Origin of the sequence: Novosphingobium kunmingense, assembly GCF_002813245.1 — a bacterium.
Classification (GTDB): Bacteria; Pseudomonadota; Alphaproteobacteria; order Sphingomonadales; family Sphingomonadaceae; genus Novosphingobium; species Novosphingobium kunmingense.
In genome coordinates this window covers 561329-1017983 of the sequence record NZ_PHUF01000002.1, presented here as the reverse complement: position 1 = coordinate 1017983, position 456655 = coordinate 561329, and the positions used below count along the sequence as shown (strand labels likewise).

419 protein-coding genes, 8 tRNA genes and 2 riboswitches (2 of these 429 cut by a window edge) are annotated in these 456655 nt (G+C 65.7%); of the genes, 236 read left to right on the top strand and 191 right to left on the bottom strand.

Going from position 1 to position 456655, the window contains the following annotated elements; genetic code table 11:
• Positions 1 to 928 carry the 5' portion of a PHA/PHB synthase family protein gene (locus B0I00_RS04895; protein ID WP_232730114.1) on the bottom strand. It extends 782 nt beyond the left edge of the window, so the window shows 928 of its 1710 coding nt (coding positions 1-928); the start codon lies at positions 926 to 928; its stop codon lies off the left edge, out of view.
• Between the two features lie 144 nt (positions 929 to 1072).
• On the opposite strand from B0I00_RS04895, the gene B0I00_RS04890 reads away from it, so the two are divergent.
• From B0I00_RS04890 to lepA, 3 genes are all read left to right on the top strand, one after another.
• Positions 1073 to 3787: an EAL domain-containing protein gene (locus B0I00_RS04890; protein WP_232730113.1), complete on the top strand. Its 2715-nt coding sequence runs from the start codon at positions 1073 to 1075 to the stop codon at positions 3785 to 3787.
• Between the two features lie 88 nt (positions 3788 to 3875).
• Positions 3876 to 6116: a putative bifunctional diguanylate cyclase/phosphodiesterase gene (locus B0I00_RS04885; RefSeq protein WP_100866171.1), complete on the top strand. Its 2241-nt coding sequence runs from the start codon at positions 3876 to 3878 to the stop codon at positions 6114 to 6116.
• A 45-nt stretch (positions 6117 to 6161) separates the two neighbouring features.
• Positions 6162 to 7979, top strand: a complete 1818-nt coding sequence (lepA, locus tag B0I00_RS04880; RefSeq protein WP_100866170.1) for a translation elongation factor 4 — start codon at positions 6162 to 6164, stop codon at positions 7977 to 7979.
• Between the two features lie 83 nt (positions 7980 to 8062).
• Here the strand turns inward: lepA and B0I00_RS04875 are convergent, their stop codons facing one another.
• Both B0I00_RS04875 and B0I00_RS04870 read right to left on the bottom strand, forming a co-directional pair.
• On the bottom strand, positions 8063 to 9607 hold the full coding sequence (locus B0I00_RS04875) for an ArnT family glycosyltransferase (RefSeq protein WP_157812469.1): 1545 nt from the start codon (positions 9605 to 9607) through the stop codon (positions 8063 to 8065).
• A gap of 79 nt (positions 9608 to 9686) precedes the next feature.
• On the bottom strand, positions 9687 to 10481 hold the full coding sequence (locus B0I00_RS04870) for a hypothetical protein (protein ID WP_100866168.1): 795 nt from the start codon (positions 10479 to 10481) through the stop codon (positions 9687 to 9689).
• 171 nt (positions 10482 to 10652) lie between these two features.
• Between B0I00_RS04870 and B0I00_RS04865 the strand changes: the two genes are divergently transcribed.
• Positions 10653 to 11462 carry an outer membrane protein assembly factor BamD gene (locus tag B0I00_RS04865; RefSeq protein ID WP_100866167.1) on the top strand — a complete coding sequence of 270 codons (810 nt, stop codon included), beginning with the start codon at positions 10653 to 10655 and terminating at the stop codon, positions 11460 to 11462.
• Between the two features lie 10 nt (positions 11463 to 11472).
• Here the strand turns inward: B0I00_RS04865 and B0I00_RS04860 are convergent, their stop codons facing one another.
• On the bottom strand, positions 11473 to 12570 hold the full coding sequence (locus B0I00_RS04860; protein ID WP_100866166.1) for a helix-turn-helix transcriptional regulator: 1098 nt from the start codon (positions 12568 to 12570) through the stop codon (positions 11473 to 11475).
• Between the two features lie 167 nt (positions 12571 to 12737).
• On the opposite strand from B0I00_RS04860, the gene B0I00_RS04855 reads away from it, so the two are divergent.
• Positions 12738 to 13478 carry an outer membrane protein gene (locus B0I00_RS04855; RefSeq protein WP_100866165.1) on the top strand — a complete coding sequence of 247 codons (741 nt, stop codon included), beginning with the start codon at positions 12738 to 12740 and terminating at the stop codon, positions 13476 to 13478.
• 171 nt (positions 13479 to 13649) lie between these two features.
• Positions 13650 to 14090 carry an RrF2 family transcriptional regulator gene (locus tag B0I00_RS04850; RefSeq protein WP_100866507.1) on the top strand — a complete coding sequence of 147 codons (441 nt, stop codon included), beginning with the start codon at positions 13650 to 13652 and terminating at the stop codon, positions 14088 to 14090.
• On the opposite strand, the gene B0I00_RS04845 is transcribed toward B0I00_RS04850, so the two are convergent.
• Positions 14053 to 15135 (bottom strand): glycosyltransferase family 4 protein, encoded by a 1083-nt coding sequence (locus tag B0I00_RS04845; RefSeq protein ID WP_100866164.1) that lies wholly within the window; start codon positions 15133 to 15135, stop codon positions 14053 to 14055. The genes B0I00_RS04850 and B0I00_RS04845 overlap by 38 nt on opposite strands.
• Positions 15132 to 16025: a UDP-2,3-diacylglucosamine diphosphatase gene (locus tag B0I00_RS04840; RefSeq protein ID WP_100866163.1), complete on the bottom strand. Its 894-nt coding sequence runs from the start codon at positions 16023 to 16025 to the stop codon at positions 15132 to 15134. Before B0I00_RS04840 ends, B0I00_RS04845 begins: the two co-directional genes overlap by 4 nt.
• Before the next feature lie 213 nt (positions 16026 to 16238).
• On the opposite strand from B0I00_RS04840, the gene B0I00_RS04835 reads away from it, so the two are divergent.
• Positions 16239 to 16418, top strand: coding sequence for a YezD family protein (locus tag B0I00_RS04835; RefSeq protein ID WP_100866162.1), 180 nt, complete (start codon positions 16239 to 16241; stop codon positions 16416 to 16418).
• A 115-nt stretch (positions 16419 to 16533) separates the two neighbouring features.
• A complete protein-coding gene (locus B0I00_RS04830) occupies positions 16534 to 19041 on the top strand; it encodes a TonB-dependent receptor (RefSeq protein WP_198519137.1) in 2508 nt (835 codons plus the stop codon).
• Positions 19042 to 19107: 66 nt separating this feature from the next.
• On the opposite strand, the gene B0I00_RS04825 is transcribed toward B0I00_RS04830, so the two are convergent.
• On the bottom strand, positions 19108 to 25434 hold the full coding sequence (locus tag B0I00_RS04825; protein WP_100866161.1) for a DUF5801 repeats-in-toxin domain-containing protein: 6327 nt from the start codon (positions 25432 to 25434) through the stop codon (positions 19108 to 19110).
• 628 nt (positions 25435 to 26062) lie between these two features.
• On the opposite strand from B0I00_RS04825, the gene recN reads away from it, so the two are divergent.
• From recN to B0I00_RS04805, 4 genes are all read left to right on the top strand, one after another.
• The gene (gene recN, locus B0I00_RS04820; RefSeq protein WP_100866160.1) at positions 26063 to 27727 is read left to right on the top strand and encodes a DNA repair protein RecN; all 1665 of its coding nucleotides are present in this window, start codon (positions 26063 to 26065) and stop codon (positions 27725 to 27727) included.
• On the top strand, positions 27724 to 28407 hold the full coding sequence (locus B0I00_RS04815; protein WP_100866159.1) for a GNAT family N-acetyltransferase: 684 nt from the start codon (positions 27724 to 27726) through the stop codon (positions 28405 to 28407). Before recN ends, B0I00_RS04815 begins: the two co-directional genes overlap by 4 nt.
• Before the next feature lie 21 nt (positions 28408 to 28428).
• Complete coding sequence (gene ligA, locus B0I00_RS04810; protein ID WP_408635213.1) at positions 28429 to 30459, top strand: NAD-dependent DNA ligase LigA; 2031 nt, start codon at positions 28429 to 28431, stop codon at positions 30457 to 30459.
• A 240-nt stretch (positions 30460 to 30699) separates the two neighbouring features.
• Entirely contained in the window at positions 30700 to 31245 is a 546-nt protein-coding gene (locus B0I00_RS04805; RefSeq protein ID WP_100866157.1) for a cupin domain-containing protein, read from the top strand.
• Positions 31246 to 31293: 48 nt separating this feature from the next.
• On the opposite strand, the gene B0I00_RS04800 is transcribed toward B0I00_RS04805, so the two are convergent.
• Genes B0I00_RS04800 through B0I00_RS04780 form a run of 5 tightly spaced genes read right to left on the bottom strand, consistent with a single transcriptional unit; the run spans position 31294 to position 35186 of the window.
• Complete coding sequence (locus B0I00_RS04800; protein ID WP_100866156.1) at positions 31294 to 31668, bottom strand: PilZ domain-containing protein; 375 nt, start codon at positions 31666 to 31668, stop codon at positions 31294 to 31296.
• A 35-nt stretch (positions 31669 to 31703) separates the two neighbouring features.
• Complete coding sequence (locus tag B0I00_RS04795) at positions 31704 to 32585, bottom strand: DMT family transporter (protein WP_100866155.1); 882 nt, start codon at positions 32583 to 32585, stop codon at positions 31704 to 31706.
• Positions 32586 to 33533, bottom strand: coding sequence for a 50S ribosomal protein L11 methyltransferase (locus B0I00_RS04790; RefSeq protein WP_100866154.1), 948 nt, complete (start codon positions 33531 to 33533; stop codon positions 32586 to 32588).
• On the bottom strand, positions 33530 to 34486 hold the full coding sequence (gene bla, locus B0I00_RS04785) for a subclass B3 metallo-beta-lactamase (protein WP_100866153.1): 957 nt from the start codon (positions 34484 to 34486) through the stop codon (positions 33530 to 33532). The genes B0I00_RS04790 and bla overlap by 4 nt, the downstream gene beginning before the upstream one ends.
• Positions 34476 to 35186: an SDR family NAD(P)-dependent oxidoreductase gene (locus tag B0I00_RS04780; protein WP_100866505.1), complete on the bottom strand. Its 711-nt coding sequence runs from the start codon at positions 35184 to 35186 to the stop codon at positions 34476 to 34478. The genes bla and B0I00_RS04780 overlap by 11 nt, the downstream gene beginning before the upstream one ends.
• A 168-nt stretch (positions 35187 to 35354) precedes the next feature.
• Here B0I00_RS04780 and sdhC point away from each other — a divergent pair, with 168 nt between their 5' ends.
• The 6 genes from sdhC (at position 35355) to B0I00_RS04750 (ending at position 40290) form a co-directional block, all read left to right on the top strand.
• Positions 35355 to 35744, top strand: a complete 390-nt coding sequence (sdhC, locus tag B0I00_RS04775) for a succinate dehydrogenase, cytochrome b556 subunit (RefSeq protein ID WP_100866152.1) — start codon at positions 35355 to 35357, stop codon at positions 35742 to 35744.
• A gap of 16 nt (positions 35745 to 35760) precedes the next feature.
• Complete coding sequence (sdhD, locus tag B0I00_RS04770; protein WP_100866151.1) at positions 35761 to 36141, top strand: succinate dehydrogenase, hydrophobic membrane anchor protein; 381 nt, start codon at positions 35761 to 35763, stop codon at positions 36139 to 36141.
• Positions 36142 to 36144: 3 nt separating this feature from the next.
• The gene (gene sdhA / locus B0I00_RS04765; protein ID WP_100866150.1) at positions 36145 to 37968 is read left to right on the top strand and encodes a succinate dehydrogenase flavoprotein subunit; all 1824 of its coding nucleotides are present in this window, start codon (positions 36145 to 36147) and stop codon (positions 37966 to 37968) included.
• Positions 37968 to 38339 (top strand): cupin domain-containing protein, encoded by a 372-nt coding sequence (locus B0I00_RS04760; RefSeq protein WP_100866149.1) that lies wholly within the window; start codon positions 37968 to 37970, stop codon positions 38337 to 38339. Before sdhA ends, B0I00_RS04760 begins: the two co-directional genes overlap by 1 nt.
• A gap of 71 nt (positions 38340 to 38410) precedes the next feature.
• Positions 38411 to 38794 (top strand): BlaI/MecI/CopY family transcriptional regulator, encoded by a 384-nt coding sequence (locus B0I00_RS04755; RefSeq protein WP_100866148.1) that lies wholly within the window; start codon positions 38411 to 38413, stop codon positions 38792 to 38794.
• Positions 38791 to 40290, top strand: coding sequence for a M56 family metallopeptidase (locus tag B0I00_RS04750; RefSeq protein WP_100866147.1), 1500 nt, complete (start codon positions 38791 to 38793; stop codon positions 40288 to 40290). Before B0I00_RS04755 ends, B0I00_RS04750 begins: the two co-directional genes overlap by 4 nt.
• A 60-nt stretch (positions 40291 to 40350) precedes the next feature.
• On the opposite strand, the gene B0I00_RS04745 is transcribed toward B0I00_RS04750, so the two are convergent.
• From B0I00_RS04745 to ypfJ, 3 genes are all read right to left on the bottom strand, one after another.
• Complete coding sequence (locus tag B0I00_RS04745) at positions 40351 to 41499, bottom strand: alpha-hydroxy acid oxidase (protein WP_100866146.1); 1149 nt, start codon at positions 41497 to 41499, stop codon at positions 40351 to 40353.
• 42 nt (positions 41500 to 41541) lie between these two features.
• Positions 41542 to 42153, bottom strand: coding sequence for a hypothetical protein (locus B0I00_RS04740; protein WP_232730112.1), 612 nt, complete (start codon positions 42151 to 42153; stop codon positions 41542 to 41544).
• A gap of 97 nt (positions 42154 to 42250) precedes the next feature.
• The gene (ypfJ, locus tag B0I00_RS04735) at positions 42251 to 43117 is read right to left on the bottom strand and encodes a KPN_02809 family neutral zinc metallopeptidase (RefSeq protein ID WP_100866145.1); all 867 of its coding nucleotides are present in this window, start codon (positions 43115 to 43117) and stop codon (positions 42251 to 42253) included.
• Between the two features lie 191 nt (positions 43118 to 43308).
• On the opposite strand from ypfJ, the gene B0I00_RS04730 reads away from it, so the two are divergent.
• From B0I00_RS04730 to B0I00_RS04715, 4 genes are all read left to right on the top strand, one after another.
• Positions 43309 to 44805: a M28 family metallopeptidase gene (locus tag B0I00_RS04730; RefSeq protein ID WP_198519136.1), complete on the top strand. Its 1497-nt coding sequence runs from the start codon at positions 43309 to 43311 to the stop codon at positions 44803 to 44805.
• Positions 44806 to 44890: 85 nt separating this feature from the next.
• Positions 44891 to 46345, top strand: coding sequence for an IMP dehydrogenase (gene guaB / locus B0I00_RS04725; protein ID WP_100866144.1), 1455 nt, complete (start codon positions 44891 to 44893; stop codon positions 46343 to 46345).
• Entirely contained in the window at positions 46342 to 47520 is a 1179-nt protein-coding gene (locus B0I00_RS04720) for an RsmB/NOP family class I SAM-dependent RNA methyltransferase (protein ID WP_100866143.1), read from the top strand. The genes guaB and B0I00_RS04720 overlap by 4 nt, the downstream gene beginning before the upstream one ends.
• Before the next feature lie 38 nt (positions 47521 to 47558).
• Positions 47559 to 48065: a tetratricopeptide repeat protein gene (locus tag B0I00_RS04715; protein WP_157812468.1), complete on the top strand. Its 507-nt coding sequence runs from the start codon at positions 47559 to 47561 to the stop codon at positions 48063 to 48065.
• On the opposite strand, the gene B0I00_RS04710 is transcribed toward B0I00_RS04715, so the two are convergent.
• Entirely contained in the window at positions 48062 to 48562 is a 501-nt protein-coding gene (locus B0I00_RS04710) for an RNA pyrophosphohydrolase (protein WP_100866141.1), read from the bottom strand. The two genes, B0I00_RS04715 and B0I00_RS04710, sit on opposite strands and share 4 nt — an antisense overlap.
• A 17-nt stretch (positions 48563 to 48579) precedes the next feature.
• Positions 48580 to 49518, bottom strand: coding sequence for an alpha/beta hydrolase (locus B0I00_RS04705; RefSeq protein WP_232730111.1), 939 nt, complete (start codon positions 49516 to 49518; stop codon positions 48580 to 48582).
• Positions 49519 to 49707: 189 nt separating this feature from the next.
• Between B0I00_RS04705 and B0I00_RS04700 the strand changes: the two genes are divergently transcribed.
• On the top strand, positions 49708 to 51657 hold the full coding sequence (locus B0I00_RS04700; protein WP_100866140.1) for a 2-oxoacid:acceptor oxidoreductase subunit alpha: 1950 nt from the start codon (positions 49708 to 49710) through the stop codon (positions 51655 to 51657).
• Complete coding sequence (locus B0I00_RS04695; RefSeq protein WP_100866139.1) at positions 51654 to 52706, top strand: 2-oxoacid:ferredoxin oxidoreductase subunit beta; 1053 nt, start codon at positions 51654 to 51656, stop codon at positions 52704 to 52706. The genes B0I00_RS04700 and B0I00_RS04695 overlap by 4 nt, the downstream gene beginning before the upstream one ends.
• Here the strand turns inward: B0I00_RS04695 and B0I00_RS04690 are convergent.
• Entirely contained in the window at positions 52672 to 53466 is a 795-nt protein-coding gene (locus tag B0I00_RS04690; protein WP_100866138.1) for a phosphatase PAP2 family protein, read from the bottom strand. The two genes, B0I00_RS04695 and B0I00_RS04690, sit on opposite strands and share 35 nt — an antisense overlap.
• A gap of 64 nt (positions 53467 to 53530) precedes the next feature.
• On the opposite strand from B0I00_RS04690, the gene B0I00_RS04685 reads away from it, so the two are divergent.
• Entirely contained in the window at positions 53531 to 54919 is a 1389-nt protein-coding gene (locus tag B0I00_RS04685) for a cryptochrome/photolyase family protein (protein ID WP_100866501.1), read from the top strand.
• A gap of 10 nt (positions 54920 to 54929) precedes the next feature.
• On the opposite strand, the gene B0I00_RS04680 is transcribed toward B0I00_RS04685, so the two are convergent.
• From B0I00_RS04680 to infA, 5 genes are all read right to left on the bottom strand, one after another.
• Positions 54930 to 55005 (bottom strand) — tRNA-Phe (locus B0I00_RS04680).
• Positions 55006 to 55064: 59 nt separating this feature from the next.
• Positions 55065 to 55232, bottom strand: coding sequence for a DNA gyrase inhibitor YacG (gene yacG / locus B0I00_RS04675; protein WP_100866137.1), 168 nt, complete (start codon positions 55230 to 55232; stop codon positions 55065 to 55067).
• Entirely contained in the window at positions 55229 to 56203 is a 975-nt protein-coding gene (locus B0I00_RS04670; protein ID WP_100866136.1) for an Rne/Rng family ribonuclease, read from the bottom strand. The genes yacG and B0I00_RS04670 overlap by 4 nt, the downstream gene beginning before the upstream one ends.
• Positions 56196 to 56777, bottom strand: coding sequence for a Maf family protein (locus tag B0I00_RS04665; RefSeq protein WP_100866135.1), 582 nt, complete (start codon positions 56775 to 56777; stop codon positions 56196 to 56198). Before B0I00_RS04665 ends, B0I00_RS04670 begins: the two co-directional genes overlap by 8 nt.
• The gene (infA, locus tag B0I00_RS04660) at positions 56774 to 57019 is read right to left on the bottom strand and encodes a translation initiation factor IF-1 (RefSeq protein WP_100866134.1); all 246 of its coding nucleotides are present in this window, start codon (positions 57017 to 57019) and stop codon (positions 56774 to 56776) included. The genes B0I00_RS04665 and infA overlap by 4 nt, the downstream gene beginning before the upstream one ends.
• 259 nt (positions 57020 to 57278) lie before the next feature.
• Between infA and B0I00_RS04655 the strand changes: the two genes are divergently transcribed.
• A complete protein-coding gene (locus tag B0I00_RS04655; RefSeq protein ID WP_232730110.1) occupies positions 57279 to 59744 on the top strand; it encodes a TonB-dependent receptor plug domain-containing protein in 2466 nt (821 codons plus the stop codon).
• An 8-nt stretch (positions 59745 to 59752) separates the two neighbouring features.
• Here B0I00_RS04655 and B0I00_RS04650 read toward each other — a convergent pair whose 3' ends face one another.
• The 3 genes from B0I00_RS04650 to B0I00_RS04640 form a co-directional block, all read right to left on the bottom strand.
• Positions 59753 to 60193 (bottom strand): MAPEG family protein, encoded by a 441-nt coding sequence (locus tag B0I00_RS04650; protein WP_100866133.1) that lies wholly within the window; start codon positions 60191 to 60193, stop codon positions 59753 to 59755.
• A gap of 13 nt (positions 60194 to 60206) precedes the next feature.
• Complete coding sequence (locus B0I00_RS04645) at positions 60207 to 60641, bottom strand: MAPEG family protein (protein WP_100866132.1); 435 nt, start codon at positions 60639 to 60641, stop codon at positions 60207 to 60209.
• A gap of 67 nt (positions 60642 to 60708) precedes the next feature.
• A complete protein-coding gene (locus tag B0I00_RS04640; RefSeq protein WP_100866131.1) occupies positions 60709 to 61686 on the bottom strand; it encodes a threonine ammonia-lyase in 978 nt (325 codons plus the stop codon).
• 49 nt (positions 61687 to 61735) lie between these two features.
• Here B0I00_RS04640 and B0I00_RS04635 point away from each other — a divergent pair, with 49 nt between their 5' ends.
• From B0I00_RS04635 to B0I00_RS04615, 5 genes are all read left to right on the top strand, one after another.
• Positions 61736 to 62947, top strand: a complete 1212-nt coding sequence (locus tag B0I00_RS04635; protein ID WP_100866499.1) for a saccharopine dehydrogenase family protein — start codon at positions 61736 to 61738, stop codon at positions 62945 to 62947.
• Positions 62947 to 63477: an O-acetyl-ADP-ribose deacetylase gene (locus B0I00_RS04630; protein ID WP_100866130.1), complete on the top strand. Its 531-nt coding sequence runs from the start codon at positions 62947 to 62949 to the stop codon at positions 63475 to 63477. The genes B0I00_RS04635 and B0I00_RS04630 overlap by 1 nt, the downstream gene beginning before the upstream one ends.
• A 50-nt stretch (positions 63478 to 63527) precedes the next feature.
• Positions 63528 to 64727, top strand: coding sequence for a carboxynorspermidine decarboxylase (locus tag B0I00_RS04625; RefSeq protein WP_100866129.1), 1200 nt, complete (start codon positions 63528 to 63530; stop codon positions 64725 to 64727).
• A 30-nt stretch (positions 64728 to 64757) separates the two neighbouring features.
• A complete protein-coding gene (locus B0I00_RS04620) occupies positions 64758 to 66005 on the top strand; it encodes a serine hydrolase domain-containing protein (protein WP_100866128.1) in 1248 nt (415 codons plus the stop codon).
• A 164-nt stretch (positions 66006 to 66169) separates the two neighbouring features.
• Positions 66170 to 67360: a type III PLP-dependent enzyme gene (locus tag B0I00_RS04615; RefSeq protein ID WP_100866127.1), complete on the top strand. Its 1191-nt coding sequence runs from the start codon at positions 66170 to 66172 to the stop codon at positions 67358 to 67360.
• A gap of 89 nt (positions 67361 to 67449) precedes the next feature.
• On the opposite strand, the gene B0I00_RS17145 is transcribed toward B0I00_RS04615, so the two are convergent.
• The 4 genes from B0I00_RS17145 to B0I00_RS04590 form a co-directional block, all read right to left on the bottom strand.
• The gene (locus tag B0I00_RS17145) at positions 67450 to 68439 is read right to left on the bottom strand and encodes a DUF2853 family protein (protein WP_198519135.1); all 990 of its coding nucleotides are present in this window, start codon (positions 68437 to 68439) and stop codon (positions 67450 to 67452) included.
• Positions 68440 to 68550: 111 nt separating this feature from the next.
• Entirely contained in the window at positions 68551 to 69858 is a 1308-nt protein-coding gene (locus B0I00_RS04600; protein WP_232730109.1) for an HlyD family type I secretion periplasmic adaptor subunit, read from the bottom strand.
• Between the two features lie 3 nt (positions 69859 to 69861).
• The gene (locus tag B0I00_RS04595; protein WP_198519134.1) at positions 69862 to 71607 is read right to left on the bottom strand and encodes a type I secretion system permease/ATPase; all 1746 of its coding nucleotides are present in this window, start codon (positions 71605 to 71607) and stop codon (positions 69862 to 69864) included.
• A 153-nt stretch (positions 71608 to 71760) separates the two neighbouring features.
• Positions 71761 to 76056: a beta strand repeat-containing protein gene (locus B0I00_RS04590; protein WP_100866126.1), complete on the bottom strand. Its 4296-nt coding sequence runs from the start codon at positions 76054 to 76056 to the stop codon at positions 71761 to 71763.
• A 397-nt stretch (positions 76057 to 76453) separates the two neighbouring features.
• Here B0I00_RS04590 and B0I00_RS04585 point away from each other — a divergent pair, with 397 nt between their 5' ends.
• Together B0I00_RS04585 and B0I00_RS04580 are read left to right on the top strand one after the other, a co-directional pair.
• Positions 76454 to 77785, top strand: coding sequence for a TolC family protein (locus B0I00_RS04585; protein ID WP_100866125.1), 1332 nt, complete (start codon positions 76454 to 76456; stop codon positions 77783 to 77785).
• Entirely contained in the window at positions 77782 to 78744 is a 963-nt protein-coding gene (locus B0I00_RS04580) for a cell wall hydrolase (RefSeq protein ID WP_232730108.1), read from the top strand. The genes B0I00_RS04585 and B0I00_RS04580 overlap by 4 nt, the downstream gene beginning before the upstream one ends.
• A gap of 12 nt (positions 78745 to 78756) precedes the next feature.
• Here the strand turns inward: B0I00_RS04580 and hemA are convergent, their stop codons facing one another.
• The 3 genes from hemA to murI all read right to left on the bottom strand — a co-directional run bounded on the left by hemA (position 78757) and on the right by murI (position 81780).
• Positions 78757 to 79971, bottom strand: a complete 1215-nt coding sequence (gene hemA, locus B0I00_RS04575) for a 5-aminolevulinate synthase (RefSeq protein WP_100866124.1) — start codon at positions 79969 to 79971, stop codon at positions 78757 to 78759.
• A gap of 94 nt (positions 79972 to 80065) precedes the next feature.
• A complete protein-coding gene (locus B0I00_RS04570) occupies positions 80066 to 80986 on the bottom strand; it encodes an MBL fold metallo-hydrolase (RefSeq protein ID WP_100866123.1) in 921 nt (306 codons plus the stop codon).
• Positions 80983 to 81780 carry a glutamate racemase gene (gene murI, locus B0I00_RS04565; protein WP_100866122.1) on the bottom strand — a complete coding sequence of 266 codons (798 nt, stop codon included), beginning with the start codon at positions 81778 to 81780 and terminating at the stop codon, positions 80983 to 80985. The genes B0I00_RS04570 and murI overlap by 4 nt, the downstream gene beginning before the upstream one ends.
• A 93-nt stretch (positions 81781 to 81873) precedes the next feature.
• Between murI and plsY the strand changes: the two genes are divergently transcribed.
• From plsY to B0I00_RS04535, 6 genes are all read left to right on the top strand, one after another.
• The gene (gene plsY / locus B0I00_RS04560; protein ID WP_100866121.1) at positions 81874 to 82455 is read left to right on the top strand and encodes a glycerol-3-phosphate 1-O-acyltransferase PlsY; all 582 of its coding nucleotides are present in this window, start codon (positions 81874 to 81876) and stop codon (positions 82453 to 82455) included.
• Complete coding sequence (gene dprA / locus B0I00_RS04555) at positions 82455 to 83546, top strand: DNA-processing protein DprA (protein ID WP_100866120.1); 1092 nt, start codon at positions 82455 to 82457, stop codon at positions 83544 to 83546. The genes plsY and dprA overlap by 1 nt, the downstream gene beginning before the upstream one ends.
• Positions 83547 to 83623: 77 nt before the next feature.
• Complete coding sequence (locus tag B0I00_RS04550) at positions 83624 to 85156, top strand: VWA domain-containing protein (RefSeq protein WP_198519133.1); 1533 nt, start codon at positions 83624 to 83626, stop codon at positions 85154 to 85156.
• A 45-nt stretch (positions 85157 to 85201) separates the two neighbouring features.
• The gene (locus B0I00_RS04545) at positions 85202 to 85549 is read left to right on the top strand and encodes a hypothetical protein (RefSeq protein ID WP_157812467.1); all 348 of its coding nucleotides are present in this window, start codon (positions 85202 to 85204) and stop codon (positions 85547 to 85549) included.
• A gap of 68 nt (positions 85550 to 85617) precedes the next feature.
• Positions 85618 to 88188 carry a type I DNA topoisomerase gene (gene topA / locus B0I00_RS04540; RefSeq protein ID WP_100866118.1) on the top strand — a complete coding sequence of 857 codons (2571 nt, stop codon included), beginning with the start codon at positions 85618 to 85620 and terminating at the stop codon, positions 88186 to 88188.
• Complete coding sequence (locus tag B0I00_RS04535; protein WP_100866117.1) at positions 88188 to 88367, top strand: hypothetical protein; 180 nt, start codon at positions 88188 to 88190, stop codon at positions 88365 to 88367. The genes topA and B0I00_RS04535 overlap by 1 nt, the downstream gene beginning before the upstream one ends.
• Here the strand turns inward: B0I00_RS04535 and era are convergent.
• Genes era through lepB form a run of 3 tightly spaced genes read right to left on the bottom strand, consistent with a single transcriptional unit; the run spans position 88364 to position 90781 of the window.
• A complete protein-coding gene (gene era / locus B0I00_RS04530; protein ID WP_100866116.1) occupies positions 88364 to 89257 on the bottom strand; it encodes a GTPase Era in 894 nt (297 codons plus the stop codon). The two genes, B0I00_RS04535 and era, sit on opposite strands and share 4 nt — an antisense overlap.
• Complete coding sequence (gene rnc, locus B0I00_RS04525; RefSeq protein ID WP_232730107.1) at positions 89254 to 89922, bottom strand: ribonuclease III; 669 nt, start codon at positions 89920 to 89922, stop codon at positions 89254 to 89256. The genes era and rnc overlap by 4 nt, the downstream gene beginning before the upstream one ends.
• 7 nt (positions 89923 to 89929) lie before the next feature.
• On the bottom strand, positions 89930 to 90781 hold the full coding sequence (gene lepB / locus B0I00_RS04520) for a signal peptidase I (RefSeq protein WP_100866114.1): 852 nt from the start codon (positions 90779 to 90781) through the stop codon (positions 89930 to 89932).
• 164 nt (positions 90782 to 90945) lie between these two features.
• On the opposite strand from lepB, the gene pgi reads away from it, so the two are divergent.
• The gene (gene pgi, locus B0I00_RS04515; RefSeq protein ID WP_100866113.1) at positions 90946 to 92460 is read left to right on the top strand and encodes a glucose-6-phosphate isomerase; all 1515 of its coding nucleotides are present in this window, start codon (positions 90946 to 90948) and stop codon (positions 92458 to 92460) included.
• Here pgi and B0I00_RS04510 read toward each other — a convergent pair.
• Positions 92453 to 93118 (bottom strand): RBBP9/YdeN family alpha/beta hydrolase, encoded by a 666-nt coding sequence (locus tag B0I00_RS04510; RefSeq protein ID WP_100866112.1) that lies wholly within the window; start codon positions 93116 to 93118, stop codon positions 92453 to 92455. The two genes, pgi and B0I00_RS04510, sit on opposite strands and share 8 nt — an antisense overlap.
• A gap of 242 nt (positions 93119 to 93360) precedes the next feature.
• Here B0I00_RS04510 and gorA point away from each other — a divergent pair, with 242 nt between their 5' ends.
• The 3 genes from gorA to B0I00_RS04495 are packed head-to-tail and all read left to right on the top strand — an operon-like array spanning position 93361 to position 96081.
• Positions 93361 to 94704 (top strand): glutathione-disulfide reductase, encoded by a 1344-nt coding sequence (gorA, locus tag B0I00_RS04505; protein WP_100866111.1) that lies wholly within the window; start codon positions 93361 to 93363, stop codon positions 94702 to 94704.
• Positions 94701 to 95012 carry a hypothetical protein gene (locus B0I00_RS04500; protein WP_100866110.1) on the top strand — a complete coding sequence of 104 codons (312 nt, stop codon included), beginning with the start codon at positions 94701 to 94703 and terminating at the stop codon, positions 95010 to 95012. Before gorA ends, B0I00_RS04500 begins: the two co-directional genes overlap by 4 nt.
• A gap of 43 nt (positions 95013 to 95055) precedes the next feature.
• Positions 95056 to 96081: an NAD-dependent epimerase/dehydratase family protein gene (locus B0I00_RS04495; protein ID WP_100866109.1), complete on the top strand. Its 1026-nt coding sequence runs from the start codon at positions 95056 to 95058 to the stop codon at positions 96079 to 96081.
• Here the strand turns inward: B0I00_RS04495 and B0I00_RS04490 are convergent.
• On the bottom strand, positions 96078 to 97478 hold the full coding sequence (locus B0I00_RS04490) for a helix-turn-helix domain-containing protein (protein WP_100866108.1): 1401 nt from the start codon (positions 97476 to 97478) through the stop codon (positions 96078 to 96080). The genes B0I00_RS04495 and B0I00_RS04490 overlap by 4 nt on opposite strands.
• Positions 97479 to 97591: 113 nt before the next feature.
• Between B0I00_RS04490 and B0I00_RS04485 the strand changes: the two genes are divergently transcribed.
• Genes B0I00_RS04485 through B0I00_RS04455 form a run of 7 tightly spaced genes read left to right on the top strand, consistent with a single transcriptional unit; the run spans position 97592 to position 105949 of the window.
• Positions 97592 to 99124, top strand: a complete 1533-nt coding sequence (locus B0I00_RS04485; RefSeq protein ID WP_100866107.1) for an acyl-CoA carboxylase subunit beta — start codon at positions 97592 to 97594, stop codon at positions 99122 to 99124.
• A gap of 10 nt (positions 99125 to 99134) precedes the next feature.
• Positions 99135 to 99587 (top strand): methylmalonyl-CoA epimerase, encoded by a 453-nt coding sequence (gene mce, locus B0I00_RS04480; RefSeq protein ID WP_100866106.1) that lies wholly within the window; start codon positions 99135 to 99137, stop codon positions 99585 to 99587.
• 32 nt (positions 99588 to 99619) lie between these two features.
• Positions 99620 to 100408, top strand: coding sequence for an enoyl-CoA hydratase-related protein (locus tag B0I00_RS04475; RefSeq protein ID WP_100866105.1), 789 nt, complete (start codon positions 99620 to 99622; stop codon positions 100406 to 100408).
• Positions 100409 to 100410: 2 nt separating this feature from the next.
• Positions 100411 to 102546 carry a methylmalonyl-CoA mutase gene (gene scpA / locus B0I00_RS04470; protein WP_100866104.1) on the top strand — a complete coding sequence of 712 codons (2136 nt, stop codon included), beginning with the start codon at positions 100411 to 100413 and terminating at the stop codon, positions 102544 to 102546.
• A complete protein-coding gene (gene bioB / locus B0I00_RS04465) occupies positions 102546 to 103556 on the top strand; it encodes a biotin synthase BioB (protein ID WP_100866103.1) in 1011 nt (336 codons plus the stop codon). The genes scpA and bioB overlap by 1 nt, the downstream gene beginning before the upstream one ends.
• Before the next feature lie 2 nt (positions 103557 to 103558).
• Complete coding sequence (locus tag B0I00_RS04460; RefSeq protein WP_100866102.1) at positions 103559 to 105577, top strand: acetyl-CoA carboxylase biotin carboxylase subunit; 2019 nt, start codon at positions 103559 to 103561, stop codon at positions 105575 to 105577.
• Positions 105578 to 105949 (top strand): tRNA-binding protein, encoded by a 372-nt coding sequence (locus B0I00_RS04455; protein WP_100866101.1) that lies wholly within the window; start codon positions 105578 to 105580, stop codon positions 105947 to 105949.
• Positions 105950 to 106005: 56 nt separating this feature from the next.
• Here B0I00_RS04455 and B0I00_RS04450 read toward each other — a convergent pair whose 3' ends face one another.
• Positions 106006 to 106878: an OmpA family protein gene (locus tag B0I00_RS04450; RefSeq protein WP_100866100.1), complete on the bottom strand. Its 873-nt coding sequence runs from the start codon at positions 106876 to 106878 to the stop codon at positions 106006 to 106008.
• Between the two features lie 345 nt (positions 106879 to 107223).
• Between B0I00_RS04450 and B0I00_RS04445 the strand changes: the two genes are divergently transcribed.
• Positions 107224 to 108000 carry a thioesterase family protein gene (locus B0I00_RS04445; protein WP_100866099.1) on the top strand — a complete coding sequence of 259 codons (777 nt, stop codon included), beginning with the start codon at positions 107224 to 107226 and terminating at the stop codon, positions 107998 to 108000.
• On the opposite strand, the gene aroB is transcribed toward B0I00_RS04445, so the two are convergent.
• The gene (gene aroB, locus B0I00_RS04440) at positions 107997 to 109103 is read right to left on the bottom strand and encodes a 3-dehydroquinate synthase (RefSeq protein ID WP_100866098.1); all 1107 of its coding nucleotides are present in this window, start codon (positions 109101 to 109103) and stop codon (positions 107997 to 107999) included. The genes B0I00_RS04445 and aroB overlap by 4 nt on opposite strands.
• Positions 109094 to 109669 carry a shikimate kinase gene (locus tag B0I00_RS04435; protein WP_100866097.1) on the bottom strand — a complete coding sequence of 192 codons (576 nt, stop codon included), beginning with the start codon at positions 109667 to 109669 and terminating at the stop codon, positions 109094 to 109096. The genes aroB and B0I00_RS04435 overlap by 10 nt, the downstream gene beginning before the upstream one ends.
• A gap of 73 nt (positions 109670 to 109742) precedes the next feature.
• Here B0I00_RS04435 and B0I00_RS16985 point away from each other — a divergent pair, with 73 nt between their 5' ends.
• The 5 genes from B0I00_RS16985 (at position 109743) to B0I00_RS04415 (ending at position 115200) form a co-directional block, all read left to right on the top strand.
• Positions 109743 to 109883: a hypothetical protein gene (locus B0I00_RS16985; RefSeq protein WP_198519132.1), complete on the top strand. Its 141-nt coding sequence runs from the start codon at positions 109743 to 109745 to the stop codon at positions 109881 to 109883.
• Positions 109880 to 111709 (top strand): hypothetical protein, encoded by a 1830-nt coding sequence (locus B0I00_RS04430; RefSeq protein ID WP_100866096.1) that lies wholly within the window; start codon positions 109880 to 109882, stop codon positions 111707 to 111709. The genes B0I00_RS16985 and B0I00_RS04430 overlap by 4 nt, the downstream gene beginning before the upstream one ends.
• A gap of 5 nt (positions 111710 to 111714) precedes the next feature.
• A complete protein-coding gene (locus B0I00_RS04425; protein ID WP_100866494.1) occupies positions 111715 to 112599 on the top strand; it encodes a tyrosine recombinase in 885 nt (294 codons plus the stop codon).
• A gap of 52 nt (positions 112600 to 112651) precedes the next feature.
• Positions 112652 to 113599 (top strand): acetyl-CoA carboxylase carboxyltransferase subunit alpha, encoded by a 948-nt coding sequence (locus B0I00_RS04420; protein WP_100866095.1) that lies wholly within the window; start codon positions 112652 to 112654, stop codon positions 113597 to 113599.
• Between the two features lie 104 nt (positions 113600 to 113703).
• Positions 113704 to 115200, top strand: a complete 1497-nt coding sequence (locus B0I00_RS04415; RefSeq protein ID WP_100866493.1) for a M48 family metalloprotease — start codon at positions 113704 to 113706, stop codon at positions 115198 to 115200.
• Positions 115201 to 115275: 75 nt separating this feature from the next.
• Here the strand turns inward: B0I00_RS04415 and B0I00_RS04410 are convergent, their stop codons facing one another.
• Both B0I00_RS04410 and B0I00_RS04405 read right to left on the bottom strand, forming a co-directional pair.
• Entirely contained in the window at positions 115276 to 115467 is a 192-nt protein-coding gene (locus tag B0I00_RS04410; RefSeq protein ID WP_100866094.1) for a Flp family type IVb pilin, read from the bottom strand.
• 120 nt (positions 115468 to 115587) lie between these two features.
• On the bottom strand, positions 115588 to 115767 hold the full coding sequence (locus tag B0I00_RS04405; protein WP_100866492.1) for a Flp family type IVb pilin: 180 nt from the start codon (positions 115765 to 115767) through the stop codon (positions 115588 to 115590).
• Positions 115768 to 115829: 62 nt separating this feature from the next.
• On the opposite strand from B0I00_RS04405, the gene B0I00_RS04400 reads away from it, so the two are divergent.
• Both B0I00_RS04400 and B0I00_RS04395 read left to right on the top strand, forming a co-directional pair.
• Positions 115830 to 116261 carry a (deoxy)nucleoside triphosphate pyrophosphohydrolase gene (locus tag B0I00_RS04400; RefSeq protein WP_100866093.1) on the top strand — a complete coding sequence of 144 codons (432 nt, stop codon included), beginning with the start codon at positions 115830 to 115832 and terminating at the stop codon, positions 116259 to 116261.
• A 45-nt stretch (positions 116262 to 116306) separates the two neighbouring features.
• Positions 116307 to 116383 (top strand) — tRNA-Arg (locus B0I00_RS04395).
• Between the two features lie 53 nt (positions 116384 to 116436).
• On the opposite strand, the gene B0I00_RS04390 is transcribed toward B0I00_RS04395, so the two are convergent.
• Positions 116437 to 117969 carry a hypothetical protein gene (locus B0I00_RS04390; RefSeq protein ID WP_100866092.1) on the bottom strand — a complete coding sequence of 511 codons (1533 nt, stop codon included), beginning with the start codon at positions 117967 to 117969 and terminating at the stop codon, positions 116437 to 116439.
• A 187-nt stretch (positions 117970 to 118156) separates the two neighbouring features.
• Between B0I00_RS04390 and B0I00_RS04385 the strand changes: the two genes are divergently transcribed.
• The 3 genes from B0I00_RS04385 to B0I00_RS04375 are packed head-to-tail and all read left to right on the top strand — an operon-like array spanning position 118157 to position 120721.
• On the top strand, positions 118157 to 119674 hold the full coding sequence (locus B0I00_RS04385; protein ID WP_100866091.1) for a phospholipase D-like domain-containing protein: 1518 nt from the start codon (positions 118157 to 118159) through the stop codon (positions 119672 to 119674).
• Positions 119671 to 120282, top strand: coding sequence for a GTP cyclohydrolase I FolE (gene folE, locus B0I00_RS04380; RefSeq protein WP_100866090.1), 612 nt, complete (start codon positions 119671 to 119673; stop codon positions 120280 to 120282). Before B0I00_RS04385 ends, folE begins: the two co-directional genes overlap by 4 nt.
• Positions 120283 to 120286: 4 nt before the next feature.
• Entirely contained in the window at positions 120287 to 120721 is a 435-nt protein-coding gene (locus B0I00_RS04375; RefSeq protein WP_100866089.1) for a PaaI family thioesterase, read from the top strand.
• Here the strand turns inward: B0I00_RS04375 and B0I00_RS04370 are convergent, their stop codons facing one another.
• Together B0I00_RS04370 and B0I00_RS04365 are read right to left on the bottom strand one after the other, a co-directional pair.
• Entirely contained in the window at positions 120722 to 121075 is a 354-nt protein-coding gene (locus tag B0I00_RS04370) for a DUF3147 family protein (protein WP_100866088.1), read from the bottom strand.
• Between the two features lie 12 nt (positions 121076 to 121087).
• Entirely contained in the window at positions 121088 to 121567 is a 480-nt protein-coding gene (locus B0I00_RS04365) for a peroxiredoxin (RefSeq protein ID WP_100866087.1), read from the bottom strand.
• Between the two features lie 188 nt (positions 121568 to 121755).
• Between B0I00_RS04365 and B0I00_RS04360 the strand changes: the two genes are divergently transcribed.
• The 9 genes from B0I00_RS04360 (at position 121756) to trxA (ending at position 135224) form a co-directional block, all read left to right on the top strand.
• Complete coding sequence (locus B0I00_RS04360; protein ID WP_100866086.1) at positions 121756 to 122217, top strand: S-adenosyl-L-homocysteine hydrolase; 462 nt, start codon at positions 121756 to 121758, stop codon at positions 122215 to 122217.
• Positions 122218 to 122448: 231 nt separating this feature from the next.
• Positions 122449 to 123849, top strand: a complete 1401-nt coding sequence (gene ahcY, locus B0I00_RS04355) for an adenosylhomocysteinase (protein ID WP_100866491.1) — start codon at positions 122449 to 122451, stop codon at positions 123847 to 123849.
• A gap of 49 nt (positions 123850 to 123898) precedes the next feature.
• Positions 123899 to 126256, top strand: a complete 2358-nt coding sequence (locus B0I00_RS04350) for a PAS domain-containing sensor histidine kinase (protein WP_100866085.1) — start codon at positions 123899 to 123901, stop codon at positions 126254 to 126256.
• Entirely contained in the window at positions 126253 to 126696 is a 444-nt protein-coding gene (gene tsaE, locus B0I00_RS04345; protein ID WP_100866084.1) for a tRNA (adenosine(37)-N6)-threonylcarbamoyltransferase complex ATPase subunit type 1 TsaE, read from the top strand. Before B0I00_RS04350 ends, tsaE begins: the two co-directional genes overlap by 4 nt.
• Positions 126693 to 127676, top strand: a complete 984-nt coding sequence (locus B0I00_RS04340) for an aminoglycoside phosphotransferase family protein (RefSeq protein WP_100866083.1) — start codon at positions 126693 to 126695, stop codon at positions 127674 to 127676. Before tsaE ends, B0I00_RS04340 begins: the two co-directional genes overlap by 4 nt.
• Entirely contained in the window at positions 127673 to 128392 is a 720-nt protein-coding gene (locus B0I00_RS04335) for a nucleotidyltransferase family protein (protein ID WP_100866082.1), read from the top strand. Before B0I00_RS04340 ends, B0I00_RS04335 begins: the two co-directional genes overlap by 4 nt.
• On the top strand, positions 128385 to 131372 hold the full coding sequence (locus B0I00_RS04330) for a PD-(D/E)XK nuclease family protein (protein ID WP_100866081.1): 2988 nt from the start codon (positions 128385 to 128387) through the stop codon (positions 131370 to 131372). Before B0I00_RS04335 ends, B0I00_RS04330 begins: the two co-directional genes overlap by 8 nt.
• A complete protein-coding gene (gene addA / locus B0I00_RS04325; protein WP_100866080.1) occupies positions 131369 to 134827 on the top strand; it encodes a double-strand break repair helicase AddA in 3459 nt (1152 codons plus the stop codon). Before B0I00_RS04330 ends, addA begins: the two co-directional genes overlap by 4 nt.
• A 76-nt stretch (positions 134828 to 134903) precedes the next feature.
• Entirely contained in the window at positions 134904 to 135224 is a 321-nt protein-coding gene (trxA, locus tag B0I00_RS04320; protein ID WP_100866079.1) for a thioredoxin, read from the top strand.
• Here trxA and B0I00_RS04315 read toward each other — a convergent pair.
• Genes B0I00_RS04315 through rlmB form a run of 4 tightly spaced genes read right to left on the bottom strand, consistent with a single transcriptional unit; the run spans position 135221 to position 138982 of the window.
• Positions 135221 to 136027, bottom strand: coding sequence for an inositol monophosphatase family protein (locus tag B0I00_RS04315; protein WP_232730105.1), 807 nt, complete (start codon positions 136025 to 136027; stop codon positions 135221 to 135223). The two genes, trxA and B0I00_RS04315, sit on opposite strands and share 4 nt — an antisense overlap.
• Complete coding sequence (argJ, locus tag B0I00_RS04310; protein WP_100866078.1) at positions 136024 to 137250, bottom strand: bifunctional glutamate N-acetyltransferase/amino-acid acetyltransferase ArgJ; 1227 nt, start codon at positions 137248 to 137250, stop codon at positions 136024 to 136026. Before argJ ends, B0I00_RS04315 begins: the two co-directional genes overlap by 4 nt.
• Before the next feature lie 58 nt (positions 137251 to 137308).
• Positions 137309 to 138166 carry a hypothetical protein gene (locus B0I00_RS04305; RefSeq protein WP_232730104.1) on the bottom strand — a complete coding sequence of 286 codons (858 nt, stop codon included), beginning with the start codon at positions 138164 to 138166 and terminating at the stop codon, positions 137309 to 137311.
• Positions 138167 to 138187: 21 nt separating this feature from the next.
• Complete coding sequence (gene rlmB, locus B0I00_RS04300; protein WP_100866077.1) at positions 138188 to 138982, bottom strand: 23S rRNA (guanosine(2251)-2'-O)-methyltransferase RlmB; 795 nt, start codon at positions 138980 to 138982, stop codon at positions 138188 to 138190.
• A gap of 161 nt (positions 138983 to 139143) precedes the next feature.
• On the opposite strand from rlmB, the gene B0I00_RS04295 reads away from it, so the two are divergent.
• From B0I00_RS04295 to B0I00_RS04280, 4 genes are all read left to right on the top strand, one after another.
• Positions 139144 to 139229, top strand: a tRNA-Tyr gene (locus B0I00_RS04295).
• A 43-nt stretch (positions 139230 to 139272) separates the two neighbouring features.
• Positions 139273 to 140403: a beta-ketoacyl-ACP synthase III gene (locus B0I00_RS04290; RefSeq protein ID WP_100866076.1), complete on the top strand. Its 1131-nt coding sequence runs from the start codon at positions 139273 to 139275 to the stop codon at positions 140401 to 140403.
• 78 nt (positions 140404 to 140481) lie between these two features.
• Positions 140482 to 141231 (top strand): phosphatidylserine decarboxylase, encoded by a 750-nt coding sequence (locus tag B0I00_RS04285; RefSeq protein WP_100866488.1) that lies wholly within the window; start codon positions 140482 to 140484, stop codon positions 141229 to 141231.
• Complete coding sequence (locus B0I00_RS04280) at positions 141228 to 142010, top strand: CDP-alcohol phosphatidyltransferase family protein (protein ID WP_100866075.1); 783 nt, start codon at positions 141228 to 141230, stop codon at positions 142008 to 142010. Before B0I00_RS04285 ends, B0I00_RS04280 begins: the two co-directional genes overlap by 4 nt.
• On the opposite strand, the gene B0I00_RS04275 is transcribed toward B0I00_RS04280, so the two are convergent.
• Complete coding sequence (locus B0I00_RS04275) at positions 141964 to 142215, bottom strand: hypothetical protein (RefSeq protein WP_157812464.1); 252 nt, start codon at positions 142213 to 142215, stop codon at positions 141964 to 141966. The two genes, B0I00_RS04280 and B0I00_RS04275, sit on opposite strands and share 47 nt — an antisense overlap.
• Before the next feature lie 361 nt (positions 142216 to 142576).
• Between B0I00_RS04275 and rpsB the strand changes: the two genes are divergently transcribed.
• The 12 genes from rpsB (at position 142577) to rpmE (ending at position 153982) form a co-directional block, all read left to right on the top strand.
• Positions 142577 to 143359 carry a 30S ribosomal protein S2 gene (gene rpsB / locus B0I00_RS04270; RefSeq protein ID WP_100866073.1) on the top strand — a complete coding sequence of 261 codons (783 nt, stop codon included), beginning with the start codon at positions 142577 to 142579 and terminating at the stop codon, positions 143357 to 143359.
• 79 nt (positions 143360 to 143438) lie between these two features.
• Positions 143439 to 144365, top strand: a complete 927-nt coding sequence (gene tsf / locus B0I00_RS04265) for a translation elongation factor Ts (protein ID WP_100866072.1) — start codon at positions 143439 to 143441, stop codon at positions 144363 to 144365.
• A 125-nt stretch (positions 144366 to 144490) separates the two neighbouring features.
• Positions 144491 to 145210 carry a UMP kinase gene (pyrH, locus tag B0I00_RS04260; protein ID WP_100866071.1) on the top strand — a complete coding sequence of 240 codons (720 nt, stop codon included), beginning with the start codon at positions 144491 to 144493 and terminating at the stop codon, positions 145208 to 145210.
• A gap of 2 nt (positions 145211 to 145212) precedes the next feature.
• Positions 145213 to 145770, top strand: coding sequence for a ribosome recycling factor (gene frr, locus B0I00_RS04255; protein ID WP_100866070.1), 558 nt, complete (start codon positions 145213 to 145215; stop codon positions 145768 to 145770).
• A gap of 44 nt (positions 145771 to 145814) precedes the next feature.
• The gene (gene uppS / locus B0I00_RS04250; RefSeq protein ID WP_100866487.1) at positions 145815 to 146459 is read left to right on the top strand and encodes a polyprenyl diphosphate synthase; all 645 of its coding nucleotides are present in this window, start codon (positions 145815 to 145817) and stop codon (positions 146457 to 146459) included.
• Complete coding sequence (locus B0I00_RS04245) at positions 146446 to 147204, top strand: phosphatidate cytidylyltransferase (RefSeq protein ID WP_100866069.1); 759 nt, start codon at positions 146446 to 146448, stop codon at positions 147202 to 147204. Before uppS ends, B0I00_RS04245 begins: the two co-directional genes overlap by 14 nt.
• On the top strand, positions 147201 to 148355 hold the full coding sequence (locus tag B0I00_RS04240) for a 1-deoxy-D-xylulose-5-phosphate reductoisomerase (protein ID WP_100866068.1): 1155 nt from the start codon (positions 147201 to 147203) through the stop codon (positions 148353 to 148355). Before B0I00_RS04245 ends, B0I00_RS04240 begins: the two co-directional genes overlap by 4 nt.
• A gap of 4 nt (positions 148356 to 148359) precedes the next feature.
• Positions 148360 to 149472, top strand: coding sequence for an RIP metalloprotease RseP (gene rseP, locus B0I00_RS04235; protein ID WP_198519130.1), 1113 nt, complete (start codon positions 148360 to 148362; stop codon positions 149470 to 149472).
• Between the two features lie 164 nt (positions 149473 to 149636).
• Positions 149637 to 152471 (top strand): outer membrane protein assembly factor BamA, encoded by a 2835-nt coding sequence (gene bamA, locus B0I00_RS04230; protein WP_100866067.1) that lies wholly within the window; start codon positions 149637 to 149639, stop codon positions 152469 to 152471.
• Entirely contained in the window at positions 152471 to 153169 is a 699-nt protein-coding gene (locus B0I00_RS04225; protein WP_100866066.1) for an OmpH family outer membrane protein, read from the top strand. Before bamA ends, B0I00_RS04225 begins: the two co-directional genes overlap by 1 nt.
• Positions 153170 to 153190: 21 nt before the next feature.
• The gene (fabZ, locus tag B0I00_RS04220) at positions 153191 to 153676 is read left to right on the top strand and encodes a 3-hydroxyacyl-ACP dehydratase FabZ (RefSeq protein ID WP_100866065.1); all 486 of its coding nucleotides are present in this window, start codon (positions 153191 to 153193) and stop codon (positions 153674 to 153676) included.
• A gap of 78 nt (positions 153677 to 153754) precedes the next feature.
• Positions 153755 to 153982, top strand: coding sequence for a 50S ribosomal protein L31 (gene rpmE, locus B0I00_RS04215; RefSeq protein WP_100866064.1), 228 nt, complete (start codon positions 153755 to 153757; stop codon positions 153980 to 153982).
• 70 nt (positions 153983 to 154052) lie between these two features.
• Here rpmE and B0I00_RS04210 read toward each other — a convergent pair whose 3' ends face one another.
• Entirely contained in the window at positions 154053 to 154388 is a 336-nt protein-coding gene (locus B0I00_RS04210) for a PilZ domain-containing protein (protein ID WP_100866063.1), read from the bottom strand.
• 282 nt (positions 154389 to 154670) lie between these two features.
• Between B0I00_RS04210 and B0I00_RS04205 the strand changes: the two genes are divergently transcribed.
• From B0I00_RS04205 to B0I00_RS04160, 10 genes are all read left to right on the top strand, one after another.
• Positions 154671 to 154747: transfer RNA gene (locus B0I00_RS04205), tRNA-His, on the top strand.
• 42 nt (positions 154748 to 154789) lie between these two features.
• On the top strand, positions 154790 to 155854 hold the full coding sequence (locus B0I00_RS04200; RefSeq protein ID WP_100866062.1) for a Glu/Leu/Phe/Val family dehydrogenase: 1065 nt from the start codon (positions 154790 to 154792) through the stop codon (positions 155852 to 155854).
• A gap of 98 nt (positions 155855 to 155952) precedes the next feature.
• Positions 155953 to 156684 (top strand): heme ABC transporter permease CcmC, encoded by a 732-nt coding sequence (ccmC, locus tag B0I00_RS04195; RefSeq protein WP_100866061.1) that lies wholly within the window; start codon positions 155953 to 155955, stop codon positions 156682 to 156684.
• Complete coding sequence (gene ccmD / locus B0I00_RS04190; RefSeq protein WP_100866060.1) at positions 156677 to 156817, top strand: heme exporter protein CcmD; 141 nt, start codon at positions 156677 to 156679, stop codon at positions 156815 to 156817. The genes ccmC and ccmD overlap by 8 nt, the downstream gene beginning before the upstream one ends.
• Positions 156814 to 157272, top strand: a complete 459-nt coding sequence (gene ccmE / locus B0I00_RS04185) for a cytochrome c maturation protein CcmE (protein ID WP_100866059.1) — start codon at positions 156814 to 156816, stop codon at positions 157270 to 157272. Before ccmD ends, ccmE begins: the two co-directional genes overlap by 4 nt.
• On the top strand, positions 157269 to 159215 hold the full coding sequence (locus tag B0I00_RS04180) for a heme lyase CcmF/NrfE family subunit (protein ID WP_100866058.1): 1947 nt from the start codon (positions 157269 to 157271) through the stop codon (positions 159213 to 159215). The genes ccmE and B0I00_RS04180 overlap by 4 nt, the downstream gene beginning before the upstream one ends.
• Positions 159212 to 159763 (top strand): redoxin family protein, encoded by a 552-nt coding sequence (locus B0I00_RS04175; protein ID WP_100866057.1) that lies wholly within the window; start codon positions 159212 to 159214, stop codon positions 159761 to 159763. The genes B0I00_RS04180 and B0I00_RS04175 overlap by 4 nt, the downstream gene beginning before the upstream one ends.
• A complete protein-coding gene (locus tag B0I00_RS04170; RefSeq protein WP_100866485.1) occupies positions 159763 to 160173 on the top strand; it encodes a cytochrome c-type biogenesis protein in 411 nt (136 codons plus the stop codon). The genes B0I00_RS04175 and B0I00_RS04170 overlap by 1 nt, the downstream gene beginning before the upstream one ends.
• Positions 160170 to 160817, top strand: coding sequence for a tetratricopeptide repeat protein (locus B0I00_RS04165; RefSeq protein WP_100866056.1), 648 nt, complete (start codon positions 160170 to 160172; stop codon positions 160815 to 160817). Before B0I00_RS04170 ends, B0I00_RS04165 begins: the two co-directional genes overlap by 4 nt.
• A 166-nt stretch (positions 160818 to 160983) precedes the next feature.
• On the top strand, positions 160984 to 162891 hold the full coding sequence (locus tag B0I00_RS04160; protein WP_232730139.1) for a potassium transporter Kup: 1908 nt from the start codon (positions 160984 to 160986) through the stop codon (positions 162889 to 162891).
• Here the strand turns inward: B0I00_RS04160 and B0I00_RS04155 are convergent.
• The 8 genes from B0I00_RS04155 to B0I00_RS04120 form a co-directional block, all read right to left on the bottom strand.
• Positions 162888 to 164036 (bottom strand): pyridoxal phosphate-dependent aminotransferase, encoded by a 1149-nt coding sequence (locus B0I00_RS04155; RefSeq protein WP_100866054.1) that lies wholly within the window; start codon positions 164034 to 164036, stop codon positions 162888 to 162890. The genes B0I00_RS04160 and B0I00_RS04155 overlap by 4 nt on opposite strands.
• Before the next feature lie 84 nt (positions 164037 to 164120).
• Complete coding sequence (locus B0I00_RS04150; protein ID WP_100866053.1) at positions 164121 to 164693, bottom strand: urate hydroxylase PuuD; 573 nt, start codon at positions 164691 to 164693, stop codon at positions 164121 to 164123.
• An 81-nt stretch (positions 164694 to 164774) separates the two neighbouring features.
• Positions 164775 to 165461 (bottom strand): inner membrane-spanning protein YciB, encoded by a 687-nt coding sequence (locus B0I00_RS04145; protein ID WP_100866052.1) that lies wholly within the window; start codon positions 165459 to 165461, stop codon positions 164775 to 164777.
• Positions 165461 to 166384, bottom strand: coding sequence for a signal recognition particle-docking protein FtsY (gene ftsY / locus B0I00_RS04140; protein ID WP_100866051.1), 924 nt, complete (start codon positions 166382 to 166384; stop codon positions 165461 to 165463). The genes B0I00_RS04145 and ftsY overlap by 1 nt, the downstream gene beginning before the upstream one ends.
• Positions 166381 to 167490 (bottom strand): MiaB/RimO family radical SAM methylthiotransferase, encoded by a 1110-nt coding sequence (locus B0I00_RS04135; RefSeq protein WP_232730138.1) that lies wholly within the window; start codon positions 167488 to 167490, stop codon positions 166381 to 166383. The genes ftsY and B0I00_RS04135 overlap by 4 nt, the downstream gene beginning before the upstream one ends.
• Before the next feature lie 66 nt (positions 167491 to 167556).
• On the bottom strand, positions 167557 to 168369 hold the full coding sequence (gene dapF / locus B0I00_RS04130) for a diaminopimelate epimerase (protein ID WP_100866049.1): 813 nt from the start codon (positions 168367 to 168369) through the stop codon (positions 167557 to 167559).
• A 48-nt stretch (positions 168370 to 168417) separates the two neighbouring features.
• Positions 168418 to 170082, bottom strand: a complete 1665-nt coding sequence (locus B0I00_RS04125) for a putative bifunctional diguanylate cyclase/phosphodiesterase (RefSeq protein ID WP_100866048.1) — start codon at positions 170080 to 170082, stop codon at positions 168418 to 168420.
• A 100-nt stretch (positions 170083 to 170182) separates the two neighbouring features.
• A complete protein-coding gene (locus B0I00_RS04120; protein ID WP_100866047.1) occupies positions 170183 to 171121 on the bottom strand; it encodes an isopenicillin N synthase family dioxygenase in 939 nt (312 codons plus the stop codon).
• A 62-nt stretch (positions 171122 to 171183) separates the two neighbouring features.
• Here B0I00_RS04120 and B0I00_RS04115 point away from each other — a divergent pair, with 62 nt between their 5' ends.
• Positions 171184 to 171609, top strand: a complete 426-nt coding sequence (locus B0I00_RS04115) for an EVE domain-containing protein (protein WP_100866046.1) — start codon at positions 171184 to 171186, stop codon at positions 171607 to 171609.
• On the opposite strand, the gene B0I00_RS04110 is transcribed toward B0I00_RS04115, so the two are convergent.
• Complete coding sequence (locus B0I00_RS04110; RefSeq protein ID WP_100866045.1) at positions 171606 to 173276, bottom strand: thiamine pyrophosphate-binding protein; 1671 nt, start codon at positions 173274 to 173276, stop codon at positions 171606 to 171608. The two genes, B0I00_RS04115 and B0I00_RS04110, sit on opposite strands and share 4 nt — an antisense overlap.
• 146 nt (positions 173277 to 173422) lie before the next feature.
• On the opposite strand from B0I00_RS04110, the gene B0I00_RS04105 reads away from it, so the two are divergent.
• Positions 173423 to 173605, top strand: coding sequence for a hypothetical protein (locus tag B0I00_RS04105; protein ID WP_157812463.1), 183 nt, complete (start codon positions 173423 to 173425; stop codon positions 173603 to 173605).
• On the opposite strand, the gene B0I00_RS04100 is transcribed toward B0I00_RS04105, so the two are convergent.
• The gene (locus B0I00_RS04100; RefSeq protein ID WP_100866043.1) at positions 173593 to 174912 is read right to left on the bottom strand and encodes an MFS transporter; all 1320 of its coding nucleotides are present in this window, start codon (positions 174910 to 174912) and stop codon (positions 173593 to 173595) included. The two genes, B0I00_RS04105 and B0I00_RS04100, sit on opposite strands and share 13 nt — an antisense overlap.
• Before the next feature lie 112 nt (positions 174913 to 175024).
• Between B0I00_RS04100 and pgsA the strand changes: the two genes are divergently transcribed.
• Positions 175025 to 175618, top strand: a complete 594-nt coding sequence (gene pgsA, locus B0I00_RS04095; RefSeq protein ID WP_100866042.1) for a CDP-diacylglycerol--glycerol-3-phosphate 3-phosphatidyltransferase — start codon at positions 175025 to 175027, stop codon at positions 175616 to 175618.
• On the opposite strand, the gene B0I00_RS04090 is transcribed toward pgsA, so the two are convergent.
• Together B0I00_RS04090 and rnd are read right to left on the bottom strand one after the other, a co-directional pair.
• Complete coding sequence (locus tag B0I00_RS04090) at positions 175619 to 176515, bottom strand: hydrogen peroxide-inducible genes activator (protein WP_100866041.1); 897 nt, start codon at positions 176513 to 176515, stop codon at positions 175619 to 175621.
• Positions 176512 to 177723 (bottom strand): ribonuclease D, encoded by a 1212-nt coding sequence (gene rnd, locus B0I00_RS04085; RefSeq protein ID WP_100866040.1) that lies wholly within the window; start codon positions 177721 to 177723, stop codon positions 176512 to 176514. Before rnd ends, B0I00_RS04090 begins: the two co-directional genes overlap by 4 nt.
• 116 nt (positions 177724 to 177839) lie before the next feature.
• On the opposite strand from rnd, the gene aspS reads away from it, so the two are divergent.
• The 4 genes from aspS (at position 177840) to mltG (ending at position 182314) form a co-directional block, all read left to right on the top strand.
• Entirely contained in the window at positions 177840 to 179621 is a 1782-nt protein-coding gene (gene aspS / locus B0I00_RS04080; protein ID WP_100866039.1) for an aspartate--tRNA ligase, read from the top strand.
• 90 nt (positions 179622 to 179711) lie between these two features.
• Positions 179712 to 179948: an acyl carrier protein gene (locus B0I00_RS04075; RefSeq protein ID WP_100866038.1), complete on the top strand. Its 237-nt coding sequence runs from the start codon at positions 179712 to 179714 to the stop codon at positions 179946 to 179948.
• A 126-nt stretch (positions 179949 to 180074) separates the two neighbouring features.
• Positions 180075 to 181337 carry a beta-ketoacyl-ACP synthase II gene (fabF, locus tag B0I00_RS04070; RefSeq protein ID WP_100866037.1) on the top strand — a complete coding sequence of 421 codons (1263 nt, stop codon included), beginning with the start codon at positions 180075 to 180077 and terminating at the stop codon, positions 181335 to 181337.
• A 2-nt stretch (positions 181338 to 181339) separates the two neighbouring features.
• Positions 181340 to 182314, top strand: a complete 975-nt coding sequence (mltG, locus tag B0I00_RS04065) for an endolytic transglycosylase MltG (protein ID WP_100866036.1) — start codon at positions 181340 to 181342, stop codon at positions 182312 to 182314.
• On the opposite strand, the gene B0I00_RS04060 is transcribed toward mltG, so the two are convergent.
• Entirely contained in the window at positions 182311 to 183303 is a 993-nt protein-coding gene (locus B0I00_RS04060; RefSeq protein WP_100866035.1) for an aldo/keto reductase, read from the bottom strand. The genes mltG and B0I00_RS04060 overlap by 4 nt on opposite strands.
• Before the next feature lie 17 nt (positions 183304 to 183320).
• Positions 183321 to 185279 (bottom strand): alkyl/aryl-sulfatase, encoded by a 1959-nt coding sequence (locus B0I00_RS04055; RefSeq protein WP_100866034.1) that lies wholly within the window; start codon positions 185277 to 185279, stop codon positions 183321 to 183323.
• Between the two features lie 122 nt (positions 185280 to 185401).
• Between B0I00_RS04055 and B0I00_RS04050 the strand changes: the two genes are divergently transcribed.
• The 3 genes from B0I00_RS04050 (at position 185402) to B0I00_RS04040 (ending at position 186961) form a co-directional block, all read left to right on the top strand.
• On the top strand, positions 185402 to 185944 hold the full coding sequence (locus B0I00_RS04050; RefSeq protein WP_100866033.1) for a 2'-5' RNA ligase family protein: 543 nt from the start codon (positions 185402 to 185404) through the stop codon (positions 185942 to 185944).
• A 64-nt stretch (positions 185945 to 186008) separates the two neighbouring features.
• Positions 186009 to 186085, top strand: a tRNA-Met gene (locus tag B0I00_RS04045).
• A 96-nt stretch (positions 186086 to 186181) separates the two neighbouring features.
• Complete coding sequence (locus B0I00_RS04040; RefSeq protein ID WP_100866032.1) at positions 186182 to 186961, top strand: tyrosine-protein phosphatase; 780 nt, start codon at positions 186182 to 186184, stop codon at positions 186959 to 186961.
• Here B0I00_RS04040 and B0I00_RS04035 read toward each other — a convergent pair.
• The gene (locus B0I00_RS04035; protein ID WP_100866031.1) at positions 186958 to 187827 is read right to left on the bottom strand and encodes an alpha/beta fold hydrolase; all 870 of its coding nucleotides are present in this window, start codon (positions 187825 to 187827) and stop codon (positions 186958 to 186960) included. The genes B0I00_RS04040 and B0I00_RS04035 overlap by 4 nt on opposite strands.
• A gap of 116 nt (positions 187828 to 187943) precedes the next feature.
• Between B0I00_RS04035 and trxB the strand changes: the two genes are divergently transcribed.
• A complete protein-coding gene (trxB, locus tag B0I00_RS04030; protein WP_100866030.1) occupies positions 187944 to 188906 on the top strand; it encodes a thioredoxin-disulfide reductase in 963 nt (320 codons plus the stop codon).
• A 14-nt stretch (positions 188907 to 188920) separates the two neighbouring features.
• Here the strand turns inward: trxB and B0I00_RS04025 are convergent, their stop codons facing one another.
• Genes B0I00_RS04025 through B0I00_RS04010 form a run of 4 tightly spaced genes read right to left on the bottom strand, consistent with a single transcriptional unit; the run spans position 188921 to position 191684 of the window.
• Positions 188921 to 189715, bottom strand: coding sequence for a hydrolase 1, exosortase A system-associated (locus tag B0I00_RS04025; protein ID WP_100866029.1), 795 nt, complete (start codon positions 189713 to 189715; stop codon positions 188921 to 188923).
• Positions 189712 to 190392 (bottom strand): hypothetical protein, encoded by a 681-nt coding sequence (locus B0I00_RS04020; RefSeq protein ID WP_100866028.1) that lies wholly within the window; start codon positions 190390 to 190392, stop codon positions 189712 to 189714. Before B0I00_RS04020 ends, B0I00_RS04025 begins: the two co-directional genes overlap by 4 nt.
• Positions 190389 to 190652, bottom strand: coding sequence for an acyl carrier protein (locus B0I00_RS04015; protein ID WP_100866027.1), 264 nt, complete (start codon positions 190650 to 190652; stop codon positions 190389 to 190391). Before B0I00_RS04015 ends, B0I00_RS04020 begins: the two co-directional genes overlap by 4 nt.
• A 33-nt stretch (positions 190653 to 190685) precedes the next feature.
• A complete protein-coding gene (locus B0I00_RS04010) occupies positions 190686 to 191684 on the bottom strand; it encodes a GNAT family N-acetyltransferase (protein ID WP_232730103.1) in 999 nt (332 codons plus the stop codon).
• Between the two features lie 31 nt (positions 191685 to 191715).
• Between B0I00_RS04010 and B0I00_RS04005 the strand changes: the two genes are divergently transcribed.
• The 18 genes from B0I00_RS04005 (at position 191716) to B0I00_RS03920 (ending at position 215923) form a co-directional block, all read left to right on the top strand.
• The gene (locus B0I00_RS04005) at positions 191716 to 193239 is read left to right on the top strand and encodes an acyl-CoA ligase (AMP-forming), exosortase A system-associated (protein WP_100866025.1); all 1524 of its coding nucleotides are present in this window, start codon (positions 191716 to 191718) and stop codon (positions 193237 to 193239) included.
• Positions 193236 to 194462, top strand: coding sequence for a pyridoxal-dependent decarboxylase, exosortase A system-associated (locus B0I00_RS04000; RefSeq protein WP_100866024.1), 1227 nt, complete (start codon positions 193236 to 193238; stop codon positions 194460 to 194462). Before B0I00_RS04005 ends, B0I00_RS04000 begins: the two co-directional genes overlap by 4 nt.
• A gap of 197 nt (positions 194463 to 194659) precedes the next feature.
• Positions 194660 to 195289 (top strand): XrtA/PEP-CTERM system exopolysaccharide export protein, encoded by a 630-nt coding sequence (locus B0I00_RS03995; protein ID WP_408635210.1) that lies wholly within the window; start codon positions 194660 to 194662, stop codon positions 195287 to 195289.
• Between the two features lie 15 nt (positions 195290 to 195304).
• On the top strand, positions 195305 to 196822 hold the full coding sequence (locus B0I00_RS03990) for an XrtA system polysaccharide chain length determinant (RefSeq protein ID WP_100866022.1): 1518 nt from the start codon (positions 195305 to 195307) through the stop codon (positions 196820 to 196822).
• A gap of 10 nt (positions 196823 to 196832) precedes the next feature.
• Positions 196833 to 197909, top strand: coding sequence for an AAA family ATPase (locus tag B0I00_RS03985; protein WP_100866021.1), 1077 nt, complete (start codon positions 196833 to 196835; stop codon positions 197907 to 197909).
• Positions 197906 to 199615 (top strand): porin family protein, encoded by a 1710-nt coding sequence (locus tag B0I00_RS03980; protein ID WP_100866020.1) that lies wholly within the window; start codon positions 197906 to 197908, stop codon positions 199613 to 199615. Before B0I00_RS03985 ends, B0I00_RS03980 begins: the two co-directional genes overlap by 4 nt.
• Before the next feature lie 16 nt (positions 199616 to 199631).
• The gene (locus tag B0I00_RS03975) at positions 199632 to 200795 is read left to right on the top strand and encodes an XrtA/PEP-CTERM system-associated ATPase (RefSeq protein ID WP_100866019.1); all 1164 of its coding nucleotides are present in this window, start codon (positions 199632 to 199634) and stop codon (positions 200793 to 200795) included.
• A gap of 16 nt (positions 200796 to 200811) precedes the next feature.
• Complete coding sequence (locus B0I00_RS03970; RefSeq protein ID WP_100866018.1) at positions 200812 to 201690, top strand: XrtA system polysaccharide deacetylase; 879 nt, start codon at positions 200812 to 200814, stop codon at positions 201688 to 201690.
• Entirely contained in the window at positions 201687 to 202763 is a 1077-nt protein-coding gene (locus tag B0I00_RS03965; RefSeq protein ID WP_100866017.1) for a FemAB family XrtA/PEP-CTERM system-associated protein, read from the top strand. Before B0I00_RS03970 ends, B0I00_RS03965 begins: the two co-directional genes overlap by 4 nt.
• A complete protein-coding gene (locus B0I00_RS03960) occupies positions 202760 to 203998 on the top strand; it encodes a TIGR03087 family PEP-CTERM/XrtA system glycosyltransferase (protein WP_100866016.1) in 1239 nt (412 codons plus the stop codon). Before B0I00_RS03965 ends, B0I00_RS03960 begins: the two co-directional genes overlap by 4 nt.
• A complete protein-coding gene (xrtA, locus tag B0I00_RS03955) occupies positions 203988 to 205544 on the top strand; it encodes an exosortase A (protein WP_100866015.1) in 1557 nt (518 codons plus the stop codon). Before B0I00_RS03960 ends, xrtA begins: the two co-directional genes overlap by 11 nt.
• Before the next feature lie 11 nt (positions 205545 to 205555).
• Complete coding sequence (locus B0I00_RS03950; RefSeq protein WP_100866484.1) at positions 205556 to 207454, top strand: XrtA/PEP-CTERM system amidotransferase; 1899 nt, start codon at positions 205556 to 205558, stop codon at positions 207452 to 207454.
• A gap of 118 nt (positions 207455 to 207572) precedes the next feature.
• Entirely contained in the window at positions 207573 to 208553 is a 981-nt protein-coding gene (locus B0I00_RS03945; RefSeq protein WP_232730102.1) for an efflux RND transporter periplasmic adaptor subunit, read from the top strand.
• A 6-nt stretch (positions 208554 to 208559) separates the two neighbouring features.
• Positions 208560 to 210278, top strand: coding sequence for an ATP-binding cassette domain-containing protein (locus B0I00_RS03940; protein ID WP_100866013.1), 1719 nt, complete (start codon positions 208560 to 208562; stop codon positions 210276 to 210278).
• The gene (locus B0I00_RS03935) at positions 210275 to 211408 is read left to right on the top strand and encodes an ABC transporter permease (RefSeq protein WP_100866012.1); all 1134 of its coding nucleotides are present in this window, start codon (positions 210275 to 210277) and stop codon (positions 211406 to 211408) included. The genes B0I00_RS03940 and B0I00_RS03935 overlap by 4 nt, the downstream gene beginning before the upstream one ends.
• Positions 211405 to 212517: an ABC transporter permease gene (locus tag B0I00_RS03930; RefSeq protein WP_100866011.1), complete on the top strand. Its 1113-nt coding sequence runs from the start codon at positions 211405 to 211407 to the stop codon at positions 212515 to 212517. Before B0I00_RS03935 ends, B0I00_RS03930 begins: the two co-directional genes overlap by 4 nt.
• Positions 212518 to 212652: 135 nt before the next feature.
• Positions 212653 to 213624: a crotonase/enoyl-CoA hydratase family protein gene (locus B0I00_RS03925; protein WP_232730101.1), complete on the top strand. Its 972-nt coding sequence runs from the start codon at positions 212653 to 212655 to the stop codon at positions 213622 to 213624.
• Between the two features lie 148 nt (positions 213625 to 213772).
• Entirely contained in the window at positions 213773 to 215923 is a 2151-nt protein-coding gene (locus B0I00_RS03920) for a TonB-dependent receptor (protein ID WP_100866009.1), read from the top strand.
• Positions 215924 to 215929: 6 nt separating this feature from the next.
• Here B0I00_RS03920 and zapE read toward each other — a convergent pair whose 3' ends face one another.
• The 6 genes from zapE to B0I00_RS03890 all read right to left on the bottom strand — a co-directional run bounded on the left by zapE (position 215930) and on the right by B0I00_RS03890 (position 222752).
• Entirely contained in the window at positions 215930 to 217039 is a 1110-nt protein-coding gene (zapE, locus tag B0I00_RS03915; protein ID WP_100866008.1) for a cell division protein ZapE, read from the bottom strand.
• Positions 217036 to 217497: a PaaI family thioesterase gene (locus B0I00_RS03910; RefSeq protein WP_232730100.1), complete on the bottom strand. Its 462-nt coding sequence runs from the start codon at positions 217495 to 217497 to the stop codon at positions 217036 to 217038. Before B0I00_RS03910 ends, zapE begins: the two co-directional genes overlap by 4 nt.
• Positions 217498 to 218280, bottom strand: coding sequence for a succinate dehydrogenase iron-sulfur subunit (locus B0I00_RS03905; RefSeq protein ID WP_100866007.1), 783 nt, complete (start codon positions 218278 to 218280; stop codon positions 217498 to 217500). It lies immediately after the preceding gene.
• A gap of 116 nt (positions 218281 to 218396) precedes the next feature.
• Entirely contained in the window at positions 218397 to 218924 is a 528-nt protein-coding gene (locus B0I00_RS03900; protein ID WP_100866006.1) for a helix-turn-helix domain-containing protein, read from the bottom strand.
• A 72-nt stretch (positions 218925 to 218996) separates the two neighbouring features.
• Positions 218997 to 219977: an MBL fold metallo-hydrolase gene (locus B0I00_RS03895; protein WP_100866005.1), complete on the bottom strand. Its 981-nt coding sequence runs from the start codon at positions 219975 to 219977 to the stop codon at positions 218997 to 218999.
• A gap of 12 nt (positions 219978 to 219989) precedes the next feature.
• Positions 219990 to 222752, bottom strand: a complete 2763-nt coding sequence (locus B0I00_RS03890; RefSeq protein WP_100866004.1) for an Rne/Rng family ribonuclease — start codon at positions 222750 to 222752, stop codon at positions 219990 to 219992.
• A gap of 497 nt (positions 222753 to 223249) precedes the next feature.
• Between B0I00_RS03890 and B0I00_RS03885 the strand changes: the two genes are divergently transcribed.
• The 6 genes from B0I00_RS03885 to B0I00_RS03860 all read left to right on the top strand — a co-directional run bounded on the left by B0I00_RS03885 (position 223250) and on the right by B0I00_RS03860 (position 230801).
• Positions 223250 to 224149 (top strand): N-acetylmuramoyl-L-alanine amidase family protein, encoded by a 900-nt coding sequence (locus B0I00_RS03885; protein ID WP_100866003.1) that lies wholly within the window; start codon positions 223250 to 223252, stop codon positions 224147 to 224149.
• 86 nt (positions 224150 to 224235) lie between these two features.
• A complete protein-coding gene (locus tag B0I00_RS03880) occupies positions 224236 to 226836 on the top strand; it encodes a penicillin-binding protein 1A (RefSeq protein WP_232730099.1) in 2601 nt (866 codons plus the stop codon).
• Positions 226837 to 226872: 36 nt separating this feature from the next.
• Entirely contained in the window at positions 226873 to 227418 is a 546-nt protein-coding gene (locus tag B0I00_RS03875; protein WP_100866002.1) for a peroxiredoxin, read from the top strand.
• Positions 227419 to 227527: 109 nt separating this feature from the next.
• The gene (gene prfB / locus B0I00_RS03870) at positions 227528 to 228655 is read left to right on the top strand and encodes a peptide chain release factor 2 (RefSeq protein ID WP_100866001.1); all 1128 of its coding nucleotides are present in this window, start codon (positions 227528 to 227530) and stop codon (positions 228653 to 228655) included.
• Entirely contained in the window at positions 228655 to 229386 is a 732-nt protein-coding gene (locus tag B0I00_RS03865; RefSeq protein WP_100866481.1) for a class I SAM-dependent methyltransferase, read from the top strand. The genes prfB and B0I00_RS03865 overlap by 1 nt, the downstream gene beginning before the upstream one ends.
• Positions 229383 to 230801: an NAD(P)H-dependent flavin oxidoreductase gene (locus tag B0I00_RS03860; RefSeq protein WP_100866000.1), complete on the top strand. Its 1419-nt coding sequence runs from the start codon at positions 229383 to 229385 to the stop codon at positions 230799 to 230801. Before B0I00_RS03865 ends, B0I00_RS03860 begins: the two co-directional genes overlap by 4 nt.
• A 6-nt stretch (positions 230802 to 230807) precedes the next feature.
• On the opposite strand, the gene B0I00_RS03855 is transcribed toward B0I00_RS03860, so the two are convergent.
• From B0I00_RS03855 to B0I00_RS03845, 3 genes are all read right to left on the bottom strand, one after another.
• Positions 230808 to 231299 (bottom strand): DUF805 domain-containing protein, encoded by a 492-nt coding sequence (locus tag B0I00_RS03855; RefSeq protein WP_157812462.1) that lies wholly within the window; start codon positions 231297 to 231299, stop codon positions 230808 to 230810.
• Positions 231296 to 232600: an ammonium transporter gene (locus tag B0I00_RS03850; RefSeq protein ID WP_100865998.1), complete on the bottom strand. Its 1305-nt coding sequence runs from the start codon at positions 232598 to 232600 to the stop codon at positions 231296 to 231298. The genes B0I00_RS03855 and B0I00_RS03850 overlap by 4 nt, the downstream gene beginning before the upstream one ends.
• A gap of 123 nt (positions 232601 to 232723) precedes the next feature.
• Positions 232724 to 233743 carry a 2-hydroxyacid dehydrogenase gene (locus B0I00_RS03845; RefSeq protein ID WP_100865997.1) on the bottom strand — a complete coding sequence of 340 codons (1020 nt, stop codon included), beginning with the start codon at positions 233741 to 233743 and terminating at the stop codon, positions 232724 to 232726.
• An 85-nt stretch (positions 233744 to 233828) separates the two neighbouring features.
• Between B0I00_RS03845 and B0I00_RS03840 the strand changes: the two genes are divergently transcribed.
• Positions 233829 to 234296, top strand: a complete 468-nt coding sequence (locus tag B0I00_RS03840) for an SH3 domain-containing protein (RefSeq protein ID WP_100865996.1) — start codon at positions 233829 to 233831, stop codon at positions 234294 to 234296.
• 22 nt (positions 234297 to 234318) lie between these two features.
• Here the strand turns inward: B0I00_RS03840 and B0I00_RS03835 are convergent, their stop codons facing one another.
• A complete protein-coding gene (locus tag B0I00_RS03835; protein ID WP_100865995.1) occupies positions 234319 to 235515 on the bottom strand; it encodes an acetyl-CoA C-acyltransferase in 1197 nt (398 codons plus the stop codon).
• 143 nt (positions 235516 to 235658) lie between these two features.
• Between B0I00_RS03835 and B0I00_RS03830 the strand changes: the two genes are divergently transcribed.
• From B0I00_RS03830 to B0I00_RS03725, 22 genes are all read left to right on the top strand, one after another.
• Positions 235659 to 237086, top strand: a complete 1428-nt coding sequence (locus B0I00_RS03830) for a coniferyl aldehyde dehydrogenase (protein ID WP_100865994.1) — start codon at positions 235659 to 235661, stop codon at positions 237084 to 237086.
• A gap of 151 nt (positions 237087 to 237237) precedes the next feature.
• Positions 237238 to 237612 carry an NADH-quinone oxidoreductase subunit A gene (locus B0I00_RS03825; protein WP_100865993.1) on the top strand — a complete coding sequence of 125 codons (375 nt, stop codon included), beginning with the start codon at positions 237238 to 237240 and terminating at the stop codon, positions 237610 to 237612.
• On the top strand, positions 237609 to 238166 hold the full coding sequence (locus tag B0I00_RS03820; RefSeq protein ID WP_100865992.1) for a NuoB/complex I 20 kDa subunit family protein: 558 nt from the start codon (positions 237609 to 237611) through the stop codon (positions 238164 to 238166). Before B0I00_RS03825 ends, B0I00_RS03820 begins: the two co-directional genes overlap by 4 nt.
• Positions 238167 to 238173: 7 nt before the next feature.
• Complete coding sequence (locus tag B0I00_RS03815; RefSeq protein ID WP_100865991.1) at positions 238174 to 238977, top strand: NADH-quinone oxidoreductase subunit C; 804 nt, start codon at positions 238174 to 238176, stop codon at positions 238975 to 238977.
• Positions 238974 to 240185: an NADH-quinone oxidoreductase subunit D gene (locus B0I00_RS03810; RefSeq protein ID WP_100865990.1), complete on the top strand. Its 1212-nt coding sequence runs from the start codon at positions 238974 to 238976 to the stop codon at positions 240183 to 240185. The genes B0I00_RS03815 and B0I00_RS03810 overlap by 4 nt, the downstream gene beginning before the upstream one ends.
• Positions 240182 to 240538 carry a hypothetical protein gene (locus tag B0I00_RS03805; RefSeq protein ID WP_100865989.1) on the top strand — a complete coding sequence of 119 codons (357 nt, stop codon included), beginning with the start codon at positions 240182 to 240184 and terminating at the stop codon, positions 240536 to 240538. The genes B0I00_RS03810 and B0I00_RS03805 overlap by 4 nt, the downstream gene beginning before the upstream one ends.
• 1 nt (position 240539) lies before the next feature.
• The gene (locus B0I00_RS03800; RefSeq protein WP_100865988.1) at positions 240540 to 240875 is read left to right on the top strand and encodes a nuclear transport factor 2 family protein; all 336 of its coding nucleotides are present in this window, start codon (positions 240540 to 240542) and stop codon (positions 240873 to 240875) included.
• Positions 240872 to 241072 carry a hypothetical protein gene (locus B0I00_RS03795; protein ID WP_100865987.1) on the top strand — a complete coding sequence of 67 codons (201 nt, stop codon included), beginning with the start codon at positions 240872 to 240874 and terminating at the stop codon, positions 241070 to 241072. The genes B0I00_RS03800 and B0I00_RS03795 overlap by 4 nt, the downstream gene beginning before the upstream one ends.
• A complete protein-coding gene (locus tag B0I00_RS03790; protein WP_100865986.1) occupies positions 241065 to 241733 on the top strand; it encodes a complex I 24 kDa subunit family protein in 669 nt (222 codons plus the stop codon). Before B0I00_RS03795 ends, B0I00_RS03790 begins: the two co-directional genes overlap by 8 nt.
• A gap of 96 nt (positions 241734 to 241829) precedes the next feature.
• The gene (gene nuoF, locus B0I00_RS03785; RefSeq protein ID WP_100865985.1) at positions 241830 to 243113 is read left to right on the top strand and encodes an NADH-quinone oxidoreductase subunit NuoF; all 1284 of its coding nucleotides are present in this window, start codon (positions 241830 to 241832) and stop codon (positions 243111 to 243113) included.
• Positions 243113 to 245116 (top strand): NADH-quinone oxidoreductase subunit NuoG, encoded by a 2004-nt coding sequence (gene nuoG / locus B0I00_RS03780; protein WP_100865984.1) that lies wholly within the window; start codon positions 243113 to 243115, stop codon positions 245114 to 245116. Before nuoF ends, nuoG begins: the two co-directional genes overlap by 1 nt.
• Positions 245113 to 246222, top strand: a complete 1110-nt coding sequence (gene nuoH, locus B0I00_RS03775; protein ID WP_100865983.1) for an NADH-quinone oxidoreductase subunit NuoH — start codon at positions 245113 to 245115, stop codon at positions 246220 to 246222. The genes nuoG and nuoH overlap by 4 nt, the downstream gene beginning before the upstream one ends.
• The gene (gene nuoI, locus B0I00_RS03770) at positions 246219 to 246704 is read left to right on the top strand and encodes an NADH-quinone oxidoreductase subunit NuoI (RefSeq protein ID WP_100865982.1); all 486 of its coding nucleotides are present in this window, start codon (positions 246219 to 246221) and stop codon (positions 246702 to 246704) included. Before nuoH ends, nuoI begins: the two co-directional genes overlap by 4 nt.
• A gap of 12 nt (positions 246705 to 246716) precedes the next feature.
• The gene (locus B0I00_RS03765) at positions 246717 to 247334 is read left to right on the top strand and encodes an NADH-quinone oxidoreductase subunit J (RefSeq protein ID WP_100865981.1); all 618 of its coding nucleotides are present in this window, start codon (positions 246717 to 246719) and stop codon (positions 247332 to 247334) included.
• Entirely contained in the window at positions 247331 to 247636 is a 306-nt protein-coding gene (gene nuoK, locus B0I00_RS03760; protein ID WP_100865980.1) for an NADH-quinone oxidoreductase subunit NuoK, read from the top strand. Before B0I00_RS03765 ends, nuoK begins: the two co-directional genes overlap by 4 nt.
• Positions 247637 to 247643: 7 nt before the next feature.
• Positions 247644 to 249668 (top strand): NADH-quinone oxidoreductase subunit L, encoded by a 2025-nt coding sequence (nuoL, locus tag B0I00_RS03755; RefSeq protein WP_100865979.1) that lies wholly within the window; start codon positions 247644 to 247646, stop codon positions 249666 to 249668.
• Position 249669: 1 nt separating this feature from the next.
• The gene (locus B0I00_RS03750) at positions 249670 to 251214 is read left to right on the top strand and encodes an NADH-quinone oxidoreductase subunit M (protein ID WP_100865978.1); all 1545 of its coding nucleotides are present in this window, start codon (positions 249670 to 249672) and stop codon (positions 251212 to 251214) included.
• On the top strand, positions 251214 to 252680 hold the full coding sequence (gene nuoN, locus B0I00_RS03745) for an NADH-quinone oxidoreductase subunit NuoN (protein ID WP_100865977.1): 1467 nt from the start codon (positions 251214 to 251216) through the stop codon (positions 252678 to 252680). The genes B0I00_RS03750 and nuoN overlap by 1 nt, the downstream gene beginning before the upstream one ends.
• The gene (locus B0I00_RS03740; RefSeq protein ID WP_100866480.1) at positions 252677 to 253387 is read left to right on the top strand and encodes a biotin--[acetyl-CoA-carboxylase] ligase; all 711 of its coding nucleotides are present in this window, start codon (positions 252677 to 252679) and stop codon (positions 253385 to 253387) included. Before nuoN ends, B0I00_RS03740 begins: the two co-directional genes overlap by 4 nt.
• 20 nt (positions 253388 to 253407) lie before the next feature.
• A complete protein-coding gene (locus B0I00_RS03735) occupies positions 253408 to 254190 on the top strand; it encodes a type III pantothenate kinase (RefSeq protein WP_100865976.1) in 783 nt (260 codons plus the stop codon).
• Complete coding sequence (locus tag B0I00_RS03730; protein WP_100865975.1) at positions 254187 to 255821, top strand: ribonuclease J; 1635 nt, start codon at positions 254187 to 254189, stop codon at positions 255819 to 255821. The genes B0I00_RS03735 and B0I00_RS03730 overlap by 4 nt, the downstream gene beginning before the upstream one ends.
• A gap of 5 nt (positions 255822 to 255826) precedes the next feature.
• A complete protein-coding gene (locus B0I00_RS03725; protein ID WP_100865974.1) occupies positions 255827 to 256090 on the top strand; it encodes a DUF1467 family protein in 264 nt (87 codons plus the stop codon).
• On the opposite strand, the gene B0I00_RS03720 is transcribed toward B0I00_RS03725, so the two are convergent.
• The gene (locus tag B0I00_RS03720) at positions 256087 to 258711 is read right to left on the bottom strand and encodes a coiled-coil domain-containing protein (RefSeq protein ID WP_100865973.1); all 2625 of its coding nucleotides are present in this window, start codon (positions 258709 to 258711) and stop codon (positions 256087 to 256089) included. The two genes, B0I00_RS03725 and B0I00_RS03720, sit on opposite strands and share 4 nt — an antisense overlap.
• A gap of 71 nt (positions 258712 to 258782) precedes the next feature.
• Here B0I00_RS03720 and B0I00_RS03715 point away from each other — a divergent pair, with 71 nt between their 5' ends.
• From B0I00_RS03715 to B0I00_RS03700, 4 genes are all read left to right on the top strand, one after another.
• On the top strand, positions 258783 to 259085 hold the full coding sequence (locus B0I00_RS03715; RefSeq protein ID WP_100865972.1) for an Hpt domain-containing protein: 303 nt from the start codon (positions 258783 to 258785) through the stop codon (positions 259083 to 259085).
• A gap of 101 nt (positions 259086 to 259186) precedes the next feature.
• A complete protein-coding gene (locus tag B0I00_RS03710; RefSeq protein ID WP_100865971.1) occupies positions 259187 to 260380 on the top strand; it encodes a hypothetical protein in 1194 nt (397 codons plus the stop codon).
• Between the two features lie 24 nt (positions 260381 to 260404).
• Positions 260405 to 261373, top strand: a complete 969-nt coding sequence (locus tag B0I00_RS03705; protein WP_100865970.1) for a hypothetical protein — start codon at positions 260405 to 260407, stop codon at positions 261371 to 261373.
• Positions 261374 to 261375: 2 nt separating this feature from the next.
• Positions 261376 to 262815, top strand: coding sequence for a sensor histidine kinase (locus B0I00_RS03700; protein ID WP_232730098.1), 1440 nt, complete (start codon positions 261376 to 261378; stop codon positions 262813 to 262815).
• Here the strand turns inward: B0I00_RS03700 and B0I00_RS03695 are convergent.
• The 3 genes from B0I00_RS03695 to gltX form a co-directional block, all read right to left on the bottom strand.
• The gene (locus B0I00_RS03695; RefSeq protein WP_100865969.1) at positions 262747 to 262959 is read right to left on the bottom strand and encodes a hypothetical protein; all 213 of its coding nucleotides are present in this window, start codon (positions 262957 to 262959) and stop codon (positions 262747 to 262749) included. The genes B0I00_RS03700 and B0I00_RS03695 overlap by 69 nt on opposite strands.
• Before the next feature lie 63 nt (positions 262960 to 263022).
• Positions 263023 to 264306: a citrate synthase gene (locus B0I00_RS03690; protein ID WP_100865968.1), complete on the bottom strand. Its 1284-nt coding sequence runs from the start codon at positions 264304 to 264306 to the stop codon at positions 263023 to 263025.
• Between the two features lie 12 nt (positions 264307 to 264318).
• Positions 264319 to 265776, bottom strand: a complete 1458-nt coding sequence (gltX, locus tag B0I00_RS03685; protein WP_100865967.1) for a glutamate--tRNA ligase — start codon at positions 265774 to 265776, stop codon at positions 264319 to 264321.
• A 29-nt stretch (positions 265777 to 265805) separates the two neighbouring features.
• On the opposite strand from gltX, the gene B0I00_RS03680 reads away from it, so the two are divergent.
• Entirely contained in the window at positions 265806 to 268058 is a 2253-nt protein-coding gene (locus B0I00_RS03680) for a ComEC/Rec2 family competence protein (RefSeq protein ID WP_100865966.1), read from the top strand.
• A 15-nt stretch (positions 268059 to 268073) separates the two neighbouring features.
• On the opposite strand, the gene lexA is transcribed toward B0I00_RS03680, so the two are convergent.
• The 7 genes from lexA to B0I00_RS03645 all read right to left on the bottom strand — a co-directional run bounded on the left by lexA (position 268074) and on the right by B0I00_RS03645 (position 275175).
• Positions 268074 to 268766 (bottom strand): transcriptional repressor LexA, encoded by a 693-nt coding sequence (gene lexA, locus B0I00_RS03675; protein ID WP_100866478.1) that lies wholly within the window; start codon positions 268764 to 268766, stop codon positions 268074 to 268076.
• A 126-nt stretch (positions 268767 to 268892) separates the two neighbouring features.
• Complete coding sequence (moaC, locus tag B0I00_RS03670) at positions 268893 to 269366, bottom strand: cyclic pyranopterin monophosphate synthase MoaC (protein ID WP_100865965.1); 474 nt, start codon at positions 269364 to 269366, stop codon at positions 268893 to 268895.
• Positions 269359 to 270147: an indole-3-glycerol phosphate synthase TrpC gene (gene trpC, locus B0I00_RS03665; RefSeq protein WP_100865964.1), complete on the bottom strand. Its 789-nt coding sequence runs from the start codon at positions 270145 to 270147 to the stop codon at positions 269359 to 269361. Before trpC ends, moaC begins: the two co-directional genes overlap by 8 nt.
• Positions 270144 to 271109, bottom strand: coding sequence for an anthranilate phosphoribosyltransferase (gene trpD / locus B0I00_RS03660; protein ID WP_100865963.1), 966 nt, complete (start codon positions 271107 to 271109; stop codon positions 270144 to 270146). Before trpD ends, trpC begins: the two co-directional genes overlap by 4 nt.
• Positions 271106 to 271690, bottom strand: coding sequence for an anthranilate synthase component II (locus tag B0I00_RS03655; protein WP_100865962.1), 585 nt, complete (start codon positions 271688 to 271690; stop codon positions 271106 to 271108). Before B0I00_RS03655 ends, trpD begins: the two co-directional genes overlap by 4 nt.
• 9 nt (positions 271691 to 271699) lie before the next feature.
• The gene (locus B0I00_RS03650; RefSeq protein ID WP_408635209.1) at positions 271700 to 273217 is read right to left on the bottom strand and encodes an anthranilate synthase component I family protein; all 1518 of its coding nucleotides are present in this window, start codon (positions 273215 to 273217) and stop codon (positions 271700 to 271702) included.
• Between the two features lie 14 nt (positions 273218 to 273231).
• On the bottom strand, positions 273232 to 275175 hold the full coding sequence (locus tag B0I00_RS03645; protein ID WP_198519129.1) for a peptidylprolyl isomerase: 1944 nt from the start codon (positions 275173 to 275175) through the stop codon (positions 273232 to 273234).
• A 246-nt stretch (positions 275176 to 275421) separates the two neighbouring features.
• Between B0I00_RS03645 and tpiA the strand changes: the two genes are divergently transcribed.
• The 3 genes from tpiA to B0I00_RS03630 all read left to right on the top strand — a co-directional run bounded on the left by tpiA (position 275422) and on the right by B0I00_RS03630 (position 278447).
• Positions 275422 to 276177, top strand: a complete 756-nt coding sequence (gene tpiA, locus B0I00_RS03640) for a triose-phosphate isomerase (RefSeq protein WP_100865960.1) — start codon at positions 275422 to 275424, stop codon at positions 276175 to 276177.
• A gap of 70 nt (positions 276178 to 276247) precedes the next feature.
• Positions 276248 to 276667 (top strand): preprotein translocase subunit SecG, encoded by a 420-nt coding sequence (secG, locus tag B0I00_RS03635; RefSeq protein ID WP_100865959.1) that lies wholly within the window; start codon positions 276248 to 276250, stop codon positions 276665 to 276667.
• A 142-nt stretch (positions 276668 to 276809) separates the two neighbouring features.
• The gene (locus tag B0I00_RS03630; protein ID WP_100865958.1) at positions 276810 to 278447 is read left to right on the top strand and encodes a CTP synthase; all 1638 of its coding nucleotides are present in this window, start codon (positions 276810 to 276812) and stop codon (positions 278445 to 278447) included.
• A gap of 385 nt (positions 278448 to 278832) precedes the next feature.
• Here the strand turns inward: B0I00_RS03630 and B0I00_RS03625 are convergent, their stop codons facing one another.
• A complete protein-coding gene (locus tag B0I00_RS03625; RefSeq protein ID WP_100865957.1) occupies positions 278833 to 279303 on the bottom strand; it encodes an Hsp20 family protein in 471 nt (156 codons plus the stop codon).
• 159 nt (positions 279304 to 279462) lie between these two features.
• On the opposite strand from B0I00_RS03625, the gene grxC reads away from it, so the two are divergent.
• The 4 genes from grxC (at position 279463) to B0I00_RS03605 (ending at position 281138) form a co-directional block, all read left to right on the top strand.
• Positions 279463 to 279726, top strand: a complete 264-nt coding sequence (gene grxC / locus B0I00_RS03620) for a glutaredoxin 3 (protein WP_100865956.1) — start codon at positions 279463 to 279465, stop codon at positions 279724 to 279726.
• A 2-nt stretch (positions 279727 to 279728) separates the two neighbouring features.
• Positions 279729 to 280556 carry a carbon-nitrogen hydrolase family protein gene (locus tag B0I00_RS03615; protein WP_100866476.1) on the top strand — a complete coding sequence of 276 codons (828 nt, stop codon included), beginning with the start codon at positions 279729 to 279731 and terminating at the stop codon, positions 280554 to 280556.
• Positions 280553 to 281023 (top strand): DUF1178 family protein, encoded by a 471-nt coding sequence (locus B0I00_RS03610; RefSeq protein WP_100865955.1) that lies wholly within the window; start codon positions 280553 to 280555, stop codon positions 281021 to 281023. The genes B0I00_RS03615 and B0I00_RS03610 overlap by 4 nt, the downstream gene beginning before the upstream one ends.
• A 38-nt stretch (positions 281024 to 281061) precedes the next feature.
• A tRNA-Arg gene (locus B0I00_RS03605) sits at positions 281062 to 281138 on the top strand.
• Between the two features lie 15 nt (positions 281139 to 281153).
• On the opposite strand, the gene B0I00_RS03600 is transcribed toward B0I00_RS03605, so the two are convergent.
• The 10 genes from B0I00_RS03600 to ccoN are packed head-to-tail and all read right to left on the bottom strand — an operon-like array spanning position 281154 to position 290357.
• Positions 281154 to 282467: a radical SAM protein gene (locus tag B0I00_RS03600; protein ID WP_100865954.1), complete on the bottom strand. Its 1314-nt coding sequence runs from the start codon at positions 282465 to 282467 to the stop codon at positions 281154 to 281156.
• A gap of 44 nt (positions 282468 to 282511) precedes the next feature.
• Positions 282512 to 282706 carry a hypothetical protein gene (locus tag B0I00_RS03595; RefSeq protein ID WP_100865953.1) on the bottom strand — a complete coding sequence of 65 codons (195 nt, stop codon included), beginning with the start codon at positions 282704 to 282706 and terminating at the stop codon, positions 282512 to 282514.
• A complete protein-coding gene (gene ccoS, locus B0I00_RS03590; RefSeq protein WP_100865952.1) occupies positions 282703 to 282852 on the bottom strand; it encodes a cbb3-type cytochrome oxidase assembly protein CcoS in 150 nt (49 codons plus the stop codon). Before ccoS ends, B0I00_RS03595 begins: the two co-directional genes overlap by 4 nt.
• Positions 282849 to 284972, bottom strand: coding sequence for a heavy metal translocating P-type ATPase (locus tag B0I00_RS03585; protein WP_100865951.1), 2124 nt, complete (start codon positions 284970 to 284972; stop codon positions 282849 to 282851). The genes ccoS and B0I00_RS03585 overlap by 4 nt, the downstream gene beginning before the upstream one ends.
• Positions 284969 to 285415, bottom strand: coding sequence for a FixH family protein (locus B0I00_RS03580; protein WP_100865950.1), 447 nt, complete (start codon positions 285413 to 285415; stop codon positions 284969 to 284971). Before B0I00_RS03580 ends, B0I00_RS03585 begins: the two co-directional genes overlap by 4 nt.
• Positions 285412 to 286857, bottom strand: a complete 1446-nt coding sequence (ccoG, locus tag B0I00_RS03575; protein ID WP_100865949.1) for a cytochrome c oxidase accessory protein CcoG — start codon at positions 286855 to 286857, stop codon at positions 285412 to 285414. The genes B0I00_RS03580 and ccoG overlap by 4 nt, the downstream gene beginning before the upstream one ends.
• The gene (ccoP, locus tag B0I00_RS03570) at positions 286841 to 287755 is read right to left on the bottom strand and encodes a cytochrome-c oxidase, cbb3-type subunit III (protein WP_100865948.1); all 915 of its coding nucleotides are present in this window, start codon (positions 287753 to 287755) and stop codon (positions 286841 to 286843) included. The genes ccoG and ccoP overlap by 17 nt, the downstream gene beginning before the upstream one ends.
• Entirely contained in the window at positions 287745 to 287909 is a 165-nt protein-coding gene (locus tag B0I00_RS03565; RefSeq protein ID WP_100865947.1) for a cbb3-type cytochrome oxidase subunit 3, read from the bottom strand. The genes ccoP and B0I00_RS03565 overlap by 11 nt, the downstream gene beginning before the upstream one ends.
• The gene (ccoO, locus tag B0I00_RS03560) at positions 287906 to 288670 is read right to left on the bottom strand and encodes a cytochrome-c oxidase, cbb3-type subunit II (protein WP_100865946.1); all 765 of its coding nucleotides are present in this window, start codon (positions 288668 to 288670) and stop codon (positions 287906 to 287908) included. The genes B0I00_RS03565 and ccoO overlap by 4 nt, the downstream gene beginning before the upstream one ends.
• Before the next feature lie 10 nt (positions 288671 to 288680).
• Entirely contained in the window at positions 288681 to 290357 is a 1677-nt protein-coding gene (gene ccoN / locus B0I00_RS03555; protein ID WP_100865945.1) for a cytochrome-c oxidase, cbb3-type subunit I, read from the bottom strand.
• Positions 290358 to 290593: 236 nt separating this feature from the next.
• On the opposite strand from ccoN, the gene B0I00_RS03550 reads away from it, so the two are divergent.
• Positions 290594 to 291259, top strand: a complete 666-nt coding sequence (locus B0I00_RS03550) for an OmpW/AlkL family protein (protein ID WP_100865944.1) — start codon at positions 290594 to 290596, stop codon at positions 291257 to 291259.
• Positions 291260 to 291262: 3 nt separating this feature from the next.
• On the opposite strand, the gene B0I00_RS03545 is transcribed toward B0I00_RS03550, so the two are convergent.
• The 3 genes from B0I00_RS03545 to B0I00_RS03535 are packed head-to-tail and all read right to left on the bottom strand — an operon-like array spanning position 291263 to position 293210.
• Entirely contained in the window at positions 291263 to 291985 is a 723-nt protein-coding gene (locus B0I00_RS03545) for a Crp/Fnr family transcriptional regulator (RefSeq protein ID WP_100865943.1), read from the bottom strand.
• A gap of 38 nt (positions 291986 to 292023) precedes the next feature.
• Positions 292024 to 292719, bottom strand: a complete 696-nt coding sequence (locus B0I00_RS03540) for an anti-sigma factor family protein (protein WP_157812460.1) — start codon at positions 292717 to 292719, stop codon at positions 292024 to 292026.
• Positions 292716 to 293210, bottom strand: coding sequence for an RNA polymerase sigma factor (locus B0I00_RS03535; RefSeq protein WP_232730136.1), 495 nt, complete (start codon positions 293208 to 293210; stop codon positions 292716 to 292718). Before B0I00_RS03535 ends, B0I00_RS03540 begins: the two co-directional genes overlap by 4 nt.
• 78 nt (positions 293211 to 293288) lie before the next feature.
• Here B0I00_RS03535 and B0I00_RS03530 point away from each other — a divergent pair, with 78 nt between their 5' ends.
• From B0I00_RS03530 to B0I00_RS03510, 5 genes are all read left to right on the top strand, one after another.
• Positions 293289 to 294521: a S8 family serine peptidase gene (locus B0I00_RS03530; protein WP_100865941.1), complete on the top strand. Its 1233-nt coding sequence runs from the start codon at positions 293289 to 293291 to the stop codon at positions 294519 to 294521.
• Between the two features lie 119 nt (positions 294522 to 294640).
• Positions 294641 to 295585 carry a PRC-barrel domain-containing protein gene (locus B0I00_RS03525; RefSeq protein WP_100865940.1) on the top strand — a complete coding sequence of 315 codons (945 nt, stop codon included), beginning with the start codon at positions 294641 to 294643 and terminating at the stop codon, positions 295583 to 295585.
• Positions 295586 to 295743: 158 nt separating this feature from the next.
• Positions 295744 to 296058: an FtsB family cell division protein gene (locus B0I00_RS03520; protein ID WP_100865939.1), complete on the top strand. Its 315-nt coding sequence runs from the start codon at positions 295744 to 295746 to the stop codon at positions 296056 to 296058.
• 63 nt (positions 296059 to 296121) lie between these two features.
• Complete coding sequence (gene pdhA / locus B0I00_RS03515) at positions 296122 to 297246, top strand: pyruvate dehydrogenase (acetyl-transferring) E1 component subunit alpha (protein ID WP_100865938.1); 1125 nt, start codon at positions 296122 to 296124, stop codon at positions 297244 to 297246.
• A gap of 1 nt (position 297247) precedes the next feature.
• Positions 297248 to 298597, top strand: coding sequence for a pyruvate dehydrogenase complex E1 component subunit beta (locus tag B0I00_RS03510; protein ID WP_100865937.1), 1350 nt, complete (start codon positions 297248 to 297250; stop codon positions 298595 to 298597).
• A gap of 62 nt (positions 298598 to 298659) precedes the next feature.
• Here the strand turns inward: B0I00_RS03510 and B0I00_RS03505 are convergent, their stop codons facing one another.
• From B0I00_RS03505 to B0I00_RS03495, 3 genes are read right to left on the bottom strand one after another with little or no spacing between them, the layout of a single operon-like run.
• A complete protein-coding gene (locus B0I00_RS03505; protein ID WP_100865936.1) occupies positions 298660 to 299100 on the bottom strand; it encodes a TadE/TadG family type IV pilus assembly protein in 441 nt (146 codons plus the stop codon).
• Entirely contained in the window at positions 299097 to 299549 is a 453-nt protein-coding gene (locus B0I00_RS03500) for a TadE/TadG family type IV pilus assembly protein (protein WP_100865935.1), read from the bottom strand. The genes B0I00_RS03505 and B0I00_RS03500 overlap by 4 nt, the downstream gene beginning before the upstream one ends.
• Positions 299546 to 301156 carry a pilus assembly protein TadG-related protein gene (locus B0I00_RS03495; protein WP_100865934.1) on the bottom strand — a complete coding sequence of 537 codons (1611 nt, stop codon included), beginning with the start codon at positions 301154 to 301156 and terminating at the stop codon, positions 299546 to 299548. The genes B0I00_RS03500 and B0I00_RS03495 overlap by 4 nt, the downstream gene beginning before the upstream one ends.
• A 112-nt stretch (positions 301157 to 301268) precedes the next feature.
• Here B0I00_RS03495 and B0I00_RS03490 point away from each other — a divergent pair, with 112 nt between their 5' ends.
• Positions 301269 to 301901 carry a hypothetical protein gene (locus B0I00_RS03490; protein WP_100865933.1) on the top strand — a complete coding sequence of 211 codons (633 nt, stop codon included), beginning with the start codon at positions 301269 to 301271 and terminating at the stop codon, positions 301899 to 301901.
• Positions 301902 to 301942: 41 nt separating this feature from the next.
• Positions 301943 to 302419 carry an EF-hand domain-containing protein gene (locus B0I00_RS03485; RefSeq protein ID WP_100865932.1) on the top strand — a complete coding sequence of 159 codons (477 nt, stop codon included), beginning with the start codon at positions 301943 to 301945 and terminating at the stop codon, positions 302417 to 302419.
• On the opposite strand, the gene trmFO is transcribed toward B0I00_RS03485, so the two are convergent.
• Positions 302420 to 303766 carry a methylenetetrahydrofolate--tRNA-(uracil(54)-C(5))-methyltransferase (FADH(2)-oxidizing) TrmFO gene (gene trmFO, locus B0I00_RS03480; RefSeq protein WP_100865931.1) on the bottom strand — a complete coding sequence of 449 codons (1347 nt, stop codon included), beginning with the start codon at positions 303764 to 303766 and terminating at the stop codon, positions 302420 to 302422.
• Between the two features lie 71 nt (positions 303767 to 303837).
• Here trmFO and B0I00_RS03475 point away from each other — a divergent pair, with 71 nt between their 5' ends.
• Together B0I00_RS03475 and B0I00_RS03470 are read left to right on the top strand one after the other, a co-directional pair.
• Entirely contained in the window at positions 303838 to 304521 is a 684-nt protein-coding gene (locus tag B0I00_RS03475; protein WP_100866474.1) for a lysoplasmalogenase, read from the top strand.
• Between the two features lie 28 nt (positions 304522 to 304549).
• Positions 304550 to 305494: a CorA family divalent cation transporter gene (locus B0I00_RS03470; RefSeq protein WP_100865930.1), complete on the top strand. Its 945-nt coding sequence runs from the start codon at positions 304550 to 304552 to the stop codon at positions 305492 to 305494.
• 12 nt (positions 305495 to 305506) lie between these two features.
• On the opposite strand, the gene gyrA is transcribed toward B0I00_RS03470, so the two are convergent.
• Positions 305507 to 308257 carry a DNA gyrase subunit A gene (gyrA, locus tag B0I00_RS03465; RefSeq protein ID WP_100865929.1) on the bottom strand — a complete coding sequence of 917 codons (2751 nt, stop codon included), beginning with the start codon at positions 308255 to 308257 and terminating at the stop codon, positions 305507 to 305509.
• A 301-nt stretch (positions 308258 to 308558) separates the two neighbouring features.
• On the opposite strand from gyrA, the gene B0I00_RS03460 reads away from it, so the two are divergent.
• Positions 308559 to 309956 carry a hypothetical protein gene (locus tag B0I00_RS03460; protein ID WP_157812459.1) on the top strand — a complete coding sequence of 466 codons (1398 nt, stop codon included), beginning with the start codon at positions 308559 to 308561 and terminating at the stop codon, positions 309954 to 309956.
• A 52-nt stretch (positions 309957 to 310008) separates the two neighbouring features.
• Here B0I00_RS03460 and B0I00_RS03455 read toward each other — a convergent pair whose 3' ends face one another.
• Positions 310009 to 310662, bottom strand: a complete 654-nt coding sequence (locus B0I00_RS03455; protein ID WP_100865927.1) for a carbonic anhydrase — start codon at positions 310660 to 310662, stop codon at positions 310009 to 310011.
• Positions 310663 to 310730: 68 nt separating this feature from the next.
• On the opposite strand from B0I00_RS03455, the gene lipA reads away from it, so the two are divergent.
• Both lipA and B0I00_RS03445 read left to right on the top strand, forming a co-directional pair.
• A complete protein-coding gene (gene lipA / locus B0I00_RS03450) occupies positions 310731 to 311663 on the top strand; it encodes a lipoyl synthase (protein ID WP_100865926.1) in 933 nt (310 codons plus the stop codon).
• Positions 311663 to 312124, top strand: coding sequence for a type II toxin-antitoxin system RatA family toxin (locus B0I00_RS03445; RefSeq protein ID WP_100865925.1), 462 nt, complete (start codon positions 311663 to 311665; stop codon positions 312122 to 312124). Before lipA ends, B0I00_RS03445 begins: the two co-directional genes overlap by 1 nt.
• Here B0I00_RS03445 and B0I00_RS03440 read toward each other — a convergent pair.
• Positions 312085 to 312582, bottom strand: a complete 498-nt coding sequence (locus B0I00_RS03440; RefSeq protein ID WP_232730097.1) for a CinA family protein — start codon at positions 312580 to 312582, stop codon at positions 312085 to 312087. The two genes, B0I00_RS03445 and B0I00_RS03440, sit on opposite strands and share 40 nt — an antisense overlap.
• Before the next feature lie 67 nt (positions 312583 to 312649).
• Positions 312650 to 313795 (bottom strand): bifunctional 2-C-methyl-D-erythritol 4-phosphate cytidylyltransferase/2-C-methyl-D-erythritol 2,4-cyclodiphosphate synthase, encoded by a 1146-nt coding sequence (locus B0I00_RS03435; protein ID WP_100865923.1) that lies wholly within the window; start codon positions 313793 to 313795, stop codon positions 312650 to 312652.
• Between the two features lie 77 nt (positions 313796 to 313872).
• Between B0I00_RS03435 and dusB the strand changes: the two genes are divergently transcribed.
• The 7 genes from dusB to hflX all read left to right on the top strand — a co-directional run bounded on the left by dusB (position 313873) and on the right by hflX (position 323131).
• Positions 313873 to 314892, top strand: a complete 1020-nt coding sequence (gene dusB / locus B0I00_RS03430; RefSeq protein ID WP_100865922.1) for a tRNA dihydrouridine synthase DusB — start codon at positions 313873 to 313875, stop codon at positions 314890 to 314892.
• 3 nt (positions 314893 to 314895) lie between these two features.
• A complete protein-coding gene (locus tag B0I00_RS03425; protein ID WP_100865921.1) occupies positions 314896 to 315984 on the top strand; it encodes a two-component system sensor histidine kinase NtrB in 1089 nt (362 codons plus the stop codon).
• Complete coding sequence (locus B0I00_RS03420) at positions 315981 to 317387, top strand: sigma-54-dependent transcriptional regulator (protein ID WP_100865920.1); 1407 nt, start codon at positions 315981 to 315983, stop codon at positions 317385 to 317387. The genes B0I00_RS03425 and B0I00_RS03420 overlap by 4 nt, the downstream gene beginning before the upstream one ends.
• Positions 317388 to 317446: 59 nt before the next feature.
• Complete coding sequence (locus B0I00_RS03415; RefSeq protein WP_232730096.1) at positions 317447 to 319657, top strand: sensor histidine kinase; 2211 nt, start codon at positions 317447 to 317449, stop codon at positions 319655 to 319657.
• A gap of 19 nt (positions 319658 to 319676) precedes the next feature.
• On the top strand, positions 319677 to 321074 hold the full coding sequence (gene ntrX, locus B0I00_RS03410) for a nitrogen assimilation response regulator NtrX (RefSeq protein WP_100865919.1): 1398 nt from the start codon (positions 319677 to 319679) through the stop codon (positions 321072 to 321074).
• A 144-nt stretch (positions 321075 to 321218) separates the two neighbouring features.
• Complete coding sequence (gene hfq, locus B0I00_RS03405) at positions 321219 to 321803, top strand: RNA chaperone Hfq (RefSeq protein WP_100865918.1); 585 nt, start codon at positions 321219 to 321221, stop codon at positions 321801 to 321803.
• Positions 321800 to 323131 (top strand): GTPase HflX, encoded by a 1332-nt coding sequence (hflX, locus tag B0I00_RS03400; RefSeq protein ID WP_100865917.1) that lies wholly within the window; start codon positions 321800 to 321802, stop codon positions 323129 to 323131. The genes hfq and hflX overlap by 4 nt, the downstream gene beginning before the upstream one ends.
• On the opposite strand, the gene mazG is transcribed toward hflX, so the two are convergent.
• From mazG to B0I00_RS03355, 10 genes are read right to left on the bottom strand one after another with little or no spacing between them, the layout of a single operon-like run.
• Positions 323108 to 323902: a nucleoside triphosphate pyrophosphohydrolase gene (mazG, locus tag B0I00_RS03395; protein ID WP_100865916.1), complete on the bottom strand. Its 795-nt coding sequence runs from the start codon at positions 323900 to 323902 to the stop codon at positions 323108 to 323110. The genes hflX and mazG overlap by 24 nt on opposite strands.
• Before the next feature lie 50 nt (positions 323903 to 323952).
• Complete coding sequence (locus B0I00_RS16980; protein WP_157812458.1) at positions 323953 to 324123, bottom strand: hypothetical protein; 171 nt, start codon at positions 324121 to 324123, stop codon at positions 323953 to 323955.
• A complete protein-coding gene (locus B0I00_RS03390; RefSeq protein ID WP_100865915.1) occupies positions 324120 to 324887 on the bottom strand; it encodes an MBL fold metallo-hydrolase in 768 nt (255 codons plus the stop codon). Before B0I00_RS03390 ends, B0I00_RS16980 begins: the two co-directional genes overlap by 4 nt.
• Positions 324884 to 325660 carry a TatD family hydrolase gene (locus B0I00_RS03385; RefSeq protein WP_100865914.1) on the bottom strand — a complete coding sequence of 259 codons (777 nt, stop codon included), beginning with the start codon at positions 325658 to 325660 and terminating at the stop codon, positions 324884 to 324886. The genes B0I00_RS03390 and B0I00_RS03385 overlap by 4 nt, the downstream gene beginning before the upstream one ends.
• Positions 325660 to 327216 (bottom strand): methionine--tRNA ligase, encoded by a 1557-nt coding sequence (gene metG, locus B0I00_RS03380; RefSeq protein ID WP_100865913.1) that lies wholly within the window; start codon positions 327214 to 327216, stop codon positions 325660 to 325662. Before metG ends, B0I00_RS03385 begins: the two co-directional genes overlap by 1 nt.
• Before the next feature lie 30 nt (positions 327217 to 327246).
• Positions 327247 to 328209 (bottom strand): DNA polymerase III subunit delta', encoded by a 963-nt coding sequence (locus B0I00_RS03375; RefSeq protein WP_100865912.1) that lies wholly within the window; start codon positions 328207 to 328209, stop codon positions 327247 to 327249.
• Positions 328206 to 328841: a dTMP kinase gene (gene tmk, locus B0I00_RS03370; RefSeq protein ID WP_100865911.1), complete on the bottom strand. Its 636-nt coding sequence runs from the start codon at positions 328839 to 328841 to the stop codon at positions 328206 to 328208. The genes B0I00_RS03375 and tmk overlap by 4 nt, the downstream gene beginning before the upstream one ends.
• Positions 328838 to 330004 carry a D-alanyl-D-alanine carboxypeptidase family protein gene (locus B0I00_RS03365; RefSeq protein ID WP_198519128.1) on the bottom strand — a complete coding sequence of 389 codons (1167 nt, stop codon included), beginning with the start codon at positions 330002 to 330004 and terminating at the stop codon, positions 328838 to 328840. The genes tmk and B0I00_RS03365 overlap by 4 nt, the downstream gene beginning before the upstream one ends.
• A 37-nt stretch (positions 330005 to 330041) precedes the next feature.
• Complete coding sequence (locus B0I00_RS03360) at positions 330042 to 330935, bottom strand: SPOR domain-containing protein (RefSeq protein ID WP_100865909.1); 894 nt, start codon at positions 330933 to 330935, stop codon at positions 330042 to 330044.
• A complete protein-coding gene (locus B0I00_RS03355; protein WP_198519127.1) occupies positions 330919 to 331947 on the bottom strand; it encodes a lytic murein transglycosylase in 1029 nt (342 codons plus the stop codon). The genes B0I00_RS03360 and B0I00_RS03355 overlap by 17 nt, the downstream gene beginning before the upstream one ends.
• A gap of 111 nt (positions 331948 to 332058) precedes the next feature.
• On the opposite strand from B0I00_RS03355, the gene B0I00_RS03350 reads away from it, so the two are divergent.
• Positions 332059 to 332148 (top strand) — tRNA-Ser (locus B0I00_RS03350).
• Entirely contained in the window at positions 332121 to 332627 is a 507-nt protein-coding gene (locus tag B0I00_RS16975) for a hypothetical protein (protein WP_157812457.1), read from the top strand. Before B0I00_RS03350 ends, B0I00_RS16975 begins: the two co-directional genes overlap by 28 nt.
• Before the next feature lie 50 nt (positions 332628 to 332677).
• Here the strand turns inward: B0I00_RS16975 and B0I00_RS03340 are convergent, their stop codons facing one another.
• The 4 genes from B0I00_RS03340 to B0I00_RS03325 form a co-directional block, all read right to left on the bottom strand.
• Positions 332678 to 333211 (bottom strand): hypothetical protein, encoded by a 534-nt coding sequence (locus B0I00_RS03340; protein ID WP_100865906.1) that lies wholly within the window; start codon positions 333209 to 333211, stop codon positions 332678 to 332680.
• A 98-nt stretch (positions 333212 to 333309) separates the two neighbouring features.
• The gene (gene lpdA, locus B0I00_RS03335; protein WP_100865905.1) at positions 333310 to 334722 is read right to left on the bottom strand and encodes a dihydrolipoyl dehydrogenase; all 1413 of its coding nucleotides are present in this window, start codon (positions 334720 to 334722) and stop codon (positions 333310 to 333312) included.
• 2 nt (positions 334723 to 334724) lie between these two features.
• Positions 334725 to 335063 carry an acyl-CoA thioesterase gene (locus B0I00_RS03330; protein WP_100866472.1) on the bottom strand — a complete coding sequence of 113 codons (339 nt, stop codon included), beginning with the start codon at positions 335061 to 335063 and terminating at the stop codon, positions 334725 to 334727.
• A 40-nt stretch (positions 335064 to 335103) separates the two neighbouring features.
• The gene (locus B0I00_RS03325) at positions 335104 to 336372 is read right to left on the bottom strand and encodes a pyruvate dehydrogenase complex dihydrolipoamide acetyltransferase (protein ID WP_100865904.1); all 1269 of its coding nucleotides are present in this window, start codon (positions 336370 to 336372) and stop codon (positions 335104 to 335106) included.
• A gap of 132 nt (positions 336373 to 336504) precedes the next feature.
• Between B0I00_RS03325 and B0I00_RS03320 the strand changes: the two genes are divergently transcribed.
• On the top strand, positions 336505 to 336957 hold the full coding sequence (locus tag B0I00_RS03320) for a universal stress protein (RefSeq protein ID WP_100865903.1): 453 nt from the start codon (positions 336505 to 336507) through the stop codon (positions 336955 to 336957).
• Here B0I00_RS03320 and B0I00_RS03315 read toward each other — a convergent pair whose 3' ends face one another.
• From B0I00_RS03315 to radA, 9 genes are all read right to left on the bottom strand, one after another.
• The gene (locus B0I00_RS03315) at positions 336958 to 339210 is read right to left on the bottom strand and encodes a ribonuclease R family protein (protein WP_100865902.1); all 2253 of its coding nucleotides are present in this window, start codon (positions 339208 to 339210) and stop codon (positions 336958 to 336960) included.
• Positions 339210 to 340526, bottom strand: coding sequence for a M28 family peptidase (locus B0I00_RS03310; protein ID WP_232730095.1), 1317 nt, complete (start codon positions 340524 to 340526; stop codon positions 339210 to 339212). The genes B0I00_RS03315 and B0I00_RS03310 overlap by 1 nt, the downstream gene beginning before the upstream one ends.
• Positions 340516 to 342066 (bottom strand): proline--tRNA ligase, encoded by a 1551-nt coding sequence (gene proS, locus B0I00_RS03305; RefSeq protein WP_100865900.1) that lies wholly within the window; start codon positions 342064 to 342066, stop codon positions 340516 to 340518. Before proS ends, B0I00_RS03310 begins: the two co-directional genes overlap by 11 nt.
• A gap of 44 nt (positions 342067 to 342110) precedes the next feature.
• Positions 342111 to 342665 carry a polyhydroxyalkanoate synthesis repressor PhaR gene (gene phaR, locus B0I00_RS03300; RefSeq protein ID WP_100865899.1) on the bottom strand — a complete coding sequence of 185 codons (555 nt, stop codon included), beginning with the start codon at positions 342663 to 342665 and terminating at the stop codon, positions 342111 to 342113.
• 90 nt (positions 342666 to 342755) lie between these two features.
• Positions 342756 to 343793 carry an alanine racemase gene (alr, locus tag B0I00_RS03295; RefSeq protein WP_100865898.1) on the bottom strand — a complete coding sequence of 346 codons (1038 nt, stop codon included), beginning with the start codon at positions 343791 to 343793 and terminating at the stop codon, positions 342756 to 342758.
• The gene (locus B0I00_RS03290; RefSeq protein ID WP_100865897.1) at positions 343780 to 345405 is read right to left on the bottom strand and encodes an MFS transporter; all 1626 of its coding nucleotides are present in this window, start codon (positions 345403 to 345405) and stop codon (positions 343780 to 343782) included. The genes alr and B0I00_RS03290 overlap by 14 nt, the downstream gene beginning before the upstream one ends.
• Before the next feature lie 41 nt (positions 345406 to 345446).
• Positions 345447 to 345875 carry an iron-sulfur cluster assembly scaffold protein gene (locus B0I00_RS03285; protein ID WP_100865896.1) on the bottom strand — a complete coding sequence of 143 codons (429 nt, stop codon included), beginning with the start codon at positions 345873 to 345875 and terminating at the stop codon, positions 345447 to 345449.
• A 3-nt stretch (positions 345876 to 345878) separates the two neighbouring features.
• Complete coding sequence (locus B0I00_RS03280; protein WP_100865895.1) at positions 345879 to 346436, bottom strand: CvpA family protein; 558 nt, start codon at positions 346434 to 346436, stop codon at positions 345879 to 345881.
• A gap of 12 nt (positions 346437 to 346448) precedes the next feature.
• Positions 346449 to 347816 carry a DNA repair protein RadA gene (radA, locus tag B0I00_RS03275; protein WP_100865894.1) on the bottom strand — a complete coding sequence of 456 codons (1368 nt, stop codon included), beginning with the start codon at positions 347814 to 347816 and terminating at the stop codon, positions 346449 to 346451.
• Between the two features lie 69 nt (positions 347817 to 347885).
• On the opposite strand from radA, the gene B0I00_RS03270 reads away from it, so the two are divergent.
• Positions 347886 to 350225 (top strand): patatin-like protein, encoded by a 2340-nt coding sequence (locus B0I00_RS03270; protein ID WP_100865893.1) that lies wholly within the window; start codon positions 347886 to 347888, stop codon positions 350223 to 350225.
• Here B0I00_RS03270 and B0I00_RS03265 read toward each other — a convergent pair.
• The 3 genes from B0I00_RS03265 to dnaK form a co-directional block, all read right to left on the bottom strand.
• The gene (locus tag B0I00_RS03265; RefSeq protein ID WP_100866471.1) at positions 350222 to 351283 is read right to left on the bottom strand and encodes a class I SAM-dependent methyltransferase; all 1062 of its coding nucleotides are present in this window, start codon (positions 351281 to 351283) and stop codon (positions 350222 to 350224) included. The two genes, B0I00_RS03270 and B0I00_RS03265, sit on opposite strands and share 4 nt — an antisense overlap.
• Before the next feature lie 84 nt (positions 351284 to 351367).
• The gene (dnaJ, locus tag B0I00_RS03260; RefSeq protein WP_100865892.1) at positions 351368 to 352513 is read right to left on the bottom strand and encodes a molecular chaperone DnaJ; all 1146 of its coding nucleotides are present in this window, start codon (positions 352511 to 352513) and stop codon (positions 351368 to 351370) included.
• Positions 352514 to 352582: 69 nt separating this feature from the next.
• Complete coding sequence (dnaK, locus tag B0I00_RS03255) at positions 352583 to 354499, bottom strand: molecular chaperone DnaK (RefSeq protein WP_100865891.1); 1917 nt, start codon at positions 354497 to 354499, stop codon at positions 352583 to 352585.
• A 176-nt stretch (positions 354500 to 354675) separates the two neighbouring features.
• Between dnaK and B0I00_RS03250 the strand changes: the two genes are divergently transcribed.
• Entirely contained in the window at positions 354676 to 355197 is a 522-nt protein-coding gene (locus tag B0I00_RS03250) for a copper chaperone PCu(A)C (protein WP_100865890.1), read from the top strand.
• Positions 355198 to 355262: 65 nt separating this feature from the next.
• Entirely contained in the window at positions 355263 to 355682 is a 420-nt protein-coding gene (locus B0I00_RS03245; RefSeq protein WP_232730094.1) for a vgr related protein, read from the top strand.
• A gap of 100 nt (positions 355683 to 355782) precedes the next feature.
• Here the strand turns inward: B0I00_RS03245 and grpE are convergent, their stop codons facing one another.
• The gene (gene grpE / locus B0I00_RS03240) at positions 355783 to 356349 is read right to left on the bottom strand and encodes a nucleotide exchange factor GrpE (protein WP_100865888.1); all 567 of its coding nucleotides are present in this window, start codon (positions 356347 to 356349) and stop codon (positions 355783 to 355785) included.
• A gap of 16 nt (positions 356350 to 356365) precedes the next feature.
• Positions 356366 to 357409, bottom strand: coding sequence for a heat-inducible transcriptional repressor HrcA (hrcA, locus tag B0I00_RS03235; RefSeq protein ID WP_100865887.1), 1044 nt, complete (start codon positions 357407 to 357409; stop codon positions 356366 to 356368).
• 82 nt (positions 357410 to 357491) lie between these two features.
• Here hrcA and rph point away from each other — a divergent pair, with 82 nt between their 5' ends.
• The 4 genes from rph to B0I00_RS03215 are packed head-to-tail and all read left to right on the top strand — an operon-like array spanning position 357492 to position 360886.
• Complete coding sequence (gene rph, locus B0I00_RS03230) at positions 357492 to 358208, top strand: ribonuclease PH (RefSeq protein WP_100865886.1); 717 nt, start codon at positions 357492 to 357494, stop codon at positions 358206 to 358208.
• On the top strand, positions 358205 to 358834 hold the full coding sequence (gene rdgB / locus B0I00_RS03225; protein WP_100865885.1) for an RdgB/HAM1 family non-canonical purine NTP pyrophosphatase: 630 nt from the start codon (positions 358205 to 358207) through the stop codon (positions 358832 to 358834). The genes rph and rdgB overlap by 4 nt, the downstream gene beginning before the upstream one ends.
• Before the next feature lie 10 nt (positions 358835 to 358844).
• Entirely contained in the window at positions 358845 to 359996 is a 1152-nt protein-coding gene (gene hemW, locus B0I00_RS03220) for a radical SAM family heme chaperone HemW (protein WP_100865884.1), read from the top strand.
• Positions 359993 to 360886 carry a tyrosine recombinase XerC gene (locus B0I00_RS03215; protein WP_100865883.1) on the top strand — a complete coding sequence of 298 codons (894 nt, stop codon included), beginning with the start codon at positions 359993 to 359995 and terminating at the stop codon, positions 360884 to 360886. Before hemW ends, B0I00_RS03215 begins: the two co-directional genes overlap by 4 nt.
• Here the strand turns inward: B0I00_RS03215 and B0I00_RS03210 are convergent, their stop codons facing one another.
• Genes B0I00_RS03210 through rsmI form a run of 4 tightly spaced genes read right to left on the bottom strand, consistent with a single transcriptional unit; the run spans position 360887 to position 363683 of the window.
• The gene (locus tag B0I00_RS03210) at positions 360887 to 361486 is read right to left on the bottom strand and encodes a DedA family protein (protein ID WP_100865882.1); all 600 of its coding nucleotides are present in this window, start codon (positions 361484 to 361486) and stop codon (positions 360887 to 360889) included.
• 38 nt (positions 361487 to 361524) lie between these two features.
• On the bottom strand, positions 361525 to 362487 hold the full coding sequence (gene gshB, locus B0I00_RS03205) for a glutathione synthase (protein ID WP_100865881.1): 963 nt from the start codon (positions 362485 to 362487) through the stop codon (positions 361525 to 361527).
• An 18-nt stretch (positions 362488 to 362505) separates the two neighbouring features.
• On the bottom strand, positions 362506 to 362859 hold the full coding sequence (locus B0I00_RS03200; RefSeq protein ID WP_100865880.1) for a YraN family protein: 354 nt from the start codon (positions 362857 to 362859) through the stop codon (positions 362506 to 362508).
• Positions 362856 to 363683, bottom strand: coding sequence for a 16S rRNA (cytidine(1402)-2'-O)-methyltransferase (gene rsmI / locus B0I00_RS03195; RefSeq protein ID WP_100865879.1), 828 nt, complete (start codon positions 363681 to 363683; stop codon positions 362856 to 362858). Before rsmI ends, B0I00_RS03200 begins: the two co-directional genes overlap by 4 nt.
• 39 nt (positions 363684 to 363722) lie before the next feature.
• Between rsmI and B0I00_RS03190 the strand changes: the two genes are divergently transcribed.
• The 7 genes from B0I00_RS03190 to ygiD all read left to right on the top strand — a co-directional run bounded on the left by B0I00_RS03190 (position 363723) and on the right by ygiD (position 371227).
• The gene (locus B0I00_RS03190; RefSeq protein WP_100865878.1) at positions 363723 to 364862 is read left to right on the top strand and encodes a penicillin-binding protein activator; all 1140 of its coding nucleotides are present in this window, start codon (positions 363723 to 363725) and stop codon (positions 364860 to 364862) included.
• A 59-nt stretch (positions 364863 to 364921) separates the two neighbouring features.
• Positions 364922 to 366919: a DNA topoisomerase IV subunit B gene (parE, locus tag B0I00_RS03185; RefSeq protein WP_100865877.1), complete on the top strand. Its 1998-nt coding sequence runs from the start codon at positions 364922 to 364924 to the stop codon at positions 366917 to 366919.
• A 103-nt stretch (positions 366920 to 367022) separates the two neighbouring features.
• Complete coding sequence (locus B0I00_RS03180; protein ID WP_100865876.1) at positions 367023 to 367868, top strand: AAA family ATPase; 846 nt, start codon at positions 367023 to 367025, stop codon at positions 367866 to 367868.
• Between the two features lie 3 nt (positions 367869 to 367871).
• Positions 367872 to 368297: a GFA family protein gene (locus B0I00_RS03175; RefSeq protein WP_100865875.1), complete on the top strand. Its 426-nt coding sequence runs from the start codon at positions 367872 to 367874 to the stop codon at positions 368295 to 368297.
• A gap of 14 nt (positions 368298 to 368311) precedes the next feature.
• On the top strand, positions 368312 to 369145 hold the full coding sequence (locus B0I00_RS03170) for a DUF817 domain-containing protein (RefSeq protein ID WP_100866470.1): 834 nt from the start codon (positions 368312 to 368314) through the stop codon (positions 369143 to 369145).
• 4 nt (positions 369146 to 369149) lie between these two features.
• A complete protein-coding gene (locus B0I00_RS03165) occupies positions 369150 to 370331 on the top strand; it encodes a vWA domain-containing protein (protein WP_100865874.1) in 1182 nt (393 codons plus the stop codon).
• A gap of 95 nt (positions 370332 to 370426) precedes the next feature.
• Positions 370427 to 371227 (top strand): 4,5-DOPA-extradiol-dioxygenase, encoded by an 801-nt coding sequence (gene ygiD, locus B0I00_RS03160; RefSeq protein ID WP_100866469.1) that lies wholly within the window; start codon positions 370427 to 370429, stop codon positions 371225 to 371227.
• On the opposite strand, the gene B0I00_RS03155 is transcribed toward ygiD, so the two are convergent.
• The 3 genes from B0I00_RS03155 to B0I00_RS03145 form a co-directional block, all read right to left on the bottom strand.
• On the bottom strand, positions 371224 to 372504 hold the full coding sequence (locus tag B0I00_RS03155; RefSeq protein WP_232730093.1) for a spinster family MFS transporter: 1281 nt from the start codon (positions 372502 to 372504) through the stop codon (positions 371224 to 371226). The two genes, ygiD and B0I00_RS03155, sit on opposite strands and share 4 nt — an antisense overlap.
• Before the next feature lie 99 nt (positions 372505 to 372603).
• Positions 372604 to 373806 (bottom strand): exo-beta-N-acetylmuramidase NamZ family protein, encoded by a 1203-nt coding sequence (locus B0I00_RS03150; RefSeq protein ID WP_100865873.1) that lies wholly within the window; start codon positions 373804 to 373806, stop codon positions 372604 to 372606.
• The gene (locus B0I00_RS03145; protein WP_100865872.1) at positions 373803 to 374345 is read right to left on the bottom strand and encodes a DOMON-like domain-containing protein; all 543 of its coding nucleotides are present in this window, start codon (positions 374343 to 374345) and stop codon (positions 373803 to 373805) included. The genes B0I00_RS03150 and B0I00_RS03145 overlap by 4 nt, the downstream gene beginning before the upstream one ends.
• A 48-nt stretch (positions 374346 to 374393) precedes the next feature.
• On the opposite strand from B0I00_RS03145, the gene tyrS reads away from it, so the two are divergent.
• The 5 genes from tyrS to B0I00_RS03120 all read left to right on the top strand — a co-directional run bounded on the left by tyrS (position 374394) and on the right by B0I00_RS03120 (position 379026).
• The gene (tyrS, locus tag B0I00_RS03140; protein WP_100865871.1) at positions 374394 to 375620 is read left to right on the top strand and encodes a tyrosine--tRNA ligase; all 1227 of its coding nucleotides are present in this window, start codon (positions 374394 to 374396) and stop codon (positions 375618 to 375620) included.
• A 92-nt stretch (positions 375621 to 375712) separates the two neighbouring features.
• A complete protein-coding gene (locus tag B0I00_RS03135) occupies positions 375713 to 376051 on the top strand; it encodes a PilZ domain-containing protein (RefSeq protein WP_100865870.1) in 339 nt (112 codons plus the stop codon).
• A gap of 88 nt (positions 376052 to 376139) precedes the next feature.
• Entirely contained in the window at positions 376140 to 377411 is a 1272-nt protein-coding gene (locus tag B0I00_RS03130) for an MFS transporter (RefSeq protein ID WP_100865869.1), read from the top strand.
• On the top strand, positions 377408 to 378325 hold the full coding sequence (cysK, locus tag B0I00_RS03125) for a cysteine synthase A (RefSeq protein WP_100865868.1): 918 nt from the start codon (positions 377408 to 377410) through the stop codon (positions 378323 to 378325). The genes B0I00_RS03130 and cysK overlap by 4 nt, the downstream gene beginning before the upstream one ends.
• On the top strand, positions 378322 to 379026 hold the full coding sequence (locus tag B0I00_RS03120; RefSeq protein WP_100865867.1) for a dienelactone hydrolase family protein: 705 nt from the start codon (positions 378322 to 378324) through the stop codon (positions 379024 to 379026). The genes cysK and B0I00_RS03120 overlap by 4 nt, the downstream gene beginning before the upstream one ends.
• A 6-nt stretch (positions 379027 to 379032) precedes the next feature.
• Here B0I00_RS03120 and B0I00_RS03115 read toward each other — a convergent pair whose 3' ends face one another.
• The 4 genes from B0I00_RS03115 to B0I00_RS03100 all read right to left on the bottom strand — a co-directional run bounded on the left by B0I00_RS03115 (position 379033) and on the right by B0I00_RS03100 (position 382756).
• Positions 379033 to 380835 (bottom strand): acyl-CoA dehydrogenase C-terminal domain-containing protein, encoded by a 1803-nt coding sequence (locus B0I00_RS03115; protein ID WP_100865866.1) that lies wholly within the window; start codon positions 380833 to 380835, stop codon positions 379033 to 379035.
• Positions 380836 to 380866: 31 nt separating this feature from the next.
• Positions 380867 to 381313 carry a MerR family transcriptional regulator gene (locus B0I00_RS03110; RefSeq protein WP_100865865.1) on the bottom strand — a complete coding sequence of 149 codons (447 nt, stop codon included), beginning with the start codon at positions 381311 to 381313 and terminating at the stop codon, positions 380867 to 380869.
• Between the two features lie 32 nt (positions 381314 to 381345).
• The gene (hisI, locus tag B0I00_RS03105) at positions 381346 to 381717 is read right to left on the bottom strand and encodes a phosphoribosyl-AMP cyclohydrolase (RefSeq protein WP_100866467.1); all 372 of its coding nucleotides are present in this window, start codon (positions 381715 to 381717) and stop codon (positions 381346 to 381348) included.
• A gap of 295 nt (positions 381718 to 382012) precedes the next feature.
• On the bottom strand, positions 382013 to 382756 hold the full coding sequence (locus B0I00_RS03100; protein WP_100865864.1) for a ComF family protein: 744 nt from the start codon (positions 382754 to 382756) through the stop codon (positions 382013 to 382015).
• A 52-nt stretch (positions 382757 to 382808) separates the two neighbouring features.
• Between B0I00_RS03100 and B0I00_RS03095 the strand changes: the two genes are divergently transcribed.
• Positions 382809 to 383552 carry a methyltransferase domain-containing protein gene (locus tag B0I00_RS03095; protein ID WP_100865863.1) on the top strand — a complete coding sequence of 248 codons (744 nt, stop codon included), beginning with the start codon at positions 382809 to 382811 and terminating at the stop codon, positions 383550 to 383552.
• Here B0I00_RS03095 and ppdK read toward each other — a convergent pair.
• The 3 genes from ppdK to B0I00_RS03080 all read right to left on the bottom strand — a co-directional run bounded on the left by ppdK (position 383549) and on the right by B0I00_RS03080 (position 389577).
• Positions 383549 to 386212: a pyruvate, phosphate dikinase gene (ppdK, locus tag B0I00_RS03090; protein WP_100865862.1), complete on the bottom strand. Its 2664-nt coding sequence runs from the start codon at positions 386210 to 386212 to the stop codon at positions 383549 to 383551. The two genes, B0I00_RS03095 and ppdK, sit on opposite strands and share 4 nt — an antisense overlap.
• A 168-nt stretch (positions 386213 to 386380) precedes the next feature.
• A complete protein-coding gene (gene glyS / locus B0I00_RS03085) occupies positions 386381 to 388678 on the bottom strand; it encodes a glycine--tRNA ligase subunit beta (protein ID WP_100865861.1) in 2298 nt (765 codons plus the stop codon).
• Positions 388675 to 389577: a glycine--tRNA ligase subunit alpha gene (locus B0I00_RS03080; protein WP_100865860.1), complete on the bottom strand. Its 903-nt coding sequence runs from the start codon at positions 389575 to 389577 to the stop codon at positions 388675 to 388677. The genes glyS and B0I00_RS03080 overlap by 4 nt, the downstream gene beginning before the upstream one ends.
• A 105-nt stretch (positions 389578 to 389682) precedes the next feature.
• Between B0I00_RS03080 and B0I00_RS03075 the strand changes: the two genes are divergently transcribed.
• From B0I00_RS03075 to B0I00_RS03050, 6 genes are all read left to right on the top strand, one after another.
• On the top strand, positions 389683 to 390597 hold the full coding sequence (locus B0I00_RS03075; RefSeq protein WP_100865859.1) for a TraB/GumN family protein: 915 nt from the start codon (positions 389683 to 389685) through the stop codon (positions 390595 to 390597).
• Entirely contained in the window at positions 390587 to 391462 is an 876-nt protein-coding gene (locus tag B0I00_RS03070; protein ID WP_232730092.1) for a TraB/GumN family protein, read from the top strand. Before B0I00_RS03075 ends, B0I00_RS03070 begins: the two co-directional genes overlap by 11 nt.
• A 122-nt stretch (positions 391463 to 391584) precedes the next feature.
• A complete protein-coding gene (locus tag B0I00_RS03065) occupies positions 391585 to 392205 on the top strand; it encodes a 50S ribosomal protein L25/general stress protein Ctc (RefSeq protein ID WP_100865858.1) in 621 nt (206 codons plus the stop codon).
• 101 nt (positions 392206 to 392306) lie between these two features.
• Complete coding sequence (locus B0I00_RS03060) at positions 392307 to 392798, top strand: hypothetical protein (RefSeq protein ID WP_100865857.1); 492 nt, start codon at positions 392307 to 392309, stop codon at positions 392796 to 392798.
• A 6-nt stretch (positions 392799 to 392804) separates the two neighbouring features.
• A complete protein-coding gene (pth, locus tag B0I00_RS03055) occupies positions 392805 to 393374 on the top strand; it encodes an aminoacyl-tRNA hydrolase (protein WP_100865856.1) in 570 nt (189 codons plus the stop codon).
• A gap of 152 nt (positions 393375 to 393526) precedes the next feature.
• A complete protein-coding gene (locus B0I00_RS03050) occupies positions 393527 to 394243 on the top strand; it encodes a cistern family PEP-CTERM protein (protein ID WP_100865855.1) in 717 nt (238 codons plus the stop codon).
• 2 nt (positions 394244 to 394245) lie between these two features.
• On the opposite strand, the gene B0I00_RS03045 is transcribed toward B0I00_RS03050, so the two are convergent.
• Entirely contained in the window at positions 394246 to 395763 is a 1518-nt protein-coding gene (locus tag B0I00_RS03045) for a tetratricopeptide repeat protein (protein WP_100865854.1), read from the bottom strand.
• A 119-nt stretch (positions 395764 to 395882) separates the two neighbouring features.
• On the opposite strand from B0I00_RS03045, the gene ychF reads away from it, so the two are divergent.
• From ychF to B0I00_RS03030, 3 genes are all read left to right on the top strand, one after another.
• Positions 395883 to 396983: a redox-regulated ATPase YchF gene (gene ychF, locus B0I00_RS03040; RefSeq protein ID WP_100865853.1), complete on the top strand. Its 1101-nt coding sequence runs from the start codon at positions 395883 to 395885 to the stop codon at positions 396981 to 396983.
• Positions 396984 to 397084: 101 nt separating this feature from the next.
• Positions 397085 to 397957 carry a DUF1206 domain-containing protein gene (locus B0I00_RS03035; RefSeq protein WP_100865852.1) on the top strand — a complete coding sequence of 291 codons (873 nt, stop codon included), beginning with the start codon at positions 397085 to 397087 and terminating at the stop codon, positions 397955 to 397957.
• An 88-nt stretch (positions 397958 to 398045) separates the two neighbouring features.
• On the top strand, positions 398046 to 398492 hold the full coding sequence (locus B0I00_RS03030) for a MaoC family dehydratase (protein WP_100866465.1): 447 nt from the start codon (positions 398046 to 398048) through the stop codon (positions 398490 to 398492).
• Positions 398493 to 398505: 13 nt separating this feature from the next.
• Here the strand turns inward: B0I00_RS03030 and B0I00_RS03025 are convergent, their stop codons facing one another.
• Positions 398506 to 399018 (bottom strand): hypothetical protein, encoded by a 513-nt coding sequence (locus B0I00_RS03025; RefSeq protein WP_100865851.1) that lies wholly within the window; start codon positions 399016 to 399018, stop codon positions 398506 to 398508.
• Entirely contained in the window at positions 399018 to 400817 is a 1800-nt protein-coding gene (mutL, locus tag B0I00_RS03020) for a DNA mismatch repair endonuclease MutL (protein WP_100865850.1), read from the bottom strand. The genes B0I00_RS03025 and mutL overlap by 1 nt, the downstream gene beginning before the upstream one ends.
• A gap of 188 nt (positions 400818 to 401005) precedes the next feature.
• Between mutL and B0I00_RS03015 the strand changes: the two genes are divergently transcribed.
• The 6 genes from B0I00_RS03015 to B0I00_RS02990 all read left to right on the top strand — a co-directional run bounded on the left by B0I00_RS03015 (position 401006) and on the right by B0I00_RS02990 (position 406898).
• Positions 401006 to 402052, top strand: coding sequence for a rod shape-determining protein (locus B0I00_RS03015; protein WP_100865849.1), 1047 nt, complete (start codon positions 401006 to 401008; stop codon positions 402050 to 402052).
• Positions 402053 to 402101: 49 nt separating this feature from the next.
• Entirely contained in the window at positions 402102 to 402983 is an 882-nt protein-coding gene (mreC, locus tag B0I00_RS03010; protein WP_100865848.1) for a rod shape-determining protein MreC, read from the top strand.
• A gap of 16 nt (positions 402984 to 402999) precedes the next feature.
• On the top strand, positions 403000 to 403551 hold the full coding sequence (locus B0I00_RS03005; RefSeq protein ID WP_100866464.1) for a rod shape-determining protein MreD: 552 nt from the start codon (positions 403000 to 403002) through the stop codon (positions 403549 to 403551).
• On the top strand, positions 403551 to 405620 hold the full coding sequence (gene mrdA, locus B0I00_RS03000) for a penicillin-binding protein 2 (protein ID WP_100865847.1): 2070 nt from the start codon (positions 403551 to 403553) through the stop codon (positions 405618 to 405620). Before B0I00_RS03005 ends, mrdA begins: the two co-directional genes overlap by 1 nt.
• Positions 405617 to 406732: a rod shape-determining protein RodA gene (gene rodA / locus B0I00_RS02995; RefSeq protein WP_100865846.1), complete on the top strand. Its 1116-nt coding sequence runs from the start codon at positions 405617 to 405619 to the stop codon at positions 406730 to 406732. Before mrdA ends, rodA begins: the two co-directional genes overlap by 4 nt.
• Before the next feature lie 90 nt (positions 406733 to 406822).
• A tRNA-Lys gene (locus tag B0I00_RS02990) sits at positions 406823 to 406898 on the top strand.
• A 369-nt stretch (positions 406899 to 407267) separates the two neighbouring features.
• Here B0I00_RS02990 and cobU read toward each other — a convergent pair.
• The 15 genes from cobU to cbiE are packed head-to-tail and all read right to left on the bottom strand — an operon-like array spanning position 407268 to position 419637.
• On the bottom strand, positions 407268 to 407795 hold the full coding sequence (gene cobU / locus B0I00_RS02985; protein WP_100865845.1) for a bifunctional adenosylcobinamide kinase/adenosylcobinamide-phosphate guanylyltransferase: 528 nt from the start codon (positions 407793 to 407795) through the stop codon (positions 407268 to 407270).
• On the bottom strand, positions 407792 to 409279 hold the full coding sequence (locus tag B0I00_RS02980) for a cobyric acid synthase (protein ID WP_100866462.1): 1488 nt from the start codon (positions 409277 to 409279) through the stop codon (positions 407792 to 407794). The genes cobU and B0I00_RS02980 overlap by 4 nt, the downstream gene beginning before the upstream one ends.
• The gene (gene cbiB / locus B0I00_RS02975; protein WP_100866463.1) at positions 409267 to 410205 is read right to left on the bottom strand and encodes an adenosylcobinamide-phosphate synthase CbiB; all 939 of its coding nucleotides are present in this window, start codon (positions 410203 to 410205) and stop codon (positions 409267 to 409269) included. Before cbiB ends, B0I00_RS02980 begins: the two co-directional genes overlap by 13 nt.
• The gene (locus B0I00_RS02970; RefSeq protein WP_100865844.1) at positions 410198 to 411193 is read right to left on the bottom strand and encodes a threonine-phosphate decarboxylase; all 996 of its coding nucleotides are present in this window, start codon (positions 411191 to 411193) and stop codon (positions 410198 to 410200) included. Before B0I00_RS02970 ends, cbiB begins: the two co-directional genes overlap by 8 nt.
• Positions 411190 to 411918: an adenosylcobinamide-GDP ribazoletransferase gene (locus B0I00_RS02965; RefSeq protein WP_100865843.1), complete on the bottom strand. Its 729-nt coding sequence runs from the start codon at positions 411916 to 411918 to the stop codon at positions 411190 to 411192. The genes B0I00_RS02970 and B0I00_RS02965 overlap by 4 nt, the downstream gene beginning before the upstream one ends.
• Entirely contained in the window at positions 411915 to 412496 is a 582-nt protein-coding gene (locus B0I00_RS02960; protein WP_100865842.1) for a histidine phosphatase family protein, read from the bottom strand. Before B0I00_RS02960 ends, B0I00_RS02965 begins: the two co-directional genes overlap by 4 nt.
• Positions 412493 to 413509, bottom strand: coding sequence for a nicotinate-nucleotide--dimethylbenzimidazole phosphoribosyltransferase (cobT, locus tag B0I00_RS02955; RefSeq protein WP_100865841.1), 1017 nt, complete (start codon positions 413507 to 413509; stop codon positions 412493 to 412495). The genes B0I00_RS02960 and cobT overlap by 4 nt, the downstream gene beginning before the upstream one ends.
• Entirely contained in the window at positions 413506 to 413913 is a 408-nt protein-coding gene (locus tag B0I00_RS02950; protein ID WP_100865840.1) for a DUF1636 domain-containing protein, read from the bottom strand. The genes cobT and B0I00_RS02950 overlap by 4 nt, the downstream gene beginning before the upstream one ends.
• Before the next feature lie 25 nt (positions 413914 to 413938).
• A complete protein-coding gene (gene bluB, locus B0I00_RS02945) occupies positions 413939 to 414586 on the bottom strand; it encodes a 5,6-dimethylbenzimidazole synthase (RefSeq protein ID WP_100865839.1) in 648 nt (215 codons plus the stop codon).
• A complete protein-coding gene (gene cobO / locus B0I00_RS02940; protein WP_100865838.1) occupies positions 414583 to 415209 on the bottom strand; it encodes a cob(I)yrinic acid a,c-diamide adenosyltransferase in 627 nt (208 codons plus the stop codon). Before cobO ends, bluB begins: the two co-directional genes overlap by 4 nt.
• Complete coding sequence (gene cobF / locus B0I00_RS02935) at positions 415199 to 415963, bottom strand: precorrin-6A synthase (deacetylating) (RefSeq protein ID WP_100865837.1); 765 nt, start codon at positions 415961 to 415963, stop codon at positions 415199 to 415201. The genes cobO and cobF overlap by 11 nt, the downstream gene beginning before the upstream one ends.
• Complete coding sequence (locus B0I00_RS02930) at positions 415960 to 417276, bottom strand: cobyrinate a,c-diamide synthase (protein WP_100865836.1); 1317 nt, start codon at positions 417274 to 417276, stop codon at positions 415960 to 415962. The genes cobF and B0I00_RS02930 overlap by 4 nt, the downstream gene beginning before the upstream one ends.
• A complete protein-coding gene (gene cobM / locus B0I00_RS02925) occupies positions 417273 to 418058 on the bottom strand; it encodes a precorrin-4 C(11)-methyltransferase (protein ID WP_100865835.1) in 786 nt (261 codons plus the stop codon). The genes B0I00_RS02930 and cobM overlap by 4 nt, the downstream gene beginning before the upstream one ends.
• A complete protein-coding gene (locus B0I00_RS02920) occupies positions 418055 to 418435 on the bottom strand; it encodes a cobalamin biosynthesis protein (protein WP_232730090.1) in 381 nt (126 codons plus the stop codon). The genes cobM and B0I00_RS02920 overlap by 4 nt, the downstream gene beginning before the upstream one ends.
• Positions 418417 to 419637, bottom strand: a complete 1221-nt coding sequence (gene cbiE, locus B0I00_RS02915; protein WP_100865833.1) for a precorrin-6y C5,15-methyltransferase (decarboxylating) subunit CbiE — start codon at positions 419635 to 419637, stop codon at positions 418417 to 418419. Before cbiE ends, B0I00_RS02920 begins: the two co-directional genes overlap by 19 nt.
• On the opposite strand from cbiE, the gene B0I00_RS02910 reads away from it, so the two are divergent.
• On the top strand, positions 419636 to 420397 hold the full coding sequence (locus B0I00_RS02910) for a cobalt-precorrin-6A reductase (protein WP_100865832.1): 762 nt from the start codon (positions 419636 to 419638) through the stop codon (positions 420395 to 420397). The genes cbiE and B0I00_RS02910 overlap by 2 nt on opposite strands.
• Here the strand turns inward: B0I00_RS02910 and cobJ are convergent.
• The 11 genes from cobJ to B0I00_RS02855 all read right to left on the bottom strand — a co-directional run bounded on the left by cobJ (position 420361) and on the right by B0I00_RS02855 (position 434786).
• On the bottom strand, positions 420361 to 421137 hold the full coding sequence (gene cobJ / locus B0I00_RS02905; protein ID WP_100865831.1) for a precorrin-3B C(17)-methyltransferase: 777 nt from the start codon (positions 421135 to 421137) through the stop codon (positions 420361 to 420363). The two genes, B0I00_RS02910 and cobJ, sit on opposite strands and share 37 nt — an antisense overlap.
• Entirely contained in the window at positions 421134 to 421901 is a 768-nt protein-coding gene (gene cobI, locus B0I00_RS02900) for a precorrin-2 C(20)-methyltransferase (RefSeq protein WP_100865830.1), read from the bottom strand. Before cobI ends, cobJ begins: the two co-directional genes overlap by 4 nt.
• Positions 421898 to 422527: a precorrin-8X methylmutase gene (locus B0I00_RS02895; protein ID WP_100865829.1), complete on the bottom strand. Its 630-nt coding sequence runs from the start codon at positions 422525 to 422527 to the stop codon at positions 421898 to 421900. The genes cobI and B0I00_RS02895 overlap by 4 nt, the downstream gene beginning before the upstream one ends.
• Positions 422527 to 423657, bottom strand: a complete 1131-nt coding sequence (gene cobG / locus B0I00_RS02890; RefSeq protein ID WP_100865828.1) for a precorrin-3B synthase — start codon at positions 423655 to 423657, stop codon at positions 422527 to 422529. The genes B0I00_RS02895 and cobG overlap by 1 nt, the downstream gene beginning before the upstream one ends.
• Positions 423654 to 426947 carry a cobaltochelatase subunit CobN gene (gene cobN, locus B0I00_RS02885; protein WP_100865827.1) on the bottom strand — a complete coding sequence of 1098 codons (3294 nt, stop codon included), beginning with the start codon at positions 426945 to 426947 and terminating at the stop codon, positions 423654 to 423656. Before cobN ends, cobG begins: the two co-directional genes overlap by 4 nt.
• 8 nt (positions 426948 to 426955) lie before the next feature.
• Positions 426956 to 427993: a cobalamin biosynthesis protein CobW gene (gene cobW / locus B0I00_RS02880; protein WP_100865826.1), complete on the bottom strand. Its 1038-nt coding sequence runs from the start codon at positions 427991 to 427993 to the stop codon at positions 426956 to 426958.
• A 181-nt stretch (positions 427994 to 428174) separates the two neighbouring features.
• A riboswitch (cobalamin riboswitch) is annotated at positions 428175 to 428401 on the bottom strand.
• A 28-nt stretch (positions 428402 to 428429) separates the two neighbouring features.
• Positions 428430 to 428948 (bottom strand): hypothetical protein, encoded by a 519-nt coding sequence (locus tag B0I00_RS02875; protein WP_157812456.1) that lies wholly within the window; start codon positions 428946 to 428948, stop codon positions 428430 to 428432.
• Positions 428941 to 429984, bottom strand: a complete 1044-nt coding sequence (locus tag B0I00_RS02870) for a HoxN/HupN/NixA family nickel/cobalt transporter (protein WP_100865824.1) — start codon at positions 429982 to 429984, stop codon at positions 428941 to 428943. The genes B0I00_RS02875 and B0I00_RS02870 overlap by 8 nt, the downstream gene beginning before the upstream one ends.
• The gene (locus B0I00_RS02865) at positions 429981 to 431531 is read right to left on the bottom strand and encodes a peptidase (protein ID WP_332870768.1); all 1551 of its coding nucleotides are present in this window, start codon (positions 431529 to 431531) and stop codon (positions 429981 to 429983) included. Before B0I00_RS02865 ends, B0I00_RS02870 begins: the two co-directional genes overlap by 4 nt.
• Before the next feature lie 23 nt (positions 431532 to 431554).
• Positions 431555 to 433696, bottom strand: coding sequence for a TonB-dependent receptor (locus B0I00_RS02860; RefSeq protein ID WP_232730089.1), 2142 nt, complete (start codon positions 433694 to 433696; stop codon positions 431555 to 431557).
• A 173-nt stretch (positions 433697 to 433869) separates the two neighbouring features.
• Positions 433870 to 434101: riboswitch (cobalamin riboswitch) on the bottom strand.
• A gap of 265 nt (positions 434102 to 434366) precedes the next feature.
• Complete coding sequence (locus B0I00_RS02855) at positions 434367 to 434786, bottom strand: glycine zipper 2TM domain-containing protein (RefSeq protein WP_232730135.1); 420 nt, start codon at positions 434784 to 434786, stop codon at positions 434367 to 434369.
• Positions 434787 to 435551: 765 nt separating this feature from the next.
• Here B0I00_RS02855 and B0I00_RS02850 point away from each other — a divergent pair.
• The 8 genes from B0I00_RS02850 to B0I00_RS02815 all read left to right on the top strand — a co-directional run bounded on the left by B0I00_RS02850 (position 435552) and on the right by B0I00_RS02815 (position 446410).
• Positions 435552 to 436751 (top strand): ATP-grasp domain-containing protein, encoded by a 1200-nt coding sequence (locus B0I00_RS02850; RefSeq protein ID WP_100865822.1) that lies wholly within the window; start codon positions 435552 to 435554, stop codon positions 436749 to 436751.
• Positions 436748 to 438532, top strand: a complete 1785-nt coding sequence (locus B0I00_RS02845) for an IucA/IucC family protein (protein WP_100865821.1) — start codon at positions 436748 to 436750, stop codon at positions 438530 to 438532. Before B0I00_RS02850 ends, B0I00_RS02845 begins: the two co-directional genes overlap by 4 nt.
• The gene (locus tag B0I00_RS02840) at positions 438529 to 439692 is read left to right on the top strand and encodes an MFS transporter (protein ID WP_100865820.1); all 1164 of its coding nucleotides are present in this window, start codon (positions 438529 to 438531) and stop codon (positions 439690 to 439692) included. Before B0I00_RS02845 ends, B0I00_RS02840 begins: the two co-directional genes overlap by 4 nt.
• A gap of 14 nt (positions 439693 to 439706) precedes the next feature.
• Positions 439707 to 441515: an IucA/IucC family protein gene (locus tag B0I00_RS02835; RefSeq protein WP_100865819.1), complete on the top strand. Its 1809-nt coding sequence runs from the start codon at positions 439707 to 439709 to the stop codon at positions 441513 to 441515.
• Positions 441512 to 442744, top strand: a complete 1233-nt coding sequence (locus B0I00_RS02830; protein WP_100865818.1) for a type III PLP-dependent enzyme — start codon at positions 441512 to 441514, stop codon at positions 442742 to 442744. The genes B0I00_RS02835 and B0I00_RS02830 overlap by 4 nt, the downstream gene beginning before the upstream one ends.
• Positions 442728 to 443525 carry an HpcH/HpaI aldolase family protein gene (locus B0I00_RS02825; RefSeq protein WP_100865817.1) on the top strand — a complete coding sequence of 266 codons (798 nt, stop codon included), beginning with the start codon at positions 442728 to 442730 and terminating at the stop codon, positions 443523 to 443525. Before B0I00_RS02830 ends, B0I00_RS02825 begins: the two co-directional genes overlap by 17 nt.
• A 253-nt stretch (positions 443526 to 443778) precedes the next feature.
• Positions 443779 to 445854, top strand: coding sequence for a TonB-dependent receptor (locus tag B0I00_RS02820; RefSeq protein WP_100865816.1), 2076 nt, complete (start codon positions 443779 to 443781; stop codon positions 445852 to 445854).
• Positions 445855 to 446026: 172 nt separating this feature from the next.
• Positions 446027 to 446410, top strand: coding sequence for a glycine zipper 2TM domain-containing protein (locus B0I00_RS02815; RefSeq protein WP_100865815.1), 384 nt, complete (start codon positions 446027 to 446029; stop codon positions 446408 to 446410).
• A gap of 156 nt (positions 446411 to 446566) precedes the next feature.
• On the opposite strand, the gene B0I00_RS02810 is transcribed toward B0I00_RS02815, so the two are convergent.
• Complete coding sequence (locus B0I00_RS02810) at positions 446567 to 446806, bottom strand: hypothetical protein (RefSeq protein WP_100865814.1); 240 nt, start codon at positions 446804 to 446806, stop codon at positions 446567 to 446569.
• 179 nt (positions 446807 to 446985) lie between these two features.
• Here B0I00_RS02810 and B0I00_RS02805 point away from each other — a divergent pair, with 179 nt between their 5' ends.
• Positions 446986 to 447360: a hypothetical protein gene (locus B0I00_RS02805; RefSeq protein WP_100865813.1), complete on the top strand. Its 375-nt coding sequence runs from the start codon at positions 446986 to 446988 to the stop codon at positions 447358 to 447360.
• Between the two features lie 323 nt (positions 447361 to 447683).
• Positions 447684 to 448127, top strand: a complete 444-nt coding sequence (locus B0I00_RS02800) for a hypothetical protein (RefSeq protein WP_100865812.1) — start codon at positions 447684 to 447686, stop codon at positions 448125 to 448127.
• 145 nt (positions 448128 to 448272) lie between these two features.
• On the opposite strand, the gene B0I00_RS02795 is transcribed toward B0I00_RS02800, so the two are convergent.
• Together B0I00_RS02795 and B0I00_RS02790 are read right to left on the bottom strand one after the other, a co-directional pair.
• Entirely contained in the window at positions 448273 to 449412 is a 1140-nt protein-coding gene (locus tag B0I00_RS02795; protein ID WP_100865811.1) for a putative porin, read from the bottom strand.
• Between the two features lie 124 nt (positions 449413 to 449536).
• The gene (locus B0I00_RS02790) at positions 449537 to 450727 is read right to left on the bottom strand and encodes a PepSY-associated TM helix domain-containing protein (protein ID WP_157812455.1); all 1191 of its coding nucleotides are present in this window, start codon (positions 450725 to 450727) and stop codon (positions 449537 to 449539) included.
• A 114-nt stretch (positions 450728 to 450841) separates the two neighbouring features.
• Between B0I00_RS02790 and B0I00_RS02785 the strand changes: the two genes are divergently transcribed.
• Positions 450842 to 452962, top strand: coding sequence for a TonB-dependent receptor (locus B0I00_RS02785; protein ID WP_100865809.1), 2121 nt, complete (start codon positions 450842 to 450844; stop codon positions 452960 to 452962).
• Positions 452963 to 453427: 465 nt separating this feature from the next.
• Here B0I00_RS02785 and cueR read toward each other — a convergent pair whose 3' ends face one another.
• The 3 genes from cueR to copD all read right to left on the bottom strand — a co-directional run.
• Positions 453428 to 453817 (bottom strand): Cu(I)-responsive transcriptional regulator, encoded by a 390-nt coding sequence (gene cueR, locus B0I00_RS02775; protein ID WP_100865808.1) that lies wholly within the window; start codon positions 453815 to 453817, stop codon positions 453428 to 453430.
• Positions 453814 to 456189, bottom strand: coding sequence for a heavy metal translocating P-type ATPase (locus tag B0I00_RS02770; protein ID WP_100865807.1), 2376 nt, complete (start codon positions 456187 to 456189; stop codon positions 453814 to 453816). Before B0I00_RS02770 ends, cueR begins: the two co-directional genes overlap by 4 nt.
• Before the next feature lie 74 nt (positions 456190 to 456263).
• Positions 456264 to 456655, bottom strand: the final stretch of a protein-coding gene (gene copD / locus B0I00_RS02765; RefSeq protein ID WP_100865806.1) for a copper homeostasis membrane protein CopD. 526 nt of this gene lie beyond the right edge of the window; the window shows 392 of its 918 coding nt (coding positions 527-918); the start codon falls outside the window, past its right edge; its stop codon occupies positions 456264 to 456266.

Genomic DNA, 456655 nt, shown 5'->3' with positions numbered 1-456655 from the left:
CCAGGATCGCGCCCGTCTGACCGCCCGAACAGGCCGACGAGATGTTGACCTTTGGCGCGCCGGTAATTTCGCAGACTATGTCGACCGCCTTGAGGCACGAGGCGATGTAATCGTCCATGCCCCAGATGCCCTCATCCTTGGTGGGGTTCTTCCACGAAATGACGAAGCACTGGATGCCGTTATCGACCTGCCATTTCACCACCGACTTTTCGGGGCTGAGGTCGTTGATGTACATCTTGTTGATCTGCGGCGGAATGGTCAGCTGCGGTATCTCGTAAACCTCGTCCGTGGTCGGCGCGTAGTGGATCAGTTCGAACATTGCGTCGCGGTAAACAACGCTCCCCTTCGATGTGGCCACGTTCTCGCCCAGCCGGAACGGCGACTTGTCCACCTGGCTGACCATGCCCTGGTTGTGGACGATATCATTGTAGGCATTTTTCAGCCCCTTGATCAGCGACAGCCCGCCGCTGTCGATCACGCGCTTCTGCGCCGTGGGATTACCGGCCAGCGTGTTGGTCGGCGACAGGCTGTCAATGATGATGGTCGAGATGAAATTGGCGCGGTCGCGCTCCAGTTCGTCGAGTTCCAGGTCTTCGAGCCAGCCTTTCATCCCTTTCTGGATCGCAAGGTAATACTGTGCGCCTGCCCGGAAGAACGGGTTGTAACGCCAGGCCGGGTCCATGAAGCGCTTGTCCTTGGGATCGGGCGCGAGGTCCGACTTGCCCGAGACTATCTTGACCACGTCCTCGTTGAAGCTCTGCATGTGCCGCAACGTGCGTGCCGGATCGGACGCGGTTTCGCGCAGAAGCAGGGCCACCGCGCCGACGAAGTCCTCGCGCGCGAGCCCAACCAGTGGCCCGAGCGCTGTCGTCGATTGCGCGGCGTCGTTGTCCCAGGGGGATCGATCCTTGGCCATCCGTCTGCCCATGTTTTGTTATCGTTGCACATACCATGCACGTGCCCTGGCGCCTTTTCAAGAAGGCCCATGCGCGCGCCCCAAAGCGGACGATTCTGCGCGATGCGATGGTAAATTTAACCTTTTTGCAAGTGCTACCAGGCCATATTCGCAGCCATGTCGGCCATATCCGCCAGACAGGACGGACCTGCCGAACGCGCCCCGGTTGCGCGCGAGAACGACTGCGTGGCAGACGTGTCGTCCGATGCCGCTGCGATCACCGACGCGCTCTCCGCACCTCAGGGTCGGCCTTCGGCGGACGCCACAAGCCAGTGTGCAGCTACCCTTCCGGTCAGCCGCCGGGCCTACATGGATTCGCACTGGCAGCACATGGCGGGCGTCATCCTTTTTTGCGTCGTATGGGACGGGTTGCTGGGGTTTGTGCTACGACCCCCGGCATCCCTCCTGCCGATGCTTCTCGCCGCCACGATCGCTGCGGCAACGCCGCGCGTCATCACCCTGGAGCAGAGGCTGATCGATAGACCCGGCCTGCGTTTCGCGCTTGCCGCAGGGTCGATCGGCTTGCCCATGCTGCTGACGGGAGCGGGCCTCGTCATGACAACGTGGTTTCAGCCGTCGGGGGTCAAGGACGTCACCAGCTTGCTTGCCCTGGTTTCGTTTGTCGTGTGCATCATCTTCAACCGGCGGATGCGTTCGGCAGTGTTGGCCTTGGTCGGCCTGTGGGGTGGAGCGCAGGTTGCCGCGCCATCGGCAGGTGGCGTCGTAGTCCTGCTCATTGGCGGAGCGATTGGCCTGATCGCAGTACGGCGCTCCGAAAGGCAGCAGCGAGAACGCTCACACCTCGCCCGGAAACGCAGGCGCGAGCAGACGCGCGCTGAGGAAATTCTACGCGATTACGAGCAGACCGGGCAGGTCTGGTTTTGGGAAACCGACAGGCGCGGCGCGATCACTTATGTGTCCCACTCGGTGGGCGACGCACTTGGTCGTAGTCCCGAAACTTTGCTCGGCTGTCGCTTCAGCGAGTTGTTCGATGCGGGCGCGCAAGGTCTAGGAAGCGATCGCACGCTCCTCGGCCACCTGACCACCCGGTCTGCATTCGCCGATGAGGCCATGCGCGCTGCGACCCCGGGTGAAGACCGTGTCTGGTCAGTCAATGGGCGGCCAATCTACGATGATTTCGGCAATTTTGCGGGTTTCCGCGGTTCGGGTTTTGAGCTGACGGAACGCAGTGCGGGATCGCATGACGCACGGCTGGCCCGCATCGATACACTGACCGGTCTAGCAAACAGGCTGCAGATGTCGCAGCTTCTCGAAAGGATTCTGAGCGCGCCCCATGTCGACCTTCGTGCCTGCGCAGTATTCCTGATTGATCTCGACCGTTTCAAGCACGTCAACGACACTATTGGGCATCCGTCCGGCGATCTATTGCTGACGCAGGTTGCTGCGCGTCTGATGCGCGCCGTCGGCAGGAATGGCCAAGTCGGGCGTACTGGGGGAGACGAATTCGAAGTCATTCTTGCCGGGCATCACGACAAGGACGATCTGGCTCGCCTTGCACGCGGCATCATTCATTCGTTGTCCGAACCCTATTCGATAGACGGGCACAGGGTGGTTATCGGCGCGTCGCTAGGCATCGCGCTGGCGCCCGCCGACGGCGTAACCACCGAGGCCGTCATCCGCAATGCCGATCTTGCGCTACATGCCGCAAAGGATGGCGGACGCGGCCGCCATCACTTCTACGCCGCCGACCTTCACAGCGACGCCGAGGAACGGCGCCAGCTCGAGCAGGATCTGCGCGATGCCCTGATCCACGGGGGTCTGGAACTGTATTATCAACCGATCGTCCACACATCTACCGAACGGATCACCGGTTTCGAAGCGCTTCTGCGCTGGAACCATCCTGAGCGCGGGCCGCTGTCGCCAGGCAAATTCATCCCGATCGCCGAAGATTCCGGCCTGATCACCCAGATCGGAGAATGGGTGTTGCGGACGGCCTGTCACGATCTTTCGGCCTGGCCCGAAGGCATACGCGTTGCTGTCAATGTGTCGGCCTTGCAGTTTGCCAACCCCAATCTACCCGCGATCATAACCAGTGCGCTGGCGGCTGCGCAAATCGAACCTTCGCGGGTTGAACTCGAAATCACCGAAAGCGTGTTCCTCAACGACGATGCCGGCACCGATGCGATGTTCGCCGCGCTCAAACGGGTGGGTGTCCGTCTCGCTCTGGATGATTTTGGGACCGGCTATTCTTCCCTCGGCTATTTGAAGAAAGCTCCCTTCGACAAGATCAAGATCGACCAGAGTTTCGTGCGCGGCGCAACGATCGCCGGCAGCCGCAATGGCGCGATTATCGCTTCGATCGTCAGTCTGGCCGAGGCGCTAGGCATGGAAACGACCGCGGAAGGTGTCGAAACGCTGGACGAGCTCGACTTTGTCCGGATGCAGGGTTGCAGTCACATCCAAGGGTTCATCTACGAGCAGCCGCTGAGCCTGGCTCAGGCGACCAAGAAGCTCGGTGAAGGAATCACTGCCATAGCGCGCGGTCCGCGGGCGGCGCGGGCAGTGCGCCACGCCATGCTACGCAGGATCATGCTCGAGCATGGCGGTCAGACCTATCACGGCACTATACGCAACCTTTCTGCCACAGGTGCGATGGTGGAGGGCCTATGGAACGTGCCCCCCGGCACCATTTTCAAGATATTCCTCGCCGAAGGAATGGCGGTGACGGCAACGGCCCGCTGGTGCCAGGAAGACCGGATGGGGGTCGAATTTTCGACGCCGCTCGAGGTCGATGCCAGCGGACGAATCGCGGTACTTTCGCGGCCACAACCAGTTGTTGGCGAGAGGATTTTGCGGAAGGCGTCGGGATGACGACGGGCAGAACGCCATTGCGACTACATTAGGCATTTCGAAACCATGTCTGGTTAGCACTTGAACAGTCGCCGACCAGCAGAACCGGATGAACGAAAACAAGCAAATGGGACCTTCGGAAAACACACTCGGTCGCTTCAAGAACCTTTTCGGAGGGAGAGGCGGATCTGCGCGTGGTTCCGAGCAGCTAACCGAGCTTGAGCAGCACCAGGCGATCGTCCTTCTGCGTGACTACGAGGAATCGGGAATCGGGTGGTTCTGGTCAAGCAACGAGCAGGGTCGCATTACGTACGTATCCGACATTGTCGCCCAGAAAATGGGTCGCTCGCGCGCCGAATTGATCGGCCAGCCCGTCCAGTCGCTGTTCGTGCTCGACCGCACCGAAGACAGCGGGTCGGAGCGCACCCTTCCGCTGATCTTCAGCGCGCGAAAGACCTTCAACGACCTTCAGGTACGGGCCGAGAACAGCTCGACCGAAATCTGGTGGTCGATCGCCGGGCGTCCGCAGTTTGACGGCGAAGGCCGCTTCCTGGGCTACAACGGCAACGGCGTCGACGTGACCGCGTCTCGGCAAAGCCAGCGCGACGCATCTCGTCTGGCGCAATACGATTCGCTGACGGGGCTCGCGAACCGGCACCGGATGGGCAAGCGCCTTGAAGCGACGCTCACCGCCTACCGTGCGGCCAAGCGATCCTGCGCGGTAATGATGCTCGACCTCGACCGGTTCAAGCAGGTCAACGATACGCTCGGCCACCCTGCGGGTGACGAATTGCTGAAGCAGGTGGCGCAGCGGCTGCAGCGCTCGGTCCAGGAAAAAGGCTGCGAGATCGGTCGGCTGGGCGGGGACGAGTTCCAGATTATTCTGCCGGACATCGACGACCGGGGCCGCCTGGGCGAGATCGCCAAGACCGTGATCAACATGCTGTCGCAGCCCTATTCGATCGATGGCAGCCGCTGCGTGATCGGCGCTTCGGTGGGCATTGCCATTGCCCCCTATGACGGGGTTGGCAGCGACGAACTGATCCGATCGGCAGACCTTGCGCTCTATGCCTCCAAGGGCGGCGGGCGCGGCCAGTTCCGGTTCTATTCGAGCGATCTCCACAATGAGGCCGAACGGCGCCGGCAGATCGAGGAAGACCTCCGGGACGCCTTGGCCAACGACCAGATGCGCGTGGCCTATCAGCCGATCGTAGACACCAAGACTAACAAGGTCGTCACGCTCGAGGCGTTCAGCCGCTGGGAACACCCGGAACTGGGCGACGTGCCGCCAGGTGTGTTCATCCCGATCGCGGAAGAAGCCAACCTGATCGGTGCCTTGGGAGACTGGGTGCTCAAGCAATCCTGCATTGACGCGGCCCTACTGCCGGGCAATGTCAGGGTTGCAGTCAACGTTTCCGCGGCACAGTTCGCCAACCCGGGCTTTGCAAGCCTTGTTGCACAGGCTTTGGCGCATTCCGAACTGCCGCCAGAGCGACTAGAGCTCGAGCTCACCGAGTCGATCTTTCTCGGCGATCAGGCCTCGACCGAAGAGATGTTCTCCCAGCTCAAGATGCTAGGGGTGCGTCTGGCCCTGGACGACTTCGGTACTGGCTATTCTTCGCTTTCCTATCTGCAGCATGCGCCCTTCGACAAGATCAAGATCGACAAGGCTTTCATCCGCGGCGTGACCGAAGAGGGAAATCGCAACGGAGCGATCATCGCCTCGATCGTCAGCCTCGCCGAAGCCCTCGGCATGGACACCACCGCCGAAGGCATCGAGGCCCACGACGAGCTTGAGGAAATGCGCCGTTTGCGGGTCAAGCAGATCCAGGGCTTCATCTACGCAACGGCCGTCTCGCTCGAAGATGTCTGCGAAGCTATGATCAGCGGCGAATGGGTGATCGAGCCCGATGGCCCGAGCAAATACCGCCCCGAACGGCGCACCGTGCTGCGCAAGGTCGGCCTGATCCACGAGGATCATCGCTACGAGGTGACCATGCGCAACCTGTCGCGCAGTGGCTGCATGGTCGAAGGACTGGTCGACGTTCCCGCCGGGACCCAGTTCGTGGTCGATTTCGGGGAAGGGCAGCTGGCAGTTGCCGTCGTGCGCCGCAGCGCCGGCGTGATGCAGGGCCTCGAGTTCGAGCAGCAGATGGTCGACGACGGAGCTGGAGGGCTTTGCACCCGCCACCGCGTGTCGCCCTATGTGCTGGCTCAGGCGGGGATGCCCCTCGCTGCCCTGCCGCCGGGACAATATCCGATGCAGCTGATGCAGCAGCCGGGGATGGGCATTACCATTCCCAAGTTCGGGCAGATCGACCCCAAAAGCAAACCTTCCAAGCTGGCCTGATCCGTCAGGGCTGACAGAGCGCGGGACTGCGGCTAGGGGGGCGGGATGACCGATCTGTCCCGAATCCGCAACTTCAGCATCATCGCGCACATCGACCACGGCAAGTCGACCCTGGCCGACCGCCTGATCCAGTACACCGGCGGCCTGACCGAGCGCGAGATGAGCGCGCAAGTCCTTGATAACATGGACATCGAGAAGGAGCGCGGGATCACCATCAAGGCGCAGACCGTGCGCCTCAAGTACACCGCGAAGGACGGGCTCGACTACGAGCTCAACCTGATGGACACCCCCGGCCACGTCGACTTCGCCTACGAGGTCTCGCGCAGCCTCGCCGCCTGCGAAGGCGCGCTGCTCGTCGTCGACGCCGCGCAGGGGGTCGAGGCGCAGACCCTTGCCAACGTCTACCAGTCGATCGAGCACGACCACGAGATCGTCCCCGTCATCAACAAGATCGACCTCCCCGCCGCCGAACCCGACAAGGTCAAGGCCGAGATCGAGGAGATCATCGGCCTCGACGCGAGCGAAGCCGTCCTCACCAGCGCCAAGTCCGGCATCGGCATCGCCGAAGTGCTCGAGGCCGTGGTCACGAAAATCCCGCCGCCGAAGGGCGACCGCGATGCGCCGCTCAAAGCCATGCTGGTCGACAGCTGGTACGATCCTTACCTCGGCGTCGTCATCCTCGTGCGCGTGATCGACGGGGTCATCAGGAAGGGCCTCCAGGTCAAGTTCATGGCCGGCGGCACCGAACACCTGATCGACCGCGTCGGCTGCATGACGCCCAAGATCGAACACCTGCCCGAACTCGGCCCGGGCGAGATCGGCTTCATCACCGCCCAGATCAAGGAAGTCGCCCAGGCCAAGGTCGGCGACACCATCACCACGGTCAAGGCCGGCGCCACCCAAGCGCTCCCCGGCTTCAAGGAAGTCCAGCCGGTGGTGTTCTGCGGGCTGTTCCCGGTCGACGCCGCCGATTTCGAGAAGCTGCGCGAGTCCATCGCCAAGCTGCGCCTCAACGACGCCTCGTTCAGTTTCGAAATGGAATCGAGCGCGGCGCTGGGCTTCGGCTTCCGCTGCGGCTTCCTCGGACTGCTCCACCTGGAAATCATCCAGGAACGCCTGACCCGCGAATACGATCTCGATCTCATCACCACGGCGCCATCGGTCGTCTACCGCATCGAACTCAGGAAATCGAAGACCGACGACGCGCGCGAGATCCTGCTCCACAACCCGGCCGACTACCCTGATCCCAGCCGGATCGAACAGATCGACGAACCGTGGATCAAGGCGGTGATCTACACGCCGGACGAATACCTCGGCTCGATCCTCAAGCTCTGCCAGGACCGCCGCGGCATCCAGACCAACCTCACCTACGTCGGCGGCCGCGCCCAGGTGACCTACGAACTGCCGCTCAACGAAGTGGTGTTCGATTTCTACGACCGCCTGAAAAGCATCAGCCGCGGCTATGCCAGCTTCGATTACGAACAGATCGGCCTGCGCGAAGGCGACCTGGTCAAGATGTCGATCCTGGTCAACAACGAGCCGGTCGACGCGCTGTCGATGATCGTCCACCGCTCGGCCGCCGAGGAACGCGGCCGCCACATGTGCGAACGGCTGAAGGACCTGATCCCCCGCCACCTGTTCAAGATCCCGATCCAGGCCGCGATCGGCGGCAAGGTCGTGGCACGCGAAACCATCAGCGCCATGCGCAAGGACGTCACCGCCAAGTGTTATGGCGGCGACATCACCCGCAAGAAAAAGCTGCTGGAAAAGCAGAAGAAGGGCAAGGCGCGGATGCGCGAGTATGGCAACGTCCAGATCCCGCAGGAGGCGTTTATTGCTGCGCTCAGGATGGGCGAGGAGTAACGGCGTCTTTAATCGAGCGGTCATCGATGCCGAAGACAAGAGTCCGATTCAATAAGTAAAAGGCCATTACTTGAGGAAAATAGTCAATAGTCGATGTAACCTGGACCGTCTTTGCATTTTCCCCATAAACCTATGAGCGTCGTTTCGTAGATATCGTACATCAATTGAGTATCTAGAAGCGTGCACCTGCTGAAAACATAAGTCTCGACCATTTGCCGCGTTTCCACGTTGGACGGGTATGTGATGTCGAATGGCGCCAGCATGACAAATTCTGGTTTGTTTCTCAGAATCCTTCTTGTTTCGGCCGCCGTGTCGATGTGACTGACATTCCGTTCATCCCCCTGGCTGAAATGATACGGGAAGACGAGACGCCCTGGTGGTCGTTCTTCGGCGATGGCGTAGACGTAACTTGGGCCGTCAAAGACGAAGAGTCCGCCTCTTGTCCGATTTGCGGCGATATCGCGAACCATGGCATGGGTCGATTCAATCGACGATTTCCTGTCCAGCCGATTGGCCGGATTGAATAGGACCATCGTAAACAATAAAACAAATGTGAAGCAAAAAAATCCAATATCCCTGCGGTCAAAAATAAGCGATATGTATAATAGGAATGGAGAAACGATAGGAATTGCGTAGTGAACGTAAAAATTCGGAATAATCGCAATTCCGCACATGCTCGACGCTATCCAAAGTGTGCAGAAGCGCGTGGCGATGGTCTTCTTGTTTTTCTCTTCGGAAGCCAACAGGCTCAATAAATAAAGCCCCCAGAGCGGATATGTGGCGAGGACAAACCTGGAAATGTTTAGTACCAACTCAAGCGGTTGCGTGCTCGATTTTCGCACATTGGAATAGTACATCGCCTGCCAGTACTCGGACCAGTAACCGGCACCGGAATACCAGGCGGCGCACGCCAGGGTCGGCGCAGCGCCGACCGCAATCCAGAGCGCAACCCAAAGACAGGTCAATCGGCGCGGTGCGGGGCTGCGCCACAGCCGCCAGGCGGCGAACAGGCCGAGGAACGCGGCCTCGAACATCGTCGTCTGTTTGAAGGTCAGCGCCGTGCCGGCCAGCGCCATGGCCGCGACCATGCGCCAGCCCGGGCGGCCCGCATCCAGCGCGTCCAGCGATTGCAGCACCAGCCAGGCGGCCCCGGCGATCAGCAGGTTGTAGAACACCGGGGTCTGCCCGCCGAACCCTTCGAGCGGGCCAAGCATCAGCAGATAGCTCGCCCCGGCCAGCACCGCCCCCTGCGCCCCGGTCAAGCGCGCGGCGATGCGGGCGATGACCCAGGCCGTGGCGCTGGCGAACAGCAAGGCCGGGATCTGATAGGCCAGCACGCTGGTCGAAATACCGGCAAACAGATAGTAGAGCAGGAATAGCCCGACTGGCTTGCGATCCCATATCGTTACATAAGGGATGGCGCCATGGTGCATCTCGTGGCCGACGAGAAAATACCACGCTTCGTCTACGTGCAGGTTGGGATCGCCGAAGGTCGCTATACGCAGGGCGAGACCGACGAGGAGCAGCACGAGCGCCTGTCGCACCGGTGAGCCGAGATGCCGTTCGAACCAGGCCGGGCTATCGGGAAACTGTTCGAGCCGCCGCGCGGCACGCGATAGTAACTGCACGAACGGACGGCCCCCCGGTTGGATCCTTCAGCTGGCGACCGTGTTTTGCGGCCACATAAGCTGAGCCGGGACGGTCAAGTCAATCCGCGCCGGATTTATGCTTCTCTATCAGAGCGATGAAGCCAGCTCCGCTTTCATCATCGCCAGCGACTTCGCCCGCTACTTCGCGATCGCCCGCCGCGCCGTTCCGGCCGATCCTGGCGCCGCACTCGTCCTCGGCGGCGGCCTCTTGCCAGGCGCGGTAGAGTGCGCGGGTGCGCTCGCTCATCGCGGCGGCGTGGTTGTCGGCCATACGCTGCAGCTTGGCGTGGAGGCCGGCGAGCACCGCTTCGCTGGCGCGGCGGGCCTTGGCGGCGCGTTCTTCCTCCCATTCCTTGCGCCACTGCTTCTTGAGGCGGGAAAGGCGGTTGGCCTCGGCCGGATCGAACAGGGTGCCGCGCCGCGCCGTCACGCGGCCGTCGGCGGCGAAGCGGGCGGGCGCGCGGTTCCTCAGCAGGAACATGACCAGGCGGTCGTTGTGGACCACGCGGCTGCCGATCAGCTTGCCATAGGAATAGACCGGCACTTCGGTGCCATGAAGGGCGCGCTCCATGGCGATATCCTCCAATTGCTGGACCCCGAGGGCGAGGGCGGCCTCCCACGCCTTGCGAAAGCTGGCGCCCTCGGGATGGCGGCGCAGCATGTAGGCGCCTTCGGGGGTCATGTTGACGCGGTGGGCGGCGGCCTTGACGCTGCCGGTGTCGGCCAGCGCCTCGATGAAGCGGCGCTGCCGCTCCTCGGTCCAGCCGTCGTGGCGCTGGCACTGGCGGGGGACGGGGGCAAAGGCGGGAAGCTGGCCGGCGCGGGGGACTGCGCGGCGTTTGTCGATGGTCATGGGGGCGGTCCTTGGGAGAGGGGGATCGGCGATCATGCCACGCTGGCAGGGGTGTAGGACAGCGCCGCGATCGGGTCCGTGGCGGCGGCGGCGGGCCGGCGCGCGCGGAGGCGCTTTTGCCCACAGTCTTTCACTTGGCGTTCAGCCAGGGTCTGGCTATAGGCTTGCCCCATGATCGCCCGTGACGCTGCCCGTTCGCCTGTAAAGCTTGCCATTCTTGCCGCTGCGGGCGGGGCCATGCTGCTCACAGCGGGATGCGGCGGACGCGGCGGCGGGCCGAAGGATACGGCTTTCGTCGCGCGCGACGTCGACACGCTCTACACCGCGGCCAAGGACAAGCTCGACGCCGGCGACACCAAGGTCGCCGCCGCGCTGTTCGACGAGGTCGAGCGCCAGCATCCCTATTCGCCCTGGGCCCGCCGCGCCCAGCTGATGAGCGCGTTTTCCTATTACGCGGCGCGCGATTACACCAAGGCGATCCAGTCGTCGCAGCGCTTCCTGTCGATCCACCCCGGCAACCGCGACGCGCCCTACGCCTACTACCTGATCGCGCTCAGCTATTACGAGCAGATCAGCGACGTGGCGCGCGACCAGAAGAACACCCTGCTGGCCAAGGACGCGCTGACCGAAGTGGTGCGGCGCTATCCCAACACCCGCTATGCCGACGATGCGCGGCTGAAGCTGGACCTGGTCAACGATCACCTCGCCGGCAAGGAAATGGACATCGGCCGGTTCTACGAACGGTCGGGGCGCTGGCTGGCCGCGGCGCTGCGCTTCCGCAACGTGGTCGACAACTACCAGACCACCAGCCACACGCCCGAGGCGCTGTTCCGCCTGGTCGAATCGAACCTGGCCCTCGGCATCCCGGAAGAGGCGCAGAAGTCGGCCGCGGTGCTTGGCTCGAACTATCCCGGCAGCGAATGGTACCAGAAGGCCTATGCGCTGATGCAGAAGCACGCGCCGGGCACCAGGGCGATCTGATCCGCCGACGTCAGTTGAGGGCGAGGCGCAGCACCAGCGCGACCACTTCGCCCTGGCGGTGGGTGCCGGTCTTGGCCATCACCTGCTTGACCTGACTGCGCACCGTTTGGACCGCGCTGCCGCGCGCGGCGGCGATCTGCTCGATCGCAAGGCCATCGGCCAGGGCGCCCGCCACCTCGGCCTCGGCGCGGGTCAGGCCGTGGACCCCCTGCAGCAGCGCGTGCAGGTTGCCGCGCCCGCTGCCCACCCCGCGGTCGATGATCGTGACCATCGCGCAACCGGCGAGGTGGCCGCTGACCAGCGGCAGGAACTCGGCGATCCACAGCGCGTGCGGCGCCGTCCCGAAGGTGCCTTGGCAGGCCTGGGGCAGGGCCGGATCGGTCGCGCGGGCGAGGAGCTGGGCAAAGGTGTCCGCCTGCCGGCTGCCCTTCGGCGCGATCCGCCCGCCGCGGCTTGACAGGCGCGCGCCCGACGACAGCACCAGCCCGGCGGCATCGTTGGCCAGGCGCAGCCGTCCGCTGCGGTCGACGATCAGCGCCGGCGCGGCGCTGCGCGCGAAGATCTGCTGCCAGCTGTCGACCTCGCGCTGGCGTCCGATCAGGGCCGAGCGGATGGTGATGGCGCGGCGCAGGTGGTTGAGCGTCCGGTCGAGCCGCTTGACATTGGCGGCCTCGAAATCGCCCTGGCCAAGGCCGCGGTGCATGCCGATGATCCCGAAGCCGTGCTCGGTCTCCATCACCGCGCCGATGCAGTGATAGGTGTCGTCGCCCATGCCCAGGATCCATTCGTTGTAGAACAGGCTGGCTTCGAGATCCTTCGAGCTGACGAGGTCGGAGGTGTTCCAGGCGCGGTTGCGGTGGGCCGGCCCCAGCGCCGCCTGAGTCCAGACGTCGTGCTGGGCATAGGATCGGGCATAGAGCTGGAAATGCTCGGCCGTGAAGTACGAGGAGTGCGCATCCACCATGGACCGGGCATTCCCGTCGAGCCAGTGGATGACGGCGGAGCGGGCGCCGAAATGCTGCGCCAGGCGGTTGGGCAGATCGGCGAACTGTTCGTCGTCGACGACCGCGTCGTAGAGTTCGGCAAGATGGAAGCGTCCGGCCTGCATCCGCGCGTGGCTAAGCTATCCATCTTGATTCCGTAAGAGATTTTTTCGGTTCGCGGCATTTCGTCCCCCATCTGGGTGATGCGCGCCGCGGGTCGTTGCGGCTAGGCGCGCCTCACGTGCTGCCAACCACCGAGTTCCAAGCGGCAGCGCGACAAGGGGAGTTTTCTATGCGTATTGTTGCATCCGCGCTCGTCGCGTTCACCAGCCTTGCCGCTGCCACCGCAGCCCAGGCCCAGAACGCCGACGATGGCGGCTTCTATGTAGCTGCCCGCGTCGGCAGCGCCACCCTGTCCGATCCCGTCGTGACCTATTACGATGCGGGCGGCACCTTCGGCGGTACCGGCACCCGCGATACCGCCACGGCCAGCATCGATGCCAAGAGCGCGGTCACCTTCGGCGGCACGATCGGCTACGATTTCGGCATGGTCCGCGCCGACGTCGAGGTGGACTATGCGCGCCACAAGATCCAGAGCCTGACCTTCAACCAGCTCAACGGCACCAACGTCACGCTGACCGCCGCCGACCGCGTCGACGTGTGCGACTACCTCGAAGCCGACACCTGCGGCGGCAGTGGCAACACCTTCATCTTCGACGGCTCGCGCATCCGCCAGCTCTCGGCCATGGGCAACCTGTGGCTCGACCTGCCGATCGGCGACACCATCGTCCCCTACGCCGGCGGCGGTGTCGGCATCGCCGGCTTCGAGGTCGACGGCGAAGGCAAGGGCAAGTTCGCCTGGCAGCTTGGCGCCGGCGTGGCGCTGAACGTCAGCGATGCCGTCGCCGTCACTGTCGACTACCGCCACCGCCAGATCGGCCGCACCGTGGTCGAATACGATGCGGCTTCGGGCTTCGAGATCGACAAGCTCAAGACCGATGCGATTACCGCCGGGCTGCGCTTCACGTTCTGAAGCACGCCGGGCAGCAAGCCGCGTGATGATACGCGACCCGTAACGCGACTTGCAGACTGAACGGGGGAAGGGCGCCGCTGCGGCGGACCCTTCCCCTCTTTTTTTCGTATCGGGTCATTCAAGCGGCCCGGTTGACATTGCGTTCAGCCGCGCGCTGTTATGACCGCGCCCATGCTGTCGCAGAAAACCCGCTACACGATCCGCGCCCTGCAGCACCTGGCCGATACATTTCGGCAAGGGCCGGTGCGGCTCGACGCGATTGCCGAAGCGCAGAACATCCCGCGCAAGTTCCTGACGGTGATCCTGTCCGAAATGGTCCGCGAAGGCATCGTCATATCGCACCGCGGGCGCGACGGCGGCTACGAACTGGCGCTGCCGCCGGTCGACATCCGCTATGGCGACATCATCCGCCTGACGCGCGGCAGCCTGGCCTTGGTGCCCTGCGCCGCACGCAACGCCCACGAAAAATGCGCCAACTGCCTGCCCGAGGCGGAGTGCCGGCTGCGCGGGCTGATGCTTACCCTGCGCGACGAGATGGCGGCCATGCTCGACCGCCTGACTCTCGCCGATCCGATCAGGCTGGAACCGCCGTTCGAGGACGCGGCCGAATAGCCACCGGTTCGTGCGCCGCCGCGATCGCGGCGAGGAACTGATCCGTCGCCCGGTCCCAGGTGTAGCTTGCGCCCAGGATCGCCGCGCCCAGCGGATCGCAGCGCAGCGCCTTGCGGATCGCCAGGCCCAGGTCTTCGTCGAGCGCGCCGACCGTGGCGGGATGCTGGCCGTCGGCGCCGCGCGCTTCGGGTCCGACGATGTCGAGCGGTCCGGCAACCGGATAGGCGGCCACCGGCAGCCCGCAGGCCATCGCCTCGATCAGCACCAGCCCGAAGGTGTCGGTGCGGCTGGGAAAGACGAAGACGTCGGCGCTGCAATAGGCACGGGCGAGGTCCACGCCCGACAGTGCGCCAAGGAAGCGGACGCCGGGATAACGGGCCTTCAGTCGCGCCAGGTCCGGCCCGTCGCCGACCACCACCTTGTGTCCCGGTACATCGGTGTCGAGGAAGGCGGGGAGGTTCTTTTCCGCCGCGACCCGCCCGACATAGAGCTGGATCGGCCCCTGCAGGGCGGCCAGTTCGGGAAGGGGGGCGTGGCCGGGGTGGAACAGGCTGCGGTCGATACCGCGGCTCCACAGGCGGCCCTGCGGCAGGCCGCGCTGCGCCAGTTCGCGCTTCAGCGCCGGGGTGGAGACCAGCACGGCGCGCGAGGGCGCGTGAAAGCGGCGCATCAGCGGCCAGAAGCGTTCGGCGCTCAGGCCGGTGCGCACGGCGGCGTAGTCGGGAAAGCGGGTGTGGAAGGCAGTGGTGAAGGGCACGCCGCGCGCCAGGCACCAGGCCCGCGCCGACCAGCCGATCGGCCCTTCGGTGGCGATGTGGACCACGTCGGGCTGGAACTCGCTCAGGCTCCGGCGGGTGCCGAAGCGGGGCAGCACGGCAAGGCGGATCTCGCTGTATCCTGGCATGGCGATGGTGCGGAACTGTTCGGGCACGACCAGCTCGACATCGTGGCCGCGCGCGACCAGCGCATTGACGGTGGTGGACAGCGAGCGGACGACGCCGTTGACCTGGGGGTGCCAGGCGTCGGTGCAAAGGGCGATTCTCATGCCGGTTCCTTCGTGGGTTCGGTCGGTTCGGTAAGGGTGGGTTCGAACGGCTTCGCTGCGCGCTGGGCGCGTTGTTCGGCCAGCCAGTCGACGATGGAGATGGTGCCGTCGAAGTCTTCGACCAGGGCCGTGCAGCTTTCGACCCAGTCGCCGTCGTTGTAATAGGTCACGTCGCCGATCTGGCGGATTTCGGCGCAGTGGATGTGGCCGCACACGACCCCGTCCACGCTGCGCTCGCGCGCGGCGTGAGCGACGGCTTCCTCGAACTCGCCGATATAGGCGACGGCGTTCTTGACGCGCTTCTTGAGATAGCTCGACAGCGACCAATAGGGCAGCTTGAACCGCCGCCGCACCGCGTTGAGCACGACGTTGGCGCGCAGCAGTAGTTCGTAGGCCTTGTCGCCCAGGAAGGCGAGCCAGCGGTGGTACAGCACGACCACGTCGAAGGCATCGCCGTGGGTGATCAGCAGGCGCCGCCCGTCGGCTGTGACGTGGACCGCCTCGTTCGCGATCTCCACGCCGCCGAAGGTCATGCCGCAATAGGGGCGCAGCATCTCGTCATGGTTGCCGGCGATCAGCACCACGCGGGTGCCGCGGTGCGCCTGCTTCAGGACGCGGCGGACCACTTCGTTGTGCGCATCGGGCCAGTACCAGCCCTTGCGCAGCCGCCAGCCGTCAACGATGTCGCCGACGAGGTAGAGCGTTTCGCATTCGTGGGCCCGCAGAAAGTCGAGCAGCAGGTCGGCGTTGCAGCCCCGCGTGCCAAGGTGAATGTCCGAAATCCAGATCGTGCGGCACTTGCGCTTGGGCCGGAAGCCGCGCGGTTCGGGCCGGTCTAGCCAGTCGGGCAGGGCGCCCATGATCATCTGCGGGGTCTTGCGATTCGCCATTGCCGTGTCTCCGACCGCGGTCATTGACGCAGCTATTGCGCGCGCGATGTTGCGTTTGTGTGGCGGTATGACAGCCCTGTTACAGCTCTGCGCCAAGGCACCGGTGCCGTATTTCGATCCGGCCCGCAAAAGCCGCGCTTCATCGACGGCAAGCGATTCTGCACTTGTCTATCTATTCAGTAGAGATACCCTCAGTGGCGAAGGAGATCGGTGATGGCCGGTGATTTGAAAACGCTTGCCCAGCAGCCCGCGCGTCCCTCCAGTGCGGCCGGACCCCCCCTTGCGGCGGTTGCGGAAGCGGTTTCGCGGATGCGGTACGGGGTGGTCCAGTTGACCGTACACGACGGCAAGGTGGTCCAGCTCGACGTGACTGAACGCCAGCGCTTCACCTGATTTCCTTTCCGGGGCCGGCCGCGCATGACCGGCCCCGGACCAACCAGTTCTTCGCTCACACAGGGGGCAGACCGGACCGCCGGATGCAACCAATTCCCTACCAAGGATTTGGCACATGCATTTGTTTGTCCGTAGCTCGCTGCTCGCTTCGACCTTCCTGATTGCCGTTCCGGCCCATGCCGCGACCGCCGCACCGGCTGCCACAGCCCAGGACCAGCCCAGCGCCGTCGGCACCGGCGCCGACGAGGAGCCGGAAATCATCGTGACGGCGCGCCGCCGGCAGGAATCGGCGCAGGCGGTTCCGCTGGCGATCTCGGTCGTCGGCGGTGAGCACATCGACAACACCGGGACCTTCAATGTCGGCCGGCTTCAGCAACTCACCCCGGCGGTCCAGTTCAGCTCGTCCAACCCCCGCAACACGACACTTGCAATCCGCGGCATCGGCGCGCCGTTCGGCCTGACCAACGACGGCTTCGAACAGGGCGTCGGGATCTACGTCGACGACGTCTATTACAGCCGCGCCGCCTCCTCGACCTTCGATTTCCTCGATGTCGCCCAGATCGAGGTGCTGCGCGGTCCGCAGGGCACGCTCTATGGCAAGAACACCACCGCGGGCGCGATCAACATCACCAGCCGCCAGCCGACCTTCGACTTCGAGGGCCGGGCCGAGGTGAGCGTCGGCAACCTCCAGTTCAAGCAGGCCAAGGCGGCCGTATCGGGGCCGCTGTCCGACACGCTGGCCGCGCGCATCGCGGTGTCGAGCACCAGCCGCCGGGGCACCGTCTACAACGTCGCCAGCGGCAACTGGATCAACGAGCAGGACAACCTCGGCTTCCGGGCGCAGTTGCTCTACCGCCCGAACGAGGATCTCGACGTCACCCTGTCCGGCGATTATTCGATCCAGGATCCGGAATGCTGCGGGACGGTCTTCGCCCGCGTGACGCCGACCCAGCGCGCCGCCAACCGACAGTACGACGCACTGGCGCAGTCGCTCGGCTACGAGGTGGCAAGCCGCAATCCGTTCGACCGGCTGACCGATGTCGATGCCGATCTCAACGCCGGCAACAAGATCGGCGGCGCGGCGCTGCGGCTGAAGTGGGACCGGGGCGAAGGCACCCTGACTTCGGTCACGGCCTGGCGATTCTGGGACTGGAAGCCGGCCAACGACCGCGATTTCACCGGCCTGCCGATCACCACCAAGTCGCAGAACCCGTCACAGCAGCACCAGTACACGCAGGAACTGCGCTACAACTATTCGGGGCCGCGCTACGATTTCGTGCTCGGCGCCTTCGGGTTCTACCAGACCGTCCGTACCCAGGGCACCGAACAGCTAGGCAGCGCGGCCAGCCGGTGGCTGCTCAACCCCGGTTCGGTCGCCGCCGCGCCTCCGGGCCAGCCGGGCTGCGGGCCCAGCGCCTCCAACCAGCTTGCCTGCGATCCCAGCGTGCTGAACGGGCTGACCGCCTACAACACGATCTACCTCAACAACACCAGCGCGGCGCTGTTCGGCCAGTTCGCCTGGAAGGTCACCGATGCGCTGACGATCCAGCCGGGCGTGCGGGTCAACTATGACAAGAAGAGCGGCGGCTACCAGCGCCTGGTATTCGACGGACAGGGCGGCGCCGTGCTGTTCACCAATCCGGTCACCGGCCTGCCGATCACCGACATCCGAACCGCCGCGCGCCGCGACCAGTTCACGCCGCAGAAGTTCGATGTCGCCGACAGCGACTGGAACTTCTCCTACGATATCAACGTCAGCTACAAGGTCTCGCCGTCGGTGCTGGTCTATGGCACCTATGCCAAGACCTTCAAATCGTTCGGCATCAACCTCAACGGCGTGCCCAACAATACCACCACCGGCGAGCCGATCCTGGCGGTGGCGACGATCCGGCCCGAATCGGTCAACCACTACGAAGTGGGGATCAAGTCGCGCTTCCTGGACGATGTCGTGACCCTCAACCTTGCGGCCTTCCGGACCGAGATCAAGGACTTCCAGGCGCTGGTCAACGCGGGCCAGGTCAGCACGACCCGCGGCTACCTGGCCAACGCCGAAAAGGTCCGCACCCAGGGCTTCGAGGCCGACCTGTCGCTGCGGCCGAGCGAGCGGTTCCAGGCCTATGCCAACGGCGCCTATACCGATGCGACCTATCGCAAGTTTACCGGTGCGCCGTGCCCGCCGGGGCTGTCGGGCGGCGGCGCGGGCATCCCGGCATCGCCTGCCGGAACGCCCGGCGGCAACAGCCCGGCGAGCTGCGACATTTCCGGCGCCCCGCTTCCCGGCGTGTCGAAGTGGAGCGCGTCCTACGGGGCGGAGGTCAACGTGCCGGCCAGGCTGTTCGCCAGGGAGGGCCAGGTCTATTTCGGCTTCGACGGCAACGCGCGCACGCACTTCTCGTCCAACCCGTCGCCTTCGGCAGCGACCGATATCGACGGCTACGTCCTGTCCAACTTCCGCCTGGGCTTCCGCACCAAGGGCGGGATCGACCTCTACGGCTGGGTGCGCAACGCCTTCGACGTCCAGTACTTCGAACTGCTGCAGGTGGCGCCCGGCAGCACTGGCCTGATCGTCGGCACGCCGGGCGATCCGCGGACCTTCGGCGGCACGCTCAAGGTCCAGTTCTGACCGCTCCCCCGGTTGGCGGACCGTCGGCGAAAGGGCAGCCGACGGTCCGCGCGGGGGGCTCGTCAATCAGGCAATCACGGCCAGCGGCGACATGTCGAGCGTGTCGTACGGGATGCTGGCGAGCAGCGGGACTATCGCCAGCGCCGCGGCATCCGGATCGCCGCCCACGATGTCGATGGTCAGCGTCTGGGTCGCCGACGCGTCGCCGTCGAAGTCGATCACCTGAACGTTGAACTCGAACTGCGAATCCGGGGTGATCTCGGTCAGGAAGCCGATGTTGACGATCTTGAACACGTCGCCATCCCAGGTCCCGCCGTTGTTGCCGCCGCTGTCCTTGGTGGTGGTGAAATCGACCAGTGTAGAAGGCGATAGGCCGCCTGCGCCAACCGCGCGGTTGAGGTTGATCCCCTGGCCGCTCAACCCTTCGGTCGACGCCACGACCTGCGCGCCCGCGATCGTCCAGTTGTCGTTCTGCAGGATGTTGTAGTCGTTGCTCTCTATCACGATCAGGCCGTCATTCTGGTCGATCGTATCAGAGTTGACGTAGGTGTCGGGGATCTGGTCGCGTTCGGCGAAGTGGAAGATGTCCTGGTACTGGACGATCACCGCGCGCGTCGTGGTCAGGTTCGAATTGTCCTTGTCGACCAGCTTGAGCACCACGACCAGGTCCTCGCCGTTGTCGAGCGCGTCGAACTCGATGAACATCGTCCCCGTCGTTGCCACCGCCGGCGGCGTGTCGGGCGATCCCGGATCGTTGGGATCGTCGAAGATGGCCAGGTTGCGATAGCCGAACGGGTTGGTGCGGTAGAAATTGAAGTCGAGCACTTCGCCCGCCTGCATCGTATCGCCGGCGGTCCCGGCCGCGATCCCGGATACGCTGACCCAGGTGCTGGACTGGACGAACAGTTCGCCCGCGGCGAAATTGTCGTCGTCGCCGTTGCTCCAGGCCTCGCCCGGCGCCAGCGCGTCGAGGTTCTTGTTGTTCGACTGGCTGGCCTGCTGCGCGGCGTTCTTGCCGTCCGATCCGCCGCCGGTTTCCTCGAAGCCGGTGAACTGGACGAAGAAGTCGCTGGCCAGGGCGGCCACGGTCACCGGTGGCTGCGATCCGGTCACCGTGTGAGTGTCCTTCAGATAGCCGGTGAAGTTCGACGCCGTCGCCAGCGAGATCACGCCATAGCTCAGGATCGGGTCATCCAGCGTGAAGGTGTAGGTATGCAGATCCTTGTCGAAGGTGATCCACGCCACGTTGTCGGTCGTCGCGCCGCTGCCCGGATCGGACACATAGCTGAAGGCCATGCGGAAGGTCGCCTGGGTCTCGTCTTCCGAATCCCAGGTCACCGGTCCGCCGGCGATCGGGGTGCCGCCAACGACATTGAAGACGGTCCCGCTGGCAAACGTAACGATGAGGTCGGAATTGGTCCCCGAATAGGTCGTTCCCTCGCGGTCGTCGAAACCGATCGCGTAGACGAACTTGCCCGTTGCGCCATCGGTGGTGATGGTATCGTTCGATCCGGTGGCGTCGTCGTCGGGCACGCCGGGTTGGCCTGGCTTGTCGGGCGTCAGGATGACCGGGCTGTCATCGTCGGCGTCGATGGTCAGGTCGATGTTGTCCGCCGCGACGGAAATGTCCCCGTCGCCGTCGACTGCCTGGAGCACGACGCCGATTTGCAGGTCCTTGTTGTTTTCATCGTTGCCGGGATCGTGGTCGATCTGGTCGATCAGGGTGAATTCGAAATCCCCCTTAACGCCGGCGACGTTGAGTTCGAAGGTGAACACCTCGCGGTCCGCCACCTGGTAACCCGACACGCCGTTGGTTTCGACATAGCCGGTCAGGACATCGCCGACCTGGTGGTAAAGCAGCAGGCTGCCTTGCGAATAGATCACCGGCGCGGGATTGTTCAGGTCGAAATTGGCGATCGACAGGGTGAAGTCGGCCAGCCCATCCGCCCCGCCGTCGAACAGGGCGGTGATGCTGCCCTGCGTGACGCGCAGCTTGTCGTCGTCGGCCGCGCCGCCATCGTTGCCGCCCGCGCCGCCGTCGTCGTCGACGTCGACCGTCACGTTACTGCCGGTAACCGAAGGCCCATCGTCCTGGAATTCCAGTGCGGGTCCGATATCGGCGGAATCGCTGTCGCTGTCGCCGTCCTTGTCGGTGACGGTCAGGACCGCGTCGAGGAAGCCGGGGTCAAGGTAGACGGAATCGTCGTCGTCGCCGTCGTCCGGATGGTACAACGCAACCTTCTGGTCCAGCGTGACGCTGCCCGTCAGTGCATCGATGGTGACTTCGAACGCCACCAGGCCGGCGCCATAGATGCCACGCACGGTGGTCGAATTGACTTCCTCCAGATGGATTGCCTGAAGGTCGGTCGTGGTGAGGTTGGTCGGCCCGGCGTCCGTGACGTCGAGCGTGTAGCCGGCGCTACCGGCACCATCTTCACCGTAGTCAATTCCGGGCGTGAGCAGTGACGCGCCGGCAACGAAGCCGTTCTGGGCAAGGTCGGTTTCGTCGACCATCGCCGATACGCCTTCGATCCGATCGAGTGTCGCATCGGGACCATCGTCCTTGAACACAAGCCGGGTAGTCAGGTCGAGCGGCGCCGAAGCCTCATCACCGTCGCCATCGGTAACGGTCGCGGTCAGGACGACGAGGTTCGACCCGGACAGGCCCTTGGGCTCGTCGGGATCGGCCGTCGGGTGGACGATCGCGCGCAGCTGGTCGAGCGTGACCTGGCCCGTATCGCTGACGCTGACTTCGAACACGGCATCGCCGCCAAAGGCGTCGAGGGCGCTGGTGCCCTCGCGCCCGACGATCTTGCCGCTTTCCTCGAACAGGTAGACCGCGTTGCCGGTCAGCGTGTCGGTAAGGCCGCTTAGGCCGCCCGCCGTTGACAGGGCATAGGTCGTATCGATGGTGCCGGACGGGCCGTCGTTGTTGTAGTCCGGCGTGAACTGCGCGGCGTAGCCCGCGTCATCGTCGGTGCCCAGCTGGCTTTCATCGACCGTCAACAGCGGGGCGTTGACCAGGCTTGCCTGGACCGTCGGTGCGTCGTCGACGAACTCCAGCGCTGGGCCGATGTCGGCTTCGCCAGTGTCGTGATCGCCATCCTTGTCGGTGACGGTCAGGACCGCGTTGAGATAACCCTGGTCGAGGAAGACCGAATCGTTCGGGTTATCGGGGTTGGGATGATACAGGGCCACGATCTGATCGAGCAGGATCGACCCGTTGTTCGGATCGATCACGACGATGAACGCGATCTGGTTGCCGTTGTAGATCCCGCGCACCTCGGTCGTGCTGAATTCGACGAGAGAGATCGGGTCGCCCGCGGTCGTCGTCAGGTTGGTCGGCCCGGTGTCCAGCACGTCGAGCGTGTAGAGCGCCGTGCCCGGACCGTCCGCGCCATAGGAATAGTCGGGGTCCAGCAGCGAGGCGCCGGGAACGACGGCGTTGGTGGTAAGAACCGATTCATCGACCGTGGCGTAAACGTCTGGAATTCGGTCCAGACTTGCTACAGGCGCGTCGTCTTTGAAATTGAGGCTGCGCGCGATGCCGACAGTCTCGCTGTCGTGATCGCCGTCCTTGTCGGTGATCGTCGCGGTCAGCGTGATCAGGTCGTCGGCTGCCAGCGTCGTCGACTGATCCGGTCCGCTGTTCGGGAGATGCCGTACCGCCCGCGATTGATCGAGCGTCACGTTGCCGTCGCCATCGACCGTAACGCGGAAGACCTCGTCCGTACCGACCGAACCGATGATCACCCCGTTGACCTTCGACAGCACGACTTGCTGGTCGGTCGCGGTGTCAAAGATCCCGGTCGCACCGGCGTTGAAGCCTAGTTCGTAGGTCGTGGCATCGCTGAGGGCCTCGCCGTCCTCGCCGAAGTCCGGGCTGAACACGCCGGAGAAGTCCGCCGAGTCATCGTCACCGAAATCGCTTTCGTCGACCGTCAGTTCGGGCGGCGTGCCCGGCGCGGTCAGGATCGGCCCGTCGTCCTCGAAGGCGATGTTGCGGCCGATGCCGATCGTGATCGGCGCGCTGTCGCCGTCCTTGTCGTGGGCGGTCGCGGTCAGGGTGATCAGGCCGTCGTCGGCCAGCATCGCCGGCGTGTCGCTTTCGTCCGGGTCGTCGGGGTCGCCATGGACGACGGCGCGTTGCTGATCGAGCGAGACATTGCCCGATGCGTCGACGCTGACCACGAAAACGGTCAGCGCGCCGACCTTGCCGAACACCTGCCCGCCCGAAACCGACAGAACGACCTCCAGGCCGGTCTCGGTGTCGAACAGCCCGGTCGGTCCGGCGGCGATGCCAAGCGCATAGGTGACGGGCGTCGCCGCGGCGCCGTCGTTGCCGTAGACGGGCAGGAAGACGCTGGCGAACGAATCGCTGTCGTTGTTGCCCAGAATGGTTTCATCGACGGTCAGGACCGGTTGGTCGCCTGGCGCGGTGATCGACGGGCCGGCATCGCGGAAGTTGAGGTTCCGGCCGATCAGGATCGTTTCGCTGTCGGTATCGCCGTCGCGGTCCTTGATGGTCGATGACAGCGTGATCAGCGCGTCGCTCGCCAACATGGCCGGGCTGGTGCTTTCGTCGTGATCGTCCGGATCGTCGTGCACGACCGCGCGCGACTGGTTCAGCGTGACGTTGCCTGAACCGTCCACCGAGACGCGGAACACTTCCTCCGTGCCGACCTTGCCGTAGACTACTCCGCTGACGATCGAGAGCACCACTTCCTGACCCGTCAGGGTGTCCAGAAGGCCGGTCGAACCGGCGCCGATGCCGAGCGAATAGATGACCGGATCGACCAATGCCTGGCCGTCGGTGCCGAAGTCGCGCAGGAAGACGCCGGAGAAGTCCTTGGTGTCGTCGCCAGCGAAATTGCTGTCATCGACCGTGAGGATCGGCTCGGTTCCGGGGGCGGTGATGTCCGGCGCGTCGTCATCGACGTAAAGGTGCGATCCGACGCCGACGCTGCTGGTCGTGCCCTGGGTGATGTGAACGCCGCCAAGGTCGAAGGGGTCGGTCGTCGACAGCGCCTGAACCTTGACGCGGTTGAAGGTGTCGTTGGCATAGGCCGTCCAGTCGACCGAATCGTAGCTGCCAAGGCCCACGACGGTGAAGGTGTGGGCGTTCTCGAAGTTGACGGTGACGCCGCCCTGGGTGTCGTCGCCGTTCCCGTTGGCATTGTCGAAGGTGTAGGTCGTCCCGGCGTGCTTCACCTTGACCTGGAACACCGGAATCGCCGTGTCGTCGTTCAGGGCGGTGTCGTCGTTGACGACGGCTGTGCCGGCCGGGAGAGAGTTGTCGATGTAGGAGAAGCTGGTCTCCACATCGAGCGCGGCTGTCGCCTTGTTCGCATCGGCTTCCCATACGGAAATGCGGATGTCCGCATTCGGCGTGTTGCCGGTCAACTGCGAGATGTCGATCCCGGCGCCGTTGGTGTTGACGTAGGCGCTGTAGGCGATCTCCTCGACGTTTGTGCCGGTCGCCGGAACGGTCTGGCCTGACAGTTCGGTGAAGCCCGACACGAAGGTGAAGACCGCCTGGTCGCCGTCGACAAGGTTCTGGCCCTGGCCTCCCGCGACGAAATGCTGCGAATTGATCCCGATCGTGGCCTGCGCGCCGGGCGCGGCCTGGCTGGTGTTGACCGTGTCGCTGTCGTTCTTGATCACTTCGCCGAACTTCGATCCGTCGCGGCTGACGCTGAGGTCCGCACCGGTGATCAGCAGCGCCGAGGTGGTGTTGCCGAAGGCGGCGTAGAGGAAGTTGCCCGAAGGCAGGTTGTCGAAGGTGAAGTTGGTGCTGCTCGCCACGCTGACCTGCAGCACGTCGGAGAAGTTGATCGGCTCGTCGGTGCTGCTCGTATCGGTGTGCCGCAGCGGTTCGAAGGTCACCATCTGGACCTGCGCGCTGAGGTGGTTGTCCGCCTCGTCGAGGTAGAACGCCGCAACGATCCGGCCGCCCAGCGTCGTCAGGGTGGCGAAGTCCGAATTGTTGGCATCGATGTGGAAATAGAGGTCCTCGTTGGCGATTGACTTGACCGTGGTGATCAGGCCGTTGCCGTTGGAAACCGAGAAGTAGAGGTTGTTGACCGTTTCGCCCGCGCCGGCCGTGACGGTGATGAAACTGCCGCTGCTCGACGCGCCGCCGATCAGTTCGACGAAGTTCAGGGCCGCATCCTCGGCGGCATCGGCTGCGAACAGCCCTTCGATGTAGGTCAGGAATTCGGCATCAAGCGCCCTGTCGGGCAGCAGGGAGGGGCTGGTAAGGTCGTTGGAAGTGTCGTCGTATCCGACCAGCACGTCGTAGTCGAATTGCGGCACGGTGCTGTCAGCGCCGTACTGAACGCCGTCGGTTTCATCGAGAACGAGCGACGGAGCGACGTTGATGGTGATGGCCATGGAAAAATCCCCTCGATGATCGGTCCGGCCGTCCAGTCAGAGGAAGCGGGCCAGGCTCGAATTGCGCAAAAGAACGCACCACTGGTGCGGAATTTCGATCTTGCGGCCCTGGCAACTTTATCGTCGGCAACAATTCAGAATGAATACACGACAATTACAGGCGTATTACAGCGGAACTCGATCAGCAAAGAGCTTGAGTCCGCATAAAGACATCAATGGTCGACTAGTTTGATTCGCGCAGAAAATACGCCTCGGATCGAGCGATTACGGGCGGCCAGTCTGCTTGTTTTTGTTGTGACGACTCGCCCATTGGGCAATGCCGTACGCCCCGTTAACCAGGCTATTCAATGCCTCGGTCTTGGAGTTGTCAAGCGAGATGGCAGTCGCAGGTCCCCCAGAAGAAGCGAAAATTGCACTCGGACATTCGCGCGCAAGTCAAGATCGCGGCAACTTATCGTGGAATCTCAAAGGACCGACCTGGGCATCCAGATGCCGCATTCGTCGCGCAAAAATCGCCTGTGCTGCGTGCGGACTGGGCCCGGTTGTGGCAATTTCCACCGCGCCAGGGTGGATTGACCGGTGCGACGGGTGACGGGCGCGGTTTGACAGGCTAGAACGACTCGCGAACATGCTGACCCGCCTCGCCATCCGCAACATCGTCCTGATCGAAGCGCTCGACCTCGATTTTACCTCGGGGCTCGGGGTGCTGACCGGCGAGACAGGGGCGGGCAAGTCGATCCTGCTCGACGCCCTGGGGCTGGTGCTCGGCAACCGCGCCGAGAGCGGCCTTGTCCGCGCCGGTGAGGACCAGGCCAGTGTCGTCGCCAGCTTCGAGTTCGACCGGCTCCCTTCCGGCATTCGCGCCACGCTCGACGAGGCCGAGGTCGACGTCGAGGCGGGCGAACCGCTGCTGATCAAGCGCCGCCTGCGCGCCGACGGCGGGTCCAAGGCGTTCGTCAACGACCAGCCGGTCAGCGCCTCGCTGCTGCGCGACTTGGCGCCGCACCTGGTCGAACTGCACGGCCAGCATGACGATCGCGGCCTGGTCAATCCTCGCGGGCACCGGCTGCTGCTCGACCGTTTCGCGGGCGCCGACACGGCGGGTGTGGAAGCCGCCTGGCGCGCCTGGCGCGAGGCGAGCGATGCGCTTGATGCAGCGCGCACCGCCGTCGCGCGCGCCTCGGCCGATCGCGACCTGTTGATCGCGCATCTGGCCGAATTGGCCGCGCTCGAACCCGTGGCGGGCGAGGAAGAGCAATTGGCCGAGGCGCGCTCGGCCATGCAGAAGGGCGAGCGCCTGTCGGGCGACCTGGCCGAGCTGCAGCAGCTGTGGGCGGGTTCCGATTCCGCGCTCGCTTCGCTGCGCACCGCGGCGCGGCGGCTTGACCGCATCGCGGCCGAGCATTCCCTGCTGAGCGAAGCCCTCGCCGCGCTCGACCGCGCGGTGATCGAGGCCGGGGAGGCCGAGGACAAGCTGGTTCGCGCCGCCGACGCCCTCAGCCACGATCCCGCCGCGCTCGACCGGATCGAGACCCGCCTGTTCGACCTGCGTGCCGCTGCGCGCAAGCACCAGGTCCAGGTCGACGACCTGCCGCGCCTGATGCGCGAGATGCGCGATGCGCTCGACTTGATCGAGAGCGGAGAGGCCGGTCTCGGCGCGCTGGAACAGGCAGCGCAGGCGGCCGGCGAAACCTACCGCGCGGCGGCGAAGGCGCTGTCGGTCCGGCGGAGCGAGGCCGCGGGTCGGCTCGACGCGGCGGTGGCGGCCGAACTTGCGCCGCTCAAGCTCGACGCCGCGCGGTTCCAGACCGCCGTGCGCCGGCTCGACGAGGAGCGCTGGGGTCCAGGCGGCATGGACTCGGTCGAGTTCCTGATCAGCACCAACCCCGGCGCCGACTTCGCACCGCTCGGCAAGATCGCGAGCGGCGGCGAACTGTCGCGCTTCATCCTTGCGCTCAAGGTCGCGCTGGCCGAGCAGGGCGGCGCGGCCACGGTCATTTTCGACGAGATCGACCGGGGCGTGGGCGGCGCCGTTGCCAGCGCGATCGGCGAGCGGCTCGCGCGGCTCGCCAGCGGGGGGCAGCTTCTCGCCGTCACGCACAGCCCGCAGGTCGCGGCGCGCGGCAACCAGCACTACGTCATCGCCAAGTCGAGCGAGGGCACGGTGACCCGCACCTCGGTTCACCTGCTCGATCCCGCCGGCCGGCAGGAGGAGATCGCGCGGATGCTTTCGGGCGCCGAAGTCACCCCCGAAGCGCGTGCCCAGGCCGACCGCCTGCTGGAGGGGGTGTGACGCCTCATCCGCTCGACCGGCCCGTTTGGGGCGCGCTGACCGGACGTCAGGCGGACCTGGCGATCGCAACGGGCGATGCGTTGCGGCTCGACCCCGGATTCGGTCCCTTTGCCGCCGCCCGCGACCGGGGCGCGCCGGCACAGGCCGCGCTGGCAGCCTTGCTTGACCATGGCGAAGCCTGGCTGGTCGAGACGGAGGAATGGCCGGCGCCGCCCGGCGCCCGGGTCGCGCGGGTGGCGGCGCTGGTCCAGATGGTCGCCGACGATCCGGCCCCGATGCAACCGGGCGACGAAGAGGCGGTGCTGCTTGGCGATGCCGACGCGGCTTCCATGACCGCGCTCGCCCTCGCGACCGAGCCTGGTCCCTGGGGCGACAAGACACGGCATTACGGACAGTTCTACGGCCTGTTCGACCAGGGCCGGCTCATGGCCATGGCCGGTGAACGGATGCGTCCGGCACCCGGTTTCGACGAGGTATCGGGCGTCTGCACCTGGCCCGAATTCCAGGGGCAGGGCCTTGCCGCCAGGCTGATCCGCCGCGTCATGGCCGGGATGACCGAGCGCGGCGCAACGCCTTTCCTTCACTCCTACGCCGGCAATGCGCACGCGATCCGCCTATACGAGAAGCTCGGCTTTCGCGTGCGGCGCGAAATGGTGGCGACGGTGCTGGTCAGGGCCTAGGACTGCGCCATGGGTTCTGACATGACCGAGGCCGAGGCCGCCAACGAACTGATGCGGCTGGCCAAGCAGATCGCGCTCCACAACCGGCTCTACCATGCCGAGGATTCGCCCGAGATCTCGGACGCGGATTACGACGCGCTGGTCCGCCGCAACACCGCGCTGGAGGCAGCCTTCCCGCACCTGGTCCGGGCCGATTCCCCAAGCCGCGCGGTGGGCCATGCGATCGAGGCCTCGCCGCTCGCCAAGGTGACGCACGAGGTGCGCATGATGAGCCTCGACAACGCCTTCGCCGACGAGGATGTCGAGGAGTTCGTGGCCCGCGTCCGCCGCTACCTCAACCTCCCTTCAGATTGCGATATCGCGTTCACGGCCGAGGACAAGATCGACGGACTGTCGTGCTCGCTGCGCTACGAGCAGGGCCGGCTGGTTCGCGCCGCCACGCGCGGCGACGGCCAGATCGGCGAGGACGTGACCGCCAATGTCGCGACCATTGCCGATATCCCGCAAGAGCTTGCCGGGGAGGTGCCTTCCGTGTTCGAGGTGCGGGGCGAGGTCTACATGAGCAAGGCCGATTTCGCCGACCTCAACCTGCGGCAGGAAGCCGGCGGCGGCAAGATCTTCGCCAATCCGCGCAACGCCGCGGCGGGATCGCTGCGGCAGAAGGACGCCAGCATCACGGCAGAGCGGCGCTTGCGCTTTCTGGCCCACGGCTGGGGCGCGGCCAGTGCGGTGCCGGGCGAAACGCAGTTCGCCCTGATGCAGCGCCTGGCCGCCTGGGGGGTGCCGATCTCGCCGCTGCTGGTCCTGTGCCGGGATGCGGCGGCCATGCTGCAGCATTACCGCAGCATCGAGGCGGCCCGCGCCGAACTGCCCTATGATATCGACGGCGTCGTCTACAAGGTCGACCGCCTCGACTGGCAGGAGCGGCTGGGATTCGTCGCCAAGGCCCCGCGCTGGGCCCTGGCGCACAAGTTTCCCGCCGAACGCGCCGAGACGACGGTCGAGGCGATCGACATCCAGGTCGGGCGGACCGGCAAGCTGACCCCGGTTGGCCGGTTGCACCCGGTGACGGTCGGCGGGGTGGTCGTCCAGAACGTCACGCTGCACAACCGCGACGAGATCGCGCGGCTGGGCCTGCGCCCCGGCGATCGCGTGGTGATCCAGCGCGCCGGCGACGTCATCCCGCAGGTAGTCGAAAACCTGACCCGCGATGCGGCGCGCGCCGCCTATGTCTATCCCGACCATTGCCCCGAGTGCGGCAGCGAAGCCGTCGCCGAAGAAGGCGAGGTCGACGTGCGCTGCACCGGCGGATTGATCTGCCCGGCGCAGCGGACCGAGCGGCTGAAGCATTTCGTCAGCCGCGCCGCGCTCGACATCGAGGGGCTGGGCGAGAAGACTATCGACGAGTTCTTCGCACTCGGCTGGCTGGAAAGCCCGGCCGACATCTTCCGCCTGAAGGCGCGGCGATCCGCGATCCTCGAGCGCGAGGGGTGGAAGGACAAGTCGGTCGACAACCTCCTTGGCGCGATCGAAGCCAAGCGGACGCCCGACGCGGCGCGGCTGCTGTTCGGCCTTGGCATCCGGCATGTCGGCGCGGTCACCGCGCGCGATCTGCTCAAGCGCCTGGTCACCTTGCCGGCGCTGCGCGAAGCGGTGACATCGGGCGATGCCGAGGCTCTGACCAGCATCGACGGCATCGGACCGGCGGTGGTCGAGGCGCTGCACGATTTCTTCCACGAGCCGCACAACGTCGCAGTGTGGGACGACCTCCTCTCCGAAGTCAGCCCTCCGCCCTACGTGGTCGAGACGAAGGACAGCGCGGTTGCGGGCAAGACCGTCGTTTTCACCGGGGCCCTCGAAACGATGAGCCGCGACGAGGCCAAGGCCCAGGCCGAGCGGCTCGGCGCGCGCGCCGCCGGTACGGTCAGCGCCAAGACCGACCTTGTCGTGGCGGGACCGGGCGCGGGAAGCAAACTGAAGAAGGCGCAGGACCTCGGCATCGAAGTCATCGACGAAGCCGCCTGGGCCGAAATTGTGAAGTCTGCGGGCTAACTGGCGTTATGGCCGGGACTTTTTATATATTATGTCGGAAATTCATTGGACGAAATAAAATTGCACGATTTCGCATTGTTGTGCATAAAACATGACGTTCCGTGATCGAGTCGCTTGACGCTCCAGAATTATCACGGGTCGCTGATCGCTCAATCCGACACCTCACGAAACACGTCGATGACCGCAGCCGGCGCATTCGCTTCGCCGACACGGTCTGCGTTCGATCTGAGGAGTTGAGAGATGATCCACAGCAACAGGACAATTGCCGCTATTGCAACCAGGCTCGGCCTGCTGGGCGCGGCCGCCGGAGGTATCGCGCTCGCAGTCGTCGGCGTGCCGGCAACGGCGACACCGGGGTCGGGATTCGCTCCGTCGCCGTTGGCGGTCGGCGTTCTTGCCGAAACGATGATCCGTGCCGAGAACCTCGACAAGTCGGCCAAGGCGGCAAATGCGGATCACTGGGATCTGATGTTGAAGACTGGCAATGATTCGACTGTCGGCGTCGACAACATCTCGGTCCAACCGGGCGGCTTCAGCGGCTGGCACAAGCATGCCGGGATTACCATGGTGACGGTCGCGTCGGGGCAGATCAACTGGGTCGACGGGGTGACCTGCACGATGAAGACCTACCGGGCGGGCGACACCTTCATCGAACCGGCCGGTCGGCCGCACAACGTGAAGAACCCCTATGGCAACACCGCTACCTTCGCTGCGGTGCAGATGCGACCGGTGGGGACCGGACCGCGCATCGACGTGCCGGTGGCACCGCCCAACTGCAACCTCTAGGGCAAGGCTGCGGGCGTCCGTAATGCGGTCGCCCGCAGCGTGCTCTGCTCAGTCGCCGATTCCATCGGCCCAGTCGCGGGCGTGGCCGGTTTCGGCAATGCGATCGTAGAGCGCGCGGTTCTCGTTAATCCAAAGCATGTCCTGCATCTTCTCGATGGCCAGCGGCCGGTCGAATTCCAGGCCGCAATTGGTGCCGCGCACCCAGCGCACGGTAGCCAGCGCGCGCAGCTCGTGAAAGGCGAGCTGGGCGGTTTGGCCGACTGGTACCGCACGCGCGCTGCGCAGCCGTGCGCCGGTGCACGAAATATCGTCGATCAGGCAGGCGACCCGGCCGTGGGTGAAGATCAGCGCAGCGGGCACCCCCAGCCGCAGCCGGTTGAAGTGGCGCTGTCCCCTGGTGGCGGTCGTTCGCTGAAGGCCCATCGGCGCATCCTTAGCCGACCAAGGTTAAGACTTGCCTAGGTGTGCTCCTGGGCCTGGACCAGCGGGGCCGAACGGCTGCGCCGTGCGATGATCAGGACGCCGGTCAGCGCGATTGCCGATCCGATCATCATCTTGCTGTCGATCACGTCCCCGGTGATCGACACCCCCAGCGCGATCGTCATCAGCGGGGTCATCAGGGTAAGCGGGGCGACCAGATTGGCCTCGTAGCGACCGATCAGCAGGTAGTAGGCGGTGTGCGCGAAGACCGAGGTGACCAGCGCCGCGTAAAGCGCGCAGGCGACGATCGGCCAGCCGACCGCAACGGCGCTCCCGAGCGCTCCCGGTTCGGTCAGTAGCGAGGCCGGCGCGACGGCGCAGAGCCCGACCAGTCCGACCCAGGCCTGGAACTGCAAGGGCGCGATCGCGTCCATCTGCTTCATCATCACCGCGCCGAACGAGGCGAGGACCGCCGAGGCGACGAGGTAGCCCATCCCCGCCGAAACGCGAAAACCCGGCTGGTACATGACCAGCACGACGCCGATCAGCGTCAGGGTGATGCCCAGGCCGCGCCGCCAGCGGATCCGCTCGCCCAGCATGACGATCGACAGCAGCGCGGTGATCGGCACGCTGGCCTGCACGACAATGGCAGCCTCGCTAGGCGATACCCACTTGAGCGCGACGAACATCAGCCCGAAACTGCCGCCGCCCATGAACAGTCCGATCAGCAGGATACGCCAGCGCGGCCGCGGCATCGGCAGAAGCCACGGCAGGGTAACGAGGGCAACGATCGCGAAGCGCACTGCGGTGAAGAACAGCGGCGGCACGTGCAGGGTGCCGACGATCAGCTTGCTCATCACGTTGTTGCTCGCCCAGATCAGGCAGATCAGGACCATCAGGGCGAAGTCGCGCGGGCGCACCTACCAGTCCCGCTGCCCGCCGGGCCGTCCGGCAAGGGTGCGGGCCATTGCACGCTTGCGCAGCCACAGGATCGACCAGTCGCCGCGGGTCATGCGGCGCGCCAGGCGCAGGCCGGCCTGGCGGCAGGCCCGCCGCACCTGGGCTTCCTGGGTTTGCAGCAGCCCCGCCAGCAGCAGGTGTCCGCCCGGAGCCAGCGACCGGGCGAAATGCGGGGCAAGGCCGATCAGCGGCCCGGCGAGGATGTTGGCGACGATCAGGTCGTAAGGCCCGCGCGCCTTGAGCAGCGGGTGGTCCATCCCGTCGGCGACCAGCATGGTGAGCTCGCCGTGACCGGCGCCGAGCGGCACGGCGTTGGCCTGCGCGTTGGCTGCGACCACGTCGACGCAGACCGCGTCGATGTCGCTCGCCGTGGCAAGGGCGCGCGGCCACAGGTGCAGCGAGGCAAAGGCCAGCAGGCCGGTGCCGGTGCCGATATCGGCGAGGTTGCGGATCACCACGCCGTCGCGCTTCATCCGGTCGAGCATTTCCAGACATCCGGCGGTGGTGGCGTGCTGGCCGGTGCCGAAGGCCTGGCTGGCCGGAACCGCGAAATCGCGCACGCCCGCTTCGTCGAGCGGCGGATAGTCGGGCGTGTGGACGTGGAACCGGCCGGCGCGGATCGGCTCGAGCCCCTGCTGGCTGTGGGTCAGCCAGTCGATGTCGGGCAGCTTCTCCTGGGCGAGCGGCGGGGCCCTGTCGGGGAAGAGGCCGGCAATCGCGGCCTTGTCCGCCCTGGTCGGCTTGCGCCCAAGCCAGGCTTCGAGCTGCCAGTCCTCGGGCTTGTCCTCGGCCACTTCGCTGCCCGACAGGACGATCTCGGGATCCCAGTCGAACGCGTCTTCGTGCGCCAGCAGCGCTGCCTCGATCACCCCGCGCGGGGCCAGCAGGGTGATCTTCCAGCTGCTCACCGTGCCGCGTCCTCGGCCGCGTCGAGCGCCTGGTCGGCGGCGAGGCGCGTGGCGAAGCGCGAGGCGGCAGCGGCGGCATAGGCGGCGCAGGCGCGGGGATCTTCTTTCAACCCTGTGGCCATTCGCCCCATCAGGTCGCTGGCCGACGGGTGCGGGGTGACAAGGACGCCGCAGGGCAGGGCGGCGACGCGGGCGAGGCCGGTGCGGATCGCGGCAACGCGGTCGGGATGCCGGCTGAAGCGGTAGCCGTCGGCCGAGATCGTCGAGGTACTGTCGGCATAGGTGATGGTGCGGCATTCGGCGCCCTCGCACGATTGCCAGGTCCAGCTGGTCGAACCGGGGGAATGCGCCGGCGTGGCGTGGGCGGACAGCACGATCGGGCCAAGCGCGACGGTGTCGCGGTCGGCCAGCACGCGATCGACGGCGACCGGCGGCAGCGGTTCGCGCAGCAGCTGGTCGTGCTGCGGATCGCCGGGGTCGGGCTGGCCGCTGGCCATGACCTGCGCCCAGGATGCAAGCGCCGCCACCTTGGCGCCGCTGCGGCGCTTCAGCTCGGCGATGCCGCCGGCATGGTCGAAATGCTCGTGCCCGCCGACGATCCAGCGGATGTCGCTCACCGCGAAGCCGAGTTTCTCGACGTTGGCGGCCACCAGCGGCGCGGCCGCCGGCATCCCGGCATCGACCAGCACGTGGCCGCGCGGGCTGGTGACCAGCAGCGCGGTAATTCCGCAGGTTCCGACGTACCAGGTGTTGCCGAACACATGCGCCGGCGGGGCGGGATCGGTCCACCCGTCCTTGCCCTGGCAGGCCGAGGCAAGCGCGGCGGTGGTGTAGCGGTCGGTGGCGCCCGGTGCGGGAAGGCTGGCCGATGGCTCCCCGGCGATGGGGCCGCCGATCGGCGCGCAGGCGGCGGCGAGCAGGGCGAGCGCGGCAAGCGGCGGCTTAGCGGACATAGCTGGCTCCATTGGCGTCGATTACCGCGCCGGTCATGCTTTCCGGGGCGTCCAGCGCGCAGAACTCGGCGATGGCGGCGATCTCGTCGGGGGTGGCCACGCGGCCCAGCGGAATGTCGGCGAGGAGGCCGGGTCCGCCCCTGCTGTCCAGGTAATCGCCGGCCATCGCCGTATCGGTAAAGCCCGGACAGATAGCATAGCTCATCACGCCCTTGATCGCGTAATGGCGCGCGATGGTCTTGTGCATGGCGATCATGCCGCCCTTGGCCGCGGCATAGTGCCAGTGATCGGGCGAATCGCCGCGGTAGCCGGCGCGGCTGGCGATGTGGACGATCCGGCCGGCCCGCCCCTCTGCCAGCCACCCGCGCACCGCAAAGCGCGAAAGTTCGGCCGCGGCGGTCAGGTTGATGCGCAGCGTGTCTTCCCAGTTGTCGAGCCACTCGATGTCCGAACGGTCGATCGGGTTCGCTTCGAACAGGCCGGCGTTGTTGACCAGGCAATCGATCCGGCCGCCCGAGCGTTCCAGCGCCTCGTCCCAGATCCGCGCCGCGGCGGTGGGATCGTTGAGATCGGCGGCGATGGTGTCGACGTCGATTGCGGTGCGGGCATGGCCGATCACGCGCAGCCCGCGCGCCCGCAGCCGTTCAGCGATTGCCGCGCCGATCCCGCGGGACGATCCTGTTACCAGTGCCGTCGCCAATTCCGAGGTCTGTGTCATGGCCTGTTCCATAGCCATTCGCATCGCGAAGTCTAATCCTGTTGGCAGGAACCCTCTCGTGCGCTTGCACCGCGCCCTGTTTTGATTAAGGGGGGCGTGAACGGCGCATTCTGTCGCCGACATAACGGTTTCGCCAAGGGGAACAGCCGCATGGCCGCTGCGAAGAATCGCCCGCTTTCACCGCACCTCCAGATCTGGCGTTGGGGGCCGGCCATGGCCGTGTCGATCCTGCACCGTGTCACGGGCAACGGCCTCGCCTTCGTCGGCCTTGCGGTTCTGCTGTGGTGGCTGGGCGCGCTGGCCAGCGGGCCGGCCGCCTACGACGGTTTCCTGGCCCACGCCGGGGCCTGGTACGGCCGCGTGGTGCTGGTCGGACTGACCTGGGCCTTCTTCAACCACATGGCATCGGGCCTGCGCCACTTCGTTTTGGACATCGGCGCGGGCTACGAACTCAAGACGAATGCGCTGTGGTCGGTCATCACGCCGATTGCTGCGCTCGTTCTCACGCTGGCCGTCTGGGCCGCGATCCTGCTGCGCTAAGGGGGCTGGGACGACAATGGGTAACGGAACCGAAATCGGCCGCGTCCGCGGGCTTGGCTCGGCGCATTCGGGGGCGCACCACTGGCTGGTCCAGCGCTTCACCGCGATCGGCAACCTCGTTCTCGGGCTGTGGCTGCTGATCACGCTGTTCGCGATGGGCGACCACTCCTACGCCGCGACCAAGGCCTTCTTCGCCGCGCCGCTGCCCGCCACCGCCCTGGGCCTGTTCGTGATCAGCGCCTTCTGGCACGCGCGGCTCGGCGTGCAGGTGCTGATCGAGGACTATGTCCACGAACACGCCAACAAGTTCGCCGCCATGGCGCTTCTCAACCTTGCCGCGTTCGCCGGGGCCGCTTTCGGCCTGCTGTGCGTCGTCCGCCTCGCGCTCGGAGCCTGATCGATGGCCACTGCCGCCAATACCCAGCCCGCCTACAAGATCATCGACCACACCTATGACACCGTCGTTGTAGGGGCGGGCGGTTCGGGCCTGCGCGCCACGATGGGCAGCGCCGAGGCGGGCCTGCGCACCGCCTGCATCACCAAGGTCTTTCCGACCCGCAGCCACACCGTGGCCGCGCAGGGCGGGATCGCCGCCAGCCTCAAGAACAACACGCCCGATCACTGGACCTGGCACATGTACGACACCGTCAAGGGGTCGGACTGGCTGGGTGACCAGGACGCGATCGAATACATGGTCCGCGAAGCGCCCCAGGCGGTTTACGAACTGGAACACGCCGGCGTGCCGTTCTCGCGCAATCCGGACGGCACGATTTACCAGCGCCCGTTCGGCGGCCACATGCAGAACATGGGCGAAGGCCCGCCGGTGCAGCGCACCTGCGCCGCGGCCGACCGCACCGGCCACGCGATGCTCCACGCGCTCTACCAGCAGAGCCTGAAGTACGCGGCGGACTTCTTTATCGAATACTTCGCGATCGACCTGATCATGGAGAACGGCCAGTGCCGCGGCGTGATCGCGCTGTGCATGGACGATGGTTCGATCCACCGCTTCCGCGCCAAGGCGGTGGTGCTGGCGACCGGCGGCTATGGCCGCTCGTACTACACCGCGACGTCGGCCCACACCTGCACGGGTGACGGCGGCGGCATGGTGCTGCGCGCCGGGCTTCCGCTGCAGGACATGGAATTCGTCCAGTTCCACCCGACCGGCATCTACGGTGCGGGCGTGCTGATCACCGAAGGCGCGCGCGGCGAGGGCGGCTATCTCACCAATTCCGAGGGCGAGCGGTTCATGGAGCGCTACGCTCCTTCGGCCAAGGACCTCGCCAGCCGCGACGTCGTCTCGCGTTCGATGGCGCTGGAAATCCGCGAAGGCCGCGGCGTGGGCCCGCACAAGGACCACATCTACCTGCACCTCGATCACATCGATCCCGCCGTGCTGGCCGAACGCCTGCCGGGCATCACCGAAAGCGGCAAGATCTTTGCCGGCGTCGACCTGACCCGCCAGCCGCTCCCCGTGGTGCCGACCGTGCACTACAACATGGGCGGCATCCCCTGTAACTACCACGGCGAAGTCGTGACCATCGGCGCCGACGGCAACCCCGAAACCGTGATCCCCGGCCTGTTCGCGGTGGGCGAAGCGGCCTGCGTGTCGGTCCACGGCGCGAACCGCCTGGGTTCGAACAGCCTGATCGACCTGGTCGTGTTCGGCCGCGCCACCGGCCACCGCCTCAAGGAAATCATCAAGCCGGGCAGCGCCCACGACGAACTGCCCAGGGACAGCGCCGATCTGGCGCTCGGCCGGCTCGACCATTTCCGCAACGCCAAGGGCGGTTCGCCGACGGCCGAGATCCGCACCGAAATGCAGCGCGCGATGAGCCAGCACGCCGCCGTGTTCCGCACCGACGAGCTGATGGCCGAAGGCAAGAACAAACTGGCCGCCACCTACAAGCGGATGGAAGACATCCACGTGTCCGACCGCGGCCTGATCTGGAACTCGGACCTCGTCGAAACGCTGGAACTCGACAACCTGATCAGCCAGGCGACGGTGACGCTCCACGGCGCCCACGCCCGCAAGGAAAGCCGCGGCGCCCACGCGCACGAGGATTTCCCCGACCGCGACGACGCCAACTGGATGAAGCACACCGCGGCCTGGTTCAACGGCTGGGGCGGCAAGGGCGGCGAAGTGCGCCTCGATTACCGCCCGGTCCACGAATACACGCTGACCGACGACGTCGAGTACATCAAGCCGAAGAAGCGCGTCTACTGATGCGAAGCTTGCTGGCCGCGCTGCTGGTGCTGACCGGCGGCGCGGCAGCAGCCGAAGCGCCGCTGCCATCGCCGCTCGAGGCCGGGTGGCAGGGCAAGCCGGTCTGCGAAAAGCTGTCCGAGAACGCAGCGGTGCGTACCTTGCGCTGCACCTTCGCGCCGGGCACCGGGCACGAACGGCACTTCCACGCGCCCCATTGGGGCTACATCCTGACCGACGCGACGATGCGCATAACCAACGCGCAGGGCACCTCGGTGCGCCAGCTAAAGGCCGGGGACTGGTGGTGGAGCGACGGCTTCGCCTGGCATGAGGCGCTGAACATCGGCACCACGACGGGCATCTACCTGATCGTCGAACCCAAGCCGCGCTGAACGCCGGCCGTTCATCCGGCATTCACGTTTACAGGCGTAGTCGATTACATCTGTAAACGTGAGGTGAGGGCATGGCGGACGAGCAATCCGGCGAGCGCATCAGCGACGCCGAACACGCGGTGATGGAGGCCTTGTGGGCCAAGTCGCCGCTGACCGCCAACGAGGTGGCCGATGCCGTCGCCCCGGCGCGGGGCTGGGGCCTCGCCACGGTCAAGACGCTGCTCTCGCGCCTCGTCGCCAAGCAGGCCGTGCTGACCGAGCCCGACGGCAAGCGGTTCCTTTATTCGCCCGCGCTTGAACGCGACGCTTATGTCGGCGGGGAATCCCGGCGGCTGGTCGATCGCCTGTTCGGCGGCCGCGCCGCGCCGCTTTTCGCGCACCTCGCCGAAGCCGAAGCGCTGAGCGAGGCCGACATTGCCGAGATCGAGGCTCTCTTGCGGGAGCTGCGCAAATGACCTGGCTTGTCGACACGCTGTTCGTGACCGGCGCCCTGATCGGCCTGGTCCTGCTGATCCGCGGCCCAGTGGCGCGCCATTTCGGGCCGGCCCTGGCCTATGCGCTGTGGCTGCTGCCACTGCTGCGGCTGATCGTCCCGCCGCTCACGGTCCAGACCAGGCCGCCGCTGCAGTACGAACCGGTCCTGTTGATGAGTGCCGAGGCCGTTGCCGAACCGGTCGCCGCCCCGGCGTTCGATCCCTGGCCCTGGCTCGCCGCGATCTGGCTTGCCGGAGCCGGGCTGTTCCTGGCCTGGCGCCTTGGCGGCTATGCGCTGATGCGCCGCCGCACCCTGCGCGGGGCAAGCCTGGTCGAGCGGCGCGGCGGGATCCGCATCGTCGAAACCGATGCCATCGCTGTGCCGGTCGCTTTCGGCGTGATCGACAAGGTCGTCGCCCTGCCGCGCGGGTTTGCCGCCAGCTGCGATGCCCGCTCGCGCGACCTCGCCATCGCCCACGAACTGGAACATCACGCCGGACGCGACATCGCGGTCAACTTTGCCATGCAGCCTCTGCTCGCGCTGCACTGGTTCAACCCGCTTGCCTGGGCGGGCTGGCGCGCGCTGCGCCGTGACCAGGAGGCGGCCTGCGACGCGCGGGTCCTCGCGGGCCGCGACGCCGCCACCCGCGCAGCCTATGCCCGGCTGATCGCCGCCTTTGCAAAAGGCCGCAATCTTAGCCTGGCAACGCCGATGGCCTGCGCCGTCGTTACCGAAAAAAGCATCGTTTATCGCCTGAGGAGCCTGACCATGACCGAACCGACCGCGAGCCGCCGCATGGCCGGCCGCCTGCTGATCGCCGCGGGTGTCATCGCCCTGCCGCTGACCGCTTCGATCTCTTATGCGACCGCAGAGAATGTCCCCGCCGCGCCCGTGCCGGCGGCCTCGTCGGCACCCGCCGAAAAGCCGGTGGTCCACAAGGAGCACCGCATCGTGATCGTCCAGAAGGACGGCAAGGACGATGCCAAGCTGAAGACCAAGGTTATCGAAAAGGATGGCAAGACCATCGTCTTCAAGACCGACAAGGATCTGTCCGAGGCTGAAGTCGAAGCCCATGTTGCCAAGGCGATGTCCGCCATGCCCATCCCACCTGAACCGCCCGTGCCGCCGGTACCGCCGGTTCCGGGTGAAAAGCGCCGCGTGATGATCATGTCGGACGGCGGCGATGCCCATGGCAAGCACCGGGTCATGCTGCTCGACGGTGAACCGCTTGGCGGGAGCTGCACGAACGAGGCGGTCCAGTCACAGGCGCAAGCCAGCGAAGCCGGAACCGATGGCAAGACGAAGACGGTTCGCATCCGCTTATGTTCGATCGGCCACCACATGGCCAAGGCGGTCGAGGGCATCCGCGCCGCGCGGGACCGGATCGCCAAGGATTCCGAGATGTCGGCAACCATGCGCGACACGATCGTGAAGCAGCTCGACGCCGAGATCGCGAAGCTTTCCAAGCAAGGTTGAGCCCCTTCGCCTTGGACGGACGGCAGGGGCAGCACAGCGCCCCTGCCGTTTTTGCGCGTTCTAGCGGCGGCGCAGGCGATCCGGCGAAAGCTGGTCGATCCGCGTGACACCCATCAGCTTCATCCCGCGCTCGATCTCTTCCTTGAGGATCGTCAGCGCGCGTTCCACGCCGTCCTGGCCGGCTGCGGCAAGGGCGTAGAGGTACAGCCGTCCGCCCGACGCCGCCGTCGCGCCGCTGCACAGCGCCTTCAGCACGTGGGTCCCGCGGCGAATCCCGCCATCGCAGATGATCTCGATCCGCCCACCGACGGCGTCGACGATCTCGGGGATCTGGTCGAACGGGGCGCGGCTGCCATCGAGTTGCCGTCCGCCGTGATTCGATACCATGATCGCATCGATCCCCATGTCGGCGGCGCGGCGCGCGTCGGCCACGCTCATCACGCCCTTGAGGCAGAAGGTGCCGCCCCAGTCGGCGCGGATCTGTTCGACCATCTTCCAGTCCATCGACTGGTCGAGCATTTCGGAAAAATAGCGCTGGATAGAGACCGGTTCGGCCGTCCCCTGGCGTACATGGGTGTCGAGGTTGGGCAGGGCGAACTTTTCGCGAAAGACGTAATCAAGTCCCCAGCGCGGCTTGACCGCATAACTGAACAGCGAGGACGCCGTGAATTTGGGCGGCGAGGAGAAGCCGCTGCGCAGGCAGCGTTCGCGCTTGCCGCCGACGATGGTGTCGACGGTCAGCGCGATGGCATCGAACTTCGCCGCCTTGCACCGTTCGATCATCGAGGCGTTGAGCCCGCGATCCTTGTGGACGTAGAGCTGGAACATCTTGGGGGTAGAGATCAGCGCGCCGATCTCCTCGATGCTCACGGTGGCCAGGCTCGAGATCCCGCACCACAGGCCGAACTTTTCCGCCGCCCGCGCGACCGCTCGCTCGCCCTGCCAGTGGAACACGCGCTGCAGGGCGGTGGGGGAAAGGATCAGCGGCAGCGCGCTCTTGCGGCCCATGATCGTGCAACTGGTGTCGATCGTCTCGACCCCGGCGAGTACGTCGGGAACCAGATCGACGTCGGCAAAGGCGGCGGTGTTGCGCGCCTTGGTCAACTCGTCATCCGCCGCCCCGTCGATGTAGTCGAACACCGGCCAGGGCAGGCGCCGCTTCGCGAGCAGGCGGAAGTCGTCGATGTTGTGGCAGTCGGCAAGGCGCATGGCCGCGTTGTAGCGCCCCGCGCAGCCGCGGCCAAGCTGTGCTCAGGGCGTAGGCTGGACGACCGGACGGGCCACGATCTTGGTGCCGTCGGCGGTGCGTCTGGCGCCCTTGTCGACGAAGGCGACGAGGCCGTTGGTCGCCGGCCGGGCCACGCCCTTGCAGCCCTTCTGCTGCGCCATGCCCTTGAGGAAACCGCGGCGCGTGCTGCCGGCGATGATCGCCGACTGCAGCTTGCGCTCCTGCGCATTGGCGCCAGACAGCTCGCGGATGAGGCCCCTGAACGGGATCAGCGAACCGACCACCGACTGCGCGACCCGGCCCGGATCGACCTTTTCGCCGTCGCTGTCGGGCACGTCGATATCGTCTCCGAGGAGCGTGTTGAGATCGCCGACCGCTGCGTTCAGCCTGGCACAGCTGGACAGGCCGTCAAGCGCATAGGGCCTCTCCTGTGCCGCGATCAGCAGCGGCGGGATGCCGGTCTTCTTGATGTTGAGGTCGGACAGCGGGGTCAGCGCGACATCGTCGGCGCCGACCTTCTGTTCGGTCACGGGAGCGGGCTTCTTGTCGTCGTCCTGCGCGGTCGCAGCCGATGCCGTCCCGAGTGACAGGAAGGCGAAGGGTAGTACGGCGCAGGCGGCAAGCATACGGTGCATAGCAGGCGGTCCCTTGTCGGAAGGGCCGCAAAGTCAGCCTGTTCCAGTTACCCGTCCATTACGTTTGAACAGCCGCAATGGTTCCCGCCAATACCGTCTAGCTGCGCAGGTCGGCAAAGGTATCGCACTGGTTTTCATCGCCTGTTTCCATGCCCTTGCGCAGCCAGGTCATGCGCTGTTCGGCGCTGCCGTGGGTGAACGAGGCCTCGACCGGGCGGCGTCCCGCCGACTTCATCAGCACGTCATCGCCGATCTGGTGCGCGGCGCGCAGGCCTTCTTCCATGTCGCCCGCGTCAAGCTTGTCGCGGTTCTTTGCCGCCCAGACCCCGGCGTAGCAATCCGCCTGCAGTTCCATGCGCACTTGCAGGTTGTTCGCGCGCGAGGGGTTCTGCTGCTGGGCCGAGCGGATCTGGTCCGACAGGCCGACCATCGTCTGGATGTGATGGCCATACTCGTGCGCGATGACGTAGGCGCGCGCGAAATCGCCGCTTGCGCCCAGCTGCTGGTCCATCTGCCGGTAGAAGTCGGTGTCGATGTAGATGCCCTGGTCGGCGGGGCAGTAGAACGGCCCCATCGCGCTCTGCGCGGTGCCGCAGCCAGAGCTGCCGGCCTGGCTATAGAACGCCAGCTTGGGTTGACGGAACTGGATGTTGTCGCGTGCGAAGATCGGCTGCCAAGTCTTGTTGAGTGAAGAGAGGGCGTTGCACGTCTCGCGGCTGACCTCGTCGACGGTGCAGCTTTCGCTGACATTGGTGCCGCCGGCGGGTGCAGCCTGTTCCTGCCCCACGCCGCTTTGCTGGACCGCGCCGATGGTCTGCATCGGATCGACGCCGAACACGAAGTAGGCGATCAGGGCGATGACGATCGTGCCGCAGCCGACCTGCCCGCCGCGACCGATGGGCAGGCCCCTGCCGCGTTGATCTTCGACGCTGATCGAACCGGGATCGAAATCATCAAGGCGCATGGCATCCCTCCAGAGGCAGCGGTCGTGTCGACCGGCATGAGCGATAACGAGCCAAAGCGCCATCCGTTTCCTCGATCCGTTTCATCTGACAGTCAGGAACTGTGTGCCTTTGCTGCAACGTGACGACAGGAAGGGAGTGCGACACGTTCGATGCGCTTGTGGTCGGGCGGGGCTGCTGTAGATATGGCGCGATGAAACGTTTCTGGCGAACGATGAATGGAGCCGCGTTCGCGCTGCTGGCAGTGGCACTTGCCGTTGCGCCGGCGGCGGCCGCGCCGCGCGTCAGCAAGGAGCGGCAAACCCTGCTGTCGCAACTGCGCGCGCACATCACCGAACTGGCCAGCGACGAGTACCAGGGCCGCGAACCGGGCACCGATGGCGAGGCGAAGACGCTGCGCTATCTCGGCAAGCAGTGGTTCGACATCGGCCTCGAATCGGGCACCAACGATCCTGGCCACGCATGGTTCGTGCCGGTCGCGCTTATCGGTCGCGAGTCGGCGCGCTCGGCCGCGCTGTTCACGCGCAAGGGCCGGCGCATCGCGTTGCCCGACAGCGAGGTGCTGGTCCTGACTTCGGGCAAGCGCAGCCTGCTCGAAGGCGCGCCGGTGCTGTTCGTCGGCTCCGGCGATGCGATCCCCCCGCGCGCCGAACTGGCCGGCCGCATCGCCCTGCTGCTTGACGGCGGGCGCGAGGGGACCGAACGGCAGAACGCCATTCTCGGCGCAGGGGCATCGGCGGTGATGACCGTGCTCGACGGATCGCGCACCTTCGCCGCGGTCGCGGCGCAGCGGCGCAAGCAGGGCTACAGCATTGCCGGCGAGGAGCTTGGCGGCGATCTCGAGGCGTTCATCAGCCCGGCCGCGCTCGACAAGGCCCTGGCCGGCACCGGGCAATCGGTCGCGAGCCTCAGGCAGGCGGCGACCAGGGAAGGTTTCGCGCCGTTCCGCCTCGATCTTGCCGCCACCTTCGAGGCGACCACGCGCGAGACGCGGATCAACACCCACAACATGATCGGCCGCCTGCCCGGCAAGCGACCCGATCTGGGCGCGGTGCTGATCATGGCGCACTGGGACCATTTTGGCCGGTGCGCGCCCCAGGCCGCCGATCACCAGATCTGCAACGGTGCGATCGACAACGCCAGCGGCCTTGCCGCCATGACCGAAATAGCCCGCCGCCTCGCGCGCGGGACGCCGCTGGACCGCGATGTCTATTTCGTGGCGACCACGGCCGAGGAACTGGGGCTGCTCGGCGCTCTGGCCTTTGCCGAGAATCCGCCGCTGCCACTGAAGCAGATCGTCGCCGCCTTCAACATCGACAGCATCGCGCTCGGCCCCGCGGGCCAGCCCTTCGGCGTGGTCGGGGCGGGGATGACGCCGCTCGATCCGCAGATTGCCGCGGTGGCCCGCCAGCAGCGCCGCAAGATCGCCTCGGGCAACGCGGCCAACATGTTCGTCAAGCGGCAGGACGGCTGGGCGCTGATGCAGCACGATGTGGCTGCGGTCATGGTCTCTTCCTCGTGGTCGGACCTCGAGAGGGTGCAGCGGTTCATGGATGGCGACTATCACCGCCCGACCGACCGGGTGAAGCCCGACCTCGAACTGGGCGGCGCGGCCGACGACGTCGACTTCCACATCGCCCTGGTCCGCTGGTTCGCCGACGCGCGCAAGGTGCCGTCGGCCGCGAAGTAAGCGCGCCGCCGCGCTTGCCCTTCGGCCGCGCTGTGTTTACGTGGGCCGCCACGAATCGCCCCCTTTCAGGACAGCGCTGGCTTTTATGGAAATCCCCCTCGGCCTTACCTTCGACGACGTCCTGCTGAAGCCGGCCGAAAGCGACATCGTGCCGTCGATGGCCGATACCCGCACCCGCCTCAGCCGCGAGATCGCGCTTAACATACCGGTCGTCTCCTCGGCGATGGACACGGTGACCGAGGCCGACATGGCGATCGTGATGGCGCAGCTTGGCGGGATCGGGGTGCTTCACCGCAACCTCACCATCGAACAGCAGGTCGCCTCGGTGCGCCAGGTCAAGCGCTTCGAAAGCGGCATGGTCGTGAACCCGATCACCATCGCCCCCGACGCCACGCTGGGAGAAGCGCAGGCCTTGATGGACGCGAACCGCATCTCGGGCATTCCGGTGGTCGAGGCGGGCGGCAAGCTGGTGGGTATCCTGACCAACCGCGACGTGCGCTTTGCCGACAATCTGCGCCAGCCGGTGCGCGAACTGATGACTCACCAGAACCTCGCCACGGTCAAGGCCGGGGTCAGCCAGGACGAGGCGCGCAAGCTTCTGCACCAGCGCCGGATCGAGAAGCTGCTGGTGGTCGACGATGCGTTCCGGTGCGTCGGGCTGATCACGGTCAAGGACATCGAGAAGGCGGTGAACTATCCTTCGGCCACCAAGGACGCCACTGGCCGCCTGCGCGTGGCCGCGGCAACCACCGTGGGCGACAAGGGGTTCGAACGGACCGAGGCGCTGATCGCCGCCGAATGCGACGTGGTCATCATCGACACCGCCCACGGCCATAACAAGGACGTCGCCCGCGCGGTCGAACGGGTCAAGAAGCTGAGCAATTCGGCGCAGGTCATCGCCGGCAACGTCGCCACCTATGACGCCACCCGCGCGCTGATCGATGCCGGGGCCGATGCGGTCAAGGTCGGCATCGGCCCGGGCTCGATCTGCACCACCCGCGTCGTCGCAGGCGTCGGCGTGCCCCAGCTTACCGCGATCATGGACGCGGCTCGCGCCGCCGAAGGCACCGGGGTTCCGATCATCGGCGACGGCGGCCTGCGCTCGTCGGGCGATGCGGCCAAGGCGCTGGCGGCGGGCGCGTCGTGCATCATGATCGGATCGATGCTGGCCGGCACCGAGGAAGCGCCGGGCGAGACGTTCCTCTACCAGGGGCGCGCCTACAAGAGCTACCGCGGCATGGGATCGCTGGGGGCGATGGGATCGGGCAGCGCCGACCGCTATTTCCAGGGCGACATCAAGGACCAGATGAAGCTGGTGCCCGAAGGGATCGAGGGCCAGGTCGCCTACAAGGGCCCGGCCAAGGACGTGATCCACCAGCTGGTCGGCGGGATCAAGGCGGCGATGGGTTATACCGGCAGCGCCACGATCGAGGACCTGCGCACCCGCGCCCAGTTCGTGCGCATCACTAACGCGGGCCTCAAGGAAAGCCACGTCCACGACGTGACGATCACCCGCGAGGCGCCGAACTACAAGTCGTGACTCCGGCGGCGCGGGTTCAGGCCGCGATCGAGGTCCTCGATGCGGTGATCGCCGCCGCGCGCGGACAGGGCGCCAGTGCCGACCGCGTCATTGCCGACTGGTTCCGCACCCGCCGCTTTGCCGGCAGCGGCGATCGCCGCGCGGTGCGCGACCTGGCCTATGCCGCGATCCGCGCCTGCGGACCCGTTCCCGCCAGCGGACGCGCCGCCATGGTCCACCTTGCCGCGCACGACCCCGCCTTGGCCGCGCTGTTCGACGGATCGCGGCACGGCCCGGCACCGCTCGTCGCGGACGAGCCCGAGGCCGAGGGCGGGATCGCTCCGGCGTGGCTTGAGGCGCGCCTCGCTGCGAGCGGCATCGCGGACGACAGCGCCAGGGCCCTGCTGGGCCGCGCTCCGCTCGACCTGCGGGTCAATGCCCTCAAGGCCGACCGCGCGAGCATCGACCTGCCGCTGGAAGGCGAGCCGCTTGCCGCGCCGCAGGGCCTGCGTTTCCCCCACGGCACCCCGGTCGAACAGTGGGTCGCCTTCAAGGACGGGCGGATCGAAGTGCAGGACGGCGGCTCGCAACTGGCCTGCCTGGCGGTGGGGGCGCATCCGGGCGAGACGGTGATCGACCTCTGCGCCGGGGCAGGGGGCAAGACGCTGGCCCTGGCCGCGGCCATGGCGGGGAAGGGCCGCCTTATCGCCTGCGACACCGACCGCGCGCGTCTCTCGCGCCTGGCCCCTCGCGCCGAACGCGCGGGCGCGACCTTCATCGAGACGCGGCTGCTCGATCCCGGGCGCGAGGCTGAAGCGCTGGCCGACCTTGCCGGCACGGCCGATGCGGTTCTGATCGACGCGCCGTGTTCGGGCACCGGCACCTGGCGCCGCAACCCCGAAGCGCGCTGGCGTCTGACCGAGGCCGAGCTGGCCAGGGTGACGGCCATCCAGGCGCGGCTGCTCGACGTGGCGGCTGGCCTGGTCCGGCCCGGCGGCCGCCTCGTCTTCGTAACCTGTTCGCTGCTCGACGCCGAAGGGGCCGATCAGGCTGCGGCCTTTCTCGCGCGCCATCCGGACTGGACGGCGCAGGAGTTCGCCTTAGGCGCCGGCAGCGTTCGAGGTGCCGGAATCCGGCTCGACCCGGCGCAGGATTCGACCGATGGATTTTTCATCGCAGGTTTAGTTTCGCCGTGATACCAAGGCAGGCCATGCCCGGATTCAAGGAGCACTTGATGCGCTACATGCCCGCTGCCCTAGCCCTGTCCGCGATCGTGGCAATCACCGCCAGCGTGGGCGAAGGCGCGCCGCCGGCGCCGCTCGATGGCCGGGCTGCAGCGCTGGTCGAACAGGGCCGCGCCGCGCTGGCTGCGGGCCAGGCCGACCGGGCGATCGACTTCTACGAGGCAGCGCTGGCCGTGCAGCCGGGCCATGTCGCGATCTACCTCAACCTGGCGGAGGCTACCCGCCGCGAAGGCATGCAGGGCAAGGCGCTGCACTATTACCGCGAGGCGCTGGAGCGCGAACCCGACAACACCTACGCGATCGCCGGCGAAGGCGCGGCGCTGGTCGAAAAGGGCGCGGTCGAAAAGGCCAAGCGCAACCTGACCCGCCTGCAACAACTGTGCGGCGCGTCCTGCGCCCCGACCCAGCAACTCGCCGCCGCGATCCAGAAGGGTCCTACGGTACAGGTCGTCACCGCCGATCAGGTCGCGGTGAAGCCGGAAGTGTCGGCGAACTAGATCAGGTCGCGGAACTCGTCGAGCACGGCGCGGTAGACGCGCTTCTTGAAGGGTACGATCAGGTCCGGCAGCTGGGCCGGACTGACCCATTGCCACGCTTCGAACTCGGCCGGGTCGTGCGCGTCGAGGCGCACGTCGCTGTCCTCGCCGCCAAAGCGGGCCAGAACCCAGTGCTGGCGCTGGCCGCGATACTTGCCGCCCCACAGCTTGCCGATGAGATCGTCGGGCAGGTCGTAGAGCAACTCCTCGCGGGTCTGGGCGAGCAGGGTGACGTGGCGTTCCTCGACGCCGGTTTCCTCCCACAGTTCGCGCAGCGCGGCGGCGCGCAGTTCCTCGCCGTCATCGATCCCGCCCTGCGGCATCTGCCAGTAGGTTCCGCCCTCGTCGGGCTGGCCGCGCGTGTCGATGCGCTTGCCGACAAAGGCGTGGCCGGCGTGGTTGACCAGCATGACGCCGACGCAGGGTCGATAGGGCAGGGCGGAAAAGGGATCGTTCATGGCCCGCGCCCTTAGCCTCAAACCTTCATCAGCATCAACTTCATCGCGGCGATGACCTTGTCGGTGGCCGCTGCGGCGCTGGGCAGGGCCTTGCGCGTGGTCGAGAAATCGTGGGTCAGGCCGGCCATGTGGAGATAGAGCGTGTCGACGCCCGCCGCGACGAGCTTTTCGGCGATGCGCCGGCCCTGGTCCTGCAGCACGTCGAGCCCGGCGGTCACCACGATCGAGGGGCACATCCCTTCGGCGCTGGCGTAAAGCGGGAAGGCGCGGGGGTGGCCGCTCTCGGGTTTGTAATGCGAATAGAACCAGTCCATCACCACGCGCGTCAGTAGGTGCTTTTCGGCGAAGGTTTCCATCGATCCGTCCTGCGATTCGTCGGTGCAGGGGTAGAGCAGCACCTGCAGCAGCATTGGCGCTGCGGCCGGCTTGTCGCACAGTGCACGCGCGACGACGGTGGCAAGGTTGCCGCCCGCGCTGCCGCCGATGGTGACGAGCCCGGTGATCGTCCGATCGAGTTCGGCCGGGCTGCCCGCCAGCCACCGCGCTGCCGCCTCGCAATCGTCGGGCGCGGCGGGGAAGGGGTGTTCGGGCGCAAGGCGGTAGTGGACCGCCAGCACCGGCAGGTCGAGCTGCGCCGACAGTTCGGTGCAAAGCGCGTTGTGCGTGTCGAGATCGCCGATCACGAAGCCGCCGCCGTGGAAGAACACGATCGCCGGGGATGGCCCGCGCTCGGCCCGCACGTCGTAGAAGCGTACCGGAATGTCGCCGGCAGGCCCTGGGCAGGTCAGGTCGCGGATCACCGCCAGATCGCGCGGGTCGGCCTCGATCATCTGCTTCATCGCAAGGTAGCCTATGCGCTGTTCCTCGGGCACCAGCGCGTCGGGCGCGGGCAGGCTGTTGACCATGGCCAGGAAGCCCTGGACGTCTTCGCGGAAGTTGGGGTTGTGCTCTGTCACCTGGCTCGCCTCTCTCGTCTGGCTGTTTTAATCGACAGGTTAAGGCGGCAGATGCCCCTTGACTAGCCGCCTTGTCGGGCCTCTTGTCGAATTGCGCACAGGACAGTTTTTCTTGATTGCGCGCATGGATGGGAGGGGACTAGGGAACCGCCGAACAAGGCGGCCCATCCGCCTGAACAGGACTTTTGCATGGCCACCCAACTCGCCGAACCTGCCGCATCGACCAAGAATCACCCCGAAGCCGTCGTCGTCCGCTTTGCCGGGGACTCCGGCGATGGCATGCAGCTCACGGGTGGACAGTTCACCTTGTCGAGCGCGCTGTCGGGCAACGACTTCGCGACCTTCCCCGATTTTCCGGCCGAGATCCGCGCGCCCCAGGGCACGCTGTTCGGCGTCTCGGCGTTCCAGATCAACTTCGGCTCGACCGAGATCGATACCGCGGGCGATGCCCCCGACGTGCTGGTGGCGATGAACCCGGCGGCGCTGAAGACCAATGTCGGCGCCCTCAAGCCCGGCGGCCTGATCATCGCCGACACGGGCGAGTTTACCAAGCGCAACCTCGAGAAGGCGAAGTACGACGCCAGCCCGATTGACGACGGCAGCCTGGCCAAGTGGAAGGTGCTGGCTTTCGACATCAGCGCGCTCACGCTGGAATCGGTCAAGCCTTTCGGCCTTGGCAACAAGGAAGCGCTGCGCTGCAAGAACATGTGGACGCTGGGCCTCGCGCTGTGGATGTTCGATCGCGATCGCGCCCCGCTGGTCGACTGGCTCAACGCCAAGTTCCGCAAGAACCCGGTGCTGGCCGAAGCCAACATCGCGGCCTTGAACGCCGGTCACGCCTACGGCGAAACGGCGGAACTGGGCGGACAGCTGCACAAGGTCCATCTCGATCCGGTGCCGAGCCCGGCGGGCCTGTACCGCACGATCACCGGCGCCGAAGCGGTTGCGCTGGGCCTCGTTGCGGGCGCGCAGCTCGCCGACCTCAAGATGTTTTTCGGCGGCTATCCGATCACCCCGGCCAGCTCGATCCTGCATTATCTGGCGGGCATGAAGGAATTCGGCGTCACCACCTTCCAGGCCGAGGACGAGATTGCCGCCATCGCCGCCGCGATCGGCGCGTCCTATGCCGGGCATCTTGGTGTCACCTCCTCGTCGGGTCCCGGCATTGCGCTGAAGGGTGAGGCGATGGGCCTCGCCGTGATGACCGAACTGCCGCTCGTCATCGTCAACTCGCAGCGCGGCGGCCCGTCGACCGGCCTCCCGACCAAGACCGAGCAGAGCGATCTCTACCAGGCGGTCTATGGCCGCAACGGCGACACCCCGATGCCGGTGATCTCGGCACGCAGCCCGGGCGACGCGTTCGAATGCGCGATCGAGGCCTGCCGCATCGCGACCCAGTACATGACCCCGGTGATCCTCCTGACCGACGGCTACATCGCCAACGCGGCCGAGCCCTGGGCCGTGCCCGATCCGGCCACGTTCGAACCCTTCCCGGCGACCTTCCTCGACAAGCCCAACGGGCCTGATGGCACGCTGCTGCCCTATGCCCGCGACGAAAAGGGCGCGCGGCCGTGGATCAAGCCGGGCACGCCGGGCCTGATGCACCGCATCGGCGGGATCGAGAAGAACCCCGGCACCGGCAACCTCGACTACAGCCCCGCCGCGCACCAGGCGATGACCGACGCGCGCAAGGCCAAGGTCGACGGTGTCGCGAAGAGCATCCCGGCGCAGGACGTGTGCCTCGGCAATACCAGCGGCAAGCTCGCCGTGGTCGGCTGGGGCAGCACCTTCGGCCCGATCCACCAGGCGGTGCGCAAGGCGCGGGCCAAGGGGCTGGACGTCAGCCATATCCATGTCCGCCACATCTGGCCGCTGCCGGAAAACCTTGGCGATCTGCTCCGCTCGTTCGACAAGGTGCTGGTGCCCGAGATGAACACCGGCCAGTTCAAGACGGTGCTGCGCGACCAGTATCTGGTCGATGCCCAGCCGCTGACCAAGGTGTCGGGCCAGCCCTTCGCCATTGCCGAGATCGAGGCGGCGATCGCCACCTATTTCGACCACGTTCCGGGCAACGCCGGCGGCGACGAGATCGCGCCGAACGAGACGCAGCTGCCCAGCATCGAAAGCGCCAACCCATGAACGCCATCGCCACCATCACCACGACGCTGAAGGACTGGGAATCGGACCAGGAAGTCCGCTGGTGCCCGGGCTGCGGGGACTACGCGATCCTCAAGGCGGTGCAGCGCACCATGCCGGAAATCGGCGCCAATCCTGCGACCACCGTGTTCGTCAGCGGTATCGGCTGTTCCAGCCGCTTCCCCTACTACATGGCAAGCTATGGCTTCCACACGATCCACGGCCGCGCACCCGCCTTCGCGACGGGCATCAAGCTGTCGAACCCCGAACTCGACATCTGGCTGGTGACCGGTGACGGCGATGGCATGAGCATTGGCGGCAACCACACGATGCACCTGATCCGGCGCAACCTGAACTGCCAGATCATGCTGTTCAACAACGAGATCTACGGCCTGACCAAGGGGCAGTATTCGCCGACCAGCCGCCAGGGCACGACCAGCCCGACCACGCCGCTCGGCTCGGTCGATCGGCCCGCCAGCCCGGCCGCCTTCGCGCTGGGTTCGGGCGCGCGCTTCATCGGCCGCGGCTTCGACGTGTCGAAACACCTGCCCGACGTGCTCAAGGCTGCGCACGCCCACCGCGGCGCCGCCTTCATCGAGATCTTCCAGAACTGCATCGTCTACAACAAGGACGTGTTCGAGGATTTTGCCGCGCCAAAGGGCGCCGAAGACCGCCAGCTGTGGCTCAAGAACGGCGAACCCATGCTGTTCGGCAGCGACAAGACCGGCGGGGTCAAGGGCATCGCGCTCGACGCCGAGAAGCTGACGCTCAAGGTCGTCGACGTAACCGATGGCGATTGGCAGGGCGCGGGGGTGATCGTCCACGACGTGACCAACCGCTCGGTCGCGCACATGCTGGTCGAGATGCCGTTCGGTCCGTTCCCGATGGCCTTGGGCGTGCTCTACGACGATCCGCGCCCGACCTACGAGGACGCGGTGCTCGGCCAGGACGCCCAGGCGCGCGAAGGCAAGAACACCGATCTCAGGAAGCTGCTCGCCAAGGGCCAGACCTGGACCGTCAGCGAGGATCAGGGGCCGCTGTCGGGGGTTTGATCTCGGCCATTGCGCCGGGCGTCGCCGCCTCGATCGCCGCGGCGTTGTGATCGGCGATCCGGCGCGCCGGTCGGGCCAGAACGGCGGCGGCCAAGAAGGCCCAGCCGGCACCGCCCAGCCATCCTGCGATAACGTCGGTCGGAAAATGGACGCCGAGCATCACGCGCGAAAAGGCCACCGCCATCGACGCGACGACCGCGCTGCCGATGATCGTCCAGCGCACCGAACGGCGCCGGCTGAAGGTGGCGAAGGCCAGTGCGACGGCGATCATGCCCAGCGCCGAATTGAAGCTGTGACCGCTCGGGAAGCTCAGGCCGCCGGCGTATTCGAGATGCGGCACGAGGTCGGGGCGGGGGCGCCCGACTAGCGCCTTCAGCGTCAGGCCGACGGCCAACCCCGATAGCAGCGTCAGCAGCAGCAGCACCGCCTCGCGCCGCATCCGCAGGAACAGCAGCGCGGCCAGCGCCGCCATGGTAAAGGCGATGCGCAGGGTCACCCCGCCCAGCGCGGTGACGTCGCGCACCGCCTCCAGCGAAGCCTTGCCCCCGGCCCAGCCAAGGTCGCGGCTGTTGCGCCAGAAGCGGAGGCCCGCCGCGTCGAACGCGGCCGCCGCGTTCGAGTGAACCGCCCAGGCGACCAGCGCGAATCCGGCCCAGCACAGTGCGCCGACAAGCAGGGCATGGCTTGGCGTGATCTGCCAGCCCCGCGCGGGGATGACGATGGTCTCGGTCGGGCCGGTCGGCTGGGTCGCAACGTTCATCCGTGCACAACGTGGCAAAAAGGCCATGGTTGCAACCCCCGACGTTTCGCTACGTTGGTTGGCGATGAGCAAAGCCAAGGCCGACCAGTCTCCCGTCATCGTGTGGCTGCGCCAGGACTTGCGCCTGCGCGACCAACCCGCGCTTCGTGCTGCCTGCGAGAGCGGTGCGCCGGTCATTCCGGTCTATGTCCTCGACGACGATACGCCGGGACGCCACGCCATGGGCGGCGCCTCGCGCTGGTGGCTGCATCATTCGCTCGATGCATTGGCCAAGGACCTTGCGGCCAAGGGCTCGCGGCTGATCCTGCGTCGTGGGCGAAGCGCCCCTGCGCTGGCGGCCCTGGCAGAAGAGACAGGCGCGGACACGGTTTATGCCATCGATCATGCCGAGCCGTGGTGGCGGGCCGCCCAGGCCGAGGTCGCAAGGGCGCTATCGCTCGATCTGCATCCCGGGAACTACTTGGCCCCGTTCGGCTCGGTCCGGACCGGCGGCGGCACGCCGTTCAAGATCTACACCCCGTTCTGGCGCGCCTTGCAGCAGCAGATGCCGCCGCACCGGCCTGCCCTTGCGCCGCGGCATGTCCCTGCGCCCGCGCACTGGCCGCAGAGCGAGACACTTTTCGACTGGAAACTGCTGCCGACGCGGCCCGACTGGGCCGGCGGGATGCGCCGCGAATGGACCCCGGGCGAGGAAGGTGCTCAGGAACGGCTCGAGGACTTTGCCGATCGCGCCGCGCGCTACGAGCAGCAGCGGAACCTTCCCTCGGTCGAGGGAACATCGATGCTGTCGCCCCACCTCCATTTCGGCGAGATCAGCCCGGCGCAGGTCTGGCACGCGGTGGCGGGGAAGGGCGGCACCGTCGGCACCTTTCTTGGCGAGATCGGCTGGCGCGACTATGCCGCCAACGTCATCCTGCAGTTCCCCGACTATGGAACCTGCAACGCGCGCAAGGACTTCGACAAGCTGACCTGGCGCGGCGGCAAGGCGGCCGAGGCCGACCTCAAGGCCTGGCAGCAGGGACGCACCGGCTATCCTATCGTCGATGCCGGGATGCGGCAGCTTTGGGCGACGGGGTGGATGCACAACCGGGTGCGGATGATCGCGGCGAGCTTTCTCATCAAGCACTTGTTGATCGACTGGCGCCGCGGCGAGGAGTGGTTCTGGGACACGCTGGTCGATGCCGATTATGCCAGCAACGCGGTGAACTGGCAGTGGACCGCCGGAACCGGGGTCGACAGCAACATGTTCGTGCGGATCATGGCGCCGCTCGGCCAGTCGGACAAGTTCGATGCGGCCGGCTACATCCGCGAATGGGTGCCGGAGCTGGCGCAACTGTCGGACACGGAGATCCATGATCCCACGTTCCCGGTGAAGGGCTATCCCGAAAGGCTGATTGACCACCGCGCGGCGCGTGAGCGCGCGCTGGCGGCCTACGCCTCTCTTAAATCCTGATCTGAAGGAGTGGTGCCCGGAGGCGGATTCGAACCACCGACACGCGGATTTTCAATCCGCTGCTCTACCAACTGAGCTATCCGGGCATCGCCAAAGCGATTGGAAGCGCGCCTATGGCGAACCGCTTTGCGCTTGGCAAGGGGGCTTATGCCTTATCCGCCTCTTCATCTATGGCGGGCGGGCCGGGCAGGGCATAGCCATCGTCGAGCCAGCGCACCAGGTCGCGGTCCTTGCAGCGGGCCGAGCAGAAGGGGGCGTGTTCCGCCACGCGCGGCTTGCGGCAGATCGGGCAGGGTTTGGCGGTGGCGCTCATGCCGCTACCGCCTGCGCGAAAGCAGCTGTCGTGGCAAGCGCGGGATCGACCGCAACCCGCACCGGACGGCCGCTGCGCCGCGCGAGTTCGTCAAGCCATTCAGGCGCGAGAGCGGCCGCGACGGCGGTGTTGCAGGTCAAAAGGACGGTTCCGGCGCCCTCGACCATCTCGCCCTGCCGCAGCAGCCGCCGCGCCGATGCCTCCACGCGGCGCAGCTGCAGCAGGTGAAGCAGCGAGGGGTGACGCAGCCGCGCGACGATCTGGACGAAGCCGAAGCCGTTCATCGCCGTGCGCTCGTGCGGCCAGTCGGCCAGCAGCGCCCCCAGCGCCTCGTCCACCGCCTTGCGATCGGCCTTGGCGGCCAGCGTCGGGAAATCGATGCCGATCGATCCGGCCAGATCGAATCGCTTGATCGCCGCAACGATGGCCGGAACCGCGGTCAGGGCCAGGTCGCGCGGGGGGCGGTCGCCGTCGACATCGACCACGGTCATCGCCGGGGTCGGCGCGAAATGCAGCGACCCACCCGGGAACGCTACCCTGCTATCGGCCGCTTCGGCCCAGGCCTCGTCCCAGTCGCAGGCGGGAAAGCGGCGCACGACCCTGGGGGAATAGCCCAGCGCGCGGAGCGACTGGACCAGGCTGGGGCGAGGCTTCACGGCGGCGCTTGTCGGTCGCGCCTGCGCCAGCTTGGAGCGGCCGGCCTCTGGCTGGGCTGCGCGCGTCACTTCAAGCCGGATCGCAGCGCCTTCGCTGGCCTCGCGGGGCAGCCGGTCGACCAGGGCCTCCTCGTCATTGGCGAAGCGGGCCGTTCCGCGGGTCGAGCCGGCCGCGCGCGACACCAGCACGGCGTCCTCGACCTGCCCTTCGGCAAGGCTCCCGGGCCAGTCGATCCGGGCGTTGCGGACATGGCCGTTCTCGATCAGGACCGCGCGGTGTTCGGCGATCCCTTCTTCGACCAGGCACTCAATCAAGGTGCAGCCCCGAGGCTTTCAGAAGGGTGCGGGTTTCGAACAGCGGCAGGCCGATGACCCCCGAATGGCTACCGGCGACGAAGCGGATCAGCGCTTCGGCCCGGCCCTGGATGGCATAGCCGCCCGCCTTGCCCAAGCCCTCGCCGCTGGCGACATAGGCGTCGATCTCGGCCTCGGTCAGGCGCTTGAAGGTGACCACGGTTTCGACCGTGCGGGTCCGCACCGTGCCCGCCGTGTCGATTGCGCAGACCGCGGAGATACAGCGGTGCCGCCGTCCAGAGAGCAGATCGAGGAGTTTGCGCTGCACCGCTTCGCTTTCGGCTGGCGGCAGGATGCGGCGGCCTACGGCGACGGTCGTGTCGCCGGCCAGCACCACTTCGCCCTCGCCGCGCGGCACGGCGCCGGCCTTGGCCTCGGCAAGGCGCAGCGCATAGGCGCGGGGAAGCTCGCCCTTCAGCGGGCTTTCGTCGATATCGGGGCTGCAGATGCGTTCCGGTACGACGCCGATCCGGGCCAGAAGGTCGCGGCGGCGCGGCGAGGAGGACGCAAGGACGAGTTTTACGGGGCCGCTCAATAGGGGCCGGGGCCACCGCGACCCGGCATGAAGCGGTAGGTGATCCGCCCCTTGGTCAGGTCGTAGGGAGTCAGTTCGACCAGCACTTCGTCGCCCACCAGCACGCGGATGCGGTTCTTGCGCATCTTGCCGGCTGTGTGGCCGAGGATTTCGTGATCGTTTTCCAGGCGGACGCGGAACATGGCGTTGGGCAGCAGTTCGACCACCGTTCCGCGCATTTCGAGCAGTTCTTCCTTCGCCATCCGCGCTTAAAGTCCGTTTGAGGTGTGCATCATTGCGGCGGCCCATAGCCGCGAGCGCGCCAAAAGGAAAGAGCGGGATTTCCGCGCGTTTCAGCGCAAATGTATCGACACCAAGACAATTTGATACCCGGCGGCAGCTTGCCGCACCGCAACATGACTGCCAGTCGGACGTTGATGGCCGACTGCGCCGCACCCCGCACGTGGCCCGACCGGCCACCGCAACAGTCGCCGTTCAGACCGAACCACGCATAGGACGTTCATGTTGAAAGTTACCGGATCCATCGCGGCGATCACCGCCGCGCTCGTCGCCCAGCCGGCTTTTGCGCAGGATGCGCCGCCGCCGGCCGATGTCGCCAGTTCGACCGTGGCAGAGCCGGCCGACGGCGTGGACGCCGATCCCGCCATCGCCGCAGGCACCGGCGAGACGGCCAGCACCGACGAGGCAATCGGCACGGGCGAGGATGCGGAAATCGTCGTCATCGCCACGCGCCTGCGCGGCCAAGTCGAGGCGGTGCAGCCGCCCGTCGCGACCTATGACGAGGCAGATATCGCGGCGCTCGGTGCCGGATCGATCACCGACCTGCTCGCCCGGGTGAGCCCGCAGACCGGCTCGGGCCGGGGGCGCGGCGGACAGCCGATCATCCTCGTCAACGGGATGAGGATCAGCAACTTCCGCGAAATGCGCAACTATCCGCCCGAATCGATCCGGCGCATGGAAGTGCTGCCCGAGGAAGTCGCCCTGCGTTACGGTTATCCCGCCGACGCCCGGGTCGTGAACTTCATCCTCAAGGACAACTTCCAGAGCCGGTCCGTCGAAACCAAGCTGGCCCTGCCGACGGCGGGCGGATTCAGCACCTGGTCGGCAGAGGGCACCCTCCTGCGCATCGACGGGCCGAGCCGGCTCAGCGCCACGGTCACCGCCGACGATACCAGCCCGCTGACCGAAGCGGAGCGCGCGATCACGCCGACCAATTCGGCGGTTGCGGGGCAGCCCGATCCGCAGCTCTACCGCTCGCTGATCGCCGATTCGCGCAATCTGGGCGCGAACGTCAGCTGGTCGACCGGGATCGGGGCGGACAAGAAGGGCGGCCAGCTCAGCCTCAACGGCAACGTCAGCCGCGCCGACAGCACCAGCGGGTCGGGACTCGACGCGCTGCTGGCGCCGCTCGAGCGGGCCAGCCGGACGACCACCGTCGCGGCCGGGGCAGGGCTCAACACCTCGCTCGGCGCATGGCAGCTTTCCGCCACGGCCGATGCCAATCACACCGAAGGCCGGACGCTGATCGACCAGTTCGACGGCGATGGAACGGACATCGCCTCGAGCAACACCGACAGCCTTGCCAGCCTGGTGACGCTGATGGGACGGCCGCTGCGCCTGCCCGCGGGCGAGGTCGCGGCGACGGTCAAGGCGGGCTATGCCTGGTCGAACATCCAGAGCGCCGACACGCGCAGCATAGCGGGACCGGTCAACCTGACACGGGGCGATGTGTCGACGGGCATCAATCTGGCCGTGCCGATCGCCAGCCGCCGCGAAGGCGTGCTCGACGCGATCGGCGATCTCACCGCCAATTTCAGCGCGGGCTACAATCACCTGTCCGATTTCGGCAGCCTGACCGACTGGAGCGCGGGGCTGAGCTGGTCGCCGACCGAGCGGCTGGGCTTTCAGGCAAGCTATCTGGTCAACCAGGCCGCGCCCAGCCTGGTGCAGCTCGGCAACCCGAGGACCGAAACCTACAATGTGCCGGTCTACGATTTCACCACGGGCCAGACGGTGCAGGCAACCGTGATCGGTGGCGGCAATGCCGGCCTGGTCAAGGAACAGCAGCGCGATCTCAAGCTGGGGGTCAACTGGCAGATCCCGGGCATGACCAATTCGAGCCTGCTGGTCGAATACTTCCGCAACAGCTCGAGCGATGTCAGCGCCAGCTTCCCGCTGCTGACGCCCGAGATCGAGGCGGCTTTCCCGGGGCGCGTCACGCGCGATGCGAGCGGCCGGATCGTCTCGGTCGACCAGCGCCCGGTGACGCTCGCGGAACAGACGGGCAGCCGGATCCGCTGGGGCTTGAACCTGGGCGGGACCATCGGCAAGGCCGATCCTTCGACAGGTACGGGGGCGTTTGGCATGGGTGGCGGTGGACGGCGGGGCGGCGCTGGCGGTCCCCCTTCCGGTGGCGGCCCGCGGATGGGCGGCGGCGGCGGCCGCGGCGGCATGGGCGGGATGATGGGCGGCCCCGGCGGCGGGCAGGGGCGGTGGAACTTCGGTCTCTACCATACCGTGCAATTGACCAGCCGGGTTCTGGTCGCGCCGGGCGGGCCGGCGCTCGACCTCCTCGCCGGCGATGCCCTGAGCAGCGGCGGTACGCCGCGCCATAGCCTCGAATTCAACGCCGGCGGGTTCTACAAGGGCTTCGGCACCTTCATACAGGGCACGTGGAGCGCGCCGACCCGCGTCAGCGCCAGCGGTGCGCCGGGCACCAGCGACCTGCGCTTCGGCGCATTGGCCAAGGTCAATGTCAACATGTTCGCCGATCTTGGCCGGATGGCCAGCGTGACCAAGGCCGTGCCCTTCCTCAAGGGCTCGCGCGTCGGACTGCAGGTCGAGAACGTGTTCGACGCCCGGCAGCGAGTGACCGACGCCAGCGGCGCCGTCCCGCTGTCCTACCAGCCCGACTACCTCGACCCGCGCGGCCGGGTGATCTCGCTCACCTTCCGCAAGCTGTTCTGAGCCGACGCCTAGCCGTGGAACACCGCGATCAGCAGATGAACCACCAGGGCCATCAGGCACAGCGATGACAGCGCGAACAGCAGGAAGCGCGGCATAACCTTGTTGACCGTGGCCTGGAACACCGAGTGGGCAATGCGCAGCGCGACATAGACCCAGGCGATCGTCAGGTTGAGGCCGTCGCCCTGGCCGATGATCGCGAGAGCAAGTGCCACCGCGTAGAACACCGTGGGCGCCTCGTGCAGGTGATTGTAGTTGTGCGCTTTCCACTGCACCTCGCGCGGCAGCAGGCCTTCCAGCATTGACCCGGTCCAGCCCTGGTCGGCGCCGGGTTCGGTGGGTTTGGGCAGCTTGTTGATCGCCGGGATGCGCGTGGCGTACATCCACACCCACATGATCATGGTCCAGCCGGCGAGGACCGTCAGTGGCTTGAGGATTTCCATTCCGATCATCGTCTTTCCCCCTTCAGGCCGCGAACAGCGTCAATTTGGCTGCGTGCAGCACCAGCACGATCAGGCACAGCGTCGACAGGATGAACAGCGTGAAGCGTACCGGGATGCGGTTCACGGTCGCCTGCCAGATCGAATGGACAATGCGCAGGCCGACGTAACCCCAGGCGAACAGCACGTCGTGCGGGTGCGGGCCCAGCACCGCCAGGATCAGGATGGTCGGATAGAAGATCGTCGGTTGTTCGAGCAAGTGCGCGTAATTGTGCGACTTCCAGTTGACCTGGTCCGGCAGCACACCTTCTAGGTTCTGTCCGCGCCCGCCTGGCGCGGCCGACTTGGCGGTGATCCCCACCTTGGCCATGGCGGGAAAACGCGTTGCCGCCGTCCACACCAGCATCACGAGTGTCCACATGATCAGCGCCACGCCGGGCGCCAGGATCTGAGCCTGCATGATTTCTCCCCCTTTGGTTCGCCCATTGGCGACGGAGGAGGTTTGCCACATTGATTGCGGATTGCAACTAGTCGCTTGAGGCGATGACCCTGGCAAAGGCATCGGCGTCGGTGTTGCCGCCCGACAGGACGATTGCGGTGCGCCCGTCGGTCGGCACGCGCCCGGCAAGGACCGCCGCCAGCGCCGCGGCGCCGCCCGGCTCGACAACGAGGTGCAGGGTCTTGAAAGCCCAGCGCTGCGCCGCGCGCACTTCGGCGGGGGAGACGACCTCGATCCGCTTCACCCTTTGCCGGAGCACGGCGAAGTTGATCGGACGGGTCGCCGGGGTCTGCAGCGCGTCGCAGGCTGTCGGCATGGTGGGGTCGGCCACCTTGACGATTTGCCCCGCGGCGAGGCTTGCCCGTACGTCGTCCCAGCCTTCGGGTTCGACCGGGATCACTTCGGCATCGGGGCAGGCGAGGGCGAGCCCTGCCGACAGGCCGCCGCCGCCGCAGGGGCAGACCAGCCGGGTCGGACCGTCCAGTCCGCGCTCCGCCAGTTGCCGGGCGATCTCGACCCCCGTGGTGCCCTGGCCCTCGATCACCCAGGGATCGGCGAAGGCGTGGACCAGGGTCGCGCCGCTCCGGTCGACAAGGCGCTGGGCAACTGCATCGCGGTCTTCGCCGCCAGGGCGATCGTAAAGCACGACGTTTGCGCCGAGCGCCCGGGTCGAATCGAGCTTCACCTGCGGGGCGTCGCTCGGCATGACGATTGTCGCCGCGATGCCCAGCCGCCGCGCCGCCCAGGCCACCCCCTGGGCGTGATTTCCGCTCGATACCCCGACAACGCCGCGGGCGCGCTCGGCTTCGCTAAGGTCGCTGAGCCGGTGCCAGGCCCCGCGAATCTTGAACGCGCCGACCGGTTGCAGGCTTTCCGCCTTCAGCCAGACCGGCTGGCCGTCGATAGCGCATTCCAGCAGTGGCGTCGGCGGCAGCAATTCGGCTATCTTGGCGGCAGCACGGGCCACTCCGGCAGCGTCGGGTGCCCTCATCGGTTGTGAAGTCATGGCCGCAGCCTATATGGCGCGGATGCCTTCGGCAAAGGAGTTTCAGGAAGTGAGCAAGGTACTGGTTATCGGCGCTGGCGGCGTCAGTTCGGTGTGCGTCCACAAGATGGCGATGAACCCCGACATCTTCAGCGACATTCACCTCGCCAGCCGCACCCGGGCCAAGTGCGATGCGATCGCCCGGTCGGTCAAGGAACGAACCGGCCAGACCGTCTCGACCTACGAGATCGACGCCGAAGAAGTGCCCGCGCTGACCCGCCTGATCGAGCAGATCGGCCCCAGGCTGGTGGTCAACCTCGCGCTGCCGTATCAGGACCTGCCGATCATGGACGCGTGCCTGGCCGCCGGCGTCGATTACCTCGACACCGCGAACTACGAGCCCAAGGACGAGGCGAAGTTCGAATACAAGTGGCAGTGGGCCTATCACGACCGCTTCAAGGAAAAGGGCCTGATGGCTCTGCTGGGATCGGGCTTCGATCCAGGGGTGACCAGCGTGTTCGCGATGTGGCTCAAGAAGCACAAGCTCAAGACGATCCGCCAGCTCGACATTCTCGATTGCAACGGCGGCGATCACGGCCAGGCCTTTGCCACCAATTTCAACCCCGAAATCAACATCCGCGAAGTGACCGCCCCGGCCCGACACTGGGAGGGCGGCCGGTTCGTCGAGACCCCGGCCATGTCGAAGAAGGTCGCATTCGACTTCGACCAGGTCGGGCCGAAGAACATGTACATGATGTACCACGAGGAACTGGAAAGCCTGGCGAGGTTCCTGCCCGAACTGGAACGCGCCCGGTTCTGGATGACCTTCGGCGATGCCTATATCACGCACCTGACCGTGCTGCAGAACGTCGGCATGACGCGGATCGATCCGGTTCTGTACCAGGGCAAGGAAATCGTGCCGCTGCAGTTCCTGGCCGCCGTTCTGCCCAAGCCGGAAACGCTCGGCCCGACCACCAAGGGCAAGACCAACATCGGCGACATCGCCACCGGCGAGGCGCTTGACGGCAGCGGCGAAAAGACCTTCTACATCTACAACATCTGCGACCACGAAGACGCCTACGCCGAAACCGGCAACCAGGCGATCAGCTACACCACCGGCGTTCCCGCGATGATCGGGGCAGCGATGATGCTGACCGGCAAGTGGCAGGGCGACGGCGTGTTCAACATGGAAGAAATGGATCCCGATCCGTTCATGGACATGCTCAACACCCATGGCCTGCCGTGGCAGGTCCACGAATTGCCGGCACCGGTCGACTTCTGATGCTGGTCGGCTCGACCCGATTGCTGGTGCACCTGGGGAGCATCACGCAGCTCGGCGTCGACGCCATCGTCAACGCGGCCAATTCGTCGCTGCTGGGCGGGGGCGGGGTGGACGGCGCGATCCACCGCGCCGCCGGCCCCGGCCTGCTCGCCGAATGCCGCACGCTTGGCGGATGCCGACCGGGCGAGGCGAAGATCACTGCCGGCTACGACCTGCCGGCGCGCCACGTCATCCACACCGTCGGCCCCGTCTGGCAGGACGGCGAGCGCGGCGAGGAGGCGGTGCTGCGCGACTGCTATCGCAGCAGTCTTGCCGTCGCTGCCGAAAACGCGGTGCGAACCATCGCCTTCCCGGCCATATCGACCGGCATCTTCGGCTATCCGCGCGAGGACGCGGCTCGGGTTGCCGTGACCAGCGTGCGCGACGCCGTCGCGGCCGCCCCCGGCGCTTTCCATGAGGTGCTGTTCGTCTGCTTCAGCGACGAAATGGTCCAGACTTTCATCACGCCCTTTCCCGAACTCTCCGCCTGACGCGGGCAAACAGGTCTGGCATCCTGGCGGCGAAGGGCTACATCGGCGCGATGGAAACCAGAGCCGGCGATCCCGGGGCCTTTGCCCGTTTCGACCTGTCGCGCGTCGACAGCCCGTCCTTCGTGGTCGATGCCGCGCGGCTCCGGCAGAACCTTGCCGTGCTGGCCGACGTGCGCGACCGCACCGGGATCAAGCTGCTCTCGGCGCTCAAGGCCTTCTCGATGTGGGAAGTGGCGCCGATCGTCGGTGAATATCTCGACGGCGTGTGCACCTCTGGCCTGTGGGAAGCGCTGCTGGCAGCAGAGCACTACAGGGGCGAGATCGCGACCTACTGCGCCGCCTACAAAGCCGAGGACCTGCCCGAGATCCTGCGCCTGTCGGACCACGTGATCTTCAATTCCCCTGGCCAGATTGAGCGTTTCGTGCCGCAGATCGCCGTGGCCCGCGCCGCCGGTCAGATTTTCGACATCGGCTTGCGCATCAATCCGCTGCACGCCGAGGGCGAGGTGCCGCGCTATGATCCTTGTGCCCCGCATTCGCGCCTTGGCTTCCCGGTCGACCAGCTGACCGACGAGCACATGGAAGGGGTCGATGGCATCCATTTCCACACCCTGTGCGAGCAGGATTTCGAACCGCTGAAGCGCACCTGGGAGGCCGTCCTGCCGCGCATCGAGCGGTTCCTGCCGCAGTTGTCGTGGCTCAACTTCGGCGGCGGGCACCACATTACCCGCGCCGATTACCAGCGTGACGATCTTGTCGACTTCCTAATCCGGGTAAAGGCGCAGACCGGCTGCGAGATCTATCTCGAGCCGGGCGAGGCTGTGGCTCTCGACGCCGGCATCCTTGTCGGCACGGTGCTCGATACGCACTGGAACGGCATGCCGCTGGCGATTACCGACGTCTCGGCCACCTGCCACATGCCCGACGTGATCGAGGCGCCCTATCGCCCGGCGATGCTGGGCGAACTGCCGCAGGTCGACATCGAGGTCGATGAGACCGCCGGCGGGGCGGTACGGCTTGGTGGGCCGTCGTGCCTCGCGGGGGACGTGATCGGCGATTACCGTTTTGCCGCGGGTCCCGAGATCGGCCAGCGGTTCGCCTTCCTCGACCAGGCCCACTATTCGATGGTCAAGACCACGACGTTCAACGGCGTGCCGCTGCCCTCGATCTGGCTGTGGGACAGCGAGAGCGACGCTTTGAAGCAGGTGCGCAAGTTCGGATACGAGGACTTCCGCGACCGTCTGTCCTAGGCCATGGTCGGGCAAGGAGTGGAGAGAGCGATGCCCGACCAGATTCTCGACGCAGACAGCAGCGATCCCGTGCTCATGGGCTGGATGGAAGGGTTGCCACCCCCGCCCGAAAGGCGCATTCGCTGGGCCGATGCCGGGCACATGCGCTTTCCCATGCATCGCCACGCCTATTCCCGCATGCGCGAGTTCCTGCCGACGACGCGGGTCGGGCGGGGTGCGACGCTGTGGGACCTGCCGGTGGCGCTGCGTGACGATCTCGACGCGGTTGCGTTCCAGGCGCTCGACGATGGGCGCAGCCTTACCTGGGCCGAGGCGCAGAAGGCCAATTTCACCGATGCCATCCTGGTCCTGCACCGGGGGGCGATCGTGTATGAACGCTACCGCGGCGCGACCCGGCCCGACACGCCGCACATCGCCTTTTCGGTGACCAAGAGCTTTGTCGGCACCCTGGCGGAAATGCTGGTCGCCGAAGGACGCCTCGATCCTGCCGCGCCGGTTGCGGACCTGATCCCGGAACTGGCCGCCAGCGGCTTTGGCGATGCGACGCTGCGGCAGGTCATGGACATGACCACCGCGCTCGATTTCAGCGAGGAGTACACCGATCCGACCTCGGGCATCGGGGCGATGAGCAACGCGCTTGGCCTGACCCCGCGCCCGCCGGGCTATGCCGGGCCGGACGATGTGTTCGAATTCCTCCCCACCGTTCGCAAGAACGGGGAGCATGGCGCGCGGTTTACCTACCGCACCTGCAACACCGAGGTGCTCGGCTGGATCGTGGCGCGGACCGAGGGTGAGCAGCTCGACCGGGTCCTGTCGCGGCGGATCTGGCAACCGCTCGGAATGGAGCAGGACGCCGATTTCCTCATCGACACCTCGGGCATGCCTTTTGCCGGCGGCGGGCTCAACCCGGTGCTGCGCGACATGGCCCGCTTCGGCGAGGCGATGCGGCTCGGCGGAACTCTCCCCGGTGGCAGCCAGGCGATCCACGCCGCGGCGATCGGATCGATCCTGCCCGGCGGCAGCCGCGAGGCGTTCGCGCCGGCCGGCTATCGGTGGATTCCGGGCGGTTCCTACCGCAGCCAGTGGTGGTTCGTCGGCGGCAACCACGGCGCCTATTCGGCGCGCGGCATCCATGGCCAGGCAATCTATGTCGATCCGGTTGCGGAAATGGTGATCGCACGATTCGGCTCGCACCCGGTGGCGGCCAATTCGGCCTTGGATCCGACCTCGCTTCCGGCCTACAAAGCGGTGGCCGACCATCTGATTTCGCACGGTTAATCGCAGAGTCCCGTTTTGCAGCAGTGCTGTCACAAAAATTCATTTGCACTTAATCTAGGGACCCCTATATCCGCCCTCCGCTGCCCCAAGGGGACTTCCAATAACCGCAAGGCAGCTTCGTCTTCGTGTTACCTGGCCGAAAGGCCTATTGGGGGTCCCTTGAGTTGCACCAATTTCACGACGCATCGGCTGTAGTTCGCGCCCTTTCGCCCGACGAACCCGTTATCCTCAACCGCCCGCACGCCGCGGCGCGCGCTGCCCGCTTCTTTACCGAGAAGTTCCCGGGCAAGTCGCTCTATGCGGTGAAGGCGAATCCTTCGCCTGACCTGCTCAAGGTGCTCTGGGACGCCGGAGTGACGCACTACGACGTCGCTTCGATCGCCGAGGTGCGCCTGGTCCGCGCCACGCTGCCCGAAGCGGTGCTGTGCTTCATGCACCCGGTCAAGGCGCGCGGCGCGATCGCCGAGGCCTATCACCAGCACGGGGTGCGCACCTTCAGCCTCGACAGCCACGAAGAGCTGGCCAAGATCGTCGAAGCCACCGATGGTGCCGAAGACCTGTCGCTGTGCGTGCGCCTGCGCGTCTCGTCCGAGTTTTCGGAACTGAGCCTGGCCAGCAAGTTCGGCATCGACCTCGCAGATGCCGCGCCGCTCCTGCAGGCGACCCGTCAGGTCGCTGATGCGCTGGGCATCTGCTTCCACGTCGGGTCGCAGGCGATGACCCCGTTCGCCTATGTCCAGGCGCTGGAACGCGTCCGCGCGGCCGTAGTCGATGCCTCGGTTACCGTCGACATCGTTGATGTCGGCGGCGGCTTTCCGTCGATCTATCCGGGCATGGAGCCCCCGCCGCTCGAAGACTATTTCGCCGCGATCCACCGCGCCGCCGAATCGCTGCCGGTTTCCTATTCGTCGGAACTGTGGTGCGAGCCGGGCCGCGCGCTGTGCGCCGAATACAACTCGCTGATCGTCAAGGTCGAGCGGACCCGTGGCGACGAGCTCTACATCAACGACGGCGCTTATGGCGCACTCTACGATGCGGCGCACGTCGGCTGGCGCTTCCCGGTGCGCTGCCTCAGCGAAGGCCGCAGCGAGGTGCAGACTGGTTACTCGTTCTACGGGCCGACCTGCGACGATGCCGACTACATGGAAGGCCCCTTCCTTTTGCCGGCGGACATCAAGGTCGGCGACTACATCGAGATCGGCATGCTCGGCGCCTATGGCGCGGCGATGAAGACGGCGTTCAACGGCTTCGGCCAGGCCGACCTCGTCACCGTGACCGATGAGCCGATGGCAAGCCAGTATATGGGCAACCGCCGCGATCCGCGCAGCAGCGACAACGTGGTCGCGCTCCGCTGAACGGCTGATTTCCGGACTAATTAGAAGGGGCGGAAAAGCGTAAGCGCTTTTTCCGCCCCTTCTTCGTTCGGACCTGCCGCTGGCTGGCGCTAGCGGAACAGCAGGAAAGCGGCGACCAGCAACCCCAGCGCGATGACGATCCACAGCCAGCCCATCGAGCTGGTGTCGTCGGCCGGTGGCACGGCGGACGGTGCCGGCGCGGCAGACTTGGCAACCGGGGCCGGTTCGGCAGCGGGCGCCGGGGTCGGTGCCGGTTCGGCAGCAAGGCTTGCAGCCGGCAGATCGGCGACCTTGGCCACGGGGGCCGGTGCAGGCGCAGGAGCAGTCGCAGGAGCGGGCGCAGGTGCAGCAGTCTTCGGAGCAGCGGCGGCAGGCTTGGCCGCGGCCTTTTCAGAAGCAGCTTTCGTCGCCGCTGGTTTCTTGACCGGGGCGGCCTTTACCGTCGCTGCCTTTGGCGTCGCTGCCTTTGGCGTAGCGGTCGTTGCAGATGCTGATGCCGCTTCAGCCTTCGTGGCCCTCTTGGCGGCAGGTTTGGCGGCCTTCGCGCCGTTCATTGCGGCCAGCGGCTGAGGTGTGTTTGCAGCGGGCTTCGTTGCTGCCTTGGCGGTCGACGCTTTGCTGGCCGGAGCCTTTGCAGCAGCAGCCTTCGTTGCCGGTGCCTTGGTCGCGGGCTTTGCGGCAGCCGTAGCTTTGGGAGCCTTAGCCGCCGGCGCCTTTGCAGCCGCTGGCGCCTTGGCGGTTGGCGTGGCAGCACCCTTTGGCGCGAACAGGCCCAGCTTTCCGAACTCGGCAGCAAGCAGGTAGTAGACGGTGACGCGGTTCTTGGTCCGGTCGCCCTTCATCCGGGCGGCAACCTTGGCGATCGCGCCGTCGAGCGCTTCGTCCGACTGGGTCAGGCCCAGCTTCTTCTTGAGGAAATTGCTGCGCACGCGCGCTATTTCCTCGGCATCGCTGAATGCGACCAGCGCGGAATCGGCCTTGCGCAGCGCGATGCCGCAATAACGGACGATTGCGGCAATCACGCCGTCGTCGGCATCGGGTGCGTAGATCTTGACGTCGGCGGCCCAGTCGGTTGCCATTATTCCCCTCCAGATGGTCAGGGGCGGGATGAGCGGCAGCGCCGTACACCCGCCTGAAGCTGACGGAAACCTAACGACAAATCGGCGATATGCCAGCCGAAATGCGCTGCGCTATTCGCGGAACGCGTTTTCGGCAAGGCGGGTGATCGGGGAGAAGATGTAGGACAGCACCGACCGCTTCTCGCCCAGGAGCGAAATGTTGGCCGTCATGCCGGGCCCGATCGGCAGCTTCTTGCCGTCGCCGTCGACCAGCGGACCGACCGTCTCGACCTCGACCGTGTAGAAGCTTTCACCGGTCTTTTCGTTGACCAGCGCGTCGGGCGAAATCGATACCACGCGCCCGTCGAGCTTGCCGAAGATGGCCGAGTTGTAGGCTGTGATCTCGATCGAGGCCTTCTGTGCGATGCGCACGTTGGCGATGTCCTGTGGGCGGACCATCGCCTCGATGAACAGCGAATCGCCGGTCGGCACGACTTCGACGATAGGCGATCCCGGGGCGACCGAGCCGCCCACGGTCGAAACCAGGACGCGGTTGATCCGGCCGGTCATCGGCGCGCGGATCGTGGTGCGGTCGACCTTGTCCGACAGCGCCGGCAGGGTCTGCTGCTGGGCCGAAAGCTCGGCCTGCGCCTGCGAAAGCTCCAGGCCGGCGCGGCCCATCCAGTCGCTGCGGGCCTGGGCGGTGGAACTGCGCGCCTCCGCCACGGCGGAGCGGGCGCGTGCGACGGCGGCCTCGGCCGCGATGACTTCGTTTCGCGCGACGGTCACCGCGTTCTGCGCCTTGATCAGATCGACCCGACTGACGATTTCCTTGGCGGCGAGGGGTTCGATCATGCGCAGTTCGCTTTCGACCGCGTTTAGCGCCGAGCGGCGCGCGGCCACGGCAGCCTCGGCTTCGTTCACCGAGCGGGCGGCCTGGTTGGCGCGGGCTTCGCCGGCGGCAATCAGGCCCTGCAGTTCGGCACTGCGCGCCGCGTGGAGCGAGCGTTCGACCGCGACCTGGCTGCTCGCCATGGCGCCGTAATTGGGTGTCGAACCGCGCACTTCGGCGTTGAGGCGCGCGATCTTGGCCTGGAGCGCAGCTACCGAGGCCGAAGAGCTGCCGAGCTGTGCGTTCGACAGGGTGGGAGAGAGGCGAACAAGGATGTCCCCGCGCCGCACGATCTCGCCTGGCTTGACGAGGATTTCCTCGATTACACCGCCTTCGAGGTTCGAGACCACCTGCATTTTCGAGCTGGGCACAACCCGGCCGACCGAATGGACCGTCCGGTCAAGCTTGGTGAAGGTCGCCCAGAGCAGGAACAGGACGAAGAATCCGCCGATGATGTAGAGCAGGACGTTGGCCGAACGCCGGGCCTTGAACTCCTGTTCGTCGAGATCGGCTTCGTCGCCCTTCAGGTAATCGAGCATGTTTGCCATGGCTCAGACCTTCGCAATCTGGGGGGAGGGGCGCGGGCGCGTAACCTGGCGCAGGACCTCGGATGTCGGACCGTCCATCGCCACCCTGCCGCGCGCCATGACGATGACGCGATCGGCCAGGTTGAGCAGCGACGGGCGGTGCGTGATAAGAATCAGCGTCCGCCCGGCAAACTCGTTCTTGAGCCGGTGGATCAGCCTGGCCTCGGTCTCGGTGTCGACCGAGCTGGTCGGCTCGTCGAGCACCAGGATCGGCGGGCGGCCGATCAGCGCGCGGGCCATGGCGATCGACTGGCGCTGCCCGCCCGACAGGCCTTCGCCGCGATCGTGGAGGCGCAGGTCATAGCCGTTGGGCAGCTGCGAGATGAAGTCGTGCGCCCCGCTGACTTCGGACGCGCGCAGCATCTCAGCCTCGTCCACGTCGTCGCGGCCCAGAATGATGTTGTCGCGGATCGTGCCGGTCAGCAACACGTTGTCCTGGAACAGCGCGCCAACCTTGGCGCGGAGCGACGGGGGGCTGAACTGGCGGATGTCGGTCCCGTCTATCATGACCAGGCCGCTGGTCGGCGGATAGAGTCCGATGATCAGCCTGGCGATGGTCGACTTGCCCGATCCGATCGGGCCGATCAGCGCCACGTGCTCGCCCGGATTTATGCGGAACGACACCTTGGTCAGTGCCAGTTCCGGTGCATTGGGATAGCGGAAATCGACCTCGCGGAATTCGATCCCGCCGGTCACGTTGTGCAGCTGGATTCCCTCGCCGGCGGGTCCCTCGGGCGGCTGCGACATCATCTTGTCGATCTGGCGATAGGCGGTGCGGGCCGAATTGATCCGGGTCAGCAGCTGCGCGATCGTCGCAAGCGGCGCCACCGCGCGCCCGGCCAGGATCGAACAGGCGATCAGGCCGCCCATGGTCAGCGTGCGCGCCTGGATCGCATAGACGCCGAAGATCACGACCCCGGTATAGGCCATCGTTTGCATCGTACCGGCCATGTTGATCGAGATGGTCGAAATCAGGCGCTGGCGCAGGGAGACGCCGGCATGTCCCATCACTGCCTTGTCCCAGCGTTCCGACAGCATCCCGCCGGCGTTGGCCGACTTGACTGTCTCGAGGCTGCCGATGGTTTCGACCAGCACCGCCTGCTTGCCCAGCGCCTCGCCCAGGGTTTCGGCCGAAAGCTTCTGCATGACCGGCTGGCTGATCAGCGCGGTCACCACGACGATCGGGATCAGGACGATCGGCACCCAGACGATATTGCCGCCGATCAGGGCGATCACCGCAAGGGTGATGAAGATGAACGGCAGGTCGACCAGCGCGGTGAGCGTCGCCGAGGCGAAGAAATCGCGCAGCGTCTCGATCTCGCGGACAAGGCCGGCGAGGCCGCCGGTCGAACTGCGGCCCAGATCGAGCCGCATGTCGAGGATCTGCTGGAAGATCGATTTGCCGATGTCGCGATCGATCCGTGCTCCGGCTACGTCGACGAAATAGGCGCGCAGCAATTTGAGCGCGAAGTCGAACAGCAGAATCAGCACGAGGCCGACGGTCAGGCCGATCAGCGAATCCGTAGCATTGTTCGGCACCACGCGGTCGTAGACCGTCATGGTGAACAGCGATGTGATCAAGGAGAACACGTTGATCATGATCGCCGCCAGCGCGACCCTGGTATAGATCGCGCGGTTCTTGCGAAGCGGGGCGGCCAGCCATGGTGCGATGCGGCCTCTGGGAACGTCTACGTCCGAATACGAGAGCAAAACCTAAACTCCCCCAAGCATCCCGCTGAAATCACTGGAACCCGACTTGGTGACCCGCAGTCTAGGCCTTGTTTGTGAACATTTCCACCCATCCCGGACGTGAACGCGGGCGCACCGCCGTGGGTGCGCCCGCGCTTTCTCCGTCCGGTCCGCTTACAGGATATTGACCACCTGCGCCGCGGCGTACTGGAAGGCGGCGTCATCCGCATCGCAGGAATAGCGGATCGTGCCGATCATGCCGTCGTTGTTGTACTGATCCAGCGCGGAATGGATCGCCGAACCGGAATGGTCGTAGCCCTGATCCGGCTGCGGCGACTGCCAGAAGCTCGTGCTGGTCTTGGTGACCTTGTGTCCTTCGAGAACGAAGATGTCGAAGGTGTCGTTCGCCCCCTGGAACAGCGGGTTGGTGTCGCTGGGCGGCTTCCCGTCCTGGGTTCCGGCAAAGGCCTGCAGATAATTGACCGCATCCTGGATGAAGTGCTGCGGGTTCTTGCTGTCATCTGCGGTGCCCGGGTTGTTGATGCCGTTGCCCGCCAGGTAGTTGAGCCAGGACGCGATCACGTCGCGGCCGAGGATCTGCACGCCGTCGTTTCCGACCGTCTTGTTCGACGCGCCGACCAGGCTCTGAGCATCGGGCAGGCTGATGAAGATGACATCTTCGCCGGTGCCGAGCCCGTCGCCATTGAAGTCGCCGATGAGAAGGCCCTTCTGGTCTTGCCCGTTGATAGCTCCGTCGCCGTTGCTGTCGACCTTGTAGAGCACGTCCTCTTCCGGGAAGCCGACCGTGCCCATCTGCTTGGGATCGCCCACCGCCGTGCCGTCCCACAGGTTGGTCCAGCGGTTCCAGAAACCCGGGGTCCGCACGCCGACGCAGTTGTCGAGCATGAAGTAGTTCGCCGCATCGTTGTCGGTTGCGCCCTGGGTGGTGGTGACTGTGGCGATGTTCTGGTGCTCGCCCAATTGGCCGGTGTACGAGTAGTACACCGCCATCGAAGCATTGGGGCCAAGTCCGACGGTGTCGAGCACGCCGTCGTTGTTGGTGTCATAGCTGGCCCAGGTGCCGTCGATGTCGCCATCGTTGTCGATGTCTACCTGCGCGTTGAGCGTCGTGTAGTTCAGCGCGCCGCCATCGAGTACGTCGGCGATCTTGATCCCGGTCAGCGTGACATTGCCGGTGTTCGTGACGACCACCTTGAAGTCGACCGTGCTGGACAGGCTGGCTTCCGGCCCGCTCGGCAGGTCGGCATCTTCCCACCCGCCGTTGACGGTGTTGTCGGTGACGTCCGTGTTGACGTACTTCTCGACATTGACAAGCGGGTTGTAGAGCAGCGGGGCGTCGGCCGGATCGGTGTCGGGGCCGGTCTCGTTCGAATCCGCCGTGGCGACGTTGTCGATGTCGCCGTCGCCGCCGCCGTTGTTGTCGAGTTCGGCCTGGGTGACGGTGTGGACCGCGGTATAGGCCCAGGTCTCGCCGACCTCGAGCAGGGCGTCGTTGTCACCGACCAGGTCGGCCACCCGCACGATCGTGCCGGCGTCCGCGTTGGGATCGGTCACCACCACCCCGGTGAGGGTGACGTTGCCGGTGTTCTGGACGCTGATCGCGTAGTTGATCTTGTCGCCCGCGTCGTTGGCGCCGGTCAGCCCGTTGGTGCCGACCCCGCCGGTGATCGAGGTGACGTCCTTGACGATGTTGAGCGAGGGCGCGGGCAGGACCGGCGCGCTGGCGTCGTCGGTGTCGGGGCCGGTCTCGTTCGAATCCGCCGTGGCGATGTTGTCGATGTCGCCGTCGCCGCCGCCGTTGTTGTCGAGTTCGGCCTGGGTGACGGTGTGGACCGCGGTATAGGCCCAGGTCTCGCCGACCTCGAGCAGGGCGTCGTTGTCACCGACCAGGTCGGCCACCCGCACGATCGTGCCGGCGTCCGCGTTGGGATCGGTCACCACCACCCCGGTGAGGGTGACGTTGCCGGTGTTCTGGACGCTGATCGCGTAGTTGATCTTGTCGCCCGCGTCGTTGGCGCCGGTCAGCCCGTTGGTGCCGACCCCGCCGGTGATCGAGGTGACGTCCTTGACGATGTTGAGCGAGGGCGCGTAAACGAGGGGAGTCGAAACGCTTGAACTCTTCTCGAAGGTCTCGACAAAGTCGACGGTGACCCGGTTGTCGGTATCGCCGTCGGTATCCAGCCCGCCGGTGATCGAGGTTCCGGGGTTGTCGAGTTCGGCCTGGGTGACGGTGTGAACCGCAGTATAGACCCAGGTTTCGGTGACATCGAGATCGCCGTCGAGATCGGTGTCGCCCGATGCATAGGCTATCGCGTCGCCATCGGCGTTGAGATCGGTATAGGTGAAGCCGGTCAGCGTGATGTTGCCGGTGTTGTCGATGGTGATCGTGTAGTTGATCTTGTCGCCGGCGCTGTCCGCCTGGTTTGAACCATTGAAGTCAGGTCCGTCGGTTATGCTGGCCACGGCCTTCACCACCGTGAAATCGGGATCGTAGACGATCGGAGCGACCGCGCTTGCCGAGGCCGGCCCGGTCTGGTCGCTGTCGGCGGTAGCCGTGTTCTCGATCGAGCCCGATTGGAAGCTGCCCACCTCGACCGTGCCGTCGGAATCGAGGTCGTCCTGGTCGAGGACATAGGTTTCGGGAAGAGCCGCGCTCGACTGACCGGGCTGCAGCGTGCCGACATTGTAAACGTTCCCGGTCAAGGGATCGGTCACGACGACACTGGTCAGGGTGACGTTGCCAGTATTGGTGACGCGGATAGTGTAGTTGCCGACGTCGCCCACCGCATCACCAAGACTGTCCCCGTCACCGCCGGTCCAGCCGTCGAACAGCTTGACGATGGCGAGCGATGCTGCCGGAACGATCGGCGCCGCGGCCGAATCGGTTGCCGTCACGGTTCCGCTCCCACCGACCGGCGATGCCGTCACGGTGGCGGAATTGTCGAGGTCCCCGTCGCCGCCGCCGTTGGTGTTGAGATCACCCTGCGTGGCGGTGCGCGTGGCGGTATAGTGCCACGTCTCGCCCATATCGAGAATATCGTCGCTGTCCGTGTCGCCAAAGTTGAAGCCACCGGCCTTGAGCACCTCGACTGCCCCGGAATCGGACAGCGCATCGGTAACGACGACATTTGTGAGGTCGACTTCGCCGTTGTTGTGAACGGCAATGGTGAAGTTCGCGATGTCGCCCGCGCCGTTGATGACCGTTGTCGACGGAGTGTTGACGATGGTGTCGGCGTCCGTGACGTTCACGAACACCTTGTCGATCGTGATGTTGGGCACGAGCTGATGGTTGCCGACGAGGATCGAATAGGTCCCGGGCGCGCCGACGACCACGGTTTGGTCGCCGTCGTTGAGCAGATCGGTCGTTTGCACCCAGGTGCCCGCGTTGGGCGGCAGCAGCGCAGCCCAGGCGCCATCGGTCCAGCCGCTGCCCCGATCGGCGCTGGTGAGCACTTCGCGGACCGTATAGTTCGTGTTGGGCAACAGGCTGTAGAACGCGAAGCTGCCGTCGGACGCCGTGACGGTGTACTGTTCGAACGAGTCGAGCTTGTTGTCGCCATCCTGGTCGATATAGATGACGAAGCCCTGAAGCGGGCCTTCGCCGTTGTCGCGGACGCCGTCGTTGTCACTATCGTTGAACTTGATGCCGGTGATCTTTGCGGCGTTGATCGTGTTCCATTCGGCAAAGCCCGCGTCGTCCGGCGGAGTGGGGCCGAACTGCGAGAACAGGGTCACGTAGTCGGTCGGCTTGGCGCCGGCGAACATCGCGACCGGGAAATAGAACGCATAGTCGAGCTTGCCCTGGCCAGCGCCGTCGTCACGCATCAGCAGTTCGGCCGTGTCGTTCGCACCGCGGTAGTCCTGCATGTTGAAGCGCAGGGTGAAATCGGTTGCGGCGTCACCGGGGTTGTTGGCGAAGGCAAGGGAGAGCGGGTTGGATGTGTCGAAATGGAAATCGGGGAGGGTGGCGTAGGCGGACGAGGTGTAGATCTGCAGCTGCTCGAGCGACACCTCTGTGCCCGTGTTCTCGTTGATGTCGAGGTTGATCTGGTAATAGGCCTCTGCCGTGCCGTCGCCGTCGAAATCGCGATAGATGATCGGGATGTCGCCCAGCCGCAGCGCATCGGTGTTCGGGTTGGAAATGTCGATCGTCTTGCCGGGATAGCCGGCATTTATGAAGTCCTGTCCGCTATAATCGATGTCGGTGTTGAACCCGAGCAGCGTCGAATCGCCGTTCATGTTCAGGAAGGGGTTGAACAGGCCGGTGCCCGTGGCGCCGATGAACTGGCTTTCGTCGAAGCTGTAGTGCTTCAGGTAGAACGGCATCCCGTTCAGCTCCGAAGGATCGGACCAGCCCGCATCACCAGCGTTGTAGTCGTCCGCAAACGGGTTCGCGGGATCGCCCAGCGAAGCATCGTAATTGGTGACGTTGATCGACAGAATGGCCATGGGTTATCCTTTCCAGCAAACTCGAAGCCTCTAGTCCGGCGACGCAAATGCGCGGCCCGCCTGGGCAGTTGTTTCGATTGGTGCGGATGAATCCGCCCTTGCGTCGGATGCCGACTCGGCACGCGCAGGACGACCCTTGTTAACTCTTGGTTAAGCGCGTTGGCTAACCTCGTCAACGCGAAAAAATGAGCGAAAGTGCGCACTTAGAATCGTCGCGACGCTTGACTGCGTTAACCATGTTCGTTTGCTGCGGAGTCGCGACCGGGCTTGGCGCGAATCGCGCAACGCTGTTACGCAAGGCCCGCCCAGACCGTCGGCGGCGGTTCCAATCACGCCCGCTTTATCGTTGTCTGTGAAACTGTTGGCCGCGCGCGCCGCGAGTCGGGGGGAAGCCGAAATGACACCAGTTCGACACCTTGCAGCGTTTGGCGGTCTGCTTCTGGCAGGCACGAGCCTTTCCGGGGAAGCCCGGGCGCAGTCGATGACGCTGAACGAAGCGGCGGCGACGGCCCTCGCGCGCAGTCCCGATTTGGGGCAGGCCGACGCCCGCGTGAAGCAGGGCGAGGCTGCCGAAGACCAGGCACAGCGCGATTGGTTGCCCAAGTTCACGGCCGAGGCGAACGTCGGTTTCCGGCGGCTGGAGAATTCGGCACGCAACAGCCTGGGCTTGTCGGCGCTGAACGAGAAGCCGCGCTACGTCGGGATCTCGGTCGATCAGCCGATCTGGGACATGGGGCGCCGCTCGGCCACGATTTCGGCGCAGAAGGCGCGGGTTTCCTCGCTCAAGGAAGAACGTGAGCAGGCGGCCGAGCAGGCGACCTTCCAGGCCGCCCGCGCCTATGTCGTGGCGCTGCTCTATGGCGGCCTGCTCGAAACGGCCCGGGCAAACATGACCTTCCACGATCGTTTGGCCGCCGACATGCGCGAAGGCGTCGCCCAAGGCGCGATGAGCGTGTCCGAACGCCAGCAGGCCGACGAACGCCGCCAGCAGGCCCGTGTGCGCCTTGCCGATGCGGAACGCGACGTGGGTACGGCGCGCAACCTGTTCATCAGCCTGGTCGGGCGCGAGCCGGTCGGCCTGCAAGTGCCTCCCGATGCCAGCCCCGCGCTGGCGACGACTCTCGAAGAGGCGATCCAGAACGCGGCGCGCCAGGATCCGGCGGTGATTGCCGCGCAGCATGACGTCAAGGCCACCCAGGCCATGGTGCGCCGCGCCGAGGCGGATGGATTGCCGACGATCGATGCGCAGGGAAGCGCCAGGACGGGCAACGATTTCGACGGGTTCCGCGGCAAGACCAACGATTATTCCGCGCTTGTCTCCATGCGCTGGCGCTTTTTCGACGGGGGCGTCAACGCCGCGCGGGTACGCGAGGCGATGGGCCGGTCCTACGAGGCCGCCGAGGCGCTGATCAAGGCGCAGCGGGAAAGCGAACGCGGCGTCCGCGACGACTGGGAGCAGCTCTCGGCGTGGCGCACCAAGCTGACCGAGCAGTCGCTTCGCGCGCAGGTGGCGAGCGACCTGGTCTTCTCCTACCGTTCGCAGTTCGGGATCGGGCGGCGGTCGCTGCTTGACGTGCTCGACGCGCAGAGCGCCTCGTTCAGCGCGGCGGGCGAGCGCGAATCGGCACGGGCGAGTACGATCCTCGCGGCCTATTCGCTGCTGGCGCGCGAGAACCGCTTGCGCGAGTTTCTCGGCATCACCGAGCGAAAGTCCTACGGGCCCGAGTGAGCGACGCCGGGGAGCGAAAAGGACGTCCGCAGCGTGGTGCTGCCGTCGCCGCCTTCGGCGGCGCGGTGGCACTTGCGGTCTGGCTTTCCCCCGGGCGCCAGAGCGAGCCGAAGGTCTCGAACCGCCCGACCGGCCCTGACGCTTCCATGCCGGCGATGCCGCCACCGGACCTGCTTGCGGCGACCGCCGACAACACGACCATCGTGGTCGAAGCGGCCGAGGCGCGGGCGGCTAATGCCGCGCTTCCGATCATGCCTGGCGCGCTAGAGCCGGCGCCGGCCTTTGTCGGCCCGGACGATCCCGCTACGCGGCTGCGTGCCGAGACGTGCCTGGCCCAGGCGATCTATTACGAGGCAGGTTTCGAAAGCGAGCGCGGCCGCCGCGCCGTTGCGCAGGTTGTGCTGAACCGCGTTCGTCACCCGGCCTATGCCCGCGGTGTCTGCGACGTGGTCTACCAACGGATCGGTCCGACCTGCCAGTTCACGTTCGCCTGCGACGGAGCACTGGCGCGCGTGCCGGTGCCGGCGGTGTGGGACAGGGCGCTGCGCGAGGCGCGTGAGGCCCTGGCTGGCCGGGTCGAGAAATCGGTCGGCATGGCGACCCATTACCACGCCGACTACGTCTATCCGGCCTGGGCGCCTCGACTCGAAAAGGTGGCGGCCATCGGCCAGCACCTGTTCTACCGCTGGCCGCAGGGCTGGGGTCGGCGCGCGGCCTTCACCGCGCGCTATGCCGGGGTCGAGCCGGGCGTGGTGCCGTTGCCGGCCGCGACGGAAACGGGCAGCGCCGAAGATGCGCTGGCGTCGGCCAGCGGGACCAGCGCCGAGATCCAGCCGCGCCGCTCCGACAACGATGCCGGCTACGTCGACGTCAGCAAGGGCTGGAGGCCGAGCATCGCGGACCTGGAAAGCGAAGCGGCGGCGGAAGCACCGTCCGCGCCGCAGCTGAAATCGCCGTAACGTCTGTGGCCGTCAGGCTGCGAGTTGCAGGTCCAGCCGCTGCCAGATCTCGACCAGCGCTGCGGTCAGCTCGGTCATCATCGCCTCGGTGTGGGCAGGGCCGGGGGTGAAGCGCAAGCGCTCCGTTCCGCGTGGGACGGTCGGGTAATTGATCGGCTGCACGTAGACGCCGTATTCGGCCAGCAGCACGTCGCTGATCTTCTTGGCGCGGACCGGATCGCCGACCATCAGCGGCACGATGTGCGTGGTCGATTCCATCACCGGAAGGCCGGCATTGGCAAAGGACGCCTTCAGGAAGGCGGCAGAGGCCTGCTGCGCCTCGCGCTCGACGCTTGACCCTTTGAGGTGGCGGACCGAAGCCAGCACGCCCGCCACCAGCACCGGCGAAAGCGAGGTGGTGAAGATGAAGCCTGGCGCATAGCTGCGGATCACGTCGATGATCCGGGTGTCGGCCGCAATGTAGCCGCCCATCACGCCGAAGGCCTTGCCCAGCGTGCCTTCGATGATGTCGATGCGGTGCGCCGCCTCGTCGCGATCGGTGATGCCGCCGCCACGCGGGCCGTACATGCCGACGGCGTGAACCTCGTCGATATAGGTCAGCGCGTTGTACTTTTCCGCCAGGTCGCAGATCGCGTGGATCGGGGCTACGTCGCCTTCCATGGAGTATACCGATTCGAAGGCGATCAGCTTGGGCAGGGCCGGGTCGGTTTCGGCCAGCAGTTGTTCGAGGTGTTCGACGTCGTTGTGGCGGAACACGCGCTTTTCGGCGCCCGAATTGCGGATGCCGGCAATCATGCTGGCGTGGTTGAGCTCGTCCGAAAAGATCACGCAGCCAGGAAGGATCTTGGCCAGCGTCGACAGCGTCGCGTCATTCGAGACGTAGCCCGAAGTGAACAGCAGAGCGCCGTCCTTGCCGTGAAGGTCGGCCAGTTCGCGTTCGAGATCGACGTGGTAATGCGTGTTGCCGCCGATGTTGCGCGTGCCGCCCGAACCCGCGCCGACATCGTGCAGCGCCTGTTCCATCGCCTCGATCACCTTGGGGTGCTGGCCCATGGCGAGATAGTCGTTCGAGCACCACACCGTGATCGGCTTGGGGCCGTTGTGCCCGGCAAAGCAGCGCGCATTGGGATATGCGCCCTTGTTGCGCAGGATGTCGATGAAGACCCGGTAGCGGCCTTCGGCATGAAGGCGCTCGATCGCCTGGTTGAAAATGTGATCGTAGTTCACGCGGGTCCCACCCCTCCGGCGCGCAGGCGGCGGATAGGGCCACAGCGCAGAATCTGCCGCCCCTTACTCCACTGCAGCCAAGCGCGCCAGCACCTTATTGCGATGCTGGCCCAAAGTCGGAGGACGAGAAGTGGTAGTGGATCGTCCGTTCGTTCACGAGCGCCAGCATCAGATCGGAGTCGTGGCCGGGGACGACGATCAGTCCCGGCGCCGCCGCCACCAGCGCCTTGATCGTGCGCAGCCAGGCGTAGACTTCGGCGCGGTCTTCCGGAGCGAAGTAATCGCCGATCAGCCGCGACCGGGCCCGCGTTTCGCGCCAGCTGGTCTCGAGCGTGGCGATGTCTCCGGCAAACAGGACCTCGCGCCCGTCGGCCAGCTGGACGAAGTACATCTGCGATCCTGGCGTGTGGCTTGGCGCGGGGATGGCGACGATTCCGGGCGCCACGGCAAATGGCCGCGTGGCATCGCGCGGTCCGCCTGTTGCGATTGCCGCCGGGTTGAGTTCGACCAGCGCGCGGCGCAGCGGGGTGTTGAGCTGGGCGGCACGTGGGGCCGCTGCAGGCCTGAAGGCAAGCCCGCCAAGGTGATCGGGATGCTCGTGCGTGACGAGAATCAGGCCCGCCGTGTCCATGGCGCGATCGACGCGGGCCTGTCGCTCTGCCCGGTAGACCGACAGGTCCATGTCCCTGGCCTGGGCCGGAGCCAACCCGCTGTCGATCAGGACCGGCCTTGCACCGGGAACGGGAAGGCGGAAGGCCATGATCCCGATGCGGTGCTGGCGAAGGCCCGTGCCGGCCGCGAAAAGCGTGCTCGGCAGGTCTCGCCAGCCGACCAGCTCCATTTCGACCCCGGCGGGGTGGGGGCCGGAAATCGACCCGGCAAGCTGGCGCAGCTGCGCCATGCTGACCGGCTTGGGCGGGATGTCGCCGGGCCGGTTGTCGAGCAGCAGCCAGTAATAGGGCAGGCCGACCGCGACGAGCAGGAACAGCAGGATCAAGTTGAGCCGCCGGGTCATGCCAGCACCTCCAGCTCGCTTAGGCCGTAGCGGGCAAGTGCCGGGCGAAGCGCGTCGAGGTCGGGATCGCCGCGCGTGAAGATCGCCCGGTCAGGCCGCAGTCGCGCAAAGCGCTGGTTCGCGGTCAGGTGGGCGATGCGCCGCGCGATGCCCTCGGCGCCATCGACGAAGCGCACGTCCGGGCCGAAGGTGGAAGCCAGCTCGTCGGTCAGCAGCGGAAAATGCGTGCAGGCGAGGACCACGGTGTCGATCCGATCGCCGCGCGGCTGGTCGCGCAGACCGGCGACGGCGCGCGCGATCGTGGCGGGATCGACCGCCTTGCCGCGCAGCTTGGCTTCGGCGGCGCCGATCAGTTCGCTGGCGGCAAAGCGCAGCAGGGTCTTGCCGCTGGCGTGGTCTGCCTCGAGCCGGTCGACGTAGACCTGGCGCACCGTGGCTGCCGTGCCGAGCAGGCCTATTACGCCGCTGCGGGTCGCCTCGGCGGCGGGCTTGATCGCCGGGACGGTGCCGACCACCGGCACGTTGAGCACGTCGCGGACCATGGCCAGGGCGATGGTGCTGGCGGTGTTGCAGGCGATGCAGATCAGGCGGGGGCGGAACCGCTCGCTCATTCGGCCAAGCAGGCCGCAGACCCGCGCGGCGATTTCCGCTTCGCTCTTGGTGCCATAAGGCAGGCCGCCGTTGTCCGCTGCATAGATCACCGGCGCGTCGGGCAGGACGCGGCGCAAGGCGGCCAGCACCGACAGCCCGCCGACGCCGGAATCGAACAGCAGCAGCGGCGCGGCAGCATCCATTTCCGTCGCAATACCCCCCGCTGTCGTGTCAGGCGCCCTTGTCGGCCCGGTGGCCTTGTAGCTAGGACTGGGGCACAAAGGGAAGGACCCGCGATGGAAACTGTTTTGGCTCTGGGTCTTGGCTATACGCTGGGCTCGATCCCGTTCGGCCTCGTCCTGACGCGGCTGTTCGGCGCGGGCGACATTCGCCAGATCGGCTCGGGCAGCATCGGGGCGACCAACGTGCTGCGCACCGGACGCAAGGGCCTCGCCGCCGCAACGGTCCTGCTCGATGCCGGCAAGGGCGTGCTGGCCGTGCTGCTGGCGGCCCGGCTGTGGCCGGGCAGCGAAGGGCTGGCGGCGATCGGGGCGATCGTCGGCCACTGCTTCCCGGTATGGCTGGGCTTCAGGGGCGGCAAGGGCTTTGCCACCGCCGCCGGCGTGCTTGGCGCGTTGGCCTGGCCGGTCATGCTGGTCTGTGCAGCGGTCTGGGCGATTGCGATAGCGGTCAGCCGGACCTCGTCGATCTCCTCGCTCTGCGCAACGAGCGCGGCGCCGCTGGCCGCCTGGGCCATGGGCTATCCGGCGGTTGCGGCGGTCATGGTCGCGATCGCCGCCATCGTGTTCTTCCAGCACCGCGCCAACATTGCCCGCCTGCGCGCCGGGACAGAGCCGAAGATCGGCAGCAAGGGCTGATGACCGCGCTCGGCCAGGACGAGGCTTTCGCCCGCATACGGCTGCTGCGATCGCCCAACGTCGGGCCGGTTTCCTACCGGCAACTGCTCGGCCGCTTCGGCAGCGCGGTCGCCGCGCTGGAAGCGCTTCCCGACCTTGCCGGGCGCAGCAAGCCCTACCGCGTCGCCCCCGAAGCGCGCGTGGCTGACGAGGTCGCGGCGGTCCGGCGAGCCGGTGCGCGCTACCTGTTCCACGATGCGCCCGACTATCCCGCGCTGCTAGCGACGCTCGATGCGGCGCCTCCGATCCTCACCTATCGCGGCGATGCCGCGCTGGCGGCGAAGCCCTGCGTGGCGATCGTGGGCGCGCGCAACGCTTCGGCCGCGGCGGTCAAGCTGGCGCGGCAGTTCGCCGGCGACCTGGCCGAGGCGGGCTTCGTCGTCGTTTCGGGGCTGGCGCGCGGGATCGACGGGGCGGCGCACCAGGCCGCGCTTGCCGGGGGCACCATCGGCGTGATTGCCAGCGGGATCGACGTGACCTATCCGCCCGAGCACGCCGACCTGCAGGAGGAGGTCGCCCGGCACGGCCTGCTGCTGGCCGAACAGCCGCCGGGGACGGATCCGCTCGCCCGCCATTTCCCCTCGCGCAACCGCATCATTGCGGGTCTTGCCGCCGGAACGCTGGTGGTCGAGGCCGCGCCGAAATCGGGTTCGCTCATCACCGCCCGGCTGGCCGGAGAGGCGGGGCGAGAAGTCATGGCCGTGCCCGGATCGCCGCTCGAGCCGCGCTCGCAGGGCTGCAATTTGCTGATCCGCGAAGGGGCCGTGCTGGTCCAGTCGGCAGAGGACGTCATAGAGTTGCTGAGCAGCTTCGATGGCACGCCGCGATCCCATTTCCGCGAAGCTGCGGCAGAATTCGCCGGGGTCCCCGACGATCTGGGCGATACGCCCGCCGATGTCGTCGGGCTGCTGACTCTCGCACCGGTCGCGGTCGACGAACTGATCCGGCAAAGCGGGGAGAGTGCGGCCGCGGTCCAGCTTGCCTTGCTCGAACTGGAACTGTCGGGGCGGCTCGTACGCCACGCGGCCGGGCGAGTCAGCCTGGCTGCGTGATATAATATCTCATTAATCCGCAGTTCATCGTCAGAAACCCACGTTTCGTCCATACAGTCGGATCGGAGGGGTTCACCATGCGCAGCCGTCTTGCCCAGGCCATGTCCAGCGCCGCCGCCCTGTCCTTGCTGGTGCAGCAGCCGGCCTGGTCGCAAGATGCGGGATCCGACGATCGGCAGAGCCGCCAGACCCGGGAGGGGCAGTGCCGCACCCCAGCGCCCCTGCCGCAGCTCGGGCGGGAAGCCCGCCCGATTGGGCAGGACGACGCCAACCGGATCATCGTGACCGGATCCAGCGTCAAGGCGGTGCCGACCGAGCGTTCGGACTCTGCATCACCGCCGCCCCCGCCGCCACCACCTCCTCCTCCTCCTCCGGTTATGGTTGAGGCTCCATCGGCCGATATGGCCGTCGGCGCGGCAGCGCCAACCTCCGCAGTGCGTGAACGGGCGACGGCGCGGCCGGACCGGATCCGCCCGCCCTATCCGCGGCCGCGTCCGCAACCGCGGCCGCAGGCCGGGCTGCTCACCGCGAGCGAACACGACGACCTGCTCAACCCCGAACTTTACGCCGCCTATGTCCGCCGTTCGAACCTGGGCCAGGCCATTCCGGACCTGCCGCAGCTTGACACGGCGCGTGTGCTGACGGTCGAACTTCGCGACCGCTCCGGATCGCCGATCGGCCGCGGCATGGTCGAGGTGCTGTGCGAGGACGGAAACCGTCTGCTGCTGCCCACCATGTCCGACGGCACGGTGACGCTGTTCCCGGCCTTCGACCGCCTCAGTCCTACCGTGCGCATCCGCGCCCTCAATCAGGACTGGCGCACTGTCGGCATCCCGCGCGGTGCGGGCGGGCAGCGAGTCACCTTTACCGGCAACGCAATTGCCGCGATGCCGGCACCCGCGCTCGATCTCGTGCTGGCGATCGACACCACCGGTTCGATGGGCGACGAGATCCGCTACCTGCAAAGCGAACTGGCCTCGATCCTCGATGGCGTGCGGGCGCGCCACCCCGGACTGGACCTGCGCGTCGGGTTCGTCTTCTACCGCGACCTGGGCGACGACTACGTCACGGACACCGTGCCGCTGACGAGGGATTTCGCGTCGGCTCAGGGCGCCCTGGCGCAGCGCTATGCCGGGGGCGGGGGGGACTACCCCGAAGCGATGGATCAGGCGCTGATCCGCGCGGCGGGCCAGTCCTGGCGGCTCAATGCGGTCAAGAGCCTGCTGCTAGTCGCCGATGCGCCGCCGCACGACGACAAGTTCGCCCCGACCTGGCTGGCGGCCGAGCACCTGCGGGCAAAGCGCGTTCACATCGTCCCGGTTGCCGCCTCGGGCGTGGCCGACAAGGCGGAATATGCCATGCGGGCCATGGCCGCGCTGACGCAGAGCCGCTACACCTTCCTCACCGACGATAGCGGCGTGGGCAATCCGCACGCGCCGCCGGCGATCGACTGCTACCTCGTCACCCGGCTCGACGCCTTGCTGCGCAGGGTGATCGACAGCCAGATCGCCGGCCGCCGCATTGAACCGAAGGATGGCGAAGTGATCCGCCAGGTGGGCGAATACGACAAGGGGCGGTGCATAATTCCGCCCGGCGGGTTGCAGCAGTAGGGCGAGCGGCGCATGCCGCTGCCCCGAACCAGGGCCGGAGGCAGAATGGGCGTCTTTCCATCCAGGATGTTCCGCTGGGCGGCGATCTATGGCGCGATCGTCCTGCTGCCGCTCTACTTCACGCCACTGCCGCCGGTGATGGGGGAGGTGCTGCTGGGTTTCATCGGCCTCGCGCTGACCTTTCAGGCGCTGTTCTGGATGATCGGCAGCAACCCGGTGAAGTACCGCAACCTGATGCCGCTAGCAGTCGCGGAAAAGCTGGTCTTCGCCGTGCCGGCCCTGGCCCTGTTCGCGCAGGGCTATCCCGTCTCCCCGCCGACCGCGGTGTTTGCCGGGATCGACCTGCTGCTGGGCCTCGGCTTCTTCGTCGCCTGGCGCCGCACCCCCTCTTGACGCCGCCTTAGCGAAGCTTCCACCCTCGCGCGTGTACACATACGCGTAGAAAGCCGTTCCAGACCGCCATGCAACTTGTCATCGTTGAATCCCCGGCCAAGGCCAAGACCATCGAGAAATACCTGGGCAAGGACTACAAGGTCCTGGCCAGCTTCGGTCACGTCCGCGACCTGCCGCCCAAGGACGGCTCGGTCCGCCCGGACGAGGATTTCGCGATGGATTGGGAACTGTACGGCGACAAGGCGCGCCAGGTGAAAGCGATCACCGACGCGGCCAAGAGCGCCGACCGCCTCATCCTCGCCACCGACCCCGACCGCGAGGGAGAGGCGATTTCCTGGCACGTCAGGGAACTGCTGGCCAAGAAGAAGGTGCTGCCGAAAGAGGTCGAGCGCGTCACCTTCAACGCGATCACCAAGGATGTGATCACCCAGGCGATGAAGGCTCCGCGCGAGCTCGACCAGGATCTGATCGACGCCTATCTCGCCCGCCGCGCACTGGACTATCTGTTCGGCTTCACCTTGTCGCCGGTGCTGTGGCGCAAGCTGCCCGGCGCCAAGAGCGCGGGGCGCGTCCAGTCGGTCGCGCTGCGCCTGATCGTCGAGCGCGAGCGCGAGATCGAGGCGTTCCGCCCGCAGGAATACTGGTCGGTCATCGCCCGGCTGGAGCATCTGGGCACGCAGTTTCCGGCGCGGCTGGTCAAGTTTGACGGCCAGAAGCTCGACAAGCTGACCCTGGGCGACAAGGGCGCGGCGGACAAGGCCAAGGCCGCGGTCGAGGCCGCGACCTTCGCCGTCGACGAGGTCGAGACCCGGCCGACCCGGCGCAACCCCTATCCGCCGTTCACCACGTCGACCCTGCAGATGGAAGCGGCGCGCAAGCTGGGCTTTTCGGCCAGCCACACCATGCGCGTGGCGCAGTCGCTGTATGAAGCGGGCGCCATCACCTACATGCGTACCGATGGCGTGCAGATGGATTCCAGCGCCATATCCGCGGCGCGCAAGGCGATCAGCGATCGCTATAACAATGGCCATTATCTCCCGGAAAAGCCCCGGCATTACGAATCGAAAGCCAAGAACGCGCAGGAAGCGCACGAGGCGATCCGCCCGACCGATTTCGCCAAGGACCGCCACGGAAGCGGCGATGAAGCGCGGCTTTATGAATTGATCTGGAAGCGCGCCATCGCCAGCCAGATGGCCAGCGCCAATATCGAGCGCACCACCGTTACCCTGCGCGACGGCACCGGCAAGCACGAACTGCGCGCCACCGGCCAGGTGATCAAGTTCCCGGGCTTCCTGGCGGTTTATGACGAAACGCTCGACGCCAAGCCGGCGGACGACGAGGATGACGGCGCCATGCTGCCGGTCCTCAACAAGGGCGATCAGCCCGCCAAGCAGGGCGTCGACGCCACCCAGCACTTCACCCAGCCGCCGCCGCGCTATTCGGAAGCGACACTGGTCAAGCGGCTGGAGGAGCTCGGCATCGGCCGCCCCTCGACCTATGCCGCGACGATCCAGGTGATCAAGGATCGCGCCTATGTCCGCACCGAAAAGAACCGCTTCTTTGCCGAGGAATCGGGACGCCTGCTGACCGCGTTTCTCGAACGCTTCTTCCCGCGCTACGTCGGCTACGATTTCACTGCCGGTATGGAGGACGAACTCGACGACGTTTCGGGTGGGCGCGAGGCCTGGAAGGACCTGCTCGCCAAGTTCTGGAAGGACTTCAAGCCCAAGAGCGACGAGGTCATGGAGCGCAAGCCTTCCGAAGTGACAGAAGCGCTCGACGAGTTCCTCTCCGACTACCTGTTCCCGCCGACCGAGGACGGCTCAGACCCGCGCCGCTGCCCGCTGTGCGAGGCCGAGGGGCGCAGCGGAGGACGGCTGTCCCTGCGCGGCGGACGCTACGGCGCCTTCGTCGCCTGCGTCAACTATCCGGAGTGCAAGTACACTCGCAAGTTCGCCCAGCCGGGCGGGTCGCAGGACGCGGGCGAGGACGGCGAGGTGGGCAAGCACCCCGAAACCGGCGAACCGATCCTGCGCAAGGCGGGGCGGTTCGGCCCCTATATCCAGATCGGCGATGGCAAGGAGGCGAAGCGTGCCTCGATCCCCAAGGATATCCCGGAGCTGGACGTGGATTGGGCGGTCAAGCTGCTCAGCCTGCCGCGCACCATCGGCCCGCACCCCGAAACGGGCGAGCCGATCACAGCGGCGATCGGGCGCTATGGCCCCTATCTTGCCCACAACGGGAAGTACGCCAAGCTGCGCGGCACCGCAGAAGTGTTCGAGACCGGCATGAACAGCGCAGTCGCCAAGCTCGCCGAGGCGGCCAACGGCGGGGGCAGGGGGCAGCGTACCCCGGCGGAACCGCTCAAGACCTTCGGGAACCACCCCGAAAGCGGCGGCCCGATCAAGCTGATGGCGGGGCGCTATGGCCCCTACGTCACCGACGGCACCACCAACGCCACCCTGCCGCGCGACAAGAAGCCCGAGGACCTGACCGAGGAAGAGGCGGTGGTCCTGATCACCGAACGCGCCGCCAAGGGGCCGGCCAAGGGCACGAAGAAGGCCGCGCCGAAGAAGAAGGCCCCGGCCAAGAAGCCTGCCGCCAAGAAGGCTCCGGCCAAGAAGAAGGCGGAAGCGTGATGTCGGACAAGTTCGCCAGGCACAAGCAGCCCTGGAAGGCCGACGAGGTCGCCAAGCTGCGCACGCTTGCAGCCAAGGGCAAGGGCCTGAAGGAAATCGCCAAGGCACTGAACCGCAGCGAGGAATCGACCAAGGAACGAGCCAAGATCGACGGCATCGGGATCGCCAAGCTGCGCTAGCGCACCCAGTCGAGCCCCAGTTCCTCGTAGATTTCCTTGTCCTCGCTCCACCGCTCGTCGACCTTGACGTGGAGGAACAGGTGGACCTTCGTGCCCAGCAGGTCGGCCAGCTCCTTGCGCGCGGCTTCGCCGATGGCCTTCAGCTTGGTGCCGCCCTTGCCGAGGACAATTCCCTTCTGGCTGTCGCGGGCGATGACGATCTGCTGGTGGATCTCGACCGAGCCGTCCTTGCGCGTGGTGTAGCTTTCGGGACGGACCACGCTGTCATAGGGCAATTCGTCGTGAAGCTGGCGGTAAAGCTGCTCACGCGTGATCTCGCAGGCAAGCAGCCGCTCGCTGGCGTCCGAGACCTGATCTTCGGGATAGTGCCACGGCCCTTCCGGCATCAGCGCGGCCAGGCGCGTCTTCAACTCGGGCACGCCGTCGCCGGTCAGGGCGGAGACGAAGAACACTTCGGAAAACTGGCCGTCGCCCGCCAGGTCCTGCGCGGCGACGAGCAGCGGCTCCTTCGCCGTCTCGTCGACCTTGTTGAGGACGAGGATCTTGCGCTCGGGGCGATCCTTGAGGCTTTCGAGGATCGGGGCGAGGTAATCGCGCTTCTTCTTGCGGCCGTCGACCACCAGCAGGATCGCGTCGGCTTCCACCGCGCCTTCCCAGGCGGCGTTGACCATCGCGCGGTCGAGCCGGCGCTTGGGCGCGAACAGCCCCGGCGTATCGGCGAGGATGATCTGGGTCTCGCCCTCCAGCGCGATGCCCATCAGGCGCGCGCGGGTGGTCTGCGCCTTGGCGCTGACGATTGCGACCTTCTGGCCGACAAGCGCGTTGACCAGCGTGGACTTGCCCGCGTTGGGCGCGCCGAGCACGGCGACGAGACCGCAGTGTTGTGTCATCCGAACCTCTGCATGAAAGCTGTGGCGGCAAGGGTTTCGGCCTCGCGTAGCGAGGCGCCGGTGGCCTCGGCTTCGCCCACGCCGCCGACGCTGACCGCCACGGTGAAGCGAGCGGCGTGATCGGGGCCGGAGCGCTCGACCAGCCGGTATTCGGGCGTCTTGCGGCGGTTGCCCGCGGCCCATTCCTGCAGCGCAGACTTGGGATGCTTGGCCTGGCCGGTCTTGCCGCCCACCATGTCGGTCCACAGGCGGCGGATCAGGTCGCGGGTCGGTTCGAAGCCTTCGCTGACGAAGCTGGCGCCGATCAGCGCTTCCATAACATCGCCCAGGATGTTGTCGCTGTCGCGGCCGCCGTCTTCGCGGGCCTGCTTGCCGAGCTGGATATGGTCGGCAAGGCCGATCGCGCGGGCGACCTTGGCGCAGGTGGCGCGGCTGACCAGCGCGTTCAGGCGCTGCGACAGGCGGCCTTCGTCGGCGCTTTCGAGCTGGTAGAGCCATTCGGCGATGACCATGCCGAGCACCCTGTCGCCAAGGAACTCGAGCCGCTGGTAATCGCGCTCGGCGCCGGTGCTGCCGTGGGTCAGCGCCTCGAGCCACAGAGCCCGGTCGGCAGGCGTCTTGCCGATCAGGTCGGCAAGGAAATCGTGGCTGGCGGCGCTGAGCACGGGCCGGTCAGAACCCGCCGCCAAGGCGGTTCCAGCGGGCCGCGCTGAACCAGGTCCAGGGCTTGAGCCATTCGGCCCCGCCATCGGTCGAGAACATCATCACCAGCGCGCGGCCCAGCAGGTTGTCCTGCGGCACCGGCCCGCCAAGGCCATTGCGATCGAAGGGCACCCGGCTGTCGGCCGAATTGTCGCGGTTGTCGCCCATCAGGAAGACGCGGCCTTCGGGCACGATCACCGGATCGGTATCGTCGTTCTCGCGCGGGCCGAAGTCGAGAATGGTGTAGCTGCGTCCGCCCGGGAGCGTTTCCCGGTATTGCGGATAACGGCACACGTCGGTGCCGTTGGCGAGGCGGGCCTGGAATTCGGGCGAGTAGCAGCGCGTGTTGGGGCTGACCGCGGCCTCGAAATCGGCGACGCGGACCTTGGGCACCGGCTCGCCGTTGAGCCACAGCACGCCCGACTTCATCTGCACGGTATCGCCGGGCAGCCCGATCACGCGCTTGATCCAGTCCTCGTCGTTCGACGGCGGCGCCTTGAACACCACGACGTCGCCCCGCTCGGGCTGGCTGGCGAAGATCCGGCTTTCGGGCAGCAGCGGCACGCCGAAGGGCAGGCTTTGACGCGAATAGCCATAGGGCCACTTCGCCAGCAGCAGGTAATCGCCGACCAGCAGCCGCGGCAGCATCGATTCGCTGGGAATGTAGAACGGCGCCAGGAAGAAGCTGCGGAACACGGCCACGAACAGCACCAGCTTCAGAAGGAAGACGGGAAAGCTGTCCTCCTTCTTTTCCGGTTTGGTCTTGCCGGAATCGGGGCTGGCGGCGCTTTCGGACACGGTGGCGACGGGGGTTTCGGTCATGGGGCACGTCCATGTTGGCGCAGGCGTCTGCCGTCAAGGGCTAAGGTGTATTGCATGAATATATCACTAACCGTCGATTTGCCGCTTCGCATACGATTGGCGGCTTGGCGAGGGCACCTCTGCAGGCCATAGCGGCCCACGGATCCGCACCCGAGGAGTAGACGATGACCGATGCCACCCGCGCGCTCTGGGCGGACCTTGCCGCCTTGCCCAAGCCGGCGCTGAAGGACTTGTTCGCCGATAGCGGAAGGCTCGACGCGTGGTCGAGCGCGCTGGCCCTGCCGGGCGGGAGGATCCGCTTCGACTGGTCGAAGACGCATCTCGACGCGGCGCACGCCAGGGCATTCTCGAGCCTCGCCGACGCTGCCGGGTTTACCGGACGGCGCGCCGCCATGTTCGCGGGCGAACACATCAACGTGACCGAGGACCGCGCGGTCGAGCACACCGCGCTGCGCGGCGTCGGGCGCGAGACCAGCGTCGAGGAGGCCCACGCGCTGCACCTGCGCATGAAGGGCCTGGTCGAGGCGATCCACGCTGGCGTGCTGGGCGAGGTCAGGCACCTGATCCACATCGGGATCGGCGGATCGGCATTGGGGCCGAACCTTGCCGTCGATGCCCTGACCCGAGACGAAGCCCGGGTCGACGTCCACGTCGTCGCCAATATCGACGGCTGCGCGCTGGAGGAGGCGTTCAGGGCCTGCGATCCGGCGACCACGCTGATCGCCGTCGCCTCGAAGACCTTCACCACCACCGAGACGATGACCAACGCGCAGTCGGCGCTCGACTGGCTGAAGGCGGGTGGAGTCGCGGATCCCTTTGGCCGGGTGATTGCGCTGACCGCGGCGCCGGACAAGGCGGTCGAATGGGGCGTCGATGAAACCCGCGTCCTGCCCTTCGCGGAAAGCGTCGGCGGGCGGTATTCGCTGTGGTCGTCGATCGGCTTTCCGATCGCGCTGGCGCTGGGCTGGCAGGACTTCGCCGAGTTCCTCGACGGCGCGGCGGCCATGGACGAGCATTTCCGCGACACCGACGGCCTTGCCAACCTGCCGCTGCGCGCGGCCTTTGCCGACCTCTATTATACCCGCCTGCGCGGCTGCCAGACCCGCGCGGTCTTCGCCTACGACGAGCGGCTGCGTCTGCTGCCAAGCTATCTGCAGCAGCTCGAAATGGAATCGAACGGCAAGTCTGTGACATTGGACGGCCAGCCGGTCGACGGGCCGACCGCGCCGATCACTTGGGGCGGGGTGGGGACCGACGCGCAGCACGCGGTTTTCCAGTTGCTCCACCAGGGGACCAACCTGGTTCCGGTCGATTTCATCGCCGCGATCATCCCCGGCGACAGCCTCGACCCGGCGCACCACCGCAACCTGCTGGCCAACTGCTTTGCGCAAGGGGCGGCGCTGATGGCCGGCAAGGCGGCGAAAGACGGCGCCCGCGCCTATCCGGGCGACCGGCCGAGCGCGACGATCCTGTGCGAGGATCTCAATCCCGCCACGCTAGGTGCGCTGATCGCGTTCCACGAACACCGCACCTTCTGCAACGGCGTGCTGCTCGGGATCAATTCGTTCGACCAATTCGGCGTCGAGCTGGGCAAGGAGATCGCAAAGTCGATCGTTGCCGGCAGCGCCCGGTTCGATCCGAGCACCGAAGCCCTGCTCGACGCCGCCGGGATCAACTAGCGCCGGCGGCGAAGTGGCTGGGCAGGCCGAGGCGGCCGGTCGCGATCCGCTCCGCCGGGTTGTGGCCCGCATTGCCGGCACCGATGCGCGCCTTAAGCCGGTCGAGCAGCGCCAGGCCTTCGTGCCACAGGCCGAGGCCGGAATCGGCGTTGATATGGCCCGCTTCGCCAAGGTCGACGAGGTCCGACTTCCAGTGGCTGGCCAGCCACGCTGCGGTGTGGAAGTTCATCCACGGGTCGTTGCGGCTGGCGATCAGCAGGCTCTCGAACGGCAATGGATCGACCGGCACCGGAGCGAAGGGATTGAGCCGTTCGTCGCGCGGGAAGAAGTCGGCCTCGGGCGGAGCGACCAGCAAGGCGCCCAGCACCGGATCGCCCCGCTGCGGCTGCTCATAGTGCGCCCACCAGGCCACCGCCAGGCAGCCGAGGCTGTGCGCCACCAGGATGACCGGGCGTCCGGCCCGGTGGATGGCAAGATTCAGCTTGTTGACCCAGGTGTTGCGGTGCGGCCTTTCCCAGTCGCCGAGCTCCACCTTGGAGGCCGCGTCGAGCTCGTGCTCCCACAGCGTCTGCCAGTGCGAAGGGCCGCTGTCGCCGAGGCCCGGGACGAGAAGAATGGCCGGATCGACCGGCTTGGCGGGCGGGGGCAATAGGGGCATTGGCCTGTCTCCGTGATCGCGTCCAGGGGTGGTCGCTGGCAGAGACTTCTGCACAGCGTCGGCCTTTGAAAGCCTGCAGCGGCGAGCCGTTCCTAAATGTCGACTAAAAGAGTAGAGATTAAACGATCGGGCCAGTCGCGAGACGAAACGCTGGCCCCGCATTGCCACTTGGCCGTGCGCCGCCCATATCCCGGCACGACCGCGCCGCACGCGATTCTGGAAAAGAGCAAGGACAAGCCGCAGTGGAATTCGACTACGACCTTTTCGTCATTGGCGCCGGCTCGGGCGGGGTTCGCGCCAGCCGGATCGCGGCGTCCCACGGGGCACGGGTGGCCGTGGCGGAAGAGTTCCGCATCGGCGGCACCTGCGTGATCCGTGGCTGCGTGCCCAAGAAGCTGCTGGTCTATGGGTCCCACTTCGCCGAGGAACTGCAGGACGCCTCGCACTACGGCTGGTCGGTCGAGGGGATGAGTTTCGACTGGGCCGTGCTGCGCGACACCGTGCTGCGCGATGTCGACCGGCTCGAAGTCGCCTACACAGCCACGCTCGACAACCACAAGGTCGAGCATTTCAAGCAGCGCGCGACCGTGACGGGACCGAACACGGTGCGGCTCGCCTCGGGCCGCGAGGTCAGCGCGAAATACATCCTCGTTGCCACCGGCGCCTGGCCTGTCATGCCCGATTTCCCGGGCAACGAGCACTGCATCACGTCGAACGAAGTGTTCCACCTTCCCGAGCTGCCGCGCCGCGTGATCGTGCAGGGCGCCGGCTATATCGCGATGGAGTTTGCCGGCATCTTCAACGCGTTGGGCAGCCATGTCACCGTGGTCAATCGCAGCGAAACCCTGCTGCGCGGCTATGACGAGGCACTGCGCGACCGCCTGCTCCAGATCACCATGGCGCGCGGGATCGAGTACAAGTTCAACTGCCCGATCAAGAAGGTCGAGAAGCAGGAGGACGGCTCGCTGCTGGTGTGGGTTGGCGATCACGATCCGGTCCCGGCCGACGTCGTGCTGGTGGCCACGGGGCGCCGCCCCAACACCGACGGGCTGGGCCTCGAGACGGCGGGCGTGCAACTGGGCGACAAGGGCCAGATCCCGGTCGACGAACTCAGCCGCACGAGCTGCGAGAGCATCTACGCCGTCGGCGACGTGACCGACCGGGTCCAGCTTACCCCGATCGCCATCCGCGAAGGCCACGCGGTGGCCGATGCGCTGTTCGGCAACAACCCGCGCGCGATCGCCTACGACTGCATTCCCAGCGCCGTATTCTCGCAGCCGCCGCTGGCCTCGGTCGGGCTGACCGAAGGGCAGGCGCGCAACCAGTTCGGCAACGTGAAGATCTACACCAGCGACTTCCGGCCGATGAAGAACGTCTTTGCCAGCCGCCAGGAACGCGGTCTCTACAAACTGGTCGTCGATGCGGGCACCGACCGGATCCTGGGCATTCACATGATCGGGCCGGAGGCGCCCGAAATCCTCCAGGCCGCCGCAATTGCGGTCCAGGCAAAGCTAACCAAGGCGGACTTCGACGCAACCGTGGCGCTGCACCCCTCGATGGCCGAGGAACTGGTCCTGATGCGATGATGCGCGGGCTGCTCTTGGCGGTCGCGGCCGCTGTCCTGACGCTGTCCAGCCTGCTGGTGGTGACGACGGGCGGGGAGCGGACGATGTACGGATACGAAGGGGGCGTGGCGGAAAATTTCCGGCCTCGCGAGCAGGCGGGCTGGCCCGCACCGTTCCTGGCCGACAGTCCGGATACGTCTGTGATCCACCAGATCGGGGTCGAGGACGACCTGCGGGCTGGCAACCTGCTGGGAACTTACGCCTTCTGGCTGCTCGTCGTGCTGGCGGCGCGGCGGATCGCGGGGAGCCGACGTCCGTTGCAAGATTGAACGGACCGACTAGTCTCGATCGAGCATAACGGGGAGAAGCGACATGGCGGGCACGGTTCTGGTCAGCGGTGGAAGCGGATACATCGCAGGCGAAACGATCCGCCAGTTGCTGGCGCGCGGGTGGACGGTACACACGACCGTCCGCAACTTGTCGCGGGAGGCGGAACTGCGCGGCCAGCTTGGCGGATCTCCCGAGACTTTGCGCTTCTACGCCGCCGATCTGATGAAAGATGCCGGCTGGGCCGAAGCGATGGACGGGTGCGACGCGGTCTGCCACATGGCCTCGCCGTTCCCGACCAGCGTGCCGAAAGACGAGAACGAGCTGATCGTCCCCGCGCGCGAGGGCGCCTTGCGCGCGCTGCGCTTTGCCCATGCCGCGGGGATCAAGCGGTTCGTCATGACCAGCAGCGCGGCGGCGATTGCCTATGGCCACCCGCCCGGCAAGTCGCAGTACGACGAAAGCGACTGGACGAACGTCGATGCGCCGGGCGTCCAGCCCTATATAAAGTCCAAGACCATCGCCGAGCGCGCCGCGCGCGACTGGGTTGCGGCCAACGCGCCCGAGATGGACTATTGCGCGGTCTGCCCGGTCGCCGTGATCGGGCCCGTCGAAGGCAGCGACTTTGCCGCTTCGATCGACCTCGTGCTGAGGCTGCTCAACGGGTCGGTCCCGGCGCTGCCCGACGTCGGGTTCAGCATAGTTGACCTGCGCGACATTGCCGATCTGCATGTGCGTGCGCTCGAAGCCGATGCGGCGACGATCCACGGCGAGCGATTCATCGGCTCCTCAGGGCCGTTCCAGCGCTTTGCCGATGTAGCGCGGGTGCTGCGCGACAACCTCGGCCCGCAGGCGCGCAAGGTGCCGACACGCAAGATGCCCAACTGGGCGGTGCATCTGTTGGCGATGGTCATGCCCCCGGCGCGGCAACTACTCGGCGAACTGGGGCGTGTCCGCGCGACGAGTTCGGCCCACGCGCAAGAGGTTCTGGGCTGGAGCCCGCGCCCGCCCGAGCAGTCGATCGTCGACTGCGCGCGCAGCCTGATCGAGAAGGGCGTCGTCAAGGTCTAGCCCACCCGGTAGGGCACCACGCCGCGGCTGTCCGGATCGACGCTGATCGGGCGGTCGCTGGGCGGAAAGGCGCGCTGGTCGCAATCGGCGCGCGGGCAGATGCGGCAGGAAATGCCGATCCGCGTCGCGGCCCGCTCGGCGGTCAGGTCGAGCCCGTCGGCATAGACGAACTCGCCCGCCTGGCTCGCCTCGCAGCCCAGCGCCACGGCATAGCGGCGCGGCGCCCGGTCGTAGCTGCCGCTCGGTTTCACCAGACCCTTGGCCATCGAGACATAGCGCACCCCGTCGGGCGTTTCGGCAAGCTGCACCAGGATCCGGTCGGGGATCGCCACCGCCTCGTGCACGATCCACAGCGGGCAGGCCCCCCCGAACCGGGCAAACTGCAGCCGCGTTGCCGAATGACGCTTGGTGATGTTGCCCGCCATATCGACGCGGCAGAAGAAGAACGGCACCCCGCGCGCATCCTCGCGCTGCAAGGTGGAAAGGCGGTGGCAGGTCTGTTCGAAGCTGGTGCCGAAGGCTTGGGCCAGCCTGTCGATGTCGTGGCGCACTTCGCGCGCGGCTGCGCGGAAGCGGCGATAGGGCATCAGCAATGCGCCGGCGGCATAGTTGCAAAGTCCCACGAACAGCAACTGGCGGCTGGCCGCGGTGCGCAGGCCCGCACCTTCGATCACTGCGGCGATCTCGTCCTTTAGCGCCAGCGCAGCAAGCTGGTGCGCCAGCAGGAAGCGGCGGCTTTCGACCGGCTGGCCGGGATCGACCGTCAGGTGGCCCATTTCGGCGTCGTAGGAGCGCAGACCCTGCAGCCCCGAATAGATCAGCGAGATCGACAGCGCGTCCTTCAGGTAGGCCTCGATCGCACCCGTGTCCGGCGTCTGCCCGCCGAGCTGGCTGGCCAGCGCCTCTGCCGCGCGGTCGAGGCTGTCGACATAGTTGTTCTCGAGGTGGAACCAGTCGCGCACCTCCTCCCACGGCAGTCGGGCGGTGCCGGCGCTTTCGCTGGCCAAAGCCTCGTCCACCATGGCGAGCCGCTGCCCGCCGCGGCGATAGGCTTCGTGGAGCGCGATGAACCGCTCGGCGAGAACCGGTTGCTGCTCGGCAAAGCGCGCGAGCTGCGCGGCATCGAGCGGTTCGGGAAACAGTGGGTCGGCGTTGGCTTCGCGGAGCGCGGCAAGCCGTTCTTCGGCATCGCCCGCGCCGACCCCGCGCCAGTCGAGCGGGAAGGCACGGGCCAGCCTGTCGATGAGCGCCGTGGTCAGCGGACGGTCGTCGTTCTCGAGCTGCGAGAGGTAGGATGTGCTGATCGCCAGCGCGGCCGCAAGTTCGGACTGCTTCAGCCGCCGCTCGGTGCGGATGGCGCGAAGCTGGGCTCCGGCGAACAGGCGGCGCTGGGACATGGCACAAAGCCTACTTTGCAAAGTCGTGCTTTGCAACTTTGCAAGTTCACATTGGACATTGCCTGCCCCGCGCGGCAAGCCCGACGCTTCAACGCGATTCAGACGGGAAGAGCATGTCTGCAAACATTGCCGAAATGGAAAAGCGCCGCGCTGCCGCACGCCTGGGCGGGGGGCAGAAGCGGATCGACGCCCAGCACGCCAAGGGCAAGCTGACCGGGCGCGAACGCCTGCTGATCCTGCTCGACGAGGGCAGCTTCGAAGAAACCGACATGTACGTCGAACACAACTGCGTCGACTTCGGGATGCAGGACAGCGTCATCCCCGGCGACGGGGTGGTGACGGGCAGCGGCACGATCAACGGGCGGCTGGTCTATGTCTTCAGCCAGGATTTCACCGTGTTCGGTGGCGCCGTGTCCGAACGCCACGCGATGAAGATCTGCAAGGTGATGGACGCGGCGATGAAGGTCGGCGCGCCGGTGATCGGCCTCAATGACAGCGGCGGCGCGCGCATCCAGGAAGGCGTCGCTTCGCTTGGCGGCTATGCCGAGATTTTCCAGCGCAACGTGCTCGCCTCGGGCGTCGTCCCGCAGCTCAGCCTCATCATGGGGCCGTGCGCGGGCGGGGCGGTCTATTCGCCGGCGATGACCGACTTCATCTTCATGGTGAAGGACAGCTCCTACATGTTCGTCACCGGTCCCGACGTGGTCAAGACCGTGACCAACGAGGTGGTGACTCAGGAGGAACTGGGCGGGGCGATCACGCACAGCACCAAGACCAGCGTGGCTGACCTCGCGCTCGAAAACGATATCGAGGCGCTGCTGACTGCGCGCGACTTCTTCGATTTCTTGCCCTTGAACAACCGCGAAGAGGTGCCCGAGCGGCCGACCACCGACCCGTGGGACCGGATCGAGGACAGCCTCGACACACTGATCCCGGCCAACGCCAACCAGCCCTACGACATGCACGAAGTCGTGAAGAAGGTGCTGGACGAGGGTGAGTTCTTCGAGATCCAGCCGGGTCACGCCGCCAACATCCTGTGCGGCTTCGGCCGGGTAGAGGGCAAGACCGTGGGCGTGGTCGCCAACCAGCCGATGGTGCTGGCCGGCGTGCTCGACATCAATTCATCCAAGAAGGCCGCGCGCTTCGTGCGGTTCTGCGATGCCTTCAACGTGCCCATCCTGACCTTCGTCGACGTCCCCGGGTTCCTCCCCGGCACCGCGCAGGAACTGGGCGGGATCATCAAGCATGGCGCCAAGCTGCTGTTCGCCTATGCCGAGGCGACCGTGCCCAAGATCACCGTGATTACCCGCAAGGCATACGGCGGGGCCTATGACGTGATGGCCTCAAAGCACCTGCGCGGCGATCTCAACTACGCCTGGCCCACCGCCGAAATCGCGGTGATGGGCGCCAAGGGCGCGGTCGAGATCATCTTCCGCTCCGACATCGGCGATCCCGCCAAGATCGCTGAGCGCACCAAGGAGTACGAAGACCGCTTCGCCAATCCGTTCGTGGCGGCGAGCAAAGGCTTCATCGACGAGGTGATCCACCCGCGCAACACTCGGCGGCGGATCGCGCTGGGGCTGCGGAAACTGCGGAACAAGCAGCTCGAGAACCCCTGGAAGAAGCACGACAACATTCCGCTTTAAGGACAGGCACATGAAACTAGGCCGCCTCAACCACATCGGCGTGGCAACTCCGTCGATCGCGGACTCCATCGTCTTCTACCGCGACGTCATGGGCGCGACGAAGATCCATGCGCCGTTCGATCTGGAATCGCAGGGCGTGAAGGTCTGCTTCGTCGATACCCCCGGCGCGGACGGGGCGCTGAACGGCACCCAGATCGAGCTTATCGAGCCGCTACCCGGCAACACCAGCATCGCCGGTTTCCTCGACAGGAACCCGGCCGGCGGACAGCACCACATGTGCTACGAAGTGCCCGATATCCACGCCGCCAAGGCCGAGTTCGAGGCCATGGGCAAGCGCGTGCTGGGCGAACCGCGCATTGGCGCGCACGGCACGCTGATCTTCTTCGTCCACCCCAGGGACATGGGCGGGGTGCTGACCGAAATCATGGAAACGCCGAAGGCGGGCGAACACTGGTCGAACTGACCGGACACGACGCGATCTGACTGGAGAGAGACATGGCTGAATACGAGACGATCCTGACCGAGCGCAAAGGTGACGTTCTGGTCATCACCCTCAACCGGCCCGACCGGCTCAACGCTGCGTCGCTGCAAATGGCCGACGATATCAGCCTTGCGCTCTACCAGCTTGATGGCGCGCGCGCCGTCCTCATCACCGGCGCGGGCCGGGCGTTCTGCTCGGGCGCGGACCTTCAGGCACGCGGCGCTGCCAGCGCGGTAAGCGGCGGGGATGCCAGCCACAAGGCGCTGATGAACCATTACAATCCGGCGCTGAGCCAGATCCTTCGCCTTCCGGTTCCGGTGGTGACGGCGGTCAATGGTCCGGCGGCGGGCGTCGGTTGCTCGATCGGCCTTGCCGGCGATTTCGTGCTGGCCGGAAAGAGCGCCTATTTCCTGCAGGCCTTCGTCAACATCGGGCTGGTCCCCGATGGCGGATCGACCTGGCTGCTGACCCGGGCGATCGGCAAGGCCCGGGCCACGCGCATGATGATGCTGGGCGAGCGCGTCGGCGCCGAACAGGCGGAAGACTGGGGCCTGATCTACAAGGCGGTCGACGATGCCGCGCTGATGGATGAGGCGCTCGCGCTCGCAACCCGTCTGGCTGAAGGGCCGACGGTGTCTTACGCAACGATGAAAGCCAATATAATGACCGCGCTCGATGGCACCTTGCCGCAGGTCCTGCTGGCTGAAGCCGAAGGTCAGCGGATCGCCGGATCGAGCGCCGACGCCATGGAGGGCGGCCTCGCCTTCCTCGAAAAGCGCAAGGCTGCATTCAAGGGTAAGTAATCATGGCTGGAATCGAAGACTGGCAGGCCGCCGCGACCAAGGAGGTCAAGGGCAAGGACCTCACCTGGAACACGCCCGAGGGGATCGCGGTCAAGCCGCTCTACACTGCCGAGGACGTGACCGCCGATCCGGGCCTGCCGGGCTTCGCCCCGTTCACTCGCGGCGTGCGCGCCAGCATGTATGCGGGCCGCCCGTGGACGATCCGCCAGTACGCCGGGTTCTCGACTGCCGAGGAATCGAACGCCTTCTATCGCCGCAACCTGGCGGCGGGGCAGAAGGGCCTTTCGGTGGCTTTCGACCTTGCCACCCACCGCGGATACGACAGCGATCACCCGCGCGTCGTGGGCGACGTCGGCAAGGCCGGTGTGGCGATCGACAGCGTCGATGACATGAAGATCCTGTTCGACGGCATCCCGCTCGACCAGATGAGCGTGTCGATGACCATGAACGGCGCGGTGATCCCGATCCTGGCGTTCTTCATCGTCGCGGGCGAGGAACAGGGGGTCGACCGCAAACTGCTCGACGGGACCATCCAGAACGACATCCTCAAGGAGTTCATGGTCCGCAACACCTACATCTATCCGCCCGAACCCTCGATGCGGATCATCTCGGACATCTTCGGCTACACCAGCCGCGAGATGCCCAAGTTCAATTCGATCTCGATTTCCGGCTACCATATGCAGGAAGCCGGGGCGACGCAGGTCCAGGAACTGGCCTTCACGATCGCCGACGGCATGGAATACGTGAAGTACGGGGTCGCCAGCGGCCTCGACATCGACAAGTTCGCCGGGCGCCTGTCGTTCTTCTTCGCCATCGGCATGAACTTCTTCATGGAAGTGGCCAAGCTGCGCGCCGCGCGCGTGCTGTGGCACCGCGTGATGACCAGGCTGGGCGCGCAGGACGAACGCAGCAAGATGCTGCGCACCCACTGCCAGACCAGCGGGGTCAGCTTGCAGGAGCAGGACCCCTACAACAACGTCATCCGCACCACGATCGAGGCGATGGCGGCGATGCTGGGCGGAACACAGTCGCTCCACACCAACGCACTGGATGAAGCGATCGCACTGCCGACCGACTTTTCCGCGCGCATCGCCCGCAACACCCAGATCGTGATCCAGGAAGAAACGGGCATGACCAAGGTGGTCGATCCGCTCGGTGGGTCGTACTACATCGAGGCGTTGACCCAGGAACTGGTCGATCAGGCCTGGGCGATCATCGAACGGGTCGAGGCCGAGGGCGGCATGGCCAAGGCGGTCGCCGCCGGCTGGCCCAAGGCGATGATCGAGGAAGCCGCCGCCGGCCGTCAGGCCCGTGTCGACAAGGGCGAGGACGTGATCGTCGGCGTCAACAAGTACCGCCTGGCATCGGAAGACCAGCTCGAAACGCTGGAAGTCGACAACCACGTGGTCCGCGAAGGGCAGATCGCCCGCCTGAAAGCCACCCGCGCCGCGCGTGACGAAGGCAAGTGCCAGGCCGCGCTCGCTGCGCTGACCGAAGGCGCCAGGGGGCAGGGCAACCTCCTCGAACTCGCGGTCGAAGCCGCGCGCCACCGCGCCACGCTGGGCGAAATTTCCGACGCGATGGAGGCCGTGTTCGGCCGCTATGGCACCCAGCCGACCCCGGTGAAGGGCATCTACGGCGGCGCTTACGCGGGCGACAGCCGCTACCAGCAGGTCCTGGACGGCGTGGAAGCAGTAGAGCGCCGCCTGGGACGCAAACCCCGCATCCTGATCGCCAAGATGGGCCAGGACGGCCACGACCGCGGCGCTAACGTCATTGCTTCAGCGTTCAGCGACATGGGCTTCGACGTGACCAGCGGGCCGCTGTTCCAGACGCCCGAAGAAACGGTGGTGCTGGCACTGGAAAGCGGGGTCGACGCGGTCGGCGCCTCGAGCCTGGCCGCCGGGCACAAGACGCTGATCCCCGAACTGATCCAGCGCCTGAAGGAAGCCGGACGCGGCGACATCAAGGTTGTCGCGGGCGGGGTGATCCCGCCGCAGGACTACGATTTCCTGCGCGACGCAGGCGTGCAGGGCATCTATGGCCCCGGCTCCAACGTGGTCGAATGCGCGGCCGACATGCTGCGCCTGCTCGGCCACAACATGCCGCCCGCCGGTGGTGAGGCAGAGGCAGCTTGATGACAGCGATCCGCACCGACTGGACCCGCGCGGAGATCGCCGCGCTGTTCGACCTGCCGTTTACCGAGCTTCTGTTCCGCGCGGCCAGCGTCCACCGCGAGAACCATCCGCCCGAACAGGTGCAGCTCTGCACCCTGCTGTCGATCAAGACCGGCGGCTGTCCGGAGGATTGCGGCTATTGCAGCCAGTCGGTCAAGGCCGACAGCGGGGTCGAAGCGACCAGGCTGATGGACGTTCAGGCCGTTCTGCAAAAGGCCGCGCAGGCCAAGGATAATGGCAGCCAGCGCTTCTGCATGGGCGCCGCCTGGCGCAACCCCAAGGACCGCGACATGCCCGCGATCGTGGAGATCGTGAAAGGCGTGCGCGCCATGGGGCTCGAGACCTGCATGACGCTCGGCATGCTGACGCCGAAGCAGGCGGACATGCTAGCTGAGGCCGGGCTCGACTATTACAACCACAACATCGACAGCAGCCCGGAATACTATGAGCGCGTCATCACCACGCGCACGATGGCCGACCGGCTCGACACTTTGTCGAACGTCCGCGCGGCGGGGATCAACGTGTGTTCGGGCGGGATCGTCGGCATGGGCGAGACGCGGGAGGACCGCGTCGGCTTCGTCCACACGCTCGCCACGCTGCCGCAGCACCCCGAAAGCGTGCCGGTCAACGCGCTAGTGCCGGTCAAGGGCACCGTGCTGGGCGACATGCTGGCGGATACCCCGATGGCCAAGATCGACGACATCGAGTTCGTCCGCACCGTCGCAGTGGCGCGGATCACGATGCCGCTCTCGATGGTGCGCCTCTCCGCGGGGCGCGAGTCGATGAGCGAGGCGACCCAGGCGCTGTGCTTCCTCGCCGGCGCGAACTCGATCTTCACCGGCGACAAGCTGCTGACCGCTCCGAACGCGGGCGACGACAGCGACGCCGCGCTGTTCGCCAAGCTGGGGCTGACGGCGCTGGCGCAACCCGAACCGCTACGTGCCTGCCGCACCCCTGAACTTGCGGAGTAAAGATGTTCAAAAAGATCCTCATCGCCAACCGTGGCGAAATCGCTTGCCGGGTCATCAAGACCGCCCGCCGGATGGGCATCCAGACCGTCGCGGTCTATTCGGACGCCGATGCGCGGGCGCCGTTCGTTCAGATGGCGGACGAGGCGGTGCACATCGGCCCGTCGCCTGCGGCACAAAGCTATCTCATCGCGGACAAGATCATCGAAGCCTGCAAGGCGACCGGGGCCGAGGCGGTTCATCCGGGCTATGGCTTCCTGTCCGAGCGGACCAGCTTTGCCGAGGAACTGGCGAAGAACGGCATCGCCTTCATCGGTCCGCCGGTGGGCGCGATCGCGGCGATGGGCGACAAGATCGAGTCCAAGAAGCTGGCCAAGGAAGCCGGCGTCAACGTCGTCCCCGGCTTCGTCGGCGAGATCGAGGATACTGAGCACGCGGTGCGCATCTCGGACGAGATCGGCTATCCGGTGATGATGAAGGCGAGCGCCGGCGGCGGCGGCAAGGGCATGCGCCTGGCGTACGACGAGAAAGACGTGCGCGAAGGTTTCGAGGCGGTGAAGCGCGAGGGGCTCAATTCCTTCGGCGATGACCGCGTGTTCATCGAGAAATTCATCCTCAACCCGCGCCACATCGAGATCCAGATCCTGGGCGACCAGCACGGCAACATTCTTTATTTGAACGAGCGTGAATGCTCGATTCAGCGCCGCCACCAGAAGGTGGTCGAGGAAGCGCCGTCGCCGTTCGTGACGCCCAAGATGCGCAAAGCGATGGGCGAACAGTGCGTCGCGCTGAGCCGTGCGGTGGGCTATTACAGCGCCGGTACGGTCGAGCTGATCGTGTCGGGCGCGGACCCGACGGGCGAGAGCTTCTACTTCCTTGAAATGAACACCCGCCTGCAAGTCGAGCACCCGGTGACCGAGGCGATCACCGGCATCGACCTGGTCGAGCAGATGATCCGCGTCGCCGCCGGCGAGAAGCTGGCGATGACGCAGGACGATATCGGCATTGATGGCTGGTCGATTGAAAACCGCGTCTATGCCGAAGACCCATATCGCGGCTTCCTGCCCAGCACCGGGCGGCTGGTGCGCTATCAGCCGCCGGTCGAAGGCTGGACCGATGATGGCGAGGCGAACGGCCGCCGCGGGGTGGACGGCGTGCGCGTCGATGACGGCGTCTACGAAGGCGGCGAAGTGTCGATGTTCTACGATCCGATGATCGCCAAGCTCGTCACCTGGGGCCAGACCCGCGACGAGGCGGCGGACAAGCAGATCGCCGCGCTCGACAGCTTCGAGATCGAGGGGCTGGGCCACAACATCGACTTCGTTTCGGCGATCATGCAGCACCCGCGGTTCCGCTCGGGCGAACTGACCACCGGCTTCATCGCCGAGGAATACCCCGACGGCTTCCACGGTGCGGCAACTTCGAATGAGACCGCGCGCGACCTGGCGGCCATCGCCGGCTTCATCGCCACGGCGCGCGCCGACCGCGCGCGGCAGGTCGACCAGCAACTGAACGGAGAGCTTGAACCGCCCTACGACTGGTCGGTGACGATCGGCGACAGGATCTTTGCCGTCGCGCTGGAGGACGATGTCTTGGTCGATGGCGACCCGGTCGACATGGGGTGCAGCTACACCCCGGGTGACCGGATGGTCGAAGCGCACATCGCAGGCCAGACCTACACGGTGAAGATCGAACCGACCCGCACCGGCCTGAAAATGACCACGCGCGGCGCGATCCACCAGGTCCGCGTGCTGCCCGCGCACATCGCCCACCTGACGCAGCACATGATCGAAAAGGTCCCGCCGGACCTGTCGAAGTTCCTGATCTGTCCGATGCCAGGCCTGCTGGTTTCGCTGAGCGTGGCCGAGGGCGACAAGGTCGAGGCGGGCCAGCCGCTCGCCGTGGTCGAGGCAATGAAAATGGAGAACATCCTCCGCGCCGAGAAATCGGCCACAGTCAAGAAGGTCAACGCCAAGGCCGGCGACAGCCTGGCCGTCGACGCGGTGATCTTGGAGCTGGAATAGGTGCACCTGGACCACGCGCCCGATGCGCCCGCCGCCGAGCTGATCGGTTTCGACCAGTTTCTGGCCGTCGACATCCGTGTCGGTACGATCCTGTCGGCGGAACCGTTTCCCGAGGCGCGCAAGCCGGCCTACAAGCTGGTGATCGATTTCGGGCCGGGGATCGGGGTGAAGAAGTCGAGCGCGCAGATCACCGATCGCTACGACCTGCGTGACCTGCCGGGGCGCCAGGTGGCGGCGGTGGTCAATTTCCCCCCGCGCCAGATCGGCAAGTTCATGTCCGAAGTGCTGACGCTGGGCTTCGGCGACGAGGCGGGTGCTGTGATCCTGTTCGCGCCGGATCGCCCGGTCCCCGAAGGATCGCGTCTGTTTTGAACGCGAAAACGGGGCGGATCCTTAGACCCGCCCCGCTTCATGCAATGTGCCGCGGCTTAGAGGCCGTCGACGCTCTTGCTGACGAGGATGTTCACGGCAACGCGGCGGTTCTGCGCCTTGCCTTCCTCGGTGTTGTTGTCCGCCATCGGATCGGCTTCGGCCATGCCGGTCGGGGTCAGAACGCGATAGGGCTTCCACTTGCAGTACTGCTGCAGGTAGTTGATCACGCTGGCCGCGCGCTTTTCGCTGAGCGTCTGGTTGTATTCCTCGTCACCGACCGAGTCGGTGTAACCGACGACCAGCAGCAGGGCGTTGTTCATGCCTTCGGCCTGGGTAGCGGCCTGGCACAGCTCAGCCTTGGCTTGCGGCGACAGGTTCGACTTCGCGGTATCGAAGAACACGTTGGTCGTGCCCTTGATGTTGTAGTTGTCGATGTCCGCCATGCGGCCGCGCAGCGCCTGGGTGGCGGCGGTCTGTTCGGCAAAGCCCTGGGCCGTGCCGTTGCGGATCATCGTCGCGACCTTGTTGTCGCTGTTCTTGAAGTTGACCTGGCTGGCCAGCAGGACCGGGCCGGCCTGCATGGTCTTGACCGTCACCGGCAGGCCATTGAGCAGGGCCGAGGTCGGCAGGTTGCTCTTGCCGCCACCGAACAGTCCGCCGCCCGACTTGATCTTGGTCGTTTCGTTGACATAGACGACCGTGCTGACGCCGGCATCGGTCGTAACCTTGATCTTGTCGGCCGCGCGGGCTGTGATGACGCCCTTGATTTCGGGTCCCTGGGTCATAGCGCTCATGTCCGGCTGCAGTTCGCCGTTGACGATGATCGCGGGGTTGTTGGTTGCATCCTGCGCCGAGACACCGCCGGCCATCGGCAGGGTGAGCAGGGCAGCAGCTGTCAAAATCTTGGTCCGGGTGGACATGGCAGGCATAGATCAGGCTCCTTGGATTACGCTTGGCGCGTGATTGTTGAGGCGAACCTGTCTGCTAGATGAACAAAAACGCGGGAATCTGTCAATTTGCGGGTCGTCAGGTGCGGGTCTGCGATGAACCGAGCGTGTTCTATGTGCAACAGTTCCGGGAAAACGACGATCCGAGCGCTACGAATCGACGAACGACATGAACCGACTCACCAATGATTTGCCGGCGAAGGCATCCGGGCGATGTGTCTACTGGTGTTCACAGCTCTCGTCTGGCGACGGATTGCGTCGATGATATGAATTGCAGTGTGCAACGTATGGTTGACCTGCCGCGCCGTTGCGTCGAAGGCTCGCCGTATGAGCCTGCCGCAGATCCTCGCCGCCGCCCGATCCATCGAGAACGGCTTTGCCGCAACGATTCCCGATGGCTGGATGCAGGGCCGCACCAGCTATGGCGGACTGTCCGCGGCCCTGGCGCTCGTCGCGGCGCAGCGGATTGCCGATGACCTGCCGCCACTGCGGTCGGCGACGGTCAACTTCGTCGGGCCGCTGGCGGGTGAGGTCGAGGTCACGGCACGGCTGCTGCGGCGGGGTCGCAACGCGACCTGGATCAGCGCCGAGGTCGGCGCCGAGGGCGCGGTCGGCTTGTCCGCGACGTTCGTCTTCATGGGTTCTGTAGAGCAGAGCACGCTTCACCTGCACGAAGTCCCAGCGCCGGCCGATCTGGTTCCGCTGGCTGAGGCCTTGCCCTTGCCCGAGCGGGGCGGACCGAGCTTCGCCCCCAATTTCGAGCGGAGGTTTGGCCTGCCACGATCCGACGTGGCCGAGCCGGTCATCTGTTGGTGGGAGCGCCTGCGCGATACCGAAGGTCTCGATCCGATGGTCGCGCTGCTGTTGCTGGCCGATGCCCTGCCGCCCGGGGTCATGCCGCTGACGGGCCCGGCGCCGATCAGTTCGATGACCTGGCTGATCAACCTCCTGACAGCCGAGCCGCGGACCGATGACGGCTGGTTCCTGCTGCGCGCGCTGGGCAACTACGCGGAAAAAGGCTGCTCCAGCCAGGACATGGCGATCTGGAACACCCGCGGCGAAGCGGTCGCCGTCGGCATGCAGTCGATCGCGCTGTTCGGCTAGGCTGCCAGTTCGCCGTCGAGGAAAGCGGCGACATCGTCGAGCGCGACGTCCTTCGCCAGGAAGGTCTGCCCGATCCCGCGCATCAGCAGGAAGGGCAGGGTGCCCGCGTCCATCTTCTTGTCGTGCAGCATGTGCCCGACAAGGGCCGCACCGTCGCAGCTGAGGCCCATCGCCCCGAGATCGGCGGTCATCCCCACATCGCGCAGGTGGCGGGCGAGATGTTCGGCGCTGGCCTGCGGCATCAGGCCGAGGCGCGCCGAATACTTCGCCGCCAGGACCATGCCGATCGCCACGCCTTCGCCATGGAGCAGCCGATCGGAAAAGCCGGTCTGCGCCTCGAGCGCGTGGCCGAAGGTGTGGCCGAGGTTGAGCAGCGCGCGGCGGCCGGTCGTCTCGCGCTCGTCCTCGGCGACGATCCGCGCCTTGGCCGCGATCGAATGGGCGACCGCATATTCGCGCAGTGCCGCATCACCGGCCAGCATGGCGGCGCCATTGGCATCGCACCAGGCGAAGAAGTCCGCATCGTCGATCAGGCCGTACTTGACCACTTCGGCATAACCGGCGCGCAATTCGCGCGGGGGCAGGGTATCGAGGACGGCAAGGTCCGCCAGGACTAGCGCGGGCTGGTGGAACGCGCCGACCAGGTTCTTGCCCGCAGCTGTGTTGATCGCAGTCTTGCCGCCGACCGAGGAATCGACCTGGGCCAGAAGGCTGGTCGGAAGCTGGATGAACTGGCAGCCGCGCTTGAGGATCGCCGCGGCAAAACCCGTTAGGTCGCCGATCACCCCGCCGCCAAGGGCAAGCACATGATCGCCGCGTTCGACCTCTTCGGCCAACAACCAGTCGATCGTCGCGGCCAGCTGCGCCCAGCTCTTGCTCGATTCGCCGGCGGGAAGAATGCGCCACACGGCCTCGTGTCCGCCGTCGTGGAGCGCGCTTTCGATCACGGAACCCCAGGCGTCATGGACATTGGCATCGGTGATCACCGGCACGCGCCGCTTGCGCAGCTTGCCGCGGCATTGATCGACCAGGCCGGCGAGCAGGCCGGTGCCGACCCGAACCTCGTACGGCGCGCCGGCAATGGCGACGGGGATTACAGCCATTCGTCAATTCCCTTCAGAACTTTGGCCACGGTTCGCCCATGGGGGCCGGCGGTGCTGGTCACGTGGATCGGCGCCTGGCTATAGGCCGATGCGCGTTCCTCGCGCAGCCGCGTCAGGACCGTGCGGGGATCGCCCCCGCGCAGCAGCGGCCGGTTGTCGCGGCGCCCGACGCGCTCGATCAGCGTATCGATATCGCTGTCGAGCCAGACCGCTATGCCCTTGTCGAGGATCAGGCGGCGCGTATCCGGGTTGACGAAGGCTCCTCCGCCGGTCGCCAGCACGCTGCGGTGGCTCGCACCGTCGAGCAGGCGGGCGATCACCCGGCGCTCGCCATCGCGGAAATAGGCCTCGCCGAATTGTTCGAAGATTTCCGGGATGGTCATCTGCGCGGCCTGCTCGATCGCCTCGTCGGCGTCGGTGAACGGGAGGTGGAGAAGGCCTGCCAACTTGCGCCCCACGCTCGACTTGCCGACCCCCATCATCCCGACCAGCACGATGGGCCGGTCGAGACGCGCGGCGAGTGCCTCGATTTCCGCCGAACTGAGGGTGTGGCCGTCATGGTCCATTGCGGCCTCGCCTATAGATGGGCTAACCGGACGCGCAAGTATCGGGTTCATGAGGTCGCGGGTGGCGGATAGCGTGCAAGGTCGGTTGAAGGTCGGACTGGTGATCGGGCTGCTGGCCGTGGCGTCGTTGCTGGCGCTGGCCTGGGTCGATGCCGGGGTCGAGCCCGTTCGCCCGCTGACCGCGCCGGCCACGTTGCCGGAGGCCGCTCGATGAAGCGCGTTCTGCTTTTTGCAGGCGGCGGTCTGCTGGCGCTGAGCTCGGTCTGGGCGGCGGCGCAGGATTCACCTGAAAGCCTGCTGCCGCCCGGGTTCGAGCGGCCCAAGGCGCCGCCCAAGCAGGATAGCCCTGCGCCCAATCCGGCGGCTTCTCCTGTTGTGCAGCCGCTTCCCAGCGACAGCTCGCGCGCATCCTCGGCCGGACCGCGCCCGATCACGCTGCCATCGGGCATGCGCATCCCCACGCTGCGCGAGCTGGAGGCGATGACGCCCGACGAGCTTGACGAGCTGCTCGGGCTCAAACCCAAGTTCGACATGCCCGGGGCGGCACGCCGCTCGCTCGATCGGGTCGGCGTGCTCGCCGCGGACGAGGGTGGCTTGCCGCCGCTTTCAGTGCGCGGCCAGTCGCCGGTGCTGGTCAAGGCGGCGATCGAAGGCAACAAGGGGCAGATGGTCTCGCGCTGGGGGCACATCCTCGTGCGCCGCGCGCTAGCCTCGCGAATGGACGCGCCGCAGGGAATGAACCCGGCAGACTTTGCCGCGGCCCGCACGCAGCTGCTGCTGCGCATGGGCGAGGGCGAGGCCGCCCGTGCCCTAGTCCAGGACGTCGATGCCGGAAACTACACCCCGGGCCTGACCCAGGCGGCGCTCGACGCTTTCGCCTTTACCGCCGATGTGACGGGCGTCTGCCCGGTCATTGCCGTTCACGGCAGCGTTCGCCGCGATCCAGACTGGCGAGTGCTGCGCTCGCTCTGCGCTTCGTTCCAGGGCGATGGCTCGGCCGGCATGGCGCAGCTCACGCAGATGGAGCGCACCGGGGTCTGGCCGCAGATCGACATCCTCCTCGCGAAGAAATACGCCGGCGCCATCGGCAAGAGCCGCCAGGCCGTGACGATCGAATGGGACAAGGTCGAGGATATGAAGCCGTGGCGCTATGCGCTGGCGATCGGCGTCGGGCTCGAGCCTCCGGCCCGGCTGACCGATGATAATGCCGTGCGGTACGGCCTGATCAACGCGACCGCGCCGATGCTGCCCCTGACCGCCCGGGCGGCCGGGGCCGACCGTGCGGCGGGCGCGGGGATCCTCTCGGCCGCTGCGATGGTCGACCTTTACGGCCAGATCTATGCGCAGGAGGATATCGAGGGCGAGTGGGCCGATCGGGCTGCCTCGCTGCGCACGGCCTATGTCGGAGAAGCCCCGGCCGACCGGCTGGCTGCGATCAAGGCGCTGTGGAGCGACAGCGGCGACGCGCAGGCTCGCTATTCGCGCCAGGTGCTGACCGCCTATGCCGCCGCACGCATGCCGGTGGACCAAAGTTTCAGCGCCGACGCACCCGATCTGATCGCCTCGATGCTGGCGGCCGGGCTCGATGCCAACGCGCTGCGCTGGCTGTCGCAGGCCGAACCGGGCAGCCTGGCCTGGGGACAGCTCGCCTTGGCTGCTCCGACGGCGCAAGGCGCCGTCGATGCCGGCGCCCTGGACGACTTTTACGACAACGACACCTCGAACGGTTACCGCAAGTCGCGCTTCCTCCTGGCCGGCCTCGCCGGGCTTGGCCGCGTCGATGCCGGCGTTGCGGGCAATTTCGCCGCCAAGCTGGGCATCGATCCGGCGCGCCAGACGCGCTGGACGGCGCTGATCGACCAGGCCGCGGCGGTCGACAACCAGGCCTTGGTCGTGCTTCTCGCCGGTGTCGGCATGCAAGGCGATGGGTGGGACAAGATGACCAGCGTCAACCTGTTTCACATCGTCAACGCTCTCAACAAGGTCGGCCTTTCGGCAGAAGCGCGAATGATCGCGGCCGAAGCCGTCGCCCGGGCTTAACTGCGCTGTCGGCGGCGGTCGACGCTTTCCTGGCCATGCTCGCCGCCGAACGCGGCGCGGCGCGCAATACGCTGGCGGCCTATCGCCGCGATCTCGAAGGGGCGGAGGAAGCCATCGGCGATCTGACGACGGCCGATCGTTCGGCCATCGCCTCGCTCGGCACCGTGTTTGGCTCGCTCGCCCCGTCGAGCGTTGCGCGAAAGAGTTCGGCACTGCGGCAGTTTTTCGCCTTTCTCTTCGATGAGGGATGGCGCCGCGACGATCCCTCTCCCGCGCTGCCCCGGCCGCGCAGCCGGCGTCCGCTGCCACGGCTGCTGAGCCACGCCGAAGTAAGCGCGCTGTTCGAGCGGGCCGAAGACGAAGCGTCCGTAGACAATTCCGCAGCAGTGCGGCTGCTGGCCTTGCTCGAACTGCTTTACGGCTCCGGCCTGCGAGCGACCGAACTCGTGTCCTTGCCGCTCGCTGCAGTGCCGCGCGATGCGCCGTTCCTGACCGTCACGGGGAAGGGCGGGCAGCAGCGGATGGTCCCGGTCAGCACCCGCGCGCGTCAGGCGTTGTCGCGCTGGCTGGCGTTGCGGGGCGAGGGCGGGCGCTTGTTGTTCCCCTCGACCTCGCGCGAGGGGCATTTGACCCGGGTGCGGCTGTTCCAGCTTCTGCGCGGGCTCGCCGCGCGGGCGGGGATCGATCCGGACAAGGTCAGCCCGCACGTGCTGCGCCACGCCTTTGCCACCCACCTCCTCGAAGGCGGCGCCGACCTGCGCGTGCTGCAGACGCTGCTGGGCCATGCCGATATCGCGACGACGCAGATCTACACCCATGTCGACAGCGCCCGGCTGGTCGCCCTGGTCAACGCGCGGCACCCCCTGGCGACCCGCGCGCCCGGCGGTTGACCGCGCCGCGTTGGCACTTGCGATGCGGCGCGGTCAGGGCTAGCGCAGCGCGATGATTTCCTACCTCGAATTCGAGAAGCCTGTTGCCGCGCTCGAAGCCCGTATCGCCGAGCTTCGGCAGACCGCCAGTGCCGGCGACGTCGACATTTCCGGCGAGATCCGCCGCCTCGAAGCCAAGAGCGCCGATCTCCTCGCCAGCACCTACGGCGCGCTCACGCCGTGGCAAAAGACGCAGGTCGCTCGGCACCCGATGCGGCCGCATTTCAGCGATTTCGTCGCTTCGACCTTCACCGACTTCATGCCCCTGGGCGGCGATCGCTACTTCGGCAACGATCAGGCTATCATCGGCGGATTTGCCCGCCTTGGCGGCCGCAAGATCATGCTGATCGGCCATGAAAAGGGCAATGACACGCAAAGCCGGATCAAGCACAATTTCGGCATGGGCAAGCCCGAAGGCTACCGCAAGGCCATTCGCCTCATGGACATGGCCGGACGCTTCGGGCTGCCGGTGGTGACGCTGGTCGATACCTCCGGCGCCTTTCCCGGCGTCGAGGCGGAGGAGCGCGGCCAGGCCGAAGCGATCGCCCGCTCGACCGAGGCGTGCCTCGCGCTGCCGGTGCCGATGGTGGCGGTGATCGTGGGCGAAGGCGGGTCCGGCGGCGCGGTCGCGCTGGCCAGTGCCGAACGCGTGTTGATGTTCGAACACGCGATCTATTCGGTGATCTCGCCCGAAGGCTGCGCCTCGATCCTGTGGCGCACCAGCGACCGCGCATCCGACGCCGCCGAGGCGATGAAGGTGACCGCGCAGGATCTGCTGGCTCTCAAGGTCATCGACCGCATCGTCAAGGAACCGGTCGGCGGCGCGCATCGTGACCCGCAAGGCGCGGCGGAGATGCTTGGTCAAGCGATCGCGGGCGAACTGGACGACCTGTGCAAGCTGGGCCCTGCGCAGCTGCAATCCATGCGCGAGGAGCGTTTCCTGCGGATCGGGGCCAACTGACCGCAGTCTCCCCGACAGGCCAGTGTAGACTGGGGAACAATCGCGTGTTGTTCCCGTTTTCATGGCGTAGTCGCCGTGCCTTAATGGCTGGCCAGGAGGATCGCATGAACCGTCATTCCCGCTTTACCCGCTTGCTCGTTGCCTATTCCGCCGGCGTGTCGCTTGTCGCACTGCCCGCGTGCAGCACAGCGCAGACCGCCGCACCCAGCAGTTCGACGGCCACCGCGCAGTCGATCAGCGCGGCCGAAAAGGCCGAAGGCGCCAAGGCGCACCCGCAGCTTCTGGCCGAGTTCGGCGGCGCCGAAACCGGCCCGCAGGCCAGCTACGTCGAAGGCATCGGCAAGAACATCTCGGTGCAGTCTGGTCTCAGCAACGCGCGCGGCGACTTTACCGTGACCTTGCTCAACTCGTCGGTGAACAACGCCTTCGCGATCCCTGGGGGCTACGTCTATACCACCCGCCAACTGGTGGCGCTGATGAACAACGAAGCCGAACTGGCCGGCGTGCTGGGTCATGAGGTCGGCCACGTTGCCGCGCGCCATGCCGCCAAGCGGCAAAGCCAGGCTACCCGCAACTCGATCCTAGGCGTGCTTGGCAGCGTCCTGTCCGGTGTGCTGCTCGGCAACAGCCAGATTGGCCAGGTTCTGCAGCGCGGCCTCCTGCAGGGCTCGCAGTTGCTGACCCTCCAGTATTCGCGCAACCAGGAACTAGAAGCTGACCGCCTGGGGATCACATACCTGAAGCGGGCCGGTTACGATCCGCGCGCGATGTCGACGGTGCTGCGCAGCCTTGCGGCGCAGAACGCGCTCGACGCGCGGTTGATGGGAACGCAGAACCAGGTGCCGGCCTGGGCTTCGACCCATCCCGATCCAGCCTCGCGCGTGACGACCGCGCTCAACTATGCCGGCGCTAATTCGACCGGTCTCACCAATCGCGACACGTTCCTGTCGCGGATCAGTGGTTTGACCTATGGCGATGACCCGCGCCAAGGCATCGTCGAGGGGCGCAATTTCACGCACCCGGACCTGCGTCTCGCCTTCCAGTCGCCTAACGGCTTCTACATGCTGAACGGCACCCGCGCGGTGACCATTTCGGGTCAATCGGGCAAGGGCCAGTTTACCACCGCCGCCTACAACGGCGATCTCGACGCCTATGTCCGCGCGGCCTTTGCCGGCCTGACTGAAGCGAACCAGCCGCAGATCAACCCGGGCAGCATCTCGCGCACCACGGTGAACGGCATTCCGGCCGCCTATGCGACCAGCCGCGTCAACAATGGCAGCAGCCAGGTCGACGTGACGGTCTTTGCCTATCAGTTCGACGCAACCCATGCCTATCACTTCGTGACGATTACCCAGGCAGGTAGCGCCAACGTGTTCAGTTCGATGTACTCGTCGATGCGCCGCATCTCGGCGAACGAGGCATCGGCCGTGCGGCCGCGCAAGCTTTCGGTGATCACGGCTTCGGCTGGCGACACGGTCAACAGCCTGGCCAACCGCATGGCCTACACCGATGCGAAGCTGGATCGCTTCCTGGTGCTCAATGGCCTGACTGCCTCGAGCCGCATCGTCGCCGGCCAGAAGATCAAGCTCGTTACGTACTGATCGACGGTTCCCGCAGGCAAAAAAAGAGGCGGCGGATAAGATCCGCCGCCTCCCTTTTAGACTTGCTCAGCCTGATTAGCAGGCAGCGCCGGTGTTGGCGTTGGCGCAATCCAGCTTGCCGGCCGACACGGTGAAGGTGTTGGTCAGGCTCTTGCCCATGTTCTGCATGGCAACGATCGCGGCGACGGCGATGAGGGCGGCGATCAGGCCATATTCGATGGCGGTCGCACCAGCTTCGTCACGGATCAGCTTGTTGATGAACTTCATGATTGGTCTCCAGTTTCAAGCAGTTTCACTTACCCGCCCTTTCGTTTCAGAACCCCGGAAAGGACGACACCGGGTTAACTTGCAGTCGTTGAAAAACTCTTAATTCGTTTCGCAATCCGTTCAGAAAAGAACGGAACCGATCTTGCCCATGACGCCAGCCAGGCTGCCGTTGGCACCGTTTCCGAGCTTGTCGAACGCGGCGATGCACGCAATCGCGATCATGGCGACAATCAGCCCGTATTCGATCGCGGTGGCTCCGCGGTCGTCACGTGCGAGATTGTGCAACGTCGTCTTGAACATCGTCGTCTCCCACCCCATCGGTGTTGAAGCCAAACTGGCAGGGGTTCATCACCAAAACGTTAATGGCGGAGGCCGGAGTGCCAAGATTTCCGACAATCGTCCCGGTCGTCGCCGTCGCCCTGATGGATGGCGAGGGCGCGGTACTCATGCAGCAGCGACCGGCCCACAAGCACCATGGTGGGCTGTGGGAATTTCCAGGAGGCAAGGTCGAAGCCGGCGAAAGGCTCGAAGAAGCGTTGATTCGCGAGATCGGCGAAGAATTGGGAATCGCCCTTGCGCACGATGCGCTTGTGCCGTTTTCCTTCGCTTCGGCATCCGATCAGCCGCATGTCGTCATGCTTTACACCTGCCTTCGGTGGCAAGGGGAGCCGCAGGCGCTCGACGCGCAAGCGATCGCCTGGTTTCCGCCCGAGCGGCTTGCCGGGCTGGCCATGCCGCCGCTTGACGTGCCCTTGGCAGCTGCGCTGCACAAAGCCGCAAAAAGGGCAAATTAGCCGCTTGCCAAGCCCGAAAGACCCCCCTATGTGCGCCCTTCCAACGCGCCCGTAGCTCAGCTGGATAGAGCATCAGACTACGAATCTGAGGGTCGGACGTTCGAATCGTTCCGGGCGCGCCACACACCAAAAGAGCCATCCGCAAGGGTGGCTCTTTTGGTGTGTGCTTGGATGATTACTCCGCCGCGCCGGGCTTGCGGCGGAAATAAAATCGGATGCCCTCATGCTCCCCAAAAAAGGCATAGTCGCTGCGCAGGACGCGGTCGATCTCGCCGTCCGTCCGCGCCCAGCCTTCCCAGTCGAACTTCTGCCTGAAGTTGTATGTATCGATCATGACGACGTCGGGTCGGCGCGTGACGAGATCTGATCGTAGTCGGGCACGCTCCGCGAACACGAGCCTTGCATAGCCCGGCCGGTCTTCGGGTGAGACTTTGCTTTCGCGCTCAAGTCTGGCGACTGCGCCCGACGTAAGCTGGCTACCGGCAGCACTGGCCCACGTGCCATGTACGAGCCGGACGAGCGGCTCGCCGATGCTGATGTGCGGTGTTATCGCAATAAGCGCAGGATGCGGCGGCGCATGTGCCGTGATAAGAGGGACAAAACGACCGTGGTCTTGGCGAAATTCGACCATCGCAACCCACAGTTCCAACGTCAGAACGATGACTGCCGCAAACCGCGCTTTGGCAAAGCGTCCCGAGAACGGCGTCGTTTCGCGTAACATCGTGGGCGATAACCAGGCAATACACAGGCTCAAGGTTACCATCGGCAGTAGTGTGTATCCGAACCCTTTGCCTTGAACGAGATAGGAGATTGCTCCACCCAGCGCCGCCATGCACCAGGGGCCAGCCTGTCGCCAATCCGGGGATTTCGGCCCTATGACCAGAACGACCAGAAGGATCGAAGCTATTGACGTTGCACCGAAACCGTATGCCAGCAAGGTGCGCAGGTCTTCTCGGTTGGTAACGTAGACTTGCGATGCCAATCGCGCGTCAGCGGTAAGAATTTGCGGGAAAAACAGGACTATCATTCCGACGTAGGCAAATACGACCGCTGCCGCGACAAGCGCTTCGATACGAAAAACGTTTCGCCACGATGGGCGCCTCGCCAATGCCCATAATAACGGAAGACCGGCGACGGCGGCCAAATGAGGCTTCAGACACATCGCGAAGCCAGCCCCAAGACCGCACAGGACGCGCAGCGTTCGGGTGGATGGCACAGGCGAAGCGACCAACGCGACGAACGGCAGAAGACCAAGAACCGCAAGGTGTTCGCGTTGACCGAAATGCATCGCCGGCAAGAGCAGGGTTGCCGCAAGCAGGACGATTCGGGCCCGTCGACGTGATGCACCGTCATGGTGCCATGGGCCCGCTAGCGACAAGGTCAGCTTGACCTGCAGGAGTGCGAACAGGACGGTCATGGTCAGGACCGCGAGATCCGCCGGCAGCGGTGTGCGCTGGCCAATCCAGGCGCCAGGAAGATAGACGATCCAACTCAACGGTGGATTGAGTTCGATTACATCGATGCCAAGCTTGCCGCCTGCCAGGATGCGCTCCCCTACGGTCAGAAGCCAGCTCAGGTCAGACGTCAGAATCAGATGGGATTGGACTACAATCGTTGCCGTGACGATTGCGATCTCAAGCCAGTAGTGGCGCAACATTTGCAGCCTGTTGCCGGCAAGCGCGCGCGATGCCTGTTGGTTGTCCAACATTCCAGAAGGTTGCGCCAAGTGCACCGGCCTTTCTACAAGTCAGGTTGGCCGAGCGCAGGCCATCGATCAACTCGAATCAGAGATGCCTGGCGTGCAGGCAATGCCGTAACCGGGCCGACGCATCGGAACGACTAAACTGGCTGTGCGTTACTTGGAGTCGGGAACGCGCAGGCGCTATGGAGGGGGCATGCAGGATACTGACTTCGACGATCGTTCGGCAACTCCGTCCGCCTGGCGGTTTGCCAGGGCCACCAGGGCCCACGTTGTGGTCGATGCGGCCGATTACTTCACCCTGATGGAAGAAGCGATGATGGCCGCGCGGCAGCGGATTCATCTGGTGGGTTGGGATTTCGACACCCGCGCGCGGCTCGAGCCGGGACGGCGGCGACGCCGGGATGGCGAGGGGAGGCGGCGTCCGCCAGCGCGCCTTGGGCGGTTCATCATCTGGCTGTGCAGGCGGCGACCGCAGTTGCAGGTGCGCGTGCTCAAGTGGAACTTCGGCGCGCTCAAGTTCGTGTTCCGCGGTTCGATGATCCTCGATCTGATCCGCTGGTACCTGACACCCCAGATCGACTTCAAGTTCGACAGCGCGCACCCACTGGGCTGCAGCCACCACCAGAAGATTGTGACGATCGACGATTGTTTCGGCGTTTGCGGCGGCATCGACATGACCTCGGATCGGTGGGACACGCCCGAACACAAGGAAGACGATCCGCGCCGCAAGAGGCCCGACGGTCGCAAGCTTTACGGCCCGTGGCACGACATGACCATGATGCTCGAGGGGCCGGCGGCCGGCGCGATCGCCGCTCTGGCGCGCGACCGCTGGCGGGCGGCCGGCGGAGAACCGCTGCAAGCGTGCAAGGAGCAGGACGGAACGGCCTGGCCCGAACGCCTCAAGGCAGAGTTTACCGATGTCGAGATCGGCATTGCGCGCACCCGCGCCGCGTACCGCGACTGCGGCGAGATCCGCGAGATCGAGAACCTGTTCGTCGAACACATCGGGCGCGCGAAGCGATTCATCTATGCCGAAAGCCAGTATTTTGCCTCGCGCGTGATTGCGGAGGCCATCGCGAAGAAGATGGCCGAACCCGACCCGCCCGACATCGTCATCATCAACCCCGAGACCGCCGACGGCTGGCTGGAACAGGCCGCCATGGACGGCGCGCGTGTGCAATTGTGCCATGCCATCGGCCGTCACGACCCCGGCAACCGGTTCCGGATCTATTTGCCCTACAATGCCGCCGGGACGGCGATCTATGTCCATTCGAAGATGATGATCGTCGACGATGCGATCCTGCGCATCGGCTCTGCCAACATGAACAACCGCTCGCTCGGCCTCGACAGCGAATGTGACGTGTTCATCGACGCCGAGCGACCGGGCAATGAGCAGGCGGTGGCTGCGATCCGCAATCTGCGCGCGCGCCTGCTGGCAGAGCACACCGGCCTGCCCTTCGACCAGGTGGCGGCCGCGCTTGTCGATGGGCAATCGATGCATGACCTGATCGCCAGGGCGCCCGACAACGGCAAGCGGCTCGAGCCGTTCGTGCTGCAGGAACTGACCGAAGCCGAAAAGACGGTTGCCGACAACGCCCTTCTTGATCCAGAGCGCCCCGAAGAGATGTTCGAGCCGATACACAAGCGTCGCGGTCTGTTCCGCCGCGGCGGGTGGCTCAGGCGGCCGGAGCGAGGAGATTCGAGAGCATGACGCACGACCACGATGACTACGGCGATGCCGGGCCCATGGCCAAGCTGCCGGTGCCCGACGACGTGCAGGAAGCGATCCGCACCCTGATCCGGTGGTCGGGGGACGATCCGTCCCGTGAAGGCCTGCTCGACACACCGGCCCGCGTTGCGCGCGCGTGGAAGGAATACTGCCTCGGCTATCAGGAGGAACCGGCGTACCACCTGTCGCGCACCTTCGAGGAAGTTGGCGGCTACAACGAGCTGGTGCTGTTGAAGGACATTCCCTTCCAGTCGCACTGCGAACATCACATGGCGCCGATCACCGGCAAGGCGGCCATCGCCTATATGCCGAACGAGCGGGTCGTCGGCATTTCAAAGCTGGCCCGCGTGCTGCACGGCTTTGCGCAGCGCCTGCAGATACAAGAGCGGCTGACCGCCGAAGTGGCGCAATGCATCTGGGACAACCTTCAGCCACAGGGAGTGGCTGTGGTGATCGAGGCGCAGCACGGCTGCATGACCGGCCGCGGGGTCAAGACGCCGGGCGTCGGCATGGTCACCAGCCGCCTGATTGGCTGTTTTCTTGACGATTCGCGCAGCCGCAAGGAAGTGCTCAGCCTGATGGGCTATTGATCGGATGGCTATCGATCTGGCGCCGGTGATGGACGCCGAGGCGCTGTCGGCCTTCTTTGCCGAGGCCTTTCCGCATGGTGCCCAAGACGTCCACGCGGCGGAACGCTTCACGATCGCTCCGGGCTTCGTGCGGATCGCCTTCGATCCCGACGAAGCCGGGCTCCGGCCAGGCGGCATCGTATCGGGGCCGACACAGATGGGCCTCGCTGACCGCGCTGCCTATGCGGTCATACTCGCGCATATCGGGCCGGTCGCCATGGCCATGACCAGCAATCTCAACTACAGCTTCTTGCGCGCGGTCGCCTTTCGCCGCGTCCACGCCGATGCGGTGCTGCTCAAATTAGGCAGGCGGCTCGCCACGGTCGACGTCCGGTTGTGGCAGGACGATCCGGGCAATGTCGTCGGCCAGGCCACGGTGACCTACGCCATTCCGGGCTGATCAGACCGGTAGCCCGTAGCGGCGGCCGAGCCACATAAGAACCAGATAGCCGGCCATGGCCGTTAGCGCGCCGCACAACAGTGCGGGGGCGAAGGACAGTCCGCGCCGCAGCAGGATGGCGACAAGGAAGAGGGACGGGAGGGCGGCCAGGACATAGGCGCAGGTGCCGATGAGAAAGTCGGAGGCACGCAGCGGATCGGGCGCGTCACGCCATAGCCAGACAAGCGCGAGAAGCGTCGTCAGCGGCAGGCTGGCGACCAGGCCGCCCCAACCCGGATTGCGTCGCGCCAGTTCGGAGGCAGCCGCGATCACCAGACCCGAAAGTAGAGCCTTGACCGCGAGCTGCCCCCACATGAGCGCTTTACCTCAAAGCTGCTCGAGCATGTGCTCGGCGCTGCTTACCTTGAACTCGCCCGGCGCCTCGACATTGAGCTGCTCGACCACGCCGTCGTTTACGACCATCGAGAAGCGCTGGCCGCGCTTGCCAAGGCCGAAGGCGCTGCCATCCATGGTAAGGCCCACGGCTTCGGCAAAGTCACCGTTGCCGTCTGCCAGCATGGTGATCGCGTCGGAACCCGAAGCCTTATTCCAGGCGCCCATCACGAAGGGATCATTGACCGCGGTGCCGACGATCTCGTCGATGCCCTTTGCCTTGAGGTCTTCGGCCTTGTCCACGAAGCCCGGCAGGTGCTTGGCCGAGCAGGTCGGGGTGAAGGCGCCAGGGACGGAGAACAGGGCGACGCGCTTGCCCTTGAAGTAATCGGCGCTCTGCACCGCCTCGGGGCCATTCTCGGTAGCCTTGACCAGCTTCACGTCGGGCAGCTTGTCTCCAACCGAAATCGTCATGTTTCCATCTCCTTCTCATGCCGCGCAGGGCGGGTTGCGAATTGCCCGCAGGATATAGGGGGGTGTAGCGTGAGGGCAACCTTGGACCCATGGTTAATTTCGCTTCACCAACGCGATTTAACTTTCCGTAAACGGATTGAGAGGACTGTCTTCGCAGCGGGATAGGTCGTCCTGCGGGGAGACTGCAGATGATTATCAAGGGGGTTGCGGCAGGGCTTGCCGCCATATCGATGCTGGCATCCGTTCCGGCCCAGGCTGCCGGTGCGATGAGCCAGGCCGAAAAGCTGCGCCGGCTGGACATCATGCTGATGGTTACGGGGCTGCGCTGCCGCACCACGGCGTACAATTTTCAGAGCGAATACGGCAAGTTCACGACCAGGCACCTCGTCGCGCTCAACGCGGCCAGCCGTGAAATGAAGGCCGGCCTTGCCAAGCGCCACGGCGCGACCGGTGCCAACCGCGCACTGGACAAGCTGAGCGTCACCATGGCGAACGAATACGGCAACGGCCATCCCTGGCTCGGCTGCGATCAGCTCAAGAAGGTTGCCAGCGGCCTTGCTGCGGCCAAGGGCACGGCGCCGCTTGTCGAGGCGGCCGACCAGTTGCTCGGCCAGGGTGGCGGCGGCCAGTACGGTTACGCCCGCCGCTAGGCAACCGCATTGCGCTCGGGGGGGCGCGATCGGCTGAACGGATGGGAGCGCGCGGGCCGCACGGGTCGTGACTGCGGCTCCCATCACGGATATAAAGATTTCTTTATGTTTGCCTCTGCGCGCATCAGGGGCTAAGGGCGGCGTCAGCTTTGGCGCCGCCTTTTTGCATCCGGCCGGCGCCTTCTTGCACGACACGATCAAGGAGTTTGCCCTGTGGCCAGCGCAGCTGACATTGCCGCCAAGGACTATGTAATCGCCGATCTCGGCCTCGCGGAATTCGGCCGCGCTGAAATCCGCATCGCCGAAACCGAAATGCCCGGGCTGATGGCGCTGAGAGAAGAATTCGGAGCATCGCAGCCACTGAAGGGGGCGCGGATCACCGGTTCGCTGCATATGACGATCCAGACCGCGGTGCTGATCGAGACGCTCGTCGCGCTGGGCGCCGAAGTGCGCTGGGCCACCTGCAACATCTTTTCGACCCAGGATCACGCTGCCGCCGCGATCGCCGCCGCGGGCATTCCGGTTTTCGCGGTCAAGGGCGAGAGCCTGGCCGATTACTGGGACTATGTCGGCAAGATTTTCGACTGGGACGACGGCACCGGCCGCACCGCCAACATGATCCTCGACGATGGCGGCGATGCCACGATGTTCGCCCTGTGGGGCGCAAGGCTTGAAGCCGGCGACACGATGCCCGAACCCGGCAACGCCGAGGAGATCGAATTCCAGCGCGCGCTCAAGGCTTTCGTCAAGGCAAAGCCCGGCTACCTCACCATGTCGGTGGCGCACATCAAGGGCGTTTCGGAGGAAACGACCACCGGCGTTCACCGCCTTTACCAGATCGCCAAGGATGGCAAGCTGCCGTTCCCCGCGATCAACGTGAACGACAGCGTCACCAAGTCGAAGTTCGACAACCTCTACGGCTGCAAGGAATCGCTAGTCGACGCGATCCGCCGCGCGACCGACGTGATGCTGGCCGGCAAGGTTGCCTGCGTCGCGGGCTTCGGCGACGTCGGCAAGGGCAGCGCCGCTTCGCTGCGCCAGGGCGGCGCGCGCGTGATGGTCACCGAAATCGATCCGATCTGCGCGCTGCAGGCGGCGATGGAGGGTTACGAGGTCGTGACGATGGAAGAAGCGGTCAGCCGTTGCGACATCTTTGTCACCGCCACCGGCAACGAGGACGTCATCACCGCCGAACACATGAAGGCGATGAAACCGATGAGCATCGTGTGCAACATCGGCCATTTCGACAGCGAGATCCAGATCGCAGCGCTCGACAACTACAAGTGGACCGAGGTGAAGCCGGGCACCGACCTGGTCGAATTCCCGGACGGCAAGCAGATCATCGTTCTGGCCAAGGGGCGCCTGGTCAACCTGGGCTGCGCCACCGGTCACCCGAGTTTCGTGATGAGCTCGAGCTTTACCAACCAGACGCTGGCCCAGATCGAACTGTTCACCAAGGCGGCCGAATACAAGAACGAGGTTTACGTGCTGCCCAAGCACCTCGACGAAAAAGTCGCGGCGCTGCATCTCGACAAGCTCGGGGTCAAGCTGACCACGCTGTCGAAGAAGCAGGCCGACTATATCGGCGTTCCCCAGCAGGGACCGTTCAAGCCCGAGCATTACCGCTACTAAGCGGTTGCACCGGCTTGCCATCGTGCCCCCCGGCGCATAGCTGGGGGGCATGACGCTTACCCCCACCGCACTGGTACTTCTCGGCCTGCTCCTGGCCGCATGGACCGTCGCGGCGATCTGGGCGGTGCTGGCGGCGCGGGCCCGGCAGAAGCGCGCCGAAGCCAGCCAGCGCCATGCCCGCCGACTGGGGCGGATGGTCGACGAGAGTCCGGCCTTGCCGCTGCTTGTCAGGGTCGACGGGCGGATCGAGGCGCCGCTACGGCTGGCCAACTGGCTGGGTCTGGAGAAGGTCCCGCAATATCTGACCGAACTGGACGGCGAACGAGTCGATGGCGGGTCCGGGGGGCTTTCGACCGAAAAGCTCGCCGAACTGACCGAGGCGGTGCGCCGCACCCAGCGCACGGCCGCACCCTTCCGCATGGTCGCCACCCCGCGCGGCTCGACCCGCAGCCTGGCCCTGCGCGGGCACCTGGCCGACCCGCAGGTGTCGCCGGGCGGCGCGGCGCTGGTCTGGGTATTCGACTTTTCCGACAGCGAAAGCGAACTGGTTCAACTGCGTGAGGATGCCGCCCGGGCACGAGGCGACTTTGCCGCGCTCGTCGGGTTGATCGAAGCCGCCCCCATGCCGATGTGGTTCCGCAGCCCCGACGGCGACCTGCGCCTGGTCAACCAGGCCTATGTCCGCGCCGTCGCTGGCGAGGACGCGCGCAGCGTCGCGGAAACGGGTGTGGAACTGATCGAATCGGTCGACGGACTGACTGCGCGGCAGGTCGCTCTGCAGTCTTTCGCACGCAAGTTGCCTATCGAGCGCATGGTCTCCGCAACGATCGGCGGCCAGCGCCGCGCGCTGCGCGTCTCCGATTTGCCGCTGGGGGACGAGGGCGTTGCCGGTTACGCGGTCGATGTCGAGGAGATGGAAGAACTGAGCCGCGATTTTCGCGCCTTCCGCGATGCCCAGCGCGCCATGCTGGACCAGCTTTCGGCAGGGGTTGCACAGTTCGATGTCCGACGCCAACTGACCTTCGCCAACCAGCCGTTCCAGCGGATCTTTGCGCTGAAGCCCACGACCATGCTCGATCCGCCGCCTTTCGAGCGGCTGCTCGATCTGGCGCGCGATGCCGGACGCGTGCCCGAGGCGCGCGACTTTCCTGCCTGGCGGCGCGAGCGTGCGGGTTGGTTTACCGCCAGCGCCCCGCAGGAAGAGGCCTGGACCCTGGCCGACGGAACGCACCTGCGCGTAGTTGGCCAGCCGCTGCCCGATGGCGGCATGATGCTGATCGCCGAGGATCGCACCGAACAGCTCCGCCTTTCGGCGGTCCGCGACACGCTGCTGCGCACCCGCACCGCGACCTTCGACAGCCTGTTCGAATCGGTCGCCGTTTTTGCCCCTGACGGCAAGATGCAGCTGTGGAACCGCCGCTTCGCTGCCGACTGGGGCCTGGAGGATACCTTCCTTGACGGTCATCCCCGGATCGAGGCGCTGCTCGACAGGATCTCGCAGAAGCTGGTCCACCCCGGCCGTGTCAGGCAGGTCGGCGACGCGATCCGTTCGGCCACGCTCGACCGCAAGCAGCGCGAAGGCCGCGCCACGCTGGCCGACGGGCGAACGCTCGAGTTTGCTGGCGTGCCGCTGCCCGACGGCAACGGCCTGCTGACCGTACTCGACATCACCGACAGCCAGAAGGCGGAGGAGGCGCTGAAGCAGCGCAACGCTGCCCTGGAAGAGGCGGACGCGATGAAGACCCGCTTCCTGGCCACGATGAGCTACGAGTTCCGCACCCCGCTGACCTCGATCGGCGGGTTTGCCGAATTGCTGCAAGCGGGGCTGGGCGGCGAATTGAGCGAACAGGGCAACGACTACGTCGCGGCGATCCTCAGTTCGGTGGCCCGCCTTGGCGAGCAGATCGACGACGTGCTCGACCTGTCACAGAGCGAGGCCGGCCTGCTGCCGCTGGCGCAGGAGGAGATCGACCTGCTGCCCTTCGTTACCAAGCTGGTCGAGGAACGCGCTGCAGCCATCAAGGCCGGGTCGATCACGCTCGACATGCGGGGCGATCGCAGCGCCGGGCGCCTGACCGGGGATCGCCGCCGCCTGGGCCGCGCCGTCGGTCACCTGATCGACAACGCCATTGCCGCAACGCCGTCAGGAGGACGCATCCTGGTCGAATTGTCAGGCCGCAAGGGCAAGGCGCAGATCGTCGTTTCGGACAACGGTCCCGGCATGGACGCGGCCACCCTGGCTCGCGCGCTCGAAGGGATCAAGGTCGCCGCCGACGGCAAGACGATCGAGCGCCGCCAGGGCCTTGGCCTGCCGCTGGCACGCCAGCTTATCGAAGCCCACGGCGGCACGCTCGAACTGCTGTCCGAGCCGGGGCAGGGCACTGCGGCGATCGTCGAGTTGCCGTGAAGGTGGAACTGCCCGACCTTGCCGCCACGGCGGCATTAGGGGCGCGCATCGCCGATCGGCTGCGTCCCGGCGATGTCGTGGCACTGTCCGGCGGGCTGGGCGCCGGCAAGACCACGCTGGCCCGCGCGATCATCGCCGCGCTGGGCCATCCGGGCGAGGTGCCGTCGCCGAGCTTTGCGATCATCGAGACCTATGATCCGCCAACAGTGCGCCTGCCGCTGGTCCACGCCGATTTCTACCGGCTCGAACGGCCCGAGGAGGCGGAGGAGATCGGCCTCGACGATTACCGCGAGGGGGCCGCACTGCTGGCCGAATGGCCCGAACACGCCGGCGGCTTCGCGCACGAACCGGCGTGCCTGTCGCTTCGCCTCGAAACTGCGGAAACGGGTCGGATTGCCATTGTCGAGGGCGGGGCCGATTGGCTAGGGCGCCTGCCATGACGCAATCCCTGCCCGAGGGCATCGACGCTTTCCTCGCCACCGCCGGATGGTCCGACGCCGTGATCGAGCCATTGGCCGGTGACGCCTCGTTCCGGCGCTATTTCCGCGTCCGCCGCGACAAGGCGACGGCAATGCTGATGGACGCGCCGCCTCCGCACGAGGACCCCACCCCGTTCCTGCGCGCCGCCAAGTGGCTCGATGCCAACGGCCTGCGCGCGCCGGTGATCCTGGCCGAGAACGCGTCGCGCGGGCTGGTCCTGATCGAGGATTTCGGCGAGGTGCGGATGCGCGAATACCTTGACGAATGGCCGCAGGACGAAGCCGAGGTTTACAAGAGCGCAATCGATGCGCTGGTGGCCTTGCACCGCCTGCCGCCGGGCCCGTTCACCGCCTATGGGCTGTCCGAATACCAGCGCGAGGCGCGGCTGTTCACCGAATGGTATTGCCCGGCGCAGGGGCTAACCGTCGACGCGGCCGCCTATGACAAGGCGTGGGAGCAGGTGATGAGCCAACTTCTTCCTCGTCAGCGCCCCGGCGTGACGGTGCTGCGCGATTACCACGCCGAGAACATCATGCTGCTGGGCTCGCTGCAGAAGCAGGGGCTGCTCGATTTCCAGGACGCGCTGGTCGGCCATCCCGCCTACGATCTCGTCTCGCTGCTGCAGGACGCCCGCCGCGACGTGTCGACCGCGCTCGAGACCGAAATGTTCGACTATTACGTCGCGAAGAGTGGAGCGGGGCCCGAGTTCCTGGCCGACTACGCCCGCCTCGGTGCGCAGCGCAACGCCAAGATCGTCGGCATTTTCGTGCGGCTGTGGCAGCGCGACGGCAAGCCGCGCTACCTCGATCTCATCCCGCGGGTCTGGGCGGCGCTTGAGCGCGACCTGACCCATCCGGCGCTCGAGCCGGTGGCGTTGTGGTTCGATCGCTTCATCCCGTCGGACTTGCGCAAGGCGGGTGGCGGCGCCTTTTCGGTATGAGCGAGCAGCCCGGCACCGCGATGATCATGGCCGCGGGCAAGGGCACGCGGATGATGCCGCTGACCGCGAGCCGGCCCAAGCCGCTGGTCGAAGTAGCTGGCACAACTCTGCTCGACCACGTGCTCGACTTGCTGCGCAACGCGGGGGTCGGACGCATCGTCGTCAACGTCCACTACTTCGCCGAACAGATCGAGGCGCATCTTGCAACTCATGCGCGGGACTTCACGGTCGCCGTGTCGGACGAGCGCGACCTGCTGCGCGACACCGGTGGCGGTCTGGTCAAGGCGCTGCCGCTGATCGAAGGCGATCCGTTTTTCTGCATCAACGCCGACAACTGGTTCGCCGATACCGACGAGCACGCGCTGCATCGCATGGCCGCGATGTGGGATGCGGAGCGGATGGACGTGCTGATGCTGGTCGTGCCGACCGAGCGGGCCGGCAACACGCAGGGGACCGGCGATTTCGACATGGACGCCGATGGCCGCCTGTCGCGCGACGGACCCAAGCGGCCGCGACCCTTTGTCTGGACGGGGATCCAGATGCTGGCGCGCAAGGTGGTGACAGATCCGCCATCCGACGTCTTTTCCACCAACCTTTTCTGGGATCGCGCCATCGCGCAGGGTCGCTGTTTCGGGCTGGTTCACGAAGGAGCCTGGTTCGACGTCGGCTATCCCGAGGCGATCGGCCTCACAGAAGCCGCACTGTCCGGTGACTGAACGGGGCGGGCCGCAGGTCTATTCGATCGCGGCGCACCGCGGCTTCGCCGACGCGCTCGTCGCCGGACTCATCCCGCGCTACGGCGAGGACCAGCTCGGTCTGGCGCGGTTGACCCTTCTTCTGCCCAGCCGACGCGCCGAACGGATCGTCACCGAAGCGTTCGTTCGCTTGTCTGGGCAGGGGCTGCTGCTGCCGCGCATGGCCGTGGTCGGCGATCTCGACCTCGACGAAACGCTCGGCCCGCTGCTCGATCCGCTGGGGGCCGGCACGACCATTCCCCCGGCCGCCGATCCGCTGCGGCGGCAACTGCGGCTTGCTGAATTGCTGCGCGAGGCAATGGGTGACGGCGCGCCGCCCATGCCGGCCTTGCTGCGCCTTGCCTTCGACACAGGACGCACGATCGACCGGCTGGCGATCGAGGGCATCGGCTTCGAGCGGCTGATCGAAGAGCGGATTGCCGGGATCGTCGGCGAACAGGCGCAGCACTGGATCGCCTCCACCCGCCAGTTCGCGGTCGTGCTGGCGCATTGGCAGGCCGAGCTGGCCGAGCGCGGCGAGGTCGACGGGCCAGAGCGGCGCAACCGCCTGTTCGACCATGCTGCCGCGCGCTGGCGCGACACGCCGCCGAAAAGCCCGCTGGTCGCTGCCGGGATCACCAGCGCCTCGCCCGCGCTGGCCCGGTTGCTGCGCGTCGTGGCCGAAACCCCGCGCGGCGCGGTCATCCTCCCCGATCTCGACCTGTCGTTGGACGAGGAAACCTGGGATCTGTTGGGCACGGCCGGGGCGCCGGAGAGGTCCGACGATCCGCCGTTCGGCGAGCATGACGCGCTGACTCACCCGCAGTACCATCTCAAGCTGCTTCTCAACCGCATGGGCGTGAACCGCGGCGAGGTCGAGCCTTGGCATCGCGCCGGCCTGTCGCCGGCACCGCCCGAGCGCAGCCGCGCCATCTCGAACCTGTTCCTGCCCTCGCGCGCCAGCGCGCGCTGGGTCGATCTGCCCGCCGCACAGCGCCGTCTGTCGGGCGTGCGGTTGATGAACAGCGCCCACCCCGGCGAAGAAGCGCAGGCCATCGCGGTGCTGATCCGCGAGGCGCTGGAGGTGCCCGAACGCCGCGTCGCGCTGGTAACTCCCGACCGCAAGCTGGCGGGCCGCGTCGTGGCGCATCTGCGCCGCTGGCAGATTGCGGCGGACGATACTGCTGGCCAGCCTCTTTCGCAGACCCCTGCGGGCCGCCTGGTTCTGCAACTGTCCGAAGTCGTCGCCACCAAAGCCGCGCCGGTGGCGCTGCTTGCGCTTCTGCAACATCCGCTTGCGGGAGGCGACGGGGACCGCGCCGCGTGGCTGGAGCACGCCCGCCACCTCGACCGCCGGCTGCGCGGGCCGCGCCTCGCCCCCGGGCTCGCGCCGATCGCCGACTTGATCGGCAAGATGGACCAGCCGGCGCAGGACTGGTGGACCGGCGTCGAAGCAACGCTCGGCCCGCTGCTGGCATGGCCCGGCGAGTTGCCACTTGCCGATGCGCTCGAGGCTCTGGCGCAGGCCGGCGAGGTGCTCTGCGGGTTGCGGCTGTGGAGCAATGCCGATGGCCGCGCCTTGTCGGCCTGGGTCGAGGATCAGCGCGCTGCAGCCCGGGACGTCGGCACCCTGATCGCGCCGGGCGATGTCCTGACCGTGTTGCGCGATGCGATGGACCGCGTGGCGGTACGCCCGCCGTGGGGCAGCCACCCGCGCGTCGCGATCTACGGCCTGCTCGAAGCGCGGATGAGCCGCGCGGACCTGGTCATCTGCGCCGGCCTGACCGAGGGCGCCTGGCCCGGTTCCGCCGCGCCCGAGTCGTTGCTGCCGCCCGCCGTATTGCGTGCTCTTGGCGTGCCGGCGGGCGAGTTTCGGATCGGCCTAGCCGCCCACGACCTGGCCGGTTCGCTCGGCGCGCCCGAAGTCGTGCTGAGCTGGGCCGATCGCGACGAGGGTGGCCCCGTGATTCCAAGCCGCTTCGTCCTGCGTGTCGAGGCGCTGCTCGGCGATCTTGCCGGCGATCACCGCGAGACGCGCGCCGTGGACCTTGCCCGCGCCATCGACCGTGCCAGCCCAGCGCCGCCCTATCCCAGGCCGGAGCCGCGCCCGTCGACCGAGCAGCGCGACGTGCCGCTGGCCGTCACCGCGATCGACCGGCTGCGCTCCGATCCCTACCAGTTCTATGCCCAGGCGATCCTGCGCCTGCGCGCGCTCGATCCCCTCGATGCCGAACCGAGTGCGGCGTGGAAGGGCACGGCGGTCCACCGCGTGCTCAACCGCTGGCACGAGGCCGGGCAGCTGCCGGGCGCGCTTCACGCCATCGCCGATGCCGAACTGCGCACGATGCAGGCCCACCCGCTGGTCCGCGCATTGTGGTGGCCGCGTTTGGCCCGCGCGCTCGACTGGATCGACGCCGAGGTCGCGCGGCTTGCCGCGGACGAAGGGCGCAGCGTGGCCTTGAGCGAAAAGGACGGCGCGATGGAGGTCGATGGCGTGCGCGTGTTCGGCCGTGCCGACCGGATCGACCGCCGCGCTGACGGCAAGCTTGTGGTTGTCGACTACAAGACTGGCTCGCCGCCGTCGGGTCGAATGGTGCAGGAAGGTTTTGCGCTGCAATTGGGCGTTCTTGGCCTGATTGCGCGCGACGGTGGATTTGCCCAGGCGGTCGGCGATCCCGACGGGTTCGAATACTGGTCGCTGGGCAAGGATCCGAAGAACGACAGCTTCGGCTATGTGGCCGAGCCCGTGCTGGAAGGCCAGAAGAAGTCGGGCCTGCCGCGCGCCGAGTTCCTCTACACTATCGAGACCTACCTGCGCGAGGCGATCGTTCGCTGGATCAAGGGAGACGAGGCTTTCACCGCGCGTCTCAACCCCGACATCGGCGGCTACAACGACTACGATCAGTTGATGCGGCTCGACGAATGGCAAACTCGCGCCGACGCCTGGGCCAGCAAGCCATGAGCCGCGTCTTCCCCCTGACAGACGAACAGCGCCCGGCGGTCGATCCGGGCGAGGTGGTCTGGCTTTCCGCCTCGGCCGGGACCGGCAAGACGCAGGTTCTGTCGGCGCGCGTGCTGCGACTTTTGCTGCAGGACAACGTTGCCCCTTCTCAAATCCTCTGCCTGACCTTCACCAAGGCCGGCGCCGCCGAAATGGCGACCCGCATCAACGAGGTTCTGGCCCGATGGGTGCGATTGGACGACAATGCGCTGTTCCGCGAACTCGAAGCGATCGGCGCGAGGTCAGGACCTGAAGCGCGCGCGCGGGCGCGCACCCTGTTCGCCTCGGTGCTCGACTGCCCGGGCGGCGGGCTGCGCATCGACACCATTCATGCCTTTGCGCAGTGGCTCCTGTCCGCCTTTCCACACGAGGCCGGGCTGGCTCCAGGGACACGGGCGATGGAGGATCGCGACCGGCAATTGCTGATGCGCGAGGTGCTGGGCGGCATGCTGGTCGAAGCCGAAGAAAGGGGCGATGCCGAGACGCTGCACGCCGTCGCCGTGCTGTCCGAGCGGCTCGGTCCCGACTCGGTCGAAGCTTACCTGCTGCGCTGCGCCGAAGCGCACGACCTGTGGCACGGGCCCGGTGCCTGGCAGCCGCCGATGGACGCCGACGTGCGCCGCCTGATCGGGCTGCCAGCCGATGCCGAGAGCGCCGCGGGCCTCTGCGCCGATGGGGTGTTCGATACCGATGCCCTCGAACTGTGCTTAGCGGCCTATGGCCAGTGGTCGGTCAAGACCGGGCAGGACGGCAGGGCGGTCATTTCCGCCTGGCTGGCGGCCGATGCCGAAGAGCGCTTGTTGCGCCTGGCTGAGCTGTCGAAAGTGCTGTTCACCCAGAAGGACGCAGTCAAGAACGGCAAGTCGCTGGTCAAGTTCGAGGAAGGCTTCGAACAGGCCGGCGAAGCGGTGCTCCGCTCGGTCCTCGCCGTGCGCGAGCGCCAAGCGCTGATCGCCCTGGCGGCCTGGCTGGCCCCGGCTCTCGAACTCGGCCGCCGTTTCGCACTCGCCTGGGATGAGGCCAAGGCGCGCGAGGGGCTGATCGATTTCGACGACCAGATCCGGCAGGCCGCCCATCTGCTACAGCAGTCCGACCTTGCCGGCTGGATCCGCTACAAGCTCGACCGGCGGTTCGATCACGTGCTGGTCGATGAGGCACAGGACACCAACGCCGCGCAGTGGCACATCATCGATGCGCTGATCGGCGATTTCTTCAGCGGCGAGGGCCTGCGCGGCGACGTGCTGCGGACGCTGTTCGTGGTCGGCGATTACAAGCAGGCGATCTTCCGCTTCCAGGGCACCAGCCCCGAAAACTTCGCCCGCGCCAAGGAACGCGTGCGTGCCCAGATGCGCCTGGCTGAAAACGTCTTCCAACTGCGCGAAAGCCGGAGCGCGCGCGAATTGCAGGATCTGGGCCTCAGCCAGAGCTTCCGCACTTCGCGCGACGTGCTCGAGTTCGTCGATCTTGCGGTCGAGGCGATCGGGTTCGAGGCGATCGGGCTCGACCAGGCACCCGATCGTCATCGTGGCGAGGATCGCCCGGGCCTCGTCACGCTGTGGCGCGTCGTGGCCGGCCGCGAAGAGGACGAGGTCATCGACGAGGAGGGCGAGGACACCTGGTTCGCACGCTCCGACCGCCGCCTGGCCGATCGCATCGCGCAGCAGGTCAAGCACTGGATCGACCACGGTTTTCCGCTTGTTAAGGGCGAGGTGCCGGGTACCGCCCGCCGCGCGCGCGCGGGTGACGTCATGGTGTTGGTCCGCAAGCGCAAGGAGCTGGCAGGACTGATCGTTGGGCGGCTGCACGCCGCAGGCGTTCCGGTGGCCGGGGTCGATCGCCTGCGACTTGCCGCGCCGCTGGCCGTGCGCGATCTGATGGCGGCGGTGCGTTTTGCCGCGCAGCCGTTCGACGACCTCAACCTTGCCTGCCTGCTGACTTCGCCGCTGCTTGGCTGGTCGCAGGATGACCTGCTGACCCATGGATACCGCGACGGTGATCTGCGCCTGTGGGAACACCTCCGGCGCAGCCGCGAGCCGGTGGCGGAGCAGGCCATGGTGCGGCTGTTCGAACTGCTGCGCCTCGCCGATTACGAACCGCCGCTCGCGCTGCTGCACTGGATCCTGACCGGGCCGTGGCAAGGCCGGCGTGCGCTTGTCGCGCGGCTTGGCGCAGAGGCCAACGATCCGATCGACGAACTGCTCAACGCCGCCAGCTCCTTTGCCGGAACCGAAGTGCCGAGCCTGCAGGGCTTTATCCGCTGGTTCGACGCGGGCGAGGGCGAGTTGAAGCGCGAGGCGGGCAAGCAGGGCGACCAGGTGCGGGTGATGACGGTCCACGGATCGAAGGGCCTTCAGGCGCCGATCGTCATCCTTGCCGATGCTGCCGACGATCCCGAACGATCGCTTGGCAGCCCGCTCGAATTGAAGGATCCGGCAAGCGAATGGGGCGGTGAACCTCGCGCCGTGCCGCTGCCGTCATTGCGCAAGGCCGAACGGGTCGGACGGATCGCACAGGCGCACGACGCGGCCCGGACCGAAGAGCGGCAGGAGCATTGGCGGCTGCTCTATGTCGCGATGACCCGCGCCGAGGAAGCCCTGTTCATCGCTGGCGCGCTGGGCCCGCGCGAGACCGAGCCCGCTGCGGACAGCTGGTACGCACGGCTGCAGGGGCTGTTCGGCTCGGGTGACTGGCTCGACGATCCGCTGTGGGGAGCGCGGCTGGAGCATGGCGCGGTGACCACCGCGACGCTGCCGCCGCCGGACCGATCCGCGGCCGAGCTGGCCCTGCTCGAACCTTGGCTGGAACGGCCGGCACCCGCCGAACCGCGCCCGTCGCGCCCGCTCGCACCATCCTCGCTGGGCGAGGACCTCGCTGCCGATCCGCCTTATCCGCCCGGTGCCGGCGGTGAAGCGGCGCGGCGCGGCGTGCTTCTGCACCGCCTGCTCGAGCGCCTGCCGGACGTGCCACCGCCGGAGCGCGAGGCGGCGGCCCTGGCCTGGCTGGCGCGCGCCGCCGGCGATCTCGATCATCATGCCCGCACCGGCATGGCGGCGTCCGCGATCCGCGTGCTAGGCGATCCGGCCTGGGCCGAGCTGTTCGCGCCGGGCTCGCTGGCCGAGGTGCCGATAGCGGCGACGGTCGGCGGGCAAGTCATCGCCGGGACGATCGATCGCGTGGTGATCGGGGCTGATCGCATCCGGCTGATCGATTTCAAGACCGCGCGACGCCCTCCGGCCAGTCTCGACGAAGTGCCGGTTGCGATCCTGCGCCAGATGGCAGCCTATGCCGCGGCGCTCGAAGCCGTCTACCCGGGCCGCAAGGTGGAGGCGGCGCTGCTTTACACCCAGACGCCGCGCCTGCTGGTAATTCCGACGGCGCTGCTTGCCATCCACAAGCAGGCATTGACCGGCACCTAGCAATGCTTTGCCGCGCGGGGCGTTGCCATTGGCGCGCGGCATCCTAGATTGGCGACTACAGACAGGAGATTCCCCCATGGCGACCAAGGCCGTTACCGATTCCAGCTTCGCTGCCGATGTCCTCCAAAGCGACAAGCCGGTGCTCGTCGATTTCTGGGCCGACTGGTGTGGTCCGTGCAAGATGATCGGCCCGGCGCTGGAAGAGATCAGCGACGAACTGTCCGACAAGGTGACCATCGCCAAGGTCGATATCATGGAAAACACCGACACCGCGGCGAAGTACGGCGTGCAGTCGATCCCGCTCATGGTGCTGTTCAAGAACGGCCAGCCGGTCGCGCAGAAGCTGGGCGCCGCGCCGAAGAGTCAGCTCAAGGGTTGGCTGGAAAGCGAACTCTAGAACGCTGCAAGCCGCGCGGCGAGCTGTTCGAACAGGGCCGGACTTGCCGCGCCGATCAGGCCGGGCAGGTGCGCCTCGTCGACGCGGTAGGGGCGGCCGTCCGGTCGTGCGACCATGCCGCCCGCTTCGTTGACGAAGAGAGCGCCAGCCGCATGGTCCCAGGCCAGCGTGCGTTCGAAGATCGACAGGTCGTTCACGCCCAGCGCGATGCGCGGGTACTGTTCGGCGGCGCATCGCGGGATGTCGACCAGCGTATAGTGCGGCGCGATGTGCTGGCGCATGGCTTCGCGCTTGTCTTGATCCATGAACACCAGGGAGACTGCCGCGATCGGCGGTTCCTCGCCCGAAGTCTTCGCGTCGATCCGATCCTCGCCGACGAAGGCGCCGTAGCCCAGATGCGCGTGGCACAGCCGCCCGCCGAGGGGGTCGTAGATCCATCCCGCCTGAGTCACGCCTTTTTCCGATAGCGCGACCATCACCCCGAACGGCGCCTTGCCCGAGGCGAAATTGTTGGTCCCGTCGACCGGGTCGATGATCCAGCACAGGTCATCGCCCAGCCGGTCAAGCAGGGCGGGGTCGGCGCTGGCCGCTTCCTCCCCGACGACGGTCGCCCCGGGCAGGAGGCGGGCGAGCCCCTCGGCCAGGATAACCTCGGCCTCGCGGTCGGCGATCGTGACGAGCTCGTTGCCGCCCTTGTCGATGATCTCGCCCGAGCTCAGCGTGCGGAAGCGCGGCAGGATGGCGCGATCGACGGCCTCGCGGATGACGCGCAGCACGTCGCCGGTCAGGCCCGTCGTGGTCACGAACGGTAGTCCGCGTTTATCGAGATGTAGCCGTGGGTCAGGTCGCAGGTCCACACCGTGGCGCGGCCCTCGCCAAGACCCAGGTCGACCTCGATCGTGATGTCCTGGCCCTTGAGGTGCGCGGCCACCGGCGCCTCGTCGTAATCGGCGAGTGGCAGCCCTTTGCGCGCGCACCAGGTTCCGCCGAAACCGATCGAGAGCGTGTCGCGGTCGGCCGGTTCGCCCGCCTTGCCGACGGCCATAACAACGCGGCCCCAATTGGCGTCCTCTCCGGCGATGGCGGTCTTGACCAGCGGCGAGTTGGCGATGGAGAGGCCTACCTTTCGGGCGCTTTCGTCGCTGGTCGCGCCGGTAACACTAACGGCGATGAACTTCTGCGCGCCTTCGCCGTCGCGCACGACGAGGTGGGCAAGCTGGTGGCAGACGTGGTTGAGGGCCGCGGCAAAGGCATCGGCTCCCGCGCTGTCGAAGCCGGTCAGCGGTGCGTTGCCCGCCTTGCCTGTGGCAAAGGCCAAGACCGTGTCGCTGGTCGACGTGTCGCTGTCGACGGTGATGCAGTTGAAGGTCGCCGCACTCGCCTTGACCAGCAAGTCCTGCAGGAAGCCGGGCGCAATGGCGCAGTCGGTGAAGACGTAGCCCAGCATGGTCGCCATGTCGGGCGCGATCATGCCCGATCCCTTGACGATCGCGCCGAGCGTCACGGTCCGGCCATCGACCACGGCGGTGGCGGTCGCGCCCTTGGCGAAGGTGTCTGTCGTGCCGATGGTGTCGGCGGCATCCTGCCAGGAGCAGGGCGGGGCGATCAACGCGGCGGCAACTCCGGCCCGGGCTTTGTCCTTGGGCAGCGGCACGCCGATCACGCCGGTGGAGGACACGAAGACCTGTTCGCGCGGGCAGGCCAGCCGGGCGGCGACCTGGTCCATGATCGCCTCGACCGCCTCGCGGCCGCGATAGCCGGTGAACGCATTCGAATTTCCGGCGTTGACCACCAGCGCGCGCGCCTTGCCCTGGGCGATATTGGCGCGACCCAGTTCGACCTCGGACGAGCAGCAGACATTGCGGGTGAAGACCCCGGCCACTGCAGTGCCCTCGGCCAGTTCGGCGTAGGTCAGGTCGCAGCGCCCCCAGTCCTTGTAGCCCGCGCGCGCCACGCGCAGCGTTACGCCGGCAATTGGCGGGATCGCGGGAAAGGACCGGGCGAGGGGGGAGACGGCATGGGGCATATGCGGCGGCATAGGACGCCGGGCGATCACGGGCAAGCGCACCTGCCGACGGGCCGAATCAGCGTGTCAGGCGGAGAAGCGCGGTCGGCGCGCTGCCGCTGCGTGGCGTGATCGTCCAGGCCAGCACCTGGCCCGTCGTCCCCGCCCGGGGACCATCCTCGGTGTTGTTGGCCAGGATCTGCCCGTCGGTGGTCAGGGTGAAGGTGCCGTCTAGCTCGGGCAACGGCAGTTTGCCATCCCTGGCCTTGTCCATCGCGGCCATCGCGGCGAGGTTGGACAATCCGCTGCCGCTGCCCGACGATGGGCCGAAACCCGGGGCGTCGACGCGCACCGAGCCGTCGGCGCGGCGGTTGATCACGACGAACGCGTTGGCCATCGGAAACCGTTCGATGGTCGGGAAGGCGAAATCGTGATCGAGCGTCCCCGACAACGCGAAATCGACTTCATATAGGCCGTCGCCCTTGTAGACGACGCTTCTCCAGCCTGCCTGCTTGCGCAGGCGCTCGGCCATTTCCTCGGCCGCGCGCGGGCTGGTCGGGTCGATGCCGCCGAACAGCACCCTGGCTTGCTCGGCGTCCTTCTTCGCCTTATCGGTCCCGGCTTGCTGGCCTGCTTCCCAGTCCTTGCGCTGCTGCGCGATTTCAGCGGGGGTGCATTGGCGCTTGATCGCCTGGTTTTCGGTGCGGCAGGGGGCCGGCTCGAATAAAGCGCTGCCCTTGCGGTCCATCTGCGCGAGTTTCGACAGGCCCAGCATCGAGATCTGTCCCGCATAGGTGAAGCTGAAACGTCCGTCCTTGCGCAGGTCGAGCGTCGAAGTGAACTTGCCGGGGGCAAGCAGGCAGGCGGATAGTAACAGGCTCAACGCTGCGACAATCGCGGCACAGGCGGTGCGTTTCGGCGTCAGCTTGACCGGCACGGATAACCCCCCTCCTGGAAATCAACCTCGCGTTGCAATGGCGTAGAGCGCGATGGCTGCGGCGTTCGATACGTTGAGGCTTTCGACCGTGCGGCTGATCGGCAGCCGGGCGACCGCGTCGCAGTGCTGGGTCACGTTGTGGCGCATCCCTTCGCCCTCGGCGCCGAGCACGAGCGCGACCGGACCGGCGGGCAGGGCTTCCGCCAGGGTGGCGGTGCCTTCCCCGTCGAGGCCGATGCGCCAGTATCCCGCCTCGGCAATGTCCTCGAGCGCGCGCGACAGGTTGACGACGCGGACCCATGGCACGACTTCGAGCGCGCCCGATGCACTTTTCGCGACGGTGCCCGATTCGGGCGGGGCGTGGCGGTCCTGGGTGACGATGGCGCAGGCGCCGAACGCCGCGGCGGAGCGCAGGATCGCGCCGACATTGTGCGGGTCGGTTACCTGGTCGAGTACGACTACAGGGTGGGCCGGATCGCCGTCGAGTACGTCTTCGAGGAACACATCCTCCAGCGCATCGCATTCGAGGACGAGGCCCTGGTGCGGTGCGTCGCGCGCGACGAGCCGCGCCAGATCGGCCGGTTGCGCCCATTCGACCGGAAAATCGGACGGCAGCTCGCCGTCGAGCGAGGCCACGCCCTCGCGCGTCGCCCACAGCTTGCGGTGGTTGCGATCGGGGTTCTTCAGCGCCGCTTCCACGGCGTGGCGGCCCCACAGGCGTACCGCCCCGGTGCTGGCCCGGCCCGAGCCGCGCCCGCCCTGCATTCGTCCTGCTCGGCCGCGCAAGGCCTTCTTTCCTTCGCGTTGGCGGTTCATGTCCGGGGTCCGTGTTGCATCGCCGCTCCCTGCCAGTGCGACGGGTGCGACGCAACTGTTGACAGGGGCAAAGCCTTTCGGCATTGGCGCGCTTCCCTCGGCCGGAGGTTCTCTTCGAGGACCGCACTTTCGGGGCAACCCGTCGCCGGCTTTACTGGTGTGGACAGGTGGCCGAGTGGTTAAAGGCAGCAGACTGTAAATCTGCCCGCGCAAGCGTACGCTAGTTCGAATCTAGCCCTGTCCACCACCCACTCTTGAAGCCGCTGCCCCCCGGGATTAGAGCCGCAGGGATGAGCGACATCATTCCCGTCATTTCCGCGACCGGGCTGTTCACCCCGCCCGACGTCATCACCAACGCCGAACTGGTCGACAGCTTCAACACTTATGTCGAAGCGCACAATGCGGCCAACGCCGCGGCGATCGCGGCTGGCGAAGTGGCGGAATTGGCGCCCAGTTCGGTCGAGTTCATCGAGAAGGCTAGCGGGATCAAGGCGCGCCATGTGATCAGCAAGGCACCGATCCTCGATCCCGACGTCATGGCCCCGCGCTGGGACGAACGACCTAACGACGAAATCTCGGTTCTGGCCGAGATCGGCGTCAAGGCGGCCGAGGACGCGCTGGCCCGCGCCGGGCGTTCACCCGCCGATGTCGATGCGGTGCTCTGCGCGGCGTCCAACATGCAGCGCCCCTATCCGGCCATGGCGATCGAGATCCAGCAGGCACTGGGCATCGACGGCTTCGGCTTCGACATGAACGTGGCCTGCTCCTCGGCGACGTTCGGTATCCAGACCGCCGCGGATTACGTGCGGGCGGGCCACGCTCGCTCGGTGCTGGTGGTCAGCCCCGAAATTTGCTCCGGCCACCTCAACTGGCGCGATCGCGACAGCCATTTCATCTTCGGCGACGTGGCGACTGCGGTACTGGTCGAGGTCAAGGACATCGCCCCGGTCCCGCATTGGGAAATCGTCGGGACCAAGCTCAAGACCGTCTTCTCGAACAACATCCGCAACAACTTCGGCTTTCTGAACCGCGCGAGCCCCGAAACCGCGGGCGCGGCGGACAAGCTGTTCGTCCAGGAAGGGCGCAAGGTGTTCAAGGAGGTCGTGCCGATGGTCGCGACCATGATCGTCGAGGAAGCGCTGAAGCTGGGCATCGACCCTGTCAGCCTGCGCCGCCTGTGGCTGCACCAGGCCAACCAGGGCATGAACCGCCTGATCGCGCAGCGCGTCCTCGGTCACGAAGCAAGCGAGGACGAGAGCCCGACCGTCCTCGACACCTATGGCAACACGTCGAGCGCGGGTTCGATCATCGCATTCCACCTCAACCAGGCCGACCTTGTCGATGGCGACACCGGGCTGATCTGCTCGTTTGGCGCCGGCTATTCGGCCGGGACCGTTTTCGTCCGCAAGGTCGGCGGCTAGGGGCTCAAGGGTCAGCTAATCCTGCAGTGGCGGCACGCAGCGCTTGTGGCGCACCCCCGCACGCCCTAGATGGTGCCCATGTCTGGAGAAATACTCGATAACCGTGGACGCGGGCAGGCCGCCTGGAACTGGCCCAGCATCCACCCCGAAGGCCGCAAGTTCGCACTGATCGCGGCCGCCATATCCGCCTTTTTCGCCTTCATGGCCTGGGAAACCCTGGCCTGGCCCACGGCCGTGCTGGTGCTCTGCATCGCGGCGTTCTTCCGCGACCCGCAGCGGGTCACCCCGCGCGGCGACAACCTTGTCGTGGCGCCGGCGGACGGGCTGATCACCCTGATCACCAAGACCCCGCCGCCGCGCGAGCTGCAGATCGACGATGGCAGCGGCAGCGGCGGAATGGGCGAAGAGGCCGTAACCCGCATCTCGATCTTCATGTCGGTGTTCGACGTCCACATCAATCGCTCGCCCATCGGCGGCACGGTGCGGCGCGTGATCTACATCCCCGGCAAGTACCTCAACGCCGGGCTCGACAAGGCGAGCGAGGAGAACGAGCGCCAGCACATCATGGTCGAACGCGGCGACGGACTGAAGATCGGCTTCACCCAGATCGCGGGCCTCGTGGCCAAGCGGATCGTGCCCTTCGTCAAGCCGGGCGATATGCTGGCGGCCGGCCAGCGCGTCGGTCTGATCCGGTTCGGCAGCCGGGTCGACGTGTATCTTCCCGCCGGTACCGAACCCAAGGTGCTGTTGGGCCAGAAGACCATCGCGGGCGAAACCGTCCTTGCCGAGATCGGGCAGCAGCCGCTGATCGAGGGCGTCTCGCAATGACGCCACGGCGTTTGCCGGGCGGGCTGACCTTGCGGGCGATGGTGCCCAATGCGATTACCGCGGCGGCGCTCTGCGCGGGGCTGACCGGGATCCGCTTTGCCATCACCGGCGAATTCGAGAAGGCGGTCGGCGCCATCATCCTCGCCGGCCTGCTCGACGGGATCGACGGCCGGATCGCCCGCCTGCTCAAGGCGCAATCGCGGTTCGGGGCCGAGCTCGACAGCCTGGCCGACAACGTGTCGTTCGGGGTCGCTCCGGCGCTCGTCCTGTTCATGTGGTCCTTGCAGGACGTGCCGCGCATCGGCTGGTTCGCGGCGCTGGCCTTTGCCGTCAGCATGGCGCTGCGGCTGGCCCGCTTCAACGCCCGTATCGACCTGCCGGACGAGCCGCGTAAAATGGCAGGTTTCCTGACTGGCGTGCCGGCTCCGGTGGGGGCAGGACTTGCATTTCTGCCCATGTACCTCAGCTTCACCTTCCCACAGGAAACGATCCTGCGCGAGCCGCCGGTCGTCGGGGCCTGGCTGGTGATCATTGCCTTGCTGACGATTTCCAGCTTGCCGACGCTCAGCTGGGGGCGGATGCGTCCGCGGCGCAACCTGCGCATGGAAGTCATCCTGTTGGCGGGTATCGTGGCGGGAGCGGCTGCCCTGACCGAACCCTGGTGGACGCTGATCGGGATCTGCGCGGTTTACCTGGCGATCCTGCCGATCGGCATTATGCAGTATGCGCGTGTCAGGCGGCGTCGCGCAGAACCGGTTGATGGACCAGTCGCGCCCTGACCGGCAGGCGGACGATCTTGCCATCGTCAAACGAGGTCACGGTTTCGAACAGCCGTGCCGAAACGGTCAGCGTATCGCTGCACTCCGCGAGGTTGCGCCGGAGAAGCGCAACCTTGGGCGCAGCCGCACGCAGCGCGCCCGCGATAATGGCCAGCGAACCGGCCCCGGCTACGGCAAAGAAAGTGGCAATCGCGAGCGTCAACATAGTCTCGTCCTTCACCGCGCGCCTGTCCGGAACCGTGGGGACAGACTGTTCATACCTTGTGGATAACCCGGGAAAAGGTTAACGGTTCCCTAACGGCTCCATTGCGGCGTTGTTCTCTTTTTGTTCCGATGTTGTCAAGCAGGTTTTTGCCGTGACGGCCGCGCATCCGGGGTGGTGCGCTTTTTTTGCTTCATTTTTTCGCCGCTGGGGGCTAAGGGCGCGCGGTCTGCGAGCGATGGGCCGGTGATCGGTGCATCGTGACAGCAGGCGAATCCACATGGAAAGCACTCATACCGGTGCCGCAGCGGGCCTATCCGCACGGTTCCAGCTTTCCAGAGGCACAACCGGAAGGAAATGAACTATGGCGGCTCCTACCGTCTCCATGCAGCAATTGATCGAGGCCGGCGCGCACTTCGGCCACCAGACCCACCGCTGGAACCCGCGGATGAAGCCGTACATCTTCGGCGCCCGCAACGGAATCCACATCCTCGACCTGTCGCAGACCGTTCCGCTGTTCGCCCGCGCGCTCGACTTCGTCGACGCCACGGTCCGCGCCGGCGGCAAGGTGCTGTTCGTCGGCACCAAGCGCCAGGCCCAGGAACCGATCGCCCAGGCGGCCCGCTCGTGCGGCCAGCACTTCGTCAACCACCGCTGGTTGGGCGGCATGCTGACCAACTGGAAGACCATCAGCCAGTCGATCAAGCGCATGAAGGCGCTGGAAGAGCAGCTGGCCGGTGATACGGCGGGTCTGACCAAGAAGGAAGTGCTCAACCTTACGCGTGAACGCGACAAGCTCGAGCTCTCGCTTGGCGGTATCCGCGACATGGGCGGCATTCCGGACGTGATGTTCGTGATCGACGCCAACAAGGAAGAACTGGCGATCAAGGAAGCCAACGTACTTGGCATCCCGGTCGTCGCGATCCTCGATTCGAACGTTTCGCCCGATGGCATCGCGTTCCCGATCCCGGCCAACGACGATGCCAGCCGCGCCGTGCGCCTGTACTGCGAAGCCGTTGCGGCTGCAGCCACCAAGGGTCACCGCGAAGGCGTGGTCGATTCGGGCGCCGACATCGGCGCAATGGAAGAAGCGCCGGTCGAAGAACTGGCTGCCGCTCCGGCCGAAGAAGCCGCGACCGAAGCCTGAGGCTGACGGTCACGAACATGTAGCGTGCCGGGCTTAAGCGCCCGGCCGCACGTTTCTAGAATTCAGAAGGATAGACGCGATGGCTTACACTGCCACTGACGTGAAGAACCTGCGCGAGCGCACCGGTGCCGGCATGATGGACTGCAAGAAGGCGATGGACGAAACCGGCGGCGACATGGAAGCCGCGGTCGACCTGCTGCGCGCCAAGGGCCTGGCTGCGGTCGCCAAGAAGTCGAGCCGCACCGCGGCCGAGGGCCTGGTCGGCGTGGCCGTTTCGGGAACCAAGGGCGTTGCCGTCGAAGTGAACTCTGAAACCGACTTCGTCGCCAAGAACGACCAGTTCCAGGACTTCGTGCGCAAGACCACCGAAGTCGCGCTTGGCCAGTCGTCGGACGATGTCGACGCCCTCAAGGGTGCGGCCTATCCGGACGGCGGTACGGTCGAGGACAAGCTGACCAACAACGTCGCGACTATCGGTGAAAACCAGCAGGTCCGCCGCATGAAGACCGTTTCGGTCGGCAGCGGCGTGGTGGTGCCCTACATGCACAACGCCGCCGCCCCGAACCTCGGCAAGATCGGCGTGCTCGTCGCCCTCGAATCCGAGGCTGGCGCGGACGTGCTCGAGCCGCTGGGCAAGCAGATCGCCATGCATATCGCCGCGGCCTTCCCGCTGGCGTTGAACGCTGATGGTCTCGACGCCGAGATGATCGCGCGCGAACGCAAGATCGCCGCCGAAAAGGCCGCCGAATCGGGCAAGCCCGCCGACGTGCAGGCCAAGATGGTCGATGGCGCCGTGGCCAAGTTCGCCAAGGACAACGCCCTGCTTAGCCAGGTCTTCGTCATTGACAACAAGACCCCGGTTGCCCAGGTCGTCGAACAGGCCGGCAAGGCTGCTGGCACCAAGATCGAGCTCAAGGACTATGTCCGTTTCCAGCTCGGCGAAGGCATCGAGAAGGCCGAAAGCGACTTTGCGGCCGAAGTGGCTGCGGCCGCCGGCCTCAACTGAGCCTACCCGGAACACTGTCAGGGGCGCGCACGCGGTGCGCGCCCCTTTCGTTTGTGCGGAAGCCTTGGCATCGGCAGGGCTAGGGTATAAGGCCGCTCAAACCCTGAAAAGGCGATCCGTTTCCGATGTCTGCACCCGCCTACAAACGCGTCCTCCTCAAACTTTCCGGCGAAGTGCTGATGGGCAACCAGCAATTCGGGATTGACCCCGAATTCGTCGGTGAACTGGCGAAGGAAGTGAAGGAAGCCAAGGACACCGGCCTCGAAATCTGCCTCGTGATCGGCGGCGGCAACATCTTTCGCGGCATGGCAGGAGCGGCCAAGGGGATGGACCGCGCCCAGGCCGACTACATGGGCATGCTGGCGACAGTCATGAACGCGCTTGCCATGCAGAACGCGCTCGAACAGCTTGGCGTCCCGACCCGGGTTCAATCGGCGATCGAGATGGACAAGGTCTGCGAACCGGTAATCCGTCGCCGCGCCGAACGGCATCTCGAAAAGGGGCGGGTGGTGATCTTCGCCGCCGGGGTCGGCGCGCCCTATTTCACCACTGACAGCGGCGCCGCCCTGCGTGCGGCGGAAATGCAGTGCGATGCCCTCTTCAAGGGCACCTCGGTCGACGGGGTCTATGACAGCGACCCCAAGACGAATTCTTCGGCAAAGCGTTACGAAACAGTCGATTATGACACTGTCTTGGCAGACAATCTGAAGGTGATGGACGCCAGCGCCGTTGCCCTATGCCGCGACAACGCCATTCCCATCGTCGTCTTCTCGATCCGCGAACAGGGCAACCTTGCCAAGGTGCTTCGCGGCGAGGGGACCCAGACCATCGTAAGAAAGGGCTGATCATGGCCAAGTACGACAAGGCCGACCTCGAACGCCGCATGAAGGGCGCTGTCGAAAGCCTCAGGCACGACCTGGGCGGTCTGCGCACCGGGCGCGCCAACACCGCGCTTCTCGATCCGATCACGGTCGAGGTCTATGGCAGCCAGATGCCGTTGAACCAGGTCGCGACCGTCTCGGCGCCGGAACCGCGACTGCTGTCGGTCCAGGTTTGGGACAAGTCGAACGTGACCCCGGTCGAGAAGGCGATCCGCTCTGCAGGCCTCGGGCTCAATCCGATCAACGATGGCAACAACATCCGGCTGCCGATTCCGGACCTTACGGAGGAACGGCGCAAGGAACTGGCGAAGCTCGCCCACCAGTACGCCGAAAAGGCGCGGATCGCGATCCGCAACGTGCGGCGCGACGGGATGGATGCGCTCAAGACCGACGAGAGCAAGAAGGAGATCTCGGAAGACGACCGCAAGCGCGGCGAGACCGAGGTCCAGAAGCTGACCGACGAGATCATCAAGGATGTCGATGCGGTCGCCTCGCACAAGGAACAGGAAATCCTCGGTCGGTGACGCAGCAGCGCGCCCCTGCCGGCGCGCGTCACGTGGCCATCATCATGGATGGCAACGGGCGTTGGGCCAAGAAGCGGCACCTCCCCCGCGCGGTCGGACACCAGCGCGGGGTCGAGTCGGTGCGCGTGCTGGTCCGCGCCGCGCGGGAAATGGGCCTCCAGGCGCTGACTCTCTACGCTTTTTCGACCGAGAACTGGCGCCGTCCAGAAGACGAAGTGTCGGCGCTGTTCGGCCTGCTCAAGCGCTATATCCAGGACGATCTCGAGGAGTTCGTGGAGAACAATGTTCGGCTAAGAATTATCGGCGATTACAGGAAATTGTCCGCCGATCTTGTCGATTTGCTCGACGACGCTCTCACGCGCACTGCGGCGAATGACGGCACCACGCTGGTCGTCGCGTTGAACTACGGATCGCACGACGAGATCGCACGGGCCGCGGCCAAGGCAGCCGAAAAGGGCGCGATTACCGCCGAAACCATTGCAGCCGAACTCGACACAGCCGGCCTCCCGCCGCTTGACCTTCTGATCCGCACTTCAGGTGAAGTGCGGCTGTCAAACTTCCTGCTATGGCAGGTCGCCTATGCCGAGATGTGGTTCACCGACGTGTTGTGGCCCGATTTTTCCCCCGACCACCTGCGCGAAGCCCTAGATGCCTTTGCCAACCGGGAACGCCGCTATGGCGGGCGCTGAGGGCAAGGCATCCGACCTGCCGACACGCGCCCTGTCGGCGCTGGTCATGGTAATCGTCGCCGGTGCCGCCTTATGGGCCGGCGGCGGAACCTGGGCCTTGTTCGTCGCGGCAGTCGCGACCGGCGTCTATTGGGAATGGTCGGGGCTGGTCAAAGGCTTCGCGACCGGGCCGGCCCAGCGGCTCGGCTGGATGGCCGGAGGGTTCGTCTACATCGTCATCGCGGCCACGACGCTTCTCATCCTGCGCCTGGGGCAATACGGCGTCAGCCGGACTTTGCTGATCGTCGGCATCGTCATCGCGATCGATGTCTGCGCCTATTTCAGCGGCCGGACCTTTGGCGGGCCGAAAATCGCGCCCCGGTTGAGCCCGAAGAAGACCTGGGCGGGCCTGATCGGCGGGGCGGCCGGGGCGGCGCTGGTCATTGCCGCCTATGCGACCTGGGCGTCGTGCTACGATCCGTTGTTCGGCCACTGCGAGTTCGAAAGGTTCGGCAAGCACCTTCCGCTCGCCCTGGCCGGCGGGACAGTGGCCGCCATGATCGCCCAGGCAGGAGACTTCTTTGAGAGCTGGATGAAGCGCCGCGCAGGCGTGAAGGATTCGGGCAAGCTGATCCCCGGCCATGGCGGTCTGTTCGACCGTGTCGACGGGTTGATGGCGCTGAACTTCGCGGTTGGGCTGGTCGGCCTGGTCATGCTGGGCGGGCGCGTGCTGAGCGGCGCGCCGTTGCTGCCGGGCGCGCTGTGAGCCGCCGCATTTCCGTCCTCGGTGCGACCGGTTCGATCGGCGCTTCGACGCTCGATCTCGTCGCGCGCCAGCCGGGCGAGTGGCAGGTGGTCGCACTGACCGCCAATTGCCAGGCTGAGGAACTGGCACGGCTGGCCCGCCAGTTCGGCGCGGAACTGGCAGTGGTCGCCGACGAAAGCTGCCTCGGCGAATTGCGCGCTGCACTTGCCGGCAGCGGGATCGAGGCCGCAGGCGGAGCGCAGGCCCTGGTCGATGCCGCGGCGCGACCGACGGACATTACCGTGGCAGCGATCGTCGGCTGCGCGGGCCTTGCCCCGACCATGGCCGCAATCGAGCAGGGCCGCACGGTGGCGTTGGCGAACAAGGAAGCGCTCGTCTCCGCCGGTGACGTGATGAAGGCGGCGGTCGCCCGGGCGGGCGCCACGCTGCTGCCGATGGACAGCGAACACAACGCCATCTTTCAGTGCCTCGCCGGGAACGATCCGGCCCATGTCCGCTCGATCACCCTGACCGCCAGCGGCGGGCCGTTCCGCGACTGGACAGCGGAGCAATTGGCAAAGGCCACGCCGGCCCAGGCGGTGAGGCATCCCAACTGGTCGATGGGCGCGAAGATCAGCGTCGATTCGGCCACGATGTTCAACAAGGGCCTCGAACTGATCGAGGCCTGGCACCTGTTTCCGGTCGGTCTCGATGCGCTGCGCATCGTGGTCCATCCCCAGTCGGTGATCCATTCGATGGTCGAATACCGCGATGGCTCGACCCTGGCGCAGCTCGGTCCGTCCGACATGCGCGTGCCGATCGCCTCGTGCCTCGCCTGGCCCGAACGGATGGATACGCCATGTCCGCCGCTCGACCTGGCGCAGCTCGGCCAAATGACCTTCCGCGCGCCGGACGAGGAGCGCTTTCCCGCAACGAGGCTGGCCCGCCAAGCGGCCGAGGCGGGCGGGGCGGCACCGGCCGTGCTCAACGCCGGCAACGAGATCGCCGTGGCCGCCTTCCTTGATGGACACCTGCCGTTCACCCGCATAGCGGTAATGGTCGAGGAACTGCTGGCGCGCTATGCTCCGCCTCCGGCCGCATCGCTTGACGAGGTCATCGCGATCGATGCCGAGGCGCGGGACTATGCGCGCCGGATGCTGGAGACTGTCTGACCCAATGCAGATGCCCTTTGCCCTGACCGCCGTCCTGGCCTTCGTTCTCGTGCTGGGACCGCTCGTCGTGCTGCACGAACTGGGCCACTATCTGGCCGGGCGCCTGTTCGGCGTGCGGGCCGATGCCTTCTCGGTCGGCTTCGGCAAAGAGCTATGGGGCCGCACCGACAAGCGTGGGACACGGTGGAAGCTGTCGGCGATCCCGCTTGGCGGATACGTCCAGTTCGCGGGCGACATGAACGCGGCCGGCCAGGCCGATCCCGCGCTGCAGGGTGTCGATGCGCAGGCGCTGAAGGGCACGTTCCCCGGCGCCAGGCTGTGGCAGCGGGCGATCATCGTCTTTGCTGGGCCCTTTGCCAACTTCCTGATCGCGGTGGCGATCTTCGCCGCTTTCGCCATGGCCTATGGCGTGCGCGTGACCCCGCCGGTGATTGGCGGTTTCGCGCCGCAATCAGCAGCCCAGGCTGCGGGCCTGCAAGTGGGCGACCGGATCACCGCCATCGACGGCGACCGGGTCGACGATTTCACGCAGATCGCGCGCAAGGTTCTGCTCTATCCGGGCAAGACGATCACCATCGCCGCCGAGCGGCAGGGCAAGCCGATCGTCCTGCCGGTCACCCTGGCCAGCCAGGTCGAAAAGGACGGCTTCGGCGGATCGGCGACCAAGGGCATGCTCGGCATCGCCAGCGTGAAGCCCGAACTGAAGCCGGTCGGCTTCGGCGAGGCGCTGGGCGTGGGGGTTTCGGATTCGGTCGCCGCGATCAAGATGACGGCGATCGGCCTCGGTCAGATCATCACCGGCGATCGCTCGACCAAGGAGATGGGCGGGCCGGTCAAGATCGCGCAGTATTCGGGGCAAACCATGTCACTCGGATGGGCCGCGATGGTGCTTTTTGCGGCCACGATTTCAATTAATTTGGCATTCATCAACCTGCTGCCAATTCCGGTCTTAGACGGCGGGCACCTGGCGATGTATGCCGCGGAAGCAGTCCGCCGCAAACCGCTGGACGCGCGCAGTCAGGAATGGGCGTTCCGCGCCGGTCTGGCCTTCGTGCTGGCCCTGGTTCTGTTCGTCACCTTCAACGATCTCGCCTCGCTGTCCGGCATCGGCAGCTAGGGCGGAGGGAACGGGAAATAACTGCGGATTTGCGCGGCGACTTTGCTTGATCGACACGGCGGCATCGGGCAGAGGGCGGCGACACGTCTGCAACGCGCGGGTAGCTCTGGAGTTCGGGGCAAATCGGCCGGCGTAATGCGCAACTTACGGGAACTGTCGTGCCGATGATCTGCCACAACCTGGAACGTACCAAATCCGCCCGTCGGGCTGCCGTGCTTGGCGCGTTCCTGCTGGGATCGACGTTCCTCGCCGGGCTGCCGACCGCCGCAATGGCGCAGATCGCGCCGGCCGCGGCCACTCCGCCGGCCGCGCCCGCCGCGGCAGAGGTGCCGGCCGTCGTGCCGATCCGGGCGATCAACGTTTCCGGCTCGCAGCGCCTCGAAGCCGATACGATCATGTCCTACATCAAGCTGCGGGTCGGCCAGCCCTACACCCAGCAGGCCGCCGACCAGGCTCTGAAGGATCTCTACGCGACCGAGCTGTTCACCGACGTCCAGATCCTCAACGACAACGGCACCGTGACCATCCAGGTCAAGGAAAGCCCGGTGATCAACCGGATCGTGCTCGAGGGCAACCAGCGGATCAAGGAAGACAAGATCCTGCCCGAGATCAAGATGGCCCCGCGCCAGATCTTCACCCGGTCCAAGGTCCGCGCCGACGTTGCCCGCATCATCGAACTCTACAAGCGCCAGGGCCGCTTCGCCGCGACCGTCGAACCCAAGATGGTCATGCTTGACCAGAACCGCGTCGACATCGTCTTCGAGATTTCCGAAGGCCCCAAGTCCAAGGTCCGCGCGATCAACATCATCGGCAACGAACAGTTCAGCGACGGCGAACTGCGCGGCGAGATGCTGACCAAGGAAGCCGGCGGCATTCTCAAGATCTTCAGTTCCGGCACCAGCTACGATCCGGACAAGATGGCGTTCGACCAGCAGAAGCTGCGCCAGTTCTACCTGACCAAGGGCTATGCCGACTTCCGTGTCGTTTCGGCCGTGGCCGAGCTGACGCCCGACAAGCGCGACTTCATCCTGACCTATGTGGTCGAGGAAGGCCCGCGCTACAAGTTCGGCGACGTCAAGGTGCAGAGCCAGCTGCGCGACTTCAACGAAGAGCGGCTTGCCGCGCAGTTGCCGATGAAGAAGGGCGACTGGTACGACGCCAAGCAGGTCGAAGACACGATCGAGCAGCTCAACACCACGCTCGGCGCGTTCGGCTATGCCTTTGCCGACGTGCGGCCCGATTACAACCGCAGCAAGGAAGACCTCACCATGGGTCTGACCTTCAACATTGCCGAGGCGCCGCGCGTCTATGTCGAGAAGATCGACGTCAACGGCAACACGCTGACCCAGGACAAGGTCGTGCGCCGCGAGTTCCGCCTGGCCGAAGGCGATGCGTTCAACTCGCTGCAGGTCAAGCGTTCGACCGCGCGCATCAACTCGCTTGGCTACTTCCAGGAAAAGTTCGAGATCGAGCAGAAGCAGGGTTCGGCGCCGGACCGGATCATCCTCGAGGCCAATGTCGAGGAGAAGCCGACCGGCGAACTGCAGCTTTCGGCCGGCTATTCCAGCCTCGAAAAGCTCATCTTCCAGGGCTCGATCCAGCAGCGCAACTTCCGCGGGCGCGGCCAGACGATCGGTCTGAGCCTCAGCTACTCGCAATATTCGAAGAGCGCCGAAGTCAGCTTCACCGAGCCGTACCTGTTCGACAAGAACGTCTCGCTGGGCGCGAGCATCTATCGCCGCGATTACAACAACTTCAACTTCAGCACCGGTGGCGAGCGCAACACGCTCTACCGTAACGCCACGACCGGCATGTCGGTGCGCGCGGGCCTTGCGCTGACCGAATACGTTTCGGCGATCGGCAGCTACACCTTCAACCACGACGACATCACCGTGGATGAAAACCAGTACTACTCCGACCGCGTGAACGGCACGCTGCAGTGCGACCCGATCCGCGCCGGACGCTATTTGTGCGACGCGATCGGCACCCGCACCACCTCGATGCTAGGCTTGTCGCTGATCTACGATACGCTCGACAATCGCATGCGGCCCTCGCGCGGCCAGTCGGCCTCGGTCACGACCGAGTTTGCGGGCCTGGGCGGTTCGGTGAAGTATGCGCGCCTGCGCCTCAATGCGGCGAAGTACTGGCCGGTGGGCAAGGGCTTCATCTTCTCGGTCCGCGGCGAGGGCGGGGCGATCGCCTCGCTCGGCCGCAAGAGCGATGCCGCTTCTGGGATCGACGGTGTCTTCCTGACCGACCGTTTCTATCTTGGCGAACCCACGATCCGCGGCTTCGACATCCGCGGCGTCGGCCCGCGCGTGATCCGCAAGTTCTACCAGGACACCAATAGCGACAACGCGATCGACGGGCTCAACCAGCGCTGCCTCACCGCCGCATCGGGCGACACGGCGGCCAGCAGCGTCATCCTTCCGGCTGGCGGCTGCGCGGCTGGAACCACGCTGATCGGGCCTGACGGGTTCAGCGAAGACCGCGAACAGTGGCAGGACGATGCCATCGGCGGCCGCTATTACTATCTGGCCCGCGCCGAACTCGAGATCCCTCTGGGTTCGGGCGCGCGCGAAATGGGCCTGCGTCCCTCGATCTTCGTCGATGCCGGCGCGGTCTGGGGGATTACCCGGCCCAAGCTCGAAAACATCGCGACCGACGGGGTGTTCTTCCCCTCGCGCGACTCCAGCGGGGTGCCGCAGTACAACCAGATCTGCAACGGCACCGCGACCGTGATCTCGAGCGCCACCGCCCCGACCCTGCCGTCGACCTGCACCGGGACCACCGACGCGGTGACGGCGCTGGGTTCGACCTATCCGCCGTTCCAGGACTTCTTCTACGGCAACACGCCCAAGCCGCGCGTCTCGATCGGCATCGGCGTCAACTGGAACTCGCCGTTCGGGCCCTTCCGGATCGACTTCGCCAAGGCGCTGACCAAGGCCGAGGGTGACGATACCAAGAGCTTTACCTTCAACGTAGGAACGCAATTCTGATGACGAACTTCTTCAAGCCCATTCTCGGCCTCGGCTTCGTGCTGGCCCTCGCGGCACAGCCTGCCATGGCGCAGACCCGCCCGGCCGCCAATACGGGCACGGTTGTCGCTGGCCTCGGCGTCGCCAATCTCGAGGCGGTTCTGGTAAACACCAGCGCCTTCCGCACTGCCGAGCAGCAGCGCCCGGTGACTTACAAGGCGACGATCGACCAATACCAGGCGCGCGCCCGTGCCCTGCAGACGCAGCTCCAGGGCCTGCAGCAGAAGCTGCAGAAGGACGCGGCCGTGCCCAACGCCAACCAGGCCGCGCTGCAGCAGCAGCTCACCGCTGCCCAGCGCGTCGAGGAAGCCGGCAAGAACGAACTCAACACCCTGATCCGCCCGGTGGTCTATTCGCGCGAATACGTTAAGGAGCAGATCGAGGAGAAGATGGACGCCGCGGTCAAGGCCGTGATGGCGCGCCGCAACGTCTCGCTGCTGCTGTCGCCGCAGTCGGTGATCCTCAGCACGCAGTCCGGCTATGACCTCAGCCAGGACATCGTCACCGAGATCAACCGCGTCCTGCCGAGCGCGACGCTGACTCCGCCGGCCGGCTGGGAACCCCGCGAAATCCGTGAAGCGCGTGCCGCCCAGGCCGCCCAGCCGGGCGCTGCTGCGGCTCCTGCCGCTAAGCCCGCCGCGCAGCCCGACAGCCGCTAAGCGCCGGCAACGGGGGCACCGATGAGCGAAAGCAAAGACACGACGGGAGCGGCCGCCGCCGCTCCCGTCTACGATATCCAGAAGATCCTCAAGGCCCTGCCGCACCGCTATCCGTTGCTGCTTGTCGACCGGGTCAAGTCGCTGGAGATCGGCGAGAAGATCCATGCCGTCAAAGGCGTGACCTTCAACGAGCAGTTCTTCCAGGGCCATTTCCCCGGACGGCCGATCATGCCCGGCGTTCTGCAGGTCGAGGCGCTGGCCCAGACCGCGGCAATCCTGGCGATCGAAACGCTGGAACTGGGCGGATCGGGCAAGCTGGTCTATTTCATGTCGATCGACGAAGCTAAGTTCCGCGCGCCGGTCGAACCGGGCTGCCTGCTCGACCTGGAAGTCGGCTTCGTCCAGAAGCGCGCCCGGGTCTGCAAGTTCTGGGGCAAGGCCTCGATCGAGGGCAAAACGACCTGCGACGTGCAGTTCACCGCCATGGTCGCCGATCCGCCCGCTTGATTTCCTGGCGCCGCGCCGCTATGCGCGCCGCTTCCCATTCGGGCCGGTCGGAACCGGCCGCAAACGAAAGACCGATCGATGAAGACCGATATCCATCCCGACTACCACATGATCAAGGTGCAGATGACCGACGGCACCGTCTTCGAAACGCGCTCTACCTGGGGCAAGGAAGGCGATACGCTGGTTCTGGAAATCGACCCTGCGTCACACCCGGCCTGGACCGGCGGCACGCGCCAGATCGATTCGGGTGGCCGCGTCGCGCAGTTCAACAAGCGCTTCGGCGGGCTTTCGCTCAAGAAGAACTGATTGGCGCCGAGCCCGTTCGGGCTTGCCAGCCAAGGCGAACGGGGCGTCCCTTGCGGGGCGCCCTTTTTCGTCAGGCCCCGTGTGCAGCCAGAGCGTCGGCTTCGGCACCGGGAATGGCGCGGAGGAATTCGACCCCGCACGACCCGTCCCGAATCCAGCGCACGATTGCCTGGATCGACCGGTCGGCCGACAGCCGGATCGACACGAACATGCCGCAGCGCATCCAGTCCGCTTCGGCAAGGATGTTGCAGCCGTAAATCGAGATGTCGTTGAGTCGTGCGGCGGCGCTATGCCCGTGCGCGGACTGCACGATGATTTCGCCGCGGGCGGTCTGGCGGTCGACACGGCGGGTCAGCGGACGCGGTTCGGTCCCGAGCCGTTCCTGCAACTTTGCCTTGACCGTCAAACTCTTGCCTCCCGCGGGTCTGCATCCACTGGCCGCGAGGGTAGGCGGGTTTGGTTAAGCAATCGGCAACGACCGGGTCTGGGATGCGGAAATAGATTCGCCCGCTTTCCGGACTCGTCAAAAAGCGGCGCGTAAGAAAATTACGCCGCTCGGCCTGCGGCGCAGTTTTCGCTTCCCATTTGATGCTCCCTGTGCAAGAGGCCGCGCCTGCGTCGGACAGCGCTTGCAGTGCTGGCCGGGGCTACCTAAGGCGCCGCGTCTCGGCACGCGCGCGAGGTTATGGCGATCGTAGCTCAGTTGGTTAGAGCGCCGGTTTGTGGTACCGGAGGTCGTGGGTTCGAACCCCATCGATCGCCCCAGCTTCTTCGCCCACGCGTGCCCTCAAATGGGGAGTCAAGCGCGTGCCGGCATTCTGGGAAGAGCCCGATTTCGACAATCACGAAGTGGTTCATTTCGTAAAGGATCGCGCCAGCGGGCTGACCGCGATCATCGCGCTCCATTCCACCCATCTCGGCCCGGGCGCGGGCGGAACCCGGTTCTGGCACTACGCCGATCCCGCGATGGCCATGCGTGATGCGCTGCGCCTGTCGCGCGGGATGAGCTACAAGAACGCCATGGCGGGGCTGCCCATGGGCGGCGGCAAGGCGGTCATCCTGGCCGATGCGGCGCGTGCCAAGACGCCGGCCATGCTAGCCGCGTTCGGTGACGCGGTCGAAGGGCTCGGTGGTCGCTATGTCACGGCCGAGGACGTCGGCGTCAGCGAAGCCGACATGGTCGCCGTGTCGCAGCGGACCCGCCACGTCACCGGCCTTCCGGTGGCAAGCGGCGGTTCGGCTGGCGGCGATCCGGGGCCGTTCACGGCCTATGGCATTTTCCTCGGCGTGAAGGCGGCGGTCGAGCAGCAGCTTGGCAAGACCAGCCTCGAGGGCGTGCATGTTGCCGTTCAGGGCACGGGCAGCGTGGGCGGAGGCCTGGCGCGCCTGCTTGCGGGCGAGGGTGCCCGTTTGACCGTGGCCGACGTCGATGCGGCGCGGGCGGCTGCGCTGGCCGCCGAACTGGGCGGCGTTGTCGTCCCCGCCGAAGCGATCATGGATACGGCCTGCGACGTGTTCAGCCCCAACGCGCTTGGCGCGGTCCTTGACGACGCAGGCATCGCGCGGCTTCGGGCGCCGATCGTCGCGGGCGGGGCCAACAACCAGCTTTCCCGGCCCCACCACGGCGATGCGCTGGCCGCGCGCGGCATCCTTTATGCGCCTGACTACGTCATCAACGCCGGCGGGATCATCGCAGTCGCGCTCGAATACCTGGCGCGCGAATCCGGGCAGGACTGCACTGTCGACACCGTGCGCCAGCGGATCGAGCAGATCCCCGGCCGCCTGCGCGACATCTGGGCGCAGTCGGCCAGCACCGGGCAATCGAGCGACCGGGTTGCCGATGCCATGGCGCAGGCGCTCATCGGCCGCTGAGCCGAGGCGCCCATCAGGGTGTGCTACCAAGGCGCAATTGCCTTGCCGACCCAGTCGCGCAATGCCAAAGGGCCATCCGAGGGTCGACCGAATCCACCATGCACGGCTACGCCAATCCTGCCCGTTTCCTTAGGCTTGCCAAGCTGCTGACCGCTCCGCTGCTGATCGGTGGCGGGCTGCTGGCCGTGGCGGTTCTGGCCTGGGCCCTGGCCGCCGCCCCGGCCGAGCGGCTGCAGGGCGATTCGGTCAAGATCCTTTTCGTGCACGTGCCCACCGCCTGGCTGGCCATGGGCGGGTGGAGCGCCATTGCGATCGCCAGCCTCAGCGAACTGGTCTGGCGGCATCCGCTTGCCGGGGTTGCCGCGCGCGCGGTAGCGCTGCCCGGCGCCGTCTTTGCCGCCCTGTGCCTTGCCACCGGATCGTTGTGGGGCCGACCGGCCTGGGGGACCTGGTGGGTCTGGGATGGACGGCTGACCTCGATGCTCGTGCTGCTGTTCCTTTACCTGGCCTATATCGCGCTGGCCGACGCGGCAACGCGCGACGGGCAGGGGCAGTCCCGCATTCCGGCGATCTTTGGGCTGGTTGGCGCGGTCAACATCCCGATCATCCACTATTCGGTGCTGTGGTGGAACAGCCTGCACCAGCCGCCCTCCATCACGGCGGGCAAGTCGGAAATGGCAGCGCCCTTCCTGATCGGCCTCATGGCTTCGACTCTCGCGTTCTCGCTGCTGTTCGGCGGTGTCGTGCTGGCGCGGATGCGCGCGATCCTGGCCGATACCCAGGCAGAGGCACGCCTGCGCCGCCGCGCAATGAACGCCGCCGATGTCTGAGGGGCTCAACCACTGGCCGTTCATCGTGGCGGCCTATGCGCTGACCGTGCTGGCCACGGGCGGGCTCGTCGCCTGGGCCGTAGCCGCGATGCGCGCCGCCGAAGCGCGCCGCGAGCGGAGCCGCGAACGATGAACGGGGCGATCAAGGCCAAGCACCAGAGGCTCGTCCTCGTCATTGTCGCGCTGGTCGCGCTGATCGGAGCAGGGCTGCTTGCCGCCTGGGCGCTGCGCAACCAGGCCAGCTACTTCTACCTGCCCGCCCAGATCGCGAGCGCTCCGCCCGAACCCGGCCGCGCGGTGCGGCTGGGCGGCATGGTCGAGGCAGGTTCGCTCAAGAAGGAAGCTGACGGCATCACGCTGTCATTCGTGGTCGGAGACGACAAGGCCCGAGTGCCGGTGCGCTTTGCCGGCATCGCACCCGATCTGTTCAAGGAAGGGTCGGGCGTGGTCGCCGAGGGGCGGATGGGCCCCGACGGCACCTTTGTGGCCGACAATCTCCTTGCCAAGCATGACGAGAAGTACGTGCCCCGCGAAATGAAGGACATGACCGAGGCCCAGGCCCGCCAGACGGTGGAAGAAACCCGGTGATCGCCAACTTCGGACTTGCCGCGCTGTGGCTCGCGGCCGCGCTGGCGACGCTGCAGCTGGTTGCAGGCGGGCTTAGCCTGCGGCGGGAGACACCGGCGCTGGCTGGGCTGGTCCGCCCGGTCGCGATCGCACAGGGTCTCCTTGCCGCCGTGGCCTTCGCGGCGCTTATCGTGTTGTTCTGGCAGACTGACCTTTCGGTCAAGCTGGTGGCGACCAACTCGCATTCGGCCAAACCGCTGCTCTACAAGATTGCCGGTGCCTGGGGGAACCACGAAGGCTCGATGCTGCTGTGGGTGACGATCATGGGACTGGCCGGCGGCTTCGTCGCGCTGGTCGAACGGCGCCTGCCCGAACCGACCATGCTGGCGACACTGGCCGCGCAGGCCTTCGTCAGCATCGGCTTCTATGCCTTCCTGCTGATGGCCTCAAACCCGTTCGAGCGGCTCGATCCGCCGGTGGCGGAAGGGCAGGGCCTCAACCCGTTGTTGCAGGATCCCGGCCTCGCCTTCCATCCGCCAACGCTTTACATCGGCTATGTCGGACTTTCGATCGCCTTCAGCTTCGCAGTCGGCGCGCTCATCACGCGCGAAGTTTCGCCCGCCTTTGCCCGCGCCATGCGGCCCTGGGTGCTGGGCGCGTGGATATTTCTGACGCTGGGCATCACGGCGGGGTCCTACTGGGCCTATTACGAGCTGGGCTGGGGCGGCTGGTGGTTCTGGGACCCGGTCGAGAACGCCAGCCTGATGCCCTGGCTCGCCGCCACAGCGCTGCTCCATTCGGTCAGCGTGCTGGCCTCGCGCAACGCTTTGCGCGCTTGGACGGTCATGCTGGGCGTGGTCGCCTTCTCGATGTCGATGGTCGGGACCTTCCTGGTCCGCTCCGGAATTCTCACCAGCGTGCACGCCTTTGCCGTCGATCCCACCCGCGGCTCGTTCATCCTCGCCCTGCTGGCGATCTACATCGGCGGAGCCCTTCTGCTGTTTGCCTTGCGCGCCGCCACGGTGACCGAAGGCCAGCGCTTTGCTGTGACCAGCCGCGAAGGCGCGCTGGTGTTCAACAACGTCATGCTCTCGGCGACGCTCGGCATCGTGCTGATCGGCACGCTCTATCCTTTGCTGGCCGAGGCTATGGGCAGCAAGGTTTCGGTCGGGCCGCCCTATTTCAACCCGATGGGCGCGGTATTCGTCCTGCCGATGCTGGCGGTCATGGCAGTCGGCCCGCTGCTGCGCTGGCGGCGCGACGCCATGGCGCGGATCGGCAAGCGGCTGATCGTGCCGGGCGTGCTGGCGCTCACCGCATTCGGCGTAATGGTGGCATTGGGGACCGGACTCCTGCCGGCGCTCGGATTGACCCTTGCCGCCGGACTTCTCGTCGCGACGCTGCTGCCGCTGGCCGGGCGGCGCCTGCGCACCGTGACGCTGCCGCTGTGGGGCATGGTTCTCGCCCATTTCGGGGTGGCTGTTTCCCTGTTCGGCATGGCCGCCGACAGCGCCTTTACGCAGGAACGGCTGGTCGCCGCGCGGGTTGGCGAAATCGCCTCGGTCGGTCCCTGGCAGGTCCGCCTCCAGTCGATCATGCCGGTGGCCGGGCCCAACTGGACTGCGCTCGAAGGCACGCTGGCGGCAAGCTATGGTGACGACGGTACGCCGGCGATCCTGCGCACCCAGTCGCGCAGCTTCTGGGCGCCGGTGCAGCAGACCAACGAATCCGCGCTCCACACGCGCTGGAACGGCCAGCTTTACGCCGTGCTCGGCGAAGAAGCCGAAGGCGGCCGCTGGCAATTGCGACTGTGGTGGAAGCCTTTCGTTACCCTGATCTGGCTCGGCGGCTTGCTGATCGGGCTGGGCGGGCTGCTGGCCTTGCTGGGCCGCGTGGCGAGCGACCTGCGCCGCCTCGTCGCGATCGACAAGATCGCCTATCGGCGGGAACGTCAGGGCCGATGAGCCAAGTGGATACCAAAGGCCGGCGCTGGACGCTGTGGTTGCCGCTGGGTCTGTTCGTCGGCTTCGTCGTGCTTGTGCTGTTCGGCCTCTTCCGCCCGGCCGAACGCACCGTCGAAAGCGCGATGATCGGCAAGCCACTGCCGGCGTTCGACCTCAAGGCGGCCGTTCCGGACCGCCCCGCGCTGAAGAGCAGCGACTTTTCCGGCGGCAATCCGCGCCTGCTCAACATTTTCGCCAGCTGGTGCCTGCCCTGCGCGGCCGAGGCGCCGCAACTCGAGGCGCTGCGCCGCGCCGGCGTGGAAATTCACGGCGTCGCTATCCGCGACACACCAGGGGACCTGGCCGTGTTCTTTGCCAAGTATGGCAACCCCTATTCCCGCATAGGGGCCGACAACGTCAGCGCGATCCAGTTCGCAATCGGTTCGTCAGGCGTTCCGGAAAGCTTCGTGATCGATGCGCGGGGCGTGATCCGCTATCAGCACATCGGCGATATCCGCGCAGACCAGGTCCCGCTGATCCTGGCAAAACTGAAGGAGGCGGAACGATGATGCGCGTGCTGCTCGCCGCCCTCGCGCTTGTCCTTGCCGGACCCGTTCACGCCCAGGACAAGCTGCCGCCGGCGCCTTATGCCTACCGGCAGCTCGACGATCCGGCGCAGGAGGCGCGGGCCAAGGCGCTGATGGACACGCTGCGCTGCCTCCAGTGCCAGGGGCAGGCGATTTCGGATTCCGATGCGCCGATCGCCGGAGACATGCGCAACCAGGTGCGCCTGCGCATCGCCCAGGGCGAAGATCCCGAGGCGATCCGCGCCTGGTTGATCGAACGTTACGGCTCCTACGTCAGCTACAAGCCCAAGGTCGATGCGCTGACATGGCCGCTGTTCGCCGCGCCGCTCGCCTTCCTGACGCTGGCCGTCATCGTGCTGCGCAAACGGTTTGCCAAGGGGCGGGTGGCATGACCGGCTTGATGGTGCTTATGCTGGCGGCGGCGGTTTTTGGCGTGATCGCCTTTCTGCTGAAAGCACCGCGCGGCGGCTGGGAAGCAGTGGGGGCGGCGCTGATGCTGGGTGCTGCAGGATTCGCCTGGCAGGCCAACTGGAGCCAGCCCGGTGCGCCCAAGGCGGCGGCGGCAACGGTCAAGGCCAGCGGCGCAGCCCTGGTCGAGGCGCGCAAGCAGATTGCCGGCGATCCGCTGCAGACCGGGAACCGCTGGAGCATCATCGCCGATGGCCTGGCGCGCAACGGGAACTTTGCCGATGCTGCGGACGTTCTTCAGGGGGCCGTGCAACAGGATCCGCGCAATGCCGATGCATGGCTCGCCATGGGAAATTACCTTGTCGCCCATTCCGAAGGCGTCCTCACGCCGGCGGCGCGTTATGCCTACACCCGTGCCGCAGCGGCGGACCCGACGCATCCTGGCCCCCTGTTCTTCGAAGGCCTCGCGCTTGCGACCAGTGGTCAGCTTGAAGAAGGGCGTGCGATGTGGGCGCGCTTGCTCGCCCGATCGCCGGCCGACGCGCCCTGGCGTGACGACCTGGCCCAGCGGCTGGCGCGGCTCGACGCGTTCATCGCCGCGCGCGATGCGGGGCAATTGAACCGATGACCGCAGCCGTGCCCGCGTGGGCCGTGTTGCCCGCGTCGGGGCACGGTGCTAGTCCGACGCAGATTTCGCCCGGCCTCGGCAATGCCGTGTGGGGCAGACAGGGGCATGGTTTGGCATGAGCAGTTCCCTTCAACGCGAGCCTGACCCGCCAGCGTCGGACGAGGCAATGCAAACCGGTTACGGCCATCACCACGGCAAGCTTCTGCCGCTGGCGATCGGTGCGATCGGCGTCGTCTTTGGCGACATCGGCACCAGCCCGCTTTACGCGTTCCGCGAAACCTTCGCCTCGCACCACGGCGTACCGGGCATCAAGGTTGATCCGGTGCACATCCAGGGCGTGCTTAGCCTGGTATTCTGGTCGATGATGATCGTGGTGACGTTCAAATACGTCCTCACCATCATGAAGGCCGACAACAAGGGCGAAGGTGGTAGCCTCGCGCTGCTCGCACTGATTAGCCGCAAGACCGACGGCGCGCGATGGACCGCGCCGCTGGTGCTGATGGGCGTCTTCGCCACGGCGCTGTTTTACGGCGATTCGATGATCACGCCGGCCATGTCGGTGCTCTCGGCCACCGAAGGCCTGCAATACGTCCATCCCGGCTTCAAGGTGTGGATCGTACCCCTGGCCGTTGCAATCCTGTTCGCCCTGTTCGCGATCCAGTCGCGCGGCACGGAAAAGGTCGGAAAGCTGTTCGGCCCGATCATGCTGGCCTACTTCCTGACGCTGGGCGTGATGGGCGTGATGCATCTGGCCGATATGCCCTCGATCGTGCTCGAGACGCTGAATCCGCTGAACGCCGTCGAATTTTTCATGGTCGACGGGTTCCGCGCCTTCGTCGCCATGGGCAGCGTGGTTCTTGCCGTGACCGGGGCCGAGGCGCTCTATGCCGACATGGGGCACTTCGGGCGCAAGCCCATCGGGGTGAGCTGGATGACCTTTGTCCTCCCCTGCCTGATGCTCAACTATATGGGCCAGGGCGCCATGGTGCTCAGCCAGCAATCGCCCGAGGCGGCCGCCGCGCTGATCAAGGACCCGTTCTTCCTGATGATCCCCGACCTGGTGCGCATCCCGGTGATCTTCCTGGCTCTGGCGGCAACTATCATCGCCAGCCAGGCGGTGATTTCGGGCGCCTTCAGCCTCACCCAGCAGGCGATCCAGCTCGGCTTCATGCCGCGCATGCAGATCAAGCACACCAGCGCATCGGCCCAGGGGCAAATCTATATTCCCGTGATCAACTGGGGGCTGATGATCATGGTCATCGTCCTGGTCCTGTTCTTCCGTTCGTCGACCAACCTCGCCGCCGCCTATGGTATCGCGGTGACGGGCGCGATGTTCATCGACACGATCCTGATCGCCGCCGTTCTGATCAGCCTGTGGCGCTGGCCGTTGTGGAAGGCGGTTCCTCTCATCGCGATCTTCATCGTCGTCGACATGGCCTATCTCGGCGCGAACCTGATCAAGGTTCCGCACGGCGGGTGGGTGCCGCTGGCCATGGGGCTGTTCATCTTTACCCTGCTGACCACCTGGTCGCGCGGCCGCATGCTGATGCGCCAGTCGATGGCCGAGGCGACCATCCCGATGGAGGTCTTCGCCAAGAGCGCGCATTCCAGCGCCAGCCGCGTGCCCGGCACGGCGATCTTCATGGCCAGCACGGCGAGCGGCGTGCCTTCGGCGCTTCTGCACAACATCAAGCACAACAAGGTCCTGCACGAACGCGTCGTGATCCTCACCGTCGCAATCGAGGACATGCCCTTCGTCGATCCGGCGCAGCGCTGTTCGATCAAGGATCTGGGCGAGGGATTCTGGCGGCTCAAGCTGCGGTACGGCTTCCTTGAGGAGACCGACGTGCCCGCTGCGCTGACCGACGCGAACCTGTGCGGCGGACCGTTCGAGATGATGAAGACCAGCTTCTTCCTCAGCCGGCAGACGCTGATCGCCTCGTCGAAGCCGGGCATGGCGATCTGGCGCGAGAAGCTGTTCGCCTGGATGCTGCGCAATGCGGCCAGCGCCATGGAGTTCTTCCGCCTGCCGTCGAACCGCGTGGTCGAGCTGGGTAGCCAGGTCGAAATCTAGCCTTGGCGCCGGCCCCGGTTGCGAGAAGCGAACCACGGCCCCATCCGGGCGATCGCTTCCTCCACCTCGGGGGTCGAGACGGCGAAGCTGATCCGCAGGAAGTGATGGCCCAACATCGGATCGAAATCGATCCCCGGCGCGGTGGCGACGCCGGTGTCGCGCAGCAGCGCAAGGGCCAAGTCCATGCTGTCGTCCGTGAAGTCCGACACGTCGGCATAGATATAGAACGCGCCGTCGGGCGGGGCGATGCGCGCCAGCCCCATGTTGGGCAGGGCGCAGAGCAGCAATTCGCGGTTGCGGCGATACGTTTCGACGTTTGCCTCCAGTTCCTCGGGGCAATCCATCGCGACAAGGCCAACATGCTGGCTGAGCGAAGGCGGGGTGAGGAACAGGTTGCTCATCCGCGCGATGGCTGCGTCCACCTTGTCCAGCGGCGCGACCAGCCAGCCAAGCCGCCAGCCGGCCATGCTGAAATATTTGGAGAAGCTGTTAATCACCATGGCGCCCGGATCGACCTCGAGGATCGAAGGCGTTTCCGCACCGTAAGCGATGCCATGGTAGATCTCGTCGGAGACCAACGCGATGCCGTGCTCGGCGCAGACCCTGGCTATCGCTACCAGTTCGGCGCGCGGGATTATGGTGCCGGTGGGGTTGGCCGGACTGGCAAGGATCAGGCCCTGGGGCGGCGGATCGAGCGCAGCGACCACAGCAGCGGTCAACTGGAAGCCGGCCTCCTCGCCGCAGTCCAGTTCGACCGGCTCCAGGTGAAGGGTTTTCAGCGTGTTGCGGTAGGCGACGTAACCTGGCCGCGCCATGGCGACGCGCGCGCCGGGCTCGAACAGGACTGACAGCGCCAGGACCAGCGCGGGCGAGGCGCCGCAGGTAAGGACGATCTGGGCGGGATCGACCGTGACGCGGTAAACCTCGCGGTAATGCCGGCAGATGCGCTCTTTCAGCGCCGGGCTCTGCCAGTAGCCCATCGGATCGCTGTCGAGCACTTCGTGCGCGCGGGCGATCGCCGCGGCGGGCGCGCCGGTAGACGGCTGACCGAACTCCATGTGGATGATCGAGCCGCCTTCGCTCTTGAGGCGGTGCGCTTCGAGGCTGACGCGGATGGCGTGGAAGGGCTCGATCTCGGCGGTCATGGCAGGTGGCCTATCGCTGGCCGGGGCAAAAGAAAAGCGCGGCGCCCGCCAGGACACCGCGCCTTCTTTGCAAATGGCGAACGATCAGCCGAGGTTGGCGCTGACCATCGCGTAGAGCATCGGCAGCGACAGCAGCGTGTTCGTGCGGCTGGCATAGAGCGCGCGCGGCGCGGCAGCGGCCTTTTCCTCGGCCGTGGCTTCGACGATGCCGAGGATCTTCTTCTGGGCCGGCCAGATGATGAACCAGACATTGAAGGCCATGATCAGCGCCAGCCACATTCCGAGCCCGATAAGGTCGACGTTGCCCTCACCGCTGAAGGTCAGCGCCTGGTGGCCGTAACCGTTGATGAAGGCGATGGAGAGGCCGGTGAGCACGGTTAGCAGCGCGCCGTAGCGGAAGAAGAAGAACACCTTGGGGGCGATATGCCCGGTGATGGCGCCCTTCTGTTCGGCGGGGATGGCCGGCATGGTCGGCACCTGAACGAAATTCAGGTAGTAAAGCAGGCCGATCCAGACGATCCCGAAGAAGATGTGCAGCCAGCGCAGGATCGAATTTGCATCGACCGGGGCCGAGGCACCGTACTTGAGCATGACGACGATGGCCAGAACCAGGCCCGTGACCAGCACAAGGTGCAGGTTTCCGAAAAATTTGCCCATTGCTTCCCCCTTTTGGTTTTCCAAGCACCCCTGTCTAGGCGCGGCGCACGGGCTTTGTCATGCCCTTTTGCGCCTTTTTGCTCAGTCGTGGAGAGGGTCGGTAACAACCTCGCCCTGGGCGTCCTGCGCCAGGCCATGCTTCAGCAGCATGGGCAGTTGGGTGAAGGTGAACAGGAACGTCAGCGGCAGGAACACCCACAGCTTCATCCCGATCCAGGTCTCGAGCCCGCCATTCTCCTGGTTGTAGAGGTAGCGCAGCACTTCGTTCAGCGCGGCGAGGAACAGGAAGAACCAGCCCCACCGCCGCGACAGCTTGAGCCATCCCTCGTCGTTCAGTCCCTCGAAGGCGGCGTCGAGCAGTATTTTCAACAGGGCCTTGCCGCGCCACGCCCCGATCAGCAGCGCCAGCCCGCAAAGCAGGTAGATCAGCGTCGGCTTGAGCTGGATGAAGGCGGCGTTCTGAAAGGCGATGGTCAGCCCGCCGAACACCACGATCATCGCGGTCGACAGCCACAGCATCGGCGAGACGTGGCCAAGTTTCCACTTGGACACGGTCAGCGCCAACACCGCAGCGGCCATGAAGCTGGCGGTCGCACGGATCACGGTCGCGACCTCGGCCAGGCTGGAATGGTCCGCAGGGGCATAGAGGCGGTAGACGACGAAGAAGACCACGATCGGGCCATAATCGACCAGCAGATTGAGCAGGCCGGACCTGGGCTTCGCCTTGGCGGTCGGACCTTCGGCAGGGGTTGCGGCAGGCTCGTCCATCATACCACTCCGGCAATGACCCGCGCGACCAGGTCGGGGTCGAACGGGCGCAGGTCTTCCATCCTTTCGCCGACTCCGATTGCGTGGATCGGCAGACCGTACTGTTCGGCGGCGGCCACCAGCACGCCGCCGCGCGCGGTTCCGTCGAGCTTGGTCATGATCAGGCCGGTGACGCCCGCCACTTCCTTGAAGATCTCGATCTGCTGCAGCGCATTCTGGCCGTTGGTCGCATCGAGCACCAGCACCACGTCATGCGGCGCCTCGGGATTGAGGCGGCCGAGGACGCGGCGGATCTTGGCCAGTTCGTCCATCAGCTCGCGCCGGTTCTGCAGGCGCCCGGCGGTATCGACGATCAGCGCGTCGGTGCCTTCCTCGGTCGCGGCCTGGACGGCGTCGAACACCACGCTGGCCGGATCGCCGCCCTCGTCGCCGAAGACGATCGGCACGCCGACCCGCTCGGCCCAGATGCCCAACTGATCGATCGCAGCGGCGCGGAAGGTGTCGCCCGCCGCCAGCATCACCGAATAGTCCTGTTCCTGGAACAGATGGGCCAGCTTGGCGATGGTCGTCGTCTTGCCCGACCCGTTTACGCCGATCACGAGAATCACCTGCGGGCGCGGGAAGGCGACGATGTCGATGGGCTTTGCCACCGGGCGCAGGATGGCGGCGATCTCGGCGGCAACGGCCTCGCGGATTGCCTGCTCGTCGGCGCCGCGCTCGAATCGCTCGTTGGCCAGCCGTGCCCGGATGCGGGCTGCCGCGCGCGGGCCGAGGTCCGACAGGATCAGCGCGTCTTCCAGGTGGTCGAGCTGGTCATCGTCGAGGCGCGTCTTGCTGACGATACCCGACAGGTTTTCGCTCAGACGTTCCGATGTCTTGCGGAAACCGCCGAAGACACGGTCGGACCAGGTTTCCTCGCTCATTGCAGCAGGCCTTCGTTCAGGCAGGTAGGGGTCACGGTGACGATCGATCCGGCAGGAGTGGCGGGCGGCAACTGTACCCGGGCGAAGTTCTGCGCATGGCCGGTCCCGTCACGTTCGGCAAGCACCTGTTGCTCCTGGCCGATCAAGGTTGCGAGCCAGGCGTCGCGCCGCTCGCCAACCGCGACGCGCAGTTCGGCGGCGCGGCGACGAATGGTTTGCGGGTCGACCTGCGGCATCCGTGCGGCCGGCGTACCGGGGCGCGGCGAAAAGGGAAAGACGTGGCCGTGGACCACGTCGAGGTCGGCGACGATCGACAGATTGGCGCGATGGGCCGCTTCGTCCTCGGTGGGGAAGCCGGCGATGAGGTCGGCGCCGATGGCGATGCCGGGGCGCCGCTCCCTGAGCCGCGCGACGAGGTCCATCGCGTCGCGGCGCAGATGGCGGCGCTTCATGCGCTTGAGGATAAGGTCGTCGCCATGCTGGAGCGACAAGTGGACGTGCGGCATGATCCGCTGTTCGGACGCGATCAGCTCGCACAGCAGCGGATCGATATCTACACCGTCGAGCGAGGAAAGCCGCAGCCGTTGTAGGGGCGGAAACTGCTTCAGGATTTCCGCCACAGCGTGGCCTAGCGTTGGCGCATCGGGCAGGTCGCCGCCCCAGCTGGTCAAGTCGACCCCGGTCAGCACTATCTCCAGCGCGCCAGCGTCAAGGTGCGCCGCGACCTCGCGCAGGATCGCCGGGATGGACAGCGAGCGCGACGGGCCGCGGCCCTGCGGGATGACGCAGAAGGTGCAGGCATGGTCGCAGCCGTTCTGGATAGCAACGAACCCCCGGGTGTGCCGGTCACGCATCGGGCTCTGCGGGATCGGTGCCGTGTTCCAGGCGCGCGGGTCGAGCTTGGCGGCATTGGCCAGCAGGCCGTCCACCTCGGGCATGGCGGCAAGCGCCACGCGCTCGACCTCGGCGGCGCAGCCTGTGACGATCAGGCGCGCGTCGGGGCGCTGGCGACGCAGACGGCGGATCGCCTGGCGGGTCTGGCGCACCGCCTCGCCTGTAACCGCGCAGCTGTTGACCACGACCAGATCAGGCTCGGCCGCCAGCATGGAGCGCAGCGCCTCGCTTTCGGACAGGTTGAGCCGGCAACCCAGCGACACGACTTCGGCCACGGATCAGGCTCCGAAATCGCGCGAGTCGAAGGTGCCGCGAAAGCTTTCGGCGGCAGGACCGGTCATGATGATCCGGCCGGCCTGGTTCCATTCGATGCGCAGCGGACCGCCGGGCAGGGTGACGGTGACCGCGCGGTCGACCAGCCCGCGCCGCATCGCGCCGATTGCGGTCGCACAGGCTCCGGTGCCGCAGGCCCGCGTCAGGCCGACGCCGCGCTCCCACACCCGCAGTCGCACGGCATCGCGGGCGGTGACTGTCGCCACGTTGACGTTGATTCGCTGCGGGAACAGCGGGTCGTGCTCGATCTCCGGGCCCAGGCGGTCGAGTTCGACCGCGTCGCAATCGTCGACGAAGAAGATGACGTGGGGATTGCCGACGTTGACGGCGGTGGGCTGGTCGAGCATCTCCCAGGCGACCGGCATGTGGTGCGTGTCCATCGCGTAGGCGAGCGGGATGGCGTTCCATTCGAAACGCGGCTCGCCCATGTCGATGCTGATGCCGGCCGCGCCGGGCGTGGCTTCGATCAGGCCGCCGGCCGTCTCGATCCGGGCGGGTTGGCCATGGAGCAGGGCGACCGCGCGCGAGGCGTTGCCGCAGGCTTCGACCTCGCCGCCATCGGCGTTGAAGATTCGCATCCTCAGATCAGCGACGGACGAATGATCGAGCACGATGAGCTGGTCGCAGCCGATTCCGGTGCGCCGGTCGGCCAGCGCGCTGGCAAAGGTGCAGGTCAGTTCGGGTAGCGGCGCGGCGCGTGCGTCGAGCACGACGAAGTCGTTGCCCAGGCCGTGCATCTTTGTGAAGGCGATCCGCATGGCCGCGCTCTAGGACGGGCGGCGCGCGGCGTAAAGCATGCCGAGCGATCAGCCCGCGGCGCGAATCGCGTTGTCCTCGTCGCCCTCGTCCTTGCTGGCGCACGCCGCCGACACGTCGAGCAGAAGGTTTAGCTGGGCCAGTTCCTCGGCGGTGCGATCCGCCGGCTCGGGATGGCCATAAAGATAGCCCTGGACCTTGAATGTGCCGAAGCGGTTCAATTCGCGCAGCACCTCTTCGTTTTCCACGCCCTCGACCGTGATCGGCAGGCCGAGGCCCTTGCCCAGCGCGGCGATCGACTTGACGATGGTCGCGCTTTCCTTGTTGCCGGGCAGGGTGGTGACGAAGCTGCGGTCGATCTTGATCCGGTCGAATGGCAGCGAGCGAAGCTGCGACAACGAGCTGTAGCCGGTGCCGAAGTCGTCGAGGCTGACGCGAATGCCCTGGTTCTTGAGGCTGGTGATCATCGAGCGGACCAGGCCGATGTTTTCGTGCAGGGAGCTTTCGGTGATCTCGATCTCGAAGCGGCTGGGCGGGAAATTGGCTTCGACCAGCAGCTTGAGCAGCTTCTGCGCAAACCACGGATCGCGCAGCTGCACCGGCGAGATGTTGACCGACAGCGTCAATTGCGGATCCCAGGTCTTGGCATCGATCAGCGCCTTGGCGATCAGCGATTCGGACAATTGCGCGATGACGCCGATTTCCTCGGCGATGGGGATGAACAGATCGGGGCTGATGACGCCCAACGTCGGCGAATTCCAGCGTGCCAGCATTTCGAAGCCGACCAGGTCGCCGGTCGCAAGGTCGATCTGCTTCTCGTAATAGGGCACGAATTCGCCGGTCGCGACACCGCGGCGGATGCCGGTTTCAAGCTCGCTGCGGAACCGCAGTTCGCTTTCCATGCTTGCCTCGAACCAGAAATGGCGGTTGCGGCCGTTTTTCTTGGCCTGGTACATGGCAATGTCGGCCATGTGGAGCAGGTCCTGTGCGCTGTGACGGTCGCCATCGCTGTCGCTGCGGGTCACGCCAACCGAGATCGTCGTTTCGAGCGTCAGATCGCCGAACGACACCGGTTCGGCCACGACCTTGATGAGGTCTTCGGCGAGGCGTTCGACGGTTTCTTGCTGGCTGGCGGTGAAGGGCACGATGCAGGCGAACTCGTCGCCGCCGATGCGGGCGAGCTGGCCGCCGTTGGGCAGCCGGCGGGCGATGCGGCGCGATGCCTCCTTGAGCAGGGCATCGCCGGCGGCATGGCCGTGCAGGTCGTTCACCTGCTTGAAATTGTCTAGATCGAGCATCAGGAAGGCGACGACTTCGCCGCGCGCGCTGGCCTCGGCGATCAGCCGGTCGGTAACCGGGCCAGCCGATCGGCGGTTGAGGCAACCGGTCAGGGGATCGGTTTCGGCAAGAATTCGCGCCTGTTCCTCTGCGTTGCGGCGTTCCTTCACTTCGCCGACCAGATCCTTGTAGCGACGCCAGCCGAAGACGATCAGCGCGATGTTGAGCAGAAAGGTGGTGGCAAGGAGGTTGTCGGGCTGGGTCCCATGCCCTTCGAGCGAGGCGATCGCGTTGTCGACGACCGAACTGCCGGTGGAAATGAGAAGGACCATCGCGGCCACCACGGTGCCCAGCGTGACGACGTCACGCCTGGCTGTACGGGCTATCGCCGAATCCACGGAAACACTGTCTGCCGCGCCCGGCTGCTCTTTAGACATGCGTATTTGCCCCTGCCTGTCAGAAGCATGGTTTTTGCACGGTTTACTGAAGTTTGTATTAAGGGCGTTTCGCGAGGCACGCGCGAAACGCCCGTGCGCGCTACTTCTTCAAGCCGATTTCGCGCAGCCGCTGCTGCAGGAATTCGTCTGCCAGGATTGCCTGGGGATAGCGATCGGGGTTTTCCGGCGTAACGCACTGGGGCAGGGTCTTGATCGGGAAATCGCTGCGCAGATGCAGGAAGAACGGCATCGAATAGCGGCTGAAGGCCGCCCGCGCTGCGTTCGGATTGCGCACGCGGTGAATGGTCGAAGGGAGGACATGGTTGGTCAGGCGCTCGAGCATGTCGCCAACGTTGATGACCATCGCGCCTTCCGGCGGTGAGGCGCTGATCCACTGGCCGTCCTTGCCGAGAAGCTCCAGTCCCGCCTCCTCGGCGCCAAGCAGCAGGGTGATCAGGTTGATGTCGCCATGCGCACCGGCGCGGATCGCCTCGCCCTCAAGATCCTTGAGCGGCGGATAGTGCAGCAGGCGCATGACCGAATTGCCGTCCTCGATGGCCTTGTCGAACCAATGCTCGTCGAGGCCGAGGTAGAGCGCGATGGCCGACAGGATCGTTGCGCCGGTGGCGTCGAACTGGCGGTAGAGTTCGTCGAACACCTCGCGGAAGCCTTCGGGCCGGTCGGGCCAGACATTGGGCGGCATCGAGGCATCGGCCAGCGGGCTTCCTTCGGGCAGATCGCGGCCGACGTGCCAGAATTCCTTGAGGTCGTGATGCTTGGCGTCCTTGGCGATCTCGATTCCGAAAGGAGTATAGCCGCGCGCGCCGCCGATGGCCGGATCGTGGTACCGGCGCTTTTCCGCATCGGGCAGGGCGAAGAACGCTTCCGACAGTCTCCAGGCACGGTCGATCAGGTCGCGATCGATCGCGAAATCCTTGACCAGGGCAAAGCCGAAGGTGCGAAAACTGTCGCCGATTTCCTGCGCGAACTGCGCCTTGTCGGTCTTCAGGGAAAGAACGGGTAGAGTATCGAGAGGCATGGTGGACGTGTCCGATTGAATCTGTCTATGGCGCGCGCATAGACCGTTTTTTGAGTGGTGGCATGAGCAAAAAGACGTCCTACTGGCTGATGAAATCCGAACCCGACGTGTACGGCTGGGACGATCTGGTGGCGGAGGGCGAAGGCACCTGGGACGGAGTGCGCAATTACACCGCGCGGCTCAACCTGCGGGCCATGCAGCCGGGCGACCAGGTCTTCTTCTATCACTCCAACATCGGGGTCGAGATCGTCGGCATCGCCGAGATCACCGCCTCGAACATCCCCGATCCGACCGACGACACCGGCCGCTGGTCGGCGGTGAAGCTGAAGCCGGTGCGCAAGCTGGCGCGGCCGGTCACGCTCAAGGAAATCAAGGCCGACAAGGCGCTGGCCGACATGGACCTGCTGACGAAGTTCCGGCTCTCGGTTTCGGCGGTCAAGCCGGCCGAATGGAAGCACGTGCTCAAGCTGTCGGAGCGCGCGGCCTAACCTTTCGCCCGCGCCCGCAGCCCCGAAACCGTCGCCCCTCCGGCGCTGAGCTGCTCGACTTCGATCAAGGCGTGGATCAAGCGCAGGCCCTTGCGGTCCCTTGCCTCGGCCAGGGCGTCGGCGAACTGCTCGGTCGTCTCGGCGCGCTGCGCCCAGCCGCCGAAGGCCCGCGCCAGAGCGGCGAAATCGGGATTGTGTAGCGTCGTGCCCGAAACACGGGCCGGAAACTCGCGCTCCTGGTGCATGCGGATCGTGCCGTAGGTGCCATTGTCGATCAGGATCACGGTAAGGTCGCAACCATATTGCACGGCGGTTGCCAGTTCCTGGCCGTTCATCAGGAAATCGCCGTCGCCGGCGAGCGCCACGACCTGGCGTTCGGGGTGGCGCAGCGCGGCGGCAACGGCGGCCGGCACGCCATAGCCCATGGCACCGGCGGTCGGGGCGAGCTGGACCGGAAACCCGTCGTAGTGCCAGTAGCGGTGCCACCAGCCGGAGAAATTGCCCGCGCCGTTGCAGATGATTGCGTCGCCCGGCCAGGTCTCGCGCATCGCGGTGACGCAGGCCGCCATGTCGAGCGCATAGGGGGCCGGCTTGGCCGTGGTCCAGTCGAGCCATTCCATGTGCGCTTCCTCGCCGGCGTCGAAGGGCAGCACATCGTCGTCCCACAGCGCCGCGACCTCGGCGAACTCGCCCATGTCGGCGCAGATCGCTAGGTCGGGGCGGTAGACGCGGCCAAGTTCCTCCGGATCGGGGTGGACGTGAACCAGGATCTGGTCGGGGTGATCGGGCGTAATCAGGCTGTAGCTGTCGGTCGTTGCTTCGCCGAGCCGCGCGCCAATCGCGAGCACGAGGTCGGCGTCCTTGATCCGCTGGACCAGCTTAGGGTTGGGGCCATATCCGAGGTTGCCGGCCCAGACCGGGCTGGCGTTCGAGATCGCGTCCTGGCGCCGGAACGCGCCGGCGACAGGCAGCCCGATGCGTTCGGCAAAGGCAGTGAAATGCGCGCGGGCCTTGGCGTGCCAGCCGGCGCCGCCGACGATGGCCACAGGCGCTGCGGCATCGGCGATCATCTGCATCAGCGTTGCCATGGCATCGGGGCAGGGCGGCTGGGCCGGGCGGTGGATCGCCGGGCGAGGGGATACGCCGACGACCTCTTCCAGCAGCATATCCTCGGGCAGCGCGATCACCACCGGACCGGGTCGCCCGGCCAGTGCCGTTGCCCAGGCGCGGGCAATGTATTCGGGGATCCGGCGCGGATCGTCTATTCGCAGGACCTGCTTGGCGAGCGGCGCGAACATCAGGCCGAAGTCGACCTCCTGAAAGCCCTCGCGGTCCTTCATGCCGCGGTCGACATCGCCGATGAACAGCAGCATAGGCTGCGAATCCTGGAAGGCGACGTGCGCCCCGATCGAGGCGTTGGTCGCCCCCGGGCCGCGCGTCACGAAGCACACCCCCGGACGTCCGGTCATGGTCCCGTCGGCGCAGGCCATGAAGGCCGCTCCGCCTTCCTGGCGGCAAATCACGGTCTGCACTTCGGGCGTGTCGTGCAGCGCGTCGAGTACGGCGAGGAAGCTTTCGCCCGGCACGGTGAACACACGGTCGCAGCCCTGTGCGACGAGGCAATCGACGAGCAGACGCCCGCCATTGATGGCTTTGCTATCGGTCATCGACGCGCTTTAGCGGCCCTCGTTCGACGGGGCAACGCGGGGTGCCATGGTGACCCGATATGGTTACTGTCCCGCAGCGGGAAGTGCAGGAAATCACGCGGTTTCAGGGCTGGTTGAATGGTGAAGAAAGTCTTAACTTCCCCTTCATGAGACGAACCCTTGTCCTGACCGATGAGACCGCCCGGCATCCGTTCCGCGCCAGTCTTCCTCCCCATGTCCGACAGGGCGTCGAGCCGCAGTCCTCGCTGCGCTGGCGGCTGGGCGACCTGCGCGATGCGGCGGCCATGTACAGCGCCGCTTTCGTCGCGACGACGCTCTACTTCGCCTGAGCCGCGCTCGCCGCGCGCTCGGCCTTGACGAGTTGCGCGGCGATCCACGCCGAGACCAGGCACATCGCTGCGCTCAGCAGCAACTGCTGCACAACCGGCACGCCGCCGGCCGACAGTCCGCTGGCCAGCAGCGAACCGAGCACCATGGCGCCCGAATTGACTATGTTGTTCGCTGCGATGGTGCGCGATGTCTGCGCCTTGTCGACGAAGGTCGTGAGGAAGGCGTAGAGCGGCACCACGAACATCCCGCCGCTGACTGCAATGCCAAGCAGGCAGACCATCAGCGCGGGCGCCAGCGGCTGGCTGACGAAGGTGGCGGTGTCCATCAGGCCGTTTTCGGGATGCGGCACCCATTGCCGGCAGACGAAGAAGAAGGCGACCACGAAGACTGCCATCAGGATCACCGACGGCGGCGAAAAGCGCGCCGACACCGTCCCCTTGAGCAACGCGTTGACCGACATCGAACCGATCGCCACGCCGATCGAGAAAATCACCAGGAACAGGCTGGCGACTTCCTTGCTGGCGGTCAGCACGTTCTTCGCGAGCGGCGGAAACTGCACGAAGAGCACCGCGCCGATCGTCCAGAAGAAGCTTATCGCCATGATCGCGAGGAACACCCGGCGGTCATGGCTGGTGTTGCGCACCAGGTCGATCGACGCGCGGATGAAATGGTAGTCGAGCGGTTCGGGTTCGTGGAACGGCGGGGCGGGCGGCACCTGGCGACTGACAACGTAGCCGGCGATGGCCGTCAGCACGACCCCCAGCGCGGCCCATTCGACCGGGATCCAGCCCGCGACGATGGTGCCGGCGAGTATCGCGATATAGGTCCCCGCCTCGACCAGTCCGGTGCCGGCAAGCACTTCGTTCTGGTGCAGGTGCTGGGGCAGGATCGCGTACTTGATCGGCCCGAAAAAGGTCGAATGGATGCCCATGCCGAGTAGCGCCAGCATCATCAGCGGGATCGCTACCCCGGTAATCAGCATGCCCTTCCAGGCCAGCAGCAAGCCGATGGCGCCGACCGCCATGATGCCGATTTCCGCCGCCTTGACGACACGGATGATCCGCGCCTTGTCGCGCATGTCGGCCAGTTGCCCGGCAATGGCCGAGAGGATGAAGAAGGGCAGTATGAAAACGCCCGAGGCGACCGCGCTGAACAGCCCTTCGGCCTTTTCGGACTGGTAGACGCTGTAGACGACGAACAGCACCATCGCGTTCTTGAACAGGTTGTCGTTGAATGCGCCGAGCAGCTGCGTAACGAACAGCGGCAGGAAACGCCGGCTGTGAATCAAATGGGTCTGGGTTGTCATGAACTCGCTTTGCGGCAGCCCCGGTTGGCGCGGACCCTAGCGCCTGATCCCTTGCGGACAAGCCCCCAAAGCCCCCTTTTGCGCAACCTCCATCGCGGCTATTCGTGACACGATGATGTCGCTGCCCAACATCCTGACGCTGTCACGGATCGTCACCCTGCCCTTGCTGGCGTTCCTGTTGTGGTGGCCTGACTGGGCCTGGGGCTATCTGCTCGCCTTCGGGCTCTACTGCCTGATGGGCATTACCGATTACTTCGACGGCTATCTCGCCCGGTCGAGCGGGACGGTCAGCAAGCTCGGCATATTCCTCGATCCGATTGCCGACAAGATCATGGTCGCGACCGTCATCCTGGTGCTGGCGGCGCAGGGCGTTCTGCGCGGGCCGTTCGTCGGCGACGCGCACGTCATCGCCGGTCTGATCATCCTTGCCCGCGAGATCGCGGTATCGGGTCTGCGCGAGTTCCTCGGCGGGCTGCAGGTCTCGGTGCCGGTCAGCCGCCTCGCCAAGTGGAAGACGACCTTCCAGATGGTCTGCCTCGGTTCGCTGATCCTCGGCAATGCCTTGCCCTGGTGGAACGTCTGGCTGGGCAGCCTTGAAATCAACGTGCCGCACACGGTCGGCCTGACGACTCTGTGGGCTGCCGCCGCGCTGACCGTGATCACGGGTTGGGATTACCTGCGCGTCGGGCTCAAGCACATGGATTGATCAACCCGCGCGCAATTCCTCGGCCAGCAGTCTGAACTCGTCCGAGCGGGGTGAGTTCTTACGCCAGACCAGCGCGATTTCGCGGTTGGCGGTGTCGCTCTTAAGCGGACGGGCGATGACGTTGGTTCCGTTGAGGATGCCGGCATCGACCGCCATTTCGGGCAGCATTGTGAGGCCAAGGCCGTTGTCGACCATTTGCACGAGGGTGTGGAGCGACGTGCCGATCATCGTCGCGCTGGCCCGCAGTTCGGGGCGGTTGCAGGCGGCGAGGGCATGTTCCTTGAGGCAGTGCCCGTCTTCGAGCAACAGCAGGCGATTCTCGTCGATCAGGTCGGCGCTGATTTCCTCGGGCGGGTCGCGCGGGTCGTCCTTGGGGAAGGCGACCCACAGCGCGTCGAGTTCGATCACTTCCTTTTCGACTTCGCCCGTGGCGAAGGGCAGGGCGAGCAGCACGCAATCGGAGCGGCCGTGGTGGAGCGATTCGATCGCCGCCGCGCTGGTTTCTTCGCGCAAATAGAGCTTCAGCTGCGGCCGTTCCTGGCGCAGGCGCGGCAGCATCCGGGGAAGGAGGAACGGCGCAATCGTGGGAATGACGCTCATCCGCACTTCGCCCGACAGCGGCTGGCCGGCAGAGCGGACCATGTCGGCCAGTTCCTCGGCCTCGCGCAGCAGGCGGTGCGCCTTGGCCACGACCTGGTTGCCGAGCGGGGTGAAGCGCACGGCGCGCTTGGTTCGCTCAACCAGGGTCACGCCAAGCAGCATTTCCAGATCGCGCAGGCCAGCCGAAAGCGTCGATTGCGATACGAAGCTGGCGTCCGCAGCGCGGCCGAAATGGCCGTGTTCGTGGAGGGCAACCAGGTATTGCAACTGCTTCAGGGTCGGCAGGTAGGCGCTCATTCGGCGGCGGCTTCCTCGGCCGGCGGTGCGGGCTGTCCGCCGATTTCGTCGATGTGGGCCATCTTGAGCCGGCCCTTGACCACCGCGAAAGCCAGCTTGCCTTCGACCAGTTCGAGTGCGTCGCGGCCGAAGACTTCGTAGCGCCATCCTTCGAGCAGCGCCAGTTCGCGCACGCCGGCGGCGAGCAGTTCGAGGTCTTCGCTTCGGGCGAGCAGACGCGCCGCGACGTCGATCTCGCGGCTGCGGATCTTGAGCAGCAGCTTGAGCAGGTCGGCGACCAGCGCGCCTTCCTTGCCCAGCGGCGCGCCGCGCGGGGTGCGCGGGGGCAATTCGGCGTCGGTCAGCGGGGACGATCCCTCGATCGCGGCCATCAGCCGCTTGCCGATCTCGTTGTCCTTCCAGCCCGGCGAAAGCCCGCGCACCTTGGCAAGATCGTCCTGCCTCTTGGGCGGGTGGCTGGCGATGTCGGCCAAGGTCTCGTCACGAGCGATGCGGCCGCGCGGGATGTTCTTGTCCTGCGCTTCCAGCTCGCGCCACTGGGCGATGGCCTTGAGCCGTCCGAGCATGGCCGGATTGCGGCCCGCCGCCTTGATCCGCTGCCACGACAGGGAGGGGTCGTTGCGATAGCCGGCCGGATCGGCCAGCTTCTCCATCTCGATGTCGAGCCACACCCCGCGCCCGGTCTTCTTCAGCCGGGCAAGTATCTTGGGAAAGATCCGCGCCAGGTGGGTGACGTCGCCGATCGCGTATTCGATCTGCCGCTCGGTCAGCGGGCGGCGCGACCAGTCGGTAAAACGCGCGCCCTTGTCGACCATGATGCCGAGCCAGGCCTCCACCAGGTTCGAATAGCCGATCTGTTCGCTCTGGCTGATCGCCATCATCGCGATCTGGGTGTCGAAGATCGGGTGCGGCGTGCGCCCGGTCAGGTTATAGATGATCTCGACGTCCTGGCCGCCGGCGTGAAAGACCTTCAGCACGTCCTCGTTGTCGACCAGCAGGTCGAGCAGCGGAGTCAGGTCGATGTCCTTGGCGAGCGGGTCGATCGCCGCCGCTTCCTCGGTGTCGGCCACCTGGATCAGGCACAGTTCGGGCCAGTAGGTGTTCTCGCGCATGAATTCGGTGTCGACGCAGATGAAATCGGCTTTCGATAACCGGGTGCACAGGTCCGCAAGCGCGGCGGACGTGGTAATCAATGGGTGTATCTTCATCGTTCTTTTCTGTAGGTGACCCCGGCTGGGGCCTCGGCTTGACAAAAGCGCGGGATTCGCCTGTTAGCCCGCGCTTTCGCCCCTGCATCAAAGTGGGCCGCTTGGAAAGAGTTTCGATGCATCTTTATCGTTCGCACACCTGTGGCGCCCTGCGCGCCGACCACGTCGGCGAGACCGTCCGCCTCTCGGGCTGGATCCACCGCAAGCGCGACCATGGCGGCGTGCTGTTCGTCGACCTGCGCGATCACTATGGCCTGACCCAGATCGTCGCCGACGTCGACAGCCCGGCCCTGGCCGTGCTCGAAGGCGCGCGCGTGGAATCGGTCGTGACGATCGACGGCGTGGCGAAGGCGCGCAGCGAAGGCACCGTCAACCCGAACCTGCCGACCGGCGCGATCGAGGTCTATGCCAGGGGCGCGACCGTGCTGAGCCGGGCCGAGGAACTGCCTCTGCCGGTGGCGGGCGAACAGGAATACCCCGAGGACGTGCGCCTGCGCTACCGCTTCCTCGACCTGCGCCGCGAGACGCTCCACGCCAATATCGTCAAGCGCACCCAGATCATTTCCGAAACGCGCAAGCGCATGGAAGCGATCGGGTTCACCGAATATTCGACCCCGATCCTCACCGCCTCGAGCCCGGAGGGCGCGCGCGACTTCCTGGTCCCGAGCCGCATCCACGCCGGCAAGTTCTTTGCCCTGCCGCAGGCTCCGCAGCAGTACAAACAGCTGCTGATGGTGGCCGGGTTCGACCGCTATTTCCAGATCGCCCCGTGCTTCCGCGACGAGGATCCGCGCGCTGATCGCCTCCCCGGCGAGTTCTACCAGCTCGACCTCGAAATGAGCTTCGTCACCCAGGAAGAAGTCTGGGACACGATGGAGCCGGTGATGGCCGGCGTGTTCGAAACCTTCGCCGAGGGCCGCAAGGTCACGCCGGCGGGCGAGTTTCCGCGCATCCCCTACGCCCAGGCGATGCTCGACTACGGCACCGACAAGCCGGACCTGCGCAACCCGCTGATCATCCGCGACGTGACCGGCGAGTTCACATCGTCGGGCTTCGGCCTGTTCGAGAAGATCGTCGGGTCGGGCGGCGTCGTGCGCCTGATCCCGGCGCCGAACACCGCGGGCCTCAGCCGCAAGTTCTTCGACGACATGAACGAATGGGCGCGCAGCGAAGGCCATGCCGGCCTCGGCTATGCCACCCGCAAGCAGGGCGAGTTCGGCGGTCCGATCGCCAAGAACCACGGCGCCGACAAGATGGCTGCGCTGTGGGATTCGCTCGGCCTCGGCCCCGATGACGGCGCCTTCTTCGCCGCCGGCAACGAGGCCCAGGCCGCCAAGCTGGCCGGCGCGGCGCGCGTGCGCGTGGGCGAACAGCTCGACCTGGTCGAAAAGGACGCTTTCCGGTTCTGCTGGATCGTCGACTTCCCGTTCTACGAATGGGACGAGGACAACAAGAAGGTCGATTTTGCCCACAATCCCTTCTCGATGCCGCAGGGTGGGCTCGAGGCTTTGGAAACGCAGGATCCGCTTACGATCAAGGCCTTCCAGTACGACATGGTTTGCAACGGCTATGAACTGGCCTCGGGCTCGATCCGCAACCAGCACCCCGACCTGATGGTCAAGGCGTTCGAACTGACCGGCCTGACCAAGGCCGACGTCGAGGAACGCTTTGGCGGGATGTACCGCGCCTTCCAGTTCGGCGCACCGCCACACGGCGGCATGGCGGCCGGCGTCGACCGCATGGTCATGCTGCTGTGCGGGGTGCAGAACCTGCGCGAAATCACGCTGTTCCCGATGAACCAGCGGGCCGAGGACCTCTTGATGGGAGCGCCCTCGCTGCCCGAGCCCAAGGCCCTGCGCGAGCTTCACATTCGTATTGTTGAGCCGCCCAAAGGGTAAGTTGATCGCGCCCCTCTTGCCTTAGTCCGCGCCGTTCTCTAGGGCGCATTGCAACACCTGTTTATCTGCCGTTCACGAAGGGAATAATCCATGAGCGACACCGCTGACCGCGTTAAGAAGATCGTTGTCGAGCACCTTGGCGTCGAAGCCGACAAGGTCACCGAAGATGCCAGCTTCATCGACGATCTGGGCGCCGACAGCCTCGACATCGTCGAACTCGTCATGGCCTTCGAAGAAGAATTCGGCGTTGAGATCCCCGACGACGCAGCTGAGAAGATCAGCACCGTTTCGGATGCGATCAAGTACATCAACGAACACAAGGGCTGACCGCCCTGACACAGGGCCGTCCGACTTCGCGCCAGGCATCTGCTGCGTTGACGGAAATCAAGGTCTTTGACAGGCTCAGCCCCTAACGGGCTGGGCCTGTTGCATTTTCGAGTTTGGAGAGCGTGAATGCGTCGTGTTGTCGTAACCGGTCTAGGTCTTGTCACTCCGCTAGGCGGCGATGTCGAGACCACCTGGGCCAACCTGATCGCCAGCAAGAGCGGGGCAGGGCAGATCACCCGGTTCGACGCGTCGAACCAGAAGGCGACGATTGCCTGCGAAGTGAAGGGCAAGGATCATGAATACGGCTTCGATCCGGACAAGCGGATCGATCCCAAGATCCAGCGCCAGGTCGATCCGTTCATAGTTTACGGCCTCGACGCGGCCGGGCAGGCGCTCGAGGACGCGGGCCTTACCGAAATGGACGAGGCAACCCGCGAACGCGCCGGCGTATCGATCGGCGCCGGGATCGGCGGCCTTCCGGGGATAGAATACGAATCCGTCAACCTGCACGAACGCGGCCCGGGCCGGGTCAGCCCGCACTTCGTCCACGGCCGCATCATCAACCTGATCAGCGGCCAGGTCTCGATCCGCTATGGCCTGATGGGGCCGAACCATGCGGTGGTGACCGCCTGCTCGACCGGGGCGCATTCGATCGGCGATGCCGCCCGCATGATCAAGGACGGCGACGCCGACATCATGCTGGCGGGCGGCTCGGAATCGACGGTGAATCCGCTCGGAATCGCCGGCTTCGCCCAAGCGCGCGCGCTCAACACCAGCATGAACGACCGCCCCGAAGCGGCCAGCCGTCCCTATGACAAGGACCGCGACGGCTTCGTCATGGGCGAGGGCGCCGGCGTTGTCGTGCTCGAGGAATATGAGCACGCCAAGGCTCGCGGCGCGAAGATCTACGCCGAAGTGGTCGGCTACGGTCTATCGGGCGATGCCTATCACGTCACCGCGCCGCATCCCGAAGGCAAGGGGGCCGAACTGTCGATGCGCATGGCGATGCGCAAGGCGGGGATGGAACCGGGCGACATCGACTATGTCAACGCCCACGGCACCTCGACCATGGCCGATACGATCGAACTGGCCGCGGTCAAGCGCGTGCTGGGCAATGACTTGGGCGGCGCTTCGATGAGCAGCACCAAGTCGGCAATCGGGCACCTGCTGGGCGGGGCCGGCGCGGTCGAGACGATCTTCTGCATCCTCGCGATCCGCGACCAGATCGTGCCGCCGACGCTCAACCTCGACAATCCGGACGAGGGCACCGAAGGCGTCGACCTCGTCCCGCACAAGGCCAGGAAGCGCCCGGTACGCGCCGCGCTGAACAATTCGTTCGGCTTTGGCGGGACCAATGCCTCGGTCATCGTCAAGGCGGTTGAAGACTGATGATGGGGTCGCGGCGGGGTTGCCTGCCGACCGTCCTGGCCGTTGTGCTAGTGCTGGCCGCGCTCGGCTGGTTCTTCGGCGGTTGGTATGCTTCCGGGCCGCTGGCCAAGGAAACCGCCTTCGTCGTCCCCGAAGGATCGAGCCTGTCTTTGGTCGCCGACAAGCTGGAACGCAACGGCGCGATCGCTTCGGCGGGTGCGTTCAAGCTGCGCGCGCGCATCCTGTCGGGTGGCGCCCCCATCAAGGCGGGCGAGTTCCTGCTGCCCAAGGGCGCCAGCCCGAGCCGGATCCTGCGAATCATCCAGGGTGATGAAGTGCTGCGCCGCTTCGTCACCGTGCCCGAGGGGATGCCCTCGATCATGGTCTATGAACGGCTGATGGCGCAGCCCAACCTGACCGGAACGATCGAAGTGCCGACCGAAGGGTCGATCCTCCCCGACACCTACGAGATCGAGAAGGGTGAAAGCCGACAGGCCGTGCTGCTGCGGATGCAGGCGGCGATGCGGCGCACGCTGGCCGAATTGTGGCCCAAGCGGGCCAAGGATATTGCCGTGTCAACCCCGGCCGAAGCTTTGGCCCTGGCCTCGATCGTCGAAAAGGAGACCGGCAAGCCCGCCGAGCGCAGGGTGGTGGCCGGGCTCTATTCCAACCGGCTCAAGCAGGGGATCATGCTGCAGGCAGATCCGACGATCATCTATCCGATCACCAAGGGCAAACCGCTCGGCCGGCGGATCCGGCAGTCTGAAATCCAGGCGGTGAACGATTACAACACCTATTCGATGGTCGGTCTGCCCAAGGGGCCGATCACCAACCCCGGCCGCGCCAGTATCGAGGCAGTGCTGAACCCGGCCAAGACCGACGCGCTTTACATGGTGGCAGACGGCACCGGCGGGCACCAGTTTGCCACGACGCTGGAAGAGCACAACGCCAACGTCGAGAAATGGTACGCCCTGCGCAAGGCGCGCGGCGACTTCTAACGCCCGGTCATTTCCTCCATCGCCGGAAGATAGCGCGCACCGACGATCTCGACCTGCTGGCTGGCCGCATCCAGCCCCGCGATAACCTGCGGGTCAAGCGTCAGGTCGGCGGCGGCGATGTTCTCTTCCAACCGGACCGTCTTAGTCGTTCCCGGGATCGGCACCACATCGTCGCCCTTGGCCAGCAGCCAGGCGAGGGCAACCTGGGCCGGCGTTGCGCCAAGCGGGCCTGCCACCTCGCGAACCTTGTCGACCAGCGCCTGGTTCGCGGCGACCGCTTCGGCCTGGAAACGAGGGAGTCGCGAACGGAAATCACCCTTTTCGAAGACGGTATCCGCTGTGATCGCTCCGGTCAGAAACCCGCGTCCCAGCGGGCTGTAGGGGACAATGCCGATGCCGAGTTCGCGCAAGGTGGGCAGAACGTCCCTTTCTATTTCGCGTTGCCACAGCGACCATTCGCTTTGCAGAGCCGCAACCGGCTGTACGGCATGAGCGCGGCGGATGGTCTGGGCCGCGGCTTCCGACATGCCGAAGTGCCTGACCTTGCCCGACCGGACAAGGTCAGCAACCGTCCCGGCCACCTCCTCGATCGGCACGGCAGGATCGACGCGGTGCTGATACAGCAGGTCGATCCGGTCGGTCCGCAGACGCGTGAGGGAGGCATCGACAACCGCGCGAATGTGATCGGGTCGGCTGTCCGCCCGCGGCCCCTGCGCGGGGTCGGCGGTCAGGTCGAAACCGAACTTGGTGGCGATCACCACTTGATCGCGGATCGGTTCCAGCGCCTCGCCCAGCAGTTCCTCGTTCGCGAAAGGGCCGTAGACTTCGGCGGTATCGAAGAACGTTACCCCGCGTTCGGCCGCGCTCCGCAGCAGGGCGATCATAGCAGCCTTGTCGGGACGCTCGCCGTAGGCATAGCTCATCCCCATGCAGCCCAGGCCAAGTGCGCTCACCGTCAGGCCGGACGTACCAAGAGTTCGTTGCTTCATGCTTTGGCTCCGCAGCTTCAGGGTTCGGCGATGTTGAAACCAGACGACAAGGGATCGATGGCATCAAGCCATTTCTGCGCCAGGTCGCGGTTGCCTTCGATCTTCAGGCCGGCAGCCTCGAGCTGGGCCAGCGGCAGTTTGAGGAACAGCAGTCCGAGCACCAGCCGGCGGGGCGCGGTGATCGTCACATCGGGCTCGGCTTGCGGCGTCATGCGCGCGAACATCGTCGTGCCGGTCAGTTCGACCCCGGCGTTTTCGCGCCGTTCGGGCATGACGAGGTTGATTGTGGCGGTGTGGCCGCTAAAGCGCGCCGAATCGAACCGTGTCGCGACCGAATCGAGCAAAAGCTGAGTCGGCACGGCTGCGATCAGGTCGGCGCTCTGGGTGTTGGTCGCGCCCGGCTTGTAGCCCTGCCGCAAATCGCGGGCGGCGGACAGGAACTGGTTGCGCCAGATCCCGCTCTCCGCCTGGTAGCCTTGCTGCTCGTAGCTGTCGGCCAGCAGCGCACGGGCCTGCCTGTTGGCCGCATCTGCAAAGACCACCTGGTTGAGCAGGTCCGACGACCAGCGATAGTCGCCCGATGCCATGGCCTTGCGGGCCAGAGCGATGACTTTCCTCGCGCCGCCCAGAGCCGCGACATAGCGCGTCGCCCGCTCGACCGGCGGCCAGGGATCGAGGTTTGCCGGATTGGCGTCGTACCAGCCAAGGTAGAACTGGTAGACCGCCTTCGAATTGTGGCTGTAGGTGCCGTAGTAGCCGTGGTTGTACCACTGCGCGGCCAGCGCCGCCGGCTGCGTCAGGCCTTCCGCGACTTCGGCGGGGCCGGCGCCCTGGTTCATCCGTCGCACGCTCTGGTCGTGCAGGTAGCGGTAGTTGTCGCGCTGCGAGGCAAGCATTCCCGCCACTTCAGCCTGACCGAAGCGGGGCCAGCAATGGCTCGACAGGACGACATCGCTGCGCCCGCCATAAAGCCTCAAGGCCTCGTCTAGGAAGCCGGCCCAGGCGTGGGTGTCGCGCACCTTCGCCCCGCGCGGGGTCAGGATGTTGTGGAGCGAACAGGTTGACATCTCGGCCGACAGGAAGGCCCTGGCCGGGGCGACATAGACGTTGAGTTCGGACGGCGCCTCGCTGCCCGAGACAATCTGGAATTCGAGCGCGATGCCATCGATCGTGCGGGTCTCGCCGGTCTTTTCGATCAGGTCGGTCGGGGCGATCAGGGTGATCTCCCCTGCCGCGACGCCCATGCCGATGCCGCTGCCCATCTGACCTTGCGGACCGGGCGCGATTCCCGCGCCGAACTGGTAGTTGGCGCGTCGGCCCATGGCGGCGCCGGCCATGATGTTTTCGGACGCGGCTTCCTCGGTAAAGCGGGCCGGGGCGATGATCGGCACCTTGCGTGCCGCGGCGTCGAGCTCGTCGATCACGCCGCGCACGCCGCCGAAATGGTCGGCGTGGCTGTGACTATAGATCACAGCGCTGACCGGCCGCTTGCCAAGCTGGGCGTTTACCAGCTCGAGCGCCGCCGCTGCCGTCTCGCGAGTGGTCAGCGGATCGACCACGATCCAGCCGGTCGCCCCGCGAACGACGGTCATGTTCGACACGTCAAAGCCGCGCACCTGCCAGACACCGTCGGCCACGGCATAGAGGCCGGCGGCCTTGAGGTGCTTCATCTCGCGCCAAAGCGACGGGTTGACCGTGGCCGGGGCAGGGCCTTCGACAAAGGCATAGGCATCGGTCCGCCAGACCGTCCGCCCCTGCGCACCGGCAATGACCGGATCGGTTCGCGTGGCCACGAAACCGCGCGCTGCATAATCGGCATCGCGACCGTCCTCGGCAGGAAGCGAGGCAGCGACTTCGGCTTGCCGGGCGACTGTGGCGGGGCTGGCGGGCTTGGGACCTTCGGGCGTCTGCGCGCCGGCAAGCGCCGGGCCTGCGGCAAGGGCTGCCAGCCCGACGATCGTGGAAAGCGGCTTCATCGTTTGTTGTCCCCTCCGCTGCCTTTTGCGCGAGTGTGGCGGCGATGGCCGCGCGACACAAGAACCAAGCCTTGCCGGGAACCAAGGTGGACCAGGGTGGTTAAACCAGTAAGGTGCGGGCCATGGCTTCAGTCCCTCCCTCCAGGCCGTCGCCCGCACCGTTCATCGTCACAGCCGAGCTGCCGCCCGCGATCTTTTCGTGGGCCAATGCCCTGCGACAGGCCCACTTTCCGCCCGAACGCAACGTGCTTGCCGCCCACGTTACCCTGTTCCACAGCTTCGCTCCGTCACTGCGCGAAGAATTGCTGCGCACCTTGGGTGGTCTCGCCAAGGAACTCGCGCCGCCCGACGCGGTAGTCGACGGACTGATGAACCTTGGCGGCGGAACAGCGCTCGCCATCCGCAGCCCCGGGATGCTAGCCGTGCGGGATCGGATCGCGCGACAGTTCCACGGGGCGCTGACCAGGCAGGACCAGCACGAACCGCGGCTCCACATCACCGTGCAGAACAAGGTCTCGCCCCAGGCGGCGCGTGCGCTTCAGGCCGACCTCGTCGGCTATACTCCGCGCGCGTTCCGCTTCACCGGGCTGGGGCTCCACCTCTATCTCGGTCCGCGCTGGGACGCGCTGGGGACGTGGTCGTTTCGCGGAAAAGAGTACGCTTGACCCGCGCCGATGCGCACCCTATGTGCGCCGCCTGCCCCGGCGATGCCGGGTGCTGCCATGGCATGGCGGAGTAGCTCAGCAGGTTAGAGCAGCGGAATCATAATCCGCGTGTCGGGGGTTCGAGTCCCTCCTCCGCTACCATCTCCAATCATCCTTCGTGGAGCCAAGACGCCGGTTCGTGACCGCATAGCGTTCCTTTGCTTGCATCGCTGCGGCCAAGCTGGCACCGCGAGAGCCATGTCTACGATCCGCGCCCTCCCGCTCGACGCCGTCAACAATTTTCGCGACTACGGCGGCTATCGCACCAGTGACGGCCGCCGCGTGCGGTCGGGCGTGCTGTGGCGTTCGGCCCAGCACGGCGAGGCGAGCGACAGCGATCTCGACGCGATCCACGCGCTCGGGATCACCCGGGTGATCGACCTGCGGGGACCATCCGAGCGCGAAGCCAGCCCGTGTCGCCGTCACCCCGATTTCAGCGCCGAGGTGTGGTACCATCCCGAAGAGACGGCAGGCCTTGCGCTCCACACCGAAGCCGCCGAAGGCACGCTGACGGCCGACGATGCCCGCGCTGCCATGCTGCGGCTTTACGACGGGATCGCATACCGCGAGAACCTGGTGCCGATGATCAAGGTCTATTTCGATCTGTTGTCGCGCAATGACGACCCCAGCCTGGTGCATTGCGTGGCTGGAAAGGATCGTACCGGCTTCGCCGTGGCGATGATGCATGAGGCGCTGGGCGTCCACCGTGACGACGCCATGGCGGACTATGTTGCCACCAATACCGAGAGCAGGCTCGAACAACGCATTGCCAGCGGGGCGTTTCGCGACCTGCCGCGCTATGCCAGGTTCGATACGGACGCGGTCCGCGCGCTGTGGGGCGTTGAGGAAAGCTATCTGGCGACGGCCTACGCCGCCATTCGCGAGCGGTCGGGCAGCGTCGACGCCTATCTCACCGAGGTGCTGGAACTCGATCCGGCGCGCCGCGAGGCTTTGCGCGCGCTCTACCTCGAAGGTTAGAGGAAGGCGCGCACTTCGCGCATGAAACGGTCAAACTGGTCGTGGTGCAGCCAGTGGCCGGCGTTCTCGAACTCGATCACGCGATAGTTCTTGAATTTCATCGCGCGCCCGTCCGTCTCCGGATTGGAGGCCCAGCTGTCGGCACCGTAGAGGAACAGGATCGGGCAGGTGATTGCGCTCCAAAGCTCGTTGGTGCGCTCCTCGGGTGCATCCTCGAACGGCCAGACGTTCAGGTAGGGGTCGAACTTCCAGCTCCAGGTCCCGTCCTCGTTCCGGCTGGCGCCGTGGATCGTGAGGTGCCGCGCCTGTTCGTCGGTAAGGAAGCTGTTCTCCTCCTTCATGCGGGCGAAGGCGGCTTCGATCGTCGGGTAGCGGCGCGGAACCCGGCCTGAAGCCGCGCGCCGATCCTCGATCCACTTGCGGAAGCGGTTGGGATAACCCGCGGCTTCGCGTTCGGCGCGGACCTTGGGCGAGGGGCCGAGCCCCTCGATGTTGACGAGCTTGCGGACCTTTTCCGGGTAGAGCCCGGTAAACCGCGTCGCCACGTTCCCGCCGAGCGAATGCGAAACGATCGTCACCTGATCATGCCCCAGCGTGTGCACCAGCTGCGCGAAGTCATAGACGTAGGCGTTCATGTCGTAGTTGCCGTCGGGCGCCCAGGCGCTGTCGCCGTGGCCGCGAAGGTCAGGCGCGATGACGTGCCAGTCGCGGGCCAGTTCCTCGGCCACCCAGTCCCAGCTGCGCGCGTGGTCGCGCCCACCGTGCTGCAGGATCAGCGGCGGCTTGTCGGGACTGCCCCAATCGACGTAATGCAGCCGCAGCCGCTGCGAGATGAAGCTGTTCGAGGTGGGGCCATGGATCGTCATGGCTGGCCTTTGCTACCAAGCGCGCGGCGCGTCAACTTGTGGGGAACCGCGGTCTCCGGTTTGCGCAATGGCCGCGCGCTTCCTACATGCGGGCCGAACCAGACCGGGATTGACCAATGGCCACGCACACCACCAAGATGCTCATCATCGGATCGGGCCCTGCGGGCCTGTCCGCTGCGATCTATGGCGCCCGCGCCGGGCTCGAGCCGATCGTCGTGCAGGGGCTGCAGCCGGGCGGGCAACTGACCATCACCACCGATGTCGAAAACTATCCCGGTTTTCGTGACGTGATCCAGGGGCCGTGGCTGATGCAGGAAATGCAGGCTCAGGCCGAGCACGTCGGCACGCGCATGCTGTGGGACACGATCACCAGCGTCGACCTGTCCGGCCCACCGTTTCGGGCCGTGGGAGACAGCGGCGACATCTACGAGGGCGAAACGCTGGTCATTGCCACCGGCGCCCAGGCCAAATGGCTTGGCGTGCCGGGCGAGGAACAGCTGTCAGGCAAGGGCGTATCAGCCTGCGCCACCTGCGACGGCTTCTTCTACCGCGGCAAGAAGGTGGTGGTCATCGGCGGCGGAAACACCGCCGTGGAAGAGGCGCTCTATCTCACCAACCATTCGCAGGATGTCACCCTGATCCACCGCCGCGATTCGCTGCGCGCGGAAAAGATCCTGCAAGACCGGCTTTTCGCCCATCCCAACATCAAGGTGCTGTGGAACAAGGCCGTCGAGCGATTTGTCGGCGACGAAACCGGCCTCACCGGCGTCGCCCTGCGCGACACTGTCACGGGCGCCGAATCGCTCGAGTCGACCCAGGGCGCGTTCGTCGCGATCGGGCACGCGCCCGCAACCGAACTGTTCAAGGGGCAGCTTCCGGTCGATGCCGGCGGTTACCTGATCGTCGACCCGGGTACGCCCAAGACGTCGATCCCCGGGGTGTTCGCCTGCGGCGATGTCATGGACCACACCTATCGCCAGGCCGTAACGGCGGCCGGTACGGGCTGCATGGCCGCGCTCGACGCCGAGCGCTTCGTCGCGCTTCGCCAGCATGAAAAGGTCCAGTCAGCCGCCTGGTAAGGCCAAGCCGCGCCTCAGGCTGCGCGCAGCACCGCCAGGATCCGGTCTTCCAGCCAGAGGCGCGCATCGGTTTCGACAAAGCTGTGGGTGGCGCCAGGGCACAGCTCCATTCGCGGATCGGCGCGGTTCCAGTGATCAAGAAAGGCAAGGCCGGTACGGTCGCGCCCGGCCACCAGGAGCGCGACCGGCCCGGCAAACTCCGCCAGTCCCGCCGTCATAGCCTGGTGAAGGCGGCTTGGCGGCGCATCGGCCGCGACGGCGTCCCTGAGGCTCGATGCAAAGCCGCTGATCGCTACCTTTCCGGACAGCAGTCGCAGCCACGCGCGCGGATCGGCAAGACGGCGCAGGTAATGGCCCCGCAGTCGCTGCGGTGTCATCGTTGGCGATGCTTCAAAGCTCAGTCCCGCCGGGTCGAACGGCCATGGATTGGCCAGGACCAGCGCATCGAAGCCCTTGCCGGCCGTCAGCATCAGCGCGCTGGCCGCGTCGCAGTTTCCGAAAGCGACGAGGCGCGCAAGGTTTGGCGCTTCGGCGCGAAAGGCCTGCCCGGCCGCATCGATATCGTCCCCATTCGACCTGAAGCCGAGGTTCACGCCCTCGCTGTCACCCACCCCGCGCCGGTCGAAGCGGAAGACCGGAAATCCCGCCGCGGCGATGCGGTCGGCGAGAAGGGCCTGGCCGCTCCACGGGCCTGACCGCACCTCGTTCCCGCCGCTGACAATGACCAGACCGGTCGTTCCACGCGCTTCGTCGAGCGTGCCGGCCAGGAGGCTGCCATGGCAGGGAAAGGTGAAGTGGCGGCGGGTCATGCCGCGACGCCCATGGCCACCACGGCGGCAAGCGCATCGGCCTGCGCCGGATCAAAGTCCGGTTCGGCGCGCAGCCACAGCGGCGCACCGCCGATCGTCGCGTGATCGATCGTGGCAATAGCCTTGCGTTCGGGCGGTATCAGGGATTGCAGCTGGCGCAGCGTTTCGCCGGACAGGCGATACCCGGCCAGTTCGAGACCGTCTTCAACCCCTTCCGCCAACAACCCGTCGACCGTCTCGTCAAGACCGGCTTCTCGCCCGGCGATAACCCGCGCGCGCAGCAGGGTCTTGAGCAGCGTCGCACCCTTGACCGGGGCGTAGTGCCAACCGCCAAGGCGGGGAGGGAGCAGAAGTCCGCCGCCGCGAATTGCCAGAACCTGCGTTGCGGCGAAGTGCCGCGCCGCCGCGTGAACCGCGGTCGCCCAGTCCTCGGGTTCGACCAGCGACAGGTCTTGCCGGCTTTCGTTGCAGCCCGGCAGGTCTGGGAGCAGGCTGTCGATCCCCGCCGCGTCGAGCCGGCGCATGACCTCGACCGTGAAGCGGCGCAGCCTGTTCGCTTCGTCGAGAAGCGCTGGGATGACGAGCAGACGCGCCGCGCGACCCCGATCGAAGGATAGCGCATATTCGTTCGCGACGCCGCCGCCGGGGAGCGGGCAAGGGTAGGCGCCTGGCGTCACGCCGCCTCGCGCTTGGCCTCGACGAAGGCCAACAGGGAGCCGTAGGTTTCGAACAGGTCGCCATCGACCTCGTCCTCGTCGATGACGATGGCAAACCGATCCTCAAGCTCGGTCAGCAGGCCGGCAACGGCCATCGAATCAAGCTCCGGCAGATGCCCGAACAGCCCCGTGTCGGACCGGAACGCGTCCGCCTGTCCGGCCTTGAGGCCCAGAACGTCGGACAGGACGCGCCGCAGGATTTCGTCGGTCGTGGCAGTCATGGCAATCAGCAGTCCTCGAACGGTTGCCGAGCCTTATCCCCGCCCGGCCGCGCGGCGCAAGGCGTGTCGGGCGATAATCGGCCAATTGCCCGGGCGCAGCGGTCGCACAATGTCGAGCCGGAAGAGCGGGCGCTGCATGTTCATCCAGTCGCGCTTGAAGGGATCGTTGCCGGTGCCGAAGTCGACCTCGGCGACTTTGTCGCGGTCGATGACTTCCTCAAGCAGTGCGGCGGTCAGGACCGAGCCGGGGGAAAGATGGCCCGCATCGTCCAGGTGGGCGAGCTTGTGGATAAAGGCCGTCCCATTCTCGACCGACCATAGCTGGGCGGCAACCGGTCGGTCTCCGTCGAAAGCTAGGCCCATCAACAGGCGCCCGGCCGCGCCTTCTTCCTCGGCAAAGCGCCGCAGGAATGCCGGACTCCCTTCTGGAGGCTTCCAGCTTTCTCTGTAAATATTCTCATATAATTCATAGCTTTGATTATCAAAGTTACGAAACATCCTGATTTTGAGCTTGCCGCTCTTGCGCTTGAGCGTGGTCCGCAGGTTACCCGCTCGTCCGCGCAGGTACTGAGGGAAACCTCGGCCCCCGACCTGCAAGCGGTGGTTGGTGTCGACCTGATCGCACCAGACCATCCATCCTGCCCGCCGAAAAGCGCTTTGCAGCACGATCGCGTCGTCCTTGCCGAGCTTTTCGAGAACGACGCGTCCGGTCCTGGCGGTCAGATCCCACGCAAGCGCCCCGGCGAGATCGTCGCGGGGAGGCGTGGTCGAGCTCACCGCCGCCAGCCGGAACGTGTACCAGTTCTGCAGCCCGGCTAGTTCGCGGCCCATGCGCATCAGCGGCAGGACGAAGCGATCGACACCGTTGCTGGAAACAGCGATCAGTGGCTGCAATCCGCACGTGTCGGCGAGGTTGCGCCACCACTCGAGGCGATCGAACGGGGTGAGTGCCCGGGGTGCCGCGAGCAGCGCCGCAAGTGCGGGGTCGCCTTGCACTTCGCCAAGATCATCGTGATAAGTAACCACGATCACGCCTATACCCCCCGGGAGTTCCATAGTTTCCGTGCTTGCCGAACCGCTTTCCTCGATCCGTACGCTTGATTGCCTCGCGCTGCGGGGACGTGACGAAGACCCCGCGCTCGTCTTGCGCGAAGGCGTCATGTGCTACAAGCAATTAAGGGACCGTGTTGCCGCGCTAGCCGGCTGGCTCCGCGCGCAGGTTCCGGAGCCGGGCGCAAGGGTCGCGACGTGGGCGAGCAAGGGCGAACTGACCTGTCTCATGCCGCTTGCCGCAGCGAGAGCAGGGCTGGTCCATGTCCCGGTCAACCCATTGCTCAAACGAGCGCAAGTGGCGCACATTCTTTCCGACAGCGAAACGTCGTTGTTGATAGCGACACGAAATCGTCTCGATACATTGCTTGAGGAAGATATTCCAAGTTATTGTAAAATAGAGTCTGAAGGCGAAGTTGTCGCCAGATACCCGGCATCGACACATCTCGACGATGCGATTGGCAAACCAGACGATCTGGCCGCCATCCTCTATACGTCAGGATCGACGGGACGGCCGAAGGGCGTGATGCTGACCCATGCCAACATGTGGCTGGGTGCGGAGAGCGTCGCGCGCTATCTTGATCTCAAAGCAGACGACAAGGCCCTGGCCGTGCTGCCCTTGTCGTTCGATTATGGGCAGAACCAGTTGTTTTCGCACTGGTTTGTCGGGGGCAGCGTGGTGCCGCTCGACTACTTGACGGCGCGCGACGTGGTGAAGGCGGTATCGCGTCATGTAATAACGACGCTGGCGGCCGTGCCGCCGCTGTGGGTGCAGCTGGTCGAACTGTCCTGGCCCGCCGAGGCCGTCGCGCCGCTGCGCCGGCTGACCAATAGCGGTGGGGCTCTGACCGTGGCCCTGGTGCGATCCCTGCGAGCCCAGTTTCCTGCGGCGCGGCTGTTTCCGATGTACGGGTTGACCGAGGCGTTTCGCTCGACATTCCTCGATCCGGCGCTTGTCGATGACCATCCGACTTCGATGGGCCGCGCCATTCCCTACGCCGAGATCCTCGTGATCGACGATGACGGGCAGGTGGCCGCCGACAACGCCGAAGGCGAACTGGTCCACTGCGGGCCGCTGGTCGCGCGCGGATACTGGCAGGATGCCGAGCGTACGGCCGAGCGTTTTCGCCCGGCGCCGGCGGCTTCCGAATACGGCGGTACCGCCGTGTGGAGCGGCGACCGCGTCAGCCGCGATGCAGAGGGGCTGCTTTATTTCGTCGGCCGGCGCGACGCGATGATCAAGAGCGCGGGCAATCGCATCAGCCCGCAGGAAATCGAGGACGCGGCGCTGGCCACCGGACTGATCGCCGAGGCTGTTGCGCTGGGTGTGAAGGATGACCGGTTGGGCCAGGCGGTCGAACTTGTCGTCCGAGCCCGTGCAGGCCATTCAGGTCAAGAAGACGATTTCCGATCCATGCTATTGAAAGAACTGCCGAACTTCATGCAACCACGTTTCATTCACTGGCGCGACACTCTGCCGTTGTCGGCTAATGGCAAGATCGATCGCGTCGCGCTTGCGAAGGAACTGGCCGTTTGAAACCGCTCGGGCCCATCCCTCCAGGCTACGTGACAATCGATGGCGAGCTGGCCGTTGCGGGGCACAAGGCGAGCGAACTTGTCGCGATCGCCGGTTCGACCCCGGTCTTCGTCTATTCGGCCGCTCATATCGAGCGGCGCGTTGCCCGGTTGCGCGAAGCCATGCCGGAACGGCTGGCACTGCATTATGCGGTCAAGGCTAACCCATTCGGGCCGGTAGTCGATCTCCTCGATCCACTGGTCGATGGCTTCGACGTGGCGTCGGGCGGCGAACTTTCTATTCTGCAGGGCCGCTCCGTCGCGGCGGAACGGATCAGCTTTGCTGGACCGGGCAAGCGCGATACGGAGCTGGAGCAGGCCGTCGGGGCAGGGGTCACGCTCAATCTCGAATCTGCCGGTGAGGCGGACCGTGCGCTGGCCGTGGCCGACCGCCTCGGGGTCACGCCGCGACTTGCAATCAGGGTCAATCCGGACTTCGATCTCAAGGGATCGGGCATGAAGATGGGCGGCGGCGCCAAGCCATTCGGAGTCGATGCCGCCGAGGTGCCGGCGCTGGCCCGCCGGGTAATCGCGTCAGGCGCGGAGTGGCAAGGCTTTCACATCTTTGCCGGCAGCCAGTCGCTCGACAGCGCGGCCATTGCCGAGACCCAGGCCGCCACGCTCGATCTTGCCGCCCGATTGGCATCGGAGATCGGCCAGGCGCTGCCGCACTGCAACCTCGGTGGAGGGCTTGGCATCCCCTATTTTCCCGGCGACGAGCCTGTCGACCTGGCGCTCGTCGGGAGCCGGCTTGCCGATGCGTTCGAGCGCCTGCCGGAAATCCTGCGAGAAACCCGATTCTGCCTTGAAATGGGCCGCTATCTTGTTGGAGAGGCTGGAATTTACTTAACACAGATCGTAGACCGGAAGGCCAGCCATGGCGAGATCTTCCTGGTCGTCGACGGGGGGCTGCATCACCAGCTCGCCGCGAGCGGCAATTTCGGGACGGTCGTGCGCCGCAATTACCCCGTCGCGATCGCCAGCCGCTTCGACTCACCGGTCGAGGAGCAAGCCAGCGTCGTCGGATGCCTGTGCACCCCGCTTGATCGCCTCGCCGACAAGGCGGGATTTCCGAAGGCGGACGTCGGCGACCTTGTCGCCGTGTTCTGCGCCGGGGCCTATGGTGCCAGCGCCAGTCCGGCGCAATTCCTGGGGCATGGACCCGCCGTGGAACTGCTTGTTTAGATTGTTCATTCCGCCCGTTCCGAATCGGGACTTCGGCGACAAAACCCACTGAAATCGCGGCAGTTCACTACAAGGCTAACGCAATGTTCACCCTTTTCCGCGATAGCGAACGGTGAATAGCTGGGTCGGCAGGCGGGGGTGCATTTTCCGCCTGGCGGCGCGGCGCGCGAAAGGATTGCCCGATGCCGTTGTCCCGAATGCCCAGTCTCCTTGCCGGGAGCGCCGCGGTGAGCCTTGCGCTTGGTGGCTGCGCGGGCGGGACGGACCGGCCGCAATTGCCGTCGGCTTCGTTCGTGGCGATGCAGGAAGGACCGGGCGAAGAATACGTTATCGGCCCGCTCGACGAACTGACGATCTTCGTCTGGCGCAACCCTGAGCTCGGCGCCAAGGTCCAGGTGCGGCCCGATGGCCGGATCACCACGCCGCTGATCACCGACATGCCGGCCGTGGGCAAGACCCCCAAGATGCTGGCCGACGACATCACCCTGCAATTGTCGCAGTACATCCAGGATCCGCTGGTCTCGGTGATGGTCAACAAGTTCGCTGGAACGTTCAGCCAGCAGATCCGCATCGTCGGGGCGACGGAAAAACCGGCCTCGCTGCCGTACCGCGCCAACATGACCGTGCTCGACGCGATGATCGCAGTCGGCGGCCTGTCGGAATACGCCTCGGGCAACCGCGCGCGGCTGATCCGCTTCGACAAGGCCAGCGCCACCCAGAAGGAGTTCGGGGTGCGCCTCGGCGACCTGCTCAAAAAGGGCGACAGCAGCGCCAACGTCATGCTGATGCCGGGCGACGTCATCATCATCCCCGAAAGCCTGTTCTAGGACGGCGGCGGGAGAATGAACTCGATCTTCGACGAAGTGCGGGCGGCTCTGTTCAGCGTTTGGCACCGGCGCTGGCTGGCGCTGGGCGTGGCCTGGGCGATCTGCATGGTCGGCTGGCTGGTCGTGGCGCTGATCCCCAACAACTACGAATCGCGGGCACGCATTTTCGTCCAGTTCGACGACGTCCTGGCCGACGTTACCGGGGTTCCATCCAACACCAAGCGCGACATCGACCGGGTCCGCCAGACGCTGACCAGCGCCATAAACCTCGAGAAAGTGGTCCGCGGCACGAGTCTGGGCGCCGATGTCGCCTCGCCAAAGGCGATGGAGAACACGGTCCTCGATCTTGCCAAGACGGTGAGGGTCGAAAGCCAGCAGGAAAGCCTGTTCGAGATCACGGCGCGTTATGGCAACGGATCGCATTCGGATGCTGAGAACGCCAAGCTGGCGCAGGACATCGTTCAGAAGATGATCGACATCTTCCGCGAGGAAAACCTGTCGGGTAACCGCGGGGAAATGACCCAGTCGCTGGACTTCATGAACCAGCAGCTTGCCATGCGGCAAAAGGAACTTGAGGCTGCCGAACAGCGCCGCCTGGTTTTCGAGGCGCAGAACCCCGATGTCGCCGCGGGCGGCATGTCCGCCCTTCAGAAGCTTGAGCAGAACCGCGCCGAATTGCGCGGAATAGATGCCGACCTTGCCGCCGCGCAAAGCGCGCTGGCGGCGATCAGCGGCCAGCTGGCCGGGACGCCTCGGACCCTGGCGGGATCGGCCGGTATGGGCGGCGCACGCGGCGCGCTGGCCCAGGCCCAGTCTGACCTCACCGCCATGCGCTCGCGCGGGCTGACCGACAATCACCCCGACGTCATCGCCGCGCGCAACCAGGTTGCCTCGCTGCGCCAGCAGGTCGCGGCCGAGGGCGGCAGCCCGGGCGTGCCGAACCCGGCCTATTCGTCGCTCGAATCGATCCGCGCCGATCGGCAGGCCACGGTCCAGGGGCTCAACGCCCGCCGCGCCGCCGTCCAAAGCGAGCTGTCGCGCGTAACCTCGCAGCAAATCACCAACCCGCAGGTTGCGGCGGAACAGCAGCGTATCAACCGCGACTACGATGTCCTCAAGCAGCAATACGACAAGCTGCTGCAGGACCGCGAAGAGCTGCGCCTGCGCGGGTCGGTCCAGACCGAACACAGCGCGATACGCTTTCAGGTGATCGACCCGCCGACCACGCCGCGCCAGCCGGTCTGGCCCAACCGGCCGCTGCTGCTGCTGGCAGTGCTGCTCGCCGGAACCGGCGGCGGAATTGCCGCCGCCTTTGCGGTCGGCCAGCTGCGCTCGACATTCGCGACCACGGCAGGGCTTGAACGGGCCTTCGATCTTCCTGTGCTGGGCGCGATCACCAACACCCTGACCGACGCAGGACGCGAACAGCGGCGCAAGCGCGCGCAACTGTTCTTCGCGGCCACCGCAGCGCTCGGCGGGCTGTTCGTACTGCTGCTGACGGCGGAATTCATCCAGCGCGGCGGCGTGGCCTAGGGGGATCGTCATGACCGAACAGACCAGGATCCCTGTACCCGGCAACGAGGCCGAATCGGCTGCGGCGGGGCCCGAAGCCGAGGGGGGCAGCCTGATCGAGCGGGTCGTGCGCAACTTCGACCTCGTGCAGCTGAGCTCGCCGCCGATTCCGGAAGACCTCATTCCGCCTGCAGCCAAGCGTCGCCGCTACACCCGCGCGGCAGAACCGGTCGAGGACGCGGTCGTCGCGCCGGTTGCAGCGCCGCCGTCGCCGTCCGAGCCGCGCCCCGAGTTGGTCGAGGCGGAAGTCGTGTCGCCGGCCACTACAGCGCAATCGCAGCTGCCCTCGAGAATCGATCCAGTGCGCTTCGCGGGCCAAACGCGGCCTGTCAGCCGACAGCACCTGCGCGACCAGGGCCTGATCGTGCCCGAAGGCGTGGTGACCGAGCTCCTCGAGGAGTTCCGCATCGTCAAGCGCCAGCTTCTGATGCAGGCCGGCCAACTGGCGCAGCGCGGCATGGGTGCCGAAGCGCAGCGCGTGCTGGTCTGCTCGCCCCATTCGGGCGAAGGCAAGACCTACACCTCGCTCAACCTCGCGCTGGCGATCGCCGCCGAGAAGGAAACCGAGGTGCTGCTGGTCGATGCCGACTTCGCCAAGCCGTCGATCCTCTCCGCGCTCGGTCTGCCTGGCGGTCCGGGGCTGATGGATGCGCTGGCCGATCCCACGCTCGATGTCGCCGACTGCGTGATCGGTACCGATATTCCCGGCCTGTGGGTGCTCCCGGCCGGCGATGCCACCACGTCGGATTCGGAACACCTGTCGTCCTCGCGCACCCGCCAGGTGCTCGACCGGCTAACCCAGGGCGCGCCCAACCGCTTCGTGATCTTCGATTCGCCCCCGGCGCTTGCCGCATCGCCGGCTGCCGAACTGGCCAGGTACGTCGGCCAGGCCGTGCTCGTCGCGCGGGCCGACCGGACCGGGCAGGGCGCGCTGGAAGACGCGATCGGCCTCTTGTCGGCCTGCCCGAACATCCAGCTTCTGCTTAACGCGGTTCATTTCAGCCCGAGTGGTCGCCGGTTCGGCTCGTACTACGGCTATGGCGGATGAAACCGGCGCTCGCCTTGTACCGGTTACTGACCGCAGCGCTTCTTGCGCTGGGTGTGCCATGTGCGCTCCACGCCCAGGGACTGCCTGACGATGCCTCTGACAGCGACGAAGCTTCGATTGTCGAAACGCCGGTGACGGGCGGTGGCGGGGCCAAGCGCGCGCCGCACGTAACGGTCGCGCCCTATATCGAGGCGAGCCAGGTCCTGCTGACCCAGCTTTCCCCGGGCAGCGATACCTTGACCTACACGAGCCTCGCCGCCGGGCTGGATGCGGTCGCGTCCACGCGCCGGGCGCAAGGGGCGCTGTCGCTGCGTTACGAACGGCGCATCGGCTGGGAGGCCGGATCGGTCGATTCCGATACGCTGTCAGGTATCGCCCGCGCGCAGGTCAGCGTTGTTCCACGACTGCTGACGATCGAGGCCGGGGCCATGGCCGCGCGCACCGGATTCGATAGCAACGGCTCGACCGCCAGCGGGGTCGAACTCGGCAACAGCACGAACATCTATTCGGTTTTTGCCGGACCGAGCATCGCAACCCAGCGCGGCGACGTCGCGATCGAGGGGCACTACCGCTACGGCTACACCAAGGTGAGCACGCCCGATGCGCGCATCGCCCTTGGCGGAACCGACCCGGTCGACCTGTTCGATTCGTCCTCGAACCACAACGCAAAGTTCCACGTCGGGACCCGGGCAGGGCAGACCCTGCCCGTCGGGCTGGGCGCGGGCATCGGCTTCAATCGCGAAGATGTCTCGAACCTCGACCAGCGCATCGAGGACTTCCACGCCCGCGGCGACCTTGCCGTGCCGGTGAGCGACGACCTGCAGTTGCTGGGCGGGTTGGGCTGGGAAAAGGTCGAAGTGTCGAGCCGTGACGCCTTGCGCGATCAGGCTACCGGGCTGCCGGTCATCGGCAGCGATGGCCGCTATGTAACCGACCGGTCCGTACCGCGCCAGATCGCTTTCGAAAGCGAGGGACTGATCTGGGACGCCGGCGTCATGTGGCGCCCCAGCCGTCGCACCGCGGTCGAGGCGCACGTCGGCTGGCGCTATGGCTCGCGCACCTATTACGGCAGCGCCGCCTATGCGCCCAACGCGCGCACGGCGGTCAATGTCAGTGTCTATGACAGTCTTTCCGGTCTTGGCGCAGCGATCAACCGCGCACTGGTCGCACTTCCGACCGAATTCGAAGCGGTGCGAAATCCGCTGACCGGCGAACTTCTCGGCTGCGTGACGCCCCAAGGGCCGCTCAAGTCCAGCGACGCGACGTGTCTCAACGGCGCCTTTTACAGCCTTCGCTCGTCCGTGTTCCGCGGGCGCGGCGTAACGGCCAGCGTTAATTTCAGGACCGGACGGCTGGGCTACGGACTTGGCGCGGGATACGACCGGCGCCGGTTCATCGCCGTGCCGGGCACGATCATCGGCGCGACCAACCTGACTATCGACGAGACGTGGTGGGTCGCCGCCTATCTCAAGGGTCGGATCGACCAGCAGTCGTCCTTTGGCGCCTCGCTGTGGGCGAACTGGTTCGAAAGCGGATCGGCCTTGACTGGCAACAGCAGCGCCCTTGGCGCAAACGGATCCTACAACCGTCTCATCACCGACCGGCTGGTCGCCACGGCGGCGCTCGGCATCACCGGGGTCAACCGCGACGACGCGGTGGATGCCTGGACCGCCCAGGCCCTCGCCGGCCTGCGTTACGAATTCTGAGCCTGGAGTACCGGCAATGTTCAGCGATTTTTACGGGCTTAGCGGACGAGCTTTCCAGCTCACTCCCGATCCCGCGTTCTATTTCGAGAGCCTGACCCATCGCAAGGCGCTGTCATACCTGTCCTACGGCCTTGCCCAGGGCGAGGGCTTCGTCGTGATCACCGGCGAGGTCGGCGCGGGCAAGTCGACCCTGGTCGCCCACCTCATGGCTACCGTCGACCCGGCCCGCCTCACCGCGGCGCAGATCGTTACCAGCAAGCTCGATGGCGGGGAACTGGTCCACGTAGTCGCCCAGGCCTTCGGACTGATCGTCGACGGACACGACAAGGCGAGCGCGCTCGGCGCGATCGAGGCCTTCCTGCACGACGAGGCGCGCGCCGGACGGCGCTGCCTGCTGGTGGTCGACGAGAGCCAGAATCTCGAGCTGAGCGCGCTCGAGGAGCTGCGGATGCTGTCGAACTTCCAGCTTGGCGCCCATCCGCTGCTGCAGACGCTGCTGCTGGGGCAACCCGAGTTCCGCGAAACGATCCAGGTGCATCCGCAGCTCGAGCAGCTGCGTCAGCGCGTCATCGCCGCGCATCACCTCGACGCGATGGAGCGCGGCGAGGTCCAGCCCTATATCGAACACCGCCTCAAAAAGGTCGGGTGGCAAGGCAATCCATCGTTCGACCCGGCAATCTTTGCCGAGATCTACGAAGCCTCGGGCGGTGTGCCGCGCCGGATCAACCAGGTCTGCAACCGGCTGATGCTGCTCGGCGCGGTCGAGCAGCGCGAGCGGATCGACGGCGATATGCTGTCGCGCGTGCTGGATGAACTCGACGAGGACGGCACCATGCAACTCGCCAAGCCCGAACGCATGGTCGAGGAGGCAGCGGCGGCGGCGGCGTTGGCTCCGGTTTCCGGTCTGTCGGTCGAACAGGTCGAAGGCCTGCTGGCCGAGCGCGACGCCCAGATCGCTGAACTGCAGCAGGCGGTGATCGAACTTGCCAACGAACGCGAACGAGCGGAGCCCGAGGCTGCGGTCGCGGCGTCTTCTAGGGAAGCCATGGCTGACCTCGAGGCGAAGTTCGCCGCGCTCGAAGCGCGCGTGCTCGAACAGGAGCGGACCATCCGCCATACGCTCGCCATGCTCATCGAATGGGTCGAGGCCGACGAGGCCAGCCGCTCCGCAGCGGCCTGATCGTAGGCACCACACCATGACCGCCTCCTTCTCCCGTCCGGTCAACGGCCTTTCTGTCGACGTCGAGGACTGGTTCCAGGTCGGGGCGTTCGAAGGCGTGATCGACCGCGACCAGTGGGATGCGATCGCATCGCGGGTCGATCGCAACTGCAACGCGATTCTCGACCTGTTCGGGCGGGCTGGGGTCAAGGCCACCTTCTTCACGCTCGGTTGGGTGGCGCAGCGCCATGGCCCGCTGATGCAGCGCATCGTTGCCGAGGGGCATGAGCTAGCTAGTCACGGCTGGGACCACGCCCGCGTCTTCCGCCTGGACCCGGCCGCTTTTGCGGCCGATGTGGAGCGCAGCCGAAAGACACTCGAGGACACTGCCGGCGTCGCGATCACCGGCTATCGCGCGCCCAGCTTCTCTATCGACCAGCGCACTCCATGGGCCTACCGTGTCCTCGCCGAGCAAGGCTTTGCCTACAGCTCGAGCGTCGCCCCGATCCGGCACGATCACTATGGCTGGCGCGAGGCGCCGCGCTTTGCCTTCCGGCCGCTTGCCGGGTCCGACCTTGTCGAGGTTCCGGTGACGACGGCGCAGTTCGCCGGGCGGCGGCTTGCGGCAGGGGGCGGGGGCTTCTTCAGGGTCCTGCCTTACGCTTTCTCGCGCTGGGCGATTTGCCAGGTCAATGTGCGCGATGGGCGCCCGGCGGTGTTCTATTTCCATCCGTGGGAGATCGATCCCGAGCAGCCGCGCGTGGCCCATGCGCCGCTGCGCTCGCGGCTGCGTCACTATACCAACCTGTCGGTGATGGAGGGCAAGCTTGAGCAGTTGATCGCCGAATTCGCCTGGGGCCGGATGGACGCGCTCGCTGCGCGCGAGGCTTTGCTGGCACAGGACCTGGCTGCGTGAACGCTCCGTTCCGCCCCCAGACGGCGACGGTTCGCCCGGTCGATCTCGGCCTGTCGCTCGAACAGGCGCGGATCGAAGGCTTCGTCGCGGTCCAGCCCGATGGCACCGCCTTTCATCGTCCGGCCTGGCTTGGCGCCGTTGCCCGCGGCACCGGCAACCGTGCCCTGGCGCTGATCGCGGAACGCGATGACGAACTGTGCGGCTACCTGCCGCTCATCGACGTGCGCTCGCCGCTGTTCGGCCGTGCGCTGGTGTCGAGCGGCTTTGCCATCGGCGGCGGGATTCTGGCCAGCGATCGCGCCGTGGCCGATACCATCCTGGCTGCGGCCGAGGCATTCGCTCTTGCACAGGGCGCGACGTCGCTGGAACTGCGTGGCGGCGTTCTTCCGGCGGCGCGGGCCGGCTGGTCCGTGCGCGGCGACGCGCACAGCGGTTTTGTTCGCGGGCTGGCCGACGACGACGAGGCGCAGCTGGCCGCAATCCCGCGCAAGCAGCGAGCCGAGGTCCGCAAGGGTTTGACAGAAGACTTGGTCGTGACGGTCGGACGGGACTGGGCTGATCGTCGTGCGCACTACGCGGTTTACGCCGAAAGCGTGCGCAACCTAGGCACGCCGGTGTTCCCCCGGCGCCTGTTTGCCGAAGTGCTCGACGCCTTTGGCGGGGATGCCGATGTGCTGACGGTTTGGCATCGCACCACGCCGATAGCCTCGGTCCTCTCGCTGTACCACCAGGGCGCAGTCATGCCCTACTGGGGCGGGGGGACGCCCGCCGCCCGCAGCCTGCGCGCCAACGACCGGATGTATTACGAACTGATGCTCCACGCCCGCCGCCGCGGCTGCGACCGGTTCGACTTCGGCCGTTCCAAGACCGGCAGCGGTGCTCACGCCTTCAAGCGCAACTGGGGGTTCGAAGCCGAACCGCTGCGCTATGCAACCTGGACGGCGCCCGGCACCAGGGGCCGCAACATCGATCCGACCAGCGACAGCCACAACGCCAGCATCGCTTTGTGGAAGCGGATGCCGCTGGGCATCGCCAATCTCGTCGGGCCTTGGATCGCGCGGGGTCTGGGATGAGCGGCGAAATCCTTTTCCTGTCGCACCGGATGCCGTTTCCGCCCGATCGCGGGGACAAGATTCGTTCGCACCACGTGCTGCGGCGGCTGGCACGGCAGGGACCAGTCCATGTCGCGACTTTCGCCGACGACGAGCGTGACATCAGCGAAGAAGTCGAACTGGCCGCGATCGCGCGCAGTTACCGGCTGGTCCGCCGGGTCAAACCACTGATCGTGGCGGGGCTGCAATCGCTTTTGAAGCGGCAACCGGTCTCCCTGCCTGCCTTTCACAGCGCCGAACTGACCGACTATGTCATCCAGGTGCTCGCCGAACGGCCTATTTCAGCGATCTACGCCTTTTCGGGCCAGATGGGACAATACATTCCCGACAGCTTTGAAGGCCGGGTCATATACGATTTTGTCGACGTCGATTCGGCCAAGTTCGAAGCCTACGCAGACAAGGCGCGGGGGGTGGAACGCTGGCTCTACGCGCGCGAAGGACGCTTGCTGCGCCTTGAGGAACGGCGTCTTGCGCGCCGCTCCGACGTCAGCCTGCTCGTCTCGTTCGAGGAAGCGGCCCTGTTCCGTGGGCGTCTTGCCGAGGGCGAGCGAGAAGCCTGCGACGTTCGCACCCTGCGCAACGGCATAGACAGCCGCCATTTCGATCCGGCGCAGATCGAGCCCGCTGCCGAGCTTGCCGCCAAGCCCGGCCCGCGCCTGCTGTTTTCGGGCCAGATGGACTACGCGCCGAACGTCGAGGCGGCATTGCGCGCTGTCGATCGGTTGCTTCCGCTTGTGCGTGCACGGCTGCCGCAGGCAACACTGCACATCGTCGGTCGAAATCCGGTCGAGGAACTGCTTGCCCAGCACGGCAAGGACGGAGTTTACGTATGGGGCGCGGTCGACGACATGCGCAGCTACATTGCCGCCGCCGACGTCGCCCTGATCCCGCTCGATATCGCCCGCGGAGTACAGAACAAGGTGCTGGAAGCCATGGCCATGGCGCTCCCGGTGGTCCTGACTTCAGAGGCGGCCACGGGGATCGGCGCGCAGGATGGGCGCCACCTGCTCATTGCTGACACCGACGAGGGCCTTGCCGATCACGTCATTTCCCTGGCGCAGGATCCGGCTCGGGCCAGCGCCGTAGGGCACGAGGCGCGCCGCTTCGTCGTCGATACGCTCAGCTGGCAGGCGACGCTGGCCCCGCTGGTCGATCTGCTGGCCGATTGCGCTCCGGGGTCGCGCGATGCCGCCTGACCTGGCGCTGGGGCGGCGACCGGGCCTCGGCGCCCGGCTCAGCCCCGCCTGGCGCGGAACGCTGGTCCGCATCGCACTGGCCTGGCTGGCCTTGATCGGCGTGTTCGCGCCGGACTGGGCGCGCATCGCCGACCAGTGGTGGAACAGCTCGACCTACAATCACATGGTCCTGGTCCCGCCACTGGTCGCCTGGCTGGCCTGGCAGCGGCGTGAACAGGTGATGGCCTTCGCTCCGGCTACGTGGCTTCCCGGACTGGTCGCGTTTGGCGCGCTGTTGTTCGTCTGGGCACTTGGCGCGTTGTCGGGCTTCGATCTGCTGCGTCAGGCCGCCGTGGTCGGGCTCCTGCCGGCGAGCCTGCTCAGCCTGGCCGGGCCGCGCGTGTTTGCAGCGCTCATGTTTCCGCTCGCCTATATGGTCTTCATGGTTCCGTTCGGCGACGAGCTGGTCCCCGTGCTCCAGATGATCACGGCAAAGCTCACCGTCGCGCTGGTCAACTTGAGCGCCATCCCCGCCGCCATAGATGGCGTCTACATCGACACGCCAGCCGGCCTGTTCGAAGTCGCCGAGGCCTGTTCGGGCGTCAAGTTCCTAATCGCCATGGTCGCGCTCGGTGTTTTCGTCGCGCATGTCGGCTTTAGCAGCTGGCGCCGTCGCGCTGCCTTCATGGTATTGTGCATCGTGGCGCCTATCGTCGGGAACGGACTGCGCGCCTTCGCCACGATCTTCATGGCCCAGTACGTCGGCGCGGAACGCGCAGCCGGGATCGACCATCTGATCTACGGGTGGGTCTTCTTCGCGACCATCATCGCGCTGGTGATCGGCCTGGCCTGGCGGCACTTCGACCGGGCCGTGGACGACCCGATGGTCGATGTCGAGGCGGTAGAGCGATCACCGCTCATTTCTCGTCTTGCGCGCGCATCAGCCTCTGCGGCCAGCGGCACGATCGGCCTCGTGCTGCTCGTGGCGGTTGCGATCGGCTGGGTCGCGCTTGCCGACGGGCGCTCTGCGACGCTGCCCGCAAGGATCGCACTACTCGAAGTGCCGGGCTGGCAGCGTGTCGACTATGCACCGGCCTACCCTTGGGAGCCGCGCGCCGCAGGCGCCGAACACCGGCTGCTCGGCCGCTACGCCGACGCTCACGGGCACCGGGTCGACGTGTTCTACGCGCTTTATTCGGTTCAGCGAGAGGGGCAGGAGGCGGGCGGCTTCGGTGAGGGCGCCTTGCGTGCCGAAAGCGGCTGGTCGTGGCTCGGCGCTGGCCCGGCGCAGGACCAGGCCCGCGCCGACCGCCTCCGCGCCGACAACGGCACCGAGCGACTGGCCCTGACCTTCTATCGCACCGGAGACCTTCTGAGCGGCAACAACCTTGCGCTCAAGCTCGCGGTGCTGCGCGACCGGGCGCTGCTGCGCCGGCGTCCCACAGCGCTCCTGATTCTGTCCAGCGAGGCGGGGGAGCAAGGCAGCCCCGCGACTGGTCTTGCCGAGTTCCAGCGAGCAGCGGGTGCGGTCGGGCCATGGATGGACCGCATCGCCTCCGCCCGCTAGGAGCCGGCCTCATGTGCGCGATTGCCGGCATCTTCCACTTGCCAACGCCCAAGCCCGTCGAGCCGCAGAGGGTCGAGCGGATGTGCGCGTCCATGGCGCATCGTGGTCCGGATGGGGCCGGGGTGTGGACAGGGCCAGGCGTGGGTCTTGGCCATCGCCGCCTGTCGATCATCGACCTGGCCGGATCGTCGCAGCCGATGGCATCGAGCGATCGGCGGGCGATGCTTGTCTTCAATGGCGAGATCTACAATTTCCGCGAGCTTCGCGCCGAATTGCGGGCCGCGGGTGCGCAGTTTCACACCGAGGGCGATAGCGAAGTCATCCTTGCCGCCTGGCAACGCTGGGGACCGGCTTGCGTCGAGCGGCTGCACGGCATGTTCGCCTTCGCGATCTACGATCTGGCCGAGCGCACACTGTTTTTGGCGCGCGACCGGCTGGGCGTTAAACCGTTGTTTTATGCCGTGCTCAGCGACGGGAGCCTGGCTTTCGCTTCCGAATTGAAGGGGCTTCTGGCGCATCCGTTGCTACGGCGCGAGGTCGACCCGCTGGCGATCGACGATTACCTCGCCTGGGGCTACGTGCCCGATCACCGCTCGATCCTGGCTGGGGTGGCCAAGCTGCCCGCAGGTCATTCGCTGCTGCTGCGGCATGGGCAACCTCTCCCCGCGCCGCGGCAGTGGTGGGACGTCAGCTTTGCCGAGCGCCGCAGCGGATCTGCTGCGGACCTCGAAGCGGAACTGCTGCATTTGATGCGCCAGGCCGTCGCCTCGCGAATGGTCGCCGACGTGCCGCTGGGCGCATTTCTATCGGGCGGGGTAGACTCCTCCAGTGTCGTCGCCCTGATGAGCGAAGCCGGCAGGGACCCGGTGAAGACCTGCTCGATCGGGTTCGACGTCGCCGCGCTCGACGAAACATCCTACGCCGACCGGATCGCCCGGCAGTTTGGGACCGAACACCGCACCCGCATTGTCTCTCCCGACGATTTCGGCGCAGTCGATACTCTCGCAGCGATGTTCGACGAACCTTTCGCCGATGCCTCGGCACTGCCGACCTGGCGGGTCTGCCAGCTCGCCCGAGAGGCAGTGACCGTGGCCCTGTCGGGCGACGGCGCCGATGAAGCGCTGGCCGGTTATCGCCGCCATGTATTCCAGCATGGCGAGGACCGCCTGCGCCGGCTGCTGCCGCACGGCTTGCGCCGATCGATCTTCGGCACCCTGGGCGCCGTATATCCCAAGGCGGATTGGGCGCCCCGGCCACTGCGCGCCAAGGCGACTTTCCAGGCGCTCGCCCTGTCGAGCGAGGAGGGTTACGCCCGCTCCATCGGCATCGTGCCCCCCGAACTGCGCGCCACGCTGTATAGCCCGGAATACCTGGCGCGCCGCGGGGATTATCGGGCCGAACAGGTGCTGGTCGATCTTATGGCCGGTGCTCCGGCCAGGTCGGGACTCGACAAGGCGCAGTATGCCGACCTCAAGTTCTGGCTGCCGGGCGACATCCTTACCAAGGTCGATCGCACCAGCATGGCGGTCGGCCTCGAGACGCGCGAGCCGCTGCTCGATCACCGCCTGATCGAATTCGCCGCCAGCCTGCCCGAAAACCTGCGCGTGCGCCGTGCCGAGGGCAAATGGCTTATGAAGCGGGCGATGCGCCGCTATCTCTCCGACGATATCCTGTTCCGCCCCAAGCAGGGCTTCGTTACCCCGATTGCGCAGTGGTTCCGTGGTCCCCTGGCCGAGACGGCGCGCTCGGTCGGGTCCTCGTCCGCATTGGCCCGGAGCGGATGGTTCGACAGCCATCGCATTGCGCGGCTGGCCGACGATCATGTTTCGGGGCGATCCGACCACGGACGGCTGCTTTGGCAACTTGTCATGCTCGACAAATCCCTGAAGATATTGGGGCTTTCGGTTTGAGTTTTTCTTGACGGAACTTGCCGTTTGACTAGCTATTAGCTCCAACGCCTTCGGGCGTCGGGGGGGAATAATGGGTTCGCCGGAAGTTTCATCGCCGAAAAACAGGCGCTTGCGTTTCATGGCTGCGCTGCTGGTCGTGGCTGCCATGCTGTATTTCGCGGGCAGGGCCTTTGGCCTGTGGGGTGCGGACCAGGACGGGCCGCTCCGGCTCTACGGCAACGTCGAGATACGCGAAGTACAGCTCGGTTTTCGTGTCCCCGGCCGGATCGACAAGCTGCTGGTCGACGAGGGCGACCGCGTGATTCGCGGCCAGGTTCTTGCTCAGCTCGATACGCGCCCCTTGCAGGACCGGCTTGCCGGGGCCGACGCCCGCGCCATGGCGGCTTCGGCTACGGCGGCGCGCGATGCCAACGGCGCCCGGCCGCAGGAACTGGGTGAGGCGCGCGCAGAAGTCGCCGCCGCCGAGGCCGCCCTGGCCGAAGCCCGGCGGCAGTACGACAGGCGCCTGGCGCTTATCGAAAAGGGCTTCATCAGCAAGGCCGACGTGCAGACCGCCGAAGCCGCGCTGCGCAGCGCCCAGGCCCGCGTCGCCCAGGCGAGCGCCGCGCTATCATTGGTCGCCGCCGGAACGCGGATCGAGGACCAGGCCGCCAGCCAGGCGACCCGCGAAGCCGTTCTGGCCGAACGCCGTGCGGCGCAGACCGATCTTGACGATACGGTGATCCGCGCGCCCGAGCCGGGCCAGGTGCTGACCCGCGCGCGCGAGGCGGGGGCCATCGTCACCGCCGGACAGACCGTGCTGACTCTCGCGCTGACCCAACCTGTGCGGGTGCGCGCCTATGTCGCCGAACCGGACCTCCACCGCGTCAAGCCGGGGATGCCGGTCAAGGTGCGGACCGACGGGACCAGCAGGGAATGGGCGGCGCGCGTCGGCTTCGTGTCCCCGGTCGCGGAGTTCACGCCCAAGACCGTCCAGACCGAGCAGTTGCGCACCGATCTGGTCTACCGCGTTCGCCTGATCGTCGAGGATCCGGGCGGCGACTTGCGGCAGGGCGCGCCGGTTACGGTCGTCATTCCCGACGCGCCGGTTCGGAACTGACGCCGCATGGCGGAGGAACCGCTCCTCCGGCTGGTCGACGTAGCCAAGCGTTTCAAGGGCGCACGGCGCGGCGCGCCGCCAGTTCAGGCGCTCGACGGGATCAGCCTGACCTTGGACCCAGGCCGTTCGCTGGGCCTCGTCGGTCCCGACGCCGGCGGCAAGACCACGTTGATGCGCATCCTCGCGGGGCTGGTCGAAGCCGATCGCGGTTCGGTCGAGGTGATGGGGCGCCCCGTCGCCGAACTCGACCGCAACCAGGTCGGCTACATGCCGCAGGGCGGTGCGCTTTATGGCGAGCTTACCGTGCGGCAAAATCTCGAGCTTTACGCCCGGTTGCGCGGCGTGGAGCCCGAAGACAACCCGGACCGGATGGCCACACTGTACCGAGCGACCGGGCTTGCGGACTTCAGGGATCGGCCTGCCAACCGCCTGTCTGGCGGTATGCGTCAGAAGTTGGCGCTGGCCTGCGCCGTGGTCGCGGCGCCGCCGCTGATGCTGCTCGACGAACCATCGGTAGGCGTCGATCCGGTCTCCCGGCGCGAGATCTGGGACCTCGCGCAGGAGCTTGCCGGGCCCCATAGCGCGATCGTGTGGACGACCAGCATCCTTGACGACGCCAGCCGCTGCGACGACCTTATCCTGTTGCACCAGGGACGCATTCTTTACGAAGGCGCGCCTTCGGGCCTGGCCAAGGTCGCTGCCGACCGAACGTTTGCGGCACCTTTGCCGTCCGAAGGCCGCCGCGAAGCCCTGCAGGACCTGCTCGAACGGGCCGAAGTGGTCAGCGCGTCCATGTCGGGGCGGTCGCTGCGCGCGATCTGTCGCTCGGCCTCTCCGCCGCCAGGGCGGACCTGGCTCCCCGCTGAGCCGAATGCAGAAGACGGGTTTTCGGCACTGCTCGACGATGGCCGCCCGCTCCCGCCGAGCGTGCTCGCAGAAGCCTTTCCGCCGCGCACCGCCGATCGCGACCGACCAGCGATTGCCGCGTTGCAACTGACCAAGCGCTATGGTGCATTTACGGCGGCGCAGGACATCACCTTCACCGTCTTCCCGGGCGAGATTTTCGGCCTGCTCGGCCCGAACGGCGCGGGCAAGTCGACCACTTTCCGAATGCTCTGCGGCCTCGTCACGCCATCGGGCGGGCTGGGCACCGTGGCCGGCCGCGAATTGACCCGCGCTGCCGTCGGCGCACGCGCGGCGCTGGGCTACATGCCGCAGAAGTTCTCGCTCTATGGCGACTTGTCGGTCATCGCCAACCTGCGGTTCGTTGCCGGAACTTACGGCTTGAAGGGCGCAGGGGCCCGCGCCGCAGTGGACCGGGTGGTCGCCGCGCTCGATCTTGAACCTTTCACCGCCCACATGGCAGGCCTTCTGCCGCTTGGCATCAAGCAGCGCCTGGCGCTGGGTGCGGCGGTGCTGCATACACCGCCGGTGCTGTTTCTCGACGAACCGACATCGGGCGTCGATCCGCTTGTCCGGCGCGAGTTCTGGCATCACATCAATGCAATTGCCGCGCGGGGGACCGCCGTGCTCGTCACCACCCATTTCATGGACGAGGCGGAAAACTGCGACCGCCTGTTGCTGATCAACCGATCCCAGGCCATTGCCAGCGGAACTCCGGATGACTTGAAGCGCGCGGTGCTCGGCAATCCTGACCCGACGCTCGAACAGGCCTTCGTCACCCTGATCGAGGCGCAGGCGCGTTCAGAAAGCGCGGCGGCGTGATCGCGCGCGATCCGTTCGCCCGCCGCCGCGCCGCCGCGATCCGTGCCAAGGAATGGGCGCAGGTCTGGCTCGATCCCTCGACCTTCGGGCTCGTCGTGCTGATGCCGCTGATCCTGATGATCCTGTTCGGCAACGCGGTCAGCCTCGACGTACGGCATTCGCGGCTCGGCGTGGTCGACCGCGACCACAGCCAGGCGTCTCGCGAGTTGGTCGGTATTCTGCGGAACAACGAGAGCTTCGCTGTTGTCGAAGGCCCGTCGCTTGGCGCACTTGAGCGAGGCCTGGTCGATGGCACCCTGCGCGGGGTCGCGGTCATCCCTGAAGGCTTCGGCGAATCTCTGCTGCGCGAACAGACGCAGGACCTGCAATTGATCACGGACGGGGCACAGGTCAACACGGCCACCTTCCTGACCGGACACTTGCGCGACGCGGTCCGCGCCTGGGTCGCAGCACGGGCTGGGGAAGGGGGTGTCGCCGCGCCAGCGGTACTCGAAGTGGTCGCCCGCTACACCTACAACCCCGGTCTGCAGAGCCGGTTCATGCTGGTGCCGGGCGCAATCGGCATCGTCATGGCCATGATCGGCAGTCTTCTGACGGCACTGATCATGGCCCGCGAGTACGAGCGCGGCACGATGGAAGGGCTGCTGTCGACGCCGATCGCCATTCCCTCGCTCGTCCTGTCGAAGCTGCTGCCGTATTACGTGCTGGGTCTCGCCTCGACTGGAATCTGCGTGGCCGTCGCGGTACTGGGCTACGGCTTGCCGTTCCGCGGATCGCTTCTGGCGTTGTTCCTGATCGCCTCGGCTTTCCTCGCCGCAGTCCTCGGACAGGGTCTGCTGATCTCGGCGGGGACGAAGAACCAGTTCGTATCGACTCAGTTCGCGCTGCTGTCGGGATTCCTGCCCTCGTTGCTGTTGTCGGGCTTCCTGTTCGAAATCGATTCGATGCCGCGGGCGATCCAGTGGCTGACCTATATCGTTCCGGCGCGTTACCTCATTCCGCCGCTGCAAAGCGTCTTCCTGGTCGGCGACGTCTGGTCGCTGTTCCTGCCGAACATCGTAGTCCTGCTCGGTTTCGGAGCCTTCTTCTTCCTGCGCGTCACGCGCGCGATCAAGCGGACCATCGCATGACCGGGGCGCTGACCCGCATCGCGGCGATGGCGCTGAAGGAACTGCGCGTCGTCCTGCTCGACCGGCGCGTCCTGACGACGCTGGTAGCCTCGCCGATCATCCAGCTCATCCTGTTCGGCTTTGCGACGACGCTCGAAGTGCGCAACATCGATATCGGCGTGGTCAACCGCGACGCCGGGATTGCCTCGGAACGGCTTCTCTCTGCGACGGCCGCCGTGCGCAATGTGCGCGCAGTCACCGCCTATCCCAACGAACGGGCGCTCGCCGTCGCGATCGAGCGGCGTGAGGTCATTGCCGGCCTGATCATTCCGGCCGATCTGTCGGCGCGGATTGCGCGCGGCGAGCCGGGACAGGTAGGGCTGCTGCTCGATGGGCGACGGGTCAACGCGGCGCAGATCGTAGCGGGCTATCTTGGCGAGGTCGCACTGCAGACCGGAACGCAACTGCGCCCCGAGGCTGCCGTTGCCACGCCGCAGATCGCCGCGCGGCACTGGTTCAACCCCAACCTCGAGTATCGCTGGTTCACCCTGCCGGGCATGATCACGCTCATCACGACGGTCATCGTGCTGTCGGTTTCGGTTCAGGCGATCGCCCGGGAGCGCGAGGCGGGCACCTGGGATCAGCTCATGGCCATGCCGATCCGTTCGTGGGAAATCCTTGCCGGCAAATGCGCGCCGGCGCTGTCCGTGGGTCTGTTCAACGGCGCGCTCTATGTCCTCATGATCCCGCTCGTGTCGGACGTGCCGTTCAACGGATCGCTGGGAATGATGCTGCTTGCTGTCGCTTGCTTCAGCCTCTCCGTCACGGCGATCGGCCTGTGCGTCTCGAGTCTGGCGCAGAACCAGCAGCAGGCATTTCTGGGCGGTTTTCTGGTCATCGTGCCGATGATGCTGCTTTCGGGCTATGCCAGCCCGGTCGATTCCATGGCCTCTTGGCTGCAGCCCGTCGCCCTGATCGATCCGCTCAGCCATATGCTGATCATCTGTCACGGCCTGTTCCTGAAGGCCATGCCGGCGGACCTCGTCGTGCGGCAAATGCTGCCGATGCTGGCCGTCGCAGTGATGGCCTTCGGGCTGGCTAACCTGTTGCTTAAATGGCGCAGCGAGTGATCCGAAATGAAACTGGTAGAATCTGTCAGTATGACTTTTCCTTTGCCAAGAGACTCATAACGCGCATACCTTCGAAAACGACGGGGTGATGGGGGCATCACCCGAAGAATACTTAGGTCGCGAAAAGAGGGGCATATGGATCGACTTGCGGGCGGTCTTGATGGACGCGAAGAAATGGCCGAAACTTCATCGGCCCCGGCAATCGCGTTCAGTCAGACGGCGGAAGATTTGCTCGTTCAGTCGCAGGCCCGGCTGCAGGTGCCCGACGCCCTGTTCCGGCTCGACCAGCTCGACGTGCTCTACGATGACGACGCACAGGCGCTGTGGACCTACATGCGGCCGGTCGGCCGGCCCAGTTTCACCCCGCAGATGCTTGGCGATTTCGTCACCTGGCAGGATCTGATCGGCAGCCACTTCGGCCCAGGCCGCGCGCCGCTGCGCTATCTGGTCCTGGGCAGCCGCGCGCCCGGCGTGTTCTGCTTTGGCGGGGATCTCGAGCTGTTCGCCACGCTCATCCGCGAAGGCAACCGCGACGGTCTTGCCGCTTACGGTTATCGCTGCGTCGAAATTCTCAGCCGCAACCTCCACTCGCTCGACCTTCCGATCCTGACCATCGGCCTTGTCCAGGGCCAGGCGCTCGGCGGCGGGTTCGAGGCGCTGCTCTCGTTCGACTATATCGTCGCCGAACGCGGCGCCACGTTCGGCCTTCCCGAGGTCAAGTTCGGCTTGTTCCCCGGCATGGGGGCCCACGCCTTCCTGACAAGGAAACTTGGCTCGGCGCTGGCGGATCGCGTCATCATGGACGATCAGACCTTCACCGCCGAGGAACTTTACGAGCGTGGCATCGTCCATGTGCTGGCCGAGCCGGGGCAGGGGGAGGCGGCAGTCCGCGCCTTCATGGCCAAGGCCGAGAGGCGCCACGCGGGGCTAGTCGGAGCCCGGCGGGCCAGCAAGCGGTCCGAAAACGTTACGCTTCACGAACTGCGCGACATCGTCGACTACTGGGCCGATTCGGCCATCAAGCTGCGCGAGCAGGACCTCAAGCTGATGCAGCGGCTTGCAGCCGCACAGGTCAGGATCAGGCCGCAGGTCTCCGCCGCCGCGTGACGCGGGCAGGCGCCTTCCGTTTCATCATCCAGTCCGTTGAAGCGTTGGTATGGCGCGGGGAGTCGTTCGGTCCCTGGCAAAGTAATGTTGTATCATCGCCGGTCTCGCGATAGGGAGCGCCAACTCCCGATCACAGCCAGGCCCTGCGATGATTTCCCCCAAGCGACTTCTGCCCCTCGTCATTTCTGCCTCTGCGCTTTGCTTCGCAGGCCCGGTTATTGCGCAGGAAGTGCAAACGCCGCCTGAGGGCGGATCCGGACAGGTCGATCACAACTCTCCGAACGATAGCTATCACTCCCGCCCCGAAGAGATCGTCGTCACCGCGCCGCTGCGCACCGCGCGGATCGACAGCCTGTCCGGCGTTGCGGTCCTAAGTGCGCAGGATCTGACCGCCTCGCTTCGTCCGTCGATCGGCGATACGCTGGCGGATGTCCCGGGAGTCAGTTCGACCTCCTTCGGACCGACCGCCTCGCGTCCGGTGTTGCGCGGACTGCAGGGTGAGCGCGTACGCGTTCTGACCAACGGCATCGGATCGATCGACGTATCCAACACCTCCGCCGATCACGCGCCGGTGGTCAATCCGCTGCTCGCCGAACGGATCGAGGTGCTGCGCGGCCCGCAATCGCTGGTCTACGGCTCATCGGCGATCGGCGGCGTGGTCAACGTCGTCGACAGCCGCATCCCGAACGCCATTCCGGACGAGCCCCTGCATCTCTCGGCGCTTGCGGGCTACGCCACCGCGGCCAAGGAACGCAACGCCTCGCTTGCAGCGAACCTGCGCCTTGGCGGCGGCTTCGTGGCGCACGTCGATGGCAGTTACCTGAAGGCTGACGACATGCGCATCGGCGGTTATGCCCTCACGCCCGCGTTGCGCGCGCAGGCGCTGCAATCGAGCCTGTTGCCCCCCGAGGATGGATCTGACATCGATTTCGTCCGCAATGCCAACCTGCGCGGCGTGCTGCCCAACACTGCCGCGCGCACCTGGAGCGCAGCGGCAGGGTTCGCCTACATCAATGACGGCGGCTCGCTGGGACTGGCCTACAGCCATTTTGATAGCCTCTATGGCGTTCCGGTGCGTCTCGCCACCCTGTCCGGCCAAGGTGAGGAGTCGCCGCGCCTGCAGCAGAAGCAGGACCGGATCGATGCTCGCGCCGAGGTGCGTCCCTATGCGGGCCCGTTCGAACAGATCGCCTTTCGCTTCGGATATGCCGATTACACCCATGCCGAACTGGAGCCTGACGGGGCGATCGGCACGACTTTTTACAACAAGGGCATGGAGGGCCGGCTCGAACTGCGTCAGGCCAAGTCGGGGGGGTGGAGCGGGATCAGCGGCCTGCAGTTCGTCCGCCGAGCTTTCGACGTAGAGGGCGATGAGGCGTTCCTGCCGCGCAACGACACCGGGCAATTCGGCCTGTTCACGATGCAGAGCATCGACACCGGGCCATTGCGGTTGGAGACCGGGGGGCGCTGGGAGCATTCGGTCCTGACCGCCACACCGCGCAGCGACCAGCCACAGTTCCTGTCCGGCAAGCGCACCTTCGATGCCTTATCGGGCGCGTTGGGCGCATCCTACGAATTGGCACCGGAATGGCGTCTCGGCGTCAACCTGTCGCGGACCGAACGCGCCCCTGCGGCGGAGGAACTGTTCGCCAACGGGCCTCATGCTGGCACCTCGGCATTCGAGATAGGGGATCCCGATCTGCGCAAGGAGCGCGCCTGGAGCCTCGAAGGCATCCTGCGCGGCAAGGGGGCTGGCTACAGCTTTGAATTGAGCGCCTACCACAGTTGGTTCGGCAACTTCATCTTCGAGCGTGCGACGGGCACGATCGAGGACGGTCTGCCGGTCTTTCAGATCGGCCAGGCCGATGCCCGGCTCTATGGCTTCGAAGCCGAAGGCACGGTGACGCTCGCCAGGTTCGGTCCGTGGACGGTCGAAGCGGATGCTCTGGCGGACTATGTCCACGCGACCATCGCGGGGGAAGGGCCGGCGCCGCGGATCCCGCCGCTGCGGGTAAAGGGTGGACTGGAACTGTCGTCCTCGCACCTCAACCTGCGTGGCGAAATCGAGCGAGTCACCGCGCAGAGCCGCACTGCCGCCTTCGAAACGGTGACGCCGGGCTATACGATGGTCAACGCAGAGATCGGGTGGCGGCCGTGGGGCCGTGATCGGCCGCTCAGCCTGGTGCTGAGCGCCAACAACCTGTTCGACGTCGACGCGCGCCGCCACGCTTCCTTCGCCAAGGACTATGCGCCTCTGGCAGGACGCGACATTCGCCTGACGGCACGGCTCGACCTGTAGGGGCGATCAGGTCTCGCCGTGACCGGCGGCGAGGTACTCCTCGCTCTGCATCTCGTTGAGGCGGCTGATGGTGCGGTCGAACTCGAAGCGGCCATCGCCTTTTTCGTAGAGGTCTTCCGGTTCGGCGGCGGCCGTCGCGAAGAGCTTGACCTTGTTCTCGTAAAGCGCGTCGATCAGGGTGACGAAGCGGGCCGCCTCGTTGCGGTTTTCCGGTCCCATTCGCGGAATGCCGACCAGGATCACGGTATGGTAGGTCTGTGCGACGGCCAGGTAATCGGCCGCGCCCCGCGCTTCGCCGCAAAGCTTCCTGAAGCTGAACACCGCCACGCCCTTGAGGCTTTTGGGCACATGCAGGAAGCGGCCACCGCCAAGGTCGAGATCGGCGGAGGGCACGTGCGCGCTGTCTTCGGGCGGGTAATCGGTCAGTCGGAAAAAGGCCTCGCGCACCTGCGCGGTTGCGGCATCGCCCAGCGGCGTGTGCCAGGTGTCGATTCCCGCCAGACGCTCGAGGCGGTAATCGACCGGTCCGTTGAGCGGGAGCACGTCGAGGTCGCGCTGGATCAGCGCGATGAACGGCAGGAAATGCTCGCGGTTGAGACCGTCCTTGTAGAGTTCCCCCGGCGCGCGGTTCGAAGTGGTGACCACAACAACGCCTTCATCGCGGATCAGCGCGGTGAACAGCCGGCTCATGATCATGGCGTCGGCCGAATTGTTGACGACCATTTCGTCGAACGCGAGGCAGCGCACGTTTGCGGCGATCTCGGCGGCGACCTTGGGGATGGGATCGCCGGGATCCTTCGCGCGCCAGATGCGCATGGCCTGGTGGATGCCCAGCATGAAGGCGTGAAAATGGGTGCGGCGCTTCTCAGCGATGGCAAGGTTGTGGTGGAACAGGTCCATCAGCATGGATTTGCCGCGTCCGACCCCGCCCCACAGGTACAGTCCGCGCGGCACCGTCGCCTTGCGGCCCAGCAGGCGTGAGACGATGCCGGACGGGGCAGGGCGTTCCAGCTCGGCCTGAAGGTGCGTCAGGCGTTCGGCGGCGGCGCGCTGTTCGGGATCGGGGCGCAGTTCACCGGCTGCCACCAGCGCCTCGTACGCGGCAAGGACCTTCATCGCGGGCTGGTTGGCTTGCGGATTGTTCCGGAAAAAGCAGCGACGAGTTGGCCTTCGCCCTGTTCGACCACACCGCGCAGGAAGACCAGCCGCCGCGTCTCCTTGAGGAGCTCGGTCACCGCGTCACAGGGTTCGCCGGGTTTGCCAGCGCCGATGAACTGGACCGATAGATCCAGCGTCACCGCGGTCCCGGCCTCGATAATGCCCAACATTCGCGAACAGGCGAACAGGCCGATATCGATCAGCGAAAGGACAGTGCCGCCGTGGATGTTGTCGGCCAGGTTGGTGTGGCGGTGTTCCGGAAACATCCGCAGCCGCGCTTTGCCGTCCGGATCGGCGCGGACCAGCAGCCTGGGAAACATCCAGCTGTTGAAGCGCGTCGGATCATTGAGCTGCCAGGTGTGCCATCCCGGATTGTCGGGATCCGGCTCGCTCCGAAAACCGCGGTCGTCGCTCACCTAGACGTGCCGCTCGGCCTGCATTTTCTTGATTTCGGCGATCGCGCGCGCCGGGCTGAGTCCCTTGGGGCAGACGTTGGCGCAGTTCATGATCGTGTGGCAGCGATAGAGCCGGAAGGGATCTTCCAGCTCGTCGAGCCGTTCGCCGGTCATCTCGTCGCGGCTGTCTGCCAGCCAGCGATAGGCCTGGAGCAGGATCGCCGGACCCAGGAACTTGTCGCTGTTCCACCAATAGCTCGGGCAGGCGGTGCTGCAGCAGGCGCACAGGATGCACTCGTAAAGCCCGTCGAGCTTCTCGCGCTGTTCGGGGCGTTGCAGCCGCTCCTTGCCCGACGGCGTCGTGCTGACGGTCTGCAGCCAGGGCCGGATCGAGGCGTACTGGGCGTAGAAGTGCGTGAAGTCGGGCACCAGATCCTTGATCACGTCCATGTGCGGCAGCGGTGTGATCCGCACCTCGCCGGGCAGATCCTCGATCGCGGTGGTGCAGGCCAGACCGTTGCGGCCGTTCATGTTCATTGCGCAGGAACCGCAGATCCCCTCGCGGCACGAGCGCCGGAAGGTCAGCGTCGGATCCTGTTCCGACTTCATCTTGATCAGCGCGTCGAGCACCATCGGCCCGCAGGCGTCGAGATCGATGTCGAAGGTGTCGTAGCGCGGGTTTTCACCCGAATCGGGATCATAGCGATAGACCTTGAACTTCTTGACGCGGACATGGGTCGCAGCGGAATTGTGGCGCCCCGTGCCGGTGATCTTGCTGTTCGCGGGAAGTGTAAAGGTCGCCATGCTGGTCCCTGTCGCTCTGCGGTCGTGCCCGTCTTGCCGCTCTCTCTAGCGATTCATTGCCGGGGGGCAAGCGCGACGAGGGAGAAAATTATGCCGCTTTCGGGCGATCGAGGGCTTCATGAACCGAGCAGGGCGCGCAGTCCCTGGACGATGTCGATCGCCAACGCGACCGCGGCGAGCAGCAGGAACAAGCCGGCACACAGGAGGGTGAAACGAATCCAGCGCCCGGACGGTCCGTCCAGGGCGCTGGAGAGATCCGTGAAGACCCCGGAGAAGGTGTGCGACCCGACGGAGTTTTGCGCCTGCGACAACGCGGTAGAAACTTCGGGACCTTCCGGCGCCGATTGCTGCCCGTCGTCGGCATCGGCCATAAGGTGGATTGAGTTACCTGTAACCGGATTACTGGGCGGAACAGTAAGGACAACGGTGCTCATCCGGCGGTAGAGCCGCGCGATGTGACTGCGGGGCAGGCCGCCAAGCCGTTGGCGAATAACTTCTATCCGCTGATTGACCGCAGATTCCGAAATGCGAAGGCGACGCGCGATCTCCTTGCTGGTCATGCCTTCGGCGACCAGCGACAGCACTTCCTTCTGCTTGTCGGTTAATCCGTCGAGCGTGGCGGTCTGTTCGAAGATATCGTCCATCGCGGCTGGCCTAGGGGAGGGGCCAGGTGGGGGCAAACCTATTTCTTGCCAGACGGGCTGCCGGTGCGACGGTCAGAACGCGCGGGATTCGCCAACCCTGAGAATCCAGGCGTTGTCCTCGCCATACTGCTGTTCGAGCGCGGCGCGGCGGAACCGGCCGGGCGCCTCGAAGGGATCTTCGGGGGTCAGCATGATTGATCCCCAATGCATGCCGATGGTGCGCCGCGCCTTGAGTTGCCGGGCAATTCCAATCGCTTCCTCGGGGGTCGCATGGCTCGCTTCCATGATGATGCGCGGTTCGTAGGCACCGATGCCGATGAGGGCGAGGTCGAACGGTCCTGCGGCCTGGCCAACCTCGTCAAAGACGGGACCCGCGGCCGTGTCGCCGCCGAACCAGACCCGGCGCGCAGGCGAGGCGATGGCCATGCTGGCCCACAAGGCGCGGTTGCGGTCGAACAGTCCACGGCCCGAAAAGTGCACGGCAGGAAGGGCCGTGATCGCGAGGTCACCGAGGGTCCAGGTCTGCCACCAGTCGAGTTCGTGGACCTGCCCGTAACCGAGCCGGCGCAGCAGCGCCCCGTTGCCCAGCGGGCAGATCACTGGAGTATCCACCCGCCAGCGATAGGCACGCAGGGCGCCTGTATCGATGTGGTCATAGTGGTTGTGGCTGATGACGATCGCGTCGAGCCGGGGCAATTGCGCTGCCGTGACAGGGGGAGGCAGGAACCGGCGCGGACCAAGGCCGATCGGCCCGGCGGTCGGGCCGAGGAACGGGTCGGTCAGGACCAGTTTTCCGGACAGACGCAGAGCAAAGCAGGCGTGGCCAAGCCAGGCCACTTCGTTGTCCGCCAGCGTCGCAAGGTCGAGCGGTTTCGTCGCTACAAGGTCGGGCGGGAGAGGGGGGAGCTTGGCCCGCCGCATGTCGAGGAAGAAGAACTTGAGAAAGTCGCGCAACCCGGCCTTCTGAAGCGGACTGCCTGGCGGATTGCGAAAACCCCCGCCGGGCCGGTGATGCGCGGGGCGCTCATCCAGCCTGGCGGGGGTCTTCAGCATGGACCTGCGCGCCTATTCGCCGAAGGTGCGCTGCCACCAGCCACGACGCGGCTTGCCATCGTCGGCGTCACCATCGGCTGCGACCGGTTCGGGCTCCGCCTGGCCAGCGGGCTCGGCTGCGGGCGCCACCGCAGCTTCGGGCGCGGCTTCGGCAGGCACGGATTTCTTCGCGCGGGTGCGCTTCGGCTTGGCGGGCGCTTCAGCTGCCGGTTCTTCGAGCGTTTCCGCGACGGCTTCGACCTCTGCTTCGGCTTCGGCCTTCTTCTTGCGGGTGCGCTTGGGCTTGGCAGGTGCTTCAGCCTCCTCGGAATTGGCGACCGGTTCGGGGACAGGGACCGTCTCGGCCTCTACCGCGATGTCGGCCTTCTTCCTGCGGGTCCGCTTCGGCTTTGCCGGCGGTTCCGCATCTGCCGCATCGGCGACTGGCTCCGCTGCAACTTCGCTCACGGCAGCCTCGGCTTCGGCCGGAGCCTCGCCCTCGGTTTCATCGCCGACCGCTTCACCTTCGGCCTGGCCTTCGCCGTCGCCTTCACCTTCTCCCCGGCCTCGGCCACCGCGCCGGCGGCGTCCGCGCCGACGACGCTTGCGCGGCGCCTCGCCATCCTCGTCACCTTCGCCGCGGGCTTCGGTGCCCTCTTCGCCGTCTTCAGCTTCGGCTTCGGCGTCGTCATACTCGTCGACGGTCTCGTCGGCTTCGCGAACCTCGCCATCCTCGCGTTCACGGCGTCCGCCCCGGCGACGGCGCTTGCGGCGGCGCTTGCCGCGACCGTCGCCGTCATCGTCGTCGCGATTGCTGCGCTCTTCGTTCTCGCCTTCGAATTCGTCTTCGTCCTCGATAAGGTCGTCATCGTCTTCGTCGAGCTGTATCGTTTCGAAGCGGGGGGTGAACTCGGGCCGCGGGCCGGACGAGCCGACGCGCATCTTTGCGCCTTCGTTCTCGCCCTCGGGCAGCACTTCGACGCGAACGCCGTAACGCTCCTCGATCTCGCCAAGGTCGGCGCGCTTGGCGTTGAGCAGGTAAACCGCCGCCTCGGTGCTGGCGTAGAGCGAGATGATCGAGCCGCGGCCCTTGGCGGCCTCGTCCTCGATCAGGCGCAGCGCGGAAAGGCCGGCGCTCGACGCGGTGCGGACAAGACCGGTGCCGTCGCAATGCGGGCAGCCACGGGTGGTGGCTTCCAGCACGCCGGTGCGCAGGCGCTGGCGGCTCATTTCCATCAGGCCGAAGCTGGAGATGCGGCCGACCTGGATCCGGGCGCGATCGTTCTTGAGCGCGTCCTTCATCGCCTTTTCGACCTTACGGACGTTGGAGTTGTACTCCATGTCGATGAAGTCGATCACGACGAGGCCAGCCATGTCGCGCAGGCGAAGCTGGCGGGCGATTTCGCGCGCGGCTTCGAGGTTGGTGTTGAGTGCGGTCGCCTCGATCCCGTGCTCCTTGGTCGAGCGGCCCGAGTTGATGTCGATCGACACCAGCGCTTCGGTCGGGTTGATGACGATGTAGCCGCCGCTCTTCAACTGGACGACCGGATCGTACATCGCGGTCAGCTGGTCCTCGGCGCCGTAGCGCTGGAACAGAGGAACCGGATCTGCATACTGCTTCACCCGCTTGGCGTGGCTGGGCATCAGCAGCTTCATGAAGTCGCGGGCAGCGCGGTAGCCGTGTTCGCCCTCGACGACCACGTCTTCGATGTCGCGGTTGTAGATGTCGCGTATCGCGCGCTTGATGAGGTCGCTGTCGGAGTGGATCAGCGCCGGCGCGACGCTCTTCAGCGTGGTCTCGCGGATTCCGTCCCACAGGCGGGCGAGGTAGTCGAAGTCGCGCTTGATCTCGGTCTTGGTGCGCTGGAGCCCGGCGGTGCGGACGATGCAGCCCATCGACTTGGGCAGGTCGAGTTCGGCGATGATCGACTTCAGCCGCTTGCGGTCGGCGGCCGAGCTGATCTTGCGGCTGATGCCGCCACCGTGGCTCGAATTGGGCATTAGCACGCAGTAACGGCCGGCGAGGCTGAGGTAGGTGGTCAGCGCCGCGCCCTTGTTGCCGCGCTCTTCCTTGACGACCTGGACCAGCAGCACCTGGCGGCGCTGGATGACGTCCTGGATCTTGTAGCGACGGCGCAGCGCCATGCGCTTGGCACGCAGTTCGTCGGCCTCCTTGGCGTGGCCGCGGTTGGCATTGCCGCTCTGACGACGGCGTCCGCGACCGCGGCGGCCCTTGTCGGCGCCGTCGCCTTCGTTGCCCGTTTCGCCCTCGGCTTCGCGCTCCTCTTCGGCGTCGTGGTCAAAGCCGTTCTCGACGAGACCGTCTTCGATCGTCGCGACCTCGTCCTTCTCGTCGGTGTCGACCTCGGTCACGCCGCCGAGGTCGTCGTCGTGATGGTCGTGGCTCGTACCGGCCATTTCGTCGGCCAGGCTTTCGCCGAGTTCGTCGTCGCCGACAAAGTCTTCCTCACCCTCGGCAATGGCGCGCAGGGCGGCCTCTTCCTCGGCATGGGCGGCCTCTTCGGCGAGGAGCGCTTCGCGGTCTTCCTTGGGGATCTGGTAATAGTCGGGATGGATTTCGCTGAACGCGAGGAACCCGTGCCGGTTGCCGCCGAAATCGACGAAGGCCGCCTGCAGCGACGGTTCGACGCGCGTAACCTTGGCTAGGTAGATGTTGCCCTTGATCTGCTTGTGTTCGGCCGATTCAAAGTCGAATTCGTCAATCCGGTTGCCCTTGAGCACCGCCACCCGGGTTTCTTCCTGGTGGCGCGCATCGATCAGCATGCGCGTGGTCATCGTTTATTCTCCGTGCGCGCCGGGATGGGGCCGGCCCGTGAAGGGCGGCCCAGGATGCGGCGCGGCTTTGTGCGAGTACTCCGCCCGGTACGGTGCAACGGGCGACAGCATGTGAATTGCCGGCGCGCAGGCGCGGTCCGGCGGCGTGTTGCGTGTCTGCAGAGATGGAAAGGCGCGGCGATTGGGTGCGCGCACAACCAGCCGCCTGCACCGCCAGCGCCCTTGCGGGCTGCGACGGACAAAACGGCAAAAGGCTTTTCATTACTGCATCAACCTGACTGAAACCGGCCAACCGGGCCGGGTTCTTGCTCCAGGGGGTCCGTGCCGATCCGGAATATGCTGCAGGACGCGGAAATCTGCGCGGTTGCTGCGGCTGGATCGGGACAGGTCTGCCCCGGCAAAGCGCTGCCTAGCAAAGCTTATCGAGCGCGGCAAGGCGCTTGGCACGAGTGCAAGGTCATTGCACGGTGCAGCCCTATTTCTTAAGTCCGGATCCGATGCGCCGCCCCATTGCCTTGCTGTTGCTGTTTGCCGCGCCGGCCGCCGTGTTCGGGGCGATGATCGCGGTCGACCGCTTGTTCAGTTCGCCGGGAAGGGGTTTCGACTATGTTGTCGGGGTCGATCTTGAACCGGCCGAAGGGATCATGGGGTTGCCTCCTGTCGAAGGTCCCCACGATGCCAGCCGTCCGCTTGTCGTGATCGACGCCGGGCATGGGGGCAAGGATCCCGGCGCCGGCAGCGCGGGGCTGATCGAAAAGAACCTCACCCTGAAGCTTGCCACGGCGCTGCGCGACGAATTGCTCAAACGCGGGGGCATTCGCGTCGCTCTGACCCGGTCGGACGACCGCTTTCTCGTTCTTGGGCAGCGGTCGGACATCGCGCGCCGCCTTGGCGCCGACATGTTCATTTCGATCCATGCCGACAGCACCGGCACCAATGCCGAGGCGAGCGGGGCCTCGGTCTACACCCTGTCCGACAAGGGGACGAGCGAGGCTGCCGACCGCATCGCCGCGCGCGAGAATGCCGCTGACGTGATCAACGGCGTCGACCTCGGCAAGCAGACCAACGCGGTCAGTTCGATCCTGGTCGATCTGTCGCAGCGGGAATCGCTGGAACGCGCCGCGCAGTTCGCCGACCTCATCCTGCGCGAAGGGGCGGGACGGATCCCGTTCCGCGAACGGTCCGAGCAATCGGCCGCATTCGTTGTGCTCAAGGCGCCGGACGTGCCCTCGGTTCTCTTCGAGACCGGCTATATCAGCAACGAGAACGATGCCTCGCGGCTGTCTTCGCCAGAAGGGCAGAAGGCCTTTGCCGAGGTGACCGCACGCGCGCTTCAGGTCTATTTCGCTCGGCGCGGCCCGCTCGATCGCAACGCGGTTCCCGGCTTCCAATATTGAGCGCCCGTGGTGCGCCAACGGGCTGCCGCAGGTTGCGGCCTTGCCTCTGGCAATCTGCGAAGGGGCCATGCTAAGGCGCGCCTTCTATGTCCGAGCCACAAGAGCCTGAATCGATCCGCCTGCGTATCCGGCGCGAGGCTGGGGGCCTGATGGCCCGACTGCGCCATGGCATCGCCGCGGTTGGCGACCAGGCCCGGCAAAGCGACATGGGCGAATGGTTCGTGCGGCGCTGGCATGCCAGCCGTGGCTTTCGCATTGTCGGCTACCTTGTCGCCGCGCTGCTGGCCTTCAACCTGGTGCTGTGGGCCACGGTTACGCGAAACCTGCCGTCGGCCGACACCCTACTGACTTACCAGCCGCCACTGCCCACCATGGTGCGCGGCATCAACGGCGAGATTGTCTACAGCTATGCCCGCGAAAGACGCGTGCAGCTGCGCTTCGTCGATTTTCCGAAGCCCCTGATCAACGCGTACCTTTCGGCCGAGGACAAGACGTTCTGGACCCACGGCGGAGTGGACTACACCGGGCTGGCCGGTGCCGTTGTCGACTACGCCACCAAGTTCGGATCGAACGAGCGCGCCCGTGGCGGATCGACCATCACACAGCAGGTCGCCAAGAATATCTTGATAGGCAACGAATATTCGATCACCCGCAAGGTCAAGGAAATGATCCTGGCACGGCGGATCGAGGACGTGCTGACCAAGCAGCAGATCCTCGAACTGTACCTCAACGAGATCCCGCTCGGCCGGCAAAGCTTTGGCGTTCAGGCCGCCGCGCGCGCCTATTTCGGCAAGGACGTCGGCGATCTGACCTTGGCGGAAAGCGCGTTTTTGGCGATCCTGCCCAAGGCTCCGGAGAAATACGGACGGGCCCGTTTCGCCGATGAGGCGGTGATCCGCCGCAACTGGGTGCTCGACCAGATGGTCAAGAACGGTGCCGCCTCCCAGGCCGAGGCCGAGCAGGCCAAGGCCCAGCCTCTGGCTATCGTTCCGCGCCGGGTAGAGGTCTACGATTCTGCGGCCGGCTATTTCGTCGAAGAAGTGCGCCGGCGCCTGATCGACAAGTACGGCGAAAAGGCCGAGGACGGGCCCAACAGCATCTATGGCGGCGGGTTGTGGGTGCGCACCTCGCTCGACATGGACCTGCAGAAGGGTGCCCAGAACGCGCTGCGCGCCGGTCTGATGCGCTATCAGGGCGGACGTCCTTGGACGCGGCCGATCGCGCACATCGATCTCGATGACGACAAGTGGCAGGGCCAGCTTGCCTTCCTCAACAAGTCGATCACCTACAAGGACTGGCGCGTCGGCGTGGTCCTGACGCGGCGCGGGTCGCAGGCAACGATCGGGTTCGTCGATGGCAAGACCGCGCCGCTGGTTGGCTTGGTCGACGCGGTCAAGGTGGGCGACGTCGTTGCCGCCGCGCCGACGGGCGGCGCCTGGGCGCTGCGGGTGATACCGACCGTATCGGGCGGCATGGCCGCGGTCGATCCGCGCTCGGGCCGGGTCTTGGCGCTGCAGGGCGGCTTCGATTCGGGGCTCGACAGCTTCAACCGCGCGACCCAGGCCGAACGCCAGCCGGGTTCGACTATCAAGCCGTTCGTCTATGCCACCGGACTCGATTTCGGAATGACCCCGGCCAGCGAGGTGGTCGACGGGCAGTTCTGCGTCTGGCAGGGCGCGGCTTTGGGTCAGAAATGCTTTCGCAACTTCGACATGCGCGGCGCCGGCGGCACTCACACGATGCGCTGGGGCCTTGAACAGTCGCGCAACCTGATGACTATCCGCATTGCCAACGACACCGGCATGGAAAACGTCGTGAAGACGATCGACCGGGTCGGGATCGGCAAGTACACGCCGTACCTGTCCTATGCGCTGGGCGCGGGCGACACGACGGTGCTGCAGCTGACCAACGCCTATGCCGCGCTGGCCAACAACGGCGTCCAGTATCCCGCGACCACGATCGACTTCGTCCAGGACCGCAACGGCAAGGTGATCTGGCGCGCCGACACCCGCCGCTGCGCGGGCTGCAACATGGCGCAGTGGGACGGCAAGCCGATGCCGCGCCTTGCCAAGCGCGGCAAGCAGGTGCTCGACCCGCGCACCGCCTACCAGGTCGTCCACATGCTCGAAGGCGTGGTGACCCGTGGCACGGCGACCGTGCTGCGCGATCTCAACATGCCGCTGTTCGGGAAAACCGGGACCACCACGGGGCCGACCAACGTGTGGTTCGCCGGCGGATCGCAGAATATCGTCGGCGCGGTCTATATCGGCTTCGACCAGCCGCGATCGCTGGGCGGTTATGTCCAGGGCGGCACCTTCGCGGCCCCGATCTTCAAGCAATTCATCCAGGAAACCCGCAGCCGCTGGGACACGCGCCCGTTCGTCGCGCCGCCCGACGTCCACATGGTCAAGATCGACCGGGTGAGCGGCAAGCGCGTGTTCGAGGGGATCGCCACGAACGAGCCCAAGGCCGGGATCATCTGGGAAGCCTTCAAGGCCGATGCCGAGGCGAAGCGCAGCACGGGCCTCGAAGACATTGCCAAGCAGCGAGATGCCCTGCTGGCTGCATTGCGGCGCGGCGCGTCGCGGACCACGCAGCGCTCGTCGTCGTCTTCTGCAGGCAGCACTTCGTCCGAACCTGACGCGCTTCCCACGTCCGCCTCGGAAGACGTCATCGGCACGCAGTAGGTGGACATAGCGCGCGCCTTGGCGCAGCATCGGGCGATGATCAGGACCTACCTTCGCGCCGCCACCGCTCTGGCCGCATTCGCACTGGCTCCGGCTGTTCAGGCCGACCTTCCCAAGGGGGCCAAGGCTCCGGTCTTCGTCACGCAGGGCGCGCTGGCTGGCAAGGTCTTCGGCTTCGACCTCAAGGCCGCGCTGCGCAAGGGGCCGGTGGTGCTCTATTTCTACCCCAAGAGCTTCACCCAGGGCTGTACCCTGGAAGCCCACGGCTTTGCCGAAGCGATGGACCAGTTCCGTGCCAGCGGCGCCACGGTGATCGGGCTATCGGCCGACGACATCGCCACCCAGCAGAAGTTTTCCCGCGAAGCCTGCCGCGATGCCTTTCCGGTCGGCGTAGCCAGTCCGACCATCGTTGCAGCCTACGACGTCGCGCTCAAGCGCGAAGGGATGCCCGCCGGGCTGACCACGCGGACCAGCTATGTCATCGGGCGCGACGGGCGGATCAAGTTCGCCTTCACCGACATGAACTACCGCGATCACGTGCGTTTGACGCTCGCCGCGGTCAAGTCGCTGCGCGGCAAGTAGCCGCGCCCACGAGCGCACCGGCTTTACAATCGGCCAACGTGCGCTAAGCGGGGCGCCATTGCTTGGCGCGCGCCGAAATTGCCGCGCGATTTGACGGAGTGTGGGTGTCATGCGTGCCGAAGGGCAGGCTCATATCGAGAGGATCGAGGCGGCTCTGGCCCTCGTTCGCAAGTTTCTGGACTGGGATCGCGCGCTGCGCCGGCTCGACGAGCTCAACGCCCGGGTCGAGGACCCGAACCTGTGGAACAACCCCAAGGAAGCCGAAGCGGTGATGAAGGAACGCCGCCGCCTCGACGCGGCGGTAACCACCGTCAAGGACATTTCCGCCCGCATGGCCGACGCGATCGAATTCGTCGAACTGGGCGAGATGGAAGGCGATGAAGCGACGATCGACGAGGGCGTGGCCGCTCTTGCCGCGCTGGCCGAGCGCGCCGATGCCGACAAGGTGCAGGCCCTGCTCGGCGGCGAGGCCGATGCAAACGACACCTTCATCGAAATCCACGCCGGGGCGGGCGGCACCGAAAGCCAGGACTGGGCCGAAATGCTGCTGCGCATGTACAGCCGCTGGGCCGAAAAGCGCGGCTTCAAGGTCGATGTGATCGAATACCAGGCGGGCGAGCAGGCCGGCATCAAGTCGGCCACGATCCAGGTCAAGGGCGAGAACGCCTACGGTTATGCCAAGACCGAAAGCGGCGTGCACCGGCTCGTCCGCATTTCGCCCTACGACAGCTCGGCGCGGCGCCACACAAGCTTCAGTTCAGTCTGGGTGTTCCCGGTTATCGACGACAGCTTCGAGATCGAAATCAACCCGGCCGACCTCAAGATCGACACCTACCGCGCTTCGGGTGCGGGGGGGCAGCACGTCAACACGACCGACTCCGCAGTACGCATCACCCACGTGCCGTCGGGCATCATCGCCGCGAGCCAGCAGGACCGCAGCCAGCACAAGAACCGCGAAATCGCGATGGGGATGCTGAAGTCGCGCCTCTACGAAGAGGAAATGCGCAAGCGCGAAGAAGCCGCCAACGCCGAACACGCCGCGAAAAGCGACATCGGCTGGGGCCATCAGATCCGTTCCTACGTCCTGCAGCCCTACCAGATGGTCAAGGACCTGCGCACCGGCGTGACCAGTCCGACGCCGTCAGACGTACTCGACGGCGCGCTCGATCCGTTCATGGCCGCCGCGCTTGCGCAGCGCGTCACGGGCGAGAAGGTCGCTGTGGAGGACGTCGATTGATACGGCGCGCGGCGGCCCTCGTCCTGCCGCTGGTTCTGGTCGCGTGCAACAGCGCCGAACCGGACGTGTCGCGCGCAGAAGGCGCGCGCGGCTTTCCACGCGCCGATCGTCCGATCTCGAAGGTCGTCTCGACCGAGTTCAGCACCGAGGACCAGCGTGACAACCTGGGCGAGGCGCAGGTCGTGATGGACCTTGCCGCAATCCGGGCCGGCACGACCGTGGCCGACATCGGCGCGGGCGAGGGCTATTACACAGTACGCCTGGCCGAACGGGTCGGCTCGAAGGGCCGTGTCCTTGCGCAGGACATCGACGGAGAGGCGATGCAACGTCTTGGCCAGCGGATCGTGCGCGAGCGGCTCGACAACGTGTCGATCAAGGTCGGCGCGCCCGAAGATCCGCGCCTGCCCCAGAACAGCTTCGATCGCATCTTTCTGGTCCACATGTACCACGAGGTCGCCGAGCCCTACGCGTTCCTGTGGCACCTGCGCCCGGCGCTGCGGCAGGGCGGCCAGGTCATCGTCGTCGATGCCGACCGGGCGACCGACAAGCACGGCATTCCGCCGTCGCTATTGTTCTGTGAATTCAATGCCGTGGGCTTCCGCCTCGTGGAATTTGTCCGTAAGCCCGAACTGAAGGGCTATTATGCGCAATTCGAAGCGGTCGGACCGCGGCCCGCCGCAAAAGACATCAAGCCGTGCACTGCGGCAAAAGGAAAGACACAGACGCCATGACTGCCGCTGAACCATTCAAGGGGCTGAAGCCCGTACTTTACGGTGGCCGCGAGGTGTGGCCGATCGTCGAGGGCGGCAAGGGGGTTTCGGCCACCAACCACATGTCCTCGGGCGCCTGGGCGGCAGCGGGCGGCATCGGCACGGTCAGCGCGGTCAACGCCGACAGCTATGATCAGGACGGGAATCCGATTCCGCAGGTCTATCCCCAGGCGACGCGCAAGGAGCGGTTCGAACAGCTGGTCCGCTTTGCGATCGACGGCGCGACGGAACAGGTCAAGCGCGCCCACGCCATCGCGGGCGGCAGGGGCGCGATCAACATCAACGTGCTGTGGGAAATGGGCGGCGCGCAGCAGGTGCTGGAAGGCGTGCTGGAAAACTGCCCAGGCATGATCACCGGCGTCACCTGCGGTGCGGGCATGCCCTACAAGCTGGCCGAGATCGCCGAGCGTCACAACGTCCACTACCTGCCGATCGTCAGTTCGGCCCGGGCGTTCCGCGCACTGTGGAAACGCAGCTATTCGAAGGTTCCGCACCTGATGGCGGCGGTGGTCTATGAAGATCCGTGGCTGGCAGGCGGGCACAACGGTCTGTCCAACGCCGAAGATCCGCGCAAGCCAGAAGATCCCTACCCCCGCGTCAAGGCGCTGCGCGATACGATGCGCGCCGAAGGCGTTTCGGAGGACACGGCGATCGTCATGGCCGGCGGGGTCTGGTTCCTGCGCGAATGGAACAACTGGATCGACAACCCGGAACTGGGAACGATCATGTTCCAATTCGGAACCCGCCCGCTGCTGACCGAGGAAAGCCCGATTCCGCAGGTGTGGAAGGACATGCTGCGAACGGTCGAACCGGGCGACGTCCTGCTCCACCAATTCAGCCCGACCGGTTTCTATTCCAGCGCGGTCAAGACGCCGTTCCTCTATGACCTGATGCACCGATCGGAGCGCCAGATCCCGATTTTCAAGCGCGACGAAGAAGATGGCACGGTGCCCCTGGCCGACCACGGCAAGGCCAAGTACTTCTGGGTCCACCCCGGCGACCAGCGCAAGGCGCTCGCCTGGATCCACGAAGGCTTCACCGAGGCGCTCAAGACGCCGGACGACACCGTGGTATTCGTCACCCCCGAAAGCGCAGAACAGATCCGTGCCGATCAGCAGGGCTGCATGGGCTGCCTGTCGCACTGCCAGTTCTCGAGCTGGAAGGACCACGACGACTACACCACCGGTCGCCTCGCCGATCCGCGCAGTTTCTGCATCCAGAAGACGCTGCAGGACATCGCCCACGGTGGCGATCCGGACGACAACCTGGCCTTCGCCGGCCATGCCGCCTACCGCTTCAAGCAGGATCCGTTCTATTCGAACAATTTCACCCCCACAGTGAAGCAGTTGGTCGACCGCATCCTGACCGGGGACTGACCGGGTTCAGCCGTCCGTGCGCGGGTCCGGGCCGAACCGGTTCGGGCCCCTGGTGCCCGGCGCCAGGATCAGGGCCAGGGCACCTAGCGCGATGCCGATGGCGATCAGGTCGAGTGGCCAAAGGATGCGTTCGACCGCGAGCCGCGCTTCGGCCCCGCGCACCATCGCGGTGGCCGACAGGGCTGCATTATAGAGCGCCAGCGCGATTATCGGCGCGGACCACCATCCGGCAAGGCCGACGTCGTGCAAGCGCCGCACCAGCAGCGCGATCATGGGAATGGCGAGCAGCGCCGCGCAGGCCCGCCCGAACCCGTCCCGAGCCAGCGGGTCGAGCCAGAACCCGGCAATGAAGGTGAGCAGGCCGCCAAGCAAGAGCTGGAAGACCAGATAACTGACCAGTTCGCCACGGCGCGACCGTCCGGAAAAGCGCAGGGTTCCTGCAAGCGCGCCGCGCACATAGGCGCGCCAGGGCCGATGCGGTTCGGCGGCGTCGCTCAATCGAACTCCCACGCCCGTTCGCCATGGCTGGCAAGGTCGAGGCCTTCGCGCTCGTCGTCCTCGCTGACCCGCATCGGGAGGAGCAGCGAAACGCCCACTGCAATGATCGCCGAGGCGATCGCCGACCACAGCGCCACCACGCCGATCCCGACGAATTGCGCGGCCAGCTGACTGATCATCGTCGCGCCATCGGCATAACCGGTGCCGCCCAGATCGGGTGAGAGGAACACTGCAAGCAGCAGCGAACCGGTGATGCCGCCGACGCCGTGGACCGCGAAGACGTCAAGCGAATCGTCGATCTTCAGCCGCTGCTTGACGATCTGGATCATCGGGTAGCAGACCAGCGCCGCAACGGCTCCGAAGGCGAAGGCCGCGCCGGGCGAGATGAAGCCTGCGGCCGGCGTCACCGTGGCGAGGCCGGCGATCGCACCGGTAGCAAAGCCCACGCTGGTCGGCTTTCCGACCGTGAACCGCTCGATCAGCAGCCAGACCAGTGCGGCCATGCTTGCGCCGACATGGGTGTTGATGATTGCGCTGGCGGCATCGTCGTTCGCGGCAAGGGCCGAGCCGCCGTTGAACCCGAACCAGCCGACCCACAGCAAAGCCGCCCCGGCCATGGTCAGTGACGGAGCGTGGGGCAGCATCAGCGTCCTGGGGAAGCCGCTGCGACTGCCGAGCAGGATGACCGCGACCAGCGCCGATACGCCGGCGGTGGTGTGAACCACGATCCCGCCCGCGAAATCGAGCGTGCCTACCTTTGTCGCGAGCCAGCCGCCGCCCCAGATCCAGTGCGCGACCGGCGCATAGACGACGAGGCCCCACAATGCGCAGAACCCGACCACCCAGCCGAACCGTGCCCGATCGACCCAGGCGCCGGCCATCAGCGCAGGCGTGATCGCGGCGAAGGTCATCTGGAACAGAACAAAGGCGCTTTCCGGCACCATGTAGCCATCGCGCACATTGCCGAGGTTGCCCAGCATCGCGTTGCCGAATCCGCCGATCCAGCCACTGCCGACCGGGCCGAACGCCATGGTATAGCCGAGCGCGATCCACAACAGCGAGGCCGATGCCGCTATTGTGCCGACCTGGACCAGCACGGCAAGGAAGCTTTTTGCCCGGACCAGGCCGCCGTAGAACAGCGTCAGGCCGGGCATGGTCATCATCAGGACAAGCGCTGCGGAAATCAGAATCCAGGCGGTGTCGCCGGTGTCGGCCACATCCACGACCGTTTCCTGGGCGAAGGCCAGCGATGGGAGGGCGAGGGCAAGCGTGGCAGCGCAACGGGCAGCGGTTTTGCGCATGGCGTCTCGATTGTCCCCCAAGGCGGCCCAACTTGACCGCATTCGTGCGTCCTGCGGTCCAATAGGGCAACGTTCCGTCAGTCTGCAAGCCGTGCGCTATGGGCAAATTGCGTCAGCACGGGATTATGCCCAGCCTTCGAGCACCTGATCGGGCGGGCGATGGCCATCGACCCAGAAGCGGATGTTGGCGATGATCTTTTCGCCCGCGTGCGAACGCCCCTCTATCGTGGCGCTGCCGAGGTGGGGCAGGGTGATGACGTTGGGCAGGTCGATCAGCCGGCGGTCGACATCCGGTTCATGGGCGAAGACGTCGAGCCCGGCGCCAGCCAGACGGCCTTCCTGCAACGCAGCGATGAGGGCTTCCTCGTCAATCAGGTCGCCGCGGGCGGTGTTGATGACATAGGCTTCCGGCTTCATCGTGGCCAGCCGCGCGGCGTTCAGCAATTGCCGGGTGTGCGGCCCCGATGGACAATGGAGCGTGAGGATGTCCGCTTCGGCGATCAGCATTTCGAGATCGGGTTCGTAGCGCGCGCCGAACATGTTCTCGATGCTGGGGGGCAGGCGGTGCCGGTTGTGATAGACGACGTCGAGACCGAAGGCGCGCGCACGGTGCGCCACGGCCTGGCCGATTCGGCCCATGCCGACGATGCCCAGCCGCTTGCCGCCCAGGCAGTGGCCCAGCATCGCGGTCGGGGCCCAGCCGGTCCACCCGCCGTCGCGCACCAGCCGGCTGCCTTCGCCCAGCCGTCGCGGCACCGACAGGATCAGCATCATGGCAAGGTCCGCGGTATCGTCGGTGAACACCCCCGGGGTGTTGGTGACGATGATCTTGCGCTGCCGTGCCGCGGACAGGTCGATGTGTTCGGTTCCGGCGCCGAAATTGGCGATGAGGCCGATCCGGTCGCCGGCCTCGGCGATGATGTCCCCGGTGATGCGGTCGGTGACGGTGGGCACCAGGACGTCGCAGTCCCGCATTGCCGCAACCATTTCTTCGCGCGACAACGGGCGATCATCGGTGTTGAGCGTGACGTCGAACAGTTCCGCCATGCGCGCTTCGACCGCCGGGACCAGCCGGCGGGTGACGTGGACGCGGGGGCGCCCGGTCAGGCGTCGTCCGGCGGGTGTTTCGGTCACGACGGTCATGCAAGGGTCGCTATGCCGCGACGTGCCATCCGGTCAAGCGACTTGAAGCGCATGGCGAACCGCGGCTATCGGGGAATCAATTGTCATGAACAGTTTACGCATCCTGCTGGCCGTCGCGGCCGCCGCCATCGCCGCTCCAGTCGCTGCGCAGGAGGTTTCGGTGCCGTATTGGGCCTCGATCCGCGCCGGCGAAGTCAACATGCGCGCAGGGCCCGGCGAAGATTACCGCATCGACTGGGTCTACCGCCGGCCGCAACTTCCGGTGAAGGTCGTACGGCTGCTGGATGGGTGGCGCCTCGTCGAAGAACCGGACGGCACGCGTGGCTGGATGCTCGCGCGCTTCCTTACCCGTCAGCGCAGCGCTTTCGTCAAGGGGCAGGGCCTGACCGACATGCGCGAGATGGGCGCCGCCAACGCGCGCCTTTTGTGGCGGGTAGAGCCAGGCGTGGTCGTACTGCTGGATGATTGCGACAAGGGTTGGTGCGGGGTCAGGATCGGCGAGCGCGCCGGCTATATCCGCCAGGACCGCCTGTGGGGTGCCGGCGAGCCCTGAAGCCCGCCGGCATTCGGTGTCCCTAGGCCAGTTCGAGCGCGACTGCAGTTGCTTCGCCGCCGCCGATGCACAGGCTGGCGACGCCCTTGGTTTTGCCGTGACGCTTGAGCGCTGCGATCAGCGTGGTGACGATGCGAGCGCCAGACGCGCCGATCGGATGGCCCAGCGCGGTTGCGCCGCCGTGGACGTTGATCTTTTCGTGCGGGATGCCGAGATCGTGCATCGCGAACATCGCAACGCAGGCGAAGGCTTCGTTCACTTCGAACAGGTCGACGTCGCCCAGCGACCAGCCGGCCTTGTCGAGCACCTTGGTGATCGCGCCGACCGGAGCCACGGTGAAATCCTTGGGCTCCTGCGCGTGAGCCGCCACGGCAATTACCCTGGCGACAGGTGACAGGCCCTTGGCCTTGGCTTCGCTCTCGCGGGTGAGGACCAGCGCAGCCGCGCCGTCCGAGATCGAACTGCTCGTTGCCGCAGTGATCGTGCCGTCCTTGGCGAAGGCGGGCTTCAGCGACGGAATCTTTTCAGGGCGCGCCTTTCCGGGGGCCTCGTCGGTATCGACCACGGTTTCACCCGCGCGGCTCACCACGGTCACGGGAGCGATTTCCTCGACAAAGGCGCCGTCGGCGATCGCCGTCTGGGCGCGGCGCAGCGATTCGATGGTGTAGCTGTCCTGCGCTTCGCGGGTCAGTTGGTATTCGTTGGCGGTATCCTGCGCAAAGGTGCCCATCGCGCGGCCCGGTTCATAGGCATCTTCGAGGCCATCGAGGAACATGTGGTCATAGGCTGTGTCATGGCCGATGCGCGCGCCAGAGCGGTGCTTCTTGAGAACGTAGGGGGCGTTGGTCATGCTTTCCATGCCGCCCGCGACCACCAGGTCGATGGTCCCTGCGGCAAGGGCTTCGGCACCCATGATCAGGGTCTGCATGCCCGATCCGCAGACCTTGTTGACGGTCGTGGCCTGGACCGACTTGGGCAGGCCGGCCTTGATCGTCGCCTGGCGGGCGGGCGCCTGGCCGAGTCCGGCCGGCAGCACGCAGCCCATGTAGACGCGGTCAATGTCGGCCCCGTCGACCCCGGCACGCTCAACGGCGGCCTTGATCGCGGTTGCGCCGAGATCGGTGGCGGCGACATCGGCAAGCGCGCCCTGCATGGCGCCCATCGGTGTGCGGGCATAGGACAGGATGACGATCGGATCGTTGGCGGAAAGCTGGGCCATGGCGTTGAGTCTCTCTATTCGGGCGGGGATTTCGACCGGCGTATTAATGTTGCGTTGCGGCAAAGGCAATTGATCAAAAGCATCGGCCCTTGCCATCGGCGTGCCTATGGGAAACAAGGTGGCAAAGTGAAACGGAGAGCGCCATGACCACCCAAGCCGCCGCTATGACCGCGATACTCGAAGCGCAGCGCAGCGCCTTCACCCTTGCCCGGCCGGAATCGCTGTCGGTGCGCAAGGACCGGCTGCAGCGGGTCATCGCGATGATGAAGGAGTCCGGTGACGACCTGGCACGGGCGATCAGCCGCGATTTCGGGCACCGCAGCCACGAACAGAGCCTGATGACCGATATCATGCCATCGGTCACGGCGGCCAAGTACTGTCTCAAGAACATCGACAAGTGGGCCCGCACCGAGCGGCGCAGCCCGCCGTTTCCATTGGGCCTCCTCGGGGCGAGGGCCGAATTGCGCTACGAGCCCAAGGGCGTGATCGGCGTGGTCAGCCCGTGGAATTTCCCGGTCGGCCTAACCGTCGCGCCGATGGTCCAGGCTTTCGCCGCAGGCAACCGCGTGATGGTGAAGCCTAGCGAGTTCACCGAAGACACCTCCGAGATGATGAAGACGGTCTTCGCCAAGCACTTTGCCGAGGAAGAGCTGGCGGTCTGCACCGGCGGCCCGGACGTGGGCCAGGCGTTCTGCTCGCTGCCCTTCGATCACCTGCTGTTCACCGGCGCGACGCCGATCGGCAAGCACGTGCTTCACGCCGCCGCCGACAACCTCGTCCCCGTGACGCTCGAACTGGGGGGCAAGTCGCCGACCATTTTAGGCCGCAGCGCCAATATCGAGCGCGCGGGGGAGCGGATCGCCATGGGCAAGATGCTCAACGCCGGACAGATCTGTCTTGCGCCCGACTACATGATGGTGCCCCAGGACCTGGAAGACCGGGCCATTGGCGCGGTCAGCAAGGCGGTCGGCGCGATGTATCCGACGCTGCTTGCCAACGATGACTATACATCCGTGGTCAACGCCCGCCACCGCGATCGCCTGCAGGGACTGATCGACGATGCGAAGGCCAAGGGCGCCGAGGCGATCGAGGTCAATCCGGGGAACGAGGATTTTGCGGCCTCGAACGGCCACAAGATGCCGCTGACGATCCTGCGCGGGGTCAGCGATGACATGAAGGTGATGCAGGACGAGATCTTCGGACCGGTCCTGCCGGTCAAGACCTACAAGGCGATCGACGAGGCGATCGACTACGTCAACGCGCACGACCGTCCGCTGGGCCTTTACTATTTCGGCGAGGACAGCGGTGAGCGCGAACAGGTGCTTACCCGCACGATTTCAGGCGGGGTAACGGTCAACGACGTTGTCTTCCACGTATCGATCGACGATTTGCCGTTCGGGGGAATCGGCCCCTCGGGCATGGGCAGCTACCATGGGCCGGAAGGGTTCAAGACCTTCAGCCACGCCCGCTCGGTGTATCACCAGCCGAAGATGAACGTGGCCAAGCTTGCCGGGCTGATGCCGCCCTACGGCAAGACCACCCAGAAGACCCTGGCGCGCGAACTGGGCTGACCGGTTGCGGGGGCCGCATCGCCCTTCTGGTCAGTTGCAAATGTTGCAATTCTTGGGCCTAATCGGGCCGAGCCCACTTGCGCCTGCGGTGTCGCGGGATTAGGGCGCCCACAACGTTCGCAAAGCCGATTCCGGCGCCGAGGGACTTCGCGTGGTCGACCTTTCGCAATATCTGCCGATCCTGATCTTCCTCGGCGTGGCGCTGGGCCTGTCGACGGCCTTCGTGTTCCTGCCGATGGGCGTGGCGCGCCTGACCGGCGCCCATAACCCGACCGCCGAAAAGCTGAGCGAGTACGAATGCGGCTTCCCCGCTTTCGAGGATCCGCGCAGACAGTTCGACGTGCGCTTCTATCTGCTGGCGATCCTGTTCGTGGTCTTCGACCTTGAAGCCGCATTTCTGTTTCCCTGGGCGGTAACCTTCACCGATCTGGGCTGGCCTGCCTGGATCACGATGATGATCTTCATCGGCGAACTGGTGGTCGGCCTGATCTACGCCTGGAAAGTCGGAGCACTGGACTGGGAATGAGCACTCTCGTCAATTCCGCGGGGCAGCCGCTGGCTGCCGGCCAGACCGTGACCGCGCCCGACCAGGGCTTCTTCAACGACATCAACGCCGAAGTGCACGACAAGGGCTTCCTCGTCACCAGCACCGAAGAGCTGTTCCAGTGGGCCCGCACCGGCTCGCTGTGGTGGATGACCTTCGGACTCGCCTGCTGCGCGGTCGAGATGATCCACGTCAACATGCCCCGCTACGACATGGAGCGGTTCGGCGTCGCGCCGCGCGCCAGCCCGCGCCAGTCGGACGTGATGATCGTGGCGGGCACGCTGTGCAACAAGATGGCGCCGGCGCTGCGCAAGGTTTACGACCAGATGTCGGACCCCAAGTACGTGATCTCGATGGGCAGCTGCGCCAATGGCGGTGGCTATTATCACTATAGTTACAGCGTGGTGCGCGGCTGCGACCGGATCGTTCCGGTCGACATCTATGTCCCCGGGTGCCCGCCAACTGCCGAGGCGCTGCTCTACGGCGTGATGCAGTTGCAGCGGAAGATCCGCCGCGTCGGCACGATCGAGCGGTGAGGGCGGCATGACGGTTTTGCATTCCGCTCCGCGCATGGCCCCGAACGACGGGGTGATCGACGCCGTTACCCAGACTCTGGGCGGCAAGCTGCTTGCCGCGCGCGAGGAGCATGGCGAGATCATCCTCACCGTCGCCCGCGACCAGATCGGCACCTGCCTTGCCGCGCTGCGCGACACCCACGAATACCAGCAGCTGATGGAAATTGCCGGCGCCGACTATCCGAGCCGGGCCGAGCGTTTCGACGTCGTCTACATGCTGCTTTCGGTGACCCGCAATCACCGCCTGATCGTCAAGGTGACCGCCAGCGAGAGCACCCCGGTGCCGACCGTCACGCACCTGTGGCCCAACGCCGGTTGGCTCGAGCGCGAAGTGTTCGACCTCTACGGCGTGATCTTCGAGGGCAATACCGACCTGCGCCGGATCCTGACCGACTACGGTTTCGAAGGGCACCCGTTCCGCAAGGACTTCCCGCTGACCGGTTATGTCGAGCTGCGCTATTCGGAAGAAGACAAGCGCGTCGTCTACGAACCGGTCAAGCTCGCCCAGGACCTGCGCCAGTTCGATTTCATGAGTCCGTGGGAAGGGGCCGACTACGTCCTCCCGGGCGACGAGAAGGCCACCCCTACAACGGCCGCGCCGACTCCCAAGGCAACCGAAAGCAAGGCGCAGACCGGCGCCGGCGACAAGGCTAACGAAAAAGCCGCCGACAAGGCCTCTACCGGGGCTCCGGCCGTCGAGCCGATCGCCAAGGCCGATCCCGCTCCGCCGGAGAAGACCGACAGCCGGCCGAAAAAGGGAGACAAGGCGTGAGCTTCACTCTCGAACAGTCACCGACCACCGGTGACGAGGTCATTTCCAACTACACGATCAACTTCGGCCCGCAGCACCCGGCCGCGCACGGCGTGCTGCGCATGGTGCTGGAGCTTGACGGCGAACTGATCGAACGCGTCGATTGCCACGTCGGCCTGCTGCACCGCGGCACCGAAAAGCTGATCGAGCACAAGACCTACCTGCAGGCGCTGCCCTACTTCGACAGGCTCGACTATTGCTCGCCGCTGGGGATGGAGCACAGCTACGTCCTCGCGGTCGAAAAGCTGCTCAACGTCGAAGTGCCGATCCGCGCCCAGTACCTGCGCGTGCTGTTCGCCGAACTGACCCGCATCTGCAACCACATGCTCAACATGGGGTCGCACGTGATGGACGTCGGCGCGATGACGCCGAACCTGTGGCTGTTCGAAATTCGCGAGGATTGCCTCAACTTCTTCGAACGCGCCTCGGGTGCCCGCATGCACTCGGCCTGGTTCCGGCCCGGCGGCGTACACCAGGACGTGCCGCAGGATCTGCTCGACGATATCGACGCCTGGCTCGACACGCGTCTCAAGCCGCTGTTCGAAGACGCGATGAGCCTGGTGGTCGACAACCGCATCTTCAAGCAGCGCAACGTCGATATCGCGCTGGTCAGCAAGGAAGACGCGCTGGCCTGGGGCTTTTCCGGCCCGATGATCCGCGCCGCGGGCATTCCGTGGGACCTGCGCAAGAGCCAGCCCTACGACGTCTATGACCGGATGGACTTCGAAATCCCGGTCGGCACGCGCAGCGACTGCTACGACCGGTTCATGGTCCGCGTGGAAGAAGTGCGCCAGTCGGCCCGCATCATCCGCCAGTGCATCGCCGAAATGCCTTCCGGCCCGATCGCCTCGGACGACCGCAAGGTCGCGCCGCCCAAGCGCGCCGAAATGAAGAGCTCGATGGAAAGCCTGATCCATCACTTCAAGCTCTACACCGAAGGGTTTCACGTGCCCGCCGGCGAGGTCTATGTCGCCACCGAAAGCCCCAAGGGCGAATTCGGCGTCTACCTGGTCAGCGACGGCAGCAACAAGCCCTACCGCTGCAAGATCCGCCCGACCGCTTTCAGCCATCTCCAGGCTATGGATTTCATGTGCAAGGGCCACATGCTCCCCGACGCGACAGCCATACTCGGCGCGATCGACGTCGTGTTCGGGGAGTGCGACCGGTGAGGAAAGCCCTCCTTGGCCTTTTGCTGGTGCCAAATTCGGCAGTTGCTGCGTCGCCAGACGAGCAGGCTGTCCATCTAGTTCTCGCCAAGATGATCGTCGGTGAGACGCTTCCGCCCGAAATTCTCGATCGGCAGCTTGCCGCCAAGCAAAAGTTCCCTGATCTGGACGAGACAGTCGCGAAGGTTAAAGGCTGCAAGGTTTTCGCATTCGATAGGCTGATGAATGGATCGTATGGCGTCCAGTTCAAGTGCAAGGGTTTGCGCCCAAAAGATCAGCCAAGCGCGATGATAATTTACCCTAAAGACGGCCAGGTGACCCGGATCACCACGGCATTTTTGAGCAACAAATTCTAACATGCCCTACCGCCTGCAAATCGCGACCCAGATGATCGCTCACTACAACGCGCAGGACGCCGACGCCTACGTTGCGCTGATGACCGACGATGCCTGTGAAGCGGCCTATCGCGGCGCGGTCCTGCGCGAGGGCAAGGAAGGCGTGCGCGAAGGTCTGAAGAAGATGTTCGCCGAGTTTCCGCAAAACCGCGCGGAGATTATCGAAGGCTATCATCTGGGCGACTATGCCGTGCTGCACGAAAAGGTTTGGCGTTCCGACGATGCCGAACCTTTCGAAGTAATGTCCATCTACTCGTTCGAGGGCGACAAGTGCTCTCGCGTGGAGTTTGTCCGTTGAAACACGTCGATTTTGCCATTGTGCGCGTCTGGGCCTGCATCACCGGCCTGCTTCTGGCGGTATGCTATCTGGGCGCGTCCTATGAGGGCGGCGACCTGCCCCACGTGATAGCGCAGCTCGCAGTCTGCATTGCCGGATTCGAGCTGGCGCTATTCGGCCAGGACTTGCTCAAGAAGCGGAGAGACTCCGTTGGCTGACCGTCACCTTGAAGCCGATACGCCGGAATTGCGCGCCCGTTGGGGTGGATTTTCCTTTGCTCCTGCGTGGGAAGCGAAGGCGAAGACGGCAATCGCCAAATATCCCGATGGCCGCCAGCGCTCGGCGGTGATGGCTCTGCTCGACTTCGCCCAGCGTCAGGTGGGCGAGGAAACCGGCACCCAGGGCTGGCTGCCGATCCCGGTGATGGAATATGTCGCGAAGTATCTCGACATGCCGATCATCCGCGTGGTCGAGGTCGCCTCGTTCTACACGATGTACAACCTGGTCCCGGTGGGGAAGTTTCACGTGCAGGTCTGCGGCACCACGCCCTGCATGCTGCGTGGGTCGGACGATATTCTCGCTGCCTGCAAGAAGCGCGGAATGCACAAGGGCCATACAACCGATGACGGAATGTGGACCCTGACCGAGGTCGAATGCATGGGCAACTGCTCGTCGGCGCCGATGGTCCAGATCAACGACGGCAACTACGAGGACCTGACGGTCGATCGCTTCGATGCCGTTCTCGATGCGCTGGCGGCTGGGCAGACCCCCAAGGAAGGCACGCAGGATCCCGCGCGCCACACGGTCGAACCGGTCGGCGCACTAAGCACCCTGCAAGCCATGGTTTCGGAAAACCACGACTACCGGGGTGAGTGGTAATGGCGGTCTGGATCGCGCTCGGGGCCGCGTTCATGGGCGTGCTCACGGTGTTCATCGCCGTCCACGCGGCGAAGCAGAAGAACAAGGACAGCGGCAATGCTGGCTGACAAGGACCGCATCTTCACCAATCTCTACGGTTATCAGCCGTGGAACCTCAGCGCCGCTCAGGCGCGCGGGGACTGGGACGATACCAAGGCGCTGATGGCCCGCGGCCAGGACGCGATCATCGAGGAAATCAAGGCGTCGGGCCTGCGCGGGCGCGGCGGGGCAGGGTTCCCGACCGGCCTGAAGTGGTCGTTCATGCCCAAGGAATCGAAGGACGGCCGTCCCAGCTTCCTGGTCATCAACGCCGACGAGTCCGAACCGGGTTCGTGCAAGGACCGCGAGATCATCCGCCACGATCCGCACAAGCTGATCGAAGGTGCGCTGGTGGCCGGTTATGCGATGCGCGCGCGCGCCGCCTATATCTACATTCGCGGCGAATACATCCGCGAAGCCGAGGTGCTCGAAGCGGCCGTGGCCGAGGCCTATGCCGCCGGCCTGATCGGCAAGAACGCATCGAAGTCCGGCTACGATTTCGACGTTTTCGTCCACCGCGGCGCGGGCGCCTACATCTGCGGCGAAGAGACCGCGATGATCGAAAGCCTTGAGGGCAAGAAGGGCCAGCCGCGCTTGAAGCCGCCGTTCCCGGCCGGTGCTGGGCTCTATGGCTGCCCGACCACGGTCAACAACGTCGAATCGATTGCGGTCGCCCCAACGATCCTGCGCCGCGGCGCGGCGTGGTTCTCCTCCTTCGGGCGCGAGAACAACAAAGGCACCAAGCTTTTCCAGATCTCGGGCCACGTGAACAAGCCCTGCGTGGTCGAGGAAGCGATGAGCATTCCGTTCTCGGAACTCATCGAAAAGCACTGCGGCGGCGTCACCGGCGGACGCGACAACCTGCTGGCGGTCATCCCGGGCGGATCCTCGGTCCCGCTGGTTCCGGCAGCCGAAATCTGGGACGCGCCGATGGATTTCGACGGCCTAAAGGCTGTCGGCTCGGGCCTTGGCACCGCGGCGGTCATCGTCATGAACAAGTCCACTGACATCGTCCGCGCGATCGAACGCCTGTCGTACTTCTACAAGCACGAAAGCTGCGGCCAGTGCACCCCGTGCCGCGAAGGCACCGGCTGGATGTGGCGCGTGATGAACCGCTTGCGCACCGGCGATGCGGCTATCGAGGAGATCGACATGCTGCAGCAAGTGACCAAGCAGGTCGAAGGCCACACCATCTGCGCGCTTGGCGACGCGGCCGCCTGGCCGATCCAGGGCCTGATCAAGCACTTCCGCCCCGAACTGGAGCGCCGGATTGCCGAAAACGTGCGGGAGGCCGCTGAGTAATGCCTAAAGTCACCGTAGACGGCGTTGAACTCGAGGTCCCGCAGGGCGCTACCGTCCTGCAGGCGTGCGAGCTGGCCGGCAAGGAAATCCCGCGCTTCTGTTACCACGAGCGCCTCAGCATTGCCGGCAACTGCCGCATGTGCCTGGTCGAGGTTGCTCCCGGGCCGCCGAAGCCGCAGGCGTCCTGCGCTCTGCCCGCGACCGACGGACAGGTGATCAAGACCGACAGCCCGATGGTCAAGGCCGCACGCGAAGGGGTGATGGAGTTCCTTCTCATCAACCACCCGCTCGATTGCCCGATCTGCGACCAGGGCGGCGAATGCGACCTGCAGGACCAGTCGGTCGCCTACGGCCGCGGCGCCTCGCGTTTCCATGAGGAAAAGCGCGCGGTCACCGAAAAATACATGGGCCCGTTGATCAAGACGACGATGACGCGGTGCATCCAGTGCACTCGCTGCGTGCGTTTCAGCGAGGAAGTGGCGGGCGTGGATGAAATCGGCGCGCTCTACCGCGGCGAAAACATGCAGATCACGACCTACCTTGAAAAGGCGGCCAAGCACGAGCTGTCCGCCAACGTGATCGATCTGTGCCCGGTCGGCGCGCTGACCAGCGGGCCTTATGCCTTCGAAGCGCGGCCGTGGGAGCTGAAAAAGACGCTGTCGATCGACGTATCGGACGCGCTCGGCTCGAACATCCGGCTTGACAGCCGCGGGCGCGAAGTGCTGCGCATCCTGCCGCGCATCAACGACGACGTGAACGAGGAATGGCTGTCCGACAAGGGCCGCTACATGGTCGACGGGCTGACCCGCCGCCGCCTCGACAAGCCTTGGCTGCGCCGTGATGGCAAGCTCGTCGCCGCGACCTGGGACGAAGCCTTTGCCGCGGTTGCGAAGATCAATCCGGGCAGCTCGGTGGCCGTGGTCGCCGGTGACATGGTCGATTGCGAGACGATGTTCGCGGCCAAGGCGCTGGCCGGCGCGCTGGGTTCGACCCAGCTCGAAGGCCGCCAGACCGGCCTCGACTACGATTGTTCGAGCCTGGCTGCCGTCAACTTCAATTCGGGCTTTGCCGGTATCGAAGAAGCCGACGCGCTGCTGATCGTGGGCAGCCATGTCCGCTGGGAAGCGGCCGTGCTTAACGCGCGCCTCCGCAAGGTGGCCAAGAAGGGCGGCAAGGTTTTCCTGATCGGTCCCGAATGGGAAACGACTTTCCCGGCGACCTTCCTCGGCACCGATCTGTCGGTACTTGGCAATCTGCCCAAGGAAGCCGCGGATACCTTTGCCAAGGCGGAGCGTCCGGCCCTGATCATGGGCGGCGCGGCGCTGGGCAAGGGGGCGCTGGATGCCTGCCTCGCCTTCGCGGCGGCCAATCGCCTCGTCAAGGATGGATGGAACGGCTTCAACGTGCTGCACATGGCCGCAGCCCGCATGGGCGGCCTGATGCTCGGCTATGCGCAGAAGGGCGGCATCGCCGATCTGGTTGCCGCCAAGCCCAAGATGCTGATTTCGCTCGGCGCGGACGAGGTGGACTACACCCGGTTCGCCGACAGCATGATCGTCTACATCGGTCACCACGGCGACAAGGGCGCGCATGCCGCCGACGTGATTTTGCCGGCCGCCGCGTTCAGCGAGAAGCCGGGCGCCTACGTCAACACTGAAGGCCGGGTGCAGTTTGCCGACAAGGCCGTGTTCGCGCCGGGCGACGCGCGCGAGGACTGGACGATCCTGCGCGCCATGGCCGATGCGCTGGGCGTGACGGTCGGCTTCGACAGCTTCGACCAGCTGCGCGCCGCGATGATCGCAGCCGTTCCCGCGCTGGGCCGCGAAGGCCTCGCCGAATATGGCGCCCTGCCCAAGGGCAAGGCCGGGATCAGCGGCTCGATCGAGGCCTATCCGATCAAGGACTTCTACCTCACCAACGCCATCGCCCGCGCGAGCGAAACGATGCAGCGCTGCTCGGCCGAGCTGCTCCACGGGGAAACTTTCGCGGAGGCCGCGGAATGACCGAGTTCTTCAACCAGTGGATGAGCTACGAGGCCGCGTGGCTGCTGGCGACCATCTGCGGAATCCTGCTGATCGCCCTGCCGCTGATGCTGGCGGTGGCCATGATCATCTATGTCGACCGCAAGGTCTGGGCCGCAATGGCGCTGCGGCGCGGACCGAACGTGGTCGGGCCGTGGGGGCTTCTGCAGTCGTTTGCCGACGGGCTCAAGGTGTTCCTGCAGGAAACGATCGTTCCATCGGCGGCGAACAAGGGTCTGTTCCTGATCGCGCCGATCATCACCTTTACCGTCGCGCTGATGGCATGGGCAGTGATCCCGTTCAATTCGGACGCGGTGCTGGCCAACGTCAACGTCGGCCTGCTCTATGTTCTCGCGATCTCGAGCCTTGGCGTTTACGGCGTGATCATCGCAGGCTGGGCATCGAATTCGAAGTATCCGTTCTTCTCGGCGATGCGCGCCTCTGCGCAGATGATATCCTATGAAGTGTCGATCGGCTTCATCCTGATCTGCGTGGTGATGTGGGCGGGAACCTTCAACCTGAATGACATCGTCAAGGCGCAGCAGGCGCATGTCGGGCCGATCAACGGCTTTGTCGCCAACCCGCTGCTGTTCCCGATGTGGGTGATGTTCCTCATTTCCGGCATGGCCGAAACCGCCCGCGCGCCGTTCGACCTTACCGAAGCGGAGAGTGAACTCGTCGCCGGCTATCAGACCGAATATTCCTCGATGAGCTTCGCGCTCTACTGGCTGGGCGAATACGCCAACGTCCTGCTGATGTGCGCGCTCAACGCCACGCTGTTCTGGGGCGGATGGCTGCCGCCGCTAAACGTCGGAAATGTTTTAACGCCAATCATAGCATTTTTGGCCAGTCATCACATGGGATGGCTTGCTGCTGTCCTTGGGCTGTTTGACCCTTTCCCGGGCTGGCTGTGGCTGTTCGCGAAGATCTTCTTCTTCTTTTTCATCTTCTCGTGGGTCAAGGCCACGGTCCCGCGGTATCGCTATGACCAGCTGATGCGCCTGGGCTGGAAGGTGTTCCTCCCCGTTTCGCTGCTGTTCGTCGTCGTCGTCAGCGGCTACCTGATGTTCACGAGGTACGGCGTATGAGCCCGGCTCAACTGATCAAGAGCTTCACGCTGTGGGAGTTCGTCAAGGCGCACTGGCTGACCTTGAAGTACTTCTTCAAGCCCAAGGCGACGATCAACTATCCGTTCGAAAAGAACCCGCTAAGCCCGCGTTTCCGCGGCGAGCACGCGCTGCGCCGCTATCCCAACGGCGAGGAACGCTGCATTGCCTGCAAACTGTGCGAAGCGGTGTGCCCGGCCCAGGCGATCACGATCGAGGCCGAACCGCGCGACGACGGCAGCCGCCGCACCACGCGCTACGACATCGACATGACCAAGTGCATCTTCTGCGGTTTTTGCCAGGAAGCCTGCCCGGTCGATGCCATCGTCGAAGGGCCGAACTTCGAATACGCGACCGAAACGCGCGAAGAACTGCTCTACGACAAGGCCAAGCTGCTGGCGAACGGGGACAAGTGGGAGCGGGCGATTGCCGCGAACCTTGAAGCCGATGCGCCGTATCGCTAGGGGCGCGCGACCATGATCACGGTAATCGCCTTCTACCTGTTCGCCGCACTCACCGTGCTGGCCGGCGCGGTGACGATCCTCGCCCGCAACCCGGTCCATTCGGTGCTGTGGCTGATCGTTGCATTCTTCAACGCCGCGGGCCTGATGGTCCTCGCCGGGGCCGAGTTTATCGCCATGCTGCTGGTGATCGTCTACGTCGGCGCGGTCGCAGTGCTGTTCCTGTTCGTCGTCATGATGCTCGACATCGACTTCGCGCAGCTGCGCGCCGGCTTCATTCGCAATATGCCGCTGGGCCTGCTGCTGGCCGTTGCATTGCTCGGTGAGTTGCTGATCGGCATCGGCGCGTGGAGCGTCGGCGGAATTGAACTCGGCGAGCCGAGCGGTGCTGCCGCCGTGCCCCAGGGCGCCTCGAACATCGAGGCGATCGGCTTGCTGCTCTACAGCCGCTACCTGTTCCTGTTCGAAGCGGCCGGCGTCCTGCTGCTGGTTGCCATGGTCGGCGCGATCGTGCTGACCCACCGCCAGCGCGCCGGCGTGCGCGGCCAGAACATCAGTCGGCAGATCGCCCGCCGCCCCGACGAGGCGACGGTCAACGCCAGCCCCGAAGTGGGCAAGGGGGTTCAGCTATGATCGGCATCGGTCATTACGTGACGGTCAGCACGATCCTGTTCGTGCTGGGCGTGCTGGGGATTTTCCTCAACCGCAAGAACGTCATCATCATCCTGATGGCGATCGAACTGATCCTGCTGGCGGTGAACATCAACCTGGTCGCGTTCTCGAGCTACCTAGGGGATCTCACTGGCCAGGTGTTCGCCATGTTCGTGCTGACCGTGGCCGCCGGCGAAGCCGCTGTCGGCCTTGCCATCCTCGTCATTTACTTCCGTGACCGCGGCACCATCGCGGTCGACGACGTCCACAACCTGAAGGGGTAAGGTACCAGTGGATCCGATCCTCTTCATCGTCTTCCTCCCGCTGGCGGCTGCGATCATCGCGGGGCTGGGCAACCGGGCGCTGGGCAACGTCGCTGCCAAGTCCGTGACGACGGGCGCGCTGTTCGTGTCCTGCGCGCTGTCCTGGCCGATCTTCCTGTCGTTCCTTGGCGGTCATGCCGAACCGCACGTGGTGCAGGTGCTGCAGTGGGTGCAGTCCGGCTCGATGGTGTTCGACTGGGCGCTGCGGGTCGACACGCTGACCGCGGTCATGCTGGTCGTCGTGACTTCGGTCTCGGCGCTGGTGCACCTCTATTCGTGGGGATACATGGCCGAAGACCCGGATCAGCCGCGGTTCTTCGCCTATCTGTCGCTGTTCACTTTCGCCATGCTCATGCTGGTGACCGCCGATAACCTGGTCCAGATGTTCTTCGGTTGGGAAGGGGTTGGCCTTGCCTCGTACCTGCTGATCGGTTTCTGGTTCAAGAAACCCTCGGCCAGCGCGGCGGCGATCAAGGCCTTCGTGGTCAACCGCGTCGGCGACCTTGGCTTCATGCTCGGGATTTTCGGCACGTTCCTGGTGTTCAACACCGTCTCGATCCCAGAAATTCTCGCCGGCTCGCCGGGCATGGCTGGTTCGACCATCCATTTCCTGGGGATGCAGTGGGATACGATGACGATCCTGTGCATCCTGCTGTTCATCGGCGCGATGGGCAAATCGGCGCAGCTTGGCCTGCACACCTGGCTTCCCGACGCGATGGAAGGTCCGACCCCGGTTTCGGCGCTGATCCACGCGGCAACCATGGTCACTGCCGGCGTTTTCATGGTCTGCCGCCTCTCGCCGATGTTCGAGGCGAGCCCGACCGCCATGGCCGTCGTAACCGTGGTCGGCGCCTGCACGCTGTTCTTCGCCGCGACGATCGGCACGACCCAATGGGACATCAAGCGCGTCATCGCCTATTCGACCTGCTCGCAGCTGGGCTACATGTTCGTTGCAGCCGGTGTCGGCGCGCCGGGCGCGGCGATGTTCCACCTGTTCACCCATGCTTTCTTCAAGGCGCTGCTGTTCCTCGGCGCCGGCGCAGTGATCCATGCCATGCACCATGAGCAGGACATGCGCTTCTATGGCGGTCTGCGTAAGCACATCCCCCTGACCTACTGGGCGATGATGGCAGGCACCCTGGCCATCACCGGGGTCGGCATCGTCGACGTATTCGGTTTCGCGGGCTTCTACTCGAAGGATTCGATCCTCGAAGCGGCCTACGCCTCGTCGGGCCAGGCCGGCCTGTTCGGCTTCTGGATGGGGATCTTCGCCGCGCTGCTGACCAGCTTCTATTCGTGGCGTCTGATCTTCCTGACCTTCTACGGCAAGCCGCGCTGGGCCGGGTCGGAGCATATCCAGCACGCGGTCCACGACGATCACCACGGTCATGACGATCACGCTCATGCCCACGGTCACCATGACGACGGTACCGCCGGCTATCGTCCGCACGAAGCGCCGCTCAACATGGGGGTGCCGCTGGTGGTCCTTTCGCTCGGTGCGGTGCTGGCCGGCTTCGTGTTCCACCACGAGTTCATCAGCGAAGGCACCGGCCATTTCTGGAAGGGCAGCATCGCCTTTGCCGAACACACCATCCACGCGCTGCACGAGGTACCAACCTGGGTGAAGTGGGCACCGTTTGCCGTCATGCTGACCGGCCTGCTGACCGCCTACCAGTTCTATATCCGCAAGCCCGAAACGCCGGCGCAGGTTGCGGCGCAGCTCGGCGGGATCTACCGCTTCGTCTACAACAAGTGGTATTTCGACGAGCTTTACGATCGCATTTTCGTGCGTCCGGCTTTCTGGCTTGGCGAAAAGTTCTGGAAGTGGGGCGACATCGGCCTGATCGACCGCTTCGGCCCCAACGGCGCGGCCTGGGTCGTCGCCCAGGGCAGTCGCGGCGCCCAGCGCTTCCAGTCGGGATATGTCTACAGCTACGCGCTGGTCATGCTGCTCGGTCTCACCGCGGCAATCAGCTGGGTGATGGTGCACTAAGATGACCGGTTTTCCCATCCTTTCGGTGATGCTTGCCGTGCCGCTGATCGCGGCGCTGGCCTGTCTGTTCTCCGACGCCAAGTCAGCTCGCTGGATCGCGCTGCTGGCGACGCTGGTCGATTTCGCGCTCGGCGTGATGCTCTGGGCAAATTACGACGTTGGCGGCGCGCAGTGGCAGTTTACCGAAAGCGTCGCGCTGTTCGCCGGCTTCTCGTACAAGCTCGGCATCGATGGGATCGCCTTGCTGCTGATCATGCTGTCGGTGTTCCTCATGCCGATCTGCATCGGCGCCTCGTGGCTGTCGATCGACAAGCGCGTGGGCGAATACATGGCGGCCTTCCTGCTGATGGAAACGCTGATGATCGGCGTTTTCGCGGCACAGGACCTGTTCCTGTTCTACATCATGTTCGAAGCCGGCCTGATCCCGATGTATCTGATCATCGGCGTCTGGGGCGGGGCGGACCGCATCTACGCCAGCTACAAGTTCTTCCTCTACACGCTGCTCGGTTCGGTGCTGATGCTGATCGCGATGCTGTGGATGGTGAACGAAGCCGGTACGACGGATATCCCGACCCTGATGGCCTACGATTTCCCGGCCGGGGCACAGAAGTGGTTGTGGCTGGCCTTCTTTGCCAGCTTCGCTGTGAAGATGCCGATGTGGCCAGTGCACACCTGGCTGCCTGACGCGCACGTCCAGGCGCCGACGGCCGGTTCGGTGATCCTGGCCGGCGTGCTTCTCAAGATGGGCGGCTACGGCTTCATCCGCTTCTCGCTGCCGATGTTTCCCGAGGCCAGCGCGCAGTTTGCGCCGCTGATCTTCGCGCTGTCGATGATCGCGGTCGTTGCCACCAGCCTCATCGCACTGGTCCAGCACGACATGAAGAAGCTGATCGCCTATTCCTCGGTCGCGCACATGGCGATCGTGACGATCGGCCTGTTCGCCTTCAACGTCCAGGGGCTCGAAGGCTCGATGATCGTCATGCTCAGCCACGGCTTGGTTTCGGGCGCGCTGTTCCTTGCCGTCGGCGTGATCTACGACCGCCTGCACACCCGCGAGATCGCGCGGTATGGCGGCCTTGCCGTCAACATGCCGAAATACGCGCTGTTCTTCATGGTGTTCACCATGGCCTCGGTCGGCCTGCCGGGCACCAGCGGCTTCGTCGGCGAAGTGCTGGCGCTTTCGGGGATCTATCAGCTCAACAGCTGGGTCGCAGCGGTTTGCGGAACCGGCGTGATCCTAGGGGCCGCGTACATGCTCTATCTATATCGCCGGGTCATCTTCGGCGAACAGAAGAACGCCGATGCGGCCGCTATGCCCGATCTCGACCTGCGTGAATGGCTGATGATGGTGCCGCTCGCCGCAGCCGTGCTGTGGATGGGTATCTATCCCGAAAGCTTCCTGAAGCCGATGCGTCAGGACATCGCCTCGCTCGACGCCCGCCTGGCCCGCGCGAAGCCCGCCAGCGATGCCAAGTTGACCGCGCCCAAACCCGGAGCGGCGGCGGAAGCCGAACACGAACCTGCCGCGCACGGGGGGGCGCACTGATGGACTGGTCCCACTCGCTGCGCCTCGTTGCGCCGGAAGAATTGCTGAGCGTTTCGGGTCTCGTCCTGCTGCTCGGCTCTGCCTGGGCCAAGGGCAAGCGCGATGCCCGCGCGATCACCTGGCTTGCGGTCCTTACCCTTGCGATTGCCGCCGCCCTGGTGGTCAAGCCGCTGTGGTCGGGACTGTCGGGTGAAGCCGCCAACGCCTTCGACGGGCTCTATTCCGGCGACGCCTTCGCCGCCTTTGCCAAGCTGCTGATCTATGCTGCCGCGGGCGCCAGCCTGCTGGTTGCGCCGGTGTTCTTCGAAAAGGCGCGCTCGATGCGCCCGGAATACCCGGTCTTGGTCCTTTTCGCGGTTGCCGGCATGGGCATGATGGTTTCGGCCACCGACATGCTGACGCTCTACGTCGGTCTGGAGCTCAACTCGCTGGCTGCATACGTGCTGGCTGCGTTCCTGCGCAACGACCAGTGCTCGGCAGAAGCGGGCCTCAAATACTTCGTGCTTGGCGCTCTTGCCAGCGGCATACTGCTGTTCGGCATGAGCCTGACCTATGGCTTTACCGGCACGACCAGCTTCACCGGAATTGCCGCCGCGCTGTCGGGCGAGATTTCGACCGGCGCGCTGTTCGGGCTGGTCTTCGTGCTCGCGGGCCTGGCCTTCAAGATAAGCGCCGCGCCGTTCCACATGTGGACGCCGGACGTCTACGAAGGTGCGCCGACCCCGGTGACGATGTTCTTCGCGTCGGCACCCAAGGTCGCGGCGCTCGCGCTGACCATCCGCGTCGCGCTTGTCGCGTTCGGAACGCAGATTGCGGCGTGGCAGCAGATCGTTATCGTCGTCTCGCTGATGTCGATCGTGATCGGGGCGCTCGGCGCGATCGGGCAGAGCAACCTCAAGCGTCTGCTGGCCTATTCGTCGATCAACAATGTCGGCTTCTTGCTGATCGGCCTTGCCGCCGCGACCCGCGCTGGCGTGGAAGGCATGCTGGTCTATCTCGCGATCTACGTCGCCATGACCGTTGGCGGCTTCGTCGCACTGCTCATGCTCAAGGACCGAGACGGCAACCAGGTCGAACAGATCGACCAGATCGCGGGCCTCTCGCGCGAACGCAAGGTGCTCGCGCTGTGCTTTGCCATGGTCATGTTCAGCCTGGCTGGCATTCCCCCGCTGTTCGGCTTCTGGGGCAAGTTCGTGGTTTTCCAGGCTGCGGTCGCCGCGGGGCTCCTGCCGCTGGCCGTCATCGGCATCGCAGCCAGCGTGATCGGGGCGTTCTACTATCTCAAGGTCGTCAAGGTGATGTATTTCGATGAGCCTGCTGGCGTGGTTGTCGGCAAGAGCGACTGGATCCACCACGCGCTTCTGCTGATCGCGGCCCTGTTCATTTCACCGCTCGGGTACCTACTGACCAAGTGCCTCGGCACCCTGGCGGCGCTGGCCGCTGGCACGCTGACCCCGGGCGCTTGATCGAGGTCGTTTCCGAAACCGGCTCGACCAACGCCGACCTCGCCGCCCGAATCGCTTCGGGCGAACGGATCACGGAGGGTACTTGGCTGGTTGCCGACCGGCAGCGCGCCGGGAAGGGACGGCAGGGGCGCACCTGGTTCGACGGCGCAGGCAATTTCATGGGTTCGACCGTGGTGCACATCGGCGCGGGCGATCCCCCCGCCGGCACCCTGGCCCTGGCGGTGGCGCTGGCAGTGGCCGAAGCCGTTGCGCCGCATATTCCGCCGCCGCTCCGTCCGGTGCTGAAATGGCCCAATGACGTGATGATCGGAGCGGCCAAGCTCAGCGGCGTGCTGCTCGAAATGGTCGGCTCCACGGTGATCGTCGGGATCGGCGTCAACCTCGCCGCCGCGCCCGACTTGCCGGACCGTGAAACGATTGCCCTGGCCCGCTTTGGCGCTGCCCCGGACCGGGACCTGTTCGCGGCGTATCTGGCTCGTCACGTCGATGCCGAACTGGCGCGCTGGCGCACCTATGGCCTTGCCCCGATCATCGCGCGCTGGCTGGCGTTGGCCCATCCTGCAGGGACACCGCTGCAGGTGGGAGAATCTGGTGAAGAGCCGCTCAAAGGGCACTTTGCCGGGCTGGCCGACGATGGAGCCTTGCAACTGCGGCTCGCAGACGGCACGACGCGCACGATCCACGCGGGCGAAGTCCGTCTCGCCTGAGGCCAAAGGAAAGCGCGCGAATGCTGCTTGCGATCGACAACGGCAATACCAACGTCAAGTTCGCCCTGGTCGATGATGCCGGCGGCATCGTCCAGCGCTGGCGCATTGCCACCGACATCAAGCGCACCGCCGACGAATACGCCGTGTGGCTGGTACAGCTGCTCGAGATGGAGGGCTATGCCCGCGAAGACGTCACGGCCGTGGTCATCGCTTCGGTCGTACCCCGCGCGCTGCACAACCTGCAGGAGCTGGCGAGCAAGTATTTCGGGGTCGAGGCGCTCATCGGGGGCCGCGCCCCGGTTGAATGGGGCATTGCACTCAAGGTCGACGAGCCCCGCGCGCTCGGTGCAGACCGCGCGGTCAACGCGATCGCCGCGCAGGCGCTGGAAGCGGGCGACAAGATCGTGATCAGCTTCGGCACTGCGACCACCTTTGACCATATCGGAGCGGATGGTGCCTATCTCGGCGGATCGATCGCAACCGGCGTCAGCCTTTCGCTCGACGCGCTGTACAACGCCGCTGCCATGCTCCCGCGCATCGCGATCGAACCGCCGCCGAGCGACAGTGTGATCGGCCGCGACACGGTCAGCCAGATGCAGATCGGCATTTATTGGGGCTATGTTTCGATGATCGAAGGCATGATCGCGCGGCTGAAGAAGGAAATCGGCCGTCCGGTCAAGGTAATCGCCACAGGCGGCCTTGCACCCCTGTTCCAGATGCACGCCGACCTGTTCGACCGGGTCGAGCCGGAACTTACCCTGCGCGGGATCGCGCTGCTCTATGCCAACCGGGCCGGCGCATGAAGCCGGGCAACGAACTTCTGTTCCTTGCGCTCGGCGGTTCGGGCGAGATCGGGATGAACGTCAACCTTTACGGGTGCGACGGCAAATGGCTGATGGTCGATCTGGGCATGACCTTCGGCATGAACGAATATCCGGGCATCGATCTGGTCTTTGCCGACCTCGAGTTCATCGAGGAGCGCAAGCAGGACCTCGTCGGCATCGTTCTTACCCACGCGCATGAGGATCACATCGGCGCGGTACCCTATTTCGCCGAGGAACTGGGCGTTCCTCTTTACGCGACACCGTTCACCGCGCGACTGGTCGCGGCCAAGCTTGAAGAGGCCGGTAACGCGGCGAATGTCGAACTTACGGTCATCGACCACCTCGACCGGTTCGAGCTGGGGCCTTTCGGCGTGCGTTACGTCCCGTTGGCCCACTCGATCGCCGAGGGCAACGCCCTGCTGATCGATACCCCGCATGGGCGCATTTTTCACACCGGCGACTGGAAGCTCGACGACCAGCCCCTGATCGGTGAGCCGGCGACCACCGAACAGCTCACCGCCATTGGTGACGAGGGCGTGCTGGCGCTGGTCTGCGATTCGACCAACGTGTTCAACCCCGAGCCTTCGGGATCTGAAGGAGACGTGCGCGACGGGCTGCTCGACGAAGTGGCGCGCCATCACGGCAAACGGGTGGTGGTCACCACGTTCGCTTCGAACGTGGCACGGCTGCAGACGCTGGGCGAGGTGGCGCGTGCAACCCGGCGCCAGCTTTGCGTGGCGGGCCGCTCGCTCGACCGGATCATTCGCACGGGGCAGGCGAGTGGCTATCTCAAGGATCTGCCGCCGCTGGTCGATTTTGACACGGCGATGGGCCTGCCGCGCGGCGAGGTTCTGATCCTTGCCACCGGCGGGCAGGGCGAGCCGCGCGCCGCCTTGGGCCGCATCGCCGAGGACACCCACCAGATCGCGCTCGAAGCAGGTGACGTCGTCTTGTTTTCCAGCCGCCAGATTCCGGGCAACGAGATCGCCATCGGCCGGATCCAGAACCGCCTCGCCGCGCGCGACATCACCATCGTTACAGATCGGCAGAGCCACATTCACGTTTCCGGCCATCCGGGTCGGCCGGAACTGGAAGCGCTATATGGCTGGCTACGGCCGCAAATCCTCGTGCCTGTTCACGGTGAGGTGAGGCACATGCGCGAGCAGGCCCGGCTGGGCAAGGCCAGCGGCGTTCCCAAGGCGATTGTCCAGCAGAACGGCGATCTGATACGGCTCGCCCCTGGCAAACCCGGCAAGATCAGCGAGACGCGGGCGGGCCGTTTGGTGCTGGACGGCGACATCATCGCGCCAGCGGATGGCGAGGCGCAGGTCATGCGTCGGCGCCTGGCACACAACGGCCTGGTGGTAGTCGTGCTCGACACCAAGGGCCGTCCCCATGTCGAAGCGATCGGCCTGCCGCTCGACGAGGATCTCGACGAGTTCCTGCAGGAAGCCAAGGAGGACGTCGCTGCGGCGCTGACACGCCTCAAGAAGGGGCAGCGACACGACCGCGAGGCAATAACGGAAGCGGCTCGGCTTGCAGCGCGGCGCGCGGCGCAGCGCTGGTCTGGCAAAAAGCCGCAGGTCCGCGTCATCATGCCGGAATACTGATCGCAATGAAGCTGACGTCCATCATTGCGATCTTCGCCCTGTTCTGGGTGCTGGCGGCGTTCCTTGTGCTGCCTTTTGGCGTGCGTACCCACGATGAGGCCGGCGAGGCGAAGGTTCCCGGCCAGGCCGACAGCGCGCCGGTTATCTTCCGTCCCTGGCGCGTTGCGAAGCGCGCGACGATCCTTGCCGTGATCCTGTTCGCGGCGTTCTTCGCCAACTACCGGTTCGGCTGGATCACCATGGACATGTTCGACTTCTACAGCCGCTAGGCGCGCAGCCGCTCGATCGACTGGGCTAGCGCCACGTAGAGCTTGCCCATGTCCGAAGACAGCAGGGTCACGCCCAGAGCATGACCGTCGCGGGTCGAAAGCAACTGCCGCAGCATCGCCTCGAAATCGTGGATGTAGCGGCTGACGTTGTCGCGGAAGGCGCGGTCGCCATCGTAGAGCTGCGCGATGGCCTTGGCGTCCGGCGCGTCGATCAAGCGCACCGCGCGGCGGGTGAAGATACCGCGATCGCCCTTGAGATAGGCGGCCCAGGCGGTGTCGGACACGTCGGTGTCCATGGCGCGGGCGATGTCGATCGCGTTCGAGTTGAGCGATTCATTGATCAGCGCGACGCGCCGCGCAAAATCGTTGTCGACCTGTTCCTGCGCCCGTTCGCGGGCATGGGCGACGCGCCGCTCGAGATTTCCGGCCAGGTCATTGACCTTGGCAAGCTGGTCGCGCAGCTGGATCGCCGCGGCGCGGCTGACGTCCGCGGCCTTGGCCGTTGCTTCCTCGAGCTGGCCGGCGACGTCCGCCGCGCGGCTGCGCATCACGGCATCGATAGCCGCACCGCTTTCCTCGCCCAGACGCGAGGCAAGGTCGGCAACCGCTTTGGCACTCATGTCTTCGATGCCCGACACAGCGGCGCGGGCCGAGCTGTTGAGCTGTTCGATGGCCTGCTCAAGCTGGTCCTGGGCCAGCGCGGCGACCGCCATGCTTTCGGCGCGCACCGCTTCGAGCGACTGCCGCAAGCCCTGGAGCGTGCTGGCATGCTCGGCATTGGTCCGGGCCATGTCGCCGTGGAAGGCTTGGACCGCGTCCATGGTGCCCGACAGCGTGTCACTGGTCTTCAGGACATAGTCGGACAGCGCCTCGCCGTGGCTTTCCGCCTCGGCGACCGTGCCGCGCAGCGCGACCGCGCGCTGTTCAAGTTCGGTCAGACGCGCTTCGCCCACGGCGATCGCCTGTGGCAAGTCCTTGGTGCTGTGATCGACGCTGGCGCGGATCAGTTCGAGCAAGCGCACGCTGCCATCGGTCAGCGCCGCGACGGCGCTGTCGGTGCCTTCGAGCGCATCGCGGCTCGAAACCAGCTTTTCTGCCAGGCTGGCAAGGGCCGAAGCCAGAGCTGCTTCGGCCGCGGTCCCGTGCGCGGCGATGGCGTCCATCCGCGCGGCGAACTGGTCAAGTTGCTCGGCAATATCTTGCGACTGGCCGAACAAGCGCTGGGCATGGGCGTCCTGCGCCCGCTGGCGGGCGGCGATGTCGGCGTCGAGCAATTCGAGCCGACTTGCCAGACTCTGGGCGAACTCGCCGTGACGGCGTTCGAAATCGGCGCCGCGCTTGTCGACTTCCTCGACGAACAGACGGTCGCGTTCTGCCATGCGTGCGTCGAGTTGCTCAGCCTCGGTCGAGATGGCCACGATACGGGCCCGTGCCGCTTCCATTGCCTTGTCATCGATTTCGGCGACCTTAGCGATCGCGAGGCGCAGGTCTTCCTCGAGCCTCGTGGTGGCGACGTGCCACACTTCGATGGCGGCGTTTTCACCGTCGCGCACCGAGCGGGTAATCGCCGCGCTTTCGTCGCGCACCGCGGACAGGCGCGAACGCAGCGATGCAAGGCTGGCTTCTTCGTGACCGTCAAGCGCGCTGCGCGCCTCGGTCAGTTCGTCGACCAAGGCCTTGGCGCGCGTGCGGATCGCGGCGAGAGCTTCGACCTCGTCCGAATCGATCTGGGTGCGAAACTCCTCGCTGCGGCTCGACAAAGCGGCAAAGCGTTCGGTCGCGATCGCGTCGAGTTGTTCGGCGCGGCGGGTGAACTCGGCAATGGTGGAATCGACCATGTCGCGCAGGGCGGCGACCTGGCGTTCGCTAGCCTGGCCGAACTGGTTCAGCCGGTTGAACCCCTGGACCATTTCTTCAAGCTGGCCTTTCGCGGTGCGGCCTGCCGTGGCGATGTTGTTGGTGACGTCCTTGGCGGCGCTGGCGATGACCGGCAACTGACCGCGCAGCCGCTCCATGTTGTCGAGCGCGGCTGCGCTGACAGTCCCGATCGTGTCGAGCCGGGCACCGTTGTCCTGGATAAGGCCGGACAGGCGGTCCGAATGCTGCGACAGACGGTCAGTCGCCTGGCGACCGAGGGAATCGAGGTCGCGGGCCTGCGAGGCAAGGAATTCGCGGGCGAGGCTGAGTTCGCTGTTCACGATCGACAACCGCTGCTCGAGCCGGGCAGATTCGTCGCCCAGCAGCCGGGCAGCCTGCCCGAAGCGGTAGGCCTCGCGGCGGCTGCTGCGCATCGCGATCAGCCAGGCAACCCCGACGAGCAATACCGGCACCGACCAGTCGCGGATCCAGGCGAGCCATTCGGCGGGGCTGCCGCCGGTGAGCATCCCGCCTTTGTTGACGGACACGAACAGCGCTGTCCAGGCAAGCACGGCAGTTCCGGCGATTGCGGCGACGGCAACCGCCAGACGGCTGCGACCGGAAAGGCTCGGTGCCTCTTCGTCGGGCTCCCACACCTGGTCGACGACAAGGACGTCTTCGTCCCGTTCGTCAGGCTGCGTTTGGGCCGGCGCGGCATCAGGCGCGCCGGCATCGATGGCGACGATGCGCGATCCCCCGGTCATGTCCGAAGGTTTACCATGAAGCGCTGCGCTTTAAACCCCACTTTAAGAGTTTGCGATTAGCCGTGTATACCATGGCATACGAAGCAGGAGCCCTGGATGCGACCCTTGCCGCTGCGGCGGGCGAGGATCCTGCGCTTTTTTCCGAGTTACGACAGGCATTTATCGATAGCCTTTCGAATCAGGTCGACCTTCTTCGCCGGTCGCGCTGCGACGGCAACTGGCAGATCGCGGCGTTGCGACTCAAAGGCTTGGCGGCCAGTTTTCACGCCGAACCGTTGATCGGCATGGCCGAGGAGGCGCTTGAGGCGGCGCCCGGTGAGCCGACCGTCGTGCGCCGTATCCAGGCCTACCTCGACGACTTCGCCCAGGCCTGAGCGTTGCCGGGCACGCCGCTTCGCGTCAGGCTTGGCAGGGCAGGACCGCTCCCCTAGAACCCGCGCTCGTTCCAGCGCGGAGACGAACGCTGCGAGTAGCCTTGCTGACCTTCCTGGAACTGGCCGACGCCGGCGTGCCGCGCGCCTTTCTGCGCGTGGGCGGAACAACGGTGGCACGTCAGCAGGTCGCGCTTGCGCTCGACCTCGGGTGCGAGCGGATCGTCTGCATCGCTCCCGGCATGAGGCCGGAGATCATCGAGCTCCAGCACCTTGCCGAAGCGCGTGGAGCGCAATTCCATGTCGTCGCCGGGGCGCGGGCGCTGCTCGGTCTGGTCACATCGTCTGACGAGCTGCTCGTGCTGGGCGACGGACTGTTCGCCTCGGCGGGCCTTGCCACCGATCTCCTCGGACAAGGGCAGGCCGTGCTGGTCCAACCGATAGAGCAGGGACTCGCAGCGGGTTTCGAGCGCATCGACCTGACGACTGCCAGTGCTTCGGCCATGCGTGTGCCGGGTCGGCTGGTCGATGGGCTCGGCGAATTGCCGCCGGACTGCGATGCAGCATCGTCGCTGCAGCGCCTGGCCCTGCAGAGCGGAGTTCGGCAGCGGTCGCTGCCCGGTGTCGACGGTGGTCAGCAGTTCTGGTCGCTAGTGCGTAGCGATGCCGAGGCGCAGAGCCTTGAACCGCAATGGATTCGGCAACGGACCAGCGACGATCGACCGCTCTATCCTTCGCGGTTCCTGGCTCTGGCATTCGTTCGCGGCCTTGGCCCCAGCCTGCTCCATGCCGGCAGCGGCGCCACGCACCTTGCGATCGGGGCGGCGATGATGGCGGCAATCGCAGTGGCTGCTGGCTGGCTCGGCTTCTTTGCCACTGGCCTGATATTCTGCGCGGTCGGCTGGCTGTGCCGCGAGATTGCGGCCCTTCTGGCGCGGGTTGAGACGGGCCTGTTGCAGGGTCGGCACCAAGTGTTGGCGCAGGTCGGCAGCTATGGCTGGATGGTCGATGCGATCATTATTGGCCTTGTCGGCTGGGGGTCGACAACGCTTCCCTTGCAGGATCTGCCCTATCGCTTCTTCCCGGCCTTCATGCTTGTCGCGCTGATGAGGATCATTCCCGGGCTTTCCCAGGCGCGGTGGACTGCCTGGCTGGGTGACCGCGCAGCTCTCGCGCTCGGCCTTGCGGCGGCGCTTGGCGCGGGGGTTGGAACCATCGCCGTCCACGCCGGCGCGGTGGCGGCGGCGCTGGCAGGAATCCTTGTTCCGCGTCTCACAAAGCGGCTAACGCGGCCTTAACCCTATCGCTATATGGGGAAGGGAATGATCGCCAGCGATGTCCCTGCCGTGCCTCCACCCAGCGCCGAAGACCTTCTGCGTGACGAACTGGCCGTGGGAGATGCACAGCTTGGAACCTACGCACCCATCTTGCGCCACCTGCTGGCCAGCGACGAACATTCGGTCTTCAGCGACGAGATCATCGCCCGCGTTCGTGGAATGATGGCGGACCTTGCCCGTCAGGTGGTCGAGGATATGGCTGCCTCGACCGAAGACGATATGCTTCGCAGCCATGATCCAGTCGCGATAGGCGCGCTCGTCGCCCGTTTCGCCGGCCACGAAGGCCTGCTGAAGCACTGTCATGCGCTCGCGCTGGAGTGGCATCTGACCCAGACCCTGCAAGGGCGCCTGGCACTAGATCCGGTGCTCTCACCGTTGCTGCAGGCGCTGATCGCGTCGAGCGAGACCACGACAGCGTCGCAGGCCATGGCCTTGCTCGCCGCCCAGGCGCGTTTTGCCCAGACGCAGCGGCGCATGCAGTTGCCGCTTGCGGAACTGCCCGGCGACCTCTTGTTCGCCGTCCTCGTCGCGCTCCGAGCCTACGGTGCAGAAGATCCACAGCGATCCGACGCCTGCGCCCGTGCCGAAAGCGCGATTCGCGCCAGGTTCGACGAAGGACGCAGCCGGCTTGGCCTGATGTCGCGTCTGCTGACAGGGATGGGCGCAGGCCTGACGGCCGCACTGTCGGTCAGCCATGCCGGCGCAGGTCTGTTTCTCTCGGCTCTCGCCATGGCGACGGGGCAGGACCGCGACCATGTGGTCATGACAACCAGCGAGGGCCAGTATGCCCGCTTGTACCTTTCGCTGCGCGCCGCGGGGCTAAAGCCGCATGTGGTGGAAGAACAGTTCATGGCGCTGTTCCCCGACGTCACGTTGCCGGATGACTTCGACCAACTTGGTGCCGATCGTGCGGCGGCGCTGCTTGCCGGTGCCGGTCACTACGCCGGCTATTGAACGTGCAGCACCCAGCCTCATCCCAGGCGCAGGCGCTATGCGACGGCGCCGATCGCCTCATCAGCGCGGAAGAGCCGCTGGCCGGCCTGCAGATGCGGTGCGGCGGCGAAATCCCCGGTGAAATTGCGATCCCCGCCCTGCTCGAACTGGTGCGCAAGGTGCGCGCCTACAACCTCAAGCTGGCACGAACGATCCGAGCGTCGGACGGGCGCGACAGCATCACCGCCTGGATCGAGGCGCAGCCCGAAGGCGAAGGCGTCGCCATTGCGATCCGTTCGTGGCAGACGGTCCCGTTGCCGGCCGAGGATCCGGCCGAGGTCGCCGAGCACCGGGCCGCGATCGATCGCACCCTGGCGGAACTATCCGCGCGCCTTGACGCGCAGCAAGGCGTGCTGACCGTCGAAAGCGATGCGCCTGACCTTGCCGACCTTACCGCCGCGATGCAGGCCGGGTTCGGCCGGCCGTGGACCGATTTTGTATCGATTGCCGGTAGCAGCCATCAGCAACCGATGCATTGGCGCCTTCTCGACGGGGCCAACCTGACCGTTGCCGGATCGGACCGTTCCTGGCGAGCGGCGCTCTTTCCGCAGCAGGCTCCGGGGCAGGAGCCGACGGGCTTCGAGTTGTGCCTGACCGCCGAACAGCCGCTGGCGGCGCAGTCTGCTGTCCCTTTGGTTCCAGCCGCTCCGGTCCTGCCGCAGAACGAACCCGGCCTGGTCGGACGCGACATAGCGCCCGTCTTGCGCCAGCCGATCGCGCGGATCATCGCCAATGCCGAGACCATCCGCACCCGCATGGCCGGGCCCCTTGCCGAGGAGTACAGCCAGTACGCTGCCGACATCGCCTCGGCTGGGCAGCACCTGCTCTCGCTGGTCGAGGATCTGGCCGATCTCGAGGTGGTCGAAGCGGATGATTTCAACACCGCGCCTGACCGCATCGACCTGGCCGATGTGGCGCGGCGCGCAGCCGGGATCCTTGCGGTCCGCGCACAGGAACGCGGTATCGCGATCGATCCGCCGCGAATTGGCGAACACCTGCCGGCCATCGCCGAGTTTCGCCGGGTGCTGCAGGTCCTGCTCAATCTCGTCGGAAACGCGATCCGCTATTCGCCCGACAATTCGCAGGTCTGGATCCGGCTTGAACCCGACGGCGCGCGGGCCAAGGTAATTGTCGCGGATCAAGGGCCGGGCCTGACCCAGGAGCAGCAGGGCCGCGTGTTCGAGAAGTTCGAGCGGCTCGGCCGCAGCGACGAAAGCGGGTCGGGGCTCGGCCTCTACATCTCGCGCCGGCTGGCGCGGGCGATGGGCGGCGAACTGACAGTGGAAAGCGCGCCGGGACAAGGCGCACGGTTCATCCTCGACGTGCCGGGCGATCTACTCGCCGCCGCTCCCGTCACGTGCCCCAAGCCAGACGAGCAGGCCGCCAACGGCAGCGGTGACTGAGCCGTAGAGCGCCCATTGCGGGTCGCCCAGCATGAAGCTTGAACCGGGCCACATGATGAGGCCAAGGCCCTGACCGGTCCAGAGCAGCCCCATGAGGACCATCAGGGTGCCGACGACGAGCAGCACCGCGCGCGCGATTGCCATCCTATTCCCTCCCGGACGGCGACTATCCGATAGCCGCCGCCGGAAGCGAACCTGCGCGACTGTTCAGCGCTTGTCGAGCGGAACGTAGTCGCGCTGCGTCGGCCCGGTGTAGAGCTGGCGCGGTCGACCGATCTTCTGGCCGGGATCGCTGATCATCTCGTTCCATTGCGCAACCCAGCCGACGGTGCGGGCGAGGGCGAAAAGCGCCGTGAACATGGTGGTCGGGAACCCGATCGCCGAGAGGATGACGCCCGAATAGAAATCGACGTTGGGGAACAGCTTCTTCTCGACGAAATAGTCGTCGTTCAGCGCCATTTCCTCGAGCCGCAGGGCAACTTCGAAGACCGGATCGCTGACCTTCAGGGCATCGAACACCTCGCGCACGGTCTTCTGCATCACGGTCGCGCGCGGATCGTAATTCTTGTACACGCGGTGGCCGAAGCCCATCAGGCGGAACGGGTCGTTCTTGTCCTTGGCGCGTTCGATGTAATGCGGAATCTTGTCGGGCGTGCCGATCTCGTGAAGCATGTTCAGCGCGGCTTCGTTGGCACCCCCGTGGGCGGGTCCCCACAGGCATGCGATGCCTGCCGCGATGCAAGCGAAGGGGTTCGCACCAGACGAGCCGGCGAGGCGCACCGTGCTGGTCGAGGCGTTCTGCTCGTGGTCGGCATGGAGGATGAAGATCCGGTCCAGCGCCTTCTCGACTGCCGGGACCACCTCGTATTCCTCGGCCGGCACGCCGAAGGTCATGCGCAGGAAGTTGCCGGTGTAGGACAGGTTGTTGTCGGGATAGAGGAACGGCTGCCCGACCGAATACTTGTAGGCCATGGCCGCGATGGTCGGCATCTTTGCGATCAGGCGATGGCTGCTGATCTTGCGGTGCTGCGGATCGGAAATGTCGGTGCTGTCGTGGTAGAATGCCGAGAGGGCCCCGACGACGCCGCACATGATCGCCATCGGGTGCGCATCGCGCCGGAACCCGCGGTAAAACGTTGCAAGCTGCTCGTGCAGCATGGTGTGCCGCGTGATCGTCGTCTCGAAGGTCTTGAGCTCATCCGCGCTCGGCAGCTCTCCGTTGAGCAGAAGGTAGCTCACTTCCATGAAGCTCGAATGTTCGGCCAGCTGCCCGATCGGATAGCCGCGGTGCAGCAGCACGCCTTCGTCACCGTCGATATAGGTCAGTGCACTTTCGCAGCTGGCCGTGCTGGTGAAGCCGGGATCGAAGGTGAACATCCCGGTCTGGCCATAGAGCTTGCGTATATCGATGACGTCTGGGCCGACCGAACCCGACACGACCGGATAGTCGAACTGGCCGCCTTCGGTGTTGAGTGATGCAGTCTTAGACACCGTTCTTGCTCCTCAATCGTGTATTGCCGTGGCAGGAAGGGCCTGCGCGTCGATCCGCGCGAGGCTTTCCTCCCGACCCAGCAAGACCAAAACGTCGAAAATTCCCGGGGATGTCGTCTGTCCGGTCAGCGCGGCGCGCAGCGGCTGGGCAAGCTTGCCCAGGCCCAGGCCGCGTTCGGCCGCCATGGCCTTCAGTGCTTCTTCCAGCGCTTCGAGCGACCAGTCGTTTGTCATCCCCAACCGCTGCGCCACGGCGCCAAGCAGGCTGCGGGACTCGTCGGTCAGCAGAGCGGCGGCCTTGTCCTCAATCGCCAGAGGGCGCCGGGCGAACAGGAAAGCCGCGCCGGACGCCAGCTCGTTAAGATTCTTCGCCCGCACTTTGAGCACCGGCATGGCCCTGGCGAGCAAGGCCTGATCGACCGCACCCGCCATGCGCGGCGCGACGAGAGCTGCCAGACGCGCATCGTCGGCCTCGCGCAGGTAGTGCCCGTTGAGGTTCTGCAGTTTCGCCAGGTCGAAGCGCGACGCGCCCTTGCCGACATGGCCGATGTCGAACCATTCGACCGCCTGTTCGCGGCTGATGATCTCATCGTCGCCATGCCCCCAGCCGAGCCGGAGCAGGTAGTTGAACAGCGCTTCGGGCAGGATGCCCATCTCATCGCGATAGGCATCGACTCCCAGCGCGCCGTGCCGCTTGGACAACTTGGCCCCGTCCGCACCGTGGATCAACGGCACGTGGCCATAAGCCGGATCCGGCCAGCCCCCCTCGACCGCATCCATTCCGCGAATGATCAGCAACTGGCGGAAGGCGTTGTTGATGTGATCGTCGCCGCGAATGACGTGGGTGACGCCCATGTCGTGATCGTCGACCACCACGGCCAGCATGTACGTCGGCGTGCCGTCCGAACGCAGCAGAATGAAATCGTCGAGTTCGGCATTGGCGACCGTTATCGACCCCTGGACCAGGTCGTCGATCGTGGTTTCGCCATCGCGCGGGGCCTTGACCCGCACGACGTAGGGCTTGTCGGCGGGCCAGGCTTCGGGCGATGAATCGCGCCATTCGCTGTCTATGCGGAACGGCCGCCGCTCGGCCTGGGCTAGCTCGCGGCGGGCGGCCAGTTCCTCGCTGGTCAGATAGCAGCGATAGGCATGGCCCGCTTCGAGCAAGGCATGCGCCACCTCGGCATGGCGACCGGACCGAGCGAACTGAAAGGTCGCCGGCTCGTCGCCCATCAGGCCAAGCCAGTCGAGCCCGTCGAAGATCGCCTCGATCGCCGGCTCGGTCGAACGGGCGCGGTCGGTATCCTCGATCCGTAGCAGGTACCTGCCGCCGGTATGCCGCGCGTAGAGCCAGTTGAACAACGCGGTTCTGGCGCCGCCGATATGAAGGAAGCCGGTGGGCGAGGGAGCAAAGCGCGTGACCACGGACGTGCCCGTGCCTCCCGCGTCATGTCCGCTTCCGCTTGCCATCGACCGTCCCTTCCTGTCACTTGCGAGCCATGGCCAGCCGAGTTCCGCCAACTGTGCCGATGGGCGATGCAGAGCCCGACGGCGCTGCACTGCAACACGGCCCTTGGCGCAACCGGATCGACTTGTCCAGCGCACTCGCGCATGGCGAATCGTTCCTTTCGCGGGCCGGTTTCGATCGGGCTCCGTGGACAATCGTCGCGCTCGGCGCGGGAATCGCGGCGTGGTTCCTGCTGCCGACATCGTGGCACTGGCTAGCCTGGGCCAGCCTGTGCCTCTCGTGTGGCCTGCTCGGGCTGGCGCTGATCGGTCCAAGCGGCAACTTTCCCTATATCCGGCAATCGCTTGTGGTCATGACTTCTGTGGCTGCGGCAGGCACACTTCTGGTCTGGGGCAAGTCGTCGCTGGTGGGCACACCGCCCATTGCGCGGCCGATGGTCGCGGTCATCGATGGGACCGTGCTCGACCGGGACGAACAGCCCGCCCAGCACCGGGTGCGGCTGACCCTGGCGACGCGCGAGCCCGGGACCGCCCGGCCGATCAAGGTGCGGCTCAATCTCGACCTTGCCCGAGACCGCATGGACCTGGTGCGTGGCACCACGCTTAAGTTGCGCGCGAGGCTCGTCCCGCCGGCTCCGCCAATGTTGCCGGGCGGGTACGATTTCGCCCGTTCGGCGTGGTTTTCGGGTCTCGCCGCGACGGGCAGCGTGTTGGGCGACGTCACCGTGTTGTCGCGGGGCGGGTCGGACCATGATCTCGCGCGCATCCAGCAGGCGCTGTCGCAGCACGTTCGCGCCAACCTGGGCGGTTCGCCGGGGACGATTGCGGCGGCGTTCGCCAGCGGGGATCGCGGCGCGATCGCGGCTGCCGACGAAGAGGCGATGCGCGACGCCGGACTGACCCACCTGCTGTCCATCAGTGGTCTGCACGTCAGCGCCGTCATCGCGGCCGCCTATGTTCTCGCCCTACGTCTGCTCGGACTGATCCCGTGGCTCGCCTTAAGGGTGCGCCTGCCCCTTGTCGCGGCGGCCAGCGGCGCGGTGACGGGGATCGGGTACACCCTGCTGACCGGAGCCGAAGTGCCGACGATCCGGTCGTGCATTGGCGCGCTCCTGGTGCTTGTCGCGCTCGCTCTAGGCCGCGAAGCCTTGTCGATGCGGATGGTGGCCGTGGGCGCGGGCGCGATCCTGCTGATCTGGCCCGAAGCCCTGGTCGGCCCCAGCTTCCAGATGAGCTTTGCCGCCGTTACCGCCATTGTCGCCCTGCATTCCGCGCCGCGCATCAAGGCGCTGTTTCAGGCGCGGGAGGAGCCTTGGTACGCAAAGCTCGGTCGCCAGGTCGGCTCGTTGCTGCTGACCGGCATCGTGATCGAACTGGCGCTGATGCCGATCGGCCTGTTCCATTTCCACCGTGCCGGGGTCTACGGGGCGCTCGCCAATGTCGTGGCGATCCCGCTCACCACCTTCGTGTCCATGCCCTTGATTGCGCTCGCGCTGCTGTTCGACACGCTTGGGCTCGGCGCGCCGCTGTGGTGGCTGGCGGGCAAGTCGCTCGAACTTCTGCTTGCCCTGGCGCACTGGACCGCCTCGTTCCCTGGCGCGGTGACGCTGCTGCCAGCTATGGGCGGCGGCGCCCTTGCGCTGTTTGTCCTTGGCGGTCTGTGGCTGGCCCTGTGGCGCGATCGCGTCCGATTGCTCGGCCTTGCCCCCGCTATTCTCGGTGCGGTCCTGCTGTCGGCAACAGAGGCGCCGGACGTTCTTGTCTCGGGCGACGGGCGCCACGTCGGGATTACGGGCGAGGGGAGAGACTTGCTGGTCCTGCGCGATAGCCGCAGCGACTTTGCCCGCGACAACCTGAGCGAACTGGCCGGGATGAACGGCGAAGTGCGGCTTATCGCCGATTGGCCGGGCGGCGAATGCAATGCCGACTTCTGCGCTTTGCGGCTCGATCGCTCCGGCCGCGCCTGGGACCTGCTGATTGCGCGCGGCAAGGATTACGTCGACGAGCGCGCGCTGGCCGCGGTCTGCGACCGCGTCGATGTGGTGATCGCCGCCCGCTACCTGCCCCGGTCATGCCGGCCGCGCTGGATCAAGGCCGACAGGCGCCTGCTCGACCGGAGCGGCGGGTTGGCGATAGACCTCGATGATGCAAACATTCGCACGGTGGCGCAGGGACAGGGGCAACACGGTTGGTGGAACCCGCAGGCGCGGGTCTTCAGCGTCCGCCCCTTGGCTCCAGACGCAAGCAGGGCGCCGCGACCCACCGGCCCGACGCCCCGCGATTGAACCCCATACCTTGAATTAGTGGTAGCGGCGCAGCAATCCCGCCAGTTTGCCTTGCACCACCACTTCGCGCGGATCGTAGATCTGCGGTTCGTAAGCGGCGTTGGCCGGATCGAGACGGACGCGCCCGGCCTCGCGGCGCAGGTATTTGAGTGTCGCTTCCTCGCCCCGGACCAGAGCCACCACGATTTCGCCGTCGCGCGCGGTATCTGTGCGGCGGATCAGCGCAAAGTCGCCGTCGAGAATGCCGGCTTCGATCATCGAATCACCGGAAACTTCCAGCGCGTAGTGTTCGCCCGCACCCAGCAGTGCAGCCGGCACCGGCAGGGTCGCGGCGGTTTCCAGTGCTTCGATCGGAACGCCGGCGGCGATGCGGCCGTGGAGCGGAATCTCGATCACGTCGTTGGCGGGCGCGGGTCGCGCCTCAGGCGGGCGAACTGCCACGGCAGCCGGGTTGGCGTTGGCCGCTCTCGGCACGGCAGGCTTGGCACCGACATCATCCGGCTGCCGCAGCACTTCGAGCGCGCGTGCCCGGTTGGGCAGGCGCCGAATGAAGCCGCGTTCCTCCAGCGCGGAAATCAGCCGGTGCACGCCCGACTTCGACTTGAGGTCCAGCGCTTCCTTCATTTCCTCGAACGAAGGGGACACACCGGTCTCTTCGAGGCGGGCCTGGATAAAGCGGATCAGTTCGTGCTGCTTGCGGGTCAGCATGCGCCGGGCACTCCGATGGAACGAGCGGAACATCCGGGCGATGTTTGCGCATCGTTCAGTGAACGAATGCAGAACAACTAAGCAACAAAAGAGGTCGCGTCAAGCAATTCCGCCGTTCTTGCGCAATCAGTCGACGGCGCGCCAAGTCCCCGACTTGCCGCCGCGCTTTTGGATCAGGCGGATGCCGCCGATGATCATGCCTTTGTCGATTGCCTTGACCATGTCGTAGATCGTCAGGAGCGCGACCGAGACGGCGGTCAGGGCTTCCATTTCGACGCCGGTCCGGCCGGTCAAGGTTGCCGCGGAAACGGCGCGCAAGCCCCTGTCGTCAAAGTCGAAATCGATCGTGACACTGTCCAGCGCGAGGGGGTGGCACAAGGGGATCAATTCGGCCGTCTTCTTGGCCGCCATGATGCCCGCAATCCGCGCCGCAGCCAGCACATCGCCCTTGAGGACCGTGCAGTCACGGATCGCAGCAAGAGCGGCATCCGACATGGCGATTCGCCCTTCGGCGATCGCGACGCGCCGGGTCTCGGGCTTGCCGCCGATATCGACCATCCGCGCCTTGCCCTCGGCGTCGAGGTGGGTGAGTTCAGCCATGCAGCAGCGCCTGGGTCGCCGCAGTGACGTTGGCCTGCCGCATCAGGCTTTCGCCGACCAGGAAGGTCCGCACGCCCCTGGCCTCCAGCCGCAGCAGATCGGCGTGGCTGTTGATGCCGCTTTCGGCGACCAGCAAGGTGCCGGCAGGCGCCAGCGGCAAAAGCCGCTCCGTGGTGGCAAGATCGGTGACGAAACGTTTGAGATCGCGGTTGTTTACTCCGATCAGGCGTGATTTCAGTCGCGCAGCTCGATCCATTTCGCTTTCGTCGTGCACTTCGACAAGGACATCCATGGCCTGATCGTGCGCCGCGGCCTCGATCTCGGCCATCTGCGCGTCGTCGAGTGCGGCGACGATGATCAGGATAGCGTCAGCCCCGATCGCGCGGGCTTCGGCGACCTGCCACGGGTCGACCATGAAGTCCTTGCGCAGCACGGGCAGGCTGCACGCCGCGCGGGCGGCAACCAGGTAGTCCTCGTGCCCTTGGAAATAGGGCGCATCGGTCAAGACCGAGAGGCAGGCGGCTCCGCCGGCCTCGTAAGCGCGGGCATGGCTGGGCGGATCGAAGTCGGGGCGTATGAGGCCCTTCGAAGGCGATGCCTTCTTGATTTCGGCGATCAGGGCAAAGCCTTGTTCGGCCTTCTGGCGAAGCGCCGCTTCAAAACCGCGGGGCGGCGTCTGGCGGCGGGCCAGCACGTCGAGCGCGTCGAGCGAGGTCGCCGATTTGCGCACCGCGACCTCCTGGCGCTTGGTCGCGCAGATCTCGGCAAGCTTGTCGGTCATGAGCAAGTCGCGATCCAGCAGTCGAGCAGCGCTTTGGCAAGCCCGCGGTCGATGGCCTCGGCGGCTTCTTCGACCCCTTCGTGCAGGTCGCCCACCTCGTCAGCGACCAGCAGTGCGGCCGCGGCGTTGAGGAGAACCGCGTCGCGGTAGGCGCCCGGCTCTCCGTTCAGCAGGCGGCGCAAGGCCTCGGCGTTGAATGCCGCATCGCCACCTCGAAGGGCGCCGAGATCGTGCGAGGGCAGGCCGGCATCCTCGGGCCGCAGCTCGGCGGGGAGCGGACCGAAACCGATCGGCGCGACGTAGCTGAGGCCGGCGATCGACAGTTCATCGAGCCCTTCTGCCCCCGACACGACCATCGCGCGTTCGGTGCCAAGCAGGTCCATCGCATCGCGGTAGAGCGCAATGAGGTCGGGGTGGGCGACGCCAACCAGCTGGCGCGTTACCTTGGCCGGATTGGCCAGCGGGCCGCACAGGTTGAAGATCGTCCGGCGGCCCAGCGCCTTGCGGATCGGCCCGACCCGCGCCAGCGCCGGATGGTGGATTTGCGCGAAAAGGAACCCGATACCGAGATCGGGCAGGGTTTCGCCGGCCATCGCGCTGGCTTTCGCAAGGTCGAGGCCAAGCGCTTCGAGGGTATCCGCGCCGCCGGCCAGGCTCGAGGCGGCGCGGTTGCCGTGCTTGGCCACCGGCACACCGCAGGCGGCGACGACGAGCGCCACCGCGGTCGAGACGTTGACGCTGTGCTGCCCGTCGCCGCCGGTGCCGCAGACGTCGATTGCCCCTGCTGGCGCGTCAACGGCGATCATCCGCGCGCGCATCGCGCGGACCAGGCCCGCAATCTCGCGCGCGGTTTCGCCGCGATCGGCAATGGCAAGCAGGGTATGGGCGATCTCGGCGTCGTCCATGGCGCCGTCTAGCATTCGCCCGAACAGTGCCTCGGCGTCGGTGAGGTCGGCGATCATGCCAGCTGGCGGGTCGGCACCCCGCAGATCGCCAGGAAATTTGCCAGCATGGCGTGGCCGTGCTCGGTGGCGATGCTTTCGGGGTGGAACTGCACCCCGTGGATCGGCAATTCGCGGTGGCGCATGCCCATGACGTGTGCGTCGTCGCTCGTCGCGTTCACGATCAGCGTATCGGGAATGTCCTTGACGATGAGCGAGTGATAGCGGGTGGCGATGAAGGGCGAGGGCAAGCCTTCAAAGAGGCCCGTGCCGTCATGGCTGACCGGCGAGACCTTGCCGTGCATCAGCCCACCGCGCACAACCTTGCCGCCGAAGTACTGCCCGATCGACTGGTGACCCAGGCACACGCCGAGCAGTGGAACCTTGGCATCCGCCGCCGCACCGACGAGGTCGAGGCTGATCCCGGCCTCGTCCGGGGTGCAGGGGCCGGGCGAGATGAGAAAGCCCTGCGCGCCGCTGGAAATGGCCTGACCGGCGCTCATCGCGTCGTTGCGGACGACCTCAACCTCGGCGCCCAGTTCCATCAGGTAATGGACGAGGTTCCAAGTGAAGCTGTCGTAGTTGTCGATGACGAGGATCATGATCCGGCCCTACTGCCCGAAACTGGCATCGGACGCCACCCTTACCGCTTCCCTGGCGGCAGCGATGAGGGCGCCGGCCTTGGCCTCGCACTCGCGCTGTTCGTAGGCGGGATCGCTGTCGGCGACGATCCCGGCGCCGGCTTGGACGTGGAGGACGCCATCCTTGACTACCCCGGTGCGCAGGACGATGCAGGAATCGAGACTGCCATCTGGCGCGAAATAGCCCACCCCGCCGGCATAGGCGCCGCGCGTTTCGGGTTCCAGTTCTGCGATGATCTGGCAGGCGCGGACCTTCGGCGCGCCGCTGACCGTTCCGGCCGGAAAGCCGGCAAAGACCGCGTCGATCGCGTCGTGCTTCGCGGTGTCGAGACGTCCCACCACATTGGAGACGATGTGCATCACGTGGCTGTAGCGTTCGATCGTGTAGCTTTCGGTCACTTCGACCGTCCCGGCCGCGGCGACCCGGCCTACGTCATTGCGGCCGAGATCGAGCAGCATCAGGTGTTCGGCGCGTTCCTTGGGATCGGCGAGCAGGCTGGCCTCGTTGGCGCGGTCCTCTTCTATCGTGGCACCGCGCGGGCGGGTGCCGGCGATCGGTCGGATCGTGACTTCGCCGTCGCGGACGCGGACGAGAATCTCCGGACTTGATCCGGTCAGGGCGAAGCCGGGCAGGTCGAGGAAATAGAGGAACGGCGAGGGGTTGACCCGGCGCAACGCGCGGTACAGCGCCAGCGGGGGCAGGGTGAAGGGTGTGGTGAAGCGCTGCGCCAGCACGACCTGGAAGATGTCGCCCGCCTCGATATAGGCTTTAGCCTGGCGGACCATCGCAGCATAGTCCGCCGCCGGCATTGTGGGGGTCAGATGCGGCTCTGCCAGCACGGCCCCGGCAGTCGGCGAGGGTGGTGCCTGCTCGAGGCGGCGCAACGCGGCGTCGATCCGGTCGCCTGCGCGTTCGATCGCCACATCGGAAGCCGTGGCGCCCGGCCAGAGTGGAGCGATACAGAACAGTTCGTCGCGCAGCCGGTCGAACACCAGAACCAGCGTCGGCCGCACGAACAGCATGTCGGGCAGGTCGAGCGGGTTTTCGGCAGGCCGCGGGAGGTCCTCGACCAGGCCGTAGGTTTCGTACGCGAAATAGCCGACCAGAAAGGCCAGCGCTGGCGGCAGGCCTTCGGGCATGGCGATGCGGCAGGCGGTGACCTGGGCGCGCAACTCATCGAGCGCATTGCCGGGAAGCGGGCGGAAGGCGCCGCGATCATGGGCCCAGTCCGCGTTGACTTCGGCCTCCGCGCCTGTCGCGCGGAACACCAGATCGGGATCGAGCCCGAGCATCGAATAGCGCCCGCGCACTTCGCCGCCCTGGACCGACTCCAGCAGGAAGTCGCCGCGCCCCTCTACGATAAGCTTGGCGGCGGCGCCGACCGGGGTTTCGCTGTCGGCGATCAGGCGGCGCCAGACGAGCGAACTGCGCCCGTCTTCGAGTGCGGCGCGTGCCGCCTCGCTGTTCTCCAGTCGAGCCGCCCCCACCGATCGGTCCGCCGTCAGTTGGCGGCGCCGGTCAGGCGGCCGCGCAGGCCGTTGATCGCGGCGTCGTTGCGCTTGACCCCGACATCGGCGCGCATGGCCGCGCGCAGCTGTTCGGAGAACTCGTTGCCCTGAAGCTGTGCGATCGACCGGGCCAGTTCGCCGAGGCGCGGATCGTCGGCCGCAACCGTGCCGGGGATCGCATCCTTGAGCTGAACCACGAACCAACCGCGCGAGCGCGGCGCGCCCAGCAGCTTGACCTTGCCCTTGGCCATCTGGAACAGGAGCGAGAGCGGCGGCGGGGTCTGCTGACCCATCGCCTGGAACTGCTGGCGGGACATGTCGACGCTTTCGACCGGCGGCAGGCTGACCCCGAGCCCGGCCACCAGCGCGCGCAGGTCTCCGCCCTTGCGAACCTGGTCCTCGATCTTCTGGGCGACGGCCTTGGCTGCAATTGCGCCCTTCGACAACTGGATGTCGTTGACCACCGTCTGGCGGATCTGGGCCAGCGGCGGGGGCGCCGAAGCGGCAATCGCGGCGACGTCGAAGACGACGAAGGTCTTGCCGGCTTCCACTTCGGCAAGCTGGGGCTGGCGTTCGCTTTCCATGGCAAAGGCCGCTTCGACCACGCGGGCCAGCTGCGGTGGGGTCTGGCCGCCCTGCGGGCCGAACACGGCGCCGTTGGCAAGCAGCGGCGGGGTCGAGGAGACGGTCAGGCCAAGTTCCCTGGCGACGTCTGTCAGCGAGGCGCCGTTGTCGAACTGGTCCTCGATCTTGGCCGAGAAATCGGTCAGCGCGGCGCGGCGCTTGGCCACCGCCAGCTGCTGGGTCAGTTCGCCCCGCACCTGGTCGAGCGAGCGCCCGGCCCTGTTCTCGACTGCGTCGATGCGGATCAGCGTCCAACCGAGCGGCGCCTTGAGCGGGCCTACAACGGTTTTCACAGGCGCGGCGAAGGCGGCATCGGCGATGGCCTGGCTGGTCTGCGCCGACAGGCCCTGGCGGCTGATGACACCGAGGCTCGCGGCTGCGAGGCCCTTGCTCGAGGAAACCGCCTCCAGCGACTTGCCGCTGGCCGTTTCGGCCAGGATCGCCTTGGCGGCGGCTTCGGTCGGCAGGACGAGCTGCGTCACGCGGCGCTGCTCGGTGGCGGCAAACTGTGCCTTGTTCTTCTCGTACAGTGCGGCCACCTCAGCCTCGGTCGGCGCGGGAACGTTTTTGACAGCAGCGTCGGTGAAGGTCGAGTAGCGGATGATCCGGCGTTCGGGCAGAACGTAGTCGTCCTTGCGATCGGCATACCACTTGGTAATTTCGGCCTCGGTCGGCGCGCTCTTCGGGGCAAATACCCCCGAGGGCAGGGTGGCGATCGCGCCGATCCGCTTTTCGGTCAGGATGCCGGCATAGCGCTGCACTGCCTCGCGGTTGGGCACGTTGCCCACTTCAGCCGCCCCGAGCAGTTGCCGTGCCATCATGGCTTCGGTGATCTGGCGGCGAACCTGATCGTCGGTGATCCCGCGCTGGGCGAGAAAGGCGCGATAGACCTGCTCGTTGAACTTGCCATCGACGCTTTGCGCCGAGGGAATCTTGGCGATCTCGCTGTCGATCAGGCGGCTGCCGACATAAATGCCGTGCTTTTCGCCGAAGGCGCGCACTGCGGTCAGGTCGATGATGTTGTCGAGCAACTGGGTCAGCCCGCCCTGTTCGACGAAGGTCTTCATGGTCATCCGCGGCTGCTGCTGGCGCAGTTCGTTCACCGCGTTGTTCGCCGCGCGTTCGAGATCGGTGGCGTGGACCCGCTCCTTGCCGACCGTCGCTACCCGGTCGCCGCCACCGCCGAGTCCGATGCCGCCGCCCGTGTTCAGAACGTCGCCGCTGGCAAAGGCGACCGCGATCAGTGCCACGAAGCCGAGCGTCACCGCGACGCCGATCTTGGAAGAGAAGAAACTACGGAAAAACTGGAGCATGACCCTGACGCCGTTGAAGTGCGCGCCCACGCGGGCACGGCTTGGGCGGGGCTTTACGCAGCATTGGCGCGCTTCGCAATGGCCGAGCAGCGCTTGTCCGCATGGGGGGACGCGCCGTTCCGACCGGCGCAAGAGCTTTGACAAGTAGGGGGACGCTCGCCTAGCTGCGCCGCGAGATTCGTCGGGGGGCAACTGCCATCCCAGTCGGTACCAAGGTGCAGCCCTGCTGCCAGCGAAGGTCAGACCATGCCCCAGCGGCCCTATATCGTCGGAAACTGGAAAATGAACGGCACGCGCGCGCAGCTTGCCGAAGCTCGCGCGATCGACCGCGGTGCCGCGCGCCATTCGGGCGTGCGCGTGGCCATTGCGCCGCCCTTCACGCTGATCTCCACCATGGTCGAGGCCGTCCAGGAGCTGACTGTCGGCGGGCAGGACTGCCACAGCCAGGTCAGCGGCGCATTTACCGGCGACATATCGGCGATGATGTTGAAAGACGCGGGGGCGGGTTTCGCCATTGTCGGCCACTCCGAGCGTCGCGCCATGCATGGCGAGAATGACGCCATGGTGCAGGACAAGGCGCGCGCCGCGCTCGACGCCGGGCTCGAGGTGATCGTCTGCGTCGGCGAGACCGAAGCGCAACGTGACGCGGGCAAGGCCGAACAGGTCGTCGGCGAACAGGTCGAAGCGTCGATGCCGGTGGGCGAAGGGTTCGTGCCGCGCCTGACGCTGGCCTACGAACCGGTCTGGGCGATCGGCACCGGGCGCGTCGCGGCGCCGGCCGACGTGGCGGCCATGCACGCCGTCCTGCGGGCCAAGCTGGTCGCGCTTTACGGGGACGAGGGTTCGAACGTGCGCATTCTCTATGGCGGATCGGTCAATGCCGGCAATGCCGCCGAACTGCTCGCCACACCCGAAGTGGGCGGTGCACTGGTCGGCGGAGCGAGCCTGACCGCCGACAGCTTCCTTGCGATCGTTGCAGCGGCCGCTCCCGCCGCGGACTGAAGCGGCAAAGCTTGCGCCGCGCGGCCTGCGCGCCTAGATGCGCCTCAACTGACCCGATTTCGGAACACCCATGTCTTCTCTCTTTCTCTTCCTCATGGTCGTCCAGGCGATCGTTGCCGCCCTTCTGGTCTGGGTCATCCTGATGCAGAAGTCGGAAGGCGGCGGCCTGGGCGTCGGCGGCAGCCCGGCCGGCCTGATGTCGGCGCGCGGCGCCGCGGACTTCCTGACCCGGTCGACCACGATCCTCGCCAGCGTCTTCGTCATTCTCTCGATTGTGCTGGCGGCGCTCGCGGTGCGCAGTGGCGGAACCCGCGCCATCGACGATAGCCTGCAGCGCAACGCGCCGTTGACGGCACCGGCGCAGCCCGCTCCGGTCGATCCGCTGGCCGGTGCCGCCGGCGGTGCCCCGGCGGCCGAACCTGCGGCTCCCGCGGCGTCGCCGTCGGCTTCGACCCCGGCCGATCCCTTCGCGCTTCCCGCACAGAAGTAACACCGATCTTTCGAATAGACGCGACCTTGCCCTTCTCGGGCGGGGTTGCGGTCCCGTTGGCATGAGATTGGGCGTGATCTTTGTGGATTGCAGCGCCAGCCTCTTGCCCTGACCCCCACTTCAGCACTAAGGCGCGACTCCCATGGCGCGGTTCATTTTTATCACCGGCGGCGTGGTTTCCTCGCTTGGCAAGGGTCTCATGGCGGCAAGTCTTGCCGCACTCCTGCAGGCGCGAGGCTACAAGGTCCGCATCCGCAAGTTCGACCCCTATCTGAACGTCGATCCGGGCACGATGAGCCCGTATCAGCACGGCGAAGTCTATGTGACCGACGACGGCGCGGAGACAGACCTCGACCTGGGCCACTACGAACGCTTTACCGGCGTATCGGCGCGCCAGGCCGACAACATCACTTCGGGCCGGATCTACCGCGACATCATAGCCAAGGAACGCCGCGGCGACTATCTGGGCGCGACCGTCCAAGTGATTCCGCACGTCACCGACGCGATCAAGGAATTCGCCAAGCAGCAAACCGACGAGCTCGATTTCGTCCTTTGCGAAATCGGCGGCACGGTCGGCGACATCGAGGGCCTGCCTTTCATCGAGGCGCTGCGCCAGTTGCGCAACGAACTGGGCCGTGAACGCACCTGTTCGGTGCACGTCACGCTGGTGCCCTATGTTGCCGCTGCGGGTGAACTCAAGACCAAGCCGACACAGCATTCTGTGCGTGAACTGACCAGCCTTGGCGTTCAGCCCGATATCCTGCTGTGCCGCTGCGAACATCCCCTGCCCGAGAACGAGCGGGCCAAGATCGCCTTGTTCTGCAACGTGCGCAAGGAAGCGGTGATTCCCGCACTCGACGCCAGCAGCATCTATGCGGTGCCGCTGCAGTACCACGCCGAAGGGCTCGACGCCGAGGTGCTGCACCATTTCGGCCTCGAAAGCGGTGACCTGCCTGACCTGTCGCGGTGGGACGATATCGTTGATCGCTACCACAACCCTGAAGGCGAAGTGACTATCGGCGTGGTCGGCAAGTATGTTGGCCTGCCAGACGCCTACAAGAGCCTGAACGAGGCGCTGGTGCACGGCGGCATGGCCAACCGGGTCAAGGTCAACGTCCGCTGGATCGATGCCGAACTGTTCGAGCAGGACGACGGGGAGATCGTATCGCGGCTGGAGCCGCTTCACGGCATCCTGGTTCCCGGCGGGTTCGGCGTGCGCGGCAGCGAAGGCAAGATCGCCAGCGTCCGCTTTGCACGCGAACGCAAAGTGCCGTTCTTCGGGATCTGCCTTGGGATGCAGATGGCCTGCATCGAAGGCGCGCGCAACACGGCCGGGATCGCCCAGGCCGGCTCGACCGAGTTTGGCGAGACCAGCGAGCCGGTGGTCGGCATCATCACCGAATGGATGAGTGCGGAGGGTCTGCAGAAGCGGGGCGCCGATACCGACCTTGGCGGAACAATGCGGCTTGGAGCCTACGAAGCGAAGCTGGCCGGCAACAGCCATGTGTCGAGCATCTATGGCGGCGCGACGACCATTTCGGAACGTCATCGCCATCGCTACGAAGTCAACGGCGCCTATCGTGACGACCTGGAGAAGGGCGGCCTGGTCTTTTCAGGGATGTCGCCCGACGGGTTGCTGCCCGAGATCGTCGAGCGGCCCGACCATCCGTGGTTCGTCGGCGTTCAGTTCCACCCCGAACTCAAAAGCCGACCGTTCGAGCCGCACCCGCTGTTTTCCGGCTTCATCGCCGCGGCGCTTGCCCAAGCCCGCTTGGTGTGAACACTTTGGCACACTAAAATGTGTGCAGTGTCAACACGTTAGCTGCCGCGGCCTGAAATTGCGCGGTATTTGTGTTGAACCGCCCCTCCGCTTCCCATAGCGACACCGCGTCGGGACGAATCGCGCGGGGGCGCGCTCGTCCGAACCAGAGGGGCAGATCCTGGCAGCTTTCGCTTTCGCCATGCCGCCCCCGTGGGGCCGCGTGGCGTGCCCTTGTGTGGCACGGCCCAAAGCCGCGCTGTGCGACAATGCGAGCTTGCCGTGATCTGACCGTCTTCTGCGACCCGGACGATCAGGACAGCGGCGGGGCGGTGGTCAACATCGCGGGGGGTGCGGTTCGCAAGAACCACACCCCCCAACTGTTTTCAGACTTTGACGCCCAGCTTCAGGCCGCGGCGCTGTCTTCGGCCGGGTCCTTGACGACCGACAGAGTCTTCTGGGTGCCGACGGCGATCTTCTTGGGTTTCATCGCTTCGGGCACTTCGCGGACCAGGTCGATGGTCAGCAGGCCGTCTTCGAGATTCGCATTATCGACGCGGACATAGTCGGCCAGTTCGAAACGGCGCTCGAACCCGCGCTGGGCGATGCCGACGTGCAGGAACTGAGCGCTGGATGCTTCCTCGGCCTTCTTGCCCTGGACCACCAGCAGGTTCTGCTGCGCCGTAATGTCGATATCAGCCGGCTTGAACCCGGCTACCGCCAGGGTGATGCGGTAGGCGTCTTCACCGCGACGCTCGACGTTGAAAGGGGGATAGTTGTCGCCGCCATTCATCCGGTTCTGGTTTTCCAGCAGGTCGAACAGGCGGTCGAAGCCGACCATCGTGCGGCGGTAGGGTGTGAAATCGAAACGGTTCATTGCAAAATCCTCTTGTGAGCAATTTCATCGTCTTGGCGAAAGCCCGAAAACGGCGCCTCCGTCGGTGTCACCCCCTTGCGGGCCATGACACCGATGCCGAGATATGATAGCGCCACCCGGTTTCAAGGGGGGCGAAGAACCCTTCTGCAGGAGTATGAAATGGCCGGGTCGAAAGTCGAGATCTATACCAAGTGGGGCTGCGGCTTCTGCGTGCGCGCCAAGGCGCTGCTCGACGCCAAGGGCGTGGCCTACGAAGAGTACGACATCACGATGGGCGGGCCGAAGAAGGCCGAAATGACCCAGCGCGTACCAAGCGCGATGACCGTGCCCCAGATCATCATAAACAACCGGCCGATCGGTGGTTGCGATGAACTTCACGCACTTGACCGCGCGGGCAAACTCGATCCGTTGCTGGCGGCATGACCATGGGCCGCGCCGCCCTGTTCCAGATGACCGCGGGCATCGATCCCGCCGCCAACGCCGCCGCGTTGGTGGGTGCGATCGGCGCAGCGTCCATGGGCGGCGCCTCAATGCTTTTCACACCCGAAATGTCGGGCCTGATCGACCGCGATCGCAAGCGCGCCGCGCCGCATATCGTGGCCGAGGAGGATAACCCGGTCCTGGCCGCGGTGCGCGCCGCTGCTGCGGACGCCGGCATCTGGGTCGCGCTGGGCAGCCTTGCCGTGGCGCGAGCGGACGGGCGCTGGGCCAACCGCAGCTTCGTTATCGACGGGGCCGGGTCAATTGCCGCGCGCTATGACAAGATTCACATGTTCGACGTCGATCTCGCCACGGGAGAGAGCTGGCGCGAAAGTGCGGCCTATGCGCCTGGAGAAGAGGTTGTAACCGTCCAAACTCCGCTTGGCCGCCTTGGCCTTGCAGTATGTTACGACTTGCGCTTTCCGGCACTTTTCGAAGCATTGGGGCGTGCGCGCTGCGACATGATCGCCATTCCCGCCGCCTTTACCGTCCCGACCGGGCAGGCCCACTGGCACGTGATGCAGCGCGCGCGGGCGATCGAGGCGAGTGCCTACGTCGTCGCCGCGGCCCAGGTCGGTCAACACGCCGATGGCCGCGTCACCTATGGCCACAGCCTGGTCGTCGATCCGTGGGGCGACGTTCTCCTCGACATGAAGGGCAGCGAGGCTGGCCTTGGCTTCGCCGAGATCGACAGTGCCCGGATCGCCGAGGTGCGTGGCCAGCTGCCCAGCCTCGCCAACAGGCGTCCCGTGCCGGGAGTGACCCCGGCATGATCGTCTTCGACCTGCTGTGCGAGGCGGGCGCGCACCGCTTCGAAGGATGGTTCGCCTCGTCCGACGCCTTTGCGGACCAGCAAGCGCGCGGGTTGCTGTGCTGCCCGGAATGCGGCAGCGCGCGGATCGCCAAGGCGCCGATGGCCCCGGCGGTCGGACGCAAGGGCAACCAGATTACCCCGTCCACTGCGGCCGACAAGCCGGCTCCGGCGATGAGCGGGCCGATCCCCCCGGCGATGCAGCAGGCCATGGCTAAGCTTGCCGCGATGCAGGCCGAGGCGTTGAAATCGTCGACCTGGGTTGGAGACAGCTTCGCCGAGAAATCGCGCGCGATGCATTACGGCGAGGCAGAGCACGAAACCATCCATGGCCAGACCTCGCTGGATGAGGCCAGGGCTCTGCTCGAGGAGGGCGTGGCGGTGATGCCGCTGCCGTTTCCGGTAGCGCCGCCCGACGAACTCAACTGATTGCCTATCGCGCGCCGCTATCCTAGAGGAAGCGCGTTGCGCCCGTAGCTCAGCAGGATAGAGCACCAGATTCCTAATCTGGGGGCCATGGGTTCGAATCCCGTCGGGCGCACCATTCCCATCGAACGGATCAGACCGCGGCGCTGAACTGGCGCGGCGAACCGGCGCGGAAACGGTCGAGCAGGGCTGCAACGGTCCGGGCATAGGGCAGGCCATCCGGCGCCAGCACGACCCAGCCTTTGCTGCTGGTGACAAGTCCTTGGTCGATGAAAGGTTGGAGCCGCGGCGCGATTTCGCCCATCAGGTCGTCGGTAAGGCGCGCGCGGCCCTGGCAGAGCAGGGCCTCGATCGCCGCGCCGCGCTGCTGATCGTCGGCCGTGCGAACGATACCGCGGTCGGCCGTGAGCAGGCCATCGCCGGCCAGCATCCGGTAACGCCCGCTGTTCTTCTCGTTCTGTGCGATGAGGTGCGGGAACTGGCTGATGGCCGACGCCCCCAGGCCGACGAGATTGGGTGCGTCGTCGTCAGTAAAGCCCTGGAAATTGCGCCGGACCCGCCCCTCGAGCGCCGCCCGCGCCAGCGGATCGCCGCCTGCCCTCGCGAAATGGTCGAACCCCACCGGGACATAGCCGTGACTGGCAAGATAGGTGTGGCCGAGCGAGGCCATGGCGAAGCGTTCGGCCTGGTCGGGCAGGGCTGTTGCGTCGATCGCGCGCTGGCGCGGCACGACATGGGGCACGTGGGCATAGCCGAACAGGGCAATCCGATCCGCGCCGAGCACGCGCGTCCGATGCAGGGCATCGGTCAGATCGTCGCGTGACTGGCCGGGAAGCCCGTACATCAGATCGAAGTTCAGCGAGCTGACTCCGGCTTCGCGCAGCCAGTCGACGGACCGCACGATGGTGTCCTCGTCCTGCACGCGGCCGATGGCTTGCTGGCAGTGGCTGGCGAACGTCTGGACGCCGAGGCTGGCCCGCTGGACGCCAACGGTGCGCAAGGCCTTCATCCAGTCCGCCGTCATGCTGCGCGGATCGAGCTCGATCGACATGATGGGATCGGTAAGACCGAAGGCCACAATCAGCCGGTCGAACAGCCGGATGAAGGCGATCGGATCGAGCGCGTTAGGGCTGCCTCCACCGAACGAGACCCGCCGTACCCGTGCGCCGGGCTGCAACAGGGCCGACACGGTGCCGATTTCGCGGGCGAGGGCGGCAAGATAGGAATCGAGTCGCTGGCGCCGCCCGGCCGCCCCCGTGTTGCAGCCGCAGTAGTGGCAGATCTGCTCGCAAAAGGGGATGTGGACGTAAAGCGAGATATCGCCCGTTGCGCCCGAAATCGCCGAAGGCAGGAGTGCGGCGTCGATCGCGCCGAAGTCGGCCGCGGTCGGATAGCTGGTGTAGCGCGGAACCGGAACGGTCAGCAGATCGGGGTGATAGGGCCACATGCCGAGATTGTGACGGTGCTGGCAATGGCGGTCATTGCGCTGGGTCAAAAACGCTTGCGCGAACAGCCTGCATGGCAGCCCTTCTGCGCGCAAGGGGCCGGGCGATCATCGCGGGCGGGCAGCGGGATCGTCGCCTTGCCGTCGGCGCAGAGGGCAACTGCCAAGCTGCGAGGCGCCTGCGGAAGGGGGCCGATCATGGACGGCAGAAGGGCCGCCAGGGCGAACAAGGCGGCGTTCATTCCTCGTCCTCGTCATCGATCAGGATGCGGTTGGCGGCCCCGTCCAGATCGTCGAACTGGCCGTCGCGCATGGCCCAGAAGAACCCGCCGAGCCCGGCGAGGCCAAGCCCCAGGGCGATCGGGATGAGGAAGGCCAATCCGGTCATCGCGCCGCCCTTGCCAGCCGCAGCGAGTTGGCGATCACCACCAGCGAACTCACCGACATCGCAATGGCGGCGATCAGCGGAGTGACGCGGCCGACCAGCGCGAGCGGAACCGCGACGAGGTTGTAGGCGATGGCAAAGGCGAAGTTCTGCCGCACGATCCGCATGGTGCGGCGCGCCGTGCGGACGGCAAGTGCGACAGGCATGAGGCTTGCGCCGACGAAGACCGCGTCCGCCGCCTGCTGGCTGATGTCGCTGGCCGTGCCCGGCGCAATCGAGGCATGGGCGGCGGCCAGCGCCGGCCCGTCGTTCAAGCCGTCGCCGACCATCAGCGGGCGCCGGCCCTGCGCGGCAAGCCTGTCCAGTTCGGCAAGCTTGTCCTGCGGCGATACGCTACCTTGCGCAAACAGGCCGAGATCGCGTGCGATGGGGGCCACCGCCTCGATCCGGTCGCCCGACAGGATTCGGCTCTGGAGGCCAAGCGCACCAAGCGCTGCAAGGGCTTGCGCAGCGTCGGGCCGGACCGCGTCAGCGAAGGGCACGGTCCAGCCGTCTTTTCCGATCTGCACCCGTGTGGCCTGCGTCGCCTCGGCCACCGGCGGGCGGACCAGCGCCACCGGCACTCCGTTTTCCGTGCCGCTAACCCCGTGCCCCACCTGTTCCTCGACGTCGGCAAGGGAAGCCGGAACGGTGCCTTGGCGAAGCAGGGCGGCGGCAAGACCTCGGGACAGCGGGTGCCGGCTGTGCTGGGCCAGCGCAAGAGCGATCGGCTGCGCTCGTTCGGGCAAGGCGGACAGATCGGGCTGCGGTTCGCCCAGGGTAAGCGTGCCGGTCTTGTCGAACAGCGCGGTATCGACCTCGGCCAGGCGTTCGAGCGCGCCGCCATCCTTGACCAGCAACCCGCGCTTCATCAGCGCCCCGGTCGCAACGACCTGTGCCGCGGGAACGGCCAGGCCGATCGCGCAGGGGCAGGTGATGATCAGGACTGCGATGGCGATGATCAACGACTGGTGCCAACCGGCGCCAGCCCACATCCAGCCGGCAAAGGCGAGCGCCGCCAGGGTGTGAACCGCAGGCGCATACAGGCGCGAGGCGCGGTCGGCGATCCGCACATAGCGGCTGCGCGACTGGCCGGCCTCGTCCATCAGGCGGGCGATCTCGGCAATGGCGGTGTCCTGCGCCGCCGCTGTGACGCGGACCTTCAACGGTTGGGCGAGATTGACCGTTCCGGCGTGGACCGTGCTGCCGGCTGCAACCGGTTGCGGCACGCTTTCACCGGTGAGCATGGCGTTGTCGATCGCACTGGTGCCGTCCTCGACAACGCCGTCGGCGGCAAGCGCCTCGCCCGCGGCGACGAGCATGAGCATGCCAGGCTCCAGCGCTTCGGCCTCGACCCTGCGCAAGGTTCCGTCCGGCTGCACGATCCCGGCGCTGCGCCCCATGCGGCTCAGCAACGCGCCGATCTCGGCGCGTGTGCGGCCCCGCATCATTGCGTCGAGGGCGCGGCCGGCCAGGAGAAAGAACAGCAGCATCGTCGCGCCGTCGAAATAGGCCTGCGATCCACCGGTGGCCGTCTCGTAGAGGCTGAGGCACGTCGCCATGACGACGCCGATCGATATCGGCACGTCCATGTTGGTCCGCCCGTGGCGCAGCGCCATCGCGGCCGAGGAAAAGAACGGCCGACCGGCATAGGCGATCACCGGCAGCGCGATCAGCGCCGAAAGCCAATGGAACAGCTCGCGCGTCGCGCCAGCGGCACCAGACCAGACGCTGACCGAGAGAAGCATGACGTTCATCATGCCGAACCCGGCCACGGCGGTGGCGCGCATTAGGCGGCGCGTTTCCTCGTCATCGCGGGCAAGCGGATTCGCCGCGACCGGCTGGGCCTCGAAGCCGAGGCCCGCGAGCGCGGCAATCAGCGCCTCGTCACCGATCGCCGGATCGTGGCTGACCGCGACGCGCTTGGCAGAGAAGTTGACGCGAACCGTCTGCACGCCGTCGAGGCGAGCCATTTCCCGTTCGATCTTGCCGATGCAGCCGGCGCACTTGATTCCCGGCACGGTGAAGCGGCTGTCCACCGCCGGGGCCGCGGCAAGGCTGGCATGATCGAGCGGCGCGTTCATCGCAGCGCGCTTTCGCTGCGAACCTGCCGGCCTTCCGCGCTGATCGTCATGCGCAAGGTCCAGCGGCCAGCCGGAAGCATTTCGCGCGAGACGGCGCCGTTTGGCCCATCAGGTGCAAAAGTCAGCACGCGATCGGGCGCGCGGCCCAAAGGATGACGGGCCTCGGCGGTGATCACCGCTCCTGCTGGCACCTTGCCAAGCGCGAGCGCCAGTCTCCCGTCGGGTCGACGCGATACCTGGGCGTTCCAGCCAAGCGCTCGCTCGCTCTTCGCTTCGTTCAGCCAGCGGTTGAAATCCTGGCTAGCGGCATAGCTGTTCTCGACCACGATCCCGCCGAACGTCCGTTTGGCAACGACGGCCGCCGAAAGGTTGACGGCAATGACAAGCCCGAAGCCCCCAACGAGGATCAGGGCCATATGGCGTCCGTTGAACCTGCGGGTCATTTGGTGTCTCCCGGTGCGGTGAAGGTGGTTTCGGCGCGCTGGCTTTCGTGGGCCGCATCATTGGTCGTCAGGGTGAAAGCGAGGGCCGCCGCCGCCGTACCGGAGGGGGCCACCACATAGGCCCGGAGCGTGTGCGTGCTGTCAGGCGCGACGGAAACCGTCAGGAAGCGCGCCGCCGCTTCGCGGGTGGTCGTATCGCTCCACATCGCGGCACCCGGAAGCCCGTCGAGGGCGACGGTCATGGCGCGCGGCTGCGTTGCCATGTTGCGCAGACGCAGGGTGTAGGCGTTGCGGATCGAACCATCGCTCATCAGCATGAAGGGCGGGTTGCGGTCCGGAGCGACCGACAGGCCCGTGTGGCTGCGCAGGCCAAGCGCAAACAGCATGGCGAGGCCGATCGAACCCCAGATCATGAAATAGGCGATGGTGCGTGGCCGGAGCAGCGCCTTCCACGCCGGGCGCGGGGGCTGGCCCGCAGCTTCGGCCCTGCAATCCTCCAGTGTGGCATAATCGATCAGCCCGCGCGGCCGGCCGATTTCCGCCATGACCCTGTCGCAGGCGTCGATGCACAGCGCACAAGTGATGCAGCCGATCTGCGGGCCCTGGCGGATATCGATGCCGGTCGGGCAGACCTGGACGCACATCGTGCAATCGATGCAGTCGCCCACCGCGCCGGGGTTCTTTTCCGCAGCCTTGACGCTGCCGCGCGGTTCGCCGCGCCAGTCCTTGTAGGTGACGAGCAGGCTGTTTTCATCCATCATCGCAGTCTGGATGCGCGGCCAGGGGCACATGTAGATGCACACCTGCTCGCGCATGAACCCGCCCAGCGTGACCGTGGTAAGCGTCAAGACCGCGACGGTGACATAGGCGATCGGCGCGGCCTCGCCGCTCCAGAATTCGCGAACCAGGGTTGGCGCGTCGGCGAAGTACATGATCCAGGCGCCGCCGGTCCAGAAGCCGATCACCACGTAGATCGACCACTTGAAAGCGCGGCGCAGCACCTTGCCCCAGGTCCAGGGCGCGGCATCGAGCTTCTGCCGCTGAAAACGATCGCCATCGACGAAACGGTCGACGTGCTGAAACAGGTCGGTCCACACCGTCTGCGGGCAGGCGTAACCGCACCAGGCGCGCCCGACGGCACTGGTCACCAGGAAGAGCCCGATCCCTGCCATGATCAGCAGACCGGCAACGAAGTAGAACTCCTGCGGCCAGATCTCGATTCCGAACATGTAGAAGCGGCGGTGCGCCAGGTCGATGAGCACCGCCTGGTCCGGCGCATAGGGTCCGCGATCCCAGCGCAACCAGGGCGTGCCGTAATAGATCGCCAGGGTAACAGCCATGACCAGCCACTTGAACCGGCGGAACGGCCCATCGATCCGCCGGTTGTGGACGGTCTTGCGTGCCTCGTAGAGCGCGGGCGCGGGCTTAGCGGGTTGCAGCATCGGCCTTCTGTCCTGCCGCGACCTGCGCGGGCTCGCTCGCTTCGCCGCCGCCCAGCGAGTGGACGTAAGCGGCCAGCATCTTGATCGTCACGGGGTCGAGCTTGTCGTGCCACGCAGGCATCGCGCCCATTCGCGGCCGCTTGACCTGGCGGACGATGTCCTCGCGCGTTCCGCCGTAGAGCCAGATCGCGTCATTGAGCTTGGGTGCGCCGAGCAGGCGGTCGCCCGCCCCGGTGGGGCCATGGCACGCCACGCAGTTGTCGGCGTAAAGCTGTGCGCCTGTTGCATTGGCCGGGGCCTTGCCGCTGAGCGACAGGACGTGATCCCCGAGCGCCGCAAGCTGCGCATCGTCGAGCGAACCGGCGAAGGCGGGCATTGCGCCCTGGCGCTTGTCGTCGCCGGCCGGTTGGCGCACGCCGTGGGTGATCGTGTATTCGATCGTGGCGAGATCGCCGCCCCACAGCCAGTCGTCGTCGTTGAGGTTGGGATAGCCGAGCGTCTGGCTGCCCGCGGCGCCGCTGCCGTGGCATTGCGAGCAGTTGACGCGGAACGCGGCACGGCCCCCGGCGACGGCCTGCTGCATCAATTGCGGATTGCCGGGAAGCTGGGTGATGTCGACGGCGGCCAGCGCTTCGCCGACCGACCGCTTGGACTGATCGGCAAGGGTCATGTCCTGCGCCAGTTGCCCGCGGCTCGTCCAGCCCAGAGTGCCTTCGGTGCCCTTGTCGAGCAGCGGCACAGCCGGATAGAGTACGACGTAGACCAGCGCCCACACGATAGTGAGATAGAAGGTCCACAGCCACCAGCGCGGCAGCGGTGTGTTGAGCTCCTCGATACCGTCCCATTCATGGCCGACCGTTTCGGTGCCAGTGGGTTCATCGACACGCTTATTCGCCATCGTCGTCACCTTCGAAAATCGACTGCGCCATGCGCTGGTTGGTGGCCTTCTTGCCGGGCAGGAACGGCCACAGGCAAAGCCCGAGGAACAGGACGACCATCACCGCAAGGCCGATCGAGTCGGCGAAATGCCGCAGGCTCTCGTAGTCGCTCATCGACCCTTCTCCTTGGCGAGGTCTTCCTGCGCCGCAGGGGCGTTGACGTCGACCAGGGTGCCCAGCATCTGGAGGTATGCGACCAGCGCATCCATCTCGGTCACGCGCGAGGGATCGCCATCGAAGTCGCGGACCTGCGCCTTGGGATAGCGGGCGACCAGATCGGCCGTATCGGCATCGGGCGTGGCCTGGGCCTTCAGATCTGCTGCGGCCTTTTCGATGTCGTCCTTGCTGTAGGGCACACCCACGGCGGCCAGCGCCTTGAGATTGGCAGACGGATCGGCGACCTTGAGATCACGCTCGGCAAGGAACCCGTATTTCGGCATCACGCTTTCGGGCACGACGCTCTGCGGATTCTTCAGGTGCTGGACCTGCCAGTCGTCCGAATAACGGTTACCGACGCGTGCCAGGTCGGGCCCGGTGCGCTTCGATCCCCACTGGAACGGATGGTCGTACATCGATTCAGCGGCAAGGCTGTAGTGGCCATAGCGCTCGACTTCATCGCGGAAGGGGCGGATCATCTGGCTGTGGCAGCTGTAGCAGCCCTCGCGCACGTAGATGTCGCGCCCGGCCTGTTCGAGGGGGGTGTAGGGCCGAACGCCCTCGACCTTTTCGATCGTGTTGTCGATCCAGAACAGCGGCGCGATTTCCACCAGGCCGCCGATGGCGACGACCAAGAGCGTGCCAAGGCCGAGCAGGGTGACGTTGCGTTCGAGACGGGCATGGCCCTTGATCGTCGCGGCGACATCGGGATTGGTCATGACTTGGCCCTTATTCAGCGGGGACGGCGACTGGCGCGGCGGCCGGCAGTGGCCGGTCGGCGGCAGGATCGTGCGGAGTTTCGGTCATCGGCGCTTCGTCGCGCAACTTGCCGGCCAGGGTCATGGCGAAATTGTAGGCCATGATTCCCGCTCCGGCGAGGTAGAGCAGGCCGCCGAAGCTGCGCATGATGTACATCGGCTTGATCGCGGCGACCGTGTCGGCAAAGCTGTTCACCAGGTAGCCGTCGGCGCCATATTCGCGCCACATCAGGCCCTGGGTGATGCCGGCCACCCACATGCTGGAGGCGTAGAACACGATCCCCAGCGTCGCGAGCCAGAAGTGCCAGTTTATCATCCGCAGCGAATACATGCGGCTTTGCTTCCACAGGCGCGGCGTCAGGTAATAGACGCAGGCGAAGGTGATCATGCCGTTCCAGCCGAGCGCGCCCGAATGGACATGGCCGATGGTCCAGTCGGTGTAATGCGACAGCGAGTTGAAGAACTTGATCGACAGCATCGGGCCTTCGAAGGTGCTCATGCCGTAGAAGGCGAGTGCCATGACCATCATGCGGATGATCGGATCGGTGCGGACCTTGTCCCACGCGCCGTTGAGCGTCATGAGGCCGTTGATCATTCCGCCCCAGCTGGGCATCCACAGCATGATCGAGAACACCATCCCCAGCGTCTGGGCCCAGTCGGGCAGCGCGGTGTAGAGCAGGTGGTGCGGGCCGGCCCAGATGTAGAGGAAGATCAGCGACCAGAAGTGGATGATCGACAGGCGATAGGAATAGACCGGTCGTTCGGCCTGCTTGGGCACGAAATAGTACATCATGGCCAGGAAGCCGGCGGTCAGGAAGAACCCCACCGCGTTGTGGCCATACCACCACTGGACCAGCGCGCCCTGGACGCCCCCGAACAGCGGATAGCTTTTCGATCCCAGGAAGCTGACCGGGACGTCCAGGTTGTTGACCACGTGGAGCATGGCCACGGTGACGATGAACGCCAGGTAGAACCAGTTGGCGACGTAGATGTGCGGCTCGTGACGGCGCAGGATCGTGCCGACGAAAACTGCCAGGTAGCTGACCCAGACCAGCGTAAGCCACCAGTCGACGTACCATTCGGGTTCGGCGTATTCCTTGCTCTCGGTAATGCCGAGCAGATAGCCGCTGGCGGCAAGCACGATGAAGAGCTGGTAGCCCCAGAAGACGAAACGGGCGAGGGCGGGAAAAGCCAGGCGCGTGCGGCAGGTTCGTTGCACGACATAGAAACTGGTTGCGATCAGCGCGTTGCCGCCAAACGCAAAGATCACCGCGCTGGTGTGCAGAGGACGAACGCGGCCGAAGTTGAGATAGGGCTCGACGTTCAACATGGGCCAGGCCAGCTGCGCGGCGATGAACAGTCCGGCCAGGAATCCGGTAATGCCCCAGATCATGGTTGCCAGCGTGGCCCAGCGAACCGGATCGTCGTCGTAGCGGCTATCGCCTTCGGGCATGCGGAAGAAACCGCGTGCCCGGCCGAGCGGATCGAACCGCCGCGCCGATGCCACCATGAAACCCAGGGCAATGACGCCGATCAATGCGGCGTGCACCGCAAATCCCGCGTCCTTCGCCCCCAGATAGGCCCCTACGCTCAATAGCGCGATCAGGAACCACAGTCCGACGCGCCCGAGTGCCGCTTCCGCTTGCATGTAAATCTCCGTCCCGTTCAGGCGGCCCGTACGCAGCGAGGGTCGTCAATGAATTGATCCAGCGCAAAAATAGCCGAAATAGCGCGTTGTCTCGTCCCAAAGGACACTGGTAGCACGAACTTGCGCCGGTTTGACCTGAATCAAGGAATCGGCGAGCAACCGCGCCTAGCCGCCAATCGCGATGCAAAAAACCTGGGCCGCAAGGTGCGGTCACTGCATCGCGGGGTTTGTAAGACATGAAGAAGACGACTGCGCTTGCGGCGCTCCTCCTGGGCGCCATGGCTGCGCCGGCCCATGCGGGCGCCGACAACCCGTGGCAGGTCAAGCTGCTCGGTACGGCTGTCCTGCCCGACGGCAAGATCGACCGCGTCGACACCGACATTGTCGGCCTGCCGGCAACGCTGCAGACCGCGGCGAACGACAATTACGTTCCCACCCTGGCGGTCGAGTATTTCTTCACCGACAACGTCTCGGTCGAGACGATCTGCTGCATCACCCAGCACGATGTCGATGCGACGACCGGTCTTCTTGGGGCCGAACTGGTCGCCGACGCGAAGGTCATCCCGGCGACGGTCACCCTGAAGTATCACCTGCCCGTCGGGGCGGTGAAGCCTTACGTCGGTGTGGGCCCGACATGGTTCCTGTGGGTCGACAGCAAGCCTGGCGCGGCAACCGTGCCTCTCGGCGTCACGCGCACCACGCTGAGCAGTGAAGTGGGCGTCGCTGTGCAAGCGGGCGTGGATGTGGCCCTGGGCTATTCGGGCTTCGGCCTGTCGCTCGATGCGAAGCGCTATTTCGTGAACACGACCGCGCGCTGGTACGCTGGGCAGACCCTCGCGATCCAGACCAAGCACAGCCTCGATCCGTGGGTGCTCAGCGCCGGCATCGCCAAGCGTTTCTGAGCCTTAGCAGACTGCCCGATCCTCAAGCTTCTCCCTATCGAGGATCGTAACCTGCCGCCGCGACGGAGCATCGATCAGCCCGTCGCGGCGGAATTTTGCGATCTGGCGACTGACCGTCTCGATCGTGAGCCCGAGCACGTCGGCGATCTGCTGGCGCGACAGCGGCAATTCGATCGACTGCAAGGCATCGTCATCGGAACTGCAATCGCCGGGGGCGAGACGACTGGACAGTTCGAGCAGGAACGAAGCCAGTTTCTGCTCGGCATTCATGCGGCCCAGCATCAGCATCCACTTGCGCGTCCGGTCCAGCTCGGTGAGCGTGCGCTCGAGCAGCTTGTGCTCCAGCTGCGGGTGTTCGCGGGCGAAACGGTCGAACTCGGCACGCTGGAACACGCAGACCTGCGCATCGGTCAGTGCTTCGACGTCGTAAGGCGTCGTTTGCCCGAAGGGACGGCCCAGAAAATCCGACGAATAGGACAGCCCAAGGATCTGCTCGCGGCCGTCGGAGGTGAGCGTCGACAGCTTGAGTACGCCGTCGATCACGTTGGCCACAAGAACGGCTTCATCGCCCTCCCAGGACAATTGTTCGCCCGCCCTCAACGTGCGGCGCCGACCGATGTTGTTGAGAAGGGCAATCTCGTCGTCATGGAGGCCCCCGCAGATCGCGCGGTTGCGGACCGAGCAGGAATGGCAGAAGTCGCTCAGGCGTGTGGCGATGATGTCCATGTCCCCGCCATAAACCGTGTCGGCGGCGGGGCCAAGTGCTAGCGCTGCCATCCCGATGCGATCGCGGCCGCTTCCTGTTCGGCGTCTAGCGCGCCGTCGGCGGCCATGTCCTGCGCGGCGGCCATGACGGCCGCGTCTCCGGTCCCGGCCTGGCGATAGTCGCCTTGCATCGCTTCGCCCGCGCCGCCGCGGACGCGGACGGTCCATCCCTTGTCGTCGTGGCAGGCGATGCCCGACCCGGCCTTTGCGGCATAACCGCGGCACAGCGTCCCGGCGCGATCCCGGAACGAAAGCAGGACGGTCGTTCCGTCCGGTCCGGCGACGCCCGAGCGCTGGTGGTCGAGCGCGCTGGCCAGCGACGGCTCGACCAGGTCCGTCGGTCCCGCGCCCTGACGGCCCGCAAACACGAACAGGGCGAGGGCAAACGCGGCCGCGATAGCTCCGCCGCCATAGCGCAGCGCCGGGCGTTCGAACCAGCGCCGTCGTGCAGCCCGCACCGATCCCAGATCGACGATCCTGGCCGCAGCCGCGATCGGTGCGGTCAGGATGGCAGGCACTGGCTGAACCAGAATGGGGTCGTAATGGGCCGAAAGCGTTGTCTTGAGCGACATTAAGGCCTCCAGCTGCTCGGCCAGAGCGGGGTCCTCATTCAGGGCACGCTCGACCCGGGCCGTGCCGAGCTCGTCCAGCTCGCCATCGGCGTAGGCGGCCAGCATTTCAGGAGAAATGGTCATGCGCCGTCTCCCAGTCTTGTCATCAAGGCTTCCCGTCCGCGCAGCAGCCGTGAGGTCAGGGTGCCGACCGGACAGCCGACGATCTCCGCCGCCTCGGAATATTTGTAACCCTCGACCATGACGAGCAGCACGGCCTCGCGCTGCTCGTCGGGGAGCGCAGCCATCGCGCGATCGACCATCGACAGCTCGACCGCTGCTTCCTGGCCGCCGGACTGACCGACCGTCATGCCTTCCTCGGCGTCGACGAAGGTCCTGGCCCGGCGCGTGCCGCTGCGGGTTTGATCGATGAAAAGATTGCGCATTATCCGGTACATCCAGCTATCCAGGCGCGTGCCCTCCTGCCATTGCTGGCGCGAGGTCAGGGCGCGTTCGACCGCGGCCTGGCACAAATCGTCGGCGTCGGCGGCATTGCGCGCCAGCCCGTGCGCGAAGCGGCGCAGGCGAGGCAGAAGCGCGGTTATGCCGTCCAGAAAGTCGTCGTCGTGTGCCAATGTGGCCCTTCCTTGGATGAAACGAACCCGATCCGTCGTTTCATCCACGATTAAGCAATTTTTTGGCTAAGAGGCACCATGCAACGCTGGCAATCCCCGATCCTGTTGGCCTTGAGCCTCGGACTTGCGGCTCCGCTTGGTGCGCAGCTTGCATTGCCGCAGGTGCCGGTCGTTTCGGGCATTGGCGATCGGTTGACGAGCGCGCTCGGTCAGGTGGGCGATGTGGCGCGCGGCACCCTGGCCAGGACGAGCGAGACCTTGCGTCTAGCCCGCCTCGACAGAATCGCGGCCCTGCTGCGCCAGAACCGGACCACGATGGAACGCGACATCGACGGGCAGCCAGCCAGGCGCGGTACCTTGCTGGCCCTCGACCTCCAGGATGGCGATGCCGCGCGGCTTGCCGCACTGGGCTTTGCGGCCGGGGGAGCAACCCGGCTCGACGATCTCGATATGGCCGTCACCGAATTGAGCGTGCCCACCGGCATGGACCTCGCCGAAGCGCAGCGACTGCTCGCCCGTGAGCTTCCCGCGCTATCGGTGTCGAGCGATGCCCTCCATTTCCAGAGCGGGGGTGCGAACAGCACGGGAGCGTCCGCGCCTGCGGGCCTTCGCCGCGGCCCCATCGCAGTGCCGGTTGGCCTGATCGACGGCGCACCCGCCCAGCCGGTAGCCGGTCTGCGCGGCTTCGCGGTGGGCGCGCCTACGGCCAGCAACCACGGCAGTGCGGTCGCTTCGCTTGCGGCAGGGGCGGGCGTACAGCGGTTGTTCGTGGCCGATGTCTATGGCCGCGATCCCGCCGGCGGTAACGCATTGGCCATCGTGCGCGGGATGAACTGGCTGGTGGGGCAGGGAGTGCGCGTCGTCTCCATCAGTCTGGTCGGGCCGCGAAGCCCCGTCCTGCAACGCGCCGTCGACGGTGCGCGGGCCAAAGGCGTGGTGGTGGTGGCGGCGGTCGGGAACGACGGGCCTGCGGCACCTCCATCGTTTCCTGCATCCTACGCGGGCGTTCTCGCCGTGACCGCGGTCGACAAGCGCAATCGGCCGCTGATCGAGGCGGGGCGGGCCCTCCATCTCGACTATGCCGCGCCTGGCGCCGATATCGCTGCGCTCAATGCGGCAGGCCGCCGCATGGCCGTTCGCGGCACGTCCTATGCGACTCCACTCGTCGCGGCGCGGGCTGCTGCTGCTTTGCAGGCCGGTGCCGATGCTCGCAGCCTCGTTCCAGCCCTCGATAACGAGGCAAGGCTGCTTGGCAAGCAACGCCCCGATCCGCGCAGCGGCCGCGGCCTGCTATGTGAGTGGTGCCGTTGAACATGGCGCCTTCGGACTTTTTTCGCCGAAGGTGAATTTTTCCCGGAGCAGCACTCGTTGTCCTTTCGAGCGGCCGGTTTTCGACCGGTCGTTTGCGGAATTGAAGAAGGACAATTGCCATGAAAACTTTTGCCACCCTTTCGGCCGTCGCGCTGCTTGCCGTTACCACATCGGCCCACGCCCAGATCCTTGGCGGCCTCGGCGGCGGGCTTGGCGGCGGCATCAGCGCCGTTCCCAACCTGCCGCGCGTTCCCACCCTGCCGACGCTGCCGTCGGTTCCGAAGGCCCTGCCGAGCGTTCCCGCCATCGACGCCGGGGCAATTGCCAGAGGCACCGCGGCAGCGAACGGAGCCGCCAGCAAGAGCATCGACACCCGCTCGGGCAAGGCCTCGGCGTCGGGATCGGCCAGCGGTTCGGCTGCCGGTTCGCTCGGCAAGAGCCTGTCTGTCGGCGGCAATAACCTGACTGGCGCGCTCGCCGGCTCGGCCCAGGGCCAGGCCGGTGCTGGCGCGGACGCACAACTGATCGGAACCGACGCGGTTCGCGGCGCACTGGCCGGTACCAGGGACAAGGTCGCTGCGACCGGTTCTGCGGTCAAGGAACAGGCCACCGGCACGGTGGCGACCCTGCGCGACAACTCCAATTCCGCGGTAGCTAGCGGCGCTTCGCTCGGAACCTCGGTGACTGGCGCAGTGACCGGGACCGCTGGCGCGCGTGCCGGCAACTCCGGTGGTACGGCGCCGGGCGGCGAAACGGGCAACCTCGGCCTCGGTGCAGACCTGGCCGCTACTGCCAACGCGGCCGGCGGGCTGTCGATCACGCCGGGCACGACCGTGTTCGATACGGCGGGCGACAAGATTGGCAAGGTGCGCCAGGTCTTGACGGACGCCAAGGGGCGGATCACGGGCCTGCTGGTCAAGGCTGGCGATGCAACCGCGCTGCTGCCGGCCACGAACTTTTCGGCCGACGGTTCGCTGCTCGTCTCGGCGATGGGCGAAGCGCAGATCGAAAGCCTCGCCGCACAACAGGACGCCGCTGCGAATCCAGCCGCAAGCGGTTCGTAACAAACGAAAACCAGAGCGTGGGCGGCTGAGCGACCCCTCCCTCCGCTGATCAGCCCGACACGCCGATGCGCCCGGAGCTTCATGCCCCGGGCGCATCTTTTCGCGCGGTTCGACGTTTTGTGCTTGAACGATTGAATCATTTATGATTCTTAACCTCCATGCGGGGATCACGGGGCAAACCGAAATTGGCGAAGGAGCAGACGACTCAGGTCGTTGCGCTCTGCTGCCTGCTCACCATGGGCGGTCTTGCTCTGGCCGGGCCATCGGGCGTCCTGGCATGGAGCGAAAACAATCGCCTGCTCAAGCAGCGCGAACATGAATTGCAGGTGCTGATCGCCGAGCGTGACGAACTGCGCAATCGCGTGGCGCTCCTCGATCCCAACCACGTCGATCCCGACATCGCGGGCGAACTGGTCCGCCGCAATCTCAACGTCGTTCATCCCGACGAAATGGTGATGCTCCTCGACAAATAGGCCGGCTGGCGGCGTTCTGCGCCGTCCCGTCACAAAATACGTATGGGGCTGTTTCCCTTACGGATGCTTGCGCTTATAGGCGGGCGAACCAACGCTTCCCGGGGGATTCCTAAATTGGCCAAAACGCCGCCTGCAAAGAAGCCAGCCGCTCCCGCGGCTGACGATTCCACCTTCGCTTTGCGCAGCTTGCAAGAGGCTTTTGACGCCAGGCCGCGTTACGATGCCTCTGATGCCGACCTTCTTGCCTTCTATGAACAGATGGTTCTGATCCGCCGCTTCGAGGAGAAGGCGGGCCAGCTTTACGGCCTGGGTCTGATCGGTGGCTTCTGCCACCTCTACATCGGCCAGGAAGCCGTGGCAGTCGGCCTCCAAAGCGCGCTCGACACCGGCAAGGACAGCGTGATTACCGGTTATCGCGATCATGGTCATATGCTGGCGTATGGCATCGATCCCAAGGTGATCATGGCGGAATTGACGGGTCGCGGCGCCGGGATTTCGAAGGGCAAGGGCGGGTCGATGCACATGTTCAGCGTCGATCACAAGTTCTATGGCGGCCACGGCATCGTCGGAGCGCAGGTGCCGCTGGGCGCCGGCCTCGCCTTCGCGCACAAGTACCGCGAGGACGGCGGCGTCTGCATGGCCTATTTCGGCGACGGCGCTTCGAACCAGGGCCAGGTCTACGAGGCGTTCAACATGGCCGCCCTGTGGAACCTGCCGATCGTCTTCGTGGTCGAGAACAATGGTTACGCGATGGGCACGGCGGTCAAGCGCGGCTCGGCCGAAACCCATTTCTACCGCCGCGGCACGGCGTTCCGCATCCCTGGATTGGACGTCAACGGCATGGACGTTCTCGAGGTGCGGGCAGCGGCAGAAGTGGCGCTCGCCCACGTTCGCGAGGGCAAGGGCCCCGTGCTGATGGAACTCAAGACCTATCGCTACCGCGGCCACTCGATGTCCGACCCTGCCAAATACCGCACGCGCGAGGAAGTGCAGGAGATGCGCGACAAGCACGATCCGATCGACGCCGCCAAGGCCGAGCTGCTGAAGCGCGGCGTGAGCGAGGAGGCGATCAAGGATATCGACAAGCGGATCCGCGCCCAGGTGGCCGAAGCCGCGGACTTTGCTGAATCGTCGCCGGAGCCCGAGATGACCGAACTCTACACCGACGTCCTGGTGGAGAGCTATTGAGATGACCATCGAACTCAAGATGCCCGCGCTGTCCCCGACCATGGAAGAAGGGACGCTGGCCAAATGGCTGGTCAAGGAAGGCGACGAGGTTCGCTCGGGCGATATCCTCGCCGAAATCGAGACGGACAAGGCGACGATGGAATTCGAAGCCGTCGACGAAGGCAAGATCGGTGCGATCCTTATTCCGGAGGGGACCGAAGGCGTGAAGGTCGGCACCGTGATCGCCACGATCGGCGAGGGCGAAGCTGCCCCGACGCTTGCGGCCAAGACCGAAGCCGTCCCTGCCGCCGAAGCTCCTGCGCCTGCCGCAGCGGCGCGACCGGCGCCGGCGCTGCGCAAGGCCGATCCGGCAGTCCCCGCAGGCACCAACATGAAGATGTCGACCGTGCGTGAAGCGTTGCGCGACGCCATGGCCGAGGAAATGCGCCGCGACGACCGCGTCTTCGTCATGGGTGAGGAAGTGGCCGAATACCAGGGGGCCTACAAGGTGACCCAAGGCCTGCTCGATGAATTTGGCCCCAAGCGGGTAATCGACACGCCGATCACCGAATACGGCTTTGCCGGGATCGGCACCGGCGCGGCAATGGGCGGGCTTCGTCCGATCGTCGAGTTCATGACCTTCAACTTCGCGATGCAGGCGATCGACCACATCATCAATTCGGCCGCCAAGACCAACTACATGTCGGGCGGCCAAATGCGCTGCCCGGTCGTGTTTCGCGGTCCCAACGGCGCGGCGAGCCGGGTCGGCGCGCAGCACAGCCAGAATTACGGTCCCTGGTATGCCAGTGTGCCCGGCCTGATCGTGATTGCCCCTTACGACGCATCGGACGCGAAGGGCCTGATGAAGGCCGCGATCCGCAGCGAAGATCCGGTCGTATTCCTCGAAAACGAGTTGGTCTACGGCCGCAGCTTCGAACTGCCCGAACTGGACGACCACGTCCTGCCCATCGGCAAGGCCCGGACCATGCGTGAAGGCAGCGACGTGACCATCGTCAGCTACTCGATCGGGGTCGGCATGGCGCTGGACGCGGCCGAGGCTCTCGCCGGAGAAGGCATCGACGCCGAGGTTATCGACCTGCGCACCCTGCGCCCGCTCGACAAGGCGGCGATCCTCGCTTCGCTGGCCAAGACCAACCGCCTCGTCATCGCCGAGGAAGGCTGGCCGGTCTGCTCGATCGCCTCGGAAGTCCAGGCGATCTGCATGGAAGAGGGTTTCGATCACCTCGATGCGCCGGTCCTGCGGGTCTGCAACGAAGACGTGCCGTTGCCCTATGCCGCGAACCTCGAAAAGGCGGCGATCATCGATGCCGCCCGGATTGCGGAAGCCGTCCGCAAGGTTTGCTATCGCTGAAAACGGACGGGCCCCGGTGCGCGCTTGGCGCCCGGGGCCTGTATTCAGCCATGCTGTGCGAGCTAGATCGATTCCTTGACGAACAACGGCCGCGTATGTTCGATCTTGATCGCGCCGATGCTGGCAAAGCCCATCACGTTGGGCATCTGGTAGACGATCCGCAGCGACTTTTCGGTCACCTTCGAAATCGACTGCGTTGCGGAATCCGACACATAGACGGTCACGCCCGAACCGAGGAGCCCATAGGGGGCGGTCGTCGCGCGGCGGCGCGCTTCGATGGCTATCTCGCTGTTCGTCCTGCGGTTGCCATTCTGGTATTCCACCGTGGTCCATCGCCCGGTGTCATTGGCCGCCGACCGCACCGAGTTGTAGGCGCTCATCCACAGGCCGGCCTGAATGACGCCCAGCACCATGGTGATCAGCAAGGGCGCAACGAGCGCGAACTCGACCAAAGCGGACCCGTCGCTCCGCCTCGCGATGCGTTTGAGGAGCATCGCGATCATGAGACCTGCACCATGCGCGTAACGCCAAGGTTGATCGGCTTGCCGACGCCCATCTTGGTCCAGGTGGGATTGTAGGTGTCATTTAGCTTCAACTTGAGGAAGGTCGCTATGATTGCGTCCGCCGGGCATGTGGCCTTGTCGGTCACGTAGTCCGGGTCCTCGTTGCAGCGGAAGATGCGCTCGATGGTGATCTTGTCATCGGAAACCCCGGTTGAACGCTTGATCACCGCGCGCATGGCGTCGATCTGCGTCGTGTTGTCCGACCAGCCGGCAAGAGCGATCGACATCGCCTGGTCGGCGCCCGATTGAAGCTCGTGCTGACGCGCGACGACCTGGCTGACCTGGTAGGTGCCAAGGCTCATCAACAACAGGGCAGGGGTGACAAGCGCCGTTTCGACGACGGCCGTTCCGGCGTTGTCACGGAGAAGGCGGGCAAGGAGGCTGATCATTTGACCAGCCTGACCGTATCGGTCGATCCGCCGACCACGACGCCGCCGGTATCGTCCGTCGTCGCGCAGAAGCGCTCCATGTGGGCCGTGCCTTCGATGACGATTTGGGCGGCGGCGATGACGAAGCAGCCCAATGTCACCGTAGTAGTGCCATCGAAGGTCAGCTTGCTCTTCGGCAGGTAGACGGTGCCGTTGATGACCATGCCGGCCGTACCGTTGATCTTGTCATTGTCGTCACCGACGGAATTGCGGTCTTCGAAGATCAGCATGTCCTTGAGCGCGGTGGCCTGTGTGCCCGACATGTTGCCGTATTCGGGTGCGACCATTTCTTCGTAGGTCATCGGGCGCAGGAACACGTTGGAGCTGCCGTTGATGCGGATGCCTGCGCCGTTCTTCAGAACGAACATGACGCCATCGCCGATCAGCTTGTTGGTGGCGTTGATCGACAGAACGCCGCCGTCGATCACGTAGACCCCCTTGGCCATCGTGGTGTCGCACGAGATCTGGAAACCTGAATATGTGCCCGGCTTCGGATAGGCGCCGCCAACCAGGGTCTTTTCGGCGATCGAGGCGATCGTCCCGACTTCGACCGTGATGATGTCGGTCCGGGTGTAACCCGACTTGGTGAGCGTGACGGTGCCCATTTCGGTCGAGTTGTTGTCGATCACCTTCTGGCCGACGCGCGCCTGCTTGGCGACCTCGATCTGCCTCGTGTCGGTCGCATGGGTCAACAACACGCGGCTTCCGCTGGTCTTCCACGAGTTACCGTTGGTGCTGGTCATCACCTGCGAATAGCGGTCCGTCGTGACCGTGACGGCCGCGGTGTAGACCGTGCTCCCGGTCGTGCAGGTCAACGTTTGCGGAGTCGGATTGTCCGGGGGCGTCAACTTTGCGAAGGGATCGCTTAGGTCGGTCTGGTTTTCCCACAGTTCGGTCTTGCCGTCGTCGAAATCGCTGTCGATCCCGCCCTGCGAGACGATCCAGCCCACTTCGAACACGGCATTGCCGTTCTTGATGACCGATTCCTCGTTATCCGATAGCGCCGCTGCGCCGCAGCCGGTGACGATGTAGGCGTTGCCGCCGATGGTGATCGCACCGCGCGTTTCAGGATCGACCGCGATAAGGCATGACGTGAAAGAACGCCCCTGCTGGTAGACGGCCTGGGCCCGGGCCGAGATCGTCACGCCCTTCTGAGTCAGGAACGAGCTGAAGGGCAGCTTCTTGCTGGCGCTGAAACTGACAACGACGCTGTTGTCGACCGAACTGCCCAACCACTTGGCCGTGTTGACCGTCGGCGTTCCGGCGAAAGTGACTTGCTGAAGGTTTGCGCTCAGCTCCTGTTTCGCGCGCGTGACATAGGACGTTCCCTGGCTTCCGCCGACCAGCGACCAGGCCCCGGCGAGGGCGGCCTGATCCGCGGCATACTGCATCTCGCGTTTCCACATGTACCATTGCGCGGTGTCCACGCCGAGGCCGGCAGCACCGATCAGCGCAGGCAGCCCGGCCGCCACGAGCATGGTGGCGTTGCCGCTGGTCTGCCGCTTGAGGCGCTCCATCGATCGCTTGAAACTGTTCAGCATCGTGCCCCCGAATGCAAAATTGGCCATTCAACATGACGCGAATAGGGCATCACGGTTTTCCGTCCTTGAAGGAGCAAGGTTAACAACCGTTTAGCGGAGCCCCGTTTGCGGGCCTGTGTTCGGGCTGTATGAGGCGCGAATGAACGACACATCGATCCTCGACACGCTTCCGGTCGAGCAGCGCCTTGCGCTCGCCTATGCGCCGAGTGTGTCCAGAGGTGGCTGGACTGCCGGTCTGGCACTCGATGTGCGGCTCGCACGGATCGTCCTGTCGTCGCGCGAGACGATGCTGGGGCAGATCCGCCTGGCGTGGTGGCGCGATCGCCTGGCTGCGGATGCGCCGCCGGGCGGCGAGCCGCTGCTCAGACTGATCCATGCCTCGCAAGTCAGCCGTCGGGCTTTGTCTGCGCTGGTCGACGCGTGGGAAGAGGTCCTTCTCGATGCCGATGGCCAGCATGCCGAACCGCTTGAACACATTGCGGCTGCGAGAGCTGGCTGGATCACGGGGCTGGGCGGGACGGGCGATGCCGATGCCGGCCCTGCCGCCATGGCCTGGGCCCTTGCCGACATGTCGCGCATGCCATCGCCGCACGGCGCCCTGGCACAGGATCTGGCAGAGCGTGCCGATTGGCGCCGCCCGCGCGTGTCCCGCCCTCTGCGGCCGCTGGCGATCCTTCACGCGCTCGCCCGTCGTTCTCGGGGACGGGCTGGGTCGCAAGGCGGGCCGGCAACACTTTTGGTTGCGGCAAGGGTTGGCTTGCTGGGCGTTTAGACTATGTTTCCAGGCTTGCAACCGACGGGAATCGCTCGACAATGAACCGGATTGTGCTTGGCGCTGTGTCTGCCCTGCTGCTTGCCGCGTCGGGCCTGTTTTGGTGGCAGGGCCGCGCCGCAACCGAAGCCGCCGCCCCGCCGATGCCCCAGCCAGCCGGGAGCGAGGCCAGCGGCGATGCTGGCGAGATCGAGGAGATTCCGGAGGAGGACGGCGCGGGGCTGCGCGGCGCAAGGCTGCCCGAGGTCAACGAAACAACGCGCGAGGAGAAGCGCTTCAATCGGCTCGACGGTAACCGGGACAACCTGATTGCCCGGGGCGAGGCGCTTGCGCCACGGGTGGCGGCGTTCCGCAAGCTCGACAGCGATCGCAACAACCTGCTTTCGTTCGAGGAGTGGGCGGTTGCGACGTCGAATCGCTTCAAGAAGGCCGATGCCAACGGCGACGCACAATTGACCCGCGCGGAATTCGCGGCGACCAAGCCCAAACCGGTAAAGAAGCCGGCCTGCAAGTGCTGATCAGGTGCCTGCAGCCGCCTTCCATTCGGCAAGGTCGGCCTTGGCCCGCGCGGTATAGGCTTCCTTGCGGACTTTCTTTTTCACCTCGGCCGGAACCGGCGGAAACAGACCGAAATTGACATTCATCGGTTGGTAGCTGTCCGCCTCGGCATCGCCCGTTATGTGCGCCAGCAGCGCGCCCATGGCGGTGGTGCGCGGCAAGGCGGTCCATTCTTCGCCCGCAATCTCGGCTGCGGTCATCAGGCCGGCCATCAGGCCGACTGCGGCGCTTTCGACGTAGCCTTCGCAGCCGGTGATCTGACCGGCAAAGCGGATGTGCGGCGCGGATTTAAGGCGCAGCTGGCGATCGAGCAATTGCGGCGAATTGAGGAAGGTGTTGCGGTGCAGACCGCCGAGCCGGGCGAATTCGGCGTTTTCCAGCCCCGGAATGGTGCGGAACAGCCTGACCTGTTCGGCGTGTTTCAGCTTGGTCTGGAAGCCGACCATGTTCCACAGGGTGCCGAGCTTGTTGTCCTGGCGCAGCTGGACCACCGCATAGGGCCAGCGGCCTTTGGGAAACTGCTCGGTCGCTTCGTGCGGATTGTCGAGGCCGACCGGCTTCATCGGCCCGAAGCGCAGGGTGTCCTCGCCGCGCTCGGCCATGACCTCGATTGGCATGCAGCCCTCGAAATAGGGGGTGTTGGCTTCCCATTCGCGGAATTCGGTCTTGTCGCCGGTCAGCAACCCGTCGCGGAAGGCGAGGTACTGCTCACGCGTCATGGGACAGTTGATGTAGTCCTTGGTCTCGCCCTTGTCCCAGCGGCTCGCCATCCAGCACACGTCCATGTCGATTGTGTCGCGATAGACGATCGGCGCAATCGCATCGAAAAAGGCAAGGCTTTCCGCGCCGGTTGCCCCGCCGATGCTTTGTGCAAGGCTGGCCGCCGTCAGCGGTCCGGTAGCGACGATGGTCAGGCCGGCGACGGGCAGAGTATCGATCCTTTCGCGCACGACCGTAAGGCTCGGCTGTGCAGCAAGCGCGGCTTCGACCTCGCCCGAAAACACATCCCGATCGACCGCCAGCGCCGATCCGGCCGGAACCTGCGCTACGGCGGCCGCTGCCATGACCAGCGAATCGAGCTGGCGCATTTCGTGGTGAAGCAGGCCCACAGCATTCTTTTCGCTGTCGTCGGAGCGGAAGCTGTTCGAGCAGACCAGCTCTGCAAGGCCGGTGCCCTGGTGCGCCGGACTCATGTCGCCGCCGCCGCGCATTTCCGAAAGGCGCACGCGTGCGCCGCGCCGAGCCAGTTGCCAGGCTGCTTCAGATCCGGCGAGGCCGCCACCGATGATATGCACGTCGTAAGTCATGGCCAGCCCGCCTAGCCTTGCGCGCGGCAGATTCCAACGCCAAGCAGGCGGGAAGGGGGGAACAAACCGACATGCCCAAGCGCGCCTTGATCCAAAAACGGCCCTGGCTGGTCGCCAGCCTGGTCGCGTCCATATCCTATTATTTTGTCCGCAACGGCGCCGTGCCGGACCTGTTCGAGTGGCTGCTCAAAGGTGCGGGCGTCGCGCTGCTCGTGGTCTATGCGCTGGCGCGGCACGGGGGCAACGATTCGCGCACTATCGCGGCTGTCATGGCCTGCGGGGCGCTGGGCGATGTCCTGATCGAATACCGGATGGAAGCCGGCGCCGCCGCGTTCCTTGTCGGCCATCTGGTCGCGATGGCGCTTTACCTGCGCCACCGCCGGACCGCGCTTGCCGCCAGCCAGAGGCTACTGGCCCTTGTCCTGCTGGTCGCGATCCCGGTGATCGCCTGGTTGTTGCCGGCCGATCGCGGTGCCGCGCTTCCGGTTGCGTTCTACAGCCTCGCCCTTGCCGGCATGGTCGCCTGCGCCTGGACCAGCTCGTTCTCGCGCTACCAGGTGGGACTGGGCGCGGTGATGTTCGCTGTCTCGGACCTGCTGATTTTTGCCCGGATGGGACCCCTCGCGGACAGCATCGTCCCCAATCTGCTGATCTGGCCGCTCTACTACTTCGGCCAGTTCCTCATCTGCACGGGCGTTGTGGGCGAATTGCGCCGGCGCAGCGGTGCAACAAAGCACGGGATCCAAGCGTTATAGCGCCGCAATCGGGAAGGGCGCGTGGACTATGCAGATCCAGTTCTACAAGGCCAGGGGTCATGACCGCACGCTTGAGCCAAAGGATCTGGTGCGTCTGCGGATCACGTCGGACAGCCTGTTGTGGATCAACGCCACCCCGGCCGCGTTTGGCAAGCTCACGCTGCCCAAGGCGATCGACGCGGGCGCCGCGACCTGCCGGTTGAAGGATTTCGGGGTCCGCGTTCACGAGACCTTCTTCTGCGTCGCGATACCGGTCCTCAGCACCCGAAATGCCGAGAAGACGGAACTTCTCAATCTTATCGTCGGGCAGGATTGGCTCTGCTCGATCGGCGAGGGGAGGGCGATCGATTTCGAGGAGATGGTCCGCCACGAGGCGAACGACACGACCAAGGGCAACCTTACCGGAACGACCCTGGCCGCAGCCCTCGTCGCCGAGCATTTCAGCCGCGTTCACGACCGGATCCATGCAATCAACCGGGAAATCGACCGGCTTGAGGAAAGCGTGCTGACCAGTCGCGAGCGCACCAACACTCTCCAGGTCATGGCTGTACTGCGCCGCCAGGTTTCGCGCCTGCGCGAGCTGGTCGATGCCTACCGGGCGGTTATCCATGCGCTGACACGTCCGGATTTCCTTCCCGACATGGCACCGGACGACAAGGTCCATCTCGAGCATCTGCAGGCCGGCTACGAACGCCTGGAAGACGAAGTGGCCCGCCTGCGCGATACGGTCGTCGCAAGCTTCGAACTTTACGCCACCCGCGTCGCGCAGGACACCAACCGGCTGCTGCGCACCCTGACGTTCTTCACGATCGGCATCGGCGTGATCGGCGCGCTTGCCGGCATCTTCGGCATGAACTTCGAGACGCCGCTGTTCAAGGAAGGCCACTCCGGCTTCCTCATCGCCACCGTCGTCATGGGCGCGGTACTGGTCGGCACCGCGATCGTCGCCATTCGTTCCTACCGCAAACCTTGAAGGTTCGCGGCGTCAGGCGTCTCCCGCTTCGCCGATCACCGGTCCCGCTTCGTTCGGCTCCGCCGCATCCTCGTCATCGCCGCCGTCGTCGGCAAGGCGCACTGCGCTGACAACGTGTTCCTCGTCGGCGACGTTGAACAGACGAACACCGGCGCTGCCGCGGCCGATGACCCGAAGGCTTTCCAGCGGCAAGCGGATCAACTTGGCCTGGTCGGTCACCAGCATCAACTGGTCGGCCTGGCTGGCCGGGAAGCTGGCCACCACGGGTCCGTTACGCGCGATGTTGTCGATGTTGGTGATGCCCTGACCACCGCGTCCGGTGCGACGGTATTCGATCGCAGAGCTGAGCTTGCCGTAGCCATTGGCGCAGACTGTAAGGATGAACTGCTCTCGCTCGCGCAGGAAGGCATAGCGTTCCTGGTCGCGCATTTCGCCGTCCTTTTCCGGCTTCCACGGAGCGAAGCGCAGGTATTCTTCCCGCTCCTCCTGGTCCCTTACGCCGACGCGGTGGAGGATCGACAGGCTGATCACCTCGTCGTCGCCCTTCAGCGTCATGCCGCGAACCCCGGTAGAGGTGCGACTCTGGAACTCGCGCACGTCGTCTCCGGCAAAGCGTAATGCCTTGCCGCTGCGCGTGGCCAGCAGCACATCGTCGCCTGCCTCGAGCAGGGCGACGCCGATCAGCCGGTCCTCACTTTCGTCCTCGAAGCGCATGGCAAACTTGCCATTGCTGGGAACGTTGGTGAACAGTTCCATGCTGTTGCGGCGCACGTTGCCCTTCGCGGTAGCGAAGACGACCGACAGGCTGCCCCATTCGGCCTCGTCCTCGGGCAGGGGCAGCACGGTCTGGATCGTTTCGTCCTTGTCGAGCGCCGGGAGCAGGTTGACGATCGGCCGGCCGCGGGTTGCCGGTCCGCCCTCGGGCAGCTTCCACACCTTGAGGCGGTAGACTTTCCCTGCGGTCGAAAAGAACAGCACAGGGTTGTGCGTGCTGGTGACGAACATGGTCGTGACGACGTCCTCGTCCTTGGTCGCCATGCCGGCGCGGCCCTTGCCGCCGCGCGCCTGGGCGCGGAAGGTCGAAAGCGGCGTCCGCTTGATGTAGCCGTCCATTGTGACCGTCACGACCATGTCGTCGCGCTCGATCAGGTCCTCATCCTCGATCCCGTCGGCGGCGGCGGTGATCTGCGACAGGCGGGGCGTCGCATAGGCGTCGCGGATCGCGGTCAATTCCTCGCGCATGACGCCATAAAGCTTCACGCGGTCGGCCAGGATCGAAAGGTATTCCTCGATCGCGGCGGCCAGTTCCTTAAGCTCGTCGCCGATCTCGTCGCGGCCCAGCGCAGTCAGACGGTGCAGGCGCAAGTCGAGGATCGCCTTCACCTGCACTTCGCTCAGGCGATAGGTCCCGCCATCCTGCTCGGCACTCGGCTCGATCGCTTCGACCAGGCGGATGTACTGCGCGATCTCGCCGATCGGCCATTCGCGGCGCAGCAGCGCCTCGCGCGCGGCCGCCGGATTGGGTGCGCCGCGGATAATCCGCACCACTTCGTCGAGGTTAGTGACCGCGACCACCAGGCCGAGCAAGATGTGCGCCCGATCGCGCGCCTTGTTCAGTTCGAACTTGGTGCGGCGGGTGATCACTTCCTCGCGGAAGGAGATGAAGCTGGCGATGATGTCGCGCAGGGTCAGCACTTCGGGCCGTCCGCCACGGATCGCCAGCATGTTGGCCGGGAAGCTCGACTGCGCAGGCGTGTTGCGCCACAGCTGGTTGAGCACGACCTCGGGCGTCGCATCGCGCTTAAGGTCGATCACCACGCGCACGCCAAGCCGGCTCGATTCGTCGCGGATGTCGGAAACGCCTTCGATCCGCTTGTCCTTGGCCGCTTCGGCGATCTTCTCGACCAGGCCCGATTTGCCGACCTGATAGGGAATGCTGGTCAGCACGATCGAGCGACGGTCGCCGCGGCCTTCCTCGACCTCGTGCTTGCAGCGCATGATGATGCTGCCGCGGCCTTCGGTATAGGCTTTGCGAGCACCGGATTGGCCCAGGATCAGCGGCGCGGTGGGGAAGTCCGGCCCGGGGATAATCTCGAACAGCTCTTCCGACGTGATGGCAGGCCGGTCCATGTAGGCCAGACACCCGTCGATCACTTCCCCCAGGTTGTGAGGCGGGATGTTGGTCGCCATGCCGACCGCGATGCCACCCGCACCGTTGACCAGAAGGTTGGGGAAGCGCGCGGGCAGCACCGTCGGCTCCTGCCGCGATCCGTCGTAGTTGTCGCTGAAGTCAACCGTATCCTTGTCGAGATCGTCGAGCAGCGAATTGGCGACGCGGGCAAGGCGCGCCTCGGTATAACGCATCGAGGCTGGCGGATCGGGGTCCATCGAACCGAAGTTGCCCTGGCCGTCGATCAGAGGCAGGCGCATCGACCAGTCCTGGGTCATCCGTGCCAGCGCGTCATAGATCGCACTGTCGCCATGCGGGTGGTAGTTGCCCATCACGTCGCCGACGATCTTCGCGCTCTTGCGATAGGGTCGGCCGGCGACAAAGCCACCCTCCTGACTGGCGAACAGGATGCGACGGTGGACCGGCTTCAAACCGTCGCGGACGTCCGGCAGGGCGCGCGCCACGATCACGCTCATCGCGTAATCGAGGTAGCTGGTCTTCATTTCATCGACGATGTCAACGCGCTGGAACTCGCCTGACGGACCTATCGGGTCCGGGCCGATGGAATCGATGGTGTCGTTGTCGTCGCTCACGCGCAAAAATCGCCGGTTGTTAGCGGGAAGGGTTTCGTGGTTGACGCCCTAGGACAAGGCGGCGGGGAAGGCCAGCGCGGCGGCGCCTGCGGGCCCGATTCCGGTCCCGTTTTCCACACCTCGCGCAGCAAATCTGAACAAAGCGGCCAAGGGTTATTCAAATGTGGTTCACCGCTGCGACCCTACTGCGCCCGCCTGTTGCCAAACGGGCGAATCCCCGCCATTTGGCGTTCGATAAGTTCATGGTTGCGAGAGGATGGGGAATGGGCCCTTCCACGCCGCCGCACAGGAGATGATTGTGATGTTCCGCAGTTCGTATCTCACCCGCACGGCGCTCGGCGCAGTTCTTGCTCTCGGGATCGTGGGCGCCAGCCCCGCGGTGGCCAAGGAGAAGGAAAAGGCCGCCCCCGCCCAGGCCAAGATCACGCTGAGCAAGCCGGCCATAGCGCTCTACAACCCGACCAAGGCCGCGATCGACAACGCCGCCAAGCGCCCCGACGTGATCCAGGCCAAGGCCGCGATCGCCCAGGCCGCCGCTGCGGTCAACGCCGCACGGACCAAGGCCGCGCGTGATACCGCCCGCACCGGCTATGACGCCGCTGTGGCGGCGCTCGGCAATCTGCTCAGCGCCGAAAAGGCCCAGCTCGAACAGTTCCGCGCCGCCGGCACCACGCCTGACGACAAGATGATCTATGGCCAGCTCGCCTTTGCGCTGGGCAAGGTTGGCGATGATCGTTCGCTTCAGCGCACCGGCCTTGCGGCCTCGGTCGAAAGCGGCAAGTTGCCTCCCGAGCAGGCGGCGGAATTCAACTACTTCGTCGGCGCGCTGTCCTACGACATGCGGGACTATGCCGCCGCGCGCACGGCGCTGTCGGCTGCGCAGGCGGCCGGCTATGCCAAGAACGACATCGACAGTCTCCTGGCCGAAGCTTTCATCAGTGAAGGCAAGGCTGCGGAAGGCCTCGCCATCCTGCAGAAGGCCGTAACCGCCAAGGGCGCGGCTGCGCCGGAGGACTGGCTGCGCCGCGGCGAAGTCGTCGCCTACCAGGCGAAGCTGGCCGACCAGGCCGGGTTCTTCGGCTCGCGCCTCGTTGCCGGTTACCCGACCACGCAGAACTGGGGCCTGTCGATCGCCGTGCTGCGCGACCTGGCCCGCTATCCCTCCCAGGACATGATCGACCTGCTGCGCCTGATGGATCGCACCAAAAGCTACATGGAAGCGCGCGATTACATCGAATACATCCAGGCCGCCGACCCCCGCCGTTCGCCGGGCGAAGTGATGAAGATCATCAACGCCGGCGTTGCTTCGGGCAAGCTGACCGCCTCGGACCAGACCGTGAGCGAGGCACGGACGATCGCGTCGGGCCGTGTCGCCGCGGACAAGGCGTCGCTCGCCGGGCTGGAGCGCGATGCGCGTGCCGGCGCCGCCACGGCAACTATCGTGATGGCGGCGGCCGACGCCTATCTCAGCTATGACCAGCCGGCCAAGGCAGCCGAACTGTACCAGATCGCGCTGGGCAAGCCGGGCATCGATACCGCCCGCGCGCTGACCCGCCTGGGCATCGCGCAGGTTGACATGGGGCAGACCGCTGCGGCGATCGCGACCTTCGCCAAGATCGAAGGCGCGCGCAAGCCGATGGCGGCGCTGTGGACGGCTTATGCCAACAGCAAGACGGCAGCCGCGCCGGCCGCGCAGTAAGGCTTCGTGAAGTTGTAAAGGCAAAGGGCGGCGAGCAATCGCCGCCCTTCGCTTATGCGGCGGGCAAAAACTCGTCGGTCGTCTCGTCGAGCAGGTGCAGAACACCGTCCGAGATGGCGAAGAACGCGCCGCGCAGGGTCAGTTCCCCGTCGCGTTCCTTGCGCCGGACGCAGGGAAAGGTGCGCAAATTGGCAAGGCTCTGCCGGACGCCGGCCAGCTCCATCGCGCGCTCGGCTTCGTGACCGTGGGTACCGTGCCTGGCCACCACCGGTTCGCGCGCCTCGTCCAGCAGGGCGATCCAGTCGGCGATGAAGCCGCCTTCACCGGGTTCGGTTCCATGCAGTTCGCGGGTCAGCGCGGCCTTGCAGCCGCCGCACAGGCCATGTCCCATGACCACCACTTCCTTGACCTTGAGGACCTGCACGGCGAACTCCAGCGCTGCAGACACCCCATGGTGACCGGGCGTGGTCTCGAACGGCGGGACCATGGCCGCGACGTTGCGCACCACGAAGATCTCACCCGGCGCCACGTCGAAGATCTGGGCCGGATCGACCCGGCTGTCGGAGCAGGCGATGACCATGACTTCGGGCTGCTGGCCCTCGTTCAGCATGGCCCAGCGCTCGCGATTTTCCGACCAGCCGTGGGTGCGAAATCGGCGATAACCCTCGACCAGGCGATCGAGGACGGGAGGGGCGCTGTCAGTCATGGACAGGGCTATTGGCGGGATATTTTCACGCTGGCAAGCCGCAGCGCAAAGGCCTAGAGGGCCAGATCATGAACGATCTCTCCTCCGCACCGAAGAGCGAACGCCAGCGCAAGCCCGACTGGATCCGTGTAAAGGCCCCGACCAGCAAGGGTTATGGCGAGACGCGCCAGCTCATGCGCGATCTCAAGCTCAACACCGTGTGCGAGGAAGCAGCCTGCCCCAATATCGGCGAATGCTGGACCAAGAAGCACGCCACGGTGATGATCCTGGGCGACGTTTGCACGCGGGCCTGCGCCTTCTGCAACGTCAAGACCGGGATGCCGCGTACCGTCGACCCGCTCGAGCCGGAAAACGTCGCCGTGGCGGCGGCCAAGCTGGGGCTTGAGCACATCGTCATCACATCGGTCGACCGTGACGACCTGCCGGATGGCGGGGCCGGGCAGTTCGTCAAGGTCATCGAAGCGCTGCGGCGCAACACGCCGTCGACCACGATCGAAATTCTGACTCCAGACTTTCGCGGCAAGATGCGAGAGGCGGTGGAGGCGATCGTGGCCGCCGGGCCTGATGTCTACAACCACAACCTCGAGACCGTGCCGCGGCTCTATCCGACGATCCGCCCGGGCGCGCGCTACTATGCCTCGCTGCGGCTGCTGGAAGAGGTAAAGCGCCACAACCCGCTGATTTTCACCAAGTCGGGCATCATGCTGGGCCTCGGCGAACAGCGGCTGGAAGTCCACCAGGTGATGGACGACATGCGCAGCGCCGGGATCGATTTCCTGACCATGGGCCAATACCTGCAACCCACGCCCCGGCATACCGCGGTGATCGATTTTGTCACGCCGCAGGCGTTCAGCGCCTATGGCGCGATCGCGCGGGCCAAGGGTTTTCTCCTGGTCGCCTCGAGCCCGCTGACCCGGTCGAGCTATCACGCCGGCGACGATTTCAAGGCCATGCGCGCCGCGCGTGAGGCGCAACTGGCCAAGTCCGCGTCGCGCCCCTGATGCCGGGCATCCGCGAAGTGCGCCGGCTGCCCTGGTCGGCACAGCAGATGTACGACCTGGTTGCCGATGTCGGGCGCTACGCCGAATTCCTGCCGTGGGTCGTCGCAACACGGGTCCGGTCCGACAACGAGACCGAAATGGTCGCCGACATGATGGTTGGTTTCAAGGCGCTGCGCGAGAAGTTTACCTCGCGCGTGATCAAGAACCGTCCCGAGCGGATCGAGGTGATCTACGTCGACGGCCCGATGCGGGACCTCGACAATGTCTGGCACTTTCGCGCCCTCGACGATGGCGGCTGCGAAGTGGACTTCTGCGTCGACTTCACCTTCCGCAACGCCGTTTTCGAAGCGCTGGCCGGGCAATACTTCGACCGCGCCTTCCGCAAGATGGTCAATGCTTTCGAAGCGCGTGCCGAGGCGCTTTACGGGAGCAGCAGTTCGAGCGCGAACAGCGCCGCCTGATGACGGATTTCGGCTCTGTTTGAGCCGCATAGGCGGCGTTCTTCGGCAACAGCCTGTTCTTCGGGCTCACCCTTCACGGCGCGGGCGAAGACCACTGTGCCGACAGGCTTCTGCGCGCTGCCGCCGTCGGGACCGGCAATGCCGCTGATTGCCACCGACACGTCGACCCGGGTGCGCGAAAGTACACCCTGCGCCATGGCCCAAGCGCAGGCGATCGACACCGAACCGAAAGTCTCCATGATGTCGATCGGCACGCCAAGCAACTCGTGCTTGGCGGCGTTCGAATAGGCGACGATCCCCCGGTCGAACACGGCGGAGGATCCCGGGATTTCGGTCAGCGCTGCGGCAACGAGCCCGCCTGTGCAGCTCTCGGCCAAGGCGACGGTGCGACCGACCGCGCGATTTTCGCGCACGACGCGTTCGGCAAGTTCGACAAGGTCGGCGGGGAGAAGGGTCACGCGGCGATTTCCATTATATAGCGACTCGTGAGCCCCGCATGGTCCGGTTGCAACCGAAAATCCATCGTCATTGTGCAACCAGAACCGCAGCGGCCTGGGCTGCGATGCCTTCGCCGCGCCCGGTAAAGCCAAGTCGTTCCGTCGTTGTCGCCTTGACGCTGACATCGCCGACTTCGATCTGGAGCAGTTCGGCCAGCCGCTCGCGCATGGCCAGGCGGTGCGGCCCGATCTTCGGAGCCTCGCAGATCAGGGTCACGTCGACGTTGCCGATACGGTAGCCTGCCTTGTCGGCAAGGGCGACGGCGTGGACCAGGAACCGATCGGACGACGCACCGCGCCATTGCGGATCGCTGGGGGGAAAATGGCTGCCGATGTCGCCATCGCCGATCGCACCGAGGATCGCATCGACCACGGCATGAATTGCGACATCGGCGTCGCTATGCCCGGCAAGGCCCTGACTGTGTTCGATTTTTACGCCGCACAGCCACAGCTCCTCGCCGGCGGCAAGGCGGTGGACGTCGAAGCCGGTGCCAATCCGCACCGGGCGCGTGGCGGCGAAGTCGGCGGCATATGTCAGCTTGTGCAACAGTTCGTCTCCTTCGACGAGCGCCACCGCCAGTCCTGCGGCCTGAGCAACCTGCGCATCGTCGCCGGCGGGATGGTCGCCCGTCCAGGCGCGATGGGCGGCCAGGATGTCGGCGAAGCGGAAGGCCTGGGGCGTCTGCACGCGGCGCAGTTCCTCGCGTCGGGCAGGAGGACCCATTTCCTCGCCCTGCACGTGGGCAAGGCTGTCGACCACGGGGAGCACCGGGATCGCGCCGGGGCAGCGACCGAGTGCCGAGACCAGCCGCTCTACGACACCCGGCGTGACCAGCGGCCGGGCCGCATCGTGGATGAGGACCAGGTCGGGCGTGTCGCTGGCCAGCTCTTCCAGCGCGCGGCGCACGGATTGTTGCCGGGTCGCGCCACCGGCGACAAGGCGCACCGCGTCGATCCCGGCCAGCGCCTCACCGGCAAGGTCCTCGGCGCCGTCGGGGATCGCTACCACAATGGGCCTGCAACCGGCGGCTGCCAACCGCTCGGCCGAATGGCGCACGACGGGCTTGCCGCGCCACATCGCGAACTGCTTGGGCAAGGGGGTCCCGGCGCGCAGACCCTGGCCTGCGGCAACGATCACGGCGGACAGAGAGGAAGTGGGCGAGGGGGCATTCATCGGTAATGCCGGTAAGCGCTTGCCGCGCGCGCGGCAATTCCCTATGTGCTGCCCAATTTTTAGGCACAAACCGATCAATGAATCCGCTTCTCCCCCCTCCGCCGCGTCTCGATCCGATCCGGGTCGGACCCGTGGCAATCGACTGTCCGGTCATCCTCGCGCCGATGACCGGGGTCACCGACTTGCCGTTTCGCCGCATGGTGCGACGCTTCGGTTCGGGCCTCAACGTGACCGAGATGATCGCCAGTCCGGCCGCGATCCGCGAAACACGCCAGTCGGTCCAGAAGGCCGCCTGGGACCCGGCGGAAGAGCCGGTTTCGATGCAGCTTGTCGGCTGCGAACCGGCGCAGATGGCCGAGGCCGCCAAACTGGTCGAGGACCGCGGCGCGGCAATCATCGACATCAACATGGGTTGCCCGGTGCGCAAGGTCGTCAACGGCGATGCCGGTTCCGCGCTGATGCGCGAGCCCCGGCTTGCGGCGAGCCTGATCGAAGCGACGGTCAAGGCGGTCAAGGTGCCCGTTACCGTGAAAATGCGCATGGGCTGGTGCCATGACAGCCTGAACGCCCCGGAACTTGCGCGCGTGGCCGAGGATCTTGGCGCGCAGATGATCACGGTCCACGGCCGGACTCGCAACCAGATGTACAAGGGCAGTGCAGACTGGGGCTTCGTCCGCAAGGTGAAGGAGGCCGTGACGATCCCGGTCATCGTCAACGGCGATATCTGCGGAATCGAGGATACGGCCACCGCGATCGAGCAATCGGGTGCCGATGGCGTGATGATCGGGCGCGGAGCCTATGGCCGGCCGTGGTTCCTGGCGCAGGTCATGCATTGGCTCAAGACCGGCCAGCAAGTCGCTGATCCGACGCTCGAAGAGCAATTGTCACTGATCCTTGAGCATTACCAATGGATGCTCGACCTTTACGGCGAGGACACGGGGGTCAAGATGGCGCGCAAACACCTTGGCTGGTACACGCGCGGGCTGCACGGCTCGGCGACGTTCCGCAACATGGTCAATTTCGTCGATGATCCCCGTGTGGTGATGGACCACCTGAGTGCATTCTACGCCCCGGCTATCGAAAGACAGGCGGCCTGATCGATGGATCCGCAGCGCCAGCTCTCCAGCTTGCCCTTCGCGGTGGTGCTGCTGGCGCCGGACCGGACGATCAGCGTCGCCAACCCGGCAGCAGAGCAACTGTTCGGTCAGAGCCTGCGCCGCCTGCAGGGGCGCCCGCTTGATGGCGTCCTGACCTTTGCCGAACCCTTGCTGGCCGAAAAGCTGGCCGAGCCGGACGCCACCGTTTCGGCGCGGGCGACGGACGTGACGGTCGCCGGACAGGGGCAGCATCCGCGGCGGGTCGACGTTATCGCCGCGCCGCTGGTGGACCAGCCGGGCTGGCAGATGCTGACCTTGATCGACATCGGCGGTGCCGAGGCGATGCGCGGCGATGCCCCCGCTGGAGAGGAAGGAGTGCTGCGCGCACCTGCGATTCTTGCGCACGAGATCAAGAACCCGCTGGCCGGCATACGCGGCGCGGCGCAGCTCCTTGGCCGCAAGCTGGGCGAGGGCGATCGCACCCTGACCACTTTGATCGCCGACGAGGTCGACCGGATCGCAAACCTGATCGACCAGATGCAGACGCTGTCGCGCAGCACCGCGCCCGATCTGGCGCCCTGCAATCTGCACGAGGCCGTCCGGCGCGCGCGCGCGGTGATCGAGGCGGGTGGCGCCGCGCCGACGATCATCGAGGAATTCGATCCCTCACTCCCGATGGTGATGGGCAACGTCGATGCGCTTGTTCAGATCCTGCTCAACCTGCTCGGCAATGCTGCCGATGCCTGCCGCGACGGCAGCAGCCCGCGGATCGCCATCCGCACGCGCTTTGCCAGCGGCCTCCAGCTTCACCCCAGCGCTGACGGTCGCCCGGTGCGGCTACCGATCGAATTGCGGGTCAGCGACAACGGACCCGGGATAGATCCTGCCTTGCGCGAGCATGTGTTCGAGCCGTTCGTGACCACAAAGCTGAGCGGGCAGGGGCTTGGCCTCGCGCTCGTAAGGCGCTTGGTCCGGGACATGAACGGGCGGATCAATCACGACCGCGATGAAGTCACGGGACTGACCCACTTCCGCGTTCACCTGCCCATGGCCGAAAGCCCGCGCCGTTCCGTCAGGGAGCGCGCGGCATGAGCGTGCTGCTGGTCGAGGACGACGATTCGATCGCCTTGGTGATCACCGCCGCGCTCGAGGCTGAAGGCTTCGAAGTGGTCCGGTGCGATTCGATCGCCGAACGCGATCGACTTTTGAGCCAGCAGACCTTTTCGGCCCTGGTTACCGACGTCATGCTGACCGATGGCGACGGGATTGCGACCATCGGTACGGTGCGCGACCTGGCGCCTGCCATGCCGATCATCATCCTGTCGGCGCAAAACACCCTCGATACGGCGGTGCGGGCCAGCGATACGGGCGCGTTCGAATACTTCCCCAAGCCCTTCGACATCGACGAACTGGCGCGGACCGTCCGCCAGGCCGTCGGCAGCGGGGCGGCTGAGGCCGGGCCAGGCGACGAGCAGCCGGTCGCCGGTCTTCCGCTGGTCGGGCGGAGCGCACCGATGCAGGCGGTGTACCGCATGATCACGCGGGTGCTGCGCAACGACCTTACCGTCCTCGTCCTTGGCGAGAGCGGCACCGGCAAGGAACTGGTCGCCGAAGCGATCCACCAGCTTGGACAGCGCAAGGCCGGCCCCTTCGTGGCCGTCAACACGGCGGCGATCCCGGGCGAACTGATCGAAAGCGAGCTGTTCGGCCACGAGAAGGGCGCCTTTACGGGCGCGGTTGCCCGCCACGCCGGCAAGTTCGAGCAGGCCCAGGGCGGCACCCTGTTCCTCGATGAAATTGGCGACATGCCCATGCAGGCGCAGACGCGACTGTTGCGTGCCTTGCAGTCGGGGTCGATCCGCCGGGTCGGCGGGCGCGAGGAGATCAGTGTCGACGCGCGCATTGTGGCTGCGACCAACCGCGACCTCGAACCGATGATCGCCGCCGGAACCTTCCGCGAGGATCTCTATTACCGGCTCAACGTCGTTCCGATCACGCTGCCGCCGCTGCGTGAACGGGCGGACGATATCGCCGCCCTGGCACGCCATTTCCTGGCGCTTGCAGCCGGAGAGGGCCTGCCACGGCACAGCCTTACGGACGATGCAGCGGCCTTGCTCGGCAGGCAGCATTGGCGCGGCAATGTGCGCGAATTGCGCAACTTCATCTATCGCCTGGCGTTGCTCGCCCGCGAGGATGTGATCGACGCAAGCGCACTGACCCCGCTGCTGGAACCGATGCGCGGAGACGATCCGCGAGGTCCGGCAGGGCTCGACACGGCGGTCGGTGATTGGCTGACGGACGTCAATCCGGCCCCGGGCGCGATTTACGATGAAGCGCTGGCCGCGTTCGAACGCCCGCTGTTCGTTGCGGTCCTGCGCCGGACGGGCGGTAACCAGCTTCGCGCTGCGCAGGAACTGGGGATCAACCGCAACACGCTGCGCAAGCGGTTGCAGGAACTGGATATCGATCCCTTGCAAGTCGCCCGTCCGGCCTAAGCGCCGATGGTCGGAAAACTCTTGCACCGGTGCAACAGTGGTGTTGTAACTGGGCAACGATGCAATTGCTGAGCGGCACCTCTGGCAACAAGCCCTGGCCCCGGTGGTGGCGCCGGGTGCAGATTGCAGCGCGCCGCGCGAATTTCTTCGTCGTCATGTTCGCGGTGGCGGTCGCGGCCTTCGTCACAATGAGCGTCGTGACCTGGTACGCGCTGTTTTCCCAGTCCGAACGGGGTGAGCTCGTCCCTTCCAACCTGACCGCCGCACTGCTCGTCGGGACGCTGGTGCCCGCGATGACCATCGTCGTGCTGATCGGCCGCTACCTGGCGCTCAAGCGATCGTCGGAACTGGCTGGCGGCGGGGGGATGCACGTCCGCCTGGTGTTCTTCTTCTCGATGATCTCGGCCGTGCCGACGCTGCTCGTGGTGGTCTTTGCCTCGTTCCTGTTCCAGTCGGGCGTCGAATTCTGGTTTTCCGACAGTTCGCGCGGGATGCTGGAGAACGCCAACAAGCTGGCGCGCGGCTATTCCGAGCAGATCCACCGCGACATGGAGTACGAAAGCCTTGCCATGGCGGCGGACCTGCGCGACGAGCTTGGCGCCACGCCGATCGCCAGCGCCAAGTTCCAGGACGTTTACCTGTTCCAGGTTCTGAACCGCAAGATCAGCGAATCGACCATCCTGCAGAAGGGTGCCGACGGCACCTTGCACAAGGTCGCCTTTACCCGCGGCGAGGCGCCCTTGACCGAGATTTCGGGCGAAGCGATTGGCCAGATCGACAAGGGCGAGGCGATCGTCATCAATTCGAGCGCCAATTCGATCCAGGCCGTGACGCCGATCGACCGGCGCACCGGCACCTATCTCTACACTTCGCGCAAGTCGGACTTGCTGTCTTCAGGGCAGGCGTCGAACATCGTGCGGGCCTATGACCAGCTGACCAAGCGTGCGCGCATCCAGCAGCTGCGGTTCAACATCCTGCTGTTCATCGCCAGCCTGGCCCTGGTCGGCCTGTCGGTGTGGTTCGCGCTGCGCTTTGCCGACCGGCAGGTGAAGCCGCTCTACGACCTGGTCGATGCGGCGCGCCAGGTCGGGGCGGGGGACTTCTCGATGCGGGTGGAAGGGCGCACCGGGGCCGATGAAATCGGCCTGCTCAACCGCGCCTTCAACCGCATGACCCAGCAACTCGAGCGGCAGACGCTGGACCTGCGCGGTGCGAACCAGCAACTCGATGAACGACGCGCCTTTATCGAGGCGGTGCTCGATTCGGTCACCGCCGGCGTCATTTCGACCGACGCGAACGGTACGATCCTCCTTGTCAACGGCTCGGCGCAGAAGCTTTTGCTGACCAAGGACCAGCCCAATCCGGTCGGACGGAAACTGGCCGAGATTGCACCCCAGCTCGCTGGCCTGGCAGAAAGCGGTCGGCAGGGCGGGGTCGTACAGTATTCGCGCCTGAGCGAACTGTTGACCCTGGCGGTGAAGTCCACGCGCGAGCCGAGCGGTTATGTCATCACCTTCGAGGACATCACCCGCCAGCTGCTCGACCAGCGGCAGGCGGCCTGGTCGGACGTCGCGCGGCGGATCGCGCACGAAATCAAGAACCCGCTGACTCCGATCCAGTTGGCGACAGAGCGTCTCAAGCGCCGCTATGCCAAGCTGATCACCGCCGATGCCGAATTGTTCGACGAACTGACTGGCACGATCATCCGCCAGGTCGGAGACCTGCGCCGCATGGTGGACGAATTTTCTAGTTTCGCCCGCCTGCCCAAGCCCGTCTTTCGTGGCGAGGATCCGGTCGACCTGGCGCGACAAGCACTGTTCCTGCAGGAAGTGGCGCGGCCGGACATAAACTTCGATTTTGCCGCCAACGGATCGATCGGGATCATCGCCTGCGACCGCCACCAGTTCGGTCAGGCCATGACCAACGTCCTCAAGAATGCAGTCGAAGCTATAGAGGCGCGGCAGAAAGTCGCGGACACCGATTACCGCGGCCGGATCGCCGTCGCGCTGACCGGCACGGACGAGGACGTGATCGTGTCCATCGCCGACAACGGCGTCGGCTTGCCGCTGGACCGCGAACGCATCGTCGAGCCCTATGTGACTACCCGCGAGAAGGGCACCGGACTTGGCCTCGCCATCGTCAACAAGATCGTCGAGGAGCATGGCGGCGAGATGACCTTCATCGCCGGTCCCGTCGATGGAACCATCGTCACCCTGCGCTTCGCCCGCGACCCGCTCTCCGCCCAGACCAAGTCGGAAGCTGCCGAATGACCCCCGAAAAGGAACACCAATGGCCCTCGATATCCTGATCGTCGACGACGAACGCGACATTCGCGAACTCGTTGCCGGTGTGTTGAGCGATGAAGGCTATGAGTGCCGCACTGCCGGCGACAGCACCACGGCGTTGGCCATGGTCGACGAACGGCGGCCAAGCCTGGTCCTGCTTGACGTCTGGTTGCATGGCAGCCCGATGGACGGCCTCGAAGTGCTGGATGCGATCAAGCAGCGCGAGCCGGAACTCCCGGTGATCATCTTCTCGGGGCACGGCAATATCGACACTGCGGTGTCGGCAATCGGGCGCGGGGCGATGGATTTCATCGAGAAGCCATTCGAGGCCGAGCGCCTGCTGCTGCTGGTCGCCCGCGCGACCGAGACCGAGCGCCTGCGCCGTGAAAACGCGCGCCTGCGCGAAGGCTTCACCATGGCGGACGAGTTTACGGGCAACAGCTCGGCCATCAACGCCGTCCGCGCTACGCTGAAGCGGGTCGCCAACACCGGCAGCCGTCTGCTGATCAGCGGCCCGGCCGGCACCGGCAAGGAGGTCGCCGCGCGGCTGCTGCACAGCTGGAGCCCGCGAGCCGGCAATGCCTTCGTCACGGTCAATTCGGCGCGCATCACCCCGGAGCGTTTCGAGCAGGAGCTGTTCGGCGAAGAGCAGGGCGGCAAGCTGGTCCGTGCGGGCCTGCTCGAAATGGCCGATGGGGGGACGCTCTATCTCGACGAGGTGGCCGACATGCCGCTGTCGACCCAGGCGCGCATACTTCGCGTGCTGACCGAACAGGCTTTCGTCCGGGTCGGCGGGCACCGCCAGATCCGCGTCGACGTGCGCGTTGTCTCGTCGACCGCGCGCGACCTCGAAAAGGAGATCGCCGAAAGCCGCTTTCGCGAAGATCTGTTCTACCGCCTCAACGTCGTGCCGGTGGCGATCCCATCACTGGCCGAACGGCGCGAGGATATTCCGGCGCTGGCAGACCATTTCTTTGCCCGTTTTGCCGCCGATCAAGGCGTGCCGCCGCCCGAGGTGGCGATGGAGGCCATGGCCGCGCTGCAAAGCTACGAATGGCCGGGCAACGTGCGCCAGCTTCGCAACGTGGTCGAACGCACCATTATCCTCACCCCGCGCGACCAGCTTGCCAGGATCGCGACCGACATGCTGCCGGGAGAAGTTGTCAACGGTCGCATCGGCAACGAGACCGGCATGCCTTCGTTGATGGGCGTGCCGTTGCGCGAGGCGCGCGAGAACTTCGAGCGCGAGTACCTGCGGGTCCAGATCCGCCGGTTCTCGGGCAACATCTCGCGGACAGCCTCGTTTATTGGAATGGAACGCTCGGCGCTGCACCGCAAGCTCAAGCTGCTTGGCATGGTTGGCGGCAAGGATGGCGAGGAAACCGAGCTTGAAGAGGCCTGACCCTGCGTTTTCTGCCATCGGGTGATTTACGACCGTCCTGAAAGGCGGTAAGACCCCGTCCCAAGTTGAACCGGTTCGCGCCCCGATGGGCTCGGCCAGAATGCGGACCGCACCAGCGGCCGTCAAAAAGAAGGAGTCCGACTGATGACATCCCGCACGCTCTCGGCCCGTCCGCGCGCCGAAAAGTCGTCCGACGAAACCCCCGAAGCCGTCACCCATCCCGATGCCGCACCGGCACCGGCCAAGGGGCAGAACCTGCAGGACCAGTTCCTCAACCTGCTGCGCAAGAACAAGACCCCGGTGACCATGTTCCTGGTCAAGGGTGTCAAGTTGCAGGGCATTGTCACCTGGTTCGACAACTTCTCGATCCTGCTGCGCCGCGATGGCCAGTCGCAACTGGTCTACAAGCACGCGGTTTCCACCATCATGCCCAGCCAGCCGGTCGATGCCCGCCAGTTCGGCACGGTCGAAGGGGCCAAGAAGGTTCGCTTGCTTCAGGACGTGTTCCTGTCGAGCGTGCGCGCCTCGGGCGTGCAGGTCACCATGTTCCTGGTCAACGGCGTGATGCTGCAGGGCCGGGTTGCGGCCTATGACCTTTTCTGCATGCTGCTCGAACGCGAAGGTTATGTGCAGCTTGCCTACAAGCACGCGGTCTCGACCATCCAGCCGCTGAGCCCGGTCGATCTGACCGGCGATGGCTGGGACGGCGAGGAAGGTGACGAAGCCTGAGCTTTCTCGACGATAACCGCGAGGACGTTTCCCGCGGCGCGCGCGCTCTTGTCGTCTATCCGGACTTCCGGGGGCGGGGGAGCGCGTCGATCGATACGGCGGCCCGCCTCGAAGAGGCTAAGGGGCTGGCGCTGGCGATCGGCCTCGTCGTCATCGATGCGATCGCCATTCCGATCCGCGAGGCGCGCGCCGGCACGCTGTTCGGCGAAGGCCAGATCCGGAACATCGATGTCGCCTGCAACCAGGACGATGCCGAGCTGGTCATCGTCGACGGGTCGCTGACCGCAATCCAGCAGCGCAACCTCGAAGACAAGCTGAAGCGCAAGGTGATCGACCGCACGGGCCTGATCCTCGAGATCTTCGGTGAGCGTGCGGCGACAGCCGAAGGTCGGCTTCAGGTCGAGCTGGCGCACCTCGATTACCAGGCTGGCCGGCTCGTCCGATCATGGACGCACCTAGAGCGGCAGCGCGGCGGCTTCGGTTTCCTTGGTGGGCCCGGCGAAACCCAGATCGAGGCCGACCGTCGCATGATCCGCGATCGCATGGCCCGTCTGCGCCGCGAACTGGAGCAGGTCAGACGGACGCGCGGTCTACACCGCAGCCGCCGCGAGAAGGCGCCCTGGCCGGTGATCGCGCTGGTTGGTTATACCAACGCGGGCAAATCGACCCTGTTCAACCGACTGACGGGCGCAGGCGTCATGGCCGAGGACCTGCTGTTCGCGACGCTCGACCCCACCATGCGCCGGATTCGTCTGCCCGGCGTCGACAAGGCGATACTCTCGGATACGGTAGGGTTCATCTCTGACCTGCCGACACAGCTTGTCGCCGCGTTCCGCGCCACGTTGGAAGAGGTTACGGCCGCCGACGTGATCGTCCACGTCCGCGATATCGCCAATCCCGATACCGCCGCGCAGAAGGCCGAAGTCCTCGACATCCTGTCCGATCTTGGCTTGCTCGACGACGAGGCCGAGACCCCGCGCATCCCGATGGTAGAGGCCTGGAACAAATGGGACCTGCTCGATGCCGAACGGGCCATCGAACTGACAGACCAGATCGCTGCCCACCCCGACGAGGTAATCGTTCCGCTTTCCGCTCTGACCGGCGTGGGGACAGATGCGCTGCTCGAAGCGGTGAGCCGCCTTTTGACGCAGGGTGCGCGTCTGCACACTTTCGTGCTGCCGGCCAGCGACGGCCAGCGACTGGCGTGGCTGCATGCGCATGGCGAAGTGCTGGCCGATGACGAAGCAGGGGAGGATGAGCGAGGACCGCTGCGGCGGCTCTCGGTCCGGCTCGAACCGCGCGAACTAGGGCGCTTTACCCGCCTCTGACGCCTTGACGTCACGCCACAGCTCTTCTTGTTGGTCGAGATCGAGCGCGCCGAATTCCGTGCCATTGGCAGCTGCAAGGCTCTCCATCGTGCGGAAGCGGCGTTCGAATTTGGCATTGGCGGCGCGAAGCGCATCCTCTGGCGCAACGCCGTAGGAGCGGGCGACGTTGACCGCCGCAAACAGCAGGTCGCCGGCCTCCTCGATCCTTTCTCGATCTGTGCTTGCCGCAGCCAGCTCGTCCGCTTCTTCAGCCAGCTTGGCTGCGGGGCCTTGATTATCCGGCCAGTCGAAGCCTTGCCGCGCCGCGCGTTTCTGAAGTTTCTCAGCCCGCATCAGCGCGGGCAGGGCGAGAGCGACCCCGTCCATGGCACTCGTCGCGCCCTTGGCTTGGCGTTCGGATGCCTTGATGCTCTCCCACCGTTCCTCGCGCGAATGGCCGTGATCCGGATGGTCGCCGAAGATGTGCGGATGGCGTGCTTCCATCTTGGCGGCGATGCCCGCAGCCACTGAGGAGAAATCGAACAGGCCGGCTTCGTGGGCCATGCGGGCGTGGAACACGACCTGGAGCAACAAATCGCCAAGTTCATCCTTCAGCGCCTCGGCGTCGTTCCGCTCGATTGCGTCTGCGACCTCATAGGCTTCCTCGATCGTGTAAGGTGCGATTGAGGCGAAATCCTGCGCACGGTCCCAGTCGCAGCCGCGCTCCGGGTCACGCAGGGTGGCCATGATGTCGAGTAGTCGCTGAAGGGATGTAAGGTCGTTGTCGTGCATATGAGATTGATAATATATATTATGTTAAATGACACTGTGTTTGATTTTAGTCAGGTAGCAAAGAACCGCACCCCTGCCGTTATCACGATGATGATGCCGATCCAGATCAGGGCCAGCTTCACAAGCCGCTCGCGCGGGAGGCCATGCGATGCCATGGCACGCCAGTTGAGCGCCAGGACCAGCAAGCCGCCAATCAGCGCAAAGACGATTTCCGTGGTCATGCGGCAAGCTCCATACCGTCGAAGCCAACGAGGACGTTGGCCGGCACTTCGCCCGCCAGGGTCGCATAATCCATAGACTTGTCGAGATGCGTCAGCACGCCGCAGCCCGCTCGGGTTGTCTCGACAAGTTCCAGCGCCATGCCAAGATGCGCGTGGGTAGGATGCGGTTCGCGGCGCAGGCAATCTACGACGAGCAGATCAACCTTATAGAACAGGTCGATCATCTCGCGTGTAATCTCACTGAAGTCTGTCGCGTAACCAATTGTCTTACCGTCGCAATCGAACCGATAAGCAGTGCTCTGCGCCGGACCGTGCGGCATCTGGCACGAGGCAACGCCGAAGCCGGCGCACATCCGCAAGCGGTCGAGTGTGTCGAGTTCGACGATGGTGTGATAGCCGAACTGGCCGGCAAAGACGTATCCGAAGCGCTGACGCAGCCGGCGGACAGTTTCGCTGGCCGCATAGCCCGGGATCGGTCCTCCGCGGCCATAGCGCAGCGGTCGCAGATCATCGATGCCGTGGCAGTGATCGGCGTGATCGTGGGTCCAGAACACCGCGTCGAACCGATCGATCCCGGTCGCCAGCAACTGTTGTCGCAGGTCGGTCGAAGTGTCGATCAGGATGCGTTGTCCCGCGTCGTTCTCGATCGCTATGGAAACCCTGCTGCGGCGGTTCTTGGGTTCGGCCGGATCGCAAGCACCCCAGTCGTTGCCGATGCGGGGAACCCCTGTGGAGGTTCCGCTGCCCAGCATGATCAGCTTCACAGGCCAGCCTTGCTGAACAGGCGCGAAAAGTTCGCGGTCGTACTGGCCGCCAAAGCGGCGGGGTCGACTCCGCGCAGGTTCGCCACGAAGCGCGCCGTGTCGGCAACGAACGACGGCTCGCAGACCTGGCCGCGGTGCGGCACCGGAGCAAGGAACGGCGCATCGGTTTCCACGAGCAGACGCTCTTCGGGAACTTTGGCAGCAATGGCTTGCAAGTCTTTGGCATTCTTGAAAGTGACTATCCCTGAAAGAGAGATCGTCACGCCGAGGTTGAGCATCTTCTGCGCAAAATCGGCCGAGGCGGTGAAGCAGTGGATCAGGGCGGGATAGGTCCCCTTTTCCATTTCTTCGGTCATGATCCTAGCCGTATCGGCTTCTGCATCGCGGGTGTGCACGATCAGCGGCAGGCCCGTCGCGCGGGCGACGGCTATGTGGCGCCGGAACAGATCCTGCTGCGTCCGGCGGTCCGAATGATCGTAGTAATAGTCGAGCCCGGTTTCGCCGATTGCGATTACCCGAGGATGATCGGTCGCGGCGAGCAACGCCCCTTCACCCATGTCGGCATGGCCATCGGCCTCGTGGGGATGGATCCCGACGCTCGCCCAGACGTCTGCTTCGCGCTCGGCTGTGCCGATGACCTTGTCCCATTCGCGCTGTCGCGTCGAGATCGACAGGAAGCCCCCCACCCCGGCGTCGCGTGCCCGCGCCAGAACGCCCTGCTGGTCTTCGACAAGCCCCTTGTATTCGAGGTGGCAATGGGAGTCGATCAACATCAGTCGGTCTCTGCCGGCAGTTCCAGGCGCGGAAACACCCCGACGGGCTGTGCCACGCGAAATTCGCTGGCGACGAGGCGCCCGTACCAGTCGGCATCGGCCAGCGCAGCGAAATCGCGTTCTCCCGAGGGCACGCCGAGTTGGTCGAGCAGCTTGTCAGCCGATGCCGGAACCACCGCGCGAATGGCGATCGCGAGGTCGCGGACGGCAATGAAAAGCGTCTGGAGCACGATGCGCATCCGCTCGGGATCGGTCTTGCGAAGGGACCAGGGCGCCTGTTCGTCAACGTACTGGTTGCAGGCGTAAACCGCGCGCATCCAGGCCTCGATGCCGTTGGAGAAATCCAGCGCCTGGAATGCCTTGGGCAATTCGCTGCCGCACGCAGTGGCAACGAGAACGTGAAGAGCGTCGTCGACCTCAGCCGTCTGGAACGGCTTAAGATCGCCGTCCAGATTCTTGAAAATCATGGACAAGGTTCGCTGAGCCAGATTGCCGAAGCTGTTGGCCAGTTCGGCGTTGGCGCGTGTGACGATGGCGTCGGGCGAATAGGATCCGTCCTGTCCGAACGCGACCTCGCGCATGAGGAAATAGCGCAGGGTATCGACTCCGAAGCGGTCGGCGAGTTCGATCGGATCGGTGACGTTGCCGAGCGACTTCGATTCCTTCTGCCCGCGGTTGAGCAGGAACCCGTGGCTGAACACCTGGCGCGGGACAGCGATCCCCGCACTCATCAGGAAGGCCGGCCAGTAGATCGTGTGGAACCGCGTGATGTCCTTGCCGATGAGGTGCAGGTCGCAGGGCCAGAACCGTGCGAAATCAGCGCCTTCGTCGGGGAAACCAAGGCCAGTCAGGTAGTTGGTCAGCGCATCGATCCACACGTACATGACGTGCGTGTCGCTGCCGGGCACCTTGACCCCCCAGTCAAAACTGGTCCGCGAGATCGAGAGATCGCGCAAGCCGGCTTTCACGAAGGCGATCATTTCGTTCCGGCGGCTCTCGGGGCGCAGGAAACCGTCGGTCTCGAGCAGCGCGAGCAGCCTGTCCTGATAGGCCGAGAGGCGGAAGAACCAGCTTTCCTCGACCGTCCATTCGACCGGTGTGCCCTGGGGCGACAGTTTCTCGCCGCTGTCCCCGCCCACCAGCTCGCTTTCGTCGTAGTAGGCCTCGTCGCGGACCGAATACCAGCCTTCGTAGCGGTCCAGATAAAGATCGCCGTTGGCCTCCATCCGGCGCCACAGTTCCTGCGAAGCGGCGTGATGGCGCGGTTCGGTGGTGCGCTGGAAGACATCGTAGGAAATGTTGAGAGCTGCATCCATGTCGATGAAATATTGTGACATTTCATCGGCAAGCGCGGCCGGTGTCGTGCCGAGATCGCGAGCCTTCTGGGCCATTTTCAGGCCGTGCTCGTCGGTTCCGGTCTGGAAGCGCACGTCGCGTCCCATCTGGCGCTGGAAGCGGGCGATCACATCGGCCGCAATGGCTTCGTAGGCATGGCCGATATGCGGCTTGCCGTTTGGGTAGGAAATCGCAGTGGTGATATAGAACGGATCGCCCATGGCCGGCGTGGAATCTTTCTGTGCGGAAGGTCAGGCGGTCTCTCTAGGCATGGCGAGCGATGCCAGCAAGCCGCCAATCTCCATCACCAGTAGCGCCGGATCGAAGTTGTAGGTGCTCGCCTGGCTTCCCAGCCGGACCAGCTCGCCGTGCGCCGCGATCACGCGCTGCTGCCGCTCGTTGCTGCTGTGCGCGAGTTCGGCAGCGGCGACTGCGCGGGCTAGGTCGATCACCGCCTGCTGGCGTTCGCGATCGGGACGGGCGCCGATGGCCTCGGCCAGCGCGCCACGCAGAGCGAGGTGCTCGTCACCCTCGTCGATCAGGCGCTGCATTATACCGTGCAATACGCCGAGGTCCTGTTCGACGAAAGACAGCGCCGCTCCCGGTGACCCTTCGGCCGCAGCGATAGCCGCCGCACGCGTCAGGGCGTCGGCCCGGGGGACTTCGCTGCGCAAGATGGCGTCGATCGCGTCATCATCCAGCGGCGCAAAGCGCAGCACGCGGCAGCGCGAACGGATCGTTGGCAGCAATCGGCCCAGGCGATGGGCAACCAGCAGGAAGAAGGTTCCTGCCGGCGGCTCCTCGAGGCTCTTGAGCAGCGCGTTGACGGCACCCTTCTCCATGTCGTCGGTCGGATCGATGATCACGACGCGCCGCGCTCCAAGCGTCGGGCGAGTGATCAGCCGCGCCTGCATCCGACGCACCTGGTCGATCGTGATGTTGCGCTTCTTCTGCCACGGCTTGCCTTCGGCGCGTTTTTCCTCCTCGCTGTCGTTGGCAGGCAGATGATCGAGCACGATGATGTCGGGGTGTGCGTCCCACGCCGGTTGCGGCAAACCCGTTTCGGCGACAAGCCGCGCTGCGGCGGCGCGGGCGAAGGCGCCCTTGCCGAGCCCCTTGATCCCGGCGAGAATCCAGGCGTGGTGCATTCGTGCCGATCCCGCCGCTTCGGCCCAGGCGCGCCAGGCCTGATCATGGCCGGTCAGCCCGATCATGCGCGTTCCAGTAGCGGCGCGAGAGCGGCGATAACGCGTGCAGCGACGCTCTCGGCATCATCATTGGCGTCGATCCGCGCGAAGCGCTCGGGCTCGTCAGTAGCAAAGCGGGCGAAGGCTGCGGCGACTGCGGCGTGATAAGATGTGTCGCGTCCGCCGATGCGGTCGGCGACCTCACCGTCCCTCACGGCAAGACGGCTGCGTGCGACGTCCGGGCGCACTTCGAACAGCAGGGTGAGATCGGGGAGCAGCCCTTCGCTGCCGATTGCGTGCAGGGCCATGACGTCGCGGTCCGACAAGCCGCCCGCGCCGCCCTGATAGGCGCGGCTCGAATCGACGAAGCGGTCGCAGATCACCCATTCGCCGCCTGCCAGTGCCGGGCGGATCAACCGTTCGACGTGGTCGGAGCGGGCCGCTGCGAACAGCAGCGCCTCGGCGCGGGGGTGCCAGCCTTCGCCATCGGTGCCGAGCAGGAGCGCGCGGATCGCCTCGGCGCCGGGCGTGCCTCCTGGTTCGCGCGTCATGCGGCAGGGAATTCCGCGTGCCGCAAGCTCGGCTGCCAGCATGCGGGCCTGGGTCGACTTGCCCGCCCCTTCCCCGCCTTCCAGCGCAATGAATCGTCCGATCGTCATCGCCACAGGCCTAGCAGCCCGTTGACCGTTCTGTCGAACGGCCCGGCGCGTTCGACGGTCTCGGCTGCAACCAGCGGCAGGGCATAGGGCAAGGCCCCGTCGACCGAGACACGCAGTTCGCCAACCCTTGCCCCCTTCGCGATCGGCGCGGCGATTGGGCCGGAGTAGACGATTGTGCCTTCGGCCCTGCCCCTGGCGCCGCGCGGCACAGTCAGGCGATAGGCGCGCGGCACCGTAACCGCTACTCTGCGCCGTGCGCCCTGTTGCACCGCTATGTGTCCGACCGGCGTGCCGGGGCTGAGCCAGCTACGCGCGTCCCATTCCGAATATCCCCATTCCAGCAGATCGCGCGCCGATTGCGCGCGTCCGGGCGCGGTCCAGACCCCGCCCACGACGACGACCAGTCGCCGTCCGCCGCGTTCGGCCGATCCCAGGAAGTTGAACCCGGCTTCATAGGTGTGACCGGTCTTGACGCCGTCCCCGCCCGGCACCACGCCGACAAAGGGGCTTTTGCTGGCGTGGAGTTGCCCTTTCCACATCATCGACGGCGCGGCGATGTAGCGGCGGTAGAGCATCGGGTGATCTTCGACCAGCGCGCGGGTCAGCCGGACGAGGTCCATGGCCGAGACATAGGTCGCCCCACCGTCGGGAAACCCGCTGGGCGAGGTGAAGTGGCTGTCGGCCATGCCGAGGTTGCGGGCGCGCGCGTTCATGCGCTCTGAAAAGCGGGTGAGACTGCCATCCATTCCTTCGGCCAGGGCCACCGCGCCGTCGTTGGCAGAGATCAGGGCTACCCCGGCGAGCAGATCGCGCACCGCCACGCGCTCGTTTTCCTGAAGGAACAGCGTCGTGCCGCGACCCGACCACCGCCGCGCGGTTTCCGGCCGCACCGTGATCAGGGCATCTTCGCGCAGCGACCCGGCCTTGATCGCGTCGAACGCCACCAGCAGGGTCATCGCCTTGGCCATCGAGGCGGGGAGAAACCGGGCCTCCTCGTTGCGGGCGTAGAGCGTACGCTCGCTCGACAGATCAAAAAGCAGCGCCACCCGCGCCTGCGCCACCGAGCGCGGCAGAGGCGCAGCATGACCCGTGGGTCTGTCGGCCGCAAGCGCCAACGTCGGTAGCAGCGCGGCCAGCACCACGGGCAGGCGTCTGAAGAGCAAGGCGGTCCCCGGCAAAAAGCGCCGTAAGGGCAAGGCCTTATCCGGCGCGTTGAATGATCGCGTCGGTATAACCCGCTGCTTTGACCTTCGCCAGCGCGGGGCGCGCCTTGTCCGCATCGGCGTAGGGTCCGGCGCGAACTCGCCACAATTTGCCGGCCGGGACGACGCTCGCCCCTGTCCGGGCGGCGGCGGCAGCGGCGTTGGCCTTGCTGGAGAAGGCGCCGATCTGCACGTACCAGCCTTGCGCTGGACCGTCCGGCGAGACGACCACAGGTCCCTTCACCGGCGTTGCCGTTCTGGCAGGCTCGGGCTTGGGCTGCGGTACCGCGAGCGGTGCTTGACCCTGTCCAGCCGCAACCACCGCGTTGCGTGTCGGCCCGCTTCCCTGCTGGTCGAGCCGGCGCTGGAGTACGGTGAGCAACGATTTGGGCGTATCCATCCGCGCAGGCGCCGCCCGGCCTTCGCGAAGCAGCGCGCGTTCGGTTTCGGGCGGATTGGTCCGGCGCATGCGCACCGCCACCCGGTCCGAACCGGTGAGGTCGAGCAGATCGGCGGCGGCGGGCGACAGTTCGATCAGCGCGGCGCCGTGCATCGGGCCGCGCCGTTCGAGGCGAATGAGAATGGTCCTGCCCGTGGCGAGCGAGGTGACCTCGGCATAGCTGGGTAGCGGCAGTGTGCGGTGCGCACCGGTTACACCCGAACCGCCTGCTGTTCCGGCTGCTGCATAGCCGACCGCATCGTAATTCAGCGTGTCGGCGGGCGTATAGGTCGTGCCGTCGATGGTGAACGGCGCGCCCAGAACCATTGGATAGTCGGCGGCCGGACCGGTGGCGGCCTGAAGCGGCAGATTGCTGACGGAAGCGCCGCCGCCGCAAGCGGACAGGGCAAGTGCGGCGCCTAACGGCCAGATCTGGTTAACGGGCAATCTCATCTGCAAGCAACCCCACGGACAGCGCGTAGTAGTTCGAGCAGTTGTATTGCAGGATCACCCGGTAATTCCCGGTTAACAGGAAGCCCCCGCTTCCAGCACCATCGGGTTCGAGCAGGGTGGCGAGCGTCCTATCGGCGATGACCCCTTGGGGAATGACTCCCAGCGCCCGCCATTCGCTGACCGGCTTCCACGCCGAATGGCGCAGGTGGACGCGCGGACAGGACGGCGCGTCGAGACGGGTGGTGAGCGACGAACGATCAAGGCCGGCCGGAACGAAAGCTTTCACGCCCCACGGTTCGCCCCGGCGCCAACCGGCATCGCGAAAGTAGTTGGCGATCGAGGCCAGCGTGTCGGCGCGGTCGTTCCAGATATCGGCGTCGCCGTCGCCGTCGCCATCCTGCGCGACGCGCAAGTAGACCGACGGCAGGAACTGCGGATTACCGAAGGCGCCGGCCCAACTGCCGTAAAGCCGCTCGCGCGGAACGCCGCGATCGACCATCTTCAGAAGTGCGATGAACTCTCCGGCGAAAAGCTCGCGGCGGCGCCCTTCGTAGGCCAGCGTGGCGAGCGACCGGGCAAGGTCGAAATCGCCCTTGTAGCTACCGTAGTTGGTTTCGTGGCCCCAGATCGCGACCAGGATCTTGCCCGGCACGCCATACTGCGCCTCGATCTGCGGAAGGCGATCGGAATTGGCGGCGAGGGTTCTCTTTCCGCCAATGATCCGCGCCGCATCGACATGGTCGCGGTAGTATGGAGCGAACGGTTCGAAGGTGCCAGGCGCCGAATTCGAACCCGGCTGCGACTGGTCGAGCACGACGACGCGTGGGTTGAAAGTAAGGCCGCTGGTCATGCGCCCGATCGTCGCCTCGCTCACCCCCTCGCGTCGCGCGCGCGCCGCGAGGAGTTGGAGATATCCCTGGAAGGCCTGATCCTGGCTGATTTCGACCTGGGCACTGGCCGGAAGGGTCGGTGCCGAAAAGACGACAAGCACCGCTAGGGCAGGAACGGCCATTCGAAACAGGCGAAACGCTTTCATTGCCAAGGGTTTCGCACAGGCCGCCCGGATTGGAAACCGCTAAGGGCGTGACAAGCGGCAAAGCGGACGCTAGCGGACGCGAACAGAGGACAGGTGGCCGAGTGGTTTAAGGCAGCGGTCTTGAAAACCGCCGTGGGTGCAAGCTCACCGTGGGTTCGAATCCCACCCTGTCCGCCATCTTTTTTTCTACCGGCTCGTTGGGTCAGGCTCTGTTCGGGTTGCCCGACGAAGCATTCCCCGAAGAAGCATTTCCGGACGATGCGTTGCTGGACGCAGCGTTGCCAGATGAGGCATTTGCGGACGAAGCATTGCCGGATGAGGCATTGCCGGATGAGGCATTGCCGGTAGAGGTGCCGCCGCTGCTCGTGCTCGATGCCGTAGTACCAGAAGGCACACCGTTGCCGATCTCGTTGCCACGCGCAGTCATCGACCCGGCGATGGACATGCCGAGCAGGATTGCACCGGCTGCGATCGCGGCACCGACAATGCCGAGAATCAGGGCGTATTCGGCCGAAGCCTGCCCGCGCGCGTCATGCCAGAACCGCACCGCCGCGGCGCGATCGATGACTGTCATTGCATGCGCCAACCTGTGCAACGGATACTCCCCTGTTGCAGACATTGTGTCAGGTTCGAGCGTCGTTAAACAGGAGGCGTAGTTGTTTCGACTATTATCTCTGCTATTCAGCAAGATAATGGCGTAATTTGGTTAACTTGCGGGAGTTCCGAATACTTTCCCTGCCAGCCATTTGATCGATTCGACGAAGCCGGCGAAGAAGAGCCCGCCGCCAATCGTTGCGAGGATCAGTTCGATCCAGTCGACCTTGAGTTGGATGAGCGGCGCCGCCGCCACCGTGACATAAAGCATCGTTGCGGCATTGATCGCGAACGGCACTGCCTTGAGAATATCGAGGTACAGCGCAACAATCAGAGCAAGCAGTCCGATGATCAGTCCGGCGGTCCCGTAGTGAGCCGGAGCATAGACCAGGATCCAGGCCAATGCGATGCCGGTCATAGCTCCGACCAGTGCTGCGGGCAGGCGGCGGATCGCCAGTTGCTCGATATTCGCCCAGTACCAAAGCATCAGGTACCCGCCGAACAACGACAGAGGCGTCACGAAACGCGTCATCAGCACGGTCCAGACAATCAGCCCGATGAGGACGACGATCAAAATGCCAAAGCCGATCGCCGGGCCAGGCGGCGGCGCGGCCTCTGCCGATATGGTCGTGCTGTCCGTGGTCATGTCCTCTCCTCCGCTCCGTTATCGGTTGCGGAATGCAGTAGACCGCATGTCAGGCGGGTGATCCAGTCATTTTTCAAACAGGCGGTATCCCGCCGCAATCAGATGTGCAGCGCACGCCCGTAAGCGGCAAGAACACTCTCGTGCATCATTTCCGAAAGCGTCGGATGCGGGAAGACGGTGGCCATCAGCTCGGCCTCTGTCGTTTCCAGCGTCTTGCCCACGGCGTAGCCCTGGATGAGCTCGGTCACTTCGGCACCGATCATGTGCGCGCCCAGCAGCTCGCCAGTCTTGGCATCGAACACCGTCTTGATGAAGCCTTCGGCCTCTCCCAGCGCGATGGCCTTGCCGTTGCCGATGAACGGGAAGGTTCCGGCTTTGACCGCGTAGCCTTCTTCCTTTGCCTTGGCTTCGGTCAGGCCGACCGAGGCGACCTGCGGGTGGCAATAGGTGCAGCCCGGAATGTTGCGCCGGTCCATCGCGTGGGGATGGACATCCTTGTTGCCCAGTTCCTTGGCAATACTTTCGGCCGCGATAACGCCTTCGTGACTGGCCTTGTGGGCGAGCCACGGGCCAGGCGTTATGTCGCCGATCGCCCATACGCCCTTGACGTTGGTGCGGCCGTAGTCGTCGATGGCGATAATCCCGCGATCGGCCTTGATGCCCAAGGCTTCCAGTCCGATGTTCTCGGTGTTGGGGGCGATTCCGACCGCGACGATGACGTGGCTGAAGTCGCCTTCGACGATCTTGCCGTCCTTGCCCTTGATCTTCGCCTTCACGCCGGTCTTGCCGACATCGAGGCTTTCGACTCCTGCACCGGTCAGGATCGTCATGCCCTGCTTCCTGAGCGCCTTTTCAAGGAACGCCGAGACGTCGGCATCCTCCACCGGCACGATCCGGTCCATCATTTCGACGACGGTCACATCGGCACCCATATCGTTGTAGAAGCTGGCGAACTCGATCCCGATCGCGCCCGATCCGATGACCAGCAGCTTGCCTGGCATTTCCTTGGGCGTCATCGCGTGGCGGTAGGTCCACACCCGCTCGCCATCGGCCTTGGCGAAAGGCAGATCGCGGGCCCGCGCGCCGGTGGCAACGATGATGTGTTTGGCGTTTAGCGATTCCGTGCCCTTGTCGCCGGTCACTTCAAGCTTGCCCGCCCCCTTCAGAACGCCGGTGCCCATGTGAACCGCGATCTTGTTCTTCTTCATCAGGTGCGTGACGCCCTGGTTAAGTTGCTTGGCCACCCCGCGGCTGCGCGCCACGACCGCGTTGAGATCGGCGCTGATCTTTTCCGCAGCCAGGCCATAATCCTTGGCGTGGTTCATGTAATGAAAGATCTCGGCCGAGCGAAGCAGCGCCTTGGTCGGAATGCAGCCCCAGTTGAGGCAGATGCCACCCAGGTTCTCGCGCTCGACGATCGCGGTCTTGAGGCCGAGTTGCGCGCAGCGGATCGCCGCCACATATCCGCCAGGGCCCGAACCGAGCACGATAACGTCGTATTGATCAGCCATTGTCAGTTCCCATCATCGAGTGCGCGCGGACGATCGCTTGCGTCCAGCAGCACGAATTTGAATTGCCCCTTGGCGACCTGGCTCACGGTCTCGCCATTGCGCTCCCGGCCCTCGCCGCGCGCGAGAATGGTCAGCGACGTGCGTCCGCGCGCCGTGATCTCTGCATAGACCGATAGCTCGTCGCCCACCTGCATCGCGCCGGGGAAAGTGAAGTCGGTCGCCTGCACCACCACGGCCTTGCCCTTGCCCTCGCGCGAAGCGAGCGAGCCGGCACCGAGCGCCAGCTGGCTCATCAACCAGCCGCCAAATACCCCGCCATAGGGGTTGAGGTCGGTCGGCATGGCGGTCGCGCGGATGACCAGAGTTTCGGCCACGGCGCGATCAGGCCACCAGGCCGAGCGGCGCCTCGACCAGATCCTTGAACGCCTGCATCAGCTGCGCACCATCGGCGCCGTCGATGGCGCGGTGATCGAAGCTGCCGGTGGCCGACATGACCGTGGCGATGGCCAGAGCGCCATCGACTACGAAAGGCCGCTGTTCGCCCGCGCCGACGGCCATGATCATCGCCTGCGGCGGGTTGATGACAGCCTCGAACTGCTTGATCCCGAACATGCCGAGGTTCGACAGGCTGGCCGTGCCGCCCTGGTATTCGTGCGGCTGCAGCTTGCCGTCCTTGGCCTTGCCCGCCAAGGTCTTCATCTCGGTGCTGATCTGGGCAACGCCCTTGCCCGCGGCATCGACGATGATCGGCGTGATCAGGCCGGACGGTGCGGCAACGGCCACCGAAACGTCGGCGCGGCCGTACTTGCGCAGTTCGTCTCCGGCGAAGCTGACGTTGCACTTGGGCACACGCAGCAGAGCCTTGCCCAGCGCCTTGATCAGCAGGTCGTTGACCGACAGCTTGACGCCATCGGGTTCGAGCGCCTTGTTTAGTTCGCCCCGCAGCTTGAGCAGCGCGTCGAGCCGCACGTCGACCGTGAGGTAGATGTGCGGGATGGTCTGCTTGGCTTCCGTCAGGCGGCGCGCAATGGTCTTGCGCACGTTGTTGAGCTTTTCGGCTTCGTAGGGGACGCCGAAATCGGGAACCGGCGCGGACGCAGCCGGGGCGCTTGCCGCAGGTGCAGCCGCAGCGACCGGCGCAGCGCTGCCAGCCGTGATCCCTTCGACGTCGGCCTTGACGATGCGTCCGTTCGGGCCCGAACCCTTGACGGTCTTGAGGTCTACACCGTTCTGTTCGGCGATGCGCTTGGCGAGAGGCGAGGCGACGACGCGTTCGCCGGCGGTGGCCGGTGCGGCAGCTTTGGCTGCGGTCGGTGCAGGCGCCGAAACAGCCTTTGCCTCGGCGGCAGGTTCGGTCTTTGCTGCAGTCGCCCCGGTCTTCTGTGCCGGCACCGCGCTGGCGTCCTCGTCCTCGCCCGCGATCGTGGCGATGATGGTGCCGACCTTCACCCCTTCGCTCCCTTCCGGGACCGTTATAGAGGTGATGACTCCTTCGTCGACCGCTTCGAATTCCATCGTCGCCTTGTCGGTTTCGATCTCGGCCATGATGTCGCCCGAGGAAACCGTATCGCCCACCTTGACCAGCCATTTGGCAAGGGTCCCTTCCTCCATCGTGGGAGACAGGGCTGGCATCTTGATGTCGATCGGCATGGGGAGGATCCGGGCTCCGTTCAGGGAGGGTTGACGCTAGTGCGTCCTTGGCCAAATCCGTGCCGTTCGGCAAGGTCCTTGCGTCGAATACGTTTGTAGCAGATACGCCGCCCAGAGGGGAAATTGCCAGCGATGCGCGTCTATCTGGTTATCATGGACGAAACCGACGAGGCCGCCACCGCGCTGCGCTTTGCTGCACGCCGTGCTGCACGAACCGGCGGACAGGTGCATCTGCTCGCGCTGGTACCGCGCCAGCCCTTTGTTGCCTTCGGCGGGATCCAGGCAACGATCGAGGAAGAGGCGCGGGCCCGCGCCGAAGCACTGGTCACCACCGCTGCCGGCAGTCTGCTAAGCGAAGGCGGGCAAATGCCAGCGATCGCGGTCAAGACCGGCAATGGCGAACAGGTCGTGCGTGAATATCTGGCCGATCATCCCGAGGTTTCGGCCCTGGTGCTGGGTGCGGCTGCCAATGGCGGGCCCGGTCCGCTGGTTAGCCACTTTACCGGGATGGCGGGCCAGCTCGCCTGTCCGGTCTATGTGATACCCGGCAGCTTAACCGACGAGGACCTCGAACGGCTGAGCTGATCAGCGGCGCTTGCCCTGATGTCGGATGTTCCCCGGGCGGCCCCTTTTGCCGGCGAGATGTCCACCTTTCTTCTTGAGCGGTAGCGGCCGGCCGCGCGGTTCGACGCGCGAGCCAGCACCGTGTTCCGGTTCGAACTTCAGCGCCCCGGTCAATGGATTGGCTTCGGCCAGCTTGAGGCGCAGGCGCTGGCCCATGGCATATCGCGTGCCGCTGCGCTCGCCCTCGAGGACCTGGGCCTTCTCGTCGTGGAAGTAGCGTTCGTCCCCCAGCACCGAGACCGGCACCAGCCCGTCGCCGCCCAGCCCGACGATCGTCGCGAACAGGCCGAAGCGCTGGACGCCGGTAATTCGCGTTTCGAACACCTCGCCCACGCGCGACGCCAGCCAGGCTGCGACGTAGCGGTCTATGGTTTCGCGTTCGGCTTCCATCGCGCGGCGTTCGGCAACGCTGATGGCTTCGCTGACGCGGGTAAGATCGCCGCGGTCGCGTTCGGACAGGCCCGAAGCAGGCGGCAGATCGGCCTTGGGCCTCGGCTGCTCCAGCCCGAAACTATCGACCAGCGCGCGGTGGACAAGAAGGTCGGCATAGCGTCGGATCGGCGAGGTGAAGTGAGCATAGCTCGCCAGGGACAGGCCGAAGTGTCCGGCATTGCGCGGGCCGTAATAGGCCTGGGTCTGGCTGCGCAGCACCGCCTCCATGATTAGCGCCTTTTCGCTTTCGTCGCTGACGTCCTTGAGCAAGCGGTTGAACAGGCTTGGGGTGATCACCTGACCGAGTGCGAGCTTGCGCTCGAATGTCGAGAGATAGTCCTTCAGCGCAACCAGCTTCTCGCGGCTCGGCGGCTCGTGGATGCGGTAGACGACCGGCGCGACCTTGCTTTCCAGCGCCTTCGCTGCGGCGACATTGGCGGCGATCATGAAGTCCTCGACCACGCGGTGCGCGTCGAGCCGTTCTCGCAGCGCAATCTGTTCGATCTTGCCGGCCTCGTTCAGCACCACCCGGCGTTCGGGAAGTTCGAGGTTCAGGGGGTCGCGGTCGGTCCGTGCCTTTTCCAGCGCGCGCCAGGCGTCCCACAGGTTAGTCAGGTGGCTGGAGGCTTCGCCTGCGTCGATGCGGCGCTGCGCCTCCTCATAGGCGATGACCTCGCCGATCTGAACGATCGCACGGCTGAACCGCCAGCCCGTGACCTTGCCGCTGGCCGCGATGTCCATGTGGCAAGCCATGGCCGCACGCGGCTCGCCGGCACGCAAGGAGCAGACGTCGGCGCTGAGCACTTCGGGCAGCATCGGCACCACCCGGTCGGGGAAGTAGACCGAATTGCCGCGCTTGCGCGCCTCGCGGTCGAGCGCGCCGCCCGGGCGGACATAATAGCTGACATCGGCAATCGCGACGACGGCGCGGAAGCCGCCCTCGCCGTCGGGCTCCGCCCAGATCGCATCGTCGTGGTCGCGTGCATCGCTCGGGTCGATCGCGACGATCGGCAGATGGCGCAGGTCTTCGCGCGTATCGGCACTGACCGGAAGCTTTGCCGCAAGCTCGCCCTCGGCCAGCGTTTCCGGGTGGAAAGCAAAGGGAATGCCGTGCTTGTGAATCGCGATCAGGCTGAACGCCTTGGGTGCAAGCGGATCGCCCAGAACCTCGGTCACCTTGACGCCCGAGCGGGGCGATTTGCCCGCCGGCTCCGCGAGGACAAGTTGTCCGGCTTCCGCGCCGCCGAGGTCGGCGATCGGCGAGGCGTTGCGTTCGCGCTTGTCGACGGGGGCCAGCCAGCCCTTCCCGCTCTTGTCGATCTCGACCACGCCCATGACCTGATCGGCCATGGCGGGCAGTTTCTTCATCGGATGGGCTATCCAGCCCGAGCCTGTTTCTTCGGTCCGCGCCAACACGCGGTCGCCCTTGCGCAATGCGGAGCGGCCCTTCTCGCGCACGCGCAGCCGCGGCGGCGGGGTGGCGTCATCAGGCGACCAGTTGTCCGGCACGGCCACCGCCTCGCCCTCGTCGGTGTCGACCACGCGCAGCACGGTAACTTTGGGCACCCCGCCCATCCGGTGGAAGGCGCTGCGGTTGCCGTCGATCAGGCCCTCGTCGGCCATGTCCTTGAGCAAGGCCTTGAGTGCGATCTTTTCCTGCCCCTTGAGGCCGAAGGCACGCGCGAGCTCGCGCTTGCCGGCAGGCTCGTCGCTCGAGGCGATGAAGTCGAGGACCTGCTGGCGGCTCGGCAGGCCGGGTTGGGGTTTGGGCGGACGGACCATTACCTGAGCGGCCGGAAGGCGCCGCCGGGCACGGCCGATGCCACCGGGCTTTCGGTCCCGTCGGCGGCGACGCTCGATACCCCGAACAGCCAGTCGTCGCCGCGCACGCCCTTGAGGGTGACTTCGGTCGGTTGGCCGGCGCGCACGACCTGCGGCCTCACCTCCCATGCCGGCGCATCGGTGCGGCGGCGCCAGATCCGGTAACTGCTGGCGCCCGCGACGGTGTCCCAGCTCAGGGTCGTGAAGGTCTGCACGGCTGCCTCGACCTTAGGCGCGGGCGGCATCGGCGCGCGAGCCAGCTTGTCAAGCATGGCAGCGTTGAGGCGCGTCACCTTGGCGAGATAGGCGAAGTCCATGAAATCGATCGTGTCACCATAGATCGTGCCGCTTTCGGTGCGCAGATCCTGGTGCTGGTGATCATAGTTCTCGACCCCGACCGTGAACCGGATCGCCGGATAGCCCATGCCGAGGAACGGCACGTGATCGCCGCCACGGCCCATGCGGTCGGTGCGCCAGACTTGACGGACGCGCAGCTCGGGCTTCGCAAGGCTAGAGGCATAACGCGACAGGCTGCGGCTCGGACTGTCGTTCTCTCCGCCGAAACGGCGCGCGGCGTTGCGGGTCGCATCGTCGGAATCGGCGCGCGGGCCTTCAGAAAAGACCCTCACGACCTTGTCCTCGACCAGGCCATCCGAACCGCGCGTGTTGCCGACGATATCGTTGTTGAGCACGGCCTTGACCGTCCAGCCCTGCTGCTTCGCGTAATCCGCTAGGAGCTGCCCACCGAACAGGCCCTGCTCCTCGCCCGACAGGACGGCATAGACGATCGTGGTCGGATATTTGTGCTTCGAGAGAATGCGGGCCGCTTCGAGGACAAGCGCGGTCCCCGATCCGTCGTCGTTGGCCCCGGGTGCATCGGAGGTTGCATCCATCACGTCGCTGGCGCGGCTGTCGATGTGGCCCTGGACGATGACGACCTCGTTCGGGCGCTCGGTTCCGCGCTGGATCGCAACGACGTTGACCAGCCGGGTCGGCACCTTGATCCGGTCGCCGGTGATCATTGTTTCGGGCAGCACGATTGCCAGGCAATCGCCGCACGCCTTGCTCGTTTCGCGAAGGTTCGCCTCGGCCCACCGCCGCGCGGCGCCGATCCCGCGCGCCGGATCGTCCTGGCTCGACAGGGTGTGCCGCGTGCCGAACGAAACCAGCTTTTCGACGTCGGCGCGCAGGCGCGCGGGTGATACCGGATCGGGCTGGGCCTGCGCCGGGGCGGCCAGTGCAAGGGCGCCAAGCGCTGCGAAGGCCTTAGTACGCACGGGCGACATAGATCCGTTCGACTGCCAGTTCGCCGGTGAAGAGGCAGGTGCCAGAGACCGGTCCTCCGTCCATCGGCGTGTTGCGAATGGTAAGCTTGAGCGCCTTCAGCTTTTGCACGACGCCCTCCAGTGCGGTGCCGGTCGGGCGTGACCAGCTAAGCTCGACCCAGCCCGGATACCGCTTGTCCTCGGCGAAAAAGGCTTCAAGCCCGGCAAGGTCGGTCACGCCGCGGTGGATCTGTGCATCGCGGCGCTCGGTGGCCTGGGCGTGGAGAGAGCGCTGCACGTCCTCCAGTTCTGCAACAGCCTGTCCCAAGAACTCGTCCTTGCTCTGGGCGATGAAGTTTACCTTGCCGTCGGGCTTCCAAAGCCGGTCGCGGCGCACGACCGAGACCTGTCCTCCGGCAGCATCGCGTCCGCCGATCTCCAGGATAACAGGAACGCCCTTCTTCACCCAGGACCATCGCTTCTGCGTAGCCTTTCCGGCGCGCTTGTCGAGCAGGACGCGGATCGGTTCGCCAAGCGCGCTCTGCTCGGCGAGCGCCTTGCGGATCTCCTCGCAGTAGGACAGCAGCGTCTCGTCGCCGTCGTCGTCGCGCAACATCGGCAGGATGACGATCTGTTGCGGGGCGACGCGCGGCGGCACGCGCAGACCGTCATCGTCGCCGTGGACCATGATGAGGCCGCCGATCATGCGGGTTGAAACGCCCCAACTGGTGGTGTGGCACAGCGCCTGCTGGCCTTCCTTGTCCTGGTAGCGGATGCCGGCCGCTTCGGCGAAGCCGGTACCGAGATAGTGCGAGGTGCCGGCTTGAAGCGCCTTGCCGTCCTGCATCATCGCCTCGATCGAATAGGTCGCGACAGCGCCGGGGAAGCGTTCATTCTCGGGCTTTTCGCCGACCATCACCGGAATGGCGAGATCGTCCTCGGCGACCTGGCGATACATCTCGAGAGCGCGCAGGGTTTCGGCCATCGCGTCATCGCGATCGGCATGGGCGGTATGGCCTTCCTGCCAGAGGAATTCGCTGGTGCGCAGAAACATGCGGGTGCGCATTTCCCAGCGCACGACGTTGGCCCACTGGTTGGTCAGGAGCGGCAGGTCGCGCCACGACTGGATCCACCGCGCCATGGCCTTGCCGATCACCGTCTCCGACGTCGGGCGGACGATCAACGGCTCTTCGAGCTTCGCGTCGGGATCGGGGACGAGACCACCCTTCCCGTCCTGGATCAGGCGGTGATGGGTGACGACGGCCATTTCCTTGGCAAAGCCTTCGACGTGTTCGGCTTCTTCGGCGAAGTAACTCAGCGGGATGAACAGCGGGAAATAGCAGTTGTCGACGCCGGCGGCCTTGATCCGCGCGTCCATCAGCTTCTGGATGCGTTCCCAGATGCCATAGCCCCACGGCCTGATGACCATGCAGCCGCGCACGCCGCTTTCCTCGGCCATTTCGGCTTCGGAAATGACGTCCTGATACCAGGCGGCAAAATCGGCTTCACGGGTGATTGAAAGGGCGTGGCGAATGGCAGGCTTCTGACTCATGCCTGCGCCGTTAGACGGTTATCGCGAGGTGTTCAAACCCGCGATCACTTGCTCAGTTTGTCGAGCTTGTCCTGCATGGCCGCCATCTGGGCGCGAAGCGCGGCGATTTCGTCGTCGCGGCCGTCGTCCCTGGGGGTGGGCCTGCTTTCTTCCTGGAGGCCCGGAACGAAGGCCGAGGCGGCCGCCTTGAACATGGCAAGGTTCTGCTGGGCCAGCTTGGCCAGCGGATTGGCGCCCAGGCTGGCCTCGAACGCCTCGCGTAGCTTGGTCTGGTTGGAGCGGAAATTGTCCATCGATGCTTCAAGGTAATGCGGCACAAGGCTCTGCATCGAATTGCCGTACATGCTGATCAACTGACGCAGGAAATTGACAGGGAGCATCTGTTCGCCGCCGTGGCTTTCCTCTTCCATGATGATCTGGGTCAGGATCGAATGGGTGATGTCGGCACCGGTCTTGGCATCGAGAACTTTGAAGTCGACGCCCTCGCGCGTCATCTTCGAAAGATGGTCGAGCGTGATGTAGCTTGACGACTTGGTGTTGTAGAGACGCCGGTTGGCGTATTTCTTGATGATGACGGTTTCGCCAGTCGCCTCGGTCATGCCCTATCCCCTGCGGGCCGGATTCCCGCTTCACCAGGCAGTGTTAGCATTTGCAGCAACTGCATTGCAACAAAACCTTGCTGCGCAGCATCATCGCGCGAAGCGGCGACCGAGGCCGGTCAGTAACTCGTATTGGGACAGTCCGGTCAACGCCGCGGAGTGCGGCAGATCGTAGGCGACCTCGATCCAGTCACCCTCGCCCAGATCGGGCGCTGCCGAAAGGTCGATCACCGTCATGTCCATCGAAACCCGGCCCAGCACGGGAAGCGTCCGGCCCTGGTGGACCATCGTACCGCCACCCGACCAGGCGCGCAGGTAGCCGTCGGCATAGCCCAGGCTGATCACCCCGACGCGCATCGTGACCGGAGCCGTGAAGGTTGCGTTGTAGCCGACGCTGTCGCCGGCCTGAAGGTCGCGAACCTGGATAAGCGCGGCATGGGGGCGGGCGACCTGGCGCAGTTCGCCGGCAAGCGCAGCGCAGGGCACGCCGCCATAGAGCGCGATCCCGGGACGCGTGACATCGCCGTGGTAATCGGGGCCGAGCGCGATTCCGGCACTATTGGCAAGGCTGGCCTTCCGGTGCGCAATCAGGCCGCGGGCCTCATTCCACCGGCCAAGCTGGATGCCATTGAGCGGCGATTCGTCGTCAGCCGAGGCGAGGTGCGACAGCAGGAGATCAATCGAAAGCTGCTTGATGAGCGGATCGGACAGGTCGACCATGGGCAAGCCCAGGCGGTTGATCCCGGTGTCGACCATGAGGTCGCACGCGCCGCCTCCTGCGGCGATCCACCGCTGTGCCTGGGCGAGCGAATTGATCACGGGCTTGACGCCGAGAGCACGGGCAAACGCGGCGTCTGCCCCTGTCAGCGGGCCGTGAAGGACCGACACGGCGCCCGCCGGAACCAGCTCGGCAACGGCCGTTGCCTCGCTCCAGTGCGCGACGAAGAAATCGCGGCATCCTGCCTGCCACAATGCGGGAACGACCGTGGCCACTCCCAGGCCATAGGCATCGGCCTTGACCGCCGCGCCAGCCCTGGCGCGGCCCGACAGTGTGTCGAGCTTGATCCAGTTGTGCGTCAGCGCCGCGGCATCGACGTCCAGCCGCAGTGCGGGTTCAGGCGGTATCATCGGCAAAATCGCGTGGCTTTCCGTCCGGCAAGCCCCACACGGCGACGACCAGCGCAATCACCACGACCACCCAGGTGTACCACAGGCCCGAATAGGGATCGCCGGTGCGCGCGACGATATAGCTGGCGATGAACGGCAGGAAGCCGCCGAAGTAGCCGGTGCCGATATGATAAGGGATCGACATCGACGAATAGCGCACCCGCGCCGGGAACATCTCGGTCAGCAAGGCCGCAACGGGGCCGTATGTCGCTCCCGACAAGGCCATCAGTAACAATAGACCGCCGATGATCGCCGCCGCCTGACCGAACGAGGGAGTGTGCTTGGCAAAGTTGAATACGGTCTGCCCGGCTCGCTCCTCGATCGCCGCCTTGCGCGCCTTGGCATCGTCGAGCGCCAGGTCGTCGACCGCGATCACGCGCGTGCCGTCAGCCACCAATTCGAGCCGGTCGCTGCGCTCCAGCGTGTAGGGCACCCCGGCCCCGGCGAAATCGGCCATCAGCTTGCCGCAGGCGGTTTCCTGCTTGGGCGCGAAAGGCGCATAGCTGCAGTCCGGTCCGCGCAGCGTCCAGGCAATGGCCGATGTCTGCGTCGGATCCTTGCCGACCGAGCCGATGAACCAGAAAGTCGGGAACAACAGCAGAAGGGTGAGGACATAGCCGATGACGATCGGCTTCTTGCGGCCATAGCGGTCGGACAGGATGCCGGCCCAGATGAAGAACACCATGCCGATTGCCGCGGCGATGCCGACGATTATCTCCGCCGCCGTATCCTCGATATGCAAGGCCGACTTGAGGAACGACAGGCCGCTGAACATGGCCGTGTACCAAATGACGGTGAGGCCGGCGGCAACGCCGAACAGCGCCACGAAGATGCGCTTCTTGTTCCCCGGATAGGTGAAACTTTCGACGAAGGGATTGCCGGCCAGTTCGCCTTGCTCCTTCATCGCCTTGAACACCGGACTTTCCGACAGCTTAAATCGCATCCACAGCGAAATCGCGAGCAAGACCAGGCTGAGAAGGAATGGCACGCGCCAGCCCCAGGCGTTCCAGGTGTCCGCACTCATCGCGGCCTTGCAACCAAGGACCACGATCAGGCTGAGCACGAAGCCGCCGACCACGCTCGCCTGGATATAGCTGGTCTGGTAGCCGCGCCTGTTGAATGCCGCGTGTTCCGCGACATAGATCGCCGCGCCGCCGTATTCACCGCCGAGCGCCAGGCCCTGGAGGATGCGCAGGAAGATGACGATGGCCGGGGCCCAGTAGCCAATGCTTGCCGCCGACGGGATCAGGCCGACGCCGGCCGTCGCGATCCCCATCAATGTCACCGTGACAAGGAATGTATACTTGCGGCCCAACTTGTCGCCCAGATAGCCGAACAGCACGGCGCCCAGTGGACGAAACCCGAAGCCCACGGCGAAAACCAGCCAGAACAGCAGCATTTCCAGCGTGGCGTTTCCTGTCGGAAAGAAGGTCTTCGACAAGATCGCGCCGAGGGTGCCGTAGATGAAGAAATCGTACCACTCGAACACGGTCCCGGCGGACGACGCGCCGATCACGAGGCGCATGTCCGATGCGCTGGGCTGGACCTCGATGTGGCCGGCCGCTTCGGTCATGCACGATCTCCCCTCAAGCAATTGCGCCAAGCGCTCTAGCGTCAGCTTTGTGTGGAGGAAAGCGCCGCGACCGCAGCCTTCCACGGCAAAAGCATGGCGCCGTGCCGGGCAGGATAGGCCCTCGCCGCGGCCACGGCTTCGAGGCCGGGCCAGTCGGGAAGCTCACCCTCTCCCTTCAGCCACCGCTCGATTCCGCTCAGCGCGGTTGCGATGTCCTTGGCGGTCTGGCCGGGGGCGGCGCTGGCGAAGATCGCGGCCGAGGCCTGACCGATCGCGCAGGCATGGGCGCGCAGGCCGATCCGGTCGATACGGCCCGCCGCGTCAATGGACAGGTGCATAGTCAGGGTGGAGCCGCAGGCCGGGGAGCGCGCCTGGCCTTTAAGCGGCAAGGCAGTGTCGGGCGGAAAGGCGGCCAGGCCGGTCGCCAGCGCAAGAACCTGCGGCGAATAGAGCGCCGCTGCGGCAGCCATCGCCTAGTCCTGCTGGCGTTTCTTGGCGGCCTTCTTAGCGGCCTGGTTCTTCGCATCGGCGTCGAGCGCCTCTTGCCGGCGCTGGGCGAGGATCTCGACCATCTCGCGGCTGGCGGCGTCGATGAACGGATAGGATCGCGACTGGCTGATCCAGTCCGGACGTCCGTTCGCGCCCCAGACCGTGTCGTAGCCGAGGACCAGCACCGAAAAGGCCATGACCGCGATCAGGACGCCCTTCATCGTGCCGAAGCCGAATCCCAGGACCCGGTCGATCGGGCCGAGCGAGGATTCCCGGCTTGCCGCGCCGAGCCGGGCGGCGAGCAGCTTGACGATGGCATAGGGGATCAGCAGCAGCAGGGCGAAGGCCAGCACGGCGGCCCCGCTATCGGTACCGACCCGGGGCACCAGCCATTCGGTCAGCGGGGTGTGCATCTCGTGGATGGCGAAGACCGAGAGCACCCAGGCCGCAAGAGTCAGCACTTCCTGCACGAAGCCGCGCATGAAACCGGTAATGGCGCCAAGACCCACCAGCAGAAGAACAGCGATGTCGAAACCCGTCATATGGCGCGGAAACTATGCGTCGCCCATGATGCGGTCAACGAGATTTGGCAGCAGGGTTAATGGATGGAAGCGCGCTCCGTCGCATTTCGCGGGCGGGTCGGGCGGGCCGTAGGCGCTGCGAAATCCGAGCTTTGCCGATTCGCGCAGGCGAACGCCGGCATGGGCGACGTTACGGATCTCGCCCGCCAGCGACACTTCGCCGAACCACACGCTGTCGGCGGCCAACGGCTTGTCGGCCAGAGCGGATACAAGTGCGGCGGCGACCGCCAGGTCGGCGGCAGGATCTCCCAAACGGTAACCCCCGGCGACGTTGAGATAGACTTCGGCCGAGGAGAAATTGAGCCCGCAGCGCGCTTCGAGCACGGCCAGCAACATCGCGAGGCGCCCGCTGTCCCAACCGACCACTGCGCGACGCGGGGTCGCTCCGCTGGCCAGCCGCACGATCAGGGCCTGCACCTCGACGAGGACCGGGCGCGTCCCCTCGATCGCCGGGAACACTGCGCTGCCGGCCACCGGCTGATCGCGACCCGACAGGAACAGCATCGACGGATTACCGACTTCTTCCAATCCCGCCCCGGCCATGGCGAAGACGCCGATCTCGTCCACCGGACCGAACCGGTTCTTGAGGCTGCGCAGGATGCGGTACTGGTGGCTGCGCTCCCCCTCGAAGCTCATCACCACGTCGACCATGTGCTCGAGCACGCGCGGACCCGCTATCGAACCGTCCTTGGTCACATGACCGACCAGGACCAGGGCGACCCCGTTTTCCTTGGCGTACCGGATCAGTTCGAAGGCGCAGCCGCGTACCTGGCTGACGGTGCCAGGCGCGCCTTCGATCTGGTCGGAATGCATCGTCTGGATCGAATCGATCACCAGGAAGTCGGGCGCCGTCATGCCGCCCAGCGTCGTCAGGATGTCGCGCACCGAGGTTGCCGCCGCCAGGCTGATCGGCGCTGCGGCAAGACCCAGTCGCTCGGCCCGGAGTCGCACCTGTCCGGCCGCCTCCTCGCCGCTGATGTAGACGGCAGAGCACCCCGTCCTTGCGATCCGTGCGGCGGCCTGAAGCAGCAGGGTGGATTTGCCGATCCCCGGATCGCCGCCCATCAGGATTGCTGAACCGGGCACCAGTCCCCCGCCGAGAGCCCGGTCGAATTCTGCCAGGCCGGTACTGCGCCGCTGCGGCAGCGGGGTTGCCGCATCGAGCGGTTCGAACAGGATCGGCCGCCCCCCGAACGAAAGGTCGTGCTTTAGCGAAAAGACCGTTTGCGGGGCTTCTTCGGCCAGTGTGTTCCATTCGCCGCAGTCGGCGCATTGGCCCTGCCAGCGGGTCGAGACGGAGCCGCAGGCGGCGCAGACATAACGGCGTTTGGGCTTGGCCATGCCTTTCCCTAAGCGGAACGTAATGAGAACGCAATTGCCAAGCCGAACGCGCCGTGGAAAGAGGGCGCTATGAGGCAGAAGGAGCTTCGCATTGCGCTGGTCTGCTATGGCGGGGTCAGCCTTGCGGTCTACATGCACGGGGTCACCAAGGAGCTGTGGAAGCTCGCCCGGGCCAGCCGCGCCTACCATGGCGGCAGCCCGGTCAGCGGCGGAACCGAGGCGGTCTATCTGCGGCTGCTCGAGCGGATCGAGGCGCTTCACGGCCTTCGTTTGCGCGTTCTGCCCGACATCCTGACCGGAGCCAGTGCTGGCGGGATCAACGCGGTGTTCCTTGCCCAGGCGATTCATTCGGGCCACAGCCTCGAGCCGCTGACCGACCTGTGGCTCGAACGCGCCGATGTGGACGTGCTGCTTGATCCCGATGCCCGGCCGTGGTCGCGGATCAGCAAGTTCTGGGCGATGCCCCTGGTCTATTGGATGCTCAAGCGTCCCGGCAACGTGGTCAGCGACAGCGTCGCGCCGGAAACCCGCTCCGAAGTCCGCGCCAAGCTGTCACGGTTGATCCGTTCGCGGTGGTTTGAGCCGCCCTTCTCCGGCCTTGGCTTTTCGCGCCTGCTTCGCGAGGCGCTGGCTGCCATGTCCCGCGGCGAGGCGGAAACGCCTCTGCTTCCGCCCGGTCATCCGATCGACTTGTTCGTTACCGCGACCGACTTCAAGGGCCATCGCGAGCGGCTGCGGCTCAACAGCCCGGTCGAAGTGGAGGAATACGAACACCGCCTGTCGATCGGATTTCGCGCCGCAACGCCCAGCATCGGCGGACAGTCGCTGGCCGCACCGCTCGAACTGGTCTTCGCCGCGCGTGCGACTGCCAGCTTTCCGGGCGCCTTTCCGGCGCTTCAGCTGGCCGAGATCGATGTACTCGCCGGTGACGAGGCCCACGGCTGGCCCAGCCGCACCGCCTTTGTCGAACGAACCATGCCCGAGCACAGCCACCGCGGCGACGAAGACGGCGTGTCGCTGATCGACGGCTCGGTGCTGGTCAACGCGCCCTTCGCCGAGGCGATCGCCGCGATCCCGCAGCGCCCGGCGCAGCGCGAGGTCGACCGACGCTTCGTTTATATCGATCCACAGCCCGACCAGGTCGGCGGCATCGATCGAGGCGATCCGCGCCCGCCGGGGTTCTTTTCGGTGATCTTCGGTTCCTTGTCCTCGATCCCGCGCGAGCAACCGGTTCGCGACAACCTCGAAGCGATCGAGCGGCAATCGCGCGAACGCGTGCGGCTCAAGCAGATCGTCGACGCTTTGCGGCCCGAGGTCGAGCAGACGGTTGAGCGCCTGTTCGGCCGCACCCTGTTCTTCGACCGCCCGACCGTCGGGCGCCTGACCGCCTGGCGTGCCAAGGCCCAGCAGGCTGCGGCAGAACAGGCCGGATTTGCGTTCCAGGCCTATGGCCAGGTCAAGCTGACCAGCATCGTTCTCGCCATCGCCGATGCGGTGGCCAAGGCAACGCCCGAGCGGGACCGCGGATGGGCGGCAGATGTGGTGAGCGCGCTCAACCTGCACCTCGCAGTCAGCGGCCTTGACCATATCGGCGGCCCGCGTGGAGGCGCGAGCGAGGCCTCGATCGCATTCTTTCGCAACCACGATCTCGGCTTTCGGATTCGCCGCCTGCGCCTTCTTGCGCGCCGCCTTTCCGAGGACTGGGACGACATCGATCTGGCCGCGCCCGAAGCGCGGCAGGCCGCGCGCGACGTGGTCTACCGCGCGCTATCGCTCTACTTCGACCGCGAAAACAGTCAGACCTTGGGTGCCGATTTCCCGGACGTGGCGCAGCACGCGCTGACCAACCCGGCGCTTGTCCTGCAGACTATCGCCGACCGGCGCCAGCTTCCCGCGACCGACCTTGTCGTCGATGCCATGCTGGTGGCTGGCATGGCCGATCTGCCGCGTGAATTGCGGCGGCGAATCCTGCTGACCTATCTGGGCTTTCCGTTCTACGATACTGTTACCCTGCCGCTTTTGCGCGGCGAAGGGATGAGCGAGTTCGACGGCGCCAAGGTCGATCGCATCTCGCCCGACGATTGCAGCGCGATCCGCGTCGGCGGCGCGCGCGCGACCCTTCGAGGATCGGAATTCTACAACTTTGGCGCGTTCTTCAGCCGTGCCTACCGCGAGAACGATTACTTGTGGGGGCGGCTGCACGGGGTCGAGCGGCTGATCGATCTGGTCGTCTCGGCGCTGCCTGCCGGGATGGAATTGCCGGCTGCCGAGATCTCCACCTACAAGTTCGACGGGTTTGCCGCCGTTCTGGCCGAGGAATCCGGACGGCTGAATGCCGATCCGGGGCTGGTCACCGGCCTGCAACGAGAGGTCGACGAGCGCCGCAGGGTGGCCGCAGCCGGAGCCTAGCGCGCTTCGAGAACCATGTTGAACGGCCCGTCTGTGGCCCGGCGAACCCGGTCGAAGCCGCCGCTGCGGATCACTTCGGACAGCCGGGCTTCGCCGGCCTGCGCACCCAGGGCCGCTCCGACTTCCTGGTCGAGCGAGGTCGGCACGCAGATCATCGTCGATGCGTTGTAGAACAGGCGGCCGACCGGGTTCATGTTGTCCGCCGGGCTGTTGCCGGCATTGGGCTCGACGACCATCCAGGTTCCGCCCGGAGCCAGGATCTTGTGCATGTGGGCCGCGCAGCCGGCGGGATCGCCCATGTCGTGCAGGCAGTCGTACATCGTGATGAGGTCGAAGCCCCCCTCTCCGATCTCCTTCGCCTTGGCGACTTCGAAGCGGACCCGGTCGCCCAGTCCGTGCGCGGCTGCGTGACGGCGGGCTTCCTCGATCGAGGGTTCGTGGAAGTCGTATCCCACGAAGCTCGACGCGGGATAGGCTTCGGCCATCAACAGGGTGGAGAAGCCGACTCCGCAGCCAACGTCCGCGACCTTCGCCCCCTTGCGCAAGGCGCTTTCCACGCCGTCGAGGGCGGGAATCCAGTTGGGTACGATGTTGTTGACGTAGCCCGGGCGGAAGAAGGCGCCGGTCGCGCAGAACAGGCATCCGGCGTGATCGCCCCAGCGCACCCCGCTGCCGTTGCGGAAGCATTCCTCAACCCGCGCCTCGACCTCGTGCATCGCGGCGATCATCTCGAAGGCGCCGCGCAGGAACACCGGACTGTCTTCTAGGCAGAAGACCATGGCCTGCTCGGGCGAAATGGCGAATGTTTCCGACGCCGGATCGTAGTCGATATAGCCGTTGGCCGCCTGGGCCAGGCACCATTCGCGCACGTAGCGCTCGTGCAGGCCACCTGCCGCGGCGGCGAGCTGCGCGGCTGTTGCCGGCCCCTTGCCGAGAATATCGAACAGCCCGAGGCGGATGCCGATGCGGGTGGTCGGCACGCTCATCGCGCCGCCCAGATCGCCCAGCATCTTGCCCACGAATTCGTTGAGTCTCGTTTCGTCGAGTGCCTGCGCCATGTGATTCATCTCCCGGGAGTGTGCGACCCGAGGGCTGGCTAGCGCGAAGGAGCGTAACAGATCGCGCGGCGTGCGAAAACCCAGCTAATCGGTCAGGTCTTCCCACGCCTCTTTGAGGCGGTTGAAGAAGCCTTTCGATTGCGGGCATTCGTCGCCGGTCTCGGTCGCCTGAAGCTCGCGCAGCAGGTCCTTCTGCTTCGCGCTGAGCTTGGTCGGCGTCTCAACCATGATGTCGATCACCAGGTCACCTCTGCCGCGCCCTTGCAGGACCGGCATGCCCTCACCCCGCTTGCGCAGCTGCTTGCCGTTCTGGATGCCTGCTGGAATTTCCACCTCGATGGTCTTGCCGTCGAGTCCGGGGATCGCGATCGTGCCGCCCAGCGCCGCCGTGGTGAAAGCGATCGGCGCGCGCGTGACGATATTGGTCCCGTCGCGCTCGAACACCGAATGCCGGCGGATGTGGATGAAGATGTAGAGATCGCCCGAGGGCGCCCCAAAGGGCCCGGCCTCGCCGCGTCCGGCCAGACGGATCCGCGTACCGGTATCGACGCCCGGCGGAATCGTTACGTCAAGCTTCTGCGGCGAGTCGACCCGGCCATCGCCGCGGCAAGACCGGCAGGGCTTCTCGATGACCTCGCCGCGGCCGTGGCAGGTCGGGCAGGTCCGCTCGACCATGAAGAAGCCCTGCTGCGCGCGAACCTGGCCGTGACCGCCGCACAGGTTGCAGCGGCGCGTACCGGTACCGGGTTCGGCGCCTGAGCCGTCGCACGGCTCGCACTTGGCCGCGACTTCGATTTCGATTTCGGCCTGCTTGCCATGGAATGCATCGTCGAGGCTGATCTCGAGGTCATAGCGCAGATCGGCGCCGCGGCGCTGTTGCTGCCGGCCGCCACCGCCACCAAAGGCGCTGCCGAAGATCGTCTCGAAGATGTCGCCAAGGTCGGAAAAGCCGGCTCCGCCGCCCATGCCGCCGGGGCCGCCTCCGCCGCCGTTCATGCCCTGTTTGTAGGCATCGTGGCCGAAGCGATCATAGGCCGCGCGCTTCTGCGGGTCCTTGAGGCATTCGTAGGCTTCGCTGATCGTCTTGAAGCGGTGTTCCGCCTCGGCATCCCCAGGATTTCGATCGGGGTGCCAGCGCATCGCAAGGCGCCGATAGGACGATTTGATCGTCGCATCGTCGGCAGTGCGTTCGCATTCCAGAAGTTCGTAATAGTCGGCTTCTACCGCCATGATATCGTCCCTGACCCGATCCCGTCACCCGGGCCGTGGCCGGGATGACGGGGGGAGATCACAGCTTCTTCAGCCCTTGTTGTTGTCGTCGACTTCCGAAAACTCGGCGTCGACAACGTCTTCGGCGCTTTCGGCCGGGGTTTCGGCGCCCGGAGAAGCGGCAGCGGCCTGCTCCTTCTCGTAGATCACCTGGCCCATCTTCATGGCCTTTTCGGTCAGCGCCTGGGTCTTGGCGGTCATTTCCTCGCCATTGCCGCTTTCGATCGCAGTCTTGGCTTCGGCGATGGCGGCTTCGATTTCGGCCTTCAGATCGGCGTCGAGCTTGTCGCCATGTTCGGCGAGCTGCTGCTCGGTCGCGTGGACCAGGCTGTCGGCGTTGTTCTTGGCTTCCGCCGCCTCACGCCGCTTCTTGTCCTCTTCGGCGAACTTCTCGGCGTCCTTGACCATCTGGTCGATGTCCGCGTCCGAAAGGCCGCCCGAGGCCTGGATCTTGATCTGTTGTTCCTTGCCCGTGCCCTTGTCCTTGGCAGACACGTTCACGATGCCGTTGGCATCGATGTCGAAAGTGACCTCGATCTGCGGTACGCCGCGGCGCGCCGCCGGGATGCCGACCAGGTCGAACTGGCCGAGCAGCTTGTTGTCGGTCGCCATTTCGCGCTCGCCCTGGAACACGCGGATCGTGACCGCCTGCTGGTTGTCCTCGGCGGTCGAGAACACCTGGCTCTTCTTGGTCGGGATCGTGGTGTTGCGGTCGATCATGCGGGTGAACACGCCGCCCAGCGTCTCGATGCCCAGCGACAGCGGGGTCACGTCGAGCAGCAGCACGTCCTTGACGTCGCCCTGCAGGACGCCGGCCTGGATCGCCGCACCCATGGCGACGACTTCGTCCGGGTTCACGCCGGTGTGCGGTTCCTTGCCGAAGAAGTCCTTCACCACTTCGCGGACCTTGGGCATGCGGGTCATCCCGCCGACCAGGACCACGTCGTCGATGTCCGACGCCTTGAGACCGGCATCGGCCAGCGCCTTCTTCATCGGCTCCTTGGTGCGCTCGATCAGGTCGGCGACCATCTTTTCAAGGTCCGAACGAGTGACGGTTTCAACGAGGTGCAGCGGGGTGGTGCTGCCGCCTTCCATGCGGGCGGTGATGAAGGGCAGGTTGATTTCGGTCGATGCCGTGCTCGACAGCTCGATCTTCGCCTTTTCGGCCGCTTCCTTCAGGCGCTGCAGGGCCAGCTTGTCGGTGCGGAGATCCATGTTCTCCTTGGCCTTGAACTTGTCCGCCAGCCATTCGACCAGCTTCGAATCGAAGTCCTCGCCGCCAAGGAACGTGTCGCCGTTGGTCGACTTGACCTCGAACACGCCGTCGCCGATCTCGAGAATCGAGACGTCGAAGGTGCCGCCGCCGAGGTCGTAGACCGCAATGGTCTTGCCGTCGTTCTTTTCGAGGCCGTAAGCGAGTGCGGCCGCGGTCGGTTCGTTGATGATGCGCAGCACTTCAAGGCCTGCGATCTGGCCGGCGTCCTTGGTCGCCTGGCGCTGCGCGTCGTTGAAGTAGGCGGGCACGGTGATGACCGCCTGGGTGACAGTTTCGCCGAGGTACGATTCGGCCGTTTCCTTCATCTTCTGAAGGATGAAGGCCGAGATCTGGCTGGGCGAATAGTCTTCGCCGCCGGCCTGCACCCAGGCATCGCCGTTCTTGCCCTTGACGATGGTATAGGGGACCAATTCGGTGTCCTTCTTGGTCACCGGATCGTCGAAGCGGCGGCCGATGAGGCGCTTGACCGCGAAAATCGTGTTGTCGCCGTTGGTGACGGCCTGGCGCTTGGCCGGCTGCCCGATCAGACGCTCACCATCCTTGGTGAAGGCGACGATCGAAGGCGTAGTGCGCGCGCCTTCGGCGTTTTCGATCACCTTCGGCTTGCCGCCGTCCATGACCGCAACGCAGCTGTTGGTGGTGCCGAGGTCGATACCGATTACTTTAGCCATGAAACCCCATCCTTGAGTCAGTGCAGTGACGCCGCATCCTTGGCTTCCCGTGATCGGCAAAGCGTTTGGGCAGCTCCTTATCGGCGCCGATATAAGAGTGGTTTTGCTTGGCACAAGTGCCGCGGGCTATTAGCGAGTCCCCCGTCCCGCATTGACCCGCAAAGGAACGCAAAGCCGTGCTTTACCTCCGCCTCGCCGCTGCCACCGCACCCATGACGCTGGGGCTTGTCCTGCTGGCGGGTTGCAAGCAATCGGCTGATACCGAAGCCGCTCCGGCGGCCACCGAAGCGAGGGACGCCGAGGCGAAAGGGATGGAATTGCGCGAGGCGGAGTTGATTCTCCCGGCGGTCAAAGGCAATCCGGGCGCGGCCTACCTGACCATTGCCAATCCCGAAGGCGGGCGCCGCGTGATCGCGGCCATTTCCATCGAGGGCGTCGGGCGCACCGAAGTCCACCGCACCGATGGCACGACCATGACCAGGGTCGAGCGGGTCGAGGTGCCGCCGGCATCGACGCTGTCGTTCGATCCGGGTGAGTTGCACGTGATGGCCTTCGACGTAGCGGATGCGCTGAAATCCGGCGGCAAGACAACGGTTAGGGTCACCTTCGCATCCGGTGACACGCTGGCGGCGCCGATGGCGGTGTTGAGCGTTTCCGATGCTGCCATGGGCGAGGACCACGCGGGGATGGAACACTGAGCAGCGCCGCGCACGCTTGTCCGGTCGGTGGCTCGCGCCCGCTGACCGCGGGCGAGATCGCGCTGGTGCGCTCGGTCTTCGGCACGGCGATCGACTGCGCCCGCGTGACTATCCGACGCAAGCGCTGGTTCCCCTTCCAGCCGCGACACGTGACCATGGCCCCTATGGGGCACATGCACTTTCACCCTGGATCGCACAGCTATTGCGATGATTTTTCGGAAGCCGGGCTATCGCTCCAGGGCCACTTCGTTCACGAGATGACCCACGTCTGGCAGGCCCAGACCCGCGGCCGCTGGTACCTCGTGCTGATGCGCCACCCTTTCTGCCGCTATGACTACGCGCTGCGCCCTGGCGCGAGGCTGGAAAGTTACGGGCTGGAACAGCAGGCCGAGATCGTGCGCCACGCCTTCATGCTGCGGAACGGGGCGAAGATTGCGGGGGTAGGCGACCAGACTGCCTATGAGTTGCTCGCAAACTTTCCTTGAGCCGACGCGCCCGTAAGGATTCTCCCACTCGCCCGTATCAAATCGCTGAGCGAGCGCATGAAACGTCATACGGAAACGATTGGAAACCTTCGAAAACCGATCAATCCGGCTTCCTCGCCACCGCAACCATCGCAGGACGCAGCAGGCGATCCTTGATCATGTAGCCGGCCTGCAGTTCCTGCAGCACGGTGCCGGGTTCGGCGTCGGCCGAGGGCACTTCGAGCATGGCCTGGTGCTGGTTGGGATCGAGCGGCAGGCCAACCGCGGCGATGCGGCTGATACTGTGAAGACCGAAAACCTTGTCGATCTCCCGCGCGGTGGCTTCGATCCCGGCGATGAAGCTTTTCATGCGCTCGTCCTCGCGCAGATCCTGCGGCACGGCGGTCAGCGCGCGCGTGAGGTTGTCCGACACCGAGAGGATGTCGCGGGCAAAGCCGGTCGCCGCATAGGTGCGCGCGTCGGCGATGTCCTTTTCCAGGCGTCGGCGCACGTTCTGCGTTTCGGCCTTGGCGTAGAGGACTTCCTGCCGCGCCGCTTCGAGATCGTCGCGAAGCCGGTCGAGCGCTTCGCCCAGCTTGTCGGTTTCCTTGTCCAGCAATTCGTCGGGAACCCCTGCCAATTCGGCTTCGACCGCCGGATCGCCGTGCGGTTTGGTGTCGTCGCTCATGTCGTTTTGTAACCCGTTATCCGATCAATTTGCCCAGCGATTGGGCCGTGAAGTCCACCATGGGGACGACGCGCGCATAATTCAACCGAGTCGGCCCGATAACCCCCACGACGCCGACCACCCGGCCTTCGCCGTCGCGGTAGGGCGAGGCGATCACAGAAGACCCCGACAGGGCGAACAGGCGGTTCTCCGCTCCGATGAAAATGCGCGTCGCCTCCGCCTCGCGCGCGGCGTCGAGCAGATCGGCAACCGATTGCTTGCTTTCCAAATCGTCGAGCAGCATCCGCACGCGTTCAAGGTCGGTCAAGGCCCCGTCGTCGAGCAGGTTGGCTTGCCCGCGCACGATCAGGACCGGGCGGCGCGCGGCGTCCTCGCTCCACACCGCCAGCCCGCGTTCGACGAGGTCCCGGCTTGCCGAATCCAGCGCGGTGCGGCCACTCGCGATCTCGGCCCCGATCGCCTGCACTGCTTCGCTGAGGGTGCGGCCCGACAACTGCGCCGTCAGGTAGTTCGACGCCTGCTCCAGTACACTTGGCGCCACCCCGCCGGGCAGATCGATGACGCGGTTCTCGACCCCACCGTCGAGTCCGACCAGCACCGCCAGCGCCCGGGTGGCGGACAGCGGCACGAGCTGCAATTGCGCCAGGCGCGGTTCCCGGCGCGGCACCATGACAACGCCGGCGCAGGCCGAAAGGTCCGACAGGACCGCGCTCGCCGCCGCAAGAGCCGCCTCGATCGGGCCGGGCTGAGTCACGTGACGTTCAATCGCGGCGCGTTCCTCGACGCTGGGCTGAGCCACCTGCATCATCCCGTCGACGAACAGGCGCAGGCCCTGCTCGGTCGGCATGCGTCCTGCGCTGGTGTGCGGTGCGGCCAATAGGCCCAGCCCTTCGAGTTCGTGGAGGACCGAACGGATCGAAGCGGGCGACAGGTTCAATCCCCCTGCCCCGGCGAGCGTCTTCGATCCGACGGCTTGCCCGGTATCGAGGTAGCCTTCGACCACGAGGCGAAAGATATCGCGCGCCCGGGTGCTCAGTTCTGTGATGGGGGGACCGGCCATTATCCCGTCAATTTAGCCACCAGGCTTGCAGGCTCAACCCCTATGCGCCTAACGCGGCGCGAAACGGCATAAAGGAACCCCCATGCGACCTTCCGGCCGCGCGCCCGACGAGATGCGCGCTATCAGATTCGAACCCCATTACACCAAGCACGCCGAAGGGTCGGTGCTGGTCAGCTTCGGCCACACCAAGGTGATCTGCACCGCCAGCGTTGAGGAACGCCTGCCGCCGTGGCTGCGTGGCAAGGGCGAAGGCTGGGTGACGGCGGAATATTCGATGCTTCCCCGCGCCACCCACACACGCGGCCAGCGCGAAGCGGCCAAGGGCAAGCAAAGCGGCCGCACCCAGGAAATCCAGCGGCTGATCGGCCGGTCCCTGCGCTCCGTTTGCGATCTCAAGAAGCTTGGCGAAAGGCAGATCACGCTCGACTGCGATGTGATCCAGGCCGACGGCGGCACCCGCACCGCGGCGATCTCGGGCGCTTGGGTGGCGCTGCGCATCGCCGTCGACAAGCTGATGGCCCAGGGCCTGATCGCCGAGGACCCGCTGACTCGCCGCGTGGCGGCGGTCAGCTGCGGCATCGCCGGCGGCACACCTGTGCTCGACCTCGACTACGACGAGGATTCGAGCGCGGATGCCGACGCCAATTTCGTGCTGATCGAAGGCGGCCAGATTGCCGAGGTCCAGGCGACCGCCGAAGGCGCGACCTATGACGAGGAAGCCTTGCTCCGCCTGCTCCGCCTCGCCCGGATCGGCTGCGAGCGGATCTTCGCTGCGCAAGGCGACGCGGTAACGGCATGACCCGCAAGCTCGGTTCCGAAACGCTGGTCATCGCCACCCACAACGCGGGCAAGCTGAAGGAGATTTCGGCCCTGCTCGCGCCTTATGGCCTGAACTGCATTTCGGCTGGGTCGCTTGGCCTTCCCGAACCGGCTGAGACCGGCAAGACATTTGTCGAGAACGCGCTGATAAAGGCCCGGGCCGCGGCAGAGGGTTCGAGCCTGCCCGCGCTGGCCGACGATTCGGGTCTGTGCGTCGATGCCCTTGGCGGACGGCCCGGCGTCTACACCGCCGACTGGGCCGAGCGGCAATGGTTCGAAGGCGCGCCGGGCCGCGACTGGTACATGGCCATGGGCAAGGTCGAGGGCCTGCTGTGCGAACAGGGCGATGACGTTGACCGGTCGGGCCATTTCGCCTGCGTGCTGGCGATCGCCTGGCCTGATGGCGAGCAAGCGGTTTATGAAGGCAAGGCCCTCGGCACTCTGACCTGGCCGCCGCGCGGCACGCTGGGCTTCGGCTATGACCCGGTGTTCGTGCCGCAGGGTGCGACGCAGACCTTTGCCGAGATCGAACCCGCGCAGAAGCACCGCATCAGCCACCGCGCCGATGCCTTTGCCAAGCTGGTCGCGGAGCAATTCGGCAGCTAGGATCGCCGCCATGGCCCGCGCGCTCTACATCCACTGGCCGTTCTGCCTCGCAAAGTGCCCCTATTGCGACTTCAACAGCCATGTGCGCGACCGGGTCGATCACGCGCAGTGGGAAGCGGCGCTCCTTTCCGACATGCGCCACGAAGCCGAAGCCGCCGGTGGAGAGCCGCTCGCCAGCGTGTTCTTCGGTGGCGGCACTCCGTCGCTGATGCCGCCGTCGCTGGTCGAGCGCTTGCTGACGGAAGCCGAGTACCTGTGGGGGTTCGCGCCAGGCATCGAGATAACGCTGGAAGGCAACCCGTCCTCGGTCGAGGCGGCGAATTACGGGGCGCTGGCCTCGGCCGGAATCAACCGCGCCTCGCTCGGCCTGCAGGCGCTCGACAACGAAACGCTGCGCTTTCTCGGCCGGCTCCACGATGCCGACGAGGGACTCAAAGCGCTCGATATCGCGCAGCGCCAATTCGGCCGCGTCAGTTTCGACCTGATCTATGCCCGCCCCGGCCAGTCGATCGCGCAATGGGAAGCGGAACTCGCCCGCGCGCTGGGCTTCGGCACCGGGCATTTGTCGCTGTACCAATTGACGATCGAGCCCGGCACCCGCTTTGCGACCATGGTTCGCCAGAACCGGTTCGAGCCCCTCGACGATGACGCCGCGGCCGACCTGTATGCCCTGACCCAGGCGATGACAGCAGCGGCCGGACTGCCGCGCTACGAAGTGAGCAACCACGCTCGGCCGGGCGAGGAAAGCCGCCATAACCTCGCCTATTGGCGCTACCAGGATACCGGCGGCGTCGGGCCCGGAGCCCATGCCCGGAGCGGCGGTGTCGCCACCGTGCGGCACAAGAAACCCGAAAACTGGCTTGAGGCGGTCGCAGCTCACGGCCACGGCATTGCCGAAGCGCGCCCGCTTGGCCTTGCCGAGCAGGCGAGCGAGGCCCTGCTAATGGGACTGCGTCTGACCGAAGGGATCGATCCCGCCGCGCTTGCCGCCCGGTTCGGGCTGCCAGCGTCAGCGCTGATCGATTGGGCCAAGCTCGATTTCTACGCCGGCCAGGGTCTGTGCTGGCACAATCATCAGCGGATCGGCGTCACCGACGCAGGCATTCCTTTGCTCGACGGTCTTCTCGGCGAACTGGTGCCGGATGGGCTGCTGGCGGCATGACCCGCGCCGAACTGCTTGAAGCCTGGCATAACCACCTTGCGCTCGGTCGGCGTCGCAGTCCGCACACGGTGCGCGCCTATGTCGCTACGGCCGCGCGCCTGCTCGACGCGACGGGCGCGGCCGACTGGACGACTTTGGCTCGCATGGAGGCCCCGGCCCTGCGCGCCCAGCTTGCCCGCCGCCGCGCCGAGGGATTGACCAACGCTTCGGCCGCGCGCGAACTGTCGGCGCTCAAGGGTTTCGTCGCCTTTGCCCGCGACCGCGCCGGATTGCTCGACGCCGCCGCGCCGCGGATGCGCGGACCGCGCATCAAGAAGGGAATTCCCCGCCCCGTGACCCCCGACGAAGCGGTCAACCTCGCCGTCGCGGTGGAGGAGGATGCGTCTGCCGAATGGATCGGCGCGCGCGACCGTGCGGTACTGTTGCTGCTCTATGGCGCAGGCATGCGGATTGCAGAGGCACTGTCCCTCACCGGCGAGGTCCTCCCCATGGGCGACGTGCTGGTCGTCACCGGCAAGGGCAGCAAGCAGCGCGCCGTGCCTATATTGCCGCTGGTGCGTGATGCCGTGGCGGACTACGCGGCGAAGTGCCCGTGGGCTCTGGTCAAGGGCGAGCCGTTGTTTCGCGGCGCAAAGGGAGGCCCCTTGTCGCAAGGGATGGTGCAGAAGGCCATGGCAAAGGCCCGCGCAGCGCTGAGCCTCCCTGCCAGCGCCACGCCGCATGCGCTGCGCCATTCGTTCGCGACGCATCTTCTGGGCGCGGGAGCGGACCTGCGATCGCTGCAGGAACTTCTGGGCCACGCCAGCTTGGGTTCGACGCAGATCTATACCAAGGTCGATGCCGCAACCTTGCTGGACGTTTACCGCCACGCACACCCGCGAGGCGACTGATCAGGCGTCGGGCTGCCACCGGATGACGCGGTAAAGCCAGGCGGCGACAGCCAGCAGGATCATCGCCATGATGGTTGGGCCAATCAGATGATCCATCGCTGCCATGTAGTCGGCCAGCCAGTGCCCGCCGACGATCAGCAGTGCGTTCCATACCGCCGCGCCAGCGAAGGTGAAGACCAGGAACTTCCAGTGCTTCATGTGGGTCAGCCCGGCCGGCAACGAGATAAGCGTGCGCAGGAACGGCGAGAAACGCAGGAAGAAGACGATCCACTGGCCGTGACGCTGGAAGAAAGCTGTCGCCTTCTCGACATCGCTCCAGGAAATGGTCAGCCAGCGGCCATGTCGGCGGACCAGAGGCTGCAAACGGCGGTAGCCAAGCTTGTCACCGGCCAGGAACCACACATAGTTGCCGAGCGTGGAGCCGACGGTTCCGGCGAACATAAGCGGCCAGAACTCCATGGTTCCGCGCGCTACGAACACACCGCCAAGACCCATTATCAGCTCGCTGGGAATCGGCGGAAAAACGTTTTCGATGAACATCAGCGCGGCGATGCCCCAGTAGCCGCCTTGCTCGATCAAGCGAATTATCCAGACATCCATCCGCCAGCAACCTGTCGCGCTTGCTTATGTTCCGGGCGTCAGGCCGCGAGCGCCTTGTGGCGGCGTTCGATCGCCTCCCAGATGAGGCCGGGCGTGTCGGTGCCGTTGAAGCGGTCGATCGCGACGATACCGGTGGGCGATGTCACGTTGATCTCGGTCAGCCATTGGCCGCCGATCACGTCGATACCGACAAAGACGAGGCCGCGTTCCCTGAGTGCGGGACCAAGCGCCGCGCAGATTTCGTCCTCGCGCGCCGTCAGCGTGGTTGCCTCGGCATAACCGCCCTGAGCTAGGTTCGAGCGGAATTCGCCCTCGCCCGGTCGGCGGTTGATCGCCCCGGCCACCGCGCCATCGACCAGGACGATGCGCTTGTCGCCGAGCGCGATGTCCGGAAGGAAGGGCTGGAACATGTGCGGCTCGACCCAGGCGTTGTCGAACAGTTCGATCAGCGCGCCCAGGTTCGATCCGTCGGCCGGAATCCGCACCACCGCCTTGCCGCCGTTGCCGTGCAAGGGCTTCATCACGAGATCGCCGGGGTGGCGGGCGTGAAAATCGCGTACGTCCTCGATCCGCCGGGCGACCAGCGTGGGCGGCATGAATTGCGCAAAGTCGAGTACGAAAACCTTTTCCGGCGCGTTGCGGACACTGGCCGGATCGTTGACCACCAGCGTCTGGCCCTCGAGCCGTTCAAGCAGATGGGTCGCCGTGATGTAGGACAGGTCGAAGGGCGGATCCTGCCGCATCAGGACAACGTCGACATCCTTGACCAGGTCGATCCGACGATGGTCGTCACGATCGAAGTGGCTGCCCAGCACGCGCTGCACGGTGACCGGTGTGGCCCAGGCGGTCAGCCGTCCGCTTTCGTAGGCCAGCGTCCGCACATCGTAGTGCATGACGCTGTGGCCGCGCGCCTGGGCCGCGAGCATCAGGGCGAAGCTTGAATCGCCGGCGATATTGATCGTTTCCAGCGGGTCCATCTGGACCGCGACGCGCAAGGACATGGGATGTGAGACTCCGGTTCAGGCCAGCGAGGCGTTGACGATGTGGCGCGGCAGGCGGCCGGGCGCAAGGAGCAGCACGTCGATGCGCAGGTCTTCGCCCTTGCGTGCGAAACGCGGGCCGACCGCGTGGGCGGCCTCCACCACCCGGCGCAGGCGCCAGGGATCGATCGCCTGGTCGGCTTCTGCCGCAGTAGCGCGCCATTTGACCTCGACGAAGCTGATGGTGTTGCCGCGCCGCGCAATCAGGTCGATCTCTCCGCGGGGCGTCTTGACCCGCCGCGCCAGGATTCGCCATCCCTTCAGCCGCAGATACCAGGCCGCGAGGCTTTCGCCGCGACGACCGTCGCGTTCGCGTGCAGCGCGGTCCTTCACTTGAGCTCCAGCGCGCGGGCGTAAAGCGCCTTGCGGTCGAGCCCGGTCACCCGCGCCACCTCGGCTGCGGCTTGCGAGGCCTTGCTGGTGCGGAGCGCTGCACGCAGCAGTTCGTCGGGATCGATGGCATCTGCGGGCGCTTCACCGGGCGGGGCGATCATCAGCACGATCTCGCCCTTGGGCGGCTGCGCGGCATAGTGGGCCATGAGCTCGGCGGGAGCGCCGCTGCGGCATTCCTCGAATTTCTTGGTCAACTCGCGTGCCACGGCAACCTCGCGCCCGGGAAGCGCATCGGCGATGGCGGCAAGGCTGTCGGCAAGGCGCGGGGCGGTCTCGTAGAAGACCAGCGTAGCCGGGACGGCGGCCACGCCGGCTAGCGCATCGGCGCGGGCCTTGGCCTTGCTCGGCAGGAAGCCGGCGAAGAGAAACCGGTCGGTCGGCAGGCCCGACAGGGTCAGCGCGACGATCGCGGCACTCGGCCCAGGGAGGCTGGTCACCGCGATGCCGAGCGCGCGAGCTTCGCGCACCAGCTTGAAGCCGGGATCGGAAATCAGCGGCGTGCCGGCATCGCTGACCAGCGCCACCGGCTGTTCGGCCGCCAGCGAGAGAATGCCGCCGCGCTGACTGTCGCTGGCGTGATCGTCATAGCGGATCATCCGCGTCTTGATGCCGAGGTGATGCAGAAGCTTGCCGGTGACCCGGGTGTCCTCACAGGCTATCGCAGACACGCCACGGAGTATCTCGGCCCCCCTGAGCGTCATGTCCCCCAGATTGCCAATCGGCGTGGCGACAATGTAGAGACCGGGTAAGAGCGGCGCGTCCATGGCACAGCCCAATGGACCGCGCGGAGGAGAGCTACAAGCATGATCGAAGGTCGCATTACCAAACGGCGGGTGATCGTCGCCGCGACGGCCCTGCTGCTGGCAGGGTGCAAGATGGTGCCGGGAGGACCCGGCAAGACCCCTGCTCCGCCGACCGACAACCTGCCGGGTGACCAGTCGCGCCACCGCGTCGCCCTTCTGGTGCCGTTGTCGGGTGCGAACGCCGGGATCGGCCAGTCGATCGCCAACGCGACCACCATGGCCCTGCTCGACACCAACGCCAGGAACATCCGCATCACCACCTACGACACGGCCACCGGCGCGTCGGCGGCGGCGCGCAAGGCGGTAGGCGAAGGCGCCAAACTGATCCTCGGACCATTGCAGGCGGACGAGGTTGCTCCTGTTGCAAGCGTTGCGCGCGCCGCGAAGGTGCCGCTGATCACCTACAGCAGCGACCAGGGCGTTGCGACGCGCGACGTGTTCCAGATGGGTACCACGCCCGAGAATTCGATCGACCGTACTGTGCGATGGGCCCGCGGGCGCGGCGCGCTGCGGTTTGGCCTGCTCGCGCCGAACGGCGACTACGGCAGTCGTGCGTCGGCCGCGTTCAACACATCGGTCCGAGCGAGCGGCGGAACGGTCGTCGCTACCTCGACCTACGACCGGGCAAACACCTCGGTGATCAGCGCGGCGCAGCGGCTGCGCGGGCGCGGCGCATTCGACGCGATCATGATTGCCGATGGGTCTCGCTTTGCCGTCCTTGCCGCTCCCAACCTCAAGCGCGGGGCAGCCACGCCCCGCCTGCTCGGCACCGAGTTGTGGAGCGGCGAAAGCGCCATTGCCAAAACGGCGGCCCTGCGCGGATCGTGGTTCTCGGCCGTGCCGGACAACCGTTTCCGGCAGTTCTCGGACAGCTACAAGGCGCGGTTCGGCGCGGCGCCCTATCGCATGGCAACGATGGGCTACGACAGCGTCCTCCTCACCGTGCGGGTCGCGCGCGACTGGCGACCGGGCACGCCCTTCCCCGTCGCCCGCCTGACCGAGCGCGACGGCTTCCTTGGCCTCGACGGGCCGTTCCGCTTCGGCCTTGACGGTGCGATCGATCGCGCGCTCGAAGTGCGCGAGGCCAAGGCTGGATCGGTCACAGTGGTCAGCCCCGCTCCGGCGAAATTTGCCGACTGACGATAACCGCCGCGCGCACCTTGCGCGGCGGAATCGCGGCATTCTATAGACTGTCCCTTATGGCCGATGACCTGTTTGACAAGCTGCCCGCCAGCAGCGGCGATTCCTATGACGGCAGCGCCATCGAGGTGCTCGAGGGGCTTGAGCCGGTCCGTCGCCGTCCCGGCATGTATATCGGCGGCACCGACGAACGCGCGCTGCACCACCTCGCTGCCGAGGTCCTCGACAATGCGATGGACGAGGCGGTCGCCGGCCATGCCAACCGCATAGAGGTCAAGCTTGAGGAGCAGGCGGCAACGCCGGGCAAGCTGACAATCGTCGACAACGGCCGCGGGATCCCGGTGGACGAGCATCCGCGCTATCCTGGCAAGTCCGCGCTTGAGGTGATCCTGTCGACCCTGCACTCGGGCGGCAAATTCTCGGGCAAGGCCTATGCCACCAGCGGCGGCCTGCACGGCGTCGGCATCAGCGTGGTCAACGCGCTCTCCACCCTGACCCGCGTCGAAGTGGCGCGCGACAAGCAGCTTTACGCGCAGGAATTCTCGCGCGGCGAGACGCTGGGCCGGTTGCAGCACCTCGGCGGTACGCCCAACCGGCGCGGCACCAGCGTGTCATTCGTCCCCGACACCGAAATTTTCGGCGAGGACGCGAAGTTCAAGCCTGCGCGCCTGTTCAAGCTGGTCCGGTCCAAGGCGTATCTCTTCGCCGGGGTCGAGATCCGCTGGAAGTGCTCGCCGACCTTGGTCAGCGACGACGTTCCGGCCGAAGCGGTCTTCCAGTTTCCAGGCGGCCTTGCCGATCACCTCAGGGAGCAGATCGGTTCGCGCGAATGCGTGACCACCCAGTTCTTTTCCGGCAGCCAGGATTTTCCGGGCGAGGAACAGGGTCGGGTTGAATGGGCGATCGCCTGGCCGCTGTGGTCGGACGGGGCCTACAGCTATTATTGCAACACGATTCCGACGCCCGATGGCGGAACCCACGAACAAGGACTGCGCGCGGCGCTGACCAAGGGAATCCGCGCCTTCGCCGACCTGATCGGCCAGAAGAAGGCCAAGGACATCGCGCCCGAAGACGTGATCACCGGGAGCGAGGTGATGCTGTCGGTCTTCGTCCGCGATCCCCAGTTCCAGAGCCAGACCAAGGATCGCCTGACCAGCCCCGAGGCGGCTCGCCTGGTCGAAAATGCGGTGCGCGACCACTTTGACCATTTCCTCGCCGACAACATGGAGCGGGGCAAGGCACTGCTCGGTCATGTCATGGAGCGGATGGACGATCGCCTGCGGCGAAAGGCCGAGCGCGAGGTCAAGCGCAAGACCGCCACCAACGCCCGCAAGTTGCGCCTGCCTGGCAAACTGACCGACTGCTCGGGCGAAAGCGATGCCGAAACCGAACTGTTCATTGTCGAAGGCGACAGCGCCGGTGGCAGCGCCAAGCAGGCGCGCGACCGCAAGAGCCAGGCGATCCTGCCGATCCGCGGCAAGATTCTGAACGTTGCCAGCGCCACGGCGGACAAGATCCGCGCCAACAGCGAGATTGCCGACCTCGGCCTCGCGCTGGGCTGCGGGTTCCGCAAGGACTGCAATCCGGACAACCTGCGCTACGACCGCATCATCATCATGACCGATGCCGACGTCGACGGAGCGCACATTGCCACGTTGCTGATGACCTTCTTCTTCCAGGAAATGCCCGAGGTCGTTCGGCGCGGGCACCTCTATCTTGCCCAGCCACCGCTCTACAGGCTGACTGCCGGCAAGGAGAGTGCCTATGCCCGCGACGACGCGCACCGCGCCGAACTCGAAGCGACGCAGTTCAAGGGCAAGAAGGTCGAGGTCGGCCGGTTCAAGGGACTTGGCGAAATGAACCCGCAACAGCTGCGCGAAACCACCATGGATCCCGAGAAGCGCAGCCTGCTGCGCATCACCCTGCCCCTCGAATACGAAGGGCGTGCGGCGGTCAAGGACCTGGTCGACAAGCTGATGGGCCGCGACCCCGCGCAGCGCTTCATGTTCATCCAGAACCGCGCCGGCGAAATCGATCCGGAAATGATCGACGCCTGATCGGTTTCTCGGCTGCGCAGCGATGCGCAATCGCTCTTGCCTCGTTGCAAAGTGCCACCTATGCCAACTAATCGAACGATTAAACCGGGACAGGAATTAGCGCATGCAGCGTTTCGAAGGGACCAGCAACTACGTTGCCACCGATGATCTGAAGGTGGCCGTCAACGCCGCGGTGCTGCTGCGCCGCCCGCTGCTGGTCAAGGGGGAGCCAGGCACGGGCAAGACCGTGCTGGCGCACGAAATCGCCAAGGCGACCGGCGCTCCGCTGATCGAGTGGAACGTCAAGTCGACCACAAAGGCGCAACAGGGCCTCTACGAGTACGATGCGGTCGCCCGCCTGCGCGACGGCCAGCTTGGCGACGAGCGGGTTCACGACATCGCCAACTACATCAAGCGGGGCAAGCTGTGGGACGCTTTCACTTCGCCCCAGCTGCCCGTCCTGCTGATCGACGAGATCGACAAGGCGGACATCGAGTTCCCCAACGACCTTCTCCAGGAACTAGATCGCATGAGCTTCGACGTTTACGAAACGAAGGAGCGCATCGCGGCCAAGGAACGCCCGATTGTGGTGATCACCTCGAACAATGAGAAGGAACTGCCCGACGCCTTCCTGCGCCGCTGCTTCTTCCACTACATCAAGTTCCCCGATCGAGACACGATGCAGGCGATCATCGACGTCCACTTCCCCGGCATCCAGAAGGCGCTGGTCACCAAGGCGATGGACGTCTTCTACGAAGTGCGCGAAGTGCCGGGCCTCAAGAAGAAGCCGAGCACGAGCGAACTGCTCGATTGGCTCAAGCTGCTGCTCAACGAGGACATGCCGCTCGACGTGCTGCAGAACCGCGACCCGACCAAGGCGATCCCGCCGCTGCACGGTGCGCTGCTCAAGAACGAGCAGGACGTCATGCTGTTCGAACGGCTCGCCTTCATGGCGCGCCGGCAGAACTGAGCCATGGCCGCGCCTTATTCCGGGCGCTGCGGTTGCGGGGCGGTCACGCTGCGGATCGATGCCGAGCCGCTGGCCTCCCGCCAGTGCTGGTGCCGGCAATGTCAGGCCATCGCGGCGGGCGGCCCAACCAACAATGCGATATTCCCGGCCGAAGCGGTAGAAATTGCGGGTAATCGCGCCAGCTCGTCGTGGACCGCCGCCAGCGGGAACACGCTGACCCATTCCTTTTGCCCGGCTTGCGGAACGCAGATCTATGCGCAGTCTTCGGCGCGCCCGACCTTGAAGACTGTGCGGCTCGGCGTGATCGACGCGCCGCATGGCCTTCGGCCCCTGACGATCATCTGGACCGACGACGCACCAGACTGGGCGGTATTCGATCCAGCGCTCGAGCGATTCGAGCGACAGCCCCCACCGCCTCCGGCCCGGTGAATATTCCCAAGTCCATATCGCACACGCGTTTTGCCGTGGTTCGCGCGCGCCTCGAAGCCTACGAGCCGCGTCCGGGCTGGCAGGCATGGATTTACGAGTTTCTCCTGTTCGGCTTCAAGCAGGGCTGGGCTTGCCTGTTCGGGGGCCTGATGCTGGCGCTGCTCTTGGGGACGCACCTGTTCTACCCGGCAGGCGCCCCTCTCGCCCGCTACGATTTCCTCACCTTGGGAGCCGTCGCGATCCAGGCCGGGATGCTGGCCTTGCGGCTTGAGACGCTGGACGAAGCCAAGGTCATCCTTGCCTTCCACGTCGTCGGCACGGTGATGGAACTGTTCAAGACCTATTTCGGTTCATGGCTCTACCCCGAACCCAGCGTGTTGCGGATCGGCGGCGTGCCGCTGTTCTCGGGCTTCATGTACGCCGCCGTCGGCAGCTATCTGGCGCGGGTCAGCCGGATCTTCGACTTCCGCTTTTCGCACTATCCCAGCGAGGTCCTGGCCGGGCTCGTGGCCGTCGCGATCTACGTCAACTTCTTCGCGCATCACTGGCTGCCCGACATTCGGATTGCATTGTTCGCGACGCTTGGTGTGCTGTTCTGGCGGACGCGGGTATGGTTCAGGGTGTGGCGCAAGGACCGCTGGATGCCCTTGCTGCTGGGCTGGCTTCTGGTCGCGCTGTTTATCTGGTTTGCCGAAAACATCGGTACCTTCAGCCGCGCCTGGCTCTACCCGAGCCAAAGGGACGGCTGGGCCATGGTCAGCCCTGCCAAGCTGGGCGCCTGGTATCTTCTGATGTATATCTCCTTCATCCTCGTCGCGGCGGTCCATCGTCCGCGCAAAAAGGTCTGATCCGATGTTCTTCAATTTCGTCGACGAACTGCGCAGCGCCGGCATCAAGGCCAGCTTCAAGGAGCACCTTATGCTGCTCGAGGCGCTCGACAAGGACGTGATCGAGCAGACGCCCGAACAGTTCTACTACCTGTCGCGCGCGGTCTTCGTGAAGGACGAAGGGCTGCTCGATCGCTTCGACCAGGTCTTCAACAAGGTCTTCAAGGGCCTGCTGACCGACTACGGCCAGAACCCGGTCGACATTCCCGAGGAGTGGCTGAAGGCCGTCGCGGAGAAGTTCCTCACGCCGGAGGAGATGGCCGCGATCGAGAAGCTCGGTTCGTGGGACGAGATCATGGACACCCTCAAGAAGCGGCTTGAGGAACAGCAGAAGCGCCATGAAGGCGGCAGCAAGTGGATCGGCACGGGCGGAACCAGTCCGTTCGGCAACAACGGCTACAACCCCGAAGGTGTGCGCATCGGCGGAGAAAGCAAGCACAAGCGCGCGCTTAAGGTTTGGGAAAAGCGCGAGTTCCAGAACCTCGACAATACGCGCGAACTGGGTACGCGCAACATCAAGATCGCGCTCAGGCGCCTGCGTCGTTTCGCGCGTGAGGGTTCACCGGACGAACTCGACCTCGAAGGCACGATCGAGGGCACCGCGCGTCAGGGCTGGCTTGACATCAGGATGCGGCCGGAACGGCACAATGCGGTCAAGCTGTTGCTGTTTCTCGACGTCGGCGGGTCGATGGATCCGTTCATCAAGCTGGTCGAGGAATTGTTCAGCGCGGCGACGACAGAGTTCAAGAACCTCGAGTTCTTCTACTTCCACAACTGCATCTACGAAGGCGTGTGGAAGGATAATCGCCGCCGCTTTTCGGAACGGACCAACACCTGGGACATCCTCCACAAGTACGGTCATGACTACAAGGTCGTCTTTGTCGGCGACGCGGCGATGAGCCCCTACGAGATCACCCATCCGGGCGGCTCGGTCGAGCATTTCAACGAGGAATCGGGCGCTGAATGGCTCAAGCGCGTTGCTCATGTCTATCCGGCGACGGTGTGGATCAATCCGGTGCCAGAGAAGCAGTGGGGCTATTCACAGTCGACGAAGATCATCAAGGAACTGGTCGGTGGTTCTATGTATCCGTTGACACTGGCAGGCCTTGACGATGCGATGCGCGAGCTGACCCGCAAGAAGCACTAAGGCTCTCGGTGACCCGAGGGTTACCGCATCGAACCTATGCGCCGTTCAACCTTTTCTAGGCTTGAATGGATGACGTGTCGTGCCACATCGCGGATATGACTACACGCCTTCCTGCCCTGTTCCTCGGCCACGGTTCGCCGATGACCACGATCACCGACGGCCCCGAACGCCGCAACTGGATTGCGCTGGGCGAGGCGCTGCCACGCCCCAAGGCCATCCTGGTGATCAGCGCCCATTGGGAAACGAGTGGCAAGGTTCACGTGACCGCCGGCGATGCACCGCGCACGATCCACGATTTCAGCGGATTTCCGGATGAACTCTATGCCGTGCAGTATCCCGCTCCCGGATCGACGTGGCTGATCGACCGCGTAACTGCCCTGCTGGGCGATGGCCGCGTCGTCCCTGACGAGAGCTGGGGTTTCGATCATGGTGCCTGGGGCGTGGTCCTGCCGATGTTTCCGGACGCCGCCATTCCCATGGTCGAAATGAGCCTCGACCGCGCCCTGTCGCCCGAGCAACTGCTTGAGCTCGGGCGCGATCTGGCTCCCTTGCGTGACGAAGGCGTTCTGCTCGTCGGGAGCGGTAATATCGTGCACAATCTGCGGCTCTGGCGCCAGTTTGCCGGCACTCGCCCGGACTGGGCGGTCGACTTCCAGGCACGGATCAATGCCGCGGTCGAGGCTGGCGACGTCGGCGCGCTGACCCGTTTCGCGCGCGAAGACCAGGCTGCGTCGGCGGCAATCAACAGCGCGGAACATTATCTCCCGCTCCTCCCGATCGTCGGCGCGCGGCTTGAAGGCGATAAGGTGGGCGTGTTCAACGATACGATCGATGGCGCGTTGTCGATGACCAGCTTTCTGATCGGCGACACGGCCCTGCTTGAGTCCGCTGTCTAGGCGTTGCGGTCGAGTTCGGCCGGAAGGCCCGGTCGCAGCAACCAGAACAGGAGCGCCGGCACCAGGCCGAGCAGCGCCGCGCCGTACAGCACGTAGCGGACCGATTCCTCGCCGAAGCTGGGCTTGATCCAGTCCGACAGCATGCCGAAGAATAGCGGACCGAGGCCTAGGCCGATGAGGTTCTGGCACAGCAACAGCAAGGCGCTGGCCATGGCGCGATGGCGCGGCGCGACCAGACCCTGGGTCGAGGAAAAGACCGGCCCGTAGTAGAGCGAGTTCAGCACGGTCGGTACCAGCAGCAGCAGCAGCGACGTGCGCCAGTCCGCTGACAGGTAGCCGAAGATCGCCATCGGCACGGCCAAGGCCATGCCGATCGCTGGCGCGAGCACCAGATTGCGGCGATCGGTCCGCGCGAAGCGATCGGCCAGCCAGCCGCCCAGCCAGGTGCCGAATATGCCGGCCACGCCGCCACCCAGGCCGAACCAGAAGCCGACTTCGCCGGGGGTCAGCCCGTGGGTGCGCTGGAAGAAGATCGTGGTCCACGTGGTCTTGCCATAGGACAGGAAGGAACACGCCGACGCCGCTGCGAGCAAGAGGACGAAGGTCGGCCTGGACATGAGCGCTCGGACCGTTGCGAGCATGCCTTCGGCCGTGATGCCTTCGGGCAACGGACGCACCGCGCGATTCTTGTCCTTGACCAGGAAGACGACGAACAGAGCCATCACAACGCCCGGCGCACCGACGAACATGAAAGCGTGCCGCCAACCGAGCACGTCGGAGAGGTAACCACCGATGACCATGCCGAGCAGCGATCCGATCGGAATCCCAAGCGCATAGAACGCCATGGCACTGGATCGGCGTTCTGCCGGAACGCGATCGGCGATCAGAGAGTGGGCGGCAGGCGTGCAGCCGGCCTCGCCCACGCCGACGCCGATGCGGGCCAGAAGCAGCTGCACGAAGTTCTGTGCCATGCCGCACAGCACGGTCATGCCCGACCAAATGACCAGCGCCACGGCGATCAGGCGGCCGCGGTCGGTGCTGGGCCGGTCGGCATAGCGCGCGATCGGCAGCCCGAGGATCGTATAGAACAGGGCGAAGGCTAGACCGGTCATCAAACCGATCTGGGTGTCGCTCAGCCCCAGGTCCTTGCGGATCGGTTCGGCCAGGATGTTGACGATCTGCCGGTCGAGAAAATTGAACACGTAGACCACCAGCAAGGTGACCAGCATGATCCGCACGCCGCGGGGGTCATGCGCCGTTTGGACGCCGGTAGCCATGCACTCTCCTGACAGCGGAAGTCGCCGCTTTATCGTTGAGCGCCATCATTCCGCCAGGTGCCAGACGCGTCAAGCGCCCTGCGCGGTCGGTCGGTCGATTTAGTAGATGAGGTATGGCCGGATCGTCTCGGCCCAGGCGAGTTCGTCAGCGCGCGCAAGGCCGTCGAGATCGCCCGGTTGAGCGCTCGCATCATCAACCCATTCGCGGAGCGACGGGCCGCCGTTGATCACGTCTATTGCCAGCCGCTCGAACTCGTATTCGTATGCGAAGTCACGCCAGATCGGATAGCCGGGATAGAGCGCCCGGATCGCCTTGAACGCCAGCGCCTGAAGCCGCCAGGGGCGGAAGGCATGGTGATCGTAGAACGCGCCTTCGGCGTGGATCATCAGGCCGTTGCAGAGCGTTCCAGCATGCTTGTGGAACGTCGGCGTGAACCAGCATTCGCGCAGCGCACAGCCTGCCAGCCAGCCGGGAGCGACACGGCGCATTTCGGCAAGCACGGCCTTGGCATCGACATCCGGCGCGCCGAACAGCACCTCGAGCGGCCGGGTCGTCCCGCGTCCCTCGGACAGCGTCGCGCCCTCAAGCATGACGGTCCCGGCATAGGCGCGTGCCATGTTGAGGCTGGCCGCGTTGGGGCTCGGATTGATCCACAGGCGCGAGCCCGGCCAGCCGAAGCCGTCGCCTTCGGGCTGCCAACCATCCATCGCGATCACGCGGTAGTCGACGTCGAGCTTGAAATGATCGACGAACCAGCGCCCCATTTCGCCGAGCGTCAGACCGTGGCGCATCGGCATGGGCCCTGCCCCGACGAAGCTCTCTTGTCCGGCAATCAGGGTCGTCCCCTCGATTGGCCGGCCTGCCGGGTTAGGCCGGTCGAGCACCCAGACCGCCTTGCCAGTGCCGTGTGCTGCCTCGAGCAGGTAGAGCAGCGTGGTGACGAAAGTGTAGATCCGGCAGCCCAGGTCCTGCAGGTCGAACAGGAACACGTCCGCCGTGCTCATCATCTGGCCGCCGGGCCGGCGCACCTGGCCGTAAAGGCTGAACACCGGAATGTTGTAGGTCGGATCGAGTTCGTCCTCGGTCTCGACCATGTTGTCCTGCTTGTCGCCCTTGAGACCATGTTGCGGACCGAAGGCCGAGGTGACGTTGAGCCCGCTTGCGACCAGCGCGTCGAGCGAATGGGTCAGATCCGCAGTCACGCTGGCAGGATGGGCGACCAGGGCAACGCGTTTGCCCTGCAAGGGCGCGCTTAGGGCGGGATCGGCAAGCAGCCGGTCGATACCGAATTGGACAGTCATTGATCGGCGGGTGCCGCAAGCGTGGCGGCAAAGCAAGCCGGGTCGTGGAAATCGGGCTTTCCGGGCGGATGTTCGATCGCCCAATAGCTTTTGACGCCGCCCTCCTCCTCGATCACGGCGCACAGTCCGTAGGTCCAGGGCAATTGTGGCAGGGCTGGGCGGGGAACGGCGCTGTCGAAGATCGCGCTCGTCCGGCCTGCACGCATAGTGCAATCGGGCTCGCGCGGGACGGATCGCTGGCTCATTCCGGCACGATAGCCGGTGAAGTCATAGGCTGCCCAGCGCTCTGACGGTGACAGGTTCAACTCCACGTAATGGTCGGTCGCGGCAGGGCGCAGTAACAGTTCGAAGCAGGTCGTCTGCCACAGCCCGTCGGCCCGCCCCTTGCCAGCAAAGCGCGGCACGACGAGACGATCCGATCCGTCGATCCGCCAGCGCAGTCGCACCCAATCGTTGTCGATTGCCGAGATCCGCGCGTCGACGCTGCGCACCGCGACGGGCGGATGATCGGGATGACAGACAAGACCGAACGTTTCCATGCGCGCTTCTCCGTGCTAGGCGCGCGCCCGAAATTCGGAAAAGACGCGATGACCTATACCTCTGCCCTGCTCCGCCTGCTCGACGAGCGTGGTTACATCCACCAGATGACCGATGCCGAAGGGCTCGACAAGCTGGCAGCGACGCAGGTCGTCCCGGGCTACATCGGGTTCGACGCAACCGCGCCATCGCTTCATGTCGGTTCGCTGGTCCAGATAATGCTGCTGCGCCGCCTGCAGCAAGCCGGGCACAAGCCGGTGGTCCTGATGGGCGGCGGTACGACGCGGATCGGCGACCCGACGGGGCGCGACGAAAGCCGCAAGATGCTGACGGCCGAAACGATCGACGCCAACATCGCCTCGATCCGCACGGTCTTCGAACGGTTCCTGACCTTTGGCGATGGGCCAACCGACGCGGTGATGGTCAACAACCACGACTGGCTGGGCAAGCTCGGCTACATCGAACTGCTCCAGGAAGTCGGCACCAATTTCACGGTCAACCGCATGCTGACTTTCGATTCGGTCAAGCTGCGGCTTGAGCGCGAGCAGCCGATGACCTTCCTCGAGTTCAACTACATGATCCTCCAGGGCTACGATTTCTGGCACCTGGCCAAGACCGGCGGGGTGCGCCTGCAAATGGGCGGATCGGACCAGTGGGGCAACATCGTCAACGGGATCGAGCTTTCACGCCGCAAGGACGGGATCGAGGTGTTCGGTGTAACGACGCCGCTGCTGACCACTGCCGATGGCGGCAAGATGGGCAAGACCGCGGCCGGCGCCGTCTGGCTCAATGAGGATGCCCTGCCCGCCTACGATTTCTGGCAATACTGGCGCAACGCCGACGACCGCGACGTGGGCAAGTTCCTGCGCCTTTTCACCGACCTGCCGCTCGAAGAGATCGCCCGCCTCGAATCGCTCGAGGGCAGCGAGATCAACGCCGCAAAGGTTACGCTCGCCAACGAAGTCACGCGTCTGTGCCGCGGCGAGGAGGCTGCCCGCACAGCCGAAGCAACTGCCGCGCAAACCTTTGCCGGCGGCGGCCTCGGTGCGGATCTGCCGGTCATCGTCCTGCCTCCTGACGGGATCACTTTGATCGACGCCCTGGTCGGAATCGGCTTTGCCGCAAGCCGGGGCGAGGCCAAGCGGCTGATCGCCGGTGGCGGCGCGCGAGTCGACGGCGAAGCAATCACCGACGAAGCGCACATGATCGCGGCGTCGGCGGCCGATGTAAGGATCTCCTCGGGAAAGAAGAAGCACGGCGTTCTGCGACCGGCCTGAGACAGATTCCTAACCCGGCTTAACCGAATATAAGCCAATCGCGGGTTACGCCCTTCGAACGCAGGTTTGAATTCGAAGGAAGGACCGGGAACATGGGCGTCGGAGCTCAACTGACCGTCACGGATATGCGCCGCGCCGCGCGCCACCCTGTCGATCACAGGGTGATAGCCGAGCATCGCCGCCTGGGCGATGTGCACCTGCACGTCATCAACATTTCCGCGCACGGCTTCATGGCCGACGGCCTAACCGGTGTCGAACGCGGCGAACGCGTTAGCATCCGCCTTCCCGAGATCGGCCGGATCGAGGCCCATCTGATCTGGGCGACCGAAAACCGCGCCGGTTTCCAGTTCGAACGGATCATCCGTCTCGACGACTTCATGAAGATGATCGACACGCTGCAGCCTAATCCGCGCCTGCGTCGCTCGCGCTGAGCACATCGCCGGACGGTAAAGCCGCGATTTCAGACCTTCAATTTTCTGACCGCTTGGCAAGGCATTCGCGCCCTGCCATGCGGCAGAGGTGAGCGAACCGACCCACCCCCTTCTTTTGCGCGATTACCGCCTGGTCTGGCTGGCGCGGTTCCTGTCCGTCAGCGCGACAAGCGCCCTGGTCGTGGTGCTTGGCGCACAGGTCTATCGCGTCGCCAGGACCGCCGAAGGCATGGCGCCTAGTGAGGCGGCCTTCCTCCTGGGGATCCTCGGCCTCGTCCAGTTCGTGCCCTTCGCCCTGCTGACCCCGGTTGCGGGTCTGCTGGCCGACAAGCTTGACCGCCGCTACGTGGTTGCCGCGGCGACATCGATCGACCTATGCATCGCGATCATCCTCGGCTGGGCCAATTCGGTTGGCGCGGTTACCCTTCCCCTGTTGTTCATCCTGGCGGCGGCGCACGGGGCGGCGCGTGTGTTCATCGGTCCATCGCTCAGCGCGATCGTCCCCAACGTGGTATCGGCTGAACAATTGCCGCGGGCAATCGCCTTCAGCTCGATCGCCTGGCAGAGCGCCTCGATCATCGGTCCGGCGCTGGGCGGTCTGCTGCTCGCCCGCGATCCCTCGCTGCCGTACTGGTACGGAACGGTCTTTCTTGTGCTCAGCATCGGCTGTATCCTGTTGATCCGGCCCATCCCGCGTCCGGTCGTCGCCAAGGACCCGCCGCTGACGCTCATTGCCGAAGGCGCACGTTATGTCTGGCACGAGCGGTTCCTGCTCGGCTGCGTCTCACTCGATCTGTTTGCCGTCCTCCTTGGCGGGGCGACTGCCATGCTGCCCGCCTTCGCCTATGACGTCCTCCACGTCGGCGACGAAGGCCTGGGGCTGTTGCGCGCAGCCCCCGCGCTCGGCGCCAGTCTCGTCGCGTTGTGGCTGTCGATCGCCCCGATCAAGCGCCAAGTCGGATCGAAGATGCTGTGGTCGGTCGCGCTCTATGGCCTTGCCACGCTGGTGTTCGGCCTGTCGAAGAATTTCCCGCTGTCGCTTGGCATGCTGGCCCTGCTTGGCGCCGCCGATGGCATATCGGTGTTCATCCGCAACACGCTTATCCAGCTCAACACGCCAGACGACAAGCGCGGGCGGGTATCCTCGATCTCGGGTCTCGCGATTTCGGCATCGAACGAACTCGGCGAAATGCAGTCGGGCCTCGCCGCTGCGTTGCTGGGGCCTGTCGGGGCTGTTGCTCTTGGCGGTGCCGGAGCTATCGTCGTGACAGCGATCTGGACCGTCATCTTCCCCGAATTGCGCCGTGCCAGAACCTTTGCGCCGCAATACCGTCAATCATTGAAGGAGCCTGTATCATGAAGGCTGACAGCATCCTTGCCACCATCGGCAACACCCCCCACGTCCGCTTGGCTCGGATGTTCCCCGACCACGAGGTCTGGGTGAAGTCCGAGCGGGCGAATCCCGGCGGATCGATCAAGGACCGGATCGGTCTCGCCATGATCGAGGCGGCCGAGGCTGACGGCAGCCTCAAGCCTGGCGGCACGATCATCGAACCGACCAGCGGCAACACCGGCATCGGCCTGGCGATGGCGGCTGCGGTCAAGGGCTACAAGCTGGTTCTCGTCATGCCCGAATCGATGTCGATCGAGCGCCGCCGCCTGATGCTCGCTTACGGCGCGACCTTCGACCTGACCCCGCGCGAAAAGGGCATGAAGGGAGCGCTGGAACGCGCGCACGAGTTGGTCCAGACGACCCAGGGGGCCTGGATGCCGCAGCAGTTCGAAAACGCCGCCAACGTGGCGGTCCATGTCCGCACCACGGCGCAGGAAATCCTAACCGATTTCGCCGACAGCCCGATCGATGTGCTGATCACCGGAGTCGGCACCGGTGGCCACCTGACCGGCTGTGCCGAAGAGTTGAAACGCCACTGGCCATCGATGAAGGCCTTTGCAGTGGAACCGGCGCTGTCGCCGGTAATCTCGGGAGGTCAGCCAGCCCCGCACCCGATCCAGGGGATCGGCGCAGGGTTCATTCCCGGCAACCTGCACACCCAGGCGATCGACGGCGCTATCCAGGTCGATGCCGGCGATGCCAAGGAGATGGCCCGCCGCTGCGCCCGCGAGGAAGGCATGCTGGTCGGCATCAGCTCGGGCGCGACGCTGGCAGCCATCGCCCAGAAACTGCCCGATCTGCCCGCTGGCAGCCGCGTTCTGGGCTTCAACTACGATACCGGCGAACGCTATCTCTCGGTGCCGGACTTCCTGCCCGAATGAGCGGCTTCGCTCAGGTCGCCTATGACGATGGCGACACCGCGCTGGCCGGGCTGCACTTGCGCCCGGTCGGCAACGCGCGGGCTGCCGTCACGGTTTTCCCGACCTTCATGAACACCACGCCGGGGGTCGAAGCGAAGGCTCGTGCTCTGGCCGAAGCGGGCTATGCGGCGTTCATCGCCGATTTCTACGGGCCGGATGATCCGTCGAACTTCGACGAAGCGCGAGCCGCCATGGACAAGCTGCGCTCCGATCCGCGTGTGATGCGGCTAAGACTGCAGGCTGCGATTGCTCAGCACGCCGCGCTCGATCCCGGGTTGCCGCATCTGGCGATCGGCTTCTGCCTCGGTGGTCACGCCGTTCTCGAACTAGCCCGCGACGGCGCCGATCTTCTCGCGGTCGCCAGCTTCCATGGCTTGCTGGCCACGGCGCTGCCCGCGAAGGAACCGATTAAACCGCGCATTCTCGTCTGCCACGGCGACGCCGACGCGCTGGTGCCGCGCATCGACGTAACCCGGTTCTGGGAAGAGATGGACGCGGTGAAAGCCGACTGGCATTTCCACAGCTACGCCGGGGTCGACCACGGCTTCACCAACCAGCGAATGCTCGATGGTTCGCCCAACCCCGCCTACGACGCCAGCGCCGACCGGCAGAGCTGGGCGGCCATGCACAGCCTGTTCGACGAGGTGCTGAGCGGCGCCTGAGACCTTCTAGGCGCGGGCGAAGGCTTCCACCGGCAGTTCCATGATAGCTTCGGCTCCGCCCTCGATCTTGCGGCGCAGCGCCCCGGCGTCGGGGGTGAAGCGTTCACCGAAATAGCGCGCCGTCACCAGCTTCGCCTTGTAGAAGGCCGCATCCCCGGTGCCCGCAGCCAGCGCCTCGGCCGCAACCTCACCCATCCGCAGCCACATCAGCCCCAGCGCGACGATGCCCATCATGTGCATGTAGTGGTGGGCGCCTGCGCCGACGTTGTTGGGATTGGTCATGCCGTTCTGCATGAACCACATCGTCGCGGCCTTCAGTTCGCCGTTCGCTTTCTCGACCCTTTCGGCGAGACCGGCCAGCTCGGGCTTGGCCTTGGCAGCAGCAGCTTCGGCATCGACCAGCGCGAAGAACGCCTGCACCGCACGGCCGCCGTTCTGAGCGAGCTTGCGGCCGACGAGGTCCATTGCCTGCACGCCGTTGGCGCCTTCGTAGATCTGGGTGATGCGGGCATCGCGGACGAACTGGCTCATGCCCCATTCCTCGATGTAGCCGTGGCCGCCGAACACCTGCTGCATGTTGACGGCGGTATCGAAGCCCTTGTCGGTGCCATAGCCCTTGATGACCGGTGTCAGCAGGCTGATGAGGTCGTCAGCCATCTGGCGCTCCTCCTCGGTGGCCGCCTTGTGCGTCAGGTCAACCTGCAGGGCGCCCCACAGGCACAGCGCGCGCATCCCTTCGGTAAAGGCCTTGGCGTCCATCAGCATGCGGCGCACGTCAGGGTGGACGAACAGCGTATCGGCTTTCTGGTCGGGTTCGGCTGGGCCGGTCAGGGCGCGACCCTGGCGGCGGTCTTGCGCATACTGCACCGCGTTCTGGTAGGCGGCTTCGGCCTGCGACAGGCCCTGCACGCCCACGCCGAGGCGCGCAGCGTTCATCATGATGAACATGGCGGCGAGGCCCTTGTTCTCCTCGCCGACCATCCAGCCGGTTGCGCCGTCATAGTTCATGACGCAGGTCGCGTTACCGTGGATGCCCATCTTGTGTTCCAGGCTGCCGCACGACACCGCGTTGCGCGCACCGAGCGAGCCGTCGTCGTTGACGAGGACCTTTGGCACGATGAAGAGCGAGATGCCTTTCGTGCTGTCCGGCGCGTCGGGCGTCTTGGCCAGGACCAGGTGGATGATATTGGCGGTAAAGTCGTTCTCGCCGGCCGAAATGAAGATCTTGGTGCCGGTGATGGCATAGGACCCGTCGGCGTTGGGAACGGCCCGGGTGCGGATAAGGCCGAGGTCCGTCCCGCAATGCGGTTCGGTCAGGTTCATCGTGCCAAGCCATTCGTTGGAGATCATCTTCGGCAGATATTTGGCCTGCTGTTCGGCCGATCCCTTGGCGAGGATGGCGGACACCGCCCCGTTTGTCAGGCCGGGATACATGCCCCAGGCCTGATTGGCGCTCGAGACGAACTCTTCCATGGCGAAACCGAGCACATGGGGCAGCCCCTGCCCGCCGAACTGTTCGGGAGCGGACAGCGTGCCCCATCCCGCTTCGCGGAACTGCGCGTGGGCTTCCTTGAAGCCGCTCGGCGTGGTGACGCTGCCGTCGGCATTGCGGGTGCAACCCTGCTGATCGCCCGACAGGTTGAGCGGCGCCAGAACCTCGGCGGTGAAGCGGCCGCCCTCTTCGATGACCGCATCGATCATGTCGGCGGTAGCCTGTTCGAAGCCGGGCAGATTCGAGTAGCTTTCGAGCTTGAGCACTTCGTTGATGACGAAGCGGGCGTCGCGGGTCGGAGCCTTGTAGACGGGCATGGGGTTCGGTCCTGTAAAAGCGATGTCGAGGTCAGGATTTGCCGGACAGGTCGAGATTCTCGATCACGGCAATGAAGTCGGTCAGTTCGGCGATCGCCGCATCGATATCGTCGCGCTGCTGGCGCATCCGGGCGATCCGTTCGCGGCAGCGGGTGATGGTTACGCGGCGCTGCTCGACCCGGCCGTCACCCAGATCGTAGAGATCGATCATCTCCTTGATCTCGGTCAGGCTGAAGCCGACGTTCTTGGCGCGCATGATCCAGGCGAGGCGGGCGCGGTCGCGCTTCGAATATACCCGCGTCAGGCCGACCCGCGCGGGCGAGATCAGACCCTCGTCCTCGTAGAAGCGCAACGCGCGGGCCGTAACGTCGAATTCGGCCGTGAGGTCCGAGATCGAGAACTGCTCGCGCTGGAGAGCGTCGGGGCGATCGAGGTGTGCCCCTTCGTACTGGTTCGACGGTTTGCCTAGGCTATCCATGCCCGCGCCATTAGCTTACCTTTACGTAAGCGTCAACTCCGTGCGACGAGATCCTCGCCGACGAGTCGCCGGTAAAAGCAGCTTGGCGCCCCGGTGTGGCAGGCGGGTCCGGCAGGATCGCAAACCAGCACAAGGGCGTCCTGGTCGCAGTCCACCAGGATCTCGCGAACTGCCAACACATGACCCGACGTTTCCCCCTTCATCCACAAGCGGTTTCGTGACCGGGAATGAAAATGGGCAAAGCCAGTCCGGCGCGTGGCCTCGAGCGCCTCGACGTCCATGAAGGCGACCATCAGGACGGCACGGCTCTCATGATCGACGGCAACGGCGGTAAGCAGCCCTTGAGCGTCGAATTTGGGCAGGAACACGCTGCCCTGCTCGCGATCGGTGGAGATATCGGCCATCGCGCTCCTTTGTTGCATAGGAGCCACATCTGTCGATCAAAAATTGCAGGCGCGCCACATGGTACTTCCAATCGAGCCCTGTTTCGGGGATTGAGGCTCTGCGGTGATGATCCGCCCGCCAAAGCGGCAGCGTTCCTGAAGCGCAGCGGCCCAGGTTCAGGGAAAGGTCCGAAAAGGGCCACCGCATGAGGGATTGAGCGAAGCGGTGCAAGGGGGCGCCGCTGAACCGCAAGGCGCTCACGAGTTTCGTCACGAGAACGCCCGGGGCTTGTACCCGGGCGTTTTCGTTTGCGCGTCAGGTCACGTCCAGCGCCTCGTCGAGGACCCGTGCGAAACACGCGATAACGACCGTTTCCGCCCCGGCCCGCTTCAAGGCCCGAACGCATGCGTCGCTCGTCGCTCCGCTCGTCAGCACATCGTCGACCAGCACGATCCGCGCGCCTTTCAAAAGTCCGGCGCGGCGGGCGTCGACCGCGATCGCCCCGGACAGCATGCGCGACCGCGCCTTCCGGCCGAGTCCACCCAGCGGCGGCGTACGCTTGGTGCGCACCAGTCCGTCAACGACCATACCGAGGTCGCGCAACCGCGCGAGTTCGCGCGCCAGCAAGGCTGACTGGTTGAAACCGCGACTCCACAGGCGCCAACGGTGCAGCGGCACGGGAACGGCCAGCCATCCTTTGCCAACCTGTTCGGGCAGGCGCGCCGCCACAAGACGGGCCAGCATCGGGGCCAGTGCAATCCGGTGCCCGTGCTTGAAGGCCAGCACCAGACGGCGCGAAGCCTCATTGTAGAGCGTTCCGGCGGCTATGCCGTCGTGCCGGGGCGGGTCGGCCAGACATACCGCGCATAAGGCGCCATCGGGAACGCCCTCGCCGAAGGGGCGCTGGCAGGCTGTGCAGCAGGGGGCGCCGGGGATGGCAAGCTCGCCCCAGCAGGAGCCGCACAGGCCCGATTGTGCCGCCAAGCCCTCGCCGCACAAGGGGCAGCGTGGCGGAAAGACGAGGTCGACGACCGGGGCAAGTAGCGGGTGGACCTGCATCGCCTGCTCGTATCGCTTGCATGGGCCGCCCGCGCAAGGCATCGGCCCGGCGATGGAAGGACAGGCCCCGCCCCAGATCTTTGCCCCCGCCCGGCGCCGTGCCGCTCGCCGTCGCGCGGATCGCCGTGCGGTTCAATCCGATGCCGCGCGCTACGTGCTCGACGACATGGTCGAGGACGTGGTCGAGCGGCTCGCCTTTCTGCGTCATGAGCCAGGCACGGCGTTCCTCATCGGCGACCGCTTCGGCGCGCTCGCCGCTGAACTCCGGGCGCTGGGCTGCGCCGTAACCCAAGCCGATGCCGCCCAGGGCCTGGACGAAGAGCAGCCTCTCCCGGTCCAGGGGTTCGATCTGGTCGCCAGCCTGTCGAGCCTCGACACGCTAAACGACCCGGTCGGAGCGCTGATCCATTTGCGCCGGGCCCTCGCACCCGGCGGACTGGCGCTGGCCTGCCTGGTCGGTGCCGGCAGCCTCGACGCGCTGCGCAGTGCCATGCTGGTTGCAGACGGCGATCGCCCGGCTCCGCGCCTGCACCCGATGATCGACGTGCGCGCCGGCGCGCAGCTTCTCCAGCGGGCCGGCTGGGGCAACCCGGTGGTGGACACCCGCGCGCTCTCGGTGCGCTATTCCAGCCTCTCGAGCCTGGTCGCGGACCTACGCGCCCAGGCGCTCGGCAACTGCCTTGCCCGCCCCGGCCCGCCGCTTACGCGATCCCAGGCCGCGCTGGCGGCCGATTCCTTCGGTCAGGGCACGATCGAGACTTTCGAAATCCTGACCCTGACTGGCTGGCGGCTTTAGCCCAGCGCGGCCTGGGCCGCGGCAAGCCGCGCGATCGGCACGCGGAACGGGCTGGCGCTTACGTAGTCGAGCCCCACCTTCTCGCAGAAGGCGATGCTTGCCGGATCGCCGCCATGTTCGCCGCAGATGCCAAGCTTGATCGCAGGCCGCGTCGCCCGCCCGCGCTCGGCTGCCAGTTCGACCAACTGGCCGACTCCCTCAATGTCCAGACTGACGAAAGGATCGCGCGGGAAGATTCCCTGTTCCACGTAGGGTTGCAGGAAGCGTGCCGCGTCGTCTCTCGAAACGCCGAGAGTCGTTTGCGTCAAGTCATTGGTTCCGAACGAGAAGAACTCACCGACCTCGGCGATTTCGCCAGCCATCAGTGCAGCGCGTGGCAGTTCGATCATGGTGCCGACCATATAATCGACCCGGCGGCCTTTCTCGGCAAATACAGCCTCGGCCTCCTTGTCGACCAGGGCCTTCAAGATCGACAGCTCCTTGCGCGTGGCGACGAGGGGAATCATCACCTCGGGCAGCGGTGCCAGACCGTCTTGCGCCGCAACATCGCAGGCCGCTTCGAAGATGGCACGAACCTGCATCGCGTAGATCTCGGGGAAGGTGATCCCGAGGCGGCAGCCGCGGTGGCCGAGCATCGGATTGAATTCGTGCAGTTCGGCGGCACGGCGCTTCAACGTGTCGACGCCGATGCCGATCACGTCGGACAGCTCGGCAAACTCCTCGTCCCCGTGCGGCAGGAACTCGTGCAGCGGCGGATCGAGCAGGCGGATCGTCACCGGCAGGCCGGCCATGACCTCGAAGATCGCGCGAAAATCGGCGCGCTGCTCGGGCAGCAGCTTGGCCAGCGCGGCGCGGCGGCCACCCTCGTCCTCGGCCAGGATCATCTGGCGCACGGCGGCAATGCGCTTGTCATCGAAGAACATGTGTTCGGTGCGGCACAGGCCGATGCCCTCGGCGCCGAACAGGCGCGCGGTGCGGCAGTCGGCCGGGGTCTCGGCATTGGTGCGCACCTTCATGCGGCGGTGCCGGTCGGCCCAGTCCATCAGGATGCCGAAATCGCCGACCAGCTCGGGCTCGATCGTCTTGACGTGCCCTGCCATGACTTCCCCGGTCGCCCCGTCGAGGGTGAGAACGTCGCCTTCCTTCAGTTCGCGGTTGCCGATGCGCAGGGTGCGGCTGGCCATGTCGATCGACAGCGCGCTGGCCCCCGAAACGCAGGGCCGACCCATGCCGCGCGCCACCACGGCGGCGTGCGAGGTCATGCCGCCGCGCGCCGTCAGGATACCCCTGGCGGCGTGCATGCCGTGGATATCCTCGGGACTGGTTTCCACGCGGACAAGGATCACCGCCTCGCCGCGCTCGGCCAGGGTCTGCGCGGTATCGGCATCGAGGACGATCGCGCCCGAGGCCGCGCCAGGGCTGGCGGGCAAGCCCTTGGTCAGAACGTCGCGTGTCGCATTGGGGTCAAGCGTGGGGTGCAGCAACTGGTCGAGCGCCATGGGATCGACCCGGCGGATCGCGGTCGGTTCGTCGATCAGGCCTTCCTCGACCATCTCGACCGCCATTTTCAGCGCGGCCTTGGCGGTGCGCTTGCCGCTGCGGGTCTGCAGCATCCACAAGTGCCCGCGTTCAACGGTGAACTCGATGTCCTGCATGTCGCGGTAATGCTTTTCGAGCAGCTCGAACACCGCGGCCAGTTCGCCGAAGGCCTCGGGCATCGCTTCTTCCATGCTCAAGGGCTTGGCCCCGGCGCGCTCGCGGCTGGCCTTGGTCAGGTACTGCGGCGTGCGGATGCCGGCGACCACGTCCTCGCCCTGCGCGTTGACCAGCCATTCGCCGTAATAGGCCTTTTCGCCGGTCGCGGGATCGCGGGTGAAGGCGACGCCGGTGGCACTGGTATCGCCCATGTTGCCGAAGACCATGGCCTGGACGTTGACCGCCGTGCCCCAGTCGCCCGGAATGTCGTTCAGGCGGCGGTACACCTTGGCGCGGTCGGAATCCCACGAATCGAACACCGCGCGGATCGCGCCCCACAGCTGCTCGGTCGGGTCCTGCGGAAACTCGCGGCCGAGCTCGCCCTTCACGATCTGCATGTATTCGGTGACCAGCACTTGCCAGTGTTCAGCCTGCATCTCGACATCGGCGTAGAAACCGTTGTCTTCCTTGGCGATTTCCAGTGCATCCTCGAACAGGTGGTGGTCGATCCCCAGCACCACGTCGGAATACATCTGGATGAAGCGGCGGTAGCTGTCCCAGGCGAAGCGGGCATCGCCCGAACTGGTGGCAAGGCCCTGAACCGTGGCATCGTTGAGGCCTAGGTTGAGGACCGTGTCCATCATACCGGGCATCGAGACGCGCGCGCCCGAACGGACCGACACCAGCAGCGGATCGGTCGCATCGCCGAACTTCTTGCCGACAGCACGTTCGATATGGCCGAGCGCGGCGGCGACATCGGCCTTGAGGTCGTCGGCAAACTCGCCGCCATCGGCCAGATAGCGTACGCATTCCTCGGTGGTGATGGTGAAGCCGGGAGGCACCGGCAGGCCGATCCCGGCCATTTCCGCCAGATTGGCGCCCTTGCCCCCGACCACCGTCTTGTCGCGACTGCGCGGGTCAGCGCTGCTTGCCCCGCCACCGAATGTGAATACGTATGAAGTCATGGTTTTCCGCCAGTTCCATGAACCGGCGAATCGATGGCCGGTGCCCCTCGGCCCCTAGCCATGGTTGTGCATTGCAGCAAGATGACACTGCGGAAGTTCACAATCCTGACAGGGTTGCAGGCGGAAAAATATGTCGCCGCGCCCCCGGTCACCTTTGGTAACGTTGCGTCACCCCTCGATGCGCGAGAAATCCGCGACCTGGTGCACCGCGTCGCGGAACCGCGCCAGAAGCCACAGGCGGTACTGCCGCTTGACCGGATCGGCATCGTTCACCGTCACCTCGTCGAAAAAGGCATCCACGGCCGAGCGCAGCATGGCAAGAGCGGCCATGGCCCCGGTAAAGTCCTCCGCAGTCACTGCCGCCGACGCCTTCGGTCCCGCCGCATCGAGCGCATCGATCAGCGCCTTCTCCGCCTTTTCGGGCGTGTAAGAAAGCGCCGGGCCAAGCTTGGCGCGTTCGCGCGCGGCAAAGGCGACGTCGGGATCGTCGACGAGCGCGAAGGGATCTTCCTCCCCGTCGCGCGGGATCGTGCCCTCCGCGGTATCGACGCCTTCCTTTTTGAGGATGTTGGCGGCGCGCTTGTATCCGGCGAGGAGATTGGTTCCGTCCGCGGTGCCGACGAAGGCCTGGAGCGCGTGGACGCGGGCGAGCAGGCGGACGAGATCGTCCTCCCCGCCGAGCGCGAACACCGCGTCGATCAGGTCGTGACGGACACCGGCTTCGCGCTGCTGGACTTTGAGGCGGTCGGCGAAAAAGCTCAGCAATTCTTCGCGCGTCGGTACAAAACGCTGGGCTTTATCTGCATTGATTTGAGTTACGGTTTGCAGATCAGCCACTTCAGCTCGCAATCCCTTGATACCCCACGGTGTTTCTTGCTCGAGATCAGACGCATTAATCTTACCAATGCGAGAGTTGATTGAGGTCACATCAATCTGATCCTCAAACGCCAATATCCAAAGAGATACCGTGAGGACATCGGCCAGCGGCAAACGAAGTTTGTTTTCTTGGACCAAGGAAATGACGCTTAATGCAGCGCGCCGCAGTGCAAACGGATCCTTGGAACCAGTAGGGGGCATTTGTTCAAAATAGAAACCAGCCAGAGTGTCAAGCTTGTCGGCCAATGCCACAGCCACCGTCACCGGCGCGGTCGGCACGTCATCGCCCTGCCCGACCGGCTTGTAGTGATCGCGGATTGCGTCGGCCACAGCATCGGGCAGGCCTTCTGCGCGGGCGTAGTAGCCGCCCATCAGGCCTTGCAGCTCAGGAAACTCGCCGACCATTTCGGTGACGAGATCGGCCTTGCACAGGCGCGCGGCCTGTTCGGCCTGATCGGCGTCGGCGCCCCTGACCACGCCTTCTTCGACCAGCCAGCGGGCGAGCTTCGCCACGCGCTCGACCTTGTCGGCCACGGTGCCGAGCTTTTCGTGGAAGGTGATCCGCTCAAGCTTTTTGGCCTGCTCGGCCAGAGCAACCTTGCGGTCCTGTTCCCAGAAGAAGCGCGCGTCGGAAAGCCGCGCGGCGAGGACCTTGCGGTTGCCGGCGACGATTTCAGCGCCGCCATCGGTGGCGACGATGTTGGCAGTGCAGACGAAGGCGTTGGCGAGCCTGCCTGCCGCATCGTTGCACACGAAATACTTCTGGTTGGTCCGCGCGGTAAGCTGGATCACTTCGGGCGGCACGTCGAGGAACGCTTCATCGAAGCGGCCGAGCAGCGGCACCGGCCATTCGGTAAGCCCGGCGTTTTCGATGACGAGGCCCTCGTCCTCGACCAGGGTCAGGCCGGCCTCGGCCGCGACCCTGGCGGCACCGGCGCGGATCAGGTTCTGGCGCTCGGCGTGATCGACGATGACATGGCAGGCGCGAAGCTTCTCCGCGTAGTCGCCTGCTCCGCCGATCGTGATTTCACCCGGGCAGTGGAAGCGGTGGCCGCGGGTGACGTAGCCCGAGCGGATCGTGCCGACTTCGCATTCGACCAGGTCTTCACCGAGGATCGCGACGATCCCCGACAGCGGGCGCACCCAGCGCAGGCTCTCGCTGGCGATGGAGGCGGCGCCCCAGCGCTGGCTCTTGGGCCAGGGAAAGGCGCGGACGATGGCGGGGATCGCCTCGGCCAGGACCTCGTTCGTGGCGCGGCCCGGCTTCTCGCTGATCGCGAACAATACGCCATCGCGTTCGATCAGCTGGTCTTCGGTAAGGCCGGTCTTGCGCAGAAACCCTTCGAGCGCTTGCGGCGGTGCGCCAACGCGCGGGCCCTTGATCTCTTCGCTGACGGCGGCGGTCGCCTGCGGCAGGTCGCGCGCGATCAGCGCCAGGCGGCGCGGGGTCGACCAGACCTTAAGCTCGCCCAACGCGATGCCGGCGGCGTCCATTTCCTTGCGAAACAGCTTTTCCAGATCGGCGCGCGCGCCGGCCTGCATACGCGCGGGGATTTCCTCGGAACGAAGCTCAAGCAGGAAATCGCTCACAGGCTCCACTCCGGATAGTCCTTGGCCCACTGGTCCTTGTTCTTCTCGATCCACGCCTGGCAGCTGCCCTTGGCGAGATCGCGCACGCGGCCCATGTAACTGGCGCGTTCCTGGACCGAGATGACGCCGCGCGCCTGAAGCAGGTTGAACAGGTGGCTGGCCTCGATCGCCTGGTCATAGGCGGCCAGCGGCACGTCGGCTTCGATGCAGGCCTGGCATTCGCGCTCGGCGTTCCTGAAGCCTTCGAACAGCTGCTCGGTGTTGGCGACCTCGAAGTTGTATTTCGAGAACTCCTGCTCGTTTTTCAGGAACACCTCGCCATAAGTGACGCCGGCGCTGTTGAAAGCAAGGTCATAGACGTTGTCGACGCCCTGGATGTACATCGCGAGGCGTTCGAGACCGTAGGTCAGCTCGCCCGCCACCGGCTTGCAATCGAACCCGCCCATCTGCTGGAAATAGGTGAACTGGGTGACCTCCATTCCGTCGCACCAGACCTCCCAGCCCAGCCCCCAGGCGCCCAGCGTCGGGCTTTCCCAGTCATCTTCGACGAAGCGGATGTCGTGGGCGAGCGGATCGACCCCGATTTCGCCCAGCGACTGCAGGTAGAGCTCCTGCAGGTTTTCCGGGCTGGGCTTCATGATCACCTGGTACTGGTAATAGTGCTGCAGCCGGTTCGGGTTCTCGCCATAACGGCCGTCGGTCGGGCGGCGGCTCGGCTGGACATAGGCGGCGTTCCACGGCGTCGGGCCAAGGCTGCGCAGGGTGGTTGCCGGGTGGAACGTGCCCGCACCCACGCGCATGTCATAGGGCTGCAGGATCAGGCAGCCCTGCGCGCTCCAGAAGCTGTGGAGACGCAGGATCATGTCCTGGAAACTGAGGGGCTGCTTGGCTTCGCTCATGGCCCGCGCCTTTGCCTTGGCCGCTGCGGGCGGTCAAGGTTTGCAGGGGAAAGCGGCCCATTCGTTCATCGACGGGCGGGGTGTGCGCGGCTAGAAGCGGGCGCCATGAACCCGATCAAGACGCTGTCCCGCCTGCTTGCCCTGATGCTTGCCTTCCTGGCTCCGGCGCAGCTCGCTGCCCAGACCGCCGCACCCGCTCCCGCCGCACCTGCAGCGCAGACCGCGCGGCCAGCGCTGTGGAAGGTCGCCGATGCCGACACGACGATCTACCTGTTCGGCACCATCCATCTGCTGCCCCAAGGGATCGAATGGTACACCGGCCCGGTTGCCCAGGCCTTCAGCGATAGCAGCGAACTGGTGACGGAAATCCCGGAATACGGCGATACCGAAACCGCCGCCGCGGTCATGAAGTACGGCATGATGCCGCCGGGCCAGTCGCTGCGCGCCGGCATGTCGAAGAAGGAAAAGATCCGCTACGAAGCGGCGCTGAAGGGCCTTGGTGTTCCGGTGGAGGCCTTCGACCGCTTCCGTCCGTGGTATGCGGCGGTCATGCTCGCCACCCTGCCCCTCCAGCGCAAGGGTTATGCCATGGATCATGGCGTCGAGACGCACCTGTCCGCACTGGCCAAGGAGGCGGGCAAGCCGCGCTCCGGCCTCGAAACGCTCGACATGCAGCTTGGACTGTTCGGCGCGTTCAGCGCCAAGGTGCAGAAGCGCTATCTGTTCGACACGATCAAGTCGATGCCGACGATCGAAAGCGAGATCGGGAAGATGGTCGATAGCTGGGCCAAGGGCGATGCGCTGGTCCTTGCCGAACTGCTGAACGACGACCAGAACGATCCGGCGATGATGAAGGCGCTGCTGTACGATCGGAATGCGGCTTGGGCGCGCTGGATCAGGGCGCGGCTCGACCGTCCGGGCACGGTCTTCGTCGCGGTCGGCGCGGGTCACCTCGGCGGCAAGGCGTCGGTCCAGGACGCACTGACCAAGGCTGGCACCGCCACCACCCGTGTCCAGTAAGCACGGCCTGCTGGCAGCGCTGCTCGCGCTGTTTGCGCTCGCTGCTTGTCGACAGGCCGAACCGGCCCGACCCGCGCTGTGGCAGGTCGAAGGACCAGGGGGCCAGAGGGCTTGGCTGTTCGGGACGATCCACGCCTTGTCCCGCCCAGTCGCTTGGCGTTCGCCGGCCATCGACGCGGCGCTCAACAAGTCCGACCGCGTCGTGCTCGAAGTTGCGCGGATCGACGATCAGACGGCGCTCGAGCAAATCTTCGCCCGCCTCGGTGCGGCGCCTCGATCGCAGCCGCTGCGCAGTCGCATCGCGCCTGGCGCGCGGGCGGCCTTCGACCGCTATGTCGATCACTATGATGTCGATGCCGCTCCACTCGATCGGCTCGACACGTGGGCGGCGGCCATCGTCCTCGCCCAGGCCGCACAGGCTGCGAGCGGGAGCGACAGCGGCAACGGCGTCGACCGCGCGGTCGCCAAGCTTGCCGGCAGCCGGCCGATTGACGAGTTCGAAGGCGCCGACGGCCAGTTCCGCACCTTCGACGCTTTGCCCGAAGCCGACCAGCGCGACCTGCTCGCCGCGGTTGTCGCCGATCCCGCAGCGGTTGGCAGCGAAACGCGGCGGCTCGAACAGGCCTGGATGACCGGCGATCTTGCCGCGATCGAAGCAGAAACCCGCACCGGAATGATGGCCGATCGCGAATTGCGCACAGCGCTGCTGCTGGATCGCAATCGCGCCTGGACCGCACGGCTGGTCGCCATGCTGACCCAGGGGCAACGGCCCTTCGTGGCGGTGGGCGCGGCTCATCTCGCCGGGCCGGACGGACTGCCTGCCATGCTGACCTCGCAAGGATACCGTGTCACGCGGATCCAGTAGCACGCCTCAAGCCTTGCATTTCCGTGCCATTGCCGCTAACGGCCCGCGCTTCCCCGTCATGGTCATCCCTGGAGGCGTGGCGGCGGAATTGTGCAAAAACCGTTTTTCGAAAGGCAAGTCCTATGAGCGATACGCTTACTCTGCCGGCCGAGACGCGCGATCGGGCAGGCAAGGGAGCCTCCCGTGCCCTGCGTCGCGATGGCCGTGTCCCCGCCGTTGTCTATGGTGGCAATGAAGAGCCTCTCGCCGTTCACGTCGAGGAAAAGCTGCTGGTCAAGCAGCTCGGCACCGGCCACTTCTTCAACTCGATCGTCGAGGTCGAAGTTGACGGCAAGACCCTGCGTACGCTCCCCAAGGACGTGGCCTTCCACCCGGTCAGCGACCGTCCGCTGCACGTCGACTTCCTGCGCGTGTCGAAGAACGCGACCGTCCACGTCAACGTGCCGGTGGTCTTCGCCAATGAAGACGCCAGCCCGGGCCTGAAGCGCGGCGGCGTGCTGAACATCGTGCGCCACGAACTCGACCTGGTCTGCGAAGCCGACAAGATCCCCGACCAGATCGAAATCGACGTGACCGGATTCGATGTGGGCGATTCGATCCACATCAGCCACGTGAAGCTGCCCAAGGGCGCCAGCTCGGGCATCACCGACCGTGACTTCACCATCGCCACCATCGTTGCTCCTTCGGGCCTGCGCAGCGAAGAAGGCGACAACAGCAAGACCGAGGCAGCCGGCGAGGAGTAATCCTTCGGCTGGCCGACAACCGGTTGACCGGGGTGGCATGGCTACCCCATCACAAGGCCGGGCCGCAGCGATGCGGCCCGGCTTTTGTCTGGAGATGAACCGTGGTCGCAACCCCTTCCCTTCCCGCCCTGTGCGCCGTTCGTGCCGTCGCAGCCCTGGCCCTCGCCGTGGCGGCAACGGCCCTGCCGGCGCAGACCGCAGGGAAGGCCAAGCCGAAGACCCCCGCAGTCAGCGTCGAATCGGCCTACAATACCGATCCGCTGGGCTGCGTGATCCGTCTGCGCTTCGCCCAGGCTGCCACCGCCGCGACAGCGCAGAAGTCCACCGACGCTTCGGCCAAGCAGCAAGCCTCGGCGATGAACGAGCGTGCCCACCGCGGCGTCTATTTCTATGCTGCAAACCTCTTGTCCGGGCCGGCCGATGCGCGCACGCCGGAAGCCGCGGAAGCCGCGTTCAAGGCCTTCGCCGCCTTACCGCGCGAGCGGCAGGGAGCCGAGGCGATGAAATGCCTGCGCGTCGCGGAAACGGCAATTGCCGATCTTGGCACTGGCCTCCGCGGCTCGTCGGCAGCCCCTGCCGAAGCGGGACGCTGATCGCGCATGCAGGTCTGGGTCGGTCTCGGCAATCCGGGCCAGCAATATGCGCTGCACCGGCATAATGTCGGCTTCATGGCGATAGACGCCCTGGCCGAGGTGCACGGCTTCGGCCCGGTCCAGAAGAAGTTCCAGGGTTGGGTCCAGGAAGGACGTATCGGACGGCACCGGATCCTGCTGCTCAAGCCCGCGACCTACATGAACGAAAGCGGCCGTTCGGTCGGCGAGGCGCTGCGCTTCTACAAGCTGGCCGTAGAGGCGCTGACCGTCTTCCACGACGAGCTCGACCTTGCGCCCTTCAAGATCAAGGTGCGCACCGGCGGCGGACTTGCCGGACACAACGGGCTGCGCTCGATCGACAGGCATCTTGGTCCGGAATTTCGCCGGGTGCGGATCGGCATCGGCCATCCCGGCCACAAGGACCGCGTGACGGGCCACGTTCTGGGCAACTATGCCAAAAGCGAGATGGATGCCCTCGCCGACATGCTCGGGGCGATCAGCGCCGAAGCCGGCTGGCTTGCCGACGGCGACGACACGCGCTTCATGAACGAGGTCGCCCTGCGTCTGCACGACTGATCGGCCTGGTTAACCGGATTAGCTGTCAGACTGTCGAAATTCCTTACATCAGCGCTTGCGCCAATAGCGCGTTAATCAACGTTTCCCGCACAAGTCCGCGCTTGGCACGGGCATTGCTTAGTTTGGAGTTAACCAATTACCTGGGGGCTCCCATGACCGTGTTCAAAGCCATTGCACCTCTTGCCGCCATCGCCAGCCTGGCGTTCGCCAGCGCTGCCCACGCAGACACCATCCCGCTGACCCCTGCCAATGTCGGCAACAGCTATACGCTGAACTACAACGGCTTCTCGGGAAATGGCGGCGCGACCATCGCTGGCCTGACCGCCTCGACCACCTTCACGCTCGCCAGCATCAGCACCAACGCCTACGTGTTCAACTACTCGATCACCAACACATCGACCGCGCCTGTTTCGTCGCGCGTATCGTCTTTCGGATTCAACACCAATCCTGACGCCGACGGCGCTTCGTCGACCGGGACGTTCAACTTCGCAACCCTCGACTCGTCCTACCCCAACGGGATTGGCGATATCGATGTGTGCTTCAAGGGTTACGACACCGGATCCTGCGCCGGCGGCGGCGGGGGTGGCATCGACAACGGCCAAACCGGAACGGGCACTTTCACGCTCAGCTTCTTGCAGCCGATAACGGCGCTGACTCTCAGCGATTTCTACGTCCGCTACCAGTCGGTCGAAGGCGTGCGCGGAGTGACCTCGGCCAGCGGTGCCGGCTCGCTCACCAACACGTCGGGCGGGTCGTCGGGCAACCAGGTCCCCGAACCCGGCATGGTCGGACTGATCGGCGGTGCGCTTTTGGCAACCGCGTTCCTTCGCCGCCGCCGCAAGGTCGCTGCGGACGCGGCCTTCGCCTGACTTCAGGGCTTCGCGCGCTCGGCCTCGGCCAGGTGCGCGCGGATCGTCATGTTCCCCGGCGCCTGCTGTGCTCCCTTGCGCAGCAGGCGCTTTCCGTTTTCGACGTCCTGGCCCGACTTGATCCGCACCCAACCCGCCGTGTCGAGCACCGACGCATTGTCCGGCGCGAGCTTTAAAGCCCGGTCGGCGAGAGTGCGCGCACGATTGAAGTTGCCAAGCATGGCCTGGGCATAGGCCATGTTGTTGAGCACGACCACGCTGGTGCCATCGGTATTGTCGAGCAGGCGCTGGTAGGCCGCGCTGGCGCCGGCCCAGTTCCCGGCCTTCATGGCCGCGTCGCCGGTTGCCAGGTCACGGCCCAGTGCTTGGGGCTCGGGTTGCCGCGATCGAGCCTCGTACCGTGCTGCGGCGGGATCTCCGGCGGCCCTGGCCGCCTTGGCCATTAGCGCCAGCTCGTCCTTCACGGCAAAGGGCAGGTCGGCCACCGGCCTCAGCACTTCCATTGCCCCCTTGGCGTCGCCGCTGGCGAGGCGGGCCTCGCCCAATAGTCGCCGCGCGTCGCGGTTGCCCGGAACGGATCGTACGATCGGTTCGAACTGCGCGGTCGCCAGCTCCACCTGCCCGAGACGCAGCAGCGCCTCGCCATAGATCAGGCGGACCGGGTCGATCTGATCGAGGCCGGTTTCGACCGGCTGCACGATGGCCCTGACCCCGGCCCAGTCCTTGCCCTGCGCCGCGGCCTTGGCGCGCAGGAACAGGATGCCGCCGGCGCGCGGGGCGAAAGCGGCAGCGCGATCGAGCACCGCTTTCATTTCGTCCCGTCGCCCCAGGTCGCCCAGCACGGCGGCCTTGCCGATCAAGGCCGCGAGGCTCGAGGGATAACGCCTGGCGGCGTCTTCGTAGAGATCGAGCGCGGACTTGAGGTCGCCGCGGCGAACCGCCAGCTGACCCGCGATCAGCAGCGTATCGATGCTGTGGGGCGCGATACTGGCCGCCTTGGCGGCAAGCTCGGTCGCGCCGGCCACGTCGCCTGCGATAAGTTTGAAGCGGGCATAGTCCGCCAGCAGCCGTGCGTTCCCACCCTCTGCCAGACCGCGCTCGAAATGAATGATAGCGGTGCGGTTGTCTTCCTGCTGGATCGCAGCGAGCGCGCGGATGCGTTCGGCCTCGACGCTGTCCAGTCCGGCCAGCGCGGCAACGGCGAGGTCGGGCTTGGCGCGCAGCAAGGCGGCCTCCCCCGCCATTTCCGCAAGCTCGCCTGTGGGCGCCTTGCTCCCGGCGAGCTGCTCTATCGCAACTCGTGCCCCTTCGCCGTCGCCAAGCGCAAGCAAGGTTCGCGCCTGAAGCGCGAGCATGGCCTGGTCGCCCGGCTTCTTGGCCAGAGCTGCAGCAAGATGGATCCGCGCGGCCGGATAGTCGTTGGCGGCGAATGCCTCCTGCGCCTTGGTCAGCCGGTCCTCCGGGCTGTCGGCGCAGGATGCCAGAGCAAGCAGTGCGGCAAGGAGGATCAGCTTCTTCATCGCGGGTCCTATACGTCAAAGCGCTGAAATTAGAGTGAAGGCAATTGCACCGTCTCGAAACTGGCCAAAGCGCCCCGCCCCCGCTATGGGCCGCCGCTTGCAGAGGTACGGAGTGAATCATGGGTTTTCGTTGCGGGATCGTCGGGCTGCCCAATGTCGGGAAGTCGACGCTGTTCAACGCGCTGACTGAAACGCAGGCGGCACAGGCGGCGAATTACCCGTTCTGCACGATCGAGCCCAATGTCGGGCAGGTCGGCGTGCCCGACCCGCGGCTCGACAAGCTGGCGGCGATCGCCGGTTCGGCCAAGATCATCCCGACCCAATTGAGCTTCGTCGACATCGCAGGTCTCGTGCGCGGCGCGAGCAAGGGTGAAGGCCTCGGCAACCAGTTCCTCGGCAACATCCGCGAGGTCGACGCGATCGTCCACGTGCTGCGCTGCTTCGTCAACGACGACATCCAGCATGTCGACAACAAGATCGACCCCGTTTCCGATGCCGAAACAGTCGAAACCGAATTGATGCTGTCCGATCTCGAAAGTCTGGAGAAGCGCGTTCCCGCCGCGCAGAAGAAGGCCGCGCAGGGCGACAAGGAAGCCAAGCTGATGGCTGGCGTTCTCGGCCGCGCGCTCGATCTGCTGCGCGACGGGAAGCCGGCCCGCCTTGCCCGTCCGGACGACGAGGAAGAGCTGCGGGTGTTCGACCAGGCCCAGCTCCTCACCGCCAAGCCCGTGCTGTACGTCTGCAACGTCGAGGAGGAAAGCGCGGCAAGCGGCAACGCCTTCACCGAAGCGGTCTTTGCCAAGGCCAAGGCGGAAGGCGCCAACGCGGTGATCGTTTCGGCGGCGATCGAAAGCGAGCTGGTCGGCATGGAGCCGGACGAGCGGATAGTATTCCTTGAGGAGATGGGCCTGTCGGAGACCGGGCTCGCGCGGGTGATCCGCTCGGGATACGACCTGCTGCACCTGATCACCTTCTTCACCGTCGGCCCCAAAGAGGCTCGCGCCTGGACCGTCCACAAGGGCGCCAAGGCGCCCGAAGCAGCCGGCGAGATCCATTCCGACATGCAGCGCGGCTTCATCCGGGCCGAAACGATCGCCTATGAAGACTACGTCGCGCTGGGCGGCGAAACCGCGGCCAAGGATGCCGGCAAGCTTCGCCAGGAGGGCAAGGAATACCTCGTGGCCGATGGCGACGTAATGCACTTCAAGTTCAACGTCTGACCGCTGCCGGGAACCAACGCCGTGCCGGCGCGCTAGTCGGCCATGAGCGATTTGTCCCGGTACTCGAACCACGTCCGCACAGCCGGCAGCGGTGCGCACGCGTGACGGCGGAAGCGGCAATCCACGAGTTGACGCGGCTCGACGTGATTGCCCGCGTCGGCATGGCGGCGCGGGGCATCGTCTATGTCATCATCGGCTATCTGGTGTTCGACTCGGGGCGTCATGCCGACGAGGGCCAGACCGGGGCCTTTGCTGCCCTTGCCGAGGTGCCGATGGGCTGGATCCTGCTCGTCTTGGTGGCCGCCGGACTGTTCGCCTACGCAGTCTATCGCCTGGCCACGGCCCTGTTCGATGCCGACCGGAACGGCACGGACGCCATGGGGATCATCAACCGGATCGGCCATGCCGGTGTCGCCCTGACCTATTTCGTCCTGTCCTATCTTGCGGCCGAAATCGCGATGGGCCTGCGCCATGTCGGACAGGAATCAGAGGACGGAACCAGTCGAATGCTGGCTGAACAGTTGCTCGACATGCCGCTTGGCCCGATCCTGCTCGGCTTGGTCGGGATCGGCTTTCTGGTATCGCTGGTGCTCAACGTGAAGAACGCACTGCTCGGCAAGCACATGAAGCATTGCGCGGCGAACGCGCCAGGCTTCGTGGCCCAGGCCGGCCGTTTCGGCATGTTTACCCAGGCCGCAATCGCCGGAATGATCGGGTGGTCGATGCTGCGCGCGGCGTGGTTCGAATCGAGCCGGCAAGCCGTCGGCATGGGCGGCGCGATCGAGGGAATCCGCAGCCAGGCGCTGCTCTACAACGCCATCGCGTTCGGGCTGATGCTGTTCGGCGCCTTCAGCCTGATGCAAGCGCGCTGGCGGATCGTGCCCAAGATCGACGTGGTCGAGGAAGCGAAGGACAAGGCCGGGGCGGCCAAGGAAAAGATCGACGCAGTGCGCGAAGAGGCGAAGGCAGGCTAGCTGCGACCGATGGCTTGACCGTCATCGCGGTCCCGACCCACAAGGCGTCACGACAACCGAGAGGAAGACGCCTGCCATGGACGATGGACTGACCTATTTCGAGGATCTGGAAGTTGGTACCATTGCCCGTTTCGGGCGCTACGAGGTTACCCGCGAGGAAGTTCTATCCTTCGCCTCTGCTTATGATCCGCAGCCCTTTCACCTGTCCGATGCAGCCGCGGCGGAGACCCACTTCGGGCGCATTTCGGCCAGCGGCTGGCACACCTGCGCGATGACGATGCGGATGCTGGTCGACAACATCACCGACCGCAAGCAAGCCGGCCTCGGATCGCCCGGGCTTGACGAACTGCGCTGGCTGAAGCCGGTCTATCCGGGCGACGTGTTGCGCGTGGAATCCGAACTGGTGTCCAAGACCCCCAGTCGATCGCGCCCCGAAATGGGCAGTTTCCAGTCCTTGGTGCGAGTATTCAACCAGGATGATACCGTCGTGATGACGATGAAGTCGATCGGCCTCATCCGCACGAGGCCAAACTGACCAGACAGTCTCGTCAATTATCCTTGCAGTGGATCGGCCCCGCCTGGCGCACCACTTCGCGGCCCCAGCCGTCGAACACGGTCAATTCGGCCGTGTATTCGGCCTCCCCGCTGGTTGCGGACGGCTTGGCGTCCTTGTCGGTGCGGCGGATGGTCAGGGTGTTGTTCTTGCCGGTGTAGTGTTCCCAGGCCCCCATCTCGAGCTTGGATCCGCCGATGTCTGCGTAAAGCACCTGCAGTTCGGCGGTCACCTTGATTACCGCGCGGCCCGACTGGGCGATGACGGTGGGATTTGTCCCGTCCCTGCTGCCGAAGGTGCAACCAGCGCCGTAGAAATTGTTCGCTTCCACGTCCTGGCGCGTGATCGGTTCGAGCCGCAGCGGCTGAAGCGGGGGCTTGGCGTTCTGTGCCGCCTCGACCTCGGCAATGTCGGCGGCGACCTTGCTGGCGCGCTCGGCCTTTTCCTCCTCGCTCGGTCCGCAGGCGGCCAACAGAGCGAGCGGAACCAGAACAGCAAAGCGGCGCATCAGCGTCTCCCGAACAGCTTCTCGATGTCGCCGTGCGCCAGCTTGACCCAGGTTGGCCGGCCGTGGTTGCACTGGCCGGAACGGGGGGTCACTTCCATCTCGCGAAGCAGGGCGTTCATCTCTGCCACCGACAACGCACGGCCGGCCCGAACGCTCCCGTGGCAGGCCATGGTCGCCAACACATGGTCGAGCCGTTCGCCCAGCAGCAGGGCGTCGCCGTTCTGGGCAAGGTCGTCGGCCACGTCCCGCACGAGAGCCTGCACATCGCCCTTACCCAGGGCCGCAGGCACGGTGCGGACCAGCAACGCGGTCGGCCCGAACCGCTCGAGCGCCAGGCCGAAGCGCGCCAGGTGCGGCGCGGCAGCCTCGACGCGGTCGCAGTCGGGCTCGTCCAGTTCGACCACTTCGGGGATCAGCAGAGCCTGCGCCGCGGTCACCGCGTCCTGCGCGCCCGCAGCCTTGAGCCGTTCGAGAACCAGACGTTCATGGGCGGCGTGCTGGTCGACGATGACCAGACCATCCTCCGCCTCGGCCACGATGTAGGTCCGGGCCACTTGTCCGCGCGCCACGCCAAGCGGGTGGCTGGACGCCGGTTCGACCCGCTCCTCAGCCAGTTCGGCGCGGCCCTGCGGAGGGGCCATGATCGCCTGTTCGTAACCGCGCCAGGCCTGCCCCGCCTCGCGCACGCCGGCCGAGCCGTATTCGCGCGCAAACAGCGAGGATAGCGCCGGCGCCGCTTCGGGCGCGCGGGCAATCGGTTCCGTCTGCCACATTCCCATCGCCGAGCCGGCGGGCGCCTGTGCGCTTTTCTGCCCGGCCCCTTCCAGTGCGTGACGCAGCCCGGAAACGAGGAACCCCCGAATGAAGGCCGGATCGCGGAAGCGCACCTCGGTCTTCGCCGGGTGGACGTTGACGTCGACCTCATCGGCCGGAACGTCGAGGAACAGCGCCAGCACCGCATGGCGGTCGCGGGCGAGCATGTCGGCATAGGCGCCGCGCACCGCGCCCACCAGCAGCCGGTCTTTCACCGGCCTCCCATTGACGAAGAGGAACTGGTGATCGGCCACGCCGCGATTGAAGGTCGGCAGGCCGGCGACGCCGGTAAGACGTACCGGGCCGCGTTCGAGGTCGATGGCGACGCCGTCCTCGGCCAGCTCGCGCGCAACGATCCGCGCCACGCGCGCTGCCAGCGCCTCGTCCGGCTGCACGGCGAGAACGCGGCGGCCATCGTGTTCAAGCGTGAAGCCGACTTCCGGCCGCGCCATGGCCAGGCGGCGCACCACATCGAGGCAGGCGGCGTATTCGCTTCGGGCCGAACGCAGGAACTTGCGCCGCGCCGGCACCTTGCCGAACAGGCTGTCCACAGTGATCCGTGTGCCCGGCGGCAGGGCTGCGGGCCCTTCGGCCACGACTTCGCCGTGATCGACCATGCGGCGCCAGCCTTCGCCGCTGCCGCGCGGGCGGCTTTCCAGCGTGAGGCGCGCGACGCTGGCGATCGAGGGCAAGGCCTCGCCTCTGAAGCCGAGGGTCACCACTTGCTCGATCGCCTCATCGGGCAGCTTGGATGTGGCATGGCGTTCGAGCGCGAGGGCGATCTCGTCCGGCGTCATGCCGCAGCCGTCGTCGATCACCTCGATCCCGTCCACACCGCCTGCGGTCAGCCGCACCAGGATCGATCGCGACCCGGCATCGATCGCGTTCTCGACGAGCTCCTTGAGCGCCGAGGCGGGCCGTTCCACCACCTCGCCAGCGGCGATGCGGTTGACGAGGTTTTCAGGCAGGCGGCGGATGACTGGCATGGGCTATCGACCCTAGCGACGAAGCGGCGATTTTTTAAGGTCGGTCGATCCGATATCCGGAACCATTCGCACAAATTTTTGGCCTTTGTTTCGCCTTCGCGCTAATGCCACCGCTTCCTCGCCCACCGCCGGTACTGTGACTGGCGCGATTCACGCGCCAAGCTGCCGGAAAACATACGGATTTCTCAATGGCTTCGTTCTTTTCGCGATTCTTCAAGTTTGGTGCGCAGAACATGGCGATCGACCTGGGGACGGCGAACACGCTGGTCTATGTTCAGGACCGCGGGATCGTGCTGAACGAGCCGTCGGTGGTGGCGATCGAGACGATCAACGGGATCAAGCGCGTCAAGGCCGTGGGCGACGATGCCAAGATGATGATGGGCAAGACCCCCGACAGCATCGAAGCGATCCGTCCGCTGCGCGACGGGGTCATCGCCGACATCGAAATCGCCGAAGAAATGATCAAGCACTTCATCCGCAAGGTCCATGGCAAGCGCACCTTCATGCCGCTGCCGGAAATCGTGATCTGCGTCCCCTCGGGCTCGACCTCGGTCGAACGACGCGCCATCCGCGACGCGGCCAGCAACGCCGGGGCCAGCTCGGTCTTCCTGATCCTCGAACCGATGGCTGCGGCCATCGGCGCCGACATGCCGGTGACCGAACCCGTGGGTTCGATGGTGGTCGATATCGGCGGCGGCACCACCGAAGTTGCCGTCCTCTCGCTGCGCGGTCTCGCCTATACGACTTCGGTGCGCGTCGGCGGCGACAAGATGGACGAAGCGATCGTCAGCTACGTGCGCCGCCACCACAATCTGCTGATTGGCGAAGCTACGGCCGAACGCATCAAGAAGGATTACGGTTGCGCCACTGTGCCGGTCGACGGCGTTGGCGAGACGATCCATTTGAAGGGCCGCGACCTCGTCAACGGCGTGCCCAAGGAAATCACTATCACCCAGGCGAACATCGCCGAAGCCTTGTCCGAACCGATCGGCGCGATCATCGAAGGCGTGCGCATCGCACTGGAAAATACCGCACCTGAACTGGCTGCCGACATTGTCGACCAAGGCATCGTCCTGACCGGCGGCGGCGCGCTGATCCAGGGTCTTGACGAATATCTGCGCGAAGAAACCGGACTGCCGGTCTCGATCGCGGAAGATCCGCTGTCCTGCGTGGCGCTCGGTACCGGCCGCGCCATGGAAGATCCGATCTACCGCGGCGTGCTGATGACGGCCTGATTAAGGATTGCCTGCCATAATTGGCGCAGGCTGAAGGAGTGAACTTGGCATGGCGCCGCCCGTCAACCGGCGCCCGGGATATTCCCGCAGGGCGCAATACGGAACATTTTTCGGCTACGTCCTCGCGGTGATCGGGGCCGGCCTCGGCGTGCTTCTGCTGGTGGTATCGACGGGCAACGCCTCGGCCTTTGCCGGGCTGCGCGCCACGGCCGACGACGCCGTGGCTCCGGTCGGCCGCGCCTCGGCGGCCACGCGCGACAGCACCCAGACGTTCTTCTCCGTCGTCAGCGGCTATTTCACCGCGGGCTTCCGCAACGCCCGGCTCGAAAAGGAGGTCGCCGCCGCGCGGATCCGCCTTGCCGAGGCGGAAGCCATCAAGGGCGAAAACGGCCGCCTCAAGGCCATGCTCGGCCTGATGGAAGAAGACCCGCGACCTGTCACCGTCGCCCGCCTGATCGCATCGACCTCTACCAGCACCCGCCGTTTTGCCACTCTCGGCGCCGGGGCCAACCGCCACGTCGGCGTGGGCATGCCGGTGCGATCGCCGTTGGGCGTTGTCGGCCGCGTGCTCGAAGTGGGCAGCAACACCTCGCGCGTGCTGCTCATCACCGACACCGAAAGCATCGTGCCCGTCCGGCGGGCCAGCGATGGCCTGCCTGCCTACGCGACGGGCCGTGCCGACGGATCGCTGCAGATCCGGCTGATCAACCTGGGCGTCAATCCCCTGAAGAAGGGCGATGCCTTCGTGACCTCCGGATCGGGCGGACTTTACCGGCCCAACATCGCGGTGGCCGTGGTCAGCGAACTGACCCGCGACGGCGCGGTTGGCCGCCCGCTGAGCGATCCGGGCAGCACCGATTTCGTTGCAGTCGACGAACCGTTCGCCCCGAGCGTTGCGCTTAGCGTCGCACCTGCCGCGCCGGCTCCGTGAGGCGATTTTCGCGCTGATGCCCACGCCCCTGCCCCGCCAGCTCCAGCAGATCGGTCGCCAGCGGATCAACCGTGCCCCTTCGCCGGTGATCGCGGTGACCCTTCCCTGGGTGCTGGTCATGCTGGGCAGCCTCAGCCCGCTGCTGCCGATGATCGCCTCGGCCCCGGTGGTGCCGCCGTTCGGGTTCCTGCTTCTGATCGGATGGCAGCAACTGCGACCCGGCCTGTTCCCGGTCTGGGCCGGCCTTCCGCTCGGCCTGTTCGACGACCTGTTCAGCGGCCAACCGTTCGGTTCCGCCGTCTTGCTCTGGTCGGCGACGATGATCGGGCTCGATGTGCTGGAAGTGCGGTTTCCCTGGCGCGGGTTCTGGATCAACTGGCTGGTCGCCGGGGCGCTGATCACCGTCTACCTGATGCTGGGCCTCGCGTTGTCGAATGTCGCAGGCGGTCACGCGCCGCTCGCCGTCCTGCTGCCGCAACTGGTCGTCTCGATCCTCACCTACCCGCTGGCGGCGCGGCTGGTCGGCCTGTTCGACCGGCTGCGACTGGTCCCGCTCAAGGCGGTATGATGTTCAACGAGCCGCGGCACGTCAGCACGGGCACCCTGCGCAACAGCTTCGAGCGGCGCGGCGTGCTCATCGCCGGGTTGCAGACCGGCCTCGGCGTGCTGCTGGCGGTGCGGACGGGGTGGATCGGTGTCGTCCAGAACGCCAAGTACGAAACGGCGTCGGAGAGCAACCGCGTCAACCTGACCTTGATCCCGCCGCGGCGCGGCCTGATCCTCGATCGCAACGACAATCCGCTCGCCGCCAACCGCTCGGACTACCGCGTCGACCTGATCCCCGAGCGCCTCGCCGACACCAGCGGCACGATCGCCGAGCTGGGCAAGCTGCTCGGCCTCGGCCCCGACAAGCTTCAGGACCTTGCCGACAGGGTCGACAAGGCCCACCGCTTCCAGCCGGTCGAAGTCGCCTCGGGCCTCGAATGGGACAAGTTCGCGGCGGTCAGCGTGCGCTTGCCCGACCTGCCCGGCGTCATCGCCCAGCGTGGTTTCTCCCGCAGCTATCCGACCGGTCCGTCGGTCGGCCATCTCGTCGGCTACGTCGGCCCTGCATCGGCGGAGGACTACGAGAAGGACCGCAATCCTCTCCTGATCACGCCCGGCTACAAGGTCGGCAAGGATTCGCTCGAGAAGTTCTTCGAGCCGTCGCTGCGCGGCGTTCCCGGTGCCCGCCGTGCCGAGGTGACCGCCAGCGGCAAGATCGTGCGTGACCTCGACATGCGCGAGGATGTCCAGGGCGAGGCGCTCAAGCTGACCATCGATGGCGGGCTCCAGGACTATGCGGCGCGGCGCATCGGCCTTGAATCGGCGGCCTGCGTGGTAATCGACTGCACCGATGGCGCGATCCTCGCCCTCACGTCGATGCCCTCGTTCGATCCCAACGCCTTTGTCGGCGGGATCGGGCGGCTGCAGTGGAAGATGCTGAACGAGGACGATCACATCCCCCTGCTCAACAAGTCGGTTCGCGGTCTTTATCCGCCAGGTTCGACGATGAAACCCATGGCCAGCCTGGCTCTGCAGGTAGCCGGTGTGTCGCCGGACGAGGTGGTCAACTGTCCCGGCGGCTACCGACTGGGCAGTCGCTTCTTCCGCTGCGACGCGACCCACGGCGCGACCGACATGCGCAAGGCGATCGAGCAGAGCTGCAACACCTATTTCTGGTCGATGGCGCACCGGGTGGGTTATGACGCCATCGCGCCTGTCGCCAAGGTTCTGGGCCTCGGCGTCGAATTCGACCTGCCCGGAATCAACCAGCGGTACGGGACCATCCCCGACGCGGCGTGGAAGATGCGCAAGTTCAAGCAGGAATGGACCGCAGCCGATTCGCTCAACGCGTCGATCGGGCAGGGTTATGTCTCGGTCTCGCCCTTGCAGCTTGCGGTGATGAGCGCGCGGATCGCCACCGGCAAGAACCTCCAGCCCTATTTGTTGCACGGCCAGAAGAAGCCGCCCGGTCCGGCGCTGCCCTTCACGTCCGAACAGCTCGGCGTGGTTCACGAAGGCATGTGGCGCGTGGTCAACGGAAGCGGAACTGCGCGCGGCAGCCAGTTGAAGCTCGACAGCGGCGTCCAGATGGCCGGCAAGACCGGCACCGCGCAGGTCCGCGCCCTCGTCGCGCGCGGCCATTTCGGCGACTGGAAGGGCCGCGATCACGCGCTGTTCGTCAGCTATGCCCCGGCCGACAACCCGCGTTATGCCATCGCGGTCGTGGTTGAACACGGCACCTTCGGCGCACGCGCGGCGGCGCCGATCGCCAAGGACGTCTACACCTACCTGTTCGATCCCGGCAAAGCGTGGGAAACGCTGCTCGAGATGGAAAAAGGCTGGGGCGGCACACCCGCCGATCGGATGGCCCGCAAATATGCCAGCTTCGTCGCCCAGTACGGCGGGACCGCGCCCAAGGTCGAAGCCGACAAGGCCGTGACTGCCGCGCTCAACCGTCCCGACCCCTCCCCGATCCCGGTCGAAACGGTCATCAGCGAGGACGAGACCCCGCCCAGCGGTGCGCCCGTCGCAACCCCCTCGCCTTCCGGCGCGCCGTCTGCCTCGCCGCCCGCCGAAGGAACCACCCCATGAGGCACGGCGTCGTCCCGGAAGCCATCGCCCGCGAACCATGGGATCTGCTGATCCCGCTGTTCGTGCTCAACACATTCGGTTCGGTCGTGCTCTATTCCGCGGCCGGCGGACACCTGTGGCCCTGGGCCATGCTGCACGAAATCCACTTTGCCGTATTTCTGGCCATGGCCTTCGTGATTTCGCGCGTGCCCAAGGAGGTGTTCAAGTGGGCGGCGATCCCGATCTACGTCGCGGTCGTCATCATGCTGGTGCTGGTCGACTTGGTCGGCGCGGTCAAGGGCGGCAGCCAGCGTTGGCTCGACCTCGGGTTCATGCAACTGCAGCCGTCAGAGCTCATGAAGCCGACGATCGTTCTGGCCCTTGCCAAGTTCTTCGACCTGATGCCGCCCGGCATGACGCGCACCTGGCGCATCCTGGTGCCGCTCGGCGGGATTGTCGGCGTACCTGCGCTTCTGGTCATGGCCCAGCCCGATCTTGGCACGGGGCTGTCGATCACGGCGGGTGCGGTGGTCGTCGTGTTCCTGGCCGGACTGCCGATGTGGTGGTTCATCGGTGCCGGCGCCGCGGTCGCGGTCGTCGCCCCGCTGGCCTTCTTCACCCTGCTGCACGGCTACCAGCGCGACCGGGTGATGGTGTTCCTCGATCCCGAGAGCGACCCGCTCGGCAAGGGTTATCACATCACGCAGTCCAAAATCGCGATCGGATCGGGCGGCTTCTGGGGCAAGGGCTTCGGCAACGGCAGCCAGAGCCACCTCGATTACCTGCCGGAGGCGCACACCGACTTCGCCTTTGCCACCATGGCCGAGGAATGGGGCTTGGCCGGCGGCATCTTCACCATCGCGATCTTCCTGTGGGTGTTCCGCTGGGGCATGCGCGTGGCGCAGAACGCGCCAGACCGCTTCTCCGGCCTGCTGGCGGCCGGCATGACCTTCACGATCTTTTTCTACATGGCGATCAACACGATGATGGTCCTCGGCCTGGCACCGGTGGTCGGCATCCCGTTGCCGTGGATCAGTCACGGCGGCTCCGCCTTGATGACCAACATGATCTGCATCGGCACGCTCATGGCGGTCGATCGCTGGAACCGCAGGGGCCGCTCTCTCGGCATCTGAAAAAAGTGCAATTGCCCCCTTTGCAGCGTCAAAAAGATCGTTATAGGGGCGTCTCCCGACGCGTCGGGCCTCGCGGAGTACCGCCCGTGTGGACGCATAGCTCAGTTGGTAGAGCAGCTGACTCTTAATCAGCGGGTCCTTGGTTCGAGCCCAAGTGCGTCCACCACATTTCTCTATTAAATCAATTCCTTAATAAGGCGGCGAGCGGCCCCTGCCAGCGGGGCCTAGCTCCTAGGTAGCTCTCTAGGTAGCAGGCCAAAAAATCATCCTCGCTGTCAAACGAACGCACTTCGGATTCTACTTCCCCAAACTCGCCCGATTTAAGTAGGCCTTCCGAGTGATATCGCGCCAAAGCGAGTTCGGCCGGAGGACAAGCCTCTGCGATTCGGCTGCTTTGTGTGAAGTCCAGCCAGCAGCAGAATCAGCTAGAGATTACGAGCCTCGTCGAAGAACCTGAGCAACTCCCGGCAATGCTGCGTATGGGCGTTGAGCAGCCGTCGTGCCGCAGCAGTCTGTACAAGCACCTGAACGCCATTCATCCTTTGGACTTGAGCGCTAAAGGCAGGCCAGCGAACATCATGACGACCTCATCAGCCGCTGCGGCCATCTCCTGATTGATCCTGCCCGCGACATCACGGAATCTTCGGGCAAGGGCGTTGTCGGGCACAATGCCCAGCCCCACTTCATTGGCCACCAGGATGATCGGTCCCCGCGCAGCCAAAACCGCACGCACCAGCCCTTCCGTGGCCGCAGCCATATCCCGGTCCGCCATCATCAGATTCGATGCCCAGAGCGTCAGGCAATCCACCAGCACTACCGTTTCAGATGTGCTGCATGCCGTGATCGTCTCCGCCAGCTCCAGCGGTGCCTCGACAGTCGACCAGCGCGTGCCGCGATCGGCGCGGTGTAGGGCGATCCGCTCGCGCATCTCTTCATCGAAGGCTTGGGCCGTCGCCAGATAGACCAGCTTACCCGTCAGGGCTTCAGCCCGGCCTTGGGCAAAGCGGCTCTTCCCGGAACGCGCACCGCCCAGCACCAGCAGGTGAGAGAAAGCATTGCTCATGTCCTGAATCCTGTCGGGCCGGATGCGGATCGCTCTGCCTTGGCCAGCGCCACGAGCGCATCGATATCGAGATGCTCCTCCAGTGCGGATGCGATCTCGTCCAGCGCCCGTTCGACAGAGACACCATAGTCCACGCCCCCGGCTTCGACATTCATGCGCGACAGAAGCGCGCGACGCAGCTTCGCATCGGCCAGCAGACCATGGACATAGGAGCCGAACACTGTCCCCGCCGCGTTGATCGCGCCATCGCGGCGGCCATCGGAGAGCAGCGCGAAGGGACGCTCCGTATCCGGTCCGCTGGTCTGGCCCATATGCATTTCATATCCCTGAAAAGGTGCACCCATCGCCATCCCGGAGACCGGACGCAGCGCCTTGTGCGCGTGCAAGGTCGTGTCGACCTCAAGCAGGCCAAGGCCGCATGAAGCGCTGGCTGGCCCTTCCAGTCCATCGGGATCGGCGATGCTTTTGCCGAGCATCTGGTAGCCCCCGCAAAGGCCCAGGATCAGCCCGCCGCGCCGGTGATGCCCAAGAATATCGACGTCCCAGCCTTCGCCGCGCAGCGCGGCCAGGTCGGCAATGGTCGCCTTCGACCCGGGCAGGATGATGAGCGCAGCCTCCGCCGGGATCGGCTGGCCGGGTGGAACCATTTGCAGTTCGATACCAGGTTCGAGTTTCAGCGGATCGAGATCATCGAAATTGGAGATGCGCGGCAGGATCGGGCAAGCGACTAGCTTGCTGTGTCCCGCGCGCGTCTTGCCGCGCTCCAGCACTACGGCATCTTCGCTTGGGAGACGAGCGGTCGCATTCAGCCAAGGGACAACGCCGAATCCTCGCCAGCCTGACAAGCTCTCGATCTGGCGATAGCCATCGGCGAACAGGGCAGGATCGCCCCGGAACTTGTTGATGATGAAGCCCTCGATCATCGCCGCGTCGGCCGGGTCGATGATCGTCCTCGTGCCAACGATGGCGGCGATGACCCCGCCGCGATCGATATCGCCGACCAGGACGACCGGCACGCTCGCCGCGCGCGCAAATCCCATGTTGGCGATGTCGCCGGCGCGCAGGTTGATTTCCGCCGGAGAGCCAGCGCCCTCGACCACGACAATATCGCAAGCCTGGCGAAGCCGGTCGTAGCTGGCGAGAACCTCGCCGAGCAGCGTCCCGCGCGCCTGCCGGAAATTGTCCGCACGCAATGTGCCGCGCACCCGGCCATGCACGATCAATTGCGACGTGCGGTCGGCTTGAGGCTTCAGCAGTACGGGATTCATGTCGGTATGCGGTGCAACCCCGCAGGCGATCGCCTGCAAAGCCTGCGCCCGCCCGATCTCGCCGCCATCGCTGGTAACTGCCGCATTGTTCGACATATTCTGCGGCTTGAACGGCAAGACCCGAAGTCCGCGTTTCACCAGCGCGCGGCACAACCCCGCCACCAGCACGGATTTGCCAACGTCGGAGCCCGTGCCCTGAAGCATTACAGCGCCGATGCGATACCCCCCGCCATGAACCACAGACACAGGCAAGCCCGGCGATAGATGCTCAGCCCACGCCGAATATCCACTGCCCGGGCGAGACGACCACCCTCGCCGATCCACGGCTTGTGCGAAAGAATGCCGTCATAGGCGATGGGCCCCGCCAGTCGCAGTCCCAGTACGCCAGCCATCGCCGCCTCGGGCCAACCGGCGTTGGGCGAGGCGTGGTTGGCGGCATCGCGCCACAGGATCCGCCAACCGCCCTTGCCGCACAGGCAGATCAGCAATCCGGCGAGGCGTGCTGGCACAAGATTCATCGCATCGTCGCTACGCGCCGCGGCCCAACCAAAAGCGCGCCATCGCTCCTCGCGATGACCGATCATGCTGTCGGCCGTGTTGATCGCCTTATAGGCCCAGATGCCGGGCAGGCCGAGAACAAGAAGCCAGAACAGCGGCGCCGCCACACCATCGCAAAAGCTTTCCGCCAGGCTCTCGATTGCCGCGCGCGTGACGCCCGCTTCATCAAGATCCGCCGTATCGCGGCCCACGACCATGCCGACCGCGACGCGCGCGGCGGGAATATCCTGCCGCTCCAGCGCCTCGGCAACGGGGCGGATATGGTCGTGAAGGCTGCGCTGCGCCAGACCCGGCCAGGCCAGGAGCGCGATCAAGGGCCAGGCCCAAACCCCGGCAATAGCCGCGAGCAGACTCTGCAGAACCCAGCCCGTCCCGCCCGCGATAGCCAGGAGGATCAGCACGGTGGCCACCCCGGCCATTCGCCGCTGTCCATCGGAACGCGAGGGATCATTCCATCGCCGTTCCGCCTCGTCGATGATCCGGGCAAAAGCGCCCACCGGATGACCGATCCGGCGATACAGCGAATGCGGCCAGCCCATCGCGGCATCGAACACCAGGGCGAGCAAGGCGACCGGCTCAGCCATCGGCCAGCGCCCCATCGAGGCGGTCCAGCGCCGCGTGGTTGGCAGGCAGGCCCAGCCGGAGCCAGCGCGGAGCATAGTCGAACGGCCGAGTCAGGATCGCATGCCGCGCGAGACGTTCGAACAGGGCGGCGGCATCGGCCGTCTCGATCAGCCGGAACAGGGGACAGGCGCCCATCGCCCTGAAGCCGCGCCGGGCCAGAACCGTATCCAGCTCATCCGCCTCTTCGCGTAAGCCAATCCGCATGGAGGCGCTCCAATCCGCATCCCGATAGGCCGCCGTTCCGATGGCCAGCGCCGCCGCCGAGAGCGGCCAACTGCCGAGCCTCTGGCGATATTGCGCGATCAGCGGGCGTGGCCCCAGCACAAAGCCGAGCCGCACCCCGGCCAGTCCGAAGAATTTGCCAAAGGAGCGAAAGACGATCAGCCGCTGCCCGTCATGCACATGGGCGGCAAGGCTGATCTCTGGAGTGGCATCGGCAAAGGCTTCGTCCACCACGAGCCAGGACGCGCCGCCCCCCCCATTGCTGTGCCGTGTTTCCAACCAGCCCAGCAATGTAGCTGGCGGGGTGATTCGTCCATCGGGGTTGTTGGGATTGGCAAGAACGAGGGTCGCCTCCTCCGCCCCCGTCAGATCGGACAGGGCCACAGGGCGGCTCTGGGGTATCATCTCGCCATGGGTGCGATAGCTGGGCTGGGCATGGATGGCCGGTCCCGGCAGAATGTCGCCCAGCATCCGCAGACCGATCTCCGTGCCGGGCACGGCGCAGACATGGGCGCGGTCCGTGCCAAAGCAGGCGGCGGCGGCGGCTTCCAGATCGTCCAGCGCGCCCGGATCGGGAAGGGCCTGCCAGTCCATCGCCAGATCGCCGACGCCTGGCCAGCCATGCGGATTGATGCCCGTCGAAAGGTCGATCCAAGGCGCATCGCCCATGCCGAACTGCGCCATGGCATCGGCAAGCCTGCCGCCATGAAAGCTGAAGTTGTTCATGTTCCAGGGATCCATGGGGCGCTGACTGCGAGGGTCAGCAGCAGCGCGGTTTCGATAAGTTCGATGCCCGCGCCATGGCCATCGCCGGAAATCCCGCCGATCATCCGGCGCACCTGCCAGCCCCACCACGGGATCAGCAATGGCGTGACCAGAAGCGCCGGATAGAACCATGACGCCGCCAGCAGCGCGGCGGCCCACGCCATCAACTCGACCGGACCGACGGCTGAGCGAAAGCTGGCAGCCAGCCCTTGATGCAGCGGCATAAGCCACCAGGTCCAGACGAGCGGGCCGATGCGCGCGGCGAAAGGCACAAGAACGAGCGGGAGAAACGCATGCGCCTCGACCAGCATATGCAGGAGCAGCAACTTGCTCAAAAGTTGCAGGACAATGGCGACAACGCCGAAACTACCAACGTGCGGGTCGGCCAAAACGGCTAGCAGCCGCTCGCGGTCCTTGTGCACCGCTCCGCTGGCGTCAGCCAAGTCAGACACGCCATCGAGGTGCAAGGCGCCGGTCACGCCCACCCAGACAATCAGTGCGGCCAGCGCACCGAGCCGGCTATCGACCAGCCCTCCCGCCCATGCGGCCCCCGCGACCAGTGCACCGATCACCAGCCCCGCGGCAGGAAACCAACGCATGGACCGAGCGAACGCGGCATCGTCGACGACGATCGCGGGTGTCGGCAGGCGCGTCAGGAATTGCAGGGCGATGATGAAGCCCTTCACGGATAGAGACCCGCGATCTGTGCCGTGGGCCGCTGGCCAAGTCCGCTCCCAGGCCAGACGCGCAGCGACAGAAGGCAGTTGTAGGGCAGATCGATCGCCCAGGTCTGGCGAACGTCGAACCCGCAAAGCACCGCCAGCGCCGCCCGCATCGCGCCGGCGTGAGTGACGATCAGCGTGGGCCTCGCCGCCAGATCGCCAATGGCGCCCGACACGCGACAGAATAGCTCCGACCAGCATTCTCCTCCCGGCGGCGCATGGACCTCGGGGTCGTCCCAGAACCGCGCCAAGGCCGCGCCTTCGACGTCCCCGGGCGCCAGCCCGTCCCACGCCCCAAAGTCCAGCTCGCGCCAGCGTGGATCGATGGACAGCGGCACGCCTGTTGCAAGGCCGATCGCCTCACCCGCCAACCGCGCGCGGGATAGATTGGAGGCGATCAGCACCTCTGGCTCCAGTTCCCGCGCCTGATCGACGCAAGCCGCGATACCGGCGGCCGTGGGCTGGGCGTCGGTACGGCCGATCAGCCGTCCCGCGCCTTCCGGCTCGCCATGACGCAGGAGATAGAGGGCAAAACCGTTCACAGACTGTCCGCCACCCCGGCCTCGGCAAATGTCGCCATGCCATTGTGCGTGGCGAGCGCGGCCCGGATCACCGACATGGCCACTGCTGCCCCGCTGCCTTCCCCCAATCGCATGCCGAGCGAGAGCAAGGGATCAAGGTCCAGATGCCCCAGCAGGCGAATATGCCCCGGCTCGGCGGAACAGTGGCCCGCCAGGCAATGATCGGTGATCGCCGGAGCCGCGATGGCCAGGGGAGCGATGGCAGAGCAACTGATGAAGCCATCGAGCACCACGGGCACGCGCTGGCGGCGGGCCTCCAGCACGGCTCCCGCGATCGCCGCGATCTCCCGCCCGCCCAATCGGCGCAGGGTCTCGAATGGGGTGCGCGGCGCGGCGTCATGAAAGGCGAGCGCCCGTTCCACCACCGCCACTTTGCGCGCAATGCCCTCCGCATCGACCCCCGTTCCCGGCCCGACCCATTGCGCTGGCGTCCCGCCATAGCTGCGCGCGCAGAGCGCGGCGGCGGCGGTCGAATTGCCGATGCCCATTTCACCCACGACCAGCAGGTCCAGGCCAGGTTTAACCACGGCAGCTCCGGCGGACAGCGCAGAAAGGCACTCCGCCTCGTCCATGGCCGGAGCGATGGTGAAGTCCGCCGTGGGCCGATCGAGATCGAGCGCGACCACCTCGAGGTCGAGCCCGGCGGCCGTTGCCAGCGCGTTGATCGCCGCGCCGCCGGCGGAAAAATTGCCGACCATCGCCGCCGTCACGCTGGCCGGAAAAGCGCTGACGCCGTGAACGACGAAACCGTGATTTCCCGCGAAGATCGCCGCGCGCCCCTGCTCGATCACGGGCTGCGGCGTGCCCTGCCATCCAGCCAAAAACACCGCAATCTCTTCCAGCCGCCCGAGCGATCCCGCCGGCTTGGTCAGGCTGGCTTGCCGCGCGCCCGCAGCGGCGATGGCATCTGCATCGGCCATGGGCAGATGCCCAAGCGCCGCTTCGAATGCGGCAGAAGAGGTAAACCAGCTCATTCAGCCACATAGCCCGGCGGCGGGGTGCGGGTGATGAAATGGCCCTTCACGCCTTGCGGCCATTGCTTGAACGGCACCCGGCCATGTTCGCTGGCGGCATAGTGGACGGCATAATCGAGAATGGCGGTGGCAGCCGCTTCGTCCGGCGTGAACCGGCCCAGCACATAGCCGACTTTGCCCGGCGCGCGGAGGTGAACTGTGCAGAAGTCGGTGCAGGCAAACAGGCAGGGCATTTCCTGCACGGCGACTCCGGCATAGCGAGCATCGCTCTCCCGGACCGAGCGCAACGCCGCCGCCATTTGCGCGCCGCCGCGCAGCCCGGTGTCATCCTCCCGCTCGTCCGCGCTGTGGCGGCAGGTATTGCAGGCCACGATGGCGGGGCCATCCTCCACTTGTTTCAGCATGGTCTTCCTGTCCTTCGGTAGAGGGTCATCGCTCGAACACCCGGTCGCTCCACGGTTCGCGGGACTGCCATCCGCGCCGTTCCAGTTCGGATGTGTCGGATTCTTCGGCCGGGTAGCCGACGCACAGCAGCGCGATCAGCGACCATTCGGTGGGCACATCCAGCAGGGACTGAACGGTTTGCGGATCGAGGATCGACACCCAGCCCATGCCAATGCCGCGCAACCGCGCGGCCAGCCACAGATTGTGGATCGCCAGCACGCAGGAGTAGCGGAGCATTTCGGGCATCGTGGCAATGCCGAGGCCGTGACCCGCCTCGGGTCGTTCGTCACAGAACACCGCCAGCAGTTCGGGAGCCTCGCGCAAACCGTGCAGCTTGAGCGAGACATAGTGATCGTACCGCGCCTGCCCGGCATAACGCTCCGCTGCGCGCGCGCTCTGCATATCGACATGGGCGGCAAGCGCATCACGAATGCCGGGGGATCGCAGACGTACGAAACGCCACGGCTGAGCGTTGCCGACCGAAGGCGCGAAAGAGCTACAGGCCAGCATCTCGCGCATGTCCTCCTCCGCCACGGCTCGGTAATCAAAATGCCGGACATCGCGGCGCCAGCGCAGCAATTGCGTGAACCCTGCCGCGAATGCCGCATCAAACAGAGGGGGCGCCGCGCTCAGAACTCGATCCCCTTCTGCGCCTTGACCCCGGAGCGGAAGGGGTGCTTCACCATGGTCATCTCGGTGACAAGGTCGGCCGCCTCGATCAGCGCCTCTGGCGCATTGCGGCCGGTAACGATGACATGCTTCATCTCGTCGCGCGCGGTCAGCACCGCGAGAACTTCGTCGAGCGGCAGATACTCATAACGCAGGGCGATATTCAGCTCATCGGCCAGCACCATGTGGTAGGCCGGATCGGCGATCATGCGCTCGACCTCATTCAGCGCCATGCGCGCCGCCGCGATGTCGCGCGCGCGATCCTGCGTGTTCCAGGTGAAGCCCTCACCCATCGGCTTGAATTCGACATTGTCCGGAAAGGCGTCGAACACGGTCTTCTCGCCGGTGGTCATGGCGCCCTTGACGAACTGGACCACGCCCACCTTCATGCCATGGCCGATCGCGCGTATCACCATGCCGAGCGCCGCGCTGGTCTTGCCCTTGCCCTTGCCGGTGTGAACGATCAGCAGGCCCTGTTCGCGGGTCTTGTTGGCCATGATCTTGGCCTGCGCTGCTTGTTTCTTGCGCATCTTTTCGGCGTGGCGGGTATCGCCGCCCGCCGCTTCCTCCGCGCTGTCAGTTTCCATCGAGTTGCTCCCTTCGCATGAGATAGACATCCATGATCCAGCCATGGCGCGCGCGCAGTTCGGCCCGGTGCGCGGCGATCCTGGGACCGGCTTCGGCCAGCGGCCCCTGGTCCAGCGATTCCTGCGCCATGCCGAGATAGGCGCCCCACCAGATGATTATGCCTTGCGGCTCCAGCACCTCGAAGGCGCCGCCGCTGTCGAGCATGACGACGACCGTGTCCGCACCCTCGGGCCAGCCATGCGCGCGCAGCATCCGCCCGGTGGTGATCGTCACCGGCCCGGCCAGCGGGTTCAACGGCATGGCATGGGCTGCGGTTAGCGCCTGGATACTGGTGATGCCCGGCACGACCCGGACCTGAATATCCATGCCTCCGCTCTTCAGCCGTTCGGCGATCCGCAAGCTGCTGTCGTAAAGCGAGGGATCTCCCCAGACGAGCAGCGCCAGCCGGCCGCCATCAGGCAGATGCATGGCGATCTGCGATTCCCAAGCGGCGGCTATGGCCTGGTGCCAGTCGTTGAGGGCATCCAGATAAACCGCATCCGCATCACGAACGGGCAGATCGAACTCGATGATCCGGGCGGGACCGGTAAGCACCTCCGCACAGATAGCGCGCCGCAGGTCGATCAGGTCGGACTTGGCGCGACCCTTGCGCGGCAGCAGGATGAGGTCGGCACTGTTCATCGCCCGAACCGCCTCGGCCGTCAGGTGATCGGGGTTGCCAGTTCCTATGCCGATGAGGTGGAGGTCGATCATTGAGCCGGCGCGATCAGGTGGAAATAGGTTCCGGTCACATGGCCGCGATGCGATCCGGTTTCGGCGACCTCCGCGCCATCGGCATCGGTGACGCGGGCAAGCGGCGCGTCGTTCTGTTCGACAATGGTCGAGTAGTGGAATTCGTGGCCGCGCAGCCTTGTCCCGGCGGCAAGGCCCGATACCGGCACCAGCAGCTCGGCATGACGATAGCCGAGATGCATCCGGCGCTGGGCATGGCTGGTGACAAGCCCGAGCAGGCCGGCCATGCGGTGCCGCGCCCCGCTCTTGTCGATCAACCCCTCGCCCAGCACCATATAGCCGCCGCATTCGCCGTGGACGGGCCTCGTCTCGGCATGATGGCGCAGGCCGGATAGGAAGTTCGCCGCAGCGCCGATGGTCCCGGCGTGGAGTTCCGGATAGCCGCCGGGGAGCCAGACCAGATCCGCGTCACGGCAGGGTGCTTCATCCGCCAGCGGGGAAAAAGGCTGTATCTCCGCCCCGGCACGCCGCCAGCCTTCGAGCAAATGCGGATAGACGAACGAAAAGGCGGCATCGCGGGCGATGGCGATGCGCTGAGCTGGAGGGAGAGGGAGCTGCCCGCCCTCGGGCAAAACTGCCGACACACTCCCGCTAGCCGCGCTGCGGATCGCATCGAGATCGGCATGGGCGCGAAGGAACGCGGCATAGTCGGCAATCGCCCGGTCGAGGTCGGGGTGCTCGACCGCCTGCACCAGCCCCAGATGCCGTTCGGGCAAGGTCAGGTCGCCCCGCCTGGGCAGGGCGCCCAACACGGGGATACCGGCCGCCTCCAGCCCCTTGCGTACCAGCCGTTCATGGCGCGGACTGGCCACGCGGTTGAGGATCACCCCCGCAAACGGCAGTTGCGGATCGAGGCTCCTGAACCCCAGCGCGGTGGCGGCGGCGGACTGCGCCTGCCCGGACACGTCCAGCACGAGCACCACGGGCCAGCCCATGCGGCGAGCCATGTCGGCACTGGCGCCATTGCCCGAGGCGCCGTTGCTGGCGACGCCGTCATAGAGCCCCATCGACCCTTCGGCGAGCACCATGTCCGCCCCTGCCGCGTCGGCTGCGATAGCGTCGAGCAGCCCGCCGTCCATTGCCCAGCTGTCGAGGTTGAACGAAGCCCGACCGCAGGCGGCACGGTGAAAGGCCGGGTCTATATAGTCCGGCCCGCTCTTGAACGGCTGCACCGTCAACCCGTCCTCGCTCAGCGCGCGGAGCAGGCCCAGCATCACGGTGGTCTTGCCTGTCCCCGACGCGGGGGCGGCAATGATCAAGCCGGGCACACTCATTCGGACGCACCTGCAAAGCGCGAAGTGGCATCCAGGGGCCGGAAGCGCCGGTCATAGCCGGGCGCATAAAGACTGCTTTCAGCGAAATTCTCAGCTGCCAGCACGCGCCCGACAAGAATCAGGGCGGTGCGCTCCATGCCGCCCGCGATGGCCTGCTCGATGGTTTCGAGCGTAGCGCGAACGATCCGCTGGTCGGGCCAGCTAGCTCGCCAGACCACGGCGACGGGGCAATCCGCCCCATAGGCCGGGGTCAGGTCCACCACCACGCGCGCGAGGTTGTGAATCGAGAGGTGAATAGCCAGCGTCGCACCGGTAACGGCGAAATTGGCGAGGCTTTCGGCGGGTGGCATAGTGCTCGCGCGCCCCGGTGTGCGGGTCAGCACCAGCGATTGCGCCAGTTCGGGTAGGGTGAGTTCCGCCTCCAGCGCGGCGGCGGCAGCGGCAAAGGCGGGAACGCCTGGCGTGACCGTGAAGGGAATATCCATCGCGCGCAGTCGGCGCAGTTGCTCCCCCATCGCCGACCACACCGAAAGATCGCCCGAATGGAGCCGCGCCACGTCAAGCCCGGCAGCATGGGCTGCCGCGATCTCGGTCATGATCTCATCCAGTTCCAGCGGCGCGGTGTTGACGATCCGGGTACCAGGCGGACAATGATCGAGCACCGCCGCCGGGATCAGCGACCCGGCATAAAGGCACACCGGGCTGGCCGCGATCAGGTCGCGCCCACGCAGGGTCAAAAGGTCGGGCGCACCGGGGCCGGCGCCGATGAAATGGACGGTCATGACAGAGTTCCTTGAGCAAGGGCGCAAGTGGCCATGCGATCGGGGGAGACGCAGCGCGGCGCCAGCAGGTGTGCGCCCGCGCCCGCGGCAGCCATGGCGGATGCCTCTGCAACGCTGCCGACGTTGCGGGCGGTCGCGCTGGCGACGGAGCGTGTGGGGGTGGAAACCGCAACCAGTGCGTCGGGCGCAACGCCCGTCAGCGGCAAACCCAAGGCTTCGGCCAGCGGGATCAGCGCGGCGAGCTTGTCCTGCGCCGTGGCAAGATGCGTGATCGGCGGCTGCCCCTGTTGCGCCAGGGCGAGAGCCCCACGCAGCGAGGACAGGCCGGCGCCCGATCGAAAGCCGAAGCCCGCGACGATCACAGTGTGACGCTCCATTGCACCACGGGATAGCGCGCGCGCCAGCCGTGTCGGTTCCCGAGTGCTGCGGCGTCGGCGAGTTCGATCCGGAGGAGACTGCCTCCTTTTTGACCATGCCACCGGGTGAGCAGTGCTTCCGATTCCAGCGTCACCGCATTGGCGACCAGCCGCGTTCCGACGGGCAAACGCACCCACAACGTTTCCAGCAGGGTATCCGACAGTCCGCCGCCGATGAACACCGCATCGGGCAAGGGTGACGCCGGCAATGCGTCAGGCGCGGTTCCGATGACGACCTCCAGCCGGTCCACGCCCAGCGCGGTAGCATTGGCATGCGCACGGTCCGCGCGCGCCGGATCGGCCTCGATCGCGCAGGCGCGGTTGGCCGGATGGGCCAGTAGCCATTCGATCCCGACCGACCCCGACCCCGCGCCAATGTCCCAAAGCAGCTCGCCCGGACGCGGGGCGAGCGCCGAGAGGGTAAGCGCACGCACCGGCCGCTTGGTGATCTGCCCGTCGGAGGCGAACCAATCGTCAGGTAGCCCCGCAGTGACGGGCAATGTTCTGCCCTGTCCGGCGCAGTCGATTCCGACCGCTACCGGATGGGCAATATCGGCGAAATCCAGCGCGTCAGCAGGTACGCGGCGCACGCGTTCGCGCGGACCGCCCAGCGCCTCCATCACATGCAGCGTCGAGGGGCCGAAGCCCTCCCGCGTCAGATAGTGCGCGAGTGCGGCTACCGCCTCGCCATCACGCAGCAGTGCCAGCACGCGCCCACCCGGCACAAGATGGGGCCTCAGCCGCTCCAGCGGCGCGGCATGCAGTCCGAGGCAAGGCGTCTCTTGCAGGGGCCAACCCAATCGCGCGGCGGCCAGCCCGAAGGTCGACGGCGCGGGATGCGCCAGCCACTCGTCTGGATCGAGGAGCTGCGTCACGCTGGTTCCCGCGCCGAACCAGAAGGGATCGCCCGAAGCCAGCATCACCACACGCCGCCCGCGATGTTCCATCAGGCGCGCGATCCCGTCAGTGAAGGGCACTGGCCATTCGATCGCGGGGCAGGTAATCGCGTGCAGCAGGGAGAGGTGCCGGGCCGGCCCCATGACCAGTTCGGCCTGCGCCAGCGCGGCACACGCTGCGCCGCCGAGGCCATCCGCCCCGTCCTCGCCGACGCCGATGATTGTCAACCACGGCATGTGCCGAGACTGGGGAGCCGTGTCAGCCATGCCGAATGTCCTCCTGCTGGGCGGCACGACCGAGGCGAACGCTCTCGCCCGACTGCTCGCGGCACAGGGCGTCGCGACAACGCTCAGCTATGCCGGCCGCACGGAGAATCCCCGTGCGCAACCGGTGCCGGTGCGGGTCGGTGGCTTCGGCGGCGTTGCGGGGCTGGCCGACTATCTGCGCAAGCATCGCGTGACCCACCTGGTTGACGCGACACATCCCTTTGCCGCGACGATGAGCGCTCATGCCGTGGACGCGGCCCGGCTGGCTGGCGCCGCCCATGTCGCGCTGACCCGTCCGGCCTGGAAGCCGGCCCCCGGAGACCGCTGGACCCGTGTTCCCGACATCGGCGGCGCGGTCGCCGCGCTCAGCGGGCCGGCCCGCCGCGTCATGCTGGCACTGGGGCGGATGCATGTGGAAGCGTTCCTCGCCCAGCCGCAGCACCATTATCTGCTGCGCTTCGTGGATACCCCCGAACGCCCGCCCGCTCTGCCCCGCCATAGCCTGATCTTGGATCGTGGTCCTTTCACCGTCACAGGCGACAGCCGCCTGATGCAGACCCATGCCATCGAGGTGATGGTGTGCAAGAACGCCGGCGGCCAAGGCGCCGAGGCCAAGTTGCTTGCCGCGCGGCAACTCGGCTTGCCGGTGCTGATCATCGACCGGCCCGCCATGCCAGACCGGGCAGAGGTCTGTCGCCCCGAGGATGTGCTCGCCTGGCTCGGTCACGATGCCAGCCCGGATGCTGACCGCGGCGTATAGAGGATCGGGCCGACCGCCCGTTCGATCACGCGAGTCAGGCTCGATCCAACGATGACCATGGTGCGCATGTCGGCCATGTCGGCAGAAGCCTCGCCCAACGGCACGATCCGCAATTGCTCCTCTGGCGTTGATACGGCGCGGGCGAACAGGATCAGGCGATCATCGCCGCACACCGCGCGCAGCAGGTCCAACACGCGCTCGAAACCCTCGGGTCGGGCCCTGGACCTCGGGTTGTAGAAAGCCATGGCGAAATCTGCCTCCACCGCCAGCCGCACCCGCTGTTCGATCAAAGACCAGGGCTTGAGATTGTCCGACAGATTGATGGCGCAGAAATCATGCCCCAGCGGCGCGCCCGCCCGGGCACTGGCGGCGAGCATGGCGGTGATGCCGGGCAGCACTCGGATGTCGAGTTCGCGCCAGTGGCCCGGACCAGCCTCCAGCGCCTCGAATACGGCGGCGGCCATCGCGAAAACACCCGGATCGCCGGAGGACACCACAACCACGCGCCGGCCGCGCGACGCCAGTTCGAGCGCGTGGGCCGCCCGGTCCAGTTCCACGCGGTTGTCGGACGGGTGAAATGTCAGCCCCTCACGCGGGGCGACCCGGGCGACATAGGGGATATAACCGATGACGTCGCTCGCCCCGGCCAGAGCGGCAGTGACTTCCGGCGTGACCAGTGCCTCGTCTCCAGGCCCCAGGCCGGCAATGGCGATCCAGCCGCTGTTTTGCCCGGCGTTCATGGTCTGCGCCCCTGGCCATGGATCAGCAGGATCGAGAAATAGGGCGTGACGCTTGTCGCTTCGACAAGCCGGGTAACACGCTGGCCTGGCATGGCGGCATGTTCGACCAGCCAGGCCGCGTCCTCGCGTCCTGCCGCCGCCACCGCGCGGCGCAGCTTGGGCAGGTTGCGCCCGATCTTCATCACCACCAGCGCATCGGTATCGCGGATGCGCCGCGCCAGTTCCTCCTCGGGCAGGGTGGCCATCGCCACCGTCAGCACGTCGTCGCCCCAGGTGATGGGGACACCCGTCGCGTTCCAGGCTCCAGCCATGCCGGTGATGCCCGGAACCACCGCCACCGGAACCATGCCCGTCAAACGGGCGTGAAGATGCATGAACGAACCGTAGAAGAACGGATCGCCCTCGCACAGGACGACGATGTCCTCGCCGGCCCGCGCCAGCTCGGCCAATCGTTCCGTGCAGTCGGCGTAAAAGGCGGACAGGCAGGCGTTGTAACGCGGATCGGAAAGCGGGATCTCGGTCGTCACCGGATATTCCATCGGTATCTCGATCGCGTCGGCGCGCAGCATTCCTTCGGCAATGCGCCGCGCCTGTCCCGGGCGTCCCACTTTGCGGAAATAGGCGACATGACGGGCGCCGCGCACCAGCCGGTCGGCGCGCACGCTCAACAGATCGGGCGCGCCGGGGCCAAGCCCGACGCCATGGATCGTTCCGCACGGCACATGCGCAGTCAATGACGGCACGCTCAATGACGCCGTGCTCATTCGGCGCGGCTCGCCAAAGCGTTGAGCGCGGCCACCGTGATCGCGCTGCCGCCAAGGCGCCCCTCCACGATACTGCAGGGCACCAGCGGCGCGGCCCACAGCGCGGCCTTGGATTCGGCCGCGCCGACGAAACCCACCGGACACCCGATGATCGCCGCCGGGCGTGGGCAATCGGGATCTTCCAGCATATTGAGCAGATGGAAGAGCGCGGTCGGCGCGTTGCCGATAGCAACCACCGCACCCGCCAGATGCGGCCGCCACAGTTCCAGCGCGGCGGCGGAACGCGTGTTGCCCATCGTCCGCGCCAGGTCCGGCACTTGGGTATCGTTCAGAGTGCAGATAACCGCGTTGGCGGCGGGCAGGCGCGCACGGGTGACCCCTTCCGACACCATCCGGGCGTCGCAAAGGATCGGAGCGCCATCGGCGAGCGCCGCACGCGCCATCGCCACGAAACCGGACGAAAAGCGGATATGCGCCGCTAGTTCGACCATTCCGGCGGCGTGGATCATGCGGACCGCCACCGGCTCCTCGTCGGCCGAAAAGCGCGCAAGATTGGCCTCGGCGCGGATCATGGCGAAGGACTGGCGATAGATTGCCGCGCCGTCGGTTTCATAGACATGGGGCATCAGGCAGCTCCGAAATGGGCGAAAATCTCGGCCGGGCTAAGGGCAGAGCGAAGCGGAGGCCCGCCGGGGGGCGCATTGAGGCACAGATCGAACAGGCCGCCCCGGCCGGTCAGCGTGATATCGGCGGCGCGCGGGTGGGCACAGCCCTTGGCGCAGCCGGAAACATGCAGCCGTCCTTCGACATACGGGGCAAGGCGCCTGGCGAGGTCGCGGGTTTCGACCGTGGCCTGGGGGCAATAGGGTGCGCCGGGACAGGCTTCTGCACGCAGCAGCGGATCGGCAGGATCGCTGAGTAGACCCTCGATCCGCACGGCAGGCGCGCCCTCAAGGAGCAGCAAGCGCCAAGGTGTGATCCGTACAGCCCCGGCTGGCAGCGTTTCCATCATCCCGGCCAGAATCCGTGCCTCCACACGGCCGAACGGCAGGCCATAGGCCATACCCAAATCGTGCCGGCCTGGCGCGATGCGGGCCGTGGGCAACACGGGCAAAATATCGCCGTCAGCCCAATCAGGCAGGGCAATCCCGTGCCTGGCCATCCGCCCCGCTTCTGCGCCGCCGCTTGTCGCGAACCAGTGCGCGAGCGCGATCAGAGCGTCCACTTCCTTGCCCGGTGTGACCGGAACGCCGGCAGGGCAACCGTCAGCCCGCAGGATGAGGCTACCCTCCTCGCCGCGCTCGATGCGGAAATCGCCCGCCTCATCGTAAAAGACGCTGGCCTGTCCGGCGTCGACGACAAATCCGACCTTGCCAGGCAGATCGGGTAGTTCACCCAACCGTTCCTGCAATTCGCTGGCGATACCGTGGCTGTCATCCCCGGTCCGCCAGTCCGGGGCGACCAGAATGTTGCGCCGCATTTCGATAACGGGATCGGCGTTCACCAGATTTAGGGCCAAAAGCCGGTCCAGCAGCGCCTGCCCGTCATTCTCACCCACCCCGCGGATCTGGAGATTGGCGCGACGGGTCATGTCGATCAGGCCGTTGCCATGCGTCATGGCGGCATCGCACAGGCCCAGCACCTGCTCGCGCGTCAGGCGGCCAAGCCGTGGTTTTACCCGAACCAACAGGCCATCGCCCGCCATCATCGGGCGCCACGCATCGGGACACCAGCCCCTTACCGCCCAACGGTTCACGCCCCGTCCTTCCGGCCGGAGGAAATGGGCAGGCCGGCGAGGATCGAATTGCGCCGCGTCTGCCACAGCCCGGCTGCATGAAGCGCGGCGAAGCGGGCCTCCATCGCGGCAAGCGCGTCGGGGTTCTCACGTTCCAGAAACGCGCGGACCTCCACCTGGCCCAGCGTGGCATCATGATAGAGATCGAACAGATGCGATGGCACGCTGCCCGACAGATGCGCGAACATGCCCATATGATCGAGGGTGGCCGCCAGTTCGGCAGCCCCACGAAAGCCGTGGCGCATCATGCCGGCAACCCAGCCAGGATGCGCGGCGCGGGCGCGAACGACGCGGGCAATCTCTTCAGCAAGGGTACGGGCTACAGGGCTGGCCGGGTCACGATTGTCGAGGTGATAGAGCGTCGCCATATTGCCCGTGAGCATCTTGGCGGCCGCAAAGCCCGCCTCATGCGCGGCATAGTCGGCAGCCAGCAGCAGGTCGGTTTCGGGCAGGTCCTGAAGATGGACGAAGGCATCGGCCGCCGCCAGACGCTGGCGCAGGCCTTCGGGGTCGGCGGGGGTGCCGGCCGGATCGAAGATCGTGTCCAGCGCATGGTCCGATGCCGCCAGCCACGCTTCTCCGGCAGCGCGCCGGGCATCGTCGGTATAGACCTCGGCCGCATCGCCCATTCCCAGGCCGTAGCGGCCCGGTCGCGGGCCATAGACACGCGGTGCAACGGCCTTGCCCGCGAAGGGATTCCAGTCCGCCGGTTCGTCCCGCGCGCCCAGCGCCCGCACCGCCTGCCCGAACAACGCCGGCAACGCCGGAAAGGCATCACGGAACAGTCCGGAAACCCGCAGAGTCACGTCAATGCGCGGGCGATCCAGCAGAGCGAGCGGCAGGATCTCGATCCCCGTCACCCGTTCGGACGCCATATCCCACAGCGGTTTGGCGCCCAGCAGGTGCAGCGCCATGGCGAATTCCTCGCCCGCCGTGCGCATCGTCGCCGAGCCCCACAGGTCGACCAGCAGCCCCCGCGGATAGTCGCCATGATCCTGCAAGTGCCGCCGGATTAGTTCCTCCGCAAGGCAAACCCCTTGCGCATAGGCGGCCCGGGTCGGCACCGCGCGCGGGTCGATGGTGTAGAGGTTCCGTCCGGTCGGCAGCACATCGCTGCGCCCGCGATAGGGTGAGCCGGAAGGACCGGGCGCCACGCGCTTCCCGCCCAGCGCCGCGAGCAACCCGGCCCGTTCCGCCGCGCCGTGCTCGTTCCGGCCAAAGACATGCAGCCCATCGCCGAACTGGCTTGCCTTCACATCGCAGACGAAGCGGTCGATGCGCGTGATCGCCTCGACCAATGTGGTCGCGCTATCCAGACCCAGCTCGGCTTCCAGGCCCAGCGCGCGCGCTTCCTCGCGAATGGCATCCTGCAACCGGTTGCGGCGAGCCGGATCAAGTCCGTCGGCATTGGAAAATTCGTCGAGAAGCGCCTCGATGCGCGTAAGGCCCGCACCGCTGCCGGTCTGCGTCAGAGGCGGCGGGACGTGACCGATAGTGACCGCGCCAATGCGGCGCTTGGCCTGCGCCGCCTCGCCCGGGTCATTGACGATGAAGGGGTAGATCACCGGCATGGGGCCCACCAGCGCCTCCGGCCAGCACCCATCCGACAGGGCGACCGCCTTGCCCGGCAGCCACTCGAGCGTACCGTGCGCGCCGACATGGACCAAGGCGTCCACGCCTTGTTCGCGCAGCCACAGGTAGAAGGCGACAAAGGCATGGCGCGGACAGCGCGAGAGGTCGTGATAATCCTCCGCACGACTGGTGCTGAAGCCCCGCTCGGGCTGCAAGGCGACAAGGGCATTGCCCACCGCGATTGCAGGAAAGCAGAATGCGTCGTCCTGCACCGCCGGATCGCTTTCCGGGTCGCCCCAGGCAGCGGCAAGATCGGCGCGCAGGCCCTCGGGCAAGGCGGCCAGCGCCCTGCGATAATCGGCTACAGCCCAGCGAAAGTGCTCGCACCGGAGCGCTGTCGGCAAATCCGCGCGGGGGACCACCGTATATCCGGCCTGCGCAAGGTCCGCGAGTATCGCCTCGGCGGAGGCAAAAGTGTCCAATCCCACGGCATGGGCCATCTGGTAGGCCTTGCCAGGATAGGTGGAGAGGACGAGGGCCACGCACCGATCGCCAAGAGGCTTCCGGGCCAGCGCGATCCAGCCGGCCACGCGAGCAACGATCGCCTCGATCCGGTGCGGATCGGCGCAATGGAGGCTGCGGGAAAATTCCAGCGCGGGATCGCGCGTCCCCGCTTCCTTGAAACTGGCGACCCCGGCAAAGACGCGGCCATCCAGTTCGGGCAGCACGACATGCATTGCGAGATCGGCGGGCGATAGTCCACGCGCTGCGCCTGCCCAGGCAGCCCGGCCCGATGTGGCGAGCGCCAACTGGAACACGGGCACATCCGCGCCGTCGAGCGGCGTATCGATCCCGTCGCCACGGGCTGAGAAGGCGGTGGCGTTGACGATGGCGACCGGGGCAAGGCCACGGACCCAATGATCGACCTGGCCGCGCACCTGAGGCACCTTCAGCGAGGGGACGAAAATCGACAATGTGTCAAAGCCCCGCCGCTCGAACGCGGCATGGAGGGCAGCAAAGGGGGCGAGATCGTGGGCCGTCAGGTAGGAGCGATAGAATACCAGCAATACGAGAGGCCGGCCCAAATCGCGCGCGAAGGCTTCCGGGCAGATGACACCATGTTCGGGATGCCAGCCGCCTGCCTCCGGCAATGCTTCGCTGGTCGACGTGGGCAAATCGACCAGCAGCGCAGCCCGCGCCAGTTCGACAAGCGCTGCCCGTGCCGCTCGCTCGCCGCCGGTATCACACAGCCGCGCAAGCTCTCGCAGGACAGGCACGGGCAAGGTCGATACCGCATCCAGGCGTTCGTCGGGCCGACCGTCTCCAGGCAGGACGGCCAGCGCGATCCGATGCTCGCGGGCCAGCGCCTCGACCTGCTGCAGCCCGTAGCTCCAATAGGGCGTGCCGCCGATCAGCCGGATCAGGATCGCCTTGGCGCCGGACAGCGTGCGCTCGACATAGGTATCGACCGACAAGGGATGCATGAGCGCGGACAGGTTCGCGAGCCTGAGCGCGGGCATATCTTCATTGGCTGCGCGCGCGCCGTGCCATGCGGCCGCGAATGCTCCCAGATCGCTGTCCGAAAAGGACAGCACCACAAGATCCGCAGGCTGCTGCCCCAGATCCTGCGGGACGGCATTCTCCTCCATCCCATGGGTTTCGCGGAAGATGACGTGCATTGCGGGGTTCAGCCCACGAGGACGGCGCGAATGGTGTCGGCATCGACATGATCATGCTCGGCGATGACGACGAGCGTGGTGTGCCGCGCTTCGTCCGGCCGCCATGGGCGATCATATTGATGGCGCACCCGCGCGCCCACCGCCTGCACCAGCAGCCGCATCGGCTTGTCCGCAACGGCGGCATAGCCCTTCACGCGCAGGATATGGTGATCGCGTGCCAGCGTTTCGATCCGGGCCACAAGGTCCGCCGGGTCGGCAATTTCGCCGAGCGCGATGACTGTGCTGGCGAAATCCTCATGCTCGTGATCGTCCTCACCATCGTGATGCGATGGGCGCGCGGCGACATCGTCCTCGGCAGCGGCGCCGAGGCCCAGGATCACCCGCGGATCGACCACGCCTTCGGTGAGTTCGATCACCGGCACCGGACGCGGCGCTTCTCGTAGGATTACGGCGCGCGCGGCAGCCACGCCTTCAGGTCCGGCCAGATCGACCTTGGTGAGCAAAACCATATCGGCGCAGGCAAGTTGATCCTCGAACACCTCCGACAGCGGTGCCTCATGATCGACGCTCGGATCGGCGGCGCGCTGGGCATCCAGCGCGGCTACGTCGGGTGCAAACCGACCAGCAGCGACAGCCTCGGCATCGGCCAGAGCCAGCACGCCATCGACGGTGATCCGGCTGCGGATGGCAGGCCAGTCGAACGCCTTGAGCAGCGGCTTGGGGAGCGCCAGGCCCGATGTCTCGATCAGGATGTGATCCGGGCGCGGATCGAGCGCGAGCAGCTTCTCGACAGTGGGAATGAAATCGTCCGCCACGGTGCAGCAGATGCAGCCATTGGCCAACTCGATGATGTTTTCAGCCGGGCAATCGGGAATGGCGCAGGCTTGGAGAATGTCGCCATCCACGCCCAGCGTGCCGAATTCGTTGACCACCACGGCCAGCCTGCGGCCCCCTGCATTGCGGATCAGGTGGCTGATAAGCGTGGTTTTCCCCGCGCCCAGAAAACCCGTAACGATGGTGACAGGCACCTTGGACAGTTCGGACACAAGCAACTTCCCCGCGCGCCGGAGCGAGAAAGCGGGGGCTTGCCGGACATGTCCGGTCGGCGCGCAACGACGGGCGGGCGCGACAGAGCACCCGTGACCACGCGACCGTGCAGCCCCAGCCGCACAGCTTCGTCGCTCAGACGGAGAGTTACCGTGCCGTGACCATCCCCTGGATCAGGCAAGAGCGACCGGTGCGCCGGCAGGTCTCCTGGCTCGCGGGTCACAGCTTGATGCACGCCTTCCCAGACTCGCACCTATGTGCTGCCCAGTGGCTGCCCCTGCGCGCAGAGGCATGTGCATCGCGCTATCCGCTTACAGTTGCAGGGACAGCCGCGGATTTGGAAGCAAGCTTCCGCACCGCATTCCCGATTAAGCCCCATCCGGGGCACCGGCGCGATCATTGAAGGGCGGGATACCCCGCCTTTCGCGGACCGCCCTAAACGAAAATAGCGGCCACGCCAATTGATGTTGTTGCTTCATCGGTTTCGCGCCACCGACTTATCTCAGCTGGATCGGCGGCCAGACGCTCGATCGCATCGCAGGGATAGGTCCAAAGCGAAATTTCGGTTCTGCCCTTCCGTATTCTGGCGGTGCCTGATCGAGGCAGCCGGCCATCCTTGCCCCACCGTATCCGCTCACGGGAGGTGATGCTGAGAACATCCTCAACCTGCCGCTGGCTGACGGGCTTGTGCGCTATCCGGAAAAACCGTTCCCGGATATCATGGGCAAGATTTTCCGCGGCCTGCCTTGAATCCGGATCGAACACACAGCTTTGATTGGATTTGACGAAAGTTCCGGCAGAACGCGTCATCAACATCCGGATCACCGCTTTGCATTCGCCGCGATGCACGCGAAGCCCGAGCGGCATGCGGACGTCGAGATCGATCGAGACGGTGCAGGACTTGTCGTCGCACCTGAGTATGACGCAACGGTCCACGCGGGTACGGTCAGGCAACAGACACCTCAATCTCGTCGAAGCGCTTCCAGCGATAGATCGCGAAGCTGGCAAGCCAACAGAGCACAAAAAGCCCGATGATGGCGAAGCCGAGGCTGTTGAAGTTCTCTCCCAGTTTCGCGGCAAGGCTCCATGGCCATCCCGCTAGCCCAAGCTTGTCGCCGATCAGGACCATTGCCTCGATGCCGCCGATGACGATTGCCACGATCGCCGAAATCAGGGTGATGGTGATGTTGTAATAGAGCTTGCGGATCGGCTTCACGAAGGCCCATTCATAAGCGCCCAGCATGACCACGCCGTCCGCCGTATCGATCAGCGCCATGCCGACCGCGAACAGCGCAGGCAGGACCAGGATTGTGCCGATCGACAGGCCGTTGGCAGCCTGGCTGGCCGACATGCCCAGAATGGCGACTTCGGTTGCGGTGTCGAACCCCAGCCCGAACAGAAAACCCAGCGGGGCCATATGCCAGCTCTTGTTCACGAGCCGGAACATCGGCCTGAAGAGACGCGCCAGCAGGCCGCGCGACCCCATCAGCAGATCAAGATCGTCTTCGGCATAGTCGCCGCCCGCGCGAACATGGGCAAAGGTTCGCCAGACGGAGCGCAGGATGACAAGGTTCATGCCGGCGATGGCGAAAAGAAAAAGTGCGGAAATCATCGTCGCCACCATGCCGCCGATGTCCTTGAACGCATCGAAGCGCGACAATGCGCTGGTCGTCAGCGCGATGGTGATCGACGCTATGGCGATGATTCCCGAATGCCCGATCGCAAACCAAAAGCCGACCGAAATCGGGCGCTGACCATCCTGCATCAGCTTGCGGGTCACGTTGTCGATGGCAGCAATATGATCGGCATCGACCGCGTGACGCAGGCCAAGTCCCCAGGCAAGCAAGGCAGTGCCCAACATCAGGGGCTGCGCGTGAAAAAGGCTATATGCCCAGACCCAGACCGCAATGTTTGCGGCGATCAAACCCGTGAACACGGCGCCGATCCGTCGGCGCAAGGACAGCGAAGCCGATGCGGCCGATGAGATCATGACTGGCTCCGTGATCGAAGGAAGAATGAGCGGCGGGACAACCGTCGCCGGATACGGCGACAAATACGCCACAGGTCGCAGCCAAGCTTGCGCATGCCCATCCAGGCTCCGGTCCCGCAGACCAGGGTGACGGCTGCGAGCAAGGGCAGGATGATGATGTACCGCAAGAGGCCCTGGCGCAGGCCGGGCAGATCAAAGCTGTGCGGCGCGTTCCACAGCCAGCGTTCGGCACGACCGGTGCCATCGACCGCGCGCAGCAAAGTGCCAGACCCCGCGTCGATGTAGACGCGTGTGGCTTGCGGATCGGCCAGCACAGCTCGCCACACAGGCAATCGCACCCGCTCCTTGTGGGCGTAATAATAGCTGTCACCCTCGGACAGCAGGGCAAGCGACACGACGCGAGGACCATTCTGCAAGGCTGCGGCGACATCGGCCCTGGTCAGGATCGCGGGCCTGCCCGAACTGTCCAGCCGCACCATGCGGCCATCTGCCGCAATGGCGACAAACGCCATTTTCCCGCCGAGCGGTGCGCTCTCCACACGGACTGTATCGATGGGGAGCTGGTTCACGTTGGCCAGCGCCGCTCGTATGTCGGTCCAGCGCATGGCGCCCGCAAGGCGCTGACGCTCGACTAGCCCGGCATCGCTGTCGAACAGGCCCCAGGGGCTCATCGAGAACAGGCCGCTGCCAACCCAGGTGAGGGCGAGCAGGCCAAAGACCAACCCCGCCATATGATGCCACCACCACAGGCCGCGATAGGGCGACCCTATCGTTCCATCCTTGCCTCGCCTTAATCGGCTAATCCCGACCCAGATCCCGGTAACGGTCAGGAAGCAGCCGATCAGCGACGTCCAGATGACCGCCTGGCTCCAGGCGGTGGGGTTCTGGCGCAGCACCGTCGGGTAAAGCCAGTGCGGCACTGCACCTAGCCAGCCCCAGAACCGCTCAAATCGGGTCGTTTTCTGGACGACTTCTCCAGTCAGGCCGGCGATGTAGGCCGTCGATCCTGCGGCATCGGCATAGTCGACCCGATAGAGTGGACGGTTGGCGCGAAAGGCCTGGACGGTCCATTGATCGACGGAAATCGGCACGATCGCCGCCACCGGTCCGTCGATCCCGACGTTCCGCCCGAATTCCGTCCCGACCTTGCCGAGGTCTTCGCGGGACAACGGTGCCAGCAGCGCGCCGGACCCCAGGTCATAGCTTTGCGGTGTGGCGCGCATCTGCCAGATCGTGCGTCCACCACTCTTTTCCGGCACGACCCGCAGCACGGGCTTGCCTGCGACCATCTCGAGGCGGGCAGATGCCAGGCCGGTGTCAGGTGGCAGGGTGATCCGTGACAGGCTGCCACCCGCCGGCAAATGCAGGGGAGACAAGCCCCGCAACTGCTCGGCAGGCAGCAGCCGGGGATAGTCGACATAGAGCATCACGAACCCTGTGAGGCACCACAGCGTCATCACCGCGCCGATGATGACACCCATCCAGCGGTGCAGGACGAGCAGCGCCCGCAACAGCCTGCCTCGGCTGTGCGGGCGTGGTGCCGTCACGGGTTTCGTGACGCCGTGCACGGTCAGAATCGCGCGCTGATCGAAAAGTCGGCCGAGCGTGGCCGCCCGAGCAGCCATTGCTCGTCATTGTAGGTGGTGCTCGCGTAATCCTTGTCGAACAGATTGTAGACCCGCAAGTTGGCCGCGATATTCTTCGTCACCGCGAATGAAATGCCGCCATCCACCACCGCATAGCCGGGCACACGGAACTGGTTGGCGTTGTCCGAAAAGGTTCGACCGACATAGCGCAGTCCAAGGCGCGTCTGGAGCCGCGCGGTGACGTCGTAGCGCAACCAGAGATTGGCGGTCGTCTCGGGCACGTTGGGCGGAGTCTTGCCGTTAAACGACGTGCCGCCGCTCAGAAACTCATCGAAACGCGCGTCGAGGATTGTGCCGTTGGCGTCGATCCCGAAGCCGCCGGGGAGGTCCAGCGTCAGCGAGGCCTCCAGCCCCTTCGCCGAGCGCTGCCCCACTTGGTCTTGCCTTGGCGGCAGGCTGCCCGGAACCGTTGCGAGCAGGTTCTTCTTGACGATCCGATAGGCAGCGAACGTCGCCAGCCCGCGGCCGCCGAGGAAGCTGGCCTTGATCCCGGCCTCGACCTGATCGCCCGTGGTATTCTTGAACGCCGCCTGCCCGATGGAGAAAGTGATCAACGAGCCCAGCGGATCGACGGCAGTCGCATATTGGCCATAGAGCGAAAGTGCCGGGGTTGGCTGGTAGACCGCACCCACCCGCCAGGTGATGTTGTGCAACGTCTTGTCGAGCCGCAGCGTCTCTATCGTTGCGCCGCCCGGGCCATAGCTCGTGACATAGCGCTTCACGTTGGCGCGATCGAAATTGATGCCCGCCGATACCGAGAGCTGGTCACTGATCGTCAGCCGATCCTCGGCGAAGAGTGAATATTGACGGGTCCGGGTGCGATATTGGGGACGCACCCCAAACGTATTGTAATAGAGGCCCGGATCGAAGGTGAACGGGTCGACCGGCTCGGCGAAGCCGGGCGGCGGCGGATCGGAATCGAAGTCGTTGGAATGCCTGAACTTGATGCTGTTGACGTCGAAGCCGACCAGCAGCTCGTTCTTCAATCCGCCCCAGGCGCTGCGGAGAGTGACATCGGTCTGGTTGCCGATCTGCGTCTGATCATGATCGATGCCGAAGAAATCAAACCGATCAATCTTCCCGGTGGCGCCATTCCAGAAATAGCTTTCGAGATTGCGCCACTTGCGATGCGTGGTCAGACGGTAGGCGGTGCTGCGGACACTGACGGAATCGCTTGGCGCCCACTCTACCCGGATCGTCGTCCGGTTGTCCCTGAAGCGCATCAGCGCGTCGGTGACATTGTAGTTCCGGCGCTTGTTGCGTTCGTCCAGCCTGCCATTGATCAACGGCGTGCCGAAATAGAGCATCGGCTCCTGATCGCTGTAATCATCGGACAAGGTGACGGTCAGGGAGTCGGCCGGTTGCAGCTGCACCGAGCCGGAGATCGCCAGCCCCTTCGAATTCCCACGATCGACCCAGCCGTCGGATTGCATCCGGCTGATGTCGAACCGATAGGCGATCAGATCATCGACCGGTCCGCCGACGCCTGCCGCGATGCGCCAGCTGTCCTGGGAGCCATAGCCGGCCTCCGCCTCGAACTCGGTATGGCCGGCGTTCGGCTTCTTGGAGATGACATTGACCGCGCCGCCGATTGCACCCTGGCCGTAGAGTACCGAGGCGGGGCCGCGTAGCACTTCGATCCGATCCACCGTCCAAGGATCGGTCGGAAAAGTAACTGTGCCGGCGCCCGGATAGAGGCGCACACCGTCATAAAGCTGCATGATGGAGCCCGGTCCGCTGAACCCGCGCGCGGCAAGGCCGGTGCCCCCATTGCCGGGATTGGCGACCGAGCTAATTCCCGTCGCCCGCGTCACAGCGTCGACGATCGACAGATCACCGCGCGCGCGGATCTCATTGCCGGTCAATGTCTCGACGCTGGCAGGCGTCTCCAGGACCGTGAGGCCGAGGCGACTTCCCGTTTGCGTTGGCGTGTTGGCATCATCGGTGTGTGTGCCGAATACGAGGATATCGGATTTGTCGCCTGCCTCGGATGCCGCTTCGGCATGAGCAAGGGTAGGCAAGAGAAGCGCGGCAACCGCACCGCTGGAAAGAATGGTCTTGATCACAAAATAGTCCCCCGGCGTCTTGCGACGTGACGGGGGCGTACCGTTCGCGAACGGCCGGCACGCGCGGCGGCCGGACGCCAAGGGCGGCCGACGCACGTCTCCGATGCGGCCCCAGCCGCTCGTTCGTCGCTCAGACGGAGTTCACCGTGCCGCGGCCATCCCCTGGACCAGGCAAGAGCGACCAGACGCCGGCAGGTCTCCTGGCTCGCGGGTCACAGCTTGATGCACGCCTTCCCAGGCCTCGCATGATTTAGCGTCCGGCCCAGTGGCTGCTCCTTCAAGGAGGAGCTATGTGCATCGCGCTATCCGCTTACAGTTGCAGGGACAGCCGCGGATTTGGAGGAAAACCCCGCACCGCATTCCCGATTAAGCCCTTCTCAGGGCACCGGCGCGATCAATCAGAAACCAGCAAATGCCGATTCCTGCGGGCGCACCTATCACCGTTCACACGGAATGCATAGTCGGCACTTTGTGACCAGCAACGACGAGGCAGTGGTGTGGATGCCCCCGGGTTGCCAGGCCCCCTAGCTGTTGAGTGGAAGGCTCTCTGATCGCCAACAGTCCGGTCATTCAATCGCCCGAACACAGGCCCCTTCGAGGACACAGCGTTGGAGCTTCGGGAGCGACACGACTGGCCTGTATCGCTCCCTCATTACAAGCTGCGGCTTGCTTAACAGCGGTGCTTGCTATCGATTTCGTGGCCGATCACCGCGCCGCCGCCGGCGCCGAGGATGGTGCCTGCGGCGCGGTCGCCATAGCGATCCAATCCGCGACCGATCAGTGCGCCCAGCGCGCCGCCAACGATCGCACCGGTCGTGCCGCTGGTACGGCAGTCGCCGCGGTAGTAGCGGTTTTCACGATAGCGTCGATCGTAGCGGCGACGCTCTTCGGAGTAATAAGAGCGGCGATATTCGACCGGCTCATGATAGTCGTACTCATCACGGTAGCGACGATGGTCGCGCCAGTTGCCGTCATCGTCATCATCGCTGTCGGATTCGTAAGAATACGAATGATACTCGCGCACGACCCGCTCTTGCGCGAGCGCTGCAGTTGGGACTGAGACCAACGCGCTCAGTCCCGCGATGCCCACCAACAATATGCCCCTCACTCGCGTCATGTTCGTTCCCTTTCCGTATCAATCGTTGACGAGGGCAAAGTGACAGTCATGCGATAGCCCGTGCCTGAACATTCACGGCATGAACGGTTCAGATCGTCCGGAAGAGGGAACCCTTGGTCTCAAATCTACGTGTCCCTTGAATGGGGTTCGCTCTCCAGTGCGCGGTGACGTGCCTGAATGACAAGCCAGCAAATTTCCGCAGTAGTTTGTCAAGTAATAGAGCATCGGCGCCCAAGATAGGGAACGAAGCATCCGCTAGGTAGGTACCCTGGCAGGCTCCTCTCAGGAATTGCTGGCTGCGGAACTGCCGGCCCCCTCGACTGCGAGGGTCAAGCTGAAGGCCGAAAAGCGGCCATCGAAGTCCGAGCCATCTCAACGTCCGCGCCATAAATTATCCCGACCCGGGATGAAATATTTACGTTGTTGCTATTGATTATGATTCGCGATAAAGGCTCCGCGACATCCCAATTGAGGAGCTAACCGCCCTATGCGGACACGAAATTTCGCGGCACCAGCAGCGGAAGCCGAGATGATCTGGCGTTCAGCGGTAGCAAGCCGAGGCTTCCTCAATGCCAGATCGGCCCGGCGAACCAGCCGGGAATCCGTTGGCCACGGCGCGCTATCCAGGCGGCACTCGTCATCGATGCATCGGTGACAACATGATGCCCAACGGGCGTCGCCCGCTGCCTAAGACAACCGATACCTCCCTTAGTACCAGTCTCTTGCCGGAGTATCATTTTGGCCAATCTCGTGATCGTGGCACATGTGCCCACCGACTCCGTCAATGACGGCTTCCTGCCGGCCGCGCGCCGGCTCGGACTGTCCGTGACCCTGCTCACCGACCATGCCGATTCGCATGAGCGCCACTTTGCGCGAGCGGGTTTGCCCGCCTATCCCGATCAGATCATTGCCTGCGATGTGTTCAACCCTATCGCTCTCATCGAGGCGGCCGAAGGCCAGAAGCCGAAGGCCATTTTCTCCAACAGCGACCACCTTCAGACCAGCACGGCCACAGCCGCCGTTCACTTCGGCTTGCCGGGGAAAGACCAACGCGTCGTCTACCGAGCCAAGAACAAGGCGGCGATGCGGGTCTTCTTGGCTCAGAATGGCATCGACATGTTGTGGCACAAAGTCGTCACAAGCGAGACTGACTTGGCGACTGTAACGGAGGCTCCGTTCCCGTGTGTCGTAAAGCCGCGCGAAGGGGTTGGCAGCCAACTTGTCCGGCTTGTCCATAACCTCGACGAACTCAGCCAGTACTGCCGGGCAGTCTGGATTGAGCGCCCGGGATGCATCCTGCTTATCGAGGAATATATCTCGGGCGATCTCTATACATTGGAGACCCTGGGCGACGGCCGGAGCATTCGGGCACTCGGCGGATTCCGGGTCACCTTGAGTCCTCCCCCACATTTTGTCGAACTGGCTGCCGAATGGGGCAACTGGCTCGCCGCCGATCAGCAGGCGGCGATCATGAACCAGATTGCGGCATTCGGCGTCGGCTTCGGTTCATGCCACACGGAATTCGTTCTCACTCCCAACGGGCCCAGGCTGATCGAGATCAACTACCGGACGGTAGGCGACCGCCGCGAGTTCCTGCTCGAGGAAACACTCGATTTCTCGCTGTTTGAAACAATCCTCCGGCTACATTTGGGCGAAGCTCTACCCGATCTGGAGTCCGGCGACCGGACAGCTGCCATGCGCTACTTCCCGACGAGGGAAGCCGGTGAACTGATCAAAGCGCCGGATGCGTTCCATAAAAATGATGGTGATGTCTGGCTGAACTACCGTCCTTTGCGCCGGGCGGGCGATGCAGTCACCGTCACCAATTCCAACAAGGACTATCTCGGCGTCCTTTGCGCCAGCGCCCCTGATACAGCCGCACTGACGCAAGCAATGCAAGCGGCGAGCGACCGTCTCACCTGGGATATCCGCGCATGAACGCGCCGCCCATGCTCAAAGCGGCCGGCGTTCCTGACTATCTCACCCGGCGAGTCATCGACGCCCTTCTGCGCGAAGACGTGCGCGAATGCGTCAGCCGCGGCGCGATTGTCCATGGTTTTGCCCATCCACTCCTCGATCAGCTTTCTCCCACGTTCCGGGAGGGAAGCTGGCTGCGCATCGATCATTTCGATGAACAGCTTTGGCTCGCAGTCGAGCCCGGCCAATTTATGCAGGATTGGCGGTTTCGCGCGTTTCCGGCGCTATCGTGCCGCAGAACCAACGCCAAGCCGCTACATGATCTTGCGGAGATATTGACCTGCTTCCGCTCGGGCCTGGATCCGCAAACCGAGGCGTTGCACGTCGCTTTTGGCAAAGAATGCGTCACCGCCAGTGAGCATCGCACCTGGTGCGAAGCCGAACGGACGCGCTGGTTTGCAATGCCGGACGAGGAGCCGTCCTACTGGCCGGCTTGGGCGAGAAGCCTCGCGCGGCACGACCGCCTAGCTGCGCTGCACGATCATCCCTTCTATCCCACGGCGCGAGCAAAGCTGGGTTTTGAGGCCGAACATCTGCGTGCCTATGCGCCCGAATTCCAGCCGGTGTTCGCGTTGCGCTGGCTTGCGGTGCCCCGGACGTCCTATGAAGGCGCGGCGTTGCCGCAATGCCTGCGTCCCAGCTTCACCGACGTCGGCCTCGACGAGGCACTGACCGCAGACCATGTGCTGATGCCGGTCCATCCGGCGCTCTGGGATGCAGGGCTCGGCGATTTTCTTGCTCAGGCCGACTTGGCGAAAGCCGTCGTCCGTGCGCCGCGGTCCTATCTCTCAGTCATGCCGACCCTGTCCGTTCGCACGGTGGTGCCCCTCTCCTGTCCTGGCCTCCATCTCAAGCTGCCGCTGACGATCCGCACGCTGGGAGCGACTAATCTGCGAACGATCAAGCCCAGCACCATCATCGACGGCGACATCGTGCAGACGATCCTGCGCGACGTGACGGCCGATCTGCCGGCGATCTCCGGCCGCCTCCTGCTGACTGATGAGGCGACAGGCGCCACCGCGTTTGGCCAATCGTTTCTTGGCTACATACTCCGCCGATATCCAGAACTGAACGAGGAAACGGTCACCCCCGTCGCAGCGCTGGCGGCCCCGGCTCCGGACGGACGGCTGACGATCGAAGCCCTGGCCGACCGCTTTTATGAAGACGATGTAGAAGCTCTTTTCCGAGACTACAGCGACCTCCTGCTGCGTCTTCATCTGTCCCTTTGGCTCAAATATGGCGTCGCGCTCGAAGCCAATCAGCAGAACTCTTTGCTGGTGTTTTCGGACAGCGGGCTGCGACTGCTGCTCAAGGATAATGACGCCGCGCGCATCCACAGCTCGGTGCTTGCCGCGCGGCGGCCGGATGTCGCTGGCCGGGTCGACGCGATCAGGGACCGACGCATCATTGTGGATGCCGATCTGCCGCTCGCGCAGATGTTCATTACCATCACGCTTCAGCTCAACATCGCGGTGATCGTCGAAGCGCTGCACCATGCCGGCCGCGCCGACCGGAGCGACCTTTACCGGCATGTGCGCGCGCGAATCGTCGCAATCCTCGAGGAACTGGCGATGGACGGCATCAACATAGTCGCTGCCAGACGGCACCTCCTCGAGGCCGAGCGACTGCCGCTCAAATATTTGCTGCGGGCGGCGAGTCTTGAAAGCAAGGCCCAAACCGGCGCCGCCGACGTCAACAAATTTTACGGCCTGACCGCACCCAATTTCCTGAGGCAAATATGAACAGACGCTCGTGGACGATAGCCGCGGTTGTCGCCGGACATTTCACCGCGGCCTTCTCGGCGCTGGGCATGCCGCCCTTTTTCCCTTTGATCTTCAAACAATCGCTGCACAGCGACGCCGACTTTCTCATCGGCTGGGCCTATGTGCTGCCGGCCGCGATGACCGCCTTGAGCGGTCCCTGGTGGGGGCGGCTCTCGGACCGTTTCGGCAGGAAGGCCTTGCTGCTGCGTGCGCAGCTCGGTCTCGCGGGAAGCTTCCTGCTTGCGGGGTTCGCGGAGACGGTTCCCGTCTTCCTCCTGGCGCTCACGCTTCAAGGGCTGTTCGGCGGTACATTGGCGGCATCCAATGCCTATCTCGCGACCCTGTTCGAGGGACAGGGCCTGACGCGGATATTGACGCTTCTGCAGGGATCTGCGCGCGCTGCGCTTATTGCTGCCCCGGTTGGACTTGGCTTTGTTCTTCTGAAAGCTTCACCGATCGAAACCTATCGCTATCTGGCACTGCTGCCCCTCATGGCCGCCGTGATGATTGCCTTTCTACCGAATCCCGAGCCTGTTGAGCCCGCCAAAAAGGCCTCGGTGAAAAACGCTTCAGATGGCCCCGGACTGCGTCTGCTCATCCTTGTTCAATTTGCCTTCGCCTTCGGCACTGTGGTGACCTTTCCCTATTTCGTGCCATTCACGCAGGTGCGGGTGGAAGGGGGCAGCCCGGCGCTGGCCGGCTTGCTGTTCGGCCTCCCACACTTTGTTTACCTGGTGACGGCCGCGCCGCTCAGTCTTTGGCTGGGGCGGAAACATCTGTTGCTGACGTTGTCGGCGGCCTTTTTGCTGCTGGCCGTGAGTCTGGGCGGCCAGATTCTCGCCCATGGCGTGCTGACCCTCGGGCTGTGGCGCCTGGTCATGGGTCTTGCCATGACCGCGAGCTTCATCGCCCTCCACGGCCTGATCGCAGAGGCAAGCGAAGCGGGGAGTGCCGGACGCATGTTTGGATTGCTCGACAGCGCCTCGAAATGGGGCGGCGTCGCGGCTGGCGTGATCGCGGGCCTCGCTGCTCAGGCGTTCGGGACCGATGCACCTTTGCTGCTCGGGTTGCTGGTTCTTTGTGCCAGTGCGGCGGCGATTGCTGGCCAAGCCTCCGCGCCTCTTCTGCGAACCCGATAAATCGGAGATCTCTCATGCTCATGCACAATATTCGCGCCGCAGCCTGGTCCGACGATGCCGGCACCAATGCCGGCTGGCACAGCCTCGAAACGCTGCTCAACTGCTACTACAGGGAAGTGGCCGCTCCGGAAGGCCAGGTGCTGTTCGCCTCGCCCTTTGGCCAGAATGACTGGCCGATGGCGCTCCGGTCGGCGAATGGCGGCGGCCGGATATTTCAGCTGCACCTGCCGCATTCGCATGTACGCCTGGTAGCGCAGGCGAATCCGCCGCTGCCGGTGGGCCGGCTGCGGCTGCGCTCGCCGCTCTACGGCCGCATGCCCGAGAAGCCATGGGCGCTAGTGGACTGGCGCGACGTCGCCGCCTTGCTGATACGCGAACTGTCCCTGCGCGAAGGCGTGGCATTCAATGACGAGTTGCTGTCGCAGATCTGCGACAGTGTGGAAAATGTCATGGCGTTCCTGAGCGCAAGCAATCGGCGTGCCGGCGCCGCACAGCCTTTGACGGGCTATATCGAATCCGAGCAGGCACTGGTGTTGGGCCACGCCTTCCACCCCGCGCCGAAAAGCCGGCTCGGCTTCGACGAGAATGATTGCGCCCGCTATTCGCCAGAGCTGCGCACGCACTTTCCCTTGCACTGGTTCGCTGTCCCTCGCGAACTGCTGCGCCAACGCTCGCTGCTCGCACAAACGACCGACGCACTCATCGGCGAGGATGCGGCGGGATTGGCCGCACCAGACCGGGCGCTCATTCCCGTCCATCCCTGGCAGGCCTGGCATATCCTTGGCCTACCCGCCGTGCGTCAGGCGATGGCCGAAGGGCGGCTTATGGACCTCGGACCATTAGGCAGGGACTATATCCCGACCTCTTCCGTTCGCACGCTGTTCCATCCCTCATCGCCGTTCTTCCTCAAGCTGTCGCTGCATGTTCGCTTGACCAACTGCCTGCGCAAGAATGCGCATTACGAGCTTGAAGGCGCTGTCGAGGTCACTCGGCTGATGCGCGAGGTCATGCCCCGGATGGCGATGTTCCCCAACCTGCGCGTACTGGAAGAGCCGGCCTATCTTACCGTCGATTTTCCGGATGCCGAGCCCACCGCGCGAACGGACGTGCAGGAAGCCTTCGGGCTGATCCTGCGCGAGGGCGTGCAGAGCATCGCCGGAGAGGGAATCACACCGATCCTCGCAGCCGCCCTGTTCGCGGACGATGCCGGAGGAATGCCCCGCGCCAGTGATCTGTGCAGGGCCATCGCCAGGCGAGAACGCCTTTCCTATCTGGCGGCGGCCGAGAGATGGTTCGATGCCTATGCCGACGGTCTCATAGCGCCCGTTCTCCATGCACTTTTCGCCGAGGGCATTGTCTTCGAACCCCACCTCCAGAACACGCTTGTCGGGCTGCGCGATGGCTGGCCCGAGCGGATCGTGCTGCGCGATTTCGAAGGGGTAAAGCTCGTCACGGGCCGCTTCGACGAAAACCGCCTAGCCCATGTCAGCCCAGCTGCCGGGCAGGCGCTGTGGTATGACGAAGAACGGGGCTGGAACCGCATCGCCTATTGCCTGTTCGTCAATCAACTCGGAGAGGCCGTGGATCATCTGGCGGCAGGAGACGCAGTGCTCGCGGCAAAGCTCTGGCGCATCGTGCGTCACAAGATCGAGCAGTATCAAACAGCACACGGATCGCGGAAGTCCGCCGAAAAGCTGGATTCGCTTCTTTCCGGAGCGCCGTTGCCCGCCAAGACCAACCTTCTGGTCCGCTTCACGCGGCAGGCAGACCGCCATGCGACTTATGCGCCGCTCGACAATCCGCTGGTGGAGGCCGGCCAATGAGCTCCGAATGGAACCGGATCGCCGCCGCCGCGCGCCGCGCCCAAGGGGCCGCAAGCGAGCCCTGGTGCGGCTATATCTACGACCTTGAGATCCTGAGGCAGCACGCAAGCGAACTGGTCGCGACATTGCCCGCCAACTGCGACCTCTTCTACGCGATCAAGGCCAATTCCGATTACCCGATCCTCGAAACACTTGCGCCGCTCGTCGCCGGTTTCGAAATTGCTTCGGAAGGAGAATTAGCCTGGGTGCGCGCGCGCTTTCCGCATCTGCCGGTAGTCTTCGGCGGGCCCGGCAAGACCGACGCGGAGCTGGCCCAGGCGCTGGACACAAGGCTGGAGTATATTCACGTCGAGAGCATGGGGGAGTTGGTGCGGCTCGGGCTGCTGGCACGCCAGCGCGACGTCAGCCAGGCGATCCTGTTGCGCATCAATCTGCCGCTTCCGGAAGCGCCCGACGTCCCGCTCGCCATGGGTGGTCAGGCAACGCCTTTCGGTATCGATGCGGCACTGCTGCCGGAATGCCTGCAACTGCTGGAAAGCTTTCCCGAGCTGCGCCTGGACGGCGTGCATTTCCATCTCCTGTCGGGCCAGCTCGATGCAGGAGCCCATCTGCGCCTTCTCGAACATTATTTCAGGACGCTCGAAGGCTGGGAGCACGCCCATGGCTTGTCGGTGCGCCATGTCAACGTAGGCGGCGGCATCGGTGTCAATTACCGCGATCCCGCGCGGCAGTTCGACTGGCCGGGTTTTGCCCGCGGCCTGAACAGGCTGATCGATCGCATGGATCTGTCGAGGTGGCGCATCCGCTTCGAAATTGGCCGATATCTTGCCGCCAGCTGCGGCGCCTATGCGATGGAAGTGCTCGACATCAAGCGCTGCTTCGGCCGCACATTCGTGGTCGGCCGCGGCGGGACGCATCATTTTCGCACCCCCTATGCGCAAGGCCACAGCCATCCCTTCTTCGTGCTGCCGATCGATCGCTGGTCACGTCCGTACCCGCGACTTGCAGCGACCGACGAGCCGGTAACCATTGTCGGGCAGCTCTGCACGCCCAAGGACGTGCTCGCGACCGACATTTCCGTCGACGAGTTGCGCCTCGGCGACCTGCTGATCTTCACTTTTGCCGGGGCCTATGCATGGCATATCTCGCATCACGATTTCCTCAGACATCCCCACCCCGAGCAAATTTTCCTTAGCGCACAGGAGAGCCTGAATGTTGCGGCCGAATAAGCTGAAGCACGCTCTGAAGGCCGGCGCGCCGGTGTTCGGTCTCATCAATTCCGTTGCAGCGCCGCTCCTTGTCGAAATGATCGGCTATGCCGGATATGACTTCGTCATCATCGACCTTGAACACTCATGCATGAATCTCGAAACGGTCGAACATGCATTGCGTGCCGCTGAATGCGCGGGCCTAACGGCGCTGGTCCGGGTGCCCGGGCCCGATCCACAGATCATTCTGCGCGTCCTCGATGCTGGCGCCCAGGGAGTTGTCATTCCCCATGTGAGCAGCGCCGACGAAGCAAGGCTCGCGATCTCGGCCAGCCGTTACCATCCGCTGGGTAGCCGCGGTATTTCCGGTGGACGTACGACCGGCTTCGGCACGCTTTACCTCAAGGATTATTTCGTTCTGGCCAACGATGAAATCTTCGTCGCCGTGATGATCGAGGATCGCGCCGGTGTCGACGCCATCGATGCCATCCTAGCCGTTCCCGGAATCGACCTCGTTATCGAGGGTGCCGTCGATCTATCCCAGTCCTTCGGCGTGCCAGGAGAGCCATTGCATCCCGATGTTCAGGCAGCACTTAGGCATATCGTCGGCCGAAGTCGCGCGGCCGGCGTGGCGTTCTGCGCTGTCCCACGAACCGATGGCCAGATTGAGGAGTTGCGTCAGCAGAGCGTGAACGCCTTTCTTATTGGCGATGACCGCGGCATTGCCTTTCGCGCGCTCAAGTCACAGCTCGGCGACTGGCGAAACAGGTCGGCGTATAACACTACGTCGCCGGCACGTTGAGGTGGCTACATTCGGGCAGTTATTCTCTCAGTCGCGCGGGACGCGCAGCCCCTAAGCGGCTCGTCCTGCGACAACTGTGCGCAAACCATGCCAAAATGGGCGGTACTCGTCCCATCTTTTGGAAGCGGGAGGATCCCCAGCTACTGCTGATGTTGAATGTGGGATCATCAAGCGGGGTTGGCGGGCACCCATTGCAAACGCCTCGCAATAGCTCTACGGGTCGGCAATCTGACGAAAACGGTCCAGGGGGGTTATGAAAAAACTACTGCTCGCTTCCGCAGCCTTGGCGCTGCCTTCCACTTCAGCGTGGGCATCCGAAGCTGAAGCGGAGGACGGCCGCACTATCATCGTGACCGGCAAGGCAGATGGCTATCTGGCGGTAGATTCCGTCACAGCGACAAAGACCGACACGCCGCTCAACGACGTGCCGCAGACGATCACGGTGGTGACGCGCGAGCGGCTGGATGACCAGGCACAGCGCAGCATCGCCGATGTGCTGCGCTACGTGCCGGGCACCACCGTCGGCCAGGGCGAAGGCAACCGCGATCAGATCACGCTGCGCGGCCAGAACACCACTGCGGACTTCTTCCTCGATGGCGTTCGCGATGACGTGCAATATTATCGCAGCCTCTACAACATCGAGCGGGTGGAAATCCTCAAGGGGCCCTTTGCGCTGATCTTCGGGCGCGGCGGCAGCGGCGGCATCATCAACCGCGTCCAGAAGACCCCGACGGCCGAAGCGCTGGCGGTTGGCGGTACGGCCAGCGTCAACAGCTTCGGCGCCTGGGACGTTTCGACGGACATCAACGCGCCGATCAGCGGGAATGCGGCCTTCCGCTTGAACGCAACCTACGAGAACTTGGATAATCACCGCGATTTCTTCGATGGTGAACGCTATGCGATCAATCCCTATCTCGCGGTCGATCTGGGCCAATGGAAGCTGGGCCTGTCCTATGAATATGTGAACGACGACCGCGTCACCGATCGCGGCGTGCCGTCGATCGCCACGGCCCCAGGTCAGCCGAACCGACCGATCACCGGCTATCGCGATACCTTCTTCGGCACGCCCGGCGTCAATCGCGCCGGTCTGGAAGCGCATATCGTCAAGGCGCGGCTCGATGGCGAACTGGCAGAGAACCTGAACTGGTCGACCACCGTGCTTTATGGCGACTACGACAAATACTACACGAATGTCTTCGCCAACGGCGCAGCCACCGGGCAGACGGGTACGGTTGCGCTTTCCAGCTACACCGACCCGACGAAGCGCAAGAACTTCATCGCCCAGAGCAATCTGGTGTGGGACGTCGATCTGGGTTCCATCGGTAACAAGGTCTTGCTCGGCCTTGAATATGGCGATCAGGATTCGATCAACCAGCGCCGCAACGGCACGCTGTCCAGCGGCACGCTCAACCTTGCCAATATCGTCTATCCGACCGTGACCTTCGGCGCGCTGGCGCGCAACAGCGAGTCCAATGTACAGTTCTTCTCGGCCTATGCCCAGGATCAGATCAGCTTTGGCGATCATGTCGATCTGGTGGTCGGCTTGCGCTATGACCGGTTCGAAATCGAGGGCACGGACCTGATCGGCACGCCGCGCCCGTTCGCCCGCACCGATGACAAGGTCAGCCCGCGCATCGGTTTGATCGTCAAGCCGCAGGAGAACATCTCGATCTACGGCAGCTACAGCCAGTCCTTCCTGCCGCGCTCGGGCGACCAGTTCCTCACGATGTCGGCCACCCAGCAGAACCTCGCGCCGGAAAAGTTCACCAACTATGAAGTCGGCGCGAAATGGGACATCCGTCCCGACCTCAACGTGACACTGGCCCTGTTCCAGCTTGACCGGACAAACGCGACCACGCCCGATCCGAACAACGTAACGGCTACGATCAATGTCGGCGAAACGCGCACCAAGGGCATCGAACTGGCGCTGACCGGGCGGATCACACCCAAGTGGCAAGTGAGCGGCGGCTATACCTATCAGGATGCCAAGCTGCGCGGGAACGGCTTCGTCCGGCTCGCGCAGGTGCCCGAGCACCAGTTCGCACTGTGGAACCGCTATGATTTCAATGACAGCGTCGGTGCAGGCCTTGGTGTGGTCCACCAGTCGAGCCAGTTCGCCGCGATCCGCACCTCGGCGACCACAACACGCCTGCCGGGCTTCACCCGCGTCGACGCCGCGCTGTTCTTCACGGCGTCGGAAAAGTTGCAATTCCAGGTGAACGTCGAGAACCTCCTCGACGAGGAATATTTTTCCGATGCCCACAATAACAACAACATCACGCCGGGCGCACCGATCAATGCGCGCTTTACCGCGAAAGTGAAATTCTGAGGGCGATGGACTCGAAGCGGCCGCTGGAACTGCCCGGCTACGTTGGCTGCAAAGCTAACGGCGGCAATTCCCATCGGCCGATCCTGAACGTCGGATAACGGCCGATTCAGGATCGCGTTCCACTCCCTCTGCGAGAGGTCCACCGACCACATCGCGAAGGAAGGGAACGGACATGGCATTTGCAAAGAAGATCGTGCTGGCGAGCCTGCTCGGAGTGAGTGCCGTCGTATCCTTGCCATCGACTGCACTGGCAGGTGACCGCTGGGGTCACCGCCACTCGGAGTACAATGACGAAGATGACGATTGGCGAGATCGTCGCGGTTATCGCTCCGACTATGAGGATCGCGATTATTATCGCGAGCGGCCGCGCTATGTGAACCGTTCGCGCCATCGCTGCCGCTCCGGCGGCACGACGGGCGCTATCGTCGGCGGCGCACTTGGCGCTCTGATCGGCCGAGGCATCGATCGCCGCGGCGATCGGGCGGTTGGCACCATCCTCGGGGCGGGCGGCGGAGCGCTCATCGGCCGCGAACTTGAACGCAATAGGGGTTGCTGACCGAAGGTCCTGTCAGGTCCTCGTGATGCCCCCTGAACGACAGCCTGCGCTGGCATTCAGGGGGCATCAACGGACAGGCGAACACAATTCTCCCCAATAGTCGCTGGGAGAAATTGTATGCACAGCGTGTTTCTTCCGCGCGCATCGGAAACCGACCTAAAGCCCGATCCCGCCTTCGCGCGATGGGGCAGCGGTTACGGCGATGGGTATGGCCAGAGGATCGAGCGGGAGTTCGGCCGATTGGAATGCAGTATCATCATCGCGGCCGACCGAGGCGAGATTTCCTCCAGGGAGGAGCGCCGGCTGCTTCATCGTCTTGCCGCAATTGATCGTCTCTACGACCGCTGCCGCTGGAAGGCTCTCAGCCACCGAGAACGCAAGGCTATCGTCGAGCATCTCCGCCTAATTCGTTCCGAAATTCGCCACGGCGGCATTCGGAGAAACTGTTGCTGAGTCGCGGGCGCAGCAATCGGATCAATAGGTTAACGGCTGGTTCAGCGGTTTTCTGGCTTGATAGCCGCTCAGCTTCGACTCGGTTTTAAATATGAAATCCGTATCGGAGCGGGAGATGGATCATGCTTACTGCATTCAGGAAGTCTGCGCTTGCTCTGGCGCTGGCGGCTACCAGTCTGTCCGTCGTAACTCCGGCTTCGGCGCACGATCGCAATTATCGTCATCGTCATCGTGGTGGCGATGATGCAGCGATTGCCATCGGCGCGGGAATACTCGGCCTGGCCATTGGCGCGGCAATCGCGTCACGCAGTGACCGGCGCTATGACGACAGATACTACTACTATGATCGCGGTTATTACTATCCGCGAAATCAGCGACATTACTATCGCCGACATCACAACCAATACTACTACAATGGCTATCCGGTCTATCGCAACTACAATGGCTACGACAATTATTACCGCTATCGGCATCACGACGACGATGATGACGATTGATAGCTACCGGGCGGGACTGAAATTCGCCCTCGCCCGGCTCGGGCTGGGATCGCTCTCCATCGGAAAGGAACCTTCGGCATAATTGCAGGTTGGCGGTGTGCGTTACCTGCAAAGGGAGATGGACCGACGAAGATGTGTCAGGCGATGCCGTAGGTTTCGTTCGCCGTGCAGAAGGTCAAGATCGCCGTCTACGGTCGCTGAGGCGCGCCGATTGTGTGGCGACTGACCTTCGGATTCCATTAACCGTGGCCTTCGCCTGTATTCAGGGGTGATCAACGGGCAAGCGAGCATAAATCTCCCGACACTTCTTTGGGAGAAACTATATGCGCAGCATCTTTCTTGCCGGGGCATTGGCGGCGGCTTTGATGTCGGTTCCCGCCTCTGCCCAGTGGTACGATCGCGGATATGGATATGGATCCGGCTATGGTTCTGGCCAGCGGATCGAGCGGCAGATCAACCAACTGGAGCGCGAAATCAATCTTGCCGCCGACCGCGGGCGAATTTCCTCGCGACAGGAGCGCTGGCTCCTTCGCAGGCTTTCCGAGGTTGATCGTCTGTTCGACCGCTATCGGTGGAACGGCTTGAACTACAACGAGCGCGAGGACCTGCTTGGTCGTCTCCGGCACATTCGCTCGGACGTCTACGGCCGCCGCGATTGGAACAATGGCAACTGGAACCATGGTGACTGGAACAATGGCCGTTGGCATCGCAACGACGGCCAGAATTGGTATCGCTACCGGGACAACGATGCCGACGACGATGACTGAGGATGGGCCTGGGGTGCTGCCTCTGGGGAAACCCCATCCGGTGGCACCTTGCAGGACTTGACCTCCTGGGAGGTAATGAGGTTATCGACCCCGAAGCGGCCGATCCGCCGGTGGTATGCTTTCCCAGCGGGACCGAACCAGAGAATCAATTGAACCTGTAGGTGAGATCGAGGCGCACGCGCTTGCCGCCTTCCCTGGTGATGAGACGCTCGACAGCCGCGGCCCTGATGCCCAAGGTGAGCACCCTGGTGACCGCATAATTCGCGTAGATGTCGTGCCCTTTCAAATCGGTACCGGTGCCGGCGCGGAAGGTATCGTCTTGCGCGTAGCTTCCGTTGACGGCGAGCTTTTCCATGCGAAACCAGCGATAGCCCACCTCGAGGCGACCGGGCTTGCTGGTGTCGCCCCAGCCGGCGGAAAGGACGTAGCCGGTGCGCCGGTTGGCATGGGCGCGGCTGATCGAGTCGAGCGCGCCTCTGTAGCCTTGGAGATTGCGGTAGAGATCCGCGCCAAGGACGAGCGGCTTGCTGGCCGCGCGCAGCTTGTATTGCGCATTGAGCGAGAGGATCGCGTAGTCGCGGCCGCCATTGCCGTCGAGCAGCCGCAGCCGGTCCTTGTCGCCGCGATCCGCATCGAAGCGGAATAGACCGGCGGCGAGCACGATGTGTCCCCGTTCCAGCACAGCCTGGCCGGCGAACAGCTTGCCCGACAATTGCGTAGGCCCCACAGGTAGCTTGAACGCGCCGCCGTTGAACTTGAGCTTGCCGGAGCCGGGAAGCGGCAGGCTAACATTGCCAGACAGGCCCAGGACCGAGACGTCGTTGTCCCACAAATACTCGTTGGACGTGAAGAAGGGGAATGCCATCCGGCCTACCTCGGCGCCCACCGATCCACGCTGCCAAACCACCGAATATTGATCCAGGAGGACCTTCAGGTCGTCTTCCGGATTGCCGTCGAAGTCCGCAAAAGTGATATTTGCGCTTTGCTGGCTTTGGCCGGTGGTCCGCACCTGAGCGCGCGCTATGAAACCGCCGTCCAGATCAGCCTTGCCTCTGAGCCGTGCGCGGAAACGGGCTCGGGTCCGCTCTTCCCGCTTCGCACCCGTCTCGGTCTGGCTGTCCCAATCCTGCTCCAACCTGAGCCGGACATCGCCCGAAATGTCGATGGCTGGCCGGTCAGCTGCAGACGCGGCCTGCGGCACTGCCAGCATGAGGGCGGCAAGGGCCAGTCGCATCATACGGAATCTCGCATGTCGGCCGAAGCGGATCGCGTTGCGGCTGCACATCGTGACTCATTGGGAAGGTGCCCAAATTTCCGCAATGGGTCGTTTTGCGATGCTTGGTCTACGCGGTCTCGACGTGCCGCGAAGCGCAAATCCCCGATCCTCATGAAACGGCTGGGCGCGCTAATCACCATGGATTTACCCCCCCCGTTTCGAATAGTTCTTGGATGCGAAAAGTTTGTCGCTGCCCCGGCGGTCGCTGCAGACGTTTTCTAAGGCGACGTTTGCGCAGCCATGCCCAAACCCCGGTCAGGTAGAGCGCCGGGAGCGAAAGACCCGCGAGTATGGTCAACATACGTCCGATCAATCCGGCGACCTCGCCGCTATGGACAGCAAACGCGGACTCGAGGACCTTGTTGGCAAGCGGCGCGCGGCTCGCGTCGTATGCGTCGAGGACCCGGCCGTCCGCAGCCGCGACGGTCACAACACTAGTGCCTGACCAGGTCCGCCATTCGCCCGGCGTTCGTAGCCGCACTTGGTAGGCAGGCGACTTGTTCGATGGGAGGCTGACCGCCACGAACTGACCTTCCGGCAGCGCCTCGGAAGCAGCCATCACCGCGCGCTCGGCGCCGATCGGCTGTTCGGGCAAATGGCCTGGCGTTACCTTGTAGGCAGTACGGTAAGCAGCGATCTGTGGGACGAACTCGCGCAGTTGCTTGCCGAACGACATGGCCGCACCCGAGAGCGCGAGTATGACCAGCGCCAAGGCGGCGAGGAGACCGCTTGCGCGGTGCCAGCCAAACAGTTGTTGTAGCCGAGTGCGCCAATTACCGGCTGCGAAAGCAGCGCGCCAATAGCGACGCCGCGGCCAGCCGATCCACAGGCCGGACAGTGCGCCGCTTAGCAGGAACAACCCGGATGCTCCTACCAGCAGGCCGCCATTTTCGCCGAGCAACAATAAATGGTGGAGGTTGTATATCCACCGGGCCAGGTTGCCCCTCGGCGCCGTCGGAGCGCGGAGGCGGTCGGCCACCACCATCCCAGTCGATGTCGAGACTAGGACCGTCTTCTTTCCGCCGTCGGGCGCCGCGAAGGACACTCCCATGACCTTAGGGTGTCCTGGATCGGCGAAGTAGAGCCCAATCGACTCCGGTGGGGATGCTTGGGTTCGAGCGGCCGCGGCGAGCAGCGTGTCTAGCGGCAATGTTCCCGGCAGAGGGGCGGCAAGCGCGGCCTTGTCCGCTTCGCGGTGGAACACGAGCAAGGCGCCGGTAAGGCCTTGGATAGCCCACACCAATCCCAGCGTTAGTCCAAGCCACAGATGGGCCAGGACCAAGGCCCGCTTAACACGGGTGCGAGGTGAATAGGTTTTGGTCATTAGCTTCCTCAAGGCGGCGAACGGCCCGTAGCCCAACCATCCATCCACCGAAAGAATTTAATTGCGAGTGTTTCGCAATATCGTTAGGGGGCCACGCATTCGAAGGGGAATTTCATGCACGCCAAGCTTTTTGCAACCGCCGCCGCGGTCGCCCTCGTTCCTGTATTCAGCACGCCTGCAATCGCTGTCGAGGCCGATGCAGCCGAAAATACATCGGCCGATACCATCGTCGTGACCGGTGTCCGTGAACAGGATGGCTACGCGCCCAAGCAGACCACTGCAGCCAAGGTCCCTGCGGAACTGCGCGACATTCCCCAGACGATCGATGTTATCCCCGACGCGGTCCTCAGGGATCAGCGCGCATTGTCGGTACAGGACGCGCTCAAGAACGTGCCGGGCGTCGGCATGAGCCATGGCGACGGCCAGCGGGACCAGGTGACGATCCGCGGCTTCAGCGCGATCTCCGATCAGTTCATCGATGGCTTCCGCGACGACGCGCTCTATTTCCGGGACCTGTCCAACATCGAGCGGATCGAGGTTATCAAGGGGCCCGCCGCCGTGCTCTATGGGCGAGGTTCCTCGGGAGGGCTGATCAACCGCGTGACGCGCAAGCCGGGCGAGAACGTCGCCTCGGTCACGCTCACCGCAGGCAGCTGGGATACCAGGCGCGGCGAGTTCGATGTTGGCCGCGTGGCAGCCGGTGGTGAAACCGGGTTCCGCCTGACCGGCGCGCTCGAACGCAGCGGCAGTTTCCGCCAATATCAGTTCCTTGACCGCGAGGCGATCGCGCCCTCGTTCCTGTTCCGCCCCGGTCCGCGCACCGAGGTTCTAGTCCAGGCCGATTACCTGCGTGACAAGCGGATCACCGACTTCGGCATCCCTGCTTACCTGGGCCGCCCGGTCGATGTTGATCCGAAGACCTATTACGGCGCGGCAAATGCCAAAGAGGCGGACACCAGCGAGTCCCGGGTGTTCTCGCAGACCGTGTCGCTGGTCCAGCAGCTCGGCGACAACACTTCGCTGCGCAACGGCTTCCGTCACTACGACTACGCGCTCGACCGCCGCAACACGCTTACCGGTGCGGTCTTGGGTGTGACAGCGACGCGGCCGCGGCCGCTCGCCTCACTCAATCGCTCGAACTTCTTCCGTGACGAGGACGGCTGGTCCAACCAGCTCGAGCTGACCCACAAGGCGACGTTGGCCGGGACGGTCCACACCATGCTCGTCGGTGTCGAGATCGCACGTCAAACCAAGAGCCAGCTGCTTTATTCACGCAACAACTTCACCACGGTCGATCTGTTCAACCCGGTCCTCCCGGTCGTGCAGATCGACCTCGGCGGCACGCCGGCCACCAACAATACTGGCAAGTTCCGCAACGAGGGTGTCTACGTCCAGGACCTCATCGACTTCGGCTCGGGCTTCAAGGCGCTGCTCGGCCTGCGCCACGACTGGTTCGACCAGCAGACCATCCAGAAGCTCGCTCTGCCGAACGTTTCGCGCAAGGACAGCGAGTGGAGCCCTCGTGTCGGTCTGGTGTTCCAGCCCGACAATGCACAAAGCTACTATGTTTCCTACAGCAAGTCCTTCCAGCCCTCAGGCGAAGGCTTCGCGCTCGCGGTAAACAACGCCGACATCGAACCGGAGAAGACCACAAACAAGGAGGTCGGCGCCAAGTACACGCTCTTCGACGGCCAATTGGGCGCCACGCTTTCGCTGTTCGAGCTCAAACGAACGGGGATCAAGCAGACGGTGCCGGGTACGACCACGATCATTCCTATCGGTACGCAGCGCACCCGCGGCATCGAAGCGACGCTTCATCTTGATCTGCCGTCGGGGTTCCGCGCGATTGCCGGATACTCGTATCTTGACGCGAAAATCATCCAGTCGGTCGCCATTGATGACGGGCAGCCCGTTCTCGGCAAGCGGGCGACGCTGACGCCCAAGCACAGCGCCAACGTGTTTGTGACCAAGTCCTTTGGCGAGCGCTTCGGACTTGGCGCGGGCGCGAACTACGTTGCCGATCGCTTCGCGAATCCGGGGAACACCGTCGTTCTGCCCAAGTTCGTCACTGTCGACGCGCTCGGCTGGGTGCAGCTCGGGAAGATCCGCTTGCAGGCCAACGTCTACAACCTGTTCGACCGGCGCTACATCGTCTCAGGCCACGGCACCTCGCCGAACCTCAATCTGCCCGGAGCGCCCCGAACGGTTCTGGGGACCGTGCGTCTAACGCTTTGATCGAGGAGCGCCAAAGCGTGTTCGAGCGAGACATGGCCAGGCTGATCGAGCCACGGTCGTCTTCCGCTGGGTTCGCTGATCAGGAGTAACGGGCGAACACGCGTGGCCCCAAGTCGCCGAATGCCATCACCTGAAGCGGCCGAATGCGGCCGTCTGCCTCCATGCCGGGAGAGCCCATCGGCATTCCTGCGTCGGCCAGGCCCGGGAGGCAGCGGACCCCGCAGGCCGGCACGGTTGACCCAGTCTTCGGGGCAGGAGCGATCTGGGATCGCGTGGCATCACGAAACGGCGCGGTTCGCGCTCCCACCGTACAGGCGGAGGCTACCAACGCGATGACTAGCCTCACGGCCCGCATGCCAAGACCACTGCCCGTTGCGGCTTAGACCCTCTCGCGTGGCCAGTTTCATAGCCGCAGTGGCTCAGCGAAGTCCGACGTTGCCCGCGAGACGCGGCACGGGCTGGCGCTCAATCCTGTTCCAGACCGTCAAGGATTGGACACTCAGGCCGGCTATCGCCCCGACATCGCGATGCAAGGTCGAGGAGCGAAGCACGCATCGCCTCCAGCGCGCGGGCCTTGCGGCCAAGCTCCTCCGCACGTGCGAGGGCAAGCGCCTTCACGTCGGCGCTTGCCCTGCTCTGGTCCGACCACAAAGACAGTAATTCTCCGATTCCGTCGATCGGGAATCCCAGGTCGCGCGCGTGGGCAATGAACGAGAGCCGGTGGACATCGTCTGGTGAATAGTCACGATAACCGCTCCCGCGCCGGGCAGGAGATGGGATGAGCCCAATCTTTTCATAGTGGCGGATCATACGCTGGGAGACACCGCTGGCCTCGGACGCTGCGCCGATATTCATAGCTTCACTCTGTTCAATCTGAGCGCATTGGTAACGACGCTCACCGAAGACAATGCCATGGCCGCGGCGGCGATGATCGGCGAGAGCAGAATACCGAAGAAGGGGTAGAGCAACCCCGCCGCAATCGGAACGCCGGCCGCATTGTAGACGAAGGCAAAGAACAGATTCTGGCGGATATTCGCCATCGTCGCCTCGCTCAGTCGACGCGCGCGCACGATGCCAGTCAGGTCGCCCTTGAGGAGCGTTACCCCGGCGCTTTCAATCGCGACGTCGGTGCCCGAACCCATCGCTATGCCGACATCAGCAGCGGCAAGCGCCGGCGCATCGTTGACGCCGTCCCCGGCCATGGCGACGATCTTGCCCTCACCTTTGAGCCGTTCGATGACCGCGCTCTTCTGGTCGGGCAGGACTTCGGCTTCGACTTTCTCGATGCCCAGCCTTCGCGCCACGGCCTGCGCCGTGGTCCGGTAGTCGCCGGTCAACATCACCACGGCAATGCCTTCGGCCCGCAATGCCGACAAAGCCTCTTGCGTCGTCTCCTTGACCGGGTCCGCGATCGCGAAGACACCCGCGACTTGGCCGTCGACCCCCATGAAGATTCCCGTAGCGCCGTCCTCGCGAAGTTCGTCGGCCTGCTTGGCCATGGAGCCGGCAACGATGCCATTCTCTTCGAGGAAGCGGGCGTTGCCGAGCGTGATGCGCTTCCCATCGACCAAACCGATCGCCCCCTTGCCGGTCGGAGAATTGAACTCGCTGACCTGCGGAATTGAAATTCCTTTAGCTTCAGCTGCCGCGACGATCGCCAGTGCGAGCGGGTGCTCGGATGCACGCTCGACGCCAGACGCAAGGCGGAGCAATTCATCGGCATCAAAGCTTCCGGCAGGCACGATCCGGGTTACCGAGGGCTTGCCCTCCGTCAGCGTGCCGGTCTTGTCGACAACCAGCGTATCAACCTTTTCGAGCCGCTCGAGCGCTTCGGCGTTCTTGATGAGCACGCCCAGCCCTGCCCCACGGCCGATACCCACCATGATCGACATGGGAGTCGCGAGACCGAGCGCGCAGGGGCACGCAATGATGAGCACCGCGACCGCGGCGATCAAACCATGGGCAAAGCGTGGCTCGGGACCCCAGATTCCCCAAACGACAAAGGCCAGGATCGCGACGAGCAGGACGGCGGGTACGAACCACCCCGCCACCTGGTCGGCGAGGCGCTGGATGGGCGCGCGTGAGCGCTGCGCATCGGCAACCATTTGCACGATCCGGGATAGCATCGTGTCGCGGCCCACCTTCGCGGCGCGGACGACAAGCGCGCCGCTCTGGTTGAGTGTGCCCCCGATGACGGCATCGCCCACGCTCTTGCTGACCGGCATGGATTCGCCAGTGACCATCGATTCATCGAGCGCCGATCGTCCGTCCTCGACGATCGCGTCCACAGGCACTTTTTCACCGGGACGCACGCGCAGACGATCACCGACGACAATAGTCTCAAGTGAGACCTCCTCCTCCCGTCCATCCCCGACGACCCGTCGGGCGGTCTTCGGCGCAAGATTCAGAAGCGCCTTGATGGCGCCTGATGTGCGTTCGCGCGCCCGAAGCTCAAGAACCTGCCCTAGCAGGACGAGGACGGTGATGACCGCGGCCGCCTCGAAATAGACGGCGACGGTTCCGTCCATGCCCTCGAAGGCATCCGGGAAGATTGACGGAGCAAGCGTCGCGATGACGCTGTAGGCCCAGGCGACACCCGTTCCCATGGCGATCAGCGTGAACATGTTGAGATTCCGGCTGCGGATCGATGTCCAGCCTCGCTCGAAGAATGGCCACCCCGCCCACAGCACGACCGGGGTTGCGAGCGTAAACTGGAGCCAAGTCGATGTTTTCGGATCGATCAGGCGATGAAGGGCCGGGATGAGGTGACTTCCCATCTCGAGGGCGAACACGGGAAGGGTCAGCGCCAGCCCGATCCAGGACCGCCGAGTCATATCGACAAGTTCCGCGCTGGGCCTCGTGTCCGCGCTGACCGTTTCGGGCTCCAGCGCCATCCCGCAGATTGGGCAAGGGCCCGGATGATCCTGGCGAATTTCCGGATGCATCGGGCAGGTCCAGATTGTCCCCGGCGCGGCCTCGACTGTCGCAGGCGTTTCCGCCGTCAGATAGCGCGCTGGATTTGCCTCGAATTTGGCGAGACAACTCGAACTGCAGAAATAATAATCGTGGCGCTGGTGGACAGCATGATGCGGCGTCTTTGCCGGATCGACGGTCATGCCGCAGACCGGATCCTTGACTTCTGTCGTCATGCCTTCGCGCTGCGCGTGATGTGCATGGGCTCCGCAGCAGCCATGATCTTCATGCGCCGTGGTATTCGAATCGGTCATAAACCGTCTCCTTTCCAACGCATGCCGATCTAGGGTCTGACATCATGTCAGGGTCAAGGCCCCTTTTACGCACCTCAAGAAGCTGGCGGTGGCAGCGTTCCTAACCATGCAACCAGTCCGAGGATCAGGATGCCGGAGACAATTTCGATCCACAGGCTTCGTTTCAGCCGCACCACGGCCGCTGCGGCACCATCCCCGCCGACGGCTTTGCCCAGCGCCGGCGTCAGCCGAAAACGATTACCCGCCGCCAGCCCCAGCATGATGGCGAACAAGGCGAGCTTGATCAGAAGGAGCCGGCCGTAGTCGCTTTCTGCAAGTCTTAACGCATTTTGTGGACCGACGAGAAAATAGCTGTTCACCAGCCCCGTCACTATGATTAGGCCGACGATGATCGTCCCGGAAGCCGCGAAACTGGCAAGCGCTCGATGCGCCGCATTGAGCGTGTCCGGTGTCTGGACCCGGCGCG

Excerpts from the sequence above, each read along its gene's own strand:
- B0I00_RS04625 (WP_100866129.1), top strand. The coding sequence starts at position 63,528 with ATGGAAACCAGAGCCGGCGATCCCGGGGCCTTTGCCCGTTTCGACCTG.
- cbiE (WP_100865833.1), bottom strand. The coding sequence starts at position 419,637 with ATGGCTGACACGGCTCCCCAGTCTCGGCACATGCCGTGGTTGACAATC.
- B0I00_RS04830 (WP_198519137.1), top strand. The coding sequence starts at position 16,534 with ATGCATTTGTTTGTCCGTAGCTCGCTGCTCGCTTCGACCTTCCTGATT.
- B0I00_RS03320 (WP_100865903.1), top strand. The coding sequence starts at position 336,505 with ATGCGCGTCTATCTGGTTATCATGGACGAAACCGACGAGGCCGCCACC.
- rpmE (WP_100866064.1), top strand. The coding sequence starts at position 153,755 with ATGAAGACCGATATCCATCCCGACTACCACATGATCAAGGTGCAGATG.
- B0I00_RS04585 (WP_100866125.1), top strand. The coding sequence starts at position 76,454 with ATGACACCAGTTCGACACCTTGCAGCGTTTGGCGGTCTGCTTCTGGCA.
- B0I00_RS04825 (WP_100866161.1), bottom strand. The coding sequence starts at position 25,434 with ATGGCCATCACCATCAACGTCGCTCCGTCGCTCGTTCTCGATGAAACC.
- bla (WP_100866153.1), bottom strand. The coding sequence starts at position 34,486 with ATGTCCGCTAAGCCGCCGCTTGCCGCGCTCGCCCTGCTCGCCGCCGCC.
- B0I00_RS03860 (WP_100866000.1), top strand. The coding sequence starts at position 229,383 with ATGACTGCCGCTGAACCATTCAAGGGGCTGAAGCCCGTACTTTACGGT.
- cobO (WP_100865838.1), bottom strand. The coding sequence starts at position 415,209 with ATGGAAACTGACAGCGCGGAGGAAGCGGCGGGCGGCGATACCCGCCAC.
- grxC (WP_100865956.1), top strand. The coding sequence starts at position 279,463 with ATGGCCGGGTCGAAAGTCGAGATCTATACCAAGTGGGGCTGCGGCTTC.
- B0I00_RS03505 (WP_100865936.1), bottom strand. The coding sequence starts at position 299,100 with ATGATCGCGATGCTCCTCAAACGCATCGCGAGGCGGAGCGACGGGTCC.
- B0I00_RS04335 (WP_100866082.1), top strand. The coding sequence starts at position 127,673 with ATGAGCGAGCAGCCCGGCACCGCGATGATCATGGCCGCGGGCAAGGGC.
- B0I00_RS16980 (WP_157812458.1), bottom strand. The coding sequence starts at position 324,123 with ATGACCACGGAAATCGTCTTTGCGCTGATTGGCGGCTTGCTGGTCCTG.
- rseP (WP_198519130.1), top strand. The coding sequence starts at position 148,360 with ATGCAGATGCCCTTTGCCCTGACCGCCGTCCTGGCCTTCGTTCTCGTG.
- B0I00_RS04855 (WP_100866165.1), top strand. The coding sequence starts at position 12,738 with ATGCGTATTGTTGCATCCGCGCTCGTCGCGTTCACCAGCCTTGCCGCT.
- murI (WP_100866122.1), bottom strand. The coding sequence starts at position 81,780 with ATGGATGCTGCCGCGCCGCTGCTGCTGTTCGATTCCGGCGTCGGCGGG.
- lpdA (WP_100865905.1), bottom strand. The coding sequence starts at position 334,722 with ATGGCTGATCAATACGACGTTATCGTGCTCGGTTCGGGCCCTGGCGGA.
- B0I00_RS03290 (WP_100865897.1), bottom strand. The coding sequence starts at position 345,405 with ATGACCGAAGCGGCCGGCCACATCGAGGTCCAGCCCAGCGCATCGGAC.
- nuoN (WP_100865977.1), top strand. The coding sequence starts at position 251,214 with ATGGACTGGTCCCACTCGCTGCGCCTCGTTGCGCCGGAAGAATTGCTG.
- B0I00_RS03720 (WP_100865973.1), bottom strand. The coding sequence starts at position 258,711 with ATGACCGGGGGATCGCGCATCGTCGCCATCGATGCCGGCGCGCCTGAT.
- B0I00_RS04390 (WP_100866092.1), bottom strand. The coding sequence starts at position 117,969 with ATGTTGGACAACCAACAGGCATCGCGCGCGCTTGCCGGCAACAGGCTG.
- B0I00_RS02870 (WP_100865824.1), bottom strand. The coding sequence starts at position 429,984 with ATGATCTCATCGGCCGCATCGGCTTCGCTGTCCTTGCGCCGACGGATC.
- B0I00_RS04620 (WP_100866128.1), top strand. The coding sequence starts at position 64,758 with ATGCCCGACCAGATTCTCGACGCAGACAGCAGCGATCCCGTGCTCATG.
- B0I00_RS02830 (WP_100865818.1), top strand. The coding sequence starts at position 441,512 with ATGAGCTCCGAATGGAACCGGATCGCCGCCGCCGCGCGCCGCGCCCAA.
- B0I00_RS04280 (WP_100866075.1), top strand. The coding sequence starts at position 141,228 with ATGACGCCACGGCGTTTGCCGGGCGGGCTGACCTTGCGGGCGATGGTG.
- lipA (WP_100865926.1), top strand. The coding sequence starts at position 310,731 with ATGAACGATCTCTCCTCCGCACCGAAGAGCGAACGCCAGCGCAAGCCC.
- B0I00_RS04685 (WP_100866501.1), top strand. The coding sequence starts at position 53,531 with ATGAGCAAAGCCAAGGCCGACCAGTCTCCCGTCATCGTGTGGCTGCGC.
- B0I00_RS03890 (WP_100866004.1), bottom strand. The coding sequence starts at position 222,752 with ATGACCACGCGCATGCTGATCGATGCGCGCCACCAGGAAGAAACCCGG.
- B0I00_RS03975 (WP_100866019.1), top strand. The coding sequence starts at position 199,632 with ATGTTCAGCGATTTTTACGGGCTTAGCGGACGAGCTTTCCAGCTCACT.
- B0I00_RS03270 (WP_100865893.1), top strand. The coding sequence starts at position 347,886 with ATGAGGCAGAAGGAGCTTCGCATTGCGCTGGTCTGCTATGGCGGGGTC.
- B0I00_RS03525 (WP_100865940.1), top strand. The coding sequence starts at position 294,641 with ATGAAAACTTTTGCCACCCTTTCGGCCGTCGCGCTGCTTGCCGTTACC.
- mreC (WP_100865848.1), top strand. The coding sequence starts at position 402,102 with ATGGCGCCGCCCGTCAACCGGCGCCCGGGATATTCCCGCAGGGCGCAA.
- ccoN (WP_100865945.1), bottom strand. The coding sequence starts at position 290,357 with ATGCAAGCGGAAGCGGCACTCGGGCGCGTCGGACTGTGGTTCCTGATC.
- B0I00_RS04485 (WP_100866107.1), top strand. The coding sequence starts at position 97,592 with ATGTCTGCAAACATTGCCGAAATGGAAAAGCGCCGCGCTGCCGCACGC.
- sdhD (WP_100866151.1), top strand. The coding sequence starts at position 35,761 with ATGGGTAACGGAACCGAAATCGGCCGCGTCCGCGGGCTTGGCTCGGCG.
- B0I00_RS03045 (WP_100865854.1), bottom strand. The coding sequence starts at position 395,763 with ATGAAGAAGCTGATCCTCCTTGCCGCACTGCTTGCTCTGGCATCCTGC.
- B0I00_RS03695 (WP_100865969.1), bottom strand. The coding sequence starts at position 262,959 with ATGGCAATCGCGCGCGCGGTGCTGCTCGTCGTCGGCACCCTGATGGTC.
- B0I00_RS02845 (WP_100865821.1), top strand. The coding sequence starts at position 436,748 with ATGAACGCGCCGCCCATGCTCAAAGCGGCCGGCGTTCCTGACTATCTC.
- B0I00_RS02770 (WP_100865807.1), bottom strand. The coding sequence starts at position 456,189 with ATGACCGATTCGAATACCACGGCGCATGAAGATCATGGCTGCTGCGGA.
- B0I00_RS03735 (WP_100865976.1), top strand. The coding sequence starts at position 253,408 with ATGCTGCTTGCGATCGACAACGGCAATACCAACGTCAAGTTCGCCCTG.
- B0I00_RS03565 (WP_100865947.1), bottom strand. The coding sequence starts at position 287,909 with ATGAGCGACTACGAGAGCCTGCGGCATTTCGCCGACTCGATCGGCCTT.
- B0I00_RS03595 (WP_100865953.1), bottom strand. The coding sequence starts at position 282,706 with ATGAACGCCGCCTTGTTCGCCCTGGCGGCCCTTCTGCCGTCCATGATC.
- B0I00_RS03630 (WP_100865958.1), top strand. The coding sequence starts at position 276,810 with ATGGCGCGGTTCATTTTTATCACCGGCGGCGTGGTTTCCTCGCTTGGC.
- B0I00_RS04275 (WP_157812464.1), bottom strand. The coding sequence starts at position 142,215 with ATGTTGACGCTCGCGATTGCCACTTTCTTTGCCGTAGCCGGGGCCGGT.
- B0I00_RS03960 (WP_100866016.1), top strand. The coding sequence starts at position 202,760 with ATGAGCGGCGAAATCCTTTTCCTGTCGCACCGGATGCCGTTTCCGCCC.
- B0I00_RS04015 (WP_100866027.1), bottom strand. The coding sequence starts at position 190,652 with ATGACTGCCACGACCGACGAAATCCTGCGGCGCGTCCTGTCCGACGTT.
- B0I00_RS04145 (WP_100866052.1), bottom strand. The coding sequence starts at position 165,461 with ATGGACGAGCCTGCCGCAACCCCTGCCGAAGGTCCGACCGCCAAGGCG.
- B0I00_RS04800 (WP_100866156.1), bottom strand. The coding sequence starts at position 31,668 with ATGGGCCTTCAGCGAACGACCGCCACCAGGGGACAGCGCCACTTCAAC.
- guaB (WP_100866144.1), top strand. The coding sequence starts at position 44,891 with ATGGAAATCCCCCTCGGCCTTACCTTCGACGACGTCCTGCTGAAGCCG.
- B0I00_RS03510 (WP_100865937.1), top strand. The coding sequence starts at position 297,248 with ATGACCATCGAACTCAAGATGCCCGCGCTGTCCCCGACCATGGAAGAA.
- B0I00_RS03920 (WP_100866009.1), top strand. The coding sequence starts at position 213,773 with ATGATTTCCCCCAAGCGACTTCTGCCCCTCGTCATTTCTGCCTCTGCG.
- B0I00_RS02815 (WP_100865815.1), top strand. The coding sequence starts at position 446,027 with ATGGCATTTGCAAAGAAGATCGTGCTGGCGAGCCTGCTCGGAGTGAGT.
- dnaJ (WP_100865892.1), bottom strand. The coding sequence starts at position 352,513 with ATGGCGGTAGAAGCCGACTATTACGAACTTCTGGAATGCGAACGCACT.
- B0I00_RS03885 (WP_100866003.1), top strand. The coding sequence starts at position 223,250 with ATGCGCCGCCCCATTGCCTTGCTGTTGCTGTTTGCCGCGCCGGCCGCC.
- mazG (WP_100865916.1), bottom strand. The coding sequence starts at position 323,902 with ATGCACGACAACGACCTTACATCCCTTCAGCGACTACTCGACATCATG.
- B0I00_RS03175 (WP_100865875.1), top strand. The coding sequence starts at position 367,872 with ATGGCCGCGCCTTATTCCGGGCGCTGCGGTTGCGGGGCGGTCACGCTG.
- B0I00_RS04460 (WP_100866102.1), top strand. The coding sequence starts at position 103,559 with ATGTTCAAAAAGATCCTCATCGCCAACCGTGGCGAAATCGCTTGCCGG.
- B0I00_RS04710 (WP_100866141.1), bottom strand. The coding sequence starts at position 48,562 with ATGAACGATCCCTTTTCCGCCCTGCCCTATCGACCCTGCGTCGGCGTC.
- B0I00_RS04410 (WP_100866094.1), bottom strand. The coding sequence starts at position 115,467 with ATGAAGTTCATCAACAAGCTGATCCGTGACGAAGCTGGTGCGACCGCC.
- B0I00_RS03145 (WP_100865872.1), bottom strand. The coding sequence starts at position 374,345 with ATGGAAACGTTCGGTCTTGTCTGTCATCCCGATCATCCGCCCGTCGCG.
- B0I00_RS02825 (WP_100865817.1), top strand. The coding sequence starts at position 442,728 with ATGTTGCGGCCGAATAAGCTGAAGCACGCTCTGAAGGCCGGCGCGCCG.
- aspS (WP_100866039.1), top strand. The coding sequence starts at position 177,840 with ATGCATCTTTATCGTTCGCACACCTGTGGCGCCCTGCGCGCCGACCAC.
- B0I00_RS03940 (WP_100866013.1), top strand. The coding sequence starts at position 208,560 with ATGGCGGAGGAACCGCTCCTCCGGCTGGTCGACGTAGCCAAGCGTTTC.
- trpC (WP_100865964.1), bottom strand. The coding sequence starts at position 270,147 with ATGACCGACAAGCTTGCCGAGATCTGCGCGACCAAGCGCCAGGAGGTC.
- metG (WP_100865913.1), bottom strand. The coding sequence starts at position 327,216 with ATGGGCGATCCGTTCTATATCACCACTGCGATTTCCTACCCAAACGGC.
- B0I00_RS04060 (WP_100866035.1), bottom strand. The coding sequence starts at position 183,303 with ATGAAGCAACGAACTCTTGGTACGTCCGGCCTGACGGTGAGCGCACTT.
- rdgB (WP_100865885.1), top strand. The coding sequence starts at position 358,205 with ATGACCCGCAAGCTCGGTTCCGAAACGCTGGTCATCGCCACCCACAAC.
- B0I00_RS02930 (WP_100865836.1), bottom strand. The coding sequence starts at position 417,276 with ATGAGTGTGCCCGGCTTGATCATTGCCGCCCCCGCGTCGGGGACAGGC.
- cobN (WP_100865827.1), bottom strand. The coding sequence starts at position 426,947 with ATGCACGTCATCTTCCGCGAAACCCATGGGATGGAGGAGAATGCCGTC.
- lepA (WP_100866170.1), top strand. The coding sequence starts at position 6,162 with ATGACCGATCTGTCCCGAATCCGCAACTTCAGCATCATCGCGCACATC.
- B0I00_RS03925 (WP_232730101.1), top strand. The coding sequence starts at position 212,653 with ATGGATCGACTTGCGGGCGGTCTTGATGGACGCGAAGAAATGGCCGAA.
- cobU (WP_100865845.1), bottom strand. The coding sequence starts at position 407,795 with ATGAGCAATGCTTTCTCTCACCTGCTGGTGCTGGGCGGTGCGCGTTCC.
- B0I00_RS03835 (WP_100865995.1), bottom strand. The coding sequence starts at position 235,515 with ATGGCCCAGCTTTCCGCCAACGATCCGATCGTCATCCTGTCCTATGCC.
- B0I00_RS03475 (WP_100866474.1), top strand. The coding sequence starts at position 303,838 with ATGCCCAAGCGCGCCTTGATCCAAAAACGGCCCTGGCTGGTCGCCAGC.
- B0I00_RS03705 (WP_100865970.1), top strand. The coding sequence starts at position 260,405 with ATGATCGCCAGCGATGTCCCTGCCGTGCCTCCACCCAGCGCCGAAGAC.
- secG (WP_100865959.1), top strand. The coding sequence starts at position 276,248 with ATGTCTTCTCTCTTTCTCTTCCTCATGGTCGTCCAGGCGATCGTTGCC.
- B0I00_RS03165 (WP_100865874.1), top strand. The coding sequence starts at position 369,150 with ATGTTCTTCAATTTCGTCGACGAACTGCGCAGCGCCGGCATCAAGGCC.
- B0I00_RS04050 (WP_100866033.1), top strand. The coding sequence starts at position 185,402 with ATGGCTTCAGTCCCTCCCTCCAGGCCGTCGCCCGCACCGTTCATCGTC.
- tpiA (WP_100865960.1), top strand. The coding sequence starts at position 275,422 with ATGCCCCAGCGGCCCTATATCGTCGGAAACTGGAAAATGAACGGCACG.
- mrdA (WP_100865847.1), top strand. The coding sequence starts at position 403,551 with ATGTTCAACGAGCCGCGGCACGTCAGCACGGGCACCCTGCGCAACAGC.
- B0I00_RS02805 (WP_100865813.1), top strand. The coding sequence starts at position 446,986 with ATGCTTACTGCATTCAGGAAGTCTGCGCTTGCTCTGGCGCTGGCGGCT.
- mce (WP_100866106.1), top strand. The coding sequence starts at position 99,135 with ATGAAACTAGGCCGCCTCAACCACATCGGCGTGGCAACTCCGTCGATC.
- B0I00_RS04155 (WP_100866054.1), bottom strand. The coding sequence starts at position 164,036 with ATGACCGCCGAGATCGAGCCCTTCCACGCCATCCGCGTCAGCCTCGAA.
- B0I00_RS04405 (WP_100866492.1), bottom strand. The coding sequence starts at position 115,767 with ATGTTCAAGACGACGTTGCACAATCTCGCACGTGACGACCGCGGAGCC.
- pth (WP_100865856.1), top strand. The coding sequence starts at position 392,805 with ATGCAGGTCTGGGTCGGTCTCGGCAATCCGGGCCAGCAATATGCGCTG.
- phaR (WP_100865899.1), bottom strand. The coding sequence starts at position 342,665 with ATGACCGAGGCGACTGGCGAAACCGTCATCATCAAGAAATACGCCAAC.
- B0I00_RS03545 (WP_100865943.1), bottom strand. The coding sequence starts at position 291,985 with ATGGACATCATCGCCACACGCCTGAGCGACTTCTGCCATTCCTGCTCG.
- proS (WP_100865900.1), bottom strand. The coding sequence starts at position 342,066 with ATGAGTCAGAAGCCTGCCATTCGCCACGCCCTTTCAATCACCCGTGAA.
- B0I00_RS02910 (WP_100865832.1), top strand. The coding sequence starts at position 419,636 with ATGCCGAATGTCCTCCTGCTGGGCGGCACGACCGAGGCGAACGCTCTC.
- cobJ (WP_100865831.1), bottom strand. The coding sequence starts at position 421,137 with ATGAACGCCGGGCAAAACAGCGGCTGGATCGCCATTGCCGGCCTGGGG.
- B0I00_RS03655 (WP_100865962.1), bottom strand. The coding sequence starts at position 271,690 with ATGATCCTCGTCATCGACAACTACGACAGCTTCACTTGGAACCTCGTC.
- B0I00_RS04500 (WP_100866110.1), top strand. The coding sequence starts at position 94,701 with ATGATGCGCGGGCTGCTCTTGGCGGTCGCGGCCGCTGTCCTGACGCTG.
- ypfJ (WP_100866145.1), bottom strand. The coding sequence starts at position 43,117 with ATGCGCCTTGATGATTTCGATCCCGGTTCGATCAGCGTCGAAGATCAA.
- cbiB (WP_100866463.1), bottom strand. The coding sequence starts at position 410,205 with ATGGCTGAGCCGGTCGCCTTGCTCGCCCTGGTGTTCGATGCCGCGATG.
- B0I00_RS03340 (WP_100865906.1), bottom strand. The coding sequence starts at position 333,211 with ATGACCACGGACAGCACGACCATATCGGCAGAGGCCGCGCCGCCGCCT.
- trmFO (WP_100865931.1), bottom strand. The coding sequence starts at position 303,766 with ATGACTTACGACGTGCATATCATCGGTGGCGGCCTCGCCGGATCTGAA.
- dprA (WP_100866120.1), top strand. The coding sequence starts at position 82,455 with ATGACCGCGCTCGGCCAGGACGAGGCTTTCGCCCGCATACGGCTGCTG.
- B0I00_RS03330 (WP_100866472.1), bottom strand. The coding sequence starts at position 335,063 with ATGCCGACCGACCTCAACCCCTATGGCGGGGTATTTGGCGGCTGGTTG.
- B0I00_RS03470 (WP_100865930.1), top strand. The coding sequence starts at position 304,550 with ATGCAGATCCAGTTCTACAAGGCCAGGGGTCATGACCGCACGCTTGAG.
- B0I00_RS03550 (WP_100865944.1), top strand. The coding sequence starts at position 290,594 with ATGAAGAAGACGACTGCGCTTGCGGCGCTCCTCCTGGGCGCCATGGCT.
- B0I00_RS04150 (WP_100866053.1), bottom strand. The coding sequence starts at position 164,693 with ATGGGCAAATTTTTCGGAAACCTGCACCTTGTGCTGGTCACGGGCCTG.
- B0I00_RS04545 (WP_157812467.1), top strand. The coding sequence starts at position 85,202 with ATGGGCGTCTTTCCATCCAGGATGTTCCGCTGGGCGGCGATCTATGGC.
- bioB (WP_100866103.1), top strand. The coding sequence starts at position 102,546 with ATGACAGCGATCCGCACCGACTGGACCCGCGCGGAGATCGCCGCGCTG.
- B0I00_RS04175 (WP_100866057.1), top strand. The coding sequence starts at position 159,212 with ATGAGCCAAGTGGATACCAAAGGCCGGCGCTGGACGCTGTGGTTGCCG.
- B0I00_RS04650 (WP_100866133.1), bottom strand. The coding sequence starts at position 60,193 with ATGATCGGAATGGAAATCCTCAAGCCACTGACGGTCCTCGCCGGCTGG.
- B0I00_RS03765 (WP_100865981.1), top strand. The coding sequence starts at position 246,717 with ATGATCACGGTAATCGCCTTCTACCTGTTCGCCGCACTCACCGTGCTG.
- B0I00_RS03980 (WP_100866020.1), top strand. The coding sequence starts at position 197,906 with ATGAAACCGGCGCTCGCCTTGTACCGGTTACTGACCGCAGCGCTTCTT.
- B0I00_RS03285 (WP_100865896.1), bottom strand. The coding sequence starts at position 345,875 with ATGGCTGCCGCAGCGGCGCTCTATTCGCCGCAGGTTCTTGCGCTGGCG.
- tmk (WP_100865911.1), bottom strand. The coding sequence starts at position 328,841 with ATGACGATCGGACGATTCATTGCGCTGGAAGGCGGGGAAGGGGCGGGC.
- aroB (WP_100866098.1), bottom strand. The coding sequence starts at position 109,103 with ATGGCTGTAATCCCCGTCGCCATTGCCGGCGCGCCGTACGAGGTTCGG.
- scpA (WP_100866104.1), top strand. The coding sequence starts at position 100,411 with ATGGCTGGAATCGAAGACTGGCAGGCCGCCGCGACCAAGGAGGTCAAG.
- B0I00_RS03880 (WP_232730099.1), top strand. The coding sequence starts at position 224,236 with ATGTCCGAGCCACAAGAGCCTGAATCGATCCGCCTGCGTATCCGGCGC.
- B0I00_RS03325 (WP_100865904.1), bottom strand. The coding sequence starts at position 336,372 with ATGCCGATCGACATCAAGATGCCAGCCCTGTCTCCCACGATGGAGGAA.
- B0I00_RS03120 (WP_100865867.1), top strand. The coding sequence starts at position 378,322 with ATGAGCGGCTTCGCTCAGGTCGCCTATGACGATGGCGACACCGCGCTG.
- B0I00_RS03375 (WP_100865912.1), bottom strand. The coding sequence starts at position 328,209 with ATGATCGGGCTGACCGGCCATGATCAGGCCTGGCGCGCCTGGGCCGAA.
- zapE (WP_100866008.1), bottom strand. The coding sequence starts at position 217,039 with ATGAAGGTCCTTGCCGCGTACGAGGCGCTGGTGGCAGCCGGTGAACTG.
- B0I00_RS04590 (WP_100866126.1), bottom strand. The coding sequence starts at position 76,056 with ATGGCCATTCTGTCGATCAACGTCACCAATTACGATGCTTCGCTGGGC.
- ppdK (WP_100865862.1), bottom strand. The coding sequence starts at position 386,212 with ATGACTTCATACGTATTCACATTCGGTGGCGGGGCAAGCAGCGCTGAC.
- lepB (WP_100866114.1), bottom strand. The coding sequence starts at position 90,781 with ATGACCGAAACCCCCGTCGCCACCGTGTCCGAAAGCGCCGCCAGCCCC.
- topA (WP_100866118.1), top strand. The coding sequence starts at position 85,618 with ATGCAACTTGTCATCGTTGAATCCCCGGCCAAGGCCAAGACCATCGAG.
- ccoO (WP_100865946.1), bottom strand. The coding sequence starts at position 288,670 with ATGACCAATCCCGATGTCGCCGCGACGATCAAGGGCCATGCCCGTCTC.
- dapF (WP_100866049.1), bottom strand. The coding sequence starts at position 168,369 with ATGCGGATCGCCTTCACAAAGATGCACGGCCTGGGCAACGACTTCGTC.
- rpsB (WP_100866073.1), top strand. The coding sequence starts at position 142,577 with ATGGCGGCTCCTACCGTCTCCATGCAGCAATTGATCGAGGCCGGCGCG.
- B0I00_RS04110 (WP_100866045.1), bottom strand. The coding sequence starts at position 173,276 with ATGACCGATAGCAAAGCCATCAATGGCGGGCGTCTGCTCGTCGATTGC.
- B0I00_RS03015 (WP_100865849.1), top strand. The coding sequence starts at position 401,006 with ATGGCTTCGTTCTTTTCGCGATTCTTCAAGTTTGGTGCGCAGAACATG.
- B0I00_RS04245 (WP_100866069.1), top strand. The coding sequence starts at position 146,446 with ATGGCGGGCGCTGAGGGCAAGGCATCCGACCTGCCGACACGCGCCCTG.
- addA (WP_100866080.1), top strand. The coding sequence starts at position 131,369 with ATGAGCCGCGTCTTCCCCCTGACAGACGAACAGCGCCCGGCGGTCGAT.
- B0I00_RS04105 (WP_157812463.1), top strand. The coding sequence starts at position 173,423 with ATGAGACGAACCCTTGTCCTGACCGATGAGACCGCCCGGCATCCGTTC.
- rlmB (WP_100866077.1), bottom strand. The coding sequence starts at position 138,982 with ATGAACCGCCAACGCGAAGGAAAGAAGGCCTTGCGCGGCCGAGCAGGA.
- B0I00_RS03580 (WP_100865950.1), bottom strand. The coding sequence starts at position 285,415 with ATGACCCGCAGGTTCAACGGACGCCATATGGCCCTGATCCTCGTTGGG.
- B0I00_RS03970 (WP_100866018.1), top strand. The coding sequence starts at position 200,812 with ATGACCGCCTCCTTCTCCCGTCCGGTCAACGGCCTTTCTGTCGACGTC.
- B0I00_RS03750 (WP_100865978.1), top strand. The coding sequence starts at position 249,670 with ATGACCGGTTTTCCCATCCTTTCGGTGATGCTTGCCGTGCCGCTGATC.
- B0I00_RS03435 (WP_100865923.1), bottom strand. The coding sequence starts at position 313,795 with ATGAATGCCCCCTCGCCCACTTCCTCTCTGTCCGCCGTGATCGTTGCC.
- B0I00_RS04755 (WP_100866148.1), top strand. The coding sequence starts at position 38,411 with ATGGCGGACGAGCAATCCGGCGAGCGCATCAGCGACGCCGAACACGCG.
- B0I00_RS03995 (WP_408635210.1), top strand. The coding sequence starts at position 194,660 with ATGCCCAGTCTCCTTGCCGGGAGCGCCGCGGTGAGCCTTGCGCTTGGT.
- cobT (WP_100865841.1), bottom strand. The coding sequence starts at position 413,509 with ATGAGCTGGTTTACCTCTTCTGCCGCATTCGAAGCGGCGCTTGGGCAT.
- B0I00_RS03425 (WP_100865921.1), top strand. The coding sequence starts at position 314,896 with ATGGATCCGCAGCGCCAGCTCTCCAGCTTGCCCTTCGCGGTGGTGCTG.
- B0I00_RS04430 (WP_100866096.1), top strand. The coding sequence starts at position 109,880 with ATGAAGCGCGTTCTGCTTTTTGCAGGCGGCGGTCTGCTGGCGCTGAGC.
- ccmD (WP_100866060.1), top strand. The coding sequence starts at position 156,677 with ATGTCTGAGGGGCTCAACCACTGGCCGTTCATCGTGGCGGCCTATGCG.
- hfq (WP_100865918.1), top strand. The coding sequence starts at position 321,219 with ATGACATCCCGCACGCTCTCGGCCCGTCCGCGCGCCGAAAAGTCGTCC.
- nuoH (WP_100865983.1), top strand. The coding sequence starts at position 245,113 with ATGACCGAGTTCTTCAACCAGTGGATGAGCTACGAGGCCGCGTGGCTG.
- B0I00_RS04135 (WP_232730138.1), bottom strand. The coding sequence starts at position 167,490 with ATGCTGGCGGCCGAGCCTGATCTGGTCGTGGTCAACAGCTGCGCGGTT.
- B0I00_RS04885 (WP_100866171.1), top strand. The coding sequence starts at position 3,876 with ATGAACGAAAACAAGCAAATGGGACCTTCGGAAAACACACTCGGTCGC.
- B0I00_RS04630 (WP_100866130.1), top strand. The coding sequence starts at position 62,947 with ATGCTGGTCGGCTCGACCCGATTGCTGGTGCACCTGGGGAGCATCACG.
- B0I00_RS04655 (WP_232730110.1), top strand. The coding sequence starts at position 57,279 with ATGTTGAAAGTTACCGGATCCATCGCGGCGATCACCGCCGCGCTCGTC.
- B0I00_RS03495 (WP_100865934.1), bottom strand. The coding sequence starts at position 301,156 with ATGGCCAATTTTGCATTCGGGGGCACGATGCTGAACAGTTTCAAGCGA.
- B0I00_RS04055 (WP_100866034.1), bottom strand. The coding sequence starts at position 185,279 with ATGAAGCCGCTTTCCACGATCGTCGGGCTGGCAGCCCTTGCCGCAGGC.
- B0I00_RS03360 (WP_100865909.1), bottom strand. The coding sequence starts at position 330,935 with ATGAGATTGCCCGTTAACCAGATCTGGCCGTTAGGCGCCGCACTTGCC.
- B0I00_RS03065 (WP_100865858.1), top strand. The coding sequence starts at position 391,585 with ATGAGCGATACGCTTACTCTGCCGGCCGAGACGCGCGATCGGGCAGGC.
- B0I00_RS03680 (WP_100865966.1), top strand. The coding sequence starts at position 265,806 with ATGGCCAGCCGAGTTCCGCCAACTGTGCCGATGGGCGATGCAGAGCCC.
- B0I00_RS04420 (WP_100866095.1), top strand. The coding sequence starts at position 112,652 with ATGATTTCCTACCTCGAATTCGAGAAGCCTGTTGCCGCGCTCGAAGCC.
- B0I00_RS03500 (WP_100865935.1), bottom strand. The coding sequence starts at position 299,549 with ATGATCAGCCTCCTTGCCCGCCTTCTCCGTGACAACGCCGGAACGGCC.
- B0I00_RS04645 (WP_100866132.1), bottom strand. The coding sequence starts at position 60,641 with ATGCAGGCTCAGATCCTGGCGCCCGGCGTGGCGCTGATCATGTGGACA.
- B0I00_RS04400 (WP_100866093.1), top strand. The coding sequence starts at position 115,830 with ATGGCGGAGGCCGGAGTGCCAAGATTTCCGACAATCGTCCCGGTCGTC.
- pgi (WP_100866113.1), top strand. The coding sequence starts at position 90,946 with ATGACCGATGCCACCCGCGCGCTCTGGGCGGACCTTGCCGCCTTGCCC.
- B0I00_RS03075 (WP_100865859.1), top strand. The coding sequence starts at position 389,683 with ATGAACCCGATCAAGACGCTGTCCCGCCTGCTTGCCCTGATGCTTGCC.
- B0I00_RS04715 (WP_157812468.1), top strand. The coding sequence starts at position 47,559 with ATGCGCTACATGCCCGCTGCCCTAGCCCTGTCCGCGATCGTGGCAATC.
- B0I00_RS03840 (WP_100865996.1), top strand. The coding sequence starts at position 233,829 with ATGAACAGTTTACGCATCCTGCTGGCCGTCGCGGCCGCCGCCATCGCC.
- B0I00_RS03280 (WP_100865895.1), bottom strand. The coding sequence starts at position 346,436 with ATGACGGGTTTCGACATCGCTGTTCTTCTGCTGGTGGGTCTTGGCGCC.
- B0I00_RS03990 (WP_100866022.1), top strand. The coding sequence starts at position 195,305 with ATGAACTCGATCTTCGACGAAGTGCGGGCGGCTCTGTTCAGCGTTTGG.
- trpD (WP_100865963.1), bottom strand. The coding sequence starts at position 271,109 with ATGATCGCCGACCTCACCGACGCCGAGGCACTGTTCGGGCGAATGCTA.
- B0I00_RS03385 (WP_100865914.1), bottom strand. The coding sequence starts at position 325,660 with ATGTTGATCGACTCCCATTGCCACCTCGAATACAAGGGGCTTGTCGAA.
- hemW (WP_100865884.1), top strand. The coding sequence starts at position 358,845 with ATGGCCCGCGCGCTCTACATCCACTGGCCGTTCTGCCTCGCAAAGTGC.
- B0I00_RS04285 (WP_100866488.1), top strand. The coding sequence starts at position 140,482 with ATGTCTGGAGAAATACTCGATAACCGTGGACGCGGGCAGGCCGCCTGG.
- B0I00_RS03110 (WP_100865865.1), bottom strand. The coding sequence starts at position 381,313 with ATGGATAGCCTAGGCAAACCGTCGAACCAGTACGAAGGGGCACACCTC.
- B0I00_RS03715 (WP_100865972.1), top strand. The coding sequence starts at position 258,783 with ATGGCATACGAAGCAGGAGCCCTGGATGCGACCCTTGCCGCTGCGGCG.
- B0I00_RS03190 (WP_100865878.1), top strand. The coding sequence starts at position 363,723 with ATGATCGAAGGTCGCATTACCAAACGGCGGGTGATCGTCGCCGCGACG.
- recN (WP_100866160.1), top strand. The coding sequence starts at position 26,063 with ATGCTGACCCGCCTCGCCATCCGCAACATCGTCCTGATCGAAGCGCTC.
- B0I00_RS04745 (WP_100866146.1), bottom strand. The coding sequence starts at position 41,499 with ATGCGCCTTGCCGACTGCCACAACATCGACGACTTCCGCCTGCTCGCG.
- mltG (WP_100866036.1), top strand. The coding sequence starts at position 181,340 with ATGGGGTCGCGGCGGGGTTGCCTGCCGACCGTCCTGGCCGTTGTGCTA.
- fabF (WP_100866037.1), top strand. The coding sequence starts at position 180,075 with ATGCGTCGTGTTGTCGTAACCGGTCTAGGTCTTGTCACTCCGCTAGGC.
- B0I00_RS03100 (WP_100865864.1), bottom strand. The coding sequence starts at position 382,756 with ATGCAGGTCCACCCGCTACTTGCCCCGGTCGTCGACCTCGTCTTTCCG.
- nuoI (WP_100865982.1), top strand. The coding sequence starts at position 246,219 with ATGAGCCCGGCTCAACTGATCAAGAGCTTCACGCTGTGGGAGTTCGTC.
- parE (WP_100865877.1), top strand. The coding sequence starts at position 364,922 with ATGGCCGATGACCTGTTTGACAAGCTGCCCGCCAGCAGCGGCGATTCC.
- B0I00_RS03025 (WP_100865851.1), bottom strand. The coding sequence starts at position 399,018 with ATGCGCCGCTTTGCTGTTCTGGTTCCGCTCGCTCTGTTGGCCGCCTGC.
- B0I00_RS03415 (WP_232730096.1), top strand. The coding sequence starts at position 317,447 with ATGCAATTGCTGAGCGGCACCTCTGGCAACAAGCCCTGGCCCCGGTGG.
- B0I00_RS04165 (WP_100866056.1), top strand. The coding sequence starts at position 160,170 with ATGACCGGCTTGATGGTGCTTATGCTGGCGGCGGCGGTTTTTGGCGTG.
- uppS (WP_100866487.1), top strand. The coding sequence starts at position 145,815 with ATGGATGGCAACGGGCGTTGGGCCAAGAAGCGGCACCTCCCCCGCGCG.
- B0I00_RS03905 (WP_100866007.1), bottom strand. The coding sequence starts at position 218,280 with ATGGCGACCTTTACACTTCCCGCGAACAGCAAGATCACCGGCACGGGG.
- B0I00_RS02970 (WP_100865844.1), bottom strand. The coding sequence starts at position 411,193 with ATGAACAACTTCAGCTTTCATGGCGGCAGGCTTGCCGATGCCATGGCG.
- B0I00_RS03050 (WP_100865855.1), top strand. The coding sequence starts at position 393,527 with ATGACCGTGTTCAAAGCCATTGCACCTCTTGCCGCCATCGCCAGCCTG.
- B0I00_RS03830 (WP_100865994.1), top strand. The coding sequence starts at position 235,659 with ATGACCACCCAAGCCGCCGCTATGACCGCGATACTCGAAGCGCAGCGC.
- B0I00_RS03820 (WP_100865992.1), top strand. The coding sequence starts at position 237,609 with ATGAGCACTCTCGTCAATTCCGCGGGGCAGCCGCTGGCTGCCGGCCAG.
- B0I00_RS04730 (WP_198519136.1), top strand. The coding sequence starts at position 43,309 with ATGAAACGTTTCTGGCGAACGATGAATGGAGCCGCGTTCGCGCTGCTG.
- B0I00_RS04160 (WP_232730139.1), top strand. The coding sequence starts at position 160,984 with ATGCAAACCGGTTACGGCCATCACCACGGCAAGCTTCTGCCGCTGGCG.
- tyrS (WP_100865871.1), top strand. The coding sequence starts at position 374,394 with ATGACCTATACCTCTGCCCTGCTCCGCCTGCTCGACGAGCGTGGTTAC.
- cysK (WP_100865868.1), top strand. The coding sequence starts at position 377,408 with ATGAAGGCTGACAGCATCCTTGCCACCATCGGCAACACCCCCCACGTC.
- B0I00_RS02810 (WP_100865814.1), bottom strand. The coding sequence starts at position 446,806 with ATGCTCGACGATAGCCTTGCGTTCTCGGTGGCTGAGAGCCTTCCAGCG.
- B0I00_RS03135 (WP_100865870.1), top strand. The coding sequence starts at position 375,713 with ATGGGCGTCGGAGCTCAACTGACCGTCACGGATATGCGCCGCGCCGCG.
- B0I00_RS04570 (WP_100866123.1), bottom strand. The coding sequence starts at position 80,986 with ATGACCCGGCGGCTCAACTTGATCCTGCTGTTCCTGCTCGTCGCGGTC.
- nuoF (WP_100865985.1), top strand. The coding sequence starts at position 241,830 with ATGCTGGCTGACAAGGACCGCATCTTCACCAATCTCTACGGTTATCAG.
- B0I00_RS04640 (WP_100866131.1), bottom strand. The coding sequence starts at position 61,686 with ATGACTTCACAACCGATGAGGGCACCCGACGCTGCCGGAGTGGCCCGT.
- B0I00_RS03815 (WP_100865991.1), top strand. The coding sequence starts at position 238,174 with ATGACGGTTTTGCATTCCGCTCCGCGCATGGCCCCGAACGACGGGGTG.
- grpE (WP_100865888.1), bottom strand. The coding sequence starts at position 356,349 with ATGAGCGACGACACCAAACCGCACGGCGATCCGGCGGTCGAAGCCGAA.
- B0I00_RS04870 (WP_100866168.1), bottom strand. The coding sequence starts at position 10,481 with ATGACCATCGACAAACGCCGCGCAGTCCCCCGCGCCGGCCAGCTTCCC.
- B0I00_RS04750 (WP_100866147.1), top strand. The coding sequence starts at position 38,791 with ATGACCTGGCTTGTCGACACGCTGTTCGTGACCGGCGCCCTGATCGGC.
- B0I00_RS04700 (WP_100866140.1), top strand. The coding sequence starts at position 49,708 with ATGGCCACCCAACTCGCCGAACCTGCCGCATCGACCAAGAATCACCCC.
- trxB (WP_100866030.1), top strand. The coding sequence starts at position 187,944 with ATGGCCACGCACACCACCAAGATGCTCATCATCGGATCGGGCCCTGCG.
- B0I00_RS04350 (WP_100866085.1), top strand. The coding sequence starts at position 123,899 with ATGACGCTTACCCCCACCGCACTGGTACTTCTCGGCCTGCTCCTGGCC.
- B0I00_RS03540 (WP_157812460.1), bottom strand. The coding sequence starts at position 292,719 with ATGACCATTTCTCCTGAAATGCTGGCCGCCTACGCCGATGGCGAGCTG.
- B0I00_RS03150 (WP_100865873.1), bottom strand. The coding sequence starts at position 373,806 with ATGACTGTCCAATTCGGTATCGACCGGCTGCTTGCCGATCCCGCCCTA.
- hrcA (WP_100865887.1), bottom strand. The coding sequence starts at position 357,409 with ATGGCCGGTCCCCCCATCACAGAACTGAGCACCCGGGCGCGCGATATC.
- ligA (WP_408635213.1), top strand. The coding sequence starts at position 28,429 with ATGACCGAGGCCGAGGCCGCCAACGAACTGATGCGGCTGGCCAAGCAG.
- B0I00_RS04490 (WP_100866108.1), bottom strand. The coding sequence starts at position 97,478 with ATGTCCCAGCGCCGCCTGTTCGCCGGAGCCCAGCTTCGCGCCATCCGC.
- B0I00_RS04035 (WP_100866031.1), bottom strand. The coding sequence starts at position 187,827 with ATGACGATCCATGGCCCCACCTCGAACAGCTTCATCTCGCAGCGGCTG.
- ccmE (WP_100866059.1), top strand. The coding sequence starts at position 156,814 with ATGAACGGGGCGATCAAGGCCAAGCACCAGAGGCTCGTCCTCGTCATT.
- pdhA (WP_100865938.1), top strand. The coding sequence starts at position 296,122 with ATGCTTGCGCTTATAGGCGGGCGAACCAACGCTTCCCGGGGGATTCCT.
- B0I00_RS03985 (WP_100866021.1), top strand. The coding sequence starts at position 196,833 with ATGACCGAACAGACCAGGATCCCTGTACCCGGCAACGAGGCCGAATCG.
- B0I00_RS03950 (WP_100866484.1), top strand. The coding sequence starts at position 205,556 with ATGTGCGCGATTGCCGGCATCTTCCACTTGCCAACGCCCAAGCCCGTC.
- B0I00_RS04760 (WP_100866149.1), top strand. The coding sequence starts at position 37,968 with ATGCGAAGCTTGCTGGCCGCGCTGCTGGTGCTGACCGGCGGCGCGGCA.
- B0I00_RS03180 (WP_100865876.1), top strand. The coding sequence starts at position 367,023 with ATGCAGCGTTTCGAAGGGACCAGCAACTACGTTGCCACCGATGATCTG.
- fabZ (WP_100866065.1), top strand. The coding sequence starts at position 153,191 with ATGAGCGAAAGCAAAGACACGACGGGAGCGGCCGCCGCCGCTCCCGTC.
- argJ (WP_100866078.1), bottom strand. The coding sequence starts at position 137,250 with ATGCCCCATGCCGTCTCCCCCCTCGCCCGGTCCTTTCCCGCGATCCCG.
- B0I00_RS04450 (WP_100866100.1), bottom strand. The coding sequence starts at position 106,878 with ATGCCTGCCATGTCCACCCGGACCAAGATTTTGACAGCTGCTGCCCTG.
- sdhC (WP_100866152.1), top strand. The coding sequence starts at position 35,355 with ATGGCCGCTGCGAAGAATCGCCCGCTTTCACCGCACCTCCAGATCTGG.
- B0I00_RS03530 (WP_100865941.1), top strand. The coding sequence starts at position 293,289 with ATGCAACGCTGGCAATCCCCGATCCTGTTGGCCTTGAGCCTCGGACTT.
- B0I00_RS03730 (WP_100865975.1), top strand. The coding sequence starts at position 254,187 with ATGAAGCCGGGCAACGAACTTCTGTTCCTTGCGCTCGGCGGTTCGGGC.
- B0I00_RS02895 (WP_100865829.1), bottom strand. The coding sequence starts at position 422,527 with ATGCCCCATGTCTATGAAACCGACGGCGCGGCAATCTATCGCCAGTCC.
- mutL (WP_100865850.1), bottom strand. The coding sequence starts at position 400,817 with ATGCCAGTCATCCGCCGCCTGCCTGAAAACCTCGTCAACCGCATCGCC.
- B0I00_RS04340 (WP_100866083.1), top strand. The coding sequence starts at position 126,693 with ATGACGCAATCCCTGCCCGAGGGCATCGACGCTTTCCTCGCCACCGCC.
- B0I00_RS03445 (WP_100865925.1), top strand. The coding sequence starts at position 311,663 with ATGCCGGGCATCCGCGAAGTGCGCCGGCTGCCCTGGTCGGCACAGCAG.
- B0I00_RS04170 (WP_100866485.1), top strand. The coding sequence starts at position 159,763 with ATGCGCGTGCTGCTCGCCGCCCTCGCGCTTGTCCTTGCCGGACCCGTT.
- B0I00_RS04845 (WP_100866164.1), bottom strand. The coding sequence starts at position 15,135 with ATGAGAATCGCCCTTTGCACCGACGCCTGGCACCCCCAGGTCAACGGC.
- infA (WP_100866134.1), bottom strand. The coding sequence starts at position 57,019 with ATGGCGAAGGAAGAACTGCTCGAAATGCGCGGAACGGTGGTCGAACTG.
- era (WP_100866116.1), bottom strand. The coding sequence starts at position 89,257 with ATGACACAACACTGCGGTCTCGTCGCCGTGCTCGGCGCGCCCAACGCG.
- B0I00_RS04695 (WP_100866139.1), top strand. The coding sequence starts at position 51,654 with ATGAACGCCATCGCCACCATCACCACGACGCTGAAGGACTGGGAATCG.
- B0I00_RS04840 (WP_100866163.1), bottom strand. The coding sequence starts at position 16,025 with ATGGCGAATCGCAAGACCCCGCAGATGATCATGGGCGCCCTGCCCGAC.
- B0I00_RS03115 (WP_100865866.1), bottom strand. The coding sequence starts at position 380,835 with ATGCCCGTCTACAAGGCTCCGACCCGCGACGCCCGCTTCGTCATCAAC.
- rodA (WP_100865846.1), top strand. The coding sequence starts at position 405,617 with ATGAGGCACGGCGTCGTCCCGGAAGCCATCGCCCGCGAACCATGGGAT.
- B0I00_RS04835 (WP_100866162.1), top strand. The coding sequence starts at position 16,239 with ATGGCCGGTGATTTGAAAACGCTTGCCCAGCAGCCCGCGCGTCCCTCC.
- B0I00_RS03520 (WP_100865939.1), top strand. The coding sequence starts at position 295,744 with ATGCGGGGATCACGGGGCAAACCGAAATTGGCGAAGGAGCAGACGACT.
- B0I00_RS03610 (WP_100865955.1), top strand. The coding sequence starts at position 280,553 with ATGATCGTCTTCGACCTGCTGTGCGAGGCGGGCGCGCACCGCTTCGAA.
- B0I00_RS03585 (WP_100865951.1), bottom strand. The coding sequence starts at position 284,972 with ATGAACGCGCCGCTCGATCATGCCAGCCTTGCCGCGGCCCCGGCGGTG.
- B0I00_RS04475 (WP_100866105.1), top strand. The coding sequence starts at position 99,620 with ATGGCTGAATACGAGACGATCCTGACCGAGCGCAAAGGTGACGTTCTG.
- B0I00_RS03455 (WP_100865927.1), bottom strand. The coding sequence starts at position 310,662 with ATGACTGACAGCGCCCCTCCCGTCCTCGATCGCCTGGTCGAGGGTTAT.
- ccoG (WP_100865949.1), bottom strand. The coding sequence starts at position 286,857 with ATGCTGCAACCCGCTAAGCCCGCGCCCGCGCTCTACGAGGCACGCAAG.
- B0I00_RS04075 (WP_100866038.1), top strand. The coding sequence starts at position 179,712 with ATGAGCGACACCGCTGACCGCGTTAAGAAGATCGTTGTCGAGCACCTT.
- B0I00_RS02800 (WP_100865812.1), top strand. The coding sequence starts at position 447,684 with ATGCGCAGCATCTTTCTTGCCGGGGCATTGGCGGCGGCTTTGATGTCG.
- B0I00_RS04290 (WP_100866076.1), top strand. The coding sequence starts at position 139,273 with ATGAGCGACATCATTCCCGTCATTTCCGCGACCGGGCTGTTCACCCCG.
- ccoS (WP_100865952.1), bottom strand. The coding sequence starts at position 282,852 with ATGACCGGATTGGCCTTCCTCATCCCGATCGCCCTGGGGCTTGGCCTC.
- B0I00_RS04435 (WP_100866097.1), bottom strand. The coding sequence starts at position 109,669 with ATGGACCATGACGGCCACACCCTCAGTTCGGCGGAAATCGAGGCACTC.
- dnaK (WP_100865891.1), bottom strand. The coding sequence starts at position 354,499 with ATGGCTAAAGTAATCGGTATCGACCTCGGCACCACCAACAGCTGCGTT.
- xrtA (WP_100866015.1), top strand. The coding sequence starts at position 203,988 with ATGCCGCCTGACCTGGCGCTGGGGCGGCGACCGGGCCTCGGCGCCCGG.
- B0I00_RS04385 (WP_100866091.1), top strand. The coding sequence starts at position 118,157 with ATGCAGGATACTGACTTCGACGATCGTTCGGCAACTCCGTCCGCCTGG.
- B0I00_RS03095 (WP_100865863.1), top strand. The coding sequence starts at position 382,809 with ATGGAAGGACAGGCCCCGCCCCAGATCTTTGCCCCCGCCCGGCGCCGT.
- B0I00_RS03875 (WP_100866002.1), top strand. The coding sequence starts at position 226,873 with ATGATCAGGACCTACCTTCGCGCCGCCACCGCTCTGGCCGCATTCGCA.
- B0I00_RS03215 (WP_100865883.1), top strand. The coding sequence starts at position 359,993 with ATGACCCGCGCCGAACTGCTTGAAGCCTGGCATAACCACCTTGCGCTC.
- rnd (WP_100866040.1), bottom strand. The coding sequence starts at position 177,723 with ATGAAGATACACCCATTGATTACCACGTCCGCCGCGCTTGCGGACCTG.
- moaC (WP_100865965.1), bottom strand. The coding sequence starts at position 269,366 with ATGGCTGAACTCACCCACCTCGACGCCGAGGGCAAGGCGCGGATGGTC.
- B0I00_RS03485 (WP_100865932.1), top strand. The coding sequence starts at position 301,943 with ATGAACCGGATTGTGCTTGGCGCTGTGTCTGCCCTGCTGCTTGCCGCG.
- B0I00_RS02920 (WP_232730090.1), bottom strand. The coding sequence starts at position 418,435 with ATGGAGCGTCACACTGTGATCGTCGCGGGCTTCGGCTTTCGATCGGGC.
- folE (WP_100866090.1), top strand. The coding sequence starts at position 119,671 with ATGACGCACGACCACGATGACTACGGCGATGCCGGGCCCATGGCCAAG.
- B0I00_RS04365 (WP_100866087.1), bottom strand. The coding sequence starts at position 121,567 with ATGACGATTTCGGTTGGAGACAAGCTGCCCGACGTGAAGCTGGTCAAG.
- B0I00_RS02790 (WP_157812455.1), bottom strand. The coding sequence starts at position 450,727 with ATGACCAAAACCTATTCACCTCGCACCCGTGTTAAGCGGGCCTTGGTC.
- B0I00_RS03080 (WP_100865860.1), bottom strand. The coding sequence starts at position 389,577 with ATGAGCGAAGCCAAGCAGCCCCTCAGTTTCCAGGACATGATCCTGCGT.
- B0I00_RS02795 (WP_100865811.1), bottom strand. The coding sequence starts at position 449,412 with ATGTGCAGCCGCAACGCGATCCGCTTCGGCCGACATGCGAGATTCCGT.
- B0I00_RS02950 (WP_100865840.1), bottom strand. The coding sequence starts at position 413,913 with ATGCTGAAACAAGTGGAGGATGGCCCCGCCATCGTGGCCTGCAATACC.
- B0I00_RS03845 (WP_100865997.1), bottom strand. The coding sequence starts at position 233,743 with ATGACCGTCGTGACCGAAACACCCGCCGGACGACGCCTGACCGGGCGC.
- B0I00_RS03895 (WP_100866005.1), bottom strand. The coding sequence starts at position 219,977 with ATGCTGAAGACCCCCGCCAGGCTGGATGAGCGCCCCGCGCATCACCGG.
- rph (WP_100865886.1), top strand. The coding sequence starts at position 357,492 with ATGCGACCTTCCGGCCGCGCGCCCGACGAGATGCGCGCTATCAGATTC.
- B0I00_RS04740 (WP_232730112.1), bottom strand. The coding sequence starts at position 42,153 with ATGCACCGTATGCTTGCCGCCTGCGCCGTACTACCCTTCGCCTTCCTG.
- B0I00_RS04415 (WP_100866493.1), top strand. The coding sequence starts at position 113,704 with ATGAACCGTCATTCCCGCTTTACCCGCTTGCTCGTTGCCTATTCCGCC.
- bamA (WP_100866067.1), top strand. The coding sequence starts at position 149,637 with ATGATCTGCCACAACCTGGAACGTACCAAATCCGCCCGTCGGGCTGCC.
- B0I00_RS04860 (WP_100866166.1), bottom strand. The coding sequence starts at position 12,570 with ATGCAGGCCGGACGCTTCCATCTTGCCGAACTCTACGACGCGGTCGTC.
- frr (WP_100866070.1), top strand. The coding sequence starts at position 145,213 with ATGGCCAAGTACGACAAGGCCGACCTCGAACGCCGCATGAAGGGCGCT.
- B0I00_RS03725 (WP_100865974.1), top strand. The coding sequence starts at position 255,827 with ATGAAGCTGACGTCCATCATTGCGATCTTCGCCCTGTTCTGGGTGCTG.
- B0I00_RS03945 (WP_232730102.1), top strand. The coding sequence starts at position 207,573 with ATGGCTGCGCTGCTGGTCGTGGCTGCCATGCTGTATTTCGCGGGCAGG.
- B0I00_RS03625 (WP_100865957.1), bottom strand. The coding sequence starts at position 279,303 with ATGAACCGTTTCGATTTCACACCCTACCGCCGCACGATGGTCGGCTTC.
- pyrH (WP_100866071.1), top strand. The coding sequence starts at position 144,491 with ATGTCTGCACCCGCCTACAAACGCGTCCTCCTCAAACTTTCCGGCGAA.
- B0I00_RS03315 (WP_100865902.1), bottom strand. The coding sequence starts at position 339,210 with ATGGTCCGTCCGCCCAAACCCCAACCCGGCCTGCCGAGCCGCCAGCAG.
- ychF (WP_100865853.1), top strand. The coding sequence starts at position 395,883 with ATGGGTTTTCGTTGCGGGATCGTCGGGCTGCCCAATGTCGGGAAGTCG.
- alr (WP_100865898.1), bottom strand. The coding sequence starts at position 343,793 with ATGATACCGCCTGAACCCGCACTGCGGCTGGACGTCGATGCCGCGGCG.
- B0I00_RS04360 (WP_100866086.1), top strand. The coding sequence starts at position 121,756 with ATGATTATCAAGGGGGTTGCGGCAGGGCTTGCCGCCATATCGATGCTG.
- ntrX (WP_100865919.1), top strand. The coding sequence starts at position 319,677 with ATGGCCCTCGATATCCTGATCGTCGACGACGAACGCGACATTCGCGAA.
- radA (WP_100865894.1), bottom strand. The coding sequence starts at position 347,816 with ATGGCCAAGCCCAAACGCCGTTATGTCTGCGCCGCCTGCGGCTCCGTC.
- gshB (WP_100865881.1), bottom strand. The coding sequence starts at position 362,487 with ATGTCCTTGCGCGTCGCGGTCCAGATGGACCCGCTGGAAACGATCAAT.
- B0I00_RS03600 (WP_100865954.1), bottom strand. The coding sequence starts at position 282,467 with ATGTGGCCCTATCACCCCGATCTGCTGACCGTTCCGGTTCCGCGCTAC.
- ccmC (WP_100866061.1), top strand. The coding sequence starts at position 155,953 with ATGCACGGCTACGCCAATCCTGCCCGTTTCCTTAGGCTTGCCAAGCTG.
- B0I00_RS04370 (WP_100866088.1), bottom strand. The coding sequence starts at position 121,075 with ATGTGGGGGCAGCTCGCGGTCAAGGCTCTACTTTCGGGTCTGGTGATC.
- plsY (WP_100866121.1), top strand. The coding sequence starts at position 81,874 with ATGGAAACTGTTTTGGCTCTGGGTCTTGGCTATACGCTGGGCTCGATC.
- B0I00_RS04510 (WP_100866112.1), bottom strand. The coding sequence starts at position 93,118 with ATGCCCCTATTGCCCCCGCCCGCCAAGCCGGTCGATCCGGCCATTCTT.
- B0I00_RS02820 (WP_100865816.1), top strand. The coding sequence starts at position 443,779 with ATGAAAAAACTACTGCTCGCTTCCGCAGCCTTGGCGCTGCCTTCCACT.
- B0I00_RS03930 (WP_100866011.1), top strand. The coding sequence starts at position 211,405 with ATGACCGGGGCGCTGACCCGCATCGCGGCGATGGCGCTGAAGGAACTG.
- B0I00_RS04125 (WP_100866048.1), bottom strand. The coding sequence starts at position 170,082 with ATGTCTAAAGAGCAGCCGGGCGCGGCAGACAGTGTTTCCGTGGATTCG.
- B0I00_RS03490 (WP_100865933.1), top strand. The coding sequence starts at position 301,269 with ATGAACGACACATCGATCCTCGACACGCTTCCGGTCGAGCAGCGCCTT.
- B0I00_RS03645 (WP_198519129.1), bottom strand. The coding sequence starts at position 275,175 with ATGCTCCAGTTTTTCCGTAGTTTCTTCTCTTCCAAGATCGGCGTCGCG.
- B0I00_RS04090 (WP_100866041.1), bottom strand. The coding sequence starts at position 176,515 with ATGAGCGCCTACCTGCCGACCCTGAAGCAGTTGCAATACCTGGTTGCC.
- gltX (WP_100865967.1), bottom strand. The coding sequence starts at position 265,776 with ATGGCAAGCGGAAGCGGACATGACGCGGGAGGCACGGGCACGTCCGTG.
- B0I00_RS04120 (WP_100866047.1), bottom strand. The coding sequence starts at position 171,121 with ATGCCTCTCGATACTCTACCCGTTCTTTCCCTGAAGACCGACAAGGCG.
- B0I00_RS04445 (WP_100866099.1), top strand. The coding sequence starts at position 107,224 with ATGAGCCTGCCGCAGATCCTCGCCGCCGCCCGATCCATCGAGAACGGC.
- B0I00_RS03005 (WP_100866464.1), top strand. The coding sequence starts at position 403,000 with ATGCCCACGCCCCTGCCCCGCCAGCTCCAGCAGATCGGTCGCCAGCGG.
- cobF (WP_100865837.1), bottom strand. The coding sequence starts at position 415,963 with ATGATCGACCTCCACCTCATCGGCATAGGAACTGGCAACCCCGATCAC.
- tsf (WP_100866072.1), top strand. The coding sequence starts at position 143,439 with ATGGCTTACACTGCCACTGACGTGAAGAACCTGCGCGAGCGCACCGGT.
- B0I00_RS03265 (WP_100866471.1), bottom strand. The coding sequence starts at position 351,283 with ATGGCGCAGGCACTCGACGAAACGAGACTCAACGAATTCGTGGGCAAG.
- nuoK (WP_100865980.1), top strand. The coding sequence starts at position 247,331 with ATGATCGGCATCGGTCATTACGTGACGGTCAGCACGATCCTGTTCGTG.
- nuoG (WP_100865984.1), top strand. The coding sequence starts at position 243,113 with ATGCCTAAAGTCACCGTAGACGGCGTTGAACTCGAGGTCCCGCAGGGC.
- B0I00_RS04495 (WP_100866109.1), top strand. The coding sequence starts at position 95,056 with ATGGCGGGCACGGTTCTGGTCAGCGGTGGAAGCGGATACATCGCAGGC.
- B0I00_RS04600 (WP_232730109.1), bottom strand. The coding sequence starts at position 69,858 with ATGGCAAACATGCTCGATTACCTGAAGGGCGACGAAGCCGATCTCGAC.
- B0I00_RS04375 (WP_100866089.1), top strand. The coding sequence starts at position 120,287 with ATGGCTATCGATCTGGCGCCGGTGATGGACGCCGAGGCGCTGTCGGCC.
- B0I00_RS03900 (WP_100866006.1), bottom strand. The coding sequence starts at position 218,924 with ATGGACGATATCTTCGAACAGACCGCCACGCTCGACGGATTAACCGAC.
- ftsY (WP_100866051.1), bottom strand. The coding sequence starts at position 166,384 with ATGAGCGAGGAAACCTGGTCCGACCGTGTCTTCGGCGGTTTCCGCAAG.
- B0I00_RS04690 (WP_100866138.1), bottom strand. The coding sequence starts at position 53,466 with ATGAACGTTGCGACCCAGCCGACCGGCCCGACCGAGACCATCGTCATC.
- cobI (WP_100865830.1), bottom strand. The coding sequence starts at position 421,901 with ATGAGCACGGCGTCATTGAGCGTGCCGTCATTGACTGCGCATGTGCCG.
- hisI (WP_100866467.1), bottom strand. The coding sequence starts at position 381,717 with ATGGCCGATATCTCCACCGATCGCGAGCAGGGCAGCGTGTTCCTGCCC.
- B0I00_RS02840 (WP_100865820.1), top strand. The coding sequence starts at position 438,529 with ATGAACAGACGCTCGTGGACGATAGCCGCGGTTGTCGCCGGACATTTC.
- prfB (WP_100866001.1), top strand. The coding sequence starts at position 227,528 with ATGCGTGCCGAAGGGCAGGCTCATATCGAGAGGATCGAGGCGGCTCTG.
- B0I00_RS04040 (WP_100866032.1), top strand. The coding sequence starts at position 186,182 with ATGTCTACGATCCGCGCCCTCCCGCTCGACGCCGTCAACAATTTTCGC.
- dusB (WP_100865922.1), top strand. The coding sequence starts at position 313,873 with ATGAATCCGCTTCTCCCCCCTCCGCCGCGTCTCGATCCGATCCGGGTC.
- B0I00_RS03850 (WP_100865998.1), bottom strand. The coding sequence starts at position 232,600 with ATGCGCAAAACCGCTGCCCGTTGCGCTGCCACGCTTGCCCTCGCCCTC.
- B0I00_RS03460 (WP_157812459.1), top strand. The coding sequence starts at position 308,559 with ATGTTCCGCAGTTCGTATCTCACCCGCACGGCGCTCGGCGCAGTTCTT.
- B0I00_RS04890 (WP_232730113.1), top strand. The coding sequence starts at position 1,073 with ATGTCGGCCATATCCGCCAGACAGGACGGACCTGCCGAACGCGCCCCG.
- B0I00_RS03155 (WP_232730093.1), bottom strand. The coding sequence starts at position 372,504 with ATGGCTACCGGCGTCCAAACGGCGCATGACCCCCGCGGCGTGCGGATC.
- yacG (WP_100866137.1), bottom strand. The coding sequence starts at position 55,232 with ATGAGCGCCACCGCCAAACCCTGCCCGATCTGCCGCAAGCCGCGCGTG.
- B0I00_RS02835 (WP_100865819.1), top strand. The coding sequence starts at position 439,707 with ATGCTCATGCACAATATTCGCGCCGCAGCCTGGTCCGACGATGCCGGC.
- pgsA (WP_100866042.1), top strand. The coding sequence starts at position 175,025 with ATGATGTCGCTGCCCAACATCCTGACGCTGTCACGGATCGTCACCCTG.
- ygiD (WP_100866469.1), top strand. The coding sequence starts at position 370,427 with ATGACTACACGCCTTCCTGCCCTGTTCCTCGGCCACGGTTCGCCGATG.
- lexA (WP_100866478.1), bottom strand. The coding sequence starts at position 268,766 with ATGCTGACCCGCAAGCAGCACGAACTGATCCGCTTTATCCAGGCCCGC.
- B0I00_RS04115 (WP_100866046.1), top strand. The coding sequence starts at position 171,184 with ATGAGCAAAAAGACGTCCTACTGGCTGATGAAATCCGAACCCGACGTG.
- B0I00_RS04805 (WP_100866157.1), top strand. The coding sequence starts at position 30,700 with ATGATCCACAGCAACAGGACAATTGCCGCTATTGCAACCAGGCTCGGC.
- B0I00_RS04850 (WP_100866507.1), top strand. The coding sequence starts at position 13,650 with ATGCTGTCGCAGAAAACCCGCTACACGATCCGCGCCCTGCAGCACCTG.
- B0I00_RS03210 (WP_100865882.1), bottom strand. The coding sequence starts at position 361,486 with ATGGATGTCTGGATAATTCGCTTGATCGAGCAAGGCGGCTACTGGGGC.
- cueR (WP_100865808.1), bottom strand. The coding sequence starts at position 453,817 with ATGAATATCGGCGCAGCGTCCGAGGCCAGCGGTGTCTCCCAGCGTATG.
- trxA (WP_100866079.1), top strand. The coding sequence starts at position 134,904 with ATGGCGACCAAGGCCGTTACCGATTCCAGCTTCGCTGCCGATGTCCTC.
- B0I00_RS03355 (WP_198519127.1), bottom strand. The coding sequence starts at position 331,947 with ATGGCCGTTCCTGCCCTAGCGGTGCTTGTCGTCTTTTCGGCACCGACC.
- B0I00_RS02785 (WP_100865809.1), top strand. The coding sequence starts at position 450,842 with ATGCACGCCAAGCTTTTTGCAACCGCCGCCGCGGTCGCCCTCGTTCCT.
- B0I00_RS03800 (WP_100865988.1), top strand. The coding sequence starts at position 240,540 with ATGCCCTACCGCCTGCAAATCGCGACCCAGATGATCGCTCACTACAAC.
- B0I00_RS04865 (WP_100866167.1), top strand. The coding sequence starts at position 10,653 with ATGATCGCCCGTGACGCTGCCCGTTCGCCTGTAAAGCTTGCCATTCTT.
- B0I00_RS03420 (WP_100865920.1), top strand. The coding sequence starts at position 315,981 with ATGAGCGTGCTGCTGGTCGAGGACGACGATTCGATCGCCTTGGTGATC.
- B0I00_RS04025 (WP_100866029.1), bottom strand. The coding sequence starts at position 189,715 with ATGACCCGCCGCCACTTCACCTTTCCCTGCCATGGCAGCCTCCTGGCC.
- B0I00_RS17145 (WP_198519135.1), bottom strand. The coding sequence starts at position 68,439 with ATGGCAACCGACTGGGCCGCCGACGTCAAGATCTACGCACCCGATGCC.
- sdhA (WP_100866150.1), top strand. The coding sequence starts at position 36,145 with ATGGCCACTGCCGCCAATACCCAGCCCGCCTACAAGATCATCGACCAC.
- cobM (WP_100865835.1), bottom strand. The coding sequence starts at position 418,058 with ATGACCGTCCATTTCATCGGCGCCGGCCCCGGTGCGCCCGACCTTTTG.
- rsmI (WP_100865879.1), bottom strand. The coding sequence starts at position 363,683 with ATGGACGCGCCGCTCTTACCCGGTCTCTACATTGTCGCCACGCCGATT.
- B0I00_RS03615 (WP_100866476.1), top strand. The coding sequence starts at position 279,729 with ATGGGCCGCGCCGCCCTGTTCCAGATGACCGCGGGCATCGATCCCGCC.
- B0I00_RS04225 (WP_100866066.1), top strand. The coding sequence starts at position 152,471 with ATGACGAACTTCTTCAAGCCCATTCTCGGCCTCGGCTTCGTGCTGGCC.
- B0I00_RS04100 (WP_100866043.1), bottom strand. The coding sequence starts at position 174,912 with ATGACAACCCAGACCCATTTGATTCACAGCCGGCGTTTCCTGCCGCTG.
- ccoP (WP_100865948.1), bottom strand. The coding sequence starts at position 287,755 with ATGGCGAATAAGCGTGTCGATGAACCCACTGGCACCGAAACGGTCGGC.
- B0I00_RS04535 (WP_100866117.1), top strand. The coding sequence starts at position 88,188 with ATGTCGGACAAGTTCGCCAGGCACAAGCAGCCCTGGAAGGCCGACGAG.
- B0I00_RS04550 (WP_198519133.1), top strand. The coding sequence starts at position 83,624 with ATGCGCAGCCGTCTTGCCCAGGCCATGTCCAGCGCCGCCGCCCTGTCC.